General features: G+C 72.4%; 404 protein-coding genes, 9 tRNA genes, 1 other RNA gene, 10 pseudogenes and 1 riboswitch (2 of these 425 running past the window's edge). Of the genes and pseudogenes, 239 read left to right on the top strand and 185 right to left on the bottom strand.

Annotated elements, in window-relative coordinates:
- Positions 1 to 1308, bottom strand: partial view of a replicative DNA helicase gene (gene dnaB, locus E4198_RS12895; protein ID WP_027765516.1) — the 5' portion only. Its footprint begins 204 nt before the window's first position; 1308 of the gene's 1512 nt are visible here — the first part of the coding sequence; the start codon lies at positions 1306 to 1308; its stop codon lies off the left edge, out of view.
- Between the two features lie 472 nt (positions 1309 to 1780).
- Between dnaB and E4198_RS12890 the strand changes: the two genes are divergently transcribed.
- Positions 1781 to 3121: an MATE family efflux transporter gene (locus E4198_RS12890; protein WP_136183280.1), complete on the top strand. Its 1341-nt coding sequence runs from the start codon at positions 1781 to 1783 to the stop codon at positions 3119 to 3121.
- A 189-nt stretch (positions 3122 to 3310) separates the two neighbouring features.
- Here E4198_RS12890 and rplI read toward each other — a convergent pair whose 3' ends face one another.
- The 4 genes from rplI to rpsF all read right to left on the bottom strand — a co-directional run bounded on the left by rplI (position 3311) and on the right by rpsF (position 5002).
- Positions 3311 to 3757, bottom strand: a complete 447-nt coding sequence (gene rplI, locus E4198_RS12885) for a 50S ribosomal protein L9 (protein ID WP_136183279.1) — start codon at positions 3755 to 3757, stop codon at positions 3311 to 3313.
- A gap of 18 nt (positions 3758 to 3775) precedes the next feature.
- The gene (gene rpsR, locus E4198_RS12880; RefSeq protein WP_027765513.1) at positions 3776 to 4012 is read right to left on the bottom strand and encodes a 30S ribosomal protein S18; all 237 of its coding nucleotides are present in this window, start codon (positions 4010 to 4012) and stop codon (positions 3776 to 3778) included.
- A gap of 68 nt (positions 4013 to 4080) precedes the next feature.
- Positions 4081 to 4641, bottom strand: a complete 561-nt coding sequence (locus tag E4198_RS12875) for a single-stranded DNA-binding protein (RefSeq protein ID WP_027765512.1) — start codon at positions 4639 to 4641, stop codon at positions 4081 to 4083.
- Positions 4642 to 4711: 70 nt separating this feature from the next.
- Positions 4712 to 5002, bottom strand: a complete 291-nt coding sequence (rpsF, locus tag E4198_RS12870) for a 30S ribosomal protein S6 (protein ID WP_027765511.1) — start codon at positions 5000 to 5002, stop codon at positions 4712 to 4714.
- A gap of 368 nt (positions 5003 to 5370) precedes the next feature.
- Here rpsF and E4198_RS12865 point away from each other — a divergent pair, with 368 nt between their 5' ends.
- From E4198_RS12865 to E4198_RS12855, 3 genes are all read left to right on the top strand, one after another.
- A complete protein-coding gene (locus E4198_RS12865) occupies positions 5371 to 5718 on the top strand; it encodes a hypothetical protein (protein ID WP_136183278.1) in 348 nt (115 codons plus the stop codon).
- A gap of 150 nt (positions 5719 to 5868) precedes the next feature.
- Positions 5869 to 6987 carry a peptidoglycan bridge formation glycyltransferase FemA/FemB family protein gene (locus tag E4198_RS12860; RefSeq protein ID WP_136183277.1) on the top strand — a complete coding sequence of 373 codons (1119 nt, stop codon included), beginning with the start codon at positions 5869 to 5871 and terminating at the stop codon, positions 6985 to 6987.
- Between the two features lie 94 nt (positions 6988 to 7081).
- Entirely contained in the window at positions 7082 to 8113 is a 1032-nt protein-coding gene (locus tag E4198_RS12855) for an alanine racemase (RefSeq protein WP_136183276.1), read from the top strand.
- An 87-nt stretch (positions 8114 to 8200) separates the two neighbouring features.
- Here the strand turns inward: E4198_RS12855 and E4198_RS12850 are convergent, their stop codons facing one another.
- Both E4198_RS12850 and E4198_RS12845 read right to left on the bottom strand, forming a co-directional pair.
- On the bottom strand, positions 8201 to 9283 hold the full coding sequence (locus E4198_RS12850) for an inositol-3-phosphate synthase (RefSeq protein ID WP_136183275.1): 1083 nt from the start codon (positions 9281 to 9283) through the stop codon (positions 8201 to 8203).
- 53 nt (positions 9284 to 9336) lie between these two features.
- Positions 9337 to 10005, bottom strand: coding sequence for a PadR family transcriptional regulator (locus E4198_RS12845; RefSeq protein WP_136183274.1), 669 nt, complete (start codon positions 10003 to 10005; stop codon positions 9337 to 9339).
- 390 nt (positions 10006 to 10395) lie between these two features.
- Here E4198_RS12845 and E4198_RS12840 point away from each other — a divergent pair, with 390 nt between their 5' ends.
- From E4198_RS12840 to E4198_RS12830, 3 genes are all read left to right on the top strand, one after another.
- Entirely contained in the window at positions 10396 to 13161 is a 2766-nt protein-coding gene (locus E4198_RS12840; protein WP_136183273.1) for a transglycosylase domain-containing protein, read from the top strand.
- 92 nt (positions 13162 to 13253) lie between these two features.
- Complete coding sequence (locus E4198_RS12835) at positions 13254 to 14765, top strand: glycosyltransferase 87 family protein (protein ID WP_136183272.1); 1512 nt, start codon at positions 13254 to 13256, stop codon at positions 14763 to 14765.
- Positions 14766 to 14819: 54 nt separating this feature from the next.
- Entirely contained in the window at positions 14820 to 16100 is a 1281-nt protein-coding gene (locus E4198_RS12830; protein ID WP_136183271.1) for an MFS transporter, read from the top strand.
- 34 nt (positions 16101 to 16134) lie between these two features.
- Here E4198_RS12830 and E4198_RS12825 read toward each other — a convergent pair whose 3' ends face one another.
- On the bottom strand, positions 16135 to 17577 hold the full coding sequence (locus E4198_RS12825; protein WP_136185348.1) for a CCA tRNA nucleotidyltransferase: 1443 nt from the start codon (positions 17575 to 17577) through the stop codon (positions 16135 to 16137).
- Between the two features lie 227 nt (positions 17578 to 17804).
- On the opposite strand from E4198_RS12825, the gene E4198_RS12820 reads away from it, so the two are divergent.
- The 7 genes from E4198_RS12820 to trxA all read left to right on the top strand — a co-directional run bounded on the left by E4198_RS12820 (position 17805) and on the right by trxA (position 27396).
- The gene (locus E4198_RS12820) at positions 17805 to 20207 is read left to right on the top strand and encodes a DUF6049 family protein (RefSeq protein WP_136183270.1); all 2403 of its coding nucleotides are present in this window, start codon (positions 17805 to 17807) and stop codon (positions 20205 to 20207) included.
- A gap of 35 nt (positions 20208 to 20242) precedes the next feature.
- On the top strand, positions 20243 to 22261 hold the full coding sequence (murJ, locus tag E4198_RS12815; RefSeq protein WP_136183269.1) for a murein biosynthesis integral membrane protein MurJ: 2019 nt from the start codon (positions 20243 to 20245) through the stop codon (positions 22259 to 22261).
- A gap of 161 nt (positions 22262 to 22422) precedes the next feature.
- Positions 22423 to 24114, top strand: coding sequence for a protein kinase family protein (locus tag E4198_RS12810; RefSeq protein WP_136183268.1), 1692 nt, complete (start codon positions 22423 to 22425; stop codon positions 24112 to 24114).
- A 79-nt stretch (positions 24115 to 24193) separates the two neighbouring features.
- On the top strand, positions 24194 to 24895 hold the full coding sequence (gene sigM, locus E4198_RS12805; protein ID WP_136185347.1) for an RNA polymerase sigma factor SigM: 702 nt from the start codon (positions 24194 to 24196) through the stop codon (positions 24893 to 24895).
- Positions 24892 to 25827, top strand: coding sequence for a hypothetical protein (locus E4198_RS12800; protein ID WP_136183267.1), 936 nt, complete (start codon positions 24892 to 24894; stop codon positions 25825 to 25827). Before sigM ends, E4198_RS12800 begins: the two co-directional genes overlap by 4 nt.
- Positions 25828 to 26001: 174 nt before the next feature.
- Positions 26002 to 26985, top strand: coding sequence for a thioredoxin-disulfide reductase (gene trxB / locus E4198_RS12795; protein ID WP_136183266.1), 984 nt, complete (start codon positions 26002 to 26004; stop codon positions 26983 to 26985).
- Positions 26986 to 27066: 81 nt separating this feature from the next.
- Positions 27067 to 27396 carry a thioredoxin gene (trxA, locus tag E4198_RS12790; protein ID WP_136183265.1) on the top strand — a complete coding sequence of 110 codons (330 nt, stop codon included), beginning with the start codon at positions 27067 to 27069 and terminating at the stop codon, positions 27394 to 27396.
- Positions 27397 to 27505: 109 nt separating this feature from the next.
- On the opposite strand, the gene E4198_RS12785 is transcribed toward trxA, so the two are convergent.
- The 9 genes from E4198_RS12785 to rpmH form a co-directional block, all read right to left on the bottom strand.
- The gene (locus E4198_RS12785; protein ID WP_136183264.1) at positions 27506 to 28123 is read right to left on the bottom strand and encodes a GNAT family N-acetyltransferase; all 618 of its coding nucleotides are present in this window, start codon (positions 28121 to 28123) and stop codon (positions 27506 to 27508) included.
- A gap of 64 nt (positions 28124 to 28187) precedes the next feature.
- Positions 28188 to 29342 carry a ParB/RepB/Spo0J family partition protein gene (locus tag E4198_RS12780; RefSeq protein ID WP_136183263.1) on the bottom strand — a complete coding sequence of 385 codons (1155 nt, stop codon included), beginning with the start codon at positions 29340 to 29342 and terminating at the stop codon, positions 28188 to 28190.
- Complete coding sequence (locus E4198_RS12775) at positions 29339 to 30415, bottom strand: ParA family protein (RefSeq protein WP_136183262.1); 1077 nt, start codon at positions 30413 to 30415, stop codon at positions 29339 to 29341. Before E4198_RS12775 ends, E4198_RS12780 begins: the two co-directional genes overlap by 4 nt.
- Before the next feature lie 264 nt (positions 30416 to 30679).
- The gene (gene rsmG / locus E4198_RS12770; RefSeq protein ID WP_136183261.1) at positions 30680 to 31399 is read right to left on the bottom strand and encodes a 16S rRNA (guanine(527)-N(7))-methyltransferase RsmG; all 720 of its coding nucleotides are present in this window, start codon (positions 31397 to 31399) and stop codon (positions 30680 to 30682) included.
- Positions 31396 to 31896, bottom strand: coding sequence for a R3H domain-containing nucleic acid-binding protein (locus E4198_RS12765; RefSeq protein WP_136183260.1), 501 nt, complete (start codon positions 31894 to 31896; stop codon positions 31396 to 31398). The genes rsmG and E4198_RS12765 overlap by 4 nt, the downstream gene beginning before the upstream one ends.
- A gap of 16 nt (positions 31897 to 31912) precedes the next feature.
- Complete coding sequence (gene yidC, locus E4198_RS12760) at positions 31913 to 32998, bottom strand: membrane protein insertase YidC (protein WP_136185346.1); 1086 nt, start codon at positions 32996 to 32998, stop codon at positions 31913 to 31915.
- Positions 32999 to 33010: 12 nt separating this feature from the next.
- Complete coding sequence (gene yidD / locus E4198_RS12755; protein ID WP_027765490.1) at positions 33011 to 33301, bottom strand: membrane protein insertion efficiency factor YidD; 291 nt, start codon at positions 33299 to 33301, stop codon at positions 33011 to 33013.
- Positions 33298 to 33675 carry a ribonuclease P protein component gene (gene rnpA, locus E4198_RS12750; protein ID WP_136183259.1) on the bottom strand — a complete coding sequence of 126 codons (378 nt, stop codon included), beginning with the start codon at positions 33673 to 33675 and terminating at the stop codon, positions 33298 to 33300. Before rnpA ends, yidD begins: the two co-directional genes overlap by 4 nt.
- A gap of 23 nt (positions 33676 to 33698) precedes the next feature.
- A complete protein-coding gene (gene rpmH, locus E4198_RS12745) occupies positions 33699 to 33836 on the bottom strand; it encodes a 50S ribosomal protein L34 (protein WP_016906158.1) in 138 nt (45 codons plus the stop codon).
- Positions 33837 to 34293: 457 nt separating this feature from the next.
- On the opposite strand from rpmH, the gene dnaA reads away from it, so the two are divergent.
- From dnaA to E4198_RS12690, 11 genes are all read left to right on the top strand, one after another.
- Positions 34294 to 36261, top strand: a complete 1968-nt coding sequence (dnaA, locus tag E4198_RS12740; RefSeq protein ID WP_136183258.1) for a chromosomal replication initiator protein DnaA — start codon at positions 34294 to 34296, stop codon at positions 36259 to 36261.
- Positions 36262 to 37136: 875 nt separating this feature from the next.
- On the top strand, positions 37137 to 38267 hold the full coding sequence (gene dnaN, locus E4198_RS12735) for a DNA polymerase III subunit beta (protein WP_136183257.1): 1131 nt from the start codon (positions 37137 to 37139) through the stop codon (positions 38265 to 38267).
- Between the two features lie 191 nt (positions 38268 to 38458).
- Positions 38459 to 39340 carry a phosphogluconate dehydrogenase (NAD(+)-dependent, decarboxylating) gene (gnd, locus tag E4198_RS12730; RefSeq protein WP_136183256.1) on the top strand — a complete coding sequence of 294 codons (882 nt, stop codon included), beginning with the start codon at positions 38459 to 38461 and terminating at the stop codon, positions 39338 to 39340.
- Between the two features lie 9 nt (positions 39341 to 39349).
- Entirely contained in the window at positions 39350 to 40486 is a 1137-nt protein-coding gene (gene recF / locus E4198_RS12725; RefSeq protein WP_136183255.1) for a DNA replication/repair protein RecF, read from the top strand.
- A gap of 83 nt (positions 40487 to 40569) precedes the next feature.
- Complete coding sequence (locus E4198_RS12720; RefSeq protein WP_247597916.1) at positions 40570 to 41088, top strand: DciA family protein; 519 nt, start codon at positions 40570 to 40572, stop codon at positions 41086 to 41088.
- Between the two features lie 312 nt (positions 41089 to 41400).
- Positions 41401 to 43461, top strand: a complete 2061-nt coding sequence (gene gyrB / locus E4198_RS12715) for a DNA topoisomerase (ATP-hydrolyzing) subunit B (RefSeq protein ID WP_136183253.1) — start codon at positions 41401 to 41403, stop codon at positions 43459 to 43461.
- A gap of 68 nt (positions 43462 to 43529) precedes the next feature.
- Positions 43530 to 46208 carry a DNA gyrase subunit A gene (gyrA, locus tag E4198_RS12710; protein ID WP_247597655.1) on the top strand — a complete coding sequence of 893 codons (2679 nt, stop codon included), beginning with the start codon at positions 43530 to 43532 and terminating at the stop codon, positions 46206 to 46208.
- Positions 46209 to 46211: 3 nt separating this feature from the next.
- The gene (locus tag E4198_RS12705) at positions 46212 to 46772 is read left to right on the top strand and encodes a DUF3566 domain-containing protein (RefSeq protein WP_136183252.1); all 561 of its coding nucleotides are present in this window, start codon (positions 46212 to 46214) and stop codon (positions 46770 to 46772) included.
- An 83-nt stretch (positions 46773 to 46855) separates the two neighbouring features.
- Positions 46856 to 46929, top strand: a tRNA-Ile gene (locus E4198_RS12700).
- A 195-nt stretch (positions 46930 to 47124) separates the two neighbouring features.
- Entirely contained in the window at positions 47125 to 47259 is a 135-nt protein-coding gene (locus E4198_RS12695) for a DLW-39 family protein (RefSeq protein WP_023529481.1), read from the top strand.
- Positions 47260 to 47412: 153 nt separating this feature from the next.
- The gene (locus E4198_RS12690; RefSeq protein ID WP_136183251.1) at positions 47413 to 48753 is read left to right on the top strand and encodes a hypothetical protein; all 1341 of its coding nucleotides are present in this window, start codon (positions 47413 to 47415) and stop codon (positions 48751 to 48753) included.
- Between the two features lie 70 nt (positions 48754 to 48823).
- On the opposite strand, the gene E4198_RS12685 is transcribed toward E4198_RS12690, so the two are convergent.
- Complete coding sequence (locus E4198_RS12685; RefSeq protein WP_136183250.1) at positions 48824 to 50011, bottom strand: serine/threonine-protein kinase; 1188 nt, start codon at positions 50009 to 50011, stop codon at positions 48824 to 48826.
- 2 nt (positions 50012 to 50013) lie between these two features.
- Positions 50014 to 50565 (bottom strand): DNA-binding protein, encoded by a 552-nt coding sequence (locus E4198_RS12680; protein ID WP_136183249.1) that lies wholly within the window; start codon positions 50563 to 50565, stop codon positions 50014 to 50016.
- A gap of 130 nt (positions 50566 to 50695) precedes the next feature.
- Between E4198_RS12680 and E4198_RS12675 the strand changes: the two genes are divergently transcribed.
- A tRNA-Ala gene (locus tag E4198_RS12675) sits at positions 50696 to 50768 on the top strand.
- Between the two features lie 82 nt (positions 50769 to 50850).
- Here the strand turns inward: E4198_RS12675 and coaA are convergent.
- Positions 50851 to 51858, bottom strand: coding sequence for a type I pantothenate kinase (gene coaA, locus E4198_RS12670; protein ID WP_136183248.1), 1008 nt, complete (start codon positions 51856 to 51858; stop codon positions 50851 to 50853).
- A 41-nt stretch (positions 51859 to 51899) separates the two neighbouring features.
- Between coaA and E4198_RS12665 the strand changes: the two genes are divergently transcribed.
- Both E4198_RS12665 and E4198_RS12660 read left to right on the top strand, forming a co-directional pair.
- Entirely contained in the window at positions 51900 to 52196 is a 297-nt protein-coding gene (locus tag E4198_RS12665) for a hypothetical protein (protein ID WP_136183247.1), read from the top strand.
- Positions 52197 to 52687: 491 nt separating this feature from the next.
- Complete coding sequence (locus E4198_RS12660) at positions 52688 to 53398, top strand: hypothetical protein (protein WP_136183246.1); 711 nt, start codon at positions 52688 to 52690, stop codon at positions 53396 to 53398.
- A gap of 25 nt (positions 53399 to 53423) precedes the next feature.
- Here the strand turns inward: E4198_RS12660 and E4198_RS12655 are convergent.
- The 3 genes and pseudogenes from E4198_RS12655 to E4198_RS12645 all read right to left on the bottom strand — a co-directional run bounded on the left by E4198_RS12655 (position 53424) and on the right by E4198_RS12645 (position 55004).
- Positions 53424 to 53811: pseudogene (locus E4198_RS12655) on the bottom strand (nuclear transport factor 2 family protein).
- A 163-nt stretch (positions 53812 to 53974) separates the two neighbouring features.
- Complete coding sequence (locus E4198_RS12650) at positions 53975 to 54178, bottom strand: DUF2191 domain-containing protein (RefSeq protein ID WP_136183245.1); 204 nt, start codon at positions 54176 to 54178, stop codon at positions 53975 to 53977.
- A gap of 133 nt (positions 54179 to 54311) precedes the next feature.
- Entirely contained in the window at positions 54312 to 55004 is a 693-nt protein-coding gene (locus E4198_RS12645) for a DUF5324 family protein (protein WP_136183244.1), read from the bottom strand.
- 323 nt (positions 55005 to 55327) lie between these two features.
- Here E4198_RS12645 and E4198_RS12640 point away from each other — a divergent pair, with 323 nt between their 5' ends.
- Positions 55328 to 55855 (top strand): peptidylprolyl isomerase, encoded by a 528-nt coding sequence (locus E4198_RS12640; protein ID WP_136183243.1) that lies wholly within the window; start codon positions 55328 to 55330, stop codon positions 55853 to 55855.
- 114 nt (positions 55856 to 55969) lie between these two features.
- Positions 55970 to 56878 carry a rhomboid family intramembrane serine protease gene (locus E4198_RS12635; protein WP_136183242.1) on the top strand — a complete coding sequence of 303 codons (909 nt, stop codon included), beginning with the start codon at positions 55970 to 55972 and terminating at the stop codon, positions 56876 to 56878.
- A gap of 275 nt (positions 56879 to 57153) precedes the next feature.
- Here E4198_RS12635 and crgA read toward each other — a convergent pair whose 3' ends face one another.
- The gene (gene crgA / locus E4198_RS12630) at positions 57154 to 57411 is read right to left on the bottom strand and encodes a cell division protein CrgA (protein WP_136183241.1); all 258 of its coding nucleotides are present in this window, start codon (positions 57409 to 57411) and stop codon (positions 57154 to 57156) included.
- A 103-nt stretch (positions 57412 to 57514) separates the two neighbouring features.
- On the opposite strand from crgA, the gene E4198_RS12625 reads away from it, so the two are divergent.
- From E4198_RS12625 to E4198_RS12610, 5 genes are all read left to right on the top strand, one after another.
- Positions 57515 to 58270: a DUF881 domain-containing protein gene (locus E4198_RS12625; protein WP_247597654.1), complete on the top strand. Its 756-nt coding sequence runs from the start codon at positions 57515 to 57517 to the stop codon at positions 58268 to 58270.
- A gap of 175 nt (positions 58271 to 58445) precedes the next feature.
- Positions 58446 to 58613, top strand: coding sequence for a hypothetical protein (locus E4198_RS24875; RefSeq protein WP_168711423.1), 168 nt, complete (start codon positions 58446 to 58448; stop codon positions 58611 to 58613).
- Between the two features lie 8 nt (positions 58614 to 58621).
- Positions 58622 to 59254: an aminodeoxychorismate/anthranilate synthase component II gene (locus tag E4198_RS12620; RefSeq protein WP_136183239.1), complete on the top strand. Its 633-nt coding sequence runs from the start codon at positions 58622 to 58624 to the stop codon at positions 59252 to 59254.
- Positions 59251 to 60831, top strand: a complete 1581-nt coding sequence (locus E4198_RS12615; RefSeq protein WP_136183238.1) for a class E sortase — start codon at positions 59251 to 59253, stop codon at positions 60829 to 60831. Before E4198_RS12620 ends, E4198_RS12615 begins: the two co-directional genes overlap by 4 nt.
- A gap of 201 nt (positions 60832 to 61032) precedes the next feature.
- On the top strand, positions 61033 to 61716 hold the full coding sequence (locus tag E4198_RS12610; protein WP_247597915.1) for a class E sortase: 684 nt from the start codon (positions 61033 to 61035) through the stop codon (positions 61714 to 61716).
- A 100-nt stretch (positions 61717 to 61816) separates the two neighbouring features.
- Here the strand turns inward: E4198_RS12610 and pknB are convergent, their stop codons facing one another.
- The 6 genes from pknB to E4198_RS12580 all read right to left on the bottom strand — a co-directional run bounded on the left by pknB (position 61817) and on the right by E4198_RS12580 (position 69804).
- Positions 61817 to 63802: a Stk1 family PASTA domain-containing Ser/Thr kinase gene (gene pknB, locus E4198_RS12605; protein WP_136183236.1), complete on the bottom strand. Its 1986-nt coding sequence runs from the start codon at positions 63800 to 63802 to the stop codon at positions 61817 to 61819.
- A gap of 134 nt (positions 63803 to 63936) precedes the next feature.
- A complete protein-coding gene (locus E4198_RS12600) occupies positions 63937 to 65406 on the bottom strand; it encodes a penicillin-binding protein 2 (protein ID WP_136183235.1) in 1470 nt (489 codons plus the stop codon).
- Positions 65403 to 66806 (bottom strand): FtsW/RodA/SpoVE family cell cycle protein, encoded by a 1404-nt coding sequence (locus E4198_RS12595; RefSeq protein WP_136183234.1) that lies wholly within the window; start codon positions 66804 to 66806, stop codon positions 65403 to 65405. Before E4198_RS12595 ends, E4198_RS12600 begins: the two co-directional genes overlap by 4 nt.
- 15 nt (positions 66807 to 66821) lie before the next feature.
- The gene (locus tag E4198_RS12590) at positions 66822 to 68411 is read right to left on the bottom strand and encodes a PP2C family serine/threonine-protein phosphatase (protein ID WP_136183233.1); all 1590 of its coding nucleotides are present in this window, start codon (positions 68409 to 68411) and stop codon (positions 66822 to 66824) included.
- Between the two features lie 27 nt (positions 68412 to 68438).
- On the bottom strand, positions 68439 to 68945 hold the full coding sequence (locus E4198_RS12585; protein WP_136183232.1) for an FHA domain-containing protein: 507 nt from the start codon (positions 68943 to 68945) through the stop codon (positions 68439 to 68441).
- 10 nt (positions 68946 to 68955) lie between these two features.
- Positions 68956 to 69804, bottom strand: a complete 849-nt coding sequence (locus E4198_RS12580) for a DUF3662 and FHA domain-containing protein (protein ID WP_136183231.1) — start codon at positions 69802 to 69804, stop codon at positions 68956 to 68958.
- A 375-nt stretch (positions 69805 to 70179) separates the two neighbouring features.
- Here E4198_RS12580 and E4198_RS12575 point away from each other — a divergent pair.
- From E4198_RS12575 to E4198_RS12550, 5 genes are all read left to right on the top strand, one after another.
- Positions 70180 to 70266: transfer RNA gene (locus E4198_RS12575), tRNA-Leu, on the top strand.
- A gap of 570 nt (positions 70267 to 70836) precedes the next feature.
- Entirely contained in the window at positions 70837 to 71283 is a 447-nt protein-coding gene (locus E4198_RS12565; protein WP_136183230.1) for a MerR family transcriptional regulator, read from the top strand.
- A complete protein-coding gene (locus E4198_RS12560; protein WP_136183229.1) occupies positions 71276 to 72871 on the top strand; it encodes a peptide chain release factor 3 in 1596 nt (531 codons plus the stop codon). Before E4198_RS12565 ends, E4198_RS12560 begins: the two co-directional genes overlap by 8 nt.
- Positions 72872 to 72899: 28 nt before the next feature.
- Positions 72900 to 73781, top strand: coding sequence for a hypothetical protein (locus E4198_RS12555; RefSeq protein ID WP_136183228.1), 882 nt, complete (start codon positions 72900 to 72902; stop codon positions 73779 to 73781).
- Between the two features lie 795 nt (positions 73782 to 74576).
- Positions 74577 to 74867: a hypothetical protein gene (locus E4198_RS12550; RefSeq protein ID WP_136183227.1), complete on the top strand. Its 291-nt coding sequence runs from the start codon at positions 74577 to 74579 to the stop codon at positions 74865 to 74867.
- A gap of 408 nt (positions 74868 to 75275) precedes the next feature.
- Here E4198_RS12550 and E4198_RS12545 read toward each other — a convergent pair whose 3' ends face one another.
- Complete coding sequence (locus E4198_RS12545) at positions 75276 to 75989, bottom strand: spermidine synthase (RefSeq protein ID WP_136183226.1); 714 nt, start codon at positions 75987 to 75989, stop codon at positions 75276 to 75278.
- Positions 75990 to 76271: 282 nt separating this feature from the next.
- The gene (locus tag E4198_RS12540; RefSeq protein WP_136183225.1) at positions 76272 to 76676 is read right to left on the bottom strand and encodes a MerR family transcriptional regulator; all 405 of its coding nucleotides are present in this window, start codon (positions 76674 to 76676) and stop codon (positions 76272 to 76274) included.
- Between the two features lie 375 nt (positions 76677 to 77051).
- Here E4198_RS12540 and E4198_RS12535 point away from each other — a divergent pair, with 375 nt between their 5' ends.
- Positions 77052 to 78551, top strand: a complete 1500-nt coding sequence (locus E4198_RS12535) for a SulP family inorganic anion transporter (RefSeq protein WP_136183224.1) — start codon at positions 77052 to 77054, stop codon at positions 78549 to 78551.
- A 217-nt stretch (positions 78552 to 78768) separates the two neighbouring features.
- Here E4198_RS12535 and E4198_RS12530 read toward each other — a convergent pair whose 3' ends face one another.
- Positions 78769 to 79419 carry an NAD(P)H-dependent oxidoreductase gene (locus E4198_RS12530; protein ID WP_136183223.1) on the bottom strand — a complete coding sequence of 217 codons (651 nt, stop codon included), beginning with the start codon at positions 79417 to 79419 and terminating at the stop codon, positions 78769 to 78771.
- Between the two features lie 225 nt (positions 79420 to 79644).
- Between E4198_RS12530 and E4198_RS12525 the strand changes: the two genes are divergently transcribed.
- From E4198_RS12525 to E4198_RS12510, 4 genes are all read left to right on the top strand, one after another.
- A complete protein-coding gene (locus E4198_RS12525) occupies positions 79645 to 79947 on the top strand; it encodes a helix-turn-helix domain-containing protein (RefSeq protein ID WP_247597914.1) in 303 nt (100 codons plus the stop codon).
- A 159-nt stretch (positions 79948 to 80106) separates the two neighbouring features.
- Positions 80107 to 81498: a DUF2252 domain-containing protein gene (locus tag E4198_RS12520; protein WP_136183221.1), complete on the top strand. Its 1392-nt coding sequence runs from the start codon at positions 80107 to 80109 to the stop codon at positions 81496 to 81498.
- A 160-nt stretch (positions 81499 to 81658) separates the two neighbouring features.
- Complete coding sequence (locus E4198_RS12515) at positions 81659 to 82564, top strand: hypothetical protein (RefSeq protein WP_136185344.1); 906 nt, start codon at positions 81659 to 81661, stop codon at positions 82562 to 82564.
- Between the two features lie 50 nt (positions 82565 to 82614).
- Entirely contained in the window at positions 82615 to 82956 is a 342-nt protein-coding gene (locus E4198_RS12510) for a rhodanese-like domain-containing protein (RefSeq protein ID WP_136183220.1), read from the top strand.
- Between the two features lie 137 nt (positions 82957 to 83093).
- Here E4198_RS12510 and E4198_RS12505 read toward each other — a convergent pair whose 3' ends face one another.
- From E4198_RS12505 to paaA, 6 genes are all read right to left on the bottom strand, one after another.
- On the bottom strand, positions 83094 to 83573 hold the full coding sequence (locus E4198_RS12505; protein ID WP_136183219.1) for a potassium channel family protein: 480 nt from the start codon (positions 83571 to 83573) through the stop codon (positions 83094 to 83096).
- A 69-nt stretch (positions 83574 to 83642) separates the two neighbouring features.
- Positions 83643 to 84695: a 2Fe-2S iron-sulfur cluster-binding protein gene (locus E4198_RS12500; protein WP_136183218.1), complete on the bottom strand. Its 1053-nt coding sequence runs from the start codon at positions 84693 to 84695 to the stop codon at positions 83643 to 83645.
- 4 nt (positions 84696 to 84699) lie between these two features.
- A complete protein-coding gene (gene paaD, locus E4198_RS12495) occupies positions 84700 to 85281 on the bottom strand; it encodes a 1,2-phenylacetyl-CoA epoxidase subunit PaaD (protein ID WP_136183217.1) in 582 nt (193 codons plus the stop codon).
- Positions 85275 to 86012 carry a 1,2-phenylacetyl-CoA epoxidase subunit PaaC gene (gene paaC, locus E4198_RS12490; protein ID WP_136183216.1) on the bottom strand — a complete coding sequence of 246 codons (738 nt, stop codon included), beginning with the start codon at positions 86010 to 86012 and terminating at the stop codon, positions 85275 to 85277. Before paaC ends, paaD begins: the two co-directional genes overlap by 7 nt.
- Positions 86009 to 86293, bottom strand: coding sequence for a 1,2-phenylacetyl-CoA epoxidase subunit PaaB (gene paaB / locus E4198_RS12485; protein ID WP_136183215.1), 285 nt, complete (start codon positions 86291 to 86293; stop codon positions 86009 to 86011). The genes paaC and paaB overlap by 4 nt, the downstream gene beginning before the upstream one ends.
- Positions 86290 to 87282 carry a 1,2-phenylacetyl-CoA epoxidase subunit PaaA gene (paaA, locus tag E4198_RS12480; RefSeq protein ID WP_136183214.1) on the bottom strand — a complete coding sequence of 331 codons (993 nt, stop codon included), beginning with the start codon at positions 87280 to 87282 and terminating at the stop codon, positions 86290 to 86292. The genes paaB and paaA overlap by 4 nt, the downstream gene beginning before the upstream one ends.
- Positions 87283 to 87463: 181 nt before the next feature.
- Between paaA and E4198_RS12475 the strand changes: the two genes are divergently transcribed.
- Entirely contained in the window at positions 87464 to 88126 is a 663-nt protein-coding gene (locus E4198_RS12475) for a DUF5819 family protein (RefSeq protein ID WP_136183213.1), read from the top strand.
- 191 nt (positions 88127 to 88317) lie between these two features.
- Positions 88318 to 89553, top strand: a complete 1236-nt coding sequence (locus E4198_RS12465) for an HTTM domain-containing protein (protein ID WP_247597913.1) — start codon at positions 88318 to 88320, stop codon at positions 89551 to 89553.
- Positions 89554 to 89683: 130 nt separating this feature from the next.
- Here E4198_RS12465 and E4198_RS12460 read toward each other — a convergent pair whose 3' ends face one another.
- Both E4198_RS12460 and E4198_RS12455 read right to left on the bottom strand, forming a co-directional pair.
- On the bottom strand, positions 89684 to 100816 hold the full coding sequence (locus E4198_RS12460; RefSeq protein WP_136183212.1) for a non-ribosomal peptide synthetase/type I polyketide synthase: 11133 nt from the start codon (positions 100814 to 100816) through the stop codon (positions 89684 to 89686).
- Entirely contained in the window at positions 100776 to 102161 is a 1386-nt protein-coding gene (locus tag E4198_RS12455) for an MFS transporter (protein WP_136183211.1), read from the bottom strand. Before E4198_RS12455 ends, E4198_RS12460 begins: the two co-directional genes overlap by 41 nt.
- Before the next feature lie 169 nt (positions 102162 to 102330).
- Between E4198_RS12455 and E4198_RS12450 the strand changes: the two genes are divergently transcribed.
- Positions 102331 to 103077, top strand: a complete 747-nt coding sequence (locus E4198_RS12450) for a TrmH family RNA methyltransferase (RefSeq protein WP_136183210.1) — start codon at positions 102331 to 102333, stop codon at positions 103075 to 103077.
- 1 nt (position 103078) lies between these two features.
- On the opposite strand, the gene paaN is transcribed toward E4198_RS12450, so the two are convergent.
- Positions 103079 to 104770 carry a phenylacetic acid degradation protein PaaN gene (gene paaN / locus E4198_RS12445; RefSeq protein ID WP_136185343.1) on the bottom strand — a complete coding sequence of 564 codons (1692 nt, stop codon included), beginning with the start codon at positions 104768 to 104770 and terminating at the stop codon, positions 103079 to 103081.
- Positions 104771 to 104937: 167 nt separating this feature from the next.
- Here paaN and E4198_RS12440 point away from each other — a divergent pair, with 167 nt between their 5' ends.
- Positions 104938 to 105555 (top strand): TetR/AcrR family transcriptional regulator, encoded by a 618-nt coding sequence (locus E4198_RS12440; RefSeq protein WP_136183209.1) that lies wholly within the window; start codon positions 104938 to 104940, stop codon positions 105553 to 105555.
- Between the two features lie 43 nt (positions 105556 to 105598).
- Here the strand turns inward: E4198_RS12440 and E4198_RS25695 are convergent, their stop codons facing one another.
- The gene (locus tag E4198_RS25695; protein WP_281727979.1) at positions 105599 to 105721 is read right to left on the bottom strand and encodes a hypothetical protein; all 123 of its coding nucleotides are present in this window, start codon (positions 105719 to 105721) and stop codon (positions 105599 to 105601) included.
- A 192-nt stretch (positions 105722 to 105913) separates the two neighbouring features.
- Here E4198_RS25695 and E4198_RS12435 point away from each other — a divergent pair, with 192 nt between their 5' ends.
- Complete coding sequence (locus tag E4198_RS12435; protein WP_136183208.1) at positions 105914 to 106273, top strand: nuclear transport factor 2 family protein; 360 nt, start codon at positions 105914 to 105916, stop codon at positions 106271 to 106273.
- A 117-nt stretch (positions 106274 to 106390) separates the two neighbouring features.
- Positions 106391 to 107131 (top strand): DUF899 family protein, encoded by a 741-nt coding sequence (locus E4198_RS12430; protein WP_136183207.1) that lies wholly within the window; start codon positions 106391 to 106393, stop codon positions 107129 to 107131.
- A gap of 918 nt (positions 107132 to 108049) precedes the next feature.
- On the opposite strand, the gene E4198_RS12420 is transcribed toward E4198_RS12430, so the two are convergent.
- Positions 108050 to 108364, bottom strand: coding sequence for a hypothetical protein (locus E4198_RS12420; RefSeq protein WP_136183206.1), 315 nt, complete (start codon positions 108362 to 108364; stop codon positions 108050 to 108052).
- A gap of 164 nt (positions 108365 to 108528) precedes the next feature.
- On the bottom strand, positions 108529 to 109035 hold the full coding sequence (locus tag E4198_RS12415; RefSeq protein WP_136183205.1) for an Lrp/AsnC family transcriptional regulator: 507 nt from the start codon (positions 109033 to 109035) through the stop codon (positions 108529 to 108531).
- A gap of 188 nt (positions 109036 to 109223) precedes the next feature.
- Here E4198_RS12415 and pdhA (E4198_RS12410) point away from each other — a divergent pair, with 188 nt between their 5' ends.
- The 9 genes from pdhA (E4198_RS12410) to E4198_RS12370 all read left to right on the top strand — a co-directional run bounded on the left by pdhA (E4198_RS12410) (position 109224) and on the right by E4198_RS12370 (position 120768).
- Positions 109224 to 110363, top strand: coding sequence for a pyruvate dehydrogenase (acetyl-transferring) E1 component subunit alpha (gene pdhA, locus E4198_RS12410; RefSeq protein WP_136183204.1), 1140 nt, complete (start codon positions 109224 to 109226; stop codon positions 110361 to 110363).
- A gap of 80 nt (positions 110364 to 110443) precedes the next feature.
- On the top strand, positions 110444 to 111433 hold the full coding sequence (locus E4198_RS12405; protein ID WP_247597912.1) for an alpha-ketoacid dehydrogenase subunit beta: 990 nt from the start codon (positions 110444 to 110446) through the stop codon (positions 111431 to 111433).
- Complete coding sequence (locus tag E4198_RS12400) at positions 111433 to 113019, top strand: dihydrolipoamide acetyltransferase family protein (RefSeq protein WP_136183202.1); 1587 nt, start codon at positions 111433 to 111435, stop codon at positions 113017 to 113019. The genes E4198_RS12405 and E4198_RS12400 overlap by 1 nt, the downstream gene beginning before the upstream one ends.
- Positions 113020 to 113142: 123 nt before the next feature.
- Complete coding sequence (locus E4198_RS12395; RefSeq protein WP_247597911.1) at positions 113143 to 113958, top strand: DUF6457 domain-containing protein; 816 nt, start codon at positions 113143 to 113145, stop codon at positions 113956 to 113958.
- A 1667-nt stretch (positions 113959 to 115625) separates the two neighbouring features.
- Positions 115626 to 116987, top strand: coding sequence for a molybdopterin molybdotransferase MoeA (locus E4198_RS12390; protein WP_136185342.1), 1362 nt, complete (start codon positions 115626 to 115628; stop codon positions 116985 to 116987).
- Positions 116988 to 117048: 61 nt separating this feature from the next.
- Complete coding sequence (locus tag E4198_RS12385) at positions 117049 to 118059, top strand: potassium channel family protein (RefSeq protein ID WP_247597653.1); 1011 nt, start codon at positions 117049 to 117051, stop codon at positions 118057 to 118059.
- A gap of 31 nt (positions 118060 to 118090) precedes the next feature.
- Positions 118091 to 119068, top strand: coding sequence for an NAD(P)H-quinone oxidoreductase (locus E4198_RS12380; protein WP_136183199.1), 978 nt, complete (start codon positions 118091 to 118093; stop codon positions 119066 to 119068).
- A 136-nt stretch (positions 119069 to 119204) separates the two neighbouring features.
- Positions 119205 to 120113: a hypothetical protein gene (locus E4198_RS12375; RefSeq protein ID WP_136183198.1), complete on the top strand. Its 909-nt coding sequence runs from the start codon at positions 119205 to 119207 to the stop codon at positions 120111 to 120113.
- 97 nt (positions 120114 to 120210) lie between these two features.
- The gene (locus E4198_RS12370; protein ID WP_136183197.1) at positions 120211 to 120768 is read left to right on the top strand and encodes a bacterial proteasome activator family protein; all 558 of its coding nucleotides are present in this window, start codon (positions 120211 to 120213) and stop codon (positions 120766 to 120768) included.
- Between the two features lie 136 nt (positions 120769 to 120904).
- Here the strand turns inward: E4198_RS12370 and E4198_RS12365 are convergent, their stop codons facing one another.
- Complete coding sequence (locus E4198_RS12365) at positions 120905 to 122587, bottom strand: protein kinase (RefSeq protein WP_136183196.1); 1683 nt, start codon at positions 122585 to 122587, stop codon at positions 120905 to 120907.
- Positions 122588 to 122996: 409 nt separating this feature from the next.
- Between E4198_RS12365 and E4198_RS12360 the strand changes: the two genes are divergently transcribed.
- Positions 122997 to 124670, top strand: a complete 1674-nt coding sequence (locus E4198_RS12360; RefSeq protein ID WP_136183195.1) for a protein kinase — start codon at positions 122997 to 122999, stop codon at positions 124668 to 124670.
- Between the two features lie 141 nt (positions 124671 to 124811).
- Entirely contained in the window at positions 124812 to 125867 is a 1056-nt protein-coding gene (locus E4198_RS12355; RefSeq protein WP_136183194.1) for a phosphotransferase, read from the top strand.
- A 37-nt stretch (positions 125868 to 125904) separates the two neighbouring features.
- Here the strand turns inward: E4198_RS12355 and E4198_RS12350 are convergent, their stop codons facing one another.
- Positions 125905 to 126573, bottom strand: coding sequence for a response regulator transcription factor (locus tag E4198_RS12350; RefSeq protein ID WP_136183193.1), 669 nt, complete (start codon positions 126571 to 126573; stop codon positions 125905 to 125907).
- Positions 126574 to 126916: 343 nt separating this feature from the next.
- On the opposite strand from E4198_RS12350, the gene pdhA (E4198_RS12345) reads away from it, so the two are divergent.
- The 4 genes from pdhA (E4198_RS12345) (at position 126917) to E4198_RS12330 (ending at position 132071) form a co-directional block, all read left to right on the top strand.
- The gene (pdhA, locus tag E4198_RS12345; RefSeq protein WP_027765431.1) at positions 126917 to 128113 is read left to right on the top strand and encodes a pyruvate dehydrogenase (acetyl-transferring) E1 component subunit alpha; all 1197 of its coding nucleotides are present in this window, start codon (positions 126917 to 126919) and stop codon (positions 128111 to 128113) included.
- Position 128114: 1 nt separating this feature from the next.
- A complete protein-coding gene (locus E4198_RS12340) occupies positions 128115 to 129095 on the top strand; it encodes an alpha-ketoacid dehydrogenase subunit beta (RefSeq protein ID WP_136183192.1) in 981 nt (326 codons plus the stop codon).
- 21 nt (positions 129096 to 129116) lie between these two features.
- Entirely contained in the window at positions 129117 to 130631 is a 1515-nt protein-coding gene (locus tag E4198_RS12335) for a dihydrolipoamide acetyltransferase family protein (RefSeq protein ID WP_136183191.1), read from the top strand.
- 225 nt (positions 130632 to 130856) lie between these two features.
- Positions 130857 to 132071 (top strand): FAD-dependent monooxygenase, encoded by a 1215-nt coding sequence (locus E4198_RS12330; RefSeq protein WP_136185341.1) that lies wholly within the window; start codon positions 130857 to 130859, stop codon positions 132069 to 132071.
- Here E4198_RS12330 and E4198_RS12325 read toward each other — a convergent pair.
- The 6 genes from E4198_RS12325 to E4198_RS12300 are packed head-to-tail and all read right to left on the bottom strand — an operon-like array spanning position 132034 to position 139648.
- Complete coding sequence (locus E4198_RS12325; RefSeq protein WP_136183190.1) at positions 132034 to 132846, bottom strand: ABC transporter ATP-binding protein; 813 nt, start codon at positions 132844 to 132846, stop codon at positions 132034 to 132036. The two genes, E4198_RS12330 and E4198_RS12325, sit on opposite strands and share 38 nt — an antisense overlap.
- 6 nt (positions 132847 to 132852) lie before the next feature.
- Complete coding sequence (locus E4198_RS12320; RefSeq protein ID WP_136183189.1) at positions 132853 to 133686, bottom strand: ATP-binding cassette domain-containing protein; 834 nt, start codon at positions 133684 to 133686, stop codon at positions 132853 to 132855.
- Complete coding sequence (locus tag E4198_RS12315) at positions 133683 to 135617, bottom strand: ABC transporter permease (RefSeq protein ID WP_136183188.1); 1935 nt, start codon at positions 135615 to 135617, stop codon at positions 133683 to 133685. The genes E4198_RS12320 and E4198_RS12315 overlap by 4 nt, the downstream gene beginning before the upstream one ends.
- A 2-nt stretch (positions 135618 to 135619) precedes the next feature.
- Complete coding sequence (locus tag E4198_RS12310) at positions 135620 to 136852, bottom strand: ABC transporter substrate-binding protein (RefSeq protein ID WP_136183187.1); 1233 nt, start codon at positions 136850 to 136852, stop codon at positions 135620 to 135622.
- Between the two features lie 34 nt (positions 136853 to 136886).
- Positions 136887 to 137297 (bottom strand): roadblock/LC7 domain-containing protein, encoded by a 411-nt coding sequence (locus tag E4198_RS12305; RefSeq protein WP_136183186.1) that lies wholly within the window; start codon positions 137295 to 137297, stop codon positions 136887 to 136889.
- Between the two features lie 23 nt (positions 137298 to 137320).
- Positions 137321 to 139648 carry a sensor histidine kinase gene (locus tag E4198_RS12300; RefSeq protein WP_136183185.1) on the bottom strand — a complete coding sequence of 776 codons (2328 nt, stop codon included), beginning with the start codon at positions 139646 to 139648 and terminating at the stop codon, positions 137321 to 137323.
- Positions 139649 to 140136: 488 nt separating this feature from the next.
- Here E4198_RS12300 and E4198_RS12295 point away from each other — a divergent pair, with 488 nt between their 5' ends.
- The 3 genes from E4198_RS12295 (at position 140137) to E4198_RS12285 (ending at position 142556) form a co-directional block, all read left to right on the top strand.
- Positions 140137 to 140403: a DUF1876 domain-containing protein gene (locus tag E4198_RS12295; protein WP_027765424.1), complete on the top strand. Its 267-nt coding sequence runs from the start codon at positions 140137 to 140139 to the stop codon at positions 140401 to 140403.
- Positions 140404 to 140571: 168 nt separating this feature from the next.
- Positions 140572 to 141246: a GntR family transcriptional regulator gene (locus E4198_RS12290; RefSeq protein WP_136183184.1), complete on the top strand. Its 675-nt coding sequence runs from the start codon at positions 140572 to 140574 to the stop codon at positions 141244 to 141246.
- Positions 141247 to 141317: 71 nt separating this feature from the next.
- A complete protein-coding gene (locus E4198_RS12285; protein WP_136185340.1) occupies positions 141318 to 142556 on the top strand; it encodes an MFS transporter in 1239 nt (412 codons plus the stop codon).
- Positions 142557 to 142658: 102 nt separating this feature from the next.
- On the opposite strand, the gene E4198_RS12280 is transcribed toward E4198_RS12285, so the two are convergent.
- Positions 142659 to 143486 (bottom strand): maleylpyruvate isomerase family mycothiol-dependent enzyme, encoded by an 828-nt coding sequence (locus E4198_RS12280; protein WP_136183183.1) that lies wholly within the window; start codon positions 143484 to 143486, stop codon positions 142659 to 142661.
- Positions 143487 to 143577: 91 nt separating this feature from the next.
- Between E4198_RS12280 and E4198_RS12275 the strand changes: the two genes are divergently transcribed.
- The gene (locus E4198_RS12275) at positions 143578 to 144414 is read left to right on the top strand and encodes a carbon-nitrogen family hydrolase (RefSeq protein ID WP_136185339.1); all 837 of its coding nucleotides are present in this window, start codon (positions 143578 to 143580) and stop codon (positions 144412 to 144414) included.
- A 15-nt stretch (positions 144415 to 144429) separates the two neighbouring features.
- Here E4198_RS12275 and E4198_RS12270 read toward each other — a convergent pair whose 3' ends face one another.
- Positions 144430 to 144930, bottom strand: a complete 501-nt coding sequence (locus E4198_RS12270) for an LURP-one-related family protein (protein ID WP_027765419.1) — start codon at positions 144928 to 144930, stop codon at positions 144430 to 144432.
- Between the two features lie 937 nt (positions 144931 to 145867).
- A complete protein-coding gene (locus E4198_RS12265; protein WP_281727978.1) occupies positions 145868 to 146260 on the bottom strand; it encodes a transposase family protein in 393 nt (130 codons plus the stop codon).
- Between E4198_RS12265 and E4198_RS12260 the strand changes: the two genes are divergently transcribed.
- The gene (locus E4198_RS12260; protein WP_136183182.1) at positions 146259 to 148115 is read left to right on the top strand and encodes an NHL domain-containing thioredoxin family protein; all 1857 of its coding nucleotides are present in this window, start codon (positions 146259 to 146261) and stop codon (positions 148113 to 148115) included. The two genes, E4198_RS12265 and E4198_RS12260, sit on opposite strands and share 2 nt — an antisense overlap.
- 3 nt (positions 148116 to 148118) lie before the next feature.
- On the opposite strand, the gene E4198_RS12255 is transcribed toward E4198_RS12260, so the two are convergent.
- From E4198_RS12255 to E4198_RS12245, 3 genes are all read right to left on the bottom strand, one after another.
- Positions 148119 to 148346 (bottom strand): membrane protein, encoded by a 228-nt coding sequence (locus E4198_RS12255; protein ID WP_027765413.1) that lies wholly within the window; start codon positions 148344 to 148346, stop codon positions 148119 to 148121.
- 137 nt (positions 148347 to 148483) lie between these two features.
- Complete coding sequence (locus E4198_RS12250; protein ID WP_136183181.1) at positions 148484 to 149794, bottom strand: M18 family aminopeptidase; 1311 nt, start codon at positions 149792 to 149794, stop codon at positions 148484 to 148486.
- 112 nt (positions 149795 to 149906) lie between these two features.
- Positions 149907 to 151733: an acyl-CoA dehydrogenase gene (locus E4198_RS12245; protein WP_136183180.1), complete on the bottom strand. Its 1827-nt coding sequence runs from the start codon at positions 151731 to 151733 to the stop codon at positions 149907 to 149909.
- A gap of 193 nt (positions 151734 to 151926) precedes the next feature.
- Between E4198_RS12245 and E4198_RS12240 the strand changes: the two genes are divergently transcribed.
- Together E4198_RS12240 and E4198_RS12235 are read left to right on the top strand one after the other, a co-directional pair.
- Positions 151927 to 152466: an SseB family protein gene (locus E4198_RS12240; RefSeq protein WP_136183179.1), complete on the top strand. Its 540-nt coding sequence runs from the start codon at positions 151927 to 151929 to the stop codon at positions 152464 to 152466.
- Positions 152467 to 152594: 128 nt separating this feature from the next.
- A complete protein-coding gene (locus E4198_RS12235; RefSeq protein WP_136183178.1) occupies positions 152595 to 153554 on the top strand; it encodes a pirin family protein in 960 nt (319 codons plus the stop codon).
- A gap of 29 nt (positions 153555 to 153583) precedes the next feature.
- On the opposite strand, the gene E4198_RS12230 is transcribed toward E4198_RS12235, so the two are convergent.
- The gene (locus E4198_RS12230; protein WP_136183177.1) at positions 153584 to 155803 is read right to left on the bottom strand and encodes a SpoIIE family protein phosphatase; all 2220 of its coding nucleotides are present in this window, start codon (positions 155801 to 155803) and stop codon (positions 153584 to 153586) included.
- A 161-nt stretch (positions 155804 to 155964) separates the two neighbouring features.
- On the opposite strand from E4198_RS12230, the gene aspS reads away from it, so the two are divergent.
- A complete protein-coding gene (aspS, locus tag E4198_RS12225; protein WP_136185338.1) occupies positions 155965 to 157743 on the top strand; it encodes an aspartate--tRNA ligase in 1779 nt (592 codons plus the stop codon).
- A gap of 225 nt (positions 157744 to 157968) precedes the next feature.
- Complete coding sequence (locus E4198_RS12220) at positions 157969 to 159138, top strand: hypothetical protein (RefSeq protein ID WP_247597652.1); 1170 nt, start codon at positions 157969 to 157971, stop codon at positions 159136 to 159138.
- A gap of 174 nt (positions 159139 to 159312) precedes the next feature.
- Here the strand turns inward: E4198_RS12220 and metG are convergent, their stop codons facing one another.
- A complete protein-coding gene (metG, locus tag E4198_RS12215) occupies positions 159313 to 160914 on the bottom strand; it encodes a methionine--tRNA ligase (protein ID WP_136183176.1) in 1602 nt (533 codons plus the stop codon).
- A 42-nt stretch (positions 160915 to 160956) separates the two neighbouring features.
- Complete coding sequence (locus E4198_RS12210; protein ID WP_136183175.1) at positions 160957 to 163026, bottom strand: TetM/TetW/TetO/TetS family tetracycline resistance ribosomal protection protein; 2070 nt, start codon at positions 163024 to 163026, stop codon at positions 160957 to 160959.
- A 193-nt stretch (positions 163027 to 163219) separates the two neighbouring features.
- Between E4198_RS12210 and E4198_RS12205 the strand changes: the two genes are divergently transcribed.
- On the top strand, positions 163220 to 163438 hold the full coding sequence (locus tag E4198_RS12205) for an EF-hand domain-containing protein (protein ID WP_136183174.1): 219 nt from the start codon (positions 163220 to 163222) through the stop codon (positions 163436 to 163438).
- Positions 163439 to 163576: 138 nt separating this feature from the next.
- Here E4198_RS12205 and E4198_RS12200 read toward each other — a convergent pair whose 3' ends face one another.
- Genes E4198_RS12200 through E4198_RS12190 form a run of 3 tightly spaced genes read right to left on the bottom strand, consistent with a single transcriptional unit; the run spans position 163577 to position 165275 of the window.
- Entirely contained in the window at positions 163577 to 163942 is a 366-nt protein-coding gene (locus tag E4198_RS12200; RefSeq protein ID WP_136183173.1) for an Asp23/Gls24 family envelope stress response protein, read from the bottom strand.
- Positions 163939 to 164625 (bottom strand): hypothetical protein, encoded by a 687-nt coding sequence (locus E4198_RS12195; protein WP_136183172.1) that lies wholly within the window; start codon positions 164623 to 164625, stop codon positions 163939 to 163941. The genes E4198_RS12200 and E4198_RS12195 overlap by 4 nt, the downstream gene beginning before the upstream one ends.
- Positions 164616 to 165275 (bottom strand): RNA polymerase sigma factor, encoded by a 660-nt coding sequence (locus E4198_RS12190; RefSeq protein ID WP_136183171.1) that lies wholly within the window; start codon positions 165273 to 165275, stop codon positions 164616 to 164618. The genes E4198_RS12195 and E4198_RS12190 overlap by 10 nt, the downstream gene beginning before the upstream one ends.
- A 237-nt stretch (positions 165276 to 165512) precedes the next feature.
- On the opposite strand from E4198_RS12190, the gene E4198_RS12185 reads away from it, so the two are divergent.
- The gene (locus tag E4198_RS12185; RefSeq protein ID WP_136183170.1) at positions 165513 to 166055 is read left to right on the top strand and encodes an Asp23/Gls24 family envelope stress response protein; all 543 of its coding nucleotides are present in this window, start codon (positions 165513 to 165515) and stop codon (positions 166053 to 166055) included.
- A 118-nt stretch (positions 166056 to 166173) separates the two neighbouring features.
- On the opposite strand, the gene E4198_RS12180 is transcribed toward E4198_RS12185, so the two are convergent.
- Positions 166174 to 166614: an ATP-binding protein gene (locus tag E4198_RS12180; RefSeq protein WP_136183169.1), complete on the bottom strand. Its 441-nt coding sequence runs from the start codon at positions 166612 to 166614 to the stop codon at positions 166174 to 166176.
- A 238-nt stretch (positions 166615 to 166852) separates the two neighbouring features.
- Between E4198_RS12180 and E4198_RS12175 the strand changes: the two genes are divergently transcribed.
- A complete protein-coding gene (locus E4198_RS12175) occupies positions 166853 to 167188 on the top strand; it encodes a YnfA family protein (RefSeq protein WP_136183168.1) in 336 nt (111 codons plus the stop codon).
- 2 nt (positions 167189 to 167190) lie between these two features.
- Here the strand turns inward: E4198_RS12175 and E4198_RS12170 are convergent.
- From E4198_RS12170 to E4198_RS12160, 3 genes and pseudogenes are all read right to left on the bottom strand, one after another.
- Positions 167191 to 168092, bottom strand: a pseudogene (locus E4198_RS12170) (biotin-dependent carboxyltransferase family protein).
- Positions 168089 to 168829, bottom strand: a complete 741-nt coding sequence (locus E4198_RS12165; RefSeq protein ID WP_136183167.1) for an allophanate hydrolase subunit 1 — start codon at positions 168827 to 168829, stop codon at positions 168089 to 168091. Before E4198_RS12165 ends, E4198_RS12170 begins: the two are co-directional and overlap by 4 nt.
- A complete protein-coding gene (locus tag E4198_RS12160; protein ID WP_136183166.1) occupies positions 168826 to 169632 on the bottom strand; it encodes a 5-oxoprolinase subunit PxpA in 807 nt (268 codons plus the stop codon). The genes E4198_RS12165 and E4198_RS12160 overlap by 4 nt, the downstream gene beginning before the upstream one ends.
- A 79-nt stretch (positions 169633 to 169711) precedes the next feature.
- Between E4198_RS12160 and E4198_RS12155 the strand changes: the two genes are divergently transcribed.
- From E4198_RS12155 to E4198_RS12130, 6 genes are all read left to right on the top strand, one after another.
- Positions 169712 to 170437 carry a GntR family transcriptional regulator gene (locus E4198_RS12155; protein WP_136183165.1) on the top strand — a complete coding sequence of 242 codons (726 nt, stop codon included), beginning with the start codon at positions 169712 to 169714 and terminating at the stop codon, positions 170435 to 170437.
- A 185-nt stretch (positions 170438 to 170622) separates the two neighbouring features.
- The gene (locus tag E4198_RS12150; RefSeq protein WP_136183164.1) at positions 170623 to 171360 is read left to right on the top strand and encodes a DUF969 domain-containing protein; all 738 of its coding nucleotides are present in this window, start codon (positions 170623 to 170625) and stop codon (positions 171358 to 171360) included.
- Positions 171357 to 172325 (top strand): DUF979 domain-containing protein, encoded by a 969-nt coding sequence (locus E4198_RS12145; protein WP_136183163.1) that lies wholly within the window; start codon positions 171357 to 171359, stop codon positions 172323 to 172325. The genes E4198_RS12150 and E4198_RS12145 overlap by 4 nt, the downstream gene beginning before the upstream one ends.
- Positions 172326 to 172407: 82 nt before the next feature.
- Positions 172408 to 173070 carry a pyroglutamyl-peptidase I gene (gene pcp, locus E4198_RS12140; RefSeq protein ID WP_136183162.1) on the top strand — a complete coding sequence of 221 codons (663 nt, stop codon included), beginning with the start codon at positions 172408 to 172410 and terminating at the stop codon, positions 173068 to 173070.
- A gap of 173 nt (positions 173071 to 173243) precedes the next feature.
- Entirely contained in the window at positions 173244 to 174329 is a 1086-nt protein-coding gene (locus E4198_RS12135; protein ID WP_136183161.1) for an S-(hydroxymethyl)mycothiol dehydrogenase, read from the top strand.
- The gene (locus tag E4198_RS12130) at positions 174326 to 174949 is read left to right on the top strand and encodes an MBL fold metallo-hydrolase (RefSeq protein WP_210732813.1); all 624 of its coding nucleotides are present in this window, start codon (positions 174326 to 174328) and stop codon (positions 174947 to 174949) included. The genes E4198_RS12135 and E4198_RS12130 overlap by 4 nt, the downstream gene beginning before the upstream one ends.
- 227 nt (positions 174950 to 175176) lie before the next feature.
- Here the strand turns inward: E4198_RS12130 and E4198_RS12125 are convergent, their stop codons facing one another.
- Positions 175177 to 176427, bottom strand: a complete 1251-nt coding sequence (locus E4198_RS12125; RefSeq protein ID WP_168711422.1) for a calcium-binding protein — start codon at positions 176425 to 176427, stop codon at positions 175177 to 175179.
- A 236-nt stretch (positions 176428 to 176663) separates the two neighbouring features.
- Here E4198_RS12125 and E4198_RS12120 point away from each other — a divergent pair, with 236 nt between their 5' ends.
- Entirely contained in the window at positions 176664 to 177050 is a 387-nt protein-coding gene (locus E4198_RS12120; protein WP_247597651.1) for a hypothetical protein, read from the top strand.
- 42 nt (positions 177051 to 177092) lie between these two features.
- Here E4198_RS12120 and E4198_RS12115 read toward each other — a convergent pair whose 3' ends face one another.
- Entirely contained in the window at positions 177093 to 177539 is a 447-nt protein-coding gene (locus E4198_RS12115) for an SRPBCC family protein (RefSeq protein WP_136183159.1), read from the bottom strand.
- Between the two features lie 320 nt (positions 177540 to 177859).
- Between E4198_RS12115 and E4198_RS12110 the strand changes: the two genes are divergently transcribed.
- The 3 genes and pseudogenes from E4198_RS12110 to E4198_RS12100 all read left to right on the top strand — a co-directional run.
- Positions 177860 to 178261 (top strand): BlaI/MecI/CopY family transcriptional regulator, encoded by a 402-nt coding sequence (locus E4198_RS12110; protein ID WP_247597650.1) that lies wholly within the window; start codon positions 177860 to 177862, stop codon positions 178259 to 178261.
- Positions 178262 to 178266: 5 nt separating this feature from the next.
- Positions 178267 to 179202 carry a M56 family metallopeptidase gene (locus E4198_RS12105; RefSeq protein ID WP_136183157.1) on the top strand — a complete coding sequence of 312 codons (936 nt, stop codon included), beginning with the start codon at positions 178267 to 178269 and terminating at the stop codon, positions 179200 to 179202.
- A 149-nt stretch (positions 179203 to 179351) separates the two neighbouring features.
- Positions 179352 to 179429, top strand: a pseudogene (locus E4198_RS12100) (chemical-damaging agent resistance protein C); the annotation flags it as partial.
- A 418-nt stretch (positions 179430 to 179847) separates the two neighbouring features.
- Here E4198_RS12100 and E4198_RS12095 read toward each other — a convergent pair.
- The 5 genes and pseudogenes from E4198_RS12095 to E4198_RS12075 all read right to left on the bottom strand — a co-directional run bounded on the left by E4198_RS12095 (position 179848) and on the right by E4198_RS12075 (position 182895).
- The gene (locus E4198_RS12095; protein WP_136183156.1) at positions 179848 to 180825 is read right to left on the bottom strand and encodes a sporulation protein; all 978 of its coding nucleotides are present in this window, start codon (positions 180823 to 180825) and stop codon (positions 179848 to 179850) included.
- A gap of 89 nt (positions 180826 to 180914) precedes the next feature.
- Positions 180915 to 181136 carry a hypothetical protein gene (locus E4198_RS12090; RefSeq protein ID WP_136183155.1) on the bottom strand — a complete coding sequence of 74 codons (222 nt, stop codon included), beginning with the start codon at positions 181134 to 181136 and terminating at the stop codon, positions 180915 to 180917.
- Between the two features lie 385 nt (positions 181137 to 181521).
- Positions 181522 to 181846 (bottom strand): annotated as a pseudogene (locus tag E4198_RS12085) (cation transporter); the annotation flags it as partial.
- Between the two features lie 89 nt (positions 181847 to 181935).
- A pseudogene (locus E4198_RS12080) lies at positions 181936 to 182465 on the bottom strand (FAD-dependent oxidoreductase); the annotation flags it as partial.
- Positions 182466 to 182481: 16 nt separating this feature from the next.
- On the bottom strand, positions 182482 to 182895 hold the full coding sequence (locus E4198_RS12075) for an arsenate reductase ArsC (protein ID WP_136183154.1): 414 nt from the start codon (positions 182893 to 182895) through the stop codon (positions 182482 to 182484).
- Between the two features lie 93 nt (positions 182896 to 182988).
- Here E4198_RS12075 and E4198_RS12070 point away from each other — a divergent pair, with 93 nt between their 5' ends.
- From E4198_RS12070 to E4198_RS12060, 3 genes are read left to right on the top strand one after another with little or no spacing between them, the layout of a single operon-like run.
- Positions 182989 to 183321, top strand: coding sequence for a metalloregulator ArsR/SmtB family transcription factor (locus tag E4198_RS12070; RefSeq protein WP_136185335.1), 333 nt, complete (start codon positions 182989 to 182991; stop codon positions 183319 to 183321).
- Positions 183322 to 183380: 59 nt separating this feature from the next.
- Complete coding sequence (arsB, locus tag E4198_RS12065) at positions 183381 to 184439, top strand: ACR3 family arsenite efflux transporter (protein ID WP_281728007.1); 1059 nt, start codon at positions 183381 to 183383, stop codon at positions 184437 to 184439.
- Between the two features lie 4 nt (positions 184440 to 184443).
- Positions 184444 to 185508 (top strand): ArsO family NAD(P)H-dependent flavin-containing monooxygenase, encoded by a 1065-nt coding sequence (locus tag E4198_RS12060; RefSeq protein WP_136183152.1) that lies wholly within the window; start codon positions 184444 to 184446, stop codon positions 185506 to 185508.
- An 11-nt stretch (positions 185509 to 185519) separates the two neighbouring features.
- Here the strand turns inward: E4198_RS12060 and E4198_RS12055 are convergent, their stop codons facing one another.
- Both E4198_RS12055 and E4198_RS12050 read right to left on the bottom strand, forming a co-directional pair.
- A complete protein-coding gene (locus tag E4198_RS12055; RefSeq protein ID WP_136183151.1) occupies positions 185520 to 186734 on the bottom strand; it encodes an MFS transporter in 1215 nt (404 codons plus the stop codon).
- Between the two features lie 6 nt (positions 186735 to 186740).
- Positions 186741 to 188111 (bottom strand): FAD-dependent oxidoreductase, encoded by a 1371-nt coding sequence (locus E4198_RS12050; protein ID WP_136183150.1) that lies wholly within the window; start codon positions 188109 to 188111, stop codon positions 186741 to 186743.
- Between the two features lie 103 nt (positions 188112 to 188214).
- Between E4198_RS12050 and E4198_RS12045 the strand changes: the two genes are divergently transcribed.
- The 7 genes and pseudogenes from E4198_RS12045 (at position 188215) to E4198_RS12015 (ending at position 193849) form a co-directional block, all read left to right on the top strand.
- The gene (locus tag E4198_RS12045) at positions 188215 to 189297 is read left to right on the top strand and encodes an NAD(P)/FAD-dependent oxidoreductase (protein WP_247597649.1); all 1083 of its coding nucleotides are present in this window, start codon (positions 188215 to 188217) and stop codon (positions 189295 to 189297) included.
- A gap of 86 nt (positions 189298 to 189383) precedes the next feature.
- A complete protein-coding gene (locus E4198_RS12040; RefSeq protein WP_136183148.1) occupies positions 189384 to 189746 on the top strand; it encodes a metalloregulator ArsR/SmtB family transcription factor in 363 nt (120 codons plus the stop codon).
- A gap of 561 nt (positions 189747 to 190307) precedes the next feature.
- A pseudogene (locus E4198_RS12035) lies at positions 190308 to 190487 on the top strand (transposase family protein); the annotation flags it as partial.
- 148 nt (positions 190488 to 190635) lie between these two features.
- The gene (locus E4198_RS12030; protein ID WP_136183147.1) at positions 190636 to 191067 is read left to right on the top strand and encodes a hypothetical protein; all 432 of its coding nucleotides are present in this window, start codon (positions 190636 to 190638) and stop codon (positions 191065 to 191067) included.
- A 108-nt stretch (positions 191068 to 191175) separates the two neighbouring features.
- Entirely contained in the window at positions 191176 to 191934 is a 759-nt protein-coding gene (locus E4198_RS12025; RefSeq protein ID WP_136183146.1) for an ATP-binding cassette domain-containing protein, read from the top strand.
- Positions 191935 to 191987: 53 nt separating this feature from the next.
- Positions 191988 to 193274 carry a hypothetical protein gene (locus tag E4198_RS12020; protein WP_136183145.1) on the top strand — a complete coding sequence of 429 codons (1287 nt, stop codon included), beginning with the start codon at positions 191988 to 191990 and terminating at the stop codon, positions 193272 to 193274.
- Positions 193275 to 193342: 68 nt separating this feature from the next.
- Positions 193343 to 193849 carry a hypothetical protein gene (locus E4198_RS12015; RefSeq protein WP_136183144.1) on the top strand — a complete coding sequence of 169 codons (507 nt, stop codon included), beginning with the start codon at positions 193343 to 193345 and terminating at the stop codon, positions 193847 to 193849.
- Between the two features lie 7 nt (positions 193850 to 193856).
- On the opposite strand, the pseudogene E4198_RS12010 reads toward E4198_RS12015, so the two are convergent.
- Together E4198_RS12010 and E4198_RS12000 are read right to left on the bottom strand one after the other, a co-directional pair.
- Positions 193857 to 194462 (bottom strand): annotated as a pseudogene (locus tag E4198_RS12010) (IS110 family transposase); the annotation flags it as partial.
- A 1271-nt stretch (positions 194463 to 195733) separates the two neighbouring features.
- Entirely contained in the window at positions 195734 to 196672 is a 939-nt protein-coding gene (locus E4198_RS12000; RefSeq protein ID WP_136183142.1) for a restriction endonuclease, read from the bottom strand.
- Positions 196673 to 197017: 345 nt separating this feature from the next.
- Here E4198_RS12000 and E4198_RS11995 point away from each other — a divergent pair, with 345 nt between their 5' ends.
- Complete coding sequence (locus E4198_RS11995; RefSeq protein ID WP_348771300.1) at positions 197018 to 197485, top strand: hypothetical protein; 468 nt, start codon at positions 197018 to 197020, stop codon at positions 197483 to 197485.
- An 820-nt stretch (positions 197486 to 198305) separates the two neighbouring features.
- Here E4198_RS11995 and E4198_RS11990 read toward each other — a convergent pair.
- From E4198_RS11990 to E4198_RS11980, 3 genes are all read right to left on the bottom strand, one after another.
- Positions 198306 to 198755 (bottom strand): NUDIX hydrolase, encoded by a 450-nt coding sequence (locus tag E4198_RS11990; protein ID WP_247597648.1) that lies wholly within the window; start codon positions 198753 to 198755, stop codon positions 198306 to 198308.
- A gap of 46 nt (positions 198756 to 198801) precedes the next feature.
- Positions 198802 to 200016, bottom strand: a complete 1215-nt coding sequence (locus E4198_RS11985; RefSeq protein WP_136183141.1) for a helix-turn-helix domain-containing protein — start codon at positions 200014 to 200016, stop codon at positions 198802 to 198804.
- 222 nt (positions 200017 to 200238) lie between these two features.
- Positions 200239 to 200607 carry a winged helix-turn-helix domain-containing protein gene (locus E4198_RS11980; protein WP_136183140.1) on the bottom strand — a complete coding sequence of 123 codons (369 nt, stop codon included), beginning with the start codon at positions 200605 to 200607 and terminating at the stop codon, positions 200239 to 200241.
- A gap of 147 nt (positions 200608 to 200754) precedes the next feature.
- Here E4198_RS11980 and E4198_RS11975 point away from each other — a divergent pair, with 147 nt between their 5' ends.
- The 10 genes from E4198_RS11975 (at position 200755) to E4198_RS11930 (ending at position 207140) form a co-directional block, all read left to right on the top strand.
- Complete coding sequence (locus E4198_RS11975; protein ID WP_136183139.1) at positions 200755 to 201093, top strand: hypothetical protein; 339 nt, start codon at positions 200755 to 200757, stop codon at positions 201091 to 201093.
- 21 nt (positions 201094 to 201114) lie between these two features.
- Positions 201115 to 202449, top strand: a complete 1335-nt coding sequence (locus tag E4198_RS11970) for an FtsK/SpoIIIE domain-containing protein (protein WP_136185332.1) — start codon at positions 201115 to 201117, stop codon at positions 202447 to 202449.
- 84 nt (positions 202450 to 202533) lie between these two features.
- On the top strand, positions 202534 to 203259 hold the full coding sequence (locus E4198_RS11965) for a DUF2637 domain-containing protein (RefSeq protein ID WP_136183138.1): 726 nt from the start codon (positions 202534 to 202536) through the stop codon (positions 203257 to 203259).
- Between the two features lie 19 nt (positions 203260 to 203278).
- Positions 203279 to 203473 (top strand): mobile element transfer protein, encoded by a 195-nt coding sequence (locus E4198_RS11960; RefSeq protein ID WP_136183137.1) that lies wholly within the window; start codon positions 203279 to 203281, stop codon positions 203471 to 203473.
- Between the two features lie 14 nt (positions 203474 to 203487).
- Positions 203488 to 203682 (top strand): hypothetical protein, encoded by a 195-nt coding sequence (locus E4198_RS11955; protein WP_136183136.1) that lies wholly within the window; start codon positions 203488 to 203490, stop codon positions 203680 to 203682.
- A 15-nt stretch (positions 203683 to 203697) separates the two neighbouring features.
- Positions 203698 to 204036 (top strand): SpdD-like protein, encoded by a 339-nt coding sequence (locus E4198_RS11950; RefSeq protein ID WP_136183135.1) that lies wholly within the window; start codon positions 203698 to 203700, stop codon positions 204034 to 204036.
- A 92-nt stretch (positions 204037 to 204128) separates the two neighbouring features.
- Positions 204129 to 204329, top strand: coding sequence for a hypothetical protein (locus E4198_RS11945; RefSeq protein ID WP_136183134.1), 201 nt, complete (start codon positions 204129 to 204131; stop codon positions 204327 to 204329).
- A 134-nt stretch (positions 204330 to 204463) separates the two neighbouring features.
- Entirely contained in the window at positions 204464 to 205765 is a 1302-nt protein-coding gene (locus E4198_RS11940; protein ID WP_136185331.1) for a replication initiator, read from the top strand.
- On the top strand, positions 205762 to 205971 hold the full coding sequence (locus E4198_RS11935) for an excisionase family DNA-binding protein (RefSeq protein ID WP_136183133.1): 210 nt from the start codon (positions 205762 to 205764) through the stop codon (positions 205969 to 205971). The genes E4198_RS11940 and E4198_RS11935 overlap by 4 nt, the downstream gene beginning before the upstream one ends.
- On the top strand, positions 205971 to 207140 hold the full coding sequence (locus E4198_RS11930) for a tyrosine-type recombinase/integrase (RefSeq protein WP_136183132.1): 1170 nt from the start codon (positions 205971 to 205973) through the stop codon (positions 207138 to 207140). Before E4198_RS11935 ends, E4198_RS11930 begins: the two co-directional genes overlap by 1 nt.
- A gap of 63 nt (positions 207141 to 207203) precedes the next feature.
- Here E4198_RS11930 and E4198_RS11925 read toward each other — a convergent pair.
- A tRNA-Gly gene (locus E4198_RS11925) sits at positions 207204 to 207277 on the bottom strand.
- A gap of 235 nt (positions 207278 to 207512) precedes the next feature.
- Between E4198_RS11925 and E4198_RS25425 the strand changes: the two genes are divergently transcribed.
- The 4 genes from E4198_RS25425 to E4198_RS11905 all read left to right on the top strand — a co-directional run bounded on the left by E4198_RS25425 (position 207513) and on the right by E4198_RS11905 (position 210865).
- Positions 207513 to 207698, top strand: a complete 186-nt coding sequence (locus tag E4198_RS25425; RefSeq protein ID WP_136183131.1) for a hypothetical protein — start codon at positions 207513 to 207515, stop codon at positions 207696 to 207698.
- Positions 207699 to 207817: 119 nt separating this feature from the next.
- Positions 207818 to 208432: a dCTP deaminase gene (dcd, locus tag E4198_RS11915; RefSeq protein WP_136183130.1), complete on the top strand. Its 615-nt coding sequence runs from the start codon at positions 207818 to 207820 to the stop codon at positions 208430 to 208432.
- Positions 208425 to 208922 (top strand): phosphoribosyltransferase, encoded by a 498-nt coding sequence (locus E4198_RS11910; protein WP_136183129.1) that lies wholly within the window; start codon positions 208425 to 208427, stop codon positions 208920 to 208922. Before dcd ends, E4198_RS11910 begins: the two co-directional genes overlap by 8 nt.
- Positions 208923 to 209323: 401 nt before the next feature.
- Positions 209324 to 210865: a ricin-type beta-trefoil lectin domain protein gene (locus E4198_RS11905; protein WP_136183128.1), complete on the top strand. Its 1542-nt coding sequence runs from the start codon at positions 209324 to 209326 to the stop codon at positions 210863 to 210865.
- Between the two features lie 113 nt (positions 210866 to 210978).
- On the opposite strand, the gene E4198_RS11900 is transcribed toward E4198_RS11905, so the two are convergent.
- The 3 genes from E4198_RS11900 to E4198_RS11890 all read right to left on the bottom strand — a co-directional run bounded on the left by E4198_RS11900 (position 210979) and on the right by E4198_RS11890 (position 216105).
- A complete protein-coding gene (locus E4198_RS11900) occupies positions 210979 to 211944 on the bottom strand; it encodes a Yip1 family protein (protein ID WP_247597647.1) in 966 nt (321 codons plus the stop codon).
- Positions 211945 to 212091: 147 nt separating this feature from the next.
- Positions 212092 to 213543 (bottom strand): FG-GAP and VCBS repeat-containing protein, encoded by a 1452-nt coding sequence (locus E4198_RS11895; protein WP_247597646.1) that lies wholly within the window; start codon positions 213541 to 213543, stop codon positions 212092 to 212094.
- Between the two features lie 219 nt (positions 213544 to 213762).
- A complete protein-coding gene (locus E4198_RS11890; RefSeq protein ID WP_136183126.1) occupies positions 213763 to 216105 on the bottom strand; it encodes a (Fe-S)-binding protein in 2343 nt (780 codons plus the stop codon).
- A gap of 203 nt (positions 216106 to 216308) precedes the next feature.
- Between E4198_RS11890 and E4198_RS11885 the strand changes: the two genes are divergently transcribed.
- The 6 genes from E4198_RS11885 to E4198_RS11860 all read left to right on the top strand — a co-directional run bounded on the left by E4198_RS11885 (position 216309) and on the right by E4198_RS11860 (position 222389).
- Positions 216309 to 217454, top strand: coding sequence for a PP2C family protein-serine/threonine phosphatase (locus E4198_RS11885; protein ID WP_136183125.1), 1146 nt, complete (start codon positions 216309 to 216311; stop codon positions 217452 to 217454).
- Positions 217455 to 217656: 202 nt separating this feature from the next.
- Positions 217657 to 219522, top strand: coding sequence for a molecular chaperone DnaK (gene dnaK / locus E4198_RS11880; protein ID WP_136183124.1), 1866 nt, complete (start codon positions 217657 to 217659; stop codon positions 219520 to 219522).
- A complete protein-coding gene (grpE, locus tag E4198_RS11875) occupies positions 219519 to 220205 on the top strand; it encodes a nucleotide exchange factor GrpE (RefSeq protein ID WP_136183123.1) in 687 nt (228 codons plus the stop codon). The genes dnaK and grpE overlap by 4 nt, the downstream gene beginning before the upstream one ends.
- A gap of 39 nt (positions 220206 to 220244) precedes the next feature.
- On the top strand, positions 220245 to 221432 hold the full coding sequence (gene dnaJ / locus E4198_RS11870) for a molecular chaperone DnaJ (RefSeq protein ID WP_136183122.1): 1188 nt from the start codon (positions 220245 to 220247) through the stop codon (positions 221430 to 221432).
- A 1-nt stretch (position 221433) separates the two neighbouring features.
- A complete protein-coding gene (locus tag E4198_RS11865) occupies positions 221434 to 221907 on the top strand; it encodes a helix-turn-helix domain-containing protein (RefSeq protein WP_136183121.1) in 474 nt (157 codons plus the stop codon).
- A gap of 176 nt (positions 221908 to 222083) precedes the next feature.
- Entirely contained in the window at positions 222084 to 222389 is a 306-nt protein-coding gene (locus E4198_RS11860; protein ID WP_136183120.1) for a hypothetical protein, read from the top strand.
- A 172-nt stretch (positions 222390 to 222561) separates the two neighbouring features.
- Here E4198_RS11860 and E4198_RS11855 read toward each other — a convergent pair whose 3' ends face one another.
- The 4 genes from E4198_RS11855 to E4198_RS11840 form a co-directional block, all read right to left on the bottom strand.
- Positions 222562 to 222999, bottom strand: a complete 438-nt coding sequence (locus E4198_RS11855; RefSeq protein ID WP_136183119.1) for an SSI family serine proteinase inhibitor — start codon at positions 222997 to 222999, stop codon at positions 222562 to 222564.
- 322 nt (positions 223000 to 223321) lie between these two features.
- Positions 223322 to 224149, bottom strand: a complete 828-nt coding sequence (locus E4198_RS11850; RefSeq protein WP_136183118.1) for a YceI family protein — start codon at positions 224147 to 224149, stop codon at positions 223322 to 223324.
- 40 nt (positions 224150 to 224189) lie between these two features.
- Positions 224190 to 226649: an MFS transporter gene (locus tag E4198_RS11845; RefSeq protein WP_136183117.1), complete on the bottom strand. Its 2460-nt coding sequence runs from the start codon at positions 226647 to 226649 to the stop codon at positions 224190 to 224192.
- 19 nt (positions 226650 to 226668) lie between these two features.
- Positions 226669 to 227190 carry a MarR family transcriptional regulator gene (locus E4198_RS11840; protein ID WP_136183116.1) on the bottom strand — a complete coding sequence of 174 codons (522 nt, stop codon included), beginning with the start codon at positions 227188 to 227190 and terminating at the stop codon, positions 226669 to 226671.
- Between the two features lie 178 nt (positions 227191 to 227368).
- Here E4198_RS11840 and E4198_RS11835 point away from each other — a divergent pair, with 178 nt between their 5' ends.
- A complete protein-coding gene (locus tag E4198_RS11835) occupies positions 227369 to 227584 on the top strand; it encodes a hypothetical protein (protein ID WP_136183115.1) in 216 nt (71 codons plus the stop codon).
- Positions 227585 to 227675: 91 nt separating this feature from the next.
- Here the strand turns inward: E4198_RS11835 and E4198_RS11830 are convergent, their stop codons facing one another.
- From E4198_RS11830 to E4198_RS11805, 7 genes are all read right to left on the bottom strand, one after another.
- On the bottom strand, positions 227676 to 228554 hold the full coding sequence (locus tag E4198_RS11830; RefSeq protein ID WP_136183114.1) for an RNA polymerase sigma factor SigF: 879 nt from the start codon (positions 228552 to 228554) through the stop codon (positions 227676 to 227678).
- A 198-nt stretch (positions 228555 to 228752) separates the two neighbouring features.
- The gene (locus E4198_RS11825; RefSeq protein ID WP_247597645.1) at positions 228753 to 229682 is read right to left on the bottom strand and encodes an RNA polymerase sigma factor SigF; all 930 of its coding nucleotides are present in this window, start codon (positions 229680 to 229682) and stop codon (positions 228753 to 228755) included.
- 212 nt (positions 229683 to 229894) lie between these two features.
- Positions 229895 to 230056: a hypothetical protein gene (locus tag E4198_RS24870; RefSeq protein WP_168711421.1), complete on the bottom strand. Its 162-nt coding sequence runs from the start codon at positions 230054 to 230056 to the stop codon at positions 229895 to 229897.
- 209 nt (positions 230057 to 230265) lie between these two features.
- Positions 230266 to 230352, bottom strand: a tRNA-Ser gene (locus E4198_RS11820).
- Between the two features lie 27 nt (positions 230353 to 230379).
- Positions 230380 to 230895 (bottom strand): nucleoside deaminase, encoded by a 516-nt coding sequence (locus tag E4198_RS11815; protein WP_136183113.1) that lies wholly within the window; start codon positions 230893 to 230895, stop codon positions 230380 to 230382.
- A gap of 178 nt (positions 230896 to 231073) precedes the next feature.
- Positions 231074 to 231613 carry a hypothetical protein gene (locus E4198_RS11810; RefSeq protein ID WP_136183112.1) on the bottom strand — a complete coding sequence of 180 codons (540 nt, stop codon included), beginning with the start codon at positions 231611 to 231613 and terminating at the stop codon, positions 231074 to 231076.
- Positions 231614 to 231779: 166 nt separating this feature from the next.
- A complete protein-coding gene (locus tag E4198_RS11805; protein ID WP_136183111.1) occupies positions 231780 to 231995 on the bottom strand; it encodes a hypothetical protein in 216 nt (71 codons plus the stop codon).
- A 93-nt stretch (positions 231996 to 232088) separates the two neighbouring features.
- On the opposite strand from E4198_RS11805, the gene upp reads away from it, so the two are divergent.
- On the top strand, positions 232089 to 232724 hold the full coding sequence (gene upp / locus E4198_RS11800) for a uracil phosphoribosyltransferase (RefSeq protein ID WP_027765336.1): 636 nt from the start codon (positions 232089 to 232091) through the stop codon (positions 232722 to 232724).
- Between the two features lie 68 nt (positions 232725 to 232792).
- Here upp and E4198_RS11795 read toward each other — a convergent pair whose 3' ends face one another.
- The 5 genes from E4198_RS11795 to E4198_RS11775 all read right to left on the bottom strand — a co-directional run bounded on the left by E4198_RS11795 (position 232793) and on the right by E4198_RS11775 (position 237465).
- Positions 232793 to 233506: a LytR C-terminal domain-containing protein gene (locus tag E4198_RS11795; protein ID WP_136183110.1), complete on the bottom strand. Its 714-nt coding sequence runs from the start codon at positions 233504 to 233506 to the stop codon at positions 232793 to 232795.
- Positions 233507 to 233699: 193 nt separating this feature from the next.
- Positions 233700 to 233996 (bottom strand): type II toxin-antitoxin system VapB family antitoxin, encoded by a 297-nt coding sequence (locus E4198_RS11790; protein WP_027765334.1) that lies wholly within the window; start codon positions 233994 to 233996, stop codon positions 233700 to 233702.
- A 173-nt stretch (positions 233997 to 234169) separates the two neighbouring features.
- Entirely contained in the window at positions 234170 to 235705 is a 1536-nt protein-coding gene (locus E4198_RS11785) for a M28 family metallopeptidase (protein ID WP_247597907.1), read from the bottom strand.
- Between the two features lie 226 nt (positions 235706 to 235931).
- Complete coding sequence (locus E4198_RS11780) at positions 235932 to 236174, bottom strand: hypothetical protein (protein WP_037791435.1); 243 nt, start codon at positions 236172 to 236174, stop codon at positions 235932 to 235934.
- 694 nt (positions 236175 to 236868) lie between these two features.
- Positions 236869 to 237465, bottom strand: coding sequence for an HhH-GPD-type base excision DNA repair protein (locus E4198_RS11775; protein WP_136183108.1), 597 nt, complete (start codon positions 237463 to 237465; stop codon positions 236869 to 236871).
- 461 nt (positions 237466 to 237926) lie between these two features.
- Here E4198_RS11775 and cbiE point away from each other — a divergent pair, with 461 nt between their 5' ends.
- The 3 genes from cbiE to E4198_RS11760 all read left to right on the top strand — a co-directional run bounded on the left by cbiE (position 237927) and on the right by E4198_RS11760 (position 240268).
- A complete protein-coding gene (gene cbiE, locus E4198_RS11770) occupies positions 237927 to 239159 on the top strand; it encodes a precorrin-6y C5,15-methyltransferase (decarboxylating) subunit CbiE (RefSeq protein WP_210732923.1) in 1233 nt (410 codons plus the stop codon).
- A complete protein-coding gene (gene cobM / locus E4198_RS11765) occupies positions 239156 to 239974 on the top strand; it encodes a precorrin-4 C(11)-methyltransferase (protein WP_136183106.1) in 819 nt (272 codons plus the stop codon). The genes cbiE and cobM overlap by 4 nt, the downstream gene beginning before the upstream one ends.
- Positions 239975 to 240070: 96 nt before the next feature.
- Positions 240071 to 240268 carry a hypothetical protein gene (locus E4198_RS11760; protein ID WP_037791429.1) on the top strand — a complete coding sequence of 66 codons (198 nt, stop codon included), beginning with the start codon at positions 240071 to 240073 and terminating at the stop codon, positions 240266 to 240268.
- A gap of 166 nt (positions 240269 to 240434) precedes the next feature.
- Here the strand turns inward: E4198_RS11760 and E4198_RS11755 are convergent, their stop codons facing one another.
- Positions 240435 to 241556 (bottom strand): cobalt-precorrin-5B (C(1))-methyltransferase, encoded by a 1122-nt coding sequence (locus E4198_RS11755; RefSeq protein ID WP_136183105.1) that lies wholly within the window; start codon positions 241554 to 241556, stop codon positions 240435 to 240437.
- Positions 241557 to 241570: 14 nt separating this feature from the next.
- Between E4198_RS11755 and E4198_RS11750 the strand changes: the two genes are divergently transcribed.
- The gene (locus E4198_RS11750; protein WP_136183104.1) at positions 241571 to 242332 is read left to right on the top strand and encodes a cobalt-precorrin-6A reductase; all 762 of its coding nucleotides are present in this window, start codon (positions 241571 to 241573) and stop codon (positions 242330 to 242332) included.
- Between the two features lie 64 nt (positions 242333 to 242396).
- Here E4198_RS11750 and E4198_RS11745 read toward each other — a convergent pair whose 3' ends face one another.
- From E4198_RS11745 to cobG, 3 genes are read right to left on the bottom strand one after another with little or no spacing between them, the layout of a single operon-like run.
- A complete protein-coding gene (locus tag E4198_RS11745) occupies positions 242397 to 243956 on the bottom strand; it encodes a precorrin-2 C(20)-methyltransferase (protein WP_281727977.1) in 1560 nt (519 codons plus the stop codon).
- Positions 243953 to 244621 carry a precorrin-8X methylmutase gene (locus tag E4198_RS11740; protein ID WP_136183103.1) on the bottom strand — a complete coding sequence of 223 codons (669 nt, stop codon included), beginning with the start codon at positions 244619 to 244621 and terminating at the stop codon, positions 243953 to 243955. The genes E4198_RS11745 and E4198_RS11740 overlap by 4 nt, the downstream gene beginning before the upstream one ends.
- 54 nt (positions 244622 to 244675) lie before the next feature.
- Complete coding sequence (gene cobG / locus E4198_RS11735) at positions 244676 to 246088, bottom strand: precorrin-3B synthase (RefSeq protein WP_247597644.1); 1413 nt, start codon at positions 246086 to 246088, stop codon at positions 244676 to 244678.
- Between the two features lie 71 nt (positions 246089 to 246159).
- Positions 246160 to 246314, top strand: a riboswitch (cobalamin riboswitch).
- Positions 246315 to 246347: 33 nt separating this feature from the next.
- Between cobG and cobN the strand changes: the two genes are divergently transcribed.
- Positions 246348 to 250049: a cobaltochelatase subunit CobN gene (gene cobN, locus E4198_RS11730; protein ID WP_247597643.1), complete on the top strand. Its 3702-nt coding sequence runs from the start codon at positions 246348 to 246350 to the stop codon at positions 250047 to 250049.
- A 110-nt stretch (positions 250050 to 250159) separates the two neighbouring features.
- Here cobN and E4198_RS11725 read toward each other — a convergent pair whose 3' ends face one another.
- The gene (locus tag E4198_RS11725) at positions 250160 to 251200 is read right to left on the bottom strand and encodes a GAF domain-containing protein (RefSeq protein ID WP_136183101.1); all 1041 of its coding nucleotides are present in this window, start codon (positions 251198 to 251200) and stop codon (positions 250160 to 250162) included.
- A gap of 398 nt (positions 251201 to 251598) precedes the next feature.
- Between E4198_RS11725 and E4198_RS11720 the strand changes: the two genes are divergently transcribed.
- The 7 genes from E4198_RS11720 (at position 251599) to E4198_RS11690 (ending at position 260401) form a co-directional block, all read left to right on the top strand.
- Positions 251599 to 253641 carry a type I polyketide synthase gene (locus E4198_RS11720; RefSeq protein ID WP_247597642.1) on the top strand — a complete coding sequence of 681 codons (2043 nt, stop codon included), beginning with the start codon at positions 251599 to 251601 and terminating at the stop codon, positions 253639 to 253641.
- The gene (locus E4198_RS11715) at positions 253638 to 255227 is read left to right on the top strand and encodes an amino acid adenylation domain-containing protein (protein ID WP_136183099.1); all 1590 of its coding nucleotides are present in this window, start codon (positions 253638 to 253640) and stop codon (positions 255225 to 255227) included. Before E4198_RS11720 ends, E4198_RS11715 begins: the two co-directional genes overlap by 4 nt.
- Before the next feature lie 81 nt (positions 255228 to 255308).
- Complete coding sequence (locus tag E4198_RS11710; RefSeq protein WP_136183098.1) at positions 255309 to 256490, top strand: FAD-dependent monooxygenase; 1182 nt, start codon at positions 255309 to 255311, stop codon at positions 256488 to 256490.
- Between the two features lie 337 nt (positions 256491 to 256827).
- Positions 256828 to 258990: an ATP-binding protein gene (locus tag E4198_RS11705; RefSeq protein ID WP_168711420.1), complete on the top strand. Its 2163-nt coding sequence runs from the start codon at positions 256828 to 256830 to the stop codon at positions 258988 to 258990.
- A gap of 16 nt (positions 258991 to 259006) precedes the next feature.
- Complete coding sequence (locus E4198_RS11700; protein WP_027765313.1) at positions 259007 to 259435, top strand: roadblock/LC7 domain-containing protein; 429 nt, start codon at positions 259007 to 259009, stop codon at positions 259433 to 259435.
- The gene (locus E4198_RS11695) at positions 259432 to 259815 is read left to right on the top strand and encodes a DUF742 domain-containing protein (RefSeq protein ID WP_027765312.1); all 384 of its coding nucleotides are present in this window, start codon (positions 259432 to 259434) and stop codon (positions 259813 to 259815) included. The genes E4198_RS11700 and E4198_RS11695 overlap by 4 nt, the downstream gene beginning before the upstream one ends.
- A 22-nt stretch (positions 259816 to 259837) precedes the next feature.
- The gene (locus E4198_RS11690; protein ID WP_247597641.1) at positions 259838 to 260401 is read left to right on the top strand and encodes an ATP/GTP-binding protein; all 564 of its coding nucleotides are present in this window, start codon (positions 259838 to 259840) and stop codon (positions 260399 to 260401) included.
- A 389-nt stretch (positions 260402 to 260790) separates the two neighbouring features.
- Here the strand turns inward: E4198_RS11690 and E4198_RS11685 are convergent, their stop codons facing one another.
- The 4 genes and pseudogenes from E4198_RS11685 to E4198_RS11670 all read right to left on the bottom strand — a co-directional run bounded on the left by E4198_RS11685 (position 260791) and on the right by E4198_RS11670 (position 265224).
- Positions 260791 to 261156: a PH domain-containing protein gene (locus tag E4198_RS11685; RefSeq protein WP_027765309.1), complete on the bottom strand. Its 366-nt coding sequence runs from the start codon at positions 261154 to 261156 to the stop codon at positions 260791 to 260793.
- Positions 261157 to 261257: 101 nt separating this feature from the next.
- The gene (locus tag E4198_RS11680; RefSeq protein ID WP_136183095.1) at positions 261258 to 262025 is read right to left on the bottom strand and encodes a DUF72 domain-containing protein; all 768 of its coding nucleotides are present in this window, start codon (positions 262023 to 262025) and stop codon (positions 261258 to 261260) included.
- A 40-nt stretch (positions 262026 to 262065) separates the two neighbouring features.
- Positions 262066 to 262652: pseudogene (locus E4198_RS11675) on the bottom strand (HNH endonuclease).
- 76 nt (positions 262653 to 262728) lie between these two features.
- Entirely contained in the window at positions 262729 to 265224 is a 2496-nt protein-coding gene (locus E4198_RS11670; RefSeq protein ID WP_136183094.1) for a SpoIIE family protein phosphatase, read from the bottom strand.
- A 259-nt stretch (positions 265225 to 265483) separates the two neighbouring features.
- Here E4198_RS11670 and E4198_RS11665 point away from each other — a divergent pair, with 259 nt between their 5' ends.
- Complete coding sequence (locus E4198_RS11665; RefSeq protein WP_136183093.1) at positions 265484 to 265993, top strand: SigE family RNA polymerase sigma factor; 510 nt, start codon at positions 265484 to 265486, stop codon at positions 265991 to 265993.
- Positions 265994 to 266060: 67 nt separating this feature from the next.
- Entirely contained in the window at positions 266061 to 267371 is a 1311-nt protein-coding gene (locus E4198_RS24865; RefSeq protein WP_168711419.1) for a hypothetical protein, read from the top strand.
- Between the two features lie 728 nt (positions 267372 to 268099).
- On the opposite strand, the gene E4198_RS25420 is transcribed toward E4198_RS24865, so the two are convergent.
- Positions 268100 to 268477, bottom strand: a complete 378-nt coding sequence (locus E4198_RS25420; RefSeq protein ID WP_247597640.1) for a hypothetical protein — start codon at positions 268475 to 268477, stop codon at positions 268100 to 268102.
- 246 nt (positions 268478 to 268723) lie between these two features.
- Here E4198_RS25420 and E4198_RS11650 point away from each other — a divergent pair, with 246 nt between their 5' ends.
- Both E4198_RS11650 and E4198_RS11645 read left to right on the top strand, forming a co-directional pair.
- Positions 268724 to 269008 carry a hypothetical protein gene (locus E4198_RS11650; RefSeq protein ID WP_136183092.1) on the top strand — a complete coding sequence of 95 codons (285 nt, stop codon included), beginning with the start codon at positions 268724 to 268726 and terminating at the stop codon, positions 269006 to 269008.
- Entirely contained in the window at positions 268990 to 269403 is a 414-nt protein-coding gene (locus tag E4198_RS11645) for a DNA-binding protein (protein ID WP_136183091.1), read from the top strand. The genes E4198_RS11650 and E4198_RS11645 overlap by 19 nt, the downstream gene beginning before the upstream one ends.
- A 132-nt stretch (positions 269404 to 269535) precedes the next feature.
- On the opposite strand, the gene E4198_RS11640 is transcribed toward E4198_RS11645, so the two are convergent.
- Positions 269536 to 269620: transfer RNA gene (locus E4198_RS11640), tRNA-Ser, on the bottom strand.
- Between the two features lie 121 nt (positions 269621 to 269741).
- Here E4198_RS11640 and ffs point away from each other — a divergent pair.
- The 5 genes and pseudogenes from ffs to E4198_RS11615 all read left to right on the top strand — a co-directional run bounded on the left by ffs (position 269742) and on the right by E4198_RS11615 (position 274557).
- Positions 269742 to 269836: signal recognition particle sRNA small type (gene ffs, locus E4198_RS11635), an RNA gene on the top strand.
- A 78-nt stretch (positions 269837 to 269914) separates the two neighbouring features.
- The gene (locus E4198_RS11630; protein ID WP_136183090.1) at positions 269915 to 272455 is read left to right on the top strand and encodes a DNA polymerase III subunit gamma and tau; all 2541 of its coding nucleotides are present in this window, start codon (positions 269915 to 269917) and stop codon (positions 272453 to 272455) included.
- Between the two features lie 244 nt (positions 272456 to 272699).
- Positions 272700 to 273035, top strand: coding sequence for a YbaB/EbfC family nucleoid-associated protein (locus E4198_RS11625; protein ID WP_078529457.1), 336 nt, complete (start codon positions 272700 to 272702; stop codon positions 273033 to 273035).
- A gap of 256 nt (positions 273036 to 273291) precedes the next feature.
- A pseudogene (recR, locus tag E4198_RS11620) lies at positions 273292 to 273890 on the top strand (recombination mediator RecR).
- Positions 273883 to 274557 (top strand): DUF5063 domain-containing protein, encoded by a 675-nt coding sequence (locus E4198_RS11615; RefSeq protein WP_136183089.1) that lies wholly within the window; start codon positions 273883 to 273885, stop codon positions 274555 to 274557. Before recR ends, E4198_RS11615 begins: the two are co-directional and overlap by 8 nt.
- Before the next feature lie 85 nt (positions 274558 to 274642).
- Here E4198_RS11615 and E4198_RS11610 read toward each other — a convergent pair whose 3' ends face one another.
- The 3 genes from E4198_RS11610 to E4198_RS11600 form a co-directional block, all read right to left on the bottom strand.
- Positions 274643 to 275110 (bottom strand): VOC family protein, encoded by a 468-nt coding sequence (locus E4198_RS11610; RefSeq protein ID WP_136183088.1) that lies wholly within the window; start codon positions 275108 to 275110, stop codon positions 274643 to 274645.
- Positions 275107 to 276033, bottom strand: coding sequence for a helix-turn-helix domain-containing protein (locus E4198_RS11605; RefSeq protein ID WP_247597639.1), 927 nt, complete (start codon positions 276031 to 276033; stop codon positions 275107 to 275109). The genes E4198_RS11610 and E4198_RS11605 overlap by 4 nt, the downstream gene beginning before the upstream one ends.
- A 185-nt stretch (positions 276034 to 276218) precedes the next feature.
- Positions 276219 to 276872, bottom strand: a complete 654-nt coding sequence (locus E4198_RS11600) for a TetR/AcrR family transcriptional regulator (RefSeq protein ID WP_136183087.1) — start codon at positions 276870 to 276872, stop codon at positions 276219 to 276221.
- Positions 276873 to 276979: 107 nt separating this feature from the next.
- On the opposite strand from E4198_RS11600, the gene E4198_RS11595 reads away from it, so the two are divergent.
- From E4198_RS11595 to snpA, 5 genes are all read left to right on the top strand, one after another.
- Entirely contained in the window at positions 276980 to 278053 is a 1074-nt protein-coding gene (locus tag E4198_RS11595; RefSeq protein WP_136183086.1) for an FAD-dependent monooxygenase, read from the top strand.
- Between the two features lie 113 nt (positions 278054 to 278166).
- Complete coding sequence (locus E4198_RS11590) at positions 278167 to 278475, top strand: type VII secretion target (protein WP_136183085.1); 309 nt, start codon at positions 278167 to 278169, stop codon at positions 278473 to 278475.
- Positions 278475 to 279425 carry a WXG100 family type VII secretion target gene (locus E4198_RS11585; protein ID WP_247597905.1) on the top strand — a complete coding sequence of 317 codons (951 nt, stop codon included), beginning with the start codon at positions 278475 to 278477 and terminating at the stop codon, positions 279423 to 279425. Before E4198_RS11590 ends, E4198_RS11585 begins: the two co-directional genes overlap by 1 nt.
- A gap of 19 nt (positions 279426 to 279444) precedes the next feature.
- Positions 279445 to 280041 carry a hypothetical protein gene (locus tag E4198_RS11580; protein ID WP_136183083.1) on the top strand — a complete coding sequence of 199 codons (597 nt, stop codon included), beginning with the start codon at positions 279445 to 279447 and terminating at the stop codon, positions 280039 to 280041.
- Between the two features lie 843 nt (positions 280042 to 280884).
- Positions 280885 to 281580, top strand: a complete 696-nt coding sequence (gene snpA / locus E4198_RS11575) for a snapalysin (protein WP_136183082.1) — start codon at positions 280885 to 280887, stop codon at positions 281578 to 281580.
- 94 nt (positions 281581 to 281674) lie between these two features.
- Here the strand turns inward: snpA and E4198_RS11570 are convergent, their stop codons facing one another.
- From E4198_RS11570 to E4198_RS11560, 3 genes are all read right to left on the bottom strand, one after another.
- Complete coding sequence (locus E4198_RS11570) at positions 281675 to 282055, bottom strand: VOC family protein (RefSeq protein ID WP_136183081.1); 381 nt, start codon at positions 282053 to 282055, stop codon at positions 281675 to 281677.
- Positions 282056 to 282181: 126 nt separating this feature from the next.
- Entirely contained in the window at positions 282182 to 282700 is a 519-nt protein-coding gene (locus tag E4198_RS11565; protein ID WP_348771323.1) for an MFS transporter, read from the bottom strand.
- On the bottom strand, positions 282628 to 283452 hold the full coding sequence (locus tag E4198_RS11560; protein WP_168711418.1) for an MFS transporter: 825 nt from the start codon (positions 283450 to 283452) through the stop codon (positions 282628 to 282630). Before E4198_RS11560 ends, E4198_RS11565 begins: the two co-directional genes overlap by 73 nt.
- Positions 283453 to 283643: 191 nt before the next feature.
- Between E4198_RS11560 and E4198_RS11555 the strand changes: the two genes are divergently transcribed.
- Entirely contained in the window at positions 283644 to 284471 is an 828-nt protein-coding gene (locus tag E4198_RS11555; RefSeq protein ID WP_136183078.1) for a metalloregulator ArsR/SmtB family transcription factor, read from the top strand.
- A 132-nt stretch (positions 284472 to 284603) separates the two neighbouring features.
- On the opposite strand, the gene E4198_RS11550 is transcribed toward E4198_RS11555, so the two are convergent.
- Positions 284604 to 285050, bottom strand: a complete 447-nt coding sequence (locus E4198_RS11550; RefSeq protein ID WP_136183077.1) for a nitroreductase family deazaflavin-dependent oxidoreductase — start codon at positions 285048 to 285050, stop codon at positions 284604 to 284606.
- 483 nt (positions 285051 to 285533) lie between these two features.
- On the opposite strand from E4198_RS11550, the gene E4198_RS11545 reads away from it, so the two are divergent.
- The 5 genes from E4198_RS11545 to E4198_RS11525 all read left to right on the top strand — a co-directional run bounded on the left by E4198_RS11545 (position 285534) and on the right by E4198_RS11525 (position 291404).
- A complete protein-coding gene (locus E4198_RS11545) occupies positions 285534 to 286823 on the top strand; it encodes an aspartate kinase (RefSeq protein WP_027765291.1) in 1290 nt (429 codons plus the stop codon).
- 57 nt (positions 286824 to 286880) lie between these two features.
- The gene (locus E4198_RS11540) at positions 286881 to 287933 is read left to right on the top strand and encodes an aspartate-semialdehyde dehydrogenase (protein WP_136183076.1); all 1053 of its coding nucleotides are present in this window, start codon (positions 286881 to 286883) and stop codon (positions 287931 to 287933) included.
- Between the two features lie 483 nt (positions 287934 to 288416).
- Positions 288417 to 289004: a SigE family RNA polymerase sigma factor gene (locus E4198_RS11535; protein ID WP_136185326.1), complete on the top strand. Its 588-nt coding sequence runs from the start codon at positions 288417 to 288419 to the stop codon at positions 289002 to 289004.
- Positions 289001 to 290455 carry a hypothetical protein gene (locus E4198_RS11530; RefSeq protein ID WP_136183075.1) on the top strand — a complete coding sequence of 485 codons (1455 nt, stop codon included), beginning with the start codon at positions 289001 to 289003 and terminating at the stop codon, positions 290453 to 290455. The genes E4198_RS11535 and E4198_RS11530 overlap by 4 nt, the downstream gene beginning before the upstream one ends.
- 19 nt (positions 290456 to 290474) lie before the next feature.
- On the top strand, positions 290475 to 291404 hold the full coding sequence (locus E4198_RS11525; protein WP_136183074.1) for an SURF1 family protein: 930 nt from the start codon (positions 290475 to 290477) through the stop codon (positions 291402 to 291404).
- On the opposite strand, the gene E4198_RS11520 is transcribed toward E4198_RS11525, so the two are convergent.
- On the bottom strand, positions 291334 to 293127 hold the full coding sequence (locus E4198_RS11520; RefSeq protein ID WP_136185325.1) for a prolyl oligopeptidase family serine peptidase: 1794 nt from the start codon (positions 293125 to 293127) through the stop codon (positions 291334 to 291336). The two genes, E4198_RS11525 and E4198_RS11520, sit on opposite strands and share 71 nt — an antisense overlap.
- 194 nt (positions 293128 to 293321) lie before the next feature.
- Between E4198_RS11520 and E4198_RS11515 the strand changes: the two genes are divergently transcribed.
- From E4198_RS11515 to E4198_RS11505, 3 genes are all read left to right on the top strand, one after another.
- Positions 293322 to 293744: a rodlin gene (locus tag E4198_RS11515; protein WP_136183073.1), complete on the top strand. Its 423-nt coding sequence runs from the start codon at positions 293322 to 293324 to the stop codon at positions 293742 to 293744.
- Positions 293745 to 293790: 46 nt separating this feature from the next.
- The gene (locus E4198_RS11510; protein ID WP_136183072.1) at positions 293791 to 294216 is read left to right on the top strand and encodes a rodlin; all 426 of its coding nucleotides are present in this window, start codon (positions 293791 to 293793) and stop codon (positions 294214 to 294216) included.
- 157 nt (positions 294217 to 294373) lie between these two features.
- Positions 294374 to 295213 carry a hypothetical protein gene (locus E4198_RS11505; RefSeq protein ID WP_136183071.1) on the top strand — a complete coding sequence of 280 codons (840 nt, stop codon included), beginning with the start codon at positions 294374 to 294376 and terminating at the stop codon, positions 295211 to 295213.
- Positions 295214 to 295235: 22 nt separating this feature from the next.
- Here E4198_RS11505 and E4198_RS11500 read toward each other — a convergent pair whose 3' ends face one another.
- Genes E4198_RS11500 through E4198_RS11485 form a run of 4 tightly spaced genes read right to left on the bottom strand, consistent with a single transcriptional unit; the run spans position 295236 to position 299066 of the window.
- Positions 295236 to 295979, bottom strand: coding sequence for a response regulator transcription factor (locus E4198_RS11500; protein WP_027765284.1), 744 nt, complete (start codon positions 295977 to 295979; stop codon positions 295236 to 295238).
- On the bottom strand, positions 295972 to 297267 hold the full coding sequence (locus E4198_RS11495) for a sensor histidine kinase (RefSeq protein WP_136183070.1): 1296 nt from the start codon (positions 297265 to 297267) through the stop codon (positions 295972 to 295974). Before E4198_RS11495 ends, E4198_RS11500 begins: the two co-directional genes overlap by 8 nt.
- 48 nt (positions 297268 to 297315) lie before the next feature.
- On the bottom strand, positions 297316 to 298098 hold the full coding sequence (locus E4198_RS11490; protein WP_136183069.1) for an ABC transporter permease: 783 nt from the start codon (positions 298096 to 298098) through the stop codon (positions 297316 to 297318).
- Positions 298095 to 299066, bottom strand: coding sequence for an ABC transporter ATP-binding protein (locus E4198_RS11485; RefSeq protein ID WP_136183068.1), 972 nt, complete (start codon positions 299064 to 299066; stop codon positions 298095 to 298097). Before E4198_RS11485 ends, E4198_RS11490 begins: the two co-directional genes overlap by 4 nt.
- Before the next feature lie 203 nt (positions 299067 to 299269).
- Here E4198_RS11485 and E4198_RS11480 point away from each other — a divergent pair, with 203 nt between their 5' ends.
- Complete coding sequence (locus E4198_RS11480; RefSeq protein ID WP_136183067.1) at positions 299270 to 299929, top strand: DedA family protein; 660 nt, start codon at positions 299270 to 299272, stop codon at positions 299927 to 299929.
- A gap of 85 nt (positions 299930 to 300014) precedes the next feature.
- Here E4198_RS11480 and E4198_RS11475 read toward each other — a convergent pair whose 3' ends face one another.
- From E4198_RS11475 to E4198_RS11465, 3 genes are all read right to left on the bottom strand, one after another.
- Positions 300015 to 300464: a hypothetical protein gene (locus E4198_RS11475; RefSeq protein WP_136183066.1), complete on the bottom strand. Its 450-nt coding sequence runs from the start codon at positions 300462 to 300464 to the stop codon at positions 300015 to 300017.
- Positions 300465 to 300664: 200 nt separating this feature from the next.
- A tRNA-Pro gene (locus tag E4198_RS11470) sits at positions 300665 to 300738 on the bottom strand.
- 83 nt (positions 300739 to 300821) lie between these two features.
- Entirely contained in the window at positions 300822 to 301763 is a 942-nt protein-coding gene (locus E4198_RS11465) for a metallophosphoesterase (protein ID WP_136183065.1), read from the bottom strand.
- A 114-nt stretch (positions 301764 to 301877) separates the two neighbouring features.
- On the opposite strand from E4198_RS11465, the gene E4198_RS11460 reads away from it, so the two are divergent.
- Positions 301878 to 302342, top strand: coding sequence for a GatB/YqeY domain-containing protein (locus E4198_RS11460; protein WP_136183064.1), 465 nt, complete (start codon positions 301878 to 301880; stop codon positions 302340 to 302342).
- 64 nt (positions 302343 to 302406) lie between these two features.
- Here E4198_RS11460 and E4198_RS11455 read toward each other — a convergent pair whose 3' ends face one another.
- The 4 genes from E4198_RS11455 to nth form a co-directional block, all read right to left on the bottom strand.
- On the bottom strand, positions 302407 to 304620 hold the full coding sequence (locus E4198_RS11455) for a transglycosylase domain-containing protein (RefSeq protein WP_136183063.1): 2214 nt from the start codon (positions 304618 to 304620) through the stop codon (positions 302407 to 302409).
- 55 nt (positions 304621 to 304675) lie between these two features.
- Positions 304676 to 305878, bottom strand: a complete 1203-nt coding sequence (locus E4198_RS11450) for a MarP family serine protease (RefSeq protein ID WP_136183062.1) — start codon at positions 305876 to 305878, stop codon at positions 304676 to 304678.
- Between the two features lie 12 nt (positions 305879 to 305890).
- The gene (locus E4198_RS11445; RefSeq protein ID WP_136183061.1) at positions 305891 to 306562 is read right to left on the bottom strand and encodes a CoA pyrophosphatase; all 672 of its coding nucleotides are present in this window, start codon (positions 306560 to 306562) and stop codon (positions 305891 to 305893) included.
- Between the two features lie 62 nt (positions 306563 to 306624).
- Positions 306625 to 307536: an endonuclease III gene (nth, locus tag E4198_RS11440; protein ID WP_247597638.1), complete on the bottom strand. Its 912-nt coding sequence runs from the start codon at positions 307534 to 307536 to the stop codon at positions 306625 to 306627.
- 303 nt (positions 307537 to 307839) lie between these two features.
- On the opposite strand from nth, the gene E4198_RS11435 reads away from it, so the two are divergent.
- On the top strand, positions 307840 to 308514 hold the full coding sequence (locus E4198_RS11435; RefSeq protein ID WP_027765274.1) for a Crp/Fnr family transcriptional regulator: 675 nt from the start codon (positions 307840 to 307842) through the stop codon (positions 308512 to 308514).
- A gap of 81 nt (positions 308515 to 308595) precedes the next feature.
- Here the strand turns inward: E4198_RS11435 and E4198_RS11430 are convergent, their stop codons facing one another.
- The 4 genes from E4198_RS11430 to E4198_RS11415 all read right to left on the bottom strand — a co-directional run bounded on the left by E4198_RS11430 (position 308596) and on the right by E4198_RS11415 (position 311068).
- Entirely contained in the window at positions 308596 to 309426 is an 831-nt protein-coding gene (locus E4198_RS11430; RefSeq protein ID WP_136183060.1) for an MBL fold metallo-hydrolase, read from the bottom strand.
- Positions 309423 to 310325 (bottom strand): NUDIX hydrolase, encoded by a 903-nt coding sequence (locus E4198_RS11425; protein WP_136183059.1) that lies wholly within the window; start codon positions 310323 to 310325, stop codon positions 309423 to 309425. The genes E4198_RS11430 and E4198_RS11425 overlap by 4 nt, the downstream gene beginning before the upstream one ends.
- Before the next feature lie 117 nt (positions 310326 to 310442).
- Entirely contained in the window at positions 310443 to 310916 is a 474-nt protein-coding gene (locus E4198_RS11420) for a RidA family protein (RefSeq protein WP_136183058.1), read from the bottom strand.
- Positions 310913 to 311068: a DUF4177 domain-containing protein gene (locus tag E4198_RS11415; RefSeq protein ID WP_136183057.1), complete on the bottom strand. Its 156-nt coding sequence runs from the start codon at positions 311066 to 311068 to the stop codon at positions 310913 to 310915. The genes E4198_RS11420 and E4198_RS11415 overlap by 4 nt, the downstream gene beginning before the upstream one ends.
- 89 nt (positions 311069 to 311157) lie before the next feature.
- Between E4198_RS11415 and E4198_RS11410 the strand changes: the two genes are divergently transcribed.
- Positions 311158 to 312147 (top strand): ArsA-related P-loop ATPase, encoded by a 990-nt coding sequence (locus E4198_RS11410; RefSeq protein WP_136183056.1) that lies wholly within the window; start codon positions 311158 to 311160, stop codon positions 312145 to 312147.
- A gap of 47 nt (positions 312148 to 312194) precedes the next feature.
- Positions 312195 to 313472: an ArsA family ATPase gene (locus E4198_RS11405; protein ID WP_247597904.1), complete on the top strand. Its 1278-nt coding sequence runs from the start codon at positions 312195 to 312197 to the stop codon at positions 313470 to 313472.
- On the opposite strand, the gene E4198_RS25800 is transcribed toward E4198_RS11405, so the two are convergent.
- The 5 genes from E4198_RS25800 to E4198_RS11370 form a co-directional block, all read right to left on the bottom strand.
- Positions 313469 to 313924, bottom strand: a complete 456-nt coding sequence (locus E4198_RS25800; RefSeq protein WP_348771299.1) for a WhiB family transcriptional regulator — start codon at positions 313922 to 313924, stop codon at positions 313469 to 313471. The two genes, E4198_RS11405 and E4198_RS25800, sit on opposite strands and share 4 nt — an antisense overlap.
- 758 nt (positions 313925 to 314682) lie before the next feature.
- Entirely contained in the window at positions 314683 to 315618 is a 936-nt protein-coding gene (locus E4198_RS11385; RefSeq protein ID WP_136183053.1) for an alpha/beta hydrolase, read from the bottom strand.
- Positions 315619 to 315630: 12 nt separating this feature from the next.
- Positions 315631 to 316095: a phage holin family protein gene (locus E4198_RS11380; RefSeq protein WP_136183052.1), complete on the bottom strand. Its 465-nt coding sequence runs from the start codon at positions 316093 to 316095 to the stop codon at positions 315631 to 315633.
- Positions 316096 to 316307: 212 nt separating this feature from the next.
- Entirely contained in the window at positions 316308 to 318272 is a 1965-nt protein-coding gene (acs, locus tag E4198_RS11375) for an acetate--CoA ligase (protein ID WP_136183051.1), read from the bottom strand.
- Positions 318273 to 318398: 126 nt separating this feature from the next.
- Positions 318399 to 320810, bottom strand: coding sequence for a SulP family inorganic anion transporter (locus E4198_RS11370; RefSeq protein ID WP_136183050.1), 2412 nt, complete (start codon positions 320808 to 320810; stop codon positions 318399 to 318401).
- A gap of 290 nt (positions 320811 to 321100) precedes the next feature.
- Here E4198_RS11370 and E4198_RS11365 point away from each other — a divergent pair, with 290 nt between their 5' ends.
- Positions 321101 to 322372, top strand: a complete 1272-nt coding sequence (locus E4198_RS11365) for a hypothetical protein (RefSeq protein WP_136183049.1) — start codon at positions 321101 to 321103, stop codon at positions 322370 to 322372.
- Positions 322373 to 322415: 43 nt separating this feature from the next.
- On the opposite strand, the gene E4198_RS11360 is transcribed toward E4198_RS11365, so the two are convergent.
- The gene (locus E4198_RS11360) at positions 322416 to 323411 is read right to left on the bottom strand and encodes an ATP-binding protein (RefSeq protein ID WP_136183048.1); all 996 of its coding nucleotides are present in this window, start codon (positions 323409 to 323411) and stop codon (positions 322416 to 322418) included.
- 105 nt (positions 323412 to 323516) lie between these two features.
- On the opposite strand from E4198_RS11360, the gene E4198_RS11355 reads away from it, so the two are divergent.
- Complete coding sequence (locus E4198_RS11355; protein WP_136183047.1) at positions 323517 to 324365, top strand: oxidoreductase; 849 nt, start codon at positions 323517 to 323519, stop codon at positions 324363 to 324365.
- A 357-nt stretch (positions 324366 to 324722) separates the two neighbouring features.
- Here the strand turns inward: E4198_RS11355 and E4198_RS11350 are convergent, their stop codons facing one another.
- Complete coding sequence (locus E4198_RS11350) at positions 324723 to 325562, bottom strand: HAD family hydrolase (protein ID WP_136183046.1); 840 nt, start codon at positions 325560 to 325562, stop codon at positions 324723 to 324725.
- Positions 325563 to 326018: 456 nt separating this feature from the next.
- Between E4198_RS11350 and ssd the strand changes: the two genes are divergently transcribed.
- The 7 genes and pseudogenes from ssd to E4198_RS11315 all read left to right on the top strand — a co-directional run.
- Complete coding sequence (ssd, locus tag E4198_RS11345) at positions 326019 to 327203, top strand: septum site-determining protein Ssd (RefSeq protein ID WP_247597637.1); 1185 nt, start codon at positions 326019 to 326021, stop codon at positions 327201 to 327203.
- Positions 327204 to 327268: 65 nt separating this feature from the next.
- Positions 327269 to 328423: a TadA family conjugal transfer-associated ATPase gene (locus E4198_RS11340; protein WP_136185323.1), complete on the top strand. Its 1155-nt coding sequence runs from the start codon at positions 327269 to 327271 to the stop codon at positions 328421 to 328423.
- Positions 328424 to 328446: 23 nt separating this feature from the next.
- The gene (locus tag E4198_RS11335; RefSeq protein ID WP_247597636.1) at positions 328447 to 329343 is read left to right on the top strand and encodes a type II secretion system F family protein; all 897 of its coding nucleotides are present in this window, start codon (positions 328447 to 328449) and stop codon (positions 329341 to 329343) included.
- Positions 329340 to 330248 carry a type II secretion system F family protein gene (locus E4198_RS11330; RefSeq protein WP_247597635.1) on the top strand — a complete coding sequence of 303 codons (909 nt, stop codon included), beginning with the start codon at positions 329340 to 329342 and terminating at the stop codon, positions 330246 to 330248. The genes E4198_RS11335 and E4198_RS11330 overlap by 4 nt, the downstream gene beginning before the upstream one ends.
- An 82-nt stretch (positions 330249 to 330330) precedes the next feature.
- Entirely contained in the window at positions 330331 to 330597 is a 267-nt protein-coding gene (locus E4198_RS11325) for a DUF4244 domain-containing protein (RefSeq protein WP_136183044.1), read from the top strand.
- A gap of 34 nt (positions 330598 to 330631) precedes the next feature.
- Positions 330632 to 331060 (top strand): TadE family type IV pilus minor pilin, encoded by a 429-nt coding sequence (locus tag E4198_RS11320; RefSeq protein WP_348771298.1) that lies wholly within the window; start codon positions 330632 to 330634, stop codon positions 331058 to 331060.
- Positions 331057 to 331443 (top strand): annotated as a pseudogene (locus E4198_RS11315) (Rv3654c family TadE-like protein); the annotation flags it as partial. The gene E4198_RS11320 and the pseudogene E4198_RS11315, both read left to right, overlap by 4 nt.
- 33 nt (positions 331444 to 331476) lie before the next feature.
- Here E4198_RS11315 and E4198_RS11310 read toward each other — a convergent pair.
- The gene (locus E4198_RS11310) at positions 331477 to 333852 is read right to left on the bottom strand and encodes a DEAD/DEAH box helicase (RefSeq protein WP_247597634.1); all 2376 of its coding nucleotides are present in this window, start codon (positions 333850 to 333852) and stop codon (positions 331477 to 331479) included.
- Between the two features lie 196 nt (positions 333853 to 334048).
- On the opposite strand from E4198_RS11310, the gene bldG reads away from it, so the two are divergent.
- From bldG to E4198_RS11250, 12 genes are all read left to right on the top strand, one after another.
- Positions 334049 to 334390 (top strand): anti-sigma factor antagonist BldG, encoded by a 342-nt coding sequence (gene bldG / locus E4198_RS11305; protein ID WP_019547857.1) that lies wholly within the window; start codon positions 334049 to 334051, stop codon positions 334388 to 334390.
- Between the two features lie 131 nt (positions 334391 to 334521).
- Positions 334522 to 334974: an ATP-binding protein gene (locus tag E4198_RS11300; RefSeq protein ID WP_027764166.1), complete on the top strand. Its 453-nt coding sequence runs from the start codon at positions 334522 to 334524 to the stop codon at positions 334972 to 334974.
- A 498-nt stretch (positions 334975 to 335472) separates the two neighbouring features.
- Positions 335473 to 337872 carry a sodium-translocating pyrophosphatase gene (locus tag E4198_RS11295; RefSeq protein ID WP_136183042.1) on the top strand — a complete coding sequence of 800 codons (2400 nt, stop codon included), beginning with the start codon at positions 335473 to 335475 and terminating at the stop codon, positions 337870 to 337872.
- Positions 337873 to 338093: 221 nt separating this feature from the next.
- Positions 338094 to 338657 carry a small secreted protein gene (locus tag E4198_RS11290; RefSeq protein WP_136183041.1) on the top strand — a complete coding sequence of 188 codons (564 nt, stop codon included), beginning with the start codon at positions 338094 to 338096 and terminating at the stop codon, positions 338655 to 338657.
- Positions 338658 to 338728: 71 nt separating this feature from the next.
- The gene (locus tag E4198_RS11285; protein ID WP_247597633.1) at positions 338729 to 340279 is read left to right on the top strand and encodes a class I SAM-dependent methyltransferase; all 1551 of its coding nucleotides are present in this window, start codon (positions 338729 to 338731) and stop codon (positions 340277 to 340279) included.
- Positions 340280 to 340473: 194 nt separating this feature from the next.
- Positions 340474 to 340671, top strand: a complete 198-nt coding sequence (locus tag E4198_RS11280) for a hypothetical protein (RefSeq protein WP_136183039.1) — start codon at positions 340474 to 340476, stop codon at positions 340669 to 340671.
- A gap of 222 nt (positions 340672 to 340893) precedes the next feature.
- Positions 340894 to 343770 carry a type I DNA topoisomerase gene (topA, locus tag E4198_RS11275; protein WP_136183038.1) on the top strand — a complete coding sequence of 959 codons (2877 nt, stop codon included), beginning with the start codon at positions 340894 to 340896 and terminating at the stop codon, positions 343768 to 343770.
- Positions 343771 to 343935: 165 nt separating this feature from the next.
- Complete coding sequence (gene tmk, locus E4198_RS11270; protein WP_136183037.1) at positions 343936 to 346923, top strand: dTMP kinase; 2988 nt, start codon at positions 343936 to 343938, stop codon at positions 346921 to 346923.
- A 333-nt stretch (positions 346924 to 347256) separates the two neighbouring features.
- Entirely contained in the window at positions 347257 to 348465 is a 1209-nt protein-coding gene (locus E4198_RS11265; RefSeq protein WP_136183036.1) for a DNA polymerase III subunit delta', read from the top strand.
- An 83-nt stretch (positions 348466 to 348548) separates the two neighbouring features.
- Positions 348549 to 350144, top strand: a complete 1596-nt coding sequence (locus E4198_RS11260) for an alpha/beta hydrolase (protein WP_136183035.1) — start codon at positions 348549 to 348551, stop codon at positions 350142 to 350144.
- Between the two features lie 94 nt (positions 350145 to 350238).
- Positions 350239 to 350312, top strand: a tRNA-Thr gene (locus tag E4198_RS11255).
- A gap of 466 nt (positions 350313 to 350778) precedes the next feature.
- On the top strand, positions 350779 to 351756 hold the full coding sequence (locus tag E4198_RS11250; RefSeq protein ID WP_247597632.1) for a TIGR00341 family protein: 978 nt from the start codon (positions 350779 to 350781) through the stop codon (positions 351754 to 351756).
- Positions 351757 to 351767: 11 nt separating this feature from the next.
- On the opposite strand, the gene E4198_RS11245 is transcribed toward E4198_RS11250, so the two are convergent.
- Positions 351768 to 352184 (bottom strand): transcriptional repressor, encoded by a 417-nt coding sequence (locus E4198_RS11245; protein ID WP_136183033.1) that lies wholly within the window; start codon positions 352182 to 352184, stop codon positions 351768 to 351770.
- Positions 352185 to 352325: 141 nt separating this feature from the next.
- Here E4198_RS11245 and katG point away from each other — a divergent pair, with 141 nt between their 5' ends.
- The gene (gene katG, locus E4198_RS11240) at positions 352326 to 354560 is read left to right on the top strand and encodes a catalase/peroxidase HPI (RefSeq protein ID WP_136183032.1); all 2235 of its coding nucleotides are present in this window, start codon (positions 352326 to 352328) and stop codon (positions 354558 to 354560) included.
- Between the two features lie 114 nt (positions 354561 to 354674).
- Here katG and E4198_RS11235 read toward each other — a convergent pair whose 3' ends face one another.
- Positions 354675 to 356120 (bottom strand): NCS2 family permease, encoded by a 1446-nt coding sequence (locus tag E4198_RS11235; protein ID WP_136183031.1) that lies wholly within the window; start codon positions 356118 to 356120, stop codon positions 354675 to 354677.
- Positions 356121 to 356394: 274 nt separating this feature from the next.
- Here E4198_RS11235 and E4198_RS11230 point away from each other — a divergent pair, with 274 nt between their 5' ends.
- Positions 356395 to 357072, top strand: coding sequence for a helix-turn-helix transcriptional regulator (locus E4198_RS11230; RefSeq protein WP_136183030.1), 678 nt, complete (start codon positions 356395 to 356397; stop codon positions 357070 to 357072).
- 64 nt (positions 357073 to 357136) lie between these two features.
- Here the strand turns inward: E4198_RS11230 and E4198_RS11225 are convergent, their stop codons facing one another.
- Both E4198_RS11225 and E4198_RS11220 read right to left on the bottom strand, forming a co-directional pair.
- Positions 357137 to 358306 (bottom strand): anhydro-N-acetylmuramic acid kinase, encoded by a 1170-nt coding sequence (locus E4198_RS11225; RefSeq protein WP_281727976.1) that lies wholly within the window; start codon positions 358304 to 358306, stop codon positions 357137 to 357139.
- Entirely contained in the window at positions 358303 to 359724 is a 1422-nt protein-coding gene (locus E4198_RS11220) for an MFS transporter (RefSeq protein ID WP_136183028.1), read from the bottom strand. The genes E4198_RS11225 and E4198_RS11220 overlap by 4 nt, the downstream gene beginning before the upstream one ends.
- Before the next feature lie 163 nt (positions 359725 to 359887).
- Between E4198_RS11220 and E4198_RS11215 the strand changes: the two genes are divergently transcribed.
- Positions 359888 to 360319 (top strand): VOC family protein, encoded by a 432-nt coding sequence (locus E4198_RS11215; RefSeq protein ID WP_136183027.1) that lies wholly within the window; start codon positions 359888 to 359890, stop codon positions 360317 to 360319.
- Between the two features lie 29 nt (positions 360320 to 360348).
- On the opposite strand, the gene E4198_RS11210 is transcribed toward E4198_RS11215, so the two are convergent.
- The 7 genes from E4198_RS11210 to E4198_RS11180 form a co-directional block, all read right to left on the bottom strand.
- On the bottom strand, positions 360349 to 360999 hold the full coding sequence (locus E4198_RS11210) for an LUD domain-containing protein (protein ID WP_136183026.1): 651 nt from the start codon (positions 360997 to 360999) through the stop codon (positions 360349 to 360351).
- Positions 360996 to 362492, bottom strand: a complete 1497-nt coding sequence (locus E4198_RS11205; protein WP_136183025.1) for a lactate utilization protein B — start codon at positions 362490 to 362492, stop codon at positions 360996 to 360998. The genes E4198_RS11210 and E4198_RS11205 overlap by 4 nt, the downstream gene beginning before the upstream one ends.
- Positions 362489 to 363250 (bottom strand): (Fe-S)-binding protein, encoded by a 762-nt coding sequence (locus E4198_RS11200; protein ID WP_136185319.1) that lies wholly within the window; start codon positions 363248 to 363250, stop codon positions 362489 to 362491. Before E4198_RS11200 ends, E4198_RS11205 begins: the two co-directional genes overlap by 4 nt.
- A 29-nt stretch (positions 363251 to 363279) precedes the next feature.
- Positions 363280 to 364401, bottom strand: a complete 1122-nt coding sequence (locus tag E4198_RS11195) for a (Fe-S)-binding protein (RefSeq protein ID WP_136183024.1) — start codon at positions 364399 to 364401, stop codon at positions 363280 to 363282.
- On the bottom strand, positions 364398 to 365849 hold the full coding sequence (locus E4198_RS11190; RefSeq protein WP_136183023.1) for an FAD-linked oxidase C-terminal domain-containing protein: 1452 nt from the start codon (positions 365847 to 365849) through the stop codon (positions 364398 to 364400). The genes E4198_RS11195 and E4198_RS11190 overlap by 4 nt, the downstream gene beginning before the upstream one ends.
- Positions 365850 to 366040: 191 nt before the next feature.
- Positions 366041 to 366733 carry a DUF305 domain-containing protein gene (locus E4198_RS11185; protein ID WP_136183022.1) on the bottom strand — a complete coding sequence of 231 codons (693 nt, stop codon included), beginning with the start codon at positions 366731 to 366733 and terminating at the stop codon, positions 366041 to 366043.
- A 78-nt stretch (positions 366734 to 366811) separates the two neighbouring features.
- Entirely contained in the window at positions 366812 to 367237 is a 426-nt protein-coding gene (locus E4198_RS11180) for a DUF6153 family protein (protein WP_168711416.1), read from the bottom strand.
- Positions 367238 to 367310: 73 nt separating this feature from the next.
- On the opposite strand from E4198_RS11180, the gene E4198_RS11175 reads away from it, so the two are divergent.
- From E4198_RS11175 to E4198_RS11155, 5 genes are all read left to right on the top strand, one after another.
- Positions 367311 to 367384: transfer RNA gene (locus E4198_RS11175), tRNA-Met, on the top strand.
- Positions 367385 to 367501: 117 nt separating this feature from the next.
- Complete coding sequence (locus tag E4198_RS11170) at positions 367502 to 367711, top strand: hypothetical protein (RefSeq protein WP_136183020.1); 210 nt, start codon at positions 367502 to 367504, stop codon at positions 367709 to 367711.
- Positions 367712 to 367813: 102 nt separating this feature from the next.
- A complete protein-coding gene (locus tag E4198_RS11165) occupies positions 367814 to 368620 on the top strand; it encodes a VOC family protein (RefSeq protein ID WP_136183019.1) in 807 nt (268 codons plus the stop codon).
- A 58-nt stretch (positions 368621 to 368678) separates the two neighbouring features.
- Entirely contained in the window at positions 368679 to 369137 is a 459-nt protein-coding gene (locus E4198_RS11160; protein ID WP_136183018.1) for an Rrf2 family transcriptional regulator, read from the top strand.
- Between the two features lie 175 nt (positions 369138 to 369312).
- Complete coding sequence (locus E4198_RS11155) at positions 369313 to 370260, top strand: sulfite exporter TauE/SafE family protein (protein ID WP_136183017.1); 948 nt, start codon at positions 369313 to 369315, stop codon at positions 370258 to 370260.
- A gap of 30 nt (positions 370261 to 370290) precedes the next feature.
- Here E4198_RS11155 and E4198_RS11150 read toward each other — a convergent pair whose 3' ends face one another.
- The 4 genes from E4198_RS11150 to E4198_RS11135 form a co-directional block, all read right to left on the bottom strand.
- On the bottom strand, positions 370291 to 372669 hold the full coding sequence (locus E4198_RS11150) for a SpoIIE family protein phosphatase (RefSeq protein WP_136183016.1): 2379 nt from the start codon (positions 372667 to 372669) through the stop codon (positions 370291 to 370293).
- Between the two features lie 498 nt (positions 372670 to 373167).
- A complete protein-coding gene (locus E4198_RS11145; protein WP_136183015.1) occupies positions 373168 to 374196 on the bottom strand; it encodes a rod shape-determining protein in 1029 nt (342 codons plus the stop codon).
- Between the two features lie 195 nt (positions 374197 to 374391).
- Entirely contained in the window at positions 374392 to 376308 is a 1917-nt protein-coding gene (locus E4198_RS11140; protein WP_136183014.1) for an ABC transporter ATP-binding protein, read from the bottom strand.
- A gap of 169 nt (positions 376309 to 376477) precedes the next feature.
- On the bottom strand, positions 376478 to 377446 hold the full coding sequence (locus tag E4198_RS11135) for a DUF3048 domain-containing protein (protein WP_136183013.1): 969 nt from the start codon (positions 377444 to 377446) through the stop codon (positions 376478 to 376480).
- Between the two features lie 534 nt (positions 377447 to 377980).
- Between E4198_RS11135 and E4198_RS11130 the strand changes: the two genes are divergently transcribed.
- Positions 377981 to 378220 carry a DUF397 domain-containing protein gene (locus tag E4198_RS11130; RefSeq protein ID WP_136183012.1) on the top strand — a complete coding sequence of 80 codons (240 nt, stop codon included), beginning with the start codon at positions 377981 to 377983 and terminating at the stop codon, positions 378218 to 378220.
- An 86-nt stretch (positions 378221 to 378306) separates the two neighbouring features.
- Here the strand turns inward: E4198_RS11130 and E4198_RS11125 are convergent, their stop codons facing one another.
- Positions 378307 to 379083 (bottom strand): ATP-binding protein, encoded by a 777-nt coding sequence (locus tag E4198_RS11125; RefSeq protein WP_136183011.1) that lies wholly within the window; start codon positions 379081 to 379083, stop codon positions 378307 to 378309.
- Positions 379084 to 379356: 273 nt separating this feature from the next.
- Here E4198_RS11125 and E4198_RS11120 point away from each other — a divergent pair, with 273 nt between their 5' ends.
- The 5 genes from E4198_RS11120 (at position 379357) to E4198_RS11100 (ending at position 385413) form a co-directional block, all read left to right on the top strand.
- A complete protein-coding gene (locus E4198_RS11120; RefSeq protein WP_247597631.1) occupies positions 379357 to 380250 on the top strand; it encodes a helix-turn-helix transcriptional regulator in 894 nt (297 codons plus the stop codon).
- A 226-nt stretch (positions 380251 to 380476) separates the two neighbouring features.
- A complete protein-coding gene (locus E4198_RS11115; RefSeq protein ID WP_136183010.1) occupies positions 380477 to 381040 on the top strand; it encodes a DinB family protein in 564 nt (187 codons plus the stop codon).
- A 331-nt stretch (positions 381041 to 381371) separates the two neighbouring features.
- Positions 381372 to 383012, top strand: coding sequence for a threonine/serine exporter family protein (locus tag E4198_RS11110; RefSeq protein WP_136183009.1), 1641 nt, complete (start codon positions 381372 to 381374; stop codon positions 383010 to 383012).
- 158 nt (positions 383013 to 383170) lie between these two features.
- On the top strand, positions 383171 to 384973 hold the full coding sequence (locus tag E4198_RS11105; protein WP_136183008.1) for a SpoIIE family protein phosphatase: 1803 nt from the start codon (positions 383171 to 383173) through the stop codon (positions 384971 to 384973).
- Between the two features lie 161 nt (positions 384974 to 385134).
- Positions 385135 to 385413 carry a hypothetical protein gene (locus E4198_RS11100; protein WP_136183007.1) on the top strand — a complete coding sequence of 93 codons (279 nt, stop codon included), beginning with the start codon at positions 385135 to 385137 and terminating at the stop codon, positions 385411 to 385413.
- Between the two features lie 73 nt (positions 385414 to 385486).
- On the opposite strand, the gene E4198_RS11095 is transcribed toward E4198_RS11100, so the two are convergent.
- Both E4198_RS11095 and E4198_RS11090 read right to left on the bottom strand, forming a co-directional pair.
- Positions 385487 to 387133, bottom strand: coding sequence for a glycerol-3-phosphate dehydrogenase/oxidase (locus E4198_RS11095; RefSeq protein WP_136183006.1), 1647 nt, complete (start codon positions 387131 to 387133; stop codon positions 385487 to 385489).
- Positions 387134 to 387138: 5 nt separating this feature from the next.
- On the bottom strand, positions 387139 to 387762 hold the full coding sequence (locus E4198_RS11090; RefSeq protein WP_136183005.1) for a TetR/AcrR family transcriptional regulator: 624 nt from the start codon (positions 387760 to 387762) through the stop codon (positions 387139 to 387141).
- A gap of 20 nt (positions 387763 to 387782) precedes the next feature.
- On the opposite strand from E4198_RS11090, the gene E4198_RS11085 reads away from it, so the two are divergent.
- Both E4198_RS11085 and E4198_RS11080 read left to right on the top strand, forming a co-directional pair.
- The gene (locus tag E4198_RS11085; protein WP_247597630.1) at positions 387783 to 389432 is read left to right on the top strand and encodes an FAD-binding oxidoreductase; all 1650 of its coding nucleotides are present in this window, start codon (positions 387783 to 387785) and stop codon (positions 389430 to 389432) included.
- Positions 389429 to 390379, top strand: coding sequence for a diacylglycerol kinase (locus E4198_RS11080; RefSeq protein ID WP_247597629.1), 951 nt, complete (start codon positions 389429 to 389431; stop codon positions 390377 to 390379). The genes E4198_RS11085 and E4198_RS11080 overlap by 4 nt, the downstream gene beginning before the upstream one ends.
- 111 nt (positions 390380 to 390490) lie before the next feature.
- Here E4198_RS11080 and E4198_RS11075 read toward each other — a convergent pair whose 3' ends face one another.
- Positions 390491 to 390982: an inorganic diphosphatase gene (locus E4198_RS11075; protein ID WP_136183004.1), complete on the bottom strand. Its 492-nt coding sequence runs from the start codon at positions 390980 to 390982 to the stop codon at positions 390491 to 390493.
- Between the two features lie 86 nt (positions 390983 to 391068).
- Here E4198_RS11075 and dacB point away from each other — a divergent pair, with 86 nt between their 5' ends.
- From dacB to folE, 6 genes are all read left to right on the top strand, one after another.
- Entirely contained in the window at positions 391069 to 392610 is a 1542-nt protein-coding gene (gene dacB, locus E4198_RS11070; protein WP_136183003.1) for a D-alanyl-D-alanine carboxypeptidase/D-alanyl-D-alanine-endopeptidase, read from the top strand.
- A 111-nt stretch (positions 392611 to 392721) separates the two neighbouring features.
- Positions 392722 to 393876 carry a zinc-dependent metalloprotease gene (locus tag E4198_RS11065; RefSeq protein WP_136183002.1) on the top strand — a complete coding sequence of 385 codons (1155 nt, stop codon included), beginning with the start codon at positions 392722 to 392724 and terminating at the stop codon, positions 393874 to 393876.
- 197 nt (positions 393877 to 394073) lie between these two features.
- The gene (gene tilS, locus E4198_RS11060; protein ID WP_136183001.1) at positions 394074 to 395123 is read left to right on the top strand and encodes a tRNA lysidine(34) synthetase TilS; all 1050 of its coding nucleotides are present in this window, start codon (positions 394074 to 394076) and stop codon (positions 395121 to 395123) included.
- 92 nt (positions 395124 to 395215) lie between these two features.
- Positions 395216 to 395755: a hypoxanthine phosphoribosyltransferase gene (hpt, locus tag E4198_RS11055; RefSeq protein WP_136185315.1), complete on the top strand. Its 540-nt coding sequence runs from the start codon at positions 395216 to 395218 to the stop codon at positions 395753 to 395755.
- Positions 395756 to 395928: 173 nt separating this feature from the next.
- Positions 395929 to 397950, top strand: a complete 2022-nt coding sequence (gene ftsH, locus E4198_RS11050; protein ID WP_136183000.1) for an ATP-dependent zinc metalloprotease FtsH — start codon at positions 395929 to 395931, stop codon at positions 397948 to 397950.
- Positions 397951 to 398039: 89 nt separating this feature from the next.
- Positions 398040 to 398645, top strand: a complete 606-nt coding sequence (gene folE / locus E4198_RS11045) for a GTP cyclohydrolase I FolE (RefSeq protein ID WP_027764126.1) — start codon at positions 398040 to 398042, stop codon at positions 398643 to 398645.
- 18 nt (positions 398646 to 398663) lie between these two features.
- Here the strand turns inward: folE and E4198_RS11040 are convergent, their stop codons facing one another.
- The 8 genes from E4198_RS11040 to folP form a co-directional block, all read right to left on the bottom strand.
- Positions 398664 to 399869, bottom strand: a complete 1206-nt coding sequence (locus tag E4198_RS11040) for a cytochrome P450 (protein WP_247597903.1) — start codon at positions 399867 to 399869, stop codon at positions 398664 to 398666.
- 86 nt (positions 399870 to 399955) lie between these two features.
- On the bottom strand, positions 399956 to 401239 hold the full coding sequence (locus tag E4198_RS11035; protein ID WP_136182998.1) for a cytochrome P450: 1284 nt from the start codon (positions 401237 to 401239) through the stop codon (positions 399956 to 399958).
- The gene (locus E4198_RS11030) at positions 401236 to 401856 is read right to left on the bottom strand and encodes an ATP/GTP-binding protein (RefSeq protein WP_136182997.1); all 621 of its coding nucleotides are present in this window, start codon (positions 401854 to 401856) and stop codon (positions 401236 to 401238) included. The genes E4198_RS11035 and E4198_RS11030 overlap by 4 nt, the downstream gene beginning before the upstream one ends.
- 76 nt (positions 401857 to 401932) lie before the next feature.
- The gene (locus E4198_RS11025; RefSeq protein ID WP_210732811.1) at positions 401933 to 402298 is read right to left on the bottom strand and encodes a DUF742 domain-containing protein; all 366 of its coding nucleotides are present in this window, start codon (positions 402296 to 402298) and stop codon (positions 401933 to 401935) included.
- Complete coding sequence (locus E4198_RS11020; protein ID WP_136182995.1) at positions 402298 to 402741, bottom strand: roadblock/LC7 domain-containing protein; 444 nt, start codon at positions 402739 to 402741, stop codon at positions 402298 to 402300. Before E4198_RS11020 ends, E4198_RS11025 begins: the two co-directional genes overlap by 1 nt.
- Positions 402738 to 404519 carry an ATP-binding protein gene (locus E4198_RS11015; protein ID WP_136182994.1) on the bottom strand — a complete coding sequence of 594 codons (1782 nt, stop codon included), beginning with the start codon at positions 404517 to 404519 and terminating at the stop codon, positions 402738 to 402740. The genes E4198_RS11020 and E4198_RS11015 overlap by 4 nt, the downstream gene beginning before the upstream one ends.
- Before the next feature lie 198 nt (positions 404520 to 404717).
- Positions 404718 to 405176 (bottom strand): nuclear transport factor 2 family protein, encoded by a 459-nt coding sequence (locus E4198_RS11010; RefSeq protein ID WP_027764121.1) that lies wholly within the window; start codon positions 405174 to 405176, stop codon positions 404718 to 404720.
- Positions 405173 to 406033, bottom strand: coding sequence for a dihydropteroate synthase (gene folP, locus E4198_RS11005; protein ID WP_136182993.1), 861 nt, complete (start codon positions 406031 to 406033; stop codon positions 405173 to 405175). The genes E4198_RS11010 and folP overlap by 4 nt, the downstream gene beginning before the upstream one ends.
- A 385-nt stretch (positions 406034 to 406418) precedes the next feature.
- On the opposite strand from folP, the gene folB reads away from it, so the two are divergent.
- The 3 genes from folB to E4198_RS10990 are packed head-to-tail and all read left to right on the top strand — an operon-like array spanning position 406419 to position 407874.
- Complete coding sequence (folB, locus tag E4198_RS11000) at positions 406419 to 406778, top strand: dihydroneopterin aldolase (protein WP_136182992.1); 360 nt, start codon at positions 406419 to 406421, stop codon at positions 406776 to 406778.
- Positions 406775 to 407371, top strand: a complete 597-nt coding sequence (gene folK, locus E4198_RS10995; protein WP_136182991.1) for a 2-amino-4-hydroxy-6-hydroxymethyldihydropteridine diphosphokinase — start codon at positions 406775 to 406777, stop codon at positions 407369 to 407371. The genes folB and folK overlap by 4 nt, the downstream gene beginning before the upstream one ends.
- Before the next feature lie 14 nt (positions 407372 to 407385).
- On the top strand, positions 407386 to 407874 hold the full coding sequence (locus E4198_RS10990) for a DUF3180 domain-containing protein (protein ID WP_027764117.1): 489 nt from the start codon (positions 407386 to 407388) through the stop codon (positions 407872 to 407874).
- Positions 407875 to 407962: 88 nt separating this feature from the next.
- Here the strand turns inward: E4198_RS10990 and E4198_RS10985 are convergent, their stop codons facing one another.
- Positions 407963 to 409129 (bottom strand): betaine/proline/choline family ABC transporter ATP-binding protein, encoded by a 1167-nt coding sequence (locus E4198_RS10985; RefSeq protein ID WP_136185314.1) that lies wholly within the window; start codon positions 409127 to 409129, stop codon positions 407963 to 407965.
- Between the two features lie 96 nt (positions 409130 to 409225).
- On the opposite strand from E4198_RS10985, the gene E4198_RS10980 reads away from it, so the two are divergent.
- The 4 genes from E4198_RS10980 to E4198_RS10965 all read left to right on the top strand — a co-directional run bounded on the left by E4198_RS10980 (position 409226) and on the right by E4198_RS10965 (position 412803).
- A complete protein-coding gene (locus tag E4198_RS10980) occupies positions 409226 to 409912 on the top strand; it encodes an ABC transporter permease (RefSeq protein ID WP_136182990.1) in 687 nt (228 codons plus the stop codon).
- 3 nt (positions 409913 to 409915) lie between these two features.
- Positions 409916 to 410692: an ABC transporter permease gene (locus E4198_RS10975; RefSeq protein ID WP_136182989.1), complete on the top strand. Its 777-nt coding sequence runs from the start codon at positions 409916 to 409918 to the stop codon at positions 410690 to 410692.
- 124 nt (positions 410693 to 410816) lie between these two features.
- The gene (locus tag E4198_RS10970) at positions 410817 to 411746 is read left to right on the top strand and encodes an ABC transporter substrate-binding protein (protein WP_136185313.1); all 930 of its coding nucleotides are present in this window, start codon (positions 410817 to 410819) and stop codon (positions 411744 to 411746) included.
- Positions 411747 to 411849: 103 nt separating this feature from the next.
- Positions 411850 to 412803 carry a hypothetical protein gene (locus E4198_RS10965; protein ID WP_136182988.1) on the top strand — a complete coding sequence of 318 codons (954 nt, stop codon included), beginning with the start codon at positions 411850 to 411852 and terminating at the stop codon, positions 412801 to 412803.
- Between the two features lie 57 nt (positions 412804 to 412860).
- On the opposite strand, the gene E4198_RS10960 is transcribed toward E4198_RS10965, so the two are convergent.
- Together E4198_RS10960 and E4198_RS10955 are read right to left on the bottom strand one after the other, a co-directional pair.
- Positions 412861 to 413550 (bottom strand): response regulator transcription factor, encoded by a 690-nt coding sequence (locus E4198_RS10960; RefSeq protein WP_136182987.1) that lies wholly within the window; start codon positions 413548 to 413550, stop codon positions 412861 to 412863.
- Between the two features lie 53 nt (positions 413551 to 413603).
- Positions 413604 to 414839 carry a sensor histidine kinase gene (locus E4198_RS10955; protein ID WP_136182986.1) on the bottom strand — a complete coding sequence of 412 codons (1236 nt, stop codon included), beginning with the start codon at positions 414837 to 414839 and terminating at the stop codon, positions 413604 to 413606.
- A 176-nt stretch (positions 414840 to 415015) separates the two neighbouring features.
- Between E4198_RS10955 and E4198_RS10950 the strand changes: the two genes are divergently transcribed.
- Positions 415016 to 416026 (top strand): SAM-dependent methyltransferase, encoded by a 1011-nt coding sequence (locus E4198_RS10950; protein ID WP_136185312.1) that lies wholly within the window; start codon positions 415016 to 415018, stop codon positions 416024 to 416026.
- 50 nt (positions 416027 to 416076) lie between these two features.
- On the opposite strand, the gene E4198_RS10945 is transcribed toward E4198_RS10950, so the two are convergent.
- Positions 416077 to 417486, bottom strand: a complete 1410-nt coding sequence (locus E4198_RS10945) for a PH domain-containing protein (protein ID WP_348771297.1) — start codon at positions 417484 to 417486, stop codon at positions 416077 to 416079.
- Positions 417483 to 418031 carry a PH domain-containing protein gene (locus E4198_RS10940; RefSeq protein ID WP_136182985.1) on the bottom strand — a complete coding sequence of 183 codons (549 nt, stop codon included), beginning with the start codon at positions 418029 to 418031 and terminating at the stop codon, positions 417483 to 417485. Before E4198_RS10940 ends, E4198_RS10945 begins: the two co-directional genes overlap by 4 nt.
- Before the next feature lie 105 nt (positions 418032 to 418136).
- On the opposite strand from E4198_RS10940, the gene E4198_RS10935 reads away from it, so the two are divergent.
- The 12 genes from E4198_RS10935 (at position 418137) to E4198_RS10875 (ending at position 431593) form a co-directional block, all read left to right on the top strand.
- Positions 418137 to 419282 (top strand): NADH-quinone oxidoreductase subunit D, encoded by a 1146-nt coding sequence (locus E4198_RS10935; RefSeq protein ID WP_136182984.1) that lies wholly within the window; start codon positions 418137 to 418139, stop codon positions 419280 to 419282.
- 153 nt (positions 419283 to 419435) lie between these two features.
- Positions 419436 to 420389 carry a DUF2520 domain-containing protein gene (locus E4198_RS10930; protein WP_136182983.1) on the top strand — a complete coding sequence of 318 codons (954 nt, stop codon included), beginning with the start codon at positions 419436 to 419438 and terminating at the stop codon, positions 420387 to 420389.
- Complete coding sequence (panC, locus tag E4198_RS10925; RefSeq protein ID WP_136182982.1) at positions 420386 to 421336, top strand: pantoate--beta-alanine ligase; 951 nt, start codon at positions 420386 to 420388, stop codon at positions 421334 to 421336. Before E4198_RS10930 ends, panC begins: the two co-directional genes overlap by 4 nt.
- 97 nt (positions 421337 to 421433) lie before the next feature.
- A complete protein-coding gene (locus tag E4198_RS10920; protein WP_136182981.1) occupies positions 421434 to 423215 on the top strand; it encodes an L-aspartate oxidase in 1782 nt (593 codons plus the stop codon).
- Positions 423212 to 424303, top strand: a complete 1092-nt coding sequence (gene nadC, locus E4198_RS10915) for a carboxylating nicotinate-nucleotide diphosphorylase (RefSeq protein ID WP_136182980.1) — start codon at positions 423212 to 423214, stop codon at positions 424301 to 424303. The genes E4198_RS10920 and nadC overlap by 4 nt, the downstream gene beginning before the upstream one ends.
- 2 nt (positions 424304 to 424305) lie before the next feature.
- A complete protein-coding gene (locus E4198_RS10910) occupies positions 424306 to 425100 on the top strand; it encodes a type III pantothenate kinase (protein ID WP_136182979.1) in 795 nt (264 codons plus the stop codon).
- Between the two features lie 125 nt (positions 425101 to 425225).
- On the top strand, positions 425226 to 425867 hold the full coding sequence (locus E4198_RS10905) for a hypothetical protein (protein ID WP_136182978.1): 642 nt from the start codon (positions 425226 to 425228) through the stop codon (positions 425865 to 425867).
- A 318-nt stretch (positions 425868 to 426185) separates the two neighbouring features.
- Positions 426186 to 426404: a hypothetical protein gene (locus tag E4198_RS10900; protein ID WP_136182977.1), complete on the top strand. Its 219-nt coding sequence runs from the start codon at positions 426186 to 426188 to the stop codon at positions 426402 to 426404.
- A gap of 30 nt (positions 426405 to 426434) precedes the next feature.
- Positions 426435 to 426818 (top strand): BlaI/MecI/CopY family transcriptional regulator, encoded by a 384-nt coding sequence (locus tag E4198_RS10895; RefSeq protein WP_136182976.1) that lies wholly within the window; start codon positions 426435 to 426437, stop codon positions 426816 to 426818.
- A gap of 180 nt (positions 426819 to 426998) precedes the next feature.
- A complete protein-coding gene (locus tag E4198_RS10890) occupies positions 426999 to 427496 on the top strand; it encodes an amino-acid N-acetyltransferase (RefSeq protein ID WP_247597901.1) in 498 nt (165 codons plus the stop codon).
- A gap of 143 nt (positions 427497 to 427639) precedes the next feature.
- Positions 427640 to 427969, top strand: a complete 330-nt coding sequence (locus E4198_RS10885) for an Lsr2 family protein (RefSeq protein WP_027764100.1) — start codon at positions 427640 to 427642, stop codon at positions 427967 to 427969.
- 1095 nt (positions 427970 to 429064) lie between these two features.
- Positions 429065 to 431593, top strand: a complete 2529-nt coding sequence (locus E4198_RS10875; RefSeq protein WP_136182974.1) for an ATP-dependent Clp protease ATP-binding subunit — start codon at positions 429065 to 429067, stop codon at positions 431591 to 431593.
- A gap of 154 nt (positions 431594 to 431747) precedes the next feature.
- Here the strand turns inward: E4198_RS10875 and E4198_RS10870 are convergent, their stop codons facing one another.
- From E4198_RS10870 to E4198_RS10855, 3 genes are all read right to left on the bottom strand, one after another.
- Entirely contained in the window at positions 431748 to 432146 is a 399-nt protein-coding gene (locus E4198_RS10870; RefSeq protein WP_168711414.1) for a phosphodiester glycosidase family protein, read from the bottom strand.
- 519 nt (positions 432147 to 432665) lie between these two features.
- Entirely contained in the window at positions 432666 to 433046 is a 381-nt protein-coding gene (locus E4198_RS10860; RefSeq protein WP_136182971.1) for an SPOR domain-containing protein, read from the bottom strand.
- Positions 433047 to 433138: 92 nt separating this feature from the next.
- Entirely contained in the window at positions 433139 to 435745 is a 2607-nt protein-coding gene (locus E4198_RS10855) for an NACHT domain-containing protein (protein ID WP_136182970.1), read from the bottom strand.
- A gap of 218 nt (positions 435746 to 435963) precedes the next feature.
- Here E4198_RS10855 and E4198_RS10850 point away from each other — a divergent pair, with 218 nt between their 5' ends.
- Complete coding sequence (locus E4198_RS10850; protein ID WP_247597900.1) at positions 435964 to 436422, top strand: DinB family protein; 459 nt, start codon at positions 435964 to 435966, stop codon at positions 436420 to 436422.
- 43 nt (positions 436423 to 436465) lie between these two features.
- On the opposite strand, the gene E4198_RS25795 is transcribed toward E4198_RS10850, so the two are convergent.
- Positions 436466 to 436987: a DUF1707 domain-containing protein gene (locus E4198_RS25795; protein WP_136182968.1), complete on the bottom strand. Its 522-nt coding sequence runs from the start codon at positions 436985 to 436987 to the stop codon at positions 436466 to 436468.
- A 149-nt stretch (positions 436988 to 437136) separates the two neighbouring features.
- On the opposite strand from E4198_RS25795, the gene E4198_RS10840 reads away from it, so the two are divergent.
- From E4198_RS10840 to E4198_RS10830, 3 genes are read left to right on the top strand one after another with little or no spacing between them, the layout of a single operon-like run.
- Positions 437137 to 437706: a PadR family transcriptional regulator gene (locus tag E4198_RS10840; RefSeq protein WP_210732809.1), complete on the top strand. Its 570-nt coding sequence runs from the start codon at positions 437137 to 437139 to the stop codon at positions 437704 to 437706.
- A 49-nt stretch (positions 437707 to 437755) separates the two neighbouring features.
- Complete coding sequence (locus E4198_RS10835) at positions 437756 to 438184, top strand: helix-turn-helix transcriptional regulator (protein WP_136182966.1); 429 nt, start codon at positions 437756 to 437758, stop codon at positions 438182 to 438184.
- Between the two features lie 58 nt (positions 438185 to 438242).
- Complete coding sequence (locus tag E4198_RS10830; protein ID WP_136182965.1) at positions 438243 to 438701, top strand: VOC family protein; 459 nt, start codon at positions 438243 to 438245, stop codon at positions 438699 to 438701.
- 103 nt (positions 438702 to 438804) lie between these two features.
- Here E4198_RS10830 and E4198_RS10825 read toward each other — a convergent pair whose 3' ends face one another.
- Positions 438805 to 439725, bottom strand: coding sequence for an A/G-specific adenine glycosylase (locus E4198_RS10825; protein ID WP_136182964.1), 921 nt, complete (start codon positions 439723 to 439725; stop codon positions 438805 to 438807).
- A gap of 217 nt (positions 439726 to 439942) precedes the next feature.
- Here E4198_RS10825 and E4198_RS10820 point away from each other — a divergent pair, with 217 nt between their 5' ends.
- Positions 439943 to 440794 (top strand): hypothetical protein, encoded by an 852-nt coding sequence (locus E4198_RS10820; RefSeq protein WP_136182963.1) that lies wholly within the window; start codon positions 439943 to 439945, stop codon positions 440792 to 440794.
- A gap of 222 nt (positions 440795 to 441016) precedes the next feature.
- Here the strand turns inward: E4198_RS10820 and disA are convergent, their stop codons facing one another.
- Positions 441017 to 442156 carry a DNA integrity scanning diadenylate cyclase DisA gene (disA, locus tag E4198_RS10815; protein WP_027764091.1) on the bottom strand — a complete coding sequence of 380 codons (1140 nt, stop codon included), beginning with the start codon at positions 442154 to 442156 and terminating at the stop codon, positions 441017 to 441019.
- A 162-nt stretch (positions 442157 to 442318) separates the two neighbouring features.
- Positions 442319 to 443752: a DNA repair protein RadA gene (gene radA / locus E4198_RS10810; RefSeq protein WP_136182962.1), complete on the bottom strand. Its 1434-nt coding sequence runs from the start codon at positions 443750 to 443752 to the stop codon at positions 442319 to 442321.
- Between the two features lie 175 nt (positions 443753 to 443927).
- Between radA and E4198_RS24860 the strand changes: the two genes are divergently transcribed.
- Positions 443928 to 445604: a sigma-70 family RNA polymerase sigma factor gene (locus tag E4198_RS24860; protein WP_168711413.1), complete on the top strand. Its 1677-nt coding sequence runs from the start codon at positions 443928 to 443930 to the stop codon at positions 445602 to 445604.
- Between the two features lie 24 nt (positions 445605 to 445628).
- Here the strand turns inward: E4198_RS24860 and E4198_RS10800 are convergent, their stop codons facing one another.
- Complete coding sequence (locus E4198_RS10800) at positions 445629 to 446411, bottom strand: hypothetical protein (protein ID WP_247597899.1); 783 nt, start codon at positions 446409 to 446411, stop codon at positions 445629 to 445631.
- Between the two features lie 124 nt (positions 446412 to 446535).
- Between E4198_RS10800 and E4198_RS10795 the strand changes: the two genes are divergently transcribed.
- From E4198_RS10795 to proC, 9 genes are all read left to right on the top strand, one after another.
- On the top strand, positions 446536 to 447465 hold the full coding sequence (locus tag E4198_RS10795) for a Ppx/GppA phosphatase family protein (RefSeq protein ID WP_136182960.1): 930 nt from the start codon (positions 446536 to 446538) through the stop codon (positions 447463 to 447465).
- Between the two features lie 247 nt (positions 447466 to 447712).
- A complete protein-coding gene (locus E4198_RS10790; protein ID WP_136185310.1) occupies positions 447713 to 448531 on the top strand; it encodes a sugar phosphate isomerase/epimerase in 819 nt (272 codons plus the stop codon).
- Positions 448532 to 448665: 134 nt separating this feature from the next.
- A complete protein-coding gene (locus tag E4198_RS10785) occupies positions 448666 to 449238 on the top strand; it encodes a TetR family transcriptional regulator (protein WP_247597898.1) in 573 nt (190 codons plus the stop codon).
- A 162-nt stretch (positions 449239 to 449400) separates the two neighbouring features.
- Entirely contained in the window at positions 449401 to 451242 is a 1842-nt protein-coding gene (gene ilvD, locus E4198_RS10780; RefSeq protein WP_136182958.1) for a dihydroxy-acid dehydratase, read from the top strand.
- Positions 451243 to 451344: 102 nt separating this feature from the next.
- Complete coding sequence (locus tag E4198_RS10775; RefSeq protein ID WP_136182957.1) at positions 451345 to 451848, top strand: hypothetical protein; 504 nt, start codon at positions 451345 to 451347, stop codon at positions 451846 to 451848.
- Between the two features lie 219 nt (positions 451849 to 452067).
- A complete protein-coding gene (locus E4198_RS10770) occupies positions 452068 to 452358 on the top strand; it encodes a hypothetical protein (protein ID WP_136182956.1) in 291 nt (96 codons plus the stop codon).
- A gap of 75 nt (positions 452359 to 452433) precedes the next feature.
- A complete protein-coding gene (locus E4198_RS10765) occupies positions 452434 to 453219 on the top strand; it encodes an ABC transporter ATP-binding protein (RefSeq protein ID WP_136182955.1) in 786 nt (261 codons plus the stop codon).
- On the top strand, positions 453216 to 453953 hold the full coding sequence (locus tag E4198_RS10760) for an ABC transporter permease (RefSeq protein WP_136182954.1): 738 nt from the start codon (positions 453216 to 453218) through the stop codon (positions 453951 to 453953). Before E4198_RS10765 ends, E4198_RS10760 begins: the two co-directional genes overlap by 4 nt.
- Before the next feature lie 116 nt (positions 453954 to 454069).
- Positions 454070 to 454603 carry the 5' portion of a pyrroline-5-carboxylate reductase gene (proC, locus tag E4198_RS10755; RefSeq protein ID WP_136182953.1) on the top strand. Its footprint extends 279 nt past the window's final position, so 534 of the gene's 813 nt are visible here — the first part of the coding sequence; its start codon is at positions 454070 to 454072; its stop codon lies off the right edge, out of view.

Raw genomic sequence — 454603 nt, 5'->3', positions numbered from 1 at the left:
GGAGACCATCGGCTTCTTGTCCGTGCGCTGTTCGGGGCCACGGTTCAGCTGGGACAGCGCGATGACGGGCACCTCCAGTTCCTTGGCGAGGAGCTTGAGGTTCCGGGACATCTCCGAGACCTCCTGCTGGCGGCTCTCTGGGCGCCGGGAACCGCCGGTCTGCATCAGCTGGAGGTAGTCGATGACGATCAACTGGAGGTCGTTGCGCTGCTTCAGGCGGCGGCACTTGGCCCGGATCTCCATCATGGACAGGTTCGGCGAGTCGTCGATGTACAGCGGCGCGTCCGTCACCGACGGCATCTGGCGGGCCAGGCGGGTCCAGTCCTCGTCCGTCATCGACCCGGACCGCATGTGGTGCAGCGCCACCCGCGCCTCGGCGGACAGCAGGCGCATCGCGATCTCGTTCCGGCCCATCTCGAGCGAGAAGATCACGCTCGGCAGGTTGTTCTTGATGGAGCACGCCCGGGCGAAGTCCAGGGCCAGGGTGGACTTACCCATGGCGGGGCGGGCCGCGATGACGATCATCTGGCCGGGGTGGAGGCCGTTGGTGAGGGAGTCCAGGTCGGTGAAGCCGGTGGGGACGCCCGTCATCTGGCCGCTGCGGGAGCCGATGGCCTCGATCTCGTCGAGGGCGCCTTCCATGATGTCGGCCAGCGGCAGGTAGTCCTCGCTGGTGCGTTCCTCGGTGACGGCGTAGATCTCGGCCTGGGCGGAGTTGACGATCTCGTCGACGTCGCCGTCGGCCGCGTACCCCATCTGGGTGATGCGCGTGCCGGCCTCGACGAGGCGGCGCAGCACGGCCCGTTCGTGGACGATCTCGGCGTAGTACTCGGCGTTCGCAGCGGTGGGGACGGACTGCACGAGGGAGTGCAGGTAGCCGGGCCCGCCCACGCGGCCGATCTCGCCGCGCTTGGTGAGTTCGGCGGCGACGGTGATGGGGTCGGCGGGCTCGCCCTTGGCGTAGAGGTCGAGGATCGCCTGATAGACCGTCTCGTGCGCGGGGCGGTAGAAGTCGTGGCCCTTGAGGACCTCGACGACGTCCGCGATGGCGTCCTTGGAGAGCAGCATGCCGCCCAGGACGGACTGTTCGGCCTCCAGGTCCTGCGGGGGCACCCGCTCGAAGGGGGTGCCGGACCAGACGCCGCCGTCGGAGCCACGGTCGTGCTGTTCCGCTCCGGGGCCGCCGGAGCCCCCGGAGCCGTTGCGGCCCGCGCGACCGCGGCGCTGCTGGGAGACGGACGGCAGCCGGTCGCCGGGTGCGGAGTCCGCGGCCCAGGGATCCTCGACGTGTTCCGGCTGCTGGGTCACGCCGCACCTCCTCCCGTCCGCCCGTCGCCTCCGGTCCGGACCTCGCCGCAGTGCCCCCTCTTCCTACGGCACGGCTCTGACAATTTCGCAGCGCCGGCCCGTCGTGTCGGCGCCCTGAGGACGCGGTGAAGAAGAGGGGAACGGGAGGCAGGCGCCGGACTACGTTAGGCGGGTCACGGGGGCCTCCTCCACTCCGTTATCCACAGCCTCTGTGGACAGCGTGAAGGTTCCTGTGGAGAAGTCGGCCGAAGCTGTGCACGGAGCGGTGGACAGGGCTGTGGAGTAGTCGACCGCGCCCCTCCTGCACACCCCCTGACCTGCACGAACGGCATCCACTGCCTGTGCGCGGAAAAAACCTGGCGCCGGGTCGCGAGATCACGACGAACGGCGGAGCGAACGTCACCCTTCGCAGTCAGCGGTAAGAGATGAAAGCGCCTTGCAGCTATTACCTGTGGATGCTTGAATCGAACCCATGACCAGCCCCGCCCGCGGCTCCGCCGGCATGCGCCGCCACGACCGCGAGATTTTCGCGCTCGCCCTCCCCGCCTTCGGAGCACTCGTCGCGGAGCCGCTGTTCCTTCTGGCCGACAGCGCGATCGTGGGCCATCTCGGGACCCCGCAGCTCGCCGGGCTCGGCGTCGCCGCGACGCTGCTGCAGACCGCGGTACACGTCTTCGTGTTCCTGGCCTACGCCACGACCGCCGCGGTCGCCCGCCGGGTCGGCGCGGGCGACCTGTCGGCCGCGATCCGGCAGGGCATGGACGGCGTGTGGCTGTCCCTGCTGCTCAGCGCCCTGCTGGTGGCCGCGGTGCTGCCCGGCGCCCCGGCGCTGGTGGAGCTGTTCGGCGCCTCGCCGACGGCCGCGCCGTACGCCACCACCTACCTGCGCGTCAGCGCGCTCGGCATCCCCGCGATGCTGGTGGTCCTGGCCGCGACCGGTGTCCTGCGCGGCCTCCAGGACACCCGCACCCCGCTGTACGTGGCGATCGGCGGCTTCTCGGCGAACGCGCTGCTCAATCTGCTGCTGGTGTACGGGTTCGGCTGGGGCATCGCCGGTTCGGCGTGGGGCACGGTCCTGGCCCAGTGGGGCATGGCCGCCGTCTACCTGGCCGTGGTGGTGCGCGGGGCGCGACGGTACGGGGCGTCGCTGCGGCCGGACCTGGCCGGCATCCGGGCCTGTGCCCAGGCCGGGGCGCCACTGCTGATCCGCACGCTGTCGCTGCGCGCCATCCTGGTGCTGGCCACGGCCGTGGCTGCCCGCCTGGGGAACGCCGAGGTGGCGGCGCACCAGATCACGCTGACCATCTGGTCGCTGATGGCCTTCGCCCTGGACGCGATCGCCATCGCGGGGCAGGCGATCATCGGCCGGTACCTGGGCGCGGGGGACGAGGCGGGTGCCCGGGCCGCGTGCCGGCGGATGGTGCAGTGGGGCGTCGTGTCCGGCCTGGTGCTGGGCACGGCAGTAGTGCTGGCGCGTCCGCTGCTGATGCCGCTGTTCTCCTCCGACCCCGACGTGCACGCCCGGCTGGCCGCCGCGCTGCTGGTGGTGGCGGTGACCCAGCCGATCGCGGGCGTGGTGTTCGTCCTGGACGGCGTGCTGATGGGCGCGGGCGACGGCCCGTACCTTGCGGGGGCGATGCTGGCGACGCTCGCGGTGTACGCCCCGGTGGTCCTGCTGGTGCCGACGCTCGGCGGCGGCCTGACGGCGCTGTGGTGGACGATCGCCGGTCTGATGATGGGCTTGCGCCTGGCGACGTTGTGGGCGCGGGCGCGCTCCGGGCGCTGGGTCGTCACGGGGGCGGTGCGCGCGTAGCTCCCCGGGCGGGTGGGCGTGTGCGCGGCGGGCTCCCACCGGGCGGCGCCGGCCGCCGTGTACCGGTCGGCGCGCCGCGTGCCGGTGTGCCGTGGGGCCGGGCGGACCGTGCCGGGGGCATGCGCAAGGGCCGCACCCCGCGCGATGCGGGGTGCGGCCCTTGGTCGTCGGCCACCGCGAGTGCAGCGGTCAGGCCGGCTGGACCTCGATGTCGAAGGAGGCGAGGACCTCCGGGTGCAGGCGCACGGACACCCTGTGGGTGCCGAGCGTCTTCACCGGGGCGCCCAGCTCGACGCGCCGCTTGTCGACGTCCGGACCGCCCGCGGTCTTCACCGCGCTGGCGATGTCGGCCGGGGTGACGGAGCCAAAGAGGCGGCCGCCGTCGCCGGCGCGGACCTTCATGCGGACCTTCACGCCCTCGATCTGGGCCTTCACGTCGTTGGCCTGCTCGATCGTGGCGATCTCGCGGATCTTGCGGCCGCGGCGGATCTGCTCGACGTCCTTCTCGCCGCCCTTGGTCCAGCGGATGGCGAAGCCGCGCGGGACCAGGTAGTTGCGGGCGTAGCCGTCCCGCACCTCGACGACCTCGCCGGCGGTACCGAGGCCGGAGACCTCGTTGGTAAGGATGATCTTCATGTCGTGGTCACCCTTTCCTTAGCGAGCGGTCGAGGTGTAGGGGAGCAGCGCCATCTCACGGCTGTTCTTCACGGCCGTGGCGACGTCACGCTGGTGCTGGGTGCAGTTGCCGGTGACCCGGCGGGCACGGATCTTGCCACGGTCGGAAATGAACTTCCGCAGCAGGTTCGTGTCCTTGTAGTCGACGTACTTGATCTTTTCCTTGCAGAAGACGCAAACCTTCTTCTTCGGCTTGCGAGCAGGCGGCTTCGCCATGGTCTCTCTCCAGTGAGTTCAAGAAGTGTGCAGCGTGAGCTGCGCCTTCCTCGGGCCCCGCGGGGCCGTCAGAAGGGCGGCTCGTCCGAGTAGCCGCCGCCGCTGGGGCCGCCGCCCCAGCCACCGCCACCGCCCTGCTGGCCGCCGCCGGCCGGTGCGCCGGTCGCCCACGGGTCGCCCGCGGGTCCGCCGCCGCCCTGCTGGCCGCCGCCACCGGGGCCGCCCTGGCCGCCGCCCCAGCCACCGCCACCCTGGCCACCGCGCCCGGTGGTCTTGGTGATCTTCGCGGTGGCGTTGCGCAGACTGGCGCCGACCTCGTCGACGTCCAGGTCGATGACCGTGCGCTTGATGCCCTCGCGGTCCTCGTAGGACCGCTGCTTCAGCCGGCCCGTCACGACGACGCGGGTGCCCTTGGTGAGGGACTCGGCGACGTTCTCCGCCGCCTGCCGCCAGACCGAGCAGGTGAGGAACAGGCTGTCGCCGTCCTTCCACTCGTTGGTCTGCCGGTCGAAGGTGCGGGGAGTGGACGCGACGCGGAACTTCGCGACCGCCGCACCGGAGGGGGTGAAGCGCAGCTCGGGGTCGTCGACGAGATTGCCGACGACCGTGATGACGGTCTCGCCTGCCATGGGTGAACCTCTCGGCGGTGCTGCTGGCTGCTTGGTGCTACTCGTTCGGCCCCCGTGCGGGACCGGCGGGTCAGTGGGTCTCGGGACGCAGGACCTTGGTCCGGAGCACGGACTCGTTCAGGTTCATCTGACGGTCGAGCTCCTTGACGAGCGCGGGCTCGGCCTGCAGGTCGATGACCGAGTAGATACCCTCGGGCTTCTTGTTGATCTCGTAGGAGAGACGACGACGGCCCCAGGTGTCGACCTTCTCGACCTTGCCCTTGCCCTCGCGGACAACGGAAAGGAAGTTCTCGATCAGCGGGGAGACAGAACGCTCATCGAGATCGGGGTCGAGGATGACCATCACCTCGTAGTGACGCATGTGTGAACCCACCTCCTCTGGACTCGGCGGCCACGGTCGTTCCGTGGCAGGAGGTTCGTATGCGTTTCCGCACCGTGGTCCCGTGGGACGCGCCTTCGCGGGGCGTCTCCGGCGTGGGCCGGCGGACGTCGGGTGCAGACCGTACAGAGTACCCGCACTGCGGCGCCCGGTTGAAATCCGGCCACGTATCGCCGCAAGCTGTACACCACGGGTGTGACCGGCGTCATACTGCGCTGCCCCGGAGGGCGGCGCGGTGCGGGTCCGGCGGGGCCGCCGCGGGCGGGTCCTTCGGAGCGCGGCGCCGGCTCGCGTCCGGGATGGCCCGGATCTTCCGGGTGTCCGGTGTTTCCCGGCGACGGAGGTGCCCCATGGCACAGGCAGCACGGACGCAGCAGGCTTCGCACGGTCACGGCCTCCTCGGCCTCCTCAACACCGACGGCAGGACGCATCCCGTCGAGAACACCCTCGCCGCGGCGGCGCTGGTACTCGGCGCGGTGGCGCTGCTGACCGGCCTGCTCACCCAGTTCGAGGTGGCGGACCTGCACCTGGTCGCCTCGTGGGTGGGGATCGTGGGCGTGGTCGCGGCGGGCTGGGGACAGTACGTCTCGGCGACGCTGGGGGAGCGCTTCCTCCTGATCATCGGCCTGGGGGCTTCGGCGTTCGGTCTGCTGCTGGGCTTCGCGTACGGCGGCCCGTTCGGCGGCGTGCTGGGCTGACACCTGCCGCGCGGGGCGGAGCAGGCGTTCGGGGCATGAGCGTGGTGTGCGCCTGCTACGGCGCGGGGCGCCGCGCAGTAGGCTTCCGGCGAGCCTCCGCCGCAGTAGGGCCGGGGGTGTTTCCACGTTGTGCCTACAGGAGCGTCCCCCATGAGCCTGACCCTGAGGACCATCAGCCGAGAGCAGCACCTGGCGTACGTGCAGAGTCTGCCCTCGGCGAGTCACATGCAGGTGCCGGCCTGGGCCGAGGTGAAGAACGAGTGGCGCTCGGAGAGCCTGGGCTGGTTCGACCGCGACGGGCAGCTCGTCGGGGCCGGGCTGGTGCTGTACCGGCAGCTCCCGAAGGTGAAACGCTACCTCGCCTACCTGCCCGAGGGCCCGGTCATCAATTGGTACGCGACGAACCTGGAGGACTGGCTCAGGCCGATGCTGGCGCATCTGAAGCAGGCCGGCGCCTTCTCGGTGAAGATGGGTCCGCCCGTGGTGATCCGGCGCTGGGACGCCCCCGCGATCAAGAAGGGCATCCAGGACCCGGACGTGAAGCGGCTCCGCGACGTCGAGGCCACGCACATCGAACCGCGTGCCTTCGAGGTCGCGGACCGGCTGCGCCGGATGGGCTGGCAGCAGGGCGAGGACGGCGGCGCCGGCTTCGGCGACGTCCAGCCGCGGTATGTCTTCCAGGTGCCGCTGGAGGGGCGGACCCTGGAGGAGGTGCACAAGGGCTTCAACCAGCTCTGGCGGCGCAACATCAAGAAGGCGGACAAGGCCGGCGTCGAGGTGGTGCAGGGCGGATACGACGACCTGGCCGAGTGGCAGCGGCTGTACGAGGTCACCGCGGAGCGGGACCGGTTCCGGCCGCGCCCGCTGGCGTACTTCCAGCGCATGTGGAAGGTCCTGAACGGTGAGGACCCGAACCGGATGCGGCTGTACTTCGCCACGCACGAGGGGGAGGTCGTGGCGGCGGCGACGATGCTCGTCGTGGGCGGCCACGTCTGGTACTCGTACGGTGCGTCGGCGAACCACAAGCGGGAGGTGCGCCCGTCCAACGCGATGCAGTGGCGCATGCTGCAGGACGCGTACGCGCTCGGGGCGAGTGTGTACGACCTGCGCGGCATCGGCGACGTGCTCGACGAGTCGGACCACCTTTTCGGGCTGGTTCAGTTCAAGGTGGGCACGGGCGGGCAGGCTGCCGAGTACCTGGGCGAGTGGGACTTCCCGCTCAACAAGCTGCTGCACAAGGCGCTGGACATCTACATGTCCCGGCGCTGACGCCCCCGACGACCGACCCCGAGCCGTCGCTCCGGCCCCTGGCCCGACGCCGGCCACCTGATGACCTGACGAGAAGAAAGGCCCCGCACCAGCCATGGCGCTCACCCTCTACGTCGACACCGAACGCTGGCGGGCGCACCAGCAGTCGGTGCTCCAGCAGTTCCCCGGGATCGTCCCGGTCTGCAAGGGCAACGGCTACGGCTTCGGACACGAGCGGCTCGCCGAGGAGGCCACCCGCTTCGGCTCGGACGTCCTCGCGGTCGGCACCACCTACGAGGCCGCCCGTACGAAGGACTTCTTCAGCGGCGATCTACTCGTCCTCACCCCCTACCGGCGGAACGAGGAGCCGGTGCCGCTGCCCGACCGGGTGATCCGTTCGGTGTCCTCGGTGGAGGGGGTCGGGCTGATGCGCGGCGCGCGCGTCGTCATCGAGGTCATGAGCAGTATGAAGCGGCACGGCGTCACGCCGGAGGACCTGGGCAAGCTGCACGCCGCCATAGACGAGGTGCGGCTGGAGGGCTTCGCGATCCACCTGCCGCTGGACCGTACGGACGGGTCGGACGCGGTGGACGAGGTCATCGGCTGGATGGACCGGCTGCGGGCGGCGCGGCTGCCGCTGCACACCATGTTCGTCTCCCACCTGCACGCGGAGGAGTTCGCGCGCCTCCAGCAGCAGTTCCCGCAGACCCGGTTCCGGGCGCGGATCGGCACGCGGCTGTGGCTGGGCGACCACGCGGCGACGGAGTACCGGGGAGCGGTGCTGGACGTGACGCCGGTGGCGAAGGGCGACCGCTTCGGCTATCGGCAGCAGCGGGCCCCGGGCGACGGCTGGCTCGCGGTGGTGGCCGGCGGTACGTCGCACGGCGTCGGCCTGGAGTCCCCGAAGGCGCTCCAGGGCATGACGTCGAGGGCCAAGGGGGTCGCACGGGCCGGGCTGGCCACGGTCAACCGCAACCTGTCGCCGTTCCTGTGGGGCGGAAAGCAGCGGTGGTTCGCGGAGCCTCCGCACATGCAGGTGTCGATCCTGTTCGTGCCGGACGACGCGCCCGAGCCCAAGGTGGGCGAGGAGCTGGTGGCGCAGTTGCGGCACACGACGACGGCGGTGGACCGGACGGTGGACCGCTGACCCGGGACTCGTCGTCCGACATCCGGCGAACGACGCGAGGGGCCGGTGCCACAGGCACCGGCCCCTCGCGTCGTGGCTGTCAGCGCGTCAGCGCTCGACCTCGCCACTGATGAACTTCTCGACGTTCTCGCGGGCCTCGTCGTCGAAGTACTGCACCGGCGGGGACTTCATGAAGTAGGAGGACGCGGAGAGGATCGGGCCACCGATGCCCCGGTCCTTGGCGATCTTCGCGGCGCGCAGGGCGTCGATGATCACACCGGCGGAGTTCGGGGAGTCCCAGACCTCCAGCTTGTACTCCAGGTTGAGCGGCACGTCGCCGAAGGCGCGGCCCTCGAGCCGGACGTAGGCCCACTTGCGGTCGTCGAGCCAGGCGACGTAGTCGGACGGGCCGATGTGGACGTTGTTCTCGCCCAGCTCGCGGTCGCGGATCTGGGAGGTGACGGCCTGGGTCTTGGAGATCTTCTTGGACTCCAGGCGCTCACGCTCGAGCATGTTCTTGAAGTCCATGTTGCCGCCCACGTTGAGCTGCATGGTGCGGTCCAGGATGACGCCGCGGTCCTCGAAGAGCTTGGCCATCACACGGTGCGTGATGGTGGCGCCCACCTGGGACTTGATGTCGTCGCCGACGATCGGGACGCCCGCCTCGGTGAACTTGTCGGCCCACTCCTTGGTGCCGGCGATGAAGACCGGCAGCGCGTTGACGAAGGCGACCCCGGCGTCGAGGGCGACCTGGGCGTAGTACTCGACGGCGGACTGGGAGCCGACCGGCAGGTAGCAGACCAGCACGTCGGCGCGGGTGTCCTTGAGGGCCTTGACGACGTCGACCGGGGTCTCGTCGGACTCCTCGATGGTCTCCCGGTAGTAGCGGCCCAGGCCGTCGTGGGTCTCCGCCCGCTGGACGGCGACGCCGGTGGAGGGCACGTCGCAGATCTTGATGGTGTTGTTCTCGCTGGCGCCGATGGCGTCGGCGAGGTCGAGTCCGACCTTCTTGGCGTCGACGTCGAAGGCTGCCACGAACTCGATGTCGGAGACGTGGTAGTCCCCGAACTGGACGTGCATCAGGCCGGGGACCTTGCTGTCCCGGTCGGCGTCCTTGTAGTACTCGACGCCCTGCACCAGCGAGGCGGCGCAGTTGCCGACGCCGGCGATGGCTACGCGAACCGAACCCATTCCGGTTGCTCCTTGTTCGAATCTCGTCTCGGGTCGTGCAGGGTGCACGGCCCTCAATCGGTGTCCTCGGACGGATCCGGCGGGGTTCCACCCCGGTGCCGGGGCAGGCCGCCCTTGTCCTGCGTGCTGCGCTCCTCCGGTGCCGTTGCGCGCCGGGAGGTGCGCCCGGTCCGCTCGCTCTCGATGAGCTCGTTGAGCCAGCGGACCTCGCGCTCCACGGACTCGAGTCCGTGTCGCTGAAGTTCGAGGGTGTAGTCGTCCAGGCGCTCACGGGTGCGGGCGAGCGAGGCACGCATGCGATCCAGCCGCTCCTCGAGGCGGCTGCGCCGGCCTTCCAGGACGCGCATCCGCACGTCCCGGGAGGTCTGGCCGAAGAAGGCGAAGCGGATGCCGAAGTGCTCGTCCTCCCACGCGTCGGGGCCGGTCTGGGCGAGCAGGTCCTCGAAGTGCTCCTTCCCCTCGGCCGTCAGCCGGTAGACGATCTTGCCCCGTCTGCCGGTGAGGGGCGCCGCGAGGGGGTCCTCCGGCGGCGTCCCCGGCTCCTCTGTCAACCAGCCCTGCTGGGCCAGCGTCTTCAGGCACGGGTACAGCGAGCCGTAGCTGAAGGCGCGGAACAGACCGAGCGAGGTGTTGAGCCGCTTGCGCAGCTCGTATCCGTGCATCGGGGACTCGCGGAGCAGACCGAGGACGGCGAACTCGAGGATGCCGGAGCGTCTGCTCATGGCCCGCCGTCACCTCCTCCCCGGCGTTCGCCGGACGATGTAGCACCGTGATGTATCGACTCGATACATCACGACGATAGAACGACCGGGGCGCCTTCGGCAAGGGCGGGACGGGGGATGCGTGCGTGACGGGACGCACATCACGTATTCACAGCAGGCGAGTTGCACTGGATGGGGTGAATGTCGACAGAAGGGGGTTTTGGGGCTGCGTAGTCTGTCCGCGTGCAGACCAGACCGGGAACCGAGAGCCCCCGCCGGGCGTCCTCGTCCTGGGTGCAGTGCGGCCCCGAGCCGGATCGATCCGGTTCCATGACCGCACTGATGGGGGGACCACCGTGAACTGCCGCCTTCAGGCGCGAGTGTCGCCTGCCCGAGGAGTAGCTGTTTCCCATGAGCGAGCACCGTCGTAAGCCGCCGCAGGGGCGCGGCCGACGCGCGCAGCAGCCGCCCCAGGCCCCGCAGGGTCGGCGCGCCGCACCACCGAACCAGGCGACCTCGCGCGCCTACGGAGCGGGCCCGGACGGCATGACCCCCGGCCCCCCCGGCGGGTACGCCGGACACCGGAGCGGAGGCCGCGACGAGACCCTCGTGGGCGCCCCCCGCCCGGGCGGCCGGGCCGAGGCCCGCCGCGCGGCGCAGCGCGGCGGCAAACGACGTGCCGCGAGCGCCGGCGCCGCGGCGGGAGCGGCGGTCGGCGGGCGCGCAGCGGCCCGCCAGCGGGCGCGCACGATGCAGCACGAGGACAAGAAGCGCTTCATCGACTACCCACGCTCCGGCAAGTACGGCTGGCGCCGCTGGACGCCCTCCTGGAAGCAGTGGCTGGGCACGTTCGTCGGCTTCTGCGCGCTGATGCTGGGGCTGGCCGGCGTCGCCTACGCGATGGTCGAGGTGCCGGACGTGAAGAACGTCGACGCCACCTCCGAGTCCAACGTGTACTACTGGTCCGACGGCTCCCGCATGGTGGACCACGGAACGGGCAAGAACCGGCAGGTCATCAGCTTCGACGAGATCCCCGAGACGATGAAGGACGCCGTCATCTCCGCGGAGAACGAGACGTTCTACGAGGACTCGGGCGTCTCCCCCGTGGGCATCGCACGTGCCGCCTTCAAAATGGCGACGGGCGGGCAGACGCAGTCCGGCTCCACCATCACCCAGCAGTACGTGAAGAACACCTACCTGAACCAGGATCAGACGCTCACCCGCAAGGTGAAGGAACTGCTGATCTCCATCAAGGTGGACGCCCAGCTGGAGAAGCAGGAGATCCTCGCCGGCTACCTGAACACCGCCTACTACGGTCGCGGCGCCTACGGCATCCAGGCTGCGTCCCAGGCCTACTACGGCAAGAACGCCGAAGAGCTCGACCGCAGCGAGGCCGCCTTCATGGCGTCCCTGCTGAACGGCCCCAACCTGCACGACCCGGCCGGTGGCGAGGCGCAGGCCATCAGCCCCGCACAGGCTCCGGAGAAGAACCAGGCCCGTGCGGAGCAGCGCTGGAGCTGGATCCTCAAGCGGCAGGTGGAGACGGGCGAGATCTCCAAGTCGAAGCGGCAGGAACTGCTCGCGAAGAAGTTCCCGGACCCCAAGGAGCCGGAGCGGGCGTCCTCTCTGGAGGGACAGATCGGCTACCTGGTCGAGCTGGCCAACAACGACGTCCTCAACAATCCGGACTCGACGCTCACCAAGAAGCAACTGGACGACGGCGGCTACCAGATCTACACCACCTTCGACAAGAAGAAGGTGCAGGCTCTGGAGAAGACCGTCCAGAAGGTGCGGAAGGACAACCTCAAACCGGACAAGCGTGAGGAGGACAAGTTCGTCCAGTTCGGCGGCGCCTCCGTGCGGCCGGAGGACGGCGCCATCGTGGCGGTCTACGGCGGCACTTCGGCCACCGAGCACTTCCGCAGCAACGCCGGCAGGACGGGAGCCGGCGTGGGTTCGACGTTCAAGCCGTACGTGATGGCCGCCGCACTGGAGAACGGCGTCCGCGACCCGGAGCTCGGCGAGGACCAGGGCCCCGAGGACCGGATCGAGGTCTCCCCGAAGACGGTCTACGACGGCGACAGCAAGATCAAGCTGTTGGACTACGACGGCGAGACGTGGCTCAACGGCGACGGTGAACCGCAGTACACGCCGAACGAGGGCGACACCGACTACGAGGAGATCACCCTGCGCGAGGCGATGAAGGTCTCCGCCAACACGCCCTTCATCCAGCTCGCCATGGACGTGGGGCTGGAGGAGGTCAAGGAGGCGGCCCTCGACGCCGGGGTCAGCGAGCGCGGGCTGATGGAGAACCCCACGCCGGCGTTCGCCCTCGGCATCTCCAGCCCGACCGCCGTCGAGATGGCGAACGGCTACGCCACCTTCGCAAACAGCGGTCTGCAGAACGACACGTACGCGGTGAAGGAGGTCAAGGACGGCTCCAAGCGGGTGTACCAGCACAACCCGGGCCAGAAGCGGGCCTTCGACCCGAGCACTGCGGACACCGTCACGGACATGCTGGTGGACGTCGTGAAGGACGGCACGGGCACGGCGGTCATGGACTACATGGGCACGCGTCCGGTTGCGGGCAAGACCGGTACCACGGACGGCAACAAGCAGGCGTGGTTCACGGGCTACACCCCGCAGCTGTCCACCTCGATCGGCATGTGGCGGTCCGACCCGGCGCACCCGGAGTTCCTGGAGATGTACGGCACGGCCGGGAAGCCGACCATTCACGGTGCCTCGTTCCCGGCGGAGATCTGGGGCAGCTACATGGGCAAGGCCCTTGAGGGCAAGGAGCAGCTGCCGTTCCCCGAGGCTCCCCCGATCACGGCCGAGGAGTACTGCGCACACGGCGCCTGCCCGACGGAGTCGCCGGAGCCGAGCCCGTCGCCCTCGGAGTCGAACCCGACGCCGTCCCCGTCGGTGCCGACGACCCCGTCTCCCAGCGTCACCCCCTCGCCGACCGGGTCGTGCGACAAGTGGTGGGGCTGTGACGACGAGGGCACTACGACCGGTCCGGGCGGCGGTCAGGACGGCGGCACGGACCAGGGCACGACCGGCGGCACGGACCAGGGCACGACCGGCGGCACGGACCAGGGGACCACCGGTGGAGACGATGGTGGCATCTTCGGCGGCCCGGACAACGACACCCGGGGTCGCGTTCAGGAGGAATAACCGCTCAGTCCACCACCTCGAAGCCCCGGCCGGGTCCGTCCCGGCCGGGGCTTCCCGCATTCCGGTGGAGGCGCATGGGGCAGGATGTGCGCATGACGACCGTGCACCCCGAGCATCGGCCCGAGCGGGCGGACGACGACCCCCGAGAGCCGGTGCGCCCCACCGAGCGGGACGAGGTGGCTGCCGCCGGCAGCGAGCTGTTCGGCGGCCCGGTCGGACGCCGCGCCCTGACAGGCCGGGCATGGTGGTCTCCGGTGCGGGTGATCGCGCTGGTGATGATCGGCCTGTTCGCGCTCGGCATGGTGCAGAAGGTGCCGTGCTACAACGGCGGCTGGTTCTACGGGCAGACGACGCAGTACGTGCATGCCTGCTACTCCGACATCCCGCACCTGTACAACGGGCGCGGCTTTGCCGACGGCCTCACGCCGTACTTCGACCGCATCCCCGCGGCGACCTCCGGCGGCATGGAATACCTGGAGTATCCGGTGCTCACCGGCGTCTTCATGAAGGTCGCGGCCTGGATGACGCCGGGAGGCGGCGACATCGTCGAGCGTGAGCAGATCTACTGGCTGGTCAACGCCGGGATGCTGATGGTGTGCGCGGTGGTGATCGCGGTGAGTGTCGCGTGGACGCACCGGCGCCGCCCCTGGGACGCCCTGCTGGTGGCGCTCGCCCCGGCGTTCGCGCTGAACGCGACGATCAACTGGGATCTGCTCGCCGTGTCGTTGACGGCCGTCGGGATGCTGTTGTGGGCGCGCGGCCGTCCGCTCGGCGCGGGCGTGCTGCTCGGGCTGGCCACGGCGGCGAAGCTGTATCCGGTCCTCCTGCTGGGACCGCTACTGGTGCTGTGCTGGCGTGCCGGACGGTGGCGGGCGTTCGGCGCCGCACTGGGCGGGGCCGCATTGTCGTGGGCGGCGGTGAATCTGCCGGTGATGATCGGCGCACCGCAGGGCTGGTCGAAGTTCTACACCTTCAGCCAGGAGCGCCCGGTGGACTTCGGCTCGTTCTGGCTGGTCATCTCCCAGCGCACCGGCATCACCCTGGACGGCGAGAGCGTGAACACCTGGGCGATCCTGCTGGTACTGACCGGATGCGCCGGGATCGCCGCGCTGACCTTCTTCGCGCCTCGCCGGCCGCGGTTCGCCCAGCTCGCCTTCCTCGTGCTCGCGCTCTTCGTGCTCACCAACAAGGTCTACTCGCCCCAGTACGTGCTGTGGCTGATCCCGCTGGCCGCACTGGCCCGTCCCCGCTGGCGGGACTTTTTGATCTGGCAGTCCTGTGAGGTCGTCTACTTCCTGGGCATCTGGATGTACCTGGCCTGGACCGGCAGCGGGGACGCCCACCAGGGCCTGCCGACCGAGGGCTACCAACTGGCCATCGCCGCACACCTGATCGGGACCCTGTACCTGTGTGCGATGGTCGTGCGGGACGTGCTCCGGCCCGAACACGATCCGGTGCGCCGGGACGGCTCGGACGACCCGTCGGGCGGCCCTCTGGACCACGCCCCGGACCGTTTCGTCCTGGGGCGGCGGGCCCAGTCCGCCCGGACTCCCGTGCCGTTCGAGAACTCCCTGGTCCGCTGGGGGACCCGCCAGGCAGGCTGAGGCGACAGGCAGGGTGCGCCATGTTTCACGTGAAACGTGTGTGAGGCTGAGCGCATGTCACTGGTCAGCGATCTCCGTACGCTGCTGAGATTCCCGGGCTTCCGTCGTCTCCTCAGCGTGCGACTGCTGTCCCAACTCGCCGACGGAGTCTTCCAAGTGGCCCTGGCCACACACGTGGTCTTCTCACCGCAGAGCGAGTCCTCGGCGGCAGCGGTCGCCTCGGCGATGGCGGTGCTGCTGCTCCCGTACTCGGTACTCGGACCGTTCGCCGGCGTCCTCCTGGACCGCTGGCGACGGCGGCAGGTGCTGCTCTTCGGCAACCTGCTCCGCGCCCTGATGGCCTCAGCAACCGCCGCGCTGCTCATCGTCCAGGTACCGCAGTGGCTGTTCTACCTCGCCGCGCTGTCGGTAACCGCGGTGAACCGCTTCATCCTGGCGGGGCTCTCGGCAGCGCTGCCCCGGGTGGTGGACGAGGGCCGGCTGGTGATCGGCAACTCGGTCTCTCCCACCGCGGGCACCGTCGCCGCCACGGCCGGCGGCGCAGTGGCGTTCCTGGTGCGCCTCGTCGTTCCCAGCGGCCCTGCCGCGGATGCGGTGGTGATGCTGTTCGGCGCGACGGTGTACCTGCTCGCCGGACTGGCCGCGCTCCGCATGGGCCGGGACCTCCTCGGCCCCGACCCCCACCAGGTCCAGCCGCGGATCACCGTCGCCGTGGCCGGGACAGCCCGGGGACTGGTCGCCGGGCTCCGGCACCTGTCGCAGCATCGTACGGCGGCGCGGGCTCTCACCGCGATGACGCTGATGCGCTTCTGCTACGGCGCGCTGACAGTGATGGTACTGATGCTCGCCCGTCACACCTGGGGGGACGGCGCGGGCGCGGGGGAGCAGGGTCTGCGCTGGCTCGGTATCGCCGTGGTGGTGTCGGGCGTCGGCTTTCTGGCGGCTGCCGTACTCACCCCCGTGGTCGTCGGACGCCTCACGGAGATGGGCTGGATGGCCGGGTGCGCGGCGGCGGCCGCGGTGCTGGAGCCGGCTCTCGCGCTGACGTTCGCCGCGGGACCGATGCTGGTGGCCGCCTTCCTCCTGGGGCTGGTGACCCAGAGTTCGAAGATCGCCACCGACACCGTCGTGCAGTCCTCGGTGGACGACGCGTACCGCGGCAGGGTCTTCTCCCTCTACGACATGCTGTTCAACGTCGCCTTCGTCGGCGCCGCAGGCGTCGCCGCCCTGATACTCCCCCGAGACGGCCGCTCGGAGATGCTGGTGGTCACGGTCGCCGTGATCTACGCCCTGGTGACGCTCGGGCTCACGGTGCGGCGTCGACGTTTCACGTGAAACACGGGTGCCCTCGGGGGCGCTCCGGTGCCGTTCAGCTCTGAGCGGCCCACCATTCCTTGAGCGCCGCGACCGCCGCGTCGTATCCCATGGGCCCGTGCTCCAGCCGCAGCTCCAGCAGATGCCGGTAGGCACGTCCGACTTCGGGGCCGGGTTTCATGCCGAGGATCTCCATGATCTGGTTGCCGTCCAGGTCCGGACGGATCGACTCCAGCTCCTCCTGCTCCTGCAGCAGCGCGATCCGCTCCTCCAGCCCGTCGTACGCCCGGGAGAGGGCGTTCGCCTTGCGCTTGTTGCGCGTGGTGCAGTCCGAGCGGGTCAGCTTGTGCAGCCGCTGCAGCAGCGGCCCGGCGTCCCGGACGTAACGGCGCACCGCGGAGTCGGTCCACTCACCCGTCCCGTAACCGTGGAAGCGCAGGTGCAGCTCCACCAGGCGGGACACGTCCTTCACCAGATCTCCGGAGTACTTCAGCGCCGTCATGCGCTTCTTCGTCATCTTGGCGCCCACCACCTCGTGGTGGTGGAACGAGACCCGGCCGTCCTTCTCGAAGCGCCGCGTGCGCGGCTTCCCGATGTCGTGCAGCAGCGCCGCGAGCCGCAGGGTGAGGTCCGGGCCGTCCTCCTCCAGGTCGATGGCCTGCTCGAGGACGGTGAGCGAGTGCTCGTAGACGTCCTTGTGCCGATGGTGCTCGTCCCGCTCCAGGCGCATGGCGGGAATCTCCGGAATCACCCGGTCCGCGAGCCCGGTGGCGACCAGGAGGCGCAGCCCCTTGCGCGGTTCGGGGGAGAGAACCAGCTTGTTGAACTCCTCGCGGACGCGTTCGGCGGAGACGATCTCGATGCGGTCGGCCATCGCCGTCATGGCCTCGACCACCTCCTCCGCCACCGTGAAGTCGAGTTGCGCCGCGAAGCGGACCGCCCGCATCATCCGCAGGGGGTCGTCCGAGAACGACTCCTGCGGGGTGCCGGGAGTCCGCAGCACCCGGTGCGCGAGGTCCTCCAGACCACCGTGGGGATCGATGAAGGTCTTGCCCGGCAGCGCCACCGCCATGGCATTGACGGTGAAGTCGCGGCGCATCAGGTCTTCCTCGATCGAGTCGCCGTACGAGACCTCGGGTTTCCGCGAGGTGCGGTCGTAGGCCTCGGAGCGGTAGGTGGTGATCTCGATGTGATAGCCCGCCTTCTTGGCTCCGACCGTCCCGAAGGCGATGCCGACGTCCCACAGGGCATCCGCCCAGGGCCGCACCAGGGCCAGCACCTCTTCCGGGCGGGCGTCCGTGGTGAAGTCCAGGTCGTTCCCCAGCCTGCCCAGCAGTGCGTCGCGCACAGACCCGCCCACCAGCGCCAGGCGGTGGCCGGCCTGCTCGAAGCGGCGAGCGAGATCGTCGGCGACGGGGGAGACCCGTAGCAGCTCGCTCACGGCACGGCGCTGCACCTCGCTCAGCTCCTGCGTGGCGGGCGACGGGGACTGCGGCATCGGCGGCACCTGCTGGCTGTTGTGGTCGGAGTTCGGCACGACAGAACAGAGTACGTGGCCCCTTGCCTGCGAGGAGAGGAGCATCCTGGCGCCCCGGATCGCCCAAAGATCATTCGAGGGCCCGAGCCGCGGCACTTCGATGCCTCGGACGTCGCTACCATCAGAGGTTCAGGGCGACCACAGGCCCCACGACAGACCCACGACGGATCGACGGGACGGACAAGCGCGTGGCCGAGGCGGCTGAGAAGCAGCACACCCAGACCGCTCCCACCACCCGCCGGCTACGGCGCGCAGCGGTGGCGGTACTCACCGCCGCTCCCCTGCTCGGCGGCCTTCCCCCGGCAGCCGCCGCGGCCCCGCAACCGGCCACCGCACCCGTCGCCGCCCCCGGGGACGCCACCCGTGCGCCCGCAGCGCCGCAGGACGGGGGCACGGTCGAGGTCGAGCTCACCGAGCTCACTCCTGCCGTCCCCGACGAGGACGACATCCTCACGATCTCCGGCACCGTCACGAACAACGGCAGGTCACGGATCACCGAGGGCGTGGTCGACCTCCGCGTGGGCGCGACCCTGGACAGCCGCAGCGCCATGAACCAGGCCGCCGAACGGACCGGCTTCACCCCTGGCGTCGACCCGGCCGCGCTCGACGACCACGCGGCGAAGGTCCCGACGCTCGCCCCCGGCGTGACCCGGCCGTTCACGCTCGAGGTCCCGGTCGGGGACCTCGGGCTGGAGAGCAGCGGCATCCACGAACTCGGCGTCTCCTACTCGGGCCACACTCCGTCCCAGCCCTTCGAGCAGGTTCTCGGCATCCAGCGGACGTTCCTGCCGTGGCAGACCTCGGAGATGGACAAGCGCACCCGGTTCACCTACCTGTGGCCGCTGATCTCCTCCTCGCACCTGACCGCCCGTACGGAGGCGGACGAGCAGCAGACACCGATCTTCCGGAGCGACGACCTGGAGGAGGCCATCGCCCCCGGCGGGCGCCTCCAGCAGATGGTGCAGCTCGGCAAGGACCTGCCCGTCACCTGGGTCGTCGACCCGGATCTGCTGGCCAGCGTGCACGCCATGACACAGCCCTACGAGGTGCGCACCGGAGAAGGGAAGACCAAGCCCGGCAGAGCCCAGGCGACCGCCCGCCAGTGGCTCTCGGACCTGACGCAGGCCGTGGAGGAGGACGAGGTGGTCGCCCTCCCCTTCGCCGACCCCGACGTGGCGTCCCTCGCCCACCGCGGGCAGGCCGTGCCCGATGCCCTCAGCAGGCTCCGTTCGGCCACCACGCTGGCGCAGAAGACCGTCGGGAACATCCTCTACACCGACTTCTCCACGGACTTCGCCTGGCCCGTCGAGGGAGCCGTGGACACCTCGGTGGTGGATGTCGCCACCTCGGCCGGCGCGGACCACGTCATCGCGAGCAGCGAGAGCTTCAGCGACACACGGAACCTGCCCTACACCCCGGCCGCGGCGCGGCCCATCGGCGGCGGCACCACAGCCGTCGTCGCCGACCAGGGACTCTCCGAAGCCTTCGAGGGCGACCTCACCCATGCCGGCGCCTCCACCCTGGCCGTGCAGAAATTCGTCGCCCACACCCTGGCGATCGGCATGCAGGTACCCGGAAAACAGCGCAGCGTCCTCGTCGCCCCACAGCGTCGGCCCACCGTGTCGCAGGCCCGGGCTATGGCCGAGGCGATCGAGGCCCTCGACACCCATGACCGGTGGGCACAGTCCGCGGACCTCACCGAGACTGCGAACGCACGCCCCGACGCGTCCGCCGACCGCAGCGTCCCGCGCCCCGGCGGCTACCCGGACCGGCTCCGGGAGAACGAGCTGCCCACGGAGGCGTTCCGCCAGATCCACTCGACCCAGGGCACCCTGGAGGACTTTCTCGATATCCTCGCCGAACCGGACCGTCTCAGGGCACCGGTGGGCACCGCCACGGACCGTGCGCTGTCCACCTCCTGGCGCGGCCACCCCGGTGCGGCACGCGACTACCGGGAGTCGGTGCAGGACTACCTGGTCGGCCTGACCGGGCAGATCGAGCTCATCGACAAGTCCGACCTCACGCTCTCCGGCCGCAGCGCCACCCTCCCGGTCACCGTGCAGAACAATCTGGCGCAGAAGGTCGACGGTCTCACGCTGCACCTCACCTCCAGCCGCAGCATCGGACTGCGTATCGAGGACCGGATGCAGCCAGTCGTGGTCGACGGCGGCCACAGCCAGTCGATCAAGTTCGACACCACCGCGAAGGCCAACGGCCGCACCACCGTCACCGCTCAGCTCTTCACCAAGGACGGCAAGCCGTGGGGCGAGCCCGTGTCGTTCCAGGTGAAGGTCACCTCGATCACCTCCACGGTGCTCCTGGTGATCGCGGCCGGCGTCGGGCTGGTCGTCCTGGCGGGCATCAGGATGTACACCCAGCGCAAGCGGCGCGGTCCGGCCGCCGACCCCGACGCCCCGCTGCCGGAACCATCCGGCGACGACGAGCCGTCCCACTCTCACGAGAACCCCGAAACCCACGGGACGCAGGCCCCGGACGACGCGGAGCAGGCGGGTGAGCGGGAACAGGACACCCGGAAAACCGACGCCGGGAACGGTGGCCGGACGGGCACGGGTGAGAAAGTGGACCGTTGACCGAGCCGGGCGAGCAGGGGCAGGGAAGAAGACCGATGAACGCGCCGTACGACGGTGAACGTGGCAAGAACCCGCCCGGCGGTCCGTCGCCGGAGGGCTATTCCGGGATCGACGAGCTCTTCAGCGAGGTGCCCCCGGACCAGGCGCGCCGTCGGCAGGACGCCTCACCGCAGCCCGGCGACGCGTTCGCCCATCTCTACCGCGACCAGGACCACCACCCGGACCCGCAGCAGCCCCCTCACCCGCGCACCGGCCCGGAGGAACCCGGCCCGCGCCATGAGGACGACACCTTCCCGCTGCTGCCACCGATCCCCTCGGCTGCCCCGGAAGCCGCCTCCGGCCCCGCAGAGGCCGTCGAGGAACGCGATCTCGTCGACGAGCCTCCCGAGAAGCCCACGGGCAAACCCTCCGGCGGCAAGGCGGCCGGCCTGCTCCGCTCCAGCGCCGTCATGGCCGCCGGCACCATGGTCTCCCGCCTCACAGGCTTCGTCCGCTCCGCACTGATCGTGGTCGCGCTGGGCGCGGCGTTGCTCGGCGACACCTACCAGATCGCCATCACGCTGCCCACGATGCTTTACATCCTCACCGTGGGCGGCGGGCTGAACTCGGTGTTCGTACCGCAGCTGGTGCGGGCCATGAAGAACGACGCGGACGGCGGCGAGGCCTACGCCAACCGCCTCCTGACGCTGGTGACCGTGATTCTGGGCGGGCTCACCGTGGCCTCCTTCCTCGCCGCCCCGCTGCTGGTGCGGCTGATGTCCGTGGACATCGCAAGCAACCGGGCGGCCAACGACGTGGCCGTGACCTTCGTGCGATTCTGCATGCCGTCGATCTTCTTCATGGGCATCCACGTCGTCATGGGCCAGATCCTCAACGCCCGCGGCCGTTTCGGCGCCATGATGTGGACGCCGGTACTGAACAACATCGTCATCATCTTCACCGTGGCGCTCTTCCTCGGCGTTTACGGCGCGGCCGACACCTCCGGGATGCAGGTCGACACCATCCCGCCGGAAGGCGTCCGGCTGCTGGGTGCGGGCACGCTGCTCGGCCTGGTGGTGCAGGCGCTAGCGATGATCCCTTACCTGCGCGCGACGGGCTTCCGCATCCGGCCCCGCTTCGACTGGAAGGGGCAGGGCCTGGGCAAGGCGATGAAGCTCGCCAAGTGGACGATCCTGTTCGTCCTCGCCAACCAGGCCGGCGTCATCGTCGTCAGCCAGCTCTCCACCGCGGCGGGGGAGACAGCCCTGGCGGAAGGCGGGCACAACGGCACCGGCTTCATCGCCTACTCCAACGCCCAGCTCATCTGGAACATGCCGCAGGCCATCATCACCGTCTCCGTGATGGCAGCCCTCCTGCCCCGCCTGTCGCGGTCCGCGCACGACGGCGACACGGGCGCCGTCCGGGACGACATCTCCCACGGCCTGCGGAACTCCGCCGTGGCCATCGTCCCCATCGCCTTCGGCTTCCTCGCCCTCGGCGTCCCCATGTGCACGTTCATCTACGGCTCGGCCGGTACCGAGGGCGCCCGCAACATGGGTTTCATGCTGATGGCGTTCGGCATCGGCCTGATCCCGTTCTCGATCCAGTACGTCGTGCTGCGCGCCTTCTACGCCTACGAGGACACGCGCACGCCGTTCTACAACACGGTCATCGTGGCCGCCGTGAACGCCGCCGCCTCCGCCCTGTGCTTCCTGCTGCTACCCGCGCGCTGGGCCGTGATCGGCATGGCCGCGGCCTACGGCCTCGCCTACATCATCGGCGTCGGCGTCGCCTGGCGCCGGCTGCGGGCCAAGCTCGACGGCGATCTCGACGGCGCCCACGTGGTCCGCACCTACGCACGACTGGCCGGGGCGAGCCTGCCGGCCACACTTACCGCGGGCGCTGCCGCCTACGGCATCATGCACGCTCTGGGCAGCGGCTACCTCGGTTCCTTGACCGCACTGCTGGGCGGCGGTGTCGTCCTCGCGGTGGTCTTCGTGGCCGCGGCCCGGCGCATGCGGATCGCCGAGCTCAACGCCATGGTCGGTATGGTGCGGGCGCGACTCGGCAGATAAGCGCGACGGCCCGCGAACAGCAGCGTTCAGGCGCTCGGCGCGGCCGACGCAACCTTCGCGCCCGGCCACGTGTCGTGCACCACGGCGACCTGTAGGCACAATTGTCGTTGGGCTGAGTGACGTACGACCCGGCGCAATCGAATGGGGAGGCAGGAACGACGGTGGCGGAACGGAGCACGGCTGCCGTCGGCGTGACGCACAGCGGCGGCGGACACGAGCCGCCTCCCGCCGGCAAGGCGGGCGAGGTCACGGTCGACGGTGGAACCGAGGAACACAGCAGCCAGGACACCAGCGGAGCCACCGAGGAAAAGGCGGCGACCGAGGAACCCCCGGCCCCGGAGCTGCACAGCGGCCACAAGATCGCCAGGAGGTACCGCCTCGAGGAGTGCGTGACCCGGCTGGACGGCTTCAGCAGCTGGCGTGCCGTCGACGAGAAGCTGCGACGTGCCGTGGGAGTGCACATTCTGCCCGCGGGTCATCCGCGAGCGCGGCGTGTGCTGGCGGCGGCCCGCTCGGCGGCTCTCCTCGGCGATCCCCGCTTCGTCCAGGTCCTCGACGCCGTCGAGGACGGCGACCTGGTCTACGTCGTGAACGAGTGGCTGCCGGACGCCACTCCCCTCACCGAACTGCTCGTCGGCGCACCCCTGCCCGCGCACGAGGCGTACCAGCTGGTGACGCAGCTCGCTCAGGCTCTCGCCGCTGCACACCGCGAAGGTCTCTCCCACCTCCGGCTCACCCCCGCCTCGGTGCTCCGCACCGGCTCGGGCCAGTACCGCATCCGCGGCCTCGCGGTCAGCGCCGCGCTGCGCGGGGTCACGAGCGACCACCCGCAGCGCACCGACACGGAAGCGATCGGGACGCTGCTGTACGCCTCCCTCACGCAGCGCTGGCCCTACGAGGAGGACGCCTACGGCCTGACCGGCGTCGGCAACCTGGCCAAGGGCACCCTCGTCGCTCCCGACCAGGTGCGGGCAGGCGTCCACCGAGGCCTCTCGGAACTCGCCATGCGGGCTCTCGTCAACGACGGGGCCACCGCTTCCCGCGAGGAACAGCCGTGCGCCACCCCCGAGGAACTCGCCAAGGCCGTGGCGCTCCTCCCCCGCATCCGCCCCCCGGAGCAGCACTTCGCGGCACCCCCGGGCTTCCGGCACACCACGCATCAGCACGGCACGTACGCGCCCGCGGCAGGAGCGGGTGGGGGCGGCAGGCCTGGTGCACACACCGCTGAGACCACACCGCCCGCCCTTCCCGGCCGTACCGGGAAGGCCCTGAAGTGGGGTGTGTCCGCCCTCCTCATCGCCGCACTCGGGCTGGGCAGCTGGCAGGTCTCCGAGGCTCTGATGAACCGGGACTCGCCCACCGACAACACCTCCGCGCAGCCCGAGGAGGAACCGGAGGACGGTACGGGCGGCCCACCGATCGAGATCGCCGGCGTCACCACCTTCGATCCCGAGGGCAACGGCACGGAGAACCCGGAGACCGCCATGCGGGCCTTCGACGGTGATCCGCAGTCCTTCTGGTACACGCAGAACTACTACGACCCGCTGCGTATGCTGAAGCCGGGCGTCGGTCTCGTCCTCGACCTGGGGAAGCGCCAGCAGGTCGGCAACGTGAAGGTGTACTTCGAGGGCCGTACCTCCGCCGAGCTGCTTCTGGCGCCGGAGAGCACCGTCGGCATGCCCACCTCTTACGCATCCTTCGACCGGGTCACCCGGGCCACGGGCCCGGAGCTCTCCTACGAGGCAGGGGAACCGGTGACCACGCAGTACGTACTGGTCTGGCTCACGGAACTCCCGCAGGCGACCGACGGCAACTACCGTGGGCGCATCACGGAGATCCAGGTGTCGGGCTGACCGCGCCGACGAGGACCGCGGACAGGCGACGGGAGGGGGTGGGGCAGTGCAGGAGGAGCAGGCGACCGGTACGGCGGGCATGCAGCCGGCCGAGGTGAGCGACGCCGAGTTGCTCGCCCGGCACGTGGGCGGCGACCCCGATGCCTTCGGCGAACTCGTACGGCGCCATCGGGACCGCCTCTGGGCCGTCGCCCTGCGCACCCTGGGGGACCGCGAGGAAGCCGCCGACGCCGTTCAGGACGCCCTGATCTCCGCCTACCGGCGGGCCCACACCTTCGCGGGCCGGTCAGCCGTCACCACCTGGCTGCACCGGATCACCGTCAACGCCTGCCTGGACCGAGCGCGCAAGGCCGCTTCCCGACGCACATCCCCCCTCGACGACACCGAACGCCTGGAGCTGATGCTCGAGCCGCACGAGTCGGCCGAGGCTCCTGCGGAGCGCAGCGACCTCCATCGGGAGCTGATCGAGGCACTCTCCGAGCTGCCGCCGGAGCAACGGGCCGCACTCGTGCTGGTCGACATGCAGGGCTATCCGGTCTCGGAGGCCGCCGACGTCCTGAACGTGGCCGTCGGCACGGTGAAGAGCCGCTGTGCACGCGGCAGAGCCAGACTCCTGCCTCTGCTCACCCACCTGCGACCGCGCAGTTCGCCGGCACGGGATTCCCGGAAGGTGAGCGGAAGAGGGAACCCACGCGGCGGGGCATCCGTCCCACCGGCGAAAGGCGTCCGGCGTGACGTCCCCGAACCAGGCGCAGTCAAGGGTGGAGGTGGAAGCAGGTGACAACCGAAGCAACACCGCACGGAACCCAGGAACACCCGGAGGTCGCCGAGCTGTCCGACCTCATCGAACGCCTGCTGCCCGAATCCCGGGGCGAAGCGCTGCGGGCACACCTCGCGGAATGCCCGCTCTGCGCGGACGTCCACGCCTCGCTGACGGAGATCCGCGGCGCTCTCGGTACGTTGCCCAGCCCACCACGGATGCCGGACGACGTTGCGGGCCGCATAGACGCCGCACTCGCTGCCGAGGCGCTCCTCGACACCGAACGTCACGCTGCGGCACCTGGTGTCGTTTCACGTGAAACCGCGCCGGACGAGCCGGTCGATGTTTCACGTGAAACCCGCGCTCCCCGTCGATCCTCCCGGCCCCCACGCTCGGGTCGGCGCACGACGAGCGCCACCGGGCCGGGCCGCAGGGCCCGAGCGTTCCGGCACCACCGTGCTCTCCTCACCGCCGCGGGCGCGGTGGGGGCCCTTGTCCTGGGCGGGGCGCTACTCCAGGGCATCACGGGCGGCTCCTCCGCTGGCGGAGACGCGGGGTCGGCAGCCGGGGAACAGGACGCAGCGGGCGACGAGGGAGCGCTCGCCGCTCGGGGCCTCGAGCAGCGGGTCCAGGACCTGCTCTCCCGTTCCGCGAGCGGCGCGGAGGGCGGCTCCGACCTCAACACGGAGACGAAGCCGCCGTCCAACGCTCCGTTGGCAGGCGGCCCCGCAGTGGTACCGACCTGTGTCCGAGCAGGCATAGACCGGCCCGAGCAGCCACTCGCCGCCGAACCCGGCCAACCGTACAGCGGGCGCCCGTCCTACCTCGTCGTCCTGCCGCACCCCGGTGATCCGCAGCGCGTGGACGCGTATGTGGTGGACTCCTCCTGCACCACGGACCGCAGCGGTGCCGCTGCGGAAATCTTGCTCGAGCGCACCCTCCCGCGGGACTGAGTCGTCAGGCACCGGCTCTGCCGTGTACGGAAGCGCTGGGTCGCCCCCGCCGTCCCCCCGCGGGAATGTCCGGCCCCTAGGATCGGTTGGGTGTGGTGGAAGCGCCACCGGCGACTCCGGGCCGACACAGGGCCGGAGGGCCCGATATGCAGTCGGCAGACAAGGAAGGCTCTCGTGAGCGACGTCCGTAACGTCATCATCATCGGCTCGGGGCCTGCGGGCTACACCGCAGCGCTCTACACCGCCCGCGCGTCGCTGAACCCGCTGGTCTTCGAGGGCTCCGTCACCGCCGGCGGCGCCCTCATGAACACGACCGAGGTGGAGAACTACCCGGGTTTCCGCGAGGGGATCATGGGCCCGGACCTGATGGACCAGATGCGCGCCCAGTCCGAGCGCTTCGGCGCCGAGCTGATCCCGGACGACGTCACCGCCGTGGACCTCTCCGGTGAGGTCAAGACCGTCACCGACTCCGTCGGCACCGTCCACCGCGCCCGCACCGTGATCGTGGCCACCGGGTCCCAGCACCGCAAGCTGGGCCTCCCCGGGGAGGACGAGCTGTCCGGCCGGGGCGTCTCCTACTGCGCCACCTGCGACGGATTCTTCTTCCGCGACCAGGACATCGCCGTCGTCGGCGGCGGAGACACCGCCATGGAAGAGGCCACGTTCCTCTCCCGCTTCGCCAAGTCGGTCACCATCGTCCACCGCCGCGACACCCTGCGCGCCTCGAAGGCGATGCAGGAGCGGGCCTTCGCGGACGAGAAGATCAGCTTCGCCTGGGACAGCGAGGTCGCCGAGATCCATGACACGGACCGCAAGCTCTCCAGCCTGACCCTGCGCAACACCAAGACCGGCGACACGTCCGAGCTCCCCGTCACGGGCCTGTTCGTCGCCATCGGCCACGACCCCCGCACCGAGCTCTTCCAGGGCGTCCTCGAGTTGGACGAGGAGGGATACCTGACGGTCGACTCCCCCTCCACCCGCACCAAGATCCCGGGCGTGTTCGCTGCTGGTGACGTCGTCGACCACACCTACCGGCAGGCCATCACCGCCGCCGGCACAGGCTGCGCCGCCGCGCTGGACGCCGAACGCTACCTGGCCTCGATGACCACCACCGCGCCCGAGGAGGCGGCAGAGCCGGAGAAGACCGCGACCGTCTGACGGCCGAGCGTCGTCCGTCCACCCCGCAAGCCCGTCAGTAGACCGCAGCGCCCCACAGCTGGACACGACAAAGGAGAACTCATGGCCGGTGCCACCGTGACCGCAACCGACGCCAACTTCGATGAGGTCGTTCTCAAGAGCGACAAGCCGGTACTCGTCGACTTCTGGGCGGCCTGGTGCGGCCCTTGCCGTCAGATCGCCCCCTCGCTGGAGGCGATCGCCGAGGAGCACGGTGCGAAGCTCACCGTGGTCAAGCTCAACATCGACGAGAACCCGGGCGTGGCCGCCAAGTACGGCATCATGTCGATCCCGACGATGAACGTGTACAAGGGCGGCGAGGTCGTCAAGACGATCGTCGGCGCCAAGCCGAAAGCCGCCATCGAGCGCGACCTGGCCGACTACATCGGCTGAACGCCCCAGAACCCGCTGCGGGCCGCCACACCGATCACCGGCGTGACGGCCCGCAGGTGTTTCACGTGAAACATGCCCTCACGTGCTGGACCACAGCCAGGTGGCGCCGTCAGAGGGGCCGCAGAGCCGGCTCCTTCTGCACCGCCCCCAGCAACTGATCGAGTGCCCGTTCCACATCGGCCTTCCACGACACGGTCGAGCGCAGCTCCAGCCGCAGCCGCGGAAACCTCGGGTGCGGCCGCACGGTCTTGAAGCCGACGGCCAGCAGGTGCTCGGCCGGCATAACACAGGCAGGCTCCGTCCAGCCGGCGTCCCCGAACGCCTCGATCGCCTTGAACCCGCGGCGCAGGACGTCCTTGACCACCGTCTGCACCATCACCCGTCCCAGCCCTTGCCCCTGGTAACCGGGCAGCAGCGAGGCGGTCATCAGCTGCACCGCGTCCGGCGACACCGGACTCGTCGGAAAGGCCGTCGAACGCGGCACATAGGCCGGCGGCGCGTACAACACGAAACCGACCGGCACCTCGTCGACATAGACGACCCGGCCGCACGACCCCCACTCCAGCAGGACCGCGGAGATCCAGGCCTCCTTCTCCAGATCCGGATGCCCGGCCTTGACGGCGGCCTCACCGCTGACCGGATCCAACTCCCAGAAGACGCAGCCACGGCAGCGCTTCGGCAGATCCGGAAGGTTGTCCAGCGTGAGCGGAACAAGCTGACGCCCCATGGACACATCGTATCCATGGGGCGTCGATTCGTCCGGTATCAGCAGAAAGAGCGGCAGCGACCGCTCACACGTCCTCGGCGTCTCCCTCGCTCTCGGCGCCCTCGACGCTCTCGCGGTGCGCCAACTGCTCGCTGAGCATCCGCCCCTCACCCGGAGCGAACTGACCCAGAATGCGCTCCAGGTCCTCCATTGAGGCGAACTCGACGACGATCTTGCCCTTCTTCTGCCCCAGATCGACCTTCACCCGGGTCTCGAAGCGGTCCGACAGGCGCCCGGCGAGGTGGTCCAGGGCCGGGGAAAGCCGCTTGCCGGCCCTGGGCCCCTTGGCACGCCCCGAAGACTTCGGCTTCGACCCCATAAGGGTCACGATCTCCTCGACCGCACGGACCGAGAGCCCTTCGGCCACAATGCGATGGGCCAGCCGGTCCTGCTCCTCGCCATCGTCCACGGACAGCAGGGCGCGTGCGTGGCCGGCCGAGAGCACGCCCGCAGCCACCCTGCGCTGCACCGGCGGCGAAAGCCTGAGTAGACGCAGGGTGTTGGACACCTGAGGGCGCGACCGCCCGATGCGGTCGGCGAGCTGGTCGTGCGTGCACGTGAAGTCGCGCAGCAGCTGGTCGTACGCCGCCGCCTCCTCCAAGGGGTTCAGTTGCGCGCGGTGCAGGTTCTCCAGCAGCGCGTCCAGGAGAAGCTTCTCGTCCTCCGTCGCGCGCACGATCGCCGGAATGGCCTCCAGACCGGCTTCCCGGCAGGCTCGCCAGCGCCGCTCACCCATGATGAGCTCGTACCGCTCCGGTCCCAACTGACGTACGACGACGGGCTGGAGAAGACCGACCTCTTTGATCGAGGTGACCAGTTCGGCGAGGGCGTCCTCGTCGAACACCTCCCGCGGCTGCCGCGGGTTGGGCGTGATGGCGTCCAGCGGTAGCTCGGCGAAGTGGGCACCGGTGGGAACACCCTCGACCCCTTCGGCCTGTGCCGCACCGGCACTCGCGGGCTCCCCGGCGCCGCCGTTGAGATGCCGTGCATCCTCCCCGTCCGCGCGCGATGCCGCCTTGGCAGCCGCCACACCGCGCTCGGAGGGCAGCAGGGGGACCGCCGTCGGGGACGTCGCGCCGTTGCCGCTCACCGTGGGACGCTCGGTGGGCTCACCGCTCTGCGGGGCAGCGGGGATGAGTGCGCCGAGTCCACGCCCCAGTCCTCTACGTCGATCGCTCACTGCGTCCCCTCCGGCATGCCGTGCTGTTGTGCTGACTGGTTCTGCTGCGCGCGCGGATCCCGCAGCGCGATCTCGCGGGCCGCCTCGAGGTAGGAGAGGGAGCCACTGGACCCGGGGTCGTAGGTCAGGACCGTCTGACCGTAGCTGGGAGCCTCGGAGATCCGGACCGACCGCGGGATGTTGGTCCGCAGCACCTCCTTGCCGAAGTGAGTGCGCACCTCGTCCGCCACCTGAGAGGCCAGTCGGGTACGGCCGTCGTACATGGTGAGGATGATGGTGGAGACATGAAGGTCCGGGTTGAGGTGACCACGGACCAACTCCACGTTCCGCAGTAGCTGTCCAAGCCCTTCCAGCGCGTAGTACTCGCACTGGATCGGGATGACCACCTCGGCACCGGCGACCAATGCGTTGACCGTGAGCAGCCCCAGCGACGGAGGGCAGTCGATCAGCACGTAGTCGAGCGGCTGCTCGTAGGCGGAGATGGCCCGTTGCAGTCTGCTCTCCCGCGCGACCAGCGACACCAGCTCGATCTCCGCACCGGCGAGATCGATGGTGGCGGGTGCGCAGAAGAGTCCCTCGATGTCCGGGACCGGCTGCACCACGTCGGACAACGGCTTGCTGTCCACCAGAACGTCGTAGATGGAGGGCACTTCCGAGTGGTGGTCGACCCCCAATGCGGTCGAAGCGTTGCCCTGGGGGTCGAGGTCGATCACCAGCACGCGAGCCCCGTGCAGCGCGAGCGAGGCCGCCAAGTTCACCGTCGTGGTCGTCTTCCCCACGCCGCCCTTCTGGTTGGCGACCACCATCACACGGGTCTGCTCCGGCCTCGGTAGTCCTTCGCCGGCGCGGGTCATCGCTTCGACGGCCTGCTGCGCCGCCCGGCCGACCGGAGCGGAGGGGTCACCCTCATAGCCGGACGACACATCCATCGGGGGCGGGGTTTCACGTGAAACATCCCCGGACTCGGTACGGGGACCGGGGACCGGGTCGGCCATCGGCCCCGCGAGGTTGGCGTCGGACCGCAACGGTTCACTCTCCTCGGCAGTACCTTCGTGAGCTTCACAGACTGCCATGTCTTCGGGGTCGTGAACCAGCGAGCCCCGCTTACCTGTGGATGAATCCGCCGTCGGAGGCGACTCCGAGGGTGCGGAACGGTCGTCCAGCGGCTTGCGGTCACGTGGAGTGGCGGCCGCACGACCACGGCTGATGATTCCCTGCAACAGCGAGCGTCGTTTCACGTGAAACACGATGCCGCCGCCTGCGGCAGCACCGTGGACGACACTCCGCAATGCGTATGCTTTGGCGCTTTTAGGCGTAACCGGACGCCTCTACCCGGACTACCGGCGCCGCTTCCCCCGTGCCGCCTTCGCCCGCTTGGCCGCGAACCGGATCCCGCCAGGGCTCTCCCCGACCTCGGCGCGCACCACGGTGGAGAGTGGATCGACCACACCCTCGCCCACCTGGACCACCGAGGTCTCCACGACACCGAGCTTCTGCAAGGCGGCACGCGCTCCTTTCAGCTCCTCCGCAGCCGTGTCCCCCTTGAGCGCCAGCATTTCCCCGTACGGCCGCAGCAGCGGCACCCCCCAGCCGGCGAGCCGGTCGAGGGGTGCGACCGCACGCGCGGTCACCACGTGGACGGGCTTCAGCGTGCCGAGGACCTCCTCGGCCCGACCGCGCACGACCGTGACGTGGTCGAGGCCCAGCAGTTCCACTGCTTCCTGGAGGAACGTGGTCCGCCGCAGCAGTGGTTCGAGCAGGGTGATCCGCAGATCCGGGCGTACCAGCGCCAGCGGAATGCCCGGAAGCCCCGCACCGGAGCCCACATCGCATACGGTCACGCCGCCCGGAACGACCTCGGAGAGCACCGCGCAGTTGAGCAGGTGCCGCTCCCAGAGCCGCGGCACCTCCCGCGGGCCGATCAGTCCGCGCCGCACACCGACGTCGGCCAGCAGCTCGCCGTAGCGCACAGCGTCCCCGAAACGGTCACCGAAGTACTTCCGCGCCGCCTCCGGTGCCTCGCCGAGTTCCTCCGTCTCGGAGGGCTGCTCGTTCACGGCAGCACGACCACGCAGCGCTGCGGCTCCTCGCCCTCGGACTCGCTGCGCAGACCGGCGGCGGCGACCGCGTCGTGCACGACCTTGCGCTCGAACGGCGACATGGGGCGCAGCTTCACCGGCTCGCCGGATCCCTTGGCGTCCTCGGCGGCCTTGGTACCGACCTCGGTGAGCTCCTCACGCTTCCGCGCCCTGAAGCCTGCGACATCCAGCATCAGCCTGCTCCGGTCACCGGTCTCCCGGTGCACGGCCAGCCGGGTCAGCTCCTGAAGCGCCTCCAGCACCTCGCCGTCCCGGCCCACCAGCTTCTGCAGGTCGCGCACGGGGCCGTCACCGATGATGGAGACGGCGGCACGGTCGGCCTCCACGTCCATGTCGATGTCACCGTCCAGGTCGGCGATGTCGAGCAGCCCCTCGAGGTAGTCGGCTGCGATCTCGCCTTCCTGCTCCAGACGGGACAGGGTGTCGGTGCCCTCTGCGGCGGTCGTGTCCGTCACTGATGGACTCCTGTTCTTACTTCTTGGTCTTCGCGGACTGGGGCTTCTTCTTGCCGTGCGCCTGCTGGGGCTTGCGGCCACCGGATGCGGACTTCTGGCCACCGCCGCCCTGGCCTCCCGCGGCCTTCGTGGCACCGGCGGTCTTCTTCACCGCGGGCTGCTGCTGAGCGCCGGCGGAGGACCGCCGCGACTTGCTCTGGCGCTTCGGCTGAGTGCGGTTGGCCCGGGCCTCCTCGACGGCGCGCTTCGCCTCGACCTCGGCCGGGTCCTCCTTGATCTTGCCCTTGGCGCGCAGCTTGTCCTGACGCTGCTGGAAGGCGATGCTGCCCGGCGTCGGGTTGCGCTTGATCACGTACATCTGCTGGCCCAGCGTCCACACGTTGGTGGTCAGCCAGTACACCAGGACACCGACGGGGAAGTTGATGCCGAAGACGGCGAACATGACCGGGAAGATGTACATCAGCATCTTCTGCTGCTGCATGAACGGCGTCTTGACCGTCAGGTCGACGTTCTTGGTCATCAGCTGGCGCTGCGTGAAGAACTGCGACGCCGACATCAGAAGGATCATGATGACCGTGACGACCCGCACATCGGTGAGGTTGGCCGCCAGGTCGCGCACCTCGGCCGCCGTGTCCATGAACGACGCCGCGATTGGTGCCCCGAAGATCTTCGCCGTACGCGCCTGCTCGACCAGGTCGCCCTTCATCACGCCGACGTTCTGGTCGTTCGCGATCTTGTTCAGCACCTGGTAGAGCGCGATGAAGAACGGTGACTGCGCCAGGATCGGCAGGCAGCTGGAGAGCGGGTTGGTACCCGTCTCCTTGTACAGCTTCATCATCTCTTCGGACTGACGCTGCCGGTCGCTCTTGTACCGCTCCTGGATCGCCTTCATCTTCGGCTGGAGCGCCTGCATGTTCCGCGTCGACTTGATCTGCTTCACGAAGAGCGGGATCAGCGCGATCCGGATCACGATCACCAGCGACATGATCGACAGACCCCAGGACCACCCGCTGGCCTCCCCGAACGGGATGCTGTACAGCTTGTGGAACTGGACGATGATCCAGGAAACAGCGGTATACAGAGGACCGAGGATCGAATCGATCGTGTCCACGAATCAGGCTCCTTGGGCATGGGACTGGGACCGGTGCTGCTGCCAGCGGCTGCGCAGCCACTGATGCCACACCGGACGCTTCCGGGCGGGAACATGGTCGACGCCACCGGGTGACCACGGGTTGCAGCGCAGGATGCGCCACGCGGTGAGCGCCGTGCCCTTCACCGCTCCGTGCCGGTCGATCGCGCCGTACCCGTAGTGCGAACACGACGGGTAGTACCGGCAGACCGGGCCCAGCAGTGGGCTGATCGTCCACTGGTAGACCTTGATCAACAACAGCAGCGGATACTTCACGGCTTGGCTCCCAGCAGCCGCTGCAACGCGGTGTCCAGGTCGCGGGCCAGTTGGTCGTGGCTCGCGTCTCCCGCACCGGGCAGCGCCCGTACCACCACCAGGCTACCCGCGGGAAGCGAACCGAGGCGGCACCGTATGAGGTGACGCAGACGACGCTTCACGAGGTTGCGTACGACCGCGCCGCCGATGGCCTTGCTCACGACGAAACCCGCGCGGGCCGGGGGGAGCGTTCCCCCCACCTCGCGCGGGTCGTCGGTGTCGCGGTGACCGCGGAAGAGATGCACCACGAGGAGCGGGCGCCCGGCCCTGCGTCCTCGTCGTACCGCGGTCGCGAAATCCTCGCGCCGCCTCAGCCGGTGCTCGGAAGGCAGCACGTCATGGACCTGAGGGTACGGCGTCAGGCCGACAGGCGGGCGCGGCCCTTGCTGCGGCGGTTCGCGACGATGGCACGACCGGCGCGGGTCCGCATGCGCAGCCGGAAGCCGTGGGTCTTCGCGCGGCGGCGGTTGTTCGGCTGGAAGGTGCGCTTGCTCACTCGGGGCTCCAGGGAGGCTCGGTCTCTGCGAGACGGGTGTGGGGCGCCGACCGGCTGTCACCGTGCGCCCACGAGTAGCTCGCAACGCCCGAGTGTGCACCGCTTCGTCATGCCCATCGGAGGCAGGCGGCAGCAGCCGTCGACAACTCGACCTCGATACGGTACGCGGGCGCGCAGCCTCCGGTCAAACCAGCACTCTTCCCCGGCCGACACGCTCCCACACCCTCGCCCACCACCCGTACGGACCAGCCGCACCCACCCGCCTTGCGCCACTCGTGCACAGCCTGTGGACAACGACTTGAACGTGGCAGGTCGGCGTGGCTACCGTGGCCGAACTTCCTTTCCTTCCCGACCATCCCGAGAATCACACATTCGCGGGATCTCGTCTTTCGTTCCGAGCCGGACCGGAACCGCAGCCGACCGCCGAGAACCACCCAGCGAATGAGAGAGCGTGCCCGTGGCTGACCTACCTGCCGATCTTGCCGCAGTGTGGCCACGCGTCCTCGACCAGCTCCTCTCCGACGGGCAGGGAGTCGAAGCGAAGGACCAGCGGTGGCTCAAGGACTGCCAGCCGCTGGTGCTGGTGTCCGGCACCGCGCTGCTCGGCGTGCCGAACGAGTACGCCAAGGGGGTGCTGGAGGGCCGCCTCTCCCCGCTGATCAGTGACGCACTCAGTCGCGAGTGCCAGCAGCCCATCCGGCTGGCGATCACGGTGACCGGACCGGCGACGCCCCCCGCCCCGCCTGCACCGCCGGCCGAGGACGAGCCCGGATCACCGGAGGGGTACGAGGCCCCGCAGCTTCCCAGCCCGCGCCCGGCCTATCCGGACTATCCGCAGGCCCCCCGGACGCAGCCGCCGCCCCCGCCTCAGCAGCACCAGCCGCAACAGCACCATCCTTCCGGCTGGCAGCAGCCGCACCACAGCTACCCGGGCCGGCAGCGCGCGCCGCACCCGTACGAGCAGCAGGAGTACGAGCGGCCCGACTACGACCAGCAGCGGGACTACGAGTCGCGCGACTACGACCCGCAGGGTTACGACCCCCACCGCGGGGGCCACGACCCACAGCATGCCCAGCGGGGCCACCATGCCCGGCAGCCCGGCTACGAGCCCTACGACCAGCAGGGTCCTCACCCCGGCGCTCCAGGCCCCGGCGGCCCCGGCAACCCCGCGGGCCACGCCGCCCACCCGCAGAGCCCGCCGCAGCACCATGCCCGGCACGCCGAGCCGTCGGCCGGGCCGTGGACCCCGCGTCCGGCCGGGGACGGCGGTGCACCCGTACCGGGCAGGCCACCCGCCGCACGCTACGACGGTCCGCCCCAGCTGCCCGCCCCGTCGGGAGCACCCGGCCCGCTGGCCGCGCAGCCGGCGCCCGCGACGGGTCCCGGTGAGCCGACCGCGCGGCTGAACCCGAAGTACCTCTTCGACACGTTCGTCATCGGTGCGTCCAACCGGTTCGCGCACGCGGCGGCGGTGGCCGTCGCCGAGGCGCCCGCCAAGGCGTACAACCCGTTGTTCATCTACGGCGAGTCCGGTCTGGGCAAGACGCACCTGCTGCACGCCATCGGTCACTACGCCCGCAGCCTTTACCCCGGCACCCGGGTGCGGTACGTGAGCTCCGAGGAGTTCACCAACGAGTTCATCAACTCGATCCGCGACGGCAAGGCCGACGCGTTCCGCAAGCGGTACCGGGACATGGACATCCTGCTCGTCGACGACGTGCAGTTCCTCGCGGACAAGGAGTCGACGCAGGAGGAGTTCTTCCACACCTTCAACACGCTGCACAACGCGAACAAGCAGATCGTGCTGTCCTCCGACCGGCCGCCGAAGGCCCTGGTCACGCTGGAGGACCGGCTCCGCAACCGCTTCGAGTGGGGCCTAATCACGGACGTGCAGCCGCCGGAGCTGGAGACGCGCATCGCGATCCTCCGGAAGAAGGCCGTGCAGGAGCAGCTCAATGCTCCGCCGGAGGTGCTGGAGTTCATCGCGTCCCGCATCTCCCGCAACATCCGGGAGCTGGAGGGGGCGCTGATCCGCGTGACCGCCTTCGCCAGTCTGAACCGGCAGCCGGTGGACCTGGGGCTCACCGAGATCGTCCTCAAGGACCTGATCCCGGGCGGCGAGGACGCGGCCCCGGAGATCACCGCCACCGACATCATGGCGTCCACCGCCGACTACTTCGGACTCTCGGTGGACGATCTCTGCGGCTCCTCCCGCAGCCGGGTCCTGGTGACGGCCCGGCAGATCGCCATGTACCTGTGCCGGGAGCTCACCGATCTCTCGTTGCCCAAGATCGGTGCCCAGTTCGGCGGCCGCGACCACACGACCGTGATGCACGCCGACCGCAAGATCCGCGCGCTGATGGCGGAGCGGCGGTCCATCTACAACCAGGTCACCGAGCTCACCAACCGCATCAAGAACGGCTGACTCCCGCTCCTCGGCCCGCTGCCCACGAGGCGTCCCCGGAACACGTTCCGAGGACGCCTCTCGTCGTTCCCGGGGCCTCTCGGCACGTCCGAGCAGGGTGCGGGGTCGTCCTCGGGGTGGCACTCCGGCGTCCCCGGCGCGCCACCTGCTGTTCGATTTCCCTCCCCGCAGGCCGCTCGCTCCACAGAAATGCCGCCCACCCGGCGTCCACACCCTGGGGACCGCAGAGTTGTCCAGATCCTCTCCACAGCTGCGGAGCGTCGGCAGCCGTCCGAGGAGGTCAGGCGCCTGTGGAACTGTGGACGCGGGGACTCCACAGGATGTGGACCGTCCGGCGCTCCGTGTGACGGCCGCCGACTTGTCCACTGCCCGCCCACAGGAAGAGGTGACTTGTCCCCAGCCTGTCCACACCTCTGTCCACTGTTCGGCAACACGACGCGCCTGCTCACCGCCACGAGTGAATCGGCTCACACCGATCGGCCACCGACCCGTGTGGAGAAGTCGGCGATTCCTGTGGGCGCGGCTGTTGAGAAGTCGGTCCGGGCTGTGGGCGGGCTGTGGGGAAGTTCGCGGCGTCCACAGCCACCCCCCGTTCGTCCACCGCCCCGCCCACAGGCGACGTGGACAAAATCTGGGCGCTGACCTGCGAAGACCGAGTTATCCCCGGTTTCCACAGCCCCTACTACTACGACTCCCCTTAGAGAGAGCGAGATTCGTTTCGAAGCGGGTGCTGTGCACAACTCGGGGCGACGGAGTCCTACCCACCTGGCGACGAGTTGACCCACGAGGGCTCCGACTGTCGGTGCGGTGCGTCAGACTGGGACACGGCAAGGGGCCGACAGGAGGCCAGCAGCAAGAGCAGGAGGCGGCTGAAGGTGAAGATCCGGGTAGAGCGCGATGTACTCGCGGAGGCGGTGGCGTGGACCGCCAAGAGCCTCCCCGCCCGTCCGCCGGTGCCAGTACTCGCCGGCCTGCTCCTGAAGACCGAGGACGGCTCCCTCAGCCTTTCCGGCTTCGATTACGAGGTCTCGTCCCGCGTCTCGGTGGAGGCCGAGGTCGAGGAGGAGGGCACGGTCCTGGTCTCCGGCCGGCTGCTCGCCGACATCTGCCGCTCGCTGCCGAATCGTCCGGTCGAGATCTCCACCGACGGCGTACGGGCCACCGTGGTCTGCGGCTCGTCGCGGTTCACCCTGCACACGCTGCCGGTGGACGAATACCCCTCGCTGCCGGAGATGCCGACCGCCACCGGCACGGTGCCGGGCGAGGTCTTCGCCGCCGCCGTGGCCCAGGTCGCCATCGCGGCCGGGCGCGACGACACCCTGCCGGTGCTCACCGGTGTGCGGATCGAGATCGAGGGCGACACCGTCACCCTGGCCTCCACCGACCGCTACCGCTTCGCGGTCCGCGAGTTCCTGTGGAAGCCGGAGGTGCCGGAGACCTCCGCCGTCGCGCTGGTCCCCGCGAAGACGCTGCTGGACACCGCGAAGTCGCTCAGCGGCGGGGACCACGTGTCCCTGGCTCTCTCCGGTTCCGGTTCCGGTGAGGGCCTGATCGGCTTCGAGGGCTCCGGGCGGCGGACGACGACCCGCTTGCTGGAGGGCGACCTCCCCAAGTACCGGACGCTGTTCCCGACGGAGTTCAACTCCGTCGCGGTGATCGAGACGGCGGCGTTCGTCGAGGCGGTGAAGCGCGTCGCGCTGGTCGCCGAGCGCAACACCCCGGTGCGGCTCAGTTTCGAGCAGGGCGTCCTCACGCTGGAGGCCGGTTCGAGCGACGACGCACAGGCTGTGGAGCGGGTGGACGCCGACCTGGAGGGCGACGACATCTCGATCGCCTTCAACCCGGGCTTCCTGCTCGAGGGCCTGAGCGCCATCGACTCCCCGGTGGCCCAGCTCTCCTTCACCACCTCCACCAAGCCGGCGCTGCTCAGCGGTCGCCCGGCGAAGGACGTGGAAGCGGACGACGCGTACAAGTACCTGATCATGCCGGTGAGGCTGAGCGGCTGAGCGGCTGAGTCGCTCGGGGACTCGCCGTACGCGGCCGCGGCGCGGCGGAGTGCGGCGAGTTGTGGCGGTCCTCCGGGGGCGCCACGCGTCGGGCCAGGTGAGCGGCGGTGCCCACAGCTGTGCACGCCCCCTCGGGCGTAGGCTCGTACCCGGGTACGAAGCGCACGGAGAACATGAGGAGAGGCGCACAGATGGAGCTCGGTCTCGTCGGTCTCGGCAAGATGGGCGGCAACATGCGTGAGCGCATCCGCCGCGCCGGCCACACCGTCGTCGGTTACGACCGCAACGCGGACATCGCGGACGTCCACAGCCTCGAGGAGCTGGTGGCCAAGCTGAAGGGCCCGCGGGTCGTGTGGGTGATGGTCCCGGCCGGAGGGGCGACCCAGTCCACCATCGACGAGCTGGCCGAGCTGCTCTCCCCCGGCGACGTCGTGGTCGACGGCGGCAACTCACGCTGGACGGACGACGAGAAGCACGCCGGGGAGCTGGCGGCGAAGGGCATCGGGTTCGTCGACTGCGGCGTCTCCGGCGGCGTCTGGGGCTTGGAGAACGGCTACGCGCTGATGTACGGCGGCGACGCCGACCACGTCGCTAAGGTGCAGCCGGTCTTCGACGCCCTGAAGCCGGAGGGGGACTTCGGTTCGGTCCACGCGGGCAAGGTGGGCGCCGGCCACTTCGCGAAGATGGTCCACAACGGCATCGAGTACGCCATGATGCAGGCCTTCGCCGAGGGCTGGGAGCTGCTGGAGGCGGTGGATTCGGTCACCGACGTGCGCGAGGTCTTCCGTTCCTGGCAGGAGGGCACGGTCATCCGCTCCTGGCTGCTGGATCTGGCGGTCAAGGCCCTTGACGACGACGAGCACCTGGCCGCCCTGCGCGGTTACGCCGCCGACTCCGGCGAGGGCCGCTGGACGGTGGAGGCCGCGATCGACAACGCGGTGCCGCTGCCGGCGATCACCGCCTCGCTCTTCGCCCGGTTCTCCTCCCGGCAGGACGACTCCCCGCAGATGAAGATGATCGCCGCGCTGCGCAACCAGTTCGGCGGTCACGCGGTGGAGAGCAGCAAGAAGTAGTCCACAGCTGTGCATGTCACGCATCTGTCGCTGGCCGACTTCCGCAGCTACCCCCGGGCCGAGGTCTCTCTCGACCCGGGGGTGACGGCGTTCGTCGGCCCGAACGGCCAGGGCAAGACCAACCTGGTGGAGGCCGTCGGCTATCTGGCGACGCTGGGCAGCCACCGGGTGTCGTCGGACGCGCCGCTGGTGCGGATCGGCGCGGAGCGGGCCGTCGTCCGGGCGCAGGTGCGTCAGGGGGAGCGGCAGCAGCTCGTGGAGCTGGAGCTGAACCCGGGGAGGGCGAACCGCGCGCGGATCAATCGGTCCTCGCAGGTGCGGCCGCGGGACGTGCTGGGCATTCTGCGTACGGTGCTGTTCGCGCCGGAGGATCTGGCCCTGGTGAAGGGCGATCCGGGGGAGCGGCGCCGCTTCCTGGACGAGCTGGTCACGGCGCGGTCGCCGCGCATGGCGGGCGTGCGGTCGGACTACGAGCGGGTGCTGAAGCAGCGCAACAGCCTGTTGAAGTCGGCGGCGATGGCGCGGCGGCACGGCGGGCGGGGCGCGGACCTGTCGACGCTCGATGTGTGGGATCAGCATCTGGCCCGGGCGGGGGCCGAGCTGCTGGCGCGGCGGCTGGAGGTGGTGGCCGCGCTGCAGCCGCTGGCGGACAAGGCGTACGAGCAGCTGGCGCCCGGCGGCGGGCCGGTGTCGCTGGAGTACCGCGGCCCGTCGGTGGAGGGCAGGCTCTCGGAGGGTGCCGGTGCGCGGGAGGAGCTGGAGGCGGGGCTGCTGGCCGCGCTGGGCGAGGCGCGGAAGCGGGAGATCGAGCGCGGCGTGACTCTCGCCGGTCCGCACCGGGACGACCTGCTGCTGAAGCTGGGGCGGATGCCGGCGAAGGGCTACGCGAGCCACGGTGAGTCGTGGAGTTGCGCGCTGGCGCTGCGCCTGGCGTCGTACGAGCTGCTGCGCGGGGAGGGAAACGAGCCGGTGCTGGTACTGGACGACGTGTTCGCGGAGCTGGACGTGAAGCGCCGGGCGCGGCTGGCGGAGCTGGTGGCGCCGGGTGAGCAGGTGCTGGTGACGGCGGCCGTGGAGGAGGATGTGCCCGCGGTGCTGTCGGGCGCGCGTTTCGCGGTGGCCGAGGGGGAGGTGGTCCGGCGGTGAGTCCGCAGGGCGCGGACGGCGCGCAGGAGCGGGCTGCCGCACAAGAGCGGGAGCCCGCGCGGGAGCCGGACGAGGGGCAGGCGGTGCCGAAGCCGGCGGCTGCCGAGCCGACGGGTGTGGATCTGGCGCGGGTGGCGCTGCGTGCGGCGAAGGAGCAGGCGAAGGCCCGTGGCGCGGCGGCGCAGCAGCGGAAGCAGGGTCGCCGGGGCGGCGTGCGGTCGGGCGCGGGGCGGGACGGCCGGGACCCGATGCCGCTGGGGCGTGCGGTGAGTTCCCTGATCACCGAGCGGGGCTGGGAGGCGCCGGCGGCGGTGGGCGGGGTGATGGGCCGCTGGCCGCAGCTGGTGGGGCCGCAGGTGGCGCAGCACTGCGAGCCGGTGCGGTACGACGAGGAGGAGCGCGCGCTGCTGGTGGCGTGCGACTCGACGGCGTGGGCGACGCAGTTGCGGTTGCTGGCGCCGAGTCTGGTGGCGCGGCTGAACGAGGATCTCGGGCACGGCACCGTGCGCGTGATCAAGGTGCGGGGCCCTCAGGCGCCGGCTCCGCGGTACGGGCCGCTGCGCGCTCCGGGGAGTCGTGGGCCGCGCGACACCTACGGATAGGCGTGCGGGAGCGTCCGTGCGCGCGTCCGTCCGCGCGGGCGTGAGGGCGGCTCTGCGCACGGGTGTGGAGGCGGGTGTGCGGGGCTGCGACGGTTGGTGACGGCCCGAAGCGCTGAGTGCCGCTGTGAGCCTCCCGGCCCCCCGGTCCGCATATGGGGAGTCGCCGGATGGCGATTGAGGGCGGCACGTGGGAACTCAGGCACCGGCAAACCACCATTCATGTCCGAGCCACCGGTACACTGGAGGGCAAGCCGCCCCGTTGCGGAAATCGTCGAACATCGCAGCCGCTCCGCCATGCCCCGGAGACGGCCTGTGCTGTGCCAGAAAGGGCGCTTCGTGGCCGATCCCGGCAAGGAGAACCAGAGCAACACGTCCGAGACCGGCGCCGTGGAGGAGATCCCGGCGGCCGGGCCCAGTGAGGGGCCCGTTCCGCCGTCGTACGACGCGAGTGCGATCACCGTCCTCGAGGGTCTGGACGCGGTCCGTAAGCGTCCGGGCATGTACATCGGGTCGACCGGTGAACGTGGTCTGCATCACCTCGTGCAGGAGGTCGTCGACAACTCGGTCGACGAGGCGCTGGCGGGTCATGCCGACACCATCGACGTGACGCTGCTCGCCGACGGCGGTGTGCGGGTCGTCGACAACGGGCGCGGCATCCCGGTCGGCATCGTGCCGTCGGAGGGGAAGCCGGCCGTGGAGGTCGTGCTCACGGTGCTGCACGCGGGCGGCAAGTTCGGGGGCGGCGGGTACGCGGTCTCCGGCGGTCTGCACGGTGTGGGCGTGTCCGTGGTGAACGCGCTGTCCACGAAGGTCGCGGTCGAGGTCCGGACGGACGGCTACCGCTGGACGCAGGACTACAAGCTGGGTCTGCCCACCGCGCCGCTGCAGAAGAACGAGGCGACGGAGGAGACCGGTACCTCGGTCACCTTCTGGGCCGACGGGGACATCTTCGAGACGACGGACTACTCGTTCGAGACGCTGGCCCGGCGTTTCCAGGAGATGGCCTTCCTCAACAAGGGTGTGACGATCTCGCTGCGCGACGAGCGCAAGGAGCACGTCGACGAGGAGGGCAACCAGAACGCCGTCCGGTACCACTACGAGGGCGGCATCGCGGATTTCGTGAAGCACCTGAACTCGCGCAAGGGTGAGCCGGTGCATCCGACGATCATCGAGTTCGAGGCGGAGGACGCGGAGCGTCAGCTGTCCCTCGACATCGCGATGCAGTGGAACAGCCAGTACAGCGAGGGTGTGTACTCCTTCGCGAACGTCATCCACACGCACGAGGGCGGTACGCACGAGGAGGGTTTCCGCGCGGCGATGACCGGTCTGATCAACCGGTACGCGCGGGACCGGAAGCTGCTGCGGGAGAAGGACGACAACCTCACGGGCGAGGACATCCGTGAGGGCCTGACGGCGATCATCTCGATCAAGCTGAGCGAGCCGCAGTTCGAGGGCCAGACGAAGACGAAGCTGGGCAACACGGAGGCGAAGACCTTCGTGCAGCGCATCGTGCACGAGCAGCTCACCGACTGGCTGGACCGGAACCCGAACGAGGCCGCGGACATCATCCGCAAGGGCATCCAGGCGGCGACGGCGCGGGTGGCGGCGCGCAAGGCGCGCGACCTGACCCGCCGCAAGGGTCTGCTGGAGACGGCGTCGCTGCCGGGCAAGCTGTCGGACTGCCAGTCCAACGACCCGGCGAAGTGCGAGATCTTCATCGTGGAGGGCGACTCCGCGGGCGGCAGCGCGAAGTCGGGCCGCGACCCGCAGTACCAGGCGATCCTCCCGATCCGCGGCAAGATCCTCAACGTGGAGAAGGCGCGCATCGACAAGGTGCTGCAGAACGCCGAGGTGCAGGCGCTGATCTCGGCCTTCGGTACCGGCATCCACGAGGACTTCGACATCAGCAGGCTCCGCTATCACAAGATCATCCTGATGGCGGACGCCGACGTCGACGGCCAGCACATCAACACGCTGCTGCTGACGCTGCTGTTCCGCTTCATGCGGCCGCTGGTCGAGGAGAACCACGTCTTCCTGTCGCAGCCGCCGCTCTACAAGGTCAAATGGGGCCGGGACGAGCACCAGTACGCGTACTCCGACCGGGAGCGCGACAAGCTGATCCAGCTCGGCCGCGAGCAGGGCAAGCGGATCAAGGACGACTCGATCCAGCGCTTCAAGGGTCTGGGCGAGATGAACGCCGAGGAGCTGCGGGTGACCACCATGGACCAGGACCACCGCGTCCTGCGCCAGGTCACGCTGGACGACGCGGCCGCGGCCGACGACCTGTTCTCGATTCTGATGGGCGAGGACGTGGAGGCGCGGCGGTCGTTCATCCAGCGCAACGCCAAGGACGTCCGCTTCCTCGACATCTGAGTCGGCTGGACCCGGCTGTCTCCCCTCCTCATCCCGCGCCGTAGCTAGTTAAGGACTGACTTCGAAGCATGGCCGACGAGAATCTTCCTCCCGAGCCGCACAACCTGCCTGTGGAGAGCGCGATCGTCGACGAGACCGCCGGAGCCCGTGTGGAGCCGGTGAGCCTCGAGACGGAGATGCAGCGCTCCTACCTCGACTACGCGATGAGCGTGATCGTGTCGCGTGCGCTGCCCGATGTGCGCGACGGCCTGAAGCCGGTGCACCGGCGGGTGCTGTACGCGATGTACGACGGCGGCTACCGGCCGGAGCGCGGCTTCTACAAGTGCGCCCGCGTGGTGGGCGACGTGATGGGCACCTACCACCCGCACGGTGACACCTCGATCTACGACGCCCTGGTCCGCCTGGCGCAGACCTGGTCGATGCGGATGCCGCTGGTCGACTCGAACGGCAACTTCGGTTCGCCGGGCAACGACCCGGCCGCGGCCATGCGGTACACCGAGTGCAAGATGGCGCCGCTGGCCATGGAGATGCTCCGGGACATCGACGAGGAGACCGTCGACTTCCAGGACAACTACGACGGCCGCAACCAGGAGCCGACGGTGCTGCCGTCGCGTTTCCCGAACCTGCTGATCAACGGCAGCGCGGGCATCGCGGTCGGTATGGCGACGAACATCCCGCCGCACAACCTGCGGGAGGTCGCCTCGGGTGCGCGGTGGTACCTGGAGAACCCGGAGGCGAGCAACGAGGAGCTGCTCGAAGCGCTGATCGAGCGGATCAAGGGCCCGGACTTCCCGAGCGGCGCGCTGGTGGTGGGCCGCAGGGGCATCGAGGAGGCGTACCGCACCGGGCGGGGCTCGATCACGATGCGCGCGGTGGTCGAGGTGGAGGAGATCCAGGGCCGGCAGTGCCTGGTGGTCACCGAGCTGCCGTACCAGGTGAACCCGGACAACCTGGCGCTGAAGATCGCCGACCTGGTGAAGGACGGCCGGGTGGGTGGCATCGCCGACGTCCGGGACGAGACGTCCTCCCGCACCGGGCAGCGCCTGGTCATCGTGCTGAAGCGGGACGCGGTCGCGAAGGTCGTGCTGAACAACCTGTACAAGCACACCGACCTGCAGACCAACTTCAGCGCCAACATGCTGGCGCTGGTCGAGGGCGTGCCGCGCACGCTGTCGCTGGACGCGTTCATCCGGCACTGGGTGACGCACCAGATCGACGTGATCGTGCGGCGTACCCGGTACCGGCTGCGGAAGGCCGAGGAGCGGGCGCACATCCTGCGGGGTCTGCTGAAGGCGCTGGACGCGATCGACGAGGTCATCGCGCTGATCCGCCGCAGCCAGACCGTGGACGAGGCGCGCGGCGGCCTGATGGACCTGCTGCGCATCGACGAGATCCAGGCGAACGCGATCCTGGAGATGCAGCTGCGCCGGCTGGCCGCGCTGGAGCGGCAGAAGATCACCACCGAGCACGACGAACTCCAGGCGAAGATCGACGAGTACAACGCGATCCTGGCCTCGCCGGCCCGGCAGCGCGAGATCATCGGTGCCGAACTCACCGCGATCGTCGACAAGTACGGCGACGACCGCCGTACCCAACTGGTGCCCTTCGAGGGCGACATGTCCATCGAGGACCTGATCGCCGAGGAGGACATCGTCGTCACCATCACGCGTGGCGGCTACGTCAAGCGGACGAAGACCGACGACTACCGGGCGCAGAAGCGCGGCGGCAAGGGCGTGCGCGGCACGAAGCTCCGCGAGGACGACATCGTCGACCACTTCTTCGTCTCCACCACGCACCACTGGCTGCTGTTCTTCACCAACAAGGGCCGGGTGTACCGGGCGAAGGCGTACGAGCTCCCCGACGCCGGGCGCGAAGCGCGCGGCCAGCACGTGGCGAACCTGCTCGCGTTCCAGCCGGACGAGCAGATCGCGGAAATCCTGGCGATCCGCGACTACGAGGCGGTGCCCTATCTGGTGCTGGCCACCAAGTCCGGCCTGGTGAAGAAGACTCCGCTGAAGGACTACGACTCGCCGCGCTCCGGCGGCGTCATCGCCGTCAACCTGCGGCAGATGGACGACGGCCGGGACGACGAACTGATCGGCGCCGAGCTTGTCTCCCCGGACGACGACCTGCTGTTGGTCAGCAAGAAGGCGCAGTCGATCCGCTTCACGGCGAGCGACGACACGCTGCGGCCGATGGGCCGGGCGACGTCCGGTGTGAAGGGCATGAGTTTCCGCGAGGGCGACGAACTGCTCTCGATGAACGTCGTGCGGGCCGGTACCTTCGTCTTCACCGCCACCGACGGCGGGTACGGAAAGCGCACGTCGGTGGACGACTACCGCGTCCAGGGGCGCGGCGGTCTGGGCATCAAGGCCGCGAAGATCGTGGAGGACCGCGGTGAGCTGGTCGGTGCGCTGGTGGTCGAGGAGAGTGACGAGATCCTGGCCATCACGCGCAGCGGTGGCGTGATCCGCACCCGCGTGAGCGAGGTGCGGGAGACCGGGCGTGACACCATGGGCGTCTCCCTGATCAACCTGGGCAAGCGCGACGCCGTCGTGGGCATGGCGCGCAACGCCGAGGCCGGTCGGGAGGCCGAGGAGGTCGAGGCCGTGGTCGACGCCGCCGTGGAGGCCGCTGAGCAGGCGGCGGCCACCGGTTCCACCGCTTCCACCGGGACCGCCGAGATCGACGCGTCACCGGCCGATGGTCCGGCCGGTTCCCCGGCAACGTCGAGCGACGAGGAGTAAGGCGTGAGTGGTGCCCAGCCCCAGCAGGCGTATCCTCAGCAGCCCTCGCAGGCCCCGCCGGGTCCGCAGCCGCAGGTTCAGCCGCATCACCCGCCGCGGGCGTACGACGCCCCGGCGGGGGCGGAGGCGGAGGGCGACGGAGACGCCCCCGGCGGTCTGCGCAAGCCCCGCACGGGCGCGCGTACGGTCCCGCGCACACGCAAGGCGCGGCTGCGGGTGGCCAAGCTGGACCCGTGGTCGGTGATGAAGGTCAGCTTCCTGCTGGCCATCGCCCTGGGGCTGTGCACCGTGGTCGCGGTCGCCGTGCTGTGGATGGTCATGGACGCCATGGGCGTCTTCGCGGCGGTGGGCGGCACCATAAGCGAGGCCACCTCCAGCGACGGGTCCGACGGGTTCGATCTCCAGGGCTTCCTGTCGCTGCCGCGGGTGCTGACGTTCACCGGCGTCGTGGCCCTCATCGACGTCGTCCTGATGACGGCGCTGGCCACGCTGGGCGCGTTCATCTACAACCTGTCGGCGGGCTTCGTCGGCGGCGTCGAGGTGACTCTCGCCGAGGACGAGTGACCCGCCGCCGTCGCGGCGCCGGCCCGGCCCCGGAACCGATTTTGGGGCACGGCCCACAGTGCGCTAATCTTTCCGTGCAGCGCGGGGCTATAGCTCAGATGGTTAGAGCGCATCCCTGATAAGGATGAGGCCACAGGTTCAAGTCCTGTTAGCCCCACCGCGACGTCGGAAGGCCCGGCACCTCCCCGGAGGTGCCGGGCCTTCCGTGTCGTGTGCCCGGGCGAAGGGCGTGGTGGCCGGGCTTTGCGGCGGGAGGTGGGCCACGGCGGGTGTTCCCGTCGGCGCGGGGGTCGGTGTGGGTATCATCGGGCGCCAGAAGGTCCCATACGTCTATGAAGGACGAGGTAGCGCGGTGAAGAAGCTTCTCCTGGTCGCACTGGCCGCCGTCGGCGGGCTCCTCGTGTACCGCCAGATCCAGGCGGACCGCGCCGAGCAGGATCTGTGGACGGAGGCGACCGACTCCGTGCCTGCAGGTACGAGCGTGTGACCCCACAGCAGTAGTCCGCGAGGCCCCGGGTGCGAAACCGCGCGCGGGGCCTTGTCGTCCATGCCCCGCGAGACGCGGTGCGGGGCGCGGGGCCGGGAAGTGGTGAACGAGAGGCGGGGGCGTGGTGTGGTGAGACGGGGAACCACTGGGCGGGTGGCGGGGCGTGCCGTCCCGCGGGCCCTCGCGACCGCGGTCGTGCTGGGGGTGACGGCGGGCCTCCCGGGCGGTGCCGCCGTCGCGGACGCGGGCGACGTGCCGGCGTACCGCACGGCCGAGGATGCACAGGCTGTGGACGGGGCGCGGAGCAGCGCCGACGGTCCGCGGCTGGCGTCCGGCCGGATCTACACCGACGACATCGGTCCGGGCGAGGAGAAGTACTACACCGTCGAGTTGGACGCGGAGTCGCAGCCCCGGATCTCGGTCACGGCGCTGCCGGAGGCGGGCTCAAAGGTGGCCTACGGCGACGGCGTCAGCGTGCTGCTGGAGGGAGCCGACGGCACGTCCTGCGGCGAGGGCGAGGCCGACTTCGGCAGCAACGGCGCCGCCCGTCCGATCGCGGCCTGGGTCGCCCGTGTCACCGAGCCGGACGGCGCGTGCCAGTCCGCCGGCGTCTACAACCTCTCGGTGACCCGGGAGAGCGACCCGGCCTCCGGCCGGGCCGCGTGGCCGGTCGAGCTGCGTCTGATGAGCGAGCCGGGCCTGAACAGCCTGAAGTCGACCGAGGCGCCGGACACCGGCGACCTGCCGACCGAGCCGCCCGGTCTGCCGACGGGCACGGCGCGGCAGCTCGAGGGCGGCACGGGCTTCAACGACGCGGCCGGCATGGGCGAAGGCGTGTGGAAGGACCGGCTGCGACCGGGCGGCACCCGTTTCTACCGGGTGCCGGTCGACTGGGGCCAGTCGCTTGCGCTGAGCGCGGAGTTCGGCACGGCGAAGACCGGCGACGAGACCGCTTACACCTCGGACGGCGTGCAGGTCGCCGTGTACAACCCGGCTCGCGGCTACGTGGCGGGCGAGGGCGCCATGTACGAGGCGGACGCCCCCGCGGCCGTGCCGGTCCGTACGCCGCCCGCGGTGTACGGGCACCGGTACGCATACAACGACGAGGTGGCCGCGGCGTCCGTCGCCGGCTGGTACTACGTGGCCGTGCACGCGCACGCCGACCTCGGCCGTTTCGTGGACGGCACGGTTCCGGTGACGCTGCGCACCGAACTCGTCGGGAAGCCGGGCGACCCCCCGGACTATGCCGGAGATCCCGTCGCGGCGGGATTCGGGGTGAGTGACGCCGACCGGGACCAGGCTGAGGAGGGGCTGACGCCGCAGGCGGCGCGGCGCAGCGACACCCTGACGGTGGTCGGCTGGTCCGGCGTGGGCACCGGCACGCTGCTGCTGGCCGGGCTGGCCCTGTGGTGGGGCCTCGCCCGCCGGTCTGCGGGCGGGTCTGCGGGCGGGCCCGCGGCGGGTTTCGGCGCGCCACCCCCGCTGCGCCGCTGACCGGCGGGATCACCGGCTGCCGGTCACCCGTGGAAACGCCCGCCCACCCATCCCATCCCTGCGCGGGCGCTCAGGCGGCGGCGAGAGCCCAGACGCCCACGGCCAGGCACACCAGGGCCACCAGCAGCACCGGCACCGCGATCTTCGCGGGCGGCCCCTGCCGTCGTACGGGTGTCCCCGGCCGCCGGGCGGCCGGTCCCGCTGCGGGTGGTGCGGGCGGGGCCGTGGGGCCGGAGGCCGGTTGCGGTGCGCCGTACCCCGCGGTGAGCGTCGGGCTGTGCGCGACCGTCGGCGGCGCAGCCGGCCGGGGCGGCGCGATGTGGTAGCTCCCGGTGTCCGAGGCCGTGTTCGTGCCGCGACCGTTGGCCGTCTGCCGGGCGCTTTGAGGGCCGTCCGGCCCGAACCCCTCCGGCAGCGGGCCGAGATGGTCCCGCACCTCCACCGCGGCCGCACCGTCGCCGCCCAGCACTTCCGCCGCGCCCGCCAGGGCCTTCCGGGCGCCGGTGGCCGTACGGAAACGGTCCTGCGGGTCCGGGTGCAGCAGCGTCCCCACGACCTGCCACAGCGGTGCCGGCACCCGCGCCGGTGCGGGCGGCATGCCGCCCGCCCGCTCGTAGTCGTCCAGCAGGGCGAACGCGTCCGGCTTCTCCCCCGTCAGCAGGTAGAGCGCGACGAGTCCGACGGCGTACAGGTCCGCGGTGAAGTCCGGTTCGGCGCCCTGCATCTGCTCGGGCGCGAAGTAGCCGGGCGTGCCCACGATGAAGTCGGCGTCGGTGAGGCGCGGCTCGCCCTTGCGCATGGAGATGCCGAAGTCGGACAGCCGCAGGCGCGGCCGTCCCGTTCCGGTGGGCTCCAGCAGGATGTTGGCGGGCTTGATGTCCCGGTGCACTACGTCCTCCGCGTGCACGGCGGCGAGCCCGGCCAGCAGCTGGTCCAGCAGGACGCACACGTAGGCCGGGGGCAGCGGCCCGTAGTCGCCGATCAGGTGGGCCAGCGACCCGCCGCCCACCAGGTCCATGGTGAACAGCACCTTGTCGTCGTCCGCCGCCCAGCTCGCCGGGGCGAGCACGTGCGGGTGGTCGATGCGCAGCGCCTGCTCGCGGACGAAGCGCAGCAGTGCGTGCGCGTCCCGCTGCTGCAGCACCTTCGCCGCCACGTACCGCTGCCGCCGATGGTCCCAGGCGCGCCACACCGCGCCCGCCCCGCCGCGGCCGATCGGGTCGACCAGTTCGTAGCGCCCCGCGAAGACCTCCCCCATGGCTAGTTCGCGTGCTCCTCGTAGTGCTTGACGGCGTCCGCGGTGCGCCCGGCCCCGTAGACCCGCAGGAATTCCGCCAGTTCCGGGTGCCTGTCGGCCAGCGCGGTCGAGGCGTCGAGGATGTCGGCCGCGTCCGACACCGACCGCATCAGCGCCTGGATCTCCCGCACGATCCGCTTCACTGGCGTCTGCGAGGCGCCGGCCGTCCCGCCCTGGACCGTGTTGTTCAGCACACTGCCCCCGGCGGTGCGCTTGATCTCCTCCATGCGCGCGGTGGCGTTTCCGGCGCTGATGTCGCCGCGGGCCACCTCCCCGGCGAGCTCCTGGAGGGCCTGTACCCGCTGCACCACCGCGGGGTTGCCGATCTTCGCCCGCTGCCCGCTCATGAGCTGCGACAGCATGGGAGCGGACAGGCCCAGCACGGTCGCGAGGCGGGCCTGGTTGAGCCCGAGGTCGTCGATGAGCCGCCGGAACAGCGTTCCCAGCGGTTCCCCGTACCACTGGCTCTGCAGTTCCCGCGCTCTGGCGGCCGCTTCCTGCTGTGCTGCGTCCATGTGCCTCTCCCCGGGAACTCCCTGCGGACCTTCGCTGGCGCGAACTTGCGGTGCATCCTACGGAGGGTGATGGCCGTGGGGCGATACCCGGTCGGAATCTCCTGCCGCGACCCGGTACGCTGTCTCCAGCGGGGCCTTAGCTCAGTTGGTAGAGCGCCGTCTTTGCATGGCGGATGTCAGGAGTTCGACTCTCCTAGGCTCCACCGCAGCCGATCAGCGCGTCTCCCCTTCCGGGAGGCGCGCTGATCGCGTTCACGGCCCTTCCGCGCCCCTCCGGCCGGGTGTTCAGAGCTTGCGGAGGCGGATGCGGCGGACGGTGTGGTCGGGGGCCTTGTGGAGGACGAGGGTGGCGCGGCCGCGGGTGGGGACGATGTTCTGGCGGAGGTTGGGCTCGTTGACGGTGGCCCAGGTGTCGCGGGCGTAGGCGAGGGCCTCGGCTTCGCTGACGCGCGTGTAGGTGCGGAAGTACGAGGCGGGGTCACGGAACGCGGTGGCGCGCAGGGCGCGGAAGCGCTCCAGGTACCAGCGGCGGATGTCCTCGGTGCGGGCGTCGACGTAGACGGAGAAGTCGAAGTGGTCACAGAGGGCGAGTCGGGTGCGGCCGTCCTTGCCGGGAAGGGCGGGCTGGAGGACGTTGAGGCCCTCGACCACGAGGATGTCCGGCCGCCGCACGACAAGGCGTTCGCCGGGGACGATGTCGTAGGCGAGGTGCGAGTAGACGGGCGCGGAGACCTCCGGCAGCCCGGACTTGACGTCCGAGACGAAGCGGGTGAGGGCGCGGCGGTCGTAGGACTCGGGGAAGCCCTTGCGGCGCATCAGGCCGCGCCGCTCCAGCTCCGCGTTGGGGTACAGGAAGCCGTCGGTGGTGACGAGTGCGACGTGCGGGTGTTCCGGACGGCGGGCCAGCAGAGCCTGCAGGAGCCGGGAGACGGTGGACTTGCCCACGGCGACGCTGCCGGCCACGCCGATGACGAACGGTGTGCCGGGCTGTGCCCCGCCGCCGCCCGGGCCGTCGCCGAGGAAGGTGTTGAGCGCGTTCCGCAAGCCGTGGGTGGCGCCGACGTACAGGTTCAGCAGCCGGGACAGCGGCAGGTAGACGTCCCGTACCTCGTCGAGGTCGATGACGTCGCCGAGGCCGCGCAGGGCCTCCACCTCGTCGGCGGTGAGGGGCAGCGGCGTCGTGCCCGGAGTCGTCCCCGGGGCGCGGGTGGGAGGCACACCTCTGCGCAGGGCGCTCCACTCGGCGCGGGACAGGTCGACGTACGGGGAGGGCGTGGCGGTTCTGGTCGGCACGGACCCATTGTGCGGCGGGGGCGGCGGCGGTCCTCGAACGGGTGTCCGCAGCCCCCCGCGCGCCGGCGCTGCTCCACGCTACGCGGCGGCGCGCCCGGCTGGAACGCGCTCTCCAGTCGCTCGTACGCCTCGTGGAGGAGCGCGGTCTCCTCGTCGTCGAGGGAGAGCACCGCAGAGCGTTCCACGCCGCCCGCGCCGACGACGCACGGCAGGGACAGTACCGCCCGCTGCGGCAGGCCGTACGCGGGCGAGGCGGGCGCGGAGACGCTGAGGATGCGCCGTTCGTCGTGCACAGCACGCACTCGACGATGCCGACGGCGGCCGTGGCGGTCCCGTAGATTGGTGTAGCCCTTTGAGGCGGTGGATCTCGCGGCCGCGGGCGGGCGTGAAGTCGACCAGTTCGCGCTTCATCACCGCGAAGTCGACGTCCGGGGTCCAAGGGGAAGTCGGCGAGCCGCACGCCGCCGACATGGGCGGCGGACCAGACGCAGAAGGAGCAGCCGCAGTGCTCGCAGGAGGTCTCCGTCACCGACGACCTGGCTGCCATGGAGGGCGCCGCAGTGATCGTCCTCGCTGCCGGGCCCCCATGGCCGCCGGGCAGAGCCGGCTCGAACTGTGCGACCGCAACGCCCCGTCGTCCGCTCCCTCATGGCCGGGCTGGACGGGGCCGCACCGGACGCCGTCGTCCTCCTCGTCACCAAACCCGTCGACCTGCTCCTACGTCCGCGCTTGTGGCGCCGCCAGGCGCGGACGAGAGGGGAGGGCGAGGAAACCCGGAGCGTGTCCCGTACGTCACAGAGGCGACGACCGCGACGGAGGAGGCGCCCCCATGGGACGGGAAGCGGCGAGAGGGCGACGGCGGGGCGTGGCGTTCGTGGCCGCGGGCGCCCTGGCGGCGGGATCGGTGCTGCTGGCCACGTCGGGGGACGGAGCGGCGGACGACCGCTACCGCGGCTGCGGCGGCGCCGACGCGAACTACGATGCCATGTACCCGGACTTCCCCGCCGACTCCGCGCAGCAGTGGCTCTCCTACGGCGACCACATCGCCGTCTTCCACGCGCGGCCGGGCAGCGAACGGCGGGCGCGGGGCGTCGACGCCCCGCGCAGCGCGGTACTCGTGGTGGACGAGGTGCTGCACAGCCGCGAGGGGGCGAAGCCGCTGCCGGACTCCTTCCGCGCCGTGCTGTGGGAGGTGCCCTGCGACTCCCGGGTCCAGCCCGGGCACACCTACCTGGGCCTGCTCGTGTACGACGCGGTCCGCGACGAACCGGCCGCGTGGCGGCCGGTGCACGGAGGCGGCCTGCTCCCCTACGACGGGGAGTCCATCGGCACCGGGGAGATCGAGGGCAGGGCGGGTGAGACGCCGGCCGAGGAGCGGTCGCCGTTCGGCCTGGAGAAGCAGATGCACGGCGAGCACGCCGGGACGCTGCAGAGTCTGCTGGAGGTGACCGAGCCGTACGCGCTCGCCGCCCGGCACCCGGACCTGTCCCCCGGCGAACGTCACCAGCTGGTGTACAGGGCCCGCACCGGCGCGCGCTGACCACGCACGCAGACGCGGAGCGGGCTCAGACCGGCACGCTGGTGTCCGGGAAGGAGTGGTGCTCGTGCGCGACGACCCAGAGGCCGTCCTCCCGGCGCAGCCCGATGGTCATCCGCAGCCGGTTCCGCGGGTTCTCCGCCAGCTCCTCGGGCATGCCGCAACGCAGCAGGGCGTGTGGACAGGCGACGTCCTCGCCCGCGGTCACGTCGAGGACGGTGATCTCGAACGCCGCGCCCTGCGCCTGCCAGTCGAAGAACGGCGGCCAGGTGGCGCGGTAGGCGTCGATGCCGCGGGCGCCTTCGTACGGCGGCGGCACGTCGTACATCAGGATGTCGTCGCTGTGGTCGGCGAGCCACGGCCGGCAGGTCGCCGCGGTGCACGGCCGCCGCCCATCGCTCGATCAGCCCGCGGATCTCCTCGCGGTCGCGTCCCGGTCCCGGTGCATGGCCGGCTCCTTCCGTGGTGCGCCGACGGCTTCCACAGGGGTGGACCCCGGCGCGCCCCGGAACTCTTCGCGACTCTTCGCGACTCTTCGCGCCGGTCCGGTGGGAAGGGCGCGCGGGGTGCGGGTGCCGGTCAGCCCCGCTGGTCGTCCTTCGGCTCCTCGGCGACCTCGCGCAGCCGCAGGTCGGTGCGGCCCGTGCGCGCCTCGGTGCGGTGGCCGCGCGCGATGTAGTCGCGGACGACGGCCTCCACGGCGTCCTGCGGGGAGTTCACCCCGGCCAGGACCATGACCTCGACGGCCAGCTCCGCGTCGAGACTGACGGTGACCTTCGCCATGAACAACCCCCCAGGTGGTCGGAATCCGACTGTAGGCGGCCGGCGGGCACCCTGCCCAGAGGGCGTCCCGCGCACACCGCGGGGCGGGACCGGCAGGGCACCGGTCCCGCCCCGCGGGAGGGGGATCACCGCGTCAGCGGGCGTCCTCGTCGCGCTGCTTGGCCTCGACCTCCGGGTCGAGTACCGCACGGTCCGCCTCGTCCATCGCGGCCATCTCCTCGTCGATGACCTCGGTGGGCGGCGGCGGCTCGACCAGCCAGTCGGGGTTGGCCTGCTTGTCCCACCAGCGCCAGGCGGCGTACGCGCCGCCGGCCAGCAGGCCGAGCATGGCCAGCCGCTTGGCGAACCGGCCCGCGCCGGCCCGGCGGGAGCGGCGGCGGGCGAGCTTCTCGATGTCGCGGGCGCTCACCCCGTAGCGCACGGCGGCGAAGGCCGCTGTGCTGCGGGCGGCGGCCTCGCGGCCCGCCGGGGCGGCGGCCGAGCGGGCCTGCTCCAGGTGCGGCCGGGCGTAGTCGTTCGCCTGCTTCGCCGCCTTCCGGGTGTGCTGCGCGGCGCGGGTGGCGGCCTTGTCGACCTCCGGCGGCAGGGACTTGCGCGCCTTGGCCAGCCGCGGCACCACGTGCGCGTCGTAGTTGTCCCGGGCCGTGCTGCGCGCCTGATGCGCTGCGGACGACACCCTGGGGCCCAGGTACGCGCCCGCTTCGTGCGCGTAGTGGGAGGCGTTGTCCCGGGCACTCTCCGCGTAGGGCGCCACCGCCTCCGCGGCGTGCCGCACGCTCTCGATGGCGCTGTCGGCTGCGGCGCGGGCGCTGTCGATGCGGGTCACTTCTCCTCCTCGGTGGCGTGTTCAAGGCCGCGTCGGATCTGCTGCCGCCTGACGCCGGGGAGGCGCCGCGGCGTCCGGGGCCCTGAAGGAACGGCACTGTTTCGCCTTCCACTCGTAGCCAGGATCATGCCTGGCTACCGCCTGCGAAGCACGTACGGACGCGCCATTGGGGGTATGTGTGCCCGCGGGGCACGCTGGACCGGGGCCGATCCGGACCGGGTGGGACGCGGGCGGCGCCCGGGGCGGGGACGTGTCCGTCCGGCGGGGATCGCGGGCGTGGGAGGATCGGGGCAGAGTCGATGAGTACAGATGGAAGGTAGATCGTGGCTGAGCAGCTTTACGCCACCCTGAAGACCAACCAGGGCGACATCGTGGTGCGTCTCTTCCCGGACCACGCTCCGAAGACGGTCAAGAACTTCACGGAGCTCGCTGAGGGCGCGCGCGAGTGGACGCACCCGCAGACCGGTCAGAAGACCACAGACCGTCTGTACGACGGCACCGTCTTCCACCGGGTGATCAGCGGGTTCATGATCCAGGGCGGCGACCCGCTGGGCAACGGAACCGGCGGCCCGGGTTACGAGTTCGGTGACGAGTTCCACCCGGACCTGTCCTTCGACCGGCCCTACCTGCTGGCGATGGCGAACGCCGGTCCGGGCACCAACGGTTCGCAGTTCTTCGTCACCGTCGCGCCGACGGCCTGGCTGACCGGCAAGCACACCATCTTCGGCGAGGTCGCCGACGAGGCCGGCAAGAAGGTCGTGGACGCGATCGGCAGCACCCAGACAAACCCGCGCACCGACCGCCCGGTCCAGGACGTGGTCATCGAGTCGGTGGTCATCGAGCGCCGCTGACGCGGGTCGCGCACGTACACACGCCCGGCAGCGCCGGGAACCGTTCCGCCCCGCCGTCCGTACACCAGGACAGCGGGGCGGGGCATTCTGTAGGGGAGAGGGAGCGGAGCGCCCATGGATCGGCAGCACGGGTCGGAGCACGAGCCGGAACACCGTTCGGAGCACGTGCCGGCCGTCACCTGCTACCGGCATCCGGACCGGGAGACGGGCATCCGCTGCACGCGCTGCGACCGGCCGATCTGCCCGGACTGCATGATCTCCGCTTCCGTCGGCTACCAGTGCCCGCAGTGCGTGCGCGGCGGCTCCGGCACCGGACACAAGCCGGGGGCGAACCGGCCGCGAACCCTGGCCGGCGGCGCGGTCGCCGGGGACACCTGGCTGGTCACCAAGATCCTTCTGGGGATCAACCTTGCCGTCTTCGTCGCCGTCCTGGCCGTGGGCAGGCCGCTCACCGACGAGCTGCTCCTCTTCGGTCGGGCCACCACCGAGGCGTACGGGCCGCTGGAGGGCGTGGCGGAGGGGCAGTGGTACCGGCTGCTGACCTCGGCGTTCGCCCACCAGGAGTTCTGGCACGTCGGCATGAACATGCTGGCGCTGTGGGTTCTGGGCCCGCAGTTGGAGGCCGCGCTGGGCCGTGGCCGCTATCTCGCGCTGTACCTGCTGTCCGCCGTCGGCGGCAGCGTCCTCGCGTACGTGGTGTCCGATCCGCAGCAGGCGTCGCTCGGCGCCTCGGGCGCCATCTACGGCCTGTTCGGTGCGATGGCCGTGCTGGTCAGGCGGCTCCGGTACGACATGCGGCCGATCCTGATCCTGCTGGCCGTCAATTTGATCTTCACCTTCACCGTGGCGTCGATCTCCTGGCAGGCACACGTCGGCGGGCTGGTCGTCGGCGCGGTGATCGCTTACGCCATGGTCCACGCCCCGCGGGAACGCCGCGCACTGGTGCAGTGGGGGGCGTGCGGGGCGGTGCTCGCGCTGGAGGTCGTGGCGCTCGTGGTGCGCACGGCGGTCCTCATCGGGTGAGAACACCGGGTGAGGGCGGGTGCGCGCCGCCCCCGTCGCGCAAAGTTGTCCACAGGCGGGCGGGGATCTTGTGCATGAGTGAACCCCTACGGGTGCGGACTCGCGCAGACGTACGTTTTCCCAGTGGGTTCAAGGTTTCCGGCCGACCGTCGACCAGCGGTGACAGTCGGACCGGCGTCAACCTCAGTTGAGTTATCCACAGATCGTCTGAACTTTACCCAGGCTGTGGATCACCCTGTGGATAACTCAGGGGTGGGGGTTGCGGTCGCGGAAGGCTACTTCCACTGGGTGGAGACGACGAACCCGCCGGCGATGAAGCCGAAGCCCACCACGATGTTCCAGTTGCCGATGGCCTCCAGTGGCAGGGAGGCGTCGGTCACGTAGAAGACCACGATCCAGGCCAGCCCGATGCCGAACAGCGCGAGCATCAGGGGCGCGACCCAGCGGCGGCCGCCTCGACCGAGGTCGATCTCGGTCTTCTTCGCCGGCGGCGGGGTGAAATCGTCCTTCTTGCGGATACGTGACTTCGGCACGAGGGAGCTCCTGTCGATGCGCTTCGTTACCGCGCGGGGTGAATCGCTAAGGGTCTGGTCCGTTAGCGTAGTGCGTACCAGGCGTGGAGGGAGACTAGGGTACGTGTCCAGGATCCGCATCAGGCCTGCGCGGCTGGCGTCCATCGGGATCTTCGCCCTGGCCGGGCTCATCTTCTGGATCAGCTTCGACACCGCTGAGGGCCACAACATCCGCACCGACGAAACGATGCTGCGGCTGTCCGACCTGATACGCGAACGCAGCGACCGCAACGCGCGGCTGGAGTCGTCTGCCGCCGGCCTGCGCAACGACGTCGACGCCCTCGCCGAGGGCGACAACGGCACCACCGACGCCGAGCGCCGCGCCCTGCGCGACGCCAAGCGCGCGGCCGGCACCTCGGCCGTCACCGGCTCCGGCCTCACCGTGACGCTCACCGACGCCCCGCCGGACGCCGTGCCCCTGATTTCCGGCGTTCCCGACCCCTCGCCCAACGACCTGGTCATCCACCAACAAGACCTCCAGGCCGTCGTCAACGCGCTCTGGAAGGGCGGGGCGAAGGGCATCAAGGTCATGGACCAGCGCCTGATCAGTACGAGCGCGGTGCGATGTGTGGGCAACACCCTGATCCTTCAGGGCCGCGTCTACTCGCCGCCCTACACGATCACCGCTGTGGGTGACCCCGCCGACATGCGGCAGGCCATGGACACCTCGCCCTCCATCCAGAACTACCTCGGCTACGTCGACGCCTACGGCCTCGGCTGGGACGTGCGGCAGCACCGCAGGACGACCGTGCCCGGGTATTCCGGCACGGTGGACCTCCGGCACGCCGAGCCCGCCGAGCCCGCCGAGCCCGCCGAGTGAGGACGGCGGTTCGGGACGGTTCGCCCGGCCCAGTCGTGCCGACGGTGACGCACGGCACGTGGGTGCGCCGCGCGCGTATCCCCACTGACGCACACCCGCCGCGGCTCGCCCCTTAGTCTGGAGGCCGCGCCGCCGGTGGCGGCGGCGCGTGAGAAGGGAAGGACGGCAACACCGGATGTACGGCTGGATCTGGCGGCATCTGCCCGGCAACACCGTGGTGCGGGCGCTCCTCTCGCTCGTTCTCTCGCTCGTGGTGGTCTTTCTCCTCTTCCAGTACGTCTTCCCGTGGGTGGACCCGCTGCTGCCGTTCAACGACGTCACGGTCGACGGCGAAGGAGCGTAGGCGGATCCATGGGCGCGCGGATTCTCGTCGTGGACAACTACGACAGCTTCGTCTTCAACCTCGTCCAGTACCTCCACCAACTCGGCGCCGAGTGCGAGGTGGTGCGGAACGACGAGGTGCGCACGGAGCACGCACAGGACGGCTTCGACGGCGTGCTGCTGTCGCCCGGGCCGGGAACGCCCGAGGAGGCCGGGGTGTGCGTCGACATGGTGCGGCACTGTGCCGGGACCGGCGTGCCGGTGTTCGGGGTGTGCCTCGGGATGCAGTCCATGGCCGTCGCCTACGGCGCGGTCGTCGACCGGGCCCCCGAGCTGCTGCACGGCAAGACCTCCAGCGTCGCCCACGAGGGGCACGGCGTGTTCGCCGGTCTCCCGTCGCCGTTCACCGCCACCCGCTACCACTCGCTCGGTGTGGAGCGGTCGACCGTGCCGGAGGCCGACCTGCGGGTCACCGCCTGGACGGACTCCGGCCTGGTGATGGGGCTGCGGCACCGGGAACTGGCCGTCGAGGGCGTCCAGTTCCACCCCGAGTCGGTGCTGACCGAGTGGGGGCACCGGATGCTGGCCAACTGGCTGACCGAGTGCGGCGACCCGGCCGCGGTGGAGCGTTCCACGGGGCTCGCCCCCGTCGTGGGCACGTGACGCCTCCGGGGAACGGCGACCCGTACCGCGATCCGTACGGGCAGGACGGGTACGGGCAGGACGCCCCGTACGGCACGGACGCGTACGGCTCGGACCCGTACGGGGCCGGGGAGCAGCGCGCGCCCCGGGAGGAGCCGGCCTGGAACCCGGAGCCCTACGCCTACCCGTACGAGCGCCCGGCGCAGGACTACCGGGCGGCCGTCGACGCGCTCGCCGACCCGCTGAACGACCCGCTGCCGTCCTCGGGCGCGGAAGCCGGGCCGCGGGTGCCCTCCTGGGCCCCGCAGGCCACGGACACCCCGCAGGCACAGGCGCCGCAGCCGCCGCCGGGCGGGCCGGGTGGGGCGGACGAGGGCCCCTCGCCGTGGTTCCGCCCCTCACAGCCGCAGCAGGGGCAGCAGCAGAGCCGCCCGCCGCGGCACCCGCAGCAGGGGCAGCGGGCGGCCCACCGGTCGCCCGCTGCCCACCCCGGCCCGCACGCCGAGCAGCCCGCCGTCCCGTCGCAGCAGTCCCTGCCCGGCGTACGGCCGGTGGCCCCCGGTCATGGGCGGCCGCAGCAGCGGCGTCGGCCCACCGACGTGGACGAGACCGCCGCCCTCCCGGCCGTCGACGTGCCCGACGGGCCCGGTCCCCGGCGACGTCGGCCCGAACGAGATCGCGACGACCGGGACAGGCGGCCCGCAGCTGCCTCGGACGCCTCCGGAACCGGCGCGGCCGCGCCGGACGACGACGAGCACCGTACGGTCGCGCTGCGCCGCCCCAGCGACACCGAGCTGGGGGGCCGTGCCGCCCGGCGCAAGGCCGCCGCCAGGGGGCGTGGGGGCCGTCGTGGCGCCCCCGCGGAACCCTCACGGCCCATGACGCGACTGGAGGCCCGCCGGGCCGCCAGAGCGGCCAAGGACGGACCCGTGGTGCTCCTCAGCCGCGCCATCGGCGAGGTGTTCATCACCTGCGGCGTGCTGATGCTGCTCTTCGTCGCCTATCAGCTCTGGTGGACGAACGTGCTCGCCGGCCAGTACGCGGGCGGCGCCAAGGACAGCCTGACGCAGAAGTGGGAGGAGAACCCGGAGCGCAAGCCCGGCGCGTTCTCCCCCGGCCAGGGTTTCGCGCTGCTGCACATACCCAAGCTCGACGTGGTGGTGCCCGTCGCGCAGGGCATCGACAAGCAGTCCGTCCTGGACAACGGCCTGGCCGGGCACTACGACGAGAAGTCCGGCCTGAAGACCGCGATGCCGTGGGACGAGCAGGGCAACTTCGGCGTCGCCGGTCACCGCAACACCCACGGTGAGCCGTTCCGGTACATCAACCGCCTCGTCGCCGGCGACGAGATCATCGTGGAGACCGCGGACACCTACTACGTCTACGAGATGTACAGCCGGCTCCCCTCGACCACCCCCGCGAACACGAGCGTGCTGGATCCGGTGCCGCCCCAGTCGGGCTTCAAGGAGCCCGGCCGCTACCTCACGCTGACCACCTGCACGCCGGAGTTCACCTCGAAGTACCGGCTCATCGTCTGGGGCAGAATGGTGGACGAGCGTCCGCGCAGCGAAGGCAAGCCGGACGCTCTCGTCGGGTAGCGGCACTCCCGGCGCAGGGGGCTGAGCATGTCGAGGGGAAACGGGCGGTCAGCGGTGACACGGAACGCGCAGGACGTCGGGGCCGAAGAGGACGTCAGGAGCGACGCGGGGCCGGACCGGGAGCCGCGGGCGGAACGTTCCGCCCGCGCCGCCCGTGAGCGCCCTCCGCACAGCGGTCGTCGCCGCCGGGGCGTCCGCCGGATCGCCGCCGTCGTCAGCGTCGCCGGCGAACTCCTCATCACCGCGGGGCTGGTGCTGGCGCTGTTCGTCGTCTACTCCCTCTGGTGGACGAACGTTGTCGCCGACCGGCAGTCCGACGAGCAGAGCGACCGGGTGCGCGAGAGCTGGGCCGCGAGCGAGGACCGCACCGAGCCCGGCGAACGGGGCCCCGGCGAGCGGAACCTGAAGACCGGCATCGGCTTCCTGCACGTGCCCGCGATGTCCGACGACGACATCCTCGTCACCAGGGGCACCGACATCGGTGACCTCAACAAGGGCGTCGCCGGCTACTACACCGATCCGGTGAAGTCGGCGCTTCCCTGGGACCAGTCCGGCAACTTCTCGCTCGCCGCCCACCGCGACGGGCACGGCGCCAGGTTCCACGACATCCACGAGATCGACGAGGGCGACCCGATCGTGTTCGAGACCGAACACACCTGGTACGTCTACGAGGTGTACGAGATCCTCCCGGAGACCTCCAAGTACAACGTCGACGTGCTGGCGGACGTCCCGAAGGTGTCGGGGAAGACCGAGGAGGGCCGCTACATCACGCTGACGACGTGCACGCCGATGTACACCTCCGAGCACCGCTACATCGTGTGGGGCGAGTTGAAGCGCACCGTCCCCGTCGACGCCGACCGCACCCCGCCGTCGGAGCTGCCCTGAGGCGGCGCGGCCGGAGGGCGCGACCGGGCGTGGGACGCGGCGAGGGCCGGGCTCGTGACGAGCCCGGCCCTCGCCGGTGGAGCGTGCGGTGCGCCGCGGGTCAGTCGTCGTCGCCGCGCCGGTCGCCGCCGGGTCCGCCGAAGAACCCGCCGTTGTCGCCACCGGGGTTGGGCGCGGCGTAGAGCGTGACCACTGATCCCTGCGGCGCCTGTGTGCCCGGTGCCGGGTTGGTGTTGACGACCTTGGCTTTCGGGTCGGTCGACCCCTGCACCTGGACGGAGAAGCCTGCGCCTTCGAGCTCCGCCTTGGCATCCTTGACCGCCTTGTTCCGCACGTCCGGCACGGCGGTGGGCTGCGGGGTGGCCGGGGCCTTGGCGACGGTGAGGACGATCGTGCTGCCCGGGGCGGCCTGGCCGGTCGAGCTCTGCTCGATGACCTGGTCCGCCGGGGTGCCGGGGCTGTCCTTCTCCTTGCGGGCGACCTCGAAGCCGTTCTGCTGAAGCTGGGACGCGGCCTGGTCGTAGGGCTTGCCGACCACGTCCGGCACGGTGGTGAGGCTTTCCTTCGCCACCGTCAGGGTGATGGTCGCGCCGCGGTCGGCCTTGGAGCCGCCGGCGGGGTCCTGGCCGAGGACGGTGCCGACCTCCTCGTCGGACTCCTCGTCGACCCGCTTCACCTCGAAGCCGGCCTCCTGGAGCTCTTCCTCGGCGGCGTCGTAGTCGTCACCGTCGACGTCGGGGACCTCCAGCGGAGCCGGGCCCTTCGACATGATGATGGTGATCGTGTCGCCCTCGGTGACCTGATCGCCCTCGGCCGGGTCGGTCTTGCAGACCGTCTTCTTCTCCTGCTCGCAGTACTCCGCCTGGCCCTTCTGGACCTCCAGTCCGCGGCCCTCGGCCGCCGACTGGGCATCGGCGTAGCTCTGCCCCGCGAGGCTCGGCATCTCGAACGTGGCGTCGTCGTTGTTGCCGCCGAAGATGACCTGCCCCATGAAGATGGCGCCGATCAGCACCAGCACCAGCGCGACGATCAGCAGGATCGTGGAGGTGCTGCTCTTCTTGCCGCCGCGGCGCCCGCCGCGGCCGTCCTCGTCGTAGTAGCCGCCGTCGTCGTCGCGCATCGGCGGCAGCATGGACGTACGGGCGTCCTGGGTGCGCAGCGCGGTCGTCGGGCGGTCGTCGTGGTCGGAGTAGCCGCCGCCGGAGGCGTAGCCGACCGAACCCATGGCGGCGGTGGCGGCGACGGGCTGGCCGTCGAGGGAGGCCTCGATGTCGGCGCGCATCTCGTCGGCGCTCTGGTAGCGGTAGTCGGGGTCCTTGACCAGGGCGCGCATGACGATGGCGTCCTGGCCGGGCGTGATCTCCGGGTCGAACGCGCTCGGCGGTGTCGGCTCCTCGCGCACGTGCTGGTAGGCGACGGCGACGGGGGAGTCTCCGACGAAGGGCGGCCGGACGGTGAGCAGCTCGTAGAGCAGGCAGCCGGTGGAGTACAGGTCGGAGCGGGCGTCGACCTGCTCGCCCTTGGCCTGCTCGGGGGAGAGGTACTGGGCGGTGCCGATGACGGCCGCGGTCTGGGTCATCGTCATCCCGGAGTCGCCCATGGCGCGGGCGATGCCGAAGTCCATGACCTTGACCTGCCCGTTGCGCGTCAGCATGACGTTGGCGGGCTTGATGTCGCGGTGGACGATGCCGTTGCGGTGGGAGTACTCCAGCGCCTGGAGGATGCCGATGCACATCTCCATGGCGCGCTCGGGCAGCAGCTTGCGCCCGGAGTGCAGCAGTTCGCGCAGCGTCGAGCCGTCGACGTACTCCATCACGATGTACGGGATGGACACCTGGTCGACGTAGTCCTCGCCGGTGTCGTAGACGGCGACGATGGCCGGGTGGTTCAGCGAGGCCGCGGACTGGGCCTCGCGACGGAACCGGGCCTGGAACGACGGGTCGCGGGCGAGGTCGACGCGGAGCGTCTTGACCGCCACGGTGCGTCCCAGGCGGGTGTCGTGGGCGAGGTACACCTCGGCCATCCCGCCTCGGCCGAGCACCGAGCCCAGCTCGTACCGGCCGCCGAGGCGACGCGGCTCTTCCATAGTCTCCAGCCCTCTCCGTCTTTCCGGGACGCCCCCTGGCGTACGGGCGCCGGCGGTGTGCTGCTCGGCATACGGTACCGGCACGCTTCCCGGGGGTTCACGTGACCGGGGTCACCCTTCGCGGGGTGCCCGGTTCACGGCTTTTCCTCAAGTACGGCCTCCATCACGGCCTTGGCGACCGGAGCGGCCAGCGTGCTGCCGCCGATCTCGTCGCGGACTGTGTCGGAACTCTCGATGACCACCGCGACGGCCACCGGCGACTCGCCGTTCTGGTCCTTGGCGTAGCTGACGAACCAGGCGTAGGGCTTCTCGCTGTTGCCCACGCCGCGCTGCGCGGTACCGGTCTTGCCGCCGACCGTGTAGCCGGGGATCTGCGCCGATTCGCCGGTGCCCTCGCTGACGACGGTCTCCATGCCCTCCTGGAGCTTTTGCGCGGTGGCGCCGGACATCGGCTCGCTCAGCTCCTCCGGCTTGGTCTCCTCGATGATGTCGAGGTCGGGGGAGCGGAGCTTGTCGACCATGTACGGCTGCATCAGGGCGCCGTCGTTGGCGATGGCGGCGGTGACCATGGCCATCTGCAGCGGGGTGGAGGTGACGGAGCCCTGGCCGATGCCGGCGTAGGCGTTCAGGTCGGGCTCTGCCTCGGGGAATCCGCTGGCGACGGCGCGGACGGGGACGAACTGCTGCTCGTTGAAGCCGAACTTCTCCGCCGCCTCCTTCATCTTCTCGTTGCCCAGCTCCTCGCTGATCTTGGCGAAGACGTTGTTGCAGGAGTACTGGAGCGCGACGCGGATGGAGGCGTTCTTGCAGGGAATGGTCTCCGACCAGTTGGGCAGCTCGTTCCCGGAGATCGGCGCCTTGTACGGGCTGGGGGAGTCGGTCTTCCCGTCGAGGGTGTACTCACCGCTCTCCAGCGCTGCCGCGGCGGTGACCAGCTTGAAGGTGGAGCCGGGCGGATAGGTCTGCCGCAGGGCCCGGTTGAGCATGGGCTGCGAGGCGTTGTTCTCCTTCTGCAGCGAGGTCCAGGTCTGCTGGTCGTCGTCCGACATGCCGGCGATCTTCGACGGGTCGTACGAGGGGGTGTTCGCCAGTGCGAGGATCTCGCCGGTCTGCGGGTCGATGGCGACGGCCGCGCCCTCCTTGCCCTGGAGGCCGTCGAACGCGGCCTTCTGGGCGGACGGCAGCAGGGTGGTGGTGACGTTTCCGCCGCCCTGCTTCTCGCCGGTGAGCATGCCGATCGTGCGGTCGAAGAACAGCCGGTCGTCGGTGCCGGTGAGGAACTCGTCGTAGACGCCCTCAAGGAGGGTCTCGCCGTAGATCTGGGCGGAGAAGCCGGTGACCGGCGCCCACATCTCGCCGTTCTTGTACGTCCGCTTGTACGCGAAGTCGCTGGCTTCGGTCTTGGTGGAGCCGGTCAGCGGCGTGCCGTCGGCGGCGAGGATGTCGCCGCGCGGCTGGCTGTAGCGCGCGATGAGGCCGCGGCGGTTGTTGTCGTCGCTCTGGAGTTCGTCCGCCTGGACGAACTGGAGCCAGTTGGCGCGGGCGAGCAGTGCGAAGATCAGCACGCCGGCGAAGATCGCGATGCGGCGCAGGGGCTTGTTCACGGGCGGACCACCTGGGTCATTTCTGCGTCGGGTGAGGGCGCCGGGGCGGGCGCGGGACGCCGTGCGGTGTCGCTGACGCGCAACAGGATGGCGACGAGCGCCCAGTTGGCGATCACGGACGAACCGCCCTGCGCCAGGAAGGGCATCGTCATGCCGGTGAGCGGGATCAGCGCGGTGACGCCGCCGGCGACGATGAAGACCTGGAGGGCGAAGGCGCCGGAGAGGCCGATGGCGAGGAGCTTGCCGAACGGGTCGCGGGCAGCGAGTGCCGTGCGGACGCCGCGCTCGATGAGCAGGCCGTAGAGGATGATGATCGCCATCAGGCCGGTGAGGCCGAGCTCCTCGCCGGCGGTGGCGAGGATGTAGTCGCTCTTCGTCGCGATGCCGCCGATGAGGCGGGAGAAGCCCTGGCCGAGCCCGGATCCGAGCAGTCCGCCGGAACCGAACGCGTAGATGGCCTGGGCCGTCTCCGTGACGCCGCCGTTCGGCGCCAGGGCCGTCGGGTTCAGCCAGTTCTCGACGCGGTCCCCGACGTGGTCGTTGAAGGAGGCGACGAACACGGCGCCGCCCGCGGAGAGCAGCAGGCCGAAGACGATCCAGCTGGTGCGCTCCGTCGCCACGTACAGCATGATCACGAACATGCCGAAGAACAGCAGCGAGGTGCCGAGGTCGGTCTCGAAGACCAGGATCAGCATACTGAGGACCCAGATCGCGAGGATCGGGCCGAGGTCGCGGCCGCGGGGCAGGTAGAGGCCCATGAAGCGGCGGCTGGCCAGGGCGAGTGCGTCCCGCTTGACCATGAGGTAGCCGGCGAAGAACACCGCGATGATGATCTTGGCGAACTCGCCGGGCTGGAGCGAGCCGACGCCGGGGATGGTGATCCAGATCTTGGCGCCGTTCACCGCGGGGAAGAACATCGGCAGGGCCAGCAGTACCAGCGCGAGGACCATGGAGATGTAGGTGTAGCGCTGCAGGACGCGGTGGTCCTTGAGGAAGATCAGCACGGCCACGAAGAGGCCGATGCCGATCGCGGACCACAGCAGCTGGCCGGGTGCGGCGTCCGGCGGCTTCAGGTACTCGACCTGGTCGAGGCGGTAGATGAGCCCCAGCCCGAGGCCGTTGAGCAGCATCGCGATGGGCAGCATCAGCGGGTCGGCGTACGGCGCCCACTTGCGGACGACCAGGTGGCCGCAGGCGGCGAGGGCGGTGAGGCCGAGGCCGTAGCCGAGCATGCCGGCGGGGAGTTCGCCGTCGAGGGCGAGACCCACGTTGGCGTAGGCGAAGACCGGGATCAGCACCGCGAAGACGAGCATGGCCAGCTCGGTGTTGCGCCGGCTGGGGAGGCCGCCGGAGGAGACCGTCGTATTGCTGCCGGTGTTGATGTTGAGGTTGCTGCTCATACGCTGTCCGGTCCCCTACGGCGTGGTGCACTGCTGGGCGAGTTCACGCTGCTTCTCCGACATGCTGGGGCCGGGCGAAGGCGAGGGGGAACTCTGGCTGTCGGAGGGGCTGCCGGCCCGGTCGCCGCCGCTCTGACCGCTGCCCTGGCCGTCGTTGCGGTCGTTCTGGCGCTGGCGCTGCTCCTTCTCCTGCTCCTCGCGGGCCTTCTGCTGCTCCTCGGCGAGACGGCAGGCCTCGGTCTGGGCGCGGAGTTCGCCGATCTTCTCCTCGGCCTGGGCGAGGTCGTCGGCGGTGATGGACTCCTCGAGGCGCTGCCGCTGGAAGGTGGTCAGGTACTGCAGCGGGACGTCCGGGTGATCCTCGTGCACGCTGCTGAGGCTGATGCCGGCCAACTCCTGGCTGATGCCCCGGTAGACGGCGACGTGGTCGCCGTTGGAGCCGACGTAGTACTGCTTCTGCGTCCAGGACCAGCCCGCGTACACGCCGCCGCCGAGGACGGCGAGGACGAGAGCGATGATCAGCGAGCGCTTGATCCAGCGCCCCCGGGAGCGCGGTTTGACGAAGTCGTCCTCGGTGAAGCTGCCGAATGATCCGGTGGCGGGCGGTGTGCCGGGGCCGTGGCCGCTGCCGGGCGGGCCGAAGCCGCCGTCCTGCGGGGTGCCGTGCTGCCCCGGGGTCTGCTGCGGCGGCACGGCGGGGCCGGAGCCGCCGCGGCCGAGTTCGGCGGCGCGGGCGGCGGGCGTGTGGGCGTCGCCGCGCAGCTGGGTCTGGTTCTCGGCGACGGCGCCGACGATGACCGGGGTGTCGTTGAGCTGCGTGGCGGTGCCGTCCTCGGCGTCCACGTCGAGGACGTCGGCGACGATGCAGGTGATGTTGTCGGGGCCGCCGCCGCGCAGCGCGAGCTGGATCAGCTCCTGCACGGTCTCCTGCGGGCCGTGGTAGCCGGCGAGGGTGTCCTCCATGGTCTGGTGGGACACGACACCTGACAGGCCGTCGGAGCAGACCAGGTAACGGTCGCCGGCCCGCACCTCGCGGATGGACAGGTCGGGTTCGACGTGGTCGCCGCTGCCGAGGGCGCGCATCAGCAGCGAACGCTGCGGGTGCGTGGTGGCCTCCTCGTCGGTGATGCGTCCCTCGTCGACGAGCTTCTGCACCCAGGTGTGGTCGGCGGTGATCTGGGTGAGGCGGCCGTCGCGCAGCAGGTAGGCGCGCGAGTCGCCGACGTGCACCAGGCCGAGCCGGCGGCCCGTCCACAGCAGGGCGGTGAGCGTGGTGCCCATGCCCTCGAGCTGCGGGTCCTCCTCGACCATCACCCGGAGCTGGTCGTTGGCGCGGCGCACCGCGTTGCCCAGTTCGGTGAGCAGGTCGGAGCCGGGGACGTCCTCGTCCAGCTGCACGATGGTGGAGATCACCTCGGAGCTGGCGACCTCGCCGGCGGCCTGGCCGCCCATTCCGTCGGCGACGGCGAGCAGCCGGGGTCCGGCGTAGCCGGAGTCCTCGTTGTGCTCGCGGATCATGCCGTCGTGCGATCCGGCGGCGAAGCGCAGTGACAGACTCATGCGCACCTCGCCCGTCGGCTCCGGGTACATCCGCACGGTGCCCACCCTCCGGTCGTCATGTCTTCGGCCTGTCTACTTCCGCAGCTCGATGACCGTCTTGCCGATACGGATCGGCGCTCCGGGCGGAATCGGCGTCGGTGTGGTGAGTCGGGACCGGTCCAGGTAGGTGCCGTTGGTGGACCCGAGGTCCTCCACGATCCACTGCCCGTCGCGGTCGGGGAAGATCCTGGCATGGCGGCTCGAGGCGTAGTCGTCGTCCAGCACGATCGTGGAGTCGTGCGCGCGGCCGAGGGTGATCGTCTGGCCCTGGAGCGCGACTGTGGTGCCGGTCAGCGACCCCTCGGAGACGACCAGCTTGGTGGGGGAGCCGCGGCCGGAGCGTCCGCGGTTCCTGCCCGACTGCGGCCGCTGCTGCGGCGCCTGGCGCTGCTGCGGACGTGCGTCGGGGCGCCGTGCGCCGCGCTGGGTCACCCGGGTGCCGAACAGGTCACTGCGGATGACCTGTACGGCCACGATGACGAACAGCCACAGCACGGCGAGAAATCCCAACCGCATGACCGTCAGGGTCAGCTCTGACATTGCCCCCGCTTCACCCTTCGGCTTGCCGGTAAATGATCGTGGTGCTGCCCACGACGATCCGTGAGCCGTCGCGGAGCGTAGCGCGTGAGGTGTGCTGTCCGTCCACCACGATGCCGTTGGTGGAACCCAGATCCTGCACGTGCGCCCCTCCGCCGCCGCCCTGGACGCGGATCTCGCAGTGCCGGCGGGACACCCCGGGGTCGTCGACGCGGACGTCGGCCTCGGTGCTGCGGCCCAGGACCATGCTGCCGCCGGAGATCTGGTGGCGGGTGCCGTTGATCTCGACCCAGCGGCGGGTTTCGGCGCGCGGCAGCGGCCCGCCGGGGCCGCTGCCGGGGGCGTGCGAGGGCATCGGGGGCGCCCCCGGCGGACGCGGGGGATAGCCTGCGCCGCCGCCCGGTCCGGTGGGGGGTGCGCCCATCTGACCGCCCGCTCCGGCGGGTCCGGAGCCGCGGTCGGCGCTGCCGCCGCGCGGCTGGGAGGTGCTGGAGGCCAGCGTGCGGCTGCGGACCCGGTACAGGCCGGTGTCGAGGTCCTCGGCCTTCTCCAGGTGCACCTTGATGCTGCCCATGAAGGTGTAGCGCTGCTGCTTGGCGTAGTCGCGGACCATGCCGGCGAGCTCGTCGCCGAGCTGGCCGGCGTACGGGCTGAGGCGGTCGTGGTCGGGTGCGCTGAGTTCGACGATGAAGTCGTTGGGGACGACTGTCCGCTCGCGGTTCCAGATCGTCGCGTTGTTGTCGCACTCGCGCTGGAGGGCGCCGGCGATCTCGACCGGCTGCACTTCCGACTTGAACACCTTGGCGAAGGTGCCGTTGACGAGACCTTCGAGTCGCTGCTCGAACCGCTTCAGAACTCCCACGGTGCACCTCCTTCCCAGATGGCCGCCGCTCTAGTACGACGCCTGCGCTCCCAGTGTGACGGGCTTCAGTGTGACCGAACCTGGGCACACCGCGCCCCGGTACTGCTTACTGATCGTATCCACGCGCGGGGATACCGGCTGGTTCCCGGAGGTGTCCCCGTGGCCGGTGTCGCCGCTCACACCCCCCCCACACCCTCGCACGATGGTAGGGGGCGGGCGGGCGGCGCCGGTGGACAGTGTCCCTCAGCGGGGCCGTGCGGGGTGCGCGGAACGGATGTGAATCCACCCCGTCATGCGTGCTAACGTGTGCGACGTCGGAAGGCGCCGCGAGGGGCCGGTCGGCGGACTTCTCCGCAAGAGTGGGGAAGCACCCGGGCGCGGGTGGCGGAATAGGCAGACGCGCTGGATTCAGGTTCCAGTGTCCGAAAGGACGTGGGGGTTCAACTCCCCCCTCGCGCACCAGAGGAGCACCGACGAAACGGGCTCCTCCCGGTGACGGAAGTCACCGGGAGGAGCCCGTTTCGCTGTGTCACAGTCGGCGACTTTCTGTGTGGGCACCCTGCGGTGAGCGATGGCCACTGCTCCGGTGGCTTGTCCCGCGGATGTCCTGCTGCTGGTCGGCTTCGCCTGACGCTATTGCGCCTGTTCGCGTGGGCGAGCTGGAAAGCGAGCAGAACGGTCTGGGCGGCGATGCCCCTGACGCGGGCGACTGCCGGGCTGCTCGATGGGCTCGTCCAGGTGGCTCCTGGTGAGGCCGTTGAACCCCTCCACGCTGTTGCGAAGGCGGAAGTAGATCTTCTTCCATGCGGCTGTGCCGTAGTCCAGGGGCTGCGGCATCCCACATCTCCGGCTCGTGCCCGGCGTGGGGGCGGCTGCGGTGTTTAGGCCCGGAGAGGCCTTCCCGTCCGGTCGAAGTGGCGGAGCATGGTGCCGGCCGTGCGGACCGTGCCGGGGCTGACGGAGATCGGGACGGTCCCTGACGCCTCACACCTTACCTTCACGAGAGGGTAGTGTTGTGGTCGGGAGGTGGTCATGGCACAGCGGCTGATGCGGATCGGGGAGGTGTCGGAGCGTACCGGGCTCTCGCTACGGACGATCCGGCACTACGAGGAGGTAGGAGTCATCGGCCGGACCGAGCGCAGTGACGGCGGATTCCGGCTGTACACCGAGGCGGAGGAGCGTCGGCTGAAGCTGGTGCGCCGGATGCGGCCGCTGGGGTTCCGGCTGGAGGACGTGCGGTCGTTGTTGGACATTCTGGAGAAGATGCCCGCGTCGAGGGGTCCGGAGCCGGAGACGGACGCGGGTGCGCATGCGGATCTGGTGGCGAGGTTGGACAAGTACTGGCAGGAGACGGACGCGCGGTGTGAGGATCTGCGGCGGGAGTTGGCGGCGGCGGAGGATTTCGCCCGCTCGCTGCACGGGCATATCGCGCGGTTGACGGCCGTGTCCCCGGACGGGGCGGTGGGACGCGGTGAGTGACGGTACGCCTGCGGGAGAGGCGGCGCGGCGGCGTACGTTCGCGGTGATCTCGCATCCGGACGCGGGGAAGTCGACTCTGACGGAGGCTTTGGCGCTGCATGCGCATGCGCTGACGTCGGCCGGCGCGGTGCACGGCAAGGGCAGTCGGCGCGGGGTCGCTTCGGACTGGATGGAGATGGAGCAGGCCCGGGGTATCTCGGTGACCTCGGCGGTGCTGCAGTTCGCGCATCGCGGGCAGGTGCTGAACCTGCTGGACACCCCCGGCCACGCAGACTTCTCCGAGGACACCTACCGGGTGCTGGCCGCCGTGGACTGCGCGGTGATGCTGATCGACGCCGCCAAGGGGCTGGAGGAGCAGACCCGCAAACTCTTCGATGTGTGCCGCCACCGCGGAATCCCGGTGATCACCTTCGTCAACAAGTGGGATCGCCCCGGTCGGGACGCGCTGGAGTTGATGGACGAGATCGAGAGCGAGTTCCGGCTCCGTCCGACTCCCGTGACCTGGCCCGTCGGTATCGCCGGACACTTGAGTGGCCTGATCGACGCCCGCGACCCCGAGCGGATGATCCGTTACACCCGCGCCCCGGGGGGTGAGAAGGAGGCCGTCGAGGAGACCTACCCGGCCGACCGTGCGGCCGGGGAGTTCGAAGAGGACTGGGCCACGGCCCGCGACGAACTCGCGCTGCTGCGGGAGACCGGCGCCGGACACGACCCCGGCGACTTCCTGGCCGGCAAGTCCACCCCGGTCTTCTTCGGCGCGGCGATCTCCAACATCGGTGTGCGGCTGCTGCTGGATGCCGTCGTCGACATGGCGCCTCCACCGGCAGCCCGGGAGCTGGAGGCCGGCGGTGTTCGGCCGGTGGACGCGCCGTTCTCCGGGCTGGTGTTCAAGGTGCAGGCCAACATGGACCGCGCGCACCGGGACCGGATCGCCTTCGTGCGGGTCTGCTCCGGCGTCTTCGAACGCGGCATGACCGTCACCCGGGCCGCTACGCGCAAGCCCTTCGCGACCAAGTACGCCCACAGCGTCTTCGGACAGGACCGCTCGGCCGTGGAGACCGCCTACCCCGGGGATGTCGTCGGCCTGGTCAACGCCACCGCGCTGCGCGTCGGTGACACCCTCTACAGCGGGCAGCGCGCGGTGTTCCCGCCGATGCCCACCTTCGCGCCCGAACACTTCGCCGTCGTACGCCCGGTGGACATCGGCCGGTCCAAGCAGTTCCGCCGTGGTATCGCCCAGCTGGACGAGGAAGGCGTGGTGCAGGTGCTGGTATCCGACCGCCGCGGGGACCAGGCACCGGTGCTCGCTGCTGTCGGGCCGATGCAGTTCGACGTTGTCGCGCACCGCATGGAGTTCGAGTTCTCCGCCGCGGTACGTCTGGAGTCGCTGCCGTACGGCACCGCACGGGCGACCGACCAGGAGGGCGCGGAGGCGCTCAGCCGCTCCCGACTCGTGCACGGCGAGGGCATGCGGCGAGTACGCGACGGCACCTGGCTCGGGCTCTTTCCCAGCAAGTGGCACATCTCCTCCTTTCAGAGGGAGTTCCCCGGCTCGCCGCTGGAACCACTCATCGCAGCCCACCAGTAGAGAAAGCACAGGGAGGTTCGGCGACACCATGGCCCACGCACTGGTCTGCCCGTCCTGCGGTGAGAGGGAGGACCTGGAAGGAACGCCCCAGGACGGCGACATCCGCGTCGTCTGCGGCGTCTGTGGCGCGGCGTGGATGCGCGGCGGCCCGCTCTGTGCCACCTGTGGCGGCGACGACATCGTCGCGCGCCCCCAGTCCATGACCCGGCACTCCCGCGGCACCCAGTTGTCCATCATCGGCTGGCGGCAACTCCCCCTGTGCCGGAACTGCGACGCAGAGGTACTGCGCAGTTCCGTCGAGGAGAACGTACCGGTGCCCCACACGTACGTCGCTGCGGCGCTGCACACCCCGCGCACTGGCGGTGCCCCGCATCGCGCGCGGCAGGCCGCCGTACGGCAGACCCCGCCACCGAAGAAACCCGGACCGGTGGCCGCCGGAGCAGAACAGCCGGCCACTGGACAGCGGTTCCTCGAGACCACGGGGCCTGGGGAGGGCGCGGCCCCCCCTCCCGCGACCCGCACCGCACCACCGGACGCACAGCGGCAGGCACCCCGGGCCACCAGCAACCGGGGTGTGCGTCGCCGCCCGCCGGCCAGACCGCCGGCCGGACCGGCGGCCGGCACGGTACCGACCGTGCGGCAGGCCATCGCCGCTTTCCTCGCCGAGGCCTCCGGAGAGGTGGACAACACCGCGATGCTGCTCCTGGGCACACACCTCGGTTCCTACAACCGACTCGGTGCCCTGGATCAGCCTGACGCCGCTACCGCTCTTGCCGACTGGTTCAACGGCCGCTGGCAGGAACCGCACAGCGCAACGGCACAGCGTGCACGGGAGACCCTCTGCCGCGCCGTGGACTTCTGGGGCGCCCGCGGCTGGCTCGCCTCCGACCCCGCGGCCCACCTGCGCTGACACCCCGCGACGGCGGCGCCGAGGGCTGGAGGAGGCCTCGACACCGCCTGGTGGGGCAGCCCCGGCCCGACGAGGGGGAATGCCGACCGGGGCTGCGAGCCGGTTCGCTCGGGGTTGAACCGGGACCTCCATCTTAATCTCTCGTCACGTGAGTGTGTGCCGCGACTCACCTGGGTGCTGGAGGCGAACTCGCCATCCTCGCTACAAATGCACCCTTCCGCTGCGTTAGAGTATGAGCCATCCCGGTCGGGCGGCCTCCGCCGAAGGCGGCATCTACACCTGGGATGCACAGCCGGGAGACGGTCGCTGGTGGCTGTACTGACGTCGTCGCGGCCGGAGTGCCGCTCGGGCGGGGGCAGGCGCTTCTGCCTGCCCGCCGGGTGACCGTCCGGCACCGGCATCACACAGCAAGGAGTCCCCTTGCCCCCTTACGGAAACGCCCCCAGCCACGTCGTTGAGCCGGCCGACGACCGGTACCGGCTGGTCCGCTCAGCAGCGAACCTGATGCGCACCCTTCCCGGCACGCCGCCCGCAAGTAGGTGTCCTGCGGGGCTGGAGTACCGCCGAACGAAGTCGGGCGCGCATACTGCGCAACCAGCTCGCCATGGGCGGTGTCCACGCCACGGACGTGAGCCCGCTCGCGCCCACGGGCCCGGACCCCCAACGGGGAATGCCTGGAGCCCCGTCCGCACGTGGCGCTGCTGTTGCACGAAGGTGGTCTCGCAGCGCACCAGGCGTGCGGCGATGTGGGGCATCCCCCTCCTGGCGTCCCACGGCTGCCGAGGGGACGTCGACGTGGAAGGAGCAACCGTCACCCCGGCAGGTGGCCAGGGCAACACCGTGAACGTGATCGTCAAGCAGCACACGCACACCGCCACGCGGGGAACGGCCACGCGTGTCGGGCTGCCCGGCGACGGACCGATGAGGATCCTCGGACCGCACCTTCCGGCGCATCCCGCGCACCGACTGCGTATCGCTCCCGACGGGCCCGTGCACGTCGACCTGGACGGAACACCGGCGTACGACCTCTCCGAACCCTTCGACGTCGATCTCCTGCCCGGACGGCTCCACCTGGTGTCCCCCTGAGCCCGGAGGAGGCGCGCGCCGACCCGCTTCCGCCGGCAAGGGGACCCTTGACCGGTAACACTCTCGTTGCGTTAGAGTGTGGGTGCTCGCCGGGCGCTGCCCGGCCTGCTTCCGAAGACATTCCCGGGCAGTCACCGGCTCCACGCCGTGGCCGCTCGGGAATGCACCAAGGGCTGCGGCACGGAAGCCGCTCATCCGGCGCCGGGCTCCCCCCGGTCCGCAGGTGAACTGGGCAGGTCGTGGTCCGCGCACGCTGCATGGTCGTCGAGGACACCACCCATACCTACGACACCACCTATGCGGCCCTGACACACTCCTCGGGCTTCGTACCGGACGACGAATTCCGCGTCGTTGAGGACGGCATCTTCGACATCCCCCAATGGAGCCCACCCGACCTGCTGACCCTGCTCACTTCACGGCGACGTACACGGTGTTGGAGGCCTTGCCGCCCTGCAGCGGGTTCTCGAAGTCGACGACGTGTGCTTCTGCGGTGGCGAAGACGTCGGCGAGTACGGCGGTGAACTCCTCGTCCGGCGGGTCGTTGGACCACAGTGCGAAGGTGCCCCGGGACTTCAGGTTCCGGGCGAGCGCGTGCAGCCCGACGGCTTCGTAGAAGGTGGCGTGCCGGTCGTGCAGGACGTGGCGAGGAGAGTGGTCGATGTCGAGCAGGATGACGTCGAAACGGCGCCCCGGTTCGTCCGGGTCCAGGCCGTCTGCGGATCCGACTGAGGCGAAGAAATCCCCGTGCACGAAGCGGAGCCGAGCATCCGACGCCAGGCGTTCGCCCATGGGCACCAGGCCCTGTTGGTGCCACTCGATGACCTCTGCCAGCGTGTCGATCACGACCACGGACCGCACCCGCTCATCCTCCAGCGCTGCCGCAGCCGTGTAGCCGAGGCCGAGGCCGCCGACCGCGACGTCGAGCACGGGGTCCGTGGACTTCGCCAGAGCGATGTCAGCCAGGGCCACTTCGCCCGCGGTGAAGAGGCTGGACATCAGGAACTCGTCACCGAGCTTCACCTCGTGCACGTCGACACCGGAGACCGGTTCCCGGCGCCGCCGCAGGCTGATGTCACCCATGGGCGTCGGCCGCCAGTCGATCTCCTCGAAACGCAGGCTCATCTACCGCCCTCTCTGGTGTGGTGTTCTCCGACCGTCTCAAAGGACGGTGCAGGTTTCCGCATATCGCTCGTGCGGGCCCTTCTTGAGCGCCGCCGGCCGAAGCACGTAGCAGGAACGCGGTCAGAGACGGTGGGAGCGCCCCGCGCTGCACGTGGCCCACGATCACCGTTCGAGGCTCCTTGATCAGCCGCCGCTCCGACTCGACCGCGAGAGCTGACGGGCCCCGGCGAACCTCTCGTGACCAAAGACTTCCGGCCGCGGCCGGCGCGCCGCTGTGGAGGTTCAGGCGGTTTCCTCCAGCCGGCGGCGCAGGGTCGCCGCGAAGTCCTCGGCAGCCATCAACTGCGCGCGCAGCGTCTCGCAGCGGGCGTCGGCGACCTTCCGGTAGGCGTCCAGGCGCTCGCGCAGGCGCGCTGACTCCTCGGCGGCGTTCGGGTCGGCCCCTCGGGAGGAGAGCCGATCGGTGATCTCCAGGAGATCCCGCATCTCCTCCAGCGTGAAGCCGAGCGGCTTCATGCGGCGTACGACCATCAGGCGTTCGATGTCGGCGCCGGTGTAGAGCCGGAAGCCGCCCTTGCTGCGGGCGGAGGGGATGACCAGATCCACTTCCTCGTAGTGCCGGATCGTGCGCAGCGACAGACCGGTTCGCTCAGCCACTTCACCGATCTGCATCTGCCGCTCGGTCATCGCCGTCTGTTTCCCTTCGTGTGTCCAACACGTTTCAGATGTTCAACGCCAGGGCGACGCGGTGAGAACGATCACAGGCGGATACGCCTTGATCGCCTGTGATTCACAGCTCACTGGTCGCAACCATCCCTGACGTCAGGGTAGTGTTCTGTCTGGAGCGGGTACACCGTTCCGGCCGCCCGGCCCGCCAGGCCCGGGGCGGCTCCCACACGCTTCCGGGCAATGATGCCCGATCGGCGGCCCGTCCCGGCCGCCGACCTCCCTGGCCCGCACCGAGCCACAACCCGCCGGTGCGCGCGGCAGGAGACCCGCTCCCGACGGAGCCCGCATGATGCGCGCGCGGCGGTATCCGCGTGCCCGAACAGAAACGGATGCATGTCCGCAGCAACGTCGGCAGCCTCGCGGCTGCGCCTGTCCCGTCCCGACTTCCTCGCCTCGCCCAAGGTGCTGCGCACCGAGGTTCTCGGCGGCCTCGTGGTCGCGCTCGCGCTGATCCCCGAGGCGATCTCCTTCTCCATCATCGCCGGAGTCGACCCCGCTGTCGGTCTGTTCGCCTCCTTCACGATGGCCGTTGTCATCTCCCTCGTCGGCGGCCGTAAAGCGATGATCTCCGCCGCCACCGGCGCGGTCGCCCTGGTCATCGCCCCGCTCAACCGGGAGCATGGCTTCGGCTACATGATCGCCGCCGTCGTCCTCGGCGGATTGATCCAGGTCCTCCTCGGATCGCTCGGAGTCGCCAAGCTGATGCGGTTCGTGCCGCGCAGCGTCATGGTCGGGTTCGTCAACGCGCTCGCCATCCTCATCTTCATGGCCCAGATCCCCGAACTGCGGAACGTCCCCTGGGCCGTCTACCCCCTGGTCCTCGGCGGCCTCGCGCTGATGATCCTCTTCCCGAAGATCACGAAGGTCGTCCCCGCCCCCCTGGTCTCCATCGTCGTCCTCACCGTGATCACCATCGCGGCCGGGATCGCCGTGCCGACCGTCGGCGACAAGGGCGAACTGCCCTCCTCCCTCCCGGTCCCCGGCATCCCCGACGTCCCCCTGACGCTCGACACCCTGACGACCATCGCCCCGTACGCCTTCGCTTTCGCGCTGGTCGGACTGATGGAGTCGCTGATGACGGCCAAGCTCGTCGACGACATCACCGACACCCACTCCGGTAAGACCCGTGAGTCCATCGGCCAGGGCGTCGCCAACATCGTGACCGGTCTTTTCGGCGGTATGGGTGGTTGCGCGATGATCGGCCAGACCATGATCAACGTCAAGACGTCCGGCGCCCGCACCCGCCTGTCGACCTTCCTGGCTGGCGCCTTCCTGCTGGTCCTGGTCGTCGTCGCCGGACCGGTGGTCTCCGACATCCCGATGGCCGCGCTGGTCGCGGTGATGATCCTGGTCTCCTTCGCCACCTTCGACTGGCACTCCGTCCAGCCGAAGACGCTGCGCAGGATGCCGCCGGCCGAGACGATCGTGATGGCCGTGACGGTCGTGGTGGTCGTCGCCACCCACAACCTGGCGATCGGCGTGATCGTCGGCGTCGTCACCGCCATGGTCGCCTTCGCCCGCCGGGTGGCGCACCTGGTCAACGTCTCCAGTGTCACCGACCCCGACGGCACCCAGGTCATCTACGCGGTCACCGGCGAGCTCTTCTTCGCCTCCTCCAACGACCTCGTCTACCAGTTCGACTACGCCGGCGACCCCGACGACGTGGTCATCGATCTCTCCGAGGCACACATCTGGGACGCCTCCTCCGTTGCCGCACTGGACGCGATCGAGACCAAGTACGCCTCCCGCGGCAAGAAGGTCACCATCACCGGGCTGAACGACCCCAGCGCCCGTATGCACGACCGCCTCGCGGGCGAACTCGTCGGCCACTGAAGACCGGCCGCTCTCACGGCGCACCACGGACGCCGGGGAGAGCGGCCCCGTCACGCGTGATCGGGGCTGGCGCAACTGCCCTGACTGCCACGGCCCGGATCAAATGTACGAGGGGTCCCTTCCGCCTGCGGTGCGGAAGGGACCCCTCCTGCATAGTGTCAGCTGCTGTCGCCGCAGGTCGTCGACCTGCGGGGTTCTTCTGTGTGCGCCGGGGCGGTCAGGCGCCCAGGCGGGCGGCGAGTTCGCGGCCCTGGGCGCGGGCGGCGGCGAGGGCGTCCTCCCGGGACTCCTCGAACTGTGGGACCAGCGAGGCCATCGCCGGGGTGACTGGCGCCAGGGTGAGCTCGGGCAGGATGAACTCTGGCTTCATCCCCAGCTTGTCCGCGAGCACCATCTGGAGGTACGGCTCGAGGTGGTCGTTGCCCTCCTCGGGGGTGCCGTGACGGTAGGAGCCCCCGCGGGAGGTGATGACGATCACGTGCTTGCCGGCCAGCGTGGGGCTCTCGGTCATGGTGGTGCGGCCGACGGCGATGACGTGGTCCAGCCACGCCTTCAGGCCGGAGGCGATCGACCAGTTGTACAGCGGGGCGCCGAGCACGATCACGTCGGCGGACTCGGCCTCCTCGATCAGCTGCTCGCGCAGAACGGAGGCCTCCTGCTGCTCCGGGCTGCGGTCGCCGGGGGCGACGTAGCCGGCGTAGTAGGCGGTGGCGTCGATGTGCGGGACGGGGTCGGCCGCGAGATCGCGGTAGATCACCGTGCCGTCCGGGTGCTCCTCCCGCCACGCGGCGGTGAAGGCCGCTGTGACGGCGCGGGAGTGCGAGCGGTCGCCGTTCAGGGAGGAGTCGATGTGCAGCAGGGTGGCCATCGGTGTGGCTCCGTTCACTCTCGTCAGTAGATTCTCTTCCGTGCGTAGCTATTAATAACACAGGTACTTACTTTTTTGCACCTCCTTGCGTGGGCGCAGTACTCTGGGGTCATGACGGAGCTGCGGGACGAGACGACCGGACGCGGGGAGCGGGCCGCGGGGCCGGCCGCCGGCCAGGGCGACATCTGCACCGCGCCCGAGGCGGGCATCACCCGGGTCTTCGCCATGCTGGGCAAGCGCTGGACCGGGCTGATCCTCGCCGCCCTGATGAACGGCCCCGGCCACTTCGCCGAACTCCGCCGGGCGGTCCCCGGCATCAGCGAACGCATGCTCTCCGACCGGCTCAGCGAGCTCGCCGGCCTCGACCTGGTCGTCCGCGAGGTGGACGCCGGCCCGCCGCTGCGCGTCGGCTACCGGCTCACCGAGGCCGGCCTGGCACTGCGTCCCGCGATGGTCGAACTCACGCGCTGGGCCGACGTGCACCTGCCGGAATCGGCGGCGAGCTGCCCGCGCGAGTTCCGCCCCTGACGCTTCCGGTGGCCGCGGAAGTCGGCAGCATCCACACCGCTTGTCCACACCCCTCATCCACAGCCCTCGTGCGCGGCGGTCGCGCGCGGGTACGGTCGGGTCACCGCCTGGACGGCGGCGGTGGAACGGAACCGGGCGGCACGTACGGGGGAACGGGACATGGCACGGATACCGCAGGTCGAGGGCTTCGCGCGGCGCCCGAGGGCGGGGTCGCCCAAGCAGGACGGGAAGGCGCTCCGCGAGCAGGTGCCGCGCGGCGCGCACGCCGTCCTCGACACCCCGCCGGGCCGCCCGGACGCCGTGACCGCCGTCGAGGAGTCCGGCCGTGGTCGCCTGCCCGGCCTGGTGCCCCTCCGTGTCGGGAGGATGGCGGCTTCGCCGTTCGCCTTCCTGCGGGGCTCGGCGGGCCTGATGGCCTACGACCTCGCGCACGGCACGCCGGCCACCGGCATCGGCGCCCAGCTGTGCGGCGACGCGCACGCGGCCAACTTCGGCCTGTACGGCGACGCGCGCGGCGGGCTGGTCATGGACCTCAACGACTTCGACGAGACCGCCTTCGGCCCCTGGGAGTGGGACCTCAAGCGGCTCGCCGCGTCGCTGGTGCTGGCCGGGCGGGAGGCCGGCGCGAGTGAGGACGACTGCCGGGAGGCCGCCCGCGACGCCGCGGGAGCCTACCGGCGCACCATGCGGCTGCTGGCCCGGATGCCTGCCGCCGACGCGTGGAACGCCATCGCCGACGAGGAGCTCGTCTCCCACGCCGGAGCCAAGGACCTCGTCGGCACGCTGCGCACGGTGTCCGAGAAGGCCCGGCGCAACACCAGCGCCCGCTTCGCCGCCAAGTCCACCGAGCCGGACGACGACGGCGGACGCCGCTTCGTCGACGCGCCGCCGGTGCTGCGCCGCGTCGGGGAAACCGAGGCGGCCCGGGTCGCCGCCTCGCTCGGACCGTACCTGCAGACGCTGCCCGAGGACCGGCATCCGCTGCTCGCCCGGTACGCCGTCCACGACGTCGCCTTCCGCGTGGTCGGCACGGGAAGCGTCGGCACCCGCAGCTACGTGGTGCTGCTCCTGGACCACCGGAACGAGCCGCTGGTGCTCCAGGTGAAGGAGGCACGGCCCTCGGTGCTCGGCCCGCACCTGCCCGCCGCCGGCTTCCCGGAGCCCGGGGACTCCGGACACGAAGGGCAGCGGGTGGTGCGCGGGCAGAAACGCATGCAGGTGGTCAGCGACATCCTGCTCGGCTGGACCAGCGTCGAGGGCCGGCCCTTCCAGGTCCGGCAGTTCCGGAACCGCAAGGGGAGCGTCGACCCGGCGGGGCTGGCCGCCGACCAGCTCGACGACTACGGCCGGATGACCGGCGCGCTCCTCGCCCGCGCACACGCGCACAGCGCCGACCCGCGTGCCGTCACGGGCTACTGCGGCAAGAACGAGGAGCTGGACGAGGCGGTGGGCGCGTTCGCCACCGCCTACGCGGACCGCACGGAGGCCGACCACGCCGCACTGGTTGCGGCGGTGCGGTCCGGGCGACTCGCCGCGGAACTGGGAGGGTGACCGCAGCCTTCACTACGCTGGCCGGGTGACGCCGCCGTCCGACGGCCCCCGGCCGGCCCGGTCGGCGGGACCGCCGGGCCCCGGCCCGGACACCATCGCGAGGAAGTATCGAGTGCGCCAGGAAGCCGAACAGGAAGCCGGGCAGCCCGCTGACCAGCACGTGGGAGCGGACCCGTCACCGGACGCAGCATCCGGACCGGCCGCAGACGCGGCAGCCGACCCGGCACCGGGCGGGGCGGCCGGTGCGGGCCGGGACGGTTCCGGGGCGGACCCGGGCCCGGGTCCGGGCACCGAGCGGCTGGAGCGGGCCGTACGGGTCGCCGAGGACGCGCTGATCGAGTTCGAGATCGCGGTGGAGACCTTCCGCGTCGAGGTGGAGAACTTCTCGCGGCTCCACCACCAGCGGCTCGGGCCCATGTACGCGCGCCTCGACGAGCTGGACGCGCAGATCGCCGAGGCCGTCGCCGCCCGCAGCGGGGATCCGGAGGACCGGCGCCGCGCCGAGGAGGCCCGGGCGATCGTGATGCCGATGCCCGGAGTCGAGGAGCTGTTCCACGGCTGGATCGACTCCGACGGCTTCTCCCCCGAGGCCGCCGCGATGCTCAACGAGCAGCAGGTGCAGCCGCCGAGCCGGGTACGGCCCGACGAGGAGACCCGCCGGGCCTACCGGGAGCTGGTCCGCGAGGCACATCCCGACCTCGCCGCCGACGACGTCGAGCGCAGGCGGCGCGAGGAGTTCATGGTGCGCGTCAACCAGGCGTACGCCCGGGGCGACGCTCAGACGCTGCGCGGACTCGCCGAGGAGTGGCGCATCGGCCCGGCCGCCCGCGGCCCAGAGCCGGAACTCAGCCGCAGCGAGGTGCTGTACGCCCGCCTGGAGTGGCTGGCCGCACGCAAGGAGCAGCTCGTCGCGGCGGCCCGGGAGCTGGAGGAGTCCGCGATCGGTGCGATGCTGCGCATGGCCCCCGACGACCCGGACCGGCTGCTCGAGGAGATCGCCGAGAAGCTGCTCGCGGACGTCGCGGAGCGGGAGAGCCGGCTGGCGGAGCTGGCGACCGCCGGCTGACCACCGGCCCGGGCGGGCCGCTGGGGAACGTGGAGAGTGAGAGGCGAGAGATGGACTTCGGTCAGGTGCTGCAGGTGGAGGTCGCCCAGGTGCCGTCGGACGGGCTGCTGCTCGACGTCCGGGAGGACGACGAGTGGGTGGCCGGGCATGCGGAGGGTGCGCTGCACATTCCGATGAGCGATTTCGTCGGCAGGTTCGGTGAGCTGACCGAGCGGGTCGAGGGGGACGCGCCGGTGTTCGTGGTGTGCCGGGTCGGCGGGCGGTCGGCGCAGGTCACCCAATACCTCCGGCAGCAGGGGGTCACGGCGGTGAACGTGGACGGCGGCATGCTGGCCTGGGAGGCGTCGGGGCGGCCGCTCGTCGGCGAGGGCGCCGAGGCGTACGTGAAGTAGGACGAGGCGTATACGCGACACGGCGCGTACGGGGAGCCGGGCCGGCTGGACACTGCGCCCGCACGACGCGCCGCCCGGTCCGGCGGCTGTCCGGCGGTTGTCGGTCAGGCACGGGTGGGCGGCGGCCGGCGGCCCGGTCAGCCGCGTTGGTCGAGGCGGTTCTCGAGCCGGTCGAACCGCTCGTGCATCGCCCGGAGCTGTTCGGCCAGCCCGTCGGCGTGGCTCTGCTCGAAGCGTCGCACGTCGGCGCCGAGCCGGTGCAGGTCGCGGGTGGCCCGGCTGACGAACCCGGTGGCGAGCGCGGCGGTCACCACGCTGAACGTGGTGATGCCGACGACCATCACCACGGCGGCGACCACCCGGCCGCCCGCGGTGACCGGGTACAGGTCGCCGTAGCCGACGGTGGTCGCCGTCTCGATCGACCACCACAGCGCGAGCGGGTAGCTGGTGATCGTGGCGCCCGGCGCGTTCTCCTCGAGCGGGAGGATCACCGCGGAGCCCACCAGCAGGACGACGGTGGAGACGGCGACGCCGGCGATGGCGGCGCGCAGGTGTACACGCCGCCACCAGTTGCTGCCGCGCAGGCGCCCCCAGACGAGCGTGAAGAAGGTCGGCACGGCGACGAGACTACGCAGCGACCTCGCCCGCCACCCGTCGTGACACACGCGCGCGGCCCGGTCGACCTGCTACGCGTCGAAGTCGACCTCGACCTTCTCCGTCGTCGGGTGCGACTGGCAGGCCAGCACGTAGCCCGCGTCGACCTCCTCCGGCTCCAGCGCGTAGTTGCGGTCCATGCGCACCTCGCCGGTGAGCAGCTTCACGCGGCAGGTGCCGCAGACGCCGCCCTTGCAGGCGTAGGGTGCGTCGGCGCGGTTCCGCAGGACGGTCTCCAGCACGCTCTCGCCGCCCTCGACCGGCCAGCTCCCGGAGCGGCCGTCGAGTGTGGCGGTGACCGCCGCCGAGGCCAGGGCGGGAGCCGCGGGTGCGGCCGGTCCGGTCGCCTCGTCGGCGTGGAAGATCTCCTGGTGCACCTTCGTCCGGGGGACGCCCAGGCCGCGCAGGGCCTTCGTCGCGCCCTCGACCAGACCGAGCGGGCCGCACAGGTACCAGCCATCGACCTCGTCCACGGAGACCAGGGCGGGCAGCAGCGTGTTCAGCCGCTCCTCGTCCAGCCGGCCGGAGGGCAGGCCGGAGGCCTGCTCCTCGCGGGAGAAGGCGTGCACGAGCTGCAGGCGCTCGGGGTAGCGGTCCTTCAGGTCGGCCAGCTCCTCCAGGAACATCGTGGAGGCGGCCGTGCGGTCGCTGCGTATCAGGCAGAAGCGGGCGCCGGGCTCGCGCTCCAGCAGGCTGGAGACGATCGACAGCACCGGCGTGATGCCGCTGCCGCCGACGATCGCGGCGAAGTAGCCGGTGCGCGGCGGGAGGGTGAAGCGCCCGGTGGGCGGCAGCACCTCGACGCTGTCCCCCACGGCCAGCTCCTTGAGCGCGTAGGTGGAGAACGCGCCGCCCTCCACCCCGCGCACGCCGATGCGCAGGGTCTCCGGTGCCTCCGAGGCGGGGGCGCACAGCGAGTAGGTCCGGCGGATCTCCTCGCCGCCGGCATCGGTGCGGCGCAGCGCGATGTGCTGCCCGGGGTCGTAGCGGTAGGCGGTGCGGAGCTCGGCCGGCACGGCGAGGGTCACCGCGACGGCGTCGTCGGTGAGCTGCTCCACGGCTGTGACCTGCAGCGGGTGGAACATCCGGTCACAGCTCCTTGAAGTGGTCGAAGGGCTCGCTGCAGGCGTCGCAGCGGCGCAGGGCCTTGCAGGCGGTGGAGGAGAAGCGGCTGAGCAGGGAGGTCGCGGTCGACCCGCAGTGCGGGCAGTGCACCGGTTCGTCCGTCGTCTTCGCGTACGGCGCGGCGGTGCCGGCGGCGTCAGGTGTGCCCGAGCCGAGCCTGGTGGGGCCCAGGTCGAGGGTGACGGGGCCGGCGGCCCGCTCCCGGGTGGAGCGCGGCGGGGCGATGCCGAACTCCGCCAGCTTGCGGCGGCCCTCGGGGGTGATGTCGTCGGTCGACCAGGCAGGGGAGAGCACGGTGCGGACGGTGACGTCGGTGACGCCGTCCTCCTCGCGCAGGGCCTGCTCGATGTCGGCGGCCATGGCCTCGAGGGCCGGGCAGCCGGTGTAGGTGGGCGTGAGCCGGACCTCGACGCAGCCGGGAGCGGTCTCCTCCACCCCGCGCACCACGCCGAGTTCGGCGAGGCTGAGGACGGGCAGCTCCGGGTCCGGCACCGCGCCCGCGCGGTCGAACAGGCTGCTCAGCCGGTCTTCGGCGACGCTCACCATGTCGCCCCCGGGTGGCTGCGGTGCAGGTGCTGCATCTCGGCGAGCATCCGCCCGAACGACTCGGTGTGCAGGCCCTGGCGTCCGGCGCCGGCGGTCCAGCCGCCGCTCTGCGGGGTCTCGGGGACGGTGAGCGTGGCGTGGGTGAGCACGCCGGTGACGCGTTCCGTCCAGGTGGCGCGCAGGGCGTCCAGGTCCAGGTCGAAGCCCTCCAGCGGCTGGAACAGCTCGCCGGTGAAGCGCCACAGCCCGTCCACGGCGGCCTGCATGCGGGCGTGGCTGTCCTCGGTGCCGTCGCCGAGGCGCAGCGTCCAGTGCTCCGCGTGGTCGCGGTGGTAGGCGATCTCCTTGACCGCCTTGCCGGCGAGCGGAACCGACTCGAGGAGCTGCCCGTACAGCAGCTCCTGCCAGGTGGAGAAGAACAGCTGGCGGGCGAGGGTGCACGCGAAGTCGCCGTTGGGCTGCTCGACGAGCTGGCAGTTGCGGAAGGCGCGTTCCTCGCGAAGGAACGCGAGCTCGTCCTCGTCGCCGAGGTCGGCGTAGAGGGCGCGGGCCTGGCCGAGCAGGTCGAGCGCGATGTTGGCGAGCGCGACCTCCTCCTCCAGTACGGGGGCGTGGCCGGCCCATTCGCCGAGGCGGTGGGAGAGGACCAGGGCGTCGTCGGCGAGTGCGAGGGTGCCGGCGGCGGGGGCTGGAGAGCCCGCGGCGGACGTCTCAGGAGCTGCCTGGCTCACAGGTTCTTCACCCCTTCCGGGACCTCGTAGAACGTCGGGTGCCGGTACGGCTTGTCGGCGGCGGGCTCGAAGAACGGGTCCTTCTCGTCCGGGGAGGAGGCGGTGACGGCGGCGGAGGGCACGACCCACAGGGAGACGCCCTCGTTGCGCCGGGTGTAGAGGTCGCGGGCGTTGCGCAACGCCATCTCGGCGTCGGGCGCGTGCAGGCTGCCGGCGTGCGTGTGGGACAGGCCGCGCCGACTGCGCACGAACACCTCCCACAGAGGCCAGTCGCTGGTCATCGGGAGGCCGCCTCCTTGCGGTGCGTACGGTTGTCTCCGGGCGCGTGCTTGGCGGCGTAGGCCGCGGCGGCGTCCCGCACCCAGGCGCCCTCCTCGTGGGCGAGGCGACGCTGGGTGATGCGCTGTTCGTTGCAGGGGCCGTTGCCCTTGAGGACGGCCTTGAACTCGGACCAGTCGATGGCGCCGAAGTCCCAGTGGCCGGTCTCCTCGTTCCACGTCAGGTCCGGATCGGGCAGGGTCAGGCCCAGTGCCTCGGCCTGCGGGACACAGATGTCGACGAAGCGCTGCCGCAGCTCGTCGTTGGAGTGCCGCTTGATCTTCCAGGCCATGGACTGCGCGCTGTGTGCGGACTCGTCGTCCGGCGGACCGAACATCATCAGCGACGGCCACCACCAGCGGTCCACGGCGTCCTGCGCCATGGCGTGCTGCTCCTCGGTGCCGCGGCTGAGCTCCAGCAGCAGCTCGTACCCCTGGCGCTGGTGGAAGGACTCCTCCTTGCACACGCGCACCATCGCCCGGGCATAGGGGCCGTAGGAGCAGCGGCAGAGCGGCACCTGGTTGGTGATTGCGGCGCCGTCCACCAGCCAGCCGATGGCGCCGACGTCGGCCCAGGTCAGGGTGGGGTAGTTGAAGATCGACGAATACTTCTGGCGGCCGCTGTGCAGCTTGTCGAGCAGTTCGTCGCGACCGACGCCGAGCGTCTCGGCGGCACTGTAGAGGTACAGGCCGTGTCCGGCCTCGTCCTGCACCTTGGCCATGAGGATGGCCTTGCGGCGCAGTGAGGGGGCGCGGGTGATCCAGTTCGCCTCGGGCTGCATGCCGATGATCTCGGAGTGCGCGTGCTGAGCGATCTGGCGCACCAGCGTCGCGCGGTACGCGTCCGGCATCCAGTCGCGCGGCTCGATCCGCTCGTCCGCGGCCACAGCGGCGTCGAAGGCGGCTTCGTACGCCTCCGGCCCCGGGGCCGTCTCCGGCAGCACCGTCGTCATGCCTGCCCTCCCTGCTCTGCGCTGTCCCGGCGGCCGGCCGGCTCTTCAGCCTACCGACCGATCGTTCGGTTCAATGGTGAGCCGGGGCGCCACACGCTGTCAAGAGCGCCTCCGCACCCTCTAACCTCTTGGGCGGACCACACGCGGGGGATCACGGACGGGGAAGAGGGGAACGGCGGACATGGAGCCTGAGGAGGAGCAGCGCGGCGGTCTCGCCGCGCTGTCATGGCCAGGACGGGTGGTGGTGGCCACGGCCGTGGCCGTCGTCGCGGTCGCCGTCACCGTTCACTTGGCGATGGTGTTTCTGCACGTCGCGCCGGCCAACACGCTCAGCAAGCAGCAGGACGCGACCATCGACGCGTACGTCTACCCGGAGTTCGAGCAGAACTGGAAGCTGTTCGCCCCGAACCCGCTCCAGCAGAACATCGCCGTGCAGGCGCGCGCCCGGGTCGTCGACGAGCGGGACGGCACCCGGACCACCGGGTGGATAGACCTCTCCGCGGAGGACGGCGCCCACATACGCGGCAACCTCTTCCCCAGCCACACCGCGCAGAACGAGCTGCGCCGCGCCTGGGACTTCTACACCGGCTCGCACGACGCCGAGAACCGCCCCGACGGCATGCGCGGCGACCTCTCCCAGACCTATGTCGAGCGGATCGTGATGGACCGGTTCACCGAGCGCTTCGACGGCACCGTCGACAGCATCCAGCTCCGCTCCGCCACCACCCGGGTACCCGCCCCCGCCTGGAGCGACGAGCGGTTCGACACCGACACCGAGTACCGCGTCCTGCCCTGGTGGGACGTCAGCGAAGCAGCCCACGCCGAGCGGAAGGCCGCCTCGTGACCGACCACCGGCCCGCCCCCGGCTCCTCCGGCTCCTCCGGCTCCTCCGGCACCCCCGGAAACGCCGCACGGAACCCCGGCGTCCCCGCACCCCGCCACGCCGGCCCCGCTGCGGCCCCCGTCACCCCCGGCGCCCCCGAAGACGGACCGCACCCGTGGAAGACCCGCGGCGAACTCGCCGTCGAGCGCGGCCTGGCAAAGATCACCGGCCGCGCCCTCGGCCCGTACCAGAGCGCCGTGGTGCGCATCGGCTTCGCCGCCACCTGGCTCTTCTTCCTGCTGCGCGAGTATCCGCACCGCCACGAGCTGTACGGCCCGGGCAGCCCGTGGGGGTTCGACCTGGCGGAGCGCCTGGTCGCCTCCAACGACGCCTTCACCGTCCTGCTGTGGACGGACAGCACGCTCTGGTTCGAGAGCGTCTACGCGCTCGCCGTCCTGGCGAGCGCGGCCCTCGCCCTCGGCTGGCACACCCGCGCCTCGTCGGTCCTCTTCATGATCGGCGTGCTGTCGCTGCAGAACCGCAGCGTCTTCATGGGCGACGGCGGCGACAACATCATCCACCTGATGGCGATCTACCTGGTGCTGACCCGGTGCGGGCAGGTCTGGTCGCTGGACGCCCGCCGTGCCGCACGGGCACGGGAGCGGGACGAGCCGGGCGACGCCGGCGGCATCGTGCTCTGGGTGCTCTCCGGCCTCGCCCTCTTCGCCGTGGCCCTCGGTCCGGGCCTCACCACCGGCTGGGCGACGGTCCTCGGCGGCCTGTGGACGGTGTACGGCGCCTGGTGGGCGGTGTGCCGCTACGCCCCCGGCGAACCGCGCACAATCCTGGACGTCGTCGCCAACCTCGTCCACAACGGCGCCCTGTTCGTCATCATGGCCGAGGTCTGCCTGGTGTACGCCACGGCGGGCTGGTACAAGATCCAGGGCTCCCGCTGGCAGGACGGCACCGCGGTCTACTACCCGCTGCAGCTCGACTACTTCGCGCCCTGGCCCGCGCTGAACGACGTGTTCGCCGCCTCCGGCCTCGGCATCATGGCCATGACGTACATCACGGTGCTGGTGCAGGTCGCCTTCCCCTTCACGCTCTTCCACCGCAAGGTCAAGAACGTGCTGCTCGCGGTCATGATCGGGGAACACCTGAGCATCGCGGTGCTGCTGGGGCTGCCGTTCTTCTCCATGGCGATGATCGCGGCGGACATGGTCTTCCTGCCCACCGCGCTGCTGGCGTGGTGCGGCGCCCGCGGCTCCGCCGTCCGCGCGCGCCTCGGACGGCGCCCTGCCGGGACGGCACGGCCGGACGGCGCTTCCGACGACCCGGCTGACGATCCCGCGGACGACCCGGCCGGCGACGGTTCCGCACCGCGGGGCACCGACGCCTCCGGCGGCCCGGCATCCGCCACCGGGAGCCCGGACCGCGCCCTGCGCTGACGATCCGCGCCCGCCGTGGGCCCGCCACGCCGGGCACGGGCTTGCCGGGGGCCCGACCGGGCTGGAGGGCCCACGCCGGCCCGGCCGCCGCGCCCCGTTGGGTCCCCGTCGGGTCCCGGTCGGGTGCCGGTCAGGTCCCGAGCGCGTCCGGAGCCGTGTGCGGGGCCCGGACGGCGGCCGCCAGCATCGCGGTGAACCGTTCGCCCCACGCGGCGACGGTCGAGGCGTGGAAGAGGTCGGTCGAGTACTCCAGGACCACCTCGATCCTCCCCTCTCCCGGAACCAGCACCACGTACAGCTCGTTGCGGGCCACGCCGCGCGTCGGCAGGCTGCGGACCGTCGCCGACGTGCCAGGCAGGTGCAGCCGGGGCGGCGCCGTGGTGACCACCGTGAACAGCACGGTGGGGAATAGGCGTTCCGCGGTCTCGGGCTCCACCAGCCGCACCACCTCGGTCAGCGGCAGCTCCTGCTTGTCGAGCACGCTGAAGAGGGTCGCGCCGACCTGCGCCGCGAGGTCCGCGAACGTGGCCGCGTCCGCCACCCGGGCACGCAGCAGTACCGCGTCCCCCACCAGCCCGACGACCTCGTCGTACGCCTCCCGGGTCCGGTTCGCGCTCGACGCGGCGAGCACCACGTCGCCCCGGTGGACGCAGACCTCGCCCAGCCAGAGCGCGAAGGCCGAGGCGAGCACCGCGTACGGCGTGGAACCCGCGCCCGCCGCGCACTTCTCCACCAGACCCGGCAGTTCGCCGTCGATCACGAACCGGTGCAGGGCGCCACGCCCGGACAGCAGGGCCGGACGCACCCCGTCGCAGGGCAGCCGCGGCACCAGCGCGGCGACGCCGTCGAGTTCGGAGCGCCAGAACTCCTCCAGCGCGCGCCTGCGTTCCTCGGGCAGCCGCTGCTCCGCGCGGGCCACATCGGTGAACTGCACTTTCGGCGCGGCGAGTTGCTGCCCCGATCCGGAACGTGAGGCGTCGTACAGGCACTCCAGCTCCCGCCAGAGGACGCCCAGGGACCAGCCGTCGCAGACCGCGTGATGCAGCACGGTCAGCAGTACCCACCGCTGCGGCCCGACGCGCCCGAGCCGGAAGCGGAACAGCGGGGCCCGGTCCAGCGCGAACGGCCGGGAGGCGTGGTTCAGGCACCAGTCCGTCCAGCCGTCCTCGTCGTCGGCTGCCAAGGGCGGTTCGTCCACCGGCACCTCCACCGGCACGTCGGCCAGCACCTCGACCACGTGCTCCCCGTCCCGTACCGCGAGCCGGCTGCGCAGCGCGTCGTGCCGCCGGACGAGGTCCCGCAGGGCGCCGCGCAAGCTCGGCACGTCCACGTCGCCGCGGAGGTCGATGCGGTGCGCGACGTGGTAGACGGAGCCGTCGGCCCGGTCGTGGTGCCGCCGCCACAGCCGGCGGAGTGTGGACGTCAGGGGCACGCTCGCCGTCACGCCCGTGCTGACCGGCTCGTCGGAGTGGCGGGGCTCGTGCGGCTCGCCCGCCCCGCCCCGGTCCGCCGCCTGCCGTGTCCCGGCCGCGACGCCGCGCAGGGTCGGCCGGTGGAAGAAGTCCGCCATGCTCAGCTGGACGCCCGCCTCCTCGCGCATGCGGTTCAGCAGGCGTATGGCACTCAGTGAGTGACCGCCCAGTTCGAAGAACGACCGTGTCACCGGCACCCGTTCCCGCCCGAGCACCTCGGCCCACACCCGGTGCAGGGTCCGCTCCGCGTCCGTGGCCGGCAGGTCGGCGGGGTCGCCGGCCGGCGGCGCCGGAACGGGATCGGGCAGCCGGGACCGGTCGAGCTTGCCCGAGGCCGCCACCGGCAGCCGCTCCACCGCGACCCAGTGCGCAGGCAGCAGGTGCTCCGGCAGTTCCCCGGCGAGCGCGGCGCGCAGCGCCGTCGTGTCCCGCCCGCCGCCCGCCGGGACGACGTACGCGACGAGTTCCGCCTCGCCGCGGTCGTCGCGGCGGGCCACGACGGCCGCGTCGAGGACGCCCGGCGCCGCGTTCAGCGCGTGCTGCACCTCGGCGGGTTCGACCCGGTGACCGCGGATCTTGACCTGTTCGTCGACCCGGCCGCGGTATTCGAGGGTGCCGTCGCAGCGCCACCGGGCCAGGTCTCCCGTCCGGTACGCGGTGCCTCCCCCGCCGTCGGGCGGGAAGGCGGCGGCGGTCTCGTCGGGCAGGCCGAGGTAGCCGTGCGCCACCGGCACGCCGCCGATGTGGATCTCGCCGACGGCTCCGGGCGGCACCTCACGCCCGTCCGGGTCCAGCAGCCGGATGCGCACGCCCGGCAGGGGGCGGCCGATCGGCGGCCGGTCGCCCGCTGCGGGGTCCACCCGCTGCGAGGTGACGATGACGGAAGCCTCCGTCGGACCGTACTGGTTGTACAGCGTGCAGCCGGGGTGGGCGGTCAGGAACCGGTGGAACGCGGGAGCGAGGTGGAGCGGTTCCCCTGCGGAGAAGACCTCCCGCAGGGACGGCACGTCCGGTGCCGCGTCCAGGAGGTACTTCAGCGGCGTGTAGGGCATGAAAAGCCGCTGCACCTCGTGGCGGCGCACGGTGGCGGCCAGTTCGGCGGGATCGCGGCGCTCCTCCTCGCCGACCAGGACCAGGGCCGCCCCGGCGGCCAGCGTGGTGAAGATCTCCTGCACGCTCACGTCGAAGGTCGGCGAGGTCCACTGCAGCGTACGCAGCGGCCGATGGGCCGCAAGGTGCGTGCGGACGAGATGGGCGGGCCCACGGTGCGGGACGACCACGCCCTTCGGGCGGCCCGTGGAACCCGAGGTGTGGAGGAGGTAGGCCGGGTCCTCCGGCCGCACCGCCGGAGACGCCGCGTCGCCGTCGCTGTCGCCGCCGGCCGCGTCGGACGCGGGTGCGCCGGCGGCGGCCGCGCCGGACGCCTCCACCCCACCGGACGGGGTCTCGTCCGCCGTGTCCGCCCGGTCGACGAGATGGACGGATTCGGCGGCGAGAGACGGGTGCCGCCGGCGCAGCTCCCCGGTCGTGACCAGCAGCACCGGGCTGCCGTCCTCGTACAACCGGGCCAGCCGCGGGCCGGGCGCGGACGGTTCGAGCGGCAGGTACGCGGCGCCGCTCTTGAGGACCGCGAGGATCGACACGATCAGCTCCGGACCGCGGGGCAGCAGCAGCGCGACGCGTGCGCCGCGGCGGGCTCCCCTCGCCCGCAGGTCCCGGGCGAGGCGGTCGGCGCGCGCGTCGAGTTCGCGGTAGGAGAGCGTCTCCCCGCCGCCGATGAGGGCGACGGCGTCCGGGCAGGCGCGGGCCCGCTCCTCCACCAGGCCGTGCAGGGTGTCCCCGCCGGGGGCGTCCACGGGGGTGGGCGCCCGGTGGTGACCGCCCAGTTCGGCGAGCCGCGCGCGATCCTCGTCGGTCGGGGCGGTGAGCGCCGGCAGGGTCGCGGCGGGGTCGTCGAGCGCACGGCGCAGCACCTGCTCCACGTAGTCCACGAAACGGTCCACGGTGCCCCGGTCGTACAGGTCGGTGTCGTACTCCACCATCACGCGCAGACCGTCCGCATGACGGGTGAGGTAGACGCTGAGGTCGAACGGGGCGCGTTCGCTCGGCATGTCCAGCAGCGTGCTGTGCAGTCGCGGCGGGTCGAACGCGACCCGGCCCTCCTCCTCGTACTCCACGAGCACCTGGAACAGCGGATTGCGGCCCGGGTCGCGCCGGGGCGCCAGCGCGGCGACGAGTTCGTCGAAGGGCACCTCGCGGTGCTCGTACGCCGCGGTGCTGGTCTCCCGCACGCGGTGCAGCAGACCGGCGAAGTCAGGGTCGCCGTCGAGCCGTACGCGCAGGGCGACCGTGTCGAGGAACAGGCCCACCTGGTCCTCCGCCTCCGGCGGTCGGGAGGCGACGGCCGTGCCCAGGACGACGTCGTCCCGTCCTCCGAAACGGCCGAGGACGGCGGCGACGGCCGCGGTGAGCGCCATGAAAAGCGTCGCACGGTGCCCAGCGGCCAGGCGCTGGAGACCACCGACGAGTTCCGCGTCCAGATGGTGGGTGAGGCTCGCTCCCGCACCTGTCCTGGCCGCCGGGCGGGGCCGGTCGGAGGGCAGCGTCGAGTCCGGGGCGTCGCGCAGCGCCGTGCGCCAGAACTCCAGGGCGGCGGCGGACGCTTCGGGCCCCGGCGCTGCGGGGGGTGCGGCGGGAAGGGGCGCCGGTGGCGGTGGCGTCCCGCCCACCCGTGCGCGGTAGCAGGCCGCGACGTCCCGCAGCAGGGCCGCGGTGGAGGAGGAGTCGAAGACGAGGTGGTGCGCCAGCAGGAAGAGCAGATGCCGCTCGTCCGACAGGCGCAGCAGCCGTGCCGAGACCAGAGGGCCTTCGGCGAGGTCGAAGATGCGCCGCCCGTCGGTGTCCAGCACGTCGCGCAGGGCCTCCTCCTCCGTCGCGCCGGCGCGGTCCGTCACCGGGCAGTCCAGGGGGAGGGAGGGCAGCGTCCGGCGGTGCGGGACGCCGTCGGTGCTGCGGAAGACCGTGCGCAGCGCGGGATGCCGGTCCGCGCACTGCCGCAGCGCCCACTGGAGTGCGGGAACGTCGAGCGCGCCGTCGAAGCGGACGGCCTTCGGCTCGTGGTACATGCTGGTGCCCGGATGCAGTTGCTCGAGGAACCAGATCCGCCGCTGCGCCGGTGACAGCGGCTCCCGCGTCGCGTCGGCCGGCGCGTGCGCCGCCGTCGGCCCCTGTCCGGGTGTCCGTTCCGGCTTCCGCGCGGGTGTCCGATCCGGTGGGGGCCCGGTCGCCCCGGCGGGCCGTGACACCGTGCGGCGGAGCCGGTCCAGCGCGGGCAGCGCGTCCAGCACCTGCGGGGCCGGGACGCCGAAGTCGACGAAGCAGGCGATCTCGTTCGCGCCCGCGGCCACCAGCCGCCGTACGGTCTCCTCGGCCGTCGCCTCGTCGCCGATCAGGGCACGCGACGCGCAGTAGCGCTCGTAGGCCCGCCCGAGCAGGAACTCGACGTCCTCGTCGTCCGCCCGCTCCAGGTCGATGTCGACGCCGAGGCTGTTGGTGACCTGGTCGAAGAGGGACAGCGACGAGCGCAGGTAGGAGACGAACGGCCGGTATGCCTCCGCGCGCGCGGTCTCCGCGTCCTCGCCGAGGTAGGTGTGCACGAGGACCACGATCCGTCCCGCCTCCGGGTCCAGGCCGTGCTCGGCGCGGGTGCGGCGGTACAGCGCGATGTTCTCCGCGAGTTGCTCGACCGTCTGCGTCATCAGGTTCGTGACGACGCCCAGCCCCTCGGCGGCGGCCCGCCGGTAGCTGTCGGGGTTCCCCACCACGGCCACGTAGAGGGGTGGCTGTTCCTGGACGGGCCGCGGGTGCAGGCGGACGTCGGCCTCGCGGCCGTCCCCGCCGGTGACCGTCAGCGTGTCGCCCGCCCAGAGGCTCCGCACGGTCTCCAGCTGCTCGTACATCAGCTCGCGGTGGCGGCCGTAGTTGTCCGGGGCGAGGGCGAAGTCCGTGGCGCGCCAGCCGCTCGCGAAGCACAGCCCCACCCGGCCGCCGGAGATGTTGTCGACGACCGACCACTCCTCGGCGACCCGTACGGGGTGGTGCAGCGGCAGCACCACGGAACCGGCGTGCAGCCGGATCCGCCGGGTGCGGGCCGCCAGGGCGGCGGCGAGGACGGAGGGGTTGGGGAACAGCCCGCCGAAGGACTCGAAGTGGCGTTCCGGGAACCACAGGGCGTGGAAGCCGTGCCGGTCCGCGAACTCGGCGGCGGACAGGAGGAGTCCGTACTTGTCCGGGGCGTCGTCGTCGGGGTAGTCGCCGAAGAAGTACAGGCTGACGTCGCAGGCCCCGGCGGGCGTGCCCGCGTCCTCGACCGCGTCGGGAGCGGACGAGGGCGGGCCGGCGGCGCCGGGGTGCTGTGGCGCCTTCGGGAGGGCTTCCTTCGCCGCGGGACGTGCGGGTGCCTCTGCGGGCGCGGGCGCGGGCGCGGGCGTGGGTGCCGGCGCGGGCGGCGCGTCGGCGCGGTCGCGGCGGCCCAGGACGTCGAGCTGGGCCGCGAGAACGCCGGAGACCTGGTCCACGAGGCTTTCGGCGAGCTGGAGTTGACGGTCGAAGAGGGCGGTGAGCCCGGCCTCGTCCCCGGTGTGCCCGGTGTGCCCGGTGGGCGGGTCGGCCGCATCCGGTGCATCAGGTGCGGGTGGTGCGGCGGACGGCGGTGCGTCCGCAGCCGGCGCGGCCGGTGGCGCGGTATCGGCGTCGCCCAGCAGCGCCGCGACCCGGGCGGCGAGCCGGCGCGGGGTGTCGACATCGGAGAACACCTCCCGCACCGGGACCCGTACGCCGAAGCGGCGTTCGATGTCGGTCGCGAGGCCGATCAGGACGAGGGAGTCCGCACCGAGGTCGAAGAACGAGCGGTCGGGCCCGGTGTCCGACAGTTCCACGCCGAGCTTGCCCGCCGCCAACTCCCGTATCGACTCCAGCACGTCGCCCGCCACCGGCTCCGTACCGGCGGCGGGCCCGGTGCACGCACCGCTGGACGGCTCCGGCGCGGCGGCGGGTCGCGCCGGGGCAGGCGCCGGGGCCGGAACGGCGGGGCTCGCTGCTGCGATCCGGCGCCGCCGGAGCGGATGGCCCGGCAGCGGAATCCGGCCGCCGCCGCGCACGACGGCGTGCCAGTCGGGCTCGGCACCGCCCCGGTAGAGGCGCCCCAGGCTCTCCAGCGCTCCGGAGACCTGATCGGCACCCTCCCCCTGCGCGCCCAGCCACCGGGAGGCGGGCAGGCAGTGCCGGCCCAGCCCGCTGAGGACGGCGCCGGGACCCGATTCGAGAAAGTCCGCGACGCCGTGGGCGTCCGCAGCCGCCATGATCAGGTCGAAGCGCACCGGCAGCCGGGCCTGGCGGCACAGGTATCCGGCGTCGGGCACCCAGCCCGGGAGCCGCACCCGGCCGTCCGTGCCCGTGACGAACGGGGTGTGCAGCGGCCCGAACGGCACCCGCTCGGCGTGCGACCGGAATTCCTCGACGGCACCGTCGACGGCGGCCGAGTGGAACGCCCGGTCCACCGGCAGCGTGCGCCAGGACAGCCCGTCGTCGTCCAGCGTGCGCCCCGCCTCGGCCAGTGCGCCGGGCGGGCCCGACAGCACGTGCGAGCGCGGCCCGTTGCAGGCGGCCACCTCCACGCCGGCGAGCCGGGCGACGCGTTCCGCCTGCTCGGCGTCCATCCGGGCGGCGATCATCCCGCCGGCGGGGCAGGACCGCTGCATAAGTCTGCCCCGCCACGCCGTGAGCCGCAGACCGTCCTCCAGAGCGAGGGCGCCGCCCGCGCTGAGCGCGGCGTACTCGCCGACGCTGTGCCCGAGCAGCAGCGCCGGGCCAGCGCCCCACGTCCGCCAGAGCCCGGCGAGGGCCGTCTGATGCGCGAACAGGGCGGGTTGGGCGGTCTCGGTGTCCCAGGCGGTGACCCCGCTCCCGCTGCCGTCGGGGTCGCCGAGGAGCAGCGGCAGCAGCCGGCCGGAGAATTCGTCGGCGAACACCTCCGCGCACCGGTCCAGCACCCGGGCGTACGCCGGGAACGCCGCGTACAGGTCCCGCCCGGCGCCCGGCCCGGCACTGCCCTGGCCGGGGAAGGCGAAGGCGAGCGGTCCCGCCGCGGCGGGCGGTTCGGCGCGCGCGGCCGACTGTTCCAGGGCTTCGGCCAGCTCCCCGGCCGTACGGCCCACGACGGCGGCGCGCGCGGCCCGGTGCGGCCGTCCGAGGGCCAGGGTGGCGGCCACGTCGGCGGCTGCCGGGGCGGGTTCGCGCCGCAGCTCTCCGGCAAGCCTGCCGGTCAGCTCGGCGAGTGCCTGCGGGTCGTCTGCCGAGACCGGGACGAGCACCGGGAACGCCGGTTCCGCGGCGGCGGGCCGCGCGGGCGCCTCCTCCAGCACCACGTGCGCGTTCGTGCCGCCGACGCCCAGCGCGCTGACCCCGGCGCGCAGCGGCCCGCCGTCCGGCGTCCGCCAGGGACGCAGTTCGGTGCCCAGGACGAGAGGGCCGCCCGTCAGGTCCAGGTCGGGGTGCGGGCGGTCCACGTTCAGTGTCGGCACCAGAGTGCGGTGGCGCAGCATCAGCACCGTCTTGATCAGGCCCGCCATGCCGGCGCAGCTGTCGAGGTGCCCGATGGCCGGCTTCACCGAGCCGAGGGTGCAGAATCCGGTCCGGTCCGTGTCCTCTCCGAGTGCACGGGCCAGCGCCTCGAACTCCACCGGGTCGCCGAGTGGGGTGCCGGTGCCGTGGGCCTCGACGTAGGAGACCGACGTGGCGGGGACGTTCGCGGTGCGCAGCGCCCGGCGGATGACCTCCGTCTGTCCCGGCACGCCCGGTGCGCTGAATCCCGCCTTGGCCGCGCCGTCGTTGTTGACCGCGGAGCCGAGAATCACCGCGTGCACGGTGTCGCCGTCCTCAAGCGCCCGGTCCAGGCGCTTGAGGAGTACCGCGGCGACGCCGTTGCCGCCCACGGTGCCGTCGGCGCCCGCCGCGAAGGCCCGGCAGGTGCCCGTCGGCGACAGGATCGATTCGGGATGGCTGCGGTAGCCGGTCTCCTGCGGGGTGTGTACGGCCGCGGCGCCCGCGAGTGCCAGGTCCGCGTCGTCGTTGAGCAGCGCCTGCACAGCGAGGTGGACGGCGACCAGGGAGGTCGAGCAGGCCGTCTGGACGCCGATCGCCGGCCCGGTCAGGCCCAGCCGGTACGCGACCCGGGTGGCCAGGAAGTCGGGTTCCCGGCCGATGGTGGCCCGCATCCCGGACGGCGGGTCGACGGGTTCGGTTCCCTGCCCGCCGGGCCCGGCCTGCTGGTGGCCGTAGAGGTGCATCCCGGAACCGGCGAAGACGCCGGTCCGCGTTCCGTCGCCGTTCGCGGTGTGGCCGGCGCTCTCCAGGGCCTCGTGGCAGCACTCCAGGAACAGCCGGTGCCCGGGGTGGGTCAGCTCCGCCTCCGCGGGGCTCATCCGGAAGAACTCGGGGTCGAACGCGTCCGCTCCGTCCAGCACGCCCGCCACGGGTACGTGCAGCGGGTCGCGGATCTGCTGCGGCGACAGGCCGGCCTCCGCGAGCTCTTCGGGGCTCAGGACGCGCAGCGCGCTGCGCCCCTCGCGCAGCCCGGCCCAGAACGCCTCGACGGAGGACGCGCCGGGGAAGCGGGCGGCCATGCCGACGACCGCGATCCTGCGGTCGTCGGACCTGCCGTCCACCGCGGGGGCGGACGTCCCGTGCGAGGCCCGATGCGGCGTCCCGTGCGAGGCCGCCTGCGACGTCACGTCCGATGCCCCGCGCACCGCGGAGTCCGACGCCTCGGTGTCCCGGGCCAGGTGGGCGGCGAGTTCACCTGCGGTGGGGTGCTCGAAGAGCGCGACCTGGCGCAGCCTCCGCCCGAGCCGTTCCTCCAGGCGGGTGCGCACCCGCACCAGCTGCACGGATTCCAGACCGAGTTCGTAGAACGGGACGTCGGCCGGGGCCTCGCGGCCCAGCTCGGCGGCGATCTCCCGCTGCACCAGGCGCAGCAGGTCCCCGCCGCCACGGGACGGCTGCGGGCCCTGCGGCTCCGGGCGGAGCGGGGCGGTCTCCGGCCGGTCCCGCAGTGCGCTCCGGCGCACCTTGCCCGCCGGGGTGCGCGGGAACTCCTCGGGAGGAACGGGAACGACGTGGGAGGCGGTCAGCCGCAGCGCGGCGAACAGGGTCCGCCGGATCTCCCGCACGAGGCGCGCGTCCTCGGCCGGTCCGCGAGCGCAGAAGAACACCGCCAGTGACTCGGTGCCGCGGTCCGGGTCCGGCACGCCGCACGCCGCCACGTCGCCGGACCGCAGCCCCGGCACGGCCGCCAGGGTCTCCTCCACCTCGTGGCAGTGAACGTTGTGGCCGTTGAGGACCATCACGTCCTTGTGCCGGCCGGTGACGACGACCTGCCCTCCGGCGAGGAAGGCCAGGTCGCCGGTGTCCAGCCACTCCCGTCCGGCGGGGTACAGGGCCGTGTCCGCCTCCGGGGCGCGGACGTAGCCCGGGGTGAGCCGGGCCGCGGACCTCACCTGGAGCCGCCCGACGCGGCGTTCGGGCAGCGGCTCCCCCGCGTCGTCCAGCACCCGCAGGGCGGTGCCGTGTGCGGGCGGTCCGCAGGCGACGAAGGTGACGCGGTCGGCTTCCGGCGTCGTGTCGTCGGCGGTGGACAGCTCGCCGCCGAGGCTGCTCCGCAGCAGCCGGTGGACGGTGCCGGGCCGGTCGAGCCGGCCGTAGGCCACGGCAGTCACCGTCTCGGCCATGCCCCAGGCGGGCACGAGGTGGTGCTCGCGCACTCCGGAGGGGGCCGTGGCATCCAGGAAGCGGCGCAGCACCGGCAGGGACACGTGCTCGCCGCCGCACACCAGGGTCCGTAGCCGGTGCAGGTCCCAGCGGGAGTCCGGCCGCGTACGGAGTGCCTCGGCGACCATCTGGTACGCGAAGGTGGGCGCCCAGCTGTGGTGGGCGCGGTGGGCGTCGAGCAGGTCCAGCCAGCGGAGGGGTTCGGCCAGCACCCGCTCGGTCGGCGCGTGCACGTTGGTGCTGCCGGTGAAGACGGGCAGCACGTGGTAGAGCAGGAACGCCCCGCTGTGGTCCGGGGGCAGCCAGTTGACGGTGGTGTGCTCGGGGCGGACGTCCAGGATGCGCCGGGAGGAGGCCGCGAAGTCCGCCAGCCCGCCGTGGGTGAGCTGCGCGGCCTTCGGCGTGCCGGTGCTGCCCGAGGAGAGCATGAGCAGCGCGACCTCGCCGTCCTCCTCCGGGTCGGCGAGGTCATCGGCGGGTTCGTGGTGCGGCATTTCGCCGACCGGGACCACGCGCGACCGCGGGACGGCGTGGGCGATCCCGGGCCCGGCGTCGGCGTCGCAGAGCACGAGGGGGGCGTCCAGCAGGGCGGCCGTGTGCCGCAGCCGCTGCAGCGCGGCCGACTCCGGCTCGGCGGGTTCCGCGATGCTCACCGGCCGCGCGCCGCCGAGCACCGCCGCCCAGAAGGCGGGGAAGAAGTCCTCCAGCGCCAGCCCGCACAGCACCAGGACGTCCCCGGCGCGCAGGCCGTGGGCGCGCAGGCCGGTCAGCATCCGGCGTGCCCGGTCGAGGAGTTGCGGGTAGGGGAGTTCCACGGTCGTGCCGTCCCGTCCGACGGTGACCACGCCCGCGTCGGGGAACGCGTCCGCGGCGCGCAGCAGCGCCTGCACCGCGTTCCGCGGGTCGTCCTCGGTGAACTCCGGCTCAGGCCCCCGGTAAAGGGCCGGTCCGGGTACGCGCTCCATGCGGGTTCTCTCCTTCGTCGCCCGGGCCGGTGGCCGGGCGCGTGGCGGAATCGGTGGGGGTGCACGCGGGGGCGGTGGGCGGGACGGTGGGGGTCGCGGGCTCGGGGGAGGTGGGGGCGGCCGCCCGTACGGAGGTCCGGAACAGCAGCAGGGCCAGACCGCCGCACGCGGCCACCGCGTGGAACGCACCGACGACGACCCACACCGGCAGCGCCTCCAGCGCGGCCGCGGCGGCCACCGCGCCGAGGGTGAACCCGGCGGTCTCCGCCACCGCCGAGGCGCCGAAGAGCCTGCTCCGCAGGCGGTCCGGCGCCGCCTGCAGCCGGGAGGTGTAGACGATCTCGGTGTAGCCGTCGGCGAGACCGGCGCCGAGGGCCACCAGCATCAGGGCGATGCCGGGCAGCCCGGTGAAGGCCGCGACGAAGAAGAGCGACATCGCGACCGTGCCGCTCGCGAACCCGCGCTCGTCCCCGGCCGGACCACGCCGTTCCCTACGGCGCTTGACCACCTGGTGCGCGACCAGGGTGCCGAGCGCCCAGGCGGACCAGAACTGCGTCATGAGCAGGGCCGGTTGCGACGGTGCCGTCTGCTGCGCGAGCACCGGCAGGGCGACGTTGTGCGAGGCGGAGGAGAGCGCGTCCGCGCCGCGCAGCGCGACCATGGCCAGGACGACCGCGGGGACCGCCGCCAGCGCGCGCCACCTCGTCGTGGCGCCCGTGGCCGCGTCCTTCGGTGCGTCCGCGTCCGCCGCGCCGCCCCGCGTGTCCGCTGCGGTGTCGGGGTCCGCCTCGTCGGTGCGCGGGCGCAGGGTCACCAGGGCCGCAGCGGACACGGCGAAGCTCGCCGCGTTCACGGCGAAGGCCGCGGTGTAGCCCCCCAGGGCGATGACCGGCGTCGCGGAGGCGAAGCCCAGGACCGTGGCGAACGAACGCAGCGTCACCAGCAGGCCGTTCGCCTCGCGCCGCCGGTCCTGCCCCACCATCACCGGCACGGCGCTGCGCAGCGCGACGGTGAACAGCGTGTGCCCGGCACCCAGCACCACGACGGCGCCGGCGAGCAGCAGGAGAGGAGTGCGACCGGCGCTCAGCGCGAGCACCGTCATCGCAGCCGCCTGCGCCACGTCGGTGCCGATCATCAGCGCACGGCGGCCGGTCCGGTCGGAGATCCGGCCCGCGGCCAGCCCCGCGACGAAGCCGGAGGAGAGCCGTACGGCCATGACCACGCCGACCCCGAGGGCGCCCCCGGCGACCTCGTAGGCGAAGAGGCTCAAAGCGATCAGGTTGAGGTAGTTGCCGTACGCCGAGACGGCGTGGGCGCACAGCAGCGCACGGAACCGGCGGTCCACGCCTGCCACTTCACCCCCCGGAGAACCCGTCCGACGCCGACAGTCTGCCCACCGGGAACCTGAGCCACAAGCATCGCGCAGCGTCACCTCCCGCGCGGGGCGGCGCCGGACGACATTCCGGCCGCGCACCGGATGGCCCGGTGGCCGTGCCCAGGGGGACAATCCGGCGGTGACCGACACCGCACGCCGCTGGCGCACCCTCGACGCCGAACCGGGCACCGTGCTGCTCGACGGCTTCCACGCCCTCAAGCACGCCCTCCGCTTCGGCGCAGAGGTGCTCCTCGCCGTTGCGGAGGACCGCGAGGCCGCCCTCGCGCTGGCCCGCGACCTCGCGCCCGACCTCGTCCCGGCCCTGCGGGGGTGTCTGGAGCCCGTCACTCCCGACGTGCTGCGCGCCCTCGTTCCGCGCCCGCACCCCACCGGCGTGGCCGCCCTCGCCCTCCGCACCCGGGCCGCCGACCCGGCCGAGGCGGCTCCCGCCGTGATCCTGGACGACCCGCGTCACCTCGGCAACATCGGTGCCGTGGTCCGGCTCGCCGCCGGCTGCGGCGCGTCCGCCGTCTACACCACCGGCACCGTAGACCCCTGGCACCCCACCGTCGTACGGGCCGCCGCCGGGCTCCACTTCGCCACTCGTGTCGAGCACAGGGACGCTGCGCAACTCCCGCCCGGACCGCTCTACGCCCTGGACCCCGAGGGGGAGGACCTGCGCGGTCTCCCCCTGCCCGACGACGCGCTGCTCGCCTTCGGCTCGGAGCGGCACGGCCTCTCCCCCGCGCTGCGGGCGCATGCGGACCACCTCGTGGCCCTGCCCATGCGCCCGCAGGTGTCCAGCTACAACCTGGCCACGTCCGTGGCCATGACGCTGTACCACTGGATGGCACAGCGCCCCGGCCGCCCCGCGGCGGCCGGCTGACTCAGACCTGCCTCCGGACCTCCACCGTGCGGAAGCGGTTCGAGACGAACGCGCCGTCGCACAGCGCGGCGTTCGCCGCCGGGTTGCCGCCCGAGCCGTGGAAGTCGGAGAACGCGGCGGTCTGGTTGACGTACACGCCGCCGGTCAGGTTCAGCGACAACTGAGCGCACTCCTCCAGGCAGACGTCCTCGATCTTCCGCTCGACGTCCTCGGCGGTGGTGTACGCGCCCACGGTCATGGCGCCCTTCTCGCGGACGGTGCGGCGCAGCAGCGCCACCGCCTCGTCGGCCGAGTCGACGGCGACCGCGAACGACACCGGGCCGAAGCACTCCGAGAGGTAGGTCTCCTCCGCCTCCGGCTTGCCGCCGTCCAGCTTGACGATCACCGGGGTGCGCACCGTGGCGCCCGGGAAGTCCGGATTCGTCAGCGAACGCGAGGGCAGCGCCACCTCGCCCAGCGATCCGGCCGCGTCGATGCGCTGGCCGACCTGCGGGTTCACGATGGCGCCGAGCAGGGCGTTGGCGCGCGTGTCGTCGCCCAGCAGCTTGCCGACGGCACCCGCCAGGTCGCCCACCACCTCGTCGAACGACTTCTCGCCGTCCTCGGTGCCGACGCCGCCGCGCGGGATCAGCAGGTTCTGCGGGGTGGTGCACATCTGGCCGCTGTACAGCGACAGCGAGAACGCCAGGTTGCCCAGCATGCCCTTGTAGTCGTCGGTCGAGTCGATGACGACGGTGTTGACACCGGCCTTCTCCGTGTACACCTGCGCCTGCGTGGCGTGCTGCTCCAGCCAGTCGCCGAACTCGGTCGACCCGGTGTAGTCGATGATCCGCACCTCGGGACGGGTCGCCAGGTCCTTGGCGATGCCCTCGCCCTCGCGTTCGGCGGCCAGCGCCACCAGATTCGGGTCGAAGCCGTGCTCGGCGAGCACCTCGCGCGCGATCCGCACGGTCAGCGCCAGCGGCAGCACGGCGCGCGGGTGCGGCTTGACCAGCACCGGGTTCCCGGTGGCCAGCGAGGCGAAGAGGCCCGGGTAGCCGTTCCAGGTGGGGAAGGTGTTGCAGCCGATCAGCAGCGACAGGCCGCGGCCGACCGCCGTGAACTGCTTGCGCAGGTTCAGCGGGTCGCGCTTGCCCTGCGGCTTCGACCAGTCGGCCGCGTCCGGCACCCGCACCTGCTCCACGTACGCGTACGCCACCGCTTCCAGGCCGCGGTCCTGGGCGTGCGGACCGCCGGCCTGCAGCGCCATCATGAACGCCTGGCCGCTGGTGTGCATGACCGCGTGCGCGAACTCGTGCGTGCGGGCGCTGATGCGGGCCAGGATCTCCAGGCACACCGCCGCCCGGGCCTCCGGGCCGGCCTCGCGCCACGCGGGCATCGCCGCCCGCATGGCCGGCAGCAGCACGTCGAGGTCCGCGTGCGGGTACTCCACGCCCATCGTGATGCCGTACGGCGAGCTCTCCGTCGCCGACCAGCCGTCCGTACCGGGCTGGTCCAGCTCGAAGCGCCCGCCGAGGAGTGCGTCGAACGCCTCCTTGCCCTCGGCGGCGCTCAGCGAGCCGTTCTCGCCGTACGCCTTCGGGTGCTCGGGGTGCGGCGACCAGTACGCACGGCTGCGGATCGTCTCGATGGCCTGGTCGAGGGTGGCGCGGTGCTTCTCGATGAGCTCCGCGGCGTTCGGTCCGGCGGTCACGGTCACGGTGAGCCTCTCCTCGTCGGGGCGGCGATGGTGCGGGGTAGCGATGACAGGGGCGTTGGATAGATACTGCTACCGAACGATCGGTCGGTGCAAGGGGGCCACGAACAGTGACGGAACACCTCCGGGGAGCGAACTCCTCCTCCCCCGATACGATCGGCGCCATGCCCGCCGCCACCCCCAGCACGCCCCCCGCAGCCCGAAGGGACACCTACACCCCGGAGTCCCTCCTGGCCGTCGCGGTGCGGGTCTTCAACGAGCGAGGCTACGACGGCACCTCCATGGAGCACCTCTCCAAGGCGGCCGGCATCTCCAAGTCCTCCATCTACCACCACGTGCGGGGCAAGGAGGAGCTCCTGCGGCGCGCGATAAGCCGGGCCCTGGACGGCCTCTTCGCGATCCTGGACGAGCCCGCGGCGAACCGCGGCCGCGCGATCGAGCGGGTCGAGCACGTCACCCGGCGCACCACCGAGGTGCTGATGGCCGAGCTCCCCTACGTCACGCTGCTGCTGCGCGTGCGCGGCAACACCAGCACGGAACGGTGGGCGATCCAGCGCCGCCGCGACTTCGACCAGCGCGTCGCCGAGTTGCTCAACGACGCCGCCGCGGAAGGCGATCTCCGCCCCGACGTGGACGCCCGGCTCGCCACCCGGCTGCTCTTCGGAATGATCAACTCGATCGTCGAGTGGTACCGCCCCGAGCGCGCCGGCACCGCCCACGCCACCAGCGACGAAGTCGCCGACGCCGTCGTCGCCACCGCATTCGCGGGCCTGCGTACGTAGGCGCCTCCCCGCGGGCCGCCCGCCGCCCGGGAGGAGGGCCGCCTCAGTCGTCGCGCCAGGCATACGCCATGACCGTGACGCCGCTGTCGAAGACCTGGCCGGAGACCACGCGGTAACGCTGGGGCGAGTAGGCCGAGTCGAAGAGCGGCACGCCCGCACCGATCACGACGGGGTTGATCTTGACGACGAGTTCGTCGATCTCGTCCCGGAGCGCGGCGGCGAGGTGGCCGCTCCCGCTCTCCGCCAGGGACCGTGGCGGAGGAGGAACGGGTACGCGGTGTGGGCCGTCGGTGTGGGGGAGGCGCGGCGCGCGCCCGTGCCGCCGGGCAGGGGCACGCCGCGCTGCTACCGTCCCGGGATGATCATCGCCGACACCGAAGAGGCCAGGCGGGACGCCGGACTGGTGCTTGAGTTCTTCGGCACGGTGCTCTCGGGCGAGAAGGACACCGGCGCCGTACCCCGCTTCCTCGCCGAGGACTTCGTCGACCACGACGCCGACGGACCCCGGCAGGCAGGGGGTCGTCAGCAAGCTGGACGCCCTGTGGGCGGCCCGGCCGCAGGCGTACGTCCCCTTCAGGTGATCGCCGCCGCAGGACACGTGGTGGTGCGCTTCCTGCTGGAGTGCCCCGGCGCTCCCTCGGTGCCCTTTTCCGACACCTACCGTCTCGCGGACGGCCGCATCACCGAACACTGGCACGTCGTGGGCTCCACCGGGTAACCGGCTCACGGTCCACGGAGAAACGGCTCTTGGCTGCGCCTCGGGCACGCCCGGGGCCGATGTGGGGGAGCCCTTCCCACCGTGGTGGGAACACGGCAACGAACCATGGAGGCGACCATGAACGAGCAGCGACCCGGCCCGGCCCTCCCGCCCGTCGTGGACAGAACGACCTGGCAGGAGGCGCGGGACGCCCTGCTGGCACGGGAGAAGGCGCACACCCGCGAAGGGGATGCGATCGCGGCGGCGCGGAGGCGCCTGCCGATGGTGGAGGTCGACGCCACCCTCGAGGTGGTCGGTCCCGACGGCCCGGTCACGCTCCTCGACGTCTTCGAAGGCCGCAGGCAGCTGATCGCGTACTTCCACGCCTGGTGGCCCGGCCGGCCCGCCGCCGAGCAGTGCGAGGGCTGCACGTTCTTCAACTGCCAGGTCCGCGAGCTGTCCTACATCCATTCCCGCGACGCCACGTACGCCGTGCTCTGCAAGGGCCCGTACGAGCCCAGCGTCCGCTACCGGGACTTCCTGGGCCTGGACATGCCGTGGTACTCGGTCGAGAGGACGGCGCCGCAGCTGCTGGAAGGTCGCGACTGGCAGCGTCACCACCTCGTCTGCTACGTCCGCGAGGGCGACCGGGTGTTCGAGACGTACTACACCGGCGGCCGCGGCGTTGAGATCATGGCCCCCACCCACGGGCTGCTGGACATGACCGTCTACGGACGCCAGGAGGCGTGGGAGGACTCTCCCGACGGCTGGCCCCAGCCCTGGTACTCCGCCGAGAACCCCGAGGAATGGCGAACGAACGGCCGCCCCATCGCCCACTGGTCCCGCATCGCAGCCGGCCGCTCCGACGACCTGACGTGAGGATCAGCCGGCCCGCCGACGCTGAAGCCGACACCGCACTCCCGCACAGGAGCGCCGGATGGCGCAGCACCAACGTTGCCCGTGCTGTCAGCGGTCGCTGTATCTCGGCACAGCGAGGATCGACGCGCTCGTTGCATGCGACGCGCCACTTCAGGTCCAGCCGGAGGCCGCCGATCCGACGCGCGGTGCATCCAGCTCGGGTAGGTAGGAAAGGAGGGCGATGGCGAAGTAGGCGAACCGCAAAGTTTGCGAGCGCACGACTTCACCGCTGCTGTGCGGCTGCCAGGCTGACGAGATGAGCAGAGAGCAGATCGACGCCGCCCTGGCGGAGCTGGAGCGGCTGCTCGGGCTTCATGTGGAGCGGGACTGGAGGGTTTCGGCGGGCGGGTTGGAGTGGAGCTGTGCGGAGACGGCCGCGCACATCGCCCACGACCTGCTGGCCTGCGCAGGGCAGGTGGCGGGCCGTCCCGACGACGGATACCTGCCGTTCGACCTGGTGGTCTGGCCGGGAACGTCGCCGCGTCGGCTGCTCGACATCGCGGCGGTCTGCGGCGGGCTGCTCGGCGGCGCCCTGGCGGACGCAGGACCCCAGGTGCGGGCGTGGCACTGGGGGCCGTGCGATCGTACGGGGTTCGCCGCCATGGGGGCCGCCGAGACGCTGCTGCACACCTGGGACGTCGCGCAGGGCCTGGGTGTGCCGTGGGCTCCTCCCGCGAGCGGGAGAGCGGCGATACTCGAGCGCCTCTTCCCGGACGCGCCCGACGGAGACCCGTCGAGGGTGCTGTTGTGGTGCACGGGTCGCGCGGAGCTGTTGACGGCCGGCCCCGGCGCACGTCGTGGACCTGGCAGGCGGCGCGGTAGACGGAAGGGTGACCCCCCGACTCCGACTCCGACGCCGCCCCCCGCGACCCCTGCGGGTCAGCCGCGGCGCCGGCCGGTGACGAGGCCGATCAGGGCGGCGTTGACCAGGGCGCCCGCGGCGACGACGGCGAAGAAGCCCGCTGTGGAGCCGTCCGGCAGGAGGGCGACGGCGAAACCCCAGGGGAGGGTGGCCAGCATGGGGACGACCCCGGCGAACGAGGCGTCCTCCTGGTGGACCAGGGTGGTGTCCACGGCGACCCAGGCCAGCAGGGCGAGCACGATCAGCAGGTAGACCTGCGAGATCCGGTTGCCGGCGACGAGGGAGAGGGCGCGGCGTCCGGGTGAGGGGCGGGAGGCGGCTGGTGCTGTCATGTACGCGCTCCTATCCGGGGTGAGCTGCCGGAAACCGCGGCCGGGCGGGTGGGCACGGCTTCGCCACGCGATGCACACGCCGTGCCGACGCCGGACACCGTGTCGGAAGCCGTCCGCCGGACGGCGCAGCACGGCGGTCGGCCGCACGTCACGCGGGTGGCCGCTCAGGGTTCGGGGTCGAGGTCGGTCTCCTCGAAGACCAGCAGCGTCCGGGTGCTCAGCACCTCGGGGATGGCCTGGATGCGGGTGAGGACCAGGTCGCGCAGCGAGCGGTTGTCCTTGGTGTGCACCAGCAGCAGGACGTCGAAGTCGCCGCCGACCAGGGCCATGTGCGCGGCGCCGGGCAGTTCCCGCAGCCGCTCCCGGACAGAGCGCCACGAGTCCTGGACGATCTTCAGGGTGATGTACGCGGACGTGCCGTGACCGGCGCGTTCCTGGTCGATGCGGGCGCTGAAGCCGCGGATCACGCCGTCCTCGAGCAGCCGGTTGATCCGGGCGTAGGCGTTGGCCCGCGAGACGTGCACCTGGTCGGCGACGGAGCGCACGGATGCGCGCCCGTCGGCCCGCAGCAGGCGCAGGATGTCGCGGTCGACGGAGTCGAGGGGGCGTACCGGCGGCCGCTGCTCGTCCGCCTCGTCGGCGGGCCGCTCGGCCAATCGTTCGTCCGACATGGACGAATGCCTCCTCTCTGTGGACGCATCGATCGTATCGAACGCTTTACTGAGCAGTTTGTCCACAGGCTGGGCCCGCCTGTAGCCAAAGTGTGCGCGCGACCGAACAATCGGTAGGTGAGGCGCACCCCGCCTCCGAGTCCTTCACGGACCCGAGCCCGACAGCCGCCCACGAGGAGGTGCCGACCATGACGGTCCTGGAGCAGCCCGGTTCCTACCGACTCTCTCCGCCGCCCGCATGGCGTCCGCGGGTCGATCCCGCTCCCCTGCTGCCCGACGCCGAGCCCTACCGGCTGCTGGGCACCGACGCCGACCTCGAGAAGGCCCCGGGCCGGGACGTGCTGCTCCGCCTGCACCGCGAGCTGGTGCGCGGCCGCCGCTACAACGAGCAGGCCACCGCACTGACCCGCCAGGGCCGCCTCGCCGTCTATCCCTCCTCCACCGGGCAGGAGGCGTGCGAGGTCGCCGCGGCCCTGGCGCTGAAGGAGCAGGACTGGCTGTTCCCCAGCTATCGCGACACGCTGGCCGCTGTCGCGCGGGGCCTGGACCCGGTCGAGGTGCTGACGCTGCTGCGCGGCGACTGGCACCACGGCTGGGACCCGAAGGCCGCCCGTGTGGCGCCGCTGTCCACCCCGCTGGCCACGCAGCTCCCGCACGCCGTCGGCCTGGCGCACGCCGCCCGCATCAAGGGCGACGACGTGGTCGCGCTCGCCCTGGTCGGCGACGGCGGGACCAGCGAGGGCGACTTCCACGAGGCGCTGAACTTCGCCGCCGTGTGGAACGCGCCCGTCGTCTTCCTGGTGCAGAACAACGGCTTCGCGATCTCCGTGCCGCTCGCCAAGCAGACGGCCGCCCCGTCCCTCGCACACAAGGCCGTCGGCTACGGCATGCCCGGCCGGCTCGTCGACGGCAACGACGCGGTCGCCGTGCACAGCGTGCTCGGCGAAGCCGTCGAGCGGGCCCGGCAGGGCGGCGGCCCGACGCTGGTCGAGGCCGTCACCTACCGCATGGAGGCGCACACCAACGCCGACGACTCCACCCGCTACCGCACCGACGGGGAGGTCGACGCCTGGCGCGACCACGACCCGGTCCGGCTGCTGGAGCGGGAGCTGCGCGAGCGCGGCGTGCTGGACGACGCCACCGCCGAGGACGTCGCGGAGGGAGCGGAGGAGATGGCCGCGGGCATCCGTGAGCGGATGAACGCCGACCCCGAGCTGCGCCCGATGGACCTGTTCGCCGAGGTGTACGCGGAGAAGACCGCGCAGCTGCGGGAGCAGGCGGCGCAGTTGCGCGCCGAGCTGGACGCCGAGGCCGAGGGGAACGCGTGATGGCAAGGACCGAGACGACGGCCGGCGGCCCGGCCGGCGCGGGCGGCGCCGCGAAGAAGCCCGTGGCCAAGCCCGCCACCATGGCGCAGGCGTTGAACCGCGCCATGCGCGACGCGATGGCCGAGGACCCCGACGTCCACGTGATGGGCGAGGACGTCGGCACGCTCGGGGGCGTCTTCCGCGTCACCGACGGCCTGACCAGGGAGTTCGGCGAGGAGCGCTGCACCGACACTCCGCTGGCCGAGGCCGGCATCCTCGGCACCGCCGTGGGCATGGCCATGTACGGGCTGCGCCCGGTCGTCGAGATGCAGTTCGACGCGTTCGCCTACCCCTCCTTCGAGCAGCTCGCCTCGCACGTCGCGAAGATGCGCAACCGCACGCGCGGCCGGCTGCCCATGCCGATCACCATCCGCGTCCCGTACGGCGGCGGCATCGGCGGCGTGGAGCACCACAGCGACTCCTCCGAGGCGTACTACATGGCCACGCCCGGACTCCAGGTCGTCACGCCCGCGACGGTCGCCGACGCCTACGGCCTGCTGCGCGCCGCCATCGCCTCCGACGACCCGGTCGTCTTCATGGAGCCCAAGCGGCTCTACTGGGGCAAGGCCGAGTGGGACCCGGAGGCGCCCGAGCAGGTGCCCGGCGTCGGCGAGGCCGTCGTCCGCCGCAGCGGCACCTCGGCGACGCTGATCACCTACGGCCCGTCGGTCCCGGTGTGCATGGAGGCGGCGGAGGCCGCACGCGAGGACGGCTGGGACCTGGAGGTCGTCGACCTGCGGTCGCTGGTGCCCTTCGACGAGAAGACGGTCGTGGAGTCCGTGCGACGCACCGGCCGCGCCGTGGTGGTGCACGAGTCGCAGGGGTTCGCCGGTCCCGGCGGGGAGATCGCCGCACGGGTGGGCGAACGTTGCTTCCACTACCTTGAGGCACCGGTGCTGCGGGTCGCGGGCTTCGACGTTCCGTACCCGCCGCCGATGCTGGAGAAGCACCATCTGCCGGGCGTGGACCGCGTGCTCGACGCGGTCGCCCGCCTGCAGTGGGAGAGCGACTGGGTGGAAGGCGGTCAGTGATGGCGGAGATCCGCGAGTTCGCACTGCCCGACCTCGGCGAAGGGCTGACCGAGGCGACGATCACGACCTGGATGGTCGAGGTCGGCGAGATCGTCGCCGTGGACCAGCCGGTCGTCGAGGTGGAGACGGCCAAGGCGATGGTCGAGGTCCCCTGCCCGTACGGCGGCGTGGTCACCGCCCGCTACGGCGACGAGGGCGACGAGATGCCGGTCGGCGCGCCGCTGGTCGCCGTCGCCGTCGGCGCCACCTCGCCTCAGGAGGCCGGTGCGGCCGCCGCCCCGGCCGGTGACGCGTCGGACGACACCGACGAGGGTTCCGGCAATGTGCTGGTCGGCTACGGCACCCAGGCGCCCTCCGCGCGTCGCCGCCGCCGGGTGCGCGGCGGAGTCGGTCACGTGGCCGCCCCCGCCCCCACACCAGCCCCGGGCCCCGCCGCTACGGGCACGACCACGTCGGGTGCGTCCCGTCGCGGTGTCGGCGGCGAGGCCACCGGCGGTTCCCGCCCGCAGGGCGTCGGCCCGCGCGGCGAGAGCGGCGCCACGGCTGCCGTCCGCGGCCACGAACGCGGCGTCGTCGCCGAACCCGACCGTCCTGGACTCGACCGTCCCGGGTCCGGCCATCCCGGGAACGACCACACCGGTGCGGGCAACGGCGACGCCTCCGGACGTCCGGAGGGGGCCGTCGCCGTCATCTCGCCGCTGGTGCGCCGCATCGCACGGGAGTCCGGCATCGATCTGCGGGACGTGACCGGATCCGGCCCTGACGGCCTGATCATGCGCGGAGACGTCGAGCGGGCCGCCGAGCGCGGCGGCGCGAGCGGCGACAGCGCGGTCGCGGGCGAGGAGGCGTGGGAGGCGGCCCCGGCGGGGCCCGCCCGCACCCCGTCCCCGGCACGGGCGGCCTCGCGGATCCCGCTGCGCGGCCTGCGCGGCACCGTCGCGGACAAGCTGTCCCGCAGCCGCCGCGAGATCCCCGACGCCACGACCTGGGTGGACGCCGACGCGACGGAGCTGCTCGCCGCGCGGCGGGCCATGAACGCCGCCGGCGGACCGAAGATCTCCCTGCTCGCGCTGCTGGCCCGGATCTCCACGGCCGCCCTGGCCCGTTTCCCGGAGCTCAATTCCACGGTCGACCTGGAGGCGCGCGAGATCGTGCGGCTGGACGCCGTGCACCTCGGATTCGCCGCCCAGACCGACCGCGGCCTGGTGGTCCCGGTGGTGCGCGACGCCCACACCCTGGACGCCGAGGGCATCGCCGCGGAGATCGCACGGCTCACCGAGTCGGCCCGCGCCGGCACGCTGTCCCCGGCCGAGCTGACCGGCGGCACGTTCACGCTGAACAACTACGGCGTGTTCGGCGTCGACGGCTCCACGCCGATCATCAACCACCCGGAAGCCGCGATGCTGGGCGTCGGCCGCATCGTCGACAAGCCGTGGGCCGTGAACGGCGAACTCGCCGTCCGCAAGGTCGTCCAGCTGTCCTTCACCTTCGACCACCGGGTGTGCGACGGCGGCACGGCCGGCGGTTTCCTGCGGTACGTCGCCGACTGCGTGGAACAACCGGCGGTGCTGCTCCGTACGCTCTGAGGCGTGAACGCACACGCCCCGGGCCCGCCCGGACGACCGTCGCCCGCCCCGCGCACCGCGCCCGGGGCGGGCGACGCCCGTTCCGCTGCCGACGAGCCGTCGAGCACGGCCGCCTTCGACGCGCTGGTCGTCGCGGGGGGCGGCGCCCGGCGGCTCGGCGGCGCCGACAAGCCCACCCTCACGGTGGGCGCCCGCACCCTCCTCGACCGCGTCCTCGCAGCCTGCCCGGACGCCACCACGACCGTGGTCGTCGGCCCCCGCCGGTCCACCTACCGGCCGGTGACCTGGGCGTTGGAGAGCCCGCGCGGCGGCGGCCCGCTGGCAGCACTCGACGCCGGCCTGGCCCACGTCCGGGCCGAGACCGTGCTGGTCCTCTCCGCCGACCTGCCCTTCCTGCGGGCATCGACCGTACGGGCGCTGCTGCGCGCCACCGCCGGGAGCGACGACGAGGGCGCCGTCGCCCACGACGGCCGGGACCAGCCGCTGCTCGCCGCCTACCGCGCGGAGCCCCTGCGCCGCGAACTCGCCCTGTTGCACGCCGAACACGGCACCCTCGCCCACCTCCCGCTGCGCCTGCTGCTCCCCGGACTGCGGCTGCACCGCATATCGACCGAGGACGCGGTGGACTGCGACACCTGGGGCGACCTCGCCGCCGCGCGGGCCCGCATCAGGGAGCATGGCTCCGTGCTGGACGAATGGATTGCCGCAGTCAAGGCCGAACTGGGTATCGAGCTCGACGTCGACACCTCCGGGCTCCTGGATCTCGCGCGTGACGCCGCGCACGGAGTCGCGCGCCCCGCCGCCCCGCTGACGACGTTTCTGGTCGGCTACGCCGCCGCCCGTGGGGACGGCTCTCGGGAGGCGGTGGCGGAAGCCGCCCGCAAGGCCGCCGAGCTGGCGAAGCGATGGGAAGCGGAGTCGGAAACGGACGACCGATGAGCCGTCGCGGGGCCGGGAGCGGCGCCGACGACCTCGACCAGGCCCTCGCCCTCGCCAACGGTGGTCCCACGGACGCCGGCGGCGGCCCCTGCGCCGACTGTCCCGCCCGCGCGGCGGACGCGCGCAGCGCGCCGAAGCCGGGCGTACGGGACGCCGGGGAGGGCCCATCCCCCGCGACGGAGCCCGCGGTGGGCGGGCCGCCCGGCCCGGAGGGATCACGGCCGTGCCCCGACCGGGTGCCCGCCGCGAGCGCCGACGCCGGGCAGTGCCCGCCCTTCACACAGGGCGGCCGCGCCGCGACGCCTGCGGACACGGTGGGCGACGACGGCGCCGAGTCCCCCGCCTCCTCCGGCACACCCGCCGAGGGCACCCGGACGCCGCCCGGCCCGCACGCCGGGCCGGGCACGCCGGAGGGGGAGGACGGCCCGGACGGACCGTGGCTGTCGGCGGGCTCGCCGTCCACCGACGGCCTGTCGGCCAAGGTCGTGCACGGGCCCTCGGGCGGCACCGGGAGAGTGCCGACCGGCCCCTCGCCGGGCACGGACGCGGCAGGCGCCGAGGACGACGACCTCGCCGGACCGTGGCTGTCCGCCGCGTCGGGCTCGACCGTGGGCCTGCGGGGCGCCCCGCGACCTGCGGCGCCCACGGCGGAGGACGAACTGGCCCCTCCCTGGCTGCTGCGCCGGGCCCAGGAGTCGGACGAGGCGGAGAGCGGCGGCGCGGTCGGCCGCCTGACCGAGATGATGCGGACGCTGCGCCGCCCGGCGGGCCCGGCGGACGGCGACCGCTCCGCTGAGGCCGAGGCGGAGGCCGCCGCCGACTGCGGGCGCGCCGAGGTGTCCGACGACGGCCTGCTCCCGGAGTGGCTGACGCGCGCCGCCCGGCGGGTCGGCCTCGACCGCGCCAGTACGGACGCCACGCCCCCGCCGGACGAGCCGCACGATCCGGACGACGCGCTCGCCGCCCCCTGGGTCCCCCCTGTCCCCACCCGTGGCCCACGCCTGTCGTCGGCGCCGTCGGCCCGCGAAGACCGTGCGCCCGGCACGGCCGCACCCGGGCCCCCCGGTACGCGACCGGCTCCCGTCCCTCGGTCCGGCGGCCTTCCGCCGGCGTCGCCGGACGTGTCGTCGAGGGTGGCGTCCGCCGACGCTGACGCCCATGCACCGGGCGCCGGACAGGTGGCCCCGGTCGTGGCGGAGCCGGGCTCGCCTGCGCCGTCGGGAGCCGCTCCCGGCAGTATGCGTCCGGGGGAGCCGCCGTCCCGTACGGCCGATCTCCAGGCAGAGCCGGTCGCTTCCTCTCCGGGGGACGTGCAGGCTCCGTCCGCAGTGGAGTCTCCTGCGGCAGCCGCAGCGAGTCCTCGTGGGCCCGCTGAGGGCGCTGCGGTGCCGGACGTGCACGCCCGCCTCCCGTTCGGCCGTCCGCCGTCTCCGTCGACGGCACCGCCGTCCCCCTCTGCGGCCGCTGGAGTGGGCGGTCCCGACGGAGCGTCCTCGACGGGGCGCAGGGGAGCCCCGGCGGCCCGGCGTCCAGGGCCCGCGCCGGACGCGCAGCCCGCGCCGGACGGGCCGGACGCGCAGCCCGCGCCGACGGCGTCGCCCGTCTCCCCCACCCGAGCCCCGGCCCGGGAGTCCGCCCCCGGCGGCGCCTTCCGCGAGGGCGGAGCGATCGCGGGCCCGAAGACCCCGTCCGGGCCGGGCTGTGCGAGAGTCGGGGGCGTCGGAGCCGTGGAGACCGGGGAGGAGGCCCGCGTGGTCGACTCGTCGGCGCCCTTCGCCGGAGGCGGTGAGTCCGCCCGCCCGTCGGCGGCTCAGCCGCCGCCCGCGCACGCGGACGTCCCCTGGGCGGAGGCGCAGCGCATCGCCGCCCGGGCGGTCGAGCCCGGCGTGGCCGTGACCGTGCCGCTGGACCGGGCCGTGCGGCAGGTGCTCGCAGCTCCCGTCGAAGCGCTCGCCGACCTGCCGTCGTTCGAAACCTCCGCCATGGACGGCTGGGCGGTCGCCGGGCCGGGTCCGTGGACGCCCGCCGGCCCGCCGGAGGGGCCGGGTGCGCTGGCCGGGGGTGCCGAACCCGAGCCGCTGGCCGACGGCCGCGCGGTACGGATCGCGACCGGCGCACGTGTCCCGCCCGGCGCGACGGCCGTGGTGCGCGACGAGCGTGCCGAACTGCGCGGCGAGCGGCTGCACCTGACGCCCGGGGCGCCTTCCGGCAGCACGGACCCGGGGACGGACATCCGGCCGCGCGGCCAGGAGTGCCGCACGGGGGCACGCCTGCTGCCCGCCGGTACGCCGGTGACGCCTCCGGTGCTGGGCCTGGCCGCCGCCGCGGGCTACGACCGGCTCACCGTCATCCCGCGCCCGCGCGTCGAGGTGCTGGTCCTCGGCGACGAACTGCTCCACGAGGGGCTGCCGTCGGGGGGCCGCATCCGGGACGCACTGGGCCCGATGGTCGGACCGTGGCTGTCCGCGCTGGGCGCCGAGGTGCTGGCGACGCGGCGCCTGGGCGACGATCCCGATGCGCTGCACGAAGCGGTCACCACGACCGGCGCCGATCTCGTCGTGACGACCGGTGGCACCGCACACGGTCCGCTCGACCACGTCCGGCCCACCCTTCACCGCATCGGCGCCCGGCTGCTGGTGGACGGGGTGGAGGTGCGTCCGGGGCACCCGATGCTGCTGGCCGCCCTCGCCGGGGCGCAGCGAGGACGACACCTGGTGGGCCTGCCCGGTAACCCCCTCGCCGCGGTGTCCGGCCTGCTCACCCTGGCCGGTCCGCTGCTGCGGGCCCGCGCAGGGCTCCCGGAACCGGAGCCGGTGCGCGCGACGCTGACCGCCGACGCGCAGGGCCACCCGCGGGACACCCGCCTGGTGCCGGTCATCCGGACGGCGGACGGTTCCGGCGCGACGCCGCTGCGCTGGACGGGGCCGGCGATGCTGCGCGGCATCGCGGGGGCGTCCGCGCTCGCCGCGGTAGCCCCCGGCGGCGCGAGCGCCGGGATGTCCGTCCGTCTGCTGGAGCTGCCGTGGTGAGGGGGCTGCCGTGGTGAGGACGACCGTCGCGAGGGCGCCGCGGGATCCCGCGGAGCGCCCCGTGCTGCTGCCGCGTTCGACGATAGGGCCGTTGCGGCAGGTCGGCCGCCGTCTGCTGGCCGCGCTGAGCGTGCTCTGGGCGACGGTGCTGATCGTCTATCTGGACCGGGACGGCTACACCGACAACTACGACGGCACGGTCACCTTCCTCGACGCCGTCTACTACACCACCGTCACCCTCTCCACGACCGGGTACGGTGACATCGCGCCGGTCAGCGACGGCGCCCGGATCGTCAATGTCCTGCTCATCACCCCGCTCCGCGTCCTGTTCCTGATCATCCTGGTGGGTACCACGCTGGAGGTGCTCACCGAGCGCACCCGCGAGCAGTGGCGCCAGACGCGCTGGAGGACCGCCTTGCGCGACCACACCGTCGTCGTCGGTTTCGGTACCAAGGGCCGGTCGGCCGCCGAGACGCTGCTGTCGACCGGGATGGGGCGGGAGCGGATCGTGCTGATCGACCCGAACCACCACGTGGTCAAGACGGCCACGGAGGACGGCTTCGCCGGGGTCGTCGGCGACGCGACCCGCAGCGACGTGCTCGCCCGCGCCGAGGTGCGCCGTGCCAAACAGATCGTCGTCGCCACGCAGCGCGACGACACCGCTGTGCTGGTGACACTGACCGCGCGTCAGCTCAATCCGAGGCTGCGCATCGTCGCCGCCGTGCGCGAGGAGGAGAACGCGCCGCTGCTGCGCCAGTCCGGTGCGGACGCCGTCATCACCAGCGCGAGCGCCGCCGGCCGGCTCCTGGGCCTGTCCATGCTGAGCCCCAACGCAAGCTCGGTCATGGAGGACCTGATCCAGCAGGGCAGCGGCCTCAGTCTGAACGAACGGCCCGTCACCAAGGCCGAGGCGGGCCGGTCTCCGCGCGAGTGCACCGACCTGGTCGTCTCCGTCGTGCGGGGCCACCGGCTGCTCGGCTACGACGACCCGGAGGCCGCGACGCTGCAGCTCACCGACCGCGTCGTCGTCATCCACCGCTCCCTCCCCTCCTCCGAGACCACGCTTCCGTAGCGCCCGGCCCGCGGGGGAGTAGCGTCGGGCCATGCATGCGATCACGATTCCCGAACCGGGCGGACCCGAGGCGCTGGTGTGGGCCGAGGTGCCCGATCCGGAGCCGGGTGAGGGCGAAGTGCTGGTGGACGTGGCGGCGGCGGGCGTCAACCGTGCCGACCTGCTGCAGCGTCAGGGCCGTTACGACCCGCCGCCGGGTACGTCCCGCTACCCGGGTCTGGAGTGTGCGGGCCGGGTCGCGGCCGTCGGTTCGGGGGTGTCCGGATGGGCGGTCGGCGACGAGGTGTGCGCGCTGCTGGCGGGCGGCGGCTACGCGGAGAAGGTGGCTGTGCCGAGCGGCCAACTGCTGCCCGTTCCGAAGGGGGTCGACCTGGTCACCGCGGCCGGTCTGCCGGAGGTGACGTGCACCGTCTGGTCGAACGTTTTCATGGTCGCGCACCTGCGGCCCGGCGAGACCCTGCTCGTGCACGGCGGGTCGAGCGGCATCGGCACCATGGCGATCCAGCTCGCCAAGGCGGTCGGCGCACGCGTCGCGGTGACGGCGGGCAGCAGTCAGAAGCTGGCGCGCTGCGCCGAACTGGGCGCGGACATTCTCATCGACTACCGCGAACAGGACTTCGTCGAGGAACTGAGGACGGCGACCGACGGCCACGGTGCGGACGTCATCCTGGACATCATCGGGGCCGGGTACCTGCGGGACAACGTCAGGGCGCTGGCGGTGAACGGTCGGCTGGCCGTCATCGGCCTCCAGGGCGGGACGAAGGGCGAGCTGAACCTCGCCGCGTTGCTGGCGAAGCGGGCCGCCGTTACGGCAACCTCGCTGCGTGGCCGTCCGGCGTCGGAGAAGGCGGCGATCGTGGCGGCCGTGCGGGAGCACGTGTGGCCGCTGCTGGACGACGGGCGGGTACGCCCCGTGCTGGACCGCACCCTGCCCGTGCAGGACGCCCCGCAGGCGCACCGCGTGCTCGAGGAGAGCGGCCACGTGGGCAAGGTGATCCTCACGGTGTGACCGGTGCGCACCTGCCGAGGGCGCTCGGACGATCGCGTGAGCGCAGAACCGATACCGCTCATTCGAGATGCCCGTTTCCTCCCCTTGTGTGACGCTGGTGACTCGGCAGAACGGTGAGGCGTGGGAGGGAGGCGGCATGGGGTCTCCCCGAGACGGGCGCGCGGGGGCGGTCCGCACCCGGCGCAGGTGTTCCGGGGTACCGCTGCTGAGCTGCGCCGTCGTCCTGCTGCTCCCCGCCCCCGCGCTCGCCGCCTCCTCAGCGCCCACGGCGAGCGCCCCCGGCGCGCGTACGGCTCCCCGAGTCGTCGCGCCGTACGGGACGCCCCCCTCCAACGGCCGCTGGGGGGAGCGGCTCTCACAGCGGCTCGCCGCCGCACTCGGGGAGCACCCGCGCAGCCCGCACGCTCCGTACCCGCCGCACTACCCACGGGACCCCGGCGACCCGCACCACCCGCGCCACGCGCACGACGGCCGTGAGGGAACGCCGCCGCTCCCGCCGCTCTTCGGCCCCCACGAACACCACGGCGGGACGGGCGCCCCCGGCACACGTGCACGGAGCGGCGGGCACCCCGTGGCGGGGACCGACGCGAGCGGGCCGTGGCAGCGCCGCAGCCCCGCGCACGCTTCCGGCGGGCACGCCCACCCGCACCCCGGTCCTGCTTCCCCCGCGCGCGAGCCGGGCGCGACCCTGCAGGACGCCGAGCCGGGCGGTACGGGACCGGGCGGCGCACAGCGCGCCGACGGTCCCGCGCCGGCGGACACCGGGCAGGCCGTGGAGGAACCTGCCGCCCCCGCGCAGGGCGGCATCTGGAGCCCGGCGCCCGTCGCGCCTCAGGACACGGTCGCGGGCGCAGCCGACCCCGGGCGCCCGCAGGCGGGACCGCCGCGGCAGCCCCCGGCCGGTGACGGCGCCGCGGAGGCGGCTGCTCCCGCCGCGGCAGGCGCCCCCGCGGGTCCGATCGTGCCCGTCCTGCCGCTGGGCGCCGGGCTCACCTGCCTCGGCCTCGGCCTGGCGTTCCTGGCGCTCCGCCTGCGCCGGGGCTGACCGGCGGACCGCCGCCGCGACGGCCTCGCGCCCCCGGCGGTCCCCGCTCCCGGCGGCCCCTCGCCGCCGGGAGGCATGAGCCGTGCAGAATGGGGATATGACACAGCCGAGCAATGAACGGTCGCAGGAGAGCCCGCACGTCCTGGTCGTCGGTCCGGACGGGATGGCTCTCGGCACCGCGGCCCCCAGGGGCGGCGACAACGAAGCCGACGAGCAGGCTGAGGTCCCGTTGACGGAGATGGTGGAGCAGCCCGCGAAGGTCATGCGGATCGGCAGCATGATCAAGCAGCTACTGGAGGAAGTGAAGTCGGCGCCGCTCGACGAGGCGAGCCGCGTGCGGCTCCGGGAGATCCACGCCAGCTCCGTGAAGGAGCTGGAGGACGGCCTCGCGCCGGAGTTGATCGAGGAGCTGGAGCGGCTGTCGCTGCCGTTCGGCGAGGACGCGGTGCCGACGGAGGCGGAACTGCGCATCGCGCAGGCCCAGCTCGTCGGCTGGCTGGAGGGGCTGTTCCACGGCATCCAGACGGCGTTGTTCGCCCAGCAGATGGCGGCCCGGGCACAGCTGGAGCAGATGCGGCGCGCGCTGCCGCCGGGTGCGCTCCCCGAGGACGGCGAGGAGCACGGTCCCGCACGCTCCGGAGGCCCCTACCTCTGATACCTCTATACCTCTGAACCCGGCCCGCCGCACGCCCCTTCGGACGGCGCATGCTGGCACGGGCGGGGTGTGGATCGGTCCGCGCCCGGCCTCAGCGGCCCGGGCCGGTTCCGGCGGGCCAGTACCTGGAACGGGATCAGTCCGAGCCGGGGGGCATGCCGGTGGAGACGGTGAGGTCGATCTCGTCCTCGTCGGGGTCGAACGCGGAGTACGAGTCGGGGTTCTGCTCCAGGACCATGTTCTTGCCCCAGACGTTCTCGTCCTCCTTGGTGACGTCCCCCAACTTCCAGCCGGCCTGCTTGATGCACTCCTTGACCGAGGTGAGGTTCTTGAAGGCGAATTCCGGCATCGTCTTCTTGCCGTCTTCGATGTAGCTGTCGCGCGCGTCGGTGCACTCGCTCGCCTCGATGGTGCGCGAGGTGTCCTCCGGCTTGAAGTCGCCGCCGCCCCCGCTGGAACCGGCCTCGGTCGTCTCGTCGTCCGACGGGCGGGTGGAGGGCTGGTCGACGGAGTAGGACGGGGCCGGCGGGGCGGACGGACGGGCGACCGGCTCGTCCTCGCCGCTGTTCGCCGCGATGAGCGCGATGACCGTCACCACGGCGACCACCGCGGCGATGACCGTGCCGACGACCACGCCGTTGCTGGTGCCACCGCTCTTCGCGGGCGGGCCCGCCGGGCGGGGCGACATGGTGTACGGCGGCGGGGTCTGCGCGCCGGGACGGCCGTACGGGGCGGGGCCGTTGAAGCCCGCCGGCCGCGGGGCGCCCATGGGGGCGGTGGACTGCGGGTAGCCGTACTGCGGCTGGAACGGCCCGGGTGCGGCGTTCGGCGGCGGGGGCGTGCTCTGCTCGTTGCCCACCGGCGGGAACACCGCCTTGCCGACCTCGGCGCCGTTCGGCGCCTGGTTGCCGCCGACGATGACCGGGGCCGCGCCGCTCGCCGAGCTGCGCACCCGCTCGACCTCGGCGCGCATCGCCTCGGAGGTGGGGAAGCGCTCGTTCGGGTTCTTCCGCAGGGTGCGGGCCACCAGGGCGTCGATCGCAGGCGTCACCGAACGGTTGATGCTGGAGGGGGCGACCGCCTCCTCCTGCACGTGCGCGTACGCGATCGCGAGGGGGGAGTCGGCGTCGAACGGCAGTCGGCCGGTGAGCAGTTCGAAGAGCATGATGCCGACCGAGTACAGGTCGGAGCGGGCGTCCACGCCGCGGCCCAGGGCCTGCTCCGGGGACAGGTACTGCGGGGTGCCGACGACCATGCCGGTCTGCGTCATCGACGTGACGCCGGACTGCATCGCCCTGGCGATGCCGAAGTCCATCACCTTGACGACGCCGCGCTTGGTCAGCATCACGTTGCCGGGCTTGATGTCGCGGTGCACCAGGCCGAGTTCGTGGCTGACATCGAGCGCGTTGAGCACGTCGGCAGTGATCTTCAGCGCCTTGTCGGCGGGCATCGCGCCGGACTGTGCGACGTCCTCGTCCAGGACCTGCCGGAGCGGCTTGCCCTCGACGTACTCCATGACGATGTAGGGGACGGGCGCGCCGTCGAGGGTGTCCTCGCCGGAGTCGAAGACGGACACGATGTTGGTGTGCGTCAGCTTCGCGACCGACTGGGCCTCGCGGCGGAACCGTTCCCGGAACGACTGCTCACGCCCAAGGTCCGAGTGCAGCGTCTTCACCGCGACCTGGCGGTCCAGCACCGAGTCGTAAGCGAGATACACGGAGGCCATGCCGCCCGCGCCGAGCAGGCTCTGCAGCTGGAAGCGCCCGCCTGCGACCGCGCGGCCGATGTACCGCGCCGCCTGCGCGTCGTCGTCGCTCATCTGACTGCTCCCCCTTGGTGGCGCTCATGGTGGCGCTGTTCCGGCACGTGGACGACCGGGTGACAGGACGAGCCCCCCGAGGGCGTCCTTCCGGCATCTTCGGGCCTGATACCCGGCCAGTCTGCCCGAGGGCACGGACACGTCAAGTTCGTCGCCCCTTCCGTGACCGATGTGTACCGGGCTCGGCACCGCACCGGGACATACGCATGGCAAGCATCCCACCGTCGAGATCCGGCCATCCTGGTGGGGTCGTCCACGGCCCGGACTCCGACTTGCCAGCCGGACACCGCAGCCGCTTGGATGGCTTTTGAGCCCTGTCACAGCCCCCGTGCCGGAGGCTGTAGCCTCCGGCACGGGGGCTGGGCGTTACACGACCGCGTCACCGCGGAACGATCGACGGCGAGGACAGATGGCAGATTCGCAAGCCGCTGGCGGCCCTTCGGAGCCGGAGGCGACGGGCGGCTCCGTGCCCGAATCGCCGGACGGGTGGGGAAACAACGGACTGGTGGGCGACGGTCGTTACCGCCTCACCCACCGCCTCGGACGCGGTGGCATGGCTGAGGTGTACGCCGCCGAGGACGTCCGGCTCGGCCGGACGGTCGCGGTGAAGCTGCTGCGTTCCGACCTCGCCGAGGACCCGGTCTCCAAGGCCCGTTTCACACGCGAGGCGCAGTCGGTCGCCGGACTCAACCACCACGCGGTCGTCGCCGTCTACGACTCCGGCGAGGAGATCGTCAACGGCAGCGTGGTGCCGTACATCGTGATGGAGCTGGTCGAGGGCCGCACCATCCGCGACCTGCTGCACGGGCCGGAGGCGCCGCCCGCCGACCAGGCGCTGATCATCGTCTCCGGCGTCCTGGAGGCCCTGGCCTACAGCCACCAGCACGGCATCGTGCACCGGGACATCAAGCCGGCCAACGTCATCATCACCCACACCGGCGCGGTGAAGGTGATGGACTTCGGCATCGCCCGGGCCCTGCACGGCGCCTCCAACACCATGACGCAGACCGGCATGGTGATGGGCACGCCGCAGTACCTCTCCCCCGAGCAGGCGCTCGGCAAGACCGTCGACACCCGCTCCGACCTGTACGCCACCGGCTGCCTGCTGTACGAGCTGCTCACCCTGCGCCCGCCGTTCACCGGTGAGACGCCGCTGTCCGTGGTGTACCAGCACGTGCAGGACGAGCCGGTGCTGCCGTCCCGCGTCTCGGACGCCGTGCCGCCGGAGCTGGACGGCCTTGTCATGCGGTCGCTGGCGAAGGACCCCGACGACCGCTTTCAGACCGCCGAGGAGATGCGCGGCCTGGTCCAGTACGGCCTGCGCATGCTCCAGGAGCAGGGCGGCCACACCGGCGGGCTGTGGAACACCGGCGCCGTCGTCGCCGGCGGCACCACGCCGCCGATGGGTACGCCCGGCGTCGGCACCATGGGCGACACCGGCACGGGCGGTTTCCGCGGCGCCGGCGACACGCAGACCCGGATGGGTCCGCCGCTCCTCATGGGGCCGCCGGACCGGGGCGATGGCGGTTTCGAGGGAGGCCACCGGGACGACGGCCGCGGTGGCGGCGGGGCGAAGTACGCGCTGATCGCCTTCCTCGCGGTGCTGGCGATCGCGGCGGGCATCTTCTTCGCGCTCAACGCGGGCGACGACGGCGGGGAGACCGACCCGAATCCCGGGCCGTCCTCCTCCTCACCACGGGACGACCGGACGAGCCGCGAGCCGACGGACGACGGGACCGACACCGATGTCCCCGGTACGACGGGCGACACCGGCGACGACGACACCTTCTCCCCGTCGGAGGACCCCTCGCCCACCGAGGAGCCGTCCTCGGAGCCTCCGACCGAGTCGACCGAGCCGACGTCGGAGCCGCCGACGTCCACCGGCACGACGGAGGGCAGCCCCGGCGGGGGCGGCGAGGACCCCACGGACGGCGGCACGACCGACGGCGGTACGACCGAGGGCGAGACCTCCGGCGGCGAGGAGGGCGGCACGTCCCTGGGCAGCGAGGCCGGGGGCGGTGACGGAAGCGCCGGCGCGTCGACCGGCGCCGACTCCGCCGGCGGCCTGGGCGCCGCGCGCTGACCGCGTCCAGCGCCTGACCCCTGTCCGTCCCGGCCGGCGCCCGAGCCCGGACCGGGCGGGGAGGAGATCCTCTACCACGTCGCCCGGGCCGGGCCGCACACCGCAGTCAGGCGGTAGCGCACCGTGATCTACGATGCGCGCGTGTCGCCGACGCCCCTCCTCGCACCGCACACCCTCCGGGACCTCGCCGCCCGCTACCGCACCGGCACACCGCTGTCGTGCGCGCCCGTGACGTACGGGCTGCTCAACCGTGGATACCGGGTCGCCGCCACCGGGGGAACCTTCTTCCTCAAGCACCACCTCGACGCCGACCCCGCCGACCCGGCCCCGCTGGAGCGGCGGCACCGCGCCATCGCGTCGCTGGAGGCGGCCGGGCTGCCGGCCGTGCCCCCCGTGGCCGCCCGGGACGGCCGTACGGTTTCCGTCGTGGGCGGGCGCTGCTTCGCGCTGCACCCGTGGGTGGAGGGCCGGCACCTGGACGGCCTCGCGCTGACCGAGGCGCAGTCGCGGCGGCTGGGCGCACTGCTCGGCACCGTGCACACCCGGCTCCAGCAGGTGCTCCCCGCCCAGCGGGAGGCCGCCGCGCCCGAGGCCGCGTCCGCGAGCGCGGACCCGGCCGCGACCCACGCGCTGATCGACGGCCTCCTCACCCGCGTCCACCGCCGCGGCCGGCGGCGCGACGGTTTCGACGAGCTGGCTGAGTACCGGCTGCGGGAGCGGCGCCGGCTGCTGCACCGGTACGCGGACGCCCGTCCCGCCGCCGTACCCGCGGTGGGCTGGGTGCACGGCGACTTCCACCCGCTGAACCTGATCTACGGCGCCGCCCGGCCCCGGGGCCACCGGCGCGGCGGCGAACCCCTCGCGATCGTCGACTGGGACCGGCTGGCCGTCCAGCCCCGCGCGGAGGAGGCGGTCCGGGGCGCGGCGATCTTCTTCCTGCGGCCCGATGGCAGCCTGGACCTGCGGAAGGTGCCTGCCTACGCCCGCGCGTACCGGTACGCGAGCACGGCGCCGCAGGCGGAGCTGGGCGCGGCGGTGCACCGGGTGTGGTGGGAGCGGCTGAACGACTTCTGGATGCTGCGCTGGCGCTACGAGCGGCACGACTCCCGCCCCGACCCGCAGTTCGCCGCCGCCTCCGCCCTGGTCGTCTGGTGGACCCGCCGCTACGCGGCAGTGCACGCGGCCTTCTGCGACTGAAGGCGACGCAGGGGGCTCCGGCGGCCGTCAGTACTGGTCAGTGCTGGTCAGAGCGGGCCCGGAGACGGGCCACGTAGGCCGCCGCCTGCGAGCGGCGTTCCATGCCGAGCTTGGCCAGCAGTCCGGAGACGTAGTTCTTGATCGTCTTCTCCGCCAGATGCAGCCGTTCGCCGATGGCGCGGTTGGTGAGCCCCTCGCCGATCAGGTCCAGGATGCGGCGCTCCTGTTCGGTGAGACGGGCCAGCGGTTCGTCCGATCGGGTGGTGGCGCCTCCGCTGCGCAGCCGGTCCAGGACGCGCTGGGTGGCGACCGGATCGAGCAGCGAGCGGCCCGCGGCCACGTCCCGCACCGCGGTGATCAGCTCGGAGCCGCGGATTCCCTTCAGGACGTATCCGGAGGCGCCCGCCATGATCGCGTTGAACAGGGCCTCGTCGTCGGAGTAGGAGGTGAGCATCAGGCAGCGGACGTGCTCGTCGCGGGACCGGACCTCGCGGCAGACCTCGACGCCGTTGCCGTCGGGGAGGCGTACGTCCAGGACGGCGACGTCCGGGCGGGCGGCGGGGATGCGGGTGAGGGCCTCGGCGGCGGTGCCGGCTTCGCCGACCACCTCGATGTCGTCCTCGGCGGCCAGCATGTCGTGCACTCCGCGTCGTACGACCTCGTGGTCATCCAGCAGGAATACGGTGATTTTTCCCTCTTCGTGCACGCAGCCAGTCTCACACACCGCTGAGGTCCAGTCCTCTGTCGGCTCTTCCCGCCGCCGGGGGGTGCGGGATAACGTGCGCATGTCCCGTGGGCTTGCGAAGCTGTGACCAGTGCTGACCACCACCGGCGATTTGCTTGGACATCCCAGTAAAATCGCAGGTCAGGGGCCTTCGCGCAAATGTGGAGGTGCTGGGTACCTTGTCTTTCGCAGGCAGTCTGACGGGACAGACGTCACCGCTCGGTTCCGTCTGCGCCGCACCCAACCCCGTGCGCCGTATCGGTACCGGGCGAGCCGCACTGGCTGCCCGGCGGATCCCGGGGGCCGGACAGACGGAGGAGCACACGTGACCGTGGAAGGCACTGCCGCGCGCAGCAAGACGCGTCGCAGCGGCGGCACCGCCAAGCGCGCGAGCGCGGCCAAGAAGAAGACGGCCGCCCCCGCGAAGGCCGAGCCGCAGCTCGTACAGCTGCTGACCCCCGAGGGCGAACGGGTCGAGCACCCGGACTACGCCATCGACCTGACCCCCGAGGAGCTGCGCGGGCTCTACCGCGACATGGTGCTGACCCGGCGTTTCGACGCCGAGGCGACCGCACTGCAGCGTCAGGGCGAGCTGGGCCTGTGGGCCTCGCTGCTCGGGCAGGAGGCCGCGCAGATCGGCTCCGCCCGTGCCCTGCACGACGACGACTACGTCTTCCCCACCTACCGCGAGCACGGCGTGGCCTGGTGCCGCGGGGTGCCGCCGGAGAACCTGCTCGGCATGTTCCGCGGCGTGAACAACGGCGGCTGGGACCCGAACAGCAACAACTTCCACCTCTACACCATCGTGATCGGCTCGCAGGCGCTGCACGCCACGGGCTACGCGATGGGCGTGGCCAAGGACGGCGCGGACTCGGCCGTCATCGCCTACTTCGGCGACGGCGCGTCCAGCCAGGGCGACGTGGCGGAGGCGTTCACCTTCTCGGCGGTCTACAACGCCCCGGTGGTGTTCTTCTGCCAGAACAACCAGTGGGCGATCTCCGAGCCCACCGAGCGCCAGTCCCGCGTCCCGATCTACCAGCGCGCGGCCGGCTTCGGCTTCCCGGGCGTCCGGGTGGACGGCAACGACGTGCTGGCCTGCCTGGCCGTGACCAAGGCCGCCGTGGAGCGAGCCCGGTCCGGCGAGGGCCCGATGCTGGTCGAGGCGTTCACCTACCGGATGGGCGCGCACACCACCTCCGACGACCCGACGAAGTACCGCCGGGACGAGGAGCGGGAGGCGTGGGAGGCCAAGGACCCGATCCTCCGGCTGCGCACGTACCTGGAGAAGGAGAAGCTGGCGGACGCGAAGTTCCTCGAGTCGATCGACGAGGAGTCCGACACCATGGCCAAGCGCGTCCGCGAGGCCGTGCGCGCCATGCCCGACCCGGACCCGATGGCGATGTTCGAGCACACCTACGCCGACGGCCACGCGCTGGTCGACGAGGAGCGCGAGCAGTTCGCCCAGTACCTGGCGTCCTTCGCCGACGAGAACGAGAGCGCCGCCGCCGGGGAGGGCAACTGACATGGCCACCACCAAGATGCCCATCGCCAAGGCGCTGAACACCTCGCTCCGCAAGGCGATGGAGGACGACCCGAAGGTCCTCATCATGGGTGAGGACGTCGGCAAGCTCGGCGGCGTCTTCCGCATCACCGACGGCCTCCAGAAGGACTTCGGCGAGGACCGGGTCATCGACACCCCGCTGGCCGAGTCCGGTATCGTCGGCACCGCCATCGGCCTCGCCCTGCGCGGCTACCGCCCGGTGGTCGAGATCCAGTTCGACGGCTTCGTCTTCCCGGCGTACGACCAGATCGTCACGCAGCTCGCGAAGATGCACGCCCGCGCGCTGGGCAAGGTCAAACTGCCGGTCGTCGTCCGCATCCCCTACGCGGGCGGCATCGGCGCCGTGGAGCACCACAGCGAGTCGCCGGAGGCGCTGTTCGCGCACGTCGCCGGCCTCAAGTGCGTCTCCCCGTCGAACGCCTCGGACGCCTACTGGATGATGCAGCAGGCCATCGAGTCCGACGACCCGGTGATCTTCTTCGAGCCGAAGCGCCGGTACTGGGACAAGGGCGACGTCGACACCGAGGCCATTCCCGGCCCGCTGCACGCCGCCCGCGTCGCGCAGCAGGGCACCGACCTCACCCTCGCCGCCTACGGCCCGATGGTGAAGACGTGCCTGGAGGCCGCGCAGGCCGCCGCCGAGGAGGGCAAGTCGCTCGAGGTGGTCGACATGCGCTCGATGTCGCCGGTCGATTTCGACACGATCCAGCAGTCGGTGGAGAAGACCGGCCGCCTGGTCGTGGTGCACGAGGCGCCGGTCTTCCTGGGCACCGGGTCGGAGGTGGCGGCCCGGATCACCGAGCGCTGCTTCTACCACCTGGAGGCCCCGGTGCTGCGCGTCGGCGGCTTCCACGCGCCCTACCCGCCGGCCCGCCTCGAGGACGAGTACCTGCCGAACCTCGACCGGGTGCTCGACGCCGTCGACCGCGCACTGGCGTACTGAGGACCGAGGAGAGTCGTGACGATGACGAGTACGCAGGCCAGGTTCCGTGAGTTCAAGATGCCCGACGTGGGCGAGGGACTCACCGAGGCCGAGATCCTCAAGTGGTACGTCCAGCCCGGTGACGCCGTCACCGACGGGCAGGTCGTGTGCGAGGTGGAGACCGCCAAGGCCGCCGTCGAGCTGCCCATCCCGTTCGACGGCGCCGTGGCCGACCTGCGCTTCGACGAGGGCACCACGGTCGATGTCGGCACGGTGATCATCACCGTCGACACCGATCCCTCGGCCGGCCCCGCGGAGGGCGCCGCGCCCGCACCCGCGGCCGAGCCCGCGCCCGCGCCCGCAGCCGAGCCCGCGGCCGAGCCGGAGGCGGGCGGCGACGAGGGCGAGGGCGGCAAGCGCCAGCCGGTGCTGGTCGGATACGGCGTGTCCGCCGGCTCCACCAAGCGGCGCGCCCGCAAGCCGCAGCCGGGGCAGCCGGCCGTTCCGGACGCCGCCGGGCCGGCCGCCGCGCAGGAGGCCCTCCAGGGCGAGTTCAACGGCACGGTGAGCACCGCGCCGTCCCCGGGCACCGCGCTGAACGGCGACAGTGCCACGCTGGCGCGCAACGGGTCCGCGCCGGTGGCCACCACGGCCGAGGGCCGCCCGCTGGCCAAGCCGCCCGTGCGCAAGCTGGCCAAGGACCTCGGCGTCGACCTGGCGACCGTGACCCCGACCGGCGAGGGCGGGATCATCACCCGCGAGGACGTGCACGCCGCCGTCGCCGCGCCCCCCGCCCCTGCCGAACCGGCCGCCGCGCCGCAGGCGGCGCCGCCTGCCGCACCGGTCGAGGCCGGCGCCCGCGAGACCCGCATCCCGGTCAAGGGCGTGCGGAAGGCCACCGCCGCCGCGATGGTAGGCAGCGCCTTCACCGCGCCGCACGTCACCGAGTTCGTGCAGGTGGACGTCACCCGCACGATGAAGCTGGTGCAGGAGCTCAAGCAGGACCCGGACATGGCCGGAGTGCGGGTCAACCCGCTGCTCATGGTCGCCCGAGCCCTGCTGCTGGCCATCCGGCGCAACCCGGACGTCAACGCCGCCTGGGACGAGGCCAACCAGGAGATCGTGCGCAAGCACTACGTGAACCTGGGGATCGCCGCGGCCACCCCGCGCGGCCTGATCGTGCCGAACATCAAGGACGCGCACGCGAAGACCCTGCCGGAGCTGGCGGGCTCGCTCAGCGAGCTGGTCTCCACCGCGCGCGAGGGCAAGACCGCGCCCGGCGACATGCAGGGCGGCACGGTGACCATCACCAACGTCGGCGTCTTCGGCGTCGACACCGGCACGCCCATCCTCAACCCGGGCGAGTCCGCGATCCTCGCGTTCGGCGCGGTCCGCGACATGCCGTGGGTGCACAAGGGCAAGGTCAAGCCGCGCAAGGTCACGACGCTCGCGCTCTCCTTCGACCACCGCCTGGTCGACGGCGAACTCGGCTCGAAGGTCCTCGCGGACATCGCGGCGGTCCTGGAGCAGCCGAAGCGTCTGATCACCTGGGCCTGACCGCCGGGCCCCCGGCCGGATCGCCCGGCTCCGCACCGCCCGCCGCCACCGCACCGGTGGCGGCGGGCGGCCGTGCGCGGGGCGCCTGCTCGTCGCCGGCACAACCCGGCGGGAGCCCAGCGAGCAGTGAACTCGCCCCGGTGGCTGTACAGTTGGCGCCCGCGTTCGGTCGCACGTCCACCGTCGCCGGTCGGACGGAAGTGTCGGGAAGGAGAGCCGGGGATGGTGTCGGGAGGGACCGTTGCCGTGGTCGGCGGCAGCATCGCGGGGTGCGCGGCGGCGGGAGCGCTGCTGCGCGGCGGAGCGGCACGGGTGACCGTGTTCGAGCGGGCGGACGGCCGGCTCCGCGACCGGGGCGTCGGCATCGCCCAGCACGCCGACCGCTTCGACGAACTGGAGGCCGCCGGCTACGTCTCCGCACGCATCGCGCACGTGCCGCTGGCCCGACGGGTGTGGCGGGTGCGCGACGGCGACGCCCCGCACGGCCGGACGCTGGCCGTCCACCCCTTCCCCTTCCGCGCGTACACCTGGGGGGCCCTCTGGGCCGGGCTGCGGGAACGGGTACCGGACGGGGTGACGTACCGCACCGGCAGCACGGTCGTCGGCGCGGAGACCCGCTCCGACGCCGTACGGCTGCGCTGCACCGACGGGACCGTCGCCGCGTTCGACGCGGTCGTGGGCGCCGACGGATACCGCTCCGTGGTCCGCGACGCGATGTTCCCCACGCTCCGGCCCGCGTACGCCGGTTACGTCGGATGGCGCGGCACCGCGACCATCGAGCCCGACGGCGCCCCTGCCCCCGACGAGGCGTGCACGGTGGTCTTCCCCGGCGGCCACTGCATGATCTACCCGGTGCCGGACGGGTCGGGCGGCCGGCACTTCAACTGGGTGCTCTACACCGCGCCTTCCGCCGCGTTCCAATCCGGCCTGGACCAGCCGACCTCCCTCCCGCCGGGCCGGCTCGCCGCTGAGGTCGCGGAGCACCTGCGGGGGCTGGTCGCGGAGCACTTCCCGCCCTACTGGGCCCGCGTCCTGCTGAGCACACCGGCAGCGAAGACCCTCGTGCAGCCGATCTACGACCTGGAGGTCCCCCACTACGGAGTCGGGCGGCTGCTGCTCGCCGGGGACGCCGCCACCGTCGCCCGGCCGCACACCGGCGGGGGCAGCGTGAAGGCCCTCCAGGACGCGGTGGCCCTGGAGCGGGCGCTGTCGTCGTCCGGCGGGAGCACGGGCGGGGCCGTCGCCGCGTACGACGAGGACCGCCGCGGCGTCGGCGCGGACATGGTCGCGCTCGGCCGCCGCCTGGGCGCGGCGCAGGTCGAGGCCACCCCGGACTGGACCGCGCTGGACGAGACGGGCTTCGCCGACTGGTGGCGGGACCAGCACGGGGGATCCGACCGGCTCAGCGGCTTCGGGGGTCACGCCCTGCGGGGTCGCTGACCAGCTCCGCACCCCCGTCAGCACAGGTGTCCGCACCTGCGATCGTCCCGCTGCCCGGGGCGGCCAGGTCCAGGGCCCGGTGCAGCACGCCGGGGTCCGCCCGGACCTCCGCGCCGCCGAACCGTCCCGTGACCCGCCCGGAGGTCAGCACGGACACCGTCCGGGCGCACGAAGCCGCGAACCCCGGGCTGGGGGAGACCAGCAGCACCGTCATCCCGTCGTCCTCGGCGAGGGTCGTGACCAGTCGCTGCACGAGGCCGGTGAGCGCCGGGGAGAGCCCTTCGGTGGGTTCGTCCAGCAGCAGTACCCGGGGTGACCCGAGGAGAGCGCGGGCCAGCGCGAGCATCTGCTGTTCGCCGCCGGAGAGGGTTGCGGCCCGCTGCCGGAGCCGTCCGGCGAGCGGCGGCAACAGGTCCAGCACGCGCCCCGTGGTCCACACCGCTCCTGCCGGTACGGAGTGCCGTGGACGGCGCTCGGCGAGGCGCAGGTGCTCGGCGACGGTGAGGCGGCGGAAGACCCGTCGGCCCTGCGGCACCAGGCCGATGCCCGCCCGGGCGATCCGGTGCGCGGGGCGGCCCGTCAGGTCGTCGCCCGCCAGGCGCACGGAACCGGCGGCGCAGGGCAGCAGGCCGGCCACGGCGTGCACGAGGGTGGTCTTCCCCGCGCCGTTGTGGCCCACCACGGCATGCACCGTGCCGGTGGCCACGGTGAGGTCGACGCCGTGCACGACGGTGCCGCCGTCGTAGCCCGCGGTGACACCCGTCAGGTCGAGCATGCGGCCTCAGCCGTCCTTCCGTACCGCGTCGTCGAGCGTCCCCGGTTCCCCGTCCCCCTTGGCCGGGGAGGTGCCCAGGTAGACCCTGCGCACCTCGGGGTGGCGCAGCACCTCCGCCGTGGGTCCGGCGACCACTTCCCGGCCGGAGGCCAGGACGGTCGCGGTGCCGGTGAGGCGGGCGACGACCTCCGTGTGGTGCTCGACCAGGAGCACGGCCACGTCCGGGGGCAGGGCGCCGAGGACGTCGAGCAGCCGGCCGATGTCCTCGTCGGTCAGGCCCGCGGCGGGTTCGTCGAGTAGCAGCAGCCGCGGCTGCGCCGCGAGGGCGCAGGCCAGGTCGAGCAGCCGGCGCTGCCCGTGGGAGAGGGCGCCGGCCGGCAGCTGATCCGTGCCGGCCAGCCCCACGGCGTCGAGGTGGGCGCGTGCGGCGTCGGCGAGCCGCCGTCGGCGCACCGGTCGCCGCCAGGCGGCGCTCCGCTGCGGATGGTGCCGCCACAGCGCGAGCACCACGTTGTCCAGCACGGCCGCCCCGTCCACGGCGTGCGGCTGCTGGAAGCTGCGCGCGATCCCCAGGGCGCTGCGCCGAGCCGGGCGCTTGCGGGTGATGTCCGTGCCGTTCAGTTCGATGCGGCCGCCGTCCGGACGTTCCGTCCCGGCGATGAGGCCGAGCAGCGTGGTCTTGCCCGCGCCGTTCGGGCCGATGAGGGCGTGCCGTGCACCGGCCGCCAGGCGCAGGGACACGTCGTCCACGGCCGTGAGCTGGCCGTAGCGGCGGGTCAGGCCGGTCGCGGTCAGCACCGGCGCGGGGATGGGGGGTTCCGTCCCGGGAGGTTCTGTCACGACGTCGCCTTTCGTGCGGGTGCGCCGGGGCTCCGGGCGGCGAAGAGGCCCGGCAGGCCACGGGGCAGGAGGTAGACCGTGACGACGAACAGCACGCCCAGCAGGGCGGGTCCGTAGCCGGGCCAGATGCCGGACAGCCAGTCGCGGGTCGCCACGATGAGACCGGCACCGAACACGGCCCCGACCACGGAGACGGTGCCGCCGACGACCGCCGCGAGCAGCGCGAAGGCGGCGATCTCGAAGCCCACGTCGGCCGGGGACACGTACTGCCTGCCGGTGACCAGGAGGCTGCCGGCGACACCGGCGAGGGCGCCCGCGCCGACGTGGGCGGCCGTCAGGTAGCGGTCCACCGGGTGCCCGGAGGCGCGCATCCGGGCCTCCGCCGCGCGGCTGCCCGTCAGGAGCATGCCGGCCGGTGAGCGCAGCACGATCAGCGTCACGGCCAGGGCGCACGCGGCGACGGCGAGGGTGTACCAGTAGACGGTGGCCTCGTTCTCGGGAGCCCCCGCGCCCCACCAGACCTCGGTCGAGGGGAAGCCGACGAGCCCGTCGGTGCCGCCGGTGACGGAGGTCAGGCCGCCGACGGCGGTGTGCGTCAGTTCGCCGATCGCGAGGGTGATCATCAGCACCGTGGTGCCGCGGGCCCGGATCACGGCCGGGCCGACGACGAGGGCGAACAGCGCGGCCGCCGTCGCGGCGACCGCCACCTGGACGGGCCCGACCGTCCAGCCGGCGTCCGCCAGCAGGGCCGTGGCGTAGGCCCCTACGGCGAAGGGCGCCGTCTGACCGAGGGTGGGCAGGCCCGCCCAGCCGGTCAGCACGGTGACGCTCGCCGCGAGCAGCCCGAGCGCCAGCGCGTGCCCCGCGAGCGAGAGGCTGTAGTCGTCGAGCAGCCACGGGAGGGCGCCCAGCGCGGCGGAGAGGGCGAGGAGCCCGGTCGCCCGCTGCGCAGGCGGCGCGGGACGGGTGAGGCGCCGGAGCCCCCGGGGCAGCCCGCCGGGCCTGCGGAACCGTTCCCGCACGGCCTTTCGGACCCGCCCGGTGGCGGCGGGCACGGGGGCCGGGGGCGGCTCGGCCACCGCGGAGCGGGAGCGCAGCACCAGGACCAGCGCCATGGCCGCGAAGAGCAGGTACGGCGCCAGATCCGGGACGAGGGAGACGCCGAGGGTCTGCACCTGGCCCACCGCCACCGCGGCGAGCAGCGTCTTCCACAGGCTGTCCAGTCCGCCCAGCACCACGACGATCAGGGACAGCATGAGCACGGTGTCCCCGGTCCCCGGGCCGGGGCCGATGATGGGCGCGCCGAGCACCCCGGCGGCCCCGGCCAGCGCCCCGGACACGGTGAGGACGGCCGCATGGACCGTCCGCGGGTTCCGGCCCCCGGCGGCGAGCATGTCCGGGTCGTCGGCGGCCGCTCGCACCGCGGCGCCGGCGCGGGTGCCGCGCAGCACCCAGCTGCCCGCCGCCGCGAGCAGCACGGCCGCGACGATGAAGCCCAGGCGGTACGCGGGATACCGGTGGCCGAGCAGCGACACCGACGTGTTCAGCGCGTCCGGTACGTGCACCGGCTGCTCGTCGGCGCCGAAGACCTCGATGAGCACGTTGCCGCCGATCAGGGCCAGCCCGAAGGTGAGCAGGGCCTGGTCCAGATGGCCGCGGCGGGCCAGCGGGGCGGTGGCGAGGGCCAGCAGCGCCCCCGCGGCGCAGGCGATCGCGGTGCCGGCCGCGAGTCCCGCGGCGAGCCCCGCCCAGCTGCCGTCGCTCAGCGCCGCGCCCGCGTATGCGCCGATGGCGTAGAGCCAGCCGTGCGCGAGGTTCAGCACGCCCGCGGTGCCGAACGCGAGACTGAGGCCGGCCGCGACCACGAACAGCAGCAGGCCGTAGGCGACGCCGTCGAACGCCGGTACCAGGTGGGCGTCGAGCGCTCCCAACGTCAGCTGCCCAGCGTGGCCAGGTCCTGGACCACCACGTTGGCGAGCTGGTCGCCGTCCTTGCGGACCTGGCGCAGGTACCAGGTCTGCACCGGGGCGTGGGTCTTCTCGCCGAACTGCCAGGTGCCCCGCGGGCTCTCGATCTGCCCCAGGTTCCCGATGGCCTTGTTGATGCTCTCCGGGGTCACCTCGCCGCCGTCCTTGGTCAGCTGGGTGATCGCCTTGTCCAGCACCGACGCGGCGTCGTAGGAGGCCATGGCGTAGGTGGTGGGCGCGGCGTCGTGCTCGGCCATCCAGTCGGCGACGAAGGTGCGGTTGGCCTCGTTGTCGAGGTCGGCGGCGTAGTTGAGCACGGAGTGGATGCCTTCGGCGGCGTCGCCCTCGGCGGGCAGCGTGCTGCCCTCCGTCAGGAAGCCGGCAGCGTAGAGCGGCAGGTCGGCGATGTCCGACTGGGCGTACTGCTTGACGAAGTCGACGGCCGCCTTGCCCGCGTAGAAGCAGTACACGGCCTCGGCGTCGGACTGCGCGATGTCGGCGAAGTACGGCATGAAGTTCGTCGTCTTCGGGAACGGCGTCCAGGTCGTCTCGCCGTCCGGGTTGGCGAGTTCGCCGCCGGCTTCGGCGTAGGCCTCGGTGAAGCCGCGCAGTTCGTCGTGGCCACCCTGGTAGTCCGGGCCGATGGCGTACACCGGGCCGTCGATCTCGTCGGCTATGTACCCGGCGATGGCCGCGCCCGGTTCGTCGGAGAGGAAGCTGGTGTGCCAGACGCGGTCGAGGTTCTCGATGCCGGGCCGGGCGTTGGCGCCGATGAACGGGATCTTCTTCCGTTCGACGAGGGGCAGCACGGCGTTCACCGACCCACCGCCCACCACGCCCGTGAGCACGTCGACGCCGTCCTTCTCGATCATCTTCGTGGCGGCCGGCAGCGCGGTGGGCGGGCCGTCCCCCTCGTCGGCGACGACGAGGTCGACCTTCTGCCCGCCGAGTTCGCCGTCGTGGGTGTCCAGGTAGAGCTCGAAGCCGTCCCGCATGTCGGTGCCGACCGACTTGTACGTGCCGGACAGGGCGACGAGCAGCCCCACCTTCAGGGTGCCGTCGCCGGAACCGCCGTCGCCGCTGCATCCGGTGACGGCGGCCAGGGCGAGAACGAGGGACGCCGCCCCGGCTCGTCGGGAGGCCGTTCCGGCTCTGCGGGAGGAGGTGTTCCTGCGGGTGGTGCGGAGTGCGAGACGCATGGGAGTCCTTCGGGGAGGTGTAACGGGTGTGCGGTCACGACGGGCGTGGTGCGTTCACCTCCCGCTGCGCCGGGGTCAGCGCGTCGCCGACCTGGTTGATCAGTTCGGCCATCATGTAGCTGACCTCTCCGATGTCGGCGTCGCGCGTGGTGGTGACCAGGAGCGAGGCGCCGCTGGAGACGGCCATGGAGAACAGGTAGCCGCCCTCCATCGCGGTGAGGCTGTGCTCCACGGGGTCGGTGTGGGTGAGCTGCGCGGCGCCGGACAGCAGGCTGACGAGGCCGGAGCCGACGGCCGCCAGCCGGTCCGCGTCGTCCTTCCCCAGGCCGGTGTACGCGAGTGCCAGGCCGTCCACGGAGACTGCTATGGCACGCGTGACCTCGGGGATTCTGCGGGCGAAGTCGCTGAGCAGCCAGCTCAGGTCGGCGGGGGACACGGCGTTCATGTGCGTGAGGTCTCCGTAACGGGTCAGGTCGGTCGGTGGGGCCGTCGGTGGGTCCGGGGTGCCGCCGTGTCGTCGCCGCGGCGGCCGGTCGTGCTCCGGTCGATGCCCTGGGCGTACGCCGTCAGGACGTCGGCGATCTGCCGGGAGTCGCGCCGGCGGGGTGCGGGCCTGCCGCCCGCGGGCGGGGCGGCGGCTGCGGTGCGCTCGGGGGAGGCGTCCGCACCGGCGTGGTCCTGGTGCCGTCGCGGTCTGCGCACCGGCAGGCCCGCGGCGCTGACGCCGGCGACCGTGTCGGCGGGCCGGCGGGGGGCGGGTTCGGCGTGCGGCGAGGGGCCGGACGCGGGCCGGCCCGACGGGCGATCGTGCCGGGGCGCGGGTTCCTCGCCCCGCGGGTCGCCCAGCGTTCCCCGGCCGCGGGGGGCCGGCCGGGCGGTGGGGGTGAAGACCTCGTCGCTCCCGCCGTTCCGGGGCCCGGTCGTGACCACGGCGGCGGGCAGGGTGACCTCGGCGATGGTGCCGGAGCCCGAGGAGTCCCGGAGTTCGACGACGATGCCGTGTCGTGCCGCCAGTTTGGCCACCACGTGCAGCCCCATGGAACGGACGCCGCCGACGTCGGTCCTCGGGTTGGCGAGTTCGGCGTTCAGCACGGCACGGCGTTCGGCCGGGATGCCGACGCCCTCGTCGACGACGGCCACCACGGCGCGGTCGTACATCCGCCAGACCGCGACGCCGACCTCGGTGTCCGGGGGCGAGAACCGGGTAGCGTTGTCCAGGAGTTCGGCCAGCAGGTGCGCCAGGTCGTGCACCACGCGGGCGGCGATGTGGATGTCGTCGACGGCGCCCACCGAGACCCGTTGGAACTGTTCGGTCTGCTGCGCGGCGGCCACGATCACGCTGGAGCACGGCACGTCGGAGGCGCGCACCCGGCCCTGGCCGTGCCCTGCCAGCACCAGCAGGCTGTTGGTGTTGCGTTCCATCCGGACCGCCAGGTGGTCCAGCGCGAACAGCACCTTCATCCGCTCCGGATCGGATTCGTCGCGCTGCACGGCGTCCAGCTCCGAGACCATCACGCTGGTCAACTGACCGCCGCGGCGGGCGACTCCGACCAGGGTCTCGGCGAATCGTTCGTGCGAGCGGGTGCTCTGCGCCGCGAGGCGGATGGTCTCGTAGTGCACCGCGTTGAAGGCTTCGCCCAGCTCCGCGATCTCGTCGCCGCCGTCGGCGGGCAGCGGACTGCCGTTGCGTTCCGCGACCTTCTCCGGTGTCGTGCCGGCGAGGGCGCCGGGGCTGGAGAGCTCCCGCATGGTCTCCGGCAGGCCGTGATGGGCGACCTCGTGGGCGGCGTTCCGCAGGTCGCGCAGGCGGCGGATCATGACGCGGCCCAGTCGCAGGGCGAAGACCACGGCACCGACCAGGGCCGCGACGACCAGCAGCGCCTCGCCCACGGCCCAGCCGGTGAGCCGGTTCCGTTCCGAGGCCACCGAGTCGAGGAGAGAGTCGTCGACCCGGCTCTCCACCGACCGCAGCAGGTCCAGGCGCTCCGCCGTCGCGCTGCTCCACTCCTTGCCGGAAATGGTGAGTTCCTGCCCGGTCCCGCTCCGTGCCGCCTGGTCCTCGAGCCGGCGCGCGGCGACGGCGCGAGAGCCGGAGAGCCGGCGTTCCAGGAGGGTGCGCCACTCGGCCGGGCCGAGCGTGTACATGCTGCGGACCGCGTCGTCGTAGTCGAGCCGGGTGGCGTCGAAGGTCCGTTTCGACGCCGGGGTGAAACCGCCTCCGGAGAGCGCGCGTAGGACCGTCACCTGCTGCCGCCCCAGGCTCTCGCCGGCACGCGACAGCGAGGCGACGGCGTGGATCCGGTCAGCGATGTCCGTCCGGACCCCCTCCGCCTGCGCGATGCCGTCGCGGTAGGAGACGAGGTCGGCGATGAGGATGCGGTAGCGGAACACCAGGGCCGACAGGGAGCTGCTGCCCGAGCGGGCCTGGGCCCTCAGCGACGGCAGGTCGCTGAGGGCACCGGCGACACGGTCCAGCGCGCCCCGGGCCTTCTCGGGCAGAGCGTCGAGCGCGGCGCGCCGGGCGGAGAAGCGCGCCGCGCTGTCGTCCGTGGCCTCGGCGCGCTTGCGGAACGAGTCTGCTCCCGTGCCGTCGGCGACCAGGACGGTCGCCGCCGACCGTTCCCGCTGGAGGTCGTGGGCGAGGTCGCTCGCGGCCTGCGCCGCGCGCACCATGTCCGTCAGCCGGTGCGCGTCGACCGCCTGGCTGGTGGCGGGGGCGAGCGCCAGTCCGGAGAACGTGACGGTGACGGCCAGCGGGACGCTGACCAGCAGGACGAGGCGTTGGCTGATTCTCACGTCGGGCCCTCTTCCGCAGGGCCGGAGTGATCACGTATGTGTGTCACGCAGCTACCTAGGTCTGGCGGTGAACCGGTGGGGGGTGGTGCGGGGCGGCGCGGTCGTCGTCCGGAAGCGGCGGTGCCGGCCTGCTGTCGCCCGGCCGCGCCGCCGGGCACCGCCGGGGGTGGCCGGAGAGCTGGGAGGAGGCAGGGAATCGCCGTCGTCGGAGCTCCTTCTCGGCGCGCGTGCTGGGGCAGGCCGCACACGGCCAGCGTGCCCGGCGGAGTGCCGCGCATCCGTACCGACCGGATGGGCAATCGTTATCGCACATCAAATCCCCCGGCTGCAAGACGAGTTGGGGTGTTCGCGGAAAACTGGGAATTCACCCGGGGGATTCTGTGCGTTCGGTTGCGGCCGGGCGTGCGGGAGCGGCTCGCGCGAGGGACCATGGAAGCGACGGGCCGAGTCCCGGAACCGTCCGGAGGTCTGCCCCGCGGAGGTGTGTCATGGGTGCGAACTGGAACGTCGAACTGGCACTCGCCGAGGACGGCCGGGACACGCGTTGTCACGCGCGGCTGAGCGGGCGCAACGGCGTGGCGATGGTCGGCGAGGGCGTCGCGCACGCCAACCCCGCCGACGAGAACGTGCCGGCGATCGGCGACGAACTCGCCGCGGCCCGTGCGCTGTCCGACCTCTCCCACCAGCTGCTGAACGCGGCCGCGCGGGACATCGAGTCCCGGACGCACCAGCCCGTCCAGGGTCTGCGCGCCTGACCGCCCTGCTCGCCCCTCCGGCTCACCGGTCGCCCCCCGGCGGCCCTTGCGTCACGCCGCGGGGGTGAATGGGCCTGTGCTCGTCCCGACCGGCCCGGTCCTCCGTGCACTCGTCCCGCCATGCGGACGGCCCGCTACACGCATCCCTGTTGTATCTAAGATGTGCACATGCCCGCGTCCAGCCCGCCCCGCACCGCCGCGACACCCCGGCAGCCCGCCGCCGAGCGGGTCTACGACCACGTCAAACGTGCCGTCCTGGAGCGTCGCTACGAAGGCGGCATGCTGCTCACCGAGGGCGAGCTGGCCGACGCGGTCGGCGTCTCCCGCACCCCCGTCCGCGAGGCCCTGCTGCGCCTGGAGGTCGAAGGGCTGCTCAAGCTCTACCCGAAGAAGGGCGCCCTGGTGCTGCCGGTCTCCGCGCAGGAGATCACCGACGTCGTCGAGACCCGCCTGCTGGTCGAGGAGCACGCCGTCCGCAAGGCCGCCACCGCCACCCCCGCCGGCCTCGTCGCACGGCTGGAGGAGCTGCTCGCCCGCCAGCACGAGCAGGCCGGCGCCGGGCAGCTCGCCGATGTCTCCGTGAGCGACCGCTGCTTCCACGCGGAGATCGTCCGCGCCACCGGCAACGCGATCCTGGTCCGCCTCTACGACCAGCTCCGCGACCGGCAGCTGCGCATGGGCGTTGCCGTGATGCACGCCCATCCCGACCGCATCGCGAAGAACATCACCGAGCACACCGAGATCCTCGAAGCCGTCCGCGCCGGCGACGCGGACGCCGCCGCCGAGGCCGTGCACCGGCACGTGAGCTGGGTCCGCAACCTGGTCCACGGAGACGTCCGGTGAGCCGCTCCTCCCCGCAGCCGCGCGCCGCGCGGCCCGCGCCCGAGCCGCCCGGCGGCCGGCTCGCCGTCGCCATGTGGAGCGTCGCCGTCGCCGTCTACTTCGTCGCCGTCACCTTCCGCACCAGCCTCGGCGTCGCCGCCCTCGACGCCGCCGAACGGTTCGAGGTCAGCGCCTCCGCGCTGTCCACGTTCTCGCTCCTCCAGCTGATGGTCTACGCGGGCATGCAGATACCCGTCGGCCTGCTCGTGGACCGCTGGGGCACCCGCCGCGTGCTGATGCTCGGCGCCGCCCTCTTCACCGCCGGCCAGCTCGGCTTCGCGCTCGCCGAGACCTACCCCGTCGCCCTCGCCTGCCGCGCCCTGCTCGGCTGCGGCGACGCGCTGACGTTCATCAGCGTGCTGCGTCTGGGCACCCGCTGGTTCCCGCCCCGCCGCAGCCCGTTCGTCGGCCAGCTCGCCGGACTCGTCGGCCAGACCGGCAACCTGGTCACCACGCTCGTGCTGGCCCGCGTGCTGAGCGCCTACGGCTGGACCGCCACCTTCGCCGGCAGCGCCGTCGCCGGCGTCGTCGTGCTGGTGCTGGTGCTGCTCCTCCTGCGGGACCATCCCGAAGGCCACGCCCCGGAACCCGTGCCGCACGTCGGTCTCGCCTACGTGCGCCGCCAGACGGCCGCCACCTGGCGCGAACCCGGCACCCGGCTGGGCATGTGGGTGCACTTCACCACGCAGTTCCCGGCCATGGTGTTCCTGCTGCTGTGGGGGATGCCGTTCCTCATCCAGGACCAGGGCCTCGACCGCGCCCACGCCGGCGCGCTGCTCACCCTGGTCGTCTGCAGCAACCTGGTCGTCGGCCTGGCCTACGGCCAGCTCCTCGCACGCCACCACGCCGCCCGCACCCCGCTCGCGCTCGGCACGGTCGCCGCCACCGCCCTGCTGTGGGCCGCCGTGCTGCTTTGGTCCGGGCCCGCGCCCGGCTGGCTGCTGATCACGCTGTGCGTCGTGCTCGGCGCCTGCGGGCCCGCGTCCATGATCGGCTTCGACTTCGCGCGTCCCGCCAACCCGCCCGAGCGGCAGGGCACCGCCTCGGGGATCGTCAACATCGGCGGCTTCACCGCCTCCATGACCACCCTGCTGACCGTCGGCGTGCTCCTCGACCTCACCGGGGACGACTTCCGCATCGCCCTGTCCGGGATCTTCGTGCTCCAGGCCCTCGGCCTCAGCCAGGTCCTGCGCCTGCGTGGCCGTGCCCACCGCAGGGAACGCGAACGCGTCGTCGCCAGCCGCGTCGAAACCGCCCACGTGCCGGTATGACCCGCCGGGGCGTGCCGGGCCGGGGCTCGGCGGGCCCCGGCCTCCCCCAAAAGCGCCGTACGGTGCCCGCGGGGAGCCCGTACGGCGGCGGGGCGCGCGGACCTACGGGGTGACGGCGAAGTGACGCAGGATGCGCTGCGCCAGCTCGGCGTCGCCCTCGATCTTCACGTCCTCGGCGACCTTCTCCGGCCGGGTGCGCCCGCAGGCGAGCCGTACGTAGGTCTCCCAGTCCAGCGACAGCGTCACCGTCGGGCCCAGTGAGACGCTGCCGTCGACCGTGGCCCGCCCCTCCTCGTCGACCCGCACTGTGCGCATGAACTCCACCGGCCCCGACACGTCGAACACCACCGCCGAACCGGTCGGCGCGCCCGCCGCCTTCACCACGCCCGGCAGCCCGGCGACCAGCACGTCACGGGAGACGTGCGCCGCCGCCGAATCCAGGTCGCCCGGCGTGCGCAGCGCCCGCCGGATGTCCTGTTCATGCACCCACACGTCGAAGGCCCGTATCTGCAAAAGCCGTTCGAGGGTGATCGGGTCCTTGCCCGGCAGCACGTGCCGCACCTCGTCGTCCGGCTGCCGCTTCTCGTTGCGCAGCTGCCGGGAGCGGCGGATGACGGTGTACTCCAGCTCGCTGGTCATCTCCGGCGCCGTGTGGTGCCGGCGGATGTCGACCTGCACCTCCATGTGACGGCTCGTCTCGTCCCGTACGTGGTACAGGTCGCGGGGCAGGGAGTGGATCGGGCGAGGGTCGCCGAGCAGTTCGCACTCGATGCCGATGATGTGGGAGACGACGTCACGGACCGACCACCCGGGGCAGTCGGTCCGGCGGTTCCACTCGCCCTCGGCAAGCGGCTGCACCAGTGCGGATATCGCTTCGATGGACTGCGTCCAGGCGTCGACGTAGGGCTGCAGGCTTGGGTGGTCGGTCACGAGGCCCCTCGGGCGGTACGGATGCGTTCGCGGTACGGGTGCTCTCAAGTTACGCTGCGCTCGGGCACCCCGGCAGTGCTTTTGGATGACGATGCTATGCCCTTCCGCCCCTTCCGAAAGAGACGGTGGTACCGTGCACGGCTCCTCGCTCCGCGCCGCGCTGATCCAGCTCCGCGTCGACCCGGACGAACCGGTCGCAGACCGCCGGGAGCGCGCCGCCCGCATGGTGCGTGAGCAGTCCGCCGCCGATCTGGTCGTCCTCCCGGAGGGCTGGCCCGTCGGGGCCTTCTCCTTCGACCGCTTCGAGGACGAGGCCGAGCCCGCCGCCGACGGGCCCACCGCCGCTGCGATGAGCGCCGCCGCCCGCGACGCGGACGTCTGGCTGCACGCCGGCTCCGTGGTCGAACGGGCCCCCGGCGGCGAACTGTTCAACACCTCGCTGGTCTTCGCCCCCGACGGCTCCCTCGCCGCGACGTACCGGAAGATCCACCGCTTCGGCTTCGACCGCGGCGAGGCCACCCTGATGGCCGCCGGCACCGAAACGGTCACCGTCGACCACCCGGCCGCCGTGATCGGCCTCGCCACCTGCTACGACCTGCGGTTCCCCGAACAGTTCCGCAGCCTGGTCGACGCCGGTTCCCGCGTCTTCGTCGTCCCCGCCGGCTGGCCCAGGGCCAGGGCCGGGCACTGGAGCCTGCTGGCCCGCGCTCGCGCCGTGGAGAACCAGGCGTACGTCCTCGCCTGCGGCACCTCCGGCAGCCACGCCGGCGTGCCCATGGCCGGCCGCAGCGCGATCATCGACCCCTGGGGCGAGGTGCTCGCCGAGGCCGAGGACGCCGAGGAGCAGGTGCTCACCGCGACCCTCGATCTCGCCGAGGTCGCCCGCATCCGCGACACCTTCCCGGCCCTCAAGGACCGCGTCCTCTGAGCCCGGCCCGCCCCCTCATTCCAGCGTGCCGTCGTCCTCGGACTCCATCAGGCGGTCCACGCACACCGCGATGGCGATGAGCATCACCGGGTCCGCGTCCGGCTGCTCCACGTCGACGGCGTAGGCGTCGCGGACCCGGAACCACTTGCGGGACACCCGGGCCAGCCGTCGCCCGTCGTGCTCGATGTCGTACTCCTTGCCGACGAGGTCGCCGCGGATCTCCAGCTCCTCCCCCGTGGCCAGCTCCGCGCGGTAGACCTTGCGCATCGGCGTGAAGCGCTTCTCCCGCACGGTCACCATGACCTCGCCGTCCCGCTCCACGCGCATCGTGTCGCGCAGGCTGACCGCCTTCTTCCGCACCACCGCGAGGACGTTCCCCGCACGGTCCTTCAGCTCGAAGGTCTCCCGCAGGCGCAGCGCCTTGCCGTCGACGAGGAAGGCGCGCTCGCCGTCCTCGTCCTCCACCCAGAAGTCCTCGCCGATCCCGAACACGCGTTCCCTGACCAGATACCTCATGCCCGGTGTGTACCCCGTACGTGCGAGGGGCGACCGGCGGACCGGTGCGATACGGCCGAATGGCACCCCTGTCCGTACGGACCACGACGGCTCCGCGCCCGCTCCCGCCGGGCCCGCGTACGTGCCCGGCTGCCCGTCCTGCCCCTGGACCCAGGCCGGCACCGGCAGCAGCGGCCGTCCTCACCCTGCACCCGACCTGCCCAAACCAAGGTCGGAAAGAGCTCAGTCGCACGATACGGCGAAGGAGTTGAACTCGGTGGGCGGAGGGCGCGTACAACAACGACGACAGGGCCTCCCGGCATCGCTCGGTCGGATTCGCATCTCCGAGCTACCGAGAGGCCCTGCCTTCATGCACACACAGCCGGAAGATCACCCGACCAGGAACCCTGTTCGACCGCACGTTCCACATCCGGTTGAGAAACGGCTACTTACACCACCGTGAGTCTGAAGTAGTAGTCGTGGCCATCGATTCCGGCACCCCACTCGCCGGACGACGTTCCACCGTTGAAGCATGCCGTGTACTTCTTTTCGTCGTATCCGGTGTCGGGTCCGATGACAGCACGACGCAGCTGAACAGTCACACTTGTCCCCGACCACGTATGGCATCCGGTGAAGTCCACCTTGTTCGGTCCGGTACCTCCGTCATCCGTCAGTGGATGCGAGGTGAAACCGGCGACTCCATCATCTATGTACGAGAACTTCACGACAGCCCAAGCGGGGCTCGCGAGGGCCAACGGGAGGGTAGAGAGGGAAGCAGCCAATCCGATCCGCTTCCAGGTATTACGGGTTCCGAACTTGCGCACGGTTGTATCTCTCGTTCGGAATCTCGGGCATGCGTGTGCAGCACGAGGTGAATTGAGTGAAGGCCGCATTGGCGGGCATCCCCTGCGCGGGACGTGACTGTACATCAACAGCGGCTACAGGGCGTTTGCCAACCTCAGTTTGCGCAGGTCAGGTCCAGGGTGAGGACGGCCTGGACGAGGCTGGTGATGCGGGTGGTGGAGCATCGCAGCTTGCGCAGGAGGCGCCAGCTCTTGAGGGTGGCCATGGCCTGCTCGACGAGTGCGCGGATCTTCGCGTGTGAGCGGTCCACGGCTTGCTGACCTGCGGACAGCGTCGCCCAGCGTCCCCAGTAGGGCACCCGCATGGCGCCCCCGGCGCCCCGGCAGCCCTTGTCGGCCCAGCACGGCACGTCGACCCCGTTCAGTGCGTCGATGATGACGTGGGTGCTGAGCAGCGCACAGAAGCCATCGTGCAGCTTCGCAGTGAGGGGCGTCTTCGCACGGTTGCTGGGCCAAGGGTCGTTCGCGGTCTGAGAGGCTGGACGCATGAGCCGACGACCACGCGTGCGCGCCCCTGAGCTGCAAGGACGGGCATGGATCAACACTGGCGGCAAGTCCCTGTCTCTAGCGGACTTGCGTGGTAAGTGCTGTGTCCTGGACTTCTGGACGTTCTGCTGCATCAACTGCCTGCACGTGCTGGACGAACTGCGGGAGCTGGAGGAGCGGCACGCCGACACCCTGGTGATCGTCGGCGTCCACTCGCCGAAGTTCGTGCACGAGGCCGAGCACCAGGCCGTCGTGGACGCCGTCGAGCGGTACGGGGTGCACCACCCCGTGCTGGACGACCCGGAGCTCGCCACCTGGAAGCAGTACGCCGTGCGCGCCTGGCCGACGCTGGTCGTGATCGACCCCGAGGGGTACGTCGTCGCCCAGCACGCGGGCGAGGGGCACGCGCACGCGCTGGAGACGCTGGTGAGCGAGCTGGAGGCGGCACACGCCGCGAAGGGCACCCTGCGCCGGGGCGAGGGCCCGTACGTGCCGCCGGAGCCCGAGCCCACCGACCTGCGCTTCCCCGGCAAGGCGGTACGGCTGCCCGGCAGCGGGCACTTCCTCGTCTCCGACACGACCCGCCACCAGCTTGTCGAGCTGGACGCCGACGGCGAGACCGTCGTCCGCCGGATCGGCAGCGGCGAGCGGGGACTGGCCGACGGGCCGGCGGAGACGGCACGGTTCAGCGAGCCGCAGGGCCTCCTCGTCCTCCCCTCGGCGGACGGGGACGGGCCTGACGGCCTGCTCCTGGTCGCCGACACGGTCAACCACGCGCTGCGCACCTACGACCCCGCCACGGGCGGGGTCGCGACCGTCGCGGGCACCGGGACGCAGTGGTGGCAGGGCTCCCCGACCGACGGCGCCGCCCGCGAGGTGGCGCTCTCCTCGCCGTGGGACCTGGCCTGGTTCGAGGACCGGGTGTGGATCGCGATGGCGGGCGTCCACCAGCTGTGGACGTACGACCCGTCGGAGGGCACCGTCGGAGTGGCCGCCGGCACCACGAACGAGGGCCTGGTCGACGGCCCGGCCCGGGAGGCGTGGTTCGCGCAGCCGTCCGGTCTGTCCGCCTCCGACGGCCAGCTCTGGGTCGCGGACTCCGAGACCTCCGCAGTGCGCGGGGTGACCCGCGACGAGGACGGCGACCTGGTGGTCCGTACGGCCGTCGGTACCGGCCTGTTCGACTTCGGACACCGCGACGGCGACGCCGGACAGGCCCTGCTTCAGCACCCGTTGGGCGTCACCGCGCTCGCGGACGGTTCGGTGGCGGTGGCCGACACCTACAACCACGCGTTGCGCCGCTATGACCCGGCGACGGGCGCGGTCACCACCCTCGCCACCGATTTGCGCGAGCCGTCCGGCGCCGTCCTGGCGGGCGACGACATCGTCGTCGTGGAGTCCGCGCGGCATCGGCTCACGCGGCTCCGGCTGCCGGAGGAGGCCGTGCGGGTCGACGCCGTGGCCCACCGCACGCAGCGCACGGCGACCGAGGTGGCACCGGGGAAGCTGCGGCTCGACGTGGTCTTCCAGGCCCCCGCCGGGCAGAAGCTGGACGAGCGCTACGGCCCCTCGACACGCCTCCAGGTCAGCGCGACGCCGCCGGAACTCCTCGCCGGGGGCGGGGGAACGGACACCGAGCTGACCCGCGAGGTGCTGCTCGCGGACGGCGTCGCCGAAGGCGTGCTGCACGTCTCTGCGACGGCCGCGTCCTGCGACGACGACCCGGCGAACCCCTACCCGGCCTGCCACGTGCACCAGCAGGACTGGGGCGTCCCGGTCCGCGTCACGGACGCGGGGACGTCCCGCCTCCCGCTGGTGCTGGCCGGCCTGGACCCGCAGGGCGGGGCCGGGGCGTGAAGGTCACTCCCAGTGGTGCCGGTTGTCCTCCACCGACACGGGTGCCGCCGGCGAGGGCGGCTGCGTCTTGCGGCGCTTGAAGATGCTCACGTAGACCGAGAGGCCGAGCAGGCCGACGGCCATGAGGACGATGCCGACGACGTCCACGTTGACGCCCTGAAGGTCCCAGTCGACGGCCAGGGTCAGGATGGCGCCCACTGCCAGCATGACGATGCACACGACAATGCCCATGAGTGCTCCTCCGTTCTGCAGTCGGTGCCGAGGTGTCCCCTCGGGTACCCGCCTCGGTGACATGCAATCAACACGAGTCGCCCGCCGCGCGGTTCGGGCCCCCGTGCGGGCCCCGGCTCCGCCCCGCCCGCCGGTGCCTACTCCGCGAGGAACGCGGCGAGCGCCGAGGCGAGCAGGTGCGGGTCCTCGGACCCGCACAGCTCGCGCGCGCTGTGCATGGACAGGATCGCCACGCCGATGTCGACCGTCGCGATCCCGTGCCGCGCCGCCGTGATCGGACCGATCGTCGTCCCGCACGGCATCGCGTTGTTGGACACGAACGTCTGCCACGGCACCCCGGCCCGTTCGCACGCGGCGGCGAACACCGCGCGGCCGGTGCCGTCCGTGGCGTACCGCTGGTTGACGTTGACCTTCAGGATGGGCCCGCCGTTGGGCATCGGGTGGTGCCCCGGCTCGTGCCGCTCCACGTAGTTGGGGTGCACGGCGTGGCCGGTGTCGGAGGAGAGGCACACCGTGCCCGCGTAGGCGCGCGCCCGGTCCTCGTACGTGCCGCCGCGCGCGAACACCGAACGCTCCAGCACGCTGCCGAGCAGCGGCCCGTCGGCGCCGGTGTCGGACTGGCTGCCGTTCTCCTCGTGGTCGAACGCCGCGAGCACCGGGATGTGCTGCAGGCCGCCCTCGGCCGCGACCGCGGCGAGCGCCGCCGCGCCCGCGTGCACGGACAGCAGGTTGTCCATCCGGGGGCCGGCGAGGAGTTCGCGGTCGGCCCCGAGGTAGGCGGGGGCCTCGACGCTGTGCACCATCAGGTCCCAGCCGGTGACGTCCGCGGCGGGCAGGCCGGCCTCGTCCGCGAGGAAGGCCATCAGGTCGCCCTCCCGGGGCGTCCCCAGGCCCCAGACCGGGGTCATGTGGCGCTGCTTGTCGAGCTTGAGGCCCTCGTTGACCTGCCGGTCGAGGTGGATGGCGAGCTGCGGGACGCGCAGCAGGGGCCGGTCGACGTTCACCAGGCGGGTGGAGCCGTCGCGCAGCGTCAGCCGGCCGGCGATGCCCAGGTCGCGGTCGAGCCAGGTGTTGAGCAGCGTGCCGCCGTAGATCTCGACGGCGACCTGGCGCCAGCCGTTCGCGCCGGTGTCGGGCAGCGGCTTGACCCGCAGGTTGGGGGAGTCGGTGTGCGCGCCCACGATGCGGTACGGGGTGGCCGGGGTCGCGTCCTGAGGCACGTACCAGGCGATGATCGCACCGCCGCGCAGCACGTAGCGGCCCCCCGCCTCGCCGTCCCAGGCGGCCGTCTCCTCGACCTGGCGGAAGCCGGCCTTCTCCAGCATCCGCGCCGCGGAGGCCACGGCGTGGTACGGGGTGGGCGACTGCGCGAGGAAGGCCGTCAGGTCGTCGGTGTGGCCGCTGTCGAAGCGGCGGTTCGTGTGGCTGGTGCGGGGCGCGTTGCTCATGCCGCTCAGCATACGAACGCCGAGGCGTCCGGCTCCCCCCGACCGGGAGCGGGACGCCTCGGCGACGCGGTTCCTCATCGGCGGACGGTCCGGAGGCCGCCTCGCCGGGGACTCAGAACGCCGACTCGTCGAGATCCATGACCGACAGGTCGACGGACTCGGCGAGCGAGCGCTGCACGGCCAGGCCGGGCAGCACGTTGGCGGCGAAGAACTTCGCAGCGGCGATCTTGCCCTGGTAGAACGGCCGGTCCTTGGCCGAGGCGTCGGTCAGCTTGTCCTGCGCGACGGCCGCACCGCGCAGCAGCAGATAGCCGATGACGACGTCGCCGGAGGCCAGCAGGAAGCGGGTGGTGTTCAGCCCGACCTTGTAGATCTCCTTGACGTCCTTCTCGGTGGCGGCCAGGTCGGTCAGCATGGTGCCGACGATGGCCTCCAGGTCGACGGCGGCCCGGGCGAGCTGGTCGCGGGCGGCGGCCAGCTCCTCGCCCCCGGCGGCCTCGGCGAGGAACTTCTTGATCTCCTCCGACAGCGCGGTGAGCGCCTGGCCCTGGTCGCGGACGATCTTGCGGAAGAAGAAGTCCTGGCCCTGGATCGCCGTGGTGCCCTCGTACAGGGTGTCGATCTTGGCGTCCCGGATGTACTGCTCGACCGGGTACTCCTGGAGGTACCCGGAGCCGCCCAGGGTCTGCAGCGACTGGGCGAGCTGCTCGTAGGACTTCTCCGAGCCGTAGCCCTTCACGATGGGCAGCAGCAGGTCGTTGAGCCGGTGCGCGGCGCCCGCGTCCTCGCCCGCGTGCTCCTTGAGGATGATCTCGTCCTGCACGGAGGCGGTGTAGAGGACGAGGGCGCGCATGCCCTCGGCGTACGCCTTCTGCGTCATCAGCGAGCGACGCACGTCGGGGTGGTGCGTGATGGTGACGCGCGGCGCGGTCTTGTCGGTGAACTGGGCGAGGTCGGCGCCCTGCACCCGCTCCTTGGCGTACTCCAGGGCGTTCAGGTAGCCGGTGGAGAGGGTGGCGATGGCCTTCGTGCCGACCATCATCCGCGCGAACTCGATGATCTTGAACATCTGGCGGATGCCGTCGTGCTTCTCGCCCAGCAGCCAGCCCTTGGCGGGCTGGTTGGCGCCGAAGGTCATCTCGCAGGTGTTGGACACCTTGAGACCCATCTTGTGCTCGACGTTGGTGGCGTAGACGCCGTTGCGCTCGCCGAGCTCGCCGGTGTCCCAGTCGAAGTCGTACTTCGGCACGACGAACAGGCTCAGGCCCTTGGTGCCGGGACCGTGGCCCTCGGGGCGGGCCAGGACGAGGTGCACGATGTTCTCGGACATGTCGTGCTCACCGGAGGTGATGAAGCGCTTCACGCCGGTGATGTGCCAGGTGCCGTCGTCCTGCTGCACGGCCTTGGCGCGGCCGGCGCCGACGTCCGATCCGGCGTCCGGCTCGGTGAGCACCATGGTGGCGCCCCACTGCTTGTCGGCCATCAGCTGGGCGATCTTGCGCTGCTCCTCGGTGCCCTCCTCCTGCACCACGCCCGCGAACGCCGGACCGGAGGCGTACATCCAGACGGCCGGGTTCGCGCCGAGGATGGTCTCGGCGAAGCCCCAGAGCAGCGAGCGCGGTGCGGTGGTGCCGCCGATCTCCTCGGGGATGCCCAGGCGCCACCACTCCGCGTCCATGAACGCCTGGTAGCTCTTCCTGAACGACGCCGGGACGGGCGCGGTGTTGGTGTCCGGGTCGAAGACGGGCGGGTTGCGGTCGCCCTCCTCGTAGGAGGCGGCGAGTTCGTTCTCGGACAGCCGCGCGATCTCGGCGAGCACGCTCTTGGCGGTCTCGACGTCCATTTCGGCGAACGGTCCGGTGCCGTACACCGAGTCGCGGCCGAGGACCTCGAAGAGGTTGAACTCGATGTCGCGGAGATTCGACTTGTAGTGCCCCATGGCGACGGCTCCGTAAGAAGTCTCGTTCGTACCGATCAGTAGTCTCGATGATGCTACCCATGGGTAATTTAAGGCAACCCCCCGAGTCCCACTGTGACCCGTTCCTCCCTCGCCGGGCGGTTCCGGGCCCCGCCGTGGCCGGGAATCTCCCGCGCGCGCACGCCGGGTGGACCGACTCGTTACCCTTTCGGGCATGTACGGCTACGACCAGACCGCGTCCGCGGGCCACGGACACCCGCACGGTGGGCAGCAGTACGGGTACCAGGGTCACCAGCAGACCCATCACTCCCCCCATGCCCACCAGGCGCATCAGGGCTACGCGGAACCGGAGCCGCCGCCGCCCTACGGTCAGCAGCCGCTCTACCCCGAGCCGTCCCCACCCTCGCTGGGCGAGGCCGTACGGGCCTTCACCACGGGGTCGATGTCCGCCGAGGAGTTCCAGTCGATCCTCTCCACCTCGAAGGTCTACTGCCCGCGCGGCGAGACCCCGGGCTTCCTGGCGCTGCACAACACCCAGCAGCCGGTCATCCCGATGTTCACCACGCTCAAGGAGCTGCGCCGGTACGCGGGCAAGGAGTCGCGGTACTTCGTGATCACGGGTGCCGAGGTGCTCGACCTCCTCCCCTCCGGCTACGGCTTCGTCCTCGACATGGAGGGCGAGCACCGGGTGGTCTTCGACGCCAAGGCGGTCGAGGAGATGGTCGACTACGCGATGCGCCACATGTACGGCTGACCGGCATGTGCGGCTGACCCGCGTCGCGCACCGCGCACCGGCCCTTCCGGGTCTGCCGGAATACGGAAGCCGTGGCGAGTGCTTCAACCTTCAACTACATTGGCCGTGAGTCGGAGGAGGCACCCGTCATGCCCGCGATCACCGTAGAGAACCCGCTCACGCTGCCCCGGGTGACCGCCCCGGCGGCCGAAAGCGCCGCACGGCGCCCCGTGCTGGCCGTGAGCACCGCCCCCACCGGGTTCGAGGGCGAGGGCTTCCCGGTCCGCCGCGCCTTCGCGGGCCTCGACTACCGGCACCTCGACCCGTTCATCATGATGGACCAGATGGGCGAGGTGGACTACGCGCCCGGTGAGCCGAAGGGCACCCCCTGGCATCCGCACCGCGGCTTCGAGACCGTCACGTACCTCATCGACGGAACGTTTGTGCACCAGGACTCCGAGGGCGGCGGCGGCACTATAGACGGCGGCGACACCCAGTGGATGACCGCCGGATCGGGCCTGCTGCACATCGAGGCCCCGCCGGAGGAGCTGGTCATGACCGGCGGCCTCTTCCACGGCATCCAGCTCTGGGTCAACCTGCCCGCCCGGGACAAGATGACCACCCCGCGTTACCAGGACATCGGCGGCGGCAACGTCAAGCTGCTGACCAGCCCCGACGGCGGCGCGCTGCTCCGGCTCATCGCGGGCGAGCTGGACGGCCACACCGGCCCCGGCGTCACGCACACGCCGATCACCCTCGTGCACGCGACCGTCTCGCCCGGCGCCGAGGTCACGCTGCCGTGGCGCAGCGACTACAACGCCCTCGCCTACGTGCTGGCCGGCCGCGGCTCGGTGGGCGCCGACCGGCGCCCGCTCCACCTGGGGCAGACGGCCGTCTTCGGCGCAGGCGACGCGCTCACGCTGCGCGCCGACACCTCCCAGGACGCCCACACCCCCTCGCTGGAGGTGATCCTCCTCGGCGGGCAGCCGCTGCGGGAGCCGATGGCGCACTACGGGCCGTTCGTCATGAACAGCCACGCGGAGCTGGCCCAGGCCTTCGACGACTTCCAGGCCGGCCGCCTCGGCCGCGTCCCGGCCGCACGCGACTGACCTCGCCCGCGCGGTGCGGCCCCGGCGGGTCAGCCGTGGACGGTGCCCGCCTCGCGGAGCTCGAACCAGGTGCACTTGCCGTCGCCGCGCGGCTCCACGCCCCACGCGTCCGCCAGCGTGTCCAGCAGCAGCAGGCCGCGCCCGGAGGAGGCCAGCTCGCCGGGGCTGCGGCGGTGTGGCAGCTCGTCGCTGGAGTCGGTGACGTCGACGCGCAGCAGCCGCGTCCCGGGGTCCCCGCTGATCTCGGCCACCATCAGCGCGTCGCCGTCGGTGTGCACCAGGACGTTCGTGAGCATCTCGGAGAGCATCAGCACGGCGCCGTCCGCCTGGTCTCCGTCCTTCCAGTCGTGCAGCAGCCCGCCGAGCTGGTGTCGTGCGTCGGCGATGCGCGCGGGCTCGGCCTGCGCGACGGTCAGGACGCTGCGCCGGGCGGGCGGCGCGGCGACCGTCCCGGCGGGCCCGAGCGGGTCCCCCTCGCGGCACAGCAGCACGAGCGCGATGTCGTCGTCGCGCCGGTCGGCCAGCGGCCCGGTGGTGTGGTGCGAGGGCGGCCCGTGCACCGCGTTCACCACGGCGTCGGCCAGCCCTTCGAGGCCCTCTTCGGGCAGCGGGTGCCCGGCGACGACCTGCCGCAGCCGTTCCCAGCCGCTCTCGATGTCGTGTCCGCCGGTCTCGATGAGCCCGTCCGTGCACAGCAGCATCGTTTCGCCGGGCTGGAGCACGAGGCGGGTGGTGGGGTAGTCCGGGTCGGCCGTGATGCCAAGCGGGATGCCGCCCGCGGTCTGCCGTACGAGCATCGCGGAGTCGGGGAGCCGGATCGCCGGGTCGAGGTGGCCGGCGCGGGCCACGTCGACGGTGCCGGTGCGGGGGTCGATCTCCAGGTAGAGACAGGTGGCGAAGCGTTCGTCCGCCGCCGTTCCCGGCGTCCCGGCGGAGGCGCGGTTCAGCCCGCTCAGGAAGCGCGAGGCGCGGGAGAGCACCCCGTCCGGGTGGTGGCCCTCGGCGGCGTACGCCCGCAGCGCGATCCGCAACTGCGCCATGATGCCCGCGGCCCGCACGTCGTGGCCCTGCACGTCGCCGACGACCACCGCCGTCCGCCCGGACGGCAGGCTGATCACGTCGTACCAGTCGCCGCCGACCTGGAGGCCGCCGCCGGTGGGCACGTAGCGCGCCGCGAGCTGGAGACCCTCCACCGCCGGGCGGTCGGCGGGACGCATCATGCGCTGAAGGTCGTCGGCGAGCTCGCGTTCGCTGTCCTGCACGTACGCCCGCGACAGCGCCTGCGCGAGCATCCGGGCGACGGTGCTGAGCACCGACCGCTCGTCGGGGGTGAAGGCGACCGGCTCGGCGAAGCCGGCCATCCACGCTCCGATCGTCCGCCCGCCGACGATCAGCGGCAGGAACGCCCACGACGCCCGACCGAACGGCTCGGCGAGCGGCCAGGTGGTGGGGAAGCGGCTGCGGTAGGCGTCCGGGCTGGGCAGGTAGATGGCCCGGCCCGTGCGCACCACCTCGGCCGCCGGGTAGTCGGTGTCCAGGGGCATGTCCAGGAAGGGCCCCTCGTCACCGGGCGACTGCCCGTGGTGGCCGATCACCGCGAGCCGGTCGCCCTCCACGCCGAAGACGCCCAGTCCGTCGGGCGTGAAGCCGGGCATGGACAGGGCGGCCGCGACGCGCAACACCTCGCTGGTCGAACGGGCCTCGGCCAGTGCGCGTCCGGCGTCCAGCAGGAACGCCTCCCGGGAACGGTTCCACTCCCCGACGACCTCGAGCGCCCGGCCGTCCGCCTCGCCGTCCGGCTCGGACGGCGCGTCGGAGCCCTCCGGCACCGGAGCGACCTCGCTGACGGTGCCGATCACCTGGAGCGCCCCGGGAATCCTGGCCTCGCCCGGCGGGATGACGCCGGGCCGCCCGTCCGGCTGGTCCGCCGTCCGGACGCCGACGGGCCGCAGTCGCACGCGTACGGACCGCAGCACGGTCCCGGCGGGGCAGACGACACGCAGGACGCCCTCTGCCAGTCGCCCCTCGGTGAGGGCGAGCGCCGCCATCCCCTGGAGGCGGACGAAGTCGACGGCGTGCACCCGCCCCCGCACGGCCGCCGCGCCGAGGGTGACGGTGCCGCTGCTGGAGGGCGGGGAGGGGAGACCGAGGAGCCGCGCGGCCCGTGCGTCCAGGGTGACGGTCTGGGAGCCGCCCTCCCACCGCCAGACGCCGGTGCCCACGGCCGTGAGTACGTCCTCCGTGCGCATTGCCCTACTTTATGCAGATCCGTGAAAAGCGTGCGAGTGAGCCACTCGGGGCGCGGTAACCTGAGAGGCGTTTCCCTCAGCCAGAAATCCCGGCGGGAACCCCTGCGACGAGCGTGCGTGCACCGGCGTACGCCACCACGCCCCGACGACTTGGATGAATGATGCATCGGTACCGGTCCCACACCTGCGGCGAGCTCCGTGCCACGGACGTCGGCTCCGACGTCCGCCTGAGCGGCTGGCTGCACAATCGGCGGAACCTGGGCGGCATCCTCTTCATCGATCTGCGCGACCACCACGGCATCGTGCAGCTCGTCGTCCGGCCCGAGCGGACCGACGTCGTCGAGCGGCTGAGCTCGCTGTCCAAGGAGAGCGTCATCCGCGTGGACGGCGGCGTCGCCGCCCGCGGCGAGGAGAACGTCAACCCCGAGCTGCCGACCGGTGAGATCGAGGTCGAGGTCACCGAGGTGGAGGTGCTCGGCGCGGCCGAGCAGATCCCGTTCACCATCAACGCCGACGACGGCGTCAACGAGGAGCGGCGCCTGGAGTACCGCTTCCTCGACCTGCGCCGCGAGCGCATGCACCGCAACATCATGCTGCGCTCGGCCGTGATCTCCTCGATCCGCCGCCGGATGACCGACCTGGGCTTCAACGAGATGGCGACGCCCATCCTGTCCGCCACCTCGCCCGAGGGCGCCCGCGACTTCCTGGTGCCCTCCCGGCTGCACGCCGGCCGGTTCTACGCGCTGCCGCAGGCGCCGCAGCAGTTCAAGCAGCTGCTGATGATCGCGGGCTTCGACAAGTACTTCCAGATCGCGCCGTGCTTCCGTGACGAGGACGCCCGGGCCGACCGCTCGCCGGGCGAGTTCTACCAGCTCGACGTGGAGATGTCCTACGTCGAGCAGGAGGACGTCTTCCGGGTCATCGAGAAGGTGATGACCGACGTCTTCGAGGAGTTCGGCGACGGCCGGCACGTCACCTCGCCGTTCCCGCGCATCCCGTTCCGGGAGGCGATGCTCAAGTACGGCTCCGACAAGCCGGATCTGCGCACCTCCCTCGAACTGGTCGACGTCAGCCACGTCTTCGCCGGCAGCGGTTTCAAGGCCTTCGCAGACAAGCACGTCCGCGCCCTGGCCGTGCCGGACACTGCCGACCAGCCGCGCAAGTTCTTCGACCAGATGGGCGAGTTCGCGCAGGAGCACGGCGCCAAGGGCCTCGCCTGGGTGCGGGTCGGCGACGATTCGACGCTCACCGGCCCGATCGCCAAGTTCCTCACCGAGGACGACACCGCCGCCCTGCTCTCGGCCGTCGACGGCAAGCCGGGCACGGCGGTCTTCTTCGGCGCCGGGGAGTTCGACGACGTCTCCAAGATCATGGGCGCGGTCCGCGTCGAGGCCGCCCGCCGCACCGGCAACTTCACCGAGAACGCCTTCCGGTTCTGCTGGATCGTGGACTTCCCGATGTTCGAGAAGAACGAGGACACCGGCGAGATCGAGTTCTCCCACAACCCGTTCTCGATGCCACAGGGCGGCCTGGAGGCGCTGCGCACCCAGGACCCGCTGGATGTGCTGGCCTGGCAGTACGACATCGTCTGCAACGGAGTCGAGCTGTCCTCCGGCGCGATCCGGAACCACGAACCCGAGGTGATGTTCGAGGCGTTCGGCATCGCGGGCTACTCCAAGGACGACGTCGAGCGCGAGTTCGGCGGCATGCTGCGGGCGTTCCGCTTCGGCGCCCCGCCGCACGGCGGCATCGCCCCCGGCATCGACCGCATCGTCATGCTGCTGGCCGACGAGCCGAACATCCGCGAGACCATCGCCTTCCCGCTCAACGGCAACGCGCAGGACCTCCTGATGGGCGCGCCGAGCGAGGTCGAGGAGGCCCGCTTGAAGGAGCTTCACCTCTCGGTGCGCAAGCCCCCGCAGGCCCGCCCCGCGGAGTAGTTCCGCGCCCGCCGGGTCTCTCCCCGGCCGCGCACTCAGGGCCGTGCCCCGCTCGTGCGGGGCACGGTCCTGAGGCGTTCCCGTGCTGCCGTACGGCGGTGCGCGGGTACGCCGAGCCGGCTGGCCGGTACGGTGTGCGCGCCGGAGGGCCGGGGCATGCATGGGGACGGCGTCCCCCAGGCCCGCCCGCCCACCGGGGCCCTGCTCACGAGGAGCTGGTCCCGCATGCCCACCCGTCGTCCACACCGGAAGGGGCGCGTCCTGATCTCCCTGGCCCTCGCCTGCGCCGCCGCCCTCTCCCTCGCCCCCGGAGCCTCCGGCACGCCCCGCCGCGCACCCGTCGACGCGACCGCGGCAGCCGCTGCCCGCGTCCCACCGGGGGTGACGGCCGGCATCGCCGTCTTCGACCGTGAGACCGGCACGTTCACCGAACGTCACAACGCCGACCTGCGCTTTCGGTCCGCCTCCGTCGTGAAGATCATGCTGGTGCTGGACTACCTCTGGGACCGGGGGCCCGACTACGACGTCCCCGAAGCGGAGCGGTCCCGCCTGGAGGGCATGCTGCGCAGCAGCCACGACGGCGCCGCGAGCCATTACTGGTCGACGCGCGGGGGCAGCGCGCTCATCGACCGCATGGTGCGGCGACTGGGCCTGACCGGTACCGCCCCGCCGCCCGCCTCGCACCCCGGCTATTGGGGCTACACGGCGATCACGGCCGCCGACACCGTGCGGGTGTACCGCTACCTCCTGGACGAGGCCCCCGCGCCGGTGCGGGACCTCGTCCTGGGGCACCTGCGCGCGGCCACCCGCTGCGCGGCCGACGGCTACGACCAGTACTTCGGCATCGCGTCCGCCTTCGAGAGATCCTGGTCGCTGAAGCAGGGCTGGTCAGGCTTCGACTCCGGCGGCTGCACGGCGGATCAGCGGGAGGCCGAACGCGCCCGCGAGCGGGAGGCGTCGCGGGCGAGCGGCATCGACCTGGTCAGCGAGGCGCTGCACAGCACGGGCACCGTCGGCGCCGACGACCGCACGGTCGTCGCCGTGCTCACGCTGCACGAGGACGGCACGCCGTACGGCACCGCGTACGCATGGCTGACCCGGCTGGTCGGCTCGCTCGACGTCCCGGGGGCCGTGCGCCCGGCCGGTACGTGGTTCCCCACCTGGGGCTCGGGCGTACGGGTCCGCGCGGCGGCGACCACGGACTCGGCGGTGGTCACCACGCTGCCCGCGGGCGTGGAGGTGCTGGTCGGCTGCCAGCGCCGCGGCGAACGGATCGACGTGCCGCCGCACTCCAGCGACTGGTGGGCCTACCTGCCGCAGTACGACGGCCATCTGACGAACGTCTTCGTCGACGTGCCGGAGGAGAAGCTGCCGGGCGTCCCCGACTGCGCGTAGCCGCACGGCTGGTGCGTCACGTCGCGGGTGTCGACCTGCGGTCGCCAGCGAGTGGCCCGGCCACGAGAAGCGGCTGGGCCGCACCACCGCGGGGGTGGTACGGGCCCAGCCGTCGTACGGGTCCAGCCGTCGTACGGGCGGCGCGTCCGCCGTCGTGCACCCTCAGCCGGCGCCTCAGTCCTCCAGACGGGGGAAGAGCACCGCGCCCTTGGTGACCGTGGAGCCCGCGGGGAGCAGGCCCCAGCGGCCGGCGTCCTGCACGCGCTGGTCGGCGAGGGCGCCCAGCGACGCCTCGGCGCCGAGCGAGTCCCACAGCTTCTGCGAGGTCTCCGGCATCACCGGGTTCAGCAGCACCGCGCACGCGCGCAGCGACTCGGCGGCGGTGTAGAGGATCGTCGCCAGCCGGGCCTGGGCCTCGGCGGAGTCGTCCTTGGCGACCTTCCACGGCGCCTGCTCGGTCAGGTAGCCGTTGACCTGCTTGACGAAGTCGAAGACGGCCGCGATGCCGCCCGCGAAGTCCAGCTCGTCGCCGATCCGCCGGTCGGCCTCCGCGACGGCTGTCTCCAGGCCCTCGCGGATCGCCTGCTCGTCCGCACCCGCCGAGGTCGCCTCCGGCAGCGCGCCGCCGAAGTACTTGCCGACCATCGCCGCGACCCGGGAGGCGAGGTTGCCGTAGTCGTTGGCGAGTTCGCTGGTGTAGCGGGCGGAGAAGTCCTCCCAGGAGAACGACCCGTCGTGGCCGAAGGAGATCGCGCGCAGGAAGTACCAGCGGTAGGCGTCGACGCCGAAGTGTTCGGTGAGCTGCTGCGGGGAGATGCCGGTCAGGTTGGACTTGGACATCTTCTCGCCGCCGACCATGAGCCAGCCGTTGGCGGCGATCCTGTGCGGCAGCGGCAGGCCGTTCGCCATCAGCATGGCGGGCCAGATCACCGCGTGGAAGCGGAGGATGTCCTTGCCGACCAGGTGCACGTTCGCCGGGAAGGTGCCCTCGAACTTCTCCTGGTCAAAGCCGTAGCCCACCGCCGTCGCGTAGTTGAGGAGGGCGTCGATCCACACGTAGATGACGTGCTTGTCGTCCCACGGCACCTTGACGCCCCAGTCGAAGGTCGACCGGGAGATGGACAGGTCCTCCAGCCCCTGCCGCACGAAGTTCACGACCTCGTTGCGCGCGGACTCGGGCTGGATGAAGCCCGGGTTCTGCTCGTAGTGCTTCAGCAGCTTCGGGCCGTACTCGGAGAGCTTGAAGAAGTAGTTCTCCTCCTTCAGCATCTCCACCGGCTTCTTGTGGATGGGGCAGAGCTTCTGGCCTTCGAACTCTCCCTCCCCGTCCAGCAGTTCACCGTAGGACTTGTACTCCTCGCAGCCGACGCAGTATGGGCCCTCGTAGCCGCCCTGGTAGATCTCGCCCTTGTCGTACAGGTCTTGGACGAACTCCCGCACGCGGTCGGTGTGCCGCTTCTCGGTGGTGCGGATGAAATCGTCGTGCGCGATCTCCAGGTGCTCCCAGAGGGGCTTCCACGCCTCCTCGACGAGCTTGTCGCACCAGTCCTGCGGACTGACGCCGTTCGCCTCCGCGGTGCGCATGATCTTCTGACCGTGCTCGTCCGTGCCGGTGAGGTACCACACCTTCTCGCCCCGCTGGCGGTGCCAGCGGGTGAGCACGTCGCCTGCGACGGTCGTGTAGGCGTGGCCCAGGTGCGGAGCGTCGTTCACGTAGTAGATGGGGGTGGTGACGTAGTACGCCTTCCCCTGTTGCTCAGTTCCAGTGGCCGCCATGCGCGAAATCCTAACGGCCCACCGCCGTCCCTCTCGCACCGTTTACCCTCCGTGACCGGCGGTGGACCCGGGGGCCGGTCCGTGAGCGCCCGCCGTCCCCGTGCCGGTCCGGCGCACGACCCGCAGCAGGTACTGCTTGCGGTCCAGGGGGTCGTGGTCCGTGCGCGGCCTGGCCGGGGGTGTGCCGCGCACCGGCTCGTACCGGTCGAAGGACGACTCCAGCACGCCCTCGCCGCGGCTGAGGTTCGGCAACCGCCGCTGCAGCGTGTGCACCCGCGCGGCCGGCACGTCTCCCTCCAGCACGGCCGTCCCGTCCTCGGTACGGGTCGAGCGCGGCACCCCACCGAGGTGGGCCAGCAGCGACAGCACCGCGCCCGCCGTGTCCGCGGGCGCCTCCAGCCGGAAGGCGTGCACGGGCTCGCACACCCGCGTCCCGGCCCGCCGCAGCGCGTCCATCAGCACTAGCGGCGTGAGGTTGCGGAAGTCGCCCGCGGTGCTCGACATGGACTTGTCGAAGACCGCGTGCGCGTGGCTCTGCCGCGGCCAGTAGCCGGAGTGCGTCATGGTGACCGTGCAGTCCGGTACGGGCCAGCCGTACAGGCCCTGGCCGAGGACCTCCTGCACGGTCTCCTCGACCGCGGCGAAGAACGCGTACGGCATGGACCCGAGTTCGACGCCCAGCCGGAAGCGCACCCCGGCGCCCACCGGCGCCGGTTCGAGGCGCAGCCCGATGGTGGCGAGGAACGGGTTGGGGCCGGTGTCGATGATCTCGTGCGCCGCGCCGCATCCGGTCACCCGCTCCACGCACAGCGCGGTGGTGCGGCGGAAGGTCACCGCGATGCCGTGCTCGTCGGAGAGGGTCGCCTCCAGGACCTCCTTCTGCACCTCGCCGTACAGCGAGACGTGCGTCTCCCCGGTTCTCGGGTCGTGCCGCAGGTCGATCAGCGGATCCTGCTCGGCGAGCTGCGTCAGCGCGACGTGCAGCGCCCGCCGCTCCCCCGGGCAGACGGGCGCGACGACCGTCTCCAGGGTGGGAGGGGCGAAGTGGCGGTCGGCGGTGCCGGGCGGCGGAACGCCCAGCGCGTCGCCGATCCGTACGCCCTCCAGGCCGCGCACACGGCCGATGTGCCCGGCGGCGACCGCGTCCCGGGGGACCGCCTCGCCCTCCTCGAAGACCTCGACCCCGGTGATCTTGCCCTCCGGCAGCTCCTCGGTGCCGTTCGCGGCGGCACCGAACGGCACCCGGTCGCGCACCCGCAGCGTGCCGGCGGCCATCCGCACGTACGCGAGGCGTTCGCCACCCGGGCCGCGCTCGACCTTGAACACCGAGCCGGAGACCGGCCCCTCCGCCTCACCCCGCGCGGCGGGCAGCAGGGTCCGGACGCCCTCGGTCAGGGCACCGACTCCGGCGCCGGTCACGGCCGAGCCGAAGAACACCGGGTGCACCAGCGCCCGCCCGGTCTGGTCGGCCAGCGCACCGCGGAGCCGGTCGTGCGGCAGCCGGCCGTCGGCGGCCACGTACTCCGCCAGCAGCGTCTCGTCGTGGCGGGTGAGCACGTCGGTCAGCCGCTCGCCGAACGCCGCGTCCGACGGGCCGTACGGAAGGAACCCGGCGTCCGGGCTGCCGGCCGAGGGCACCGCGCCCATCGGCACGGCGGTGCGCACCAGCCGCCGGGCGATGCCGTCGAGGGTGCCGTCCGGGGAGGCGCCGCGCCGGTCGGTCTTGTTGACGAACAACAGCGTGGGCAGGCGCAGCCGTCGCAGGGTCCGCATCAGCACCCGGGTCTGCGCCTGCACGCCCTCGACGGCGGAGACCACCAGTACGGCGCCGTCGAGCACGTGCAGCACCCGCTCCACCTCGGCGATGAAGTCGGGGTGGCCGGGGGTGTCGATCAGGTTGACGGTCAGGTCGTCGCCGAGCCGGAAGGAGACCACGGCGGAGCGGATGGTGATGCCGCGCTGCCGCTCCAGCGCGAGGAAGTCGGTGCGGGTGCTGCCGTCGTCGACGCGGCCGACCGTCTCGACGACCCCGGCGGCGTGCAGCAGCCGCTCGGTCAGGCTGGTCTTACCTGCGTCGACATGGGCGAGGATTCCGAGGTTGAGCGTGGGCACGTGGCGTCATGTCCTTGAAGAGGGCGGAGTGGGCCTGCTGGAGGGACAAGGACGCTCGCCGCACGGTGGTCTCCTTCTGCTCGACAAGTGGCACGTGCCGTGTGCGGTGGAGTAGAGCAGGACGCGGGAGGGGCGGCAACGGGATTTCTGTAGGGTGAGCGCGTCATCGATACCGAGCGGGGAGGGTGAAGGAATGGCCGACGCAGCCGAGGTGCGCAAGGCGTTCGACAAGTTCGATCACGACGGCGACGGGTTCATCACCGCCAAGGAGTTCCACCGGGCCATGGCAGACCTGGGGGACGTGCACTACACCGAGTCCATGGCGCAGGCCGTGATCAACCAGAAGGACGGCAACGCCGACGGCAAGCTGTCCTTCGACGAGTTCCTGGAGCTCCACACCGGCGCCCGCTGACGCGGCCGACGACCTCACCCGGACGAGGGGCCGGCAGGCGGAACGCTCCGCCGCCGGCCCCTCCTCCGTGCGGAAGCGGAACGCACTCCCACCCGGGCGCGGGAACGGGCAGGTGTGACCCGGGCGGGCCCGCCCGGGTCAGGCAATGTCGGTGACGGTCACTGCCACGGTGACGTCCGCGTCCGCCGCCGCCAGCTCGCCGCGTACGGCGTCGGTGACCGCCGTGCGCACCGCGCGAGTCACGTCCAGCGCCCGGTGCCCGTCCAGGACGGCGAGGTGGAGCTCCAGCCGCCACCCTGATTTCTGCGTGCCCTGCCGCCGTGCCCGGACGCCTCCGGTGCGCGGGGCGTCCGCCGCCGGGGTGGTCGTCCGCTTCAGACGGGGCAGCGCCGTGCCGTGCACCAGCTCGGCCAGCCCGGGGCGGAGGAACGCCACCCCGGGCGCCTCCTCGGCCGCCCGGGCCGCGGCGCGCGTCACCCGGTCCGTCACGTCCTGGTCGCTCACCGCTCGTCCTCCGCGTCGGCCAGTCCGCGCAGGTCGGCGGCGGCGCGTTCCCAGCCGCCGTCCACCAGGACGTCCACCACGGCGACGTCGACCGCCGCCACCTCCAACCCGACGACGTCCCGGGCCGCCGTCACGATCCGGTCACGCACCGCGTCCGCCAGCTCCGGGAAACCGCGGCTCAGGTCGGCCGCGACCTCCACCCGCACCCGTACCACCGCCTCCGCCGGCTGCGGGACGATCCGGCAGCTGCCCGCCCGTACGCCCCGCAGGCCGTCCACGGCCGAGCGGAACGCGCGCGCGGCCGCCGCCTCGACGATCCACGCCTCCTCGTCGGGCTCCCCCAACGGCAGGCTGCGGCCCGGGCGAAGCTCCCGCCGCACGATGTCCATCACGCGCCCCGTGACCGCATCGGCGGTCCGTGCGCCGTCGGCACGGCCGTCCGCCCGCCGCTCCTCCTCGTCGGCGGTGCGGGCGGTGCGCACGAAGTCGTCCAGCATCCGCAGCCCGTGCAGCGCCGCCGTGCAGTGCGGGCAGGCCGCGTAGTGCGGGTCGCCCGTCGCCCGGTCCTCGTCCCAGGCGTCCCACACCTCCTGGAGCGTGCGGCCGCAGGGGAGCAGCTCGGTGCCCTCCGCCGGTCCGGCGTCCGGGTCCGGGTTCGCCCCGGAGTCGGCGCTCAACGCCATGCGCTCATCGCCTCCGTCAGGTAGCGCCGCACGCGGAAGATCCGTCCCCGTACGGCCTGGTGGCTGATGCCCACAGCCTTCGCGATCTCCTCGTAGCTCAGGCCGTGCAGCTCCCGCAACACCCAGCACGCGCGTTGCTCGGGCGTCAGGTCCGCCAGCACCCGGGACAGCGAGTGCAGCGCCGCCTGCGTCTCGGCGGCCCGGGACGGCGAGGACTGGTGGTCGGGCGCGACCGGCTCCGGCACGGAGTCCAGGTCGGCGGTCGGCCTGCGGGACCGCAGCTGGTTCAGGCAGCGGTTGGTGACGATGCGGTACATCCAGGTGAGGAACGCCGCGTCGCGGCGGAACTCCGGCAGCCGGCGCCAGGCACTGACGAACGCGTCCTGCACGGCGTCCTCCGCGTCGCTGCGGCTGCCGAGCAGCCGGTGCGCCAGGGAGAGCAGGACCGGGGTGTGCCGCCGCACCAGCGTCTCGAAGGCCTGCTCGTCGCCCTCGCCCGCACGGGCCGCGAGGAGCGCGTCCTCGGACGGTGCCGCCGCGACGCCCGCCCCGCGGGCGTCCGCCGCACGGCCCGTCCCGCCGCTGCCGGCCGTACGAGCCGCCGCGCGCTCCGCACGCGCCGTCCCCTGCGGTTCGGCTCCTTCGGCCACGCACCCTCTCCTTCCACAGCCGTCCCCTTCGTCGGACCCGCCGACGGCCTCGTCGTCACGTCCCCGGAGGCGTTTTCTCCCGACCGGCCCACCTCCCGGCGCATCTGCGGAGCCCGCGTGACGTTTCCGTCCCCGGCGGTGTCCAAGTCATTGTCAGCGAGCCTGGATCGAGGGCACCGCCCCTGGGGCCGGGCGATCGGGTGACAGCTGAACCCGTAACGGCGAAGGAGAGTTCCCATGACGACGAAGACGCATCCCGGGGCCACCGCGGTCGGCGACGAGACCCGGGCGGGCGGCGGCGACCGCGACCGCGTCCCGGCCGGTAACGGCTCCCCGGGCGGTTCCACGACCACCGTCGGCGCGGGCGCCGTCGGCCCGGACGAGCCTGCGGGGAGCCGCGGCCGCACCTCCGTCGCGGACGTCGTGGTCGTCAAGATCGCCGGGATGGCCGCGCGCGAGGTTCCGGGCGTGTACGACACGGGCGGCGGCCTGTCCCGCACCCTCGGCGCCGTACGCGACCGCGTTCCGGGCGGCCGGCCCAACGTCGGCCGCGGCGTGAAGGTCGAGGTCGGGGAGCGGCAGACCGCGCTGGACCTGGACCTGGTCGTCGAGTACGGCGTGCCCATCCGCGACGTCGCCCGCGACGTGCGGGAGAACGTCATCACCGCCGTCGAGCGGATGACCGGACTCGAGGTCGTCGAGGTCAACATCGCGATCGGCGACGTCCACCTGCCCGACGAGGAGGACGAGGAGGCACCGGCCGAGTCGCGCGTGGCGTGATCCGGCGTGCCCGCGCCCGGCGGGGCCCGGGGCCCGTGACCACGCGGACTCACCAACCGCCCCCGACCACCATGGCGGCACGTGCTCGCCCCGTCCTCCGCACCGGACGGTGACCGGGCTACGAGGTGCCGGTGCCGGACCCGGTGCCGGTGCTGAGGACTGCGCGGACGGTCTTGCCGCCCCGGGGGTGGTCGGTGACGTCCAGCCGTCGCGTCAGGCGGCTGACCAGCGCGATGCCGCGGCCGCTCTCGCCGTCCGGGCCGGTGGCCCGCAGCACGGGGTGACCGGTGCTGTCGTCGTGCACCTCGATGGTGAGCGAGCGCGGGGCCGTGCTCAGGCGGAGCCGGCACCGGCTGTGGCCGTGCCGGGTGGCGTTGGTGACGAGTTCGGACACCACCAGGGTGGCCTCGTCCATGTGCAGGACGGCCTCCGGGGGCGTACGCGATCCGCTGAGGAATCCGGCGGTGAGGCGTCGGGCCCAGCGGGCGGAGGCGTCCTCCCGAGGCAGGGTGTACTCGACGCGTGCGCTGCGCCTCGTGGGGCGCGTGCTCGCGCGCATGTTCTTCACTTCCCCTCCGTGAGGGTCCCGTGCGGTGGCGGTCCGGCGACGTCGCCGACCTCGGGCCTTCGCATGCACACGACTGATGCCCGCTGACGCGTCGCCCAATCGTCCCGCACCGCACGCCGTGGGGTCGTACACGGGAACTTCACGACTTCTGACGAAACATCCGCTACGCCCGCTTCCGCAGGGGCGCCACCCGGCACCACCCGGTACAGCGGTACGGGAGGATCGGGCCATGACCGTGACACGTTCCGTCGCTCTGTTCCTCCTCGCCGCGCTGCTGGAGATCGGCGGCGCCTGGCTGGTCTGGCAGGGCGTGCGGGAGCACCGGGGGCTGGCCTGGATCGGCGCGGGCGTCGTTGCGCTCGGGCTCTACGGTTTCGTCGCCACGCTCCAGCCGGACGCCCACTTCGGCCGCATCCTCGCGGCGTACGGCGGCGTGTTCGTTGCCGGTTCACTGGTCTGGGGCATGGTGCTGGACGGCTACCGGCCGGACCGCTACGACGTGCTCGGCGCGCTGATCTGCCTCGCGGGAGTGGCCGTCATCATGTACGCCCCGCGCGGCGGATGACGTCAGCCGCCCGCCGCGGTGAAGCGCACGGGCGTCCCGGGGGTGGCCTGGGCAGCCGCTGCGAGGGCTTCCTCGGGGACGACGCCGACGACCGGGTAGCCGCCGGTCACCGGATGGTCGGCGAGGAACACCACCGGACGCCCCTCGGGCGGCACCTGCACCGCGCCCAGCACCATGCCCTCGCTGGGAAGTTCGCCGTCTCGGGCGCGTTCCAGACGCGGTCCGTCCAGACGCAGGCCGATGCGGTTGCCGTCTGCGGTGACGCGGTAGACCGAACCGGTCAGGGTGCCCAGTGCCTCGGAGGTGAACCAGTCGTCGCGCGGTCCGGGGATCAGCGGCAGCACGAGTTCCCCCGGGGGGCCTGCCAGGGTGCGGCGTCCGGCACGGCGGGCGGTGACTCGCCGGGTGTGCTGGGGCCCAGGGGGGTGAGGGGGAGGCGGTCGCCGTCGGCGAGCGGGTCCGGTCCGAGGCCGGAGAGCAGGTCGGTGGCCCGGCTGCCCAGCACGGGTTCGGCGGCCACCCCACCGGCGAACGCCACGTAGGAGCGCACTCCGCGGGCGGCGGGCCCGACGTCCAGCAGCGCGCCGGCCGGCAGCCGCAGCGGCGTGCCCCAGGGCGCGGGGCGGCCGTCGACGGTGACGGGGCAGGGGGCGCCGGTCACCACGACGCGGGCGGGGGTGTGCGCACGCAGCGCGCAGCCGCTGAGCGTGGTCTCCAGGGTGGCGGCGTCGGCGGGGTTGCCGAGCAGGCGGTTGGCGAGCCGGTGCGCGGGCTCGTCCAGCGCGCCGGAACGGGGCACGCCCAGGTGGGCGTGGCCGGGGCGGCCGAGGTCCTGCACGGTGGTGAGCGCGCCCGCCCGCACGACCTCCACCTCCCGTGCCGCGCCGGGCGCCGAGCCGGTCACGAGGGGTCCTCAGCCGTGTCGTCAACGGGCCCATGGCCCGTCCCGTCCACAGCCCCGTCCACATGCCTGCCCACGGCGTCCTCCACGGGCTCGAAGCGGACGCGGGTGCCGGGTTCGAGGAGGGCGGCCGGGGTGCGGGCGGTGTCCCACAGCACGGTGTCCACGGCCGTGCCGACGAGCTGCCAGCCGCCGGGCGAGGAGCGTGGGTAGATCCCGGTGTACGGCCCGGCGAGCCCGACCGCCCCGGCGGGCACCCGGGTGCGCGGCTCGGAGCGGCGCGGCACGTGGTGCAGCTCGTCGAGGCCGGTGAGGTAGCCGAAGCCGGGGGCGAACCCGCAGAAGGCGACCCGGTACTCGGCCGCGGCGTGGACGCGGACGGCCTCCTCCACACTCACGCCCCACAGGGCGGCGACGTCCGCGAGGTCGGGGCCGTCGTAGCGCACCGGGATGCGGACCGCCGGCCGGTCCTCGCGGTGCAGGGGCGGGACCTCCCAGTGCGGCAGGTCGGCGGCGAGCCGCGCGGGGTCGGCGAGCCCGTCGAGGAGGACGGTGCGGGCGCCGGGCACGATCTCCCGCACCGGCGGCAGGCGGTCGTCGGCGCGGCGCCGCAGGAGTTCGGCGTGCAGCGCCTCGGCGGCCTCGCCGGTGGGTAGTTCGACCAGCAGTCCGTGCCGGCCCACGGTCCGCACGACGGGTGGCCCGGCGGGTGGGGACGACGGGGGCGCGGCGCCGGTCATGCGAAGGCCCGGACGGTGACGCCGGCGTCGGCGAGCGCCTCCCGGACGCGCCGGGCGAGCCGGGCGGCGCCCGGGGTGTCGCCGTGCACGCACAGCGAGTCGGCGCGCAGCCGCAGCAGGGTGCCGTCCGCGGCGGTCAGTTCGCCGTCCCGGGCGAGCGCGACGGCGCGGCGCACGACCTGTTCGGGGTCGGGCACCAGGGCGCCCGGCTCGGTGCGCGGCACCAGGGTGCCGTCGGGGCGGTAGCCGCGGTCGGCGAAGGCCTCGGCGACGACGGGCAGCCCGGCCTCCGACGCGGCGGCGTGCAGGGCGGAGCCGGGCAGGCCGAGGACGGGCAGGCCGCGTGCCGGGGGCCCGGCCGTGGCCGAGGCCGCTCCGGCCAGCCGGACGCCCTCGACCACGGCGGCGGCCTGCTCGCTGTCGCGGACGCACCGGTTGTAGAGGGCACCGTGCGGTTTGACGTAGGCGACGCGGGTGCCGGCGGCGCGGGCGAACAGGTCGAGGGCGCCGATCTGGTACGCCACCTCCGCGGCGAGCTCCGGGACGGGCACGTCCATGGCGCGGCGGCCGAATCCGGCGAGGTCGCGGTAGGAGACCTGGGCGCCGACGGTCACCCCGCGCGCGGCCGCCGACTCGCACACCCGGCGCATGGTGAGCGGGTCCCCGGCGTGGAAGCCGCAGGCGACGTTCGCGCTGGTCACACAGGTGAGCAGCGCGTCGTCGTCGGTGAGCTCCCAGCGGCCGAAGCCCTCGCCGAGGTCCGCGTTGAGGTCGATGGTCATCGTCCTGTTCGTCCCGTCCATCGCCGCCAAGCTAGCGATTGTTCAACGATCCGGCAAGGGGTGTGTTGTCACGTTCCACGTTCTGGGTTTGACTGGGTCCATGACCGCCGAATCCCCCGTGGCGTCCGGTGTCGACCTGGATCTGTCGGAACTCGCCGCCGATCGCGCCCTGCTGGGGCGCACCAGCACCGCGGAGCGGGTTGCGGCCATCCTGCGCGAGCGTATCGCCCAAGGGCTGTTCCGGCCGGGCGTCCGGCTCTCCGAGGAGCGGATCGGCGGTGCGCTCGGCGTCTCCCGGAACACGCTGCGTGAGGCTTTTCGTCTGCTCACGCACGAGCGGCTGCTCGTGCACCGGCTGAACCGCGGCACCTTCGTGCGCGTGCTCGAGGCGGCGGACATCGTCGACATCTACCGGGTACGCCGACTCGTGGAGTGCGCCGCGGTGCGCGGACTGGAAGAGCCCCCGTTCCCGCTGGAAGGGCTGCGAGCGGCGCTGCGCGAGGGCGAGGAGTCTGCCGAGCGGAGGGACTGGGCGGGCTGCGCCACCGCCAACATCCACTTCCACCAGGCCGTCGCGGGGCTCGCACAGAGTGTGCGCACCGACGACCTGATGCGCGGTGTGCTGGCCGAACTCCGCCTGGCGTTCCACGTGATGGGCGACCCGCGGCGCTTCCACGAGCCGTATCTGACGCGCAACCGCGAACTCCTCGGGGTGCTGGAGAAGGGGGACGCTGCGGGTGCGGAGCGCATGCTCGGCTTCTATCTGGAGGACTCCCGGCGGCAGTTGATCGAGGCGTACGCCGAGTCGTCCGTCCCCGGAGTCTGAGCCCTCCGCCTTCGCGAACTCGCTCGTCCCCAGCTCCGTCTCCACAGCCCTCTTTTTTGCCGACCCTTCACTCCAGAGGTGCCGTCCCTCCTCTTGTCGGATCGTTGAACGATCCTCTAGCCTTCCCGGAATTCGCTTCACGCGACCGCTGAGGCGTGTCCCGAGTCAGGAAGGGCCGACGGCGCATGATCGTTCTGCTCGGCGTCCTCGTGGTGATCCTCGGGTTCGCCACGCGACGCAATCCCCTGCTGGTGGTCGGGGTGGCGGGGATCGTCACCGGGCTGCTGGGCGGGCTTTCCCCTCTCGGCATCCTCGACGCCTTCGGCCAGGGGTTCGCCTCCAGCCGCGCGGTGACGATCTTCGCCGTCACCCTGCCCGTCATCGGCCTGCTGGAGCGCTACGGCCTCCAGCAGCAGGCCCGCACCCTCATCGGAAGACTCGCCCGGCTCACCACCGGCCGCTTCCTGACCCTCTACCTGTTCGTCCGGCAGCTCACCGCGGCCGTCGGCCTCCAGACCATCGGCGGCCCCGCGCAGAGCGTGCGGCCGATGATCGCCCCGATGGCCGAGGCGGCGGCCGAGCGGCGCAACGGCGGCCGCCCGCTGCCCGCACGCGTCCGGGAGAAGGTCCGGTCGCACGCCGCCGCGTCCGACACCGTCGGACTCTTCTTCGGCGAGGACTGCTTCCTCGCCATCGGCTCGATCCTGCTCATCACCGGCTTCGTGAACAGTGCCTACGGCACCCACCTGGAGCCGCTGTCACTGGCGCTGTGGGCCATTCCCACCGCCGTCTGCGCCTTCTTCGTGCACGGCTTCCGGCTGCTGCGCCTCGACGGCCGGCTCGACGCCGAACTGGCTGCCGCCGGCACCACCGTTCCCGGCCCCCGGGCGGAGATCTCCGGACACGAGGAGAACGCCGAGTGATCAAGTCCGAGTGGTTCTACTGGCTGGTGGGCGCCGCGTTCCTGGGCATGGCCGTGCAGATGGCGTTCGACCGCACCAACCCCAAACGCCTGGGCACAGCGGCCTTCTGGGGTCTCATCGGGATCGCCTTCGTCTACAGCACCTGGGTCGAGGACGGCTCCGCGCCCGCCGCGCCGCTGGGCGTCGCGGTCCTCGTCATGATCGTTCTGGGCGGCCTGGGCTTCACCGGGCGCGGGGTGCCCGACACCACCGACGAGAAGCAGCGCGTCGCCCTCGCCGCCCGCTTCCGCAACAAGCTGTTCGTTCCCGCGCTCACCATCCCGCTCGTCGCGGTCCTCTGCGCGGTGCTCGTCTCGGAGTGGAGCATCGGCGGAACCCCGGTCCTGGAGGAGAACAGCGAGACCATCCTCGGCCTCGGCATCGGCGCGATCGTCGCCCTCGGGGTGGGCATGTGGATCCTGCGTGAACGCCGCCCCTCCGTCCCCGTGCACGCCGGGCGCGGTCTGCTGGAGGCCATGGGCTGGGCGTTGCTGCTGCCGCAGCTGCTGGCCGTCCTCGGCTCGATCTTCTCCACGGCGGGCGTCGGCGACCAGGTTCGCCGCGTCACCGAAGCGGTGCTGCCGGACGGGCAGTTGCTCGCAGCCGTCGCGCTGTACTGCGTCGGCATGGCCGCGTTCACCGTCATCATGGGCAACGCCTTCGCCGCGTTCCCGGTCATGACCGCGGCCGTCGGCTGGCCGGTGCTCATCGAGCAGATGAACGGCAACCCGGCCGCCGTGCTCGCCGTCGGCATGCTGGCCGGCTTCTGCGGCACGCTCGTCACCCCGATGGCCGCCAACTTCAACCTCGTCCCGGCCGCGCTGCTCGAACTCGAGGACCAGTACGGGCCGATCAAGGCACAGGCGCCGACGGCCGCCGTGATGCTCTGCTGCAACATCGCGATCATCTATCTCTTCGCCTTCTGACCAGCCGCCCGTCCCGCCCACCACGATCCGTCACGACCCCCACAACCCGCCCGCCACCGCCCGCCACAGGAAGGGTTCGCGCATGAGTACCCCCGACGGACCGGCACGCGTCCTCGTCACCGGCTTCGAACCGTTCGGCGGTGAGCCCGCCAACCCCTCCTGGGAGGCGGTGTGTCTCCTCGACGCCGCACCGCCTCCCGGCACGCGGCTCTTCACCGCACGACTGAGCTGCGTGTTCGGCACGGCCCTGTCCGAACTCCGCGAGGCGATCGTCCGCAGCGACCCCGACCTGGTGCTGTGCGTCGGTCAGGCCGGCGGCCGCCCCGACCTGACCGTCGAGCGTGTCGCCGTGAACCTCGACGACGCCCGCATCCCCGACAACGCCGGCCGGCAGCCTCTCGACGAACCCGTGGTGGCCGGCGGGCCCGCCGCCCACTTCGCCTCGCTGCCCGTCAAGGCGTGCGTCGCCGCCTCCCGCGCGGCGGGCGTCCCGGCGTCCGTCTCCCAGACCGCCGGCACCTTCGTGTGCAACCACGTCTTCTACGGGCTGTCCCACCTCATCGCCACCGAGCGCCCCGCCCTGCGCGGCGGCTTCGTCCACGTCCCGTACGCCCCGCACCAGGTGGCCGCCGCCGGTGCGCCGTCGATGGCGCCCCGCGACATGGCCACCGGCCTCGCGGCGATCCTCACCGCCGCGATCGGCACCACCACCGACCTCCGCACCGTCGAAGGGGCGACGCATTGAGCACCGCACGGGGCCGCCCCCCGTCCGGCCGCCCGCACCTGGCCACCTTCGCCGCTCTCGCCGCCGGCCGCTGAGTAGGCCGTGTGTCTCCCGCGTCGGGAGGGGTGAGTGCGGGGAGGATGGGCACGCGCACCCGTGGGACGACACCAGCGGCGAACGACAGGAGCAGCCGGATGCAACAGGTACGTGCCGTCGTGGCGAGGGAGAAGGACGCACCCCTCACCGTGGAGACGATCACCGTCCCCGACCCCGGCCCCGGCGAGGCCCTGGTACGGGTGCAGGCCTGCGGCGTCTGCCACACCGACCTGCACTACCGGCAGGGCGGCATCAACGACGACTTCCCCTTCCTCCTCGGCCACGAGGCGGCCGGCGTGGTCGAAGCCGTCGGCGACGGCGTCGAGGGCCTCGCACCCGGCGACTTCGTCGTCCTCAACTGGCGGGCGGTGTGCGGGCAGTGCCGCGCCTGCCTGCGCGGACAGCCCTGGTACTGCTTCGCCACCCACAACGCCGCGCAGCCGATGACCCTCGCCGACGGCACACCCCTGAGCCCCGCGCTCGGCATCGGCGCCTTCGCGGAGAAGACCCTCGTGCACGCCGGCCAGTGCACCAAGGTCGACCCCGACGCCTCCCCGGCCGCCGTCGGCCTCCTCGGCTGCGGCGTCATGGCGGGCATCGGCGCCGCCCTCAACACCGGCCGGGTCGGCCGCGGCATGAACGTCGCCGTCATCGGCTGCGGCGGAGTCGGTAGCGCCGCCGTCGCCGGCTCCCGCCTGGCAGGCGCCTCCCGCGTCATCGCCGTCGACGTCGACGACCGCAAACTGGAGTGGGCGAAGGGCCTCGGCGCCACGCACACCGTCAACGGTGCGCAGACCGACCCCGTCGAGGCGATCCGCGAACTCACCGGCGGCTTCGGCGCCGACGTCGTCATCGAGGCCGTCGGCCGCCCCGAGACCTACCGGCAGGCCTTTTACGCCCGCGACCTCGCCGGCACCGTCGTCCTCGTCGGTGTGCCCACCCCCGACATGTCCTTCCCCGACATCCCGCTGCTGGACGTCTTCGGACGCGGCGGCTCGCTCAAGTCCAGCTGGTACGGCGACTGCCTGCCGTCGCGCGACTTCCCGCTGCTGGTCGACCTCTACCGGCAGGGCCGCCTCGACCTCGACGCGTTCGTCTCCGAACGCATCGCCCTGGACGACGTCGAGGCCGCCTTCGACCGCATGCACCGCGGCGACGTCCTCCGCTCGGTGGTGATCCTGTGACCACCCCCTCCGCCTCGCTGCGCGTCGACCACGCCGTCACCTCCGGCACGTTCAGCCTCGACGGCGAGACCCACGACGTCGACAACAACGTGTGGATCGTCGGCGACGACCGCGAGTGCGTCGTCATCGACGCCCCCCACGACACCGACCGCATCCTGCAGGCCGTCGCCGGGCGGCACGTCAAGGCGATCCTGTGCACCCACGCCCACGACGACCACGTCCGCGTCGCACCCCGGCTGCGCGCCGCCACCGGGGCGCCGGTCCTCCTGCACCCCGATGACCGTCCGCTGTGGGAACTCACCCACCCCGACGACCACTGGGACGCCGACCTCGCCGACGGGCAGCGCCTCGACGTCGCCGGCACCGAACTCCTTGTCCTGCACACCCCGGGCCACGCCCCCGGCGCCGTCTGCTTCCACGCCCCCGCCCTGGGCGCCGTCTTCACCGGCGACACCCTCTTCCAGGGCGGCCCCGGCGCCACCGGCCGCTCCTACAGCGACCACGACGTCATCGTCGCCTCCATCCGCGCCCGCCTCCTCACCCTCCCGCCCGACACCACCGTTCACACCGGCCACGGCCCCGACACCACCATCGCCGCCGAGACCGCCGCCCTCGGCTGACACGCCCACCGGGCCGACCGGAGGGCGGACGGCGCCGCTCCTTTCGGACGCGACTGCTGCTGGGCACCGAGACGCCGTTCGGCAACACCGGCCGGTCCAGGCCTCGCCCGGCCTCGTCCCCACCCTGTGGACGGCGTTCGCGGGCCTTCCGCTGCCCGGCTGGGCACAGCGGTCCGCCCGCCGGGCGGGAGCCTGACGGGCGGACCGGAGCGTGGTGCCGGGTGCGCCTACCCTGCGGAGGGGCTGGCGCCGTGCAGGCGGGCGCGATGGGCGGCCTGTGCGGCGCCGACCTCGTCGCTGAGGGTGGCCGCTTCACGCAGCGGGCGCAGCGCGTCCTCGCAGTGGGTGGCGAAGTCCGTCGCCGTGGACGCCGTACGGCCGCAGGCGTCGGTGTCCGCGCCGCCGTCCAGCAGGTTGGCGCCCGGTCCGGCGTCGAGCCGGTCGGCGCCGGCGCCGCCGTACAGGCGGTCCGCGCCGCCTGCCGTCCCGACCGCGCGTACGGCCGTGTTGTCGGCGTTGTCACCGAACAGCGCGTCGTCGCCGCCCCGGCCGAACACCGTGTCGCTGCCCGCGGTCGCCACCGTGCCGTCGCCCACCGCGCTGTCGCCGACCAGCATCATCTCCGCCGCGCTGCCACCGATCAGCATGTCGTCGCCGGAGCCGACGGCGGTACCGTCGGGTGTGAGGTGGTCGCCGATGGCGAACATGCCGCCGTCCTCGCCGAGGTCCACCACATCGTGGCCGCCGTAGCCCGTCGCGGAGCCGACGAAGGCCACGCTGTCGCCGAACGCCGCCCCCGCGGAGCCCGCGCCCTCGCGCAGCACGTCGCTGCCCGCGCCGTACGCGTCGCCGTCCTCCGCGACGGAGTCACCGACCAGGACGTCGTCCCCGGCGTCGCCCTCCAGGGTGTCCGCGCCGCCGCCGCTCGCCTGCATGCCCTTGGCGTCGCCGACCAGGACATCCGGGCCCCGCCCGCCGGAGAGCCGGTCGGCGCCCGCGCCGGTGGCCCGGCCGTGCGGGGCGTACCCGTCGCCGATGACGTCGTCCGGCCCGGGCCCGCCGTAGAGGGTGTCCGCGCCGCCGCCGCTCGCGGCGGCGCCGAGGCTGAGCGAGTCGCCGACGACGGTGTCGGGCCCGGCGCCGCCGTGCACGGTGTCGTTCCCCGGCCCGCCGACGAGCACGTCGATGCCGCCCAGGCCGCAGATGACGTCGTCGCCGCCGAGGCCGTCGATCGTGTCGTGCCCCGGGGTGCCGATGATGACGTCGTCGCCGGGCGTACCGTTCGTGCCGGTCACCGTGGCCGCACGGCCGAAGCACAGCTCCGGCGCTGCCTGCGCGGTGCCGGTACCGGCACCCCCGAACGTCAGCAGGGTCGCCGCGGTCAGCACGCCGGCCGCGAACGCGGCGCGGCGCCTCCCGCCCCTGCGCCCGTCCCGTGCGCGGGACGGCGAACCGGTCCCGAATCCCGTTGCAGCCATCGGCATCGCCCTCACCCTTCGGCGCGCCCGCCCTTCTGGCGGTCGTACGTCGGGCCGAGTCATTGCCGCCCCGCACGCGCGGTTCGCGGCGGGAGGGCCGCCCCCATCCGAACGGCGCACGCCCGTCACACCGATGGCCCGGGGCACGGGCCCGGATCCCCGTCGGGTGCTGCTACGGCATCGGCGTGACGGGGGTGCCGCACGGCCACCCGAGCGGCGGCGGGAGAAAGCGGGACGTGAACGGCACCGTCGCCGTCGCGCTGATCACCTCGGTCTCCACGCTGACCGCCGCCGGGCTGACCGGAGTCGTCTCGGCCGCCCGGCACCGTCCGCTGCCCGGGTGGACACGCCGCCTGGCCTCCGGCGACCGGGCGCTGCTCGGCGGGGTCGCCGACGCGGCACGGCACTTCCACACCCGGCTGATCCTGCCGGACTGGAGCGAGGTCGAGGCCACCGTCGCCGCCGACCGGGAAGGGCATCTGGACGCGCTGGACGGCGGTCTCCCGGCGGTACTGGGCACACTGGAACCGTTCGTGTGGCGGGACTCCGTCCTCACCGCGCCGTATCCGGTGGACCACGACCTGCGCCTCCACGGCCGCGGCCGTCACCTGCTGGGCCGCTGACACCCCCCCCGCCCACCGACGTGCAGGGGGCTCTTCGCGCAGTCAACGGGCCTCCTCAACCGCTGTCTTGATGCGCCGCCCGAAGTCCTCGGCCTCCTTCCGCGCCGCCTTGAGCGCGGGGCCGACGATCAGCCTGCCCACTCCGTGGCCCGTCAGGGTGTTGAACAGCCGCACCCGCGTCCGGCCCTCGCCCAGCGGCTCCAGGTCGTAACCGCCCTCGCCGGTGACGAGGTTCTTCGACGTCTCCGTCCAGCGCATGCTGCGAGGCGCGTCGAACCCGGTGATCCGGAACTCCCGGCGGGTCTTCACCCCGGCGTCCTTCACTGTGCTCCGGAACACCGTCCCGACGCCCGTGGGGCCGTCGGTGGTCTTTTTCATCTCCAGCACCCGGGGACTGAACTTCGGGTCGTTCTCCCCGTCCGCGAGAAACGCGAACACCTCCTCGACCGGCCGGTCGATCTCCGCGACCACATCGAACTGTCCAGCCATCACATCTCCGGTGCACGTAGAGAAGAGTCTGAGGGAACCACTCCCACTCTGCGAAGGCTAGCCGCGAGCACCGACAGAGCAGCGTGACGACGTACGCACGTTGCCCGCCCCATTCGCCGTTCACCGTTCCATCGGGAGCGCATCCCGTGCGGGGCCGCTTCAGTCGGATGACTTTGTGACGGGCCGTGGAGCTCGGTCTCCCTCGGGCGAAGCGAGGCTCGACCCCTGTCATCTCGACCTGCCCGAGTCCCGGGAGAGCGGTCTCGTAGCTGCTCCCTACCATGGGATTGCACAAGGTGAGGTCGGCAGGAGGTGGGTGTGTGGAATCCCAGGAGCCCGATGGGGCGGCTGCACATGCACGGCGCCGCGGTCAGGGTGAGCTGGAGGGACTTGTGCTGTCGGCGTTGGCGCAGGCTCCGGGTCCGGTGACGGCAGGCTGGCTGCGGGAGCGGCTCGCCCTCGATCTGGCCTACACAACGATCATGACGATCCTTACCCGCCTCCATGCCAAAGGCGCGGTCTCCCGGGAGCGAGAGGGCCGGGCGTTCGCCTGGCGCGCGCTTTCGGACGAAGCGGGGTTGGCCGCACTGAGAATGCGGCGCGTCCTGGATGGCGAGACGGACCGTGGCGCGGTGCTTGCCCGTTTCGTGACCGGGCTGTCCGAAGGCGACGAGTCGGTCTTGCGGGAGTTGCTGTATGGCAGCGAGGGGCGGGGAGAGTAGGCGGCGTGGGCGTCTTCGTCTTTCTGCCTCTGGTACTGCCCCTGACTGCTGTGCCGATCGCGCGGCTGGCCGGGCAGCATCTGCATCCACGTGCTGCTGCTCGTCTGCTGACTGCTGTGGGAGCTTTGCTGGGGCTGTGCAGCACGCTGTGTCTCGGGCTGCTGATGGTCGTGGGAACGGCTCAATTGCCGGGCAACCCGCTGCCGGACGGGTGGTCGGACCCGGACGTCCGGGAGGCGGTGCCCCATGAGGAGTACTTCGGTGAGGTGTCCATCGTGGCTCTCGTCGTGGTGCTCGCAGGCTGGGCGGTGACGCTTTGCCGGCATTGCTCGGCACGTGTGCGGGCGCACCGTGCGCTGGCGGGTCTGCCGGTTGGGGAGTTGGCGGTGCTGCCGGACGATGCCGCTTACGCCTATGCCCTGCCGGGCCGCTGCGGTACGGGGCGGATCGTGGTGTCGACGGCGCTCCTTGAGCAGTTGGATTCCGACGAACGACACGTGGTGCTGGCGCATGAGCGGGCGCACCTCCGGCAGGCGCATCACCGGCTCTCGTTGCTCGGGCAGTTGGCGGCGCGGGCGAATCCGCTGTTGCTCCCGCTGCGGGACGAGATCGCCTATCACACCGAGCGGTGGGCGGACGAGGAAGCGGCAGGAGAGGTGGGCAGCCGCCGGGTCGTGGCGCGTGCCGTGGCGCGTGCGGCGCTCCTCGCAGGCCGTGCCTCCGTGCCCGGCCTGGCGCAGCTTGCGGCACCGGGGCCGGTGCCGCGTCGCGTTGCCGCGCTGCTGGCCCCGTCACCGCCTGTGCGTAGCTGGCCTCCGGCGGGGACCGCCGCAGGGGTCGCGGCGTGGATGGCGGCGGCCGGGAGTGTCGCCTCCGTTGTGTCGGCGGTCTTCGCGGCGACGGCACTCGCGATGATCCTGCACGCCGCTACGGTGCTGTAGTCCGCACCTGCGCGTCCACGGCCTCGCCGCGAGCCGTCAGAGTCGAGTGCCGAGCCGAGTGCCTGCTGCGGTGACGTCGAGTGGACTTCGGGCTGCGGTGATGTCGCCGATTTCTACAGTACTGTGGATCTTCTTGAGTGCGGCTGATGTGGAAGTTCCGGGCGGTCGGTCAGGGGTACGTCAGCGGTCTGGCGGGGATCGCCTCCGACTTCGGTGTCAACGTCTGACCCCGCCCGAGAACCCGGCCCCCCGCACGCCGGGCACCCTTCACGCCTTCGCTCAGCGCCTGGTGCCCGGCCCTCCCTCGACCGGGGGTCGCCCTCACCGTGACCCGTACGGCGGTGGACCTTGCACCCGCCGTACACGCCGTGTTCTGCCGCGCGGTCCCAATGGGCACCGGTCGGCAACCGGCTTGGTGCATCTGCACCGTTGGTGAGAACCACAGTCCCCGGTCGGAGCCCGGGTCCGGCCGTACGCGTCGTCGTCATCCTGCTTCTCTTCGGAGCGAAGAAGTGCCGTCGGGGCCTGCGACGGCTACCGTCCGAGGGGTTGGGGGAGCGGCGCTTGCCGGCGTGACCACGATCTGAGGCTGAGGAGTCCTGGCGTGCGGGGGCGGCACGGAGGGCCGGGGCCCGCACGGAGGGCTCAGTCTTCGTCGCCCTCCTCCTCATCCCCTTCGAAGAAGTCGCCGACCTCGTCGACGACTTCTGCCGCGACCAGGCCGCCGGCCACCCCGACCGCGCCGGCGGCGACGGCGGTGCCCATGCCCGGCCCGTGATGACCGCCGTGGTGATGGTGGTCGCCATGGTGGCTCGCGCCACCGGAAAGAGGGTTGCCGTGGGCGCCGGTTCCGTGGTGGTCGAGCATCTGGCGGATCCAGGAGTCGACCTCGGTGTTCCAGTCGCGCTGAGGAACGGTGTCGTGATCCACGACGTACCGGTTGACCACGTCGTGGCCGCTGGAGAAGAACCCCGCCGGCTTGTCGGCCTCCAGAACCACTTCCACGCCCCCGGGGCCGCTCAGGAACGTCACCTCCAGCTCATGCAAGGCGTGGGCGTACTGAGGAGCGGAGGTGAGCTCGATCTCCTGGTAGAACGGCAGTTGCTGGCCAGTACCGTTGATGTGTCCGCATTCCAGGTCGGCGGACTTGAATCCGAATCCGAGCTGTCCGAGGGCTTCGAGGACCGCTTCCTGCGCCGGTAGCGGCCGCACGGTGAGGGGATCCAGGTCGCTCGAGTCCCGTGCGCCGTCCACGGCAAGCTCCGTGCGCACGCCGAGCGCGATCCCCAGCGATTGCCCGTGCAGCTCGGTGACCGGCGCCTCCCACGGCAGCGTCACACTGAACGGGATGCTGCGCAGCTCGCCCTTGGACAGGCGGAAGCCGCCGGCGACGGTGAAGCGCTCGAAGGCCAGTACGCCTTCGGTCTCGCCGTCCTCGTGTTCAGCCTCGACTCGTGCGACGAGTTCGAGGGTGACGTGGTCGATGTCGAACTCCGTGTCGCCGCCCCTGAGGTGTACCTGGCCGCTCAGAGTCCCGCCGGGCAGCGCGGGATCCGGGTCGATGACCGTGTCCACCGTGGGCCCGCCGATGCCGAGCGAGCCGAGCAGCTTCTTGAACACCATGGTGGCGTCCACTCCATTCGTCGAAACGAGCGCGGTGCCGCAGGGCCCCGCGAAGGGCGCGGCACCGCGCGGTCATGTCGCTGTGCGGTTTACTTGCCGGCGGTGCCGAGCTCGGTCAGGGCCTGCGCCCACCGGACATACTTCAGGCGTGCGAGATCGGAAACCGTGATGACACCGAAGGCTTCCTTGAGCAGTTCCCCGTCACGGTCGGACACCCCTTTCAGGGCAGAGACCGGTGCACCGAGGACCTCTGTCAGGTCCTTGTCCGCCCACGCCTTGTCCAGCACCTTGCCGAGATCGATCGCAGTCACCAACGCACCCTTTCGCACTGACGCCCGTAGAGCTCGCTCCACGGGCGCGGCTTCCTGTTCCGGCCCGGGGCTCCAGAGACCCCGGATGTATCTACATGTGTGTAGAAGTTTACTGTCGGACGGCTCACCGGAAAGCCGCCTGGCCGGCACGTGAAGCAGAAAGGCCGAAAACCGCTCACGGCACCGGCCGGGGCCCCACCCGGGCCCCACATGTCTGAGGTGGTGCTGGGACTGCGCTGCGCACGGACGCCTTCCGGCTGGCGCTGGGGCAACTCATAGTGGGGTGAGCACCATGAGGACTTCGTCGCGGCGGATGTTCAGCCAGCCGACGAGTTCGCCGTTTCGCGTGGCGGTGAGCAGACGGCTGGCTTCCGGAGCCAGTGTTCGCGCGGCCGTAGCCGTAGGCGTAGCGGCGGTTGGCCGCCCGCCGCCCGAGGACGAACGCGATGCCCAACGGCACGGCTGTCAGTGCGTCGGCGGCGTTGTGGATCGTGTCCCCGAGCGGGGCCACGGAACCGGACAGGGCGACGATGACGGCCTGGACCACGGTGGTCGCGCCGAGAACGGCGAGCAAGATCCACAGCATGCGCATCCCCTCCCTCGATCGAGGTTTCCATCGCCGCGTCGGCCTTGTCGCCCGCCTCGTGACGGTGAGGGGTCACGAGATGCGCGAGCCGGTGCCTCAACCGCCCGACACGCGAACCTTCCAAGCCGTGCTCATGCCCCGGGCCGTGGCCCCGACCGTTCCGCTGGCCGTCGTGGTGGTGGTCATGGCCTTGGTGGTGCTCTTCGACCTCTATGACGGTCCACGGTGGCACAGGGACTCGCTTGCGGCTACAGCCGTCGTACCCCCTGTGACCAGGTGCGACCCAGTTGCGAATACGGGTAGGACGACGGCGGTGTCCTGGTCGCGGAAGAAGAATCCGTCGCAGGTGGCGCAGTAGGAGACGCCCCGGCCGGACAGCTCGTCCTCCCCGGGGAGGCCCAGCTTGCGGGTGCGGGGACCCGGTGGCCACGATCACGGTGCGGGCGCGGTGGACGGTGCCGACGGAGTCGGTGACGGGCTTGACCTCACCGGAGAGGTCCACGGCCGTGACGTCGTCCGGGGTCAGCTCGGCGCCGAAGCGCTCGGACTGGGCGCGCATCTGGTCCATCAGGTCCGGGCCCACATGATCCCCTCGCGGAAACCCGGGTAGTTCTCCACCTCGGTCGTGTTCATGAGGGCGCCGCCGGCGGTGACGGAGCCCTCGAAGACCAGCGGGTCCAGCGACGCGCGGGCGGTGCAGAGCGCTGCGGCGTAGCCCGCAGGCCCGAGCCGATGATGATCACATGACGACGGCGCCGGTCATTTCACGGCCTCCGGGGCGATCTCGACGATGAGCTCTTCGACGCGGGCCTTGATCTCGTCGCGAATCGGGCGCACGGCCTCGACGCCCTGGCCCGCGGGGTCGTCGAGCTTCCAGTCGAGGTAGCGCTTGCCGGGGAAGACGGGGCACGCGTCGCCGCAGCCCATCGTGATGCACACGTCCGACGCCTGGACGGCGTCGACGGTGAGCAGCTTCGGGGTCCGGGCGGTGATGTCGATCCCGACTTCGCGCATCGCCTCGACGGCCGCGGGGTTGACCTGGTCGGCCGGGGCGGAGCCGGCGGAGCGGACCTCGACCCGGTCGCCGGCCAAGTGAGTGAGCCAGGCGGCGGCCATCTGGGAACGGCCCGCGTTGTGGACGCAGACGAACAGGACGGAGGGCTTTTCGGGCATGAGGGGGAGTCTCTCTCGACGGGCTGCAAGCCGCACGCTGAGATCAGCAGCGACTGGCGTCAGTGATGGCTGGTGTGAGAATATCAGTCCATGATGACGTCAGCCAAAGCTGAGCTGAGCCCGCCTGGGGCCGACCTGATCCGGGTGCTCGCGGACCCTCTCCGGCTCCGTGTCGTGCAGCTGCTCGCCCACGAGACGCTGTGCACCACGCATCTGGTCGAGGAGACCGGTGCGCGGCAGACGAACCTCTCCAACCACCTGCGGGTGCTGCGTGAGGCCGGGGTGGTGGAGACCGAGCCGTGCGGTCGCTTCACCTACTACAAGCTCAGGCCCGACGTGATCGACGCGCTGGCCGCCTCGCTCGGTGAGCTGGCCGAGACCGCCCGTGCCACCCTTGCCACCGATACGAAGAGGTCGTGCCCGTGACTAGCACCGACTCCGCACCCACCACCACGCCTTCGCCGCCGGACTCCGGCGGCGAAGGCGTGGTCGGCAAGCTCTCCACGCTCGACCGGTTCCTGGCGGTGTGGATCCTCGCCGCGATGGCCGTGGGCCTCGGTCTCGGGCGGCTGATCCCCGGGCTGAACGACGTGCTGTCGAAGGTGGAGGTCGGCGGCATCTCGTTGCCCATCGCCCTCGGCCTACTGATCATGATGTACCCGGTGCTCGCCAAGGTCCGCTACGACAAGCTCGACGCCGTCACCGGTGATCGCAGGCTGATGGCCTCCTCACTGGTCGTCAACTGGGTCCTGGGCCCAGCCGTGATGTTCGCCCTGGCCTGGATCTTCCTGCCGGACCTGCCCGAGTACCGCACCGGCCTGATCATCGTCGGCCTCGCCCGCTGCATCGCCATGGTGATCATCTGGAACGACCTCGCCTGCGGTCACCGTGAGGCAGCCGCCGTCCTCGTTGCGCTCAACTCCGTCTTCCAGGTCCTCGCCTTCGGCCTGCTCGGCTGGTTCTACCTCGAACTCCTCCCCGGCTGGCTGGGCCTCGGCGACGGCCAGGACCTCGACATCTCGATGTGGCAGATCGCGCTCAACGTCGCCATCTTCCTCGGCATCCCGCTCCTGGCCGGCTACCTCACCCGCCGCCTCGGCGAGAACAAGATGGGCCGGGAGGCGTACGAAACCCGATTCCTGCCGCGTATCGGCCCGTTCGCGCTGTACGGGCTGCTGTTCACGATCGTGATCCTCTTCGCGCTGCAGGGCGGCACCATCACCTCGCGGCCGCTTGACGTCGCCCGCATCGCGCTGCCGCTGCTGGTGTACTTCGCGTTGATGTGGTTCGGTGCCTTCGCCCTCGGCAAGTCCCTCGGCATGGCCTACGACCGCACCGCGACCCTCGCGTTCACGGCGGCGGGCAACAACTTCGAACTGGCCATCGCCGTCGCCATCGCCACGTTCGGCGTCACCTCCGGCCAGGCGCTCTCCGGCGTCGTCGGCCCCCTGATCGAGGTCCCGGTGCTCGTCGCTCTCGTCTACGTCTCCCTCGCCTGGCGACGCACATTCTCCGAGGCGACGCCGGCTACCGCCAACCGGTGACGGCGTGACGCAGTACGCGGATGTGGTGGTGGTCGGCGGCGGCCAGGCAGGACTCGCCGCCGGCTACCACCTGCGCCGCCAGAGGCTGGACTTCGTCGTCCTCGATGCGCAACCGGCCCCGGGCGGTGCCTGGCAGCACGCCTGGGACTCCCTGCGCCTGTTCAGCCCAGCTGCCTACTCCTCGCTGCCCGGTCGCCTGATGCCCGCCCAGCCCGGCGAGCCCTACCCCGACGCCGGGCACGTGGTGGAGTACCTCGCCGACTACGAAAAGCGCTACGAACTCCCCATCCAGCACGGCGCCCGCGTACACGCCGTACGCCGGGACGGTCCGCGGCTGCGGATCGAGAGCGACGCCGGCGACTGGCGCGCCCGCGCGGTCATCAGCACGACAGGCACCTGGTCGCGTCCCTTCCTCCCGGCCGTCCCGGGCGCCGCCGCCTTCCGCGGGCGCCAGTTGCACACCACCCGCTACCGCAGCCCCAACGACTTCGCAGGCCAGCACGTTCTCGTGGTCGGCGGTGGCAACTCCGGCGCACAGATCGCCGCCGACCTCGCCGCCCACGACGACATCGAACTCACCTGGGCCACACGCCGGCCACCCCGCTACCTCGCCGACGACATCGACGGCCGCGTCCTCTTCGACGTCGCCACCGCCCGCCGCCGCGCCCTGGACCAGGGTGATACGGACACCGGCGGAGTCGCCTCGCTCGGCGACATCGTCGCCGTACCGCCCGTACGGCGGGCCCGCGACCGCGGACTGCTCCCCGCACGAAGGATGTTCAGCCGCCTCACCGAGCAGGGACCCCAGTGGTCCGACGGCTCCCGCGCCCCTGCCGACACGATCATCTGGTGCACCGGCTTCCGCCCTGCGCTCGCCCACCTCGCCCCGCTCGGCGTGCGCGGACCGCGAGGCCACATCACCACCGAGGGCACCCGCTCGATGGCCGAACCACGCCTGCACCTGCTGGGCTACGGCGACTGGACCGGTCCCGCCTCCGCCACTCTCATCGGCGTCGGCCGCCCCGCCCGCGACGCGGCGCACCAGATCGCCGACGAGCTGCACCGCTGACGCCGGGCCTGTTAGGCGCCGGAGGAGACACGGGTGCCCAGCGCCAGTACGGCGGCGACGGCCGAAACGACGGCAAGCGCGGCGAACACATGCGGATAGCCACCGAAGGGGCCCATGAGTGCGGCGGCGGCCCAGGGGGCGAGAGCGGCGGCGATGGTGACGGGCGCAGCGAGGATCGCGGACAGGCTTCCGTAGTGAGCGGTCCCCCAGCGGTCGGATACCGCGGTTGCCTGGAGGAGGGTGAGGTTGCCGCGGACCATGCCGGCCAGGACCGCGAGGGCGACCAGCAGCGGGACGGGACCCGGCACGAGGCCGAGGGCTGCTGTGGTGGCGCCTCCTGCTGCGAGCAGGGAGACGGTGCGGGTGGTGGTGCCGGTGCGTCGGGCGAGCGCCGCGTACAGCGTGCGGCCGAACGTCTGGCCTGCACCCGAGAGACCGAGCGCCCAGGCGGCGGTGGTGGTACTGGCGCCACGCTCCAGCATCAGGGGGACGAGTCCGATCACCACCGCGTACACCGCGAATCCGGACAGCGTCAGGGCAGTGGCGAGCAGGAGGAACGGCCGGCTGCGCGCGACCTGCACGGGCGTGCCTGCCGAGGATCCTGCGGTCGGCGCGGGTGGCCAAGGCGCGCGCAGGGCCAGGGCGTGGGCCGGGACGGTGACGGCGGCCAGCACCACCGCCAGGACGAGGTAGGTGACCCGCCAGGACAACTCCTGCGCCAGGACTGCCGTCAGCGGGGCGAAGACGGTGCTGGCCAGTCCGCCGGCGAGGGTCACCACGGTGAGCGCGCGGACTCGGTGCGCACCCCACCAGCGGGTGAGGGCGGCGAAGGCAGGGTGGTAGAAGGTCGCGGCCATCGCCGGCCCGGCCAGGAGCCACGCGGCGCCGAAGACCACGAGATTCGGCGCCGCGGCTACGGCGAGGAGCGAGACGGCACCGAGAACGGAGCCCGTGGTCATCACCGCCCGTGGTCCCCGCCGGTCCAGCACGCGGCCCAGTGGCAATCCGACGAGTGCGGAGACGAGCAGGGCCGCGGAGAAGGCAGCGGTGGCCGCGGTGGCGGACCAGCCGGTGGCGGCGGTGATGTCGGGCAGCAGGACAGGGAAGGCGTAGTAGAGGATGCCCCAGCTGGTGATCTGGGTCAGACAGAGCGCGGGCAGAACGGCGGGCGGGTGTGATCGGACCCCCGTTCCGGTCACACCCGCCCGCGCGTCCAGTGAAGGCACCGTGGTTCAGCACTTCCCCGGGGAGGTGGTCGTGCCGTCGATCTGGAGCGTGGCGGGGGCTGCGCAGCAGCCACCGCCCTCGGGTTCCTCTGTCTCCTCCTCGTCGAACAGGCCGGCGCCGCCGCACACTCCGGTCTCCGGGAGGGTCAACTCGACACGTGAGGCGGCCTCGTGGTCGCCGGCCAGGGCGGCGGCGATGGAGCGGACCTGCTCGTAGCCGGTCAGCGCCAGGAACGTCGGCGCGCGGCCGTAGCTCTTCATGCCGGCCAGGTACACGTCCTGTTCGGGGTGGGTCAGCTCCTTCACACCGTGGGGGTAGACGGTGCCGCAGGAGTGCACGTTCGGGTCGATCAGCGGCGCCAACTCCACGGGGGCCTGGAGGCGTTCGTCGAGGCCGAGGCGCAGCTCGGTCAGGAACGACAGGTCCGGGCGGAATCCGGTGAGCGCGACGACCTCGTCGACGCCTTCCAGCCGTCGGCCGTCCTCTCCTGTCAGCGCCAGACGGCCGTCCCCGTCCTGTTGGACGGCGGACGTGCGGAAGCCGGTGACGGCGGTGGCGTGGCCGGCCTCGACGGCGGCCTTGGCGCGCAGCCCCAGCGCGCCGCGCTCGGGGAGCTGGTCGGCCTCGCCGCCGCCGAACGTGTCGCTGCCGAGACCGCGCCGCAGCACCCAGAGCACATGCGTGCCGGGGTCCTCTGCCGACAGCTGGGCGAACTGGGCCAGGGCGGTGAAGGCGGACGCGCCGGAGCCGAGGACGGCGATCCGCTTCCCCGCGTATCGCTCGCGCGCCTCCGCAGTGCGCAGGTCAGGCACGCGGTAGCTGATCCGCGCCGCTGCGGCGCGTTCCCCGGGGACGTGGAGGCCGTCGGCGCCGAGTGGACTGGGGGTGGCCCAGGTGCCGGAGGCGTCGATCACCGCGCGGGCCAACAGGCGCTCCTCTCCCCCGTCGGCGTCGGTCACGTGAACGGTGAACGGCTGCTGCTCACGGTCGGCGTCCACGACGCGGTCCCGTCCGGCACGGGAGACGCCGGTGACCCGCACGCCGAGGCGGAGGTGGTCGCCGAGCGCCTCGGCCAGCGGCTGCAGGTACCGCTCGGCCCAGTCGCCGCCGGTGGGGTAGGAGGCGCCGTCGGGCCGCACCCAGCCGGTGGGCGCGAGCAGCTTCTCCGCCGCCGGGTCCGTCACCTCCGACCAGGGCGAGAACAGCCGTACATGCGCCCACTCGCGCACGGTCGCGCCGGGCCGGGCGCCGGCCTCCAGGACAAGAGGCTCGATCCCGCGTTCCAGCAGGTGCGCTGCGGCGGCCAGCCCGACGGGGCCTGCCCCGATCACCACGACGGGCAGGTTCGGGTCATGTGTGGTGGCGGACGTGGTCACGACGACTCCCTCAGTGATTCGACTGTTGTCGATGTTGTGCGTTCAGCATGACACCTGCTTCGATGGAAATCAACATAGACAATCGTCGAACCAAGGAGTTGCTGTGGCGACAGAACACGTCGACGTCGCAATCATCGGAGGAGGGCAGTCCGGACTGGCCGCGGCACGCGCCGCCAAGGCACTCGGAACGGAACCGGTAGTACTCGAGGGCTCCGGCCGGACGACCGGGTCCTGGCCGCGCTACTACGACAGCCTCACCCTCTTCTCCCCCGCTCGCTTCAGCGCCCTCCCCGACCTCCCGCTCGGCGGAGACGGCAACCGCTACCCGCACCGCGACGAGATCGCCGACTACCTCGTGCGCTACGCCGAGCGCCTCCAGGTGGACATCCGCACACGCGCCCGCGTGGAGGTGGTCGAGGCCGACGAAGCCGGCTTCGCCATCCGCACCGCGGACGGCCACCGCATGACCGCCGCCGGAATCGTGGCCGCCACCGGCGCCTTCGGCAACCCGGCGCGACCCGAACTACTCGGCCAGGAGGGCTTCGCCGGCGAGGTCCTGCACGTCGCCGACTACCACGACCCCCAGCCCTACGCCGGCAAGCGCATCGTCGTGGTCGGTGGCGGCAACTCCGCCGTCCAGGTCGGCCACGAACTCGCCCGGGTCGCCACCGTCACCCTCGCCACCCACGCCCCGCTGCACTTCCTCCCACAGGTCCGCGGCGGAAAGGACCTCCACCACTGGCTGACGACCACCGGATTCGACCACCTCCCGCCAGCCTGGCTCGCACACGTCCTCCCCGGCACCCTCGTCCTCGATCCGGGCGACTACCAGAACGCGCTTCACTCCGGACGGTGGCACCGCAGGCCGATGCTCACGCGTCTCGAGGGCGAGTCGGTCATCTGGGACGACGGAACCCGGGAAAGCGTCGACGTGGTGCTGCTGGCGACCGGATACCGCCCCGACCTGCCCTACCTCCGAACCCTCGACGGCGCCCTGGGCGACGGCGGAGGCCCAGTGCACAGCGGCGGCCTGTCGCTCACGCACCCCGGCCTGGTCTACCTCGGACTGGAGTTCCAGCGTTCCTTCGCCTCCAACACCCTCCGCGGCGTCAGCCGCGACGCCGACCACGTCATCCCGCCCCTGGCAGCACACGTCCACCGGGCACCGGGTGCAGCCGGGCTGTGAGCCCTGGGCCGGGGCACCGAGGCGGTGCCCCGGCCCAGGGCCTTCTCCGCTACCGCAAGGAGTTCGATATATGTCAAAATGGAGGTATGGCAAAGAGAGTCGAACTGTCGGTCGTGGAGTCGCAGGTCACGCCGTGCTGCCCACCGCTGACGGAGCGCCCGTTCACCGCGGAGGAGGCAGAGCGGTCCGCCCCCATGTTCAAGGCCCTGGGTGATCCCGTACGGCTGCGCCTCTTCTCCGCGATCGCCTCCCATCAGGCCGGTGAAGCCTGCGTCTGCGATATCTCCGACGTCGGCGTCTCCCAGCCCACCGTCTCCCACCACCTCAAGAAGCTCAAAGAGGCCGGCCTGCTCACCTCGGAGCGGCGAGGGACCTGGATCTACTACCGGGTCGAACCATCCGTCCTCGCAGCGATGGGGCAGCTCCTCACTTCGCCCTCGGCTCCGTGACGGTGAGCACCGCCTCGTAAGACATCTCGGCATGCAAGACGAACGGGCATCAGGGCGATGAAGGTTCTGCGTTGCGTGAACCCCCATGTGAATCAGGGCCCTTGTGGCACGCGAATGGCACGTGCCGCAGATTTGGTCTAGACGTCGAACAGGCCCAGGTATGTGACCTGGGCCTTCGTCGTTGGAGCGGGCGACGGGAATCGAACCCGCGCTATAAGCTTGGGAATCACGGGTGGCAGGCGGGCGCCCGGGTCGCTGACCTGCAACAACCGCCCGTGCAGCCGAGGCGCCGGCCCGTCGCGCTGTCCGCCATTGACCTCCTCTGACCGCCCCGTCTGGCACGCATCTGGCATGTGAGGGCCGGTCGGGCTCGTATTGCGGGCGACTGGTCCATACTTCCGTTGCACTTGCCAATTGCATGGACCGCTCAGGAACCTTTTGCAGTGCCGGAAACTGAGGCGGGGCCCTGACCGGTTCGGCTTCAGGCCCGTACGCGGTGGTGGCATCACCGGTTGTTCGGTCGCGTAGAGCTCGTCACAGGATCTACCCCTTCCCTGATAGGGCCGCTGGGAGACGCTCTCCGCAGGTCAGTAAGCCGTGGACCGCTCACACGCGAAGATCCGCGCCCTCGTCGAGCAGGCCATGGCCACCCTCAAGACCTGGCGCCTCCTGCGCAAGCTGCGACGCTCCACCACCCGCATCACCAGCCTCGTCCAGGCCGTCCTCACCCTGGGGACCTGACCTGCGCAAACTGACGTTGGCAAACACCCTGTAGCCCCAGTTGATGTACAGTCAAGTCCCGCGCAGGGGATGCCCGTCAATGCGGCCTTCACTCAATTCACTCCGTGATGCACACGCATGCCCGAGATTCCGAACGAGAGGTACAACCGTGCGCAAGTTCGGAACCCGTAACACCTGGAAGCGGATCGGTTTGGTTGCTTCCCTCTCGACCCTCCCATTGGCCCTCGCGAGCCCCGCCTGGGCTGTCGTGAAGTACTCGTACATAGAGGGTGGAGTCGCCGGTTTCACCTCGCATCCACTGACGGATGACGGACGTACCGGACCGAACAAGGTGGACTTCACCGGATGCCATACGTGGTCGGGGACAAGTGTGACTGTTCAGCTGCGTCGTGCTGTCATCGGACCCGACACCGGATACGACGAAAAGAAGTACACGGCATGCTTCAACGGTGGAACGTCGTCCGGCGAGTGGGGTGCCGGAGTCGATGGCCACGACTACTACTTCAGGCTCACCAAGATCGATGGCAGTTCGCAAGTCGGCCCGACGATCAACGTCGAAGAGACCCGTATGTCGTTCTAGATGGCCCTGGATCCTGAATTCCTGGGTGGAGACCTGAAACGCAGGTCTCCACCTGCCTCTTGGTGAAACAGAGAGAGGCACCCCCACGCTCCAATACGAAGGTTTTGCATGGCCATTTCGATGTCCGAGTGTTCCTTCTCCTATCGGCGTAGACGCCCGGTGCTGCGTGATCTCAGCTATACGCTTCCGCCCGGGCGGACCGTGCTCCTGGGGCCGAATGGAGCGGGAAAGAGTACCCTGTTGGGCTTGTGCGCATCTGCGCTGCGCCCCGATTCCGGTTCCGTCACCTACGGCGACCTGAGCACCGGCCGGCGTCGCGCGCTGCCCGCGTTCCGTAGACGTGTGGCATGGATGCCTCAGCAGGTGGAGCAGGTGCCGGGGCTCACGGCCCGGGATCAGGTCGCGTATTCCGGTTGGCTCAAGGGGATGTCCCGGCGCGAGGCGTGGCGTGAGGCTCTCCAGGCCCTGGAACGCGTGGAGTTGGCCGATCGGGCGGATGACAGGGTCCAGGAACTCTCCGGGGGGCAGCAGCGGCGCGTCGCAGTGGCGCAGGCCCTCGTGCATGACGCAGAGGTCCTTCTCCTCGATGAGCCGACAGCGGGCATGGATCCCCGGCAGCGGCAGGTCTTCCACCAGATTCTCGCCGATCTGTCGAAGGAGGTGCACATCGTTCTCTCCACCCATGACACCTCGGACATCGCCAACTCGTACGACTCGGTTGTGGTTCTGTTGGGCGGTCAGGTGCGCTTCTCGGGAACGGTGGTGGACTTCCTTTCCCACGCGAGTGCGACGGCGGCATCCGACGAGCAGCGGGCCACCTCCGCTTATCAGGCCTTCACCGAAATCGATGGGGCGATCTCGTGGTGAACCGATTCCCCTTCGCTCGACACTCGGCCGTCATCGGTTTCGGAGCCCCGACGGTGGCTCTGGCCATATACTTCACCGCCTACCAGCCCACGCCGTTCACCGGTGAGGGTTCCCTCGTCGTGGTCTCGGTGGCCCTGAGGGTCGCCGCGCTGGGAATCGCCTTGGTGGCCGCATGGGACGCAGGGAGGCTTCGCCAGGCTCGGATCACAGCCGCCCCGTCCAGCCGCCACCTGCTGCGAATACTTGTCGATGCGATGGCCCCCACCCTGGCCCTGGTGATCATCAGCTGGGTGACGTCCTTCCTGTTGGTGATCAGCTATCTGGGAGGCCCCGCACCAGGGCTCCACGACACCGTTCCAATGGTCCGAAGTCTTGCGATCCCCTTCAGTGCAGTAGCAGTCGGCTTCTTCCTCGGACTCTCTTTTCCGCCCGTTATCGCCCGCCCCCTCGCGGTGGTGATCACGGCGCTGTGGGTCTTCGTCGCCTACACGCTGGGTATCCCATGGCTGCGGGCGATATCCGGATTCGACATGAGCACTCCGACCTACACGGATGTCGTGGACCGCGCCTATCTCATGGCACCGGCGATCCTGGCTCTCGGGCTGCTGCTCGGTCTTGTCACGCTCAGCCTGCTCTCACGTCCGGCGCTGCGCGCCGCCGCCATGGCCTGCTGCGTCCTCGCGGGCTTCGGGGCGTCGTATCCGCTGGTGAGTGACGCCCCGCGCTACGCCGACCCCACAGTTCCCCGCACTTGGGCAACGACGTGTGAGCGAACTGCCCCGGTGATCTGTGTGCCCGGCGAGTTCGCCGACGACATTCCCGCGTTGCACCGCTCCGCTCAACACGCGCTGCCCCGCATGCGAGAGGTCGGGTTCACCCCACCCCGGAAGCTGGCCTTCGTCTCGGAGGATCTACCGCTGGCACGCGACACCTGGCGAATCTTCCTCCAGAAGCCGGTGACCCGCCACCGCAGCCGGACGGTCTACGGCAGCGCCTTGGTCCCGACAGGGGTCCACCACTGCCCGGAACTTCCTGATGACTACGTTTATCCGGGGCGCGGAGCCGCTTCCGCCTGGATCGGCCTGACGGTTGGGATGTCGGAGGCCGAGGCCGCCCGCAGCTACGGACCCAGCGGTGTGTACCGGGCACGCTGGGTGCGCAGCCTCTCCACGGCGAAGCAGTACGCCTGGTTCAAGCAGCAGTTGAGTTACCTCGAGTCCTGCGACGTGCAGGTCCACGAGAAGGCCAGGGCGGGGGCCAAGGCCGAGAACGAGCGGGGCCGAGCGCTGGGGCCGCGGTTGGAGGATCCGGCGGACATGGCACCGGGCGTGGACCGGTGACCCTCTGGGCGCGCGCACGAAGAATCTGGCTGCTGCCTGTGGCCCTATGCGCCTGGACGCTCCTCCTTGTGCTCGTTCGTGACGACGTGGCGAAGGTTCCCCAGATCGCTGCGCGGGGCACCTTCTCGGTCAAGCTGATGAACTTCGTCCCGCTCATCCTGTGCATCCCGACGATGTACTGCATGAGTCGGCGCCTCATCGCCACCGAAACCACAGCGGCGCGCATGGTCACCGTCGTTGACCGGCTGGCTCTCCTGCTTCTGGGGGTGAGCGCGGCGGGACTGGGGTTCGCACTCGGGGTGTTCCTGGACATGCCGACAGCGGTGGCGGGCGGACGAAACACCGTCATGGTGCTGGGCCTCGCTCTCCTCGTAAACAGCTGGTACGGCCCGTTCGCCGGTGGCGCGGCGGCGACCATGTTTGTGATGTTCAGCATTGTCACCGGCCTGGCGGGAGACCAGAGGCCGTACCCGTGGGCGGTTCTCCTGATGGAGTCCACCAGCGTTGTGGCGGCAGTCGTAGCGGCGGTCTGTTTCACTGCCGGTCTGATCGCGATGTCGTACCGCCGACAGTGAACCCGCTGAGCTTGCTCCGGCCGGCTTTGCGCAGAGCCTGTGGGGAGCCGTAGCGCTCCAGGAGCCAGGTGACGGCGGGGTGGTCCAGGCGGGGGCCCAGGACACGTTCCAGCGACGGGTGGAACTGGGTGAGCAGGCCGCGGATGCGGTTGGAGGTGCGGGTGGCCTCGGCGGCCAGGTCCTGATCGAAGCCGACCAGGAGGGTCAGTTCGGCCGTGGTCTCATCCCCCGCGTCCAGCGTGCGCAGGGTGTGGGGCATGGTGCGGGCGGCGTCGGCGATGACGGCGGCGTCCTTGGCGTCGGTCTTGGCCTCGCCGGGGTAGGGGTCGGCGATCCGGCGCATGGCCAGGCCGGGCAGGTAGGCGACCTGGCAGCCCGCGTCCCGGGCCACGGTCAGGGGCAGGGCGCCGATGGAGGCGGGCTGGTCCACGATCACCAGGACGCTGCCGAACTTGGCCGTCAGTTTGTCCAGGACGGCCCGCAGTTTCGGTTCGCTGTTCGGCAGGGGCTTGTCGAAGACCTTCTTCCCGGACGGGGTCAGGCCGTGACCGTGGTGGGCGGTCTTGCCCACGTCCAGGCCGAGGAAGACGCCCACTTCGTCGATGCTGGTCACCGTGCCCCCACATGTCGTCGATGGCATGCCGGCCTCGGGCTTCGGGGGCCGCACGCGCGCATCCACGTTATGCAGACCTGTCGCCCGCAGACGACCTGGTGCTGCACCAGCTCAGGCGACGGCCGGTCCTCTTATCAGCGTCTCCGACGGCACCCCTCGGGCCCGGTGACACCCACCCCCCAGGTCATACGAGCGACAGGGGGCAACAGTCATGCCGGGCCCGGAGGCCAACGGTCCCGTTGCAGGACCGCGAAGAAGATAACGGGTGCAGATATCCCTGATCCGTCAGCGCGCCCTGCACCTGCTCACCGCACCCGCCTGGTCCGCACCAGCGCGACCCCACTTCGGCGACCCCGACGGCTGAACCGGACCTGCGGCATCACGTTCTCCATGCCGGCCGGATCAGCCGGCGCGGCGTACTGCTCCCGCGTAGTCTCGGCGCCGCCCCCGGTGCAGCGGGAGGGCCGGCTCGTACATGACGGCCCGGACCTTCAGCGGGTCATGGTCAGGGGTCAGCGCCTCCTGCGGATTCCTCCCCGCGACGGGTCTGGACAACGCAAGGGCCCAGGCTGGGGATCATGTCCCTGACCTGGGCCTGAGTCGTTGGAGCGGGCGACGGGAATCGAACCCGCGCTATAAGCTTGGGAATCACCGTGCAGATCGGACGTGTTGGGCTGCTGAGCTGCGAGGACGCCGGGATGCCGCTGTCATCGCTCGCGCCCACGTGCCCCGCCTTAACCGCCGTTTACCGCCCCTTCTGGTGCGCATCTGGTGCGGCTCTGGGGCTACAGACCTCGCAAGGCCTCGCGGAAGTCTGGGTAAGCACTACAGCAGTCAACGCTGCCGTCGTCGTTGAGACTGCCCATGTACCAATCGTCGTCGTCAATCGGCTTCACCAGGCACAGGCCGTGAAACCTGATCACCATCTCGGGCCGTATCAGCTCGCCGTCCGCCGGCCCTCCACGCCACACCGCTACACGATCGACGCTGAGGAGGACCGCCTCCTGGTCTCCCGAGACATCACGGATCGCTGCAAGAGTCCAACCTACGGGCAGTCGCTCACTTGCCATGTCGCGATCATGCCACCCGGACACAGCGAGGCGACACCGTACTCGCATCGACCACCGCTTTAGGAGCTCGATCGGGGTATCGCTCCGGGGCTGTTCTGCCGGTGAACTCGGTGTCTCTGGGGGGTGCCTCGATGCGTCGGTGTGCACGCCTGTTGATGTCGATTGTGGATGTCGGCCGCGCATCTCCCGTGCGGTCAGTCTCTACGGGAGAGCCGTAGGAACCGTGCTTGCGAAGTCCCTCCCTTCAGGCCAAAGCACCGCGCACCCCTGCGACTCCGCCAGGGCGAGAAGGTCGGCACGAGGCTTGGAGGGCACCAGGATCGCCCGCGTCGTGTGCTCCACAAACCGGCTGTAATCAGCCAACTGACCAAGCGCCATACGGATGTTCTCGCGCGTGACGCTCCCCTTGCCCTCAACGAGTAGACCGAGCTCTCGGCAGTACAGGTCGGTGAACAGGGGCCGACTCTCACCGGGCGGCAGCATGCGGTGCCGGCACGAGGAGTAACCCTTGCTCGCGAGGTAGTCGGCGAACGCCTTGACCAGCTTGGCCTCTTTTCGCTCCGCCTCGTAGGGTTCACGGTTGGGGTTTACGAACGACTTCTCCGTCTCGTTGCGCTCAATGGGCAGTTCGTCCACGGACTCCGGGGCACTGTCAAGGAGACGACCGAGCTTCGTTGCAGGCCGCCTGGGATCGGCGTCGACGGGCCGCAACCGGAACACGATCACCTTGCGCAGGGGGCCGTCGTTCGTCTCAGGGGCGTCGGCTTCGTACCAGGGGTCCTCCTGGTCCACGACGAACTCGCCGCGGTAGGTGACGGTGCCGCGGGCGCCTTGGAATACGCGCAGTGCGCGGCCCTCAACTTCGTGGTTGAGGATGCTGACGTTGCCGGAGAGCATCCGCTGATCCCCGTACTGGCCTTCGCCGCTGTAGTGGAAGCGGCCGTCCGGCATCCAGTCGTCGTAGTACCCGTGCTTCTCGCCGGCCACCGGGTCGGTGAACACGAAGACGTTCGGGGTCCTGGCTGAGGGGCCGATGCCGCCCTGCGTCCTCCCCCCGAACTTGGCGTGCAGCTGCTTGCGTTCGATCGTGTCGCCTGGCTTGAGCGTCCACTCGGGTGCCGGGTCGGTCGTCTCGGTCATGGGCTCCTCCTGTTGGTCCGGCGGCTCCTGAGCCGTGGTGACCTGTGGCAACTGAGAGAGGATCATCGCACATCAGAATCGGATGCTGGAATTGGATATCCGATTCAGGCCCAAGATGAACATGTGCGCCCTGTCGTGCGCTGCGTGCTCACTTGTGTGCCACACATGCAAGGCGTCTTCCTGAGGGGGCCGGGCGCGCCGGCGGCACTGTCGGAAGGGGAGTGCATGGGGTCGGCAACTCGATGGGCGCGAGGGACCTTCGGCGAGGTCGCGGGGGAGGTGGCAGACGCTGTGCTGGCTTGCCTCGCACGGGCTCACGAGCGGGCTCGTACTGGCCAAGAAGGGGTGCACACACAGACCCTTGAGGCGTACGGCCACGGACTTCACGCCGTGCAGTATGAGGAGTTGGCAGCAGGCCTGGAGCAGTACGGAAACCCGGTGCGCCTCCAGGGGCGAACTGTGGTGATCGTCTGCGGCAATGTGATCTTCCCGTTCCGGTACGCCAAGAAGGACGTACCGGTGACGGCTGCTCGCTTGCGTCGAGCTACGGGCTTTCGAGCAGAGCTGATACGGCGCCATGGCCCGGAGCCCATGCAACAAGAACTCGACCTTGGTCTGGACGAGGTCAAGGAGGACGAGCCGAGGTTGGGACTCGAAATGTTGCCGGAGGACGTGGGCCTTGTGCTGGTTGCCTACGCGTGCTCGATGGAGGAAGGCGTGCTGCGTGTTGAATGGGGCTCCGCTGAGCTTCGCAAGGAGGACAGGTACCTGATCTGGCACCATCACGAGGCGCTGCGCCCTGGACGGCGATGAGCTCGGGCTGCGTGCAGATCAGGCGCGTTGGGCGTCTGCGCTGCGCTCACATGGGGATGCCTCGGTCGTGGGCGACGCATCCCCATGCGTCTGTGTTGATCGCCTACGGCTGGGGTGTCGGGGGCGCTACACGACGGGTCCGGCCATGGTGCAGACGACCGTCACGGTGGTGCCCTGGGTAGGGGTCGTCGGTGCGCCTAGCCGTGCTGGGGCCAGGGTTGCTGTGAGCGTGAGCGGCGCCACCAACCCGACCACAATTGACACGCCGCGTGTCAACCACCTACTCTCCTGTGTACAAGTGATTGCAGGGTACTTACGCGATGCCATTCGTGTCCGATCCTGTAGGCCGATAGCCCGTACGTGGTCATGCCGGACCGTTGACGTGCGGGCCATCGGTGTGTGTGATGGTGTGCGGCATCGTAGCACGCGACCCGGGCTCACTGGCCGGTAGTAGAGCTGTCCGCCGCGCCCTCGCCCACGCCACAACTCGTGGTCGGTGGAGCGGCTTTGGGCTGGAGCTGCCATGGGGTGAGAGATCGGGGGCCCGTAAGCTTGCCGCGACTCGGGCAGCACCTAGCCTGCCCGCAAAAGCCCGAAGTGGGCCCCCGATCTTCGAGGATCGCCCCATGGTGGCTGCCTAAAGCCGTGGAGCCGACCGCCCCAGCCACGATGCTCCCTCTCTTCTGTGGCTCTGGCCGCGCGCGGGCCGGCGGCCGGGCCGGAGCGGGGCGGAGACAGGAGCGTCGGCCCGGCGGCGAGCCGGGCCGCGCGGCGAGCGGAGCGAGCCCTTGAACCCGTAAAGAAGGTTTCTACTCACCGGCTATGCCGCTGGGGCTTGGCCGTGCTCCAGGTAGATCGGTGCGGCTTCGTCGCGTGCTGCCATGGCTGCCTGGATGCGTCGTGCTAGCCGTGGAATGGTCCGCTGGGCTACCTCGGCGCTGGTGACGTAGGCGTAGGACGAGAGCTCGTCCGGCTGCAAGCGGATCTGCGCTTCGGCTTCGGTGCTGAGCTGCCCGCCGTCGAAGAGGTAGAGCACCTTGTCGCCCTCCTTGTCGTTGGGCGCCCAGTCGATGGCCAGCAACCGTCCGACGGGCGGGGCGATGCCCAGCTCTTCGCGGACCTCGCGCACGCACGCCTGCCGGGGGGACTCGCCGGTCTCGACGTAGCCTCCGGGGATCTCCCAGTAGTCCTTGTACGACGGCTCGACCATGAGGACTCGTCCGGCGGCGTCAAAGAAGAGCGCACCCGCCGCCATGCGAGGGTGCGCCATCTTCGCTTCGTGCTCGTTCGCGGCCATGCGGTCGAGCGTACCTACCTCAGACCACATGCAGTCGCATCGCCAGGTCCGCCATCGGCCGGCTTGGCCGGCCCCGCTGGCTGCGGACCCAGGACAGGACGAGTTCGCGGGCGAGGTAGTGGCTGCGGACCTGCTCGGGCGCCCAGGATTCCGCTTCGAGGACCAGGGCCAGGGCCTCGTCCACTCGGTTCCGCGAGCTGAGTGCGCGGGCGACTTCGAGGTTGTGCCGGGTGCGGCGCTCGGTCGGCAGGCTGCTGGTGTCGATCTGCGGGCCCATGTCCAGTGCGACCTGGAGGTCGCCCAGCTCGCCCGCCGTGGCCACTCGGTGAATGGCCACGTTCGTGGGGCCGAAGGCGGTCCACATGTGATTCGCGTCCTGCCCGAGACGCTGTGCGGCATGGTCAGCCGCATCAAGGAAGGCCCGGGTTGTCGAGCGGTCCTCTGCTCGTGCGGCTGCCATCGAACCCGCGAGGAAGAGCGTCCCGTAGATCGACAGATACTCCGGGCTCGCACCTTCTAGGCCGGGGCGAAGGTAGTCCGATGCGTCGCCGACCAACTGCGTTGCCGCGTCGAATCGTCCGCTGGAGAGCAGGCAGTGGGCGACGGAGCGGAACAGTGAGCCGGTCACGACCGGGTTGCCGGACTGCTGGGCGGCCGAAAGTCCTCGGTCGGCCGCGATCCAGGCGAGGTCGTTCTCGCCAAGCTTGGTCAGCACCATGGCGGCGCCCTGGTAGGTCATGGCCGTCAGCTCGTGCGCGGTCTCGCGGTCGCTCCCCTGGTACGTCTGGGCAGCGATCAGGGCGTCGGCCAGCAGTAGGGGCAGGCGGCGGGTGGCCAAACCGTACTTCGAGTTCTGGTAGGCGTCCCAGACCTCGGCGACGTTGGTACGGAGCTCGTTGAGTGCGGGGGCTTCGCCTTCGGTCGGGACGCCGAGCAGGGGCGTCAACTGGCGGTAGTTCATCAGGGCGGACCGAAGTGCCGGCACCGTGGACGTACCGCTCTCTCGTGTCCAGTCCATGAGGGTCGGTTCCGCGATGAGGTCGCCGAGCGCCACGTCCAGGGCGTCGGCCAGGGACTTGATGACCGACAGGCGGTCCAGCTCGATACGTCCGTTCTCGGCCTTGCTGAGCCAGTCGACCGTGCGGCCGACCAGTCCGGCCAGGACCTCTTGCGACAGCCCGCGCCTCCGGCGGTACCACGCGACTCGTTCACCGATCGTCAGGTTCGTCGTCATTCCTCGCATGGGAAGAGCGTCCCCCTGCCTCTTCGACGGACCCCGGAAGGTTTTTCCGGGGTTCAACTCCGGTGCGGTCGTACGTTCGTGGCGTCCGAGAGACCTTGCGACATCGGGGGCCCTCAGTGGCGCTGTCCAGTAGCGAACGGTTGGAACTGATGCGGCGTATCGAGCAGATCAGTGAGGAGGTGCGTGAGGTGGCACAGCGTGCGGAGGCAGCGGCTACGGCCTTGGCAACTGCTGACGTACGAGCTCTTCGAGCTGGTCCATGCGGTCGGCGAGCTGGCGCACGTCGCGGTGAACCTCGTTCAGGTGCTGGGTGATCTCCTCGTACTCCGGGCTGCGGCGGGACACTCCCCCCTCACCAGGTGCAGCGACGAAACTGCCCTTCCCCTGGTGAGAGATCGCGTACCCGTCCTCCCGCAGACGGGCGATTGCCTGCCGGGCCACGGTGCGGGACACGTCGTGAGCCTGCATCAGCTCCGTCTCTGAAGGGAGCTTGTCTCCCGGGTTGAGCTTCTGGTCCCGGATCTCCCCTTTGATCCGGTCGGCGATCTGCAGATACGCCGGTTGTCCCCTGAACTCGGCCATGGCACCTCTTCTTGGTTGTCGTACCAAGTCCAGCACATCGGAGCGACAGCCGTCGAGGACTACTTGACATACTTAGTGCGTCAGGTGCACTCTCGGATCCACGTCAGGACGTACTAAGTACGTCAAGTGCAACCCCAAGGAGTCGGGATGCCCACGTTCAAGGTCGACACCTCCACCGCCGTCGTCTTCGTGGCGGTCGAGCCCAAGAAGAAGGTCATCAACCGAGAGACCGGCGAAGTCCAGGTCGACCGGGAGACCGGCGCCCAGATGATGACCGTCGGTCTGACCGTCGCCGACGAGGGAGAGGCCAACCTCCACACCGTGAGCATCCCGGAGACGGGCGTCCCCGAAGGACTGACCCTGGGCATGCCGGTCAAGGTCGTCGGCCTCAAGGCACGCGACTGGGAGAACACCTTCAACGGTGAGAAGCGGCACGGCATCGCCTTCCGAGCGGTGGCCCTCGTCGCTCCCGGGTCGGAGGGCTGATCGGTGGGGGAGACGCTGACGATCACCGTGCTGGTGGTCATCCTGGGCACGGCGGCGCTGCTGCGGTGGCGCCGCCCGGCCTGGTACTGGCTCACCTTCGGCGCCCTGGCCGCCGTGATCCGGCTCCGCTTCCGGTACGCCTCGGTCATGGAAGCCTGCGGGCTGACGGTCCCGCCGTCGCGGTTGCGGCTGCTGCTCGCTCGGGCGACACGTAGCGAGGTGCCGGCCTCTCGGGTCCCGCGCATCCGAGCGCTGAAGGTCACCCGCACGGGGTTGGTGCTGCGGTTGAAGATGCGGCCGGGTCAGGACGCCTTCGACTTCGCCGCTGCCTCGGACCGGTTGCGGCACTCCTTCGGCATGCAGGGCGTCACCTCGCGTGAGGTCAAGGCCGGGGTGGTCGAGCTGCGTATGACCGGCTACGACGTGCTCAAGCGGGTGCAGATGCCCGCGAAGACCGACGCGGGTACGTTGCGGGTTCCGGTCGCGCTGCGGGAAGACGGCAGCGTGCACTACCGCGACTACCGCACCACCCCGCACGCGCTGAACATCGGCGCCACGCAGTCGGGCAAGTCCGTCTACCAGCGCCGCCTGGTCGCCGCCCTCGCCCCGCAGCCGGTCGCCCTGGTCGGCGTCGACTGCAAGAACGGCGTGGAACTCGGCCCGCTCGCCCGCCGGTTCTCCGCCCTGGCCGACAACCCCGACGACGCACGCGGCCTGCTGGAAGCCCTCCTCGACCGGATGGAGGCCACCTACGAGGTGATCCGGCGGGAACAGCGCATCAGCGCCGACACCCCGGACGAGGAGATCACCGCCGACATCTGGGGCCTGCCGGAGAAGCTACGGCCGACCCCGGTGGTGGTGCTGGTGGACGAGGTCGCCGAACTCGCCCTGTTCGCCAGCAAGGCGGAGGAGAAGCGCCGCGACGCCATCATTACCGCCCTGGTCCGGCTGGCCCAGCTCGGCCGCGCCGCTGGCATCTACGTCGAGATCTGCGGTCAGCGGTTCGGCTCCGACCTCGGAGGCGGCATCACCCTCCTGCGCTCCCAGCTGACCGGCCGGACCGCGCACCGGGTCAACGACGAAGCTTCGGCGAAGATGGCGTTCGCCGACATCGCCCCCGACGCCGTGCTCGCGGCCGTGCAGATCCCGAACGAGCGGCCCGGAACTGCCGTGGTCGGTGACTCCTCCGGCGGCTGGGTGCTGACCCGTACGCCGTTCACGACGCTGCGGCAGGCCGTCAACGCCTGCAACCGCCACGCCGACCTCACCCCCGAGGTCCCCGAACTGGCCGCCTGGCGCCCCGCCCTTGATGAGGCCGACGCCCGGCCTCGCGTGGACCTGACCAAGGCTGCTTGACCTTCCCCGCACACCGGTTGGCGTGACCGCCTCGCGCCACGTCCCTACCCCACCCATGCCCGAAGACCTGGAAGGAGGACCCCGATGCGCTCGCTTCGCGTGGATGCCGTGCTCGTGCAAGCCGTGATCGCCGGTGCCCTGTCCTTCGCTCACCTCCACGACATCGCCGAAGCCGCCGGACAAGACGGCTGGAAGGCCTGGGCCTACCCCATCTCCGTGGACCTGCTGCTCGTCGCCGCTTGGCGCCGACTGCGGGCCCTGCAAGCCGTTGGCTCCCCGGCCGGGGCCGCGTGGACCTGGTTCCTCATCGCCCTGGCTGCTTCCCTGGGCGCCAACGTGGCCACCGCCGGCCTCCTCGACCTGGGCGACGTGCCCGACTGGCTGCGCATCCTCGTCGCCGGATGGCCCGCACTGGCCTTCCTCGGCGGCACCCTCCTCGTCCACTCCCCGAACGACACGGCCAAGCAGACGGCAGACGAGGACGAGTGCCAGGCGCTCAACGTCGACCGAGCCGAATCAACCGCGCCCGCACCCGCAACCGACCCGGCCCCGGCCGCCCTGGAGCCGACCGGAGCGCCGGCACCCCCGGCCACCCGACTCGAGCCCGAACCCGTTTCCGTGCAGTCCGTCGAGAAGCCCCGACAGGCTCCGGCGGCGGCGTCGGTCCCCTCCGCGCTGGTCGACCACGCCCGGAAGCTCGCCGACGCCCACCGCGCTCGCACCGGGGCGCCGATGGACACCGACACCCTCCGCGCCCGCCTGGGCGTCCCCGCGCCGATGGCCGACGCCATCGCCGCTCAACTCACCTGACCCGAGAGGAGACCTGATCGTGCCTGCCCGTGACTTCTTCCACTCCGTCGAGCGCATCGGCCCGGTGCAGATCGGCACCCACCGCGACCGCCGCACCGGTCAGACCCGCCACGCAGCCGTGTGCACCTCCGAGCGCTGCGGCTGGTCCGCCGACTACGGCACCCGCTCCGCCGCCCAGCTCGCCGCCCGCACCCACCGCTGCCGCATCCGCTGAAAGGAGGTCGACCCATGTCCGTAGAGATCCCGCTCGTCGCGCTCCTGGCCGTCTTCGGCTACTTCGGCATCAAGCTCTTCCGCCCGCCGACCTGGCTCGTCGTGACCCTCCTCCTCGGCGGCTTCCTGCTGGCCGACACCTTCATCGCCCCGGTCATCGAGGGCGGCGCCGAGACCGGCACGCAGATCGTCAACGGCACCAACGACTGAACGAAGGGACCCGCCATGTTCCGACCGAAATACCCCACCGTCCCGGCCCCGACCGGCACCACGCCGCACGTGGTCACTCCGGCCGCAATCCGTCCCGGCGCCGCTGTCGAACCGACCGGCTGCGACTGCCAGCACCCGGCCCCGGTGCATGCGCCGGCCACTCCGGTCCCCGCGGCTTCGGCTCGCCTGACTCCCGGTACCGCTGCCGCGCTGGTGGCCGGCGGAACCGCGGCCGTCCTCGTCGTCGGCACGGTCCTGGTCTCCATGCTCCTGGCCGTCGCCATCACCGCCGCATCCCTCGCGGTCACCGCGCTCGTCGTCCGCTCCCTGCTCAGCGGACGGCACCAGCACTGACCGGCCGCCGGGCAGCGCACAAGCCGCCAAGCATCGCCGCTGCCCGGACGGTCCGGCCCCTTCCCATCCACAGATCAGAAGGAGAACCCATCATGCAGCACACCGCTTCCCGGGCCCGCTACTGCCGCCACTGTGACGGCTTCCCCGCCGTCGCCATCGACACCGGCACCCTCCACTCCGACGGCACCCGCCGCACCCTCCGCGTGGTCTGCCGTGGCTGCCAGGGCACCGGCACCGTTCCCCTCCGCCCGGCCCTCGACGCCGCTGCCACGGCCGCCTTCTCCCGCCGCTGACCCACCGCCCCGGCCGGGGCACCCCGCGCCCGGTGCCCCGGCCCGCCATGCCCCGAGAGGAGGAACCCGCTTTGCCTGCAACAACGACCACACCCCCGGCCCGGGACTTGGCCGACATCGCCCGCCTCGGCAACATGCCCGCCCTCGTCCGCCAGCTGCACACCCTCGGCGGCTGCACCACACCGATCCGTCTGGAAGGCCACCGCACCGAGCAAGGGCTGAACACCCGCACCGGTGAGATCGGCGCCGTGCTGCACCACCTCGACTCCGCCGAACTGCCCGCCGGTCACCTCCTGGTGCGCTGCAACAACCGCCGGGCGACCCGCTGCGCCTCCTGCGCCGAGGTCTACCGCCGCGACACCTACCAACTGATCACCGCCGGACTCAAAGGCGGCAAAGGCGTCCCCGAAGAAGTCGGCACCCACCCGCGCGTCTTCGCCACCTTCACCGCCCCCAGCTTCGGCCCCGTACACAACCGGCCCGCCTCCCGCCGCTGCCGCTGCGGCACCCGCCACAGCGAGGCCGACGACACTCTCGGCACCCCACTGAACCCGGACACCTACGACTACGAAGCGGCCGTGCTGTGGAACGCCCACGCCTCGAAAATCTGGGCCCGCTTCTCGATCTACCTGCGCCGGGAAGTCGCCAAGCGGGCCGGGCTCACGCAACGGGACTTCGCCGACCACGCCCGCGTCTCCTTCGCCAAGGTCGCCGAGTACCAAGAGCGCGGCGCCGTCCACTTCCACGCCGTGATCCGCCTCGACGGCCCCGAGGGCGGCGACACCCCGCCCCCGGCCTGGGCCACGGCCGAACTCCTCGCCGATGCCATCCGCGCCGCCGCCACGAACGCTGAGGTACCCGGGCCCGTACTCGGTCGTCGGCTGCACACTTTCGCCTTCGGCCGCCAGCTCGACATCCGCACCATCCGCACCGCCGACCTGGACGGCGGCACCGAACTGACCGACCGCGCGGTCGCCGCCTACATCGCCAAGTACGCCACCAAGGGCGCCGAGACCACCACCGGCACCCTCGACCGCCCGCTGAAGTTCCTCGCCGAACTCGCCCGCGTCCACATCAGCGATCACGCCCGGCAACTCATCCGCACCGCCTGGCACCTCGGCGGCCGCCGCGACCTGGCGGACCTCCGCCTGCGGGAGTGGGCGCACATGCTCGGCTTCCGGGGCCACTTCTCCACCAAGACCCGCCGTTACTCCACCACCCTCGGCGCACTCCGGCAGGCCCGTGCCGAGTGGCGACGCCTGCAAGCCGCCATCGCACGCGGCGACACCGAAGTGCCGGCCACCCCGGACGACGAGGAGGAGACCACCCTCGTCCTCGCGCACTGGGCCTTCGCCGGAACCGGCCTCTCACGCGGTGAGGAATGGCTCGCCGCCGCCTTCACCCCCGACGACACCGAAGGGAAGTTCACTGCATGAGCGACCGACTGCTGACCGTCGCCCAGGTCGCCGAACTCCTCGGCACCACCGTGCGCTTCCCGCGACGGCTCATCGCCGAACGCCGCATCACCTTCGTCAAGGTCGGAAGCCACGTCCGCATCCCCGAGAGCGCCGTGGGCGACTACGTGGCCGCGCACACCGTCCGGCCGGTCACCCGCCGGGCTCGCTACAGGAGGGCTGCCTGATGGGAAACAGCAAAGGCAGGCGGCGGCGCTTCGGGGCAGTCCGGCAGTACCGTTCCGGCCGCTGGACCGCGAGCTACCGCGACCCGGACGGGCTCGAGCGTCGGGCACCCGAGACGTTCGCCACCAAGCGGGATGCCGAGATCTGGCTCTCTCAGATCGAAGCGGATCTGTCTCGTGGCGACTGGCAGGACCCGGACGCCGGTGCGGTCAACTTCGAGGAGTACGCGCTCCGGTGGGTCGGCGAACACACCCTCGCAGCGACAACCGAGGAGCTGTACCGGCGCCTGCTCCGGCTGCACCTGCTGCCCACCTTCGGCGGCCTCGACCTGGACGAGATCACCCCTCCCCGCGTTCGGACCTGGCGGGCAGAACGGCTGACAGCCACCGGAGCAACGACGGTCGCCAAGAGCTATCGGCTACTGAAAGCCATCATGGAGACCGCGGCCGATGACGAGCTCATCCGCCGGAACCCGTGCCGTATCCGGGGAGCGGGCAAGGAGATGGCTCCGGAGCGCCCGGTCGCCACCGTGGACCAGGTCGACGCCCTGGCCGACGCGATCGGCCCTCGCTGGCGGCTGATGGTCTACCTCGGCGCGTACGGCCCCCTCCGCCCCGAGGAACAAGCCGCGCTGCGTTGCCGTGACGTCGACCTGGACGAGATGATCCTCCGCGTCTCGACGGCCGCCCCGGAGCTGAACACCGGCAAGCGGGCCGAGGGGCCCACCAAGTCGGATGCGGGCGTGCGCCTGGTCGTGCTCCCCGACTTCCTCCGGACCGACCTCCGCCGGCACCTCGACTGGTTCGCCGAGAAGGGCCCACATGGCCTGCTCTTCGTCGGAGAGAAGGGCGCCCCGTTCCGTCGTACCTCGTTCGGACGGAAGTGGAAGCGGGCTCGGGCGTACGTCGGCATGCCGGACGGCTTCCGCTTCTACGACCTCCGGCACACCGGCCACACCCTGTCGACGCAGAGCGGTGCGACGCTCAAGGACACGATGGTGCGGGCCGGTCAGTCCTCGGAGCGGGCCGCGCTGATCTACCAGCACTCGAACGCCGAGCGGCAGAAGGAGGTAGCCGGGGGCATCGACGCCCGGGTGCGTGCCGAGCGTGCGCGCACCGCCGAGAAGGGCGACGGGGAGCGTTCTGGTGCGGATCTGGTGCAAGACGCGTAGGGCGGTCTAGACAACACAAGGGCCCAGGCTGGGGATCATGTCCTTGACCTGGGCCTTGGTCGTTGGAGCGGGCGACGGGAATCGAACCCGCGCTATAAGCTTGGGAAGCTCATGTTCTACCATTAAACTACGCCCGCGAAGAGCGACTCGCAGAGCCTTCTCAACGCGGCACACTGTACCTCATGGCGGACCCCCGGCGCACAGGTCGGCGGGTCCTTTGTGCTGTTCGGGGGGTGCGTGCACGGGGTGTGGCGGGGTACGGAGGAGGGGGTTGCGGGGGCGTACGGTGGGTTGCGGAGTGCCGGGCTTCGGGTGGTGCACTTCATCCCCTAACGTGGCTTTCGTCCACCACGTTGCCGTGAGAGGGAGACGATGGAGTCCACCGTCGTTCGGTGTGCCGAGGGGCACGAGTTCAGCACGTCCGTGTTCCCCCTGCAGAATCTCGGACCCGACCGGATCGGTCCCGGTCGGTTGCTGCGGTGTCCGCAGTGCGCGCGGTTGAGGCAGGCCGTGCCGGTGGGTGCCGGCGCGGAGGCCGGTGGCGCCCGTCGGCGCTGAGCAGCCGGAAGCACGAAGGTCCCGGCTCTCGCGGAGGGCCGTCGGCCAGCAAGTCGTAGCGCGTGGCGGGGTCCGGTCCGGTTGGGCCGGGCCCCGCTCGTGCGCGTAGGCTCACAGCCGTGCTGCTCTCAGACAAGGACATCCGGGCCGAGATCGACGCCGGGCGGGTGCGCATCGACCCGTACGAGGCGGGGATGGTCCAGCCGTCCAGCATCGACGTGCGGCTGGACCGCTACTTCCGGGTGTTCGAGAACCACCGCTACCCGCACATCGACCCGTCGGTCGAGCAGCCCGACCTGACGCGGCTGATCGAGCCGGTCGGCGACGAGCCGTTCATCCTGCATCCCGGGGAGTTCGTGCTGGCATCGACGTACGAGGTCATCACGCTGCCGGAGGACATCGCCTCGCGGCTGGAGGGCAAGTCGAGCCTGGGGCGTCTCGGCCTGCTGACGCACTCGACGGCCGGTTTCATCGACCCGGGTTTCTCGGGGCACGTGACGCTGGAGCTGTCGAACGTGGCGACGCTGCCGATGAAGCTGTGGCCGGGGATGAAGATCGGGCAACTGTGCATGTTCCGGCTGTCTTCGCCGGCCGAGCACCCGTACGGGTCGGAGCGGTACGGGTCGCGCTACCAGGGGCAGCGCGGGCCGACGCCGTCCCGGTCGTACCTCAACTTCCACCGCACGCCGATCCGGGACGAGGCCCGGGGGGAGGGCCGACTCCGGGATGGGTGACGAGCGGGAGCACCTGACGTACGAGCGGTTCGGCGTGGCGGTCCGGGAGTTGGCGCGAACCGTCGCGGACGACGGCTTCGAGCCGGACATCATCCTGTCGATCGCGCGCGGCGGCCTCTTCGTGGCGGGCGGGCTCGGCTACGCGCTGGATGTCAAGAACGTGCATCTGGCCAGCGTGGAGTTCTACACCGGGGTCGGTGAGACGTTGCCGATGCCGGTGATGCTGCCGCCGGTGCCGAACGTGGTGGACCTCAGCGAGAAGAAGGTGCTGGTCGCGGACGATGTCGCGGACACCGGACGGACGTTGAAGCTGGTGCACGACTTCTGCGCGGAGCACGTCGCGGACGTGCGGACCGCGGTGATCTACGAGAAGCCGCAGTCCGTCGTGAAGTGCGCGTACGTGTGGAAGCGGACCGAGGCGTGGATCGAGTTCCCGTGGTCGGTGCAGCAGCCGGTGGTACGGCGCGCGGGGCAGGTGCGGGACGCCTGACCCGGGGCGGAACGGCCCGGGACCCGGGAGCGGGTCGGGCCTGCGGGGGCGCGGAACCTCCTGGGCGGATCCCCGGAGCGCGGTGCGCGAGCGCGACTGCCCGCTCCTGCGCCGCGGCCCGCGCAGCTACGTGATCGGGACCGCCGACCGCGGCTGGACGGCCGACGTCCACGGCCCGCAGCAGGTTTACCGATGGGTGCGGGTGTACGGCGACCTGAGTACGTGCCCGGGGACCTGCCGTAGCCGACGCCGAGGCACCGGTTCCGTCGCGGCGGGTGCCGGCGGCGACCGGCGCCGAAGCCGTAACTGGCCGGATTCTTGCGTCGGATGGGCTTCCCGAGAGGCGTACCTGCGAGTAAGAACCACGGGTAACACTGATGCCTCCATGACGGGAGCACCCCATGGCACGTGCGAGAAGTGCGGGACGCCTCGGCCGGACGGCGGTGACCGCGGGACTGCTGGCCGCGGTGCTGGCGTTCACCGGCGGCGGGCCCGCTGCGGCGCCGGCCGCCGCCGAGGAGCGGGCGGCCGACGTGGTGCCGCTGTCGGCGGAGTTGGAGGACGCACGGGCGGCGCAGGCGGAGACGCTCTACGGCGACCCGGCGATCCGGCCGATGGACGAGCGCAAGACGTCGCTGATCTCGCTGGGCGACAGTGAGATCAGCGGTGAGGGCGTCGGCACCTACGAGCCGGGCACGGACGGGCCGGACAACTGGTGCCACCGTTCGCCCGACGCGGCGATCCACCGCACCGGCATCCCGGCGGACGTGACCTTCAACGTCGCCTGCTCGGGGGCCTCGACGGTGAACATCCGCATCGGCGGCACACCGCAGTACGCGGACGAGCTGGTGCAGAGCGACAACCTGGCCATCAAGGCGCGCAACACCCGCATCCAGCAGATCGTGCTGGTCGCGGGCGCCAACGACGACCTGCGGTTCGGGCCGGTGATCACGGACTGCGTGGTGCGCTGGTTCACCTTCCAGGGCGCCTGCCACCCGAAGTACCGGCCCGGTTGGCAGGCGCGTGTGGACGGCCTGCAGCCCAAGGTCGTCGCGACGGTCGGCGACCTGAGGACCGTGATGCGGCAGGCCGGTTACGCCGACGACGACTACCAGCTGGTCGTGATGGGGTATCCCGGTCCGCTCGGCCCGGACGTGTACGACAACCCCGACTACCCCGGCAAGCTGTTCGGCGGCTGCACCAGCTACGACAGCGACGCCGCCTTCGCCCGGAACTACGCGGTGCCGGCGTTCGAGAAGGGCATGCGGGAGGCGGCGCGCCAGGCCGGCGCCACGTACCTGGACGCGTCCCGGCTCTTCCACGGCCACGAGGTGTGCATGGAGAACACCTGGGCGCGGGGCCTGTACGTCGACCTCACCAACCCGTTCCCGCCGGACTCCAACTCGGTGCGCCAGTCCTTCCACCCCAACAAGCGCGGCCACGGCGCCTTCGCATCCTGCTTCACGGCCGTCTACCAGGCCGGGCAGCAGGGCGTGCGGGAGGCGTCCTGCGCCGATCCGAGCGGCGCGGGGCAGCCGCGGCTGTACGAGCTGGCGTGGGACGACGTCTTCGGGCCGCTGCGCAACGAGGCGACCGGCAGCTGCCTGGACGCCGAGGGCGCGAGCAGCCGCGACGGCACGGCCGTCGGCGGCTGGAGCTGCAACGGCGAGCGCAACCAGGGCTGGTGGCTCGACCCGGAGACCCGTCAGCTCCACACGGAGCTGACCCACGACCGGTGCCTCGACGTGCCGGACGGGGACTACGAGGCGGGAGCCGGGCTCGCGCTGTGGAACTGCCACGGCGGCGCCAACCAGCAGTTCGTACGGGACGGTGCCACGCTCCGCCCGGCCGAGGCGACCGGGCTGTGCCTGACGCTGGCCGGGGCCACGGAGCCGGTGCGGCTCCAGGAGTGCGATGGCTCGGCGGCGCAGCGCTTCGCGTGACGCGCTGAGCTGCGGACGGCGAGCGGCGAGCGGCGAGTTGTGAGTTGTGAGTTGTGAGCTGCGAGTGCGGTGCTTCGGGGCCGGGCGCCAGGGCCCGGCCCCGAAGTGCGCCGTCAGAGAGTGCCGAGCTTGACCAGGGCGAGCAGCGCCATCAGCTGGATCGCCGAGGCGCCCAGCGCGCGCGGCCACGGCAGGTCGTGCGAACGGCTGACCATCGAGGTGAACAGCGCGCCCGCGGCGATCCAGGTGATCCAGCCGACGACCTGCACGGCGGTCGCGGTGCCGCCCATGAACATGGCGAGCACCAGGCGGGGTGCGTCGCTGAGCGACATGATCAGCATGGACAGGCCGATGGTCGGCGCCCACATCCCGTTGCCGCCGAACTGGCGGGCCAGGGTGTGCGTGACCGCGCCCAGCATCAGCCCCATGATCACCATGGCGATGCCGGTGCCGGCAACGTACTGGAGAGCGGTGCCGAGGGTCGCGTCGATGACGCTCTCGCGCGTCTCGTCCAGGCCGAAGACGGCGAGCAGGCCGTAGACGAAGGTGACGGTCAGTGCCGGGCCCCACACGGGGTAGTCGCGCATCTGGTAGAAGGTCGCGTTGGGGCGGAGCACGATGCCCTGGAGCAGTTCCTTCCAGTGCAGCCGCGGGCCGGCGGGCGGCGCGTGTCCGGCGGAGTGCACGCTGCCCGCGGAATAGCCGCCGTCGTAGCCCTGCCCGTCGCCGTGTCCGTCGCCGTGTCCGTACGGCGAGGGGTCGTGGATGCTGAACGCCCTGGTGTGGCCGGGGTTGTCGGCGCGCGAGCGGCTGTCGCCGGGGTGGCCGCCTTGCGGGCCTCCGCCCGGGTAGCCGTAACCGCCGCCCTGCGGCTCGCCGAAGTACTCCGGTTCCCCCCGGCCGCCGCCTCCGGCGGGCCAGGTCTGGCCGCCGCGACCGCCCGAGGTTGGTCCGTGGTGCTGCCCCTGCCCGTACGTCCCCGGGCCGGGCCCCTGGTCCGGGGCCTGGCCGTGCGGGGGGTACGGTCCCTGCTGCGCGTTGCGGGAGTTCCTGCCGCGTCCGATCCTGAATCCAGCCACGTCTTCGAACGTACCGTGTCCGCGCGGTTGTGGTGACGCTCCGGCAGCAAACGGCCGGACATCGCGTCTGACCTGTGACATCCCCTAGGGAAACCCGTACGCGCCGCCCCCACCGAGGGGGTGGGGGCGGCCGTCGTGCTGCCGGGGTCAGCCGGCGAAGTTCACACCGAACAGCGGCCGGCCGGAGGTGGAGACGCCGGCGGAGGTGGCGCTCATCCACTGGGCTCCGCTGGTGGTGATCTTCGCGCCGTCGGAGCGCAGTGCGGTGACGGCGCCGTTGTCGTTGTTCTCGCCGCTCGCGCCGATGGTGAGGTCTGCGTTGCCGTCCCCGTCCACGTCGGCGAGGTGGACGTCGCTGCCGAAGAAGTCCTCGTCCTCGTTGCTGCCGGGGATGCCGGCGACGTCCTGGTTGAAGTACTGCGCGCCGGTCGGGGTGATGCCGGTCGGCGAGCCGTAGAGGAGATGCACGGCGCCGGTGTCGAAATCCTCGCCGAGGTTCTCCCCGGCCGAGCCGATGACCAGGTCCATGAGGCCGTCGCCGTTGACGTCGCCGAGGTCCAGCTCGGCGCCGAAGGCGTCGTCCTTCTCCGAGCCGCCCGCGATGCCGCCGGTGTCCTGGGTGATCTCCTTGACGACGCCGTTGGGGCCGTCGGGCGTTCCGTAGCGGATGCTGACCTTGCCGCCCTTGACCGAACCGGGCGGGCCCTCGTCCCAGGACTCGCCGATGACGAGGTCGCCGAAGCCGTCGCCGTTGGTGTCGCCGATGCCGGTGATGATCCCGGGGGTCATGCGGTCCGCGGAGCCGGCGATGCCCGTGCCCGCGACGCCGCGGTAGTAGAAGTTGGCGTTCCAGTGGTAGCCGCTCTCGGCCTCGGAGTCGAAGCCGTTGACTACCAGGTCGTCGGCGCCGTTGCCGTCGACGTCCCCGGCGGTCAGGAAGAAGACGCCGCCCTCCCCGGGGAGGATCGGGGTCCGCACCGAGCGGGACTCGGTGGCCTCGCCCGCCCGGTCGATGCCCTGCTGGTAGAAGACCACGGTGGTCGAGGAGCTGCCGGCGGCCAGGTCGGTCACGCCGTCGCCGTCGAAGTCGCCCGCGACGATGGCCTTGCCGAAGAAGTCGCCGTCGAACTTGGTGGGGTTGGCGAGCGTGTCGCCGCTGACCAGGCCGGATGCGGAGCCCCAGAGCACGGTGAGCATCCCGCTGTCCTTGTCACCCGTCAGGTCCTCGCCCGGTGCACCGACGGCCAGGTCGGTCACGCCGTCGCCGTCGAAGTCCCCGGCGTACGTCATGGCGCCGAAGCCGTCGCCCTCCTCGGGGGAGCCGGGCACGCCGCGCGAGTCCTGGTGGATCGGCGAACGGCGGTCGGGCTGCAGACCGTCGGGGCCGCCCCAGTAGACGACGATCTGGCCCGCGCCGAATGCGCCGTCGACGCGGGCGTTCGAGGCGGAGACGACGACGTCGCGGTAGCCGTCGGCGTTGAAGTCGCCGTGCAGTGTGGCCTCTTCGGCGACGGCGGGCATGGCGGCAGTCATCAGGCCGCCGGTGACGGCGGCGGCGACGGAGAGGGCGAGGGCGGATCTGCGGTAGCGCTTGGGCACTGCGTGAGTCTCCAGGGCACGAGAGCGGATGCCGGGAGCCGTCAGGGCGCCTGGCGGGGACGTTGGGGGAGACCTCCGACGGACACCAAGGGTTGTACGGCCGTTCACGTGCGGTGCACTGCACGTGACGCGCGGGCGGAGATGCGACGCACGACGACGGCGGGCCCCGGACAGGGGCCCGCCGTCGAGGGGGCGGCGCGCGGCGCGCGGGTCGTACCGCTAGGAGGCGGGAGTCGGGTCCGGCTTCGGCTCGGGGTCGCGGTCGGGCTGCGGCTCCGGGTCGGGTTCGCCGGCTGTGTCCTCGCCGCCCGCGGGCGGCGGGTCGGAGGGCGTCCGCACCGAGTCCAGCAGGAGCTGCGCCACGTCGACGACCTGCAGCTCCTCCTTGGCCTTCCCGTCGTTCTTCTTGCCGTTGACCGAGTCGGAGAGCATCACCAGGCAGAACGGGCAGGCGGTGGAGACGATGTCCGGCTCGATGGCGAGGGCCTCGTCCACGCGCTCGTTGTTGATGCGCTTGCCGATCCGCTCCTCCATCCACATCCGTGCGCCGCCGGCGCCGCAGCAGAAGCCGCGCTCCTTGTGGCGGTGCATCTCCTCGTTGCGGAGGCCCGGGACCTTGCCGATGATCTCGCGCGGGGGCGTGTAGACCTTGTTGTGGCGGCCCAGGTAGCACGGGTCGTGGTAGGTGATCAGACCCTCGACGGGGGTGACGGGCACGAGCCGGCCCTCGTCGACGAGGTGCTGGAGCAGCTGGGTGTGGTGGACGACCTCGTAGTGCCCGCCGAGCTGCGGGTACTCGTTGGCGATGGTGTTGAAGCAGTGCGGGCAGGTGGCGACGATCTTCTTCTTCGTCGCGGGCTTCTTGGTCGCCTCGTCGTCCTCATCCTCGCCGAACGCGGCGTTCAAGTTGGCCACGTTCTCCTCGCCGAGCTGCTGGAAGAGGAACTCGTTGCCCAGCCGTCGCGCGGAGTCGCCCGTGCACTTCTCGTCGCCGCCCATGATGGCGAACTTCACGCCCGCGATGTGCAGGAGTTCGGCGAACGCCTTGGTGGTCTTCTTCGCCCGGTCCTCCAGGGCACCGGCGCAGCCGACCCAGTACAGGTACTCGACCTCGGTGAGATCGTCGACGGTCTTGCCGACGACCGGCACCTCGAAGTCTGTGTCCCGCTGGAGCTCCTTGGTCCATTCCAGGCGCTGCTTCTTGGCCAGGCCCCAGGGGTTGCCCTTCTTCTCCAGGTTCTTGAGCATCGTCCCGGCCTCGCTCGGGAACGCCGACTCGATCATCACCTGGTAGCGGCGCATGTCGACGATGTGGTCGACGTGCTCGATGTCCACGGGGCACTGTTCGACGCACGCTCCGCAGGTGGTGCAGGACCACAGGACGTCGGGGTCGATGACGCCGCCGGCGGCGAGGTCGCCGACCAGCGGGCGTTCGGCTTCGGCCAGCGCGTCTGCGGGGACGCCGCGCAGCTGTTCCTCGGTGGCCTTCTCCTCGCCCTCCATGGACTTGCCGCCGCCCGCGAGCAGGTACGGCGCCTTGGCGTGCGCGTGGTCGCGCAGCGACATGATCAGCAGCTTGGGCGACAGCGGCTTGCCGGTGTTCCAGGCCGGGCACTGCGACTGGCAGCGGCCGCACTCGGTGCAGGTGGAGAAGTCCAGCAGGCCCTTCCAGGAGAAGTCCTCGACCTGGGATACGCCGAAGCGGACCTCCTCCTCGTTGTCCTCGTCGAGCGCGGTCTCGAAGTCGATCTCCTTGCCGCCGGAGGTCATCGGCTTCAGTTCGCCCAGCGCGGTCGCGCCGTCGGCGTTGCGCTTGAACCAGATGTTGGGGAAGGCGAGGAAGCGGTGCCAGGCGACGCCCATGTCGGTGTTGAGGCCGACGACGATCATCCACACGAACGACGTGCCGATCTTGAGCATCGCGACGAGGTAGACCAGGTTCTGCACGGTCGTGACGCTCAGCCCGTCGAACGCGGCGACCAGCGGGTACGTGACGAAGTACGCGGCCTCGTAACCGTGCACGTCGTGCAGCACGCCCTCCAGGCCGCGCAGGGTGAGGATGGCCAGGCCGATGACGAGGATGACGGCCTCGACGAAGTACGCCTGCCAGGTGGTGGAGCCGGCGAAGCGGGACTTGCGGCCCGGACGGTCGGGGCGGCTCAGCTGGCGGATGACGATCAGCGTGGCGATGCCCAGGACCGTCATCAGGCCGATGAACTCGATGAACATCTCGTACGGCAGCCAGGTGCCGATGATCGGCAGCACCCAGTCCGCCTGGAAGAGCTGGCCGAAGGCGTTGACGAGGGTCAGCACCAGGGTGAAGAAGCCGACGGCGACGAACCAGTGCGCGAAGCCGACGATGCCCCAGCGGTTCATCCGGGTATGCCCGAGGAACTCGCGCGCCACTGTGAGCGTGCGTTGCGCGGGGTCGTCGGTGCGGGTGCCGGCGGGCACCGCCTGCCCGAGCTTCACGTGCCGGTAGATCTGGGCGATGGCGCGCGCGAACAGCGCGGTGCCGACCACGGCCAGCACCAGCGAGACGACGATCGCGGCGAGTTGCATGACGGCTCCTCGGACCTGCGGGCGAGCCTGCGCCGGCACGGCGACGACTCGTTTACTAAGCAGTAACTTATCTGGTTCGTACGAGCCTACCCAGTATCACGGGAGTGCTGCACCCGATGCCGCGGTGATCTGCGTCGCCCGACCTCCTGCGATACCGTTTCGGCATAAAAGTGATTCTGGGGGCGAACCGGGTGGCGGTCCGATTGAACAGCAGGTCACGGGATGCGGCGGGGCGCGGGGCGCTGTGGGCCCTGCTGCCCTGGCTCCTGCTGCTCGTCGTCGCTCTGGTGGAGGTCGGCGACGACATCGGCGACGCCCCGAATCTGCGTGCCGGCTCGCTGCTCTCCCCGGTGCCCGCCCTGGCCGCGATCCGGGGGTCGCCGCGTCAGGTGCTCGCCGTCTCGCTCGCCGCCCTGTTCGTCGGAGTCGGTACCGCGTTCGTCGACCCCGACGACGGCCCCTTCCTCCACGGCACGGTCGTCGGCGCTGTGGCCGTGGTGAGCGTGGCCTCTCTGGTGGCTGCCACCGCCAGAGAGCGGCGCGTGGCGCAGCTCACCCAGGTGCAGCGGGTGGCCGAGGCCGCCCAGCTCGCGCTGCTGCCGCCGATGCCGCGCGAGGCCGGCGGGCTGCGCTTCGAGGCGCGCTACGTCGCCGCCGAGTCCGAGGCCAGGATCGGCGGCGATCTCTACGAGGCGGTGGTCGAGGGCGACCGCGTCAGGCTGATCGTCGGCGACGTCCGCGGCAAGGGCCTGCCCGCCATCCGCACGGCCGCCGCGGTGCTCGGTGCGTTCCGCGAGGCGGCGCACCACGAACCGAACGTGTCGCGGGTGGCGCTTCGCTGCTCGGAGGCCGTCGCGCGGCTGGAGAGAGATCCGGGTGACTCTTACACCGGGACCCAGGACGGCTGCGAGCTGTTCGTGACCGCCGTGCTGCTGGAGATCGACGGGCCGAGGCTGTGCATGGTCAACCTCGGGCACCCGCCGCCGCTGCTGCTGAACGGGCGCGCCGCCCGTTTCGTCGGCTCCGGGGAGGCGCTGCCGCCGCTGGGGCTTGCGCACCTGTTCGCCGAGGGCTTCCCCGCGTCCGTCCGGGAGTGGGAGCCGGGGGAGAGGCTGCTCCTGTACACCGACGGCATCGACGAGGCGCGGGACGCCGGAGGGCAGTTCTTCCCGCTGCTGTCGGTGGCGGGGGCCCTGCTGACCGCGCCGATCGAGGTGCTGCCGGACAGGCTGCTGGCCGCCGTCGACCGGCACACCGGCCGGGACCTGCGGGACGACGCCGCCGTCGTCGCGGTGGAGTGGTGCGAGGCGTCCGACCGGCTGCCGCACTCGCAGCCCGCCCCGGACTGACCCGACCGCCCCGGCAGGGCTGCGGACCGGTGCGCTGAATGTCGGGAGTCTTGCGGGAGCGCTCTGAGCTGCGGTGATGCCAGTGTGCACATAAGTGCAGCATAAGAGTTGAGCGGGCAAGACTCATGTCCTTTGACAGATTCGTGGGCCTCATGCACTCTTGAGTCATATCCACTCAAGGCATTAGCTGGAGGAACCTGAAATGGCACGAGCGGTCGGCATCGACCTGGGTACGACGAACTCCGTCGTCAGTGTTCTCGAGGGCGGTGAGCCCACCGTCATCACCAATGCCGAGGGCGCCAGGACCACGCCGTCCGTCGTCGCCTTCGCCAAGAACGGCGAGGTGCTCGTCGGTGAGGTGGCCAAGCGCCAGGCCGTCACCAACGTGGACCGTACGGTCCGCTCGGTCAAGCGCCACATGGGCACCGACTGGAAGATCAACCTCGACGGCAAGGACTTCAACCCGCAGCAGATGAGCGCGTTCGTGCTCCAGAAGCTCAAGCGGGACGCCGAGTCCTACCTGGGCGACAAGGTGACGGACGCCGTCATCACCGTCCCCGCCTACTTCAACGACCACGAGCGTCAGGCCACAAAGGAGGCCGGCGAGATCGCGGGCCTGAACGTCCTGCGCATCGTCAACGAGCCGACCGCCGCCGCCCTCGCCTACGGCATGGAGAAGGAGGACCAGACCATCCTGGTCTTCGACCTCGGTGGCGGTACGTTCGACGTCTCGCTGCTGGAGATCGGCGACGGCGTGGTCGAGGTCAAGGCGACCAACGGCGACAACCACCTCGGTGGTGACGACTGGGACCAGCGCGTCGTCGACCACCTGGTCAAGCAGTTCCACTCCGGTCACGGGGTCGACCTGGCCAAGGACAAGATGGCGCTCCAGCGGCTCCGCGAGGCCGCGGAGAAGGCGAAGATCGAGCTGTCCTCCTCCTCGGAGACCACGATCAACCTGCCTTACATCACCGCCTCCGCCGAGGGCCCGCTGCACCTGGACGAGAAGCTCACCCGCGCCCAGTTCCAGCAGCTCACCCAGGACCTGCTGGACCGTTGCAAGACCCCGTTCCACAACGTCATCAAGGACGCCGGCATCCAGCTGTCCGAGATCGACCACGTGGTCCTGGTCGGCGGCTCGACCCGCATGCCCGCCGTCGCCGACATGGTCAAGGAGCTGACCGGCGGCAAGGAGGCCAACAAGGGCGTCAACCCGGACGAGGTCGTCGCCATCGGCGCCAGCCTCCAGGCCGGTGTGCTCAAGGGCGAGGTCAAGGACGTCCTGCTGCTCGACGTCACCCCGCTGTCCCTCGGCATCGAGACCAAGGGCGGCATCATGACCAAGCTGATCGAGCGCAACACCACGATCCCGACCAAGCGTTCGGAGATCTTCACCACGGCCGAGGACAACCAGCCGTCCGTGCAGATCCAGGTCTACCAGGGCGAGCGCGAGATCGCGGCGTACAACAAGAAGCTCGGCATGTTCGAGCTGACCGGCCTGCCCCCGGCCCCGCGCGGTGTGCCGCAGATCGAGGTCACCTTCGACATCGACGCGAACGGCATCATGCACGTCGCGGCGAAGGACCTCGGCACCGGCAAGGAGCAGAAGATGACCGTCACCGGCGGCTCCGCGCTGCCGAAGGACGACATCGAGCGCATGATGCGCGACGCCGAGCAGTACGCCGACGAGGACTCCAAGCGCCGCGAGGCCGCGGAGACCCGCAACCAGGCGGAGCAGCTCGTCTACACGACCGAGAAGTTCCTCAAGGACAACGACGAGAAGGTCCCCGGGGACGTCAAGACCGAGGTCGAGGAAGCACTCACCGACCTCAAGGAGAAGCTGAAGGGCGAGGACACCGCCGCCATCCGCGAGTCCTCCGAGAAGGTCGCGGCCACCAGCCAGAAGCTGGGCCAGGCGCTGTACGCCGACGCGCAGGCCGCCCAGGGCGGCGAAGGCGCCGAGGCCGGCGCGGGAGCCGGCGCCGGTGAGGCCAAGGCCGACGGTGACGACGACGTCGTCGACGCCGAGATCGTGGACGACGACAAGCCGAAGGACGGTGCCGCGTGACGGAGGAGACCCCGGGCTTCGCGCAGGAGCCCGACGTCCCCGCCGACGCCGAAACCGACGCCGCGTCCGACGACGCGGCAGCGGCCGCCGGGTCCGCCTCCGAGGAGGAGGCGGCCCCGGCGGGCCCGGCCGGGGACGCGACCGACGGGCAGGGTGCGGCGGCCGGGGGCGCGGCGCTGACCGCGCAGCTCGACCAGACCCGCACCGCGCTGAACGAACGGACGCAGGACCTCCAGCGGCTCCAGGCGGAGTTCCAGAACTACCGCCGCCGGGTCGAGCGGGACCGCGTCTCCGTCAAGGAGATCGCCGTGGCGAACCTCCTGACGGAACTGCTGCCGGTGCTCGACGACATCGGCCGCGCCCGGGACCACGGCGAACTGGTGGGCGGCTTCAAGTCGGTCGCCGAGTCGCTGGAGATGGTCGCGGCCAAGATGGGCCTGATGCAGTTCGGCAAGGAGGGCGAGCCCTTCGACCCGACCGTGCACGAGGCGCTGATGCACTCGTACTCGCCGGAAGTCACCGAGACGACGTGCGTGCAGATCCTCCAGCCCGGGTATCGCATCGGCGAGCGCACCATCCGTCCCGCACGGGTGGGTGTCGCCGAACCGCAGCCGGGCGCGCAGGGGGAGCCGGACGAGCATGCGGCGGACGACAAGGACGACGGTGGCCCGGACGAGGGCTGACGTCGGGTACGCGCAGGCAGGAGAGGAGGGACGTCGGGGATGAGCACCAAGGACTTCATCGAGAAGGACTACTACAAGGTCCTCGGCGTCCCGAAGGACGCCACCGAGGCCGAGATCAAGAAGGCCTACCGGAAGCTCGCCCGGGAGAACCACCCGGACGCCAACCGGGGCGACGCGGCCGCCGAGGAGCGCTTCAAGGACGCCTCGGAGGCGTACGACGTCCTCGGTGACGCCAAGCGGCGCAAGGAGTACGACGAGGCGCGCGCCCTCTTCGGGAGCGGCGGCGGATTCCGTCCCGGACCCGGGGCGGGCGGCGGCTCGTTCAACTTCGACCTGGGCGACCTGTTCGGCGGCACCCAGGGCGGCCCGGCCGGTGGACCCCAGGGCGGCGGCTTCGGCGGCGGTCTGGGCGACGTGTTCGGCGGCCTGTTCAACCGCGGCGGCGCGGGCGGCCGTACGCAGCCGCGGCGCGGGCAGGACGTCGAGTCGGAGGTGACGCTCAGCTTCACCGAGGCCGTGGACGGTGCGACGGTGCCGCTGCGGATGTCCTCCTCCGCCGCCTGCAAGGCCTGTTCCGGCACCGGCGACAAGAACGGCACGCCGCGGGTGTGCCCGACCTGTGTCGGCACCGGCCAGGTCAGCCGGGGCGGCGGCGGTGGTTTCTCGCTCACCGACCCGTGCGTGGACTGCAAGGGCCGCGGTCTGATCGCGCAGGACCCGTGCGAGGTCTGCAAGGGCAGCGGGCGGGCGACCTCTTCGCGCACCATGCAGGTCCGCATCCCCGCGGGCGTCACCGACGGGCAGCGCATCCGGCTGCGCGGCAAGGGCGCCCCCGGCGAGCGCGGCGGCCCCAACGGCGACCTCTACGTCGTGGTCCACGTCGACAAGCACCCCGTCTTCGGGCGCAGGGGCGACAACCTCACGGTCACCGTGCCGGTCACCTTCCCGGAAGCCGCGCTAGGCGGCGAGATCAAGGTGCCGACCCTCGGCGGCCCGCCCGTCACGCTCAAGCTGCCGCCGGGCACCCCGAGCGGCCGCACCATGCGGGCCCGCGGCAAGGGCGCCACCCGGAAGGACGGCACCCGCGGCGACCTGCTGGTCACCGTCGACGTGTCGGTGCCGGGGGACCTGGGCGACAAGGCGCGGGACACGCTCGAGGCCTATCGCGACGCCACCGCGGACGAGGACCCGAGAGCGGCGCTGTTCAAGGCAGCGAAGGGAGACTGAGATGCGCGGCCGAGGCGGCAACAGCCAGCGTTTCGGGGGGCGGCAGCCGTACGAGCTGACCGACGACTCCCCGGTCTACGTCATCTCGGTGGCGGCGCAGCTCTCCGGGCTCCACCCGCAGACGCTCCGCCAGTACGACCGTCTCGGACTGGTCTCCCCGGACCGTACGGCCGGCCGCGGCCGGCGCTACTCGGCGCGGGACATCGAGCTGCTGCGCCAGGTGCAGCAGCTCAGCCAGGACGAGGGCATCAACCTCGCCGGCATCAAGCGGATCATCGAGCTGGAGAACCAGGTCACCGCGCTCCAGTCGCGGGTCGCTGAACTCCAGCAGGCCGTGGAGGGAGCGGCGGTGGCGATGCGTCAGCGCGAGCAGCAGGTGCACGCCTCCTATCGCCGGGACCTCGTGCCGTACAGCGAGGTGCACCAGTCGAGCGCGCTGGTCGTCTGGCGGCCCAAGCGCTCCCGCCGGGACTGACCGGCCCCGCACGCCGACGGCCTCCGTCGCCTCCGCACCCGCGGAGGCGACGGAGGCCGTCGGCGTCCCGCTCCATCCAGCGTCCCGTCCCGTCCCGCCGTGCCGGTCGCCGCGCGCGGGCGCAGGATGGAAGGAGGGGGCGAGCATCGGAACCGGTCTTCGAGAGAGTGATGACGATGACGTTCATCCAGGTCATCGAGTACGACACGAAGCGGCCCGCGGAGATGGAGCTGCTCTACGACGAGTTCCTCCGGGCGACCGAGGGGAAGCGCACCCTCACGCACGAGTTCCACACCCACGACCGCGAACGCACCGACCACTACGTCGACATCGTGGAGTTCCCCTCCTACGAGGCGGCGATGCGGAACAACGACCTGGCGGAGACGCAGGAGGTCGCGGCCCGCATGCGCGAACTCTGCACGGGCGAGCCCCGCTTCCTCAACCTCGACGTCATGGACGCCCAGACCTACCCCCGCGGCTGAGCGGCCGCCCGCCCGGAGGCGGAGTGACGGCTCCGGAAGGAGCCGGGTAGGGAGCCGGAAGGAGAAGCCGGGCGGACATGGGGCACGGGGGGACCCCACGTCCGCCCGGTGGGCCGGGTGGCCCGTCCCGCCGCGGGGAGGCGCTCGCGGGACGTCTGGGCGGAGAGCCGGCTCAGAAGGCGAAGACCGCCGTGCCGGAGGCTCCCATCTCGCAGGGGTTGCCGTAGGTGCGCTCGAAGTCCACCCGTCGGCCGTCGTAGACGCCGGTCGCGGTGACGACGACCGGGTCGTAGACCATCGGGCAGAAGCGGTCGGAGCCGCCGGTGCCGATCGAGGCGAAGTTGCCGTCGGCTGCGGAGAGTTCACCGCAGGCGGCGGCCGCCGCCGGGTGGGAGCCCGCGGCCTGCGGGCCGCAGGTGAGGGTGACGGCGCGCAGCGGCACCGCGGTGGCGGCGCTCGCACCGTCCCCCACGGTGAGCACGAGGGCCGAGGGGGCGTGGAGCGCGTCGGGCGCCGTGGGCGCGGCGGTCGCCGTGCCACTGAGGAGACCGACGAGAGCGCCTGCGGCCAGCAACGGGATCGCCGCTGCGGACTTCACGAGGTGACGCATGGTGACAGACCTTCCGCTTGGTGTGACGGACAGCGGTCGAGAGTCTGTCGGGAAGCGGTGCCGGATGCACATCCGACCATCCGTTTTAAGTAACGTTGAGTGTTGAATTAGACGCACGTGGTGACGGTGGCGCCGGTCACCTTCCGGGCGAGCGGGGGAGGCCCACCAGCGGCGCCGCACCCGTCCGTCACCCGTGCGACGCCCGCTGTTCGCGGCGGAGGGCCGGTGACCGGCGCGGAACGCGTCCGGAACCCGTCCGGAACCCGCTCCCGGAAGGGCGGGTTCCGCCCGAGCCCACGAGGGGTGTGCCGTCCGGGCCCAGCTACTTGGGTGTCGGCGGCAGCGACTCGCCCTGCACGGCCTGGATGTCCAGCTCGACCTTCAGCGTGGTGCCGATGGCCGCGATGCCCGCCGCGACGACCTGGTTGTAGGTCATCGCGAAGTCGTGCCGGCGCAGTTCGGTCGTCGCGCGGAACGCCGCCCGTTGCGCGCCTGCGGAGTCCGGGCCGGTGCCCAGGCAGGTCAGGTCGAGGTCGACGTTCCGCACCAGGCCGTGCATGGCCAGCTGCCCGCGCACGGTCCACCCGTCGGCGCCGGCCGCCTCGACCCCGGTGGCGCGGTAGGTGATGTCCGGGTGCTCGGCGACGTTGAGGAAGTCGGCGGAGCGGATGTGCCGGTCGCGCAGCGCGTTGCCGGTGTCGATGCTGTCCGCGCGTATCACCGCCTCCACACGGGACTTCTCCGGGTCCTCGGCGATGTCGATACGGCCGCCGAACGCGGTGAACCGCCCGTGCACGCTGGAGATGCCCAGGTGCTGGGCGGTGGCGGCGACGCGGGAGTGCGCCGGGTCGATGGTCCACGGGCCCGGCGAGGGCAGCCGGGTGCCGTCCTGCCGGGTCAGCTCCAGGGTGCCGACGTCGGCCCGCCCCGACGCGGTCACCAGGGCGGTGACGGCGGCGGGGGCGTAGCCGACGGCGGTGACGAGGACCGTGTACGAGCCCGCGGGCAGCGGGTCGTCGGTGCGGACGGAGCCGTCGTCGTCGACGGGCGCGCGCAGCACCTGCTCGCCCGCCGCGTCCGTGACGGTCAGCACCGCGTGCCGCACCGCCCAGCCGTCACGGGTCCGGATGTCCGCACGTACGCCTGCCATCAGCTCGTGTTCCTTCCTTCCGCGCCTCGTCGCGCGCCGTTCAGGACTCGGGATGGAACAGCTCGACGTCGTAGCCGTCGACGCCGCGGCCGTCCACCTTCAGCGCGCTCGCCGCCGGCGGGTAGCCGCTGGCCACGACGGTGTACTCGCCCTCGGCCAGGTCGGTGAACGCGTAGGCACCATCCTCCCCCGTCGTCGATGTGGCGACGACGCCGCCCGCCTCGTCGACGAGCGTGACCCGCGCGTCGGCCAGCGGACGGCGGTCCGCGCCCGCCCGGACGCTGCCCTGCAGGCGTGCGCCCGGGGCCAGCGCGATCTCGATGCAGCGGGCGCCGAGCGCGTCGACGTCGACCGGCCGGGCGGCCGGCCGGTGCCCGGGCGCGTTCACGGCGACGGTGAAGGTACCGGCCGGCAGCTCGTCGAAGGTGAAGTCGCCCTGCTCACCGGTCCTGCCGGTGGCGAGCACGTCGCCGCGCACGTCGGTCACCACGACCCTCGCCTCCGGCACCGGGCCGCCGTCCGCGGCGCTGCGCACCTGGGCGGTGAGGCCCGTGGTGCCCGCCAGTACCGGGTCGTGACGGACGCGGCCCTCGCCGAGGGCGACGGTGGACGCCTGCGGCTGGTGGCCGTCGGCGGCGGCGATCACCACATAGCTGCCGGCGCCGGGGGCATCCAGCGCGTACGAGCCGTCGGCGTGCGCGACGCAGCGGCCGAGCTGCCGTCCGTCCAGGGAGATCAGGGTGACCCGGGAGGCGGGGAGGCCCGTGCCGTCCGCGGCCCGCACCGTGCCCGTGAGACGCGGCGCGGGCGTGGCCGGGGCGCTCGCGGCGTCGAGCGTCACCGGGGCGGCGGTCGCCGTGTCGTCGGCCACCGGGGCGGCGGGTGCCTTCGTCAAGGACGGTCCCTCCTGGGCGGCTTCCTCCTCCATCGCGGACCTGGTGCGCAGCGGCACCTCCGCGATGAACACCACCAGGAGCAGCGCGACCAGCGCGATCGGCGCCGCGTACAGGTAGATGTCGGCGATGCCGTGTCCGTAGGCGCTCTCCACCACGGCCCGTACGGGGCCGGGAAGTTCACTCAGGTCGGGGATTCCGCCGACGGCTCCGCCGGAGCCGGCGGCCGGGGCGCCCAGCTCCGCCATGCCCTCGCGCACGTAGTCCGCGATGCGCTCGGCGAGCACGGCGCCCAGCACGGAGACGCCGACCGCGCCGCCCAGCGAGCGGAAGAAGGTCACGACGGAGCTGGCGGCGCCGAGGTCCCGCGTGTCCACCTGGTTCTGGGTGCACAGGACGAGGTTCTGCATCATCATGCCGACGCCGAGACCCAGCAGGCCCATGAACACCGCGACCTGCCAGTACACGGTGTCGTAGCGCACGCCGCCCAGCAGGGCGAGGCCGCCGGTGAGCAGCACGCCGCCCGCGACGAGCCACGCCTTCCAGCGCCCGGTCCGGGTGATGATCTGCCCGGAGACGGTGGAGGAGACGAACAGCCCGCCGATCATCGGTGTGGTCATCAGTCCGGCCATGGTCGGCGACTCGCCGCGGGCCAGCTGGAAGTACTGGGCCAGGAAGACCGTCGCACCGAACATCGCGACGCCGACGAACAGCGACGCGAGCGAGGCGAGCGTGATGGTGCGGTTGCGGAACAGCCGCAGCGGGACGATCGGCTCCTTCGCCCGCGACTCGATCAGGAGGAAGAGCAGCGCGAGCGCGACCGAGCCGCCCACCATGGCGTAGGTCTGCCAGGACAGCCAGGCGTACGAGTCGCCGGCCAGGGTCACCCACACCAGCAGCAGCGAGACGGAGGCCGCGAAGACGCCGGAGCCCAGCCAGTCGATCCGGACGCCCTGGCGCTTGACCACGGGCAGGTGCAGGGTCTTCTGGAGGACCAGCAGCGCGATCACGGCGAACGGGACGCCGGCGTAGAAGCACCAGCGCCAGCCGAGCCAGGCGGTGTCGGTGAGGACGCCGCCGAGCAGCGGGCCGCCGACGGTCGCGACGGCGAAGGTGGCGCCCAGGTAGCCGTTGTACCGCCCGCGTTCGCGCGGCGAGATCATGGCGGCCAGGATGATCTGCGCCAGGGCGGTCAGGCCGCCCATGCCTATGCCCTGCACCGCGCGGAAGGCGATCAGCGTGCCGGTGTTCTGCGACAGGCCGGCGCCGCAGGACGCCAGCACGAAGACGACCAGCGATGTCTGGACCAGCACCTTCTTGCTGGTGAGGTCGGCGAGTTTGCCCCACAGTGGGGTGGTGGCGGTCATCGTGAGCAGGGTGGCGGTGACCACCCAGGTGTAGGAGCTCTGGCTGCCGTCCAGGTCGGCGATGATCTGCGGCAGTGCGGTGGAGACGATCGTCGACGACAGGATCGCGACGAACATGCCGAGCAGCAGCCCGGACAGGGCCTCCATGATCTGGCGGTGCGTCATGGGCGGCGCGGCCGCGGAGCCTTCCGTCCGGGGTCCGCCGGCGCGGTGCGCGTGGGGGCGCGTGCTGGTTGCCATGCGAGGGGTCGCTTCTCTCTTACGTGCGGCTGGTGGCGGGGGCGGGTGCGGCGTCCGTGCCGGGCGGGGGGCTGTGGCCGCCCCGGGCACGGCAGTCGCCGAAGGTCCGGCCGAGGCGTTCCAGGAGCGAGCTCAGGGTGGCGACCTCCTCGGCGCTCCAGTCGCCGAGAAACTCACGCATGGTCTCGGTGGCCAGCTCGCTCAGCTCGTCGAGCCGGCTCTCGCCGCTGTGGGTGAGGCGCAGCAGCCGGGATCTGCCGTCGTGCGGGTCGGGGAGGCGTTCGATCCAGCCGCGCCCGGCGGCGTGCGCGACGTGGCGGCTGGTGACCGAGAGGTCGATGCCGAGCAGTTCGGTGAGCCGGCTCATGCGCATCTCGCCGTGCCGGCGGAGCAGGGTCAGCAGGCCCGCGGACGCCGGAGGGCAGTCATGCGGCAGGCGCCGGGCGAGCTCGCGGTTGACGACGCCGACGGAGCGCAGCTGGCGGGCCAGCTCGCGGTAGTGGCGGAGGTCCGGCTCCGCGTCCTCCGGTTCCCTGGGCACCGTGGTGACCTCCTGGCGTTTCGTTGCTTAGGGCAACCATAGGATCGATTGGTTGTTGCACGCAAGTTGATCTGCGTGAGAACGGCCCCTCCCGAAGGGTTCCGGGGGCGCGCGACGGCGTTCTCCGGCGGGGGCCGGGGCTGTTTCGGCCGAGCGCGGTTCGCTAGGGTCCTGACTCATGGCTCACAACCCTCACGCACCCCAGGGCCCGAACCCGGGCGGACAGCCCGACCCCGCGGGCAGCACCCAGATGTTCCGCGCCTTCGTCGACGAGGGCGCGCCGCAGCAGCGTGCCGCCGCGACAGGCGGTTCCGGCCCGCGTCTCGGCCTGATCCTCGGCATCGTCGTGGTCGTCGCCGTGCTGGCCGGGGTCGCCTGGCTGGCGCTCTCCTGACGATCCATCACTCCGGCGCGGTCGGTCCGTCACGCCGCCCGGCGGACGCGGTCCGTCGGCGCGCGGGCCGGCCGGCCGCGCGCCGGACCGCTCACTCCTCCGAGATCAGGCCTTCGCGCAGCTGCGCCAGCGTCCGGGTCAGCAGCCGGGAGACGTGCATCTGGGAGATGCCGACCTCCTCGCCGATCTGCGACTGCGTCATGTTCGCGAAGAAACGCAGCATGATGATGCGCCGCTCGCGGGCGGGCAGCCGGGCCAGCAGCGGCTTGAGCGATTCGCGGTACTCCACGCCCTCCAGCGCGGTGTCCTCGTAGCCCAGGCGGTCGGCGAGCGAGCCCTCGCCGCCGTCCTCCTCGACCGAGGGCGTGTCCAGCGACGAGGCCGTGTAGGCGTTGCCCACCGCCAGGCCGTCCACCACGTCCTCCTCGGACACCCCGAGGCACGCGGCGAGTTCGGAGACGGTCGGCGAACGGTCCAGGGTCTGCGACAGCTCGTCGCCGGCCTTGGTCAGCGCCAGCCGCAGCTCCTGGAGGCGGCGCGGCACCCGCACCGACCACGAGGTGTCGCGGAAGAAGCGCTTGATCTCCCCGACGACGGTGGGCATCGCGAACGTCGGGAACTCGACGCCGCGTTCGCAGTCGAAGCGGTCGATCGCCTTGATGAGCCCGATGGTGCCGACCTGGACGATGTCCTCCATCGGCTCGTTGCGGCTGCGGAAGCGTGCCGCGGCGTACCGCACGAGCGGGAGGTTGAGCTCGATCAGGGTGTCGCGGACGTATCCGCGCTCCGGGCTGTCCGCGTCCAGCGTGGCGAGCCGCAGGAACAGGGAGCGGGAGAGGGTGCGGGTGTCGATCGCCGCGCTGTCGGCGGGGGGTGCCGTCTCCTCGGGCACCGCCGGAAGGCCGTGCAGTGCGTCGTCGTCGGTCGTGGTCTCGGTGAGCACCTTCGAGCTGCCCAGTTCTACGGACATGCCACCCCCTTGAGGTCGCGGACGGGTCGCGGCGGCGCCCTTCGGGTGAGAGGCACCTCCTCTTCCATACCTTCGGGTGCGGCCGCATCAAACGCGCTACTCGCAGAATGTCACAAGTCAGCAACACGATGTAGCGCCAAGTCGACAAAGTTTGCCGATCGGAGACCTGTCGTCCGCTCAGCGGGTCCTTCGAAAGAGTTACGCGTCGATCCGGTTTGCGGCCCTCAGGCGGGCGAAGCTCCGGGACAGCAGCCGCGACACGTGCATCTGCGAGACGCCGAGCTCGACGCTGATCTGGGACTGCGTCAGGTTGCGGTAGTAGCGCAGCAGCAGGATGCGCTGCTCCCTTTCGGGCAGCTGCACCAGCAGGTGCCGCACCAGGTCGCGGTGTTCCACGCCGTCCAGCTCCGGGTCCTCGTAGCCGAGCCGGTCCAGCAGGCCGGGCGGCCCGTCCTCGCGCTCCTGTGCGGCCTCCAGTGACGTCGCCCGGTAGGAGCGTCCGGCCTCGATGCAGGCGAGCACGTCCTCCTCGCTCAGCCGCAGTCGCTCCGCGATCTCCGCGGTGGTCGGCGAGCGGCCGTGCAGCACCGTCAGATCCTCGGTCGCCGCGCTGACCTGCACCCACATCTCGTGCAGCCGGCGCGGCACGTGCACGGTCCGCACGTTGTCCCGGAAGTAGCGGCGGATCTCCCCGACGATCGTCGGCATCGCGAATGTGGGGAACTGGACGCCCCGCTCCGGGTCGAAGCGGTCGATGGCGTTGATGAGCCCGATGGTGCCGACCTGGACGACGTCCTCCATCGGCTCGTTGCGGCTGCGGAAGCGGGCCGCGACGTAGCGGACCAGCGGCAGGTTGGCCTCGATCAGCGCGTCCCGCACCCGGTTGTGCGCGGCACTCCCGGCCTCCAGGCCGGACAGTTCGTCGAAGAGCGCCTGCGTCAGCGCGCGGGCCGCCGCGCTCCGGCTGCGGGGTGCCGCACCGGCCCTGCCGGTGGTCCCGGCGGCCGTTCCGCCGGTACCCGCCGGGCCGCTCGGGGCGCCGCCGGCGTCCGCGGCGCCGGTTCCGGCGGTGTCCGCCGCCACGGGATGCCCGGGCGACGCCTGAGGGAGCGTCGGTGACCGGTCCACTCGGCAACCACCCTTCACGCACTCTTCGCGGGTGCGGGTCCGTCCACGGTTCCGGCGAAAGCGGTCATAGCATCACAAGACAGACGCATAGCGTGCAAGCACCCGAAAACTCCGTGTTGCTGGGTAGTTGGGCCAGATGCACGACGAACACGGGTCCGGACGGAACCGCGCGCGGGCGGTCCCGGGCCGGGGCCGGCGGCTCGCGGTCGCCGTCAGTCGACCAGTTCCGTCATGAACTCGCCGACGCTCTTGGCAGCGGTGGATATGCCTTCGAAGCCGACCCCGACGAACTCTGTAGCCCGTGCGGGCGAAGTGATGATCGTCCACAGGATGAAGACGACGACGACGTAAACCACGACCTTCTTGATGTCCACCGCTTGCGCCTCCCGGCCCTGCCGGCCCCGTATCGATCTCGTGTGCGATCTGCCGTTCGATCGCGCGAGTCTAACCATCCGGGACCGCCCGCGGCCCAGCCCTGGGACGGAAGCGCGCGCGGACACGAGGGCGGGGGCGCTGCCGGGAGCGGAGCGGGCACGGCGAAGGGCCGGACCCGTCGGGTCCGGCCCTTCGCCGTGCTGCGGAGCGGTAGCGGTGGGATTTGAACCCACGGAGGAGTTGCCCCCTCACTCGCTTTCGAGGCGAGCTCCTTCGGCCGCTCGGACACGCTACCGAGAGGAAGCCTATCCCACCGTCGCCGTCAGCCGAAATCGGTATCCGGGCGGGAGCGCGTGCCGGGGTGCGACGTCCCCCGGGCCCCGCGGAAGAAGTCCGTGAGGAGCGCGCCGCAGGCATCGGCCAGGACGCCGTGCACCACCTCGGGGCGGTGGTTGAGACGGCGGTCGCGCACCACGTCCCACAGCGAGCCCGCCGCACCCGCCTTGGGGTCGAGAGCGCCGAACACCACGCGCTCCACGCGGGAGAGCACCGCGGCGCCCGCGCACATCGTGCACGGCTCCAGGGTGACGACGAGGGTGCAGCCGGCCAGGCGCCACTCGCCGCGGGCGCGGGCCGCGGCACGGAGGGCGAGGACCTCGGCGTGGGCCGTCGGGTCTCCGGTGGCCTCGCGCGCGTTGCGGGCGCGGGCGAGCGGCGCGCCGGCCGGGCCGAGGACAACGGCGCCGACGGGGACGTCGGCGGTCTCCAGGGCGAGGCGCGCCTCGATGAGCGCCTGGTGCATCGGCTCCGCCCACGGGTCCCGCACGGGGTCGTTCATGAGCCCGTTCTACCGCACCCGTCGGATGCCCCGGCGACGCGGCGACTCCGCGCCCCTCGGCGTCCCCGGGGCCGACCCCCGCAGCCGTCCTCCGCGCTCCGTCGCACGGGAGCCGCACACCGGGCCGGGCGAAGTGCCACCGGCGCGCCCAGAACGTCGGTCTGCCCCGCGGCGGAGCTCAGCGCACGGCTTCGAGCATGTCCGTGCAGCCGAGGGCGTCGGCGATCTCCGTCAGCGCGTCCTCCGCGGTGAGGGACAGCACCGACGCCGGGTCCATGCCGAGGTCGGTGAGCAGCTCCGCGTCACCCAGCGGTCCGGCCGGCACCTGATCGGATCCGGAGTCGTCGGCCGGGCCGTCCGCCGTCGCGGACTCCGGCTCGCCGTCCTCCGTCCCGTCGAGGTCCACGAGCTGCTCGAGGGCGGCGAGGTCCTCCGGTTCGCGGCCGAGCAGCTCGTCGGAGAGCAGCATCTCGCCGTAGGCGCTGCGCATGGCGGCCGCGGCGTCGGAGACGAAGACGCGCGGGTCGTCCTCCCCGTCCACCCGGACGACGCCGAACCAGGCGCCGTCCTGTTCGATGCAGACGAGCACCGTCTCCTCGTCGCCCACGGCCTCCCGGGCCAGGTCGGCGAGATCGGTGAGCGTCTCCACGTCGTCGAGTTCTGTGTCGCTCGCTTGCCATCCGTCGTCGGTGCGAGCGAGCAGTGCGGCGAAGTACACCTGACTCTCCCACTGGTTTTCCGTGTGCCCGAGTTGGTGACGAGGACCGTGCGATCGCGACCGTGCGGTCCCAGGTCGAATCGTGGCAGAAACAGCGGCTTCGCGAAGCCTCTTCGACGTGGCGTCGTGTCGGGTTTCCGGCGGCGGGCGTCGCGACCCGCCGATCTCACCAGCGAAAGGTCCGCATTCGCATCTGGTGCCGCATACGTGCCACCCGGGCGCGCCGCGGCTGGACGCGCTCCCGGAGCTCCTTGGCCTCGTTCAGCTCGCGCAGGAATCGGGCGCGCCGCCGCAGCCGCTCGTGGTCGATCTCGGGGGTCGCGCCCTCGCCGGCCGTCTCGGTGGCCGGTCCCCGCTCGCGGTCTCTCCCTTTGTCGGGCATATGCACACCTCCGGCGTACACGACCACTGTCTCCCCCGGTGCCGGGCGTACGCCACTGCTGGGCGTGCAGATGCCTCCGTTACTGTCGAGGTCATGCAGACCCACGTCGTCGACCACCCGCTGGTGGCACACAAGCTGACCACCCTGCGCGACGAGCGCACCGACTCCCCCACCTTCCGCCGCCTCGCCGACGAGCTGGTCACGCTCCTCGCGTACGAGGCGACGCGGGACGTGCGCACGGAGGAGGTGGACATCACCACGCCGGTCACGTCGACGAGCGGGGTACGGCTGTCGCACCCGCGCCCGCTCGTGGTGCCGATCCTGCGTGCCGGGCTGGGCATGCTGGAGGGCATGGTGCGGCTGCTGCCGACGGCGGAGGTCGGCTTCCTGGGCATGATCCGCGACGAGGACACCCTCCAGCCGTCGACGTACGCCACCCGGATGCCGGACGACCTGTCCGGTCGGCAGGTGTACGTGCTGGATCCGATGCTGGCGACCGGCGGAACGCTGGTGGCCGCGATCCAGGAGCTGATCCACCGCGGTGCCGACGACGTGACGGCGCTCTGTCTGCTGGCCGCGCCGGAGGGCATCGACCTGATGGAGCGGGAGCTGGCGGGGGCGCCGGTCCGGGTGGTCACTGCGGCGATCGACCGGCGCCTGAACGAGCACGGCTACATCGTGCCGGGGCTCGGCGACGCCGGCGACCGCATGTACGGCACCGCGGGCTGAGACCCGCACGGGGTGCCCGTCGCGCCCCGGTGACCGCGCCCCGGGCCGTCGGCCGCCCTCGCGGGGTGTCAGCAGCTCGGTGACGGCTTCGGGGAGGGCTGCGCCAGCGCGGTCAGCGCGCGGTCGGCGTCCTTCTGCTTCGCCAGCCCCTTGAAGTCGTTGCCGATCACCAGGTCGACGTCGTCGCCCTCGCGGTCGTCGTGGCGGGTCTTCGCGTCCTCCAGCTGCGTGCCGAGCACCTTCATCCGGGCGAGGGTCTCGGCGCCCGCGGCACCGATCAGCAGGCCGGGGGCGTCGACCTTGTGGTCGAGGTGTGCGGGGGCGTTGGCGATCTCCCCGACGGCGAAGCCGCGCTTCTTCAGCTCCTTCGCCGTCTTGGCGGCGAGGCCGCTGCGCGAGGTCGCGTTGAGCACGTTCACGGTGACCTTGCCCGGCTTCGGCACGGCCGTCGGGGCCTTCCCCTCGCCGGCTTTCCCGTTCCGCTGCGCGCCGGGCCGCGCGGAGGCGGACGCCTGCTCGGCGTTGCGCCCGTCGGCGGATGACGTGCCGTCCTGGGCGCGGCACTGGTCCCCGGTGCGGCCGGCGGCCTGGGCGGAGTCGCCGTTGCCCGCGAACACGCCGACGATCTGCAGCGAGCCCCAGCCGACCAGGCCGAGGGTCATCGCCGTCGCCAGGCCGGCGAGCACGATCTTGCGGCGGTTGCGCGGGCGCCGCATGCGCGGGTAGCGATCACCCTTGATGCGGTACTGGCCGCCCATGCCGGGGGGAGTGAGCATGCTCATGAGCGCAGGGTAGTGCGCGCCGGGTGCATTGCCTATTGGATGATCAACGGTGTGCCGTAACGAATCGGCCGTACGGCGCAGTACAACCGCTCGTACGGCCGTCGTCGCTGTTGACCCGGACGGGTGGCGCCGTGCGGTGCAGCTCGCCGTGAGGCGGCGGTGGAGCTCTCACAGAGCCGTCACGCAGGCGGGCTCAGTCGAGTTCGAGGACGCGCGCGTGCAGGATCTGCCGCTGCTGGAGTGCGGCGCGCACGGCGCGGTGCAGGCCGTCCTCGAGGTACAGGTCGCCCTGCCACTTCACGACGTGGGCGAACAGGTCGCCGTAGAAGGTGGAGTCCTCGGCGAGCAGAGTCTCCAGGTCGAGCTGACCCTTGGTCGTGACGAGCTGGTCCAGGCGCACCGGACGTGGGGCGACGTCCGCCCACTGGCGGGTGCTTTCCCGGCCGTGGTCCGGGTACGGCCGCCCGTTTCCGATTCGCTTGAAGATCACACGGAAAGCCTACCGGGCGACCACCGTCGTACGCAGCCTCGGTGCGCGGGCGAGGTGCAAGAAGATCGCGCGCGCGGGGGCGTGCGGTAGGCGTGAACGCGCGCGCGGCGCGGGCTGTGCGCCCGCGCCGCGCGCCGTTCCGGGCCGGTGGCCCGTCCGGTCTCCCCGGTCCGTTACTCCGTGACCTCGCCGCAGCCGGCGTGGGCGCCGCCGTGGATGTGCTCGCCCTCGGCGCCGTTCTCCGGCGAAGGGGACGTCAGCGACTTCGACTTCGACTTCGCCTCCTTCGCGCCCTTCGCCACGGCGGCGTCCACGGGGCTGGTGTCCCAGGCGTAGGTGCCGACCGCGTGCGCGATGACGTTCACGTTGGCGTCGAAGGCCGCCATGCTGATGTTGTCCAGGTCGTCGCACGCCGCGTGGTAGCACGGGTCGTACGCGACGCCCGCCTCGCCGCCCCACAGTTCGGCCTGCTCCGGGGTCTTGACGCCCTCCGCTCCCGTGAAGGTGCCACCGGAGGGGATGTCGACCGCGATGAAGGGGCCGTAGTCGCTGCGGCCGGTGAAGTCGGTACCGCGCGGCGCATACCCGGCCCGGTCCATGAAGCCGTTGATGCCCGCCTCGATCTCGGCGGAACCCGCCGGGCCCGGGCCCGCGCCGACCCCGTCCGAGTCGTCGCCGTCGTAGACGAACAGGCCGTAGTTCGGGGACGCGATCATGTCGAAGTTGAGGTAGAGCGCGATCTCCTCGCGCTGTGCCTCGGACAGTTCGGCGACGTAGTGCTCGGAGCCGATCAGGCCCAGCTCCTCCGCCGACCAGAACGCGAACCGCACCTTGTTCTCATGCTTGCCGTGCCGGTCGGCGCGGGCCAGTTCCAGCGCCGCCTCCAGCAGACCGGCCGTGCCGGAGCCGTTGTCGTTGATGCCGGGGCCCTCGGACACGCCGTCCAGGTGGGCGCCGAGCATCACCGTGTTCGCCGCGTCGCCGCCACGGGTCTCGGCGAGCACGTTGGAGGTGGTGCGCTCCTCCTGGAGTTCGCGCACCTCCAGGTTCACCACGACCTTGCCGTCCGCGGCGGCTGCCGCCAGCGCCCGGCCGTCCGCCTGGCTGACGCCGCCGGTCGGGATGCGGGCCGCGTCCGGGCCGCCGAGCGTGCCGTTCAGCTCGCCTTCGGTGTTGTTGTAGACGATGGCGCCGACCGCGCCCGCGTCCGCGGCGTTCTGCTGCTTCTGCGCGAACGTGCAGGCGCCGCGCTGGATCAGAGCGATATTCCCGGTGTAGTCGCCGCCGGCGAAGTCCGCGGCCTCGCAGCCGGTGCTGTCGTCCTCCGGAACCGCCGCCACCGGGGCTTCCAGGCCGCCCTCCGGCGTGCTCTGGGTGTACGTCATGAGCCGGACGGGTACCTCGCGGGCGTCCGGCGACACCACGTGCAGCTTCTCGGCGAGCGTCTCCACGTAGGTGAACTCGAACTCCTGGTACGTCACGTCGTAGCCGGCGCCGCGCAGCAGCGTCCCCACATACCAGGCGGACAGGTCGTGACCCTGCGAACCGGCCGCGCGGTTGCCGTCGCTGATGTCCGCGAGGGCCTGGAAGACCCGCAGGTGCCACTTGGCGTCGTCCGCCTCGGCCCGCTTCACGAGCTTCCGTGCGAGCTGTTCCCCCTTCTTCGCCGGGTCGGGCGAGGCGCTGGCACCGGTGGAAGAGGCCAGCATCAGGGGTGCGGCGAGCGCCGCGGCGGCGAGTGCCGCGACACCTCGGCGTCTGAGGGATTGCGATACGTGCACAGCCAGGGTCCTTTCGTGGGCGGCGAACCGGGCTGTTCGACGTGAGGTGGGAACGCCTGCGGCACACATCCGCTTCCCCGGCCCTGCCCCCCAACACCGGTGCGATGCCGGAATGTTCGCTTTGCCCGGCTCCCTTTCCGCGCGGGCCGGGACCTCACCAGCGGTTCGGGTCGTCGTAGTAGCGGTCGTCCGGCGGCGGGTTGTACGGCGGATTGCGGTCCCCGTCGTGCCGCCGCTTCGTCCAGGTGAGGAACAGGCCGATGAGCAGACCGGCGGCACCGCCCCAGATGAGGATCGTCCCGAGGATCTGCAGGTCGATGCCCTCCGGGTTCCAGGTGATGGCGTACTTCAGGATCGCGCCGATGATGATCAGAGCGAGCCCGCCGGCTGCGGTCATGGCGGAGGGGCCTCCTTGGCTGCACGTGCGGGCCGCCGTACGCCTGCCGCAGACGGCCGTTCCCCTCCAGTCGAGAGCACACCGCTCCGCGCCGCGACCGCTGCTACTGCACGGGGGTGACGCAGCGTCGACAGCCGCTTACCATCGGCTCCGACGCGGGGGAGTCCGGTCGACGGGCGTCCGGCCGTGCGCGGCGGTCCCCGGCCACCGGTCGGGGGGAGCGGGACCCCGCCGCCCTGCGCGGTGTCTTCCAGCTGAGCCCGGGCACGGACGCACCCGGCTGGGTGGCGCGTACGGCGGACGACCTGGAGTTCGCCTGGGCCGCCCTGGGGCTGGGCCGGCCGGCTGCCGGCACGGGAGGTCTGCGCATCGGAATCCCCGACCGGCTGTACGCGGAAGGCTGCCTGGATCCGGAGATCGCCGCCGCGCTCGGGCGCAGCGCGGCGGCGCTGACGCCAAGCCGGCCACACGGTCGCCGCGACGGACGTGGGGGGAACTGTGGGACCTCCGGGGCGCCGCCTGGGAGTTGTGCGCCCGGGACGCCCGGGACGGCTGCAGCGAAGGTGGGCGACGAGCGGGCCACGGCCATCCGCCATTCGATGGCCCGGATCCGGGCAGGTGTCGGGGACCGGTTCGCCGCGCGGGGCGTGGACGCCTGGCTGCTTCCGCTGCGGTCAAGGGCTGATCGCCCGCGTCAGGAGTCCTTCGCCCGGGCGGCCTTGGCGGCGGCTTTGACCTCCTGCTTGGTGGCGCGGACACGGTCGAGGGACTCGGGGCCGGTGACGTCGGCGACGGAGCGGTAGGAGTGCTCCTCGCCGTACGCGCCGGCCGCCTCGCGCCAGCCCTCCGGGGTGACGCCGTACCGCTTGCCCAGCAGCGCGACGCAGATCCGCGCCTTCTGCTCGCCGTAGCCCGGCAGCGCCTTGAGGCGCTTGAACAGTTCGGCGCCGCTGCCCGCGCCGGACCACACGGACTCCGCGTCGCCGTCGTAGTGCTCGACCAGGTAGGCGCAGAGTTGCTGCACCCGCTTGGCCATCGAGCCGGGATAGCGGTGCACGGCCGGCTTCTCGGAGAGCAGCGCGGCGAACGCGTCCGGGTCGTGGGCGGCGATGCGGTGGGCGTCCAGGTCGTCGTCGCCCAGGCGTTGCGCGATGGTCCAGGGTCCCTTGAAGGCCCACTCCATCGGCACCTGCTGGTCCAGCAGCAGCCCGACGAGGGCGGCCAGCGGACTGCGGGAGAGCAGCGCGTCGGCGTCGGGGTCCTGGGCGAGATGCACGGTGTGGTGGTCCATGGCCCCATGATCTCCGTCGCGCAGGGAGGGTGCGAGTCGGGGCGTGTGCCGCCCGGGGCGTGCGCACGCGGCGCGGCGACACAGGCGAGGTGTCGAAGGGATGTCCCTAACCCGGCGGCGCGGCAGGTCGACGTGCTGTCCGGCGCGGGCACGCAGGTCGCGTTGCTCGTGCCCGGCCCGCAGGCACGCCGGGCGTACGGGCGGAATCTGCTCGACCCCGCGCTGCGCGCCGGCGCCGCCCGGGCAGGTCGCGCGGAAGCCGCCCCCACGCGTCGCGGGTGGCCGAGGTCTGGAACGCCTGAGCATGGGCAGGGGCCGACGGAACCACCGACTGGTGTGACCATTGAGCGTGCCGATCCCGGCCCGCGGGTGAGACCGGCCACAGGGGTGGGGCGCGGGAGGCGGGCGGGGCTAGAGTCGGCCGTCGTGGCTGGTCGTCGGCGGGAGAGCTGTCCGTGGGTGTGACCGTCGTCGGAATCGGGGCCGACGGGTGGGGCGGGTTGCCCGAGGCGTCGCGGACGGCGCTCCGGGAGGCCGAGGCGGTCCTCGGCGGCGGGCGCCAACTGGAGTTGCTGCCCGCGGAGTGCCGCGGCGAACGGGTGGCGTGGCCGTCGCCGTTGCGGCGCGCGGTGCCGCGGCTGCTCGCTGCGTACGCCGGGCGCCGGCTCGCCGTGCTGGCCAGCGGCGACCCCTTCCACTACGGCGTCGGCCGGGCGCTGGCCGAGGAGGCCGGACCGGGCGGGCTGCGGGTGCTGCCGCACCCGTCGTCGGTGTCATACGCGTGCGCGCGGCTCGGCTGGCCCCTGGAGGACACCGAAGTGGTGAGCGCCGTGGGCCGGCCCCTCGCACGGCTGGCCGTCGCCCTGCACCCCGGACGCCGCCTGCTCGTGCTCGGCTCGGGGGCCGGCACCCCCGTCGAGGTCGCGGCGCTGCTGCGGGAGCGCGGCTACGGTCCCAGCCGGGTGCGCGTGCTGGAGCAGCTCGGCGGCGCCGGTGAGGCCGTCCGCGACGGCACCGCGGACGACTGGCCGCACCCGCCCGGCGACCCGCTGAACGTCGTCGCCGTGGAGTGCCGCCGCGCGCCCGGTGCGTTGCCGCTCGGTGCGGTGCCCGGTCTCCCCGACGAGGCGTACGAGCACGACGGCCAGCTGACGAAACGCCACGTCCGCGCCGCGACGCTGGCCGCACTGGCACCCGCCCCGGGCGAACTGCTGTGGGACGTGGGCGGAGGTTCCGGTTCCGTCGGGGTGGAGTGGATGCGCGCCCACCCGTCCTGCCGTGCCGTCGCTGTGGAGCGCGACCCGCTGCGGGCCGAGCGCATCACCCGCAACGCGCACACGCTCGGCGTCCCCGCCCTGCGGGTGGTGTCCGGCGCCGCGCCGGAGACGCTGGCCGGACTGCCCACGCCGGACGCGGTGTTCGTCGGCGGCGGGCTGACCGCACCCGGGCTGCTCGACGCCTGCTGGGACGCCCTGCCGCCCGGCGGCCGTCTCGTCGCCAACACCGTCACCCTCGAGTCCGAGGCTCTGCTCGCCGAGCGCCGCCGCCGGCACGGCGGGGAACTGGTGCGGCTCGCGGTCGCGCACGCCGTCCCGGTGGGCTCGTTCACCGGCTGGCGGCAGGCCATGCCCGTCACCCAGTGGGCGGTACGCAAGCCGCTCACGGCCGACTCCCCCTCCGGAGCGCAGAGTTGACCGTCCACTTCATCGGCGCCGGTCCCGGCGCCGCCGACCTGATCACGCTGCGCGGCGCCCTTACCCTCGCCGCCTGCGACGTCTGCCTGTACGCCGGCAGTCTGGTGCCGCGCGAGCTGCTCGACGAGTGCCCGCCGCACGCCCGGCTGGTGGACACCGCGCAGCTCGACTTGGACGAGATCACGGCGGAGTTCGTCCGCGCGCACGAGGCCGGACACGACGTGGCACGCCTCCACTCGGGTGACCCGTCCGTGTTCAGCGCCGTCGCGGAACAGATGCGCCGCCTGGACGCGGCGGGCGTGCCCTACGAGGTGGTGCCCGGTGTGCCCGCTTTCGCCGCGGCGGCCGCGGCGCTGCGGCAGGAGCTGACGGTGCCGACGGTCGGTCAGACCGTGATCCTCACCCGTGTCGCGCAGCGGGCCACCGCCATGCCGGAGGGAGAGGACCTGGCGACACTCGGCCGCAGCGGCGCACTGCTGGTGCTCCACCTCGCAGCGGCGTACGCCGACCGCGTGGTGGAGGAGCTGCTGCCGCACTACGGCGCGGACTGCCCTGCCGCCGTGGTCGCCCTGGCCAGCCGCCCGGACGAGGTGATCCTGCGCGGCACCCTCGCCGACATCGCGGACCAGGTGAGGGAGGCCGGGGTGCGCCGCACCGCCGTCATCCTCGTCGGCCGCACCCTGGCCGCGGAGAACTTCCGTGACAGCCACCTGTATTCACCCGCTCGCGCGCGGCACGCGAGGGCGCCGGAGGGCGGTGCGGGAGGGCCGGAGGCCGGTGCTGACGGGCCGCCACCACGGATGGATGCCGGCTGATGACCCGTCCGGAGGCGCAAAACGGGCAACGACTTCTGCGGGCTGCGTGAATGTTCGTGCGAAGACATTCCGCTTCGCCCGTACAAGGAGGTTCTGATGTCCGTTCGTACCGTTGCCGCTGCTGCGGCCCTCGCCGCCACCGCTCTGTTCGCCGGTGCCGGCACCGCCGCCGCCTGCGCGAACGGCGGCCCGGAAGAGGTCGAGGTCACCGTGGCCTGCAACCAGTGGCTGGAGCAGGAGGAGGGCATCAACACCTCCTTCGCCGGGCCGGTCTGCATCGACTTCGGCGACTGACACGAGCCGACTGCGGTTGAGCGGTCGTCCTCAGCATGCGTGGCCGTCCGGGGCTCCCCGGGCGGCCACGCCGCTGTGCGCGGGGCCAGGATCGCACCGGACGCGCGGCGGACCGCCCGGACTCTCGGCGGATTGCCCAGCAGCGGCCAGCGCATCGCCCAGCGGCTCAGCGGACCGCGCTGCGGCCCACTACCGTGCCGGCCCGGTCGATGCACACCACGTCCACCGCCACCGGCGCGCCGCGCAGCACCTGCAGAGCCTGATCACGCGCCGCGACCGCGACCAGATCACCCAGCCGAACGCCCGCCGCCGCACACAGCTGCAGGGCCGCCAGGCCCGTGTTCGCCGAGGCCACCTCGGCGGCCAGGGCCTCCCCGGCACCGCCCTCGCGGGCCAGCGCCGCCAGGAACCCCTTGTCGACCTGGGAACGCGCCGAGTGCAGGTCCAGGTGACCCGCCGCCAGCTTCGACAACTTGGCGAAGCCGCCGCAGACCGTCAGTCGCTCCACCGGGTGCCGTCGCACGTACTTCAGGACCGCCCCCGCGAAGTCGCCCATGTCCAGCAGCGCGTCCTCCGGCAGCCCGTACTCCGCGACCGCGGTCCGCTCCGACGTGGAGCCGGTGCACCCGGCGAGATGGGTACGCCCGGCCGCGCGGGCGACATCCACCCCGCGCCGGATCGAGTCGATCCAGGCGGAGCACGAGTACGGCACCACGATCCCGGTCGTCCCGAGGATGGACAGGCCGCCGAGGATGCCCAGGCGCGGGTTCCACGTCGAGCGGGCGATCTCCTCGCCGTGGTCGACGGACAGGGTGAGCTCCACGTCCCCGCCGCCGCCGTGCGCGGCCGCGACCCGCGCCACGTGGTCCCGCATCATCTGCCGCGGCACGGGATTCACCGCCGGTTCGCCCACCTCCAGCGGCAGGCCCGGCCGGGTGACCGTGCCGACGCCGGGCCCGGCGCGGAAGACGACGCCGGAGCCGGCGGGCAGCGGCCGCACGGTGGCGCGGACCAGCGCGCCGTGCGTGACGTCCGGGTCGTCGCCGGCGTCCTTCACCACCCCGGCGGTGGCCCATCCGTCGCCGGCCTCCTCCACGGCGAGGGCGAACGACGGGGTCTGCCCTTTGGGGAGGGTGATGGGCACCGGGTCCGGGAACTCGCCGGTCAGCAGCGCCGTGTACGCGGCCGTGGCGGAAGCTGTCGCGCAGGCGCCGGTCGTCCAGCCGGGGCGGAGACCGGTGTGCTTCAGTTGGGCGTCCCGCCCGCCCTCACCCACGGCGTCACCCACGAGAGGAGCCTCGCGTGCACGTGCTGATCCTGGGCGGCACGACCGAGGCCCGCCGCCTCGCCGGGCTGCTGGCCGACCGGGCGGTCTGGCCCGGGCTGCGGGTGACCTCGTCGCTGGCAGGCCGGGTACGGCGTCCGGTGCCGCCGCCGGGCGAGGTGCGCGTCGGGGGCTTCGGCGGCGCGGAGGGCATGGCGCGGTGGCTGCGCGAGCAACGGGTCGACGCGCTCATCGATGCCACCCATCCCTTCGCCGGCACCATCGGCTTCCATGCGGCCCGGGCGGCCGCCACCACCCATGTTCCCCTGCTGGCGGTGCGCCGGCCCGGCTGGGCCCCGGGTCCCGGCGACGACTGGCACCCGGCCGCCGACCTCGCGGCCGCCGCAGGGCTGCTGCCCACGCTGGGTCGGCGCGTCTTCCTCACCACGGGACGGATGGGTCTGGCTGCCTTCGCGGGGGTCCGCGACGCCTGGTTCCTGGTACGTACCGTCGACCCGCCCGAGGGCGCGTGTCCGCCGTACGCGGAGGTGCTCCTGGACCGCGGCCCCTTCAGCCTGGCGGGGGAGCGCGAGCTGCTGCGGCGGCACCGCGTGGAGGTGCTGGTCACCAAGGACAGCGGCGGCTCCGCCACCGCCCCCAAGCTGGCTGCCGCCCGGGAGGCGGGCGTCCCGGTGATTCTCGTGCGCCGCCCGCCCACCCCGGAGGACGTTCCCGAGGTGTCCACCCCCGACGCCGCTGCGGCATGGCTGCGCACCACCCTTCGGGGCGCGGGTGGGTGAGGGGGCGGTTGCGGTGTGCGGCACCCGGCCTCCGCAGCGGCCCGGGACCGGCCACCGGGCGCCCTCAGCCCTCCGGGTACCGCCGGGGGGTCCAGACGACCTGGTGACCGCTGCCGTCACCGTCGGCGCGCGTGGCGACGCGGGTCTGGGAGGAGCCGACGATGAGCAGGGTGCGCATGTCCACCCTGGCCGGGTCGAGGTCGGCGAGGCGGACGACGCGGACGCGTTCGCCCCCTCCGCCCACGTCGCGGGCGACGACCACCGGGGTGTCCGGTGCACGGTGCTCCAGCAGCAGTTCGCGGGCCTTGCCGACCTGCCAGGTGCGGCTGCGCGAGCCAGGGTTGTACAGCGCCAGCACGAGGTCGGCGGCGGCCGCGGCGTGCAGCCGCCGGGCGACGACCTCCCACGGCTTGAGCCGGTCGGACAGGGAGAGCGCCGCGTAGTCGTGCCCCAGCGGCGCGCCCGCGCGCGCGGCGGCCGCGTTGGCGGCAGTCAGGCCCGGCAGTACCCGCACCGGCACGTCGCGGTAGGGCTCCTCCGCCGCGGCTTCCAGCACGGCGGTGGCCATGGCGAAGACGCCCGGGTCGCCGCCGGACACCACCGCCACCCGGCGCCCGCGCCGGGCCAGGTCGAGGGCGAACTCGGCGCGCTCCGCCTCCACCTTGTTGTCCGATCCGTGCCGGAGCTGACCCGGCCGGACGGGTACCCGGTCCAGGTAGGTGGTGTAGCCGACGAGGTCGTCGGCCGCCGCGAGGGCGCCGCGGGTCTCCGGGGTGAGCCATGAGGGCCCGGCCGGGCCGGTGCCGACGACCACCACCTCGCCGTCTTTGGCGGCGCGTTCGGGCCGCGGCGCGTCCACCCGGCTGGGCAGTACGGCCAGGGAGAAGTAGGGCACCGTGCCGGCGTCGGTGCCGGCCAGCCGCCCGGTGCGTTCGCCGGGCATGGTCGCCCGCTCGACGTAAAGGGCCTCGTCCAGCCGGCCGGAGCGTTCCATCGCGCGGCGCACGTGCGGGAAGGTGCGGCCGAGCTTCATCACCGCCGCCGCGTCGGTGGCGGCGAGCCGTGCCGTCAGCTCTTCCTCCGGCAGGGTGCCGGGCAGGATCGTCAGCACCTCGTCGCCCTCCACCAGCGGGGTCCCCAGGCGGGCCGCCGCCGCGCTGACCGAGGTGACGCCGGGGATGACCTCGGTCGGGTAGCGGTGGGCGAGCCGCTTGTGCATGTGCATGTAGGAGCCGTAGAAGAACGGGTCGCCCTCCGCGAGCACGGCGACCGTCAGACCCGCGTCCAGGTGCGCGGCGAGGCGCGCGGCGGCCTCGGTGTAGAAGTCGTCCAGGGCACCGCGGTATCCGCCGGGATGGTCGGTCCCTTCCGTCGTGACGGGGTAGACCAGCGCCTCCTCGACGTGGTCCTCCCGGATGTGCTGCGCGGCGATGGAACGCGCGATGGAACGACCGTGGCGGGCGCTGTGGTAGGCGACCACGTCAGCGGCTGCGAGGGCTTCGACGGCGCGCATCGTCATCAACGACGGGTCGCCGGGGCCGAGTCCGACGCCGTAGAGCCGTCCCGTACCGGAGGCGGGGTGACCGGTTGCGGGGTAACCGGAGGCGGGGGTGGGGGCGTTCACTCTTCCTCGCTGGCGATCGCGTTGAGCGCGGCCGCGGCGAGCGCGCTGCCCCCGCGCCTGCCGCGTACCACCAGGTGTTCCAGGCCGGCCGGGTGTGCGGTGAGGGCGTCCTTCGACTCGACGGCGCCGACGAATCCGACCGGCACGCCGATGACGGCGGCGGGGCGCGGAGCGCCCGCGTCGATCATCTCCAGCAGCCGGAACAGCGCCGTCGGCGCGTTGCCGACGGCGACGACGCCGCCGTCCAGCCGATCGCCCCACAGTTCCATCGCGGCGGCGCTGCGGGTGGTGCCCAGCCGCGCGGCCAGCTCCGGCACGGACGGGTCGGACAGCGTGCACACCACGTCGTTGCCGGCGGGCAGCCGCTTGCGGGTCACACCGCTGGCCACCATCTGCACGTCGCAGAGCACGGGCGCACCGGCACGGAGAGCCGTGCGGGCCCGCGCGACGGCGCCGGGGGAGAAGGCGAGGTCGCGGACGAGGTCGACCATGCCGCAGGCGTGGATCATGCGCACCGCGACCTGCGCCACGTCCAGGGGAAGCCCGTCGAGGTCCGCCTCCGCACGGATGGTGGCGAAGGACTGCCGGTAGATGGTGGCGCCGTCCTTCTCGTACGCGTAGGCGCCTGCGTGGCCCGCGTCACGGTGGTCGTCGGTCCGGTGCATGGGGTGGCCCCGCCCCTCTCGGTGGTCCCGGTCGTCTGGTCGCCGCTCATCCGGTCACCCGCCGGCGGTGGTGGTGCGTGCCGCCGCGGCGGTGGTGAGCGCGGCGGCGAACTCCCCGGCGTCGTCCGTGCCGGGCACGGACACCTCGTAGCGGCCGTCGCCGGTGGCGACGGCGTCCACGTGCAAGCCCTTCGGACGTCCGCACCGGCGGGTGCAGCCCGACAGGTACACCGGCAGCGGCGGCCGGGAGTCATGGGCGGCGGCCGCGGCGAGGGCGTCCGCGCGGACGTCGGACAGCGACGCCGCGCAGCCCGGGCGTCCCGCGCAGGCACCGAGGCCGAACCACGGCGAGGCGGCCGAGGTGACCAGGCCGCCCGCCCCGGTCTCCGCGAGCGCGGAGGGCGCCGCCACCGACGCGAGCCCCGGCACGACGACGCCGCGCCAGGGGGTGACGCGGAGTGCGCCGGTGCCCCGGGTGAGCGCCAGGCCGGCGAGCAGGCGCGCCTGCGCGGACGTGAGGGTTCCCAGCGGCGCGGTCACGCACAGGGAGGCGTGCACGCCGCCGGGCGCCACGACCACTCCGGGTGCGGGCCCCGCCCCTTCGACGTGCGCGCCCGGGGCTGCGCGGTCTGCCCCGGCGGCGTCGCGTACGCGTGGGGCGCCGGTGTCGTACCCCTCACCGGTGGCGGGGCCCGCGCTCGGTTCGGGGGACGGCCGTTTGACGCGGGTGCGCCGCAGCGCCTCGGTGACGGCGGCAGCCGTGTGCGGGGCGTCGGCAACGCGCCACGCGCCGGTGCCGAGGGTGAGGAAGGTCTGTGCGGCGTGCAGCGCGACGCCGGGGGCGTCCGCCGCCGGGATGGTGACCTCCGCGCCGGAGATGCCGACCCGGACCACGGCCGTGCCGGGCCCGTCCGCCGTGCCGTCGGCACCCGGCGCGGGCGTCGCCGCCGTCACCGTCACGTCGGCGCCCAGAGCCGCGACGTCGCCGCGGCCGTCGTCGAAGGCGAAGAGGAAGCGACCGGAAAGACCGGTGGCCCCCGGGTCGGCGCACAGCAGGCGGTCCAACTGCCGGACCCACGGCTGGACGTCGGCGTGCCCGCGGGCGTCCAGGCCGGACAGCGGGGTGGCCACCACGTTGCGCACCCGTTCGTGCGTGGTGGAGGGCAGCAGCCCCGCCTCCCGCAGCCGGGCGGCGAGTTCGGCGCCGCAGTCGGCGGCGAGTCCGCGGAGTTGGACGTTGCCACGCGAGGTGAGGTGGAGGGCGCCGTCGCCGAGGCGGTCCGCCGTGTCGGCGAGCAGGTGTGCCTGCGCGGCGGTGAGCGCACCGCCGGGCACCCGTACTCGTGCCAGGGCGCCGTCGTCCGCGGCGTGCAGCCGCAGCGCGCCCGGGCAGGCGTCGTCGCGGCCCCGGACGGGGGCCGTCACGGGGGCAGGGCTCGCTGAGGTGCGGCCACGGGGCGTCGGCATCGCGGCGAGCATACAGACGGAAGGCGCCCGGACCGTATGCCCCGGATCACGGCCCGGAGCACCCGCGTTGCGCCTACGATGCTGGCCGGCGGGTCGTATGCCCGTCATCGCCGTAGACGGCGACAGGGGAGGAAGCCCGGTGCGATTCCGGCGCGGTCCCGCCACTGTGAGTCCGGTGAAGAGGAACCGGACGAGCCAGGAACTCCCGCCGTCCGACACCGCCCGGGGCGTGGACACCCCGAGGAAGGCTTCACGTCGCATGCCGCTTTCGCCCGCGGAACGAGACCCGCAGCCCGCAGACTCCCCCGGATCCGCACCCGAATCCGCCGACTCCTCCGACCCGTCCGGCTCCCCCGCCGTCCTGCTGCTGTCGACGTCCGACACCGACCTGCTCAGCGCCCGCGCGGCCGGCGGTCCCGTGCGCTACCGCTTCGCCAACCCCTCCCGCCTCGACCTGGACGACCTGCCAGGGCTCCTGGACGGCACCGGCCTGGTCGTCGTGCGACTGCTGGGTGGGCTGCGAGCCTGGGAGGACGGGCTGGACGCACTGCTCGCCGGGGACCGGCCGGTGGCGGTGCTGACCGGTGAACAAGCCCCGGACGCCCAGCTGATGGCGGCGTCGACGGTGCCCGTCGGGATCGCCGCCGAGGCGCACCGCTACCTCGCGCACGGCGGCCCCGGCAACCTCGAGCAGCTCGCGCGGTTCCTGTCCGACACGGTGCTGCTCACCGGACACGGCTTCGAGCCGCCCGCCGCCGCGCCGACCTGGGGCCCGCTGGACCGCTCGGCCCCCGCACCCGCCGACGGCGCCCCCACGGTCGCCGTCCTCTACTACCGGGCGCACCACATGAGCGGCAACACCGCCTTCGTGGAGGCGCTGTGCGCTGCGCTGGAGGAGGCGGGCGCCCGCGCGCTGCCCCTGTACGTGGCGTCCCTGCGCGCTCCCGAGCCGGAGCTGATCGACGCACTGCGCGCGGCCGACGCGATCGTCACCACCGTGCTGGCAGCGGGCGGCACCCGCCCCGCCGAGGCGTCGGCGGGCGGCGACGACGAGTCCTGGGACGCGGGCGCGCTCACCTCGCTGGACGTGCCGATCCTCCAGGCGCTGTGCCTGACGGGTTCGCGTGCCGCGTGGGAGGAGAACGACGAGGGCGTGTCCCCGCTCGACGCGGCCGGCCAGATCGCCGTCCCGGAGTTCGACGGGCGGCTGATCACCGTGCCGTTCTCCTTCAAGGAGATCGACCCGGACGGCCTGCCCGCCTACGTGCCCGACCGTGAACGGGCCGCCCGCGTCGCGGGGATCGCCCTCCGGCACGCCCGCCTGCGCCACGTGCCGCCCGCGGACAAGCGGATCGCCCTGGTGCTGTCCGCGTACCCGACGAAGCACTCCCGGATCGGCAACGCGGTCGGCCTGGACACGCCCGCCAGCGCCGTGGCGCTGCTGCGCCGGATGCGCGCCGAGGGCTACGACTTCGGTGACGCCGAGGTCCCGGGCCTGGCATCCGGAGACGGCGACGAGCTGATCCGCGCCCTGATCGACGCGGGCGGCCACGATCAGGACTGGCTGACCGAGGAGCAGTTGGCCCGCAGCCCGGTGCGCATTCCGGCGGCCGACTACCGGCGCTGGTTCGCCGAGCTGGATCCGGCGCTGCGGGAGGCCGTGGAGGAGCACTGGGGGCCGCCGCCGGGGGAGATGTTCGTCGATCGCAGCCGCAACGACGAGGGCGACATCGTGCTGGCCGCGCTGCGGTTCGGGAACCTGCTGGTGCTGATCCAGCCGCCGCGCGGCTTCGGGGAGAACCCGGTCGCGATCTACCACGACCCCGACCTGCCCCCGTCGCACCACTACCTGGCCGCGTACCGCTGGATCGCCGCCCCGGACGGGGAGGGGGGTTTCGGTGCGGACGCGATGATCCACCTCGGCAAGCACGGCAACCTGGAATGGCTGCCCGGCAAGAATGCCGGCCTGTCTGCGGGCTGCGCGCCCGACGCGGCGCTGGGCGACCTGCCGCTGGTGTACCCGTTCCTGGTCAACGACCCGGGCGAGGGCACGCAGGCCAAACGCCGGGTGCACGCCACGTTGATCGACCACCTGGTGCCGCCGATGGCCCGTGCCGACTCCTACGGCGACATCGCGCGCCTGGAGCAGCTCCTCGACGAGTACGCGCAGATCTCCGCGATGGATCCGGCCAAACTGCCCGCCATCCGCGCCCAGATCTGGACGCTGATCCAGGCCGCGAAGCTCGACCACGACCTCGGGATGGCGGACCGTCCGGACGACGACGGCTTCGACGACTTCCTGCTGCACGTGGACGGCTGGCTGTGCGAGGTGAAGGACGCGCAGATCCGCGACGGCCTGCACGTCCTGGGCGGCGCCCCGACCGGCCCGGAGCGCGTCAACCTGGTGCTGGCGGTGCTGCGGGCCCGTCAGATCTGGGGCGGCACCTCCGCTCTCCCCGGCCTGCGCGAAGCACTCGGACTGGACGAGGCCGCGGCGACCCGTACGGCCGCCGACGCGGCGGAGGAGCGGGCGCGGGCGCTGGTGCAGGCCATGGAGGACGCAGGCTGGGAGCCGTCCGCGGTCTCCGGGGCGGCCGCGGGGGAGACCGATCAGGTGGCCCGCATCCTGGAGTTCGCCGCCCGCGAGGTGGTGCCCAGGCTGGCCGCCACGACGGACGAGATCGATCACGCGGTGCACGCGCTGGCCGGCGGGTTCGTGCCGGCCGGGCCGTCCGGCTCACCGCTGCGCGGGCTGGTCAACGTGCTGCCCACCGGCCGCAACTTCTACTCCGTGGACCCCAAGGCCGTGCCCTCGCGCCTCGCGTGGGAGACGGGGCAGGCGCTCGCGGACTCGCTGCTGGAGCGCTACCGCACCGACAACGGCGCGTGGCCGGCCTCGGTCGGCCTGTCGCTGTGGGGCACCAGCGCGATGCGCACTGCTGGGGACGACGTGGCCGAGGCGCTCGCGCTGCTGGGTGTACGGCCCGTGTGGGACGACGCGTCCCGCCGCGTCACCGGCCTGGAACCGGTGCCCCTGGAGGAGCTGGGGCGCCCGCGCATCGACGTGACGCTGCGCATCTCGGGCTTCTTCCGGGACGCGTTCCCGCACACCGTCGGCCTGCTGGACGATGCCGTCCGGCTCGCCGCTTCCCTCGACGAGCCGGACCAGGACAACCACGTCCGCGCGCACACCCGTGCCGAGACCGCCGAGCACGGCGACGAACGCCGAGCCACCACGCGCATCTTCGGCTCACGACCGGGTACGTACGGCGCCGGCCTGCTCCAGCTGATCGACTCCCGCGACTGGCGCACCGATGCCGATCTGGCCGAGGTCTACACGGTGTGGGGCGGATACGCCTACGGCCGCGGGCTGGACGGAGCGCCGGCCCGGGAGGCGATGGAGAGCGCCTACCGGCGCATCGCGGTGGCGGCGAAGAACACCGACACCCGCGAGCACGACATCGCCGACTCGGACGACTACTTCCAATACCACGGCGGCATGGTGGCCACCGTGCGCGCGCTGCGCGGCAGCGCGCCGGAGGCGTACATCGGGGACTCCACGCGTCCCGAGACCGTACGCACCCGCACCCTGGTGGAGGAGACCTCACGGGTCTTCCGCGCCCGCGTGGTCAACCCCCGCTGGATCGCGGCCATGCGCCGCCACGGGTACAAGGGGGCCTTCGAACTGGCCGCCACGGTCGACTACCTCTTCGGCTACGACGCCACCACGGGCGTGGTCGCCGACTGGATGTACGACAAGCTGGCCGAAACCTACGTACTGGACCCGGAGAACCGGGAGTTCCTCCAGCATGCCAACCCGTGGGCGCTGCACGGCATCGCCGAGCGCCTGCTGGAGGCCGAGTCGCGCGGCATGTGGGAGAAGCCGGACCCCGCCGCGGTCGCGGCGCTCCGTGAGGTGCTGCTGGAGGCCGAGGGCGACCTCGAGGGCGATGCCGACTGATCCAGCCGCACCGCCAGCCGCACCCGCCCGGCGCGGACGAACGGTTCCGCGCCGGGCACGCGGCCGTGCCTGACGGAGTGCGGGGCGAAGCCCCGCACCCGAGGACCGCCTTACCGGAGGTACATGCCGCTGGGGCCGCCGTGCTGCTGCGTCCACCCGTCGCCGGTTCCGAACTGCGCGAGCTGCTGCGTGAACTCGGCGGCCACCTGCTGCGGGTCCTCCGTCGCCGGGCGCGAGGTGACGTTCATCGCGACCGTGAGGATGCCGCTGACCGGGGCGTTCGGGGAGAGGCGCACCGGAGTGCAGGTGAAGGAGTATGTCTGTGGGGTGTCGGCGTCCCGCGTGATGAGGCGCGCCTCCGCCAGGGTGGTCGTCTGGCCGGTGCGGTACGCGTCGTCCATCGCCTTGAAGACGCCGACCGTGTCCAGGCCGGGCAGCACCGTACGGCCCTCGCTGAGGCGCTGGACGCGGCCGAACGCGTCGCCCTGGCGGCCGTTGGCGTAGCGCAGCACGTGCTTGGGGCCCTCGGTGAGCATGATGGGCCAGGGGGCGCCGTCGAAGACGGCGAACATCTCCTCCTGCTGGGTGAGCAGGCTGTCGCGCAGGCGGAACTCCGACAGCAGCGTCTCGGCGAGCTGCTGCATGCTCTCCTTCACGCCGCGGTCCCACTCGCGGGGCCGCATGTCGGCGACGCACACCGTGCCCAGGATGACGCCGGTGTGGTCGCGCAGCGGCGTACCGAGGTAGGCCCGCACGCCCATCTCGTTGACCAGCGGGTTGCCCTTGAAGCGGGGGTAGTCGAAGACGTCGTCGAGGGCGAGCTGCGCGCCCTGTGCGACGACGTGCGGGCAGAAGCCGTAGTCGGTGGGGGCGGAGCGGGGGATGTCCGGGATGTCGCTGAGGTCGAAGGAGACGGCGCGACGCTCCTGGCCGTCGTCGTCTCCGGACCGCGGGGCGTACATGCCGCGGAACATCTGCTGCTTGTCGTTGATGAAGTTGACCATGGCGAGCGGAGCCTGGGTCAGGCTTGCGGCGATCCGCGCCGTGCGGTCGAATTCGGCTTCGGGGTCCGGTGCGTTGAGGCCGAGGCGCTGCAGGCGTCGCCGACGCCGCTCGGCGTCATCAGGCTGATCGGGCGTCAGGGGGTCCATGGCCGCCCATGAAACCAGAATATCGTCTTCCGCACCGCCCCCCGGGCAACATCGGGGACAAGCGGTGACTGCTGCCGCAGGCACATGCCGGTATCAGTTGCCGTGTGGTCAATCTCTCAGGCTGTCCACAGTCCTGCGTGTTTAACCGACACCCGGTGACTTTGCGCCAGTTGGCTTCATGCCGATGGGCCTGATTCGTCCTTGCGTAGGACAATCGGCCCCCCGGGTAAAACCGGAGTGTGTGGTTCAGCTCGCGTCCTCCGGGTTCACGTATGCGCTTCCGTCATTGATCATTGGCGGGTTCGCTTGTCGACGGCCGGTCAAGAAACAAGCACACAACGCAGTGAAGGAGAGTTCCGATGGGTGGCAGGTCCGCAGGAGATGTCGATGAGCGCTCCGTGGCTGTCATCGGCCTGGCCTGCCGGTTCCCCGGTGCGGCGGACGCCGATCGGTTGTGGGAACTACTCGAGGCCGGTATCGACGCGACGAGCGAGACCCCGGCGGAACGCTACGACGTCGAAGCCCTCTACTCCGCCGGGTCCGAGCCCGGTACCCTCGCCGCCCGCCGGGCGGGCTACGTCGAAGGGGCCGGCGACTTCGACGCCGAGTTCTTCGGCATGTCCCCCACCGAGGCCGCCGAACTCGACCCGCAGGCACGCCTGTTGCTCATGACGTCCTGGGAGGCGCTGGAGGACGCAGGCCAGTGCGCCGGCGATCTCGCGGGGAGCCGCACCGGCGTCTACGTCGGCAACACCCGGGCCGACTACCTGGAGATCCAGTTCCGTCAGGGCCTCGAGGCCGTCGCGCCCTCGTACTTCCACAACTTCCGCCCCCTGCTGCCCGGACGCGTCTCCCGCGCCCTCGACCTGCGCGGCCCCAGCATCCTGGTCGACACCGCCTGCTCCTCGTCGCTCTCCGCCGTGCACTCCGCCGTGCAGGCGATGCGCGCCGGGGAAATACCCCTCGCCCTTGCCGCAGGCGTCAACATCCCGCTGCGTCCCGACGAGGGCGTGATGATGACCCAGGCCGGCACTCTCGCCCGCGACGGACGCAGCAAGTTCGGTGACGCGGGCGCAGACGGCTACTCGCCGAGCGACGGGGTCGGCGTGGTCGTCCTCAAGCCGCTGGCCGCCGCGCTCGCCGACGGCGACCGGATCCGCGCCGTCATCCGCGGCAGCGCCGTCGGCAACGACGGCGGCACCGGCGACTCGCTTCTGCTGCCTTCCCTCGAGGGGCAACTGGACGTACTGCGGTGGGCGTACGAGGATGCCGGGGTGAATCCGGCGGACATCGACTTCGTGGAGGCGCACGGCACCGGCTCGCCCTCACTCGACCCCCTCGAACTCGGTGCGCTCGGCCGCGTCCTGGGCGAGGGCAGGCCCGCGGAGCGGCCCTGCCTGGTCGGATCGGTCAAGACCAATATCGGGCACGCCGAAGCGGCCGGAAGCATCGCCGGCCTCATCAAGACCGTGCTGTGTCTGGAGCACGAGCAGGTCCCCGGAAACCTGCACTTCGACACCCCCAACCCGCTGGTCCCCTGGGACGAACTCCCGTTGGAGCTGCCCGCCAAAGCGCAGGACCTCTCCGGCCGCGAACGGCCGCTGCTGGCCGGTGTCTCCGGTCAGGGCGCGTCCTGCCTCAACGCCCACCTGGTGCTCAGCCAGGGCCAGACCCGTGCGATCGATCCGGCGCTGGCGCCCGCTCCGGAACAAGGCGCCGAGCCACAGCTGCTCGTCGTGTCCGCGCGCTCGCCGCAGGCGCTCGCCGACCTCGGCGAGGCGTACGTCCGCTACCTGTCCCCCGGCGGGCGCGGCTCGGTCCTTCCCCTGGCTGACGTCTGCTTCAGCGCCGCCACCCGCAGAGAACACCACCAGCACCGGATCGCCGTGATCGGCGCCACCCACGAGGAACTGGCGGAAGCACTCCAGGTCGCCGCCGTGCCGGACGCCGTCCCGCCGGCCGAACCGCCGGCCGGCCAGGAGCGGCGCAAGGGCGCACTGGCCAGCATGGCGGAGCGCTACTTGGGCCTGCGGTCCGCCGACGTCAAGCGCCGGGAGCTGCTGGAGGCCGCCGCCGAGCAGTACCGGGCCGGCGTACTCCCGCCCTGGGCCGAGGTGTTCCCGCAGACCGGACGCTTCGTGCCGCTGCCGCACTACGCTTGGCAGACACGCCGCTACTGGGCGGGCGAGACCCCCGACCTGGACGTGGACGGCGAGACGCCGGACCTCGCCGGCCGGGTGCTGCGCGAACACGCCCGTACCGCCTACTCGGACGACTCGCAGCTCGCGGAGATCGGCATCGACTCCCTCGCCCGCCTCGGCATCGTGCTCCAGCTGGCCGAACAGCACGGGCTGGAGGTCGACATCGAAGACCTGGCGGAGCTGCGCACCGTGCGCGCCTTCCGCGCGTGGATCTCCGGCCTGGAGGCGAAGGCCGCATGACCGCCGCGAGCACCATCGCGAGCACCACCGCACCGAGAACGCTCTACGAGGTCTTCTCCCGTGCGGCGGCCGCCCACCCCGACGCCATCGCCCTGGAGATCGGCGACGACCGCCTGACGTACGCCGAGCTGCGGCATCTCGCCGACCGTGCCGCCGCCCGTCTCACCGCCGCCGCCGGAGCGCCGCCCCGCCGGGTGGGCCTGCTGGCCGGCCGCACGGTCGCCGCATACGTCGGCTACCTCGCGATTCTGCGCACGGGCGCCACCGTGGTGCCGCTCAACCCGGGTTTCCCGCCCGGCCGCAACGCGGCCGTCGCGGGGGCGGCCGGCCTCGACCTGACGGTCGCCGAGGACGCCGAGGCCGGGAAGGAGACCGGCGTACCGCTGCTGGTCCTGGACCGGGACGACGTCACTCCCGGCGCCGACCACGTCGCCACCGTCGCCGCCGAGCCAGGACCGGCGGGACCGGACGACGTGGCGTACGTGATCTTCACCTCCGGCTCCACCGGCACTCCGAAGGGCGTGCCGGTCCTGCACCGCAACATCTGCACCCACCTGGCGCACGTCGCGCAGCGGTACGCCATCGGGCCGGGCTCCCGGCTCTCCCAGTCCTTCGAGCTCACCTTCGACGGCTCGGTACACGACCTGTTCGTCGCCTGGGCCTCCGGCGGCACCCTGGTGGTCCCCACCCAGGCGCAGCTCATGGCGCCGGTGAAGTTCGTCAACTCCCGCCGCCTCACGCACTGGTTCTCGGTGCCCGCGATCGCGTCGTTCGCCTCAAGGCTGGGCACCCTGCGCCCGGACAGCATGCCTGACCTGCGCTGGAGCATCTTCGGCGGCGAGGCGCTGCCCGCGCCGCTGGCCCGCGCCTGGCAGGCCGCCGCGCCCGGCTCCACCCTCGAAGTGCTGTACGGGCCGACGGAGACCACCATCTCCTGCACCCAGTACCGCCCCGGCCCGAGTGTCGAGGACTGGCCCCAGACGCCGAACGGCACCATGCCGATCGGCGAGCCGTACCCCACCACCGAGGTCGTGGTGCTCGACGAGGAGGGCCGGCCGGGCGACGTCGGGGAGCTGTTGGTACGCGGTCCGCAGCGTTTCCCCGGCTACCTGGACGCCGCCGACGACGCCGGACGCTTCCTCGCCATCGACGACGACGGCACCGTCCACCCGTACGACGGCAGCGGGCCGCTCACCGAGGCGCACTGGTACCGCACCGGCGACCGGGTGGCCCGGGAGGACTTCGGGCTGGTGCACCTCGGCCGCACCGACCACCAGGTCAAGGTCCGCGGCTACCGCATCGAACTCGGCGAGGTCGAGGGCCCGTTGCGCACCCGGCCCGGTGTGACCGAGGCCGCCGTCGTCGCCGTCCCCGGACCGGACGGCCAGCAGGAACTGGTCGCCGCCGTCACCGGCACCGGTCTCGACGCGGACACCCTGTTCGCCGGACTGCGCGGCCGGCTGCCGGAGTACATGCTGCCCCGGCGTATCGAGGTGCTGGCCGAGATGCCGCACAACACCAACGGCAAGATCGACCGCCACGCGGTGCTCGCCCGGGTCGGGCAGTCCGTGCCGACGGCCCGGTGAAGCCCGGGCGGACCACGTGAACCGCGAGAGCACTGTGAGCACGCCCCCGTGAGCACGCCCCGAAGACCTGTGAGGCCGTACATGTTCGACGCCATCGTGGTCGGCGCCCGCTGCGCGGGCTCCCCGACGGCCATGCTGCTCGCCCGCGCCGGATACCGGGTGCTGCTGATGGACCGGGCGGAGTTCCCGTCCGACACCCTTTCCACTCACCTCATCCACCAGCCCGGCGTCGCCACGCTCGCCCGCTGGGGTCTGCTCGACCGGCTGCGCGCCACCGGCTGCCCGCCGCTGGAACGGGCCGTCTACGAGGTCGCGGACGTCCGCCTGGAGGGCTGCGGCCACGGCGTCGACGGCCAGCGTGCGGGCTACGCTCCACGCCGCCGCGTGCTCGACGCCCTGCTGGTGGAGGCTGCGGCCGAAGCAGGCGTCGAGGTCCGCGAACGCTGCTCCGTGAACGCCCTCCTGCACGACGAGACCGGACGCGTCGTCGGTGTGCAGGGCACTTACGGGGGCCGGCGCTTCACCGAGCACGCGCCGCTGGTCATCGGCGCGGACGGCATGCGCTCCACCGTCGCCCGGCTCGTCGAGTCCCCCTTCACCGTCGAGGACCCGCGCCTCACCTGCGCGTACTACTCCTACTGGGACGACGTCCCCGCCTGCTTCGAGCTGTACGAGCGTCCCGGCGCCTGGGTGGCCGCCGTCCCCACCAACGATGCCGCGACGCTGGTGCTCGCCTACTTCCCGCAGGACCGCTTCGACGAGGTGCGCACCGACGCGCAGCGCGCCTACCTCGAGCAGATACGCACCACCGCGCCCGCCCTCGCCGACCGGCTGCGCGGCCGGCTGCCGATGGAGCGGCTGCGCGGTACCGGCGACCAGCAGAACTACTTCCGGCAGGCAGCCGGCCCCGGCTGGGCCCTGGTCGGCGACGCCGGTCACCACAAGGACTCCATCACCGCGCGCGGCATCAGCGACGCCTTCTTCCAGGCCGAGTGCCTGGTCCGGCACGTCGGCGCCGACCTTCACGATCCCGCCGGGCTGGACGCCGCACTCACCGGCTATGCGCTCGAGCGCGACGAGGCGCTGAACGACGGCTACCAGGGCACGCTGTCCGCCGCCCGGCTGGAGGTGCACGATCAGCGGCTCACCCTGCTGCGCGCCGTCGCCAAGGACGCGGAGCTCACCGCCACCTACTTCGACATCGTCGCCGGAGCCGCCACCATCAAGGCGCTCTACACCCCGCAACTGCTCGCAGCCATGTGAACGGAAGGTGAGCGGACGACGTCGTTCGTACACACATGCGTCACCGGTTGTGTCCGCGCGCCGTCGCTATCCGGGCGAATGGGACCGCCGTCTACCGAGCTCTCCTCTTACTGTCGAAGGCGCACTACGACCCTGATACGGTTCGGCAGTCAGTCGGTACGCGACGATGACCGGTCAACCGACGCTGCGCGAAAGGCGCTTGGCGTGGGCGGAATCCACTGAAACTCCTTGCTGACACCTTCGCACGAGGACCCAGATGCCAGGTTTGTCAAGTAGGCCTACGGCACACAGAGCCGTGCACGGTAAGTCCCTGACACACTCGCTCGTCCTGCTGACAGTGACGCCTGTCATCGTTCTCGTCGGGCTCTGGGCGTTCGCGGCCACCGCGCTGGTCGTCGAACGGCAGACCGAGGAGAACCCGGCGCGTGCCGACGAGCTGGTGATGTGGGTCGCCATCGGCAGCATCGTCGCCGGCGCCGTGCTCATCACCACCTGCCTGCTGGTCTGGCGGTACTCCCGTGGCCTCACCGGCCGCCTCCACCGGCTCCACCAGGAGACCGTGGAACTGGCCGGAACCGGACTGCCGCAGCTCGTACGGCAGCTCACCACCGGCGACAAGAAGCTCCCCGAGGAGCCCGCTCCGGACCGCAGCCACGGCGACGACGAGGTCGGGGCCATGGCCTACGCGCTGCACCAGCTGCGCAAATCCGTCGGCGACACCCTCGCCGAGCAGGCCCGCGGCCGCGAGGGATCCGAGCAGGTGTTCCTCGGACTGGCCCGCCGCACCCAGGTGCTGATCTCCCGTCTCATCCCCAAGCTGGACGAGCTGGAACGCAAGCATCACGACTCCGACCTGCTGAAGGACATCTTCGCGGTCGACCACCTCGCCACCCGCGTCCGCCGGCACACCGAGAACCTGGTCATCCTCGGCGGCGCCCCGCCCGTGCGTCGCTGGAGCCGGGCCGTCCCGATCTACGAAGTGCTGCGCAGCGCGATATCCGAGACCGAGGACTACCGCCGCGTCGACGCCCAGCCCGCCCCCCAGGTGTCCCTGGTCGGTCCGGCCGTCGCCGACGTCGTGCACCTGCTCGCGGAACTCATCGAGAACGGCACCGCCTTCTCCCCGCCGGAGACCAAGGTCTCCGTAAGCGCTTCCCACGTCGCCAACGGCCTCGCCCTCGAGGTCGAGGACCGCGGCCTGGGCATGCCGGAAGCCAAGTACGCCCACATCAACCGGCTGCTGTCCGAGCCGCCCCGCCTCGACATGATGTCGCTGGGCGAGACTCCGCGCCTCGGCCTCTTCGTGGTCGCCCGCCTCGCCCGCCGGCACCACCTCGAAGTCTCCCTCCGCCGCTCCCACTACGGCGGCACGCTGGCCATCGTGCTGCTGCCGCACGAACTGCTGGAGGAGACCAAGTCGCTGCTGTCCAGCATCGTGGACCGGCGCCAGGAGAGCGCCGACCGGCCGATGCCGGCCGGTGCCGGGCTCCTGGGCGCGTCCTCCTCGGTGAGCGAGACGACGCTGCCCGCCGAACCGGCGGCAGCCTCCGTGCTCCCCGCCGCCGCCTCGGCCCCGGCCTTCCCGGCCCCGGCCGCAGCGGCATCCGCCGGTCCGGCACCCGCGGGGGCGGGGAGCGGATCAGGCATGACCATGGCCGCCGTGGCGTCCGCGAGCGACGACAGCGACGGCTTCCCCTCGTACGGAGGTGCAGGTCTTCTGCCAAGCACTGACGAACCGGCCGCGGACGCGGGCATATCGGAGGCGGCCGCGCGCTCCGAGCAGCCCCCGGCCGCAGATCCGGCACCCGCACCACACGCCCCGGCCCCCGCCGCCTCGTACGGCTCCGGCCCCTCGCTCGAACCCGCCTACGCCCGGACCGCCGGGCACACCCCCGGACTTCCGTCCGGGCAGGGCCCCGAGCAGGGTCGCGACCGCGCCTACGGCGGTGGCTACGGCCACGGTTCCGCCCGCATGTCCGGCGGTGCCGGCCTCTACCCGGGTCCTGAGGACGGACCCGGGCACGGCCCCGGCGCCGCACCCGAATACGGCCGCGACCACGGCCGCGGGCCCGACCACGGCAGCGGTACCTCCGCCGCGCCGCCTCCGCCTCCCCTTCCCCAGCGCACCTCCGCACCGTCGGCCCAGCGGGTTCCCGAGCCCTCCGCCGCCTCTGCCGACAGCCCTCCCGGGCCGGACGGGATCGCCATGCCGAAGACCCTCCCGACCCGGGTCCGGGGCGAGAACCTCGCCGCTCCGCTGCGCCGTTCGCCGAACGAGTCGCCGGAGAGCGCCGGCCCGCCGTCCCCCGACAGGGCGGGCGCGGCCATCGGCGCGATCCAGTCGGCCAACCGGCGTGCACGCAACACGCGGCCCGTTCCGCCCCCTCCGCCCCCATCGCCCGCTTCGTCGTCCACGCCCTCGACGCCGGCACCCCCCGCCGGCGGTCACGAGGCGCCGATGGACAGGCCGGAGTACGGCACCGGTTCCCAGGAATCTTGAGGAAGAACACACGACGATGACCCAGCCCACCGCCAGCGGCGACCTGAACTGGCTTCTCAACAATCTGGTGGCCGGTGTTCCCGAAGTGCACCACGCCATCCTGCTCTCCCAGGACGGTCTGACGCTGGCCTGGTCGGAGGGCATGGCCCGTGACGACGCCGAGCACCTCTCCGCGGTCGCCAGCGGACTGCAGAGCCTCTCGCACGGCGTCGCCCGCCACTTCTCCGGTGGCCAGGTCCGGCAGACCGTGATCGAGATGGACAACGCCTTCCTCTTCGTGACCAATGCCGGATACGGTGCCCGACTGGCCGTCCTGGCATCGGATCAGGTGGACGCGGGGATAGCCGCCTACGAAATGGCGATGATCGTTCAGAAGGTCGGGGAATACCTCAGTGCCGCACCACGCACGGAGGTCGCCTCCCACGGGCACAGCAGGGGGAATTGAGCATTCCGAAGGACAGGCCGTGGTTCGACGAGGGGGCCGGCTACCTCGTTCGGCCCTACACGGTCACCCAGGGACGCACCAGCCACGACCGGTCCGACTTCACCCTGATCACGCTGGTCAGAGCCACCGGACCCTCGATGCTGCCGCCCGGGTACGTGGACCAGTCGGAGTCGGCGGCCATCCTCGAACTCTGCCGGGAGCGGCCGCTGGCGGTCGCCGAGGTCGCCGCCCGCCTGGACCTCCCCCCGAGCGTCGTCAAGGTGCTCTGCGGCGACCTGCTCGACAGATCGATGATCACCATCAAGGTGCCCGGCACGGAGTCCGGCGCACCGAGCGTGGAACTACTGGAAAGGGTCATTCGTGGTATACGCGAACTCTGACCGGATGGATGGCCCCGTCGCGATGCCGACGGCACTGAAGATCCTCATCGCGGGCGGCTTCGGCGTCGGCAAGACCACCATGATCGGCTCGGTCAGCGAAGTGGCCCCACTGGAGACCGAGGAGTACATGACCACGGCGAGCCTCGGCGTGGACGACCTCGCCGGCACGCCGGACAAGAAGACCACCACGGTCGCCATGGACTTCGGCCGCATCACCCTGGACGCCGACCACGTCCTGTACCTCTTCGGCACTCCCGGCCAGGACCGCTTCTGGTTCATGTGGGACGACCTTTCGCTCGGCGCCATCGGCGCCGTCGTCCTCGCCGACCCCCGCCGGATGAGCGACTGCTTCGCCTCCGTGGACTTCTTCGAGCAGCGCGGCATCCCCTTCGCCGTGGGTGTCAACTGCTTCTACGGACGCCGCGAGTTCAGCACCGACCAGATTCGCACCGCCCTCAACCTGCGCACCCCGGCGCCGGTCATCATGTGCGACGTCCGCCACCGCAGCTCCAGCAAGAACGTGCTCCTCGCGCTGCTGGAGTCCGCCAAGGCCGCCGCCGCCAACCGCCTCGTCGCCGGCCCCTGACCGCCTGCCCGAGCGGCGCGGCCGGGGGTGACGCTCAGGGAGCGCAGGCGGTCCCGGAGTCCGCCGCTCAGGAGCAGAAGTTGCGCGGCCACCGGTGCTTCCGGAGTACCGCGAGCTTCTCGGCAGCCGGCGCGCTCCGACGCTGACCGCCACGTTGCGCACCCAGCCGGATGCGCCGATGCCCCAGGCGCGTACCCGGTCTCAGAAACCGTCATTCGGCTCGCGCCCAACTCGCGGTACCGCACGCATCCCGCCCCTCCGGCCGACACGCCCCCCGCCGGCCGCACTCGGCTCTCCAGAACGTCCCCCGCGGCCCTGGAGCGGCCCGCGCCCCGCGGCATCCGGTTTCCTCCCGGCGCCGCGGCAGCGGGGCGGGCGGGCGACTGCGGCTACCGGGCCACGAACTGGGTGAGGACGGCCTGCACCTCGTAGATGTCGACGCCCTTGGTGAACGTCTTCTCGATCGGCGCCGGGCTCCCCGAGAGCCAGATCTTCAGCTCGGCGTCCAGGTCGAAGGTGCCGGCCGTCTCCACCGAGAAGTGCGTGATGCTCCGGTAGGGCACCGAGTGGTACTCGGTCTTCTTGCCGGTGATCCCCTGCTTGTCGACCAGGATCAGCCGCCGGTCGGTGAAGAGGATGACGTCCCGGACCAACTGGTACGCCACGTGCACCCGTTCGCCGTTCCCCAGCAGCCGCCCGTAGTCCTGCTGCGCCTTCCCCGCGTCGATGGTGTGTGCGTTCCCGAACAGCGCCACGTCCGCCCCCTCTCGTCGAAGTTCACGATCTCGGGTAGAGACGCGGACGCGGCGGCCGCGGTTGCCGACGGGGTGAAGGGCCCGTTCCGTGCAGGCCCACCTCACGAAACGGACGCGGGAACCGGCGTCGTCGTGCGGCCCGCGGCTGCAACGGTCCGGGCGAAGTGGGCGGCGTCGAGGACCGCCGCGGCGCCGGGATCGTTGTTGAAGTAGACGAACACGTCGTCCCGGTCGGCGTACGCGTCCGCGATCCGTTCCGTCCAGGCGCGCAGCGCCTGCCGGCCGTACCGCGGCCACGGTCGTGCCGCGCCCTCGTGCAGGCGCACGTACCCCCAGGACGCCGTCCGCCACAGCGGGGTGACGGGACGCGACACGCGGTCCGCCCAGCACAGCGGGCTGTCGTGGCGCTCCAGCACCGCCCGCAGGGCATGCCGCTCCTCCCACCAGGAGGTGTGCCGCAGCTCGACGGCCACCCGCGCCCCGCGCGGGAAGCACCGCAGGCACGCGTCGAGCGCGTCCACGTCCGCGCGGAAACCGGGCGGCAACTGCACCAGCACCGGTCCCAGCCGGTCGCCCAGCCCCTCCACGGCCCGGCCCATCAGCCGCGCCACCGGCTCGGACGGCTCCCGCAACCGCCTGAGATGCGTGAGATACCGGCTGGCCTTGACGGTCATCACGAACCCCTCCGGCGTCCGCTCCCGCCATCCGGCGAACGTCTCGGTGGTGGGCAGCCGGTAGAAGGCAGAGTTGTTCTCCACCGTGGCGAACCGCCGCGCGTACTCCTCCAGCCAGAGCCGCTGCGGCACCTGCTCCGGGTACAGCACTCCGCGCCAGTCCCGGTACTGCCACCCGGACGTCCCGACCCACATCACGCGACTGCGGGTACCCCCGCCCCGGTCGGCGGAACCGCTACTCGGCGCGTACGGCCTGCCGGGGCGCGCCGCGGAACACGTTGCGCGCGTGCCAGTTGCGGTGGTCCGCCGCGACCGTCGCCGCGCCGCGCTGCGGCCCGATCAGCGGCCGTCCCGCCAGCTCCAGCACCTGCTCCCGCGCCGCTCGTCCCCGTCCGACGAAGTGCTGGGACACCATGACCTCCCGGCCCTCGCCGACGCCGAGCACCCCCTTGTCGAACAACCGGTGATGCAGCGAGCACAGGCAGAGACCGTTCTCGACCGCGTCCGGCCCGTCGCACGCCCCCGACGCGTGCAGCGCGCCACCCGGGCGCCGGGGCTGCCCTGCCCGTCGTCGGTGCGCACCTCCCACACCCCGTCGCCGGCCAGATGGTGGAACGGGTACGCCGGCGTCGTCCGGTGCGCGGGGCCGTACTCCGCGAGGAGCCGCTTCAGGTCGTTCTCCACGGCGCAGTACCGCAGCCCCGCGTCCGCGTCCTCCTGGAACCGCCCCAGCGCGTACAGCAGCAGCAACGGCTTGTGCGGCGCACGCACCCCGTTCGCGCTCCACTGCCGCGGTTCCCCGACGCGCCCCACCCAGTCCACGAACGGAGATCCTAGGCGGAGACCGAAGCCGAAGCGGAAGCTCGAACACCCCGAGCAGCCGCCGCCGGACGGGGCGTCAGGCGGCGCGTGCCTCCGGAGGAACGGGTTGTTCGCACCAGATCGTCTTGCCGTCGCGGTTGTGTCGGCTGCCCCAGCGCCGGGTCAGCTGTGCCACCAGGAGGAGTCCGCGTCCGCCTTCGTCGAAGACCGGGGTGCGGCGCAGGTGCGGGGCGGTGCTGCTGGTGTCGGAGACCTCGCAGATGAGGGCGTTGTCCTTGATCAGCCGGAGCTGGATGGGGGGAGTCCCGTAGCGGATGGCGTTGGTGACGAGTTCGCTCACCACCAGTTCGGTGACGCAGGCCAAGTCCTCCAGTCCCCAGGCGGCCATCCGGCGGGTGGCCCAGGACCGGGCGTCGGCGACGACCGCCGGGTCGGCGGGCACGTCCCACGTGGCGACCCGGTCCTCGTCGAGGGCATGGGTGCGGGCGATCAGCACCGCCACGTCGTCCTCCGGGGGCTCCGGCAAAAGAGCCCGGACGACCGCGTCGCAGCGGGCGTCCAGGGAGGAGGCCGGACCGGCCAGCACGTGACGCAGCCGCTCCAGGTTCTCGTCGATCTCGCCGGCGCGGGTGCTGATCAGCCCGTCGGTGTAGAGGACGAGTTCGCTGCCGTCCCGCAGGCGCAGCTCGCTGGTCACGTAGGGGAGGCCGCAACCTCCCAGCGGGGGGCCGCATTCGACAGGTGGGAACGTGACATCGCCGTCCGGGGTGAGCAGTGCCGGGGGCGGCTGGCCGGCGGAGGCGACGGAGCAGTTCCGGGTGACGGGGTCGTACACGGCGTACAGGCAGCTCGCCGTCGCCTCCGAGGTGTCGGACCCTTCCGGTTCGCCCACCTCTCCGGCTTCGAGGTGGGTGACCTGGTCGTCGAGGCGGGCCAGCAGCTCGTCGGGGGCGAGGTCCACGTCGGCGAGCGTGCGTACGGCCGTGCGCAGGCGGCCCATGGTGGCGGCGGCGTGGATGCCGTGGCCGACCACGTCGCCGACCACCAGGGCGACGCGGCCGCCTGACAGGGGGATCACGTCGACCCAGTCGCCGCCGACGCCGAACTGGGAACTCGCGGGAAGGTACCGGAAGGTGGCCTCCAGCGCGGGACGGCGCGGGAGTTCCCGGGGGAGCAGGCTCCGTTGGAGGGCGAGCGCGGCGGTGTGCTCGCGGGTGTAGCTGCGGGCGTTGTCGAGCGAGATGGCCGCACGGGTCACCACCTCCTCGGCGAGGAGCAGGTCGTCGTGCTCGAACGGCTCGCTCGGCCAGGAGCGGCAGAACACCGTCAGGCCCAGGGTCACGCCCCGTGCGCGGATGGGGACGAGCAGCCACGAGTGGAAGCCGTACCGCTCGGCGCGCTCGGCCCGCGCCGGGTCGTCCGCGAACCACCGGCTGACCCGGGAGTCCCTGCACCTGAGCAGCAGCGGGCGGCCCTCGGCGAGGCAGCGGACCGGGGGCGAGGACGGCGGGTACGTGTCCACGGCGCCGGGCGCGGCCATGGCCTCCGGGGCGCCTTCGTTCACGGACTGGTGCGCCATGCGACGCAGCGTGACGCCGGTGACGACCGGGCCGGGTTCGTCGCCGCGGAGCAGCGGCTCCAGCAGGTCGACGCTCACGAAGTCGGCGAGCCGGGGCACGAGCACGTCGGCGAGTTCCTGGGCGGTCATGCTCAGGTCGAGCGTGCTGCCGATGCGCGCGCCGGCTTCGTTCAGGAGGGCCAGCCGTTCCCGGTAGGCGTGCGGTTCGGTCACGTCGTGCACGGTGGCGCACACGCCGAGTATCCGGCCCGCGCTGCCCCGCAGGGGGGAGGCGGTGGCCAGCAGGACGCGGTCGTGGTCCGGGTCGGCCCACGTGCGCGCGTGCATCGTGCAGGGGGCCGCGTCGGTGCCGCTGCGCATCGCCTGGCGCATGGACGCCTCCCACCGGCCGATGTCCGGGCTGGTCAGGACGTCGCCCGGCCGTGTCCCCCGGCGTTCGCACTGGGAGGTGCCGGTCATCCTGCTCATGGCGGTGTTCTGCCAGACGCAGCGCAGGTCCGTGTCGTACACCGTGAGCGGCACGGGGGACGCGCTGAACAGCCAGTCCAGCATGGCCGGGCCGTCGGGGAGCGCGAAGACCTCCGCGACGTCGTGGGCCACGTCGCGTGTGACGTGGTGCGTGCCGTCCGCCGGGTCCTGCGGGCCGTCGTCCTCCGGCGGCGCGATCAGCAATGCCCGCTGACCCGCGCCTTCGCCGGAGAGGCGGCACGCCCGTACGGGCACCGTCAGCAGGCGCCCGCTCGCGTGCCGCAGGGTGACGTCGCCGTCCCACTCCTCCGTGACGGACGACAGGACCCCGGGGTCGGAGGCGATGAGACGTCCCACGGGCACGCCCACGACCTGGTCGGCGAGGTGGCCCAGGAGGTACCGGGCGCCGGGACTCCAGCCCGTCACCACGTCCGCCTCACCGAGGGTGATCACGGCGACCCGGCGGGCGGTGGACGGGTCCGCCAGCCGGTGGTGATCGCTCCGGTGCTGGTCGGGTACGTTCATAGCGCCTACCTCGCTCCTGTGGAACGCTTCCGGCGTTCCACCGCAGGCATGCCCTCCAGCGTCCCCCCGGATCGGCTCGCACACAAGCACAGCGACCCGTTCCGGCGACCCGCCGCGCCGCGGCGCCGTACACCCCGGGGCTGGGGCGTCACCTCGACCGGAGCGTCCACGGGATCCCGGGTGAAACATTTCCGGCGCCCCGACGCATCAAGAAGGTGAAGACCCACACACGGCGAGCGGCAACACGGGGGAGTCGTAGATGAGGCAGAGACGCTCGGACGAGTACGCCGAGTTCGCGCGAGCGCGAGCGGGGCACCTCTACCGGTCCGCGTGTCTGCTCACTGCCGGCGACACGCACCTGGCCGAGGACCTCGTGCAGGAGACCCTCGGCCGGTTGTACGTCCGCTGGGGGCGGGTGTCCCGCGCGGAGAACCCGGCAGGGTACGCGCAGACCGTGCTCACCCGGACGTTCCTCGCCCACCGCCGCCGGCACAGCAGCGGCGAGCGGGTGACGGACCGGTTGCCGGACCGGGGCGTCGCCGCCGACGGCGACGCCTCGCTGCGGCTGACGCTGATGGACGGACTTTCCCGGCTGCCGGTGAAGGACCGGGCCGTCCTCGTCCTCCGCTACTGGGAGGACCGTTCGGTCGCCCAGACCGCCGACGTGCTCGACGTCAGCTCGGCGGCCGTGCGGACGCGCTGCGTGCGGGCGCTCGGACGGCTCAGGGAGCTGCTGAGCGAGGACCTGTCGGAGTACGCCGGACGCTGACACCGACCGTCGCCGGCTCCGCCTTCGTGCTCGATTCGACTCATCCCCCGGAAAGGGTGGTTTGGCCATGCCCGAGAACCCTCACGACGATCCGTCCGACGACCGGGTCGTCGCCGCCCTGCGCGAGGCCGCGCACGGCTTCGAGACCGACCACGAGGCGCTCGTCGCCGGCGGACGGTCCCGTGGACGCAGGACGATCCTGCTGCGACGCCGGGCAGGCGTGCTGGTCGGCGTGGCAGGCGTGGCGCTGATCGGCGTGGCCGGCGCGGTGCTGCCCACGGGCGACGCGTCGGAGCCCGAGCCCGTCAACGTGGCGTCGAGCGGCTCCCCCTCCGCCGCTCCCTCGTCCGCCGTCTCCGCCACGCCCACCTCCCCGGCCTCAGCCGCCCCCACGTCTTTCACCGGCGACGCCCTCCTGCAAGAACTGCGGGACGTCCTCCCGGACGGTGGTCGCTTCAGCGGTGAGAGCGCCCGTGGCACGGATGCCGAGCTGGGGCCGACCGCGCGACTCGTGTACGACGACGGTGACGGTGCCGCCGCGATCGCGGTGGGGTTCAGCCGGGTCGACGCGGACAGCCCGCGGGCCGAGGAGCTGACGACGTGCCCGGACCCGACCTTCACCCCGCACGACGACTGCAGCAGTAGCCGGCTGTCCGACGGCTCGCGGCTCATGCTGTTCCAGGGCTACGAGTATCCGGACCGGCGTGTCGACACCAAGTGGTGGTCGGCGGGCCTGGTCACGCCTCAGGGACAGTACGTGTCCGTCGACGAGTGGAACGCCCCGGCGCAGAAGGGCGCGCCGGTCAGCCGCGCGAACCCTCCACTGACGCCGGAGCAGCTGCGGGAGATCGTGACCGCCGACGTGTGGCGCGACGTGGTGGACGCCGTTCCGCAAGACCCCGGGCCGACCCCCACGGAGAGCCTCCCGGACGACCCTCCGCCACCGGGCGCATCGGGAAACGAGGTGGGTAGGACGCTCGCCGAACTGCTTCCCGGGAAGATGGACGTGGTCGAGCGCGGGCACCAGGACTCCCAGTACGCCTACGTCGTCGTGGACGACGGGCGGGGAAGGAGCCTCGTCCAGATCAACGTGCAGCACGGGATGGACGACGTCGCCGACGAACTCTTCGCATCCGCCGAAACCCTTCCCGACGGCACGCTCGTCGCCACCCGGCAGGGGCCGGGCGACGACCGGGTTCCGGGGGTCGTCATGTGGACCGTGGACACCCTGCGGCCCGGTTCCGACGGCTTCCGCGTCGTGATCAGCGCCTTCAACAACGGTGCCGCGCACGCCGAGCCGGGCCGCGACACACCCGCGCTGACGATGCAGCAGCTGCGGGACGTCGCGCTCAGCCCGAAGTGGGAGAAGTTGCGCTAGAACGCGCAGTGCGGGGCGCACACGACGGTGCGAGAGGTCGCCGCCGCCGACGGCCGTGAAGCCGGCTGCCGTTCACCGAACACGACGAAGGCTCCGACCTGCGAACCGGTCCGGGGCCTTCGTTCAGCCCGGTGAGGCTGGGCGGAGGATGCGAGATTCGAACTCGTGAGGGGTTGTCCCAATACGCTTTCCAACTCTCCGCCCGCCGGTCCGTAGCTGCGCGCATGCATCCTGATCTGTAGCGCAGCGATGGCTGGGGGCGGTTCGGACGGAGCTGGACGGGGGTGAATGAGACAAGGAAGGAGACCACCGGGACCGCACCGCCGAGGCTGCGCAGCCGCGACCGCCCGATTACCCACCCATCAGCACTGACTCAGATTGGCCAGCCTGGTGTAGCCACCTTCCCGGGCCGGTCGGCAGCTGCCGCTGGCCCTTCGGGTCACTCGCCCCGGAGCCGGATCGCCATCACTGTCCCGTCGGCGCGGACGGAAACCGCGTTCCACTGCCCTGACGTGCTGTGGTCCGGCCACTGCCCTCGCAGGGCGTGCACTTCGTGTCGGTACTCGTTGACGCGCCCATGGTGGAGCTTCATGTACAGGCTCCTACTGAGCCCGGAGAACGCCTCCACGCGCGTTCCGTTCAGCCGGTAGATGTGGTCGGTGCCGACGAAGTCGATGCCGTGAATGCGGTGCTCGGCATCTCGCAGCCGGACTGTGTTGGCATGGACGTCATGCTGGAAGTGGCGCCGCCCTTGGTTCTTGGGTGAAGGCCATGAGTGTGGCTGCTTCTTTCCGTGCCAGCACGGCGCTGAACCGGGCGAAGGAGTCAGGCAGTACCTGGAACCCGGGGATGGTCGTCTCGCCGGGATCCGTGGGCCGCGCGACGTCGGCCCATCGATTCTCCTGCTCCAGGGCGAGGTTCAGGTCGGCTGCTGATGTCTCTTGGGGTGGGTGGAGGGCGGTCGTGCCCGGCGCTCCAAGTACGTGCACGGCGAGGCTCTCGGACGCAGGGATTTCGGTGCCGATGAGTAGGTACGGCACTGTGCCGTAGGGCCCGAAATGCACTGACGCCACATGGGCACTGGCCGTGCTGAGCTGCTTGTGCACCTGGTGCACGCTGCTGTGGGTGCCCTTCGAGGCGAGGAGAAGGACTTGGGAAGGCCGCCCTGGTTGCCAGGCTTCGACGAAGAAGTGCTCGTGGCATGAGCCGGAGGACGGTAGGGCCGGGCGGGGGAGCGCGAACAAGTGAGCAAGAGGGGCGCATGCCGGGATTCAGCCACCTCGACCGTTTCAGCAACGCCGGACCCGCCCGAGACCGTGGCGGATTCCTACTTGTTTGATAATGTTGGCTGCGTGAGCGAGATTCCTTACGGCGTCGGCGAGGGGCCGGCCACCAGGGTCAGTCTCTCCCTCCCCGAGGGGACGGCGGAGGCGATCCGCCTACGAGTCGGCAAGCGTGAGTTCTCCGCGTTCATCACCGAAGCCGTGGAGCGCGAGCTGCGTGGTCAGATCTTGGATGAATACCTGGCCGACTACGAACGCCGTCAGGGGGCGATCTCCCAGCGCGAGCGGGAGCGGGCACGCCAGGTCTTCGACGAGGTGTTCGCCGAGGAGGGGCAGTGGCCCGCCGCAAGCTGAGCCACGAAGGCACCCTCGTTCTCGACTGCGAGGGGCTGTCGAAGTTCGTCAGTGATCACGAACCCGTCGTCGCCCTCATCGCCGAAGCCCGCAAGCGAGGCATGGAGGTGGTTATCAGCGCACTCACCATCATCGAAGCGGTGCATCGCCGGACCGACAAGGTGCGGCTGGCGTGGGCCCTGTCCGGCATGCGGATCGTGCACATCGGGGACGAGGAGGCCAGGGCCGCCTCAGTCATGCTGGGCAACGCCGGACTACATGGTCACGAATACGCCATCGACGCCGCCGTGGCCGAGATGGCGCTGCGTCAGCGCCGCCCGATCGTCATGTTCACCTCGGACATCGACGACATGTCAAAGCTCTGTGGCGAGAGAGTGCGTCTCGTCGCCGTGTAGTCGATGTCGAGTCCGCATGTCTGAAATGTGATCGAAAGTCGGTAGAAGGCGAGGCCAGAACTGAGACCACGAACTACGTAGGGCCCCACCGCCGGAGCGGTGGGGCCCTACGTTCAGCCCGGTGAGGCTGGGCGGAGGATACGAGATTCGAACTCGTGAGGGGTTGCCCCCAACACGCTTTCCAAGCGTGCGCCCTAGGCCACTAGGCGAATCCTCCGCCGCAAACCATACAAGACGTCGAGGGGTGCTCGCGAACCCGCTCCGCGGAGTCGGCCGGTTGGGTCCGGAGGGATGGGTGGGCGGTTCGTTCGCAGCTCGGGGCATCGGGTAGGCTGAGCGCAGCCCCTCACGTGGCGCTAACTCTCTGAACTCCCCCAGGGCCGGAAGGCAGCAAGGGTAGGGGGGCTCTGGCGGGTGCGTGAGGGGCGCCTTGCGTTCTGGTCACGGCGTCCGCGCGCCGCTGTGTCCTCGGGGTTCCTGTGATGTCGGTGGGGGCCGATATCGTCGGGGTGTGTCGTCCCTCGCTCTGTATCGCCGCTACCGCCCGGAGACCTTCACCGAGGTCATCGGGCAGGAGCATGTCACCGACCCGCTGCAGCAGGCGCTGCGCAACAACCGGGTCAATCACGCGTATCTCTTCAGCGGGCCGCGCGGCTGCGGCAAGACGACCAGCGCGCGCATCCTCGCCCGCTGCCTGAACTGCGAGCAGGGCCCTACGCCGACGCCGTGCGGCGGGTGCCGGTCCTGCCTGGACCTGGCGCGCAACGGGCCCGGGTCGATCGACGTGATCGAGATCGACGCCGCCTCGCACGGCGGTGTGGACGACGCCCGTGAGCTGCGCGAGAAGGCGTTCTTCGGGCCGGCCTCCAGTCGTTACAAGATCTACATCATCGACGAGGCGCACATGGTCACCCCGGCGGGCTTCAACGCCCTGCTGAAGGTGGTCGAGGAGCCGCCGGAGCACCTCAAGTTCATCTTCGCGACGACGGAGCCGGAGAAGGTCATCGGCACCATCCGGTCGCGTACGCACCACTATCCGTTCCGGCTGGTGCCGCCCGGGACGTTGCGGGACTACCTGTCGGCGGTGTGCGAGCGTGAGGCGATCCCGGTGGACGAGGCCGTCCTGCCGCTCGCGGTGCGCGCGGGTGCCGGATCCGTACGTGACTCGATGTCCGTGATGGACCAGCTGCTGGCCGGGGCCGGTGAGGACGGCGTGACGTACGCCATGGCCACCGCGCTGCTCGGCTACACGGACGGCGCGCTGCTGGACGAGGTCGTGGAGGCGTTCGCGGGCGGCGACGGGGCGTCGGCCTTCGAGATCGTGGACCGCGTGATCGAGGGCGGCCACGACCCGCGCCGCTTCGTGGCCGACCTCCTGGAGCGTCTGCGTGACCTGGTGATCCTCGCGGCGGTGCCGGACGCGGCGGAGAAGGGGCTGATCGACGCGCCGGTGGACGTGGTGGAGCGGATGGTCGACCAGGCGCGGAAGTTCGGCGCGGCGGAGCTGAGCCGTGCGGCGGACCTGGTGAACAGCGGCCTGACCGAGATGCGGGGTGCGACCTCCCCGCGGCTGCAACTGGAGCTGATCTGCGCCCGCGTGCTGCTGCCCGCGACGTACGCGGACGAGCAGTCGGTGCAGGCGCGCCTGGACCGACTGGAGCGCGGCGCCACGGTGGCGGGGGCCGGTGGTCCGGTGGCGGGCCTCGCACCGGCCGCGGCGGGCGGTGCGCCGGGAGCGCCCGCAGTGGCCGGGCCGGCAGCGGCGCGTGCCGCGCTGGGCGGTCCGGCCGCGGGGCCGCCGCAGGCGGAAGCCCCGAGCGGGCAGGCACCGCAGCCGCACGCGCCGCAGGGACCGGTGCACCAGGGCGGTGCGTCGGGGCAGCCCGCCCAGGCGGCCGAAGCGGACGAGGGGGAGGTCGGCCCCGACGGGTGGCCGGTCGGAGCCGCACCCGCCGCAGGCCCGCAGCAGGGGCGCCGCTCCGGTGCCTCCCCCGCTGGGGGCACGGCGCCGCAGGAGGCCGGTGGCCCGGGGGCGCGTGGCCCGGGCGCCGGGACGCCGGCACGGCGTCCCGGCGCGTGGCCGACGGGCACCGGGCCCGCCGAGGGCGCTCAGGAACCACGGCAGCCACAGCAGCCCAAGCAGCAGGCGGAGCGGCGACCGGGAGAGTGGCCCGGCGCGGGAGGGGGTGCGGGCTCCACGGCCCCGTCCGCCGAGGCCGCCCCGGAGCAGGGGCAGGCGGCCGGGCCGCCCGCAGCACAGCCGCAGCAGTCCCAGCCACCTGGGGCGGGGCAGCAGCCGCAGCAGTCCCAGCAGCCTCAGGCGCCGTCCCAGGACAGCGCGCAGGGCGCGGCTCAGGTGCGGCAGTTGTGGCCGCAGATCCTCGAGGCGGTCAAGAACCGTCGCCGCTTCACCTGGATCCTCCTCAGCCAGAACGCCCAGGTCGTCGGCTTCGACGGCACGACGCTCCAGGTCGGGTTCTCCACCTCCGGTGCGCGGGACAGCTTCGCGAACGGCGGCAGCGTCGAGGTGCTCGTGCAGGCGCTGAACGACGCGGTCGGCGTGCAGTGGAAGGTCGAAGCGGTCGTCGATCCGTCCGGCGGCGCCGGTTCCGGACCGGCGAGCGGCGGCGGCCGGGGGCCGGGACCGGGGCAGGGCGGCCACGGAGGGCCCGGAGGCGCAGGTGGTTCCGGGTGGGGCGGCGGCGGTACGTCGCCGGGCCCCGGTGCGGGAGCGGTCCCGCACCCGTCCCCACCACCCGGCGCCGGTGACGGCGCGGGTCCCGGAGGGGGAGGTGGCGCTTCGGCCGCATCCCCGTCGGTGGGCGCGCGCCAAGCCCTGGCGTACGCCCAGACCGCGCCGGCGGGAGCGGAGGCGGGCGCGGCTCCCCGTCCGTCGGCACCGGTGGCGGCACCTGCGGCTCCACCCTCGTCCATCGAGGACGACATGCCGGCGGACGACGACGCCGACCTCGACGAGAGCGCCCTCTCGGGCTACGACCTGATCGTGCGCGAACTGGGCGCCACGGTGATCGAGGAGATCCCGCACGACTGACGGGCTCGTGCCGGTCAGCCGGATGAGTCTCCCGGGCGGGCCGTGCAGCGGGTCGTGCGCCACGCCACCTGCAGTCCGGGCCGGGTGCGGGGTCGCGCGGGGGAGTCGGCCCACCGAGTCGGCGTGCCCGCTCCGGGCGCGGGGGCGCGGCGTCGGCGGGCGGCTGGTGGGGAGGGCCGCGAACGCGGCGCCGAACACGTAGGCTCGGGCGCGTACACATGTCCTCGACGACCAGGAGCCAGTCGTGATTCCCGGTGGTGGCCAGCCCGACATGCAGCAGCTGCTGCAGCAGGCGCAGAAGATGCAGCAGGACCTCGCGGCGGCGCAGGAGGAGCTCGCGCAGGCCCACGTCGAGGGGTCGGCGGGCGGTGGTCTGGTCAAGGCGACGGTCAATGGTTCCGGTGAGCTCCAGGGTCTGGTGATCGATCCCGGGGCCGTGGACCCGCAGGACACGGAGACCCTTGCCGACCTGGTGGTCGCCGCCGTGCGGGACGCGAACAACGAGGCCCAGGAGCTGGCGCAGCAGAAGCTCGGCCCGCTGGCACAGGGGCTGGGTGGCATGCCGGGCATGCCCTTCTGACGGCCGCACGGGGTGACGTACGCGCGTCCGTGCCGGCGGCACCGCCGCGTGGGCGCCGCGTCGTCCCCTCCTGGTCCTCCGCTTCGGTGCCACGCCGGACGCCCCCTGCGTGAAGCGTGCCCCGGGCCGCCCGGGTGACCTGCGGCGGTCCGGTACGACAACCGCCGATGCGGTAGCAGCCGCGGGCCGCGGGCGACTACCGTACGGCGTACGGCAGAGCCGGGAGTCGGTTCCCGGGGAGTGAGAGCAGGCATCCGTGTACGAAGGCGTGGTCCAGGACCTCATCGACGAGTTGGGCAGGCTGCCCGGCGTCGGTCCGAAGAGCGCGCAGCGGATCGCCTTCCATATCCTCCAGGCGGAGCCGACCGATGTCCGGCGCCTCGCGTCGGCCCTCACCGAGGTGAAGGAGAAGGTCCGCTTCTGCGCGGTCTGCGGCAACGTCGCGCAGGCCGAGCAGTGCCGGGTCTGCCAGGACCCGCGCCGCGACCCCGCGCTGATCTGCGTGGTGGAGGAGCCGAAGGACGTCGTCGCGATCGAGCGGACCCGGGAGTTCCGCGGCCGGTACCACGTGCTGGGCGGGGCGATCAGTCCGATCGAGGGCGTGGGCCCGGACGATCTGCGTATCCGTGAGCTGATGACCAGGCTCGCGGACGGTTCGGTGACGGAGTTGATCCTGGCCACCGACCCCAATCTGGAGGGCGAGGCCACGGCCACGTACCTCGCGCGCCTGGTCTCCGCGATGGGCCTCAAGGTCACCCGCCTGGCCAGCGGCCTCCCCGTCGGGGGGATCTCGAATACGCTGACGAGGTCACGCTGGGGCGGGCCTTCGAGGGGAGGCGAACGCTGGATGTCTGACGCCACGCTCAACTCGATCAAGGACGACCCGAACGACTTCGCCGTGCAGATCTCCGACCAGGTCGAGAGCTTCCTCGTCTCGGTCGTGGAGGTCGCCAAGGGCGACGAGCCGGACAGCGCCGTCCCGTACCTGCTGCTGGAGCTGTCTCAACTGCTCCTGGCGGGGGGCCGGTTGGGCGCGCACGAGGACATCGTTCCCGAGGAGCGCTACGAGCCGGACATCGGTCCGGAGGCGGACGTGGACGAGCTGCGCGAGCGCCTCGCGGGCCTGCTGGAGCACGTCGACGTCTACACCGAGGTCTTCGACCCGTACGAGCCGCACAAGGCTCCGGTGGCCTGCCGGATCTCCGACGACGTGGCGAACATCGTGGCCGACCTGCGGCACGGCATGGCCCACTACCGCGCGGGTCGCGTCAGCGAGGCCCTGTGGTGGTGGCAGTTCTCCTACCTCACCAGCTGGGGTACGGCCGCCTCGGCGTCGCTGCGGGCACTCCAGTCGCTGGTGGCGCACGTGCGGCTGAACCAGCCGCTGGGTGCGCTGGACGGGCTGGACACCGACAGCGACACCGAGAGCTACGACGGTGAGCTGGAGGCGGAGGCTGGTGCGGTGATGGCCGCGGAGATCGGTGAGCCGCTGGGCATCCGGCCGAACGGCAGCCCGGCCTGACCAGCGGGTGGGCCGGACCGTCCCGAACGGCCCGGCCCGGCCCGCCGGATCAGCCCGGCCTGTGCTCCCGCCGTCGCCCCGGCCCTCAGCCCTGCCCGGCCGGCGGCACGGGCTCGCCGCGGTATACCCCGAAGCACCAGAGGTTGCCCTCGGGGTCGGTGATCGTGAAGTCGCGGTTGCCGTAGTCCTGGTCGGTGAGGTCGCGCCCGATGGTGACCCCGGCCGCCTTGACCCGTGCGTACAGGCCGTCGACATCGTCGGTGACCACGTAGGCGCCGAAGGTGCCGGGCGTCACGTTCCACTCGCCGTCGGGCTTGTGGGAGCCGAGCATCACGCCGCCGCCCTCGGGCCAGCTGAGCTGGGCGTGCGCGACCCGGTCGCCGTCGGTGTAGACGGCGGTGCGGTGGAAGCCGATCTTCTCCACTAGGAAGTCGATCAGGCCGAGCGCGTCACGCGCCGCGAGGGTGGGCCAGACGGTCGGCGCGGGGGCCTGAGGTGTGGGCTCTCCGGTCTGCGGTGTGCCGGTCTCGGTGCCGGTGTGCTGTGCGTTCATGCGTCCCACTCTTGGCCGTTCCGGTGCCCTCCGGCTTGGATATTCCGGCGCTCCTCGCAGATCCACCCGGTCGGGCTCAGTCCGGTGTACTGGCGGAAGTCCCGCACCAGGTGCGAGTGGTCGAAGTAGCCGCAGCGGGCGGCGATCCGCGACAGGTCGGGCGTCCGCCCCGCGGTGACGGCCTCCGTCACGGCGCGCTGCGCCCGTTCGAACCGCATCAGCCGGCTGACCTGCTTGGGCCCGGCCCCCACCTCGCGCTGGAAGAGGGTGGTGAGCTGCCGCCGGCTGAGCGCGACGTGCCGGGCCATGCCGTCGAGCGAGCCCGCGCCGCCGTGCCAGGCCATCCAGCGCCAGGCCTCCGCGATCTCCGGGCGCACCTCGGCCCGCCGTCCGGCGTCCTCCGCCTGTCGTCGCAGGTACGCGGTCAGCGTCGCGAAGCGTTCCGCCCAGCCGGACTGCTCGCCGAGCTGCTCGCGGATCTCCACGGCCCGCGCGCCGAGTACGTCTCCGCCGTCGCCCGCCAGCTGCGTGAGCTCGGCCGCGGGCATGCCGAAGAGGGCACGCGCGGCCAGCGGGTGCACCGCCAGCTGCACGCCCTCCTCGTGGGACGGCTGCACGACGTACGCCGGCCGCTGGTGCAGGCCGCCGAGCACGATCTCGGTCCGGTACGCGTCCGCCGAGCGGGCGTGCTCGGGAGACTCGCCGGCCACCACCGGGCCTTCGAGGGAGAAGATCAGCGTGAGGTGGGGGGACGGCAGCCCGCGGTGCAGCTGCGGTGTGGCGCCACGGCTGCGGTACCCGGTCGTCGAGGCCACCATGGCGCCGAGGGTGCGGGGGGCGCGCGCGAACTCGTACGTGCCCCCCAGCGCCGGGGGCGCGGTCGGTGCGGCAGCGGTCGTGGCGCTGCGACGGCCGGAGCCCATGGGGCCAGTATGCGCGCCGCCCCTGACAGCCGCCGCCGGCAGTCGCCGCGCCCGGCGGCCCGTCCGGCTCGGGCGCCGGTACGGCTCCACGCGGGCACGTCCGCATGGCCGGCGACCTGCCGTCGCGCGGCCCTTCGGGGAGAGGACCGGCGGCATGGCCCAGCCACGTGTTCAGGCCGGCGAACTCAGGCCGTGGCGGGGGCCGCTCCGGCACGGCCGCCGGGTGCGTCGCCCGCCGACTCGGGGAGCATGGCGCGCACCGCCGTACGGATGCTCGGCAGCGGGTCGAAGCCGTCCTCCGGCAGGGCCACCTGCTGGAACATCAGCCCTTCGAGCAGGGCGGCCAGGGCCCGGCTGTGTTCCTCGGGCTGGGGGGAGCCCATCGCCTTGAGGACGCGGGCGCCCCAGTCGAGGAGCGAGGCGTGGCCGCGGCGCAGCGCCTCGCCGACCGCGGGGCGCGCGATGGCCTCCAGCGTGAGGGCGTACCGGGCGGTGGTGCGGTGCCTGCCCGGCCCGACCAGGTGCCGGACGAGCCCCTCCAGTGCGGTGGCCAGTTCTTCGGGACCGTCCGGGACCGAGGGGTCGTCGGGTGCCGGGGTCCCGGTGGGCGCGGCCGGGAGGGTGCCGACGCCGCGCTCCCAGTCCTCGCGGTCCAGGGCTTCGAGGTGCGCCACGATGCCGTCGAGCAGTGCCTCGCGGTTCCGGAAGTGGTTGGAGGTGCTGCCCGGCGGCACGCCCGCCGTCGTGTCCACCGCCTGGTAGGTGAGCCGGCGCAGTCCCCCGGTGGCCAGCACCTCCACGGCTGCGTCCAGGACTTCTCGTCTGCGGCCGCCGCCCATCGTCGCCTCGTCTCCCTCCGTGTACCGATCTCCCCCGGAACGGAGAACTCTACGGGCGCCGGCCCGCCACGCCACTGCTCTACTATAAACGTAGTACGGTGGGGTCCATGACGCGGAGCGCACTGATCATCGGCGGCGGCATCGGCGGGCTGGCCTGCGCGGCACGGCTGGTCCAGGACGGGTGGGACGTGGAGGTGCGGGAACGTGCCGCCGGCCTGCCGCGTACCGGCACCACGCTGGGCATGTGGCCCAGCGCCCTGAGGGCTCTCGACGCCGTCGGCGCCGGCGACGAGATCCGCGCGCGCGGACACGTGCAGCGCGGCGGTGCCCTGCTGCGGCCCGACGGCCGCCGCATCGCGTCCGTCGACGTGTCCGCACGCTCGGGCACGCACGACCAGGTCCGCCTCGTCGCCCGGCCGACCCTCCTCCGCACGCTCGCCGGCCTGCTGCCCGACGGCGTCGTCCGCTTCGACGCCGAGGTCCCGGACGTCACCCTCGCCGGCGGCGCCCACGACGTGGTGATCGCCGCCGACGGGCTGGGCAGCCGTGCCCGGCAGGCGCTCTTCGGCGACGCCCACGGCATCCGGTACACGGGCGTCACCTCGTGGCGCGGCACGGTCGACGGCGCGACCGAACACGCGTCGGAGACCTGGGGCAACGCCTCGCGCTTCGGCATCACCCCGCACGAGGAGGGCCGCACGAACTGGTTCGCCTGCGTCCGGGCGCCCTGGCGGGCCGTCGCCAAGGGCGGCGATCCGGCGGCACTGCGCACCGCCTTCGGCGGTTGGCACGCGGACGTGCGGCGCGTGCTCGACGCGGTCGAGAAGGCGGGCGGCGAGGACGTGCTGCGGCACGACCTGTGCGACCTGGAACGGCCGTTGCCGAGCTACGTGCGCGGGCGGGTGGCGCTGATCGGCGACGCGGCCCACGCGATGACGCCCGACCTCGGCCGCGGGGCGTGCGAGGCGCTGGTCGACGGCGTCACGCTGGCCCGCGAACTCGCGGTCCACCGGCACGTCGAGGACGCCCTCGCCGCCTACGACGCGCTGCGCCGCCGCCCCACGCAGCGGATCGCCCGCGCGGCGGCGGCCATGAACCGCGCTGTCCACACCCCGGGCATCGCCCCCTTCCGGAACGCGGCCCTGCGCCTCCTCCTCGGCGTCGGCAACCCGCCTGCGTAGGCGCCGTGTTCCGCGGATTGTGACGGTATCCGCACATGACCGTCGCCTCTTCGCCCCGACGGGCCGTCTAGCGTCGGGCATGACGACCGGAACAGGGCGACGGGGGAGCAACGGTGTCTGCGCAGTTCGAGGTGGAGCCTGAGGCTCTGCGGACCTACGCGAGGAACGTGGGCAAGGAAGTCGAGCGGATCCGGCGCATCCGCAACAGGATCGACGGGGTGACGCTGTCGCCCGGGGCCTTCGGGAAGCTCCCCGAGTCGGACGACCTGGCGACCGACTACGAGAAGCAGCGCACCGACGGGCTGGAAGACCTCAAGGACGCGGCCTCCACGCTGGAGGACCTCGTGGACGCGGTGAAGGACACCGCCAAGGCGTACGACCGGACCGAGGACGACGTCGACGTGACCTTCGGCGGTCGGTGATGGACCTACTCGGCAAGCTCGGGATCAGCATCTCCGGGCCGTTCTCCGACGTACTGGACGAAGCGGTGCGCGGGATCATCGCGCAGTTCGGACTCGAGGACGACCTGGAGAAGGTGTCCGGCGACAACGAACGGCTCATGGAGGTCGCCGGGGACTACCGCGAAGCCGCCCGCGACCTGCGCGGAGTCGTCGACGACCTCAAGTTCGAGCGCAAGCGCCTGAACGGCAAGTGGGCCGGGGAGGCCGCGGACGCCTTCCACGACCAGATGGGCGCCTACGAGGACGCCCTCTCGGGCGAGGCCGACGACATGGATCAGATCGCCGACCTGCTGCAACTGGCGGCGGAGGCCTGCGCCGAGGCCGAGCAGCTGATGATCGACCTGATCGTGGAGATCGTCCAGGCCGTCATCGCGGCGGCCGCGACGACGGCCGTCCTGTCCTTTCTCACGGCGGGGGCGGCCGCCGTCATCGGCCCCCTGGTCACCGCCGCGGGGGTCGCGCACAAGGCGATGAAGGCCGTCCGCATCACGGCCAAGCTGGCCGACACGCTGTCCGACCTGGCGAAGCGGATGCAGGCGCTGCGCAAGATGGCGAAGCTGCGCAGGACACTCAGGGCCTTCAACGACAAGAAGAACCCGATGAGTCACCGCAACGCGCTCAAGCGCTATCGCGGGAAGTTCGACGACATCGAGGGTGGCTCGATGAGCGATCTGCGGGACGCGGGCGCGTACTGGCTGGCGAAGCGCACGGTGAAGAAGGAAGTCGTGTACCCGCTGCTCGGTGTCGAGACCGGTGACGTGATCAAGGAGGGCTATGCGACCTACGGCCCCGAGGGAGCCCCCGGCGTCGCGCCGAAACAGCCCCTCCCGCAGGATGAATCGAGCAGGTTCGAAGACCGTATGAACGACGGGCTCTCGCCCAAACAGAAGGTTGAGAACGACTTCGGCTGATGGTTGAGCAGAGAGTGTGATGAGCGAAAAGACCGATCAGAGCGCGCAGGATTTCGGCCACCAGATCGAAAAGGCATTGGCGGGCGTGGACCGGCCGGTGGTCTTCGGCCTCAGCAGTGTTTCGCAGCGCGTGAGAACACCACCGCGCCGCCGATGGCCGAACCCGTCGGTGATCCGGAAGCGGAAGAAGACTTTCGGGGACCGGGTCTTCTCCTTCGTCGTCACGCCCGTCTACTACCTCAGCGACCCCATCGGGACGATCTACGACTGGCTCGTGAGCAGGCTGTCCTTCTGGCGGAAGCGTGCACTGCGCGGCGGCTGGGGAAGTATCGCCGGGTCACTTCTCGCGGCGCACAAGGCCGCGACCCGTCGCCTCCTGGTGTCGGGCCAAGTCGGGCTGCATCTCGTGTACGTCGGCGAGCTGGGCTCGGAGACGGGCTGGTCCGTGACGCGGGAGAAGGTGCGCGGTGTCGAGCACCTCGAAGGGGAAGGCGGAATGCCGCACAAGGCCACGCTCCGCTTCCACTTCACTGACGGATCCTGGGGCGACCTCGTCGTCATCGGTCCGGCGTGGCAGCAGTTGCTGTCCCAGTTTCCCGCGACCACGGACAGGTGAGCCGGGGGTGAGGGGTGCCGAGGCAGGGACCATGCGGGGCGACGGGGCGGAAGCAGACCAGGAGGTGGCTGCGCAGGTCGGTGCGGCCCTGTGCCACGTCGATGCACCCGTGGCCGTCGTGCAGGTGTCGTCCGGGATCGACGCGCGGAGGGTGCCGAAGAGGCGGAGGCCTGAGCCGACGGTGGCGGTGAAGCGGCGGAAGCAGGCCCCACCCTGGTGGGGTCGGCTGGTCCTGATCATCATCTGGGCGACCGATGTGCCGCAGGTCCTCTACGGCGCATTCGCCGACTCGCTCACCCTCCACCGCAAGCGCAGGCCGCTTCGCGGTGGTTGGCGCAGCCACGCGGCGGGCGGGCTGCTGGCTGCGTGCGACGCCGACGTGCGGAAGTACCTCGAGGTGGGTCGCTCGGGGTCCATCTCGTCTACGTCGGGGACCTCGGCTCCGAAGTCGGCTGGTCGCTGCCGCGCGAGCACGTCCGCAGCGCCGAGAGCCTGGAGAGGGAGGAGAAATGGCCGCACATGGCGAATTCCCGTCTGCACTTCGTCGACGGATCCTGGGCCGGCCTCCTCGCCTCCGGTCAGGACCGAGCGCAGCTGCTGTCCCAGTTCCCGTCCGTTTCCGGGCAGTAGCGCGCGCCGTCGGGCGTCGTTGGCCCCAGCGACCCGACGCACCCGCGCCGGGCGGTGATTGGTGCGGGCTATGACCGCCTGACATCTCCCCTCGCGGATGTGACCGGCCGCACACTCGCCGGGACATCACGTTCCAGCGCGAGGTTCGGCCGCCGCCCCACAGCCCCACCCACTCGGCGGTCGCGGCTCGCGCTCGACGAGAGGATCCCCCGCATGAGCCGCTACAGACGTTCGGCCCGCACCGTGAAGGCCCTGTCCGCCGCACTCGGACTGGGTCTGGCCGCCGCGACGATGGCCGCCGTCCCCGCCACCTCGGTCGCCGCCGCACCGGCGCCCCAGGGTGAGGGAACCTTCGCCGCCTACACCGGCGAGGGCGTCAGCGCCGAACAGCGCGCGCAGAGCAAGGCCTTCTTCGACGCCATCATGAAGAAGGCGGAGCAGCGCCAGGCCGCCGAGCCCGGCATCCAGGCCGTCACCGTCACCTACGACGACGACCAGGCCCCCTCGTTCAACTACGAGATCGACCGCAGCGCCCAGATCTGGAACGCGGCGGTCAGCAACGTCACGCTCGTCGAGGTCTCCTCCGGCGCGGACTTCGACTACTACGAGGGCAACGACCCCCGCGGCAGCTACGCCTACACCGACGGGCGCGGCCACGGGTACGTCTTCCTCGACTACCAGCAGAACCAGGTCTACGACCCGCTCCGTGTCGTCGCGCACGAGACCGGCCACGTGCTCGGTCTGCCGGACAACTACTCCGGCCCGTGCAGCGAGCTGATGTCCGGCGGCGGCCCCGGCCCGTCGTGCACCAACGCGTACCCGAACGCCAACGAGGCGTACCGGGTCGACCAGAACTTCGCCTTCGGCTTCGCGCCGGCGGCCGACAAGGGCTTCAGGACGGTCCGCTGAACAGCGTGACCTGACCTGACGAGCTCCGGCCGAGGGCCCGTGGGTGCGCACCGGTGCGCACCCACGGGCCCGACGCGTTGCCGGGCCGGTGGCCTCAGCCGCCGTAGGGGCGGGTGATGATCTCCATGTTGTGCCGGTCCGGGTCCTCCCAGTAGACGCCGCGTCCGCCGTCGTGGTGGTTGATCTCGTTCACCCGGTGGTGGAACGGGTCGGCGTAGTAGGTGAGTCCCGCGTCCTTGATACGCGCGAAGATCGCGTCGAACTCGTCCTCCGAGACGAGGAACGCGTAGTGCTGCGGCGTCACGGGACGGTCCCCGGCGTCGGCGTAGTCCAGCGCGACGCCGTTCTCCGTGACGACCGGCAGGAACGGCCCGTACTGCGGCTGCACCTCCAGGCCGAGCAGGCCGGCGAGGAACCGCGCGGACCGCTCCTTGTCTGTGGCGGCGACGATCGTGTGGTTGAGCTGCACGGGCATGACGTGTCCTTCCGGTGACCGTGTACGCCTCCAGCGTCGCGCCCCGGTTCCCTCCGGACAATCCGCCACATTGCGTGTCGCACTCCTCCCCTGGGCGTAGGCCCTGCGGAGTGCCCGGGCGCTCCGTCAACGGGACGCGCGCTCGCCACCCGGCTCCGGGACCGGCGCGGGCCGGTCGCCCCCGCCGCCGCGCAGGTGCCGGGCCCGGCCGCCGACCAGCGCGATGAGGGCGGCGCTCACGATCAGGCAGAGCAGTGCCCGGCGCAGGCCGGCCGCCGCGGAGAGAGCGCCGATCACGGCCGGTGCGGCGACGAAGGAGACGTAGCCGCACGCGGTCACCAGTGACGCGGCCGCCCCGCTCCGGGCGCCGCTGCGCCGGGCGGCGAGTGAGTACGCGATCGGCACGAGCGGCGCCGCGCCGACCCCGGCGAGGAGGAGCCCGGCCACGACGAGCGGTGCGCGGTCCGTGCTCAGCGCGAGGACGAAACCGGCGGCCGCGATCACGCCGCCACCGGCCACCACGCGCCCCTCGCCGAACGCGCCGATCAACCGGTCGGCGACCAGGCGTCCGGTCATCGTCGCCAGATGGAAGGCGCCGATGCCGACTCCGCCGACCAGCACTCCGGCATCCAGTACCTGGCGCAGGTAGAGGGAGCTGTAGCCCTCGACGGCGCCGTCGTTGAAGAACTGGAGCGTGACGATCGCGGCGGCCGCCCCACGCCGGGCAGGGCGAGGACGGCGAGCAGCCCGCGCCGCCCCGGCCGCTGCTCCCGGTCGTCGGACTCCTCGGCCGCGCCGGCCTCGGCGTCGTCCGCCGCGGGGGGCGGCGGCAGGGGCACGGCGGATCCCGCGAGGCCGAGCAGCACCAGCAGCCCGCCGGTGGCGACGAACACCGCACGGTGGCCGCCGCCGAGGCCGACCGTCGCCGCCGCCGCGAGCGCCCCCGCGGCCCCCGCACCGCTGAACACCGCGTGGAGGCGCGGCATCATCACCCGCCCGGTGCGGCGCTCGTAGTCGCCGCCGAGCACGTTGACCACTACGTCGTACAGGCTGCACAGCACCCCGAAGAGCAGGAAAAGCCCGATCATCGCGCCGTACGAACCGACCGTGCTCAGCGCGGCGAAGGCCAGCCCGGAGCCGGTGCAGCCGACCACGACACCCGTACGCCGGCCCAGGCGGTCGACGATCCGCCCGGAGACGAGGACGGACGGCACGGCGATGCAGGCCAGCGCGGTCAGCGCGGCGCCGAGGCGGGGCGCGTCCGTGCCGGTCACCCGGGCCAGGTCGGCGAGCAGCACCGCCCACACCCCGGCCTGCGCGCCCAGCAGGGCGAAGGCCGCGAAGGCGAGGCGCAGCAACCACCGATCGGCCGTCTCGGCTTCTCCGCTCCGCTTCACGTGCCCTTCCTCCGTCCTCGTGCCGCTCACGTCGGCTCGCGTACGGGGCGCACCATCCCAGCGCGGGGTGGCCCGGGGCCAGCCGTTTTCCCGGCCGCCGCCCGCCGCGGGCTCACCTTGACGTGCAGCCGAGTGGCTGCCTATCGTCAAATATGCAGCCGCACGGTTGCATGAATGGAGGCTCGGTGGGGATGGACGACGAGGTCTTCAAGGCGCTGGCGGACCCCGGCAGGCGCCGGCTGCTCGACAGTCTCAACGCCCGGAACGGGCAGAGCCTGCGCGAGCTGTGCGCGGAGCTGGACATGACCCGCCAGTCGGTCAGCAAGCACCTGGCCGTGCTGGAGGACGCCCGTCTGATCACCACGCTCCGGCGCGGCAGGGAGAAGCTGCACCACCTCAACGCCGAGCCGATCAACGCCCTCGCCGACCGCTGGATCAGCCGCTACGACCGCGAGCGGGCGCAGGCGCTCGCCGATCTGAAGACCGCACTGGAGGCCCCCGGCATGAACCGCGACGACACCGGCGACGCGTTCGTCTACACCACCTACATCGCCACCACGCCCGAGAAGCTCTGGCGGGCCCTGACCGACCCGGCGTTCACCCGCCGCTACTGGGGTGTCGAGTTCGGCACGGACTGGAAGCCCGGCTCGCAGATGACCTGGGCCGAACGCGGCCACGCCACCGCCGACCCGGAGCAGGTCGTGCTGGAGTCCGAGCCGAACCGGCGGCTGTCGTACACCTGGCACACGTTCACGCCCGAGTGGGCACAGGCCGTGGGCATCGGGACCCAGGCCATGGAACGGCTCAACGCCGAGCAGCGCTCGAAGGTGACCTTCGAGCTCACCCCCATGGACGGCCTGGTCCGGCTCACCGTCGTCCACGACGGCTTCGAGCCCGGCAGCGCCGTCCGCGGGATGATCCAGGAAGGCTGGCCCGCCCTCCTCACCGCCCTCAAGTCCCTCCTCGAGACGGGCGACGTCCCCCCGGCCCTCGCCCCCGGCGCCGGCGCACCGGACTGAACACGCGGCGTCCCGCCCGGCACCCGCCCCACGTGCCTTCGGCCGTGCTCTCCGGCACCGCCGAACGCCGTGGCCCGCGGGGGAGCGGCGGGCGGGTTGCCCGCTCCCCCGCGGGCCTCGGGACGGCAGGCGTCAGTGCGGGGCGTCGGCGCGCTCGAGGACGAAGAGGGGGATCTCGCGGTCGGTCTTCTCCTGGTACTCGGCGTAGGGCGGGAACGCCTCGACCGCGCGGCGCCACCAGACGGCCTTCTCCTCGCCGGTGACCTCGCGGGCGTGCATGTCCTGGAGGACGGCGCCGTCCTGGAGCTCGACGCGCGGGTCGGCGACGATGTTGTGGTACCAGCGCGGGTGGTCGGGCGCACCGCCGACGGAGGCGACGGCCGCGTAGGCGCCCTCGTGTTCGACCTTCATCAGCGGGGTCTTGCGGATCTTGCCGCTCTTCGCGCCGCGCGTGGTCAGGACGATGACCGGCAGGCCCTTCATCGTGGTGCCCTTGGTGCCGCCGGAACTCTCGTACAGCTCGACCTGGTCCCGCACCCACTTCGCCGGGCTCGGCTCGTACTCACCCTTCAGGGGCATGCCGTCCGTCCTCTCGTCGATGATGGTCCGCCGTGTGGAACGTGCGACGCGCTGTCACCGTTCCCCATCGCGAGGTTACGGAACGTGTGCGCCGAGGGATGTGCAGCGCGAGCGGATGCGGGCCCGGTTCCCGGCTGACGGGCGCGGTGCGGCGGCGGCCCCGGACCCGCCCCGCGATAGCGCTCCGTGAGCAGGGGAGCAACCTTCACCCGTTCGGCGCAGCGCGCCGACGCCGGGTCCACATGTGAGGTGCCGCACGTTTCCGTGTGCGGGCGGGGGCATCGGGCAGGTGAACCTTCGCTGGGCGGGTCAGACACGAGCACTCGTCCAGTTCGCTGTGTGCGCGGCCGCCTGCCGACGGCAGGCCGGGCGCGGTCTCACAGCGTGAGAGCGGACGGTCGGATCCCGGCTGCTCGGTAAAATGGGCCGAACGCGGGGCTCCGGCCGAAATGAGCCCCGGTGAGACTCGAGGAGCGAGCACACGTGGGCCTTGTCGTGCAGAAGTACGGCGGCTCCTCCGTTGCCGACGCCGAGGGCGTCAAGCGCGTTGCCAAGCGGATCGTCGAAGCCAAGAAGAACGGCAACCAGGTTGTCGTGGTGGTTTCTGCGATGGGCGACACGACGGACGAGCTGATCGATCTCGCTGGAGAGGTGTCCCCGGTAGCGGACGGGCGCGAGTTCGACATGCTGCTGACCGCCGGAGAGCGCATCTCCATGGCTCTGCTGGCCATGGCGATCAAATCCCTCGGCCACGAGGCGCAGTCCTTCACCGGAAGCCAGGCCGGTCTGATCACGGACTCCGCGCACAACAAGGCGCGGATCCTCGACGTGACCCCGGGACGCATCCAGGCGTCCGTCGACGAGGGCAACATCGCGATCGTCGCCGGCTTCCAGGGCGTGTCCCAGGAGAGCAAGGACATCACCACCCTGGGTCGCGGCGGTTCGGACACCACCGCGGTGGCGCTGGCAGCCGCCCTGGACGCCGAGGTCTGCGAGATCTACACCGACGTGGACGGCGTGTTCACGGCCGACCCCCGGGTCGTCAAGTCGGCGAAGAAGATCGACTGGATCAACTACGAGGACATGCTGGAGCTGGCCAGCTCCGGTTCCAAGGTCCTGCTGCACCGCTGCGTCGAGTACGCGCGGCGCTACAACATCCCGATCCATGTACGGTCGTCCTTCTCCGGCCTGGAGGGCACATGGGTCAGCAGCGAGCCGCAGGGCGGCTACAGCGGACAAGGGGAAATGCCAGTGGAACAGGCCCTCATCTCGGGTGTCGCGCACGACACCTCGGAGGCCAAGGTCACCGTCGTCGGGGTGCCCGACAAGCCGGGTGAGGCCGCGGCCATCTTCCGGGTGATCGCAGAGGCCGAGATCAACGTCGACATGGTCGTGCAGAACGTGTCCGCCGCGACCACCGGCCTGACCGACATCTCCTTCACCCTCCCCAAGGCCGACGGCAAGAAGGCCATCTCCGCGCTGGAGAAGGCCAAGACCAGCATCGGCTACGCCTCGCTCCGCTACGACGACCAGATCGCCAAGATCTCCCTCGTCGGCGCGGGCATGAAGACCAACCCCGGTGTCACCGCGACCTTCTTCGAGGCGCTGTCCAATGCCGGCGTGAACATCGAGCTGATCTCCACCTCCGAGATCCGCATTTCCGTGGTCACCCGCGAGGACGACGTCAACGACTCGGTCGTCGCGGTGCACACCGCGTTCGGTCTCGACAGCGAGACCGACGAGGCCGTGGTCTACGGCGGCACCGGTCGCTGAGGCAGGTGCACGGCAGGTCCGGCGCGTGAGGCGGACGTGGACGACCGGGAGGTCCCGGTGAAGACAGGCGGGGAACCGACCCTGGCGGTGCTCGGCGCGACCGGGGCCGTCGGGTCGGTGCTGCGCGGCCTGCTGTCCGAACGGCGGGACGTGTGGGGCGAGATCAGGCTCCTCGCGTCCCCGCGGTCCGCGGGCCGCAAGCTCCCCGTGCGCGGCGAGGAGGTCGAGGTCCTGGCGTTGGACGAGGAGGCCCTGGAGGGCGTCGACGTGGCGCTGTTCCACCTCCCGGACGACGCCGCCGCGCAGTGGGCGCCGGTCGCCGCCGCCAAGGGCGCGGTGGTGATCGACTCCTCCGCGGTGTTCCGGGCAGAGGACGACGTGCCGCTGGTGGTGCCCGAGATCAACGCGCACGCCGCCCGCGTGCGGCCGCGCGGCATCGTCGCCTCCCCCGACTGCACGACGCTGGCGCTGATCGTCGCGGTCGGCGCACTGCACTCCGCGTGGGGCCTGGAGTCTCTGGTGCTGTCGACCTACCAGGCCGTCTCCGGGTCCGGCCGGGAGGGCGTGGACACCCTGCGCCGGCAACTCGCCGAGGTCGCGGGCACCGACCTGGGCACCAAGCCCGGCGACGTGCGCCGCGCCGTGACCGGCGGCGGCCCCTACCCCGCGCCGATCGCCCTCAACGTCGTCCCGTTCGCGGGCGCTGGGACGCCCGACGGCTGGACCACCGACGAGATGGCCGTACGCGCCGAGACGCGCAAGATCCTCGGGATGCCGCAGCTCCCGGTGAGTGTCACCTGCGTCCGCGTGTCGGTGGTCACCGGGCACTCCGTCGCGGTGCACGCGCGGTTCGAGAACGAGGTGACCGTCCCCCAGGCGCACGAGATCCTCGCCGCCGCACCGGGTGTCGTGCTGTGCGACGCCCCCGGCGAGGGCGAGTTCCCCACCCCGGCGGACGCGGTCGGCACCGACCCGACGTGGGCCGGCCGGGTGCGCCGCGCACTGGACGACCCGCAGGCGCTGGAGTTCTTCGTCTGCGGCGACAACCTCCGCAAGGGGGCCGCGCTCAACTCGGTGCAGATCGCGGAACTCGTCGCATCTCCGGGCTGAGGGAACCTACCGGACCAGCCGTATCCGACCGGGTTGATGGGGCCGATCGGGGCGAACAGCCGTGATGCGGCATGGGTTTGCCCCGCTGTGCGGTTCTGAGTGCACCGTTCCGGTTCCTGTGAAGAAATTGTGATCGGTTGATGGTTCAGGCCACTAGCTAGCAGCCGTTGGTTGAAAGAGAATCGAACCCCCCGGCCACCGCAACCGACTGTGGGCGGGGAGCGTCCCTGTGTGCATCGCCGACCCGGACGACCGGGCGCCGGAGCCCCGGGCCGCTTGGAGATCGGGACGACGGCGGACTTGAGGGATGGGGCTGGTACGCATGGGACTTCACCGAGCATGCACACTCCTGCCCGACGCCTGGGTATCCGCGTACAACCCTGACGGGGGGATGCGTGTCCAACCAGCGTGGCAGAGGCACTCGGAATCGCGACAGCACCCGGCCCCGGCGTCCGCAGCCTGCGGCGCCCCGGCTCGGCAGGCATGCCCGTGATGGCGCCCTGGTCGGCGCCGCAGACGGCGACGACTCCCGCGCGGGTCGCGTCCGGATGCGGAGGCGCTGACGAGGCGATGACCCTGGGCACCACCGTCGATCAGCTCACCGAGACCTACCGCACGCACTACCGCTCCCTGCTCGGCCTCGCCGCGCTCCTGCTGGACGACACCGCCTCCTGCGAGGACGTCGTCCAGGAGGCGTTCATCCGCGTGCACTCCGCCCGCAAGCGCGTGCGCGAGCCGGAGAAGACCCTGGCCTACCTGCGGCAGACCGTGGTGAACCTCTCCAGGTCCACGTTGCGCCGCCGCATTCTCGGCATGAAGCTGCTGTCCAAGCCCATGCCGGACATGGCCAGCGCCGAGGAGGGCGCCTACGACCGCATGGAGCGGGACGAGTTGAAGCAGGCGCTGCGCGGGCTCCAGCGGCGCCAGCGCGAGGTCCTGGTGCTGCGGTATTTTGCCGACATGACAGAGGCGCAGGTCGCCGAGGTCCTCGGCCTCTCGCTCGGTTCCGTGAAGGCGTACGGCTCGCGCGGCATCGCCGCGCTCAGGGTCGCCATGGAGGCGACGGCATGAGCACGTCGCACGACCGGAAGGACCCGTTCGACCCGCACGAACCGTTCGACGGTGGCCGGCGGGTAGCGGACGACGCCGCCCCCGAGGCCGCGGCGGAGCACACCGAGCCCTTCCCCGAGCAGTGCGCCGGAGAAGACCGGGTCGAGCGGCCCGATGAGCAGGCGCCCGCCATGAACGAGGGCCCGGGGGGCGACGCTTCGGCCCCGGAAGCCGGCCGTACCGACGGCGGCCCCGACAGCGAGGGTCACGCAGACGCAGACGCAGACGCAGACGCAGACGCAGACTCCGGCGCCGCGCTCGACCTCGAGGGCATGGACGAGGTCGCGCTGCGGCGACTGCTGCAGGACAGCGTGCGCGACATCGAACCGTCCACCGGCACACTGGAGCACCTCCAGCACGCCGTGCCCGCCCGCCGCGCCCGGCGGCGGAACGTGATGGTGGGCGCCGCCGCAGCGGTTCTCGCCTGCGGCGTCGCCGTGCCGACCGTGCTGCACGCCGACTTCGTGCCGGGCGTCGGCAAGCCCATGCGCAACGCGGGCCATTCCCAGGACCACGTGCCGGCCGAACAGCGCGGCGGCGTGAACCAGGGCGACGGCACGGCCGGCGGCCACACCACCGCCGGCGGACACTCCGGCGCGGGGCACGACACCGGCGACGCCGGCGCTCCCACCACCGGATCCTCCACGGGCCCCAACCCGAGCAGCAGCCTCGGACCCGTCTCGCCCACCTGCACCCGCGCACAGCTCGGCGCCTCGGAGAGCCGCCAGGAGGCGCCCGACGCGCAGGGCCACGTCTACGGCTCGTTCCGGGTGGTCAACGTCTCGGCGGACTCCTGCACGGTCGAGGGCGGCGGCATCGTGATGGCCACGGCGCGGGGCAGGGCCGACAGCAGCATGATTCAGGTCGTCGACCACACCAGCGGCGACGTCGCCACCGGTCTGCCCGATCCGGTCGCCGTGGACGACGAGGTGGTGCTCGAACCGGGTGCCGCGTACGTCGTGCGCTTCGCCTGGGTGCCGACGGCCGGCAGCGGATGTTCCCCGGCCACGCCGCCTCCCGACGAGGGCGGCGACGGTACTCAGGGCGGCACACGGCCGATGGGCAGCTCCGGTGACGTGGTCGACTCCGGCGCCTCCGGCGGCGGCGCCGAGGGCGGCGACGGCACGCCCGAAGAGCCTGGCACCGGTGGTTCCGGCAGCTCGGGCTCCGGCGGGTCCGGTTCCGGCGGGTCCGGTTCCGGCGGGTCCGGCGACGGCGGTTCGGACGCCGGTGGTTCCGGCTCCGGTGGGACCGACGGCGGCTCCACGGGAGGCGGCGGTGAGCCCGTGCCCCCGTCCGCGGTGTTGTTGTCCCACACCCCCGAGGCCGGTGAGCCCGCCGTGGACCCCGTGCAGCTCGACGGCGCCTGCGCCGGCACGGTCTACCGGACCGGGGTGCTGCCCGCGGCCTGAGGCCGCGTACCGTTGACGCGTGTACCGGTTCCTGCTGACCCCGCGATGGTGGGGGATCAACCTCTTCGTGGCCCTCGCGATCCCGGTCTGCCTGTTCATGGGCACCTGGCAGCTCAGCCGCTTCGAGGCACGCGTCGACAGCCACCAGCAGCAGGAGAAGGCGGCCGAACGGGCCGCCGACGCCACCCCCGAGCCGCTGGCCGACCTGCTGCCGCTCACCACGGAGACCGTCGGCCGCACCGCCGAGACCACCGGCCGCTACGACACCGGCCGTCCGCTGCTCGTCCCGGACCGCCGCGTCGACGGCGAGCGCGGGTTCTACGTGCTGACCCTGCTGCGTACGGACTCCGGGCCCGCGCTGCCCGTGGTGCGCGGCTGGCTGCCCGGGGACGCCGACCCGGCGAAGGTGCCGGCGCCCCCCGGGGGCGAGGTGACGGTCGCCGGGGTGCTGCAGGTCTCCGAGACCGAGGGCAGCGCCGGCGTGCACCCGGCGGGCGGCCTGCCCGAGGGGCAGCTCGGCATGATCAGTGCCGCTGCGCTGGTCAACGTGGTGCCGTACGACGTGCGCGACGCGTGGATCACCGTGCAGCGGCCCGAGGCGCCGCTGCGGCCGGTGCCGCCGGTCGCGGCCGCCGGCACCGGCCTGGACCTCCAGGCGTTCCAGAACCTGGGATACACCGCCGAGTGGTTCGCTTTCGTCGGCTTCGTCCTCTTCATGTGGTTCCGGCTCTTCCGGCGGGACGCAGAACTGGCGCGCGACGCCGCGCTCGGCCTCCCACCGGAGGACCCGACGGGCCGCCGTACGCCGGAGAACGCTCCGGCGGCGGGCGGCTCGGCATCCGGGGAGTCCCGGGAGGGCGGGGGCCCCGGAGAAGGCGTCACGCCGGAGCCGCGGGAAGCCCCGGAAGGTGCCGCTGGGCGAACTCGATCTCCAAGCGGAGCTGCTTGATCCGCTCCTCCACCACCAGCGAGCCGTGCCCGGCGTCGTACCGGTACACCTCGTGCGGGTGGCTGCGCGCCTTCAGCCGCTCGACGTAGTTCTCCACCTGCCGGATCGGGCAGCGCGGGTCGTTGACCCCCGCCGAGACGTACACCGGCGCGCGCACGTCGTCCACGTACGTCAGCGGCGACGAGGCCGCGTACCGCTCGGGCACCTCCTCCGGGGTCCCGCCGAGCAGGGTGCGGTCCATGGATTTCAGCGCCTCCATCTCGTCGTGGTAGGCGGTGACGTAGTCGGCGACCGGGACGGCGGCCAGGCCCAGTGCCCACTTCTCCGGCTGGGTGCCCAGGCCGAGCAGCGTCAGGTAGCCGCCCCACGAGCCGCCGGCCAGCACCAACCGATCCGGGTCCGCGAGCCCGGTCTCCACCGCCCAGTCGCGTACCGCCGCGATGTCCTCCAGCTCGATCAGGCCGACGCGGTGCTTGAGCGCATCCGTCCAGGCCCGGCCGTACCCCGTGGAGCCGCGGTAGTTGACCCGGACCACGGCGAAGCCGTGGTCCACCCAGGCGGCGGGCTGGCCGGCGAACGCGTCGCTGTCGTGCCAGGTCGGGCCGCCGTGCACGTCGAAGACCGTGGGGAACGGGCCCTCGCCCGCGGGGCGCTGCACCAGAGCGTGCACCCGCCCGCCCGGGCTCTCCACCCAGGCGTCCTCCACCGGGACCGAGCCGGGTGCCTTCATGCCCGGCGGGTCCAGGACGACCGAGCCGGTCGTGGACCGCACCTGCGGCGGCTCGGCGGCCGACGACCACAGGTACTCCACCGAGCCGTCCGGGCGGGCGGTCGCCCCGGACACCGACCCCTTCGGCGTCTCCACCCGCTCCGGCGTGCCGAGCCCGTCCGGGGTCAGGGTGCACCGCCACATCTCGCTCCGCGCCTGGTGGCTGTGCACCACGAGCAGCGCGCCGCCGTCCGGATACCACTCGGCGCTCACGTCGCCTGGCAGGCCCAGGTCCAGGTCGGTGGTCGCGCCGGTCAGCGGGTCCCACACCATGGGCTCCCAGCGGCCGCGCCGCTGGTGCCCGACCAGGAGCCGGGAGTCGCCGGCGGCCGGGGCGAAGCCCAGCACGGTCAGCCCCAGCTCCTTCGTGCCGCCCTCGCTGTCGTCCAGTTCGGCGACGGTGCCGCCGTCGGTGCGGACCACGCGCAGAGCCGAGTGCATGGCGTCGCCGTGCTCGGTGTGCTCGACCGCGATCAGGTCGCCGTCGTGGCTGAGGTCGCCGACACCGGCAGACTCCTGGTGCCGGTAGATCTCCACCGGCTCCGCGCCCGGTCGCACCACGTGCAGCGTGGAACCCTCCTCGTCGGTGGAGCGCCCGACCACCGCGCTGCCGTCCCGGCCCAGCGCCAGGCCCGCGGGATACGACGGCTCCAGGCCGGGAGCGGCGGGCTCGTCCGGGCCGCCGCCGAACGGCTGCCGCATCCACACGCCGAACTCGTCGCCGTCGGTGTCGGAGAACCACCAGATCCACTCGCCGTCGGGCGTCAGCACCCCGTCCGTGGTGCCGTTCGGCCGGTCGGTGGCCTGCCGCTGGGTGCCGGTGGCCCGGTCCCAGGCGTACAGCTCGAAGGTGCCGGTGGCGTTGGAGACGAACAGGGAACGGTCGGGCGCGTCCTCCGCCCACTCCGGCAGCCCCACGCGGGGTGCCCGGAACCGCTTCTCCCAGTCCGGCATGGCGTCGTCCGTGTGCGTCGTCATGCCCCCATTCTGTGCTCCTCGCCGGGGGTCACGGCCTGCGGGGCGAAGATCGTCCATATAGGTGTCCAAACGCGTCCGGACGGGTGAACCGCAACAACCTCTCGGGGGCTCCGGAGTTGTCCAGAGTGCTCCGGCACCGGGGCACCCCCATGATCCGGAAGGAAAGACTCGTGCTCAAGAAGGTTTTCGCGACCGCTGCCGTCGCTGCCTCCGTCGTCGGCGCCAGCGGTGCCGTGGCCGCCCCCGCCATGGCCGTCGGTGACGGCAACGAGAACGTCACCACGCAGAACGGCAACGGCTCGAAGCAGGTGTACGGCAACACCACCACCGGCGGTCACATGAGCCCGAACATGGCGCTCGTGAACGGCTCGCTGAACAAGCCGTGCATCGCGGTGCCGGTCACCAAGACCAACGTTCTGAACGGCATCGGTGCCGTCGGCGTCAATGTCAACGACATCCTGACCAGCCAGAACAACCAGAACTGCACCGAGAACTCGACCCAGGTCGACGGCGACGACCCGCTGTCGCACCTGCTGAGCGACGGCATCCCGGTCCTGTCGCAGAACGGTGCCGGCAACGGCAACGGCGACTGACCAACCCCCGTCTGACGGGCACTTCACACTCCGGAAGGAAAGACTCGTGCTCAAGAAGGTTTTCGCGACGGCCGCCGTCGCCGCATCCGTCGTCGGCGCCAGCGGCGCCGTGGCCGCCCCCGCGATGGCGGTCGGTGACGTCAACGAGAACGTCACCACGCAGAACGGCAACAAGTCGGATCAGGTGTACGGCAACACCACCACCGGTGGCCACATGAGCCCGAACATGGCGCTCGTGAACGGCTCGCTGAACAAGCCCTGCGTGGCGGTGCCGGTCACCAAGACCAACGTTCTGAACGGCCTCGGCCTGATCGCCGGCGTCAACGTCAACGACGTGCTGACCAGCCAGAACAACCAGAACTGCACCGAGAACTCGACCCAGGTCGACGGCGACGACCCGCTGTCGCACCTGCTGAGCGACGGCATCCCGGTCCTCTCGCAGAACGGTGCCGGCAACGGCAACGGCGAGTAACCAGCCTCCCGGCTGATCCGTTCCCGGCCCATTCCCGGTCCGGGACCGGCTGACCCTTCGAAGGCCCCTCCCGGCGCGCAAGCGCCGGGAGGGGCCGCGCGTCGTCCCGGCCCCTCCCGGCTACCTTGGGCCGCAGCACACCCGACCCGGGAGGACCATGCCGGCACCGTTCGCACGTCCCCGCCTGCTGTACGTCAGCGACCTGACCTACCCGGCGCGCGGCCGCCGCTACGGCGACGAGGACGTCCGCCTCTCCGCACAGCTCCGGGACGTGTACGACGTCGCGCTGTGCCACCCGCTGGACGCCGCCGCGCTGCTGGACGCCTTCGACCTGTGCCTGATCCGCAACAGCGGCCCGGTGATCCACTACCAGGAGGCGTACGAACGTTTCCGCGACGTCGCCCGGCGCACCGGCGCGCGGGTGCACAACCCGCTGACCGGACGGGGCGACATGGCCGGCAAGCAGTACCTGGTGGACCTCGCCGCCGAGGGCTTCCCCGTCATCCCCACCGTGGACCGGCACGCCGACCTGGGACGGCTCCCGGCGGCCCGCCGCTACGTCGTCAAGCCGAAGGCCGGCGCCGACTCCATCGGCCTGGAGACCCTCGGCCACGCCGACCTGGACTCCCTCGCCTTCGACGACGGCACCCTGCTGGTCCAGCCGCACGTCGACTTCCGCTACGAGGTGTCGTTCTACTTCGTCGACCGCGTCCTCCAGTACGCCCTGCACGCGCCGGACCCCGAGCGCCGCTGGGAGCTGCGGCCCTACGAACCCACCGGCGCCGACCGCGAGTTCGCCCAGCGCTTCGCGGACTGGAACACCCTGGACCACGGCATCCAGCGTGTCGACGCCTGCCGCACGGCAGACGGCGGGCTGCTGCTGGTCGAGCTGGAGGACCTCAACCCGTACCTGTCCCTGGACCTCGTGCCCGACGACGTCCGCGACCGGTTCGTCGCCGCCCTGCACGCCTCGCTGCGCGCCGTGCTGGAGACGTGAACGCCCCGCCGTGCCCCGCGTCCTACGGGGCGGGGGAGCCGCCGCCGAGGATGCCCCGCTCGTAGCCCACCGCCACGGCCGCCGCCCGGTCGTTGACGCCCAGCTTGGCGTACAGGTGGGTGAGGTGCGTCTTGACCGTGGCCTCGCTGATGAAGAGGCGGCGTGCGATCTCGCGGTTCGCGGTGCCCGCCGCGACCAGCGCCAGGACCTCGCCCTCCCGGGCGCTGAGCGGCGTGCCCGTGCCTGCCCGGTCCCCGCCGTTCCCGCCGCTCCCGTGCGTCGCCCGCATCCGGGACACCAGCCGTGACGCCACCGCCGGGGACAGCACGCTGCGGCCCGCCGCGGCGGCGCGTACGGCCGTGAACAGCTCGTCGCGCGGCGCGTCCTTGAGCAGGTAGCCGGTGGCGCCCGCCTCGATCGCGGGCAGCGTGTCGGAGTCGGTGTCGTAGGTGGTGAGCACCAGGACCTTGCTGCGGCAGCCGCGCCGGGCCAGCTCGGCGATCGCGGCGACCCCGCCGCCGCCCGGCATCCGCAGGTCCATCAGCACCACGTCGGGGTCCAGGCGGCCGGCCAGTTCGACGGCCTCCTCACCGCTCGCCGCCTCGCCCAGCACCTCGAAGCCCGCCGCCGTCCCGGAGCCTGCGCCTGCGGCCGGGCCGGTGGACGCCGCTCCGGTGCCGGCCGCCGCCTCGAACATGCCGCGCAGCCCGTCCCGTACCACCGGGTGGTCGTCGACGAGAAGCAGCGTGATCGGGCGCTCAGTCATGGCGCACCAACGGTACGCGGGCCGACACCGCCGTGCCCTGGCCCGGCTCCGACTCGACGTCCACGCGCCCGGCCAGTCGTTCCGCGCGGGCCCGCATGCCGGCCAGCCCGAACCCGCCGGACCGGGTGCGCGGCGGCACGGCCGCCGGATCGAAGCCGCAGCCGTCGTCCCGCACGTCCAGGACGACCTCGCCGTCCATGAAGGACAGCGTCACCCCGACGCGGGACGCCCCGGCGTGCCGGGCGGTGTTGGCCAGGCTCTCCTGCGCGATGCGCAGCAGGCTCGCCTCGATCTCGTCGTGCAGCTTCTCCGCCGCCCCGGTCAGGGTGAACTCCGCCCGCACCCCGGCCTGCACGCCCCACCCGGCCACCGCCTTCTCCAGCGCGGCGGGCAGCGCGTCCTGCGCCAGCGCACTCGGCGCCAGGTCGTGCACCGACCGGCGGGCCTCGCCGAGGCTGTGCCGGGCCAGCGCCTGCGCACGATCCAGATGTGCACGGCGTACGGCGGGATCGTCGGCGTCCCGGACGACCTGCAGCTGGGTGACGATGCCGGTCAGGCCCTGGGCGAGGGTGTCGTGGATCTCGGCCGCCAGCCGGCGCCGTTCGTCGGCGACACCGGCCTCGCGGGCCTGCACGAGGAGCTGGGCGTGCAGGCCCGCGTTCTCCCGCAGGGCCTGCTCCAGGCGGGCGTTGGTGCGTTCCAGTTCGGCGATGGTGGCGGCCTTGGCCGCCGCCTCCTCGGCCTCCTTCTCGCCGAGGTGGCCGAAGACGAGGCCGAGCCCGGCGTTCAGCAGGTACAGCGCGCCGAACACCCCCCACTGCGTGGCCGATCCTGGCGGCAGCCCGCCGGACTGCGACCCGGCCATCGTCACGGCCGTGGCGAAGAGGCCCGGCCGCACCCAGCGTGGCGGCAGCAGCCTCGCTCCGTCGAAGTAACCGATCAGGGCGTAGATCGCGGCGAACGGGTTCAGCCAGCTCATCGCGAACCCCAGCACGGTGCGCGCGGCGTAGTAACCGCAGCTCGTCGCCGAGACCGGCCGCCGCCCGTACCGCGACCAGGACAGCTCCAGGGCCAGCGCGGCCACCAGCAGCGCACCGCCCGCATACCGTTCGGCGGGCGTCAGGAACACGGACGCGGTCGCCGCCGACAGCACCCCGGCCAGCCCCAGCAGGCCGTACGGGCCCCAGCGGTAGAACCTCTCCCAGCCCTCGCCCGTCGCGAGGGCCGGGAGGTCGGGGGCGGCCCGCCGCGCCCCCTCGGTCCTCTCCCCCGCCGTTTCCGTGGCCATGACGCCCAGCATGCCCGCCTCCCGTTCCCGCGTCACTCCGCTCGCGCGTCACTCCCAGCGGAACCAGCGGACCGCGGCCGCCCAGAGGGCTCCCGCCCACAGCGCGATCACCAGCAGCTGCCACCACTGCGGCCAGCCCCCGCCCGCGGTGTCGTGCAGCGCCTGGGACGCCGCACCGAACGGCGTCAGTTCCACGACCTGCCGCAACGTGTCCGGCATGGTCTGCACCGGAAGGTAGACCCCGGCGGAGAACATCGCCGGAAAGAACGCCACCGTGCCGATCGTCTGCGCGGCCTTCGAGGTGCGCGAGAGCGCGGCGATGGTGCCGCCCGCTGCCGTGCCGGCGAGTGCGGTGAACACGACGGCGAGCGCGTACCCGAACGGCTGCCCGGGCAGCGGAACCCCGAAGGCGATCCGGCCGACCGCCAGCGCCAGCACGATGGCCGCCAGCACCGCCACCCCGTGCAGGACCAGTTGGGCGCCGATCAGCGCCTTCGGGTCGACCGGAGTGACCGACAGCCGCCGCAGGATGCCCCGTTCGCGGTAGCCGGTGAGCACCGCCGGCAGCGTCTGCACGCCGGCCACCACGATCGACAGCAGCACCGCCACCGGCACGTACAGGTCGATGACGCGCAGCCCGCCGAGCGACGCTTCCGGCTCCCGGAAGCCCGGGATCAGGCCGAGGACGGTGACCAGCAGGGACGGGAAGGCCACGATCCAGAACAGTGCGCCCGGCTCGCGGCGGAACAGCCGTGCCTCCGCGCGCAGGACGGCCCGGGCCGCCGCCTGCGCAGCCGGCGGCGCGGCGTCGGGTGCGGTCGTCGTGGTCATCCTCGCGCCTCCGTGCGGCTCGTGTGGCTGGTGCGGTCGGTGTGGCTCGTGCTGCTCGTGGAGCCGGTCGCGTCGGCCCCGGTCAGGTCGAGGAAGGCGTCGTCCAGCGTGCCGTCCGTGACCCGCAGATGCCGTGCCGTGATGTTGTGCCGGGCCAGCAGCGAGACGACGGCGTTCACCGTCTCGTCGCTGCCCGTCAGTTCGACCCGGCCCGCCGTGACACGCACCGCGCCGGCGTCGGGGAGTGCGGCCAGTTCGCCGTCCTCCAGCGGGCGTGAGGGCGTGAACGCGATGACCGTCGACGCGGCCGCCCTGCCGATCAGCCCGGCCGGGGTGTCCAGCGCTGCGAGCCGTCCGCGGTCGATGACCGCCACCCGGTCGCACAGGCGCTGCGCCTCCTCCATGAAGTGCGTGACCAGCAGCACGGTCACCCCCGACGCCCGCACCTCCTCGATCAGCTGCCAGGTGTCCCGGCGGGCGCGCGGGTCCAGTCCGGTGGTCAACTCGTCCAGCACGACGACCCGGGGGGTGCCGATCAGCGCGAGGGCGATGAACAGCCGCTGCTTCTGACCACCGCTCAGCTGGGCGAAACGGGTGCCCAGCTTCTCCTCCAGGCCCAGGCGTTCGGCCAGCGCCAGCGGGTCCGCCGGGCGGGCGTGGAACGCCGCGTACAGCTCCAGCGCCTCCCGCACCGTGAGCTTCGGCTGGAGTTCGCTCTCCTGGAGCTGCGCCCCGAGAAGGCGCGTCACCCGGTCGTGGTCCGCCACCGGATCGAGCCCCGCCACCCGCACCGTCCCCGCGTCCGGAACGCGCAGCCCCTCCACGCACTCGACCGTCGTCGTCTTCCCGGCGCCGTTCGGGCCGAGGACGCCGAAGATCTCGCCCTCCTCGACGGTGAAACTCACCCCGTCGACCACGCGGCGTCCCCCGTAGGACTTCGCGACATCCTGCACTTCGATGATCCCCATGCCCGTCAGGATCGCGTCGAGCCGCCCCCGCGCACATCGCCCGTTCCGCCCGAAGCGGCATCGACCGATCGGCTGATGCGGCCGTACGACCTCCCGTTCCCGGAATCGGAGGAGACCGGGTGTACGGCTGCCGCGCACCACTCCTTAGGGTCAGGGGGTAGCCGTACGACCGCCCGCCGCGTCCACCGACCCCGAGGTGCCCCGTGACGACCGTCCTCCTCTCCGCGTCCGACCAGTCCCCCGGCGGCATCGCAGGATGGGCCACCAGCCTCGTCGACACCCTCGGCGGACCCGGCGCCGGACTGGCCATCGCCCTGGAGAACCTCTTCCCCCCGCTCCCCAGCGAGGTCATCCTTCCCCTCACCGGCTTCGCCGCCGCGCAGGGCGTACTCAGCCTCCCCCTCGCGATCTTCTGGACCACCCTGGGCTCCGTCGTCGGCGCCGCCGCCCTCTACTGGATCGGCGCGCTCCTCGGGCGCGACCGCGTGCGCCGCATCTGGGCCCGGATGCCGCTCGTCAAGGCGTCCGACCTGACGCGCACCGAGGAGTGGTTCGAGAAGCACGGCACCAAGGCCGTCTTCTTCGGGCGCATGGTGCCCATCTTCCGCAGCCTCATCTCCGTCCCGGCCGGCGTCGAACGGATGCCGCTGCTGGTGTTCCTCGGCCTCACCACGCTGGGCAGCGCCATCTGGAACACCGTGCTGATACTCGCCGGCTACCTGCTCGGCGACCAGTGGCACCTGGTCGAGCAGTACGCGGGCATCCTCTCCAAGGTCGTCCTCGGCCTGGTCCTCCTGGCCGTCGTCGTCTTCGTCGTCAAGCGCCTCGGCGAACGCAGCCCCCACCCCGACCGCGCGAACTGACCCGCGCGGGGCCGCCTTTCCGGTACGCACGGCGACGTCCCGCCCGAGCCGGGGGCCGGGGCGGGACCGCAGGGTCGCGGGTGCGTCAGCGGTGGCGGTGGAGGCGGCCGCAGGTGGTGCGGAAGCCCTCGCCGCTCTCGGTGTAGCAGTAGTCGAGCGTGTTCCGGTCGAGCAGTTCGAAGCTGTACGTGCCCTCGGCGTCCGCGCCGGCCATCAGCTCGGCGCCTGGCGTGAACGCGCCGACCAGCCGGTCCTGGCGCGGGCCGTCCGGGGTGGACCAGCGCATCACCCCGCGGAACGTCTTGCCCTGCTGCTCCCGAACGGTGAGCGTGACGGGTCCGTTGCGGTACCCCTCGACGTCGGCGATCCGCTCCCGGAACCCGCTCCACTTGCCGAGCATCGACACGTGGCGGGAGCCGCCGCCGTCTGCCGCCGACCCGCCTGCGGCGGCGGATCCGGCGGTGACCGGCGCCATCAGCAGCGCGGCGGCGACGACCACGGCGCCTCTCGTGAGCGCACGCTTCGTGGGGGCCATGACCTGTCCTCTCGTGGTCGGCCGGAGACGGCCGGAAACCCCCCTGGGTGTGATCAACCTAGGCAGACCGCCCCCGCACCGCATCCCCTGCGCGCCACCCGGGCGACGCGCGTCCCTCCCTCGGAGCCGCGGGACCAACGGGACGACACGCCGAAGGGCCCGTACTCAGCCGAGTACGGGCCCTGTGCGGTGTTCTCCAGTCGGGGTGGCGGGATTTGAACCCACGACCTCTTCGTCCCGAACGAAGCGCGCTGCCAAGCTGCGCCACACCCCGAAGCAACGGGGACTACTCTAGCCCAGGTCCGCCCGGACGCGAAATCCGCTTTCTGCGGGGGCGGCGGGGTCGTTCCGGGCTGGTCAGGAGGCCGGGGTGAGGGTGAGCAGAGTGGCCTCCGGGGGGCAGGCGAAACGGATCGGCGTGTACCGGTTGGCGCCGCAGCCCGCGGAGACGTGCAGGTACGAGGTGCGGCCCCCGGCACGGTGGGTGGAGAGGCCCTTGACCCGGTCGGTGTCGATGTCGCAGTTGGTGACCAGGGCGCCGTAGAAGGGGACGCAGAGCTGGCCGCCGTGCGTGTGGCCGGCGAGGATCAGCGGGTACCGGTCGGCCGTGAAGGCGTCCAGGACCCGCAGGTAGGGGGCGTGGACGACGGCGAGGGAGAGGTCGGCGCCCTCGTCCGAGCCGCCGGCGACCTGGCTGTAGCGGTCGCGCTTGATGTGCGGGTCGTCCAGACCGGTGAGGGCGACCTCCTGGCCGGTGGCCAGCTTGAGGCGGCCGCGGGCGTTGGTCAGCTCCACCCATCCCGCGGAGTCGAAGCCGTCCCTCAGGTCCTCCCACGGGTTGTGGACGGCGCCCTTCACGGGAGCGTTGCCGTTGAGGCCGTGCCGGCCCTGCGCCTTCTCCACGAGGTAGCGGGCCGGGTTGCGGAAGCGGGGCCCGTAGTAGTCGTTGGAGCCGAAGACGTACGCGCCGGGGAAGTCCATCAGCGGGCCGAGCGAGTCCAGCACCTCGGGGACGGCCTCGGTGTCCGAGAGGTTGTCGCCGGTGTTGATCACGAAGTCCGGACGCAGCCCGGCCAGCGAGCGGAGCCACTGCTGCTTCTTGCGCTGCCCGCACACCATGTGGATGTCGGAGATCTGGAGGAGGCGAAGCGGGGGCGCTCCCGCCGGCAGGACGGGCACGGTCACGCGGCGGAGCCGGAAGGCGCGCGGCTCGATCGCCACCGCGTACGTCAGGGCGGCCGTGCCGGCGGCCAGCACCCCGGCCGTCGCTTTGAGGGGGATTCCGTATCGCGCGCGCATCCGACCATGGTCGCAGACGCGGCACACTCCGTGCACGGCTGCGGACGGGGGCCGGGCCGCCCGCCCGGGAATGCGGTGGGCGGTCGGCGGGTGGGGCTGGCAGACTCCTGTGCCATGACCACGCTCAAGTCCCGGCTGCAGGACGACCTGACCGCAGCGATCAAGGCGCGCGACGAGTTGCGCTCCGCCACGCTCCGGATGACCCTCACCGCGATCACCAAGGAGGAGGTGGCGGGCACCGAGTCCCGCGCGCTCTCCGACGAAGAGGTGCAGAAGGTGATCACCCGCGAGGCGAAGAAGCGGCGCGAGGCCGCCGAGGCGTTCGAGAAGGGCGGCCGCGCGGCCTCGGCCGAGCGCGAGCGCGCGGAGGGCGAGGTGCTCGCCGACTACCTGCCGAAGCAGCTGTCGGACGACGAACTGGAGCAGATCGTCGCCGAGTCCGTGGCCGAGGCGAAGGGGCAGGGCGCCGAGGGGCCGAAGGCGATGGGCGCCGTGATGAAGCTCGTGAACCCGAAGGTTGCCGGGCGGGCCGAGGGCGGCCGCGTCGCGGGCATGGTGAAGAAGTTGCTCGCCGGCTGAGGTGCGCGAGGACGAACCGCCGAGGGGGCGCTCCCGACGGGAGCGCCCCCTCGCGCGTGTCCGGTCAGCCCCGGCCGCGTCCCCAGCCGCCGCCGTTGTCGTTGCCGCCGATGAGGTCCGGCGGGATGGTGAAGTCCGGGAACGGGCTCCCGCCGCCGTCGCCCGGCCGGTCGTCGTCGCGGTCCTCGTCCCGGTCGTCCTCGGGCTTCTTCTGTTCGGCGCGCGGCACGTCCACGTCCTGGAACGGTGTCGCGGGCGCGCCCTCCAGGGCACCCGCGATCCCGCCCTTCCAGATGGGGGCGGGAAGGCATCCGCCGCAGACCTTCGGGTAGTACTGGCCGCCCACCGTGATGTCGTACATCTCGACTTGGTGGTTGACGTCGCCGACCCAGACGGCACCGGACGCCTCCGGGGTGTAGCCGACGAACCAGGCACTCTTCATGCCGTCGGTCGTGCCGGTCTTCCCGGCGTTGTCCCGGTCGGCCAGCTTGGCGGAAGGGGCGGTACCGCTCGTCACCACGCCGGTAAGCATCTCGTTGAGGGTGTCCGCGATCTTCTCCGGCATCGCGCGGGAACACGTGGACTCCGGCACACCGAGCTTCCGCCCCTTGTCGTCCGTGACGGCCTCGAGCGCGATCGGTGTGCAGTGCACGCCGCGGTTGGCGAAGGTGGCGTAGGCGGTGGCCATCGTCAAGGGGGAGGCGCCTTGCGTGCCCAGGGTGAGGGAGGGGACCTCTTGCGTCGGGCTTCCGTCCGCGCGGTGGAAGCCCGCCCGCTCAGCCGTCTTCTTCGCCGCGCAGACGCCGGCTTTCTCCTCCAGCAGCACGAAATACGTGTTGATCGACTTGGCCAGGGCCGAGCTCATGTCCCAGGTGCCCTTTTCGCTGTCCAGCTCGTTCTGCAGGGACCACGGCCCGGCCCCAGGCGCTCCGTTGCAGTCCGTGAACTTGCTCTTGTCGATCTTCAGTTTGCTGCCGGTGGTGAAGGTCTGCGCGGGGCTGATGCCCTTCTCCAGGGCGGCGGCCGCTGTGAAGGCCTTGAACGTCGAGCCGACTTGGTAACCGTTCTGCGGGCCGCCCATGTCGTGGTCCACGGAGAGGTTGAGCGTCGTTTCGTTCTCCGCCGGTCGTGTGCCGTACGGGCGGGACTGGGCCATGCTCAGGATGCGTCCGGTTCCGGGCTCGACGACGGTCATCGCGGAGGCGACGCTGTCCGACTGGTCGACGCGGGAGGTGACGGATTCCTGCGCCGAGGTCTGGGCCTGGGGGTCGAGCGTGGTCTTGATCGTCAGGCCGCCGCGGTTCCACCGTTCACGCCGGTCCTGGGCGGTCTTCCCGAACGCCGGGCTGGCGAGGAAGACCTCCTTCACGTAGTCGCAGAAGAAGCCGGCGCCGTTGACGGCGGTGATGCAGCCTTGCTGAGGCTGACTGACGTCCAAGCCGAGGTCCTGAGCCGCGGCGGCCTTCGCCTCCTCGCGGGTGACGTCGCGACTGCCGGCCATGCGGGACAGGACGGCGTTGCGGCGCTGCTTCGCGCGGTCCGGGTTGATCGTCGGGTCGTAGTAGCTGGGCGACTGGACGAGGCCGGCGAGCAGGGCGCTCTCGTGGAGTTCGAGGTCCTTCGCGGGCTTGGAGAAGAACCGCTGGGCGGCGGCTTCGACACCGTACGCGCCCTGCCCGAAATAGGTGATGTTGAGGTAGTTCTCGAGGATCTGCTTCTTGGTGAGCTCCTCCTCGATCTGGATCGCGTACTTCAGCTCGCGGATCTTGCGGCCGATGGTCTGCTGCTGGGCCTCTGCGACGGCGTCCGGGTCGTCCTTCGCGGCCTCGACGAAGACGTTCTTCACGTACTGCTGCGTCAGTGTGGAGGCGCCCTGGCTGATCTGGCCGGACTGGGCGTTCTCGTTGAGCGCCCGGAGCACGCCCTTGAGGTCGACGGCGCCGTGTTCGTAGAACCGGGAGTCCTCGATGGCGACGATGGCCTGCTTCACGTACGGCGACATCTGCGCGATGTCGACGACGGTGCGGTCGCGCGAGTAGACCTTGGCGATCTCACCGCCCTCGTTGTCGAGGATGGTGGTGCGCTGGCTGAGCGGCGGGCGTTTCAGCTTGGCGGGGAGCTCGTCGAAGCCCTCGACGGACCCCTTCGCGGCCAGGCCCATCAGCCCGAAGCCGGGGAGGGCGATGCCGGCCGTGACGGCGCCCGCGAGGACGCTGACGCCGATGAATCTCGCGACCTGCTGGGGCATGGACAGCCCACCCGCGCGCTTGGAAGCCATAAGGGGCAGCGTAGACGACCGCCGAGAACCGTCGGGAGGGGACGGCCGGGCGCCGTCAGAGGGCGCAGCTCTGGCTGTCGACGGGGCCGAGGTTGTCCGTGCTGCCGGCCTTGATGTCGGGGAGGACCTCGTCGGCGGTGAGGGCGTAGCCCGTGCGGTCGTTCTCCAGCGACTTGGCGAACACCACGCCGTAGACCTCGCCCTGCGGGGTCAGGAGCGGGCCGCCGGAGTTGCCCTGGCGGATCATCGTGTAGAGCGAGTAGACCTCGCGGCGGACGGTGCCGCGGTGGTAGATGTCCGGGCCGTTGGCCCTCAGCGTGCCGCGGACGCGGGCCGACCGTACGTCGAACGCGCCGTTCTCCGGGAAGCCGGCCACGATCGCGCCGTCGCCGCTCTCCGCGTCGCCTTCGGCGAACTCCAGGGAGGGGGCGTCCAGGCCGGGCACGTCGAGCACGGCGACGTCGCGCTCCCAGTCGTAGAGGACCACGGTGGCGTCGTAGAGACGGCCCTCGCCGCCGATCTGCACGGTGGGTTCGTCGACGCCGCCGACGACGTGCGCGTTGGTCATCACCCGCTCGTCGTCGAAGACGAAGCCGGTGCCCTCGAGGACCTTGTCGCAGCTGGTGGCCGTGCCGACGACCTTGACGATGGACTCCTTGGCGCGGGCGACGACCGGGCTGTTCGCCAGGGCGGGGTCGGGCGGCGGGACCTCGGCGATGGGCTCGTTGGAGAAGGGGGAGAAGACCTGCGGGAGACCGTTCTGCGCGAGGACGGAGGAGAAGTCGGCGAACCAGTTGTTGGCGTCCTCGGGGACGACCTGGGAGACGCCGAGCAGCACGCGCGAGCTCCGCACCTCCTTGCCGACGGTGGGCAGTGCGGTGCCGGCCAGTGCGGAGCCGATGAGCCACGCGACCAGCAGCATGGCCAGCACGTTGACCAGCGCGCCGCCCGTGGCGTCCAGCACACGGGCGGGGGACCAGGTGATGTACCGCCGGAGCCTGTTGCCGAGGTGCGTGGTGAACGCCTGGCCCACGGAAGCGCACACGATGACGACGACGACGGCCGCCACCGCGCCGAGCGTGCCCGGGGGCGCGTCGTCGGTAAGTTCGCTCCACAGCGGGGGCAGCACCAGGATCGCCGCGAGCCCGCCCCCGAGGAAGCCGATCACGGACAGGACGCCGACGACGAAGCCCTGCCGGTAGCCGACGAAGGCGAACCACAGGGCCGCGAGCACGAGCAGTATGTCCAGCACGTTCACCGCGTCACCGTCTCATGCCTGCCAATCGAGCGGGACGAGGTTTTCCCGGTCCCACGGCCGCTCCCAGCCTGCGAAGTGCAGGATGCGGTCGATGAGTCCGGCCGTGAAGCCCCACACCAGCGCCGAGTCGACGGCGAACGCGGGCCCGCGGTAGCCGCGGGGGTGGACGACGGTGACGCGGTTGGCCGGGTCGGCGAGTTCGGAGACGGGCACGGTGAACACCCGGGCGGTCTCCGCCGGATCGACCGGCGAGACGGGCGTCGGCTGGCGCCACCAGCCGAGGACGGGCGTGACGACGAAGCCGCTGACCGGGATGTAGAGCGCGGGCAGCGTGGCGAAGAGCTGCACGCCCGACGGGTCGAGGCCGGTCTCCTCCTCGGCCTCGCGCAGCGCCGCGTACAGCGGCCCGTCGCCGTCCGGGTCGCCGTCCTCGGGGTCGAGCCCGCCGCCGGGGAACGACGGCTGGCCGGCGTGGGCACGCAGGCTCGAGGACCGTTCCATCAGCAGCAGCTCGGGTCCGTGCGCGCCCTCGCCGAAGAGGATCAGCACAGCGGACGGCCGCCCGCCGCCCTCGGGCGGCAGGAAGCGGCTCAGCTGCTCCGGGCGCACGGTGGAGACGGCCCGCAGCACGGGCGTCAGCCACTCAGGCAGGCCGTCGGGGCGGATCTCGACGTCGACGGGCACGGTGCCGTTCCGGCCGTGCGCGGACGCCCCGGCCCCCGGGCAGGGGCCGGGGGAGGGGCGGGTCACCGAGCCCCCAGCGGGGGCGCCGGCTCGCCCGGGTAGTCGGCCGGGGGCTTCAGGCGCTGGCCCGGCTTGCCGCCCATCTCGTACTTGAGCAGCTTCCGGGCCCTTTCCGGGTCGGTCTCGCCCTCGCCGAACGCCGGGCAGAGCGGGGCGACGGGGCAGGCGCCGCAGGCCGGCTTGCGGGAATGGCAGATGCGGCGGCCGTGGAAGATCAGACGGTGCGAGAGCATCGTCCATTCGCTCTTCGGGAAGATCTCCGCGATCTCCTTCTCGACCTTGTCCGGGTCGGTCTGCTCGGTCCAGCCGAAGCGGCGCACGAGGCGGCCGAAGTGGGTGTCGACGGTCAGGCCGGGCACACCGAACGCGTTGCCGAGTACGACGTTCGCCGTCTTGCGGCCCACGCCGGGCAGGGTGACCAGGTCCTTCATCGTGCCCGGCACCTCGCCGCCGAAGTGGTCCCGCAGCGCCGCGGAAAGGCCCAGCACCGAGCGCGCCTTGGCGCGGAAGAACCCGGTCGGGCGCAGCAGCTCCTCCAGCTTCTCCGGGTCGGCGGCGGCCATGTCCTCCGGCGTCGGGTAGGCGGCGAACAGCGCGGGCGTCGTCTGGTTGACCCGCAGATCGGTCGTCTGGGCGGAGAGGACGGTGGCGACGAGCAGTTGAAACGGGTTCTCGAAGTCGAGTTCGGGGTGGGCGTAGGAGTAGACCTCGGCCAGCTCGCGGTTGATGCGCCGGGCACGCCGCACCATGGCGAGGTGCGACTCCGGCTTCCGCGCCGCCGCTCTCCGTGCCGCCGTCCGCCGCGGCGCGGTCTTCTCCTCGGCCTTCTTCGCGGCTGCGGGCTCCCTGCCGGAGCCTCTCCCTGCCGCGCCGGCCGCCGTGTCCTTCGCTGCGCTCTTCTTCGTCGATCTCACCGAGCGTGTACCCTCCGTCGCCCCAGTGTGCTGCCCGGATGCCTGTTCGCCCAGAGCGGAATCGTCCGCCTCCGTCACTCGCCCGGCCCCCTTCCTGCGCGTTCGACCGGGGTATCAGCCACCCGGCCAGACTAAAGGGGGCCACTGACATTCGCCCCGCACGAGCGCAATTCGCGGCTCAATCGGCCCCCTGCCGTAGGGGTGGGCGGGCGCGTACGTCAAACTTGTGACTGATCGCACCGCTTTACCGTCCGGCATCATGGGGCCACAATCCCCATGGGCAGGTCGACAAGGAGAGAACTCGTGGACGACGTTCTGCGGCGCGCCCCGCTCTTCGCGGCGCTCGATGAGGAGCAATCCGCCGAGCTGCGCGCCTCCATGACCGAGACGACGCTCGCCCGCGGCGAAGCACTCTTCCACGAAGGGGACCCCGGCGACCGGCTCTACGTGGTCACCGAGGGGAAGGTGAAGCTGCACCGGACCTCACCGGACGGGCGGGAGAACATGCTGGCCGTCCTGGGCCCCGGCGAGCTCATCGGAGAGCTGTCCCTCTTCGACCCCGGCCCCCGTACGGCCACCGCCTCGGCGCTGACCGAGGTCAAGCTGCTGGGCCTGGGCCACAACGACCTCCAGCCCTGGCTGAACGTGCGTCCCGAGGTGGCCTCCGCGCTGCTGCGGGCCATCGCCCGGCGGCTGCGCCGCACCAACGACTCGATGTCCGACCTCGTCTTCTCCGACGTGCCGGGCCGTGTCGCCAAGCAGCTCCTGGACCTGTCGCGCCGCTTCGGTGTGCAGTCCGAGGAGGGCATCCACGTGGTGCACGACCTCACGCAGGAGGAGCTGGCGCAGCTCGTCGGCGCCTCCCGGGAGACGGTCAACAAGGCGCTGGCGGACTTCGCCGGCCGCGGCTGGCTGCGTCTGGAGGCCCGTGCGGTGATCCTGCTGGACATCGAGCGGCTGGCCAAGCGCAGCCGCTGACACCGTCGGCCTCCTGAGGCCCTCCCGCTCCATGCCCCGAGCGCCGGGCGGCTCCCTCCGGGGAGCCGCCCGGCGCTCGTCTCACACCAGGCCGCGCTCCGTCAGGTACTCCAGCTGGGCGCGCACGGACAGCTGGGCCGCCGGCCACAGCGCCCGGTCCACGTCCGCGTACACGTGCGCGACGACGTCCTGCGCCGTGCGGTGTCCGGCCTCCACGGCCGTCTCCACCTGGGCGAGCCGGTTCGCGCGGTGCGCGAGGTAGAACTCGACGGCGCCCTGCGCGTCCTCCAGCACCGGCCCGTGCCCCGGCAGCACGGTCGCGACCCCGTCGTCCACGGTGAGCGACCGCAGCCGGCGCAGTGAGTCCAGGTAGTCGCCGAGCCTGCCGTCCGGGTGCGCCACCATGGTGGTGCCGCGGCCCAGCAGGGTGTCGCCGGTCAGGACCGCACGGTCGGCCGGCAGGTGGAAGGAGAGCGAGTCCGCGGTGTGCCCTGGGGTCGCCACCACGCGCAGCTCCAGCCCGCCGGTCGTGATCACGTCGCCCGCCGCCAGACCCTCGTCGCCGAGCCGCAGCGCCGGGTCCAGCGCGCGCACCGGCGTACCGGTCAGCTCCGCGAAGCGGGCCGCGCCCTCCGCGTGGTCCGGGTGGCCGTGGGTGAGCAGGGTGAGGGCGACGCGCTTGCCGGCCCGCTCCGCCGTCGTGATCACGTTCCGCAGGTGGCCCTCGTCGAGCGGGCCGGGGTCGAGGACCACGGCCAGGTCGGAGTCCTGCTCGCCGACGATCCAGGTGTTGGTGCCGTCCAGGGTCATCGGCGACGGGTTCGGTGCCAGCACGCAACGCGCGCGCGGGGAGCCCGAGCCGTCGATCGGGCCGCCGAGCGGGCGTCCGGGGAGAGCGGAGGGGTCGGTCACGGCGCCACCCGCTTGGTGAACTCGTCGTGGCCCGGCCAGCTCAGTTCGATGCGTCCCTGCTCGTCCAGCCGGGCCTGGGCCAGGACCGGGTCCAGGTCGCGCTCGGCGGAGCCGGCGAGCGCCGCGGCGGGAGAGCCGTACTCCTGAAGCTGCCGCAGGGTGGCGATGGTGGGCGGCATCATCAGCAGGTCGCCGCGGTCGTAGCCGGCGGCGGCGTCCGCGGGGCGGATCCACTCCGTGCGGTCGGCCTCCGAGGAGGCGTTGCGGGTGCGCTGCCCCTCGGGGAGGACGGCGACGAAGAACCAGGTGTCGTAGCGCCGTGCCTCGAACTCCGGGGTGACCCAGCGGGCGAACGCGCCCAGCAGGTCGCTGCGCAGCAGCAGGCCGCGACGGGCCAGGAAGTCCGCGAACGACAGGTCGCGCGCCACGAGCGCGGCGCGGTCGGCCTCCCAGTCCTCGCCCGTGGTGTCGGCGACCACGGTGTCCGCGTCCGGGCCGGCGAGCAGGACGCCCGCCTCCTCGAACGTCTCCCGCACGGCCGCGCAGACGATGCCCTGCGCGGTCGCCTCGTCGGTGCCGAACCGCACGGCCCACACCGAGCGCGCCGGGCCCGCCCAGCCGATCTCCGCGTCCTCGGCCTCGTCGCGCGGGTCGACGGACCCGCCGGGGTAGGCGTACGCGCCGCCGGCGAACGCCATGGAGGCGCGGCGGCGCAGCATGTGGACGGCGAAGTCGCCCGCCGCACCGCCCCCGCCCGCCGCACCGTCCCCGGTGGTCTCCCGCAGGAGCATCACGGTGGCGGCCCGGCGCGGCGTGACGGGCGTGAGGTCGCCCGCCGCGAGCGCCCGGATGCGCTCCGGCCACTCCGGCGGGTACCACTGGCCGTTCTTGGTGGTCATGGGGCGGATGCTACGGGTCGGTCGCCGGATGTTCGAGGGCGCCCGGCGGCGGCACCGCCCCGGTGGCGGCACCGCCGGACGGTGCGTGCGCCGCCCGTCATCCGGCCGTCACGCCGTTCAGTCCGCCAGCTCGACCTGGATCTCCACCTCGACCGGCGCGTCCAGCGGCAGCACCGCGACGCCCACCGCGCTGCGCGCGTGGACGCCCTTGTCGCCGAGGACCTCGCCCAGCAGCTCGCTGGCTCCGTTGATCACACCGGGCTGCGCGGTGAAGTCCGGAGCGGAGGCCACGAACCCGACGACCTTCACGACGCGCGCGATGCGGTCCAGGTCGCCGACCACCGACTTGACCGCGGCCAGCGCGTTGAGTGCGCACACCCCGGCCAGTTCCTTCGCCTGCTCCGGGCTCACCCCGGCGCCGACCTTGCCGGCGGCGGGCAGCTTGCCGTCCACGAACGGCACCTGGCCGGCCGTGTACACGTACGACCCGGTCCGCACCGCCGGCACGTACGCGCCCGCCGGGGCGGCGACCTCCGGCAGCGCCAGGCCGAGTTCGGCGATCCGCGCCTCGACGGAGCCGCCCGCGGTCACCCCTTCTCCCGCTTGAGGTAGGCCACCAGCTGCTCGGCGTTCGGGCCAGGCACCACCTGGACGAGCTCCCAGCCGTCCTCGCCCCAGGTGTCCAGGATCTGCTTCGTCGCGTGCACGAGGAGCGGCACGGTCGCGTATTCCCACTTCGTCATGGCACGACCCTAGCCTCTACGGGTTCGGGACGGACGCGGCACGGGGGCGCTACGCGTGCGGGGGACCGGTCCTGGTTAGGCTCCGACACGTGAGCAGGCTGCACGTAGTCACCGGCAAGGGCGGGACCGGCAAGACGACGGTCGCCGCCGCACTCGCGCTGGCGCTGGCCGCCGACGGCAGGCGCACGCTGCTCGTCGAAGTGGAGGGACGCCAGGGCATCGCACAGCTCTTCGAGACGGAGGCGCTGCCTTACGAGGAGCGGAAGATCGCCGTCGCGCACGGCGGCGGGGAGGTGTACGCGCTCGCCATAGACGCCGAACGGGCTCTCCTCGACTACCTCCAGATGTTCTACAAACTGGGCGGTGCGGGGCGCGCGCTGCGCAAGATGGGAGCCGTCGACTTCGCCACCACCATCGCCCCCGGGCTACGCGACGTGCTGCTCACCGGCAAGGTGTGCGAGGCCGTGCGACGCCGCGACAAGCGCGGCAGGTGGGCGTACGACGCGGTGGTGATGGACGCGCCGCCCACCGGGCGCATCACCCGCTTCCTCGGCGTGAACGACGAGGTGGCCGGGCTGGCGCGGGTCGGCCCCGTGCACCGGCAGGCCCAGGCCGTGATGGGCGTCCTCAAGTCCGCCGAGACGGCCGTGCACCTCGTGACGCTGCTGGAGGAGATGCCGGTGCAGGAGACCGTGGACGGCGTCGCCGAACTGCGGGCCGCCGGACTGCCGGTGGGCGGCGTGGCGGTCAACATGCTGCGCCCCCGGCTGCTGGACGAGCCGGCCACCGCGACCGTGGCGGCCGGCGATGACGTCGTGCCGGCAGGGCTGGCGCGGGCGTTCGCGGCCGCGGGCCTCGGCGGCGCGGGGCGCGGCGGGCGGGCGGAGCAGCTCGTCGCGCCGTTGCTGAGACAGGGGCGCGAGCACGTCGAACGGGTCGCCCTGGAACGGGCCGAGCGTGCCGAGGTCGACGCGCTGGGGCTGCCCGTGTGGGAACTGGAGCTGCTGGACGAGGGCGTGGACCTGGCGGGCCTGTACGGACTCGCCGCCGACCTGGCGGACCAGGGGGTGCGGAAGTGAGCGCGGGAACGGGCGCCGCGGGTGGTGCTGCGCGGAGCCACGGAGCGCTGGAGGACGTGCCGGTGCTCGAGATCGACCCGCTGCTGGACGACACGGAGACGCGCATCGTGGTCTGCTGCGGCTCCGGCGGGGTCGGGAAGACCACCACGGCCGCTGCGCTCGGGCTGCGGGCGGCCGAACGCGGCCGCAAGGTCGTGGTGCTGACCATCGACCCGGCACGGCGGCTGGCGCAGTCCATGGGTCTGACCGCACTCGACAACACCCCGCGCCGGGTACCGGGCGTCGCCGAGGACAAGGGCGGCGAACTGCACGCCATGATGCTCGACATGAAGCGCACCTTCGACGAGGTCGTCGAGGCGCACGCGGACGAGGAACGCGCCCGCGCCATCCTGGAGAACCCCTTCTACGCCTCGCTCTCCGCCGGGTTCGCCGGCACCCAGGAGTACATGGCCATGGAGAAGCTCGGTCAGTTGAGGGCGCGCGACGAGTGGGACCTGATCGTCGTCGACACCCCGCCGAGCCGCTCCGCGCTGGACTTCCTGGACGCGCCCAAGCGACTCGGGTCCTTCCTCGACGGGAAGTTCATCCGGCTCCTGACCGCGCCGGCCAAGGTCGGCGGCCGGGCCGGTATGAAGTTCGTGAACCTGGGTGTGGCCGGCCTGTCGATGTTCACCGGGGCGCTGGACAAGCTGCTCGGCGCGTCCCTCCTGCGCGACGTGCAGACGTTCGTCGCGGCCATGGACACCACCTTCGGCGGCTTCCGCACCCGCGCCGACGCCACCTACCGGCTGCTCCAGGGCTCCGACACGGCCTTCCTGGTGGTCGCCGCACCGGAACGGGACGCGCTGCGCGAGGCGGCGTACTTCGTGGAACGGCTGGGTGCCGAACGCATGCCGCTGGCCGGGCTGGTGCTCAACCGGATGCACGGCAGCGGCGCGTGCCGCCTCAGCGCGGAGCGCGCCGCGGCGGCGGCGGAGGCTCTCGAGGGCCCGGGTGTTACGGCCTCCGGGGCTTCTGAGGCGTCCGGGGCGTCCGAGGTGCACGAGGCGGGACCCGTGGCGCCGGAGGACGCCGCCCTGGCGGCCGGCCTGCTGCGGCTGCACGCCGAACGGATGCGCGTCATGGGGCGCGAACGCCGGCAGCGCGACCGGTTCGTCGCCCGGCACCGCGAGGTGCCGGTGGCGGAGATCGGCGCTCTGCCCGGCGACGTGCACGACCTGGAAGGCCTGCGTGCCGTCGGCGGTCGTCTGGCGGCCCACCCGGGCGCGGACGGACCAGGTGGTGCGGAGACGCGCGGCCGGCCCGCCGGTCCGCCTGCGGACTAGCCCGCGGCAGCCGCGGCGTAGCGCCGGTACCGTGCCTCCGCGTGGGCGATCACCGCCGTCGGACCGTCCACCACCGCGGCGGTGGCGTCCACCACCGGGCGCTCGGCCGCGGCGCCGTCCATCACGCCGTCGTCGACGACCGGGCCGCCGAGTTCGTCGGGCAGGACGCCCGTGCTGCGCTCGTACTCCGAGCGTGCGGTCTCCAGAAGGCGGCGCCACGAGGTGACGGTCGGGCGGCGCCGGAGCAAGGCTCTGCGCTCCCGCTCCGTCATCCCGCCCCACACGCCGAACTCGACGCGGTTGTCGAGGGCGTCGGCCAGGCACTCGGTGCGCACCGGGCACCCCGTGCAGACCGCCTTGGCGCGGTTCTGTGCCGCGCCTTGTACGAACAGTTCGTCCGGATCGGTAGTGCGACAGGCGGCCTGTGCACTCCAGTCGGTAACCCAGCCCATACCGGTGCCGTCCTCTCCCGAATCGAGGCTCCCCCACGGCGGCGAGCGGCATATTCACCGTTGCCAGTTGAGGACGTTACGGAAGCCTGCCCTCGGTGCAACACCCCCTGCGGGTCCAATCTTGAATGGCCCGATCGGACTATGCGTACGCGGCAGATCACCCACCGGAGTGACGGGGCGGCAACCTGCGCTTTTCTGGCGGCGTGGGACGATCGGCGCGCCGGGCTCCCGGGCGCGGTGCACGAGGACCGGTCCGCGCCGGCAGCATGAGGGCAGCCGTGACGGCAACTGTGGGGTGGTCGGTGCCCGCCCCGAAGTCGCTCGTGAGAGCCGCCTGCTGACGGTGTGTCGACCTCTGCGGGGCGTCGTGGTGTCCGTCCCGCTCGTCGGCGGGCGGCGCGCTGACGGGGCGGTCGCGCGGACGCCTCAACTTCACGGGCGCCTCAACTGCACGGGCGCCTCAACTGTGCGGATCTCTCAGGCGCGTGGATGCCTCAGACGTGCGCCGAACCAGCGCGCCCGGCGGCCCAGGATGCGCGGGATGCCCAGTGCGGGCTCTCGGGGGTGTCGGAGAGCGAGCCGGTCCCCGCCCCGTACGGGACGCCCCCTCCTCGGACCCTTGTGCTCGCGTGCCACGTCACGATGGTCGTGCGTCAAGCCCATACTTCGGTCTCTGCCCGGCGTCCATGGTCGGTAACCGCACTTCGTTCACTCGTTCGGGGCTTTCCTCGGGCATATGTGCGGCTGCCTTCCGGAACTCAGCGATCTGGTTCGGGGTCGCGCAGCCAGTCGATCAGTTCCGCGGTGAAGACCTCCGGGTCCTCCTCGTGCGGAAAGTGCCCGAGGCCGTCGAACAGGCGCCAGCGGTACGGCGCTTCGACATACTCGCCGGAGCCGGCCGCGCTGCGTGTCCGCAGCACCGGGTCGAGGGACCCGTGCAGATGCAGGGTGGGCACCCGGACCGGCCGCTTCATGCGGCGGTTGAACTGGAAGCCGTCCGGCCGTGCCATCGACCGGACGAGCCAACGGTACGGCTCGACCGAGCAGTGCGCGGTGGAGGGGATGCACATGGCCCGGCGGAAGCGGTCCAGCGTGTCGTCGTCCAGGGTGCCGTCCAGCTTGGGCCCGGACCACTCGCGGATCAGCCGGGCCACCAGGGCGCCGTCGTCGGCCGTGAGCCGGCGCTCCGGAATCCACGGGCGCTGGAAGCCCCAGATGTGGCTGCCGGCCGCGCTCTGCCGCATGTCGGTGAGCATCGCGGCCCGCCAGCGGCGCGGATGCGGCATCGAGGCGACGGCCAGCCGGCGGACCAGCTTGGGGCGCATCACGGCCGCCGTCCACGCCAGGTAGCCGCCCAGGTCGTGGCCGACCAGCGCGGCGTCCGGCTCGCCGAGCGACCGGATGACCCCGGTGACGTCGAGGGCCAGGTTCGCCGGGTCATAGCCGCGCGGGGTGCGGTCGCTGCCGCCCACGCCGCGCAGGTCCATGGCGACGGCGCGGTAGCCGGCGTCCGCCAGCGCGGTCAGCTGACGCCGCCAGGTCCACCAGTACTGCGGGAAGCCGTGCAGGAGCAGCACCAGCGGCCCTTCGCCGGCCTCGGCGATGTGGAACCGCGCGCCGTTCGCCGCCACGTCCCGGTGGGTCCACGGCCCGTCGGGGCGTACGACGGCGGCGGTGCTGTCAGGGTGCGTCATGGCCTGAGCGTGTCACACCCCGGACTTCTCCATGGACACCGAGGAGCGGACGACCTGCTTGTCCACGGACACGGAGGGACGCGAATGCGGCTTGACGTTCTGGAGCACGGCCGCGGACTCCTTGGCCGACGCGATGGCTCGCTTCGGCGGCTCGATGCGCTTGAGGGCGGCCTTCGCCACGAGGGCGAGCAGCAGTGCCAGGACGATGAAGGCGCCGCCGACGATCAGGAACGACCAGGCGAGGCCGAGCCCCAGGTTGTGGATCCCGTAGGCGGCGGCGAAGGACAGCACTGGCAGGGAGAACAGCAGCAGGACCGCGGCCACGATGCCGGCGCCGCCCCCGATGGCGCCGCGCTTCACGTCCTGGCGGATCTCCGCCTTGGCGAGCGCGATCTCGTCGTGCACCAGGGCGGACAGCTCGGTGGTGGCCGAGGCGACCAGCTGGCCCAGGCTCCGGTCGTCTGCGGCTGTGCTCATCGCTGTCTCCCTCTGGTTCGGTTACCGGTCGGTCATCCGATGATGCCGGACCATCGTCCCCCTGCGTGTACCCACGCGCGTCGCGGGGGCACCGGAAGGCCTTCCGCCTGCCGGTGCCCCCGCGACGTGTGCACCGCCGGCACCCACCTGGCTGTGCGGGCACGGCCGGGTGACGTGGCGTCGGCGCCGCCGCCCTCGCCGGGCGGTCGCGCTCAGTCCTCGCTCGGGGCGCTGGGCATCTTGGCCTCGATGAGGTCCATCACCGAGGAGTCGGTGAGCGTGCTGACATCTCCCCGCTCACGGTTTTCCGCGACGTCACGCAGCAGACGGCGCATGATCTTGCCGGAACGGGTCTTGGGCAGCTCCGCAACGGCCAGGATCTGCTTTGGCTTCGCGATCGGTCCGAGCTGCTTGGCGACGTGCTGCCGCAACTCCTCGGAGAGCCCTTCGTCCTCGGCTGCAGAGCCGCGCAGGATCACGAACGCCACGATGGCCTGCGTGGTTTGCGGGTCGGTGGCGCCGACCACCGCGGCCTCGGCGACCTTGGGGTGCGCGACCAGCGCGGACTCCACCTCCGTGGTGGAGATGTTGTGGCCCGAGACGAGCATGACGTCGTCGACCCGGCCGAGCAGCCAGACGTCGCCGTCGTCGTCCTTCTTCGCGCCGTCGCCCGCGAAGTACTGGTTTTCGAAGCGGGACCAGTAGGTGTCGAGGAAGCGCTTGTCGTCGCCCCAGATGGTGCGCAGCATCGAAGGCCACGGCTCGGTGAGCACCAGGTAGCCGCCCCCGCCGTCGGGGACCTCGCGCGCCTCGTCGTCCACGACGGTCGCGGAGATGCCGGGAAGCGGCACCTGGGCGGAACCGGGCTTCGCCTTCGTCACGCCGGGCAGCGGGCTGATCATCATGCCGCCGGTCTCCGTCTGCCACCAGGTGTCCACCACGGGCGTACGGTCCCCGCCGATGTGGTGGCGGTACCAGACCCACGCCTCGGGGTTGATCGGCTCGCCGACCGAACCAAGGATGCGCAGCGACGACAGGTCGAACTTGGCCGGGATGTCGTCGCCCCACTTCATGCACGCGCGGATCGCGGTGGGCGCGGTGTAGAGCAGCGTCACGCCGTACTTCTGGACGATCTCCCACCAGCGGCCCTTGTGCGGGCTGTCCGGGGTGCCTTCGTACAGCACCTCGGTGGCGCCGTTGGCCAGCGGCCCGTAGACGATGTACGAGTGTCCGGTCACCCAGCCCACGTCGGCGGTGCACCAGAACACGTCGGTCTCCGGCTTCAGGTCGAAGACCGCGTGGTGGGTGTAGGCGACCTGCGTGAGATAGCCGCCGGTGGTGTGCAGGATGCCCTTCGGCTTACCGGTGGTGCCGGAGGTGTAGAGGATGAAGAGCGGGTGCTCGGCGTCGAAGTCCTGCGCGGTGTGCCGGTCGGACTGCCGGTCGACGAGGTCGTGCCACCACACGTCCCGGTCGTCGTGCCAGGCGATGTCCTCCTGGCCGGTGCGGCGCACGACCAGCACCGAGCGTACGTTCTCCGTGCCCGGACGGGTCAGGGCCTCGTCGACGGCCGGCTTCAGGGCGCTGGCACCGCCCTTGCGGTAACCGCCGTCGGCGGTGATGACCACGCGGGCGTCGGCGTCCTGGATGCGGGTGGCCAGGGCGTCCGCGGAGAACCCGCCGAACACGACGGAGTGCGGGGCGCCGATGCGCGCGCAGGCCAGCATGGCGACGACGGTCTCCGGGATCATCGGCATGTAGACCGCGACCCGGTCTCCCGCCTGCACGCCCAGCTCGGTCAGGGCGTTCGCCGCCTTGCAGACTTCCCCCTGGAGATCCGCGTAGGTGAGCGTGCGGGTGTCGCCCGGCTCGCCCTCGAAGTGGAAGGCGACCCGGTCGCCGTTGCCCGCCTCGACGTGCCGGTCGACGCAGTTGTAGGCGACGTTGAGCTTGCCGTCGGCGAACCACTTGGCGAAGGGCGGGTTGGACCAGTCGAGCGTCTCGGTCGGTTCGGTGCCCCACGAGAGGCGACGCGCCTGCTCGGCCCAGAAGCCCAGCCGGTCGGCCCTCGCCTGCTCGTACGCCTCCGCTGCCACGTTGGCGTGGGCGGCCAGCTCAGCGGGAGGAGCGAATCGACGCTCCTCCTTGAGAAGATTGGCCAGGCTCTCGTTACTCACGACATCTCCCTTTCCCAGGGTGTCCGTTGTGTCCCATGCCTAGCTCATCAGCCCGTGCGCCCCCGTGACAAGGGTTGACGCGGGATATTGGTTTAGACCTGTTGAGGGTCTTCGCTTCGCGCGGGCTCACAAGGGACCTGCTCCGCCTGCGGAAGCGTGGGCACCGCATCCCGAGCGGGCCGGCGCGTCACGTCCGCCCACCTCTCCGTCGGCCTCTTCGTCTTCCGGCCGTACAGGGAGGAACACGGGTCGCGCCTCGCGCAGGGACGGTGCGAGATCCATGACGTACGCCTGGGCCTCCCGGACGTGGAAGTACATGCCGTGCAGCTCCAGGGCCCCCTCCGCCACGCGCTGGGCCACGCAGGGGTGAGCGACGAGGTGCTCGAGCTGCTGGACCACGTTGGCGAGACACAGCGCCTCCAGAGCGTCCGAGGTGCGGCCCGGAATGCTCGGCACCGAGCCGGGCTGCTCGGCCGCCCGGCGCACGCTCGACGCGCCGTGTCGCAGCCACCTGCCGAGCGAACTGTCTACGGCAGCCGCGTCGGAGGCGTGCAGTGCCTGCATCGCCCCGCATCCGGAATGCCCGCAGACGGTGATCGACTCGACCTCGAGCACCTCCACCGCGTACTCGATCGCCGCTGCGACCGAGTCGTCCCCGCTCTCCTGGCCGGGCAGCGGCACCAGATTGCCGATGTTCCGTACGGTGAACAGGTCTCCGGGGCCGCTGGAGGTGATCATGCTGGTGACCAGCCGGGAGTCCGCACAGGTGAGGAACAGTTGCGACGGACGCTGCCCCTCGGCGGCCAGCCGGGCCAGCTCCTTGCGGACCCGTGGCGCCGTGGACCGCTGGAAATTCCGCACGCCGCCCAGCAGCTGCCCCCGGCGCGCGGTGTGTTCCGGGCGCTCGTCGGAGGTCGGGCGGGTGCACTGGTGGTTGCGCCACGGCGTCCAGGGCGAGCATCCGTGAGCAGCGGAGGGCTCGGCGATCTGTCTGCCCTCCCGACCCTTGACCTCCACGCCCCCTCCGCGCGCCTCCTGGGCGGCGCGCCACTCCTGCAGGGTCTCGAAGGCCGCGTGGTCCATGAACGACCCGTCCAACTCGACCACGGCGTCGGCTCCTTCCGGAACGCGTGCGAGTGCGCGGCTGAGCCGGGGCACGGCGAGGAACGTGAGCTGCCCGCGCACGTGGACCCGGTGGATGTCGCCGTCCTCCCGGGTGGTGATCCGCGTGTGGGTCAACCTGTTCAGCGCGACGGCCACGGCGAGGACGATGCCGATCCCCACGCCCTCCAGCACGCCGAGAAGCACCACCCCGGCGAACGTCGCCGCGTACACCAGCGCCTCCCGGTGCCGGGTGACCGTCCGGATGTGGGAGATCTTCACCATCTGGACGCCGACCACCATCACCAGTGCGGCCAGTGCCGCGAGGGGAATCCGTTCCAGGATCGTGACGGCCAGACCGGCTGCGAGCAGCACCCATACGCCGTGCAGGATGGAGGAGTTGCGGCTGACCGCTCCCGCCGCGACGTTGGCCGAGCTGCGCACCGCCACGCCCGCGACGGGGAGGCCGCCGAGGGCACCGGAGACCACGTTGGAGGCGCCGAGGCCGCGCAGCTCCCGGTCCAGGTCGGCGCGCGGCACCTGGTCGTCGCCGGTCCGCGCGGCGGTGAGCTTGTCCATCGCCACGGCGCTGAGGAGCGTCTGCACGCCGGAGACCATCATGATCGTGAGCAGCCCGGCGAGCAGCCCCAGCAACGGTCCTTCGGGGAGCTGGGGAAGTGCGTGACTCCGCCACGAGGGCAGGTCGACCCTGGACAGACCGAGACCGGCCGCTGTCGCCACGACGGTGGCCAGGCCGACGGCGGCGAGCGGTCCGGGCACTTTCGCCAGGAAGCCGCCTGATCCGCCGGGAAGCCGGCGTAGCCACGGCCAGCTCAGCAGCACGCCGACGGTGAGTGCGCTGACCGCGAGGGCCGTCGGGCGGGTGTCGGCGAGTTGCCCCGGGAGTGCGGCCAGGTTCGCCATCGCGGAACTCTCCGGGCTTCCGCCGAGGACGATGTGCAGCTGTGCCAGGGCGATCGTGACGCCGATGCCCGCCAGCATGCCGTGCACGATCGCCGGGCTCACGACGAGCACCGACCGGGCGACCCTGAGCCGGCCGAGGACGAGTTGCACCAGGCCCGCGCCCACGGTGAGTGCGCAGGTGGTGCGCCAGCCGTAGACGTTGATCAGGTCCGCGGTGACGACCGTGAGACCGGCGGCGGGCCCGCCGATCTGGAGCGGCGCGCCGCCGAGCCGTCCCCCGACGATGCCGCCGACCGCGGCGGCGACGAGTCCGGCCTGGAGTGGAGCCCCCGTCGTCAGCGCGATGCCGAGAGAGAGCGGCAGCGCGATCAGGAAGACCGTGACGGACGCCGACAGGTCGGCGACGTGGCGGTTCCGACGGCGAATCCGGTCCGGGTCGTGGGAAGCGTGGCTCTTCACTCCGAGGGCTTCGCCGGCGCTGCGGGGAGGGCGTGCGGGGGTGGTGGACGGCATCGTTCGGCACCTCCGGGCGTATGGCGTATGCGTCTTCACCTGCGCATACGGGACAAGTGAAAGATCGTGACTACTCTCAGTAGCGGTAAAGGAAGCGTAAGGGTAAGTAAAGACTTGGAGAAGTCGGCGGTGATGATCACTGCGAATGTTCCGCCTTGCGAGTGAAAAAGTCAGCAAGTCCGCTTGTCATACCGGCTCTTCCCTCCTGCCGGTGCCACGTTGGGGCGGCGTCCATCGCGCACATCAGCTGGACGGCTGTTCTTCCCGACTTGTGAGGATGAGGTGAGCCCATGACCGTCAGGAGACGCCGGGCCGCGGGTACGGCCACGCTGACCGCCCTGGCACTGCTGCTCGGCGGATGCGCCGGGCCCGCGGGTGAGGACGCGGACGACGGCCGGTCGTCGCAGAGCTCCGACGACGAGGCGCCCCGGGTCAAGCCCCGTTTGCTGGGGGACGGCTCCACCGCCGTCACCGGTCGGCAGCCCGGCCGGCACGTGCCGAGCAGACTCGCGCCCGGCGCGAAGCCGCCCCAGTTCGTGGTCTTCTCGTGGGACGGCGCCGGCGAGGACGGGAACCGCCTCTTCTCCCGCTTCCGCAAGCTGGCGAAGGAGTACGACGCCTCCATGACCTACTTCCTCAGCGGCATCTACCTGCTGCCCGAGGAGGAACGCGCGCGCTACCACCCGCCCGGACACTCGGTGGGGGCGTCCGACATCGGCTACCTCGACGACGAGGACATCCGGGCCACTCTCGAACAGCTCCGCCTCGCCTGGCTCGACGGAAGCGAGGTCGGCACCCACTTCAACGGGCACTTCTGCGGTCCGGGTGGCGTCGGCAGCTGGTCGGTGCAGGAGTGGAAGAGCGAGATCAGGCAGTCCAAGTACTTCGTCCAGCACTGGAAGACCACCACGGGCTGGAAGGGGATGCCCCCGCTGCCCTTCGACTACGACAAAGAGCTGATCGGCGGTCGCACCCCCTGCCTCGAAGGCCGTGACAACCTGCTCCCCGCAGCCAGGGACATGGGATTCCGCTACGACTCCAGCGGCAACGGCACCCAGGTGTGGCCCGGCAAGGAGGAAGGGCTGTGGGACCTGCCGTTGCAGCAGATCCCCATGCCCGGGCGTTCGTTCGAGACCCTGTCGATGGACTACAACTTCCTCGCCAACCAGTCCGGCACGGTCAAGGGTGACCCCGCCAAGCGGGCGTACTGGGAGCGCCAGTGGCACGACGGACTCCTGCAGGGCTTCCGCCGCGCCTATGAGGGCAACCGCGCCCCGATGATCATCGGCAACCACTTCGAACAGTGGAACGGTGGCATCTACATGGACGGCCTCGCCGAAGTGATCAAGACGGTGTGTTCGCTGGAGGACGTGCGCTGCGTCTCCTTCAGGCAGCTCGTCGACTGGCTCGACGTCCAGGACCCGCGCGTGCTGGCGAAGCTCCGCACACTGGGCGTCGGCGAGAAGCCAAAGGGTGGATGGGAGCAGTTCCTGGCCGGGAAGGCCGCCCGGTCGGTGGCACCGTCCGCCGCCGCTCCCCCCGCTGCGCCCGACGCCAGGTAGGCCGGATCGGCTGCGCCCGACCGCAGCCGATCGCAGTCGGCGGTCAGACCGGCTGCGGTGCGCCGACCGTGAGCGCGGACTCCCGGAGCACGAAGCCGGGGTCGACCTGGGCAGCCAGGTCGACCCCGGTTCGCGCGTTTCCCCAGCTCTCCGCGTTGCGCAGGTGGAAGTGCACCATCTGCTGGGTGTACCGCTCCCAGTCGCGACGCTCGTACGTCTCGTCCGCGGCGATGTGCAGGGCCGCGAGCGCGGCGGCATCGGTCTCGCCGAGTGCCCTGAACGGGCGCGGACGACCCCGTTCGGCGGACCTCACCCAGTCCGAGTGTCCTAGAACGGTGAGCAGGTCGTCACCCACTTCCGACCGGAGGAATGCCAGGTCGTCGGCGTCCTGCACCTTGTTGCCCACCACGTGCAGCGCGACGCCGAAGTCCCGGGCGTACTCCTTGTACTGCCGGTACACCGCGACGCCCTTGCGGGTCGGCTCGGCCACCAGGAACGTCATGTCGAAGCGGGTGAACATCCCGGAGGCGAACGAGTCGCTTCCGGCGGTCATGTCGACCACCACGTACTCGTCACGACCGTCCACCAGGTGGTTCAGGCAGAGTTCCACCGCGCCGACCTTGGAGTGGTAGCAGGCGACGCCGAGATCGGACTCGGTGAACGGTCCGGTGACGAGCAGCCGGACCGTGCCCTCGTCCAGCGTCACCTTGCGGGCGCAGGCGTCGAAGACCGGGTTGTCCTCGGTCACCCGCAACAGACGGGAGCCCTCGCCCGGCGGCGTCGTCTTGATCATCTTGTCCGCGGAAGGGATGCGGGGGTTCGACCCGCGCAGGTGCTCCTTGATGAGGGGCAGGTGCGCGCCCATGGCGGGCAGCGCTGCGGCAGCCGCCTCGTCCATGCCCAGGGCGGCCCCCAGGTGCTGGTTGATGTCGGCGTCGACGGCGAGGACCGGGAGGCCCACGGCGGCGAGACGGCGGATGAACAGGGAGGACAGCGTGGTCTTGCCACTGCCGCCCTTGCCGACGAAAGCGATCTTCATGTTCATCAGCGTAACCGGACGGTCGCGAAGAGTGGTGAAGGTGAGTGAACAAGACCACTCGATCGAGGGGCATGGGGCACGGCGGGGGTGCGTAGGCTCATACGCATGAGTAACCCCGCCGGTCGCCCTGCCGAAGACCCCCTGGCTCCGCTCGCCGAACTGCCCGGCGTCGCCGGGGCCGTGGAATCGGTGCGGAAATCCGTCGACCGGGTCTACGGGCACCGGGTCATGAGGCGCCGCAGCGCCGAGATCAGCTCCGAGGCTGCCCTGCGCGGGGCGCGGGCCTCCGCGGCGCTGGCAGGCGCGGACTGGGCACTCGAAGAGGTCCGGCGCCGCAGCGACTTCGGCGTCGAGGGGGAGGCCCGCACCGTGGGCGGCGCGCTGCGGGTGACGGCGGAGTGCGGGCAGCTTCTGAGTGTCTGGCGTCAGTCGCCGTTGCGGGTACTCGCCCGGCTCCATCTGGTCGCCGTCGGCGGAGCCGGAGGGGACGATGCCGTGGGGCGTCCACGGCTGGCGGGCGAGCCGGTCGACTCCACGCGCGAGCCGGCCCTGCCGGGCGTGCCGCTGCCGGACGCCGACGAGGTGGCCGGCCGCCTGGACGGTCTCGGGCGGCTTCTGGTGGCCGGATCGTCCGCCCCTGCGCTGGTGACCGCGGGGATCGTCCATGGCGAGATCCTGGCGCTGCGTCCGTTCCGCTCGCACAACGGCCTCGTGGCCCGCGCGGCGGAACGGATCGTTCTCATCGGCAGCGGGCTGGACCCGAAGGCGGTGTGTCCGTCGGAGGTCGGGCATGCTGAAGTCGGCGCCGCAGACTACCTGGAAGCACTCGCCGGCTACGCGTCCGGCACACCCGAGGGCATGGCGGAATGGCTCGCCCACTGCGGGAAAGCCGTCGAACTGGGGAGCAGGGAGAGCACGGCGGTGTGCGAGGCACTCCAGCGCGGTGCCGCCTGACCCTCCGCCCCGGAGGCTCGCGGTGACCGGAGTTCTCCGGGTCGCGGCAGCAGGCACGCGGTGCGCAAGGATGCGGCGGCACCGCGAACGGTACCGCCGCTGGCATGTTCACCGAGTTACCAGTGCGTGCTCCACATAGCGTCCATCAGGTCGGGACTTTGCCCGTCTCCTGGTGCGACTGGCCCGAATCGCGGGTCGGCTGCGCGTGGGTGCCCGGTGTTCATGCGTCCGGTCCGTGGGGCCTTGTTGCGTGAACGGGATCCTCTCGGATGCCGCCGGTCTCGCGGGCCGTTGACTCCTTTGTACCGCTGGCGGAGATCGAGTGGAACCCCCGCCCGGACATCTTTACTTTCGCCTTCAAGCAGCCCCGAAGCGGGCACGCCGTCTGCCGCTGTACCACACCGCGGCGGCCGTGGCGGCGCCCGCGAGCAGGGCGGCACCTGCCACGGCGAGCGTCGGGCGGGAGGGCAGGGAGAACGAGGGCAGGCGCTGCTTCAGTCGCACCGGGCGGCTGAAGCCCAGCATCGGCCAGCCCCGTGCGAGCGCCTCCCTGCGCAGCGCGCGGTCCGGGTTGACGGCGTGCGGATGACCGACCGATTCCAGCATCGGCAGGTCGGTGGCCGAGTCGCTGTAGGCGTAGCAGCGGCTCAGGTCGTACCCCTCGGACGCGGCGAGCTCCGCGATGGCCTCCGCCTTTGTCGGCCCGTACGCGTAGTACTCCACCTCGCCGGTGAAGCAGCCGTCCTCCACCACCATGCGGGTCGCGACCACCTTGTCGGCGCCGAGCATCTCACCGATCGGCTCCACGACTTCGGCGCCCGAGGTGGAGACGATCACCACGTCACGTCCGGCGAGGTGGTGCTGCTCGATGAGCGTGGCCGCCTCGTCGTAGATGATCGGATCGATGCGCTCGTACAGGGTCTCCGCGACGATCTCCTTCACCTGCTGCACGTTCCAGCCGCGGCAGAGGGCGGACAGGTACTGCCGCATCCGCTCCATCTGGGCATGGTCGGCGCGACCAAGAAGAAAGACGAACTGGGTGTAGGCGGTGCGCAGCACCGCCCGGCGATTGATCAAGCCACCTTGGTAGAAGGACCTGCCGAAGGTGAGCGTGCTCGACTTCGCAATGACCGTCTTGTCCAGATCGAAGAAGGCGGCCGTACGGGGCAGCGACTGGTTTTCCACGGCACTGAGCATAGGGGCCCACCATTCGGCGTAAGCTGTGGCGCGTGGGTTTGCCTGAGAAGGCTCTCGGGTACACCATGGAAGTCACGGATCGTTCGCGACCGTGCTAACCCGGCCCGACTCCTCCCCCCCCGAGTCGGCCGTGGAGACGACCCCCGCTCTCCCCCCCGGCGGGGGTCGTCGCATGTCCGGGGGTCTTCCCGTCAGCGGTTCCGTCCGCCCTTCTCTCCGCCGCACGCCGGTCCCCCGGTGGCGTCTCGCCCACCAGTGAACCGTCACTGTGCGTCATCGCGGGGTTCCTCTGCGAAAGTCACCGGTTCGGGGCCCGGAGTTATTCACAACTGCTGGGTAGTCCACCGTTTCCCACCATGATCCACACGATTCTCCGGTTCGCGGCACGTTGTTTCCCGCTAGCCGTCCGCAGTCGTTTGCGGACGCGACGAAATGACGTGGGAAGGGAGCTGCGAAGTGGCGGAGAACGTCTTGATCGTCACGGAGGACGACGGCCTGCTGGACGATCTGCTGCGGTTGTGCGCCGCGGCCGGTGCGGAGGCTCAGGTCGCACACGGAGTGCCCGCCGACCGCGCCGCGTGGGCCTGCTGGTCCGCGGCCGAAGCGTGGGAACGCGCACCGCTGGTGCTGGTGGGCGACGACTGCGCGGGCGTCGCCGGCGGGCTCGCCGGGGCCGGCACCGGCCCGCCGCGCGGCGCCCGCCGGGCCGGGGTCCTGCTCGTCGGCCGGGACATGGACGACCCGGGTGTGTGGGAGCGTGGCGTGCGCATCGGTGCCGAGGGCGTGGTGCTGCTGCCCGATGCGGAGAGCTGGCTCACCGGGAGGATCGCCGATGCAGCGGAAGGCGTCGGAAATCCCGCGCTGACCGTCGGCGTTTTCGGCGGGCGCGGCGGGGCGGGTGCCTCCACCCTCGCCTGCGCGCTGGCGCTCTCCTCGGCGCGCGCCGGCCGGCGGACGGTTCTGATCGACGGGGACCCACTGGGCGGAGGACTCGACGTCCTGCTCGGCGGAGAGAGGACGGAGGGACTGCGATGGCCGGCGTTCGCCGAGTCGCGGGGCCGGGTGGGCGGCGCCGCGTTCGAGGAGTCGCTGCCGAGGCTGCACGGCTTGAGCGTGCTCAGCTGGGACCGCGGGGACTCCGTGACGATCTCCGGGGACGCGATGAGGTCCGTCCTCGGAGCAGCCCGGCGGCGTGGTGGTGTGGTGGTCGTCGACCTGCCGCGGCGGATGGACGAGGCGGTGACCGAGGTCCTCGCCCAACTGGATCTCGGACTGCTGGTGGTACCGGCCGAACTGCGCGCCGTCGCGGCCTCGCATCGCGTTGCCGGGCGGGCCCGGATGGTGCTTCGTGACCTGCGCGCCGTCGTCCGCCCGCCGGGCGGCCCGCAGGGCGCGAGGTACGGCCGCGGGCTGGACGAGCACGAGACGGCCCGGCTGCTCGGGCTGCCGCTGGCCGGCGAACTCCCCTGGGAGACCGGGCTGACCGAGGCCGTGGACCGGGGCGTACCGCCCGGTGACGACGAACGCGGGGCGCTCTCCCGCTTCGCCCGGGAGTTCTGGGAACGTGCGCTTCCCGCCGGGGCCGGCCGGACCACCCCCGGCGGACACGGCGAGGGCCGTGACGGAGGTGCGACGGCGTGAGCGGTCTGCACACCGCCGAAGAACCCGGCGCCCGCACCGGGCGTCGCCGCAGGCCTGCCCCCGGGGTGGACCGCTCCCTGCTGGACGCCGTGCGGCTGCGGCTCGCGGAAGCCGGGGCCGAGCCCACACCGGCCCGAGTTGCCGCCGCCCTTCGTGCCCAGGGCCGTCTGCTCGGCGACAGCGCGGTGCTGCGGGTGGTCGAGGTACTGCGGTCCGAAATGGTCGGCACCGGGCCGCTCGAGCCATTGCTCGCGGATCCCCGGGTGACTGACGTACTGGTCACCGGGCCGGAGGAGGTCTGGGTCGACCGCGGCGCCGGCCTGGAACGCACCCGGGTGCGATTCCCCGACCCCGAGGCCGTGCGGCACCTGGCGCAGCGGCTCGCGACTTCGGCCGGCCGACGACTGGACGACGCACGACCCTGGGTGGACGCCCGGCTTCCTGACGGCACCCGGCTGCACGCCGTCCTGCCACCCGTCGCCGTCGGCACCACCTGTCTCTCCCTGCGAGTGGTACGGCACCGGCCCTTCGACCTCGACGAGCTCGCCGCGGCGGGCACCCTGCCCCCCGGCGGCGACAGGCTGCTGCGCGCCATGGTCGACGCGCGCCTCTCCTTCCTGGTCAGCGGCGGCACCGGTACCGGCAAGACCACGCTCCTCTCCTGTCTGCTCGGGCTGGTGGGGGCGCGCGAGCGCCTCGTGCTGGCGGAGGACTCGGCGGAGCTGCGGCCCGACCATCCGCACGTCGTCCGGCTGGAGACCCGGCCGGCCAACCAGGAGGGCGCGGGCCGCGTCGGGTTGCGCGACCTGGTGCGCCAGGCGCTGCGCATGCGTCCCGACCGCCTCGTGGTCGGCGAGGTCAGGGGCGCGGAGGTCACCGACCTCCTGATGGCCCTCAACACCGGCCACGAAGGCGGATGCGGGACGGTGCACGCCAACGCCGCTGGCGACGTCCCCGCGCGGCTGGAAGCGCTGGCAGCGACCGCGGGGCTCGATCGAGGGGCTCTGCACAGCCAGTTGGCGGCTGCCCTGGACGCGGTCGTTCACCTCGTCCGCGAGCGGGACGGTGCCCGACGCGTCGCCGAGATCCATGTCCTGGAACGGGACGAGGCCGGCCTCGTCCGCACCCTGCCTGCGGCACGTTGGGGTCCCCGCGGCTTCGTCGCCGGACCGGGGGCGCCGCGCCTGGATGACCTGTGCCGACGGGGAGGTGCACTGTGAGGGGCGGCCCCTGGTCAACGGAGGTGTCCGCTGCGTTCGCCGCCGCGCTCGCCTGTGCCGCCCTCCTCGCCTGGGTGTTGTGCGACCGGCGGGGCCCCGGACGTGCCCGGTTGCTGCTCGCCGCCGGTGCGGACGCGGCGCCGCGGCCCGCCGGAGGCGGCCGTGCGCGGCTGCACGGGGGCGCGTCGCGGAAGCGCCTGCCGAGGGGCGCCGTCGCGGCTCTCCAGCGGCCCTGGGCCCGCGCGGGGCGAGCCTGGTGGTGCCTGCCGGCAGGTGGCCTGGTCGGCGCCCTGGGCGAGTCATGGATTCCGGCCGTACTGGGCCTTTTCACGGTCCCGGTGGCCGGACGGCTCGCGAGGAGGCGCCGGGCACGGGAGGCCGCCGAGCGCACCGAGAACGCGGTCATCGACCTGTGCACCGATGTCGCGGGGGAACTGCGCGGGGGCCGTCTTCCCGCGGGCGCTCTTCTGGGCGCGGGGGCCGGTCGATTGGGGAAGGAGGGCGCGGCGCTGCTGGCCGCCGCGCGGTTCGGCGGCGACGTACCGGCCGTGCTGAACAGGGCGGCGCGACTGCCCGGTGCGCACGGCCTCACGGGAGTGGCGGCGTGCTGGCAGGTCGCCACCGACGGAGGGGCGGGCCTCGCCGACGGCCTGGACCGGGTCGCCGACGCGCTGCGAGCCGAACGTGACCAGCGCGACGAACTGCGCGCACAGCTCGCCGGCCCGCGCTCCACCGCCGTCGTGCTCGCGCTGCTTCCGGCCTTCGGGCTGCTGCTCGGCACCGCCATGGGAGCCGAACCGCTGCACGTGCTGCTGCACAGCCCGGTCGGGCTGGGCTGCCTCGCGGTCGGCGCACTGCTCGAGTGGGCCGGGCTTGCCTGGGTCGCCCGGCTGGTGCGGACGGCTGAGGAGGAGTCGTGAGCACGGCGGCCGTGGTGGTGGGGGCGGCCTCGTCGGCGGTGATGCCCCAGGCGGTGATGAGCGGGGTGGTGGAGCCGTTGGTGTGGTGGGTGATGGCCGTGCTCATGGCGGCCGGAGCCGTCGTCGTGGTGCTGCTGGGCTGGCGCGAGCAGCGGCTGCGGGGCGACCGGGCGCGTCACCTCGCCGGGGCGGAGACCGGGCGACCACTCCTCCCGCGCCGTCGGGACCGCACTGACTGCAGACGGCGCGGAGCGGGTGGTACCCGCCGTCCGTCCGACGGCCCGTCGCGCCCCGGCCGACAGTGGAGTGTGTGGGCGGGTGCGCTGACCGCCGCCGTCGTGGTGCGCCTGCTGAGCAGCGGCCCGGGCGGGTGGCTGGCGGCCGTGTCGGCGGGGGTGGCCATGTGGTGGTGGCTTCGCCGGCGAGCCGGGCGGGCGAGGGAGGACGCGGTGGCCCGGACGGCCGTACGGGCGGTGGATCGGCAACTGCCCCTGGCCGCCGAACTGCTGGCCGCCTGCCTCACCGCCGGATCTGGTCCCGCCCAGGCGGCGGAGGCCGTGGGCCGGTCCACCGGAGGCGCGTTGGGCGACCGGCTGGTGCGCGCGGCAGCGGAACTGCGGCTGGGCGCTGAACCGGCGGCGGTGTGGGGCAGGTTCGGCGCCCAGCCCGGGTGCGACGGGCTCGCCCGGTGCATGGAGCGCGCCGGCACGACGGGTGTGCCGCCGGTGCAGGCGGTGGCCCGGCTGGCGGCCACCTGCCGGGCACGGCGGGCGCGGGCGGCGGGCGTCCGGGCGCGCCGTGCCGCCGTCCTGGTGACCGGACCGCTGGGGCTCTGCTTCCTGCCCGCGTTTCTCGCGGTGGGCGTCGCGCCCGTCGTACTCGGCCTCGCCCGCTCCCTGATCTGAACCGCCCAGCCCGTACGACCCGAGAGACACCGGGCGTCGGACACGGAAACCGACCTCGGAGACGAAAGGACGGATGGAAGAGATGAAGCGAACCAGCAGGCGGGCCACCGCCGGCCGAGAATGCGGCACCACACCGCGGCGGCGCCAGTGGATTCGTCGTTACCGGAAGCGCTGGGCGAGCGCCGTGCGCGGCAGGAGCGGCGACGCCGGCATGAGCACGGCGGAGTACGCCGTCGGCACGATCGCGGCCTGCGCGTTCGCCGCCGTGCTCTACAAGGTGGTCACCAGTGGTCCGGTGAGCGAAGCGTTGCAGAAGCTCGTCGAGAGGGCTCTCGATGCGACGTTCTGACCGGAGTCGTCGGTGGCGCTCCGGCCGGGGCGTCGTGGCGCGCGGGAGGGATGCCGGTTACGTCACCGCGGAGACGGCCGTCGTCGTGCCGTCGCTCGTGGCAGTCGTCGGGATGCTGCTGTGGGGGCTGCTGGCCGTCGCCGGGGCTCTCCAGACCCAGGACGCCGCTCGGGCGGGTGCTCGTGCCGCCGCCCGGGGCGAACCGCCGTCCGTAGTGCGGGAGACCGCTCGCTCGGCGGCCCCGTCCGGGGCCGCCGTCGAGTGGTCGCGGGAGGGCGACCTTGTCCGGGTGCGGGTGGAGGCACGTACGGCGGGGCCCGGACCGCTTTCCCTCCCCTTGGAGGCCGAGGCGGTGGCGCTGGCCGAGGACTCCCTGGCGGGAACAGCCCTTCCGGTGACGGGTACTCCGGCAGCGGCAGCCGCCACGGCGACCGGCCGATCGGCCTCCGGAGGCGACCGGTGATCCGGCGCGTGTGGCGGCGCGCCCACCGACTGTGCGGTGACCGGGCGGGGGCCCTGTGCCCGCGGTGTGCCCTGCCGCGGGACGACCGTGGCTCCGCCTCGGTGTGGGGGGCTGCGTGCGCCGCGCTGCTCTGTCTCGTGTTCGGGGCGCTGCTGGCACTGGGCCAGGTCGCCGTCGCCCGCCACCGGGCCGCTGCCGCCGCAGACCTCGCGGCCCTCGCTGCGGCGCAGCGAGTCCTGCACGGGGAGGAGGAGGCGTGCGCGGTGGCCCGGCAGGTGGCCGGGGCCCAGAAGGCTCGGCTGGTGCGGTGCGCGGTGGCCGGTGAGGTCGCGGACGTCTCGGCGGCCGTCCGTACCGGGCCGTACACGACGAAGACCCGTGCCCGCGCCGGACCGGCCCGGGCGTGGCCGCAGGGGTCACCGGGGACGTCCGCCACCAGCGTTCTGCGGAGAGGTGCTGTCCGGGGAGGGCGCACCGGCGAGCAGCTCGCGCAGCAGCCGGAGGGCGCCCTCCTTGTGCAACGGCTCGTTCCCGTTGCCGCACTTGGGCGACTGGATGCACGAGGGGCAGCCCGCGTCGCACTCGCAGGAGGCGATCGCCTCGCGTGTGGCCGTCAGCCATGCGCGCGCCGTGCGGAAGGCGCGTTCGGCGAACCCCGCGCCCCCGGGATGCCCGTCGTACACGAACACCGTGGGCAGCAGGGTGTCGGGGTGAAGGGGGACGGACACGCCCCCGATGTCCCACCGGTCGCAGGTGGCGAAGAGCGGGAGCAGGCCGATGGAGGCGTGCTCGGCCGCGTGCAGTGCACCGGGCAGGATCTCGGGGCCCACGGCTGCCGCGTCGAGCTGGTCTTCGGTGACGGTCCACCACACCGCGCGGGTCCGCAGGGTACGCGCCGGCAGGTCGAGTTTGGTTTCGCCCAGGACCTCGCCCGTCACCAGCTTCCGGCGCAGGTAGGAGACGACCTGATGGGTGACCTCGACGGAACCGAAGTGCAGCCGCCCCCGACCCCAGGGAATTTCCTTCTCGGTCTCCAGGACGGAGACCGAGGTGGTGTCGCGGGCCATGGTGGTCCAGGGCGGCGACGACTCCTCCACGAGGGCGACGGACTCGTCCAGGTCCAGGCTCCGCACCACGTAGGTGCGTCCCTGGTGGAGGTGGACCGCCCCGGCGTGCACGGTGGTGTGGGCCGCCCCGGCGTCCACGGTGCCGAGCACACGACCGGTGCCGGACTCCACGACCTGTACCGGGGAGCCGCCGCTGCCCCGGATGTCGGTGAGGTCCGCCGCACGCTCGCGCCTGGTCCAGTACCAGGACGTGCCCCTCCGGCGCAGCAGACGGCGCTGTTCGAGCTGGGCGACGAGGTCGCTGAACTCGGCGCCGAACAGTTCCGCGTCCCGCTCGGTGAGCGGGCTCTCCGCCGCCGCGGCGCACAGGTGCGGTGCGAGCACGTACGGGTTGTCCGGGTCCAGGACGGTCGACTCGACGGGGTGGGAGAAGACTGCCTCGGGGTGGTGCACGAGATAGGTGTCCAGCGGATCGTCCCGGGCGACGAGCACGGCCAGAGCCCCTTCGCCCGTACGGCCGGCCCGGCCCGCCTGCTGCCACAGCGAGGCGCGGGTCCCGGGATAGCCCGTGATCAGGACGGCGTCCAGTCCCGCGACGTCGACCCCGAGTTCCAGCGCGTTCGTCGCGGCGAGGCCGAGGAGTTCGCCGCTGTGCAGGGCCCGCTCCAGCGCCCGCCGTTCCTCGGGCAGATACCCGCCCCGGTACGCGGCCACCCGGCGCGGGAGGGACCGGTCGACCTGTGCAAGCCGGTCCTGGGCGATCAGCGAGATCAGCTCGGCCCCGCGCCGGGAGCGCACGAACGCCACCGTGCGCACTCCCTGGACGGCCAGGTCGGTGAGAAGTTCCGCCGTCTCCGCGGTGGCGGTGCGGCGGACGGGGGCGCCGCGTTCGCCGGACAGCTCGGTCAATGGCGGCTCCCAGAGCGCGAAGAGGAGTTCGCCGCGTGGCGAGGCGTCCTCGGTCACTGCGGTGACCGGGAGGCCGGTCAGACGGCCGGCTGCCTCCGCGGGGTCGGCCGAGGTCGCGGACGCCAGCAGGAACACCGGGTCGGCACCGTAGCGGGCGCACAGGCGCCGCAGCCGGCGCAGGACCTGCGCGACGTGCGAGCCGAACACGCCCCGGTAGGTGTGGCATTCGTCGACGACCACGTAGCGCAGCGCGCGGAGGAAGGAGGACCAGCGGGAGTGTTGGGGGAGGATCCCCCGGTGCAGCATGTCGGGGTTGGTGAGGAGGTAGTTCGCGTACAGCCGGGCCCACTCGCGCTCTTCCGGTCCGGTGTCCCCGTCGTGTACGGCGGCCCGCACGGCGTCGCCGAGCGGCGTGGCGAGCGCGGCCGCCTTGCGGCGCTGGTCGGCCGCCAGCGCCTTGGTGGGGGCGAGGTAGAGCGCAGTCGCGCCCCGGCCGTTCGGTGCCTCGGCGCCTTCGACCAGGGCGCTGAGGGTGGGGATCAGATAGGCCAGCGACTTGCCGGAGGCGGTGCCCGTCGACACCACCGTGGACGTCCCGTCGAGGGCGAGGGAAGCCACCTGAGCCTGGTGTTCCCAGAGGCGGTCGATACCGGTGAGCCGCACGCACTCCACCACTTCCGCACGGATGCGAGCAGGCCAGTCTGCATGACGCCCCGGCCGCGGGGGCACATGCTCCGTATGAGTGACGCGCGCGGCCCGGTCCGCCCCGGCGGCAAGCCTGCCGAGCACCGTCTGCGGGTGGTGAGTGTTGGCCATCGGCACCGAGTGTGTCACTGGCACGACGGACAATGGACGCAAGCCGTCGTGCACGGCTGGCGGTAAGTGATTGAATGCTTCTGCGGCTGCCGATCCGTCCCCTGCGCCGCTCCGCCACGGCGGGGTGCCAGGACGGGGCTCTCCACACGGGGTTTCCCGGGGGCGGACCGCTCGATAGCAAGGTGCTGGAGGATCAGTGGACCTGTCTCTGTCGACCCGTACTGTTGGCGATCGCACGATCGTCGAGGTCGGTGGCGAGATTGATGTATACACCGCGCCCAAGCTGCGCGAGCAGCTCGTCGAACTCGTGAACGACGGCAGTTACCACCTCGTTGTGGACATGGAGGGCGTGGACTTTCTCGACTCCACCGGTCTCGGTGTGCTCGTCGGCGGACTGAAGCGGGTGCGCGCCCACGAGGGCTCGCTGCGCCTGGTCTGCAACCAGGAGCGCATTCTCAAGATCTTCCGTATCACGGGCCTGACCAAGGTGTTCCCGATCCACGGATCGGTCGACGAGGCCGTCGCGGCCACCGACTGACACCCATCACGCCCCGTCCGGCCGTGCGTCCGCCGCGCACGGCCCGGACCGTCGGATGACGGGGTCCCGCGCGCTGCCGACGGGCAGCCGCGGTGCCCGTGAATGCACACCTGTCGACCGAGAGGGATGGCATGGCCACCGTCGAACTCCGCTTCAGCGCGCTCCCCGAGCATGTGCGGACAGCGCGTCTGGTGGCCGCCGCCGTCGCGCGGCGCGCCGGGGTCGACGAGACCGTGCTCGACGAGGTGCGGCTCGCCGTGGGTGAGGCGTGCACTCGTGCTGTCGGCCTGCACATGAGCAACGGCGTCGGCAGCCCGGTCAGGGTCGCGCTGATCGAGGACGAGAAGAAGTTCTCGATCGAGGTCGGCGACGACGCGCCGGGCCGGGGGGGTGCCCTGGTCCCGGGCGCCCGCGACGAGATCCCGGGCCCGGCCACGGAGGAGGACGAGGCCGAGGGGGACATGGGCCTCGCGGTCATCAGCGGTCTCGTCGACGACGTGGAAATCACCGCCGACGACACCGGTGGCACCATTCGCATGAGCTGGCCCGCCACGGCGGTACCCCCCACGCCCGCCGCCCCCTGACCCGGCCGGCCTGACCGGAGCCCGACCGGCTTCGGATGCGCTGGCGTCGGCCGACCCGTCCGCGGAGGGCCGACGCCCGCGGACGGTGCCTGCGGGTCCGCCGCCCCGGTTTCCCCGTCGCCGCTGGGGCGCCGATCCCGCCCGCCACACGGCTGTCGGGCACCGCCGCCCATGCGTAACGGCTCAGGACGTCTACCTGGCCGTAAACCGCGGCGCCGGGCCTTTCTTGTGATCTTTCACATGTCATTACTCTGAAGAATGTAAAGACCTTTGTGATCATCGGCGGAGATCATTTTCTGCCGCCGGTCAATTCGCCCGGGTCCCTCGCGCGGGCGAAATTTCGCGCCCCTTTCATTCGATCTTCGCTGTTGACGGCGAATTCCTGGTCTCGCACTCTGTTTGGAAGCGGATCAGCTCCCTAGAATCCGTCCACATCTTTGCTGCAGGACGCCTGAGCGTGCTTGCGCGCGCCCATGTGCCAAACGTCAAGGAGGACGAATGGCGGGGCATCTCACCCCTCTCCAGACCCACCAGCATCAGCAGCTCGCCGATGCCGTGCTGACCGCGGGCAACCGCAGTCTCGTGATCGTGATCGCGCTCGTCGCCCTGGCCGCACTCGGCGTGGCGGTGGTGCTCGTCAAACAGGTTCTCGCCGCCGGTGAAGGCACCGAGAGCATGAAGAAGATCGCCGCCGCGGTGCAGGAGGGCGCCAACGCCTATCTCGCGCGGCAGCTGCGCACCCTCGGCGTTTTCGCCGTGGTGGTGTTCTTCCTGCTGATGTTGTTGCCCGCGGACGATATGGCGCAACGCATCGGCCGATCGTTGTTCTTCCTCGTGGGAGCCGGTTTCTCGGCCGCCACCGGATACATCGGCATGTGGCTGGCGGTGCGCAGCAATGTGCGCGTGGCCGCTGCGGCCCGTGAGGCGACGCCCGAGGGCGAGGACGCGAAGTCGGGTTCTGTCGATCTCACCGCCGTCGCCCACAAGGCCACGAAGATCGCCTTCCGCACGGGTGGTGTGGTCGGCATGTTCACCGTCGGCCTCGGCCTGCTCGGTGCCGCGGTCGTCGTCCTCGTCTATGCGGCCGACGCGCCGAAGGTGCTGGAGGGCTTCGGCCTCGGCGCCGCGCTGATCGCCATGTTCATGCGAGTCGGCGGCGGCATCTTCACCAAGGCCGCCGACGTCGGTGCCGACCTCGTGGGCAAGGTCGAGCAGGGCATTCCCGAGGACGACCCGCGCAACGCCGCCACCATCGCGGACAACGTCGGCGACAACGTGGGCGACTGCGCCGGCATGGCCGCGGACCTGTTCGAGTCCTACGCCGTCACCCTGGTCGCCGCGCTCATCCTGGGCACGGCGGTCTTCGGCGACGCCGGCCTGGCGTTCCCGCTGCTGGTTCCCGCCATCGGTGTGATCACCGCGGTGATCGGCGTCTTCACCGTCGCCCCGCGCCGCAGTGACCGCAGCGGGATGACGGCCATCAACCGCGGCTTCTTCATCTCGGCCGTGATCTCCCTGGTACTGGTGGCCGTGGCCGCGGTCCTGTACCTGCCTTCCAGCTACGCGGACCTGGACAACGTCCCGGCCGCCATCCAGGGCCACGAGGGCAACCCGCAGGTCCTGGCGATCGTCGCGGTCGCCATCGGCATCGTGCTGGCCGCGGTGATCCAGCAGCTCACCGGCTACTTCACCGAGACCAGCCGGAAACCGGTGCGCGACATCGGACGGACCTCGCTCACCGGCCCGGCGACCGTCGTGCTGTCCGGCATTTCGCTCGGTCTGGAGTCGGCCGTCTACACCGCGCTGCTCATCGCCCTCAGCGTCTACGGGGCGTTCCTGCTCGGCGGCGGCGTGCTGCTGCTGGCGCTGTTCGCCGTCGCGCTGGCGGGCACCGGCCTGCTCACCACGGTCGGCGTGATCGTCGCCATGGACACCTTCGGCCCGGTCTCCGACAACGCGCAGGGCATCGCCGAGATGTCCGGCGACGTGGAGGGCGCCGGCGCCCAGGTCCTCACCGACCTGGACGCGGTGGGCAACACCACCAAGGCGATCACCAAGGGCATCGCCATCGCGACCGCGGTCCTCGCCGCGGCCGCGCTGTTCGGCTCGTACCGCACCGAACTGTCCTCGGCCCTCGCCGAGGCCGGCGAGGGCGCCGGGGAGATGCTGACCGTGCTCGACATCGCGCAGCCCAGCACGCTGGTCGGCCTGATGCTCGGTGCGAGCGTCGTCTTCCTCTTCTCGGGCCTCGCCATCAGCGCCGTGTCCCGTTCCGCCGGGTCGGTGGTCTACGAGGTGCGGCGTCAGTTCCGGGAGAAGCCCGGAATCATGGACTACACCGAGAAGCCCGAGTACGGCCGGGTCGTCGACATCTGCACCAAGGACGCGCTGCGCGAGCTGACCACCCCGGGCCTGCTCGCCGTGTTCGCGCCCATCGTCGTCGGTTTCACGCTCGGCGTCGGGGCGCTGGCCGCGTTCCTGGCGGGCGCGATCGGCGCGGGCACGCTGATGGCGGTCTTCCTGGCGAACTCGGGCGGTGCCTGGGACAACGCCAAGAAGCTGGTGGAGGACGGTCATCACGGCGGCAAGGGCAGTGAGGCCCATGAGGCGACCGTGATCGGCGACACTGTCGGTGACCCGTTCAAGGACACCGCGGGCCCGGCGATCAACCCGCTGCTGAAGGTCATGAACCTGGTGGCGCTGCTGATCGGTCCGGCTGTGGTGCAGCTCAGCTACGGCGAGGACAAGAGCGTCGGCATGCGCGTGGTGATCGCGTTGATCTCCGCGCTCGTCATCGTGGGTGCGGTGTACGTCTCCAAGCGCCGCGGTATCGCGATGGGTGAGGAAGGCAACAACGAGCGCACCGCGAAGTCGCAGGACGCGGTCGCCACTTCCTGACCGACACCTGACAGCGAGCGGCTGACCTGCTCCAACAGGCGGGCGGGCGAGGGCTCTTGAGCTCCCGTCCGCCCGCCTCGTCGTGCACGGAAACATCGGAGGCGGCGCTGCACGCGCTGTGGCAAACGGCTCAATCAGTGACAGAGCGGTTGCCCGGCTCGTCACGGATGCCGTCTTGGCGTGTAAGTTCCGGGCCGGAAGAGCCACGAAGGGACCGATCGGTGAACAAGAAGCTCGCGGCCGCACTGACCGGAGGTGCGGCACTCGTCCTCACGCTGACCGGCTGCGGCGATGACGGCGCGGACACCGCGGCGTGGGCCAAGAAGGTCTGCGACAAGGTCAAGCCGCAGGTGGACAAGATCCAGCAGGCCAACAAGTCGATCAACGAGGCTTCGCAGCAGAAGAAGTCCCCCGAAGAGGTCCAGAAGATCGACTCGGCGGCCTTCCAGGACATCTCCGAGGCGTACAAGGCCCTGGCGGACGCCGTCGACGACGCCGGCATCCCACCGGTCGAGAACGGCGAGAAGCTCGAGACGAACGCGGTCGACGAGCTCAAGGGCCTGTCCAAGTCCTACGCCGGCCTCAAGAAGACCGTGGACGAGCTGGACACCGGCGACCAGTCCGAGTTCGCCGAGGGCCTCAAGGGGCTGGCGCAGGAGCTGGGCCGCCTCGGCGAGAGCGGCGACAAGTCGCTGCAGAAGCTCCAGTCCGGCGAACTCGGTCAGGCCATGTCGGAGCAGGAGGGCTGCCGCAAGGCCTCCCCGGGCAGCACGCCGACCACCTGATCCGCGACCGCTGCCCGCCCGGGTCCGCCGGGGGCTGCTCACCGGCGGACCCGGGCGTCACAATGGACGCCGTGGTCAACTCTGAAGGGTCCGCCGGCCCCGCCCCCGTCCCCGCGCCCGACTCCGCCGAACGGATCCGCGAGGCGCTGCTCGCCGCCCGGTTCACCCCGGACGGACTGCTGGAACTGCTGGGTGCCTCCGCGTACGCGGCGCTCGCCCGCAACGAGACCGTTCCCGCCCGCCGCGCCCTACGCGCGGAAGGCCCCCTGGAGACCCTCATCCGGCTGTTCCTGCTCCAGCGGCCCGTCCCCGAGGAGCAGGCCCGCGGGGCGCTGCCCCTCGACGCGGCGCTGAACGACGGCTGGCTGGTCCGCACCGACCCGTCCGCGGCGCCGCCCGGGGGCCCCGCGGTGCGCGCCGCCGTCGACATCCGCCCGTACGGCGGTCCGGACGGCGAGGACTGGTGGATCGTCTCCGACCTCGGCTGCGCCGTGGGCGGCGCGTCCGGCATCGCCGGCCAGTACGAGGACGTGGTCCTCGGTGTGGGTGGCGCGTCCACCACGCTGGCGGGGCTGACCGTCCGTACGCCCGTCGCGCGTGCCCTGGACCTGGGCACCGGCTCCGGCATCCAGGCACTGCACGCGACCCGCCACGCCGCCCGGGTCACCGCCACCGACGTCAACCCGCGCGCCCTCGCCTTCACCCGCCTGACCCTCGCCCTCTCCGGCGCGCCCGAAGCGGACCTGCGCGAGGGGTCGCTGCTGGAGCCTGTCGCCGACGAGGATCCGTACGACCTGATCGTCTCCAACCCGCCGCTGGTCATCTCGCCGGACAGCCGGTTCGAGTACCGGGATGGCGGCATGCGCGGCGACGACCTGTGCCGCACCCTCGTGCAGCAGGCCGCCGGGCACCTCGCCGAGGGCGGCCATCTCCAGCTCCTCGCCAACTGGGAGCACCGCGACGGAGAGGATTGGCGCGACCGGCTGAGGTCCTGGGTGCCCGCCGGATGCGACGCGTGGATCCTGCAGCGCGACGTGCAGGACGTCAGCCAGTACGCGGAGCTGTGGCTCCGCGACGCCGGCGACCACACTGCGGGGCAGACGGCGTATGAGTCCCGCTACGACGCCTGGCTGGACGAGTTCGCGGCCCGCGGCACCACGGCCGTCGGCTTCGGCTGGATCACCCTGCGCGCCACCCGCGCCTCGGAACCGTCGGTCGTCATCGAGGAGTGGCCGCATCCGGTCGAACAGCCGCTCGGCGACGTGGTGCGCGCCCACTTCGCGCGGCAGGACTTCCTGCGCGCCACCGACGACGCCGCCCTGCTCGGCTGCCACTTCACGCTGGCCGACGAGGTCGTCCAGGAGCAGGTGGGGTTTCCCGGGGCCGAGGATCCGGAGCACGTGGTGCTGCGCCAGAACCGCGGCCTGCGGCGCGCCACCCGGGTCGACACGGTCGGGGCCGGGTTCGCAGGCGTGTGCGACGGGTCGCTGCCGGCAGGGCGGATTCTGGACGCCATCGCCCAGCTGCTCGGCGAGGACCCGGTCCGCTTGCGCGACCGCACGCCGGAGGCGATCCGGCTCCTGGTCGGACAGGGCTTCCTGGAGCCGGTCCCGGCGCCCTGACGCGGCCGTACCCGGGCCGTACCCGCGCGCCCCGGCCTGCGGCCGCTCGGCCCGCACGCGCCGCCCCGGGGGCCCGTACGGTGTCCGGGTGTGCGCCATGCGGGCCATCGGGACCACACCGTTCGGGCGGTGCCGTTCATCCGACGTTCGTCGTACGGTCGCCCGCGGCTGCGAGCGTGCGCACCATGGGCGGCATGGAGAGTGGATCCGCAGCCTTCGCCGGTACGGCCCTCGCGGTCTTCGGCGTCGCGCTGCTCCTGTGGACCTCGACACGCACCCGGCTGCGGCAACCCGTGGCCGAGGGTGTGCACCCGGTGGCGGCGATCGCGCTCGCCGCCGGATTCGGCCTGCTCTCGGTGGTGCTGGGCTTCCTCCTGCTGACCCCGGCCTGATCCGCAGACGGGGCCCTCCGGGCCCGCCGCCTGCCGCTCGGCCCCTCGCCCGAAGCGGCCGGTGCCGTGCGCGGGAGCGCGGCAGGGCGGCAGGAAACCCGGTTGTCGGGTTACCGTTCGAGTGGCGCTGGAGCATTTTCCCGTTTGACACGGGGGCGGGCGGTACCGTCACACTCCGCAAGCGTCACCGAGACCGATGCCGACCGGAGAGAAGAGCCGAAGTTGTCCCCGACCAGCGAGACCACCAAGGGCGGGCGCCGACTCGTGATCGTCGAGTCGCCCGCCAAGGCCAAGACGATCAAGGGCTATCTCGGCCCGGGCTACGTGGTCGAGGCCAGCGTGGGACACATCCGTGATCTCCCGAACGGCGCCGCCGAGGTTCCGGCCAAGTACAAGGGGCAGCCCTGGGCGCGCCTCGGAGTCAACGTCGAGCACGATTTCGAGCCGCTCTACGTCGTGAACAGCGACAAGAAGGACCAGGTCAAGAAGCTCAAATCGCTGCTCGCGGAGTCCGACGAACTCTTCCTCGCCACCGATGAGGACCGCGAGGGCGAGGCCATCGCCTGGCACCTTCAGGAGGTGCTGAAGCCGAAGGTCCCGGTGCGCCGGATGGTCTTCCACGAGATCACCAAGGACGCCATCCGCGAAGCCGTCAACAACCCGCGCGACCTGAATCAGAAGCTGGTCGACGCACAGGAGACCCGCCGCATCCTCGACCGCCTCTACGGCTACGAGGTCTCGCCGGTGCTGTGGAAGAAGGTCATGCCACGGCTGTCGGCTGGCCGTGTCCAGTCGGTCGCCACCCGGCTCGTGGTGGAGCGGGAGCGCGAGCGCATGGCGTTCCACTCGGCCGAGTACTGGGACCTGACGGCCACCTTCGCCACCGTCGCGGGGGGCGGGGCGGACTCCTCGGACCCCGGCACTTTCGGGGCGCGGCTCAGCGCCGTCGACGGCCGTCGCGTCGCCCAGGGCCGCGACTTCGGCGCCGACGGGCGGCTCAAGACCGCCTCGGCGTCCGCGCAGGTGCTCCAGCTCGATGAGCAGGCCGCCCGCGCGCTGGCCGACGGCCTGGCGCGCACCGACTTCTCCGTCCGCTCGGTCGAGTCCAAGCCGTACCGCCGCTCGCCGTACGCGCCGTTCCGTACGACCACGCTGCAGCAGGAGGCCAGCCGCAAGCTGGGCTTCGGTGCGAAGGTCACCATGCAGGTGGCGCAGAAGCTGTACGAGAACGGCTTCATCACCTACATGCGTACGGACTCCACCACGCTCTCCGACACCGCGGTGGCCGCCGCGCGCGCCCAGGTCACGCAGCTCTACGGCGCCGATTACCTCCCCGAGCGGCCGCGCACCTACGCCGGCAAGGTCAAGAACGCGCAGGAGGCGCACGAGGCCATCCGCCCGTCCGGCGACCGCTTCCGCACGCCGGCCGAGACGGGCCTGACCGGCGAGCAGTTCAAGTTGTACGAGCTGATCTGGAAGCGCACCGTCGCCTCCCAGATGAAGGACGCCGTCGGCCAGTCCGTGACCGTGAAGGTCGGCGGACGCAGCGCGGACGGACGGGACGCCGAGTTCAGCGCCACCGGCAAGGTCATCACCTTCCACGGCTTCCTCAAGGCCTACGTCGAGGGCGCCGACGACCCGAACGCCGAACTCGACGACCGCGAGCGCCGCCTGCCCCCGGTCCAGGAGGGCGACGCGCTCACGGCCGACGACCTGACCGCCGACGGCCACGCGACCAAGCCCCCCGCCCGCTACACCGAGGCCACCCTGGTCAAGGAGCTGGAGGAACGGGAGATCGGCCGTCCGTCGACGTACGCGTCGATCATCAGCACCATCCTCGACCGGCGCTACGTCTTCAAGAAGGGCACCGCGCTGGTGCCCTCCTTCCTCTCTTTCGCCGTGGTGGGACTGCTGGAGAAGCACTTCGGCCGCCTGGTCGACTACGACTTCACCGCGAAGATGGAGGACGACCTCGACCGCATCGCCGCCGGCAACGCCGAGGCGGTGCCGTGGCTGCGGCGCTTCTACTTCGGCGAGGACGGCGCCGGTGACGGAGCGGCGAGCTCTGCCGCCGACTCCGGGAACGGTGACGGCGACCACCTCGGCGGCCTGAAGGAACTGGTCTCCGACCTCGGCGCCATCGACGCCAAGGGCGTCTCCTCCTTCCCCGTGGGCGAGGGCATCGTGCTCCGAGTGGGCCGCTACGGGCCGTACGTCGAGCGGCTCTCCGAGGACCCGGAGCAGCAGCCCGGCAAGCGCGCCGACGTGCCCGAGAACCTGCCCCCGGACGAGCTGACCGTCGAGCTGGCCGAGGAGCTCCTCGCCAAGCCCAGCGGCGACTTCGAGCTGGGCGAGGACCCGGAGACCGGACGGCCGGTCGTGGCGCGCGACGGCCGCTACGGCCCCTACGTCACGGAGGTGCTGCCCGAGGGCACACCGAAGAGCGGCAAGAACGCCGTCAAGCCGCGTACCGCCTCACTGCTGAAGTCCATGTCGCTCGAAACGGTGACGTTGGAGCAGGCACTGCGACTGCTGTCGCTGCCGCGCGTGGTGGGCGAGGACCCGGAGTCCGGCGAGGCGATCACCGCACAGAACGGCCGCTACGGGCCGTACATGCGCAAGGGCACCGACTCGCGTTCGCTGGAGTCGGAGGAGCAGATCTTCTCCATCACCCTCGACGAGGCGCTCGCCATCTACGCCCAGCCCAAGCAGCGGGGACGAGCCGCCGCGAAGCCGCCGCTGAAGGAACTGGGCACCGACCCGACCACCGAGAGGCCGGTCGTGGTCAAGGACGGCCGGTTCGGCCCGTACGTGACCGACGGCGAGACGAACGCGACGCTGCGCACCACCGACGACGTCGCGACGATCACGCCGGAGCGCGGGTACGAACTCCTCGCCGAGAAGCGGGCGAAGGGGCCGGCGAAGAAGAAGTCGACCGCGAAGAAGACGACCGCGAAGAAGTCGACGGCCAAGAAGTCCACGGCCAAGAAGTCGACCGCGAAGAAGACGACCGCGAAGAAGACGGCGGCCAAGAAGTCCACGGCGAAGAAGACCACCGCCAAGAAGGCCGCGGCGACGGAGAGCACCGCCGGGAAGTAGCCCGGGAAGGGCCCCCGGGGACGTACCACCGCGTGGAGCCGCGGGTCCGGCGCATCGCCGGGGCGTTCCCGGGCCGCCCGTAGGCGCGCCCCGTCCGGCCTGCGGAGGCGTGCGAATGTTCGGGCGGCCGCTCGTGCTGTCGGCGGCGCCCTATACGCTGGCAGGATGACGCGTTCAGAGCAGCCGACTGGCGTGGACACGGACAACTCCGCCGCGGACGACGCCCTCGCCGCGGACTCACGCGAGCGTGCCGTCGGCGCACTTCTTCGCTACGGCCCGCTACGGCGGTTGTGGAGCGCCCAGTTCACCGGCGGCGTCGCCGATGTCCTCGGACTGCTGGTCCTGTTGCTGCTCGCACTCAAGGCCGCCGCGATCGCCCCCGTCGTCGGCGGCGACCCGGTCTTCGGCGGCGGCTACCGCGGGGTCGCCTTCGTCGTGGCCGCCGTTTTCGGGGCACGCCTGCTGGCCACCCTGCTCTTCGGCGCCGTGCTGCTTGGTCCGCTCTCTTCGCTCACCGCCTCCGGCGGCCCCCTGGACCGGCGCTGGACGATGATGGTCGCCGACGGGCTGCGTGCGGTCGTGCTGATCATCGCCCCGCTGTGGAACGACTGGGTGCCGAGGACCGCCTTCGTCGCGATCCTGGCGACCGTCTTCGTCACCGGCGCCGCGGAGCGCGTGTTCGCCGTGGCCAAGGACAGCACCGCTCCCGCGCTGCTGCCTGCGCCCCCGCCGGAGGGCGCCGCCGTGCGCCCGCTGCCCGACCACGCCGACGCGCTGCGCCGCCTGTGGACGCGCACCGGCTTCGTCGCCTTCCCCATCGCCGCCGCTGGGCTGGTGGTGATCACGCTCGTCTCCAATCTGCTCGGTTCCGGCATCGGCTGGTTCACCACCCACCAGGCAGCGCTCGCCGGGTACGTCGCGGCCGGTCTCTTCGCCGGTTCGCTGTCCGTCCTGGCCTTCCTCGAACTTCCCGACTCCGCGACGGCGCGCCCCCGTTCGCCCCTCCAGGGCCTGCGCCGCCCGCGCAGGGACGACGCCCGGGAGAAGGGCCGCACGGGCGCGGTCCCCCTGCTCGTCCTCGGCTGCGCGGCGATCGCCGGCGCCATCGGCGCAGCCGTCTCCGTGGCCGCGCTGGAAGCCGCCAGCCTGGGCGGCGGCCCGGTGGCGTTCGGCCTGCTGGTGCTCGCGCTCACCGGCGGCACCGCCTTCGGCATCCGGCTCGCCCCACGCGTGCTGTCCGCCCTGTCCCGCCGCCGCCTGTTCGCCGTCGCCGTCGCCGTCACCGGCGTGGCGCTGCTCGCGACGGGCCTCACGCCGGACACCGCGACGATGCTCGGCCTGGCTCTGCTCTCCGGCCTCGCCGCGGGCGTCGCCGCGCACACCGGCCACACCCTGCTGGACCAGGAGACCGAGGAGCCCCGCCGCGCCCGACTCACCGCGCACCTTCAGGCCGTCGTCCGCGTCACGGTGGCGCTGGCCGCGGTCGTCGCACCCGTGCTGGCCGCGTTCATCGGCCCGCACCGCGTGCAGGCCGCCGACTTCGTCTTCGAGCACGACGGCGCCGCGTTCGTGCTGATGCTCGCCGGCGCCCTGCTGCTGCCGGTCGCCGCCGTCGTGCTCGGCCGCACCGACGACCGCCACGGCGTGCCGCTCCGCCGCGACCTGCGGGAAGCCCTGCGCGGTGCCCAGCCGACCCAGGCGCCCGCCGCGCGCGGCTTCTTCATCGCCGTCGAGGGCGGCGACGGCGCCGGCAAGTCGACCCAGGTCGAAGCGCTGGCGGAGTGGATACGCGGCAAGGGCCACGAGGTCGTGGTGACCCGCGAGCCGGGCGCCACTCCCATCGGCAAGCGGCTCCGCGCGATCCTGCTCGACGTCTCCTCCGCCGGTCTCTCCGACCGCGCCGAGGCACTGCTCTACGCGGCGGACCGGGCCGAACACGTCGACACCGTCGTCCGGCCCGCGCTCGAACGCGGGGCCGTCGTCCTCTCCGACCGCTACATCGACTCCTCCGTCGCCTACCAGGGCGCCGGACGGGACCTCTCGCCCACCGAGATCGCACGGATCTCCCGCTGGGCCACGGACGGTCTGGTGCCCCACCTGACCGTCCTGCTCGACATCTCGCCGCAGACCGCGCGGGAACGCTTCACCGAGGCCCCGGACCGGCTGGAGTCCGAGCCGGACGCCTTCCACCAGCGCGTCCGCTCCGGCTTCCTGTCGCTGGCCGCTGCCGACCCCGCCCGGTACGTCGTCGTCGATGCCGGTCAGGAGCCCGAGGCCGTCACCACCGTCGTACGTCACCGGCTGGACCAGGTGCTGCCGCTCTCCGAGCAGGAGGTGCAGGCCCGCGAGGACGCCCGCAGGGCGGCCGAGGAGGAGGCCCGCCGCCGCGCCGAGGAGGAGGCCGCCCGAAAGGCCGAGGAGGAGCGCCAGGAGCGGGAGCGGCAGGAGCAGTTGCGCAGGCTCCGGGAGGCCGAGGCGGAGGAGAAGCGCCGCCAGGAGGAGCAGGAGCGGCAGCAGGAGGAGGCCCGCCGCGCGGCGGAGGCGCGGCGGCGTGCCGAGGAGCAGCGCCGTCGCGCGGAGGAGGAGCGCGAACGCCGCGAGGCGGAGGAGCGCACCCGCCGCGAGGAGGAGGAACGCCGTCGCCGGCTCGCGGAGGAGGAGACCCGCCTCCGTGCCGAGGCCGAGGAGCGCCGCCTGGAGAAGCAGCGCAAGGCGGAGGAGTCGCTGATGCGGGCGGAGCAGGCACGGGAGGCCGAATCCACCCGCCGCGAGGACGCCGCCGAGACCGCCCCGATGCCGCGTATCGACATGCGCAAGGACACCGCGTCCGGGCCGGCCCACGAAGGCGACCCGGACAGCGAGGAGACGACCCAGCTCCCGCAGCAGCTGCCCGGGGCCGATGCGCCGGCCGAGGACGAGACAACCGTCCTCCCCGCCGTCTCGCCGGACGAGGAGACCGCGGAGGTCCCCCAGGTCGAACGCACCCGGGAGATGCCGCGCGTCGAGGACGAGTCCGGCCAGGAGAACGGCGGGCGGAAGGGCCGCCGCCGGCGCCGCGAGTGGGCGGAGGAGACCCCGCTGGACGACATGCCGACGCTCGCGGACGAGTTGCTCGGCTCGCGCGACGAGGACGAGGACCGGGGCGACCGCTGACGCGGCGGCCGCAGCGGTGGCACACCGCGCCCGCTTCCGCCCCACCGGTACGCGGCGGACGCCGGGCGGGGAGCACGCACGGGAGCACCCTGCACCACGCCGGTGAACCGCAGAGCACGTCGGCGGCGCGGGGCGGACGAGCCCGTTCGGTGGCCCCCGACGGGGTCCGCCTTCGCCCCCACGGCCGTTCCCCTCCCCGGAAGCGGCCGCCGGACGCCGCGCGTCGTTCCGGCTGACCGGGCATGTTCCCGGCACCGGCAAGGAGCTGTCACAGGCGTCCCGCACAATGGGAACCGCACAGCGCAGCGCACGTCGCGGAGAGGACGGCCCCACATGCCCGTTTGGGACGACGTCGTCGGCCAGGCGCGGGCCGTCGAGCAGCTTGCCGCCGCCGCCCGGGACGCGGACGCGTACGTCACCGCGGAGGCAACCGGCGAGCCGGTCGCCCTGTCCGGCTCCGCCATGACGCACGCCTGGCTGTTCACCGGCCCGCCCGGCTGCGGCCGTTCCACCGCCGCCCGCGCCTTCGCCGCCGCGCTCCAGTGCGTCAGCCCGGACCGTGCCCTCGGCGGGCAGCCCGGCTGCGGCTTCTGCGACGGCTGCCACACCTCCCTCGTCGGCACGCACGCCGACGTCGAGGTGGTCCGAACCGACCTGCTCACCATCGGCGTCAAGGAGACCCGCGACCTGGTGCGCCGCGCCCAGATGTCGCCGGCCGGCGGACGGTGGCAGGTGATCGTGCTGGAGGACGCCGACCGTCTCACCGAGGGCGCGGGGAACGTGCTGCTGAAGGCCGTCGAGGAGCCCGCGTCGCGCACCGTGTGGCTGCTGTGCGCGCCGTCCACCGAGGACGTCCTGCCCACCATCCGCTCCCGTTGCCGCACCCTCTCCCTCCGTACGCCGCCGGTGGACGCCGTCGCGGACATGCTGGTCCGCCGGGACGGCGTCGAACCGGGCCCGGCCGCGGCCGCCGCCCGCGCCACTCAGGGGCACATCGGCCGGGCGCGCCGCCTCGCGACCGACGAGCGGGCCCGCGCCCGTCGCGCCGCGGTGCTCCGCCTGCCGCAGCGCGTCGCGGACATCGGCGGTGCGCTCAAGGCGGCCCAGGAACTGGTCGACGCCGCAGCCGAGGACGCCAAGCAGGCCGCGGAAGAGATCGACGCGAAGGAGACGGAGGAGCTGCGGACCGCACTCGGCGCCTCCGAGGGGAAGCGGCTGCCGCGCGGCACCGCGGGCGCGATGAAGGAGCTCGAGGACCGGCAGAAGCGCCGTGCGACCCGCACCCAGCGCGACTCCCTCGACCTGGCCCTCACCGACCTGACCGGCTTCTACCGCGACGTGCTGGCCAGACAGTTCGGCTCGACCGCGGCCCTCGCCGACGAGGAGGCCGGCGACGCCGTCACGCAGCTCGCCGCGAGCTCCCGGCCCGAGCAGACGCTGCGCCGCATCGAGGCGATCCTGGAGTGCCGTACGGCCCTGGACCGCAACGTCGCGCCGCTGCTCGCGGTGGAGGCCATGGCGATGTCGCTGCGCGCGGGCTGACCACTTGTCCGGATACGCTCCGAAGATCGACCCGTATCCGGTTCGCTCCCGCGACCCGCCGCCAACCAAGGGAAACGTTCGTCATGGAATTCAGGCGTGTGCTCCGTTCCTCCACAGCCGTCGTGGTCGGCGCCGCGCTGCTGATCTCCGGCTGCACCTCGGATGACGGCGGGTCGGACAAGTCGGAGAGCAAGCAGCCGCTGCCCACCAGCACCCGTCCACCGGGCGGTGACGCTGCTCCGCTGCGTCCCCTGCCGAAGAAGATCCCCGCCGTCCTGCAGACGTACTACGAGCAGGACCTGAAGTGGGGCGAGTGCGGCACCATCGGCTTCGAGTGCGCGAACCTCACCGTGCCACTGGACTACGACGACCCCTCCGCGGGCTCCGACCTCCAACTCGCTGTGTCCCGCAAGAAGGCGCCGGGCGGGGGCGACCCCGTCGGCTCCCTGATGGTGAACCCGGGCGGCCCGGGCGGGTCCGCGATCGACTACCTGCAGCAGGCCGCTGCCGTGGGCTTCCCGCCCGAACTCCGCGAGAACTACGACATCGTCGGCATGGACCCGCGCGGCGTCGGACGCAGCGAGCCCGTCGAGTGCCTCTCCGACCGGGAGATGGACGGCTACACCCGCACCGACCAGACGCCCGACGACCCGGGCGAGGTCGACGAGCTGGTCACCGCGTACAAGAACTTCGCCGAGGGCTGCGAGCAGCGCACCAGCGGCCTCCTCGCGCACGTCTCCACCCGCGACGTCGCCCGCGACATGGACGTCCTGCGCGCCGCCCTGGGCGACGAGAAGCTGTACTACTACGGCGCCTCCTATGGCACCTACCTGGGCGCGACCTACGCGGGCCTCTTCCCCTCCCGCACCGGCCGCCTCGTGCTCGACGGCGCGATGGACCCCTCGCTGGAGGCCGTCGACATCAACCGGCAGCAGACGGGCGGCTTCGCCACCGCCTTCCGCGCCTTCGCCGAGGACTGTGTCGAACGGCGCAACTGCCCGCTCGGCAACGGCACCACCCGGCAGGCGGGCAAGAAACTCGGCGCGTTCTTCGAAAAGGTCGACGACAAGCCGCTGGAGACCGGCGAGTCCCGCACGCTGACCGAGTCGCTGGCCACCACGGGCGTCATCCAGGCCATGTACACACAGGTGTACTGGCCGCGTCTGCGCGCCGCTCTCGCCGACGGGATGGAAGGCGACGGCGCTGGCCTGCTTGCCCTCGCCGACGCCTACTACGAGCGCGCGGCCGACGGCTCCTACGGCAACATCATGTTCGCCAACCCGGCCGTGAACTGCCTCGACCTCCCGCCGGCCTTCTCCGGCCCGGCAGAGGTCAGGGACGGGGTGGCCTCCTTCGAGAAGGTGTCCCCCGTCTTCGGCCGCACCTTCGCCTGGGCCTCGCTGAACTGCGCCTACTGGCAGGTCGAGCACACGGGCGAGCCGCACCGCATCGCGGCGAACGGCGCGGCGCCCATGATCGTCGTCGGCACCACCCGCGACCCGGCCACCCCGTACGCCTGGGCCCAGGGCCTCGCCGGCCAGATGAAGACCGCCGACCTGCTGACCTACGACGGCGACGGCCACACCGCCTTCATGCAGGGCAGCCGCTGCATCGACGAGGCGATCACCCGCTACTACGTCGACGGCGACATGCCGCCCGAGGGCAAGCGCTGCTCCTGACACCCCTCACCCCCGGGGTGCCCCCGGTCCGGGGCATCCCGGCAAACCCTGTAGACTTCATCCCGCTGCTCACGCCACCATGGCACGAGCACACGCCGCCTTAGCTCAGTCGGCCAGAGCGACGCACTCGTAATGCGTAGGTCAGGGGTTCGACTCCCCTAGGCGGCTCACTTGAACCCCAGGTCAGATTCCTCTCTGACCTGGGGTTTTCTGCTGCAGGGGGCATGGAGGGGTCGGGAAGCCGCGAGCCTTCTCCGGCTCCGGCCGCCGGTGGCGTTCTCGCTCCGACCGGCCAGCCCCGGACATCGGCCAGCGCCGGTCGGAGCCGGTCGGAGCGATCCGCTAGCGGTCGTGGTGCAGTAGGAGTGAGCTGCCGGGCGGCAGGGCCGGCCAGACTCGTGCATCGCGCTCGAAGCCGGGCTGCGGTCGCTCTACCGAGGTGGAGCACGCACGCGAGGGTGGCATTTCGGCCTTCCCGACGGCGGCAGGGCGCTCGGACGCCGACGGTCGCGTTCACGCGCGGGGTGATTCGGAAGCCATGGTGGTGAACCTGCGTGTTGCGCGCCGCGTGAGGTGCGCCGGCGGGTGCCGGCTGTGATAGGCGAAGAGCATGCTCAGTGGAGTCCGAGCCCGGGTGTTGCCCGATTCCCAGCGCCGTTCTCTGGAGGAGCTGGCAGAGGATCTGGACCTGTCGTCCGGGGACAGCCGGGCCAAGAGGTCGGCGTTCTGGGCGATGCTGTTTCTGTCGGGGGTCATCGCGGCGGGAGGGGTGATCACGGACTCGACGGCAACCGTGATCGGCGCGATGATCATCGCGCCGCTGTCGACGCCGATCATGGGCGTCGCTCTGGGATCGGTGCAACGCCGCCGGAACGGAGCGGCGAGGCTCGTGCTGTTCGCCTGCCTGCTGGTGGTCGCGCTCGGTGCCGTGTTCTCCGTGGTGCTGCCCGATCACTATGCCCTGCTGGGAAACAGCCAGGTCGCGTCGCGGACGTCCCCGGGGCTGATGGATCTGGTCGCCGCGTTGGCGACGGGCTTCGCCGGAGCGGTGGCCCTCGCGCGGCGGGACGTCGCCGCCGTGCTTCCCGGAGTCGCGATCGCGATCTCCCTGGTGCCGCCGCTGGTGGTGGCCGGCGTGTGCCTCGGGCGTTTGGAGGGGTGGTTGGCGCTGGGGGCGCTGGTGCTCTTCCTGTCCAACCTTTTCGCGCTGGTCTTCGGAGGGATGGTGGTGTTCGCCGCTCTGGGCTACGGTCGCGGCGAGGTCCGGGCGACCGGACGGCCCGCTCGGCGGGCGTACGTCGCCATGTCCCTGCTGTTCGCCGTCGTCTTCGTGCCGCTGGCGGCGAACACCGCACTCACCCTTCTGCTCGACGTCTGGCGGGGGAAGGCGAAGCAGGCAGCGGAGCAGTGGCTGGCCGACGTGCCGGGCGCGTCGGTCACCGTGGTGGACACGACGTCCCGAACGATGCGCATCCACGTCCGTCTCCCCGGCGAGCTGCCCCCGGTGGGTGGTCTGCTCGACCGCCTCGCGGGGCAGCTGCCGGACGGCGTGCCGGTGCTGGTGGAGGTGGAACGCGGCCGGCTGGTCGATGCGGGGCGGGTCGGTGGCTGAGCGCGGGGCGGTCAGCCGGGGGCGGTGGTGCAGGTGGGGCAGCGGCCGCGGAAGGTGATCTCGGCGGTGGTGACCTGGAAGCCGTGGCGTTCGGCGGCGGGGAGGAGGTCGAGGGGGTCGCCGGCGGGGTGGACGTCGCGGATGGTGCCGCAGGCCGAGCAGGTCAGGTGGTGGTGGGGGCGGGCGTTGGGGTCGTAGCGCTTGGCGCGGCCGTCGACGACCTCGAGCACCTCGCCGAGGGAGACGAGTTCGCCGAGCGCGTTGTAGACGGTGGCGCGGGAGATCTCCGGAAGACGCGCGGTCGCGCGCGACAGTACCTCGTCCGCGGTGAGGTGGATGTGGTCGCCGTCGAGTACCTCGGCGACCACCCGGCGTTGAGCGGTCATCCGCCAGCCACGTGCTCGAAGCCGTCCCAGCAGGTCACTCATGGGCGCAACCTAGCAGCGTCGCGTCGAGGAATTGAAGACGTACGCGTCTGGGATGTGTATTGACTTGGACCCCGTCCACCATAGGATCGGGTCCGGCGACAGCCGAGGAGCCCAGGGGCCGCCTGCACCGGAAGGATTCCCATGTCCGAGAACCACGAGGCAATCGTCACAGACGCGAAGACGGAGGGCGGGGGTGGCTGTCCGGTCGCGCACGGGCGGGCGCCGCACCCAACCCAGGGCGGTGGAAACCGCCAGTGGTGGCCCGAGCGGCTCAACCTGAAGATCCTTGCCCAGAACCCCGCGGTCGCGAATCCGCTGGGGGAGGACTTCGACTACGCCGAGGCGTTCCAGAGTCTCGACCTCGCCGCCGTGAAGCGGGACCTGACCGAGGTCATGACGACCTCGCACGACTGGTGGCCGGCGGACTTCGGGCACTACGGCCCGTTCCTCATCCGGATGGCGTGGCACAGCGCCGGCACCTACCGGGTCAGCGACGGGCGCGGTGGCGGCGGTACGGGTCAGCAGCGCTTCGCGCCGCTGAACAGCTGGCCGGACAACGGCAACCTGGACAAGGCGCGCCGCCTGCTCTGGCCGGTGAAGAAGAAGTACGGCCAGGCCCTGTCGTGGGCCGACCTGATGATTCTCGCGGGCAACGTCGCCCTGGAGTCGATGGGCTTCGAGACCTTCGGCTTCGCCGGCGGACGCGAGGACGTGTGGGAGCCCGAGGAGGACGTGTACTGGGGCCCGGAGTCCACCTGGCTGGGCGACGAGCGCTACACCGGCGACCGCGATCTGGAGAGCCCGCTGGGCGCGGTCCAGATGGGCCTGATCTACGTCAACCCGGAGGGCCCGAACGGCAACCCGGACCCGCTGGCCGCGGCGCGCGACATCCGTGAGACGTTCCGCCGGATGGCGATGAACGACGAGGAGACGGTCGCGCTCATCGCCGGCGGCCACACCTTCGGCAAGACCCACGGTGCGGGCCCGGCGGACCGGGTCGGCCCGGACCCGGAGGCCGCCGGGATGGAGGAGATGGGCTTCGGATGGCGGAGCACGCACGGCACCGGCAAGGGTGCCGACGCGATCACCAGCGGTCTCGAGGGCATTTGGACCGACACCCCGACGACCTGGGACAACAGCTTCTTCGAGATCCTGTTCGGATACGAGTGGGAGCTGTTCCAGAGCCCGGCGGGGGCCAACCAGTGGCGGCCGAAGGACGGCGCGGGCGCGGGCACTGTGCCCGACGCCCACGACGCGTCGAAGAGCCACGCCCCGACGATGCTGACGACCGACCTGTCGCTCCGCTTCGACCCGGTGTACGAGCCGATCTCGCGGCGCTTCAAGGAGAACCCGCAGGAGTTCGCGGACGCGTTCGCCCGTGCCTGGTTCAAACTGACCCACCGCGACATGGGGCCGGTCCAGCGCTACCTCGGCCCGGAGGTCCCGTCCGAGACGCTGGTTTGGCAGGACCCGGTGCCCGCGGTGACGCACGCGCTCGTGGACGCCGAGGACGTCGCCGCCCTCAAGGGCAAGGTGCTGGACTCGGGCCTGACGGTGTCCCAGCTGGTGGCCACGGCGTGGGCGTCGGCGGCCTCCTTCCGGGGCAGCGACATGCGCGGTGGCGGCAACGGCGCCCGCATCCGCCTGGAGCCGCAGCGCGGCTGGGAGGTCAACGACCCGGAGCAGTTGTCGACCGTGCTGGGCACGCTGGAGGAGATCCAGCAGTCCTTCAACGCCGCGCAGAGCGGCGGCAAGCAGATCTCGCTGGCCGACCTGATCGTGCTCGCCGGATGCGCCGGCGTGGAGAAGGCGGCGAAGGACGCGGGTCACGACGTCCGGGTGCCGTTCACGCCGGGACGCAGCGACGCGACCCAGGAGCAGACCGACATCGACTCGTTTGCCGAGATGGAGCCGGCCGCCGACGGGTTCCGCAACTACCAGGGCAAGGCCAACCGGCAGCTGCCCGCCGAGTACCTGCTGATCGACCGGGCGAACCTGCTGACCCTCAGCGCGCCGGAGATGACCGTTCTCGTCGGCGGCCTCCGCGTCCTCGGCGCCAACCACGGGCAGTCGCAGCACGGCGTGTTCACCGGCACGCCCGGCCGGCTGACGAACGACTTCTTCGTCAACCTGCTCGATCTGGGCACGGAGTGGAAGGCGACGTCGGAGGACCAGCGGGAGTTCGAGGGCCGCGACGCCGCCTCCGGGAAGGTTCGGTGGACCGGCACCCGCGCGGACCTCGTGTTCGGCTCCAACTCCGAGCTGCGCGCGCTCGCGGAGGTGTACGCGAGCGACGACGCGAACGAGAAGTTCGTGACGGATTTCGTCGCGGCATGGGACAAGGTGATGAACCTCGACCGGTTCGACCTCGCCTGATCGCACAGGCCGACGGGTCGACGGGCGGCAGGTCGCACCGCTCGCACAGGACGCCCCCGGGAAGTCGCCTTCCCGGGGGCGTCCGGCGTCCCGGTGGTGAGGGGCAGAGGGGTGCTAGGACAGGCCGAGGGCCTGCTTGACGGGGTCGATGGCGAAGTACACGAGGAACAGCGCGGCGGTGCCCCAGAGCAGCCAGTGCACCTCGCGTGCCTTGCCCAGGCACGCCTTGATGACCACGTAGGCGATGAAGCCGGCGCCGATACCGTTGGTGATGGAGTAGGTGAACGGCATGACGGCGATGGTCAGGAACGCCGGGATGGCCAGCTCGAAGCGGTCCCAGTCGATGTGCCGGACCTGCGTCATCATCAGGAAGCCGACCGCGACCAGGGCGGGGGAGGCGGCCTGGAGCGGCACGATGGTCAGCAGCGGGGTGAGGAAGAGGGCGAGGGTGAACAGGCCACCGGTCACGACGCTGGCGAAGCCGGTCCGTGCGCCTTCGCCGACACCCGCGGCGGACTCGATGTAGGTCGTGGCGGACGAGGCGGAGGACGCACCGCCGGCGACCGCGGCCGCGCCGTCGATGAGCAGCACCCGGCCCAGGCCGGGGACCTGGCCGCGCTCGTCGAGGAGTCCGGCCTCGGCGGTGACGCCGACGACGGTGCCCATGGTGTCGAAGAAGTCCGACAGGATGAGCGTGAAGACCAGCAGGACCACCGTCAGAATGCTGACCTGTCCGAATGCCCCGAACACGTCGAACTCGCCGAGCAGCCCGAAGTCGGGGGCCGCGACGGGGCCGTCGGGCAGCGTCGGCGAGGTGAGGCCCCAGTTCGTTACCGTGGCCAGCTCGTTGATGACGACGGCGAGGACGGTCATCAGGACGATGCTGATGAGGATGGCGCCCTTCACCTTGCGGGCGAGCAGGACGACCGTCAGGAGCACGCCGAGGCAGAAGACGAGCATCGGCCAGCCGGTGAGGTTGCCGGTGCCGAGCTGGACGGGCACGGTGGTGTTCGCCGCGTCCGGGATGCGCGTGACGAAGCCCGCGTCGACGAAGCCGATCAGGGCGATGAACAGACCGATGCCCACGCTGATCGCCTGTTTGAGGGCCTGCGGGATGGCGTGCATGACCGCCTCGCGCAGTCCCGTCAGGACCAGCACGCAGATCAGCAGGCCCTCCAGGACGATGAGGCCCATCGCGTCGTCCCAGCTCATCAGGGGCGCGACCTGGAAGGCGACGACGGCGTTGAGGCCGAGGCCCGCGGCCAGGGCGAGTGGTAGATTGCCGCCGACGCCCATGATCACGGTCATCACGGCGGCCACAAGTGCCGTGGCGGTGGCGAGTTGGGTCGGGTCGAGCTGCTCGCCGAACTTGTCCTCGGCACTTCCGAGGATGATGGGGTTGAGCACGAGGATGTACGCCATCGTGAAGAAGGTGGCGAGGCCGCCGCGTATCTCCCGTGCGTAGGTCGAACCGCGTTCGCTGATGCGGAAGAAGCGGTCCACCGCGCCACCGCCTCCGGAGGGTGGCGCCTCGTTCTTGGTCGTGGTGCTGGTCTGCATTGCTGGGTCTCCTGGACCTGCTCGTGAGAAAGGGGAAAGCAGGGTGGTGCTGCCGGGGGAATGACGGCGAGGGCACGTACACCCATGCCGCACCATGCGAGGGGATCTCGCGTGGCAGGGGCACGTTCACAATTGTCTTGCGGAATCCCCTAGTCGACGTCGCCGCGCCATCCCTGTCGCTTCCTACAGAATCGGTGAAGACCTATCCCGCTATAGCGGGAAGGGGGCGACAGCGGCAGTGGAGTGGCCGTCGGTGACTCCCTACTCTCAGCGCGTGCATCCACCGATCCCCTTCGACGCGCGCGCAGCCCGCACCCTGCGCGAGAAACTCGGGATGGCCCACGGCCACGTCGCCCACGGCATGCGCGCCTCCTACGGTCTCGTCCACGTCAGCCCCGGCCACATCGCCGCGTGGGAGCGCGGTGAGGCCCTGCCGTCGGCGAACGAACTCACGGCCCTCGCGGGCGCCCTGTGGTGTGCGCCGGGTGAACTGATGGGGCGTCCCCGCACTCTGCTGGAACACCGTCTGGCACGTGGACTCGCCGCCGAGGACGTGGCCGGCTTCACCGGCGTCCCGCTCGACGCCTACCGCCACATGGAGGAGACCGGCCGCTGGGCCGGTGACGAACGGCAGTCCGCGAAACTCGGCACCCTGCTCGACCTTCCGGTCCCCGACCACATCGCCGTCACGGGTCTGGAGGGCGAGCTTGCCGGCCTCCTCACCGAGGCCGTCACGACGCGCTGGCAGGCCCACATCCGCGCGATCGCCAAGCTGATCTCCCTGGACAAGCGCGACCTGAAGGAACCCCTGCGCGCCATGCACCAGGAGTACCAGGGCCTGATGGCCGCCACCCTCAGCAGAGCCGGTAGCGCCGCCTCCGGCGAGCTGGGGCGGCGCTACCTCGACGACATCGTGCAGCACTTCTGGGACAAGCTCGCCGACCGCGGCTGAGTCGCCCCGGCCGCGCGGCTCCCCGGCGGGCCCACGGCAGGCGGGCGCACCGGGGCCCCGCCGTTCACCTGCGGACGTGCAGGCGGCGGGGTGCGGTGGCGGGGCGTGCCGGTGCGGGGAAGCCGTCCGGGCCCGGGGTGAGCGAGCCCAGCACGGTGGCCCGGCGGGCGCCGGTGCAGGGCGGGAGAGTGCCGGGAAGCCCGTGCGCGCTCAGCCAGCCGAGGACCGCGAAGGCGTACGCCTCCTTCGCCGCCGACGGAAGGCCCAGTTCGTCGGACGTGTGCACCGGCGTCCCCGAGCCCAGTTCGCGGCGCAGTGCCCGCATCAGCTCCGGGTTGCGGGTGCCGCCCCCGGAGGCGATCACCTGGTCGCCGCCCACGTCCCGCACCGCGTCGGCCACGGTGCGGGCGGTGAGAGCGGTGAGCGTGGCTGCCAGGTCCTCGGTGGGGACGTCCCGGCCGTCCAGCGCCCGGTGCAGGTAGGGGAGGTGGAACAGTTCCTTGCCGGTGGTCTTGGGGGCGGGCCGGGCGTAGTACGGCTCGGCCAGCAGGGCGTCGAGCAGGCCCTCTTCGACGTGGCCGCGGGCGGCCAGCGCGCCGTCGGCATCGTAGCCGAGGCGGCCGTCCGTGGCGTGGGCGACGGCGGCGTCGAGGAGGGCGTTGGCCGGGCCGGTGTCGAAGGCCAGCGGCACCCCGTCTCGGATCACCGTCAGGTTGGCGATTCCGCCCAGGTTGAGGGCGACGGGACGTCCCGGGCGTCCTGCGAGCCACAGCGCGTCGACCATGCTGACCAGCGGGGCGCCCTGCCCGCCCGCGGCCACGTCCCGGGTGCGCAGACCCGACAGCACGGGCAGGCCGGCGTGCTCGGCGATCCACGCCGGTTCGCCGAGCTGGAGGGTGCCGTGCACCCTGCCGTCGTCCACCCAGTGGTAGACGGTCTGGCCGTGCGAGACGGCCAGTTCGGCACGTCCGTCGCACAGCTCCGTGTTCGCCCGGCGGGCGGTGCGGGCGAACGCCCGGCCGATGCCGGTGTCCAGGCGGCACACGTCGTGCAGCGTGGTGCGGGACGGGGGCAGTGCGGCGGCCAGCCCTTCGCGCAGGGCGTCGTCGTAGGTCTCGGTGAGCATGCCCAGCGGGCGCAGTACCAGGGTGTCGCCCTCCAGGCCCAGGTCTGCTGCGGCGGCGTCGATGCCGTCGTGCGAGGTGCCGGACATGAGGCCGATGACGCGCCTCACCCGGCCGTCTTCCCGGTCGTCTCCGCCTCGGCCCCGGGCGCGGCCCCGGGCGGAGCCCCTGCCAACTCGGCGGCGGCCGTCCGGCGCAGCGGGCGCAGGTGGTCGTCGCCGCGCAGGGTCCACAGCGCGAGGGCACTGACGGCACAGGTCGCCGCGGCGTAGTAGGCGGGGATGTCGACGTCGCCGGTGCTCGCCACCAGCTCCGTGATGATCAGGCCCGCGCTGCCGGAGAACACGGCGTTGGAGAGGGCGTAGGACAGGCCGAGGCCGGTGTAGCGCACGGAGGTGGGGAACATCTCCGACAGCATGGCGGGCCCCGGACCGGCCAGCATGCCGACCGCCGCGCCCGCAGCGAACACCGCCACGCCCTTCGCCACGGAACCGGAGTCCGGGTCCTGCAGCAGGTTCAGCAGCGGCCAGGACAGCAGCGCGATCAGGACGGCGCCGGTGAGCATCACGGCCCGGCGGCCTACGCGGTCGCTCAGCCGGCCGGCGGGCAGGATCATCGCCGCGAAACCGGCGTTGGCCACCACGCTTGAGATCAGCGCCTGCTGGAAGGAGGCGTTCAGGGTGGCCTGGAGGTAGGACGGCATGACGACCAGGAAGGTGTAGCCGGCCGCGGACCAGCCCATGAGGCGCCCGGCACCCAGCAGGATGGCCTTCGCGGTCTGCCCCGTGGACGGCTTCGGCGCGGGCGGCGGTGTGGTCGGCGGCACGCCCGGCGCCCCGGCGGCGCCGTGCTCGCGGACGAACTCGGGTGTCTCGTCCAGCTTCAGCCGCACCCACAGGGCGACGCCGCCCAGCGGCAGCGTCAGCAGGAACGGCAGGCGCCAGCCCCAGTCGTTCAGGGCTCCCGCACTCATCACGGTGGCCAGGACGGCGGCCATGCCGGCGCCGGCGAGCAGGCCGAGGCCGACGGTGAACGACTGCCACGCGCCGTACAGGCCACGCCTGCCCGGCGGCGCGAACTCCGTCATGACGGACACGGCGCCGCCGAACTCGCCGCCCGCGGACAGGCCCTGGAGGATGCGCAGCAGCGTCAGCAGCACGGGGGCGGCCGCGCCCACCGTGGCGTAGGTGGGCAGGACGCCGATCAGGGTGGTGGAGACGGTCATCAGCATCAGCACCATGATCAGCGTCGGCCGGCGTCCGATGCGGTCGCCGATCCGGCCGAAGAGCGCCGCGCCGACGGGCCGGAAGAAGAAGGCGATGGCGAACGACGCATACGTCTTGACCAGCGACTCGAGGTCGCTCGCGCCGTCCGTGCTGAAGAAGTTCGCCGCGATGATGGTCGCGAAGTATCCGTAGACGCCGAACTCGTACCACTCGACGAAGTTGCCGACGGACCCGGCGACGAGTGCCCGGCGGGGTGGTGACGGGGGGTGCGGCGGGGCGGCGGCCGGTGGGGTGGACGGCATGGCTGGACCTCTTCCGGTGCCCGCGGCGGGGCGGTGTGATCGACGGTGACCCCCCGGGGGTGGAGTAGACCAATTCGCGGCGGGCGGGTCAAGGGGACGGACGTACCCTTCAGGCGCGGGGCAGCCCCGCTGTACGCAGACGTGACGGAAGGACGGCAGCAACGTGAGCGTTCCCGATTCCCCGATCCCGCGGTTCCACCTGGCCGTTCCGGTCGACGACCTGGAGGCCGCCCGCCGCTTCTACGGCGGCGTGCTCGGCCTGGAGCAGGGTCGCAGCGAGGAGACCTGGGTGGACTGGAACCTGCACGGCCACCAGTTCGTGACCCACCTCGCCCCCGGTGCCCCGCGCGGTGCCCACAACCCTGTGGACGGCCACGACGTCCCCGTCCCGCACTTCGGGCTGCTCCTGACGGTCGACGCCTTCCACGCCCTCGCCGAGCGCCTGCGCGCGGCCGGCACCGCGTTCGTGATCGAGCCCTACCTCCGCTTCGCGGGGCGGCCGGGCGAGCAGTGGACGATGTTCCTGCACGACCCGGCCGGGAACGCGCTGGAGTTCAAGGCATTCGCCGACGACACCCAGGTCTTCGCCGTCTGACCCGGCCGCCGCCCGACCCGGTCGCCGTTTCACTCCGGCTCGACGAGGACGCACTCCAGGGAGCGGGGGCCGTGCACGCCTTCGACGCGGGTGAGTTCGATGTCGCTGGTGGCGGACGGCCCGGAGATCCAGGTCTGCGGGCGCCTTGGGTCCAGCAGAGGGAGCGCCCGGGGGACGGACGCCACGATCCGGTCGGCATGGACGACGCAGACGTGGTGGTCGGGAACGAGGGTGAGAGCCCGGCGTCCCTGCGCGGGACCGGCGTCGAGCACCACGGTGCCCGTCTCGGCCACGGCCAGCGCGCAGCCGGTGAGCACGCTGTCGGCGGCGTCCAGCCGGGCGGCCGTCAGGGTGGGCGCGTCGCGCACGAGCTCCACGCCGTGGAGCGCGGTGAGCCACCGTGGCGGCAGGTCGGCCGGTACGGCCAGGGTGCGGGTCCCGCGCGCGGCCAGGAGCTCGGAGACGAGGGCGGGCAGGGCGCCGGACGTGGTGCGGTGGACGGTCGCCCGGTAGTCGGCGAGGTTCTCGGCGAGCAGCGTGCGCAGGGCGGCCGGGTCCTCGGAGGTGTGCGCGCTCCGGTAGGCGCGGGCGACCGGGTGGCCGCCCGGCGACTCCGCGGTCGGTACGTCCGCGAGGGCGGTGCGGATGCGGGCCAGGACGAGGTCGCGGGAGCCGTTCACCGGGCCTCCCCTCCTTCGCGGAACGGGGGTGCGCCGGGCCCGCCTTCGCCGTGCCGGGCGTCGCGCGGCCGGGCGCGGTGCGCCCGCCACCAGTCGCGGAAGGACGCCGCGGGCATGCGGGGCAGGTCGCGGGACGCGCTCCACGACCCGGCTGCCCCGGGCAGGCGCAGTCGTTCCGGCTGGAGACGCCGGGTGCGGGCACCGGCCCGCAGGGCTGCCGCGTACGCCGCCGGGTGGTCCAGCAGCCATGTCGCCGCCCGTACGCCCGCCCGCTCCCGGCGGTGCCCGGCGGCCTCCTCCGCGACCCGTTCCCGCAGGTGGACGAGGACCTCGGGGATGTCGATGGCGACCGGGCACACCTCGTAGCAGGCGCCGCACAGCGAGGAGGCGTACGGCAGGGAGGCGTCCACATCGCTCTGCAGACCGCGCAGCTGGGGCGTCAGGATGGCGCCGATCGGCCCGGGGTACGGCGAGCCGTACGCGTGGCCGCCGGCCCGCTCGTACACCGGGCAGACGTTCAGGCAGGCGGAGCAGCGGATGCAGCGCAGCGCCTGCCGGCCCACCTGGTCGGCGAGGGTGGCGGTGCGGCCGTTGTCGAGCAGCACGAGGTGGAAGGCGCGCGGACCGTCGCCCTCCGCCACACCGGCCCACATCGAGGTGTAGGGGTTCATCCGCTCGGCGGTGGAGGAGCGCGGCAGCAGTTGCAGGAACACCTCCAGGTCCTGCCAGGTCGGCACGACCTTCTCGATGCCGACGACGGAGATCAGCGTCTCCGGCAGCGTGAGGCACATCCGGCCGTTGCCCTCGGACTCCACCACGACCACGGTGCCGGTCTCGGCGACGAGGAAGTTCGCCCCGGAGACGGCGACCTTCGCGCGCAGGAACTTCTCCCGCAGGTGCAGCCGTGCCGCCTCGGCCAGGTCGGAGGGCCGGTCGGTCAGCGTGTCGGGCGCCGGCCGTCCCCAGCGGCCCATCGCCTCGCGGAAGAGGTCGCGGATCTCCCCGCGGTTGCGGTGGATCGCCGGGACCAGGATGTGCGAGGGCAGGTCCTCGCCGAGCTGCACGATGAGCTCCGCGAGGTCCGTCTCGTACGCGGCCACGCCCTCGGCGGCGAGCGCTTCGTTGAGGCCGATCTCCTGGGTGGCCATCGACTTGACCTTGACGACCTCCCGTTCGCCGGTGGCGCGGACCAGGTCGGCGACGATGCGGTTCGCCTCGTCGGCGTCCGCCGCCCAATGCACCTGCCCACCCGCCGCGGTGACGGCCCGTTCGGTCTGGAGGAGGTAGTGGTCGAGGTGGCGCAGCGTCCGGTCCTTGATGTCCTTTCCGGCCTGCCGCAACCGCGCCCAGTCGTCGATTTCGGCGACGGCGGCGGCCCGCTTGTCGCGGATGGTGTGCGTGGCGTGCGTGAGGTTGGCGCGCAGCCGCGTGTCGCGGACGGACCCGGCGGCGGCCCGGGGGAAGGTCGGCATCCCGAGGTAGGCGGTGTTCATCGCGGGGGCCTCCGGTCCGCTTTGGTGCCGGCGAGGATCTCGGCGAGGTGGAGGGGGCGTACGGGCGCGTCCTGCCGCCGGATCAGGCCGTCGAGGTGCATCAGGCAGGAGTTGTCCGCCCCGCACAGCGTGTCGGCGCCGGTGGCGAGGGCGTGGTCCACCTTGTCCCGTCCCATGGCCACCGACACGGCCTCGTTCTTCACCGCGAACGTGCCGCCGAAACCGCAGCACTCCTCGGCGCCGGGCAGCTCGATCAGGGTCAGACCGCGCACGGCCCGCAGCAGCCGCAGCGGACGGTCCCCCAGCCCCAGCGTCCGCAGCCCGTGGCAGGACGGGTGGTAGGTGACGGTGTGCGGGTAGTACGCGCCGACGTCGGTGACGCCGAGCACGTCCACCAGGAACTCGGTCAGTTCCCGCACCCGCGGCACCAGAGCGGCGGCGGCCGCGGCGAGGGCGTCGCCGCGGCCCTCGGCCCGGGCCCGATCCCCCATCCGCGGGTAGCCGTCGCGGACCATGGCGACGCAACTGCCGGAGGGCGCGACGACGTGGTCGTAGCCCGCGAACGCTGCGGCCGTGCGCCGCAGCAGCGGCTCGGCCGCCCGCCGGTGGCCGGTGTTGTACTGCGGCTGGCCGCAGCAGGTCTGGGCCGCGGGGAAGTCGACCTCGACGCCCAGCCGTTCCAGCAGCCGTACGACCGCCCGTCCCGTCTCCGGGTACAGCGCGTCGTTCACGCAGGTCACGAACAGGGCGACGCGCAGCCCGGCGCCCGGGCCGGGTGCGGAGGCGGTCACGTGCGGTCCTCCTCCGCCAGGGCGAGCAGTTCCGCGAGGTGCACGGCGCGGGCGCGGGCGCCCGTACGGCGCAGACCCTGCCGCAGCTGCCGGAGACAGCCGGGGTTGACGGCGACGACGAAATCGAGGTCGGCCTCCGCGAGGGCCGCCAGCTTCGGGTCCAGCACGGCACGGCTGTCCGCCGGCCGGAGCATCGCGTACGTGCCGGCGGCGCCGCAGCAGTCCCCGGCGCCCGGCACCTCCACGTACTCCGCGACGGCGGCGATCAGTTCGCGCGGCGGGCGGGTGACGCCGAGCCCGTTGCGCAGGTGGCAGGAGTCCTGCAACCCGACGCGGGCCGGGCGGCCGTCGACGGTCACCCGCCCGGCGGGCACGTGGCCCTCGCGGTGCAGGTGGTCGCCGAACTCCCGCACCCGGTCGGGGCCAAGGTGGTGGGCGAGGTGGGCGGCGCAGCCGCCTGCGGTGGTCACGAGGGTGCCGGGCAGTCGCCTGCCCAGCTCCTCGGCGAGCGCCTTTCCGGTGGCGGAGTCGCCGTTGTGGGCGTGCAGCGCACCGCAACAGCCCTGCCCCGGTGGCACGTTCAGTTCGGGCCGCAGCCGCAGTGCGGCCCGCGAGACCGCGGGGTACAGGCCGCGTTCGACGCATCCCAGCATCAGCGAGGGCCCGTCGGCCGGGCCGCCGCCGGACGGACGGGCGTGGCGGCGCACCAGCCCTTGGAGGCGCAGCAGGAACGGCCGGGCGACCAGCGCGGTCAGCAGGCGGACGATCCATGGCCGCTTCGGGCCGCTCCACTGGTGGTCCCGCCACTGTTCCAGCAGTTGCCCGTACTCCACGCCCGCCGGGCAGACCGTCTCGCACGCGCGGCATCCCAGGCAGTACGACGACTCCTCCGCCAGCGTGGGGTCGTCGGCGGGGAGTTCGCCGGTCTCCAGGGCGCGCATCAGTGTGATGCGGCCGCGCGGGGAGGACGCCTCGTCGCCGGTGAGGGAGTACGTGGGGCAGGCGGGGAGGCAGAACCCGCACGAGATGCAGCGGTCCAGCTGCTGCTTGTCGAAGAGGCCGCGCCCGGTGCCGGGGCCTTCGGCGGGCGGGCCGGGCTGCGGGGGTTCGGTCGTCATGAGCCGAGCTTTCCGGGGTTGAGGATGCCCGCCGGGTCGAAGGCGTGCTTGATGCGGCGCAGCAGGGCCATCTGGTCGTCGCCGAGGCGGTCGGCGAGGTAGGGCAGCTTGGCGGCGCCCACGCCGTGTTCGCCGGTGATGGTGCCGTCGAGTGCGAGGGCTGCGGCGAAGATCTCGCCGAACGCCTGGTGGGCGCGCTCCACGGCCCCGGTGTCGTCCGGGTCGACGACGCAGGTGGGGTGGAGGTTGCCGTCGCCCGCGTGTCCGAAGGTGGCGATGAGCAGGCCGTGCCGTTCGGCGATCTCGTCGATGCGCCCGACCATCTCGGCCAGCCGGTGCCGGGGCACGGTCGCGTCCTCCAGGATGGTGAGCGAGCCGAGCCGGGACAGGGCGGGCAGGCCGCAGCGCCGGGCGGCGAGCAGCGCGTCGGCCCGCGCGACGTTCTCCGCGAGGGTGACCTCCAGGGCGCCGGCGGCGGTGCAGACCTCCTGGATGCGGCTCAGGTTGCCGGCGACCACCGACGGGTCGCCGTCGTCGCCGAACAGCAGCAGCGCACCGGCGTCGGTGCGCAGGCCGAGCCCGGCGAACGCCTCGACCGCTTCGATGCACTTGCGGTCCAGGAACTCCAGCGTCGCCGGGACGACGCCCGCGGCGATGACGGCCGCCACGGCGCGGGAGGCGTCGGCGAGCGAATCGAAGTAGGCGACGCCGGTGCCGGTGTCGGCGGGCTTCGGCAGCAGCGCCACGGTCACCTCGGTGATCACCGCGAGGGTGCCCTCGGAGCCGGTGAGCAGGCGGGTGAGGTCGTAGCCCGCGACGTCCTTCCACAGCCGGCCGCCGGTACGCACGATCTCGCCGGTGGGCAGCACGGCCTCCAGGCCGAGCACGTAGTTGCGGGTCACGCCGTACTTCAGGCCGCGCAGGCCGCCCGCGCAGGTGGCGACGTTGCCGCCGACGGTGGAGACGGTGCGGCTGCCCGGGTCGGGGGCGTAGAGCAGCCCGGCATCACCGGCGGCGTCGGCGAGCTGCGCGGTCGTCACTCCGGTCTGCACCCGGGCGAGCAGTTCGCCGGGGCTGATCTCCAGCACGCGGTTCAGGCGGGTCAGGACCAGCATCACCCCGCCGTGCAGGGCGACGGTCCCGGCGCACAGGTTGGAGCCCGCGCCGCGCGGGACCACCGGCACACCGCGTTCGGTGGCCAGCCGCAGCACGGCGGCGACCTCCGCGGTGCTGCCGGGGAACACCACCACGTCCGGTGGCGCGTGGAACAGCGGGGTGGCGTCCCGGGCGTATGCGGCGAGCTGCCCGGGCTCGACCCGTACGTGTTCCCGGCCGACGAGCGCGGCGAGTGCGTCGGCGAGTTCGCCGGTCCGCCCTTCGGCGGCGGTGTCGGTCCGCTCACTCGGGGGTGTGGCGCGCCCGGCGGCCCGTTCGGTGTGCGCGGTCATCGGCCCGCCCCCGGGCGGCTCGTCGTCCCCATCGTTCCTCCGGTGTCTTCTCGTCGGCTGCGGGCGGATGGAGAGACCAGTGTGCTGCGTGCGGGTGATCCGCGACACCGTCGGGGCGAACGGGGACAGGGAGGCGGCGGCCGAGGGCCGGTGCCGGGTCGTGCCGCACCCCGCAACCGGCCCCCGCGGGCTCAGTGCCCGCCGAGCATCTTCCGCATCGCGGCGATCTCGGCGGTCTGCGCCTCGATGATCGTGTCGGCGAGGTCCAGGGCGGGCTGGTACGCGCCCTCCTTGAGCTCGGTCCCCGCCATCGCGACCGCGCCCTCGTGGTGCTCGATCATCAGACGCAGGAAGGCCTCGTCGAAGGACGTGCCCGTGGACTCCTCCAGCTCCGTCATGTCGTCGGCGGACAGCATGCCGGGCATCGGCTCCCCGGACCCGTGGCCGCCGTGACCGTCGTGACCGGAGGCGCCGTCCTGCCCGCCGTGGGTGTCGCCCGAGGGCACCTTCTCCCCCCACGTCCTCAGCCAGCGGGACATCGTCCTGATCTCCGGAGCCTGGGCCTTCTCGATCTTCTCCGCCAGCTCCCGCACCTCGCCCGAGGCGGCCCGGGTCCCAGACAGTCCGGACATGGTGACCGCCTGGCGGTGGTGCGGGATCATCCCCTGGGCGAAGGCGACGTCGGCGGCGTTGTGCCGCTGCGTCTCCTGCGGGGCGGAGGCGGACGGCGAGGCGGCGGCCTCGGCGCCGCGGCCGCCGCCCTGCCCGAAGGTGCCGCCTGCGCCGCCGCAGGCGGCGAGGACGAGGGCGGCGGTGACCGCGACAGCGGACCCCGCCGCCCGGTGGACGCGGGAACGGCGTGCGGTGAAACGGTTCGTGGTCATGGTGAAGCGACTCCTGTGCGTTGTGTGAAGGTCGGGCGGGCGGGGCCGCGCGCCGGGTGGCGTCGCGGCCGGGCGCGCCTATATGCGCAGGAGTTGCAGGGCGCTGAGGGAGGGCGGGGCGCGGGTGCCCCGGGTGTCGCTGCGGCCCGGGAGAGCGGGCGCGGCGTCCGCGACCGGGGCCTCGGCGGACCGCGGGAGGTCCGGCAGGGCGGGTGCGCCGGCCACGCCGGCGGCCGCGCAGGTGGCGTCCGCGTGCCGGAGGTGGCCGTCGTGACCGCCCTCGGTGAGCGCGGCGTTCCCGCACGGCGCGGATGCCCGGCCGTGCGCGGACGCGGGCGCTGTCACCGGAGCGGCGGCGTGGTGGCCGTGCCCCCGGTCTGCCGTGGGGGCCGGGGTCGGTCCCAGGCCGTGCATGGCCAGCACGCCGGCCAGCAGCACGAGCACCAGTACCGGCAGGGCTCGTGCCCGACCGTGCCGCGCCGAACGCCGCTGCCGCCCTGTCATGGCGGTCATCGTACGGGTGCCGGGAACGGATTTCGTGAATGGGCCGGGCATGCCGTACAGTAGGGATCACCGACGCGGGGTGGAGCAGCTCGGTAGCTCGCTGGGCTCATAACCCAGAGGTCGCAGGTTCAAATCCTGTCCCCGCTACTGAAGGCGAAGGCCCGGCAGATTCCTGCCGGGCCTTCGTGCTGTCGGTGTGCGGAAGTCAGGCCGACCCGCATGCCCCTTGGGCACACTGCCGCGCGCCCGTGCGCCGGGTTGACTTTGTCGCGACGTCAACGTTTCTACTGGCCGCATGCGGATCGGAGAGACCACCTCACCGCACTCGACGCCGACCTCGCACGCCAGGAGGAGGCGGTCCGGGGGTCGCTGGGGCGCACGGCGCTGGCGCGGACGCTGCGGTTCCACGCGGACGAGCCGAGGCCGCTCGTGGCCGCCGCCCTCGCCCCGCGCGAGCCCGAGGCGAAGCGGTAGCCGACTGCATCCCCTGCGGGGCGCGCCGAGCGGCGGGTGTCGGTGGGTGGTGGGACGCTGAGAGAGCAGAGGTGCTGCGACCGGAGGACAGAGGGGCTCCCCATGATCACCACCGACTTCGTGAACGGATCACCGTGCTGGCTGGACCTGGGGGCGCCGGACGTCGAGGCGGCTGCCTCCTTCTACAACGGGGTCTTCGACTGGGAGTACCAGTCCTTCGGCCCCGACGCGGAGGGCTACGGCGCGTTCCGCAAGGACGGCAGCACGGTGGGCGCCGTCGGAAAGCTCACCGAGGACGGTGCCCGCTCGGCGTGGATGGTCTACTTCCGCACCGACGACGCCAAGGCCGTCGCCCAGCAGGTGGAGAGCGCGGGCGGCGCGTTGCGCGGCGAGCTGATGGACGCCGGTCCGTGGGGCACGATGGCGCAGCTCACCGACCCGCAGGGAGGCCAGTTCGCGGTCTGGCAGCAGGGGGCCGAGAGCAGCGGTCTGGAGCGCGTGGACGATACGGGGTCGCTCGGCTGGATCGAGTTGTACACCCCGGACGCCGGAGGTGCGAAGGACTTCTACCGCGGGCTGTTCGGCTGGCAGTACGAGGACATGCCGATGCCGGGCGACGGCAGCATGACGTACACGCTGATCACCCCGGCCGGGAAGGAAGCCGAGCGGATGCACGGCGGGCTGATGCAGATGCCCGCCGACCAGCTTCCGCAGACCGGCGGCAAGGCCTACTGGCACCCCGTCTTCGGCACGGACGACTGCGACGCCACCGTGGCGCGGGTGCGGCAGCACGGCGGTGACCTGCTGATGGGCCCGGAGGACGCGGAGGGCGTCGGCCGGATGGCGGTCTGCACCGACCAGAACGGCGCCGAGTTCGTCGTCCTCAAGCCCGCGCCGATGGAGGGCTGACGCGGCGTCCGGCGGGGCCTGCGCCCGGCCGGTCCGAGGCGTGCACGATAATGGGCGCATGCGGATCTCGGCCAAGGCGGACTACGCGGTGCGGGCCGCGCTCGAACTCGCGGCGGCGGGGGACGCCGGTCCGGTGAAGGCCGAGGCGCTCGCTCAGGCGCAGGGCATTCCGCACAAGTTCCTCGAGGGCATCCTCGGCGACATGCGGCGCGGCGGACTGGTGGTCAGCCAGCGCGGAGGCAACGGCGGTTACCGGCTGGCCGCGCCCGCCGAGAACATCACCATCGCGGACGTGATCCGCGTCGTCGAGGGGCCGCTGGTGTCCGTGCGCGGCGCCCGGCCCCCGGAGCTCTCCTACACCGGCCCGGCGGAGTCGCTGCTGCCGCTGTGGATCGCGGTCCGGGCCAACGTGCGGCAGATCCTGGGCGAGGTCTCGCTCGCCGACGTCGCCGCCGCGCGGCTGCCCCGGCGCGTGCACGCGCTGGCCGAGGATCCGGACGCCTGGACGAACCCGTAGTACCGCGACGCTCTCGATGATCATGCTCTGACCTGCGGCGTTCTCACTCTTCGAGACCGCGCTTGCGGGGCGTCGCGTTCTCGTGGACTCTATTCCTGTAAAACCAGTAGGGAAACTAGGGAAACCAGGGGTGGTGCTCCCGGGCGGTTCCCGCGGTCGAGTGAGTGAGGTGGAGATGCGCACGCTGATCGTGCTGGCGCTGGCCGGCCTGGGGGCACAGCTGGTCGACGGGAGCCTGGGCATGGCCTACGGCGTCACCTCGACGACGCTGCTGCTCGCCGCCGGCACCAATCCGGCCGCCGCCTCGGCCACCGTGCACCTGGCCGAGATCGGGACCACGCTCGCGTCCGGCCTGGCGCACTGGCGCTTCCGCAACGTCGACTGGCGGCTGGTCGCCAAGGTCGGTGTGCCCGGCGCGGTCGGCGCCTTCGCCGGTGCCACCGTGCTCTCCGGGCTCTCCACTCAGATCGCCAAGCCGGTGATGGCGGTCATCCTCATCGTTCTCGGCCTCTACGTCCTGACCCGGTTCACCCTCGCCGGCCTCCCGACCGGCAATCTCGGCAAGCCGCTGCGGAACCGTTTCCTGTCCCCGCTGGGTCTGGTGGCCGGGTTCGTCGACGCCACCGGCGGCGGCGGGTGGGGGCCGGTCGCCAACTCCACCATCCTGGCCAGCGGCCGGCTGGAACCGCGCAAGGTCATCGGCTCGATCAGCACCAGCGAGTTCGTGGTGACCGTCGCGGCGAGCGCCGGATTCCTCCTCGGCCTGGGCACCGAGGGGGTCAACCTCGGTTGGGCGGCGGCCCTGCTGGTCGGCGGCGCGATCGCCGCGCCGTTCGCCGCCTGGCTCGTACGGCACGTGCCGCCGCGGGTCCTCGGCTCCGGTGTCGGCGGTCTCATCATCGTCACCAACGTCCGGACGCTGCTCGACGGCGACCTTCTCCCGCTGGGTGGTACCGCGACGACCGCCGTGTACGCCGCGCTGTTCGCGGTCTGGGCCGCCGCGCTGACGTACGCGGTCCGCGCCCACCGGCGCACCCGCGCCCGGGAGATCGAGGTGGCGCGCAGCCGCGTGTCCGGTGGCGCGGAGGAGCACGAGCAGCAGCGGGCGGTTCCCTCCGCCTGAGCCCGGCCCGGCCCTCGCGCCGCACGCCCGTCATCCGCTCACGGCTGTGCCCGTCGTGTCCGCCCTGGCCGTCGTGCTCCGCGCCGCGGTCGCCGCGGCCGGCCCGGGCGCGGCCGTGAGCTGTACGAGCACGGCCGCGATGTCGTCGTGCAGCGGCCGGGACGCGGCGGGCTCGGCGATCCGCTGCACCGCTGCCTCCAGGCCGCCGCCGGCCCCGTCCGGGCCTTCCGGCCCGCCCGGCGTGCCCGTGGCGGACCCCGCCGTACCGCCCCACCAGGCCAGACGTTCGCACAGGGCGGCCACCCCGTCCGCGTAGTCGCCGCCGCGGCGTTCCACCAGGCCGTCCGTGTACAGAAGGAGGGCGCCGCCACGCGGCAACTCGGTCTCCGTCACCGGGTAGTCGCGCTCCTCGAACGTGCCCAGCGGCACCCCTCCCGGCACCTCCAGCTGCCGCACCCGGCCGTCCCCGTCCAGGAGCAGCGGGTACGGGTGGCCTGCGCGGGCGAGGCGCAGCACGCCGTCGCGGGGGGCGATCTCCGCGACGCAGCAGGTGGCGAACCGGTCGGTGTCCAGCTCCTCCAGCGCGAGACCGCCGCGCACCAGCAGGTCGGCGGGCCCGTGACCCTCGGATGCGTAGGCGCGCATCGAGGTGCGCAACTGGCCCATCACGCCCGCCGCCTGCACGCTGTGCCCCTGCACGTCACCGATGATCACCGCGACCCGGCCCTCCGAACGGGGCACCACGTCGTACCAGTCGCCGCCCACCTCCAGGCCCGCCGAGCCGGGCCGGTAGCACGCCGCGACCTCCAGTCCCGGCGTCTGCGGCAGACGCATCGGCAGCAGCAGGCGCTGCAGCTCCGTCAGGTACCGGCGGCGGGTGTCGTGCAGCCGGGCACGGGCGATGGACTGGCCGAGGATGCCTCCGGCGGCGGTCAGCACCGTACGGTCGTCCGAGGTGAAGGAGCGCGGCCGGTCGTAGATCAGCGTGCAGACGCCCACCAGTCCTTCCGCCGACGTCATCGGCAGCAGCGCCCACGCCTGCTGGTCGGCGGGCGGTGTGAAGTGCTCGCCGGGCATCCGTTGCGCCCACTCGCGGGGCGACTCCACGAACATCGGGTTTCCGGAGCGGAGGGCGTCCAGCAGCGGGTCGCGGTGCACGCGGCGGGCGAGCCGTTCCATGCGCCGTGCGTCCGTCGCGTCGAACCCGGTGGAGCCGACCAGCCGCGCCGGGCCGTGCTCCTGGCTCAGGTACACCGCGAGCCACCGGGCGCCGAGGGTGGGCATCGCCTCCCGGATGACGGCCTGTACCACGTCGTCGGTGGTCACGGCCGCCGCCAGGCCGCGGGTGAGGTTGAGGACGAAGTCCCTGCGGGTGCGCCGTTCCGCCTCCCGCTCGATCTCCTCCGTGCGGTCCTGTGCGATGCCGGTCATGCCCCGCGCCTCGCCGCCGTGCAGGAACATCACCCGGCCCTCCGCGTCGATCCAGCGCACCGAGCCGTCGGGGCGGGCGATCCTGAACACGGCGTGGTACCTGCCGGTGGCCCGGCTCTCCGCCACGGCCTCCTCCACCACCCGGCGGTCCTGGGGCAGCACGGCGGCGAAGAACGTCTCGATCCGGCCGTCGAAGGCGTCCGGTGCGATGCCGAACAGCCGGCACAGCCGCTCGTCCCAGACCAGCCGCCCGCTCGCGAAGTCCCAGTCGAAGGAGCCGACGCCCGCGCCCGCCATGGCCAGGTCGAGCATCGAGACCCGGCCCCGGTCGGTGGCCAGCCCCACCGGAGGCTCCCGCTCCGTAGCCCCGCCGGACGCCACGGAGGCGCCGCGCGACCGCGCGGGCGACAGCCCGCCGACGTCGCCCGGGTTGCCGTCGCCGACCCCGTCACCGTCGCGGTCGCTGTCACCGTCGCTCGCGAGGATCCGCTGCTGCCGGTGCGCGCACACCGTGGCGACGGCCCGCAGCCTCGCCCGGTGCGCGTCCATCGCGGCGAACCCGGCGGGCAGCAGGAGGGCGAGGACGCCCAGGCAGTCGCCGTCCGCGAGCAGCGGCAGCGAGACGTAGACGTAGTCGGCGCCGGCCCCCCGCAGCCGTGCGACCGGCTGCACCAGGGTGCGGGGGAAGTCCGCGGCGGGCGAGTAGACCGGCACCCGCGAGCGCACCGCCTCCGCGACGGGGATGTCCCAGCTGACGGTCATCGTGGCGTACGCGCGGAGGGCGGCTTCGCTCAAACCGAGCGAGGCGTCCAACGTCAGCCGCCCGTCGGCGTGCTGACGGTAGAGCGCGCCGACCCGCTGGGCGTCCTCGGGCAGTGCGGCGTCCATCGCGGCGGCCAGGAGCGTCGGGGCGTCCACGCAGGTCAGCAATCGGACGAGGGCATGGTCGCGCCCCCACGTGATCGGGTCGCCTGCCATCTGCGGCTCCTCGGCACCGGAGCGTTCGCCTCCCTTGTCATGGTGGGGCAGAAGGGGCCCGACCGCACTCCCGGGACGGTGGGGACGGGGCCGGGCCGACGGCCGGCGAACCGGCCGAAAATCGTTCCCCGGAAGAGGCGGAAAACGCTGGCTCACGGGCGCCGCGCGAGGCACCATCGGCGGTACACCTTCTTGGTCGCCGGGGTCCCCCGGCCGGTAGCAGGAGACCGATCCCCCATGCGCGCATCCTGGACCACCGTTGTCCGCCTGTGCAGGGAAGTGGCCTACGGCATCGATGCGGTGACCGCGCTCAGGCACGGCAGGCAGCCGGGCGTGCCACCGTATCCGCCGCCGTCGCTCTTCAGCGCGCCGTCCGACGTTCCGCCGCGCGTTCCGCTGCCGCAGCCGCGGGCACCTCGGTCCTGACGAACGGGCAGCCGCCCGGGGCTCCCGGCGGTCCGCGTTCCGCTCCGGCCCACGGGTTCCCCGTGCGCCTCGTCAGGCGCGTGCGGTGGCGGCGAGGGGCCGGACACGGCCCTCGATCATCGCCGCCAGGCCCCGCACCGCGCACCCCGCCGGATCCTCCGTGACGTGCACCGCCATACCGGTGCTCGCCCGCAACCGGCTGTCCAGGCCGGGCAGCAGCGCAGTCCCGCCGGCCAGCACCATGCCCCGGTCGGCGAGGTCGGCGACCAGGTCCGGCGGGCAGCGGTGCAGCACCGAGCGGATCGCGTCCACCAGACCGGTCAGCGGTGCCTGGATGGTCGCGCGCACCTCGCCCGGGTCGATCCACACCGTCCGGGACAGGCCGGTGACCACGTCCCGGCCGTGCACCTCGGTGGGCCCGGCCGCCCCGGAGGCCGCTCCGTGCAGTGCCAGGTGCAGCGGTCGTACGGCCTGGTTGAGCAGCACGATCTCGTGCTCGTTGCGCAGATGCTGGACTAGGGCCGTGTGGATGGTGTCGCCGCCCATCGGCACCGTCGCCGCCGCCACCACCGCGCCCAGCGCGAGCACGGCCACCTGTGTGGTGGTGGCCCCGCAGACCAGGATCATGGTGGCCTCGGGCTGTTCCACCGGCAGTCCGCAGCCGATGCCGGCGGCGGTCGGCGCGTCGACCAGCTCGACCCGCCGGGCGCCCACGCCGACCAGCGTCTCGATGGCCGCGCGGCGGGCGAGCGGGCCCGCGTCGTGCGGCACGCAGGCGGCCGCCCGCAGCGTGGGCCGGAACCGCCAGGCACGGCGCACCTTCCCGCCGAGCATCGCCCGCAGCATCCGCTGGGCCATCTCGATGTCGCTCACCGTGCCGCCCGCCACCGGCCGGACGACCCGGATGTGCTCCGGAGTGCGCCCCTCCATCCGTTCCGCCGAGGCGCCCACCGCGATCAGCGCGCCGGAGAGGGTGTTGACGGCGACCACGGAGGGGGCGTCGACGAGCAGCCCCGCGTCCTTGACGTGCACCCGTGTTCTGGCGGCACCGACGTCGACGGCCACGGAGCAGCGGCGCAGCTGGTCAAGGCTGAAGGTCACGGCGGATCGGGTCCTTCCCGGTGGGTGGTCGGCGGGCCCGGGCCGCCCACCCCTGCGGCCCTCACGACCACTGTGCGGGCGTCCGGGCGGTCCCGCCCGCTGGGATGGTCCGGACGGGCGAGGCCCCGGTGGCGGGACGCCCCGCCCGGCCCTCCACCGCCTACTCCGCCTGCGCCACGTGGCGCTGACGTCGAGTCAGTCGCGGACGGCCCGGGTCAGCGCCCCGGGGGTGTCCTCCGCGTGCTCCTCCGCCTGCTCGCTGAACTGGGTGCGGTACAGCTCCTCGTACCGTCCTCCCAGGTCCAGCAGTTCGGCGTGCGTCCCGCGCTCCACGATGCGGCCCTCCTCCAGCACGAGGATCTGGTCCGCCGCGCGCACCGTCGACAGCCGGTGTGCGATGACCACCGAGGTGCGGTCCGCCAGCGCCTCGGCCAGCGCCTCCTGCACGGCCGCCTCGGAGGTGGAGTCCAGGTGCGCGGTGGCCTCGTCGAGGATGACGACGCGCGGCCGGGCGAGCAGCAGCCGGGCGATCGTGAGCCGCTGGCGTTCGCCGCCGGAGAGCCGGTAGCCGCGTTCGCCGACGACGGTGTCCAGGCCGTCCGGCAGGGCCGCGACCAGGCCGTCCAGGCGGGCGCGGCGCAGCGCGTCCCACAGCTCCTCGTCGTCGGCGTCCGGCCGGGGCAGCAGCAGGTTGGCGCGGACGGTGTCGTGGAAGAGGTGGCCGTCCTGGGTGACCATGCCGAGGGTCCGGCGTAGCGACTCGGCGCTCAGCTCCCGCACGTCGGTCCCGGCGAGCCGCACGGCGCCGCTGTCCGTGTCGTACAGCCGCGGCACGAGCTGGGCGACGGTGGACTTGCCCGCGCCGGACGAGCCGACCAGGGCGATCATCTGCCCGGGCTCGGCGCGGAACGAGATGCCGTGCAGCACCTCCTCGCCGCCGCGCCGGTCCAGGGTGGCGACCTCCTCCAGCGACGCCAGGGAGACCTTGTCGGCGGAGGGGTAGGAGAAGCGGACGTCGTCGAACTCCACCGACACGCCGCCCGCGGGGACGGCTGCGGGACGGGGCCGCTCGGCGATCAACGGCCGGAGGTCGAGCACCTCGAAGACCCGCTGGAAGCTCACCACGGCGCTACTCACCTCCACCCGTGCGCTGGCCAGCGCGGTCAGCGGTGCGTAGAGGCGGGTGAGCAGCAGGGCGAGGGCGACCACCGAGCCCGGGTCGAGCGTGCCGCGCAGCGCGTAGAAGCCGCCGAGGCCGTAGACGAGCGCGAGGGCGAGCGCCGAGACGAGGGTGAGCGCGGTGATGAAGTAGTGCTGGAGCATCGCGGTCCGCACGCCGATGTCCCGCACCCGCCGCGCCCGGGCCGCGAACTCGTCGGACTCCTCCGCGGGCCGTCCGAAGAGCTTCACCAGTGTGGCGCCGGGCGCGGAGAAGCGTTCGGTCATCCGGGTGCTCATCGCGGAGTTGTGGGCCGCGCGCTCGTGCTCCATGGCGGCGAGCCGGGTGCCCATCCGGCGTGCGGGCAGCACGAACACGGGCAGCAGGGCCAGCGCCAGCAGGGTGACCTGCCAGGAGAGAGTCAGCATGACGACCAGCGTGAGCAGCAGCGTCACGAGGTTGCTGACAACGCCGGAGAGGGCGCCGCTGAAGGCGCGCTGTGCGCCGATCACGTCGTTGTTCAGCCGGCTGACCAGGGCGCCGGTGCGGGTGCGGGTGAAGAAGGCGACGGGCATCCGCTGCACGTGGTCGTAGACCGCGGTGCGCAGGTCGAGGATGAGGCCCTCGCCGATCCGGGCGGACAGCGCACGGGTGGCGATGCCCGCCGCCGCCTCGGCGAGCGCGATGCCCGCGATCAGCGCCGCGAGGCCGAGCACCATGCCGGTCGACTCGTCGCCCACGATGGCGTCGATCACCCGGCCGGCGAGCAGCGGGGTGGCCACCGCGAGGCCCGCGACGACGCTGCTGAGCAGCAGGAAGAACAGGATGCGGCGGTGATGGGGGCGGGCGAAACGGACGATGCGGCCGAGGGTTTCCCGGGAGAACGGGTTCTCGCCCTCCTTGGCGTTGCGTGCGTGGTGCAGAGCGCTCCACGCGGTGATCTCCATGCTCATCGCGTTCGTCCTCCGTGAGGTCTCGCCGGGTGCGACAACTGCGACGCTAGTACGTGAACTTCACTTGAAGTCAAGGTGCGGGCGCCCGTCGCTGTTCCCGCCGGCGGACCGCAGGCGGCCCCGGCCGGCCGCTGTTGGCGCCGGGCGGGGGACCGCTGCGGGCGGAGGCTCAGCGTTCCGCGTAGACGATCCACACCTGCCCGCGGTCGAAGGGCATCCGCGCGCCGCCGGGCAGGGTGAACGCGGTGCCGTCGGCGGCCGAGGGCCGCTTCCAGCGCACGTCGTACGCCCGGCCGTCGCGCAGCACCTTCGCCCGCCCGGAGCCGACGCTCTCGATGTACGGCGTGACGGCCCCGGCGACGTCGCGGAACCGCGAAGGGCGCATGGTCACGTACTGCACGACCACCGTGGGGGCGCCGAGCCGGTCGCCGTCCGCGCCGCGTGCCGGTGCGCCGTCCATCGAGACCAGCCAGCGCTCCTGCCCGGCCGACCAGGTGAAGCCGAAGCGCGCGGCGGGGTAGCGCACGGTGTGGCTGCCGTCCTTCTTCCCGCCGTCCGGCGCGGGGCCGAAGCGGAACCCGATGTCGCGCGGCCGGCTCGGGTCCTCGGCGGCGCGCAGGGCGGCCTTCGGGCGTACGTAGAGATTGTCGGGCACGGCCCGGCCGGAGGAGCGCGTGTACGCGTTCGGCGACTCGCCGGCCGGCACCCGGCGGACGGGCGACTTCCGCAGGTCGTCCTTGAGGGCGCTGCGCACGCCCGAGTAGGCGAACGCGGGGTGGCCGAACTGCCGCAGCAGCTCCAGATCGGACTCGCGGGCGCTGCGCACCGGGCCGACCCGGTCGGGCGTGCGGCTCGCGTAGACGGCCATGAGGCGGCTGAGGCCGCCCTCGACCTTCTCCACGTACACCAGGTCGGCCGCCCGGAGGCCGGTGTGCGGGCGGGCGGAGGGGGTGTTGCCGAGCTTGACGGCCAGCACGCCGTGCTGCCTCCCCTCCTCCCCCGTGAAGGGGGAGACCGCGGGCGCGTCGGGTGTGCCGGTCGGGGGCTGGGCGGTGGGCTGCGGGGGTGGGGTGGAGGGGGGATCCTCGTCGCCGTTCTGGCCGGTGCAGGCCGCGGCGGCGAGTGCGAGGACCAGCATCCCGGCCGGGACGGTGAGACGCCGCGCTCGCCGACGCCGTCGCCTCGGTCGTATGTCGTCGTCCCTGGCGAGTGTCCCCACGGCAGCCACCTCCCGTACGGGTCGTTCTGATGTTCGACCCCTGCCTGCAGTGGTACCCCTGAACGGGGAGCCGCACCGCAGGTGGGTCTGGTGAAGATCCTCCGCTCCGTCCGGCCGCTTCGCACGCGGGTCTATCCGCCGATGGTCTACGGAAAGTGATTCCGCAATTCCGCATTGCACCGTCCTTCGGGTCGGGGGCGCGATTTCGACCGCCGATATCCACGTTCCGTCATGCAGTGCCTGCACGCCGCACGCAAGGGCGGTGGATGGAATTCCGCTTTCCCTCGCGGTCTTCCTCGCACCTCTCTGACCGGCTGTGATGGCGTCACGACCTGGAGTCGCGCCTGGGATTCACGCATGCGGAAGCGGCGGCAACATGGTTATGATTCACGGCAGTTGAATCGTCAGCGTCATGCGGGCCACCCAACTTCCCTGCGTTTCACGGAGATTGCAATGCCTCACCCGTACAACGGCATGACCGCCGCCGACCTGCGCGACGTCGCTTGGCAGAAGAGCCGCTTCAGCAACCAGCAGGGTACGTGTGTGGAATTCGCGAAGCTGCCGGGCGGCGACGTCGCGGTGCGCAATTCCCGGTTCCCGGGCGGCCCGGCGCTGGTCTACACACCGGCCGAGGTGGAGGCGCTGCTGCTGGGCGTCAAGGCGGGCGAGTTCGACCACCTCGTACACGACTGACCGAGTCCTGAAGGGCTGCTCCAGGGCTGTCCCGGACGCGTGGTGCCCCGGGCCCGTGACGGCAGGGCGGACCCGGCGCCGGGGATTCAGGCGCGGGACGTTCCCGGCCGGGGTGAGCGGGGCGCGTAGCGGAACATCGCCCACACGACCTTGCCGGTCCGCACCCCGGTCAGCCGGTGCCAGCCCCAGCCGTCGCTGAACGAGTCCACCAGATACAGCCCCCGTCCCGATTCGGCGGCGAGTCCGGGGCACGCCTGAAGGGCGTCGAGGTCGGCGAACTCGGCCAGGTCCCGCAGTTCCTCGCTCAGGCCCGCCGCCTCGGTCGGCACACCCGGCGCGGACCGCCGGCCGGGCGCCGGGCGCGCGGCGTCGGGGCAGTCGGCCGAGGAGGGGCCGCTCTTCTGCGGGGGCGCCTCGCTGGGGTCGCGCACCGCGCACACGAGCCGGGCCGACCAGCGCATCAACTGGAGCCGCACGGCCTTTCCGTCCCGGTCCCCGGGCTCCTGCCGCGAGGGTCGCGGGTCAGGGTGCCGTGCGTCCGGACGGCGCTGGTCCGGAACGCGCCGGTACCGCGCTTCCGGGGGCGCCGGGTGTGCGGGGCCCGGCGGGGCGTCCGTGCGCAGCTCCAGGCCGTGTCGCAGGGCGTTGGTGACCAGTTCGGACACGACCAGGGCGATCTCGTCGAGGTCGCGGGTGATCTCCCAGCGCTCCAGGGTCCGACGGGTGAAGTCCCGAGCGCTGCGCACCGCCTCGTGGCGCGGGGGCAGCGTGCAGGTGGCGGAGCCCGACAGTGTCTCGGAACCGAGCGGCGGGAGGCCGCGCCATAACGGCTCGATCACGGCGGTCGTTCGTTCGGTCCCCATGACGAGCCACTCCAGGCATGTGCGGTCGTGAACGATCCTGGTCGGATCCGGTCGTTCGTGTTCCCCGTGCGCGCGGTCCTGCCCGTGGTGTGGTCGAGGATTCAACTTCTATGGCCGCGCGTGCACTTGTGCGATGTCATCGTTCCGAATGCTCCGTACATATGCAAGGGCAGATGCACGTGCATCTGTAAGTTTCCGTCGTGTGTAACCGCACGGGCACGGAACGGAGCCCGAGATGGCAGACTGCTCCGTTCAGGGGTGGAGGTTGACGAGATGGACACCAGGACGGCGGGTGCCGTGGGCGGCGCAGCGCAGGGCGCCAGCGGTTCGATGGTCCGCCGCATTCTGCTCGGATCCCAGCTGCGGCGACTGCGGGAGGCGCGCGGGGTGACCCGGGAGGCCGCGGGTTGGTCGATACGCGCCTCCGAGTCCAAGATCAGCCGCATGGAGCTCGGCCGGGTCGGCTTCAAGACCCGCGACGTCGAAGACCTCCTCACCCTCTACGGCGTGACCGACGCCGACGATCGCGAACCGCTGCTCGACCTGGCCCGGGACGCCAACAAGGCCGGCTGGTGGCACAGTTACAGCGACGTGCTGCCCGGCTGGTTCCAGACCTACGTCGGACTGGAGAGCGCGGCCTCGGGCATCAACACCTACGAGGTGCAGTACGTCCACGGCCTCCTCCAGACCGAGGAGTACGCCCGCGCCGTCGTCACCAGCGGCCGGAACGGGCTGCCCGCCGAGGAGGTCGAACGCCGGGTCGCGCTGCGCATGGAGCGGCAGAGACTGCTGCTCGCCGACGACCCGCCCCGGTTCCTCTGCGTCCTGGACGAGGCCGCTCTGCGGCGACCGTTCGGCACCCCGGCCGTGATGAACCGGCAGCTCGAACACCTCGCCCAGCTCTCCGAGCGCGACAACGTCACCCTCCGGGTCTTCCCGCTCGGCGCCGGCGCGTACTCGGCGGAGAGCGGCGCCTTCACGCTGCTGCGCTTCCCCGAGTCCGACCTCTCCGACATCGTCTACATCGAGCAGCTGACCAGCGCGCTCTACCTGGACAAGCCGGAGGAGGTCGAGCGCTACGACGGCGTCCTCTCCCGCCTTGTGGAATACGGCCGCTCCGCCGCCGAGACCCGCGACCAGCTGCTGCGCCTCCGCCGCGCCGACTGAGCTGCCCCGCCTCCGCCGGTCTCCGGGCGGCCATCCCCGGCGCCCGCCTCGCCGCCCCGCCCCGCCCCAGCTTCCTGCCGCCTCGGCGCTCTCCCCGCACGCCGCGCTCTTCGAGGACCGAAATCGTCCGCAAGTCTCCGTAGCGTGAGAGGTGACGGGAGAGGGAGGCCGATTCCCCGGCTCGCGACGCGCGAGTGGGCGGCGGCCCCGACGAAAGGTGGCGATCATGCCGGTCGTGGTGGAGAACGAGGCCCCGGGCGACGAGCGCGGCGCGCTCCTGGCCTACCTGGAGGCCCAGCGTGGCGGTGTCCGCCGAGCCCTGCACGGGCTGACCGAGGAGCAGGCGCGCAGCTTGCCGTCGGCCAGCGCCCTGTCGGTACTCGGCGTGCTCAAGCACCTGGCGCACGGCGAGCGCGGCTGGCTGCGGACCATGCGCGGCGAGACGACCGACTACGAGGAGGCGAGCAAGGAGTGGGAGGACAGCTTTACGCCGCACGCGGACGAGACGGTCGAGGCGCTGCTGGCCCTCTATGACGAGGTCGCCCGCGAGACGGAGGAGTCCGTCCGAGCGGTGATGTCCATGGACGCGACCTTCACCGTGCCGCCCGCCCCGTGGGACGCCGGCGGCGACCGGAGTTGGCGGTGGGCGCTGCTGCACCTGATCGAGGAGACCGCGCGGCATGCCGGGCACGCGGACGTGATCCGCGAGTCGATCGACGGCAAGGGCGCGTTCGACCTCGTCTTCGAGACCGGCGCGATGCCGGAGCCGGACTGGTCCGCCTTCGAATGAGGCACCCGTCCCGGAGGGCCGTGTGCGGAGGGCTGCGCCGAGGGTTCGAGGCATCCCCGCCCGCGGCCCTCCACGGCGGGGGTTTCACCCGTATGAAGGTGTGATATCCCCAACAGGGGGTTTCACCCGTTTCGGGGTATGCCGGGGCATGCGGCATGCTGGCCGGGGCGTGCGGAGAGACATCACCTCGACCGGGTGCCCACTCTGGTGCCTCCTGTGACGGACATCGCAGTTTCGGTGTGCCCTCTGCGGGAACGGCGGGGGCCGGAAACGGCGTTCTCCCCCTCGGCGTCCAGGGTGGACGGCGAGGTATCGAAGGAGCAGGAGGACAGTGGCCGGGGAGCCCAGGTGGAACGGCGCCGACGCACAGGCGGAGGACGCGAAGCCGCAGTCGGACGAGGCGCACAGCGCATTCACCCCACCGCAGGGGCTGCCCCTGCGGCCGCCCTCCGAAAGCGACCATCCCTCCTCCGAGTTCACGATCCCGGAAGGTCTGCGCACCCAGTCGGCGTACGAACCCGGCAGGCACTTCACCCCGCCGGACGGGGTCCCCGTCCTCGCCGGACTCGACCGGCCCGGCCTGCTTTGGCAGGACCGGATGCGCACCATGGTGCGGATGCCGCTGGCCGAGCGACCGGCGCCGGAGCGCCCGGTGCGCACCGAGGACGGCGAGAGCGGCCCGTCCGTGCCGCGTGTGCTCGACCTGACGCTCCGTATCGGCGAGCTGCTGCTGGCCGGTGGCGAGGGAGCGGAGGACGTCGAGGCGGCGATGTTCGGTGTGGCCCACGCCTTCGGGCTGGACCGCTGCGAGCCCACAGTGACCTTCACCCTGCTGTCCGTCACCCATCAGCCGTCGCTGGTCGACGACCCGGTCACGCTCAGCCGTACGGTGCGGCGCCGCGGCACTGACTACACGCGGCTCGCCGCGGTCTTCGAACTCGTCACCGACATCTCGCACGGCGAGGTGACGCTGGAGGAGGCCTACCGGCGGCTGGCCCGCATCCGCCGCAACCGGCACCCGTACACCAAGGGCGCGCTCACGGTGGCCAGCGGCCTGCTCGCCGGCGCGGCCTCCCTGCTGGTCGGGGGCGGGTGGCTGGTGTTCCTGCTGGCCGCGCTGGGCGCGATGCTGGGCGACCGGTTCGCCTGGTACCTCGCCGGGCGCGGGCTGCCGGAGTTCTACCAGTTCGTGGCCGCGGCGATGCCCCCCGCCGCGATAGGGGTCACGGTGGCGCTGGTGAGTTCCGGGCTGACCGCCGACATCCGGGCGGGGGCGGTGATCACCGGTGGGCTGTTCGCGCTGATCCCCGGCCGGGCCCTGGTGGCGGCCGTGCACGACGGGCTGACCGGCTTCTACATCACCGCCTCGGCACGCCTGCTGGAGGTCGTGTACCTGATCGTCGCGATCGTGTGCGGCGTGCTGCTGGTGCTGTACGCGGGCGACGAGCTGGGCGCAAAACTGGACCCGGAGAACCAGCTCCACCTGGAACGTCCGGCGACGCAGCTCGTCGCCGCCATGCTGCTGGCGCTGGCGTTCTGCGTCCTGCTGCAGCAGGAGCGTCACACCGTCCTGCTGGCCACCGTCAACGGCGGCATCGCCTGGCTGATCTACGGCACGCTGCACGACCTGGCGGAGCTGAACGCCGTCGCGTCCACGTTCGTCGCCGCAGGACTCGTCGGCCTCTTCGGCCAGCTCGCCTCCCGGTACCGGTTCGCGTCCTCACTGCCGTACATCACGGCGGCGATCGGGCCGCTGCTGCCGGGCAGCGCCACCTACTTCGGTCTGCTGAACGTGGCCCAGGGCAACGTCGGCGCCGGCATGGGGGACATCGCCCGCGCCGTCGCGCTGGCGCTGGCCATCGCCATCGGCGTGAACCTCGGCGGCGAACTCGCCAGGCTGTTCATCAAGACGCCCGGTGTGGAGACTCCGCTGCCGGGTCGCCGGGCGGCCAAGCGCACCCGCGGGTTCTGACCCGCGGGGAGGCGCGTCTCGGTTCCATCTCCCTTGCCGTATCGGGGCCGTAACGCGCCTGGCGTGGCTACCATGGCGTCTCAGCAGGCGGGGCCTCCGGAGCAGGGGGCACACTGGAGTCGGCATGGCGTCGATCGGCGCGATGGGAGGCCAGCACGGTGAACGGCGGCAGCCGCGCCCGGCGCCTGACCAGTCGTCTGGCCGCACAGGGAGCCGTCTTCGGCAGGGGGTCGGCGGCCCGGCGCTTCCGCATCCGCCGCACCCTCGCCGCGCAGGACGAGGGGTTCACCACCCGCAGCCGGCTCGGCTGGCTGAACGCCGCCGGCACCCGCATCGGCACCACCCTCGACCTGGAGCGCACCGCGCAGGAGCTGGCCGAGTACGTGGTGCCGCGGCTCGCCGACGCCGCCGCCGTGGACCTGCTGGAGTCCGTGCTGCGCGGCGAGGAGGGCGACCACGTCGTCGGCACCGGGGTGCCCGTCACCCGAGCCATGGCGGTGGCGGCCGTGGAGGCGCTGCGCGAGCTGGAACCCTCGCCGGTCGGGGAGATCGTCGACCGCGAGCACCGCCGCGAGACCCTGCTGACCACCCGTTGCCTCGGCGCCCGTGAGTCGGTGATGGTCGCCTCGATGACGGTCGAGGACCTGGACCGGGTGGCTCCCACGGAGAGCGCGGCGGCGGCGATGCGCCGGCAGGGCGTGCACAGCTACATGGCGGTGCCGCTCATCGCCCGCGGGGTGCTGCTCGGCTCCGCCGACTTCGTACGGGCCGGGGACAGCCCGCCGTTCACCGGCACCGACCTGGCGCTGGCCGAGCAGCTCGCCTCGAAGGCTGCCGTCTACATCGACAACGCCCGCCTGTACGGGCGGGAACGCGAACACGTCGTCTCCCTCCAGCGCAGCCTGCTGCCCCGGGCGACCCCCAACACCCCAGGCCTGAAGGTCTCCACGGACTACGCGCCCGCGGTCGACGCGCGTGGCGTCGGCGGCGACTGGTACGACGTGGTCGCGCTGCCGAGCGGCCGCACGGCGCTCGTCGTCGGCGACGTGATGGGTCACGGACTGCCCGCGGCCGCCACCATGGGACGTCTGCGGTCGGTGGCCCGCACGCTGATGACCCTGGACATCGCTCCCGACCGGGTCCTCGCCCGGCTCGACCTCGCCACCCGCGACCTGGAGGACGACCAGGTCGCCACCTGCCTGTGCGCCGTCTACGACCCCGCCGACGCCAGCTACACCCTCGCCAGCGCGGGGCACCCGCCGCCGCTGCTGATCGAGGGCCCGGACGGTGTGCCGCGCTTCCTCGACGTGCCGACCGGTGCCCCGCTCGGTACCGGCGTCATCCCCTACGACCCGCTGCGGCTGGAGAGCGCGCCGGGCAGCCGGCTCCTGCTCTACACCGACGGGCTGATGAAGACGCGTACCGAGGACGTCGACGCGCAGCTCGCCGGGCTGCGCGCGGCCGTGACGGGGATGACCGAGGAGCAGCTCGCCGACGGCGGGCTGCTCGCCGCGGCGCCGCAGGGCGACGGGCGCTTCGACGAGGCGGTCCTGCTGGTCGCGCAGGGTTGCGGGCCGGCCGCCGGGACGGACCTGCGCACCTGGACGCTGCCCGAGGGCGGCACGGCGGCTTCCACCGCCCGCCGTCTGGTCACCGAGCAGCTCGCCGCGTGGAACCTCGGCGAGATGGCGGACGTCACGGAGCTCGTGGTCAGCGAACTGGTCGGCAACGCGCTGCGGTACGGCGGCGGGCCGGGGCAGCTGCGCATGCTGCGCAACGAACGCCTGATGGTCGAGGTCTCGGACACCGGGCCGGACCTGCCGCAGATCCAGCACGCGGACGTCAGCGACGAGGGCGGGCGCGGGCTCCAGCTCATCAACATGCTCTGCCGCCGTTGGGGCTCCTGCCGCACAGCTGTCGGGAAGGTCGTCTGGGCGGAGCAGAACATCCCCCGCGGGTAACCGTTTCTCCGTGGTCAAGCAACCGGGTCCGGTGTGTCGCGGGCCGGTCGGGTGGTAGGGCGCGCGAAGGCTCAAGAAGCCTGGTTTTCGCGCCGATTCTCATCTTGTCGGATCACGAGCTCACGGCTCGTGGCGATTCTCTGAGGAATAGAGGAGAAACCATGCGTAAGTTCCGCTCCGCGGCTGCCGTCGCCGCCCTCGTCGCCGCCCTCGGTACCGCCGGTGCCGGTACCGCCGTCGCGGGTGGCCCGGCCGTCGAGTTCGAGCAGGAGAACGGCGCCGTCTGCAAGCAGTCGGTCAAGCAGGCATCGCAGTCCCTCATAGGGGACATCAACCTCGGCCTGGGCATCGGCGTGTTCGGCGAGGGCGAGGGCGAGGCGGTCTCCGACCGCTCCGTCGAGGTCGAGTGCGAGATCGCCCAGGGCAACGAGGTCGACTGACCTCGTCCGCGGCCCGGACGGAAGCGCTCCGGTACCGGCGGCCCCGCCTCGTGGGGTGCCGGTACCGGAGCGCTCACCCGTTCCGGGGCGGACCCGCGGGCGACACCGGCGACGACGTCGTGCGCGAGGCCGCGGCGAGCGCGGCCCGCGCCGCGGGAAGGGCGCGCTCGCGGTCCGCGGGAACCAGCCCGACGCGCGTACGGCGGTCGAGCATGTCGCCCTCGTCCAGCGCTCCCTCGCACCGTACGGCCCAGGCCAACTCGGCCTCGGTCACGCCCGCGGCGACCTCCGTCGCCGCCCCGCAGCCGAGCACCTCGGGAGCCTCCGTCCCGTACCGCGCGACGAGCCGCGCGGGCGCGGGCACCCGCGACAGCGCCGCCGCCGACCCCGCGCCGACCAGTGGCAGCCGGCCCGTGCGGCACTGTCCGGCGGCGAGTCCGCCGCCCGCCACCGCTGCGTCCACCGCGTCCTGGGCCATCCGCCGGTAGGTCGTCAGCTTGCCGCCGACGACGGTGACCACGCCGTCCGGCGAGGTGAGCACCGCGTGCCGCCGGGACAGGTCGGCACTCGATCCGGTGCCGTCGCCGGACTCCAGCAGCGGTCGCAGTCCCGCGTACGAGCCGAGCACGTCCTCCCTGGTCAGACGTGTGTCCAGGGCATCGCCCACGACGTCCAGGAGGAAGTCGACATCGCTCTGCGGGACGGTGGGCACGTCGGGCACCGGACCGTCCAGTGGCTCGTCGGTGAGGCCGACGTACACCCGGTCACCGCCCTCCTGCGGCAGCACCATGACGAACCGGCTGAGCGCCCCGGCCACCGGGATGGTCAGCGCCGTGCGCAGGCCGCCGAACCGCTCGCCGGACAGCACCAGGTGGCTGCCCCGACTCGGACGCAGCCGTACGCCCGGCACCAGCCGGTCCGCCCACACCCCGGCCGCGTTCACGACCGCACGCGCGCGGATCTCCAGCCGCTCGCCCGTGAGTTCGTCGCGGAGCACCGCACCCCGGCCGTGCAGCTCCTCCGCCGCACAGCGGGTCAGCACCGCCGCGCCCTCCCGGGCGGCCGTACGCGCCAGGCCGACCACCAGCCGGGCGTCGTCGACCAGTTGGCCGTCGTAGGCGAGCTGGCCGCCCCGCAGCCCGTGGGCCCGGACCGACGGGGCGAGGTCGAGCACCCGTTCGCGCGAGACGCGGCGCGCGCGGGGCAGCACACCGCGCCGCGTACCGGCGGCGACGCGCAGCGCGTCGCCGAGCACGAAGCCGGCCCGGGTCAACGCGGCCTGCGCCGGGCCCACGCTCTCGTGCAGCGGCAGCAGCATCGGCAGCGCCCGCACCAGGTGCGGAGCCGTGCGGGAGATCAGCACGTGCCGCTCGCGCGCGCTCTCGTACGCGATGCCCACCCGGCCCTTGGCGAGGTAGCGCAGCCCGCCGTGCACCAGCTTCGAGCTCCAGCGGCTGGTGCCGAAGGCGAGGTCGTGCCGTTCCACCAGCACCGTGCGCAGTCCGCGCGCGGCGGCGTCCAGAGCGATGCCCGTGCCGGTCACCCCGCCGCCGACCACCAGCAGGTCCACCTCGGGACGGTCGGCGAGGCGTTCCAGTTCGCGGGAGCGGCGGGCGGCGTTCAGCGCGGCGGCCTCGCGGGCCGCGCCGCGCGCGGCGGCAGCGGCGGCCGCGGCCGGTGTGGGAGTGGGGGTCGGGGCGGCGGAAGGAGCTGGGGGCATGGCGCTCAGGCCTCCTCGGGGCGCAGGTAGGAATCCAGCAGGCGGCGCAGTTCCTCGGTGAGCCGGTCCAGCGGCAGCACGTCGTCGACGAGCCGCCAGGACAGGGCGGTTGTCTGGACCTGGAGCATGACCATGCGGGCGAGCGCGTCCGGGTCGCCGGCGCGGACGGTGCCGTCGGCCTGGCCGGCGGTGATCTGCGGCTGGAGCAGTTCCAGCGCGCCGCGCTGGCTGGAGCCCAGCCGCTGGAAGGTGTATGTGACCAGCGCCTCGGGCTCGGTCTCCAGGATCCGCGTCAGCAGCGGGTGTTCGCGCAGCGCCCGCAGCAGCTCGGACGCCTCGCGCACCAGCCGCTCGCGGACGCCGCCGGGCCCTTCGGCAGGGCCGGCCTGCTGCGCGGCGGTCACCAGCGCCGCATGCATCTCGCGGGTGAGCAGGTCGGCGACGAGCGTGTTGACGTCCCGCCAGCGCCGGTAGACGGTCGGGCGGCTGACGCCCGCCTGCCGCGCCACGTCGGTGAGGGTGATCCGGCGCAGTCCGAACGCGGCGATGCAGTCGTACGCGGCGTCCAGCAGCGAACCGGCCACCGGGTCCTGCGGAGTGTCGTTCTCGTCCTCGTTGCTGATTGACATCACATGTAAGACTGTAACGCATGACGACTCCCAGCACCCCGGTCGGCGAGATGTCCTGGAACGCCTGGGGCGACCCCGACCGCGCCTCCGCCCTCCCCGAGTCCGTACGCGGCCTGGTCGCGTCCGTCCTCGGTGTCGCCCTGCGCGACGCCTCCGCCGTCGAGGAGTCCGCCCTCGCCGTCCCGCCCTCTGTCCTGCCCGCCGCCGCGCGCGACGCCCTGGCCGCCGTCGTCGGCCCGGATCACGTGGACCTCTCCGACGCCGCCCGCGTCCGGCGCACCGGTGGGAAGAGCACACCCGACCTGCTGCGCCGCCGGGCCGGCGACGTCGCGGACGCCCCCGACGCCGTCGTCCGGCCCGCCTCGCACGCGCAGGTGCTCGACGTGCTCCGGGCCTGCGCCGAACACCGTGTCGCCGTCGTGCCGTTCGGCGGCGGCACCAGCGTGGTCGGCGGCGTGGAACCGCTGCACCCCGGCTTCGAGGCGGTGATATCCCTCGACCTCGGCCGGATGAAGGCGCTGCTCGCCGTCGACCCGGTCTCCCGCACCGCCACGCTCCAGCCCGGCCTGCGGACCCCGGAGGCGGAAGAACTCCTCGCCGCGCACGGCCTGACGCTCGGTCACCAGCCGCAGAGCTACGAGTACGCGACCATCGGCGGCTACGCCGCCACCCGCTCCTCCGGCCAGTCCTCGGCCGGGTACGGCCGGTTCGACGCCATGGTGCTGCACCTGCGCGCCGCCACTCCGCGCGGCACCCTCGACCTCGGCCGCTCGCCCGGCTCCGCCGCCGGACCGGATCTGAAGCAGCTCCTCCTCGGCTCCGAGGGCGCGTTCGGGGTGATCACCGAGGTGACCGTACGGGTGCGGCCGCTGCCCGAGGCCCAGCGTGACGAGGCCTGGACCTTCCCCGACTTCGCCACCGGAACGGCCGCCCTGCGCGCCCTCGCCCAGGGCGGGGTGCCGCCCACCCTGGTCCGGCTCTCCGACGAGACCGAGACCTTCGTCAACGCGGCCCTTTCGGGCGGACAGGCGACCGGCGGCTGCCTCGCCGTCGTCGCCCACGAGGGCACCGCCGACCAGGTCGCCGCCCGCCGCGCGGAGACCGCCGCGGCGCTGGAGGCCGCGGGTGGCACCTGCATGGGGGAGGAGCCCGTCGCGCAGTGGCGGCACAGCCGCTACGCCGGCCCGTACCTGCGTGACGGGCTGCTCGGCGCGGGCGTGCTCGCCGAGACCCTGGAGACGGCCACCACCTGGAACCGGCTGCCGGACCTGCGCGAGGCGGTCACCGAGGCCCTGGCCGGCGCGCTCGCCGTGGACGGCACGCCCCCGGTGGTCAACTGCCACATCTCGCACGTCTACCCGGAGGGCGCCTCGCTCTACTTCACGGTGGCCGCGGCCGGGGGCGACGACCCCGCCGGCCGCTGGGAGCGCGCGAAGAGGGCGGCCGGCGACGCCATCGCCGGGCGCGGCGGCACCATCACCCACCACCACGCCGTGGGAGCCGACCACCTGCCCTGGATGGCCGACGAGATCGGTGACCTGGGAGTGGAGGTGTTGCGCGCGGTCAAGCGCACCCTCGACCCGGCGGGTGTCCTCAACCCGGGCAAGCTCATCCCGCCGCCCGCCCCGACGGCCGCCGCCGTCGCCGAGGCCCCGGCAGGCGACGCGTGAGCGCCACGGGCGCGCGGCGCCGGGTCGCGATGCTGGTCAACCCCGCGGCGGGCGGCAGCCGCGGCACGGACCTGGCGGCGACGGCCGCCCGGCGGCTCCTCGCCCGCGGCGCCGAGGTCGAACTGATCGCCGCGCAGGACGTCGGCGCCGCCCGGGACCAGGCGCGCCGCTGCGTCGCGGACGGCGTGGACGTGCTCGCCGTCGTCGGCGGAGACGGCATGGTCCACCTGGCCCTCCAGGCCCTCGCTGCCGCAGGCGGCGCTCCCGGCCACGGGACGCCTGCTACGGCGGGGACGCCCGCCCTGGCCGTGGTGCCGGCCGGCACCGGGAACGACTTCGCGCGGGTGCTGGGCATCCCCCGACGGGATGCGGAGGCTGCCGCCGACCTGGTGCTGGACGGCGAGGAACGCACTCTCGACCTGGGCCGCGTCACCGGCGACGGCGCCCCGCCGCGCTGGTTCGGCACCGTGCTGACCAGCGGATTCGACGCACTCGTCACCGACCGGGCCAACCGGATGCGGCGCCCGCGCGGCCGGATGCGCTACAACCTCGCCATGGTCGCCGAACTGGGCCTGCTGCGGCCCCTGCCGTTCGTCCTCGACGTGGACGGCGCACGGCACGAGCTGGAGGCCACGCTGATCGCCGTCGGCAACACCACGACGTACGGCGGCGGCATGCGCATCTGCCCGCACGCCGCCCCGGACGACGGGCGCTTCGCGGTCACCGTGGTCCCGGCGGTGGGGCGGGCCGAGCTGCTGCGGGTGTTCCCGCGGGTCTACCGCGGCACCCACACGAGCCACCCGGGGGTGCGGACGTTCACCGGGCGGCGGGTGCGGGTGGAGACGGCGGACATGCGGGCCTACGCGGACGGCGAGCCGGTGGGGGCCCTCCCCCTGGAGGCCGAGGCCGTCTCCGCCGCGGTGCGCGTCCTGGTCCCGCCGCGCTGACGTCGCGACGCGCATGCGTGAGGGGCCGGGCGGGTCGACATCCGCCGGCCCGCCCGGCCCCTCACGCACGGGAAGGTCCGGCCGAGCGTCGGCCGGACCTCCGCGGGAGACTCAGTGGCCGCCCCGCGCCTCGAGCCGCTTGACCGAGGCCTCGACCTCCGCCTCCGCCTCCGAACGGCCGACCCAGTCGGCGCCCTCGACCGACTTGCCGGGCTCCAGGTCCTTGTAGACCTCGAAGAAGTGCTGGATCTCCAGCCGGTCGAACTCGCTCACGTGGTGGATGTCGCGCAGGTGCTCCATCCGCGGGTCGGACGCCGGCACGCAGAGCAGCTTGTCGTCGCCGCCCGCCTCGTCCGTCATGCGGAACATGCCGATGGCGCGGCACTTGATGAGACACCCCGGGAACGTGGGCTCGTCGAGCAGCACCAGCGCGTCGAGCGGGTCGCCGTCCTCCCCGAGGGTGTGGTCGACGAAGCCGTAGTCGGCCGGGTACACGGTCGAAGTGAAAAGGTGACGGTCCAGCCGGATGCGACCGGTCTCGTGGTCCACCTCGTACTTGTTCCGCGAACCCTTCGGGATCTCGATGACGACGTCGAACTCCAAGGGAGGCTCCTCCGTGATCAACACATGTTCTGGTGATTAAGTGTCCCTCACGCAGGTTCGTGCTCGCGAAAGGGGCTGGTCTTCCGATGCCTGACGACACGGTCCGGGCACGTGCCGCGGCCGTCGCCGGCTCCGCGCGCCGCAGCGTGCGGGGTGCCCCGGCGGCGCTCCGGCGGCGGTGGCGGACCGCTCCGCCGCACCAGCGGCAGACCTGGCGGCTGTCCGTGACCTCCGCCGTGGTCGGCCTCGTGGTCGCGTTCACGGCGGTGGCCGTGGCGGGACCGTGGGACTCGGGTCAGCGTACGGCCGAGCGGACGCGTGCAGGCACCTGGCCGGACGACAGTGGCAGGGACCACACCGCCGGGGACCCGGCCCTGCCCGAACCCGCGCCGAGCGCACCGGAGGTGCTGCGAGCCCTCGGCGCCGCGCCTGCCGACGGCGCCGAGGGGGCGGGCGACGACGCGCCGCCGCCCGCGCCCACCGCGACCGCGCTGGCCGACACCCTGGAGCCGCTGCTGGACGACCCGGCGCTCGGCCCGGTCGTCTCCGCCTCCGTCGTCGACGCCCTCACCGGCAAGCAGCTCTTCGGCGAGGACGCGGCCCGCCCGGTGACGCCCGCCTCGACCGTCAAGATCGCCACGTCCGTCGCGGTGCTCTCCGCGCGCGGTCCCGGCCACCGCATCGAGACGCCCGTCGTCCGGACTGGCGAGGGGCGCATCGTGCTCGTCGGCGGCGGCGACCCGACGCTCACCGGGAAGGACCTCGACGCCCTCGCCGCCGACGTCGCACGGGCGCTGAAGCGGGCAGACGACACCCCCGGCGTCCGCCTGGGCTACGACGTCTCGCGGTACTCCGGGCCCGGCCTGCACCCCATCGGCCCGAACGACAACCTGGCCCCGGTCAGCCCGCTGATGCTGAACGAGGCGCGGCTCGACGGCAGCGACCACGGCCCCGCCCCCCGCGCCGCCGACCCCGCGGCCGAGGCCGCGCGCACGTTCGCACAGCGCCTCGACGACCACGGCGTCACGGTCTCCGGCCGGCCCTCGAAGGTCACCGCCGGGGACGACGCCGAACGGATCGCCGTGCACCGCTCCGCGACCGTCGCCCGGCTGGTGGAGCGGACCCTGACCCACAGCGACAACGACCTCGCCGAGGCCCTGGCGCGGCAGACCGCGCTCGCCGTCGGCGAGCCGGCGAGCTTCGACGGCGCTGGCGAGGCCGTCCGCGCCCGGTTGCTGGACCTGGGCCTGCCGGTGCGCGGCGCCCGCTTCGCGGACGGCAGCGGCCTCGACCGCACGGGCAAGGTGACCGCCGAACTCCTCACCGGGCTGCTCGCCCTCGCCGCCGACCCCGGACGGCCCGAGCTGCGCGTCGCCCTCACGGGCCTGCCCGTGGCGCACTTCACGGGCACGCTGCACGGGCGCTACGAGGGCGCGCGCGGCGCCGGCGTCGTCCGGGCGAAGACGGGGACGCTGACCGGGGTGAACACCCTGGCCGGGACAGTGGTGGACGCGGACGGACGGCTACTGGCCTTCGCGTTCCTGACGACGGGCACGAAGGACCGCTACGGCGCGCAGGCCGCCCTGGACCGCATGGCCTCCGCTCTCGCGAACTGCGGCTGCAGGTAGGTCGTCTGCCGCGGAGTCCCCCCGCCCTTCGGCCCGGGGCGGTCCCGTCGCGCCGGAGGGACTCTGCTCCGTCGGCTGCCGCACCGCGCGGCGGGCACGTACCGTGAAGGCATGACGAGCCTCGGTGGTGTGCAGATGGTCGACTGGAACCTCGCGGTCACGACCGCGACCCGGCTCGTGCGGCCCGGGCCGGAGATCAGCCGGGAGGAGGCCCGCGCGGTCGTCGCCGAGCTGCGCCGCCACGCCACCGCCTCCGAGGAGCACGTGCGCCGCTTCACCCGCATGCATCCACCCGTCCCGGACGGCGGCCCGTCCGGGAACGGCGACGCGGACGCCCCGGTGCTCGTCGTGGACCGGGCCAGCTGGGTACGGGCCAACGTGGCCGGGTTTCGCGAGCTGCTGGCGCCGCTGCTGGGCAGGATGAGCGAGCGCCGCGCGGGCAGCCCCGGCGGCGCGGTGCTCGGCGCCGTCGGCGGCAAGGTCACCGGTGTCGAGGTGGGCATGCTGCTGTCGTTCCTCGCCTCCCGCGTGCTCGGGCAGTACGAGACGTTCGCACCGGTCTCCCGCGATCTGCCGGGCGCGGCGGACGGCGGCGGCCGGCTGCTGCTCGTCGCCCCGAACATCGTGCACGTGGAACGGGAACTGGAGGTCGCGCCGCACGACTTCCGGCTGTGGGTGTGCCTGCACGAGGAGACGCACCGTACGCAGTTCTCCGCGGTGCCGTGGCTGCGGGACCACGTGCGCGGCGAGATCCAGGCGTTCCTCGCCGAAACGGACATGGACGCGTCCACGCTGCTGGAGCGGCTGCGGGACGCCGTGCAGTCGCTGACCGGCGCCCGCCCGCAGGGCGAGGAGGGCGAGGAGAGCGGCGAACGCAGTTTCGTGGAGCTGGTGCAGACCCCGGCCCAGCGCGAGATCCTCGGCCGGCTGACGGCCGTGATGTCGCTGCTGGAGGGCCACGCCGACTACGTGATGGACGGCGTCGGGCCGCAGGTGGTGCCGTCGGTGGTGGAGATCCGGGAGAAGTTCACCAAGCGGCGGGCCAGCGGAGCCGGGCGGCTGGACCAGGCGCTGCGCAAGCTGCTCGGTCTGGACGCGAAGCTGCGCCAGTACCGCGAGGGCGAGCGGTTCGTGCGCACCGTCGTCGACGAGGTGGGCATGGAGGGTTTCAACAAGGTGTGGACGTCGCCCAACACGCTGCCGACCAAGGCGGAGATCGCGGACCCGGCCGGCTGGGTCGCGCGCGTGCACGGTAAGGGCGAGTGAGCCGTCGGGGGCGGCCGGACAGGTCCGGCCGCGCCACGTAATCACCCGTCCGAGGGACCGTCCGCGCGGGGTCGGCGTGCGATGCTCGGGGAACGCAACTCGTCTCTGTCACCATCGACGCACCCACCGTGATCGGGGCGGGCGTCGTATCGGCTCGCATCGGCGCGATCAGACTCCTTCGAGGAAGTGAATCGGACATGGGTCCCCATCCCGCGGTCGCCGCAATACGCCTGGCGGTCCGCCGCGTTCTCCACGACGTCCTCCGGGACGCGACCCGGGGCCGGGCGGCCCTGGTCGGCCCGCACCTCCGCGGCGGCGGGACCGAGCCGCCGCTCGCCCTCGTCGCCTGCTCCGGCGGCGCCGACTCCATGGCGCTCGCCTCCGCCGTCGCCTTCGAGGCGCCCCGCCTGGGCCTCCGGGCCGGCGCCGTGACCGTCGACCACGGTCTCCAGCCCGGCTCCGCCGGGCGCGCCGCCGAGGTCGTCTCCCGCCTCGCCTGCCTCGGACTGGACCCCGTCGACTCCCTGGCCGTGGCCGTCGGCCGCGAGGGCGGCCCCGAGGCCGCCGCCCGCGACGCCCGGTACGCCGCGCTCGACGCCGCCGCCGAACGCCACGGCGCCGCGGCCGTCCTCCTCGGCCACACCCGCGACGACCAGGCCGAGACCGTTCTGCTCGGCCTCGCCCGCGGCTCCGGCACCCGCTCGCTCTCCGGGATGGCCGCCGTCTCCGGGCCCGGCGGCCGCTACCGCCGGCCGTTCCTGGCGCTGGACCGGCAGACCACTCGCAAGGCCTGCCTGGAGCAGTCCCTGCCGGTCTGGGACGACCCGCACAACGCCGACCCCGCCTTCACCCGCTCCCGGGTGCGGCACGAGGCGCTGCCCAGCCTGGAGAAGGCCCTGGGTCGCGGCGTGGTCGAGGCCCTGGCCCGCACGGCCCGCCTCTCCCGCGACGACGCCGACGCCCTCGACGCCTGGACCGACGAGGCGGAACGGTCCTCCCGGGCCGACGACGGTGCTCCCGGCGAGCTGGACGTCGGCCGGCTGTACGCCCTGCCGCCCGCCGTGCGCCGCCGTGTGCTGCGCCGTACGGCCGTCGCGGCCGGTGCACCGGCCGGGTCGCTGTTCGCCCGGCACATCGAGGAGGTGGACCGGCTCATCACGGCCTGGCGGGGTCAGCGGGCCATCAATCTGCCGGGCCGGGTCGAGGCGCGCAGGCAGGGTGGCAGACTGGTCATCCGGCAGAGCTGAGCCGGGCCGGGGCGCGGCCGCGCGTGGCGGTGCGGACGGCGGCCGGCGTACCGACATCGAGCGAGAGCGGCTACCGGGTGGACGAGAAGGACATGGGCACCGACCTGAAGAAGGTGCTCATCACCAAGGAAGAGATCGACGCGAAGCTGGCCGCCCTGGCCGAGCAGATCGACGCCGAGTACGCGGGCAAGGAGCTGCTCCTGGTCGGCGTGCTCAAGGGCGCGGTGATGGTGATGGCCGACCTGGCCCGAGCCGTGCGCACGCCCGCCACCATGGACTGGATGGCGGTGTCGTCCTACGGCGCCGGAACGCAGTCCTCCGGGGTGGTGCGCATCCTGAAGGACCTGGACACCGACATCCAGGACAAGCACGTGCTGATCGTCGAGGACATCATCGACTCCGGCCTGACGCTCTCCTGGCTGCTGTCGAACCTGGGCTCGCGCGGCCCGGCCTCGCTGGAGGTCTGCACTCTGCTGCGCAAGCCGGACGCCGCCAAGGTGGCGATCGACGTCAAGTGGGTCGGCTTCGACATCCCCAACGAGTTCGTCGTCGGCTACGGTCTCGACTACGCGGAGAAGTACCGGAACCTGCCGTTCGTCGGCACTCTGGCCCCGCACGTCTACGGCGGCTGACCCGTCCGGGGGCCGTACGGGAACGTACGGCCGTCCCCTACCGTTGGTGAGGGGAGGGCATACGGTTGCCCGTCTGCGGCGGCACCTCGCGTCGATGCTGAGGTACCGTCCGAACGTCAGGCTATTTCAACTCACTGTGGCAGGAGGGACGGGGCGCGAGCCGCTCCGTGTGGATGGACGTGAAGAGATACTTCCGCGGGCCGGTCATGTGGATCGTGCTGGCCGTCCTCGCCGTAGTCGTGTTGATGCAGTTCGTCAGCTCGTCCGGCGGCTACAAGACGGTGGACACGGGCCAGATCGTCAAGGCCATCAGCGACCAGCGGGTGGCCTCGGCCGAGATCACGACCGGCGACGAACAGATCGTCAAGATCGACCTCAAGGGCGACCAGAAGATCGAGGGCGCCAACAAGGTCAAGGCCAGCTACATCGACGACCAGGGCGTCGACCTGCAGAAGCAGCTCCAGGCGCAGTACCAGAGCGGCGACCTGCGGGACGGCTACACCGTCGCGCCGACCGAGCAGAACATGTTCGTCGGGTTCCTGCTGTCGGTGCTGCCGTTCCTGCTGATCATCGTCGTCTTCCTGTTCCTGATGAACCAGATGCAGGGCGGCGGCTCCCGGGTGATGCAGTTCGGGAAGTCGAAGGCGAAGCTGATCACCAAGGACACACCCAAGACGACCTTCGTGGACGTCGCGGGCGCGGACGAGGCGTGCGAGGAGCTCCAGGAGATCAAGGAGTTCCTCCAGGAGCCCGCCAAGTTCCAGGCGGTCGGTGCCAAGATCCCGAAGGGCGTCCTGCTGTACGGCCCGCCCGGCACCGGTAAGACGCTGCTGGCGCGCGCCGTGGCCGGCGAGGCCGGCGTACCGTTCTACTCGATCTCCGGTTCCGACTTCGTCGAGATGTTCGTCGGCGTCGGCGCCTCCCGGGTCCGCGATTTGTTCGAGCAGGCCAAGCAGAACGCCCCGGCCATCGTCTTCGTCGACGAGATCGACGCCGTCGGCCGCCACCGCGGCGCCGGCATGGGCGGCGGCCACGACGAGCGCGAGCAGACTCTGAACCAGCTGCTCGTCGAGATGGACGGCTTCGACGTCAAGGGCGGCGTCATTTTGATCGCCGCCACCAACCGGCCGGACATCCTGGACCCGGCGCTGCTGCGCCCCGGCCGCTTCGACCGCCAGGTCGCCGTGGACCGCCCGGACATGCAGGGCCGGCTGGAGATCCTCAAGGTGCACCAGAAGGGCAAGCCGGTCGCCCCGGACGTCGACCTCGGCGCCGTGGCCCGCCGTACGCCCGGCTTCACCGGTGCGGACCTGAGCAACGTCCTCAACGAGGCCGCGCTGCTCACCGCCCGCAGCGACCGGAAGCTGATCGACAACCACTTCCTGGACGAGGCGATCGACCGCGTCGTGGCCGGACCGCAGAAGCGGACCCGGATCATGAGCGACAAGGAGAAGAAGATCACCGCGTACCACGAGGGCGGACACGCCCTGGTCGCGGCGGCCTCACCCAACTCCGACCCCGTCCACAAGATCACGATCCTCTCCAGAGGCCGTGCCCTGGGCTACACCATGGTCCTGCCGGACGAGGACAAGTACTCGACCACGCGCAATGAGATGCTCGACCAGCTGGCGTACATGCTGGGCGGGCGCGCGGCCGAGGAACTCGTCTTCCACGACCCGACCACGGGCGCGGCCAACGACATCGAGAAGGCGACCGCGACCGCCCGCGCGATGGTCACGCAGTACGGCATGACCGAGCGGCTCGGCGCGATCAAGTTCGGCTCCGACAACTCCGAGCCCTTCCTGGGCAAGGAGATGGCCCACCAGCGCGACTACTCCGAGGAGGTCGCCGGGCTGGTGGACGAGGAGGTCAAGAAGCTGATCGAGACGGCGCACAACGAGGCCTGGGAGATCCTGGTCGAGAACCGGGACGTCCTGGACAACCTCGTGCTGGCGCTGCTGGAGAAGGAGACGCTCAACAAGGAGGAGATCGCCGAGGTCTTCGCCCCCATCGTGAAGCGCCCGGCCCGCCCGGCGTGGACCGGATCCACCCGCCGCACGCCGTCGACCCGGCCCCCGGTCTCCGTGCCGGCCGCCGTGTCCGCCAACGGCGAGCACCCGGTGCTGGAGAAGGGCAAGGAGATCGGCCCGACCGACTCCGTCGAGCTCCTGGAGGACCCCCGCAAGGAGTCCTGACCCGCCCGGAATGCGGAGCCGCGCCCCCAGGGTTCTACCCTGCAGGGGGCGCGGCTTTCTGCTGCACTGGCGCGAGAAACGAGGCACACATGACCGATCCGGTGACGCTGGACGGCGAGGGCACCATCGGAAAGTTCGACGAGAAGCGGGCCCAGGACGCCATCCGGGAGCTCCTCATCGCCGTCGGTGAGGACCCCGACCGGGAGGGCCTGCGGGAGACCCCGGCCCGGGTCGCACGTGCGTACCGCGAGATATTCGCCGGTCTCTGGCAGGAGCCCGAAGACGTCCTGACCACCACCTTCGACCTCGGCCACGACGAGATGGTGCTGGTCAAGGACATCGAGGTGCTCAGTTCCTGTGAGCACCACCTGGTCCCCTTCGTGGGGTTCGCCCATGTCGGCTACATCCCGTCCGCCAGCGGCAAGATCACCGGCCTGTCCAAGCTGGCCCGTCTGGTCGACGTCTACGCCCGCCGCCCCCAGGTGCAGGAGCGGCTCACCACGCAGGTCGCCGACTCCCTGATGGAGATCCTTGAACCGCGCGGTGTCATCGTCGTGATCGAGTGCGAGCACATGTGCATGACCATGCGCGGGGTGCGCAAGCCCGGCGCGAAGACCCTCACCTCCGCCGTTCGCGGCCAGCTCCGCGACCCCGCCACCCGCTCCGAGGCCATGAGCCTCATCATGGCCCGCTGAGGCCCGCTCTCCGCGCGCTCAGACCCCCAGCCGCACCGGCAACGCGTACAGCTCGTTCTGCGTCACCGTCGGCTTGTTTCGCAGCTCGGTCGCCGGCACGGCCAGCTCCAGCCCGGGGAACCGCTCGAACAGCGCGGGCAGCGCGATCCGCGCCTCCAGCCGTGACAGCCCCGCCCCCGGGCACACGTGCGGCCCGTGCCCGAACGACAGGTGCCGGTTCGGGGAGCGCGTGACGTCGAAGCGGTCGGCGTCCTCCCCGTGCTGCTCCGTGTCGTGCCCGATCGCCCCGTACGACATGATCACCGCGTCGCCCTGCGGAATCACCGTGTCCCCGACGGCCACGTCCTCGGTGGCGAACCGGATCAGCACGTGCGAGGTGGGCGCCGACCAGCGCAGCGTCTCCTCGATGACCTCGTCCCAGCCGACCCGGCCGTCCCGCACCATGGCCAGCTGCTCCGGGTGCGTGAGCAGCGCCACCACCGCGCTGACGATGAGGCTGATGGTGGTCTCGTGCCCGGCGGTGACCATCACCTGCAGTGTGGAGACGATCTCCGCCTCGCTGAGCCGGTCACCGTCTTCGCCCGCGGCGATCAGCGCACTCGTGAGGTCGTCGCCCGGTGCCTCCCGCTTGCGGTGCACCACGCCGGAGTAGAACGTGCGCAGCTCGCCGATGACCTGCTGCACCAGTTCCGGTCGGGTGAGGCTGGAGAAGAAGCTGTCGTACAGCTCCAGCAGCCGCGGGTGGTCGGCGGCGTCGATGCCCATCAGGTCGCTGATCACGGCCATCGGCAGCCGGTACGCGAAGGACTCCTTCAGGTCGACGCGCCCCTCCGCGTCGGCCCGGTCGCCGGCACGGTCGAGCAGCCCCGCCGTGATCTCCTCGATCCGCGGCCGCAGCTCCTCCACCCGGCGCGGTGTGAGCGCCTGGGCGACCAGCGTGCGCAGTCGCCGGTGGTCGGCACCGTCGAAGGTCAGCATGCTCGGCCCGGGGGCGGCCAGCCCGATCAACGGCCAGGTCTTCGGGATCTCCCCGCGCTGCCAGGCCGCCCAGTGCGCGATGTTCTTCACCAGCCGCGCATCGGTGAGCAGGCGCCGGGCCTCGGCGTGGTGTGTCACCGCCCACACCGGCACCCCGCCGGGCAGCTCCACGGCGGCGACCGGGCCGGCGTCGCGCAGGGCCGCCGTCTCGGCGGCCAGGTTCCGCACGAGCGGGTCGATGGCGATACGGCCGCCCGCGCCGCCGGAACCCCCGGCGGTACCCGCCGCGCTCTGCCCCGTGGCCGTCGTCTGCGACGTCTGTCCGGGTCCGGTCACCGTGAGCCTCCAGCGATGTGCGTCGGGGTGAAGTGGACGGGCAGGCTGACCAGCCCCCGCAGCCAGGGCGACGGCCGCCACACCAGGTCGTGCTCCGCGACCGCGAGATCGACGTCGGGCAGCCGGTCGAGCAGCACCTCGATGCCCTTGCGGGCGATGGTTTCCGCGATCTCCTGGGCCGGGTAGGGGCAGCGGTGCTCGCCGTGGCCGAAGGAGAAGAAGGCGTTGTTGCCCCCGGTCAGCGCGTGCTGGTCGGGCCGTACCTGCGGGTCGCCGTTGGCGGCGGCGAAGCTGAGCACCAGCAGGTCGCCGGACCGGATGCGGGTGCCGGCCAGGCGTGTGTCGCGGGTGGCCCACCGGCCGGCGATGTTCTGAGTGGGAGTGTCCTCCCACAGCACCTCGTTCATCGCCTCGGCGACGCTGTGCCGGCCGCCGGTCAGCGACGCGGCGAACCGGTCGTCGGTGAGCATCAGGCGCAGCGAGTTGCCGATCCAGTCGGCGGTCGGCTGGTGCCCGGCGGTCATGATGACCCGCATGTCCTGGACCAGTTCGTCGAGCGTGAACTCTCCGGCGTTCGCGTGCGCCAGCATCCGCCCCGCGACGTCCGCGGGCGGCCTCGCCGCACCGGGCTCCGCGCGGCGCGACTCCAGGAGCCCCTGCATCGCCGCGGTGGCGTGCCGGGCGCCCGCGATGGCGTCGGCGCCACCGTTGACCAGGGCGTTCACCGCGTGCGCCAGCTCCTTGCCGTCCGTGTCCGGGAAGCCGTAGAGACGGGCGAGGACCAGGGCCGGCAGCATCTTGGCGTAGTCGGCGGCCAGGTCGGCGCCGCCCCTGCCGCAGAAGGCGTCGATGAGGTCGTCGGCGAAGCGTTCCACGTGGTCGCGCAGCTCGAACGGGTCCACGCCGGCGAGGGCGTCACCGAGCACGGCCGAGCGCCGCCGGTGCCGCTCGCCGACGGTGTAGAGGATGGACGGCTGCTTGCCGACCATGGGCAGCATCGGCCAGTTCTCCGGGACGCGGTCCCACATGTTCCACAACGCGGAGTCGCGGCTGAACAGCACCGGGTCAGAAGTGACCTGGTGCACCTCGCGGTAGCCGAGCACCAGCCACGCGGGAACGCCGCCGGGCAGCTCGATCGGCGCCACCGGGCCGTGATCGCGCCGCAGTTCGCGGTAGAACCGCGCCGGTCCGGCCAGGAAGCGCTCGCCGCCCAGCGGCACCGGGCAGCCCGCCGCCTGCGCCTGCCCCTGGGCCTGCGTGGGTACGGTCGGGCCGTTCATCGGGCGATCTCCTCCTCGGCGCCGTTCTGCGCGTAGTGCGCGGTCGCCAGGGCGTGCAGGTGGTTCACCAGGGTGAGCAGCACGTCCTTGCTGGACTCGCGGGAGCGGGCGTCGCAGTCGATCAGCGGCACGTCCGGGGAGAGGTCCAGCGCCTCGCGGATCTGGTCGTGCGTGTGGTGCGGGCCCCCGAAGTCGTTGTGCGCCACGATGAAGGGGGTGCCGTGGTGCTCCAGCCTGTCGATGGAGTACCAGGAGTCCGCGAGCCGCCGCGTGTCGACCAGCACGACCGCGCCGAGCGTGCCCGAGAACAGCCGGTCCCACAGGAACCAGAAACGTTCCTGTCCGGGGGCGCCGAACAGGTACAGCACGGTCTGCTCGTCGATGCCGATCCGGCCGAAGTCGAACGCGATCGTCGTGGTGGTCTTCCCCGCTACCGCGCTCGGGTCGTCGATGCCCTCGCCGGCTCGCGTCATCGTCTCCTCGGTGTTCAGCGGACGGATGTCGCTGACCGAGCGGACCATGGTCGTCTTGCCGACTCCGAAGCCGCCCACGATCACGATCTTGAGGCCGTTCTCCGCGCTGTCGCGCAGCGGTGGGCGCCAGGTCCGCGCCGGCACCTCGGGGAGCTCCGTCGGGACACCGCGGTCCGAGGCGCCCCCTTGCGGGGAGGCACCGGAGAAGCGGGAGGTCGGGTCAGAGGTTGCGGAGGCCAACGAGCACCTGCTTCAGAAGTTCGGGGTCGGGCATGCGGTCCGTCGCCGCGGCGGCCGTACGGGGGTGGCGGGCCGTGATCCGGCCGGCGGACAGCAGGTCGCCGAGCAGGATGCGGACGATGCCCACCGGGAGGCCAAGGTCCGCTGCTACCTCCACCACCGCCGTCGGGTGGCGGCAGATCCGCAGGATCGCGGCGTGCTCGGACTGCATCGCCGGGGTGGGGTCGCACTCGGCGACGACCAGGGTCACCAGGTCGAAGGTGAGGGTGTCCGAAGCGTCCGGCCGGCTGCGGCCACCGGTGACGGTGTACAGCCGGTCCGGATCGTCGTCCCGTCCCGGGCGCATCAGGCGGCGCCGCGGTCCGTGCGGTCGCGCCGGGTGCCGTCCCCGTCGCCGCTTTCGCGGGGCGGGGCACTGAGGTGCTCGCCGATCTGCTCGACGAGCTCGTTCATGTTGTGCCCGACCAGGCCGACGTCCGCGTCCTCACCCGCTACGACCGCCAGGTGCGCGCCCTCGCCCGCCTCCACGACGAACAGGATGCCGCCGTAGAACTCCGTCATCGCCTGCCGAACGCCGCCCGTGCCGTCGCCGAACTCCACGGAGGCGCCGTGCGACAGGCTCTGGATGCCCGCGGCGATGGCCGCGAGCTGGTCCGCCTGGTCCACGGACAGCTCCGGCGAGCGGCACAGCTTCAGTCCGTCGCGGGACAGCACCAGCCCGTGGCGCGCTCCGGGCGTCCGCTCCAGCAGGTTCTCCAGCAACCAGTCCAGCTTGCCGTCGGTCATCATTCCGGGCGTTCCTCCGCGCGCGAATCGGAAAAGGTGGGCGAGGCGGCGGCTTCGGTGGCCGCCTCGGTGGTCGCCGGGCCGTTACCGGGCGGTGCGCCGGGGCCCGTGGTGGCGGGTGCCGGAGCGGTGTCCGTGCCCGCCGCGGGGGTCTCGCCGCGCACGGCCCGCCGGAAGGCGCCGAGCCGGGAACCGGCGTCGGCCGCGGTGCGTGCGCGGCGCGGGCGTTCGGCGGCGGTCTCGGCCGCCCGCCGTGCCGCGGCGAGCGTACGACCGCGCCGGCGGCGGGGCAGCCCGCTCTCGCCGTACTGCACCATCTCGTCGCCTCGAGCCTCGTCGGCCACGTGCCGGTGCTCCCGGCCCTCCGGCGTCTCGACGGTGTCCGCCTGGCGTCCGGCATGGTCCGGGGTCCCGGGGTAGCGGGGGATCACCATGGTGGCGTCGTCCGTGGCGGGCTCCGCGGTGGCGCCCGGGCCCGGGGTGAGGCCTGCGCCCGCAGACGCTCCCGCGCCCGCCCCGGCGGCTGCGGGGGCTGCCGTGCCGGCGCCCGCCTCCGTGCGGGTGCGGTCGGGTGCGGGCGGAACGTGCCCCACCCCGCCACCCTGCCGGGCAGCGGGGTGGGGGAGTCCGCGGCCGTGGGTCTCGCCGGACGACGGCGTGCTCTCGGTGACCAGCTCCTGCGGAATGCGCAGCAGGACGCCCGTACCGCCGTGGGCGGAAGGGCGGAAGGAGACGGACAGGCCGTGCTTGTGCGCCAGGCGTCCGACGACGGAGAGGCCGAGACGGGTCCCGGGCAGGGCGCTCAGATCGCGCGCCGAGCGAGGCTCCACCGCCTCCTGGGCGCGGCGCAGCGCGACCTCGCCCATCACCAGGCCCCCGTCCTCGACGGTCACCACGACCCCGGCCGACACCTGCTCCACGTACACGTGCACCTCGGCCGTGGGCGGGGAGAAGTTCGCCGCGTTGTCCATGATTTCGGCGAGGGCGTGCATGACGCCCTCCGCCGCGTGCCCGGCGACCGCGACGGTGGACGTCGAGTGCAGCCGCACCCGCTGGTAGCCCTGGATACGGCCCATCGCGCCGCGCAGGATGCTCTCCATGCGGATGGGCTTGGCCCAGCGGCGTCCCGAACGGGCGCCGGTGAGCACCGCGATGCTGTCCGCCAGCCGCCCGGTCTGCGCGGTGCGGTGGTCCAGGTGCAGCAGGTCGCCGAGCACGTCCGGGTCGGAGTGCCGGTGTTCCATCTCCCGCAGGTCGGCGGCCATGGATGTGGTCAGCGCCTGGACGCGGCTTGCCGCGTTGGCGCAGGCGGCCATCGCGGCGGCCCGGCGGCTCTCGCCGCGGTGCACCTCGGTGGCCAGCGTGCCCAGCACGCGGCGCTGCGCGTCGTCCTCGACGCGTCCGGCCGCGGCGAGCGCGGTCTCCGCGGAGGCGCCCTCGCGCAGCCGGCGCACCACTTCGGGCACGGTGATGTCGGCGAAGCGTTCGGTGGCGGCGCGGTGTTCGGCGGCCTCGGCGTCCCGTGCGGCCAGCTCGCCGCGCAGGCGGCGGGCGGTCAGCCGCTGGTACGCGGCCACGGCGACGCAGACGCACAGCAGCAGCGCGACGGCGCCGGACGTCCAGGCGATCTCGGGGCGTAGCGACGTCGGAGCCAGGTACACCGCGAGCAGGCAGGCGGGCGAGGTCACCGTCACCGCGATCAGCAGGGCGAGCGCGGTCCCCGTCGCCGCGCCGGCAGTCGCGGACGGACTGTTCCGCCGGGGGGCGTTTTCGGTCGTCATCTCTTCTGGTCCTCGGGACTGGTCAGGTCCGGACAGCGTGACCGTGATCAATAGAGGACCAATATAGAAGAGTTCACGTCAATAAGAGGTGTCCGGTAGGGGAACAACCGGACGGGCGGGGGCGGTTCGTGACCGCTCTGGCCCGTTTCGGGCGCCGGCTTGACCGGACGGGCGTCCGGCGGGCCCGAACGGGACCCGTCAGGCGCCGAGTTCCTCGCTGCCGTCGTCGTCCTCGCCCTCGACCAGGACCGGCGAACCGTGGTGCGACCACAGCTTCCAGCTCCCGTCCTCCACGCGGCGGAAGACGTTGGTGGCCACCACCAGTCCGCCGACCAGCGGACCGAGGTCCCCGTCCTCCTCGGCCTGACCGCCGCTGAGGATGTTCTCCGTGCAGCTGACCACCGCGGTGTCGCCGATGACGGAGATCTCCACGTCCGTCAGGAAGAACTGGATGTACTCCGTGTTCGCCATGATCAGCGCATAGCTGCGCATCACCTCGCCGCGGCCGGTGAGCACCGGCCAGCCGGGGTGCACGACGCTGACCTCCGCGTCCAGCCACAACCCGCCGAGCGTCTCCAGGTCACCGCGCTCGACCGCCTCGTACAGCGCGGTGTTGGCCTCCTCGACGGCCTCGATGTCCGTGCGGGCGCGGCTCACGCGGCTCCCTCGACGGCCCGCGCGACGCGCACGGCGTCGGCGCTCGCCCGCACCTCGTGCACCCGCACCGCCCAGGCACCCTCCCGGGCGGCGAGCGCGGTCACGGCAGCCGTGGCGGCGTCCCGTTCCCGGGCGGGCGGCGGCACCGCGTCCTTCTCGCCCGCCAGCACCCGGCCGAGGAAGCGTTTGCGCGAGGCGGCCACCAGCAGGGGCAACCCCAGTTCCGCGCGGAACCGCCCCAGCGCGGCCACCAGCGCCAGGTCGTGACCGGCGTTCTTGGCGAAGCCCAGGCCCGGGTCGACGACGATCCGTTCCGCCGCGATGCCGCCCGAGACCGCGCCGTCCACGGCCGCGCGCAGTTCGTCGAGCACCTCGCCGACCACGTCGCCGTACACCGCCCTGTCGTTCATGTCGACGGACCGGCCGCGCCAGTGCATCACCACGAACGGGGCACCCGCCGCGGCCACCACCGGCACCATCGTCGGGTCGGCCCGGCCGCCGCTGACGTCGTTGACCAGCGACGCGCCAGCCGCCAGGGCCCGTTCGGCGACCGAGGCGCGCATGGTGTCGACGCTGACCAGCACCCCCGCGGCGGTCAGGTCGCGCACCACCGGCAGCACCCGGCGCAACTCCTCCGCCTCGTCCACCCGTGTGGCCCCCGGCCGGGTCGACTCCCCGCCGACGTCGACCAGGTCCGCGCCCCGGGCGACGAGGTCCAGCCCGTGCTTGACCGCCACCTCGTGATCGAACCACCGGCCGCCGTCCGAGAAGGAGTCCGGCGTGACGTTCACCACGCCCATCACCGCACAGCGGTCCCACTCCGGCAGACCGGCGACCCGGCCACGCAACGCTCTCATGGCTCCAAGCCTAGGCCGTCGGACCGTCGCGGCGTCCTACCCGTCGCGGCCGGGGCCGCACGTCAGCGCGAGGCCCGCGGACCACTCCTTCGTGCCCACCGGGGGGCGTGTGAGACTGTGCCGCCACGCTGCCGGGTAGGTCCCGCGCACCACGGCGCGGAGCTGTCGACCGGCCCCGCGCACGGGCGCCGGCGGAGCTCGCGGGTAGATTCGACCCGCGGCGCGCCCCGGCGCGCCGCGTGTCCGTCCGGACACGTACCGACATGCACCGACCCGTCCCGGCCCGCACCGCTGTGTACCGGCGCGCGACGTGTACCGGCACGCACGCGCCCGTGACGGAACGGGCGGCCAGGACCGCACCGGACCCGGAGGAAGGAAAGACGCGATGGACCGAGTGGCGCTGCACGGCCTGCGTGCCCGCGGGCATCACGGCGTGCTTCCGCGGGAACGGGAAGAGGGACAGACCTTCGTCGTGGACGTCGACATGGGCGTGGACACCCGCGCCGCCGCGACCGGCGACGACCTGGCCCGGACCGTGCACTACGGCGTGGTGGCCGAGGAGGTCGCGGCCGTCGTGTCGGGCGAGCCGGTCGACCTGATCGAGACGCTCGCCCAGCGCATCGCCGACGTCTGCCTCGCGCACGAGGCCGTCGCCGAGGTGCGGGTCGTGGTGCACAAGCCCGACGCCCCCGTCACCGTGCCCTTCGACGACGTGACCATCACCATCCAGCGGAGCCGCGCATGACGCCGAACAGTGACCCGACCGTACAGCCGGTGCCCGCCTCCGTCGTGCGCCAGGTGGATGCGGCCGACATCACCCTCAGCAACCCCAAGCACGCCGTGATCGCCCTCGGCAGCAATCTCGGCAACCGCCTGGAGACGCTGCAGAGCGCCGTCGACGCGCTCGCCGACACCCCCGGCCTCAAGGTGAAGGCGGTGTCCCCGGTCTACGAGACCGAGCCGTGGGGCGTCGACCCCGCGAGCCAGCCGGCGTACTTCAACGCAGTCGTCCTCGTCCGCACCACGCTGCCACCCGGCTCGCTGCTCGAACGCGGCCACGCCATCGAGGAGGCGCTGGAGCGGGTGCGCGACGAACGCTGGGGGCCGCGCACCATCGACGTCGACATCGTGTCCTACCAGGACGTGATCTCCGACGACCCGCTGCTCACCCTGCCGCACCCGCGCGTGCACGAACGGGCCTTTGTCCTCGCGCCGTGGCACGATGTCGACGCGGAGGCCGAGGTGCCCGGCCGCGGCCAGGTCGCCGACCTGCTGACGGCCGTGGGGCGCGAAGGGGTCTCCGCGCGCAACGACCTGGAACTGAGCCTGCCCGACTGAGCGTTGGTGTCCGCGTGAGAGAACTGCGAATCAGGGTTCTGGCGGGCGTCTTCGCGGTCGCCGCCGTCCTCGGCTGGGCGCTGGCCGGACTGCTCGATCGCTGGGGCGCGCTGCCGAGCGTGCCGGTCGCCGCGCCCGTCGTGCTGGCCGTCATCGCGACCGTGCTCCTCGCGACCGCGCTCGGCCTGCGCGCCCGGCTGAAGGCGCAGCGGGAGCGGCAGCCCGGTGCGAAGGGCGTCGACCCGATGATGGCCGCCCGCGCCGTCGTCTTCGGCCAGGCCAGCGCGCTCGTCGCGGCGCTCGTCGCCGGCCTCTACGGGGGGACCGGCGTCTTCCTGCTGCTCAGCGACATCGAGGGGCCGGCGCGTCGCGCGGACACGCTGTACGCGGGCCTGTCCGTCGCAGCGGCCGTCGCCGTCGTCGCGACGGCTTTCCTCCTCCAGCGCGTCTGCCGCCTCCCGGACGACGACAACGACGACCCCCAGGCTCCCGCCGCCGCGTAGCGCCGCGCCCGCCCGCCCCGTCCTGCGTGCGGGCGCCCACGTGGTGCTTGGGTCGTGCTCGCGTCGTGCCTGCGAGAGCGGGGAGCGGCTACGCGCCGGTGATGGAGTGCAGGTCGACGTCCTCGCGGGGGACGTCGCGTTCGTCGGCGTCGACGGACCGGCGCAGCGCCTCGTGCAGCCGGGCCGGGGTGAGGACGCCCGCGAAGCGGGAGCCGTCGCCGTCGAGGACAGCGACCCAGCCGGCGTCGTACTGGAGCATCGTGCTGAACGCCTGCTTGAGGGAGGCCCCGAGCGGCAGCCACGCCTTCATCCGGCGGGCGTGGTCGCGGACGGTCCCGCCGCCGGAGGCGGAGACCTCGTCGGCGTCGATCCACCCGTGCAGGCTGCCGTCGTGGTCGAGCACGACGGCCCACCGCGCCCCGTCGGCGCGCATCCGGTGGGCGGCGTCCGACACCGCGTCGTTCCTGCGCACGACGGGCGGCTGCACCAGGTCGCCGGGCTCGATCGGTGTCACCGACAGCCGCTTCAGCCCGCGGTCCGCGCCGACGAAGTCCGCCACGTAGGGCGTCGCCGGGGCGCCCAGCACTTTCGCGGGCGGGTCGAGTTGCTCGATGCGCCCCTCGCCGTAGACGGCCATCCGGTCGCCGAGCCGGACGGCCTCCTCGATGTCGTGGGTGACGAAGAGCACCGTCTTGCGCACCTGCGCCTGCAGTTTGAGGAACTCGTTCTGGAGGTGTTCGCGCACGACGGGGTCGACCGCGCCGAACGGCTCGTCCATCAGCAGGACGGGCGGGTCGGCGGCCAGTGCCCGCGCGACGCCGACCCGTTGCCGCTGCCCACCGGAGAGCTGGTCGGGGTAGCGGTCGCCGAAGACCGAAGGGTCGAGTCCGACGAGGTCGAGCAACTCCGCCGCCCGCTTCCGCGCCTGCGCCTTCTTCACGCCCAGCAGGTGCGGCACGGTCGCGGTGTTGTCCAGCACGCTGCGGTGCGGGAAGAGCCCGACCTGCTGGATGACGTAGCCGATGCGCCGCCGCAACTCCACCGGGTCGACCCCGGCGATGTCCTCGCCGTCGACCAGGATGCGGCCGGAGGTCGGCTCGATCAGGCGGTTCACCATCTTCATGGTGGTGGTCTTGCCGCAGCCGGACGGGCCGACGAGCGTCACCATCTCGCCCTCGGCCACCTCGAAGGTCAGGTCGTCCACGGCGACCGTGCCGTCGGGGTATCGCTTGCCGACGCTCTCGAAACGAATCACACTCGTCATACTGACAGGTGATCGTGAGGCGTGTCCGGGTACGTCCGCCCACAGACCGGAAAGCGCGCGCACCGGCGAAACGGGATGGGAGCCCTGGTGGCCTCGAGGGACTGCCTCAGAGACAACGACTGGATATGCGCCGAGTACCTGCGCTCCCGCAGCGGAGAACTCGCCGACGCGACGATCCAGCACATCGGCATCGCGGCCGTCTCGGTCGTGCTCGCCGTGCTGGTCGCCTTCCCCCTGGCACTCGCCGCCCGCCGCTGGCGGGCCGCTCGCGAACCCGTCCTGGGGCTCACGACGGTGCTCTACACCATCCCGTCGCTGGCGATGTTCGCGCTGCTGCTGCCCGTCTTCGGTCTCTCCGTCTCGGTCGTGGTGACCGGGCTGGTGCTGTACTCGCTCACCATCCTGGTGCGCAACATCCTGGCCGGCCTCGACGGCGTGCCCGCCGAGGCCCGGGAGGCGGCACGCGGCATGGGGTACGGCCCGGGACGGATGCTGTTCGAGGTGGAACTCCCGCTCGTCGTCCCCGCCCTCATGGCGGGCGTAAGGATCGCCACGGTCTCCGCCGTCTCGCTGACCACGGTGGGCGCCATCGTCGACTACGGCGGCCTCGGCAACCTCATCTACAGCGGGCTCCAGACCGTCTTCAGGGCACAGGTGCTCACCGCGTCCGTGCTCTGCGTGGTGCTCGCCGTGCTAGCCGACCTGCTGCTGCTCTGGCTCCAGCGCGCGCTGACGCCGTGGACCCGGCACCGGGCCACCGCGGGGAAGGGCTGAACCATGGGCGTAATCCAGGGAGCCTGGACCTGGCTGACGACAGACGGCAACTGGACCGGCGACGGCGGTGCGCTGGCGCTGCTCGGCGAGCACCTCTACCTGACCGCGGTCTGCCTCGGTATCGCCGCGGCCGTGGCGCTGCCCACGGCCGTGTGGCTCGGCCACATCGGACGCGGCGGGCCGCTGGCCATCAACCTGTCCAACGTCGGCCGTGCCGTCCCCACCTTCGCGGTGCTCGTGCTGCTGATGCTCACCCCGCTCGCCACCGTCGGCGGCGGCGACCTGCCGACGATCGTCGCGCTCGTGCTCTTCGCGATCCCGCCGCTGCTCACCAACGCCTACGTGGGCATGCGCGAGGCCGACCGGGAGGTCGTGGAGGCGGCCCGTGGGATGGGCATGTCCGGTGGACAGTTGCTGTTTCGCGTCGAACTGCCGCTGGCGTACCCGCTGCTGATGACCGGAGTCCGGTCGGCCGCCGTGCAGGTGGTCGCCACCGCGACGCTCGCCGCGATGGTCGGCGGCGGCGGCCTGGGCCGCATCATCACCGCCGGCTTCAACACCTACGACACCGCCCAGGTGGTGGCCGGCGCGGTCCTGGTGGCCCTGCTGGCGCTCCTGGTCGAACTGGCGATGATCGCACTCGGCCGCGTCCTGGACCCGATGCGCGGACGTCGCGGCGGCACGCGTACGAACGGCCGCGGCGGGGAACCGGCCGACGAGGACGGTCACGACCGTACGGGTGCCGCACCGGAACGCGAGTCGCTGAAGGCGCCCGTCTGACCGCCTTCCGTGGCATGCTGACGCCTCGCACATATCGAACAGATGGACGGTGAAGAACGTGATCGGGACGACCAGAGGGACCCGCGCACGCCGCGGCGCGCGCGCCGCGGCGGCCGCCGGGACGGTGGCGCTGCTGGCCGCCGGCCTGGCCGCCTGCGGCGGCGGGGAGAGCCTGGAGGAGCAGGGCGGCGCCTCCGACGGAGGCGGCGGGAAGTCGCTGGTGATCGGCTCGGCCGGGTTCACCGAGTCCAAGGTCCTCGCGAACCTCTACGCCCTGGCGCTGGAGGACGCGGGCTTCGACACGACCATCAAGACGGTCGCCAACCGCGAGCTGTACGAGCCGGCGCTGGAGAAGGGCCAGATCGACGTGGTGCCGGAATACGCCGCCACGCTCGCCGAGTTCCTCAACGCCCAGGTCAACGGCGCCGACGCCCCGGCCGAGAACCCGGTGGCCTCCAACGACGTGGAGACGACCGTCGCTGCCCTGGAGAAGCTCGCCGGGAAGCGGGGCCTGAAGGTGCTCGACGCGGGCGAGGCCGTCGACCAGAACGCCTTCGCCGTCACGAAGGAGTTCGCGGCGAAGCACGATCTGGAGACTCTCTCCGACCTCGGCGAGGCCGGCGTCGAGGTGCGCCTCGCCGCGGGTGACGAGTGTGTGGAACGCCCCTTCTGCCAGCCGGGCCTGGAGAAGACCTACGGCATCGACGTCTCCGAGGTCGACCCCAAGGGCGTCGGCACCACCCAGGCCAAGCAGTCGGTGAAGAACGGCACCAACGACATGGTGCTCACCACCACCACCGACGCCACCCTGGAGGACTTCGGGCTGGTGCTGCTGAAGGACGACGAAGGCCTCCAGAACGCCGACAACGTGCTCCCCGTCGTCAACGCGAAGGACGCGGGCGGGACGAAGGTCGCCGAGGCCCTCGACGGCGTCACCGCTGCGCTCACCACGCAGGACCTGATCGGCCTCAACCGCCAGGTCGACGCCGACCGCCGCAAGCCGGAGGACGTCGCCCGCACCTACCTGGAGGACGAGGGACTGCTGGACGGCTGACCGCCGGGGCCGCACGGGACGCGCCCGCCGGACCGATGACCGGCCGATAACAATGCCTTCGTGAGGTGTCGCACAGCGGGGCACACACGGTAAATTTCAGGCCATGCCACGTGGACGTCATCGCCATGAGCAGCCACTGCACCGTCTCCTCCCACCAGCGGCGGTCGCGGCGGCTGCTCTGGCGTGTGCGGGCGGCGCCTGGCTCGTCGGCCCCGCCGGACTCGGCGACACCGACACCGTGGTGCTGCGCGGCCTGGCCGCCGCTGCCGCACTCGCGGCCGTGACCGGCGCCGTCCTCACCCGCCGCTGGGACCGTCGGGCGGGCCGTCGCGTCGCCGAACTCGACGCGCGCCGCGCGAGCATGGAGTGGCGCGCGGAGGAGCGGGAGGCCGAGCACGAGGCGGCACTCGAGGAGGCGCGCGAACTGCGCGCCGCGGTGGAGCGGAAACTCACCGCCAGGCGGGCGGAGTTGGGCCGCCTCCGCACCGAGCACGCTGCGCTGCTGCGGCGGTATGCCAACGCCGAGACCGAGCGGGCCAGCGCCCTGGAGGGCCGCCGCCTGCTGGAGCTGGAGGCTGCGGCGCCCGTGCGCGCGGCGCTCACCTCCGGCGCGGCCGACCACCGCAGCGCGTCGGGAGCCCCGACACCGCTGACCTACCTTCAGGCGAGCGAGGCCCTGCGGCATCTGCGGCGCAGCGCGGAGCGGCAGCGGAGGCTCCGGGCCGTCGAGGGCAGCGAGGCTGACGGGCCGCCGACGTCGGCATCCCCGGCCGCTGCCGCCGTGCCGGTGCCGCCTCCCGCGGTGCGTCCGGCGCCCGACCCCCGCCGGCCCGGCGGCGGCTTCGACTTCTTCGGAGCCGCCGGGGCGAAGCCCGCCGGGGCCGGCCGTGCGTCGGGCCCGGCGCCGCGCCGCGACGCCGGTTCTCCCGGAACCGCGGAGGACGCCGAGCCCGAACCCGCTCCCCGCTCCCGCCGGGCGCACGCGGCGGGCAAGGTCGTCGACCTCGCCGACGGTGCCGCCCTGGACATCACCGAGCTCCGCGGCGCTCTCCCCTGATACCGGGCTGCGGGTCGCGGGCCGCCGCCCGCGCCGGCCGACCCCGGCCGCCGCGCGTCAGCGGGACCCGTCGCCGGCGCGGACCAGGCCCGTCTCGTACGCGAGGACGACCGCCTGCACCCGGTCCCGCAGGCCCAGCTTCCCCAGGATGCGCCCCACGTGCGTCTTCACCGTCGCTTCGGACAGCACCAGCCGCGCCGCGATCTCCCCGTTCGACAGGCCCTGGGCGATGAGCACCAGCACCTCGCGTTCCCGGTCGGTCAGCCGTTCCAGCTCGCGGGCGACGGGCTGTTCCACCGCCGAGGGCAGCACGGTGGAGAAGCGGTCGATAAGCCGCCGGGTCGTGCTGGGCGCGACGACCGCGTCGCCGCTGTGCACGGAGCGGATCGCGGACAGCAGCTCGTCCGGGGGCACGTCCTTGAGCATGAACCCGCCGGCCCCCGCCTTGAGCGCGCTGAACGCGTACTCGTCCAGGTCGAAGGTGGTGAGGATGAGCACCTTCGGCGCGCCCGGCCCGCCCTCGCCGCCGCAGATCCGCCGGGTGGCCTCGACACCGTCGAGGTTGGGCATCCGCACGTCCATGAGCACGACGTCGACCGCCCGGGAGCGCAGCACGTCGAGCGCCTCCGCCCCGTCGCCCGCCTCGGCGACCACCTCCATGTCCGGCTGGGCGGCCAGCACCATGCGGAAGCCGGTGCGCAGCAGTGCCTGGTCGTCGACCAGCATCACGCGGATGGTCGTCGTCATCGTGTTCCCTTTCCCACGGTTCCCCCCTCGGAGCCCGGCGGCCGGGCGCGGTCTCACTGCGTTCCGCCCCTGAGCGGCAGGAGGGCGCTGATCCGGAAGCCGCCACCCGGTCGCGGCCCCGCCTGGAGGCTGCCGCCCACCATGCCGACGCGTTCCCGCATGCCGATGAGGCCCTGCCCGAGCCCGTCCGCGCCGCCGTCCTCGTACAGCTCGGACTGCGCGCCCCGTCCGTCGTCCTCGGCCAGCAGTTCCAGCTCGCCGTCGCCGTACGTCAGCCGCACGTTCGCGCCCACGTGCGGGCCGCCGTGCTTGCGGGTGTTGGTCAGCGCCTCCTGGACGATGCGGTACGCCGTCAGTTCGACGCCGCTGGGCAGGGGGCGGGGCGTCCCCTCGATGGCGAACTTGACCGTCACCCCGGTGCCGCGCACCTGGTCGACGAGTTCGGCGAGCTGTTCCACGCCTGGCTGCGGCACGTACTCGTCGCCGTCGCGGCCCTGCTCGCCGTCGCCGGTGCGCAACACGCCTAGCAGACGGCGCATCTCGGCGAGCGCCTGCCGCCCGGTGCCGGAGATGGTCTGCAGCGCCTGGCGCGACTGCTCCGGCGCGCTGTCCAGCACGTACGCGGCGCCGTCCGCTTGGACCACCATCACCGACACGTTGTGCGCCACGACGTCGTGCAGCTCGCGCGCGATGCGGGCCCGTTCGGCGGCCACCGCGACCTTCGCCTGGGCCTCGCGTTCCTTCTCGAGCCGGGCGGCACGCTCCTCCAGCTGCTGGTAGTACGCCCGGCGGGTGCGCAGCGAGTCGCCCATCACCCAGGCCAGGGCGAAGGGCACGGTGAGGAACAGCCAGCCGAGCACGGTCTGCGGGGCGGACTGCTCGGGCGGCCAGCGCAGCGTGGCGATGAGCGGTGCCAGCAGGCCGCCGACCAGGGCCAGCCGCGAGGCCCAGCGCACGTGCCGGGAGGCGACCGTGAAGATGATCACCAGGAAGGCGAAGTCGCCGGGGTTGGTCTCCACCCCGGTGATCAGCTGGGCGATGCCGGTGCCGATCGCGAGCAGCAGCATCTTCTCCGGGGCGCGCCGCCGCAGCGCGACCACCAGCGACAGCGCCAGGGCGATGGGGACGGCCGCGATCCGCTGAGCCGTGCTGTCCGCCATTCCGGTGGCCTGCGGGGGTGCGGCGATGCTCGCCACGATCCACACCGCCGACGGCAGGAGCAGGACGAGCGCCCAGAGGCTGTCCACCCAGGTCGGGTGACGGCGGACGAACTCGTAGATGCGGTGCACGTGACCCAGCGTATGCAGGCCGGGCACGTGCCGGGGTCAGCCGTGAAGCGGATCCTCCGGCCCGCGCCTACTCCGCAAGGTGGAGGCGCCGCCCGCCCCCGCGCCGCGCCCCCGCGCGTACCGTGAGCTGCGTGACGGACGCAGAAACGGAACCTCCGCGCCGGTGGCGGACGGCGATGACGGACAGCCTGTACGCGACACCGCACGGCTTCTTCGTGCGCGAGGCGCCTGGAGCGCACTTCCGTACCTCCGTCCACGTGTCGCCGCTGTTCGCACGGGCGGTGACACGGCTGCTGCTGCGCCTCGACGAGGCGCTGGACCGGCCCCGCGAGCTGACCCTGCTCGACGTCGGTGCCGGGCGGGGCGAGCTGCTCGCACAGGTCGCGGAGGCCGTGGCGGAGGACGATCCGCACGGTCTCGCCCGGCGGCTGCGGCGGGTGGCCGTGGAACGCGCGCCCCGCCCGGACGGGCTGGACCCCGGCATCGCCTGGCAGCACGTGCTGCCGCCGCCCGGCTCCGTCACCGGACTCCTCTTCGCGAACGAGTGGCTGGACAACGTGCCGCTGGACGTCGTCGAGGCGGACGACGCGGGCGTCGTGCGGTACGTCCATGTGGACCGGGAGGGGAGGGAGTCCGCAGGCGAGCCCGTCGCCGAGGAGGACGCCGCGTGGCTGCGGCGCTGGTGGCCGCTGGACGCCGAGCCGGGTCTGCGCGCCGAGATCGGCCTGCCCCGGGACGTCGCCTGGACGTCGGCCGTCCGCACGCTCCGGCGCGGACTGGCCGTCGCCGTGGACTACGCGCACACCCGGGCCGACCGCCCGCCGCTGGGCACGCTCACCGGATACCTCGACGGCCGGGAGGTGCCGCCCGCGCCGGACGGGGCCCGTGACCTGACCGCGCACGTCGCCGTCGACGCGTGCGCGGCCGCCGCGGGCGGGCCGTGGCGCACGCTCACCCAGCGGGAGGCACTGCACGACCTCGGCGTGCACGGCGGAAGACCGCCCCTGTCTAGGGCGTCCACGGACGCCCTGGCGTACGTGCGGGGGCTCCGCGACGCCTCGCAGGCGGCGGAGCTCACGGACCTCGCCGGCTTGGGCGCCTTCACCTGGCTGACCCGTCCGGTCGACGTGCCCGACCTCTTCGGCGCCCCCGCGCAGACTCACGCCGTGGCCGGGCCCGGCGGCTGACGCCGCCCGGCCCGTGCCCGTGCGGTCCGGGGCGATCCGCCGGACAGGGCCTACGTCAGCCAGCGCTCCGGGCGGGCCGTGCGCCGGCCCGTGCGGGACCGCTCGGCCTGGGCGGCGACCAGGGCACGGGCCTCGTCCGCGTCGCGCAGCCGCGCCCTCGCCCAGCCGTTCGCGCCGTGGTCCACGGCGACGTCGGCCAGCCCCAGCCGCCGCTGCCACGGCCCCTGTTCGGAGCGGACGCTCTGCACCTTCGCGTGCGGCACCAGCTCGGTCTGCCGGCGCACACGTCCGCTGCGTGTGGCGAAGACGGTGGCGGTCACGCCGTGGGCGTAGGAGCGCCACCAGAACGGGGCGCACCAGCGGGCCCGCGGCGGCGCGGGCGACAGTGCCGCGGCGACCGCGTCCAGCTCCACGCCGGGCAGCGCGCGTGCCAGCACCCGTGCGGCGTCCGCCCGGGTCGCCACCGGCAGCAGCACGCCGCCGCGCTCCTTCCCGGCGCCCGCGACCTGCAGCTCGACCCGCACCCAGCCGCGTCGCCGCCACAGCAGCGGCTCGACGACCCGCACGTACTGGATGCGGCCGGGGGGCACCGTCTCGTGCGCCCGGTCGAGCAGGCCGCGATCGATGCGCAGGCCGTCCGGCGACTCCTGGACGGTCCAGTCGAACTCCTTCAGCACCCGTCCGGCGGTGTTGCCCCACATCGCGCCCGCGAGCGGTAGGACGGCCGCCAGCGCGGGCCACACGTTGCCGGTGGCCGTGTAGATCAGGGCCGGGACCAGCACCACAGCCACGAGCAGCAGCCAGCCGCCGGACAGCAGCAGCACTGAGACGATCAGCATCCGGGGGGTGACGCGCAGCAGGTCGCGGGCCGGGGCCTCGCCCGCCGTCGGTGCGGCCTCGGGCGCCATCCCGGCGGCGCGGGCGAGCAGTTCGGCGCGGAGCGCCACCGCCTCCTGTTCGCCGAGGAACGCCAGCTCGTCCTTGGCATCGGCGCCGACCACGTCCAGTTTCAGCTTGGCGACCTGCGCGATCCGCGCCAGCATCGGACGGCCGACGTCCACCGCCTGGATGCGGTCCAGCCGGATGTGCGCGGTGCGGCGGAAGAGCAGGCCGGTGCGGATGCGCAGCTCGGTGTCCGTGACCAGGTAGCTGGTGTACCACCAGGACAGGAAGCCGTACGCGGCGGCGACCGGCACCAGCACGGCGAACGCCGCCAGCAGCCAGCCGAGCGTCAGCTGCTCGAACCACTGCCGGGTGCGTTCGAAGTCCTGGAAGGTGAAGGCGGCCAGGCCGGCGATCGGCGCCCAGGTGCGGCGCCAGGGCGTTACCGGGTGCAGCCGCTTGCCCTCCGGCCGTCTCTCGGCCGCCCCCGAGCCCTCCGGCCCACGGCCGGTGCCCTTCGCCTCTGCGTCGCCCTCGATGACGGGCCGGGTGACCGGCGCGCCCTCCCCGCTGCTCACAGCCCCGCCGATCGGGCCTCGCCCAGCTCGGTCAGCCGGTCCCGGAGCCGTTCCGCCTCCTCGGGGGTGAGCCCGGGGATCGTCGCGTCCGTGGTGGCGGCCGCGGTGTGCAGCTGGAGCGTGGCCAGCCCGTACCGCCGCTCCAGCGGGCCGGAGGTGACCTCGACCAGCTGCATCCGGCCGTACGGGACCACCGTGATCTCGCGCCACAGGACGCCGTGCGCGATCAGCAGGTCGTCCGCGCGTTCGGCGTAGCGCCAGGACCGCCAGTTGCGGGCGAGGGCGCCCCAGCCCCAGGCGGCGAAGCCGAGCGGCACCAGCGCGGGCAGCGCCCACACCGGCCCGGCCAGCAGGCCGGGGAGCCCGCCGGCCAGCGCGGCGATCGGGAGCAGCGTGCTCAGCAGCACCACCCGTCGCAGCGGCAGCAGCGCGGGTTCCAGGCCCCGCCACTCGTCGGTTGCGGGCAGCGGGGCCGCCGCGTCCCGTGCGCCCGGGGCGTCCGGGGTGCCTCGTTCACCGTGCCCGTCATCCGTCGCCGTCGTCATGCGCTCAACCCTAGGTTCCCGCACCGCCGCCCGTATCCGCCCGGAGGAGGACGTGCGGGCCGCCCGTCTCCTCCTCGCCGCCGCGGTGCTGACAGACTGGACGTCATGACGCAGACGACGACGGTCGGCATCGGGGGCGCCGCGGAGAGCACCGATATGGTGCTCAACATCGGCCCGCAGCATCCGTCCACGCATGGTGTGCTGCGGCTGCGGCTCACCCTGGACGGCGAACGCATCGGCGCGGCCGAGCCCGTCATCGGCTACATGCACCGCGGCGCGGAGAAGCTGTTCGAGGCGCGTGACTACCGTCAGATCATCGTCCTGGCCAACCGCCACGACTGGCTGTCCGCCTTCTCCAGCGAGCTGGGCGTCGTCCTCGGCGTCGAACGCATGCTCGGCATGGAGGTGCCCGAGCGCGCGGTGTGGCTGCGCACCCTCCTCGCCGAACTCAACCGGGTCCTCAATCACCTGATGTTCCTCGGCTCCTACCCCCTGGAACTCGGCGGCATCACGCCCGTCTTCCACGCGTTCCGCGAGCGCGAGGAGCTGCAGAACGTGATGGAGGAGGTCTCCGGCGGGCGCATGCACTACATGTTCAACCGGGTCGGGGGCCTGAAGGAGGACCTGCCCGCCGGCTGGCTCGGCCGCGCCCGCCGCGCCGTCGCCGACGTCCGGTCCCGGATGGACGTCTTCGACCGCCTCGTCCTCGGCAACGAGATCTTCCGCGGCCGCACCCGCGACGTGGGCATTCTCGCGCCGGAGACCGTGCACGCGTACGGCGTCAGCGGGCCCCTCGCCCGTGCCTCCGGCGTCGACTTCGACCTGCGACGGGACGAGCCGTATCTGGCCTATGGAGAGCTGGGCGACGTGCTCCGGGTGGTGACCCGCCCGGAGGGCGACTGCCTGGCCCGGTTCGAGGTGCTGCTCGGCCAGGCCCACAACTCCCTCGACCTCGCCGACGCCTGCCTCGACCGCATCGCCGACCTCCCGCCCGGTCCCGTCAACCAGCGGCTGCCCAAGGTGCTCAAGGCCCCCGAGGGCGCGACCTACACCTGGACCGAGAACCCGCTCGGGCTCAACGGCTACTACTTGGTCTCCAAGGGCGAGAAGACGCCCTACCGCCTGAAACTGCGCTCCGCCTCCTACAACAACATCCAGGCCCTCACCGAACTGCTCCCCGGCACCCTGGTCGCCGACATGGTCGCTATCCTCGGCTCCTTCTTCTTCGTCGTCGGCGACATCGACAAGTAGCGCACGGGGCGCCGCTCCGGCTCGCGGATCCCGGCGGACGGGCCGTCCGGCTCGTCACACCGCGCCCGGCCCGGCCGCGGCCAGGGCATAACATGGCCGGGAACGTCCGGTACCCGGCAGCGGACCGGAACGGCAAACGGAAGGTTCCACTCCGTGCACCCACAGCACCCGTCCGGAACGGGCCGGCAGCCGGAGGCCGCGCGCGCCGAGGACCGGCCGGCGCGCCTCGCCGTGGGCGTCGTCGGCGCCGGCCGCGTCGGCTCGGCGCTGGCCGCCGCGCTGCGGCAGGCCGGCCACCGGCCGGTGGCCGCGTCCGGCGTCTCCGACGCCTCCCGCCGCCGCGCCGAGACCCTGCTCCCCGGAGTGCCGCTGGTCGACCCCGGCGAGGTGCTGGCCCGGTCCGACCTCGTCCTGCTCACCGTCCCCGACGACGCGCTGCCCGGCCTGGTCACCGGACTCGCCGGGACCGGCGCCGTACGGCCCGGCCAGCTCCTCGTCCACACCTCCGGCCGCTACGGCATCGACGTCCTCCGGCCGGCGCTGCAGGCAGGAGCCCTGCCACTCGCCCTGCACCCGGTGATGACCTTCACCGGTACGCCGGTCGACGTGCAGCGGCTGGGCGGCTGCTCGTTCGGCGTGACCGCGCCGGAGGAGCTGCGGCTCGCCGCCGAGGCGCTGGTCATCGAGATGGGCGGGGAACCGGAGTGGATCGCCGAGGAGGTCCGCCCGCTGTACCACGCCGCCCTGGCGCTCGGCGCGAACCACCTGGTCACCCTGGTCGCCCAGTCGATGGAACTGCTCCGCGAGGCGGGCGTCGGCGCCCCCGACCGGATGCTCGGCCCGCTGCTCGGCGCCGCCCTCGACAACGCGCTGCGCTCCGGCGACGCGGCCCTCACCGGGCCCGTCGCCCGCGGCGACGCCGGCACGGTAGCCGCCCACATCACCGAACTCCGCGCCCACGCGCCGCACGCTGTCGCCGGCTACCTCGCGATGGCCCGTACGACCGCTGACCGGGCGCTCGCGCACGGCCTGCTCAAGCCGGAACACGCCGAGGACCTGCTGGACGTGCTGGGCGCGTCCGGCAACGAGAGCGGAGGCACGCGATGACGACATCCGGCTCCGGAAGCCGTACGGACACGCGTCCCGGGGCCGCCCCGGCCGTCACGCCCCGCCTCGCCCGCAGCGCGGCCGCGCTGCACGCGGCGCTGCCGCGCCGGCGAGGCGCCGACGCCGGACGCCGTGCGGTCGTCATGACCATGGGCGCCCTGCACGACGGCCACGCCGCACTCGTCCGCGCCGCGCGCGAGGCCGTGGGAGACCGCGGGCAGGTGCTCGTCACCGTCTTCGTCAACCCGCTCCAGTTCGGTGCCGGAGAAGACCTCGACCGGTACCCGCGCACCCTGGACGCCGACGTCGTCCTCGCCGTCGACGCGGGCGCCGACGTGGTCTTCGCCCCCGGCGTGGGCGAGGTCTACCCCGGCGGAGAGCCGCAGGTGCAGATAGCCGCCGGACCCATGGGGGAGCGCCTGGAGGGTGCCTTCCGCCCCGGCCACTTCGACGGGATGCTCACCGTCGTCGCCAAGCTCCTCCACCTGACCGAGCCCGACCTGGCCTTCTACGGCCGCAAGGACGCGCAGCAGCTCGCCCTGATCCGCCGCATGGTGCGGGACCTGAACTTCCCGGTGGACATCGTCGGCGTGGACACGGTCCGCGAACCCGACGGTCTGGCGCTGTCCAGCCGCAACCGGTACCTCGCGCCGCAGGAGCGGCGGGCGGCGCTCGCGCTGTCCCGCGCACTGTTCGCGGCGCGCGACGCGGTGGCCCGGGGCGCCGGACCGGAGGACGCCCGCGCGGCCGCGCACCGCGTGCTCGCCCCGGCGGCCGACGGCACGCCCCCGGTGACCCTCGACTACCTCACGCTGGTCGACCCGTCCGACTTCACGGAAGCCGCTGCCGCCTTCACCGGCGAGGCGGTCCTCGCCGTCGCGGCCCGCGTCGGCACCACGCGGCTTATCGACAACATCCCCCTCCCCTTTCCGGAGGGTTCCACGTGATCCGGCCCCCGGCGTTCCCTCCCCCGTCGTTCCACGTGGAACCGTCCGCCGCTGCCGGTGCGGGGCCGCAGCCTTTCCGTGCCGCAGGAGGCCCCGCATGAGCAGCCGCACCGGCATACCCGGCGCCGGCCCGGGAGGGCGCGCGCCGCGCGCGGCGCTCGTCGCCCCCGCGCCCGGCTGGACCCTGGACGCGGACGTCGTGGTCGTCGGCTCCGGCGTCGCCGGCCTCACCGCCGCCCTCCGCTGCGCGGACACCGGCCTGCGCACCGTGGTCGTGACCAAGGCGCGGCTCGACGACGGTTCGACCCGCTGGGCGCAGGGCGGCATCGCCGCGGCCCTGGGCGAGGGCGACACTCCGGAGCAGCACCTCGACGACACCCTGGTCGCCGGGGCCGGCCTCTGCGACGAGGAGGCCGTGCGCACTCTGGTCACGGACGGCCCCGCCGCCGTCCGGCGGCTGATCGCGGCCGGCGCCCAGTTCGACCTCTCCGCCACCACCGGCGAGATCGCTCTCACCCGCGAGGGCGGGCACCACCGCAGCCGCATCGCGCATGCCGGGGGCGACGCGACCGGCGCGGAGATCTCCCGGGCCCTCGTCGCCGCGGCCCGCGCGAAGGCCGTCCGCACCGTCGAGAACGCGCTCGTCCTCGACCTGCTCACCACCCCGGACGGCCACACCGCGGGCGTCACGCTGCACGTGATGGGCGAGGGCCAGCACGACGGCGTGGGTGCCGTGCGGGCGCCGGCCGTCGTCCTGGCGACCGGCGGTATGGGGCAGATCTTCTCGGCCACCACCAATCCGGCCGTCTCCACCGGTGACGGCGTCGCCCTCGCGCTCCGCGCCGGCGCGGAGGTCAGCGACGTCGAGTTCGTGCAGTTCCACCCGACCGTGCTCTACCTGGGACCCGACGCCGAGGGGCAGCAGCCGCTGATCTCCGAGGCGGTACGCGGTGAGGGCGCGCACCTGGTCGACGCCGACGGCGTGCGGTTCATGCAGGGGCAGCACGAACTCGCCGAACTCGCCCCCCGGGACATCGTCGCGAAGGGCATCATGCGGCGGATGCGCGAGCAGGGTGCCGCCCACATGTACCTGGACGCCCGCCACTTCGGTGCGGTGATGTGGGAGTCGCGGTTCCCGACGATCCTCGCCGCCTGCCGTGCGCACGGCATCGACCCGGTCACCGCCCCGATCCCGGTCGCCCCCGCCGCGCACTACGCGTCCGGCGGCGTGCGCACCGACCTGCACGGCCGGACGACCGTCCCCGGGCTGTACGCGTGCGGCGAGACCGCGTGCACCGGCGTCCACGGCGCCAACCGCCTGGCCTCCAACTCCCTTCTGGAGGGCCTGGTCTTCGCGGAGCGCATCGCGGACGCCGTGGCGGACGCGCGCATGACGGCTTCTGCCCCCGAAGAGGCGCGCGAAGAGGCCACGCCCGGCGCGACCGCCACCGCGCACGCCCCGCTGCTCCCTCCCGAGGCACGGGCCGAGATCCAGCGGATCATGACGCACGGCGTGGGCGTGCTCCGGTCCGCGGACAGCCTCGCCCGTGCGTCCGCCGCGCTCGACGCGCTGCCCGCCGCCGGTTCGGCCGCCGCCCCCGCGAAGACCGCCGAACCCGGCGTCGACACCTGGGAGACCGCCAACCTCCACCTGGTCGCGCGCGCCCTGACCGCCGCCGCCCTCCGCCGCGCCGAGACCCGCGGCTGCCACTGGCGCGAGGACCGTCCCGACCGGGACGACGCCGCCTGGCGCCGCCATCTCGTCATCACCCTGCGCCCCGACGCGCAGAGCCCTACGCTCGACACGCTCGACCTCACCACGACCGACTCGACGGTCTTCCCGCCCGTAAGCCCGGTCATCCGCAAGGAGTACCCGTGACCAGCCCCTCCTCCGACGAAGAACGCCGTCCGCAGCCCGTGGACGTGCCGCTGCTCCAGATCGGCGGCCCGGCCGCCGGTGCCGCCCCGTCCGCGTCCGGCGGCTGCGGCGACGCGTGCGGCTGCGGTGCGGGCGGAGCGGACGACGACGTCTTCGACCCGCTGGACTGCGGTCTCGACCCCGACCTGGCCCGGCTGCTGGTCGACGCCGGTCTGGACCCGGTGCAGGTGGAGGACGTCGCGCACCTGGCCATCGAGGAGGACCTCGACCACGGCGTGGACGTGACGACCGTGGCGACCGTGCCCGAGGACGCCGTCGCCGTCGGCGACTTCACCGCCCGCGAGGCGGGCACCGTCGCCGGTCTGCGCATCGCCGAGGCGGTGCTGTCGGTGGTGTGCACCGACGAGTTCGAAGTCGAGCGGCACGCCGAGGACGGCGACCGCGTCACGCCGGGCCGGAAGCTGCTGACCGTCCGCACCCGAACCCGCGACCTGCTGACGGGCGAACGCAGTGCCCTCAACCTTCTCGGCCGCCTCTCCGGGATCGCCACGGCCACCCGCGCCTGGGCCGACGCCCTCGCCGGCACGTCCGCCCGGGTGCGCGACACCCGCAAGACGACCCCCGGGCTGCGCGCGCTGGAGAAGTACGCCGTGCGCTGTGGCGGCGGCGTCAACCACCGCTTCTCCCTCTGCGACGCGGCGCTGATCAAGGACAACCACGTCATCGCGGCCGGCGGCGTCGCGCAGGCATTCAAGGCGGTGCGGGAGGAGTTCCCCGGGCTGGAGATCGAGGTCGAGGTCGACCGCCTCGACCAGATCGAACCCGTCCTCGCGGAAGGCGCCGACCTGATCCTGCTCGACAACTTCACCCCCGAGGAGACCGCCGAGGCCGTCGGCCTCGTCGCCGGGCGCGCCCGGCTGGAGTCGTCCGGACGGCTGACCCTCGCCGACGCGGCCGCGTACGCCGCGACCGGCGTCGACTACCTCGCCGTGGGCGCGCTGACTCACTCCTCACCCGTCCTCGACATCGGCCTGGACCTGCGCGACGTCACCGGCGACCGGCCCGCCGGCGCGGGGGAGGGCGCCTGACCATGCTGCTCACCATCGACGTCGGCAACACGCACACCGTCCTCGGCCTCTTCGACGGCGAGGACATCGTCGAGCACTGGCGCATCTCCACCGATGCCAGCCGTACGGCCGACGAACTGGCCGTCCTGCTCCAGGGCCTGATGGGCATGCACCCGCTGCTCGGCGAGGAGCTCGGCGACAACATCGAGGGCATCGCCATCTGCTCCACGGTCCCGGCCGTGCTGCACGAACTGCGCGAGGTCACCCGCCGCTACTACGGCGACATCCCCGCCGTGCTCGTCGAGCCCGGTGTCAAGACCGGGGTGCCGATCCTGATGGACCACCCCAAGGAGGTCGGCGCCGACCGCATCATCAACGCGCTCGCCGCCGTCGAGCTCTACGGCGGCCCCTGCGTCGTCGTCGACTTCGGCACCGCCACGACGTTCGACGCGGTCTCCGCGAAGGGGGAGTACGTCGGCGGCGCGATCGCCCCCGGCATCGAGATCTCCGTCGACGCGCTCGGCGTCCGCGGCGCCCAGCTGCGCAAGATCGAGCTGGCCCGCCCGCGCAGCGTCATCGGCAAGAACACGGTCGAGGCCATGCAGGCCGGCATCCTGTACGGCTTCGCGGGCCAGGTCGACGGTGTCGTCCGGCGGATGGCCGCCGAGCTCGCGGACGACCCCGACGACGTCACGGTCATCGCCACCGGAGGGCTGTCGCCCATGGTGCTCGGCGAAGCCGAGCTCATCGACGAGCACGAGCCCTGGCTCACGCTGGTGGGCCTCCGTCTGGTCTACGACCGCAACGTCGCGCGCTGAGGGCGGCGGACGCCGCCGCGCCTGCGGGCCCCCGCCGCGGGGAAGGGCGTGGAGGACGTCCGTCCGCCACGCCCGCAGAATGGGCGATAATGCACTTTAGTCGGACAAGCTCGTACAGTCGGACCATGCCTACGCCCTACGGTTCCCGAGGTGGCATGGCGTTCAGCGCGGACGAGCTGCGTGTGCTCCGAGGCGCCCTCGCCGTAGCCCTCCAGTCCAGCCGCGCCTCCGCATGGGAGGTCCGGGAGGTCCTGCAGCTCACCGAATCCCTCGACGAGGCCGAGCGCGAGGGGCACCGGCTCCGGTCCTTCCTCCTCGCGGATCTCGCCCGCTACCGCGCCGCCCTGCCGGGCACCGCGGGCGGGTACCTCGACCTGCTCGACGGCGCCCTCGCGGCCGGCTACCTGCCTCGTCCGGAAGACCTGAACGCCCTCCGTACGCTCGCCCGGGCGCCTGCCGGGCGGACCGCGTCCGAACGCCGCGCGGAACTCCTGCGGCGCTGCGAGAGCCTCGCCGAGCAGGTCGTACGTGGCCGGCTGCTCGTCCTGCCCGGCGGGCGCGCCGCCGTGCGGGCGGAGCCGGACCTGGCCGAGGAGAAGCCCAAGCGGGACCCGAAGAAGGAGCCCCCCAAGGAGCCGCGCCGGGAACCGGCCAAGCCCGCGCCGCAGCCGGGCCGCCGCCCCGTCCCGACCCCCGGCGAGGTCTTCCCCCCGCGGCGCCGCCCCTCCACCACCCCGCCCGAGGAGGCCCACGCGCTCCCCGCCTGACCGCCGTACGTCGTCGCCGAACACGACCCCGCCCCCATCGGTCGGCACTGGGCGGACGGGGCTTCCTCGAGCCGTCCGGGGTCCGGTGGAGGGGAGACGCACCGAACGGGATGCCCGAGGGCCGCTCGCTCGCCGTGGCCGGTACCCGTGCCGGAACGGTGCAGGGGGCTCGCCTGCCACGCCCTGCGTCGCGGTGCGGCGCCCGGACCCGGCACGCAGGGGTGCAGATGCCGCCCGCCCCCCAGATGCCGGCGGCCCGGCGCTAGGCTGAAGGGCGCACATGCGCCCGCACGCGCCCCTTCGCAAGGAGCCCCCGGCATGGACTACGTCGCCGCCCTCACCCCGCCCCTCGTCATGGCGATCGGCTTCACCGCCCTCGTGGTGACGATCGTGAAGAACCAGGGCGGTGCCAACAAGGCGAAGGAGGACGCCGCCGTCGACGCGGCACTGGACTCCGCCGCCGACGGCGCGCACCGTCCGGTCGCCGCCCGCTCCGCCTCTTCCGCGGACGCGGCCGCGCGCGCAACGGACAGCTGAATTCATCCCATCTGCGCCTATTATTCTCCCGTGCCTCGGCCATTGGGAGAGTTGGAAGACGCCGTGATGACGCGGGTATGGCAGTGGAACCGCCCAGTCACCGTGCGGGAAGTCCTGGAAGATCTGCAGGAGCAGCGGACGATCGCGTACACCACCGTGATGACCGTAATGGACAACCTTCACCAGAAGGGCTGGTTGCGACGGGAGCAGGAGGGGCGGGCCTATCGATATGCGGCTGTCTCCACGCGGGCCGCGTACTCCGCTGCCCTGATGCATCAGGCGTGGTCGGCGAGCGGCAACAGTGCCGCCGCTCTCGTGGACTTCTTCGGCATGATGTCGGCCGAACAGTCGGAGGCGCTGCGGGCTGCTCTGCGGGTCGTACAGCTGAGCGGTGTGCGCGTCGACTCGACGTAGAGATAGCGTCGCGGTATGGCAGATCCCCGGACCACTCCAGAAGCCGCGACGACCGCCCCTTCACCGAACGTCGACCGGAACGCGAAGCGGAACACCGACCGGAACGCCGACGCAAACGCCGGGACGAACGCGGCGCGCGACCGGGCAGACGCGCACGGTCTCGAGAAGGCGCCTGTCGCGGTGACGGTGCGGCGCGCGCGAACGAGTGATGTCCGTACCGTCCGCCGGCTCCTCGACGCCTACTCGCGGGACCGCATCCTGCTCGACAAAGCCACGGTGACGCTTTACGAGGACATCCAGGAGTTCTGGGTGGCGGAACGCGACCACGACGCGGAGGTCGTCGCCTGTGGTGCGCTGCACGTGATGTGGGAGGACCTGGCCGAGGTCAGGACGCTCGCCGTGGACCCCGGTCTGAAGGGCACCGGCGTCGGCCACCAGCTCCTGGAGAAGCTGGTGCAGACCGCGCGCTGGCTCGGAGTGCGCCGCATTTTCTGCCTCACCTTCGAAGTCGAGTTCTTCACCCGGCACGGCTTCACGGAGATCGGTGAGACGCCGGTGGACGGTGATGTCTACAGCGAGCTGTTGCGTTCCTATGACGAAGGCGTCGCGGAGTTCCTCGGTCTCGAACGGGTGAAGCCGAACACCCTCGGCAACAGCCGGATGCTCCTGCATCTGTAGCAGTCAGATGTCCGAAAGGTCCCGCTGTGCGGAGCGGCGATCGCCCGGGAAGTCGGCCGAGGGTTTGTGTTTCCCGGAGAAAAGCGGTTTCCTTCCATCGTCGGTATCTGTAATCCGTATTCGAAGACGAATGGGAGAACCCCGTGGCGCAGAAGGTGCAGGTGCTTCTTGTCGACGACCTCGACGGCGGCGAGGCGGACGAGACGGTGACCTTTGCTCTGGACGGCAAGACCTACGAGATCGACCTCAACACCGGCAACGCGGACAAGCTCCGTGACGCGCTGGCTGACTTCGTGAAGGCCGGTCGCCGTACCGGTGGCCGTTCTTCCCGCGGAAAGGGCGGGCGTTCCTCGTCCGGTAGCCCCGACACCGCGAAGATCCGCGCCTGGGCGAAGGAGAACGGTTACGAGGTCAACGACCGCGGGCGCGTTCCCGCGACCGTGCGGGAGGCCTACGAAAAGGCCAACGGCTGACGCCGGAGCAGAGCGCGGTGGCATTCCGTCGCCGCGGCGTCGACGAGGCGTACGAGATCGGGCGCACCCGCGGTCGGGCGGCCGATCGACACGGCGGGGAGCCGCTGCCTCCCGTCAGGTCCCGGCTGGGGAGGCCGCAACCACACCGCGGCCTCCCACGGACTTCCGCCGCCCTCCGGCCGGCCTGCCCCGCCGACGGGTGCGGGCATGCGGGCGCCCGCGCCCAGGGCCGCCAGCCCGGCCCTGTGGGGCAGCGTGCCCCACTCGAGCCAGCGAAGCAGCCCTGGGAGCTCCTCGGCGGCCCCCTCTGCGACGATCAGCCACATGTCCGCCCCGGCCCGCACTGCGGGCCCCGCGGTCCGCGTGCGGGCCAGCAGCGGCATCCCGGCCGCCGCGGAAAGCCGAAGGGCGTCGAAGCACACGCCCAGTGCGAACCAGGGCGCTCGCCCCGGGGCCGGTGGGTCCGCGCGCTTCCTCCCACCACTCCCACGACGCCCGCCACTGCGATTCCGGAGTGCGCGGCTGCGGGATCAGCGGGCTCCGGGCCGGTGGGCGAGGACGGTGCGCCCGCTGCGGGTCCGGCGGACGCGGGCCGGTCGGCGCGGCGGCCCGGTCGGCAGGGGGTTGTGGTGCGCGAAGCTGATTCGGTCATGGCCGGAGCAACTGCGGAAGCCGCCCCCGGTCACGCCCCGGTCCTGTTGCGGCCGCCGCCCCGCCGTCGGCCCGGCCCGCAAGAGTGTTCGCCATGAGCTGATCCGTTCGCGACACAGCGTGCACGACGCATGGACTGTCGGTGCCGGAGGGTAAGAAGTCCCTAGTGGGACGGGGGTGTGAGACGACGATGGAGGACCATGGCGGGCGTGTCGACGCGGGGCCGTTCGCCGTCGGCGTAGTGGATCAGGGTGAATGCGCCTGGCCTGCGGGAACATCGTCTCGCACCATCGGGTTGGTACTGGTGCCGGCCGTCCTGGGCGGGAGCCTGCGGGCGGCTGTCGGCAGTTGGAATGAGCGGTCCCCCGTTGCGGGACTAAGCTGCGGAAGGACGGGGAGGGGACCGACCCCTTCTTGCCTGACCGCTCTGAGGAGCGATTAACGATGTTCGAGAGGTTCACCGACCGCGCGCGGCGGGTTGTCGTCCTGGCTCAGGAAGAAGCCCGGATGCTCAACCACAACTACATCGGCACCGAGCACATCCTTCTGGGACTGATCCACGAAGGAGAGGGTGTCGCCGCTAAGGCCCTGGAGAGCCTCGGGATTTCGCTCGAGGCAGTCCGCCAGCAGGTGGAGGAGATCATCGGCCAGGGCCAGCAGGCGCCCTCCGGCCACATCCCCTTCACGCCTCGTGCCAAGAAGGTCCTGGAGCTGTCGCTCCGCGAGGCCCTTCAGCTCGGCCACAACTACATCGGGACCGAGCACATCCTGCTCGGCCTGATTCGCGAGGGCGAGGGTGTCGCCGCCCAGGTCCTCGTGAAGCTGGGCGCGGACCTCAACCGGGTGCGGCAGCAGGTCATCCAGCTGCTCTCCGGTTACTCCGGCGGCAAGGAGGCGGCCACGGCAGGCGGCCCCGCCGAGGGCACGCCGTCCACCTCTCTCGTGCTGGACCAGTTCGGCCGCAACCTGACGCAGGCCGCCCGCGAATCCAAGCTCGACCCGGTCATCGGGCGCGAGAAGGAGATCGAGCGGGTCATGCAGGTGCTGTCCCGCCGCACCAAGAACAACCCGGTGCTCATCGGCGAGCCCGGCGTCGGCAAGACCGCCGTCGTCGAAGGGCTGGCGCAGGCCATCGTCAAGGGCGAGGTGCCCGAGACCCTCAAGGACAAGCACCTCTACACCCTCGACCTGGGCGCGCTGGTCGCCGGTTCCCGCTACCGCGGTGACTTCGAGGAGCGCCTGAAGAAGGTGCTCAAGGAGATCCGCACCCGCGGCGACATCATCCTGTTCATCGACGAGTTGCACACCTTGGTCGGCGCCGGCGCCGCCGAGGGCGCGATCGACGCCGCCAGCATCCTCAAGCCGATGCTGGCCCGTGGCGAGCTGCAGACCATCGGTGCCACGACGCTCGACGAGTACCGCAAGCACCTGGAGAAGGACGCGGCCCTGGAGCGCCGTTTCCAGCCCATCCAGGTGGCGGAGCCGTCGCTGCCGCACACCATCGAGATCCTCAAGGGCCTCCGCGACCGGTACGAGGCGCACCACCGCGTCTCCATCACCGACGCCGCCCTGGTCGGCGCGGCCACACTCGCCGACCGGTACATCTCCGACCGCTTCCTGCCGGACAAGGCGATCGACCTCATCGACGAGGCCGGCTCGCGCATGCGCATCCGCCGGATGACCGCGCCGCCGGACCTCCGCGAGTTCGACGAGAAGATCGCGAACGTCCGCCGGGACAAGGAGTCCGCGATCGACTCGCAGGACTTCGAGAAGGCCGCCTCGCTCCGCGACACGGAGAAGCAGCTCCTCGCCCAGAAGGCGAAGCGGGAGAAGGAGTGGAAGGCCGGCGACATGGACGTCGTCGCCGAGGTCGACGAGGAGCTCATCGCCGAGGTCCTCGCCACGGCCACCGGCATCCCGGTCTTCAAGCTGACCGAGGAGGAGTCCTCGCGCCTGCTCCGCATGGAGGACGAGCTGCACAAGCGCGTCATCGGGCAGAGGGACGCCATCAAGGCGCTGTCGCAGGCCATCCGGCGTACCCGCGCGGGCCTCAAGGACCCGAAGCGGCCCGGCGGCTCGTTCATCTTCGCCGGCCCGTCCGGCGTCGGTAAGACGGAGCTGTCCAAGACGCTCGCCGAATTCCTCTTCGGCGACGAGGACGCGCTGATCTCCCTCGACATGTCGGAGTTCAGCGAGAAGCACACCGTCTCCCGGCTGTTCGGCTCCCCGCCCGGCTACGTGGGCTACGAGGAGGGCGGCCAGCTCACCGAGAAGGTGCGCCGCAAGCCGTTCTCCGTGGTCCTCTTCGACGAGGTCGAGAAGGCCCACCCGGACATCTTCAACTCGCTGCTGCAGATCCTGGAGGACGGTCGCCTGACCGACTCCCAGGGCCGGGTCGTGGACTTCAAGAACACGGTCATCATCATGACCACCAACCTCGGCACCCGTGACATCTCCAAGGGCTTCAACCTCGGCTTCGCCGGCCAGGGTGACGTCAAGACCGGCTACGAGCGCATGAAGGCCAAGGTCAACGACGAGCTGAAGCAGCACTTCCGCCCGGAGTTCCTCAACCGTGTCGACGACACGGTGGTCTTCCACCAGCTCACGCCCGAGGACATCATCCAGATCGTGGACCTGATGATCGCCCAGGTCGACGAGCGGCTGAAGGACCGGGACATGGGTATCGAGCTGTCCACGGAGGCCAAGGAACTGCTCGCCAAGAAGGGCTACGACCCCGTGATGGGCGCCCGGCCGCTGCGCCGGACGATCCAGCGCGAGATCGAGGACCTGCTGTCGGAGAAGATCCTCTTCGGCGACCTGCGTCCGGGCCACATCGTGGTCGTCGAGACGGAGGACGGCGAGGACGGCGAGAAGGGCTTCACCTTCCGCGGCGAGGAGAAGTCGACGCTCCCCGACGCGCCTCCCGCGGAGGCTGCGGCCGGCGGCTCGACGCCGAACCTCTCGAAGGAGTAATCCTCCTCCGACCGCTCACCGACCCCCGGGGCCTGGCATCACTGATCACTGATGCCGGGCCCCACCCCTTTCCCGCAGCGGGGCGGGCCCGGCCCTCCACACCTCACGCCGCCCCATGGCGCCCTCGCAGGGCGAGGCACCGCCGTGCTCGGGTTCAGTTCCGGAGGAGCAGCGCGTCGCCGACCGCCCGCTCACCCGCCGGGTCGGAGGGGCGCGTCAGCAACGCGCCCCGCAGGGCCATCGCGGTCGACCCGCCGCCGTCCAGGTTCATCGCGCCGCGCGCGCCGAGGGCTTCCATGAAGCGTGCCGCCTCGTGCAGCGACAGCCCGTCGCTGTATCCGGGGTGGCGTCCCGTCGCGGAGACGAGGAGCAGGCGCCCGCGTCCGTCCACGCCGACCATCGTCCGCGGATGCCGCTTCAGCGCCCACGCGTACGCGAAGCCGGGGCCGTCGGGGTGGGCGAAGCCACCCGCGCCCGTGGTGAGCGCGACGCGTCCGTCGCGGACGAGCTGCGGTCCGCCGTTCACCACGTCGTCGCCGTCACCGAGTCGCACCGGGCGCCCCCGCGCATCCTCGACCCGGTGCGTCAGACACCCGCGTGCCCGCCTCCGCGTGCGCCCGCAGCCAGTCCGCGCCGCCGCCGGTGCCCGCCAGGACGCTGCCGCCTTCCGGCACCGATCCGCCGCGGGGCCGCAGCTCCGTCACCCGGCCCGCGTCGAGCACCGCCTCGACGCCGCCCCCTCCGGCGTTGCCGCTCCCAGCTCGTCGGTGAACTGGACGACTTCGTGCGCGTCCGTGCAGGTGACGTCGTGCAGCGGGCGTTGCGTGGGGCGGTCGCCGCCGACACCGCCGCAGTTGCGGATCGATCCGGGGCGCCGGTTCACGCCGTCCAGCTCGCGTCGTGCCCCGTCGGCCGAGATCCGCGAGACCGTCGACAGCCGCCCGAGTTCCGCCCCTCAGCCCGTCGCCGCGCAGAACGAGCGCGATGCGGCCGTTCACCGCCGAGGACTGGACCTCGCCGTCGTAGACCCCGATGCCGGCGGGCGCGCCGGGCACGCCGTCCCGGTCCTCCATCACGAAGAAGCCCGCGTTGACGGCGAGCAGCGCGTCGCCGACATGCCGGCTGCCGCCATGTCGGTGACCTTCTCGCGCCCGGCGACGCCCTCGCCGTGGCTCGCCGCCAGTGAACCGCCGAAGCGCCGGGGGTCGACGACGGCGACGTTCACCCGTGTCTCGCCGGTGCCGGTGTTGCCGTCCGAGCCGGTCCATTCCACGATCGCGTCGAAACCGTCCGCCGCGAGGGCGCGCTGCAGCGCGTCGGCGCCTTCACGTTCCTCGAACGTGCCGACGCGCACCCGCACACCGAGCAGCCCGCTGCGGTCGGAGCCGCGCGGCCAGGTGACGCGTTCCGTGTCCGGGGAGTGGCCGGCGCCCCGCAGCCGGGCGGATTCCATGGGCGCTCCCGGGCGGTGGTCGGCGGTTCACGGGCCGGACGCGCGGAACGATGTCATGCCCCGCGTGCCGTCACCACCCCGCCCGAAGGCGTTCAGGAGATGATCCGGATGCCCTCCGGGACGCCTCCGACCCGCGGCAGGCGGGGGTTGACGCGGAGCGTGGTGAGTGAGGGGAAGTCCGCCAGCCACTCCATGGACACACCCAGGTCGTAGGTGAGCCAGAGGTGGCGCAGCGGTCCGCGGTCGAGGCCCGCGAGCAGTTCGCCGGGGGTGAAATGGCCCGCGACCTGCACGCACTCCCGGCCGCCCAGGCGGCGCAGGACCGCAAGTTCGACCCGGTCGGTGACCGGGAAGTACAGTCCCGAGGGGTCGAGGTGCGCCACGATGTCCTCGGCGTACCGCTCGGTGTCGAAGTTCCTCCAGCCGCGCATCAGTTCGGCGCGCAGGGTCAGCGGCAGAGACGGGCGCCGCCGCAGCCGGGACAGGTAGTGGACGGCTGCGTCATCGGCGATGCGGGTGACGGTCAGCGCGATCCGGTACGCCTCGTCGTCGTCGACGGTCTCCGGGTCGGGCAGCATCTCCAGCACGATCGGGCCCACCCAGCCCAGGCCGCGGGCGGCGGCGACGCTGGTCGGGCGCACCATGTGCCGGGTCTCGCGCCGGATGCGGGCGTGGGTCACGGGGTCGAGTTCGGTGACGTGTTCCAGGCAGGCGGCGGCCAGCAGGCGGCGCCGGTTGCGCTGCATGCCGACCTTGCCGGGCGCCATCAGCCCGGCCAGCAGTTCGCCGCACTCGCCGGGCCGGGCGTGCGCGACGGCCATCCGGATGACCTCCTCCCACTGCGGCTCGTGCGCGTGCTCCAGCAGCAGCGCGAGGTCCCCGCGTTCGACGGCCTCCTTGGCGGCGAGGTAGTCCTGCACGGTGCGGTGTACGAACTCCACCGCGCCGTCGGCCTGTTCCCGCAGCAGGCCGGTGCGCTGCAGCAGGTGGCCGAAGATCTGCGTGGGCGTGCCCTGCGCGGCCGCGGCGGGGATGGCGGGCAGGCAGCGGGCGATCTCCTCGACGGCGGCGGCCTCGCCGAGCACCGCACGGTCCTCCAGCAGCATCCGGAACGCCAGCTTGCGCAGCAGCCGTTCGCGCGCGGCGCGCTGGAGATGGACCTCGTCCGCGTGGAGCACCCGCCGCTCCGGGTCGCGCCGCTGAAGCAGCATCTCCATGGCGGCCTCGTACAGTTCGCGGCGCCCCTTGGGCATCGAGCCGGAGCGGTCCCGGTTCAGCGCGCAGATCAGCCCGCACATCAGGGGGTTGGTGGCCAGGCCGCGCAGTTCGCGGTAGAGCGGAATGGTCTGCAGCAGCCGGTCGCGGTACTCGTCGAGGTGCGCGTGGTCGTCGCCGGTGTCCGTACGGGCGGCGGTGTGCCAGGCGGTGATGAACGCGGCGACCTGGTCACGGTTCATCGGGGCGAGTGTCAGCTCGTCGAAGCCCTCGTCCGCCAGCCACGCGGCGTCCACTGCCGGCGGCCGCGCGGTGACCAGGCAGCAGGTGCCGCTGTAGATGCGCATCATGCGGCGCAGCGCGTCCCGCACCGCCGGGCGCTGGTCCTCGGGCGCCTCGTCGATGCCGTCGACGAGCAGCAGCGCACGTTCGTCGGCGAGCAGCCGCGCCATCCAGCCGTCGGGTGCTTCGTCGGCCAGCGGGTGGCCGACGGCGTCGAGGAAGTCGTCCGGCGCGGGGAAGCCCTGGCGCGCGAAGCGTCGCACCGGCAGGACGACCGGTACCCGGCCGCGCAGCGCGGCGAGCTCTTCCGGCAGCCGCCCGCGGGCGGTGGCCACCGCGAGCCACTGCACGAGGGTCGTCTTGCCGGAGCCGGCGACGCCGCGCAGCAGCACGCGTTCCTGGCCGGCGAGCGCGCGGTCCGCGGGCATCACGGGGTCGGCGTCCCCGGCCGCGCTGCCCCCCTCCGGCGGGGCCGGGGCGTCGTCCCGGCTCCTGCCCCCGGGTACGCCGAACTCCGCGCCGAGGCTGAGGTAGGTGGTCTCGAGCGGCCAGCTGTCCGGGGTGTTGGGGTTGGGCAGGTCGATGCCGTAGATGGTGACCCGGTTGTACTCCTCGACGACGCTGCGCAGGTAGCGCTCCTCGAACGCGGCGTCCTCGGGCGACGGCTGCCGTCGCCGTTCCCGCAGCGCCGACACGTCTCCCAGGTCCACGAGCTGGCGGATGCGGTGGCTCCTCTCGGGCAGCCGGTCGGCGATGTACGGCGAGCGCTGGACGAACAGGTGCAGCGCGTGCAGACAGACCGCGACCAGCAGACTGTCGTGGAACCAGGCCGACTCCTCGGTCAGCTTCCGGTCGGCGCCCGGCACGTGTGCCCGCAGCAGCCGAGCCCAGTCCTGCGGTCCCAGCCGTACGGCCTGCACGTCGGTGGTGTCCAGCTCCCCCATCACGGCCAGAGTGCGTGCCAGCACGGCGGCGACCGCGGTGTCCTCCCGCATCGGGAGGTTGCGGCCGTCCAGCCCGTGCCGGACGAACTCCCGTGCCAGCCGCTCCAGGTCGTCGTAGGTGGTGGTGGGGTGGAGGCCGCGGAAGGAGACGGTCCCGGCGATCAGCTCCTCGCCCTCGGGCGGCCGCTGCGGCGGCACGAACAGTTCCCGCACCAGCGGCGCGGCGACACCGGAGGCGAGACGTACGGCGGGTTCCATGGGGCTCCCCCGGGGCCATGTGGCGGCCGTGCGACGGCCGTTGACGGGTCGTCGACTCAGCCTAGTCTTCCGGCCCGGCCCGTCGACCCGTCAGCCGACCGTTGTGCGCGCACCCGGCGATGTCCGATACTCGTCGCGCCCGAAGACACGACACGCGAGAGGGAAGCGCCGTGACCGGCACACGCAGGAGGCCGTCGCCGACGGCGGGGGAGCGGGAGATGCTGCGCGACTACCTCGACCACCACCGGGCGACGCTCGCCATGAAGTGCGAGGGGCTGACGGACGAGCAGATGCGGCGCCAGTCGATGCCGCCGTCCACCCTCTCGCTGCTCGCCCTGGTGCGCCACATGGCGGAGGTGGAACGGGCCTGGTTCCGCCGCACCCTCGCCGGGGAGGACGTCGGCTGGGTGTGGTCGGACGAGCGCGACTACCAGGAGGCGTTCCGCGTGGGCGAAGCCACCCGGGCGGAGGCGTTCGACGCCTGGCAGGCGGAGGTGCAGCACAGCCGGCGCATCGAACGGGACGCCCCTTCGCTGGAGGTCACCGGCTACAACCCGAAGTGGGAGTCGGACGTCTCGCTGCGGATGGTCATGCTGCACCTCGTTCACGAGTATGCCCGGCACAACGGCCACGCCGACCTGCTGCGCGAAGGCGTCGACGGCGTCACCGGCGCCTGATCCCACGCGGGGCGCGGACGGCACGGGGGCCGGGCCGGAGGGATCAGTCGCCGACCTCGCCGGTGGGTCCGGAGCGGCGTCCGCTCAGGGCGTGGAAGAGGATTCCCAGGCCCCATGGGCCGATGACCCACATCGGCCAGAAGTTCAGCAGCTGATGGGCAGCGAGGGAGCTGATGCCCCAGACGCCGGTGACCATGACGCTGACGGCGAGCCAGGTGCGGACGTTCAGCGCCTTGTGGTCCTGTGGCCGGGCGGCGGGGGCCGGCCCCGGGGAAGCGGCCTTCTCCAGGGAGGTCCGCGCGCCGCTCCCCGCGCGCTCCCGCTCCGCGGGCAGGTCCGTCATCAGGACGTCCAGCTCGCCCAGTGTGCGCGCGGCGTAGGCGGAGGAGGCGCGTTCGTCGAACTCGGCGGTGTCCAGCCGCCCGGCGGCGAGGTGGTCGCCCAACTCGGCCACGACCCGTTCGCGGTCGTCGTCGGACGCGCGGAGGGCACCGCGCTGCGGTGTGCCGGGCGCTCCCGGCCCGTCCGGCAGCCCGTCCGGACCGCCCGGTGTCTTCGGCGGCATGGTCACCGCCTCCTTCCTCGGCCCACCGTCCACAGTGGAAGATAGTGTGGGCAACCATGCTTCACCGTCCACTGTGGACTGTCAAGGCTGCTCAGGGACGCCCCGGCGGCGACAGCGGACGGTCACGGGTCGCCCGGAGGGGAGACGTCATGCCGCGCACGCCGAACGCCACTGCGGGCTCGCTGCTGGGGTTCCTGCACGCCGGGCCGATGAGTGGCTGGGACCTCGCCGAGGTCGCGCAGCGGGCCGTCGGCGAATTCTGGTCGGTCACCCGCAGCCAGGTCTACCGTGAACTGGCCCGCCTCGCCGAGGACGGCCTGGTCGAGGTGGGGGAGCGCGGCCCGCGCGACCGGCGGCCGTACGCGCTGACCGAGGCCGGCCGCCAGGCTTTCCTCGCCTGGCTCGACCGGGAGCCCGAACCGGAGCAGATCCGCTTCCCCCTGCTGCTCACCCTGAGCTTCGGCCGGCACCTGCCCCCCGAACGCCTGGCCGCCTTCGTCGCGGCCAACCGCCGCGTCCACGGGGAGCGGCTGGCCCGTCACCTCGCCGAACGGGAGGCCGTCGACGCAGACGTGCGCGCCGGGCGGCACGACCCGTGGGCACTGGCCACCCTCGACTTCGGCATCCGCTACGAGACGGCCGTGACGGAGTGGTTCGACGCACTGCCGGAGGCGATCACCGGCCCCGCGGACGCGGCACGGAAACGGCCGGACGAGTGACCTGCCTCGTCTGGGCGCCGCTGTCACACCCCCGTGCCACCATCGGAGCATGACCACCCCCGGCCTGGCCCGGCTTCGCGCCCTGCGCAGGGCGAAGGACGCCATGGACCGCGACTGGGCCGACCCGGGCCTCGACCTGGACGCGGTGGCCGCACACGCCGGATACTCCCGCTACCACTTCGTGCGCGCCTTCAAGTCCGCCTACGGGGAGAGCCCCGGCCAGTACCTCGGACGCCGCCGTATCGAGCGGGCCGAGGAGCTGCTGCGCACGGCGGACCTCTCGGTCACCGAGATCTGCATGCTCGTCGGCTTCAGCAGCGTCGGCACCTTCTCCGCCCGCTTCAAGCAGCAGACCGGCGTCACGCCCCGCGACTACCGCGCGCAGCACGTACGCAGCGGCGCCGCGCTGATCCCCGGCTGCTACGCGATGCTGTGGACCGGAGGATTCCGGCAGCGCAATTCTGGAGAAGCGGAGTGAGCCCGGCGCTGCCTACCGTGAGAGGCGTTCCGCGCCACACCCCTTCGGGAGCCTCCTCATGATTAAGAGCCTCGCCCTCACCACCGTCTGGTCCACCGACCAGGAACGCGACAAGAAGTTCTTCGTCGAGGCCCTGGGCTTCGTCGAGCGCACCGACATGGAGATGGGCGACATGCGGTGGATCACCGTCAGCCCGAAGGACCAGCCGGAGGTGCAGCTCACCCTGATGCGCCCGGACGGCTCCGGGCTGGACCCCGAGTCCGGCAAGGCGCTGCTCGCCCTGGTCACCAAGGGCGTGCTCGGTGCCGGCGCCTTTCGCACCGACGACTGCCACGCCACCTACAAGGAGCTCAAGGAGAAGGGCGTCGAGTTCCTCCAGGAGCCGCAGGAACGCCCGTACGGGATCGAGGCCATCTTCCGCGACCCCAGCGGCAACTGGTACTCGCTGGCCCAGGAGCGGGAGGAGCTGGACCTGTCCAAGCCGTGGGATTCCACCTGCTTCGACGAGAACCCCTGACACCGCCGTCAGGCCGCCGGGTCACCCCCCACGGGCGGGTGTCCCCTCCCTGGAGGGGACACCCGCCCGTGGGGCTGCGTGCGGCGGAGTGCCGCACGAGCGGTCAGGCGTGTGGAAGACGGTAGAGGCCTCCGGCGAGTGGTTCGACGAGACCGTCCGAGACCAGGCCGTCCAGCGCCCGGGCCCGCTGCACCGGCTCGTGCCACACCCGGTCCAGCACGGACTGCGGCACCGGTGCCGTCGACTCGCGGAGCACCGCCAGCAGTCGGCCGCGCACCTGCCGGTCCGTGCCGGCGTAGGCCTGGGTGCGGCGCGGCGGGCCCTCGTGCGGGGGCGCACCGGCGAGCTGCCAGGCGCACTGGGCGGCGATCGGGCAGCGGCCGCACTCCGGACTGCGCGCCGTGCACACCAGCGCGCCGAGTTCCATCGTGGCCGCCGCCCATCGTGCCGCGGTCGCCTCGTCCTGAGGGACGAGCGCCCGCGCCAGCTTCCGCTCGGCGGCCGTGGTCGCGTTCGGTGGGTACTGCCGTCCGGCCACCGCTCGCGCGAACACGCGGCGCACGTTGGTGTCCAGTACGGCGTGCCGCTGTCCGTAGGCGAACGAGGCCACCGCCGCGGCGGTGTACTCGCCGACGCCGGGCAGCGCCAGTAGTTGCGCGTGCTTCTTCGGCACGTCGCCGCCGTGCCGTTCCGCTATGGCGGCGGCGGCCCCGTGCAGCCGCAGCGCGCGTCGCGGGTAGCCGAGCCGGCCCCAGGCGCGTACGGCCTCACCGGGCGCCTCGGCGGCCAGGTCGGCGGGGCGCGGCCAGCGTTCGAGCCACTGCTCGTACACCGGCAGCACCCGGTTGACGGGGGTCTGCTGCAGCATGAACTCGCTCACCATCACCCCCCAGGCGCCCGCTTCGGGGCGGCGCCAGGGAAGGTCGCGGGCATGCGCATCGAACCAGTCGACGACTGGCGCGTGGAGGTCTGTCCGGTCGTGGTCCGGGGAGGCGTTCGCGGCGGTTTCCGTGGTCGCAGTCATGGCAAAGCGATCCTGACACGACGGCACGCCGCGCAGAAACGACCACGCGGCCGGGTCCCCCGGGTGCGCGCACGATTAGCGCGGGTGGACCTGAGGCCGCTGCGGCGCCGACGTTTGTCACACCTCGGGGTGTTCGTCGTGTCTCTCATCGGAAAAGTCGCCTACTCCGGCGGCGGGTGGGGGCCTTGGGGCGCCTGATGTCTCGTAAGGTTTCCGCGTGGGATCACTGCGCAATCCGATCGGACCGCTCCCCTCCTCCATCTACTGGCGGCGGAGGGCCGTCGCGCTGGCCCTCCTGGCGCTGGTCGTGCTTCTCGTCGTGTGGGCGATCAGCCTCGGCGGGAGCAAGGGCGACCAGGGACAGGACGCCGCCGGTGGCAGCGACGGCAGCCGGGGCCCCACCGACCCCATCACGCCCGGGCCCACCGACTCGATGCCCTCCGTCACCGAACGTCCCGGCGGACGTGACGAGGTGGACGGCGGCGCCGGCTCGGGAGGCGACGACGGGTCCGGCTCCGGCGGAGCCGAAGGCGCCGGCGGGTCGGGCGGCTCCGAGGGCGGTTCCGGCGCGGGCGGCGGCTCCGGTTCCGGCAGCGGTGGTGGCGGCGCCCTGGCCGGGTCCAGCGGCGGCCTCACCGGCGGCGACGGCATCCCGGCGGGCCCGGGCCTGGCCGACTGCTCCCCCGGCGACGTGAGCGTCGCCCTGAAGAGCGTGGAGAACGAGTACGAGCCGGGCGACACCCCCAAGCTGAAGCTCACCCTGGCGAACGACTCCGGCGAGGCCTGCCGCGTCGACCTCGGTCGGACCGCGACGGTCCTCACCGTCACCGACTCCGACGGCGATCGCGTCTGGTCCTCCGACGACTGCCCGCCCAGCCGCGGCGCCGCCTGGATCGAGGTTCCCGCGAAGGGAGACAGCGTCCACACGCTGGAGTGGGACCGCGAGCGCAGCAAGCCCGAATGCGCCACGCCGGAGAGCGGCAAGGTCCCGGCAGGCAGCTACCTCGTCGAGATCGAGGTCGCGGACCTGTCCACCGAACAGACCTCCTTCGTCCTGGCCAAGGACTGACCCTCCGACGGACCGCTTCCCGCGAACGCCCCAGGACGGCCGGGCGCCCGGTCTGGTGCCCCAGCCGCACTCCTGAACGTTCGGTGCTGGGGCCGGGCGCGCCCTCGTGCCGCCGCTACGGCGCGCGCAGGCGGGGAGGGCACGGCGGGAGGGGCCGGGCGCGCTCCGGCGCGCGTCCACGCGACGGCGGGCATCCCTACGCGTCGGCTGCGCGCCGCAGCACTAGACGTACCGCTCCAGGATGGAGGACTCCGCGAGCCGCGACAGGCCCTCGCGGACAGAGCGGGCACGGGCCTCCCCGACGCCCTCGACGGTCTGGAGGTCGTCGACGCTCGCGGCCAGCAGCTTCTGCAGCCCGCCGAAGTGGTCCACGAGACGGTCGATGACCGCCCCGGGCAGCCGAGGCACCTTCGCGAGCAGGCGGAAGCCGCGCGGCGAGACCGACGAGTCGAGCGTCTCCGGCGACCCGGAGTACCCCAGGGCCCGGGCCACCGTGGGCAGCTCCAGCAGCTCGGTGTGCGTGAGGCGGTCCAGTTCGCCGAGCGCCTCGGGGACCGTGCGGGAACGGCGGCCGGACGTGCCGGGCTGCGGGACGTAGTCCCGCGCGACCAGCTCCCGCTCCGGCTCGACGCCGGCGATCAGCTCGTCCAGCTGGAGGGACAGCAGCCGCCCGTCGGTGCCCAGCTCCACGACGTACTCGGCGATCTCCGTGGCGATGCGGCGCACCATCTCCAGCCGCTGCGCGACCGCGGAGACGTCCCGGACGGTCACCAGGTCTTCGATCTCCAGCGCGGACAGCGTCCCGGCGACCTCGTCGAGCCGGAGCTTGTACCGCTCCAGCGTCGCCAGCGCCTGGTTGGCGCGGGACAGGATTGCGGCGGAGTCCTCCAGCACGCGCCGCTGCCCGCCCACGTACAGGGCGATCAGCCGCATCGACTGGCTGACCGAGACCACCGGGCAGCCGGTCTGGATGGAGATCCGCTGGGCGGTCCGGTGCCGGGTGCCCGTCTCCTCGGTCGGGATGGACGCGTCGGGCACCAGCTGTACCCCGGCGCGCACGATCTTGGTGATGTCGCGGTCCAGGATCAGCGCGCCGTCCAGCTTGCACAGCTCGCGCAGCCGGGTCGCGGTGAAGTCGACATCGAGTACGAAGCCGCCGCTGCACAGCGACTCCACGGTCCTGTCCATGCCGAGGACGATGAGTCCGCCGGTGTTGCCCCGCAGGACCCGCTCGAGTCCGTCGCGGAGGGCCGTTCCGGGCGCGACCGCACTCAGCGAGGCGCGCATCAGGCTGTCGGCGCGGGAGCCGCCGAGGGTCCCACCGGACCTTCCCGGAGCCGTTGCCCGGTCGTTGGCTGCCACTGGACTCCTTCGGTCGTGCGGGTGCCTGTCGGCATCACGTCGTCACGTTCGGCTCCGGCACACCCCCAGGGTGCGCCCCGCGCCTCCACAGGCACTCCCAGGCGATTGTCGTACACGCGTGCCGTACGCGAATGTCGCCGACGGGCGAGACCGGGGCAAAGTCTACCGGCGGGCCTCCTCCTCTTGGGGCTCTTGGTCCGCGCCGGGGCCCCGGCCGCGCTGCGGGCGCGCCGGGAGCACGCGCAACGCGTCCCCGATGTCGGCCACCTCCCGCACCCGCATGCCGGACGGTACGCGGCCCGGATCACCCGGCACCAGCGCGTGTGTGAAGCCGAGCCGGGCGGCCTCTGCGAGCCGCCGCTGGACGCCGGTCACTCGCCGCACCTCGCCCGCCAGACCGACCTCGCCGATCGCCACCAGGTTCTTCGGAAGCGGTGTGTCGCTCGCCGCACTGGCCAGAGCCAGTGCCACGGCGAGGTCCGCGGCCGGCTCGGACAGCTTCACGCCGCCGACGGTGGCGCTGTAGATGTCCCGCTTGCCCAGCGCGCTGATCCGGCCGCGCTGCTCCAGCACCGCCAGCATCATCGACACCCGCGACGTCTCCAGCCCGGACGTCGTACGCCGCGGCGACGGGATCTGGCTGTCCACGGTCAGAGCCTGCACCTCCGCGACCAGGGGCCGCCGCCCCTCCAGCGTCACCGTCAGGCAGGTGCCCGGCACCGGGTCGTCGCGGCGGGTGAGGAACAGCCCGGACGGGTCGGCGAGGCCGGTGATGCCCTCGTCGTGCAGCTCGAAGCAGCCCACCTCGTCCGTCGCGCCGTACCGGTTCTTCACGCCGCGCACCAGACGCAGGCGGGCGTGCCGGTCGCCCTCGAAGTGCAGCACGACGTCCACCAGGTGCTCCAGCAGGCGCGGACCGGCGATCGCGCCGTCCTTGGTGACGTGGCCCACCAGCAGCGTGGACATGCCGCGTTCCTTCGAGGCGCGGATCAGGGCGCCGGCGACCTCCCGCACCTGCGCCACGCCGCCCGGCGCGCCGTCGATCTCCGGGGAGGCCACGGTCTGCACCGAGTCCAGGATCAGGAGCGACGGCTTCACCTCGTCCAGGTGGCCGAGTACGGCGGAGAGGTCGGTCTCCGCCGCCAGGTAGAGGTGGTCGCTGAGCGCGCCGATCCGGTCGGCGCGCAGCCGCACCTGGCCCGCGGACTCCTCGCCCGTCACGTACAGCGTGGGCCGCTGCTCGCTCGCCGCCTTGGCCGCCACGTCCAGCAACAGCGTGGACTTGCCGACGCCCGGCTCACCGGCCAGCAGCACCACGGCCCCCGGCACCAGTCCGCCGCCCAGCACCCGGTCCAGCTCCGGCACGCCGGTGCAGCGGGCGGTGGCCTGCCGGCCGTCCACCTGACCGATCGGCAGCGCCGGCGACACCACGCGGCTGGCCGCCGTGGTCCGTACGGCGGGGGCGCTGCCGGTCTCCTCGACCGTGCCCCACGCGTGGCACTCCGGGCAGCGGCCGAGCCACTTGGCGGTGGTCCAGCCGCACTCGGTGCAGCGGTACGAAGGACGGTCCCTGGTGGACGACTTGCGAGCAGCCATGACCGCCACGTTAGCGGCGCGCGCCGACACTCCGCCCCCACGAGCCCCCCGGACTGTGGACAGACGTCACCCTGTGGCCGCGACATGTCCCCCATCGAGGGAGATCGTCACTCGGAAGAAGTAAAGCTGCTCAAGTTGGTCCGACGACACGCCGCTGTCGTCCTACCGTCCTCGAATGAGCACCAGGCGCGAGCACTCCACGCACACCACCGGCGCACACCGAGCGCACTCGGTGCGGCGGCCGACGCCCGCACCCCGCTCGGAACGCTACGAATCCTGTCTCGACGGGCTGTTCACCTACTCCCTCTCCGTCATGTGCGAGCACGACGCGGCCACCGCCGCGCTGGGCGAGGCCCTCGCTCTCGCCGACCGGCAGCACGAACGGGACCGCGCGCCCGCCGACCGCGGACTCCACCGACCCTGGCTCTACGCGCTCACCCGCTGGGCCTGCCTGCGCCGCCTCGCCCAACAGGGCCCCGGCGACCGCGGCCCGGCCACCTCGCCGCAGCTCTCCGGCGCCGCCGCGACCCAGCGCCGCCGGGAACTCGCCGCCCTCGCCTGGCCGGAGGCCGCCGGCACCACCCCCGAACAGCGCGAGGCGCTGGAACTCTCCGTGCGGCACGGGCTGCCCACCCGTGAGGTGGCGGCCGTGCTGTCGCTGAGCACCGAGGCCGCCGGCGACCTGCTCACCAGCGCGGCCTGCGAGGTGGAGCGGACCCGCGCCGCGCTCGCCGTCGTCGAGTCCGGCGGGTGCCCGCTGGTCGGCCGGCTCGCCGGCGACGACCGCCTCCTCATGGGCTCCGCGCTCCGCCGCGAACTCGTCCGGCACGTCGACGACTGCGCCGAGTGCCGCCGCGCCGCGGAGCGCGCCATGGCCGGCATCGGCTGGCCGGGCACCGCCCCCACAGGCCCCACCTCGCTCGCCGTGCTGGAGGCGCCGCGGCACTCCGTGCAGGCAGCGCTCCGAGCCGCCCGCCGCGCCCGCTGCCAGCACAGTCCCCGCTTCGGCAGGAACGGTTTCCCTGCCGAGGTCAGGGACCGTGCCGCCCGCATCGAACGCCTCCGCAGCCGCGCCGTCACCACCACCGTCGTCGCCACCGTGGTGGCCGCCCCCGTACTGGCCCTCTGGGCGGCGTACCGGGGCGCGCCGCTCACCGGCGAAGGGCGCAGCACCGCGCCCGTCTCCGCCACCGAACAGGACGACGGCGCGCAGAACGGCGGCGACTCCGCCTACCGGCACGTGGGCCGCGCCGAGCCCGGCCCGGGCAAGCACCGCAAGGGCGACCCCGACTCGCGCGTCTCCGTTCGCGTCGAAGGCGGCGAAGGGTCCGGTCCGGGCGGCCCCACCAGGGGTGCCCGGCGCCTCACCGTCCAGGCCCAGCCCGCCGGCGACGGCACGCTGATCACGCTCACCGCCACCGGCGACAGCGCCGTCCACTGGACGGCCGGCACGTCCGCCGACTGGCTCGTGCTGAGTCGTTCCTCCGGGGTGCTCCAACCCGGCCAGTCCGTGTCCTTCTCCGCCTATGTCGTGGAGGCGCGGGAGCCCGCGGGCGCCTGGTCGGCGCGCATCGGCATCGGGCCGGTGGGCGCCGTCGTCACCATCGAGGGCCACGGCGCGGGCAGTCCGCAGCCCCCCGGGGGCGGGCCGCAGGACCCCGGGGGCGGCACACAGGAACCCCCCGGCTCCCAGGAGCCGACGCCCTCCCCGGACCCGGAGCCCGACCCCGAGCCGGATCCGGACCCGACGCCGTCGCAGGAGCCCACGCCGTCCGAGGAGCCGACGCCCTCCCCGGAGCCGGACCCCGACCCGACCCCCACGGTCTCCGAGCCCACACCCAGCACCAGCTGAGGCCGGTGCCGTGGCCGGGCGGGGTCACACCGGGTCGGCGGGATGCGGGGCGACGAGCGGGAGCTGCGAGGCGATCCGCGCCTCGCAGTACCCGACGAGCACCTCGTACCCGGCCTCACCCATCAGCTCGATCAGCTCCGGCCGGTACGACTCGTACACCGGCTTGCCCGCCCCGTGCGCCGACGGCGCGGCGGTGCACCACCAGTGCAGGTCGTGGCCGCCCGGCCCCCAGCCGCGGCGGTCGTACTCGCCGATCGACACCTGGAGGACCTGCTCGCCGTCCGGCAGTTCGACCCACTCGTACGTGCGGCGGATCGGCAGCTGCCAGCACACGTCCGGCTTGGTCTCCAGCGGCTCGCGGTCCTCGCGCAGCGCGAGGGTGTGCAGCGCGCATCCCGAACCGCCGGCGAACCCCGGCCGGTTGTGGAAGATGCACGCGCCCTTCCAGCGGCGGGTCTGCCGCTCGCCGTCCTCGTTCTCCTCGGCCCAGCCGGACGCCGTGCCCACGTCATGGAACTGCCAGGTCGCCGGCGTCAGCCGGGCCACGTGCTCGGAGACGCGGCGCTCGTCGTCCTCGTCGGTGAAGTGGGCGCCCAGCGTGCAGCAGCCGTCCGATGCGCGGCCGGGGCTGATCCCCTGGCAGCCCTGCCCGAACACGCACTGCCACCGGGAGGTCAGCCACGTGAGGTCGCAGCGGAAGACCTGCTCCTCGTCCGCAGGGTCCGGGAACTCCACCCAGGCCCTGGCGAAGTCCAGCCCGACCTCTTCGTCCCGGGCCGCCACGGTCGCCGGGGCCGGACCACCCACAGGGGTCGCCTCGCCCGCCGGGGCCGCCGTGCCGTCGCCCCGCTTGTTCCGCTTCGCCGGTTTCGTCTTTCCCACACAGGACAGGGTAAGCGCCGGGCGACCGGGTGACGCTAGCGTGCGGTACATGAGACTCGGTGTCCTGGACGTGGGATCGAACACGGTGCATCTGCTGGTGGTGGATGCGCACCCCGGCGCGCGCCCCCTTCCGGCGTACTCCCACAAGGCGGAGCTGAAACTTGCGGAACTGCTGGACGCCGACGGCGCCATCGGCGAGGAGGGCGTGGAACGGCTGACGCTCACGGTCCGTGAGGCCATGCAGGTCGCCGAGGACAAGGGCGTCCAGGCTGTCGTGCCGTTCGCCACCTCCGCCGTGCGCGAGGCCGCGAACGCGGAGGCCGTCCTCGCGCGTGTCGCGGCCGAGACGGGCGTGGAGCTGGAGGTCGTCTCCGGAGAGGACGAGGCGCGGCTGACCTTCCTCGCCGTACGCCGGTGGTTCGGCTGGTCCTCCGGGCGCCTGCTGGTGTTCGACATCGGGGGCGGCTCCCTGGAGATCGCCTACGGCCTGGACGAGGAGCCGGACGCGGCGGTGTCGCTGCCGCTGGGGGCGGGACGGCTCACGGCCGGCCGGCTGCCCGGCGACCCGCCCGCGGCGGACGACGTCCGTGCGCTGCGCCGTCATGTGCGGGCGGAGATCGCCCGCATCGTCGGGGAGTTCACCCGTTTCGGAGAGCCCGATCACGTGGTCGCCACGTCCAAGACGTTCAAGCAGCTCGCCCGCCTGGCCGGCGCGGCCCGTTCCGCGGAGGGTCTCTACGTGCAGCGCGAACTCGCGCGGACCTCCCTGGAGGAGTGGGTGCCGAAGCTCGCCGAGATGCCGGCGGAGGAACGCGCGAACCTCCCCGGCGTGTCCGAGGGCCGGGCGCGGCAGCTGCTCGCGGGCGCGCTGGTCGCCGAAGGGGCGATGGACCTCTTCGGCATCGACAAGCTGGAGATCTGCCCCTGGGCCCTCCGCGAGGGCATGATCCTCCGCCGTCTCGACCACCTCCGCCTCTGACGGCCCCCGGGCCCTCGGGCACCCGGAGCGCACCCGCCCGGCGTGAGCCGTCTCACGCGAGCGCCCCGGCCCCCTGCAGAACCCCTGGCTGGGGCACTCCGCCCCCCGCGCTCGTCACCCGCCGCACGCACCCGCACGGCTACCCGGCCGTAGGCTGTCCCCCGTGGCAGCAGCATCCGCGTGGGAGACGGGCCCCGGCACGCGCCGGGGCGTCGCTTCGGTTCCCGGTCCCCGCCCGGGGCCCAAGGTGGCCCTGTCGACCGCCTCCGTCTACCCGGAGTCGACCGCGGCCGCCTTCGAGATCGCCGGTCGCCTCGGATACGACGGCGTCGAGGTCATGGTGTGGACGGACCCGGTGAGCCAGGACGTCGAGGCGCTGCGGCGTCTCTCCGACCTGCACGGCGTGCCCGTACTCGCCGTCCACGCCCCGTGCCTGCTGATCACCCAGCGCGTCTGGTCCAAGGACCCGTGGACGAAGCTCCGGCGCGCGCGTTCCGCCGCCGAGCGGCTGGGCGCGTCGACGGTGGTCGTGCACCCGCCGTTCCGCTGGCAGCGGGCGTACGCACGCGAGTTCGTGCAGGGCGTGTGGCGCATGGCGGACGAGACCGACGTGCGGTTCGCCGTGGAGAACATGTTCCCGTGGCGGTACCGGGACCGGGAGATGCTGGCCTACGCCCCCGACTGGGACCCGACGCGGGACGACTACCGTCACTTCACCATCGACCTGTCCCACACCGCCACGTCCCGCACGGACACGCTGGCGATGCTGGCGCGGATGGGCGACCGGCTGGGCCACGTCCACCTCGCCGACGGGAACGGCTCGGCGAAGGACGAGCACCTGGTGCCGGGGCGCGGCTCGCAGCCCTGCGCCGAGGTGCTGACGCACCTGGCGCACAGCGGCTTCGACGGCCACGTCGTGGTCGAGGTCAACACGCGGCGGGCGATGTCCGCCGCCGAACGCGAAGCCGATCTGGCCGAAGCCCTCGCGTACACCCGCCGCCACCTGGCCGCCACCGTGGCAGCGCCGTCCCCCTCGCCCGAGCCCTCCCGGGCGAGGCGTTCGTGAACCGCGCGGACGGCACTCCCGACCCTGGTACTCCTGACTCCGGTACCCCCGGCCCGGAACCCCGCTCCGGCCGTCGCCGGGGCCGCCCCGCCGGCTCCAGCCGTGCCGCCGGGGAGCCGTCCGCCCGCGAGCGGATCGTCAGCTCGGCCCGCGCCGAGTTCGCCGCCCGGGGCTTCGACAAGGCGTCGATCCGCGGCATCGCCCGCGGTGCCCGGGTCGACCCGGCCCTGGTGCACCACTACTTCGGCACCAAGGAACAGGTCTTCGAGGCGGCGGTGGAGAAGGCGTTCGCGCCCGCCTTCGGAGTCCCGGACGAGGTCGCGACGGCCGAGCGCGGCCAGGCGGGGGAGCGGATGACCCGCTTCGTCTTCGGCCTGTGGGAGAACCCGGCCACCCGCGAGCCGCTGCTGGCGATCGTGCGCAGCGCGGTGAACAACGAGACGGCGGCGCGGATCTTCCGCGGCCTGGTGGCCCGCAACCTGGTGACGCGGCTGGCGCAATCGCTGCCGGGTCCGGATCCGCAGCACCGCGTCGAACTCGCGGTGGCGCAGCTGGTCGGCACGGCGGTGCTGCGCTACGTGATCAAGATCGAGCCGCTCGCCTCCGCGCCCGCCGAGGACCTGATCGCGCAGCTCGCGCCCGTGGTGCAGCACCACCTCACCGGCGAAGGGGTCCCGGGCGCCCCGCCGGCCGGCTCCGCGGCCTGAGCGGGCCGGGCCGGGCCGGCTCGCCGAGGTCGCGGTGTCTCATCATCCGGGCGCCACGTCCGCATCCTGGTCCGCGCGGCGTACGCTCGGACGTACCCTCGAAGCCCGGCCCCGCGCGACCGCGCCGCGGGCCGCGACGACGCACACCAGGGAGTGAGCCTGATGCCCGAGCTGAGGTCCCGCACCGTCACCCACGGCCGCAACATGGCGGGCGCCCGCGCCCTCCTCCGCGCCGCGGGCGTGGAGCGAGAGGACTTCGGCAAGCCCATCGTGGCGGTGTCGAACAGCTTCACCGAGTTCGTGCCCGGTCACACCCACCTCCAGCCGGTCGGCCGGATCGTGTCCGACGCGGTCAAGGCCGCCGGCGGCGTGCCGCGCGAGTTCAACACCATCGCCGTGGACGACGGCATCGCCATGGGCCACGGCGGGATGCTCTACTCGCTCCCCTCCCGTGACCTGATCGCCGACTCCGTGGAGTACATGACGGAGGCGCACTGTGCGGACGCGCTCATCTGCATCTCCAACTGCGACAAGATCACCCCGGGCATGCTGATGGCTGCGATGCGGCTCAACATCCCGACGGTCTTCGTCTCCGGCGGCCCGATGGAGTCCGGCACCGCCACGCTGGTCGACGGCACGGTTCGCAAGCTGGACCTGATCTCCGCGATCTCCGACTCGGCGAACGAGGCGGTCTCCGACGCCGACATGGCGCTCATCGAGGAGAACGCCTGCCCGACCTGCGGCTCCTGCTCGGGCATGTTCACGGCCAACTCGATGAACTGCCTGACCGAGGCCATCGGCCTCTCCCTGCCCGGCAACGGCTCCACCCTGGCCACGCACACCGCCCGCAAGGAGCTGTACGAGGCCGCCGGCCGCACTGTCGTCGAGATCACCGAGCGCTTCTACCACGGGGACGACGACACCGTCCTGCCGCGCAGCGTCGGTTCCCGCGCCGCCTTCGAGAACGCCATGGCCCTGGACATCGCCATGGGCGGCTCGACCAACACCATCCTGCATCTGCTGGCCGCCGCGCAGGAGGCCGGACTCGACTTCTCGATGCCGGACATCGACGCCCTCTCCCGCCGCATGCCCTGCCTGTCGAAGGTGGCGCCCAACGGCGCGTACTACATGGAGGACGTGCACCGCGCCGGCGGCATCCCCGCGATCCTCGGCGAGCTGTACCGCGCCGGTCTGCTCAACGAGGACGTGCACACCGTGCACAGCCCGTCGCTCGCCGACTGGCTCAAGCAGTGGGACATCCGCGGCGGGTCCCCCTCCGCGGAGGCCGTCGAGCTGTTCCACGCCGCTCCCGGCTGCGTGCGGTCCGCGACCGCGTTCTCCCAGTCGAAGCGCTGGGACACGCTGGACACGGACGCCGCCGACGGCTGCATCCGCGACGCCGAACACGCCTACTCCACCGAGGGCGGCCTCGCCGTCCTGCACGGCAACCTCGCCGCCGACGGCTGCGTGGTGAAGACCGCGGGCGTGGACGAGTCGGTGTGGACGTTCGAGGGCCCGGCCGTCGTGTGCGAGTCGCAGGAGGAGGCGGTCGAGAAGATCCTGGCCAAGCAGGTCGCGGAGGGCGACGTGGTCGTCATCCGCTACGAGGGCCCCAAGGGCGGGCCCGGCATGCAGGAGATGCTCTACCCCACCTCCTTCCTCAAGGGCCGCGGCCTCGGCGCCAAGTGCGCGTTGATCACCGACGGACGCTTCTCCGGCGGTACCTCGGGCCTGTCCATCGGGCACGTCTCGCCGGAGGCGGCTTCCGGCGGCGTCATCGCGCTGGTCGAGGACGGCGACCGCGTCCGCATCGACATCCCCGGCCGTACCCTCGAACTCGACGTCCCCGAGAAGGAACTCGCCGCCCGCCGCGAGGCCCTGGCCGGCCGGTACGCACCCAGGGCCCGCGAGCGCAAGGTGTCCACCGCCCTGCGCGCGTACGCCGCCATGGCCACCAGCGCCGACAAGGGCGCCGTCCGCGACGTGTCCCTGCTCGGAGACTGAGCGGCGCCGCGGCCCGCGCCCGCCTGGGGGACGGAACGGAGGGCCGGGGCCGCGCGGGAGCCGGGAAGGGGAGCCGTCCGGAGCGGCGGCATAATCGACACCATGAGCGACACCCCGCGCCCCGACGAGGACCCGGACCGGCCGCAGCCCGCGCCGATCCTCTTCTACGGCACCACCTGGGTCGACCACTCCGGCGGTTACCCCGTCCGCCGCCTCGCCCTGGGCCTCGGCGCGCTGCTGCTCGCCGCCGTCGGCGCCCTCGTTCTGCGCCTGGCCTACCAGGGCCTGGGCATCGCCCAGGTCGGCGACTGGGTGCGGGTGTCCACCGTCGTCGCCTTCGCGGTGTGCAGCTCGGTGGCCTTCACCCGCACGTTGTCCCGCTACCGCGCCCGCCCCGAGGGCGTCGACGAGGCCCGCGAACGCTCGATGCGCAGCATCGTGATCGTCGGCTTCCTCGGGGTCCTGCTGGCCTACGCGCTGCGCAGTCTGGTCGAGGCCCCGGGGGAGAAGCTGCTCCGCGCCGACCACGAGCAGGCCGTCAAGCGCTACGAACGCGCCCGCACCGCCCGCACCGGCAACCCGGCGAAACGCCGGCGCAAGCGCTGAACCGTCCGGCGCGATGGGCGCCATGACGGCACCTCCGGAACCCTCGGCACGCGCCTTGGCCCGCTCTTTCGACTCCCGCTCCGGGAGTCCGGCCGCGACCGCTTAGGGGCGATCCCTGACCCTTCCCTGGTATCCGCCGCGGCCCGTGGATCCGTGGCCCCACCCGTGGAACCGTCGAGACGACGGGCCGGACGTGCCCGCGGGAGACGAGGTGGCGACGTGGGAGACCAGGCGGAGACAGTGTCGGGCAGCTACGAGATCGTCGGCGCGGTCGGCGCGGGCGGACTCTTCCTGCTGCTGATCGTCGTGGTGTGGCAGGTCGCGGCGACCTGGCGGGCGCGCATGCTCGCGGCGCGGGAGGAGCAGTACAAGCAGCTCGCGCACAAGTACGCGCAGCTGCTGGAGGACAACGTCGCGCTGCACCGCCGCAGCGTGGAGGAACTCACCGAGGCCCGGAAGGCGATCACCGGCGTCGAACGGTCGATGCGCGTCGTCGAGCGCGCGGACTGACCCCGCCGGGCCTCACCCCGGCGCACGCCGCCACCCGCTTGACGCCCGAGCGGGAGCAGGCGCATTATTCAACACATGATGAATAATTCCGGGGTGCCACCGGCCGCGCCTCCGCCGGCCGCCGTACGGGCACACGACCTGCGCGTCGTCCGCGGCGGACGCACGGTGCTCGACGGCCTCGCCTTCGACGTCCCGGCCGGCACGGTCACCGGCCTCCTCGGCCCCTCCGGCTGCGGGAAGTCCACCCTGATGCGCGCCATCGTCGGCACCCAGGCCAACGTCACCGGCCGGCTCGACGTACTCGGCGCCCCCGCAGGCTCCGCCGCCCTGCGCTCCCGCGTCGGCTACGTCACCCAGAGCCCGTCCGTCTACCTCGACCTGACAGCGCGCCAGAACCTCGACTACTTCGCCGCCGTCCTCGGCATCCCGCGCCGCGACCGCGCCGGCACCGTCGACCGAGCCCTCGCCGACGTCGACCTGACCTCGCACGCCGACGCCCTCACCGGAAACCTCTCCGGCGGCCAGCTCTCCCGCGTCTCCCTCGCCGTCGCCCTCCTCGGCACCCCCGACCTGCTCGTGCTGGACGAGCCGACCGTCGGCCTCGACCCCGTCCTCCGCCGCGACCTGTGGGACCTCTTCCACCGCATCGCCCGCGAACGCGGTGCCACCCTGCTGATCTCCTCGCACGTGATGGACGAGGCCGACCGCTGCAGCCGACTGCTCCTCATGCGCGCCGGCCGGCTCCTCGCCGACGACACCCCTGACGCTCTGCGCGCACGCACCTCCACCACCTCCGTCGAGGACGCCTTCCTCCACCTCGTCGACGACGCCCGCGCCCAGGAAGAGGTGGCCCGCGCATGAACATCCACCGCACCCTCGCCACCGCCCGCCGCGTCCTGCGGCAACTCGGCCACGACCCCCGCACCATCGCCCTGCTGCTCCTGGTCCCCCTGCTGCTCATGACGCTCCTCTTCTACGTCTTCGACAGCAGCCCCCGGGCGTTCGACGGGATCGGCGCCTCACTTCTCGGGATCTTCCCGCTGGTGACGATGTTCCTCGTCACCTCCATCGCCACCCTGCGCGAACGCACTTCCGGAACCCTGGAACGCCTCCTCGCCATGCCCCTGGGCAAGGGCGACCTGATCCTCGGCTACGCCCTGGCCTTCGGCACCCTCGCCGTCGTCCAGGCCTCCCTGGCCACCGGAGTCGCCGTGTGGCTGCTGGACCTCCAGTTCGCCGGTTCGCCCTGGCTGCTCCTGGTCATCGCCCTGCTGGACGCCCTCCTCGGCACCGCACTCGGTCTCTTCGTCTCCGCCTTCGCCGCTTCCGAGTTCCAGGTCGTCCAGTTCATGCCCGCGGTGATCTTCCCGCAGCTCCTGCTCTGCGGCCTCTTCGCTCCGCGCGACACCATGCAGCCCGTCCTGGAGGCGGTGTCGGACGTGCTGCCCATGTCGTACGCCGTCGACGGCATGAACGAGGTCCTGCTCCACGCCGACCTCACCGGCGACTACCTGCGCGACGTGATCATCGTCGCGGGCAGCGCACTGCTCGTGCTCGCGCTGGGCGCCGCGACCCTGCGGCGGCGGACGGCCTGACGCGCGGACGGCCCCTGCCCGCGACCCGTCCCGGCACCCGGAACGCACGCCCGCCCGGGTGCCGGAAGTGCGACGATGAAATGCCGGACGTCGTCGGACGAGGAGCGCAACCAGCCATGACCCAGAAAGTCGCCGTTCTCGGTGCCGGCAAGATCGGCGAGGCACTGCTCTCGGGCATGATCCGAGGCGGCTGGCACCCCTCACACCTTCTGGTCACCGCGCGCCGCGAGGAACGCGCGGAGGAACTCCAGGTCCGCTACGGCGTCGAGTGCGTGACCAACGCCAACGCCGCGGAGAACGCCGACACGCTGATCCTGACGGTCAAGCCGCAGGACATGAGCACCCTCCTGGACCAGCTGGCCCCGCACGTCCCGGCCGACCGCCTCGTCGTCAGCGGCGCGGCCGGTACCCCGACCACGTACATCGAGGAGCGACTCACCCCCGGCACGCCCGTGGTGCGGGTCATGACCAACACCCCGGCACTCGTCGACCAGGGCATGTCGGTCATCTCCGCCGGCACCCACGCCGATGAAAGCCACCTCGCCCGTACGGAGGAGATCTTCGGCGGCGTCGGCAAGACGCTGCGCGTCCCGGAGTCCCAGCAGGACGCGGCGACGGCGCTCTCCGGCTCGGGGCCCGCGTACTTCTTC

This window comes from Streptomyces sp. RKND-216 (assembly GCF_004795255.1).
GTDB lineage: Bacteria > Actinomycetota > Actinomycetes > Streptomycetales > Streptomycetaceae > Streptomyces > Streptomyces hazeniae.
The sequence above is the reverse complement of the archived record's forward strand: the minus strand, read 5'-3'. Positions and strand labels throughout refer to the sequence as shown.

What these genes read in the sequence shown, in the direction of transcription:
- E4198_RS11860 (WP_136183120.1), top strand. Translation starts at nt 222,084, where the DNA reads ATGACGTTCATCCAGGTCATCGAGTACGACACGAAGCGGCCCGCGGAG.
- E4198_RS12000 (WP_136183142.1), bottom strand. Translation starts at nt 196,672, where the DNA reads ATGACCGAGACGACCGACCCGGCACCCGAGTGGACGCTCAAGCCAGGC.
- E4198_RS11120 (WP_247597631.1), top strand. Translation starts at nt 379,357, where the DNA reads ATGGACACCAGGACGGCGGGTGCCGTGGGCGGCGCAGCGCAGGGCGCC.
- E4198_RS11220 (WP_136183028.1), bottom strand. Translation starts at nt 359,724, where the DNA reads ATGCCGTCCACCCCACCGGCCGCCGCCCCGCCGCACCCCCCGTCACCA.
- E4198_RS11610 (WP_136183088.1), bottom strand. Translation starts at nt 275,110, where the DNA reads ATGAACGCACAGCACACCGGCACCGAGACCGGCACACCGCAGACCGGA.
- E4198_RS12865 (WP_136183278.1), top strand. Translation starts at nt 5,371, where the DNA reads ATGGCACAGGCAGCACGGACGCAGCAGGCTTCGCACGGTCACGGCCTC.
- E4198_RS11595 (WP_136183086.1), top strand. Translation starts at nt 276,980, where the DNA reads ATGACGCGGAGCGCACTGATCATCGGCGGCGGCATCGGCGGGCTGGCC.
- E4198_RS11935 (WP_136183133.1), top strand. Translation starts at nt 205,762, where the DNA reads ATGAGCGACCGACTGCTGACCGTCGCCCAGGTCGCCGAACTCCTCGGC.
- E4198_RS12235 (WP_136183178.1), top strand. Translation starts at nt 152,595, where the DNA reads ATGCCCGCGATCACCGTAGAGAACCCGCTCACGCTGCCCCGGGTGACC.
- upp (WP_027765336.1), top strand. Translation starts at nt 232,089, where the DNA reads ATGCAGACCCACGTCGTCGACCACCCGCTGGTGGCACACAAGCTGACC.
- cobN (WP_247597643.1), top strand. Translation starts at nt 246,348, where the DNA reads ATGCCGCTTTCGCCCGCGGAACGAGACCCGCAGCCCGCAGACTCCCCC.
- E4198_RS12165 (WP_136183167.1), bottom strand. Translation starts at nt 168,829, where the DNA reads ATGACCGGCGCCGCGCCCCCGTCGTCCCCACCCGCCGGGCCACCCGTC.
- E4198_RS12435 (WP_136183208.1), top strand. Translation starts at nt 105,914, where the DNA reads ATGATCATCGCCGACACCGAAGAGGCCAGGCGGGACGCCGGACTGGTG.
- paaD (WP_136183217.1), bottom strand. Translation starts at nt 85,281, where the DNA reads ATGGTGAGCGTCGCCGAAGACCGGCTGAGCAGCCTGTTCGACCGCGCG.
- E4198_RS12155 (WP_136183165.1), top strand. Translation starts at nt 169,712, where the DNA reads ATGACCGCCGAATCCCCCGTGGCGTCCGGTGTCGACCTGGATCTGTCG.
- E4198_RS10765 (WP_136182955.1), top strand. Translation starts at nt 452,434, where the DNA reads ATGATGAATAATTCCGGGGTGCCACCGGCCGCGCCTCCGCCGGCCGCC.
- E4198_RS12360 (WP_136183195.1), top strand. Translation starts at nt 122,997, where the DNA reads ATGGCAGATTCGCAAGCCGCTGGCGGCCCTTCGGAGCCGGAGGCGACG.
- E4198_RS11015 (WP_136182994.1), bottom strand. Translation starts at nt 404,519, where the DNA reads ATGACGACCGAAAACGCCCCCCGGCGGAACAGTCCGTCCGCGACTGCC.
- E4198_RS11940 (WP_136185331.1), top strand. Translation starts at nt 204,464, where the DNA reads ATGCCCGCCCTCGTCCGCCAGCTGCACACCCTCGGCGGCTGCACCACA.
- E4198_RS12650 (WP_136183245.1), bottom strand. Translation starts at nt 54,178, where the DNA reads ATGGCGAAGGTCACCGTCAGTCTCGACGCGGAGCTGGCCGTCGAGGTC.
- E4198_RS12025 (WP_136183146.1), top strand. Translation starts at nt 191,176, where the DNA reads ATGGCCATTTCGATGTCCGAGTGTTCCTTCTCCTATCGGCGTAGACGC.
- E4198_RS12530 (WP_136183223.1), bottom strand. Translation starts at nt 79,419, where the DNA reads ATGGCCACCCTGCTGCACATCGACTCCTCCCTGAACGGCGACCGCTCG.
- E4198_RS12375 (WP_136183198.1), top strand. Translation starts at nt 119,205, where the DNA reads ATGGGGTCTCCCCGAGACGGGCGCGCGGGGGCGGTCCGCACCCGGCGC.
- E4198_RS11365 (WP_136183049.1), top strand. Translation starts at nt 321,101, where the DNA reads ATGACCGTCAGGAGACGCCGGGCCGCGGGTACGGCCACGCTGACCGCC.
- E4198_RS11520 (WP_136185325.1), bottom strand. Translation starts at nt 293,127, where the DNA reads ATGCCGGACTGGGAGAAGCGGTTCCGGGCACCCCGCGTGGGGCTGCCG.
- pdhA (WP_136183204.1), top strand. Translation starts at nt 109,224, where the DNA reads ATGACGGTCCTGGAGCAGCCCGGTTCCTACCGACTCTCTCCGCCGCCC.
- folK (WP_136182991.1), top strand. Translation starts at nt 406,775, where the DNA reads ATGACGCCGAACAGTGACCCGACCGTACAGCCGGTGCCCGCCTCCGTC.
- E4198_RS11180 (WP_168711416.1), bottom strand. Translation starts at nt 367,237, where the DNA reads ATGACAGGGCGGCAGCGGCGTTCGGCGCGGCACGGTCGGGCACGAGCC.
- pknB (WP_136183236.1), bottom strand. Translation starts at nt 63,802, where the DNA reads ATGGAAGAGCCGCGTCGCCTCGGCGGCCGGTACGAGCTGGGCTCGGTG.
- E4198_RS11065 (WP_136183002.1), top strand. Translation starts at nt 392,722, where the DNA reads ATGACGAGCCTCGGTGGTGTGCAGATGGTCGACTGGAACCTCGCGGTC.
- E4198_RS11585 (WP_247597905.1), top strand. Translation starts at nt 278,475, where the DNA reads ATGGACCTACTCGGCAAGCTCGGGATCAGCATCTCCGGGCCGTTCTCC.
- E4198_RS11910 (WP_136183129.1), top strand. Translation starts at nt 208,425, where the DNA reads ATGGGTGACGAGCGGGAGCACCTGACGTACGAGCGGTTCGGCGTGGCG.
- radA (WP_136182962.1), bottom strand. Translation starts at nt 443,752, where the DNA reads ATGGCTGCTCGCAAGTCGTCCACCAGGGACCGTCCTTCGTACCGCTGC.
- E4198_RS10920 (WP_136182981.1), top strand. Translation starts at nt 421,434, where the DNA reads ATGAGCAGCCGCACCGGCATACCCGGCGCCGGCCCGGGAGGGCGCGCG.
- dnaK (WP_136183124.1), top strand. Translation starts at nt 217,657, where the DNA reads ATGGCACGAGCGGTCGGCATCGACCTGGGTACGACGAACTCCGTCGTC.
- E4198_RS11850 (WP_136183118.1), bottom strand. Translation starts at nt 224,149, where the DNA reads ATGGCAGGCGTACGTGCGGACATCCGGACCCGTGACGGCTGGGCGGTG.
- E4198_RS11700 (WP_027765313.1), top strand. Translation starts at nt 259,007, where the DNA reads ATGACCCAGCCCACCGCCAGCGGCGACCTGAACTGGCTTCTCAACAAT.
- E4198_RS11990 (WP_247597648.1), bottom strand. Translation starts at nt 198,755, where the DNA reads ATGGCGCACCCTCGCATGGCGGCGGGTGCGCTCTTCTTTGACGCCGCC.
- E4198_RS10910 (WP_136182979.1), top strand. Translation starts at nt 424,306, where the DNA reads ATGCTGCTCACCATCGACGTCGGCAACACGCACACCGTCCTCGGCCTC.
- E4198_RS12850 (WP_136183275.1), bottom strand. Translation starts at nt 9,283, where the DNA reads ATGGGTTCGGTTCGCGTAGCCATCGCCGGCGTCGGCAACTGCGCCGCC.
- E4198_RS12335 (WP_136183191.1), top strand. Translation starts at nt 129,117, where the DNA reads ATGACGAGTACGCAGGCCAGGTTCCGTGAGTTCAAGATGCCCGACGTG.
- E4198_RS11600 (WP_136183087.1), bottom strand. Translation starts at nt 276,872, where the DNA reads ATGGGCGGCGGCCGCAGACGAGAAGTCCTGGACGCAGCCGTGGAGGTG.
- E4198_RS11310 (WP_247597634.1), bottom strand. Translation starts at nt 333,852, where the DNA reads ATGGCCAACACTCACCACCCGCAGACGGTGCTCGGCAGGCTTGCCGCC.
- E4198_RS12835 (WP_136183272.1), top strand. Translation starts at nt 13,254, where the DNA reads ATGACGACCGTGCACCCCGAGCATCGGCCCGAGCGGGCGGACGACGAC.
- E4198_RS11465 (WP_136183065.1), bottom strand. Translation starts at nt 301,763, where the DNA reads ATGCGCGCGCGATACGGAATCCCCCTCAAAGCGACGGCCGGGGTGCTG.
- E4198_RS10775 (WP_136182957.1), top strand. Translation starts at nt 451,345, where the DNA reads ATGAGCGACACCCCGCGCCCCGACGAGGACCCGGACCGGCCGCAGCCC.
- E4198_RS11115 (WP_136183010.1), top strand. Translation starts at nt 380,477, where the DNA reads ATGCCGGTCGTGGTGGAGAACGAGGCCCCGGGCGACGAGCGCGGCGCG.
- E4198_RS11570 (WP_136183081.1), bottom strand. Translation starts at nt 282,055, where the DNA reads ATGCCCGTGCAGCTCAACCACACGATCGTCGCCGCCACAGACAAGGAG.
- E4198_RS12265 (WP_281727978.1), bottom strand. Translation starts at nt 146,260, where the DNA reads ATGCGTCCAGCCTCTCAGACCGCGAACGACCCTTGGCCCAGCAACCGT.
- E4198_RS12420 (WP_136183206.1), bottom strand. Translation starts at nt 108,364, where the DNA reads ATGACAGCACCAGCCGCCTCCCGCCCCTCACCCGGACGCCGCGCCCTC.
- E4198_RS10965 (WP_136182988.1), top strand. Translation starts at nt 411,850, where the DNA reads ATGCCACGTGGACGTCATCGCCATGAGCAGCCACTGCACCGTCTCCTC.
- E4198_RS12855 (WP_136183276.1), top strand. Translation starts at nt 7,082, where the DNA reads ATGGCGCTCACCCTCTACGTCGACACCGAACGCTGGCGGGCGCACCAG.
- E4198_RS11265 (WP_136183036.1), top strand. Translation starts at nt 347,257, where the DNA reads ATGCCCGTTTGGGACGACGTCGTCGGCCAGGCGCGGGCCGTCGAGCAG.
- E4198_RS11205 (WP_136183025.1), bottom strand. Translation starts at nt 362,492, where the DNA reads ATGAACACCGCCTACCTCGGGATGCCGACCTTCCCCCGGGCCGCCGCC.
- E4198_RS11950 (WP_136183135.1), top strand. Translation starts at nt 203,698, where the DNA reads ATGTTCCGACCGAAATACCCCACCGTCCCGGCCCCGACCGGCACCACG.
- E4198_RS10905 (WP_136182978.1), top strand. Translation starts at nt 425,226, where the DNA reads ATGCCTACGCCCTACGGTTCCCGAGGTGGCATGGCGTTCAGCGCGGAC.
- E4198_RS11945 (WP_136183134.1), top strand. Translation starts at nt 204,129, where the DNA reads ATGCAGCACACCGCTTCCCGGGCCCGCTACTGCCGCCACTGTGACGGC.
- E4198_RS25795 (WP_136182968.1), bottom strand. Translation starts at nt 436,987, where the DNA reads ATGCCGCCGAAGACACCGGGCGGTCCGGACGGGCTGCCGGACGGGCCG.
- E4198_RS12620 (WP_136183239.1), top strand. Translation starts at nt 58,622, where the DNA reads ATGGGCGCGCGGATTCTCGTCGTGGACAACTACGACAGCTTCGTCTTC.
- E4198_RS12380 (WP_136183199.1), top strand. Translation starts at nt 118,091, where the DNA reads ATGCATGCGATCACGATTCCCGAACCGGGCGGACCCGAGGCGCTGGTG.
- E4198_RS12180 (WP_136183169.1), bottom strand. Translation starts at nt 166,614, where the DNA reads ATGCGCGCGAGCACGCGCCCCACGAGGCGCAGCGCACGCGTCGAGTAC.
- E4198_RS12175 (WP_136183168.1), top strand. Translation starts at nt 166,853, where the DNA reads ATGACCGTGACACGTTCCGTCGCTCTGTTCCTCCTCGCCGCGCTGCTG.
- E4198_RS11855 (WP_136183119.1), bottom strand. Translation starts at nt 222,999, where the DNA reads ATGCGTCACCTCGTGAAGTCCGCAGCGGCGATCCCGTTGCTGGCCGCA.
- E4198_RS11775 (WP_136183108.1), bottom strand. Translation starts at nt 237,465, where the DNA reads ATGGACCACCACACCGTGCATCTCGCCCAGGACCCCGACGCCGACGCG.
- E4198_RS10850 (WP_247597900.1), top strand. Translation starts at nt 435,964, where the DNA reads ATGCTGCGCGACTACCTCGACCACCACCGGGCGACGCTCGCCATGAAG.
- E4198_RS12370 (WP_136183197.1), top strand. Translation starts at nt 120,211, where the DNA reads ATGACACAGCCGAGCAATGAACGGTCGCAGGAGAGCCCGCACGTCCTG.
- E4198_RS10950 (WP_136185312.1), top strand. Translation starts at nt 415,016, where the DNA reads ATGACGGACAGCCTGTACGCGACACCGCACGGCTTCTTCGTGCGCGAG.
- cobG (WP_247597644.1), bottom strand. Translation starts at nt 246,088, where the DNA reads ATGCCGACGCCCCGTGGCCGCACCTCAGCGAGCCCTGCCCCCGTGACG.
- E4198_RS11680 (WP_136183095.1), bottom strand. Translation starts at nt 262,025, where the DNA reads ATGTGGGTCGGGACGTCCGGGTGGCAGTACCGGGACTGGCGCGGAGTG.
- E4198_RS11235 (WP_136183031.1), bottom strand. Translation starts at nt 356,120, where the DNA reads ATGCAGACCAGCACCACGACCAAGAACGAGGCGCCACCCTCCGGAGGC.
- E4198_RS12525 (WP_247597914.1), top strand. Translation starts at nt 79,645, where the DNA reads ATGCTGGGCAAGCGCTGGACCGGGCTGATCCTCGCCGCCCTGATGAAC.
- E4198_RS10940 (WP_136182985.1), bottom strand. Translation starts at nt 418,031, where the DNA reads ATGACGACGGCGACGGATGACGGGCACGGTGAACGAGGCACCCCGGAC.
- E4198_RS11785 (WP_247597907.1), bottom strand. Translation starts at nt 235,705, where the DNA reads ATGCTGGCCTCTTCCACCGGTGCCAGCGCCTCGCCCGACCCGGCGAAG.
- E4198_RS11155 (WP_136183017.1), top strand. Translation starts at nt 369,313, where the DNA reads ATGCGCACGCTGATCGTGCTGGCGCTGGCCGGCCTGGGGGCACAGCTG.
- E4198_RS10975 (WP_136182989.1), top strand. Translation starts at nt 409,916, where the DNA reads ATGGGCGTAATCCAGGGAGCCTGGACCTGGCTGACGACAGACGGCAAC.
- E4198_RS12160 (WP_136183166.1), bottom strand. Translation starts at nt 169,632, where the DNA reads ATGGACGGGACGAACAGGACGATGACCATCGACCTCAACGCGGACCTC.
- E4198_RS11385 (WP_136183053.1), bottom strand. Translation starts at nt 315,618, where the DNA reads ATGACGCACCCTGACAGCACCGCCGCCGTCGTACGCCCCGACGGGCCG.
- E4198_RS11140 (WP_136183014.1), bottom strand. Translation starts at nt 376,308, where the DNA reads ATGAGCATGGAGATCACCGCGTGGAGCGCTCTGCACCACGCACGCAAC.
- E4198_RS12285 (WP_136185340.1), top strand. Translation starts at nt 141,318, where the DNA reads ATGTGGAGCGTCGCCGTCGCCGTCTACTTCGTCGCCGTCACCTTCCGC.
- E4198_RS12305 (WP_136183186.1), bottom strand. Translation starts at nt 137,297, where the DNA reads ATGAACGCCGTGTCCCCCGCCGACCTGAGCTGGCTGCTCAGCGACTTC.
- E4198_RS11425 (WP_136183059.1), bottom strand. Translation starts at nt 310,325, where the DNA reads ATGACCACCAAGAACGGCCAGTGGTACCCGCCGGAGTGGCCGGAGCGC.
- E4198_RS11535 (WP_136185326.1), top strand. Translation starts at nt 288,417, where the DNA reads ATGCCCGTGATGGCGCCCTGGTCGGCGCCGCAGACGGCGACGACTCCC.
- E4198_RS11300 (WP_027764166.1), top strand. Translation starts at nt 334,522, where the DNA reads ATGGCCACCGTCGAACTCCGCTTCAGCGCGCTCCCCGAGCATGTGCGG.
- E4198_RS12250 (WP_136183181.1), bottom strand. Translation starts at nt 149,794, where the DNA reads ATGAGCAACGCGCCCCGCACCAGCCACACGAACCGCCGCTTCGACAGC.
- E4198_RS10860 (WP_136182971.1), bottom strand. Translation starts at nt 433,046, where the DNA reads ATGGAATCCGCCCGGCTGCGGGGCGCCGGCCACTCCCCGGACACGGAA.
- E4198_RS11325 (WP_136183044.1), top strand. Translation starts at nt 330,331, where the DNA reads ATGAAGCGAACCAGCAGGCGGGCCACCGCCGGCCGAGAATGCGGCACC.
- E4198_RS25425 (WP_136183131.1), top strand. Translation starts at nt 207,513, where the DNA reads ATGGAGTCCACCGTCGTTCGGTGTGCCGAGGGGCACGAGTTCAGCACG.
- E4198_RS24865 (WP_168711419.1), top strand. Translation starts at nt 266,061, where the DNA reads ATGCCCGAGAACCCTCACGACGATCCGTCCGACGACCGGGTCGTCGCC.
- hpt (WP_136185315.1), top strand. Translation starts at nt 395,216, where the DNA reads ATGGGCACCGACCTGAAGAAGGTGCTCATCACCAAGGAAGAGATCGAC.
- pcp (WP_136183162.1), top strand. Translation starts at nt 172,408, where the DNA reads ATGAGTACCCCCGACGGACCGGCACGCGTCCTCGTCACCGGCTTCGAA.
- E4198_RS11710 (WP_136183098.1), top strand. Translation starts at nt 255,309, where the DNA reads ATGTTCGACGCCATCGTGGTCGGCGCCCGCTGCGCGGGCTCCCCGACG.
- dnaJ (WP_136183122.1), top strand. Translation starts at nt 220,245, where the DNA reads ATGAGCACCAAGGACTTCATCGAGAAGGACTACTACAAGGTCCTCGGC.
- E4198_RS11460 (WP_136183064.1), top strand. Translation starts at nt 301,878, where the DNA reads ATGACCACGCTCAAGTCCCGGCTGCAGGACGACCTGACCGCAGCGATC.
- E4198_RS12500 (WP_136183218.1), bottom strand. Translation starts at nt 84,695, where the DNA reads ATGTTCCACCCGCTGCAGGTCACAGCCGTGGAGCAGCTCACCGACGAC.
- E4198_RS11670 (WP_136183094.1), bottom strand. Translation starts at nt 265,224, where the DNA reads ATGAACGTACCCGACCAGCACCGGAGCGATCACCACCGGCTGGCGGAC.
- E4198_RS12245 (WP_136183180.1), bottom strand. Translation starts at nt 151,733, where the DNA reads ATGGGGCACTACAAGTCGAATCTCCGCGACATCGAGTTCAACCTCTTC.
- E4198_RS12565 (WP_136183230.1), top strand. Translation starts at nt 70,837, where the DNA reads ATGGCACAGCGGCTGATGCGGATCGGGGAGGTGTCGGAGCGTACCGGG.
- E4198_RS12845 (WP_136183274.1), bottom strand. Translation starts at nt 10,005, where the DNA reads ATGAGCAGACGCTCCGGCATCCTCGAGTTCGCCGTCCTCGGTCTGCTC.
- E4198_RS11130 (WP_136183012.1), top strand. Translation starts at nt 377,981, where the DNA reads ATGCCTCACCCGTACAACGGCATGACCGCCGCCGACCTGCGCGACGTC.
- E4198_RS11780 (WP_037791435.1), bottom strand. Translation starts at nt 236,174, where the DNA reads ATGACCGCAGCCGGCGGGCTCGCTCTGATCATCATCGGCGCGATCCTG.
- E4198_RS12785 (WP_136183264.1), bottom strand. Translation starts at nt 28,123, where the DNA reads ATGGGGCGTCAGCTTGTTCCGCTCACGCTGGACAACCTTCCGGATCTG.
- E4198_RS11090 (WP_136183005.1), bottom strand. Translation starts at nt 387,762, where the DNA reads ATGTCAATCAGCAACGAGGACGAGAACGACACTCCGCAGGACCCGGTG.
- E4198_RS12365 (WP_136183196.1), bottom strand. Translation starts at nt 122,587, where the DNA reads ATGAGCGACGACGACGCGCAGGCGGCGCGGTACATCGGCCGCGCGGTC.
- E4198_RS12510 (WP_136183220.1), top strand. Translation starts at nt 82,615, where the DNA reads ATGGACTTCGGTCAGGTGCTGCAGGTGGAGGTCGCCCAGGTGCCGTCG.
- snpA (WP_136183082.1), top strand. Translation starts at nt 280,885, where the DNA reads ATGAGCCGCTACAGACGTTCGGCCCGCACCGTGAAGGCCCTGTCCGCC.
- E4198_RS12545 (WP_136183226.1), bottom strand. Translation starts at nt 75,989, where the DNA reads ATGAGCCTGCGTTTCGAGGAGATCGACTGGCGGCCGACGCCCATGGGT.
- E4198_RS12270 (WP_027765419.1), bottom strand. Translation starts at nt 144,930, where the DNA reads ATGAGGTATCTGGTCAGGGAACGCGTGTTCGGGATCGGCGAGGACTTC.
- E4198_RS12430 (WP_136183207.1), top strand. Translation starts at nt 106,391, where the DNA reads ATGAACGAGCAGCGACCCGGCCCGGCCCTCCCGCCCGTCGTGGACAGA.
- E4198_RS11965 (WP_136183138.1), top strand. Translation starts at nt 202,534, where the DNA reads ATGCGCTCGCTTCGCGTGGATGCCGTGCTCGTGCAAGCCGTGATCGCC.
- sigM (WP_136185347.1), top strand. Translation starts at nt 24,194, where the DNA reads ATGCAGCCGGCCGAGGTGAGCGACGCCGAGTTGCTCGCCCGGCACGTG.
- katG (WP_136183032.1), top strand. Translation starts at nt 352,326, where the DNA reads ATGTCCGAGAACCACGAGGCAATCGTCACAGACGCGAAGACGGAGGGC.
- E4198_RS12660 (WP_136183246.1), top strand. Translation starts at nt 52,688, where the DNA reads ATGGGACGGGAAGCGGCGAGAGGGCGACGGCGGGGCGTGGCGTTCGTG.
- paaA (WP_136183214.1), bottom strand. Translation starts at nt 87,282, where the DNA reads ATGACGACGGTGCTGCCGGAGACGGCCCCGGGGCCGGAGGCGTACGAA.
- rplI (WP_136183279.1), bottom strand. Translation starts at nt 3,757, where the DNA reads ATGAAGATCATCCTTACCAACGAGGTCTCCGGCCTCGGTACCGCCGGC.
- E4198_RS12540 (WP_136183225.1), bottom strand. Translation starts at nt 76,676, where the DNA reads ATGACCGAGCGGCAGATGCAGATCGGTGAAGTGGCTGAGCGAACCGGT.
- folE (WP_027764126.1), top strand. Translation starts at nt 398,040, where the DNA reads ATGACCGATCCGGTGACGCTGGACGGCGAGGGCACCATCGGAAAGTTC.
- E4198_RS12325 (WP_136183190.1), bottom strand. Translation starts at nt 132,846, where the DNA reads ATGCTCGACCTGACGGGTGTCACCGCGGGCTACGACGGCGGCACCGTC.
- E4198_RS11795 (WP_136183110.1), bottom strand. Translation starts at nt 233,506, where the DNA reads ATGAGCATGCTCACTCCCCCCGGCATGGGCGGCCAGTACCGCATCAAG.
- E4198_RS12295 (WP_027765424.1), top strand. Translation starts at nt 140,137, where the DNA reads ATGGGTGCGAACTGGAACGTCGAACTGGCACTCGCCGAGGACGGCCGG.
- E4198_RS12185 (WP_136183170.1), top strand. Translation starts at nt 165,513, where the DNA reads ATGACGACGAAGACGCATCCCGGGGCCACCGCGGTCGGCGACGAGACC.
- E4198_RS11495 (WP_136183070.1), bottom strand. Translation starts at nt 297,267, where the DNA reads ATGGCCACGGAAACGGCGGGGGAGAGGACCGAGGGGGCGCGGCGGGCC.
- trxA (WP_136183265.1), top strand. Translation starts at nt 27,067, where the DNA reads ATGGCCGGTGCCACCGTGACCGCAACCGACGCCAACTTCGATGAGGTC.
- E4198_RS10840 (WP_210732809.1), top strand. Translation starts at nt 437,137, where the DNA reads ATGCCGCGCACGCCGAACGCCACTGCGGGCTCGCTGCTGGGGTTCCTG.
- E4198_RS12595 (WP_136183234.1), bottom strand. Translation starts at nt 66,806, where the DNA reads ATGAGCAGCAACCTCAACATCAACACCGGCAGCAATACGACGGTCTCC.
- E4198_RS11455 (WP_136183063.1), bottom strand. Translation starts at nt 304,620, where the DNA reads ATGGCTTCCAAGCGCGCGGGTGGGCTGTCCATGCCCCAGCAGGTCGCG.
- E4198_RS12310 (WP_136183187.1), bottom strand. Translation starts at nt 136,852, where the DNA reads ATGCGTCTCGCACTCCGCACCACCCGCAGGAACACCTCCTCCCGCAGA.
- E4198_RS10855 (WP_136182970.1), bottom strand. Translation starts at nt 435,745, where the DNA reads ATGGAACCCGCCGTACGTCTCGCCTCCGGTGTCGCCGCGCCGCTGGTG.
- folP (WP_136182993.1), bottom strand. Translation starts at nt 406,033, where the DNA reads ATGAGAGCGTTGCGTGGCCGGGTCGCCGGTCTGCCGGAGTGGGACCGC.
- E4198_RS12680 (WP_136183249.1), bottom strand. Translation starts at nt 50,565, where the DNA reads ATGGACGCAGCACAGCAGGAAGCGGCCGCCAGAGCGCGGGAACTGCAG.
- tmk (WP_136183037.1), top strand. Translation starts at nt 343,936, where the DNA reads ATGACGCGTTCAGAGCAGCCGACTGGCGTGGACACGGACAACTCCGCC.
- E4198_RS11475 (WP_136183066.1), bottom strand. Translation starts at nt 300,464, where the DNA reads ATGGCCCCCACGAAGCGTGCGCTCACGAGAGGCGCCGTGGTCGTCGCC.
- E4198_RS12240 (WP_136183179.1), top strand. Translation starts at nt 151,927, where the DNA reads ATGTACGGCTACGACCAGACCGCGTCCGCGGGCCACGGACACCCGCAC.
- E4198_RS11500 (WP_027765284.1), bottom strand. Translation starts at nt 295,979, where the DNA reads ATGACTGAGCGCCCGATCACGCTGCTTCTCGTCGACGACCACCCGGTG.
- E4198_RS12340 (WP_136183192.1), top strand. Translation starts at nt 128,115, where the DNA reads ATGGCCACCACCAAGATGCCCATCGCCAAGGCGCTGAACACCTCGCTC.
- E4198_RS24860 (WP_168711413.1), top strand. Translation starts at nt 443,928, where the DNA reads ATGAGCACCAGGCGCGAGCACTCCACGCACACCACCGGCGCACACCGA.
- E4198_RS11350 (WP_136183046.1), bottom strand. Translation starts at nt 325,562, where the DNA reads ATGCTCAGTGCCGTGGAAAACCAGTCGCTGCCCCGTACGGCCGCCTTC.
- E4198_RS12460 (WP_136183212.1), bottom strand. Translation starts at nt 100,816, where the DNA reads ATGGAGCGCGTACCCGGACCGGCCCTTTACCGGGGGCCTGAGCCGGAG.
- E4198_RS11160 (WP_136183018.1), top strand. Translation starts at nt 368,679, where the DNA reads ATGCGGATCTCGGCCAAGGCGGACTACGCGGTGCGGGCCGCGCTCGAA.
- E4198_RS11165 (WP_136183019.1), top strand. Translation starts at nt 367,814, where the DNA reads ATGATCACCACCGACTTCGTGAACGGATCACCGTGCTGGCTGGACCTG.
- E4198_RS11095 (WP_136183006.1), bottom strand. Translation starts at nt 387,133, where the DNA reads ATGCCCCCAGCTCCTTCCGCCGCCCCGACCCCCACTCCCACACCGGCC.
- rpsR (WP_027765513.1), bottom strand. Translation starts at nt 4,012, where the DNA reads ATGGCGAAGCCGCCTGCTCGCAAGCCGAAGAAGAAGGTTTGCGTCTTC.
- E4198_RS12070 (WP_136185335.1), top strand. Translation starts at nt 182,989, where the DNA reads ATGACGTCAGCCAAAGCTGAGCTGAGCCCGCCTGGGGCCGACCTGATC.
- ilvD (WP_136182958.1), top strand. Translation starts at nt 449,401, where the DNA reads ATGCCCGAGCTGAGGTCCCGCACCGTCACCCACGGCCGCAACATGGCG.
- E4198_RS12230 (WP_136183177.1), bottom strand. Translation starts at nt 155,803, where the DNA reads ATGCGCACGGAGGACGTACTCACGGCCGTGGGCACCGGCGTCTGGCGG.
- folB (WP_136182992.1), top strand. Translation starts at nt 406,419, where the DNA reads ATGGACCGAGTGGCGCTGCACGGCCTGCGTGCCCGCGGGCATCACGGC.
- E4198_RS12095 (WP_136183156.1), bottom strand. Translation starts at nt 180,825, where the DNA reads ATGGTGTTCAAGAAGCTGCTCGGCTCGCTCGGCATCGGCGGGCCCACG.
- gnd (WP_136183256.1), top strand. Translation starts at nt 38,459, where the DNA reads ATGGAGCTCGGTCTCGTCGGTCTCGGCAAGATGGGCGGCAACATGCGT.
- E4198_RS12415 (WP_136183205.1), bottom strand. Translation starts at nt 109,035, where the DNA reads ATGTCGGACGAACGATTGGCCGAGCGGCCCGCCGACGAGGCGGACGAG.
- E4198_RS10900 (WP_136182977.1), top strand. Translation starts at nt 426,186, where the DNA reads ATGGACTACGTCGCCGCCCTCACCCCGCCCCTCGTCATGGCGATCGGC.
- E4198_RS11690 (WP_247597641.1), top strand. Translation starts at nt 259,838, where the DNA reads ATGCCGACGGCACTGAAGATCCTCATCGCGGGCGGCTTCGGCGTCGGC.
- gyrA (WP_247597655.1), top strand. Translation starts at nt 43,530, where the DNA reads ATGGCCGACGAGAATCTTCCTCCCGAGCCGCACAACCTGCCTGTGGAG.
- E4198_RS11485 (WP_136183068.1), bottom strand. Translation starts at nt 299,066, where the DNA reads ATGGGGATCATCGAAGTGCAGGATGTCGCGAAGTCCTACGGGGGACGC.
- E4198_RS11715 (WP_136183099.1), top strand. Translation starts at nt 253,638, where the DNA reads ATGACCGCCGCGAGCACCATCGCGAGCACCACCGCACCGAGAACGCTC.
- E4198_RS11985 (WP_136183141.1), bottom strand. Translation starts at nt 200,016, where the DNA reads ATGACGACGAACCTGACGATCGGTGAACGAGTCGCGTGGTACCGCCGG.
- E4198_RS12275 (WP_136185339.1), top strand. Translation starts at nt 143,578, where the DNA reads ATGCTATGCCCTTCCGCCCCTTCCGAAAGAGACGGTGGTACCGTGCAC.
- E4198_RS12555 (WP_136183228.1), top strand. Translation starts at nt 72,900, where the DNA reads ATGGCCCACGCACTGGTCTGCCCGTCCTGCGGTGAGAGGGAGGACCTG.
- aspS (WP_136185338.1), top strand. Translation starts at nt 155,965, where the DNA reads ATGCATCGGTACCGGTCCCACACCTGCGGCGAGCTCCGTGCCACGGAC.
- rpsF (WP_027765511.1), bottom strand. Translation starts at nt 5,002, where the DNA reads ATGCGTCACTACGAGGTGATGGTCATCCTCGACCCCGATCTCGATGAG.
- E4198_RS11905 (WP_136183128.1), top strand. Translation starts at nt 209,324, where the DNA reads ATGGCACGTGCGAGAAGTGCGGGACGCCTCGGCCGGACGGCGGTGACC.
- E4198_RS11760 (WP_037791429.1), top strand. Translation starts at nt 240,071, where the DNA reads ATGTCCGTTCGTACCGTTGCCGCTGCTGCGGCCCTCGCCGCCACCGCT.
- E4198_RS10825 (WP_136182964.1), bottom strand. Translation starts at nt 439,725, where the DNA reads ATGACTGCGACCACGGAAACCGCCGCGAACGCCTCCCCGGACCACGAC.
- E4198_RS12075 (WP_136183154.1), bottom strand. Translation starts at nt 182,895, where the DNA reads ATGCCCGAAAAGCCCTCCGTCCTGTTCGTCTGCGTCCACAACGCGGGC.
- E4198_RS11190 (WP_136183023.1), bottom strand. Translation starts at nt 365,849, where the DNA reads ATGACCGCGCACACCGAACGGGCCGCCGGGCGCGCCACACCCCCGAGT.
- E4198_RS12535 (WP_136183224.1), top strand. Translation starts at nt 77,052, where the DNA reads ATGTCCGCAGCAACGTCGGCAGCCTCGCGGCTGCGCCTGTCCCGTCCC.
- E4198_RS12685 (WP_136183250.1), bottom strand. Translation starts at nt 50,011, where the DNA reads ATGGGGGAGGTCTTCGCGGGGCGCTACGAACTGGTCGACCCGATCGGC.
- E4198_RS11505 (WP_136183071.1), top strand. Translation starts at nt 294,374, where the DNA reads ATGCCGGCACCGTTCGCACGTCCCCGCCTGCTGTACGTCAGCGACCTG.
- E4198_RS11830 (WP_136183114.1), bottom strand. Translation starts at nt 228,554, where the DNA reads ATGTCCGTAGAACTGGGCAGCTCGAAGGTGCTCACCGAGACCACGACC.
- E4198_RS10875 (WP_136182974.1), top strand. Translation starts at nt 429,065, where the DNA reads ATGTTCGAGAGGTTCACCGACCGCGCGCGGCGGGTTGTCGTCCTGGCT.
- E4198_RS11360 (WP_136183048.1), bottom strand. Translation starts at nt 323,411, where the DNA reads ATGAAGATCGCTTTCGTCGGCAAGGGCGGCAGTGGCAAGACCACGCTG.
- E4198_RS10795 (WP_136182960.1), top strand. Translation starts at nt 446,536, where the DNA reads ATGAGACTCGGTGTCCTGGACGTGGGATCGAACACGGTGCATCTGCTG.
- E4198_RS12115 (WP_136183159.1), bottom strand. Translation starts at nt 177,539, where the DNA reads ATGGCTGGACAGTTCGATGTGGTCGCGGAGATCGACCGGCCGGTCGAG.
- E4198_RS10935 (WP_136182984.1), top strand. Translation starts at nt 418,137, where the DNA reads ATGACGCAGACGACGACGGTCGGCATCGGGGGCGCCGCGGAGAGCACC.
- E4198_RS12840 (WP_136183273.1), top strand. Translation starts at nt 10,396, where the DNA reads ATGAGCGAGCACCGTCGTAAGCCGCCGCAGGGGCGCGGCCGACGCGCG.
- E4198_RS12135 (WP_136183161.1), top strand. Translation starts at nt 173,244, where the DNA reads ATGCAACAGGTACGTGCCGTCGTGGCGAGGGAGAAGGACGCACCCCTC.
- E4198_RS11605 (WP_247597639.1), bottom strand. Translation starts at nt 276,033, where the DNA reads ATGGGCTCCGGCCGTCGCAGCGCCACGACCGCTGCCGCACCGACCGCG.
- E4198_RS11550 (WP_136183077.1), bottom strand. Translation starts at nt 285,050, where the DNA reads ATGCCCCTGAAGGGTGAGTACGAGCCGAGCCCGGCGAAGTGGGTGCGG.
- panC (WP_136182982.1), top strand. Translation starts at nt 420,386, where the DNA reads ATGACGACATCCGGCTCCGGAAGCCGTACGGACACGCGTCCCGGGGCC.
- E4198_RS11555 (WP_136183078.1), top strand. Translation starts at nt 283,644, where the DNA reads ATGGACGACGAGGTCTTCAAGGCGCTGGCGGACCCCGGCAGGCGCCGG.
- E4198_RS12260 (WP_136183182.1), top strand. Translation starts at nt 146,259, where the DNA reads ATGAGCCGACGACCACGCGTGCGCGCCCCTGAGCTGCAAGGACGGGCA.
- E4198_RS11380 (WP_136183052.1), bottom strand. Translation starts at nt 316,095, where the DNA reads ATGAGCACAGCCGCAGACGACCGGAGCCTGGGCCAGCTGGTCGCCTCG.
- E4198_RS11025 (WP_210732811.1), bottom strand. Translation starts at nt 402,298, where the DNA reads ATGCGCCCGGGACGGGACGACGATCCGGACCGGCTGTACACCGTCACC.
- E4198_RS12440 (WP_136183209.1), top strand. Translation starts at nt 104,938, where the DNA reads ATGCCCGCCGCCACCCCCAGCACGCCCCCCGCAGCCCGAAGGGACACC.
- E4198_RS12775 (WP_136183262.1), bottom strand. Translation starts at nt 30,415, where the DNA reads ATGGCAGTCTGTGAAGCTCACGAAGGTACTGCCGAGGAGAGTGAACCG.
- E4198_RS11370 (WP_136183050.1), bottom strand. Translation starts at nt 320,810, where the DNA reads ATGCCGTCCACCACCCCCGCACGCCCTCCCCGCAGCGCCGGCGAAGCC.
- E4198_RS11260 (WP_136183035.1), top strand. Translation starts at nt 348,549, where the DNA reads ATGGAATTCAGGCGTGTGCTCCGTTCCTCCACAGCCGTCGTGGTCGGC.
- E4198_RS11280 (WP_136183039.1), top strand. Translation starts at nt 340,474, where the DNA reads ATGGAGAGTGGATCCGCAGCCTTCGCCGGTACGGCCCTCGCGGTCTTC.
- E4198_RS12890 (WP_136183280.1), top strand. Translation starts at nt 1,781, where the DNA reads ATGACCAGCCCCGCCCGCGGCTCCGCCGGCATGCGCCGCCACGACCGC.
- E4198_RS11530 (WP_136183075.1), top strand. Translation starts at nt 289,001, where the DNA reads ATGAGCACGTCGCACGACCGGAAGGACCCGTTCGACCCGCACGAACCG.
- E4198_RS11415 (WP_136183057.1), bottom strand. Translation starts at nt 311,068, where the DNA reads ATGACGAAGTGGGAATACGCGACCGTGCCGCTCCTCGTGCACGCGACG.
- E4198_RS12205 (WP_136183174.1), top strand. Translation starts at nt 163,220, where the DNA reads ATGGCCGACGCAGCCGAGGTGCGCAAGGCGTTCGACAAGTTCGATCAC.
- E4198_RS11150 (WP_136183016.1), bottom strand. Translation starts at nt 372,669, where the DNA reads ATGGCAGGCGACCCGATCACGTGGGGGCGCGACCATGCCCTCGTCCGA.
- E4198_RS24875 (WP_168711423.1), top strand. Translation starts at nt 58,446, where the DNA reads ATGTACGGCTGGATCTGGCGGCATCTGCCCGGCAACACCGTGGTGCGG.
- E4198_RS11085 (WP_247597630.1), top strand. Translation starts at nt 387,783, where the DNA reads ATGACGACTCCCAGCACCCCGGTCGGCGAGATGTCCTGGAACGCCTGG.
- E4198_RS12635 (WP_136183242.1), top strand. Translation starts at nt 55,970, where the DNA reads ATGGATCGGCAGCACGGGTCGGAGCACGAGCCGGAACACCGTTCGGAG.
- E4198_RS12290 (WP_136183184.1), top strand. Translation starts at nt 140,572, where the DNA reads ATGCCCGCGTCCAGCCCGCCCCGCACCGCCGCGACACCCCGGCAGCCC.
- E4198_RS11185 (WP_136183022.1), bottom strand. Translation starts at nt 366,733, where the DNA reads ATGACCACGAACCGTTTCACCGCACGCCGTTCCCGCGTCCACCGGGCG.
- E4198_RS11975 (WP_136183139.1), top strand. Translation starts at nt 200,755, where the DNA reads ATGCCCACGTTCAAGGTCGACACCTCCACCGCCGTCGTCTTCGTGGCG.
- E4198_RS11930 (WP_136183132.1), top strand. Translation starts at nt 205,971, where the DNA reads ATGGGAAACAGCAAAGGCAGGCGGCGGCGCTTCGGGGCAGTCCGGCAG.
- E4198_RS11845 (WP_136183117.1), bottom strand. Translation starts at nt 226,649, where the DNA reads ATGGCAACCAGCACGCGCCCCCACGCGCACCGCGCCGGCGGACCCCGG.
- E4198_RS11805 (WP_136183111.1), bottom strand. Translation starts at nt 231,995, where the DNA reads ATGCCCGACAAAGGGAGAGACCGCGAGCGGGGACCGGCCACCGAGACG.
- murJ (WP_136183269.1), top strand. Translation starts at nt 20,243, where the DNA reads ATGAACGCGCCGTACGACGGTGAACGTGGCAAGAACCCGCCCGGCGGT.
- E4198_RS25800 (WP_348771299.1), bottom strand. Translation starts at nt 313,924, where the DNA reads ATGGGCTGGGTTACCGACTGGAGTGCACAGGCCGCCTGTCGCACTACC.
- E4198_RS12125 (WP_168711422.1), bottom strand. Translation starts at nt 176,427, where the DNA reads ATGGCTGCAACGGGATTCGGGACCGGTTCGCCGTCCCGCGCACGGGAC.
- E4198_RS11020 (WP_136182995.1), bottom strand. Translation starts at nt 402,741, where the DNA reads ATGATGACCGACGGCAAGCTGGACTGGTTGCTGGAGAACCTGCTGGAG.
- E4198_RS11615 (WP_136183089.1), top strand. Translation starts at nt 273,883, where the DNA reads ATGTCTGACGCCACGCTCAACTCGATCAAGGACGACCCGAACGACTTC.
- metG (WP_136183176.1), bottom strand. Translation starts at nt 160,914, where the DNA reads ATGGCGGCCACTGGAACTGAGCAACAGGGGAAGGCGTACTACGTCACC.
- ftsH (WP_136183000.1), top strand. Translation starts at nt 395,929, where the DNA reads ATGGACGTGAAGAGATACTTCCGCGGGCCGGTCATGTGGATCGTGCTG.
- E4198_RS12875 (WP_027765512.1), bottom strand. Translation starts at nt 4,641, where the DNA reads ATGGCAGGCGAGACCGTCATCACGGTCGTCGGCAATCTCGTCGACGAC.
- E4198_RS11195 (WP_136183024.1), bottom strand. Translation starts at nt 364,401, where the DNA reads ATGACGACCGAACCCCCGCAGCCCGGCCCGCCCGCCGAAGGCCCCGGC.
- E4198_RS11355 (WP_136183047.1), top strand. Translation starts at nt 323,517, where the DNA reads ATGAGTAACCCCGCCGGTCGCCCTGCCGAAGACCCCCTGGCTCCGCTC.
- E4198_RS12400 (WP_136183202.1), top strand. Translation starts at nt 111,433, where the DNA reads ATGGCGGAGATCCGCGAGTTCGCACTGCCCGACCTCGGCGAAGGGCTG.
- E4198_RS12405 (WP_247597912.1), top strand. Translation starts at nt 110,444, where the DNA reads ATGGCGCAGGCGTTGAACCGCGCCATGCGCGACGCGATGGCCGAGGAC.
- E4198_RS12475 (WP_136183213.1), top strand. Translation starts at nt 87,464, where the DNA reads ATGGAGCCTGAGGAGGAGCAGCGCGGCGGTCTCGCCGCGCTGTCATGG.
- E4198_RS12585 (WP_136183232.1), bottom strand. Translation starts at nt 68,945, where the DNA reads ATGTCAGAGCTGACCCTGACGGTCATGCGGTTGGGATTTCTCGCCGTG.
- E4198_RS11035 (WP_136182998.1), bottom strand. Translation starts at nt 401,239, where the DNA reads ATGAACGGCCCGACCGTACCCACGCAGGCCCAGGGGCAGGCGCAGGCG.
- E4198_RS12520 (WP_136183221.1), top strand. Translation starts at nt 80,107, where the DNA reads ATGGCACGGATACCGCAGGTCGAGGGCTTCGCGCGGCGCCCGAGGGCG.
- tilS (WP_136183001.1), top strand. Translation starts at nt 394,074, where the DNA reads ATGGGTCCCCATCCCGCGGTCGCCGCAATACGCCTGGCGGTCCGCCGC.
- E4198_RS12255 (WP_027765413.1), bottom strand. Translation starts at nt 148,346, where the DNA reads ATGGGCATTGTCGTGTGCATCGTCATGCTGGCAGTGGGCGCCATCCTG.
- E4198_RS11125 (WP_136183011.1), bottom strand. Translation starts at nt 379,083, where the DNA reads ATGGGGACCGAACGAACGACCGCCGTGATCGAGCCGTTATGGCGCGGC.
- E4198_RS11725 (WP_136183101.1), bottom strand. Translation starts at nt 251,200, where the DNA reads ATGGACCCCCTGACGCCCGATCAGCCTGATGACGCCGAGCGGCGTCGG.
- E4198_RS10835 (WP_136182966.1), top strand. Translation starts at nt 437,756, where the DNA reads ATGACCACCCCCGGCCTGGCCCGGCTTCGCGCCCTGCGCAGGGCGAAG.
- E4198_RS12830 (WP_136183271.1), top strand. Translation starts at nt 14,820, where the DNA reads ATGTCACTGGTCAGCGATCTCCGTACGCTGCTGAGATTCCCGGGCTTC.
- E4198_RS11740 (WP_136183103.1), bottom strand. Translation starts at nt 244,621, where the DNA reads ATGCACCGGACCGACGACCACCGTGACGCGGGCCACGCAGGCGCCTAC.
- dacB (WP_136183003.1), top strand. Translation starts at nt 391,069, where the DNA reads ATGCCTGACGACACGGTCCGGGCACGTGCCGCGGCCGTCGCCGGCTCC.
- E4198_RS11665 (WP_136183093.1), top strand. Translation starts at nt 265,484, where the DNA reads ATGAGGCAGAGACGCTCGGACGAGTACGCCGAGTTCGCGCGAGCGCGA.
- E4198_RS11100 (WP_136183007.1), top strand. Translation starts at nt 385,135, where the DNA reads ATGCGTAAGTTCCGCTCCGCGGCTGCCGTCGCCGCCCTCGTCGCCGCC.
- E4198_RS11295 (WP_136183042.1), top strand. Translation starts at nt 335,473, where the DNA reads ATGGCGGGGCATCTCACCCCTCTCCAGACCCACCAGCATCAGCAGCTC.
- E4198_RS12860 (WP_136183277.1), top strand. Translation starts at nt 5,869, where the DNA reads ATGAGCCTGACCCTGAGGACCATCAGCCGAGAGCAGCACCTGGCGTAC.
- paaB (WP_136183215.1), bottom strand. Translation starts at nt 86,293, where the DNA reads ATGACCAGCGACTGGCCTCTGTGGGAGGTGTTCGTGCGCAGTCGGCGC.
- E4198_RS11135 (WP_136183013.1), bottom strand. Translation starts at nt 377,446, where the DNA reads ATGCTGGTCCTCGCACTCGCCGCCGCGGCCTGCACCGGCCAGAACGGC.
- E4198_RS11955 (WP_136183136.1), top strand. Translation starts at nt 203,488, where the DNA reads ATGTCCGTAGAGATCCCGCTCGTCGCGCTCCTGGCCGTCTTCGGCTAC.
- E4198_RS10760 (WP_136182954.1), top strand. Translation starts at nt 453,216, where the DNA reads ATGAACATCCACCGCACCCTCGCCACCGCCCGCCGCGTCCTGCGGCAA.
- E4198_RS11490 (WP_136183069.1), bottom strand. Translation starts at nt 298,098, where the DNA reads ATGACCACGACGACCGCACCCGACGCCGCGCCGCCGGCTGCGCAGGCG.
- E4198_RS12150 (WP_136183164.1), top strand. Translation starts at nt 170,623, where the DNA reads ATGATCGTTCTGCTCGGCGTCCTCGTGGTGATCCTCGGGTTCGCCACG.
- E4198_RS12220 (WP_247597652.1), top strand. Translation starts at nt 157,969, where the DNA reads ATGCCCACCCGTCGTCCACACCGGAAGGGGCGCGTCCTGATCTCCCTG.
- E4198_RS12825 (WP_136185348.1), bottom strand. Translation starts at nt 17,577, where the DNA reads ATGCCGCAGTCCCCGTCGCCCGCCACGCAGGAGCTGAGCGAGGTGCAG.
- E4198_RS11245 (WP_136183033.1), bottom strand. Translation starts at nt 352,184, where the DNA reads ATGAGTGACCTGCTGGGACGGCTTCGAGCACGTGGCTGGCGGATGACC.
- E4198_RS12195 (WP_136183172.1), bottom strand. Translation starts at nt 164,625, where the DNA reads ATGGCGTTGAGCGCCGACTCCGGGGCGAACCCGGACCCGGACGCCGGA.
- E4198_RS11815 (WP_136183113.1), bottom strand. Translation starts at nt 230,895, where the DNA reads ATGAACGACCCCGTGCGGGACCCGTGGGCGGAGCCGATGCACCAGGCG.
- E4198_RS11980 (WP_136183140.1), bottom strand. Translation starts at nt 200,607, where the DNA reads ATGGCCGAGTTCAGGGGACAACCGGCGTATCTGCAGATCGCCGACCGG.
- E4198_RS11890 (WP_136183126.1), bottom strand. Translation starts at nt 216,105, where the DNA reads ATGCAACTCGCCGCGATCGTCGTCTCGCTGGTGCTGGCCGTGGTCGGC.
- E4198_RS12040 (WP_136183148.1), top strand. Translation starts at nt 189,384, where the DNA reads ATGGCAAAGAGAGTCGAACTGTCGGTCGTGGAGTCGCAGGTCACGCCG.
- E4198_RS11865 (WP_136183121.1), top strand. Translation starts at nt 221,434, where the DNA reads ATGCGCGGCCGAGGCGGCAACAGCCAGCGTTTCGGGGGGCGGCAGCCG.
- E4198_RS10960 (WP_136182987.1), bottom strand. Translation starts at nt 413,550, where the DNA reads ATGACGACGACCATCCGCGTGATGCTGGTCGACGACCAGGCACTGCTG.
- E4198_RS11835 (WP_136183115.1), top strand. Translation starts at nt 227,369, where the DNA reads ATGGCTCACAACCCTCACGCACCCCAGGGCCCGAACCCGGGCGGACAG.
- E4198_RS11580 (WP_136183083.1), top strand. Translation starts at nt 279,445, where the DNA reads ATGAGCGAAAAGACCGATCAGAGCGCGCAGGATTTCGGCCACCAGATC.
- E4198_RS10830 (WP_136182965.1), top strand. Translation starts at nt 438,243, where the DNA reads ATGATTAAGAGCCTCGCCCTCACCACCGTCTGGTCCACCGACCAGGAA.